Here is a 459,110-nt window from a genome sequence, read left to right as displayed (position 1 = left end):
CCAAGGCCGTCCCCGAGGTGGTCCGCGAGCGCGGTGGCACCCCGATCCGCACCAAGGTCGGCCACAGCTACATCAAGGCCGAGATGGCGGCCACGGGCGCCGCGTTCGGGGGCGAGCACTCCGCCCACTACTACTTCCGCGACAACTTCCGGGCCGACTCCGGGCTCATCGCTGCGATGCACGTGCTCGAGCGCCGCTGCCTCGGCGACCAGCCCATGTCGGTGCTGCGCCAGCCGTTCGACCGCTACGCCGACTCCGGCGAGATCAACACCCAGGTGAACGATCCCGCTGCCGTCATCGACGCCGTCGCCGCCCACTTCGCCGCCGAGGTGCCCAGCTCCACCCAGGACCGGCTCGACGGCCTCACCGTCGACTTCGGCGATTGGTGGTTCAACCTGCGCCCGTCGAACACCGAGCCGTTGCTCCGCCTCAACCTCGAAGCCCGCACTCGCGACGAGTGCGATGATCACACGTCCGCTCTGCTCCACCTCATCACCAAGGGATAGACCTCATGGCCCTCGACCCCAAGCTCCTCGAGATCCTCGCCTGCCCGGAGGACAAGGGCTCGCTGCTCTACTTCGAATCGGAGCAGGCGCTGTACAACCCCCGCCTCAAGCGCCGCTACGAGATCCGCGACGACATCCCGGTGATGCTCGTCGACGAGGCCACCACCGTCGACGACGCCGAGCACGAGCGTCTCCTCGCCAAGGCCGAGGCCGACGGCACCCCGTCGACCCTGTCGTAGCTGCCGCCCCCATGGCTGACCCGATCGACTCGCTGGGGTTCCGCGAAGCCGTCTTCGACCTGCCCGAGCAGATGTCGGCCGCGGTGCGCAGCCTCACCGTCACCGGGCCGCTGCCCGACCACGACGAGATCGCCAACGTGCTGGTGCTGGGCACCGGTGCCGCCGGCTGGGTCGGCGACCTGCTCGGCGCGGTGGCCGGGCCGTTCATGCCGGTGCCGCTCGCGGTCCACAAGGGCTTCGAGCCCCCGTCGTTCGTCGACGCCTCCACGCTGGTCGTCGCCATCTCGGCATCGGGTGACTCGCCCGAGGTGCTGGCGTCGGCCGGCATCTGCATCGAGGCCGGCGCCAAGCTCTTCGCCATCACCAGCGGCGGCCAGCTCGGCGCCCTGGCCGACGCCACCGAGTCACCCACCGTCTTCTTGCCGCACGCCTCGTCGGCCACGCCGGTGCCGCCGCGGGCCCGCGTCGGCGCCCTCGCCATCCCCGCCCTCAAGGCCTTCGACACGCTCGGGCTCTTCCCCGGCGGCCGCGACTGGATCGCGGCGGCCATCGCCCAGCTGCGGGTGCGCCGCGACGAGCTGACCGCGGATGGCAACGCCGCCCAGCACCTGGCCCGCCACCTCGAGGGCACCCTGCCGCTCGTCTACGGCGGCGGCCTCCTCGGCGGGGTGGCCGCCACGCGCTGGAAGGCGCAGATCAACCAGTGCGCCAAGTCGCCCGCCTTCGTGGGCGAGCTGCCCGACGTGGTCCACGGCGAGCTCGCCGGCTGGGGCCAGCACGGCGACATCACCCGGCAGATCCTGTCGCTGGTGCTGCTGCGCCACGACGAGGAGCCACCCGAGGTGTCCGAGCAGTTCGATCTGGTCGAGACCTGGTCCGACGAGGTCATGAGCGAGATCCACACCGTGCGCGCCCAAGGCGACGGGGCCCTCGCCCAGCTGTTCGACCTGGCGTTCTTCGGCGACGTGGTGGCCCTCGAGCTCGCCGCCATCGCCGGGATCGACCCGGGCCCCACCCCGGTCATCGCCCGGTCGCCCGAGTCCGACGCCTCCTGACGCGCCGTGCCCAAGCTCCCTGAGCCCCTGCTCGCCCTCGCCGACCGCGTCTCCAACCGGGGTCGCTGGGGCGCCGACGACCGGCGCGGCACCCTCAACCTGATCGACCCGGCCGCCGTCCGGCGCGGCGCCGCCTCGGTGCGCCAGGGCCGCCCGTTCTCGCTCGCCATCCCGTTCGACGCCGACGGTCCGCAGACCGGCGGCATCCCGGGGCGCGACAACCCGAGCCTCGAGATGATCGCGGTCAACGTGGCGTTCGCCGGCTACCACGGGTTCACCACGAACGACGAGAAGATGGCGATGGGCACCCAGGCCGCCACCCACTGGGACGCCCTGTCGCACGTGGGCTACAGCGGCGAGCTCTACAACGGGGTCCCGCTCACCGCGGTCACCGAGGCGGGCGCGTCGGAGCTGGGGATCGAGTCGTTCGGTCCGGTCGCCACGCGCGGGATCCTGCTCGACGTGGCCCGGCTGCACGGCGTCGACCACTTCGACGACAACCGCCCGCTCACGGCCGCCGACCTCGACGGCGCCCTCGCCCTCACCGGCGTCACCGTGGAGCCGGGCGACATCGTCGTCGTGCGCACCGGGCACATGCACTTCCTGCGCATCGGCGAGAAGGACCGCTACCGCACCACCAGCCCCGGGCTGTCGGTGGGGACCATCGAGTGGCTGCACGACCACCAGGTCGCCGGCGTCGCCACCGACACGCTGGTGCTCGAGTGCTTCCCCGGCGAGGACCCGGCCGCGCTGCTGCCGGTCCACATGATCCAGCTGCGCGACATGGGCCTGGCCCAGGGCCAGATCTGGGCGCTCGACGACCTGGCCGCCGACTGCGCCGACGACGGCCAGTACGACTTCTTCCTCAGCGCCACGCCGATCCCGCTCACCGGCGCGTCCGGCGGCATGGTCGCCCCCACCGCCGTCAAGTAGCCCCCATCGCCTGAACGTGCCGCCGTGGGTCAGACGGTGCTGCGCTGGGTGACGGTGAGCGGCGCCGACTCTCGTGCGGTGGCCACGAGCCGGCGGTGGGCTCGCTCCTGCGCAGCCGGATCCGGGGGCGGAAGCGTGAAGCTCGTGTAGAGCACCCGGCGCTCGGCGGTGGTGGGTGGCTGCGCCATGTGCAGCGTGCAGCTGAGGTGCAACGTGACGTCACCGGTCTCGGTGGCGAGCGGCACGTCGGGGAGGCCCAGCTCGGTCACGTCGAGCAGCGACGGCCAGATGAGCGCTCGGTTGGACCCGGCCACCACGCGGAGCTGGCCCGTGGTGGGACCGGCGCCGGTGACCGAGACGCCGACGGTCAGCCGAGAGCACTCGTAGCTGTGGCGCCCCAGGCTGCAGTCCTTGTGCCAGGGCACGTCGGAGATGCCCGACGTGACGCCGATCGGCTTGAACAGCGCCTCCCACCGGCTCTCGGCGAAGCCGCCGAACCGGTGGCCGCAGCCCGGGATCCGGCCGAGGGCGAGGAAGCGGTCATCGGCCAGGAGGGCGTCGGCCGTGGGGGAGTGGTCCTCGAAGTGCTGCATGCGGACGAGGCGGTCGGAGCCGTCGGCCGTGCCCGCCCACCAGCTGCGGCCGTCGCCGTTCGAGTACGTGCCCGCGGCGGCGTCCATGTCGGCGCTGATGCGGGCCATCTCGCCGGGCTCGAACACGCCGCGGAGGTGGGCGAAGCCGGTCTGCTCGAGGAAGGTGCGCACCTCGCCGGGGTCGTCGTCGAGGGTGAAGGACCTCGCCAGGTCGGCGGGGAGGTCCACCTCCGAGGCGGGGCCCTGAGGGGACTCGTCGAGGGCGTCGCGCAGGACCAGCCACCAGTCGAGCACGGAGCCGATGCGACCGTGCGGGAGGTCGAGGGTGCCGGCGGTCATCAGGCCGATCGGCGTGATCTGGTCGGTGACGAGGTCCTGGAGCAGGGCAGCGGTGAGGCGCAGGTGGACGTGGCGGTCGTGGGAGCAGCGGTCGCCGGGATCGACGCGCGGGACGCCGTCGTGGAACGCGAGGGTCCAGGGCGAGCCGTCGACCTCGAGGAGCAGCGGCCGCGGCAGTGGCGATGGCGGGCCGGCGGGGCGGGGCCAGCGGCGCACCAGCGCGGTGGGGAGGTCGGACGAGAGGAACGCGCCGGGCTCGACGGCCACGGGGTCGGCGTCGGATCGCGTGCGCAGGTCGACGGACATGGGGCCCCTTGGAGGCTGAGGATCAGTCCCGCGGCGGCGGGGCGACGAGATCGGTCACGGTGTCGATGTACTGGGCTCGGTCGACGCCCCCTGGCGGCGTGCCGAAGTACTCGGTGGCCAAGGTGTACCCGATGATCGAGCTGAGCACCACCGCCATGACCCGGTGGGCGGCGGTGGGATCGTCGTCGCCGAGCAGCCCCGAGATGCGCACCGCGTCGTGGCGGAGCCCGCCCTCCACCAGCTGCTCCGACACCTCCGAGGCCAGCTCCGGGATCCGGCCCTGCTCGCGGGCCATGATCGCCAGGAGCGGGCCGAGCGCATGGAGCGTGTGGAGCCCCTCCTCGATGATCAGGCGCACCGCCGAGCGCAGGTCGGCTTCGGGATCGAGCGCCGGCGGCTCGCCGTCGTGGGCGATCTGGACGTTGTCGATCTCGCGCCGGACGACGGCGGCGAGGGCCTCGTCCTTCGTCCGGAAGTAGCGGTAGAAACCGCCGCTGCCCGACGCGAGGCCGGCCGCCTCCTCGAGGTCGGTGATGGGCGTGCCGTCGACCCCTCGGGTGGCGAACGCAGCCAGCGCCGCATCGAGGATCCGGTCTCTGGTCGATCCTGACACCCCGACACGATAGGTGGCGCGTGCGCCCGCCCCCTGGGTCCGGCGCGCCAGACGTGCGCGGCAGGGTGTCCCTCGACTCAAATGGGGCCGTGACCAGCCCTGTGCGCCCCTTCTCAGCAGGAGTGCTCGCTGCCGCGCTCCTCGTCTCGCTCGCCGTCGTGGCGCCCACCGGCGGTTCGGGTGCCTCGCCCGCCCGGGTGTCCGCCCCGCGCGCCGACGCGGCTGACGTGGTGGAGCTCCTGCCGCTGTCCACCTCCTCCGACCATCGGATCGTCGACTCGAAAGGTCGAGACGTCCTCCTCCGCGGGGCCAACGTGAACTCCCTCGGCGAGTACTGGCAGGGGGTCCCCTCCATCGATCCCACGCTGCCGGTCACCGATGCCGATTGGGAGGAGATGGCCGCTCACGGGTTCTCCGTGGTCCGCCTGCTCATCTCCTGGTCGAAGGTCGAGCCCACCCGCGGGACGTTCGACCAGGCGTACCTCGACACGGTCGACGAGCACGTCCAAGCGGCCAAGGCGCACGGGATCTACACCGTGATCGACATGCACCAGGACGCGTACACCGCGGCGCTGTCCACCACCGACCCGGCCACGTGCCCGGCGGGCACCACGCCGGCCAAGGGCTGGGACGGGGCTCCGGCCTGGGCGGTGCTGTCCGATGGGCTGTCCACCTGCCTGACCGGCAGCGACCGCAACAGCTCGCCGGCGGTCAACCGGGCCTGGAACAACTTCTACGACAACGTCGACGGCATCCGCGACGAGTTCGTGAAGGCCTGGAAGGCGGTGGCGGCCCACTTCGCCGGCCGTCCCGAGGTGGCGGGCTACGACGTCCTGAACGAGCCCGAGAACCCCCGCGCCGCCGCCGACCTCCAAGCCGTCTACGAGGACTTCCTGGCCGACTCGATCGCCGGCATCCGCGACGCCGAGGCGGGGGCACCCTTCGAGCACCTGATCCTCATCGAGCCCGCCCTCCCGGCCGGCGACCCCACCCGCGGCCTGGTCATCCCGAACCCGAAGGCAGCGGGCGTCGACACGAAGGACATCGTGGCCTCGGTGCACAACTACTCGGAGTCGATCGACAACGGCCTCGGCCTCACCATCGAGGGCCTCAACGACCTCATCGACCAGCTCACCGCGGGCATGGGCGTGCCCGACTGGGGTGGCGAGTACGGCTTCTGGGACACCTCGGCGTCCACCCTCGCCAAGGTCGAGCGCTACGCGGCCGACGAGGACGCCCACGCCTGGGGCGGCGCCTGGTGGCAGTGGCGGCAGTCCTGCGGCGACCCGCACGCGGTCCAGTGGTCGGGCGGCTCCGTCGTGGCGCCCACCGACGTGTCCACCCACCTCAACAAGCTCCAGTGCCCCGGCAACACCGACCTCGGTCCCACCGACGAGTTCCTCGACGCCGTCGGCCGCGGCTACCCGAGGGCCACCCCCGGTCGCATCACCGAGCTGCGCAGCGACATCGCCACCGGCTTGATGAAGGTGAAGGCCACCGCCACCGAGAAGGGCGGCCAGCTCGTCGTGTGGACCCCCACGGCCCACGACGCTGCCCATCCGATCAACACCTTCGGGCTCACCGATGTGGTGGAGCACGACGTGGCCGGCGGCCGGATCATCACCGCCACCGTCTCGGTCACCGGGGTCTACGCCCTGTGGGTCGGCCCCGTCGATGAAGACCTCTCGAAGCCGGCCGAGGAGCCGGCGGCTCCCGGCGAGCCCGCGGCGGCCGTCCCCGTGGCCGGCGACCCCAGCTTCACCGGCTAGCGCGCGTCCGCCGCGGCGCCGCGGTCGGCCCTCAGTCGGTGACGGTCTTGACCCGCTGCTCCATCTCGATGGAGAGCGGCTCGAGGCGGTCGGTGTCGGCGGGAACGGTCTCGAAGGTGGACTGGTCGAGGCCGCTCGACGCGGTCACCGTCACGCCGACGCCGTTCACGACGAACAGGTACCCGTGGAACTCCAGGGCGACCGGCACCTCGAACAGCTCGAACGACGCCTTGAGGCTGACGTCGACGCCGTACTCGCCGATGTCGGCGAGGCGCTCGGCCGACAGGTCCATGCTGACCTTGCCGCTGTCGGGGTCGGTGTAGGTGATGGTGTCGCAGGAGTTGAGGGCCTCGACGATGTCGTCGACCGCCGCATCGCTCATGCCGGTGGGGGTGGGGTCGAGGGTGATCTCGATCCCGCGGCCGTCCTGGGTGGAGAACTCCCGCGCCACCTCGTCGTCGTTGACCTCGTCGTCCATGAGGCCGAGCTTGGCGGCCTCGGGGCAGGCCTTGGCGAGGGCGGCGTCGGCCGGATCTTCCGCGACGGTGGTCGTGGTGGTGCCGCCTTGCTCGTGGTCGGGCTCCTTGACCGTGTACGCGGGCCCGATGTCGTCGGCCGTGGGCAGGATCGACTCCAGGTCGGCCTTGGAGACCGGTGCGTGCTGGGCCTCGGTGGTGCTGCTGTCGGCGGCGGTGGTGGTGACGGCGGCGCCGTCATCGTCGGTGGCGGCGTCGTCGCCTCCGCTCGTGCCGCAACCGGCGAAGAGGAGCGAGGCGGCGATGAGGGCAACGATCAGGGAGCGGCGCATGGGCAATGCTCGCATGCCGGGGCCCGCCGGCCGTGCGCTCAGGATTCGAGCGGGCCCATCACGTCGTCGGCGAAGCGCTTGAGGCCCTCGATCTTCTGGTCGAGCGGGAGCTCGAAGCCGCCGTAGTAGGCCCACGGCATGGTGAGCAGGTCGGTCACGCCCACGTCCTCGGCCGCCCGGAACTGGTCGACGGTGACGGCATCGTTGAGCGACACGATCATCGAGAAGTCGCCCGTGGCGCCCTGCTCCTCGCGGTACCGGTCGATGGTGATGCGGAAGTCGGCGGCCTGCTCGGTGCTGATGAGGTCGGAGATCCAGCCGTCGTGGCGGGCGGCGCGCCGGAGGGCGGCATCGGACAGGCCCCCCACGTAGATCGGGATGCGCGACGGGGGTGCGGGGGTCATCTCGAGCCGGGGGAAGTCGTAGAACTCGCCGTGGTGCTCGACCCAGCCACCGCCCCACAGCTCCTCGAGGATGGCCAGCATCTCGTCGGCCCGGGCGCCGCGCTTGCGGAACTGGGCATCGAGCAGCTCGAACTCCTCCTCGCACCAGCCCATGCCGACGCCGAGGCTCACCCGGCCGCCGGTGAACGCGCTGGCCGTGGCCACCGACTTGGCCACCGGGAACGGGTTGCGCATCGGCAGCACGAAGATGTTGGTGAAGAAGCGGAGGCGCTCGGTCACGGCGCCGAGCGCGCCGATGGCCACCATCGGGTCGACCCACGGCGTGAACGGGTCCCAGCGGCGGTTCCCGTCGTCGGTGTAGGGGTACTCGGTGGTCAGCGTCTCGAGGTTGAGCACGTGGTCTGCGAGCGCCATCGCGTGGTAGCCCGCCTCGTCCGCCGCCTTGGCGATGGGCGTGAGCTCCTCGGGCGGGAGGTAGGCGGTGGCGATGCTGACCCTCACGAGCCGAGCCGCCAGGCGAGGCGACCAGCAAGCGCAGCGTGGGTCACGCCCGGCGAAGCCGGGCGATGATCAGGCGCGAGCAGGAAGGCAGGTGGAGGACCGGTCACCGTGTTCATGCGTGGGTGCCCCCGTCGATGCGGATGCACTCGCCGGTGATGTGCTTGCCGTCATCGGACAGGAGCATGGCGACCACCGAGGCGACGTCGCCCGGATCGCCGAACCCGGTGGGCGACATGATCCGGCGGATCAGCTTGCCCTCCTCCTTGGTGATGTCGTCGGGGAACGTCACGTTGGACGTGATGCCGCTGTGGACGCTGCCGGGCGCCACGCAGTTGGCTCGCACCGGCACCTTGCAGTACTCGACGGCGAGGGTCTGGGTGAACGACCAGACGGCGCCCTTCGACGCGGCGTAGGCGCCCATCCACGGGTGGCCGAACGAGCTCGAGGTCGACGCGGCGTTGACGATGGCGCCCTTCGACTCCATCAGGTGGGGGAGCGCCTCGCGGCACATGAGGAACGTGCCGGTGAGGTTGACGGTGAGGATCTTGTTCCACGTGTCGAGGTCGAACTCGTGGGTGCGGCCCGAGCGGAGCATGCCGGCGATGTTGGCAATGCCGTCGAGGCGCCCCCAGGCTTCGACCGCGGTCTCGACGGTGTTGGCCGCGTCGGCCTCGTCGCTGATGTCGGCGACGTGGGTGATGCACTCGCCCCCATCCTCCGACGCCACCTTGTTGGCGGTCTCCAGGGTCTCGGCCAGGCCCTCGGCGTTGATGTCGGAGGCGAGCACCTTGGCGCCCTCGCTCACCAGCCGGATGGCCGTGGCCTGGCCGATGCCGGAGGCGGCTCCGGTGACGATCATGACTCGGTCTGACAGGCGTTCCAGGCTCATGGCCGCAGACTAGAACACGTTTCAGTTCCGGGGGCCTACCCGGGGTCCGGCCGGGCGATCGGCTACGGTGGTCGCTGGCCTTCGGGCCGCGGAAGGGCTGTCATGGGTGAGCCAGCAGGCTCCAGCTCCGCCACCACATCCGAATCGCCCGTTGCCGCGCCCGCTGCTGGCGCCGCTGGCGCGATCCCGACCAACCACGTGGAGACCCACATGCCCATCCTGAACCCAGAAGACTTCAAGATCGCCGACATCTCGCTGCACAGCTTCGGCCGCAAGGAGATCCAGCTGGCCGAGCACGAGATGCCCGGCCTGATGTCCACCCGCGCCGAGTACGCCGACGCCCAGCCGCTCGCCGGCGCCAAGATCATGGGCTCGCTGCACATGACCATCCAGACGGCCGTGCTCATCGAGACCCTGACCGCCCTCGGTGCCGACGTGCGCTGGGTGTCCTGCAACATCTTCAGCACCCAGGACCACGCCGCCGCCGCCATCGCGGTGGGCCCCGACGGCACCGTCGACGCCCCGCAGGGCGTGCCGGTCTTCGCCTGGAAGGGCGAGACGCTCGAGGAGTACTGGTGGTGCACCGACCAGGCGCTCCGCTGGCCCGACGGCTCCGGCCCCAACATGATCCTCGACGACGGTGGCGACGCCACGATGCTCGTCCACAAGGGACGTGAGTTCGAGCTGGCCGGCGCCGTGCCGCCCGCGACCGACGAGGACCCCGAGGAGTGGGGCGTCATCATCGACCTGCTCACCGAGTCGGTCGCCAAGGAGCCGACCCGCTGGACGAAGGTCGCCTACGGCATCAAGGGCGTCACCGAGGAGACCACCACCGGTGTCCACCGCCTCTACCAGATGTTCGCGGCGGGCGACCTCCAGTTCCCGGCCATCAACGTCAACGACTCCGTGACCAAGAGCAAGTTCGACAACCTCTACGGCTGCCGCCACAGCCTCATCGACGGCCTCAACCGCGCCACCGACGTCATGATCGGCGGCAAGGTGGCGTTCGTCGCCGGCTACGGCGATGTGGGCAAGGGCTGCGCCCAGTCCCTCAAGGGCCAGGGCGCCCGCGTGATCGTGGCCGAGGTCGACCCGATCTGCGCCCTCCAGGCCGCCATGGAGGGCTTCGAGGTCACCACCATCGAGAACGTCCTCGACCGGGCCGACATCTACGTCACCACCACCGGCAACAAGGGCATCATCAGCGCCGAGCACATGGCCCGCATGAAGCACCAGGCCATCGTCGCCAACATCGGTCACTTCGACAACGAGATCGACATGGCCGGGCTCGCGAAGATGAGCGACGTCCGCAACATCGAGATCAAGCCCCAGGTGAACGAGTACCAGTTCCCCGACGGCCACTCGGTCATCGTCTTGGCCGAAGGCCGCCTCATGAACCTCGGCTGCGCCACCGGCCACCCGAGCTTCGTGATGAGCAACTCCTTCACCAACCAGACGATCGCCCAGATCGAGCTGTTCACCAAGACCGACGAGTACCCGGTCGGCGTGTACACGCTGCCCAAGCTCCTCGACGAGAAGGTGGCCCGCCTGCACCTCGACGCCCTCGGCGTGAAGCTCACCAAGCTCTCGGAGGACCAGGCCGACTACCTCGGCGTCAAGGTCGACGGCCCCTACAAGCCCGAGCACTACCGGTACTGATCGGCTTCGCCGATCCGTACCGGTAGTTGCTGGTCGGTCGGTTCGCTCGCCTCACAGTTTCGGCCGGTGACCGGCTGGCGCTTTGAGAACCCGGGTCCTCGTGACCCGGGTTCTTCGCGTCTCGGATGCCGGGTCCTCGGCCAGGGCCTCGGATCGGGCGGCTGTTCCTTCCACTCTGCGTGCCTCCTTCGTCGGCACGGGGCCGCTCGGGCCCTTTCGCCTCCGGCGAACGCTGGCGCCTCTTGGGCTGGATCCCGCTTTCGGCGAACGCTTGCGCTTCTTGGCCTGGTGCGCCTGATTGGTCGCACCTCCTGGTTGTTCGGCGGTCCCTCCGTACGTTCCTGGCCATGACCCGGGACCTGGCGGAGATGGCGGAGTACGAGCGGCCCCGGGAGCGGCTGGCCGAGCACGGGCCCTCGGCGCTGCGCGACGCCGAGCTGCTGGCGCTGGTGCTGCGCAGCGGTCGGGCCGGCGAGAGCGCGCTGCGGCTGGCCGAGGGACTGCTCGCCGAGCTCGGCGGCCTCGGCGGGCTCGGGTCGGTGCGGGTCGACGAGCTGGCCCGCCGCCCCGGGCTCGGGCCGGCGAAGGCGGCCGCGGTGGTGGCGGCGTGCCACCTGGCGGGGCGCATCCAGGCCCAGCGCGACCGGGTCCCGGTCCTGCGGTCCGTGGTCGACGTCGCCGATGTGGCGGTCAGCTTGATGGAGCACTGCACCACCGATCGGGTGGTCTGCCTGGTGGTCGACGAGGCCGGCCGGCTGCGGCGCACGGTCACGGTGACGGAGGTTGGCGTGGCGGGTGCGCCGCTGCTGGCCCGCGACGCGCTGAGCGCCGTGCTCCACCACGGGGGTGCGGGCCTGGCCCTGGTCAGCAACCGCTCGAACGGCGATCCGGCGCCGGTCGAGGAGGACCGGGTGGTGGCTGCGGCCGTGGCGAGCGGCGCCGCGTCGGTCGGGCTGGGGTTCGTCGCGTCGGTGGTGGTGGCCGGCCGGTCCTGGGAAGAGGTGCCGGTGCCGGCTCGCCGGCACCCGCTGGGCTGAGCCCCCCGGGGAGCTTCAGCTCTGGTCGGTCAGCGAGACCACTTGGCTGGTGGCCCCGTCGACGATCTTCGTGGGAACCGGCTCGCCGCGCTGCTGGGCGTCGCGGGCCAGCTGCAGGGTGTTGATGGTGGCGTCGGTGGGCGTGCAGCGGCCGATGCGGGGACGGCCCCACACGGTGACCTGGGGGAGGCCGCTGCCGGCCGGATCGGGCCGCACCTCGACGCGCACGTGGTCGGCGCACTCGACCTCGAGCTGGAGGTTGGCGCTGAACCCGACCGGATGGACGCCGGAGATGGGCAGGGGGGTCTCGTGGGAGTCGGCGCCGTAGCCATCGGAGAGCCCGATGAACGCGGCACCAGCGATCACCACGACGGCGACGGCGATCAGGATCCGGCGGAGCACCGGGTCAGCGTACGGCGCGGGCCCTGGGGCCTCCGGATGCACCCGGGCCGCCGGTACGCTGACGTGACCGAGGGCACAGTGCCCTGGAGGTGCGTCAGGGGACGATCGATGGGCCAGCAGGGGATCTGGGTGCTCGGCGGGTACCAGAGCGACTTCGCTCGCAACCTCACGCGCGAGGGCGAGGCGTTCGACGCGCTCACCGCCGAGGTCGTGCGCGGCACCCTCGGCGACGCCGGCGTGCGGGCCGTCGACGTCGAGACGGTCCACGTGGGCAACGCGTTCGGCCAGCTGTTCACCGGCCAGGGCCACCTGGGGGCCATGCCGGCCACCGTGGAGCCCGACCTGTGGGGTCGGCCGGCGGCCCGGCACGAGGCGGCCTGCGCCTCGGGCAGCATCGCGATCCTTGCCGCGATGGCCGAGCTGGAGGCCGGGCGCTACGCCACCGCGCTGGTGGTCGGGCTGGAGCTCGAGCGCACCGTGCCGGGCGACACGGCCGCGCAGCACCTGGGTGCGGCCAGCTGGGTGGGCCACGAGGGCAGCCCCAAGTACGTCTGGCCCCAGGGGTTCTCTGACCTGGCCGACGAGTACGACCGCCGCTACGGGCTCGACGACGCCCACCTCCACGCCTTCGCGGCGATGGCCGTGCGCAACGCCCGCGACAACCCCAACGCCCAGACGCGCGGCTGGCAGTTCGGCGAGGCCAGCTTCTCCGACGACGACGACGTGAACCCGGTCGTCGCCGGCCGCACCCGCCGCACCGACTGCAGCCAGGTGACCGATGGCGGCGCGGGCCTGGTGCTCGCCACCGACTCGTGGGTCCGGGGCCATCCCGGTGCGGTGGCCGGCGGGCGAGCGGCGCGCATCACCGGCTGGGGCCACCGCACGGTCGGCTTGCCGCTGGCGCCCAAGCTCGAGCGCAGCCGCGAGGACACGCACGTGATGCCCCACGTGCGGGACGCGTTCGCCGATGCGCTGCGGCGCGCCGGCCTCGGCTCGGTCGACGACCTGAGCGCCGTCGAGGTGCACGACTGCTTCACCGCATCGGGCTACCTCGCCATCGACCACACCGGCATCGCCGATCCGGGCGAGTCGTGGAAGGCGATCGAATCGGGCGACATCGAGCGGACCGGTCGCATCCCGGTCAACCCCGGCGGCGGGCTCATCGGGGGTGGCCACCCCGTCGGCGCCACCGGCGTGCGCATGGCGGTCGACGCGCTGCGGCAGGTCACGGGCACCGCGGGTGCCACCCAGGTCCCGGGCGCCCGGCGCGTCGGCACCCTCAACATCGGCGGCAGCACCGCCACCACCTGCTCGCTCGTCCTCGAAGGAGCCCCGGCATGACCCTCAGCGAGACGACCGCCATCGAGACCGGCCACCTCCGCCGCACGCTGCCCGACGGCGACGAGCACCCGTACCGCTCGGGGGCGTGGCGGCCGCAGGCGACCGAGTGGCGGGTCGACCAGGTCGAGGTGGTCGAGGGCGCCATCCCCGAAGACCTCGACGGCCTGTACGCCCGCAACACCGAGAACCCGCTCCACGCGCCGATCTCGGCGTACCACCCCTTCGACGGCGACGGCATGGTGCACGCCATCCGGTTCCGCGGCGGCACGGCCAGCTACCGCAACCGCTTCGTCCGCACCGAGGGTCTGCTCGCCGAGCAGGAGGCGGGCGAGTCGTTGTGGGCCGGCCTCGCCGAGCGCCCCGACACGGCCAAGCGAACCGACGGCCGGACCGCGCGCGGCGCCATGAAGGACGCCAGCAGCACCGACCTGGTGGTCCACGGTGGCGAGATCCTCACCTCGTTCTGGCAGTGCGGCGAGCTGTACCGCCTCGATGCCGACACCCTGGAGACGGTCGGGCCCACCCGTTGGGACGGCTGGTTCCCCGACGAGGGCGTGTCCGCGCACACCAAGGTCGACGAGGCCACCGGCGAGCTGTTCTTCTTCAACTACGGGACCGAGTGGCCCTACCTCCACTTCGGCTGCACCGACCGCGCCGGTCGGCTCGTCCACTACACGCCCGTCCCGCTGCCCGGTCCGCGGCTGCCCCACGACATGGCCATCACCGAGAACTTCGTGGTGCTCAACGACCTGCCGATGCACTGGGACGAGGACCTCCTGCTGCGAGGCGTCCACGCGGTCCGGATGCACGACCAGCCCACCCGGCTCGCCGTGGTCCCTCGGCGCGGCACCGAGGAGGACGTGCAGTGGTTCGAGGCCGACCCCACGTACGTCCTCCACTGGACCAACGCCTACGAGGACGGCGACGAGGTGGTGCTCGAAGGGTTCCACCAGGGCAGCCCGTCGCCGCGCAAGCCCGAGATCGGCGATGACATGTGGATGTTCCGGTACCTCGCGCTCGACTGGATGGAGACCCGGCTCCACCGCTGGCGGCTGAACCGCCGCACGGGCGCGTGCACCGAGGAGCGCATGCGCGACGACTTCACCGAGTTCGGCATCATCAACGGTCGCCGAACCGGCCGGAAGCACCGCTACGTCTGGGCGGCGCAGGGCAAGCCCGGGTGGTTCCTGTTCGACGGCATCGTGCGCCACGACACCGAGACGGGCGCCGACGACGTCCTGCGGCTGCCCGACGGCGTCTACGGATCCGAGGTGGGGGTGGCCCCCAAGCCCCACGGCACGGCCGAGGACGATGCGTACATCGTCACGTTCACCACTGACGCCGAGCACGACCGATCGGAGTGCCTGATCCTCGATGGCCGTCGCATCAGCGATGGTCCCATCGCCCGGCTCCGGCTGCCCGAGCGCATCTCGAGCGGCACCCACGCGGTGTGGGCGCCCGGGTCGGCGCTGGCCCCCTGACCCGCGGGTCAAGCTTCGGTAGGGTCTCGGCCAGCAGGCCGCTCCCCCCGCGGCCGCCGAGCCACAGGGGAGTGGTCATGGAAGAGCTTTCGGGCAAGGTCGCGGTCGTGACGGGCGCGGCGTCGGGCATCGGCCTGGCGATGACCAAGGCGTTCATCGGCGAGGGCATGAAGGTCGCCATGGCCGACATCGAGGCGGGCGCGCTCGCCACGGCCGTCGCCGGGCTGCCCGACGGCGCCGAGGTGCTCACCGTGGTCGCCGACGTGAGCGATCAGAGCCAGGTCGAGGGCCTCCGCGATGCCGCGGTCGACCGCTTCGGCACGGTCCACGTGGTGTGCAACAACGCCGGTGTGTCCGCGGGCGGGCCGATCTGGCTGGCCGACCAGGCCGAGTGGGACTGGGTCCTCGGCGTCAACCTCTTCGGCGTCGTCAACGGCGTCCGTGCGTTCACGCCGCTGCTGATCGAGCAGGGCGAGGGTCACATCGTCAACACCGCATCGATGGCCGGACTGGTGTCGGCCCCGTTCATGGGCCTCTACAACGTGTCCAAGCACGGGGTGGTCACGCTCTCGGAGACGCTCCTGTCAGACCTGCAGCTCGCGGGTGCCGAGGGCGTCGGCGTGTCGGTCCTGTGCCCCGGCTGGGTCAACACCCGCATCCACGAGGCGGGCCGCAACCGGCCGGCCACGATGTCGGACTCCGATGAGGTCCAGACGATGGACGCCAGCATGCAGGAGTTCATCGCGGGGGTGATCGCCGCCGGCCTCGACCCCAACGATGTCGCCGCCATGGTCGTCCACGCCATCAAGACCGATCGCTTCTACATCCTCACCCACCCGGACTGGATGCACTTCGTGTCGGCGCGGACCGACCGCATCGTCGAAGGGGAGAACCCGATCCTGGCGTCGCTCCCCAGCGGCCCCGGCGACGACCTCGCCCTCGACGCCGGCTGACGACCGGCCGGGTCAGCTGCCGGCGGTGGTGAAGTCGGGCTCGATGTCGGGCGGCGGGTCGTCCGGCTCGTGGTGGCCGCTGGGTCGGGGGACCGGCTCGAAGCCGGGCGGGTGGCCGAGGTCGAGCCGGTGCAGCCAGAACTGGGCGTTCGGGCCCACGGTGAGCGCGAACAGCACGGTGCCGATCCCGATGGTGCCGCCGAGCAGGAAGCCGCAGGCGAGGGCCACGAGCTCGATGCCCGTGCGCACGGAGCGGATCGAGGGGCCGCGCTCGGCGAGCCCGGTCATGATCCCATCGCGAGGACCCGGTCCGAGGCGGGCCCCGATGTACATGCCGATGCCGGGCCCGACGAGGAGGAGCCCGCCCACCAGCAGCGCCCACTGCGCCGCGGTGGAGTGCGGATCGGGGAGGTGGGGCAGGACGACGTCCATGGTGGTGCCGATCAGCACGGCGTTGACCACCGTGCCGAGCCCCACCCGCTGGCGCAGGGGGATCCAGCCCAGCACCACCACGAACGACACCAGCACGCTGACCGTGCCGATGGGGATGCCGGTCCGGTCGGAGATGCCCTGGTGCAGCACGTCCCACGGGTCGAGCCCGAGGTCGGCCTGCACGATGCAGGCGAACGCGATCCCGCACAGGACCAGCCCGATGATCAGGTAGGGGAGCCGCCGCCGGACCTGCGGCCACGGCGGGATGGCGAACAGGCGGGACACGTCGGTCGACGCTAACGGGACGGCCGCTGCCGCCCCGAGCCGGTTCCGGTCAGATCTCGCAGCCGTCGGGACCGCAGGCGTCGGCATCGGCCCCGCCACCGGCCACCACCGGGACGGGTGCTTGGACCTGGGTCTGCCAGCCCTGGTCGAGGATGTCGAGCAGGGTCTCGGGCGGCTGGGCCCCCGACACGCCGAGACGGCCGTCGACCACGAAGAACGGGACACCGGACACGCCGATCTGCTGGGCGGCGGCGATGTCGCTGCGCACGTCGTCGGCGAACGCCTCGCCGGTGAGGACGGCCTCGACCTCGTCGGCGTCGAGCCCCACCGAGAGCGCCGCCCGGCGGAGCGTGTCGACCTCGCCGATCGGCTCGCCGTCGGTGAAGTACGCCTTGCCCAGCGCGTGCTTGAGCTCCAGCTGCACGCCCCGGGCGCGGGCCAGGTGGAGGAGCCGGTGGGCGTCGAACGTGTTGCCACCAATGGCCTGGTCGAACCGGAAGTCGATGCCGCGCTCGGCGCCGAGGCTCACGATCCGGGCCTGCTGGGCGCGGATCTGGCCGACGGAGGCGCCGTACTTCTCGGCCAGGCGCTGCTCGAGGGGCTGGTCGTCGCGGCGGGGTGCTCCAGGGTCGAGCTGGTACGAGTGCAGGACCACGTCGACGTCGTCCTCGTGGTCGAACCGGTCGAGGGCCTCGCCGAGGTTGGCGAGCCCGACGTAGCACCAGGGACAGACAACATCGGACCAGACATCGACTCGCATGGCAGGGCTCGCTTCACGGGGGCTCGGGGTGGGGGACCGTTGTCCAACCAGGAGCGCCGCCGCGATGTTCCCGCCGGCCCGGCTGCGATGTCAGACCCCCTCCGTAGGTTGCGGCCATGCTCCTCGCCACCCGGTGCCCCGGTTGCGATGCCGTCGGTCCGGCACCGTGCGCATCGTGCATCGCCCAGATGGCTCGGGCCCGGCCCGTCCCCACGCCTGCCGGGCTCGATCGGTGCGTCGCCCTGCTCGACTACGCCGGTCCGGCCCGGGAGGTGGTGGCGCAGCTGAAGTACCGCAACGCCCGCACGGCCGCGGCGTGGCTGGCCCACGGCCTGGCGCAGCTGGTGGGCCCGCGGGCAGCAGACCTGGTCACGTGGGCGCCCACCACCGACCTGCGCCGGCGCAGCCGTGGCTTCGACCACGCCGAGCTGCTGGCGCGCAAGGTGGCGGTCGAGCTCGGTCTGCCGTGCTGGTCGGTGCTGGCCCGGGTGCCCGGCCCTCCCCAGACCGGCCGCACCCTGCTGGAGCGCCGCGAGGGTCCGCAGTTCCAGCCGCGGCGCACGGTGAAGGGGGCCACCGTGCTCCTCGTCGACGACGTGGTCACCACCGGCGCCACCCTCTCGGCGGCGGCGCAGGCACTGCGCACGGTGGGTGCCGCGCACGTCGTCGGAGCAGCGGCGGCGCACCCTCGATGACGGGTCTACGCTCCGCACACCATCCCCGATACGGAGGTCATGCCGATGCAGGTCACGGTCAGTCGTCGCCACACGGAGGTATCGGAGTCCCTACGGGTCATGGCTGAGGAGAAGATCGGGCGGCTGGGCCGCTTCGTCGATGGCCTCGACCACGCCGAGGTCCACTTCTGGGAGCACAAGAACCCTCGCATCGCCGACAAGGAGGTGTGCGAGGTCACCATCGAGGGCCACGGCCACCACGTGCGGTGCAAGGTCCAGGCCCCCGACGGGTTCCAGGCAATCGACAAGGCCTACGAGAAGCTGGAGCACCAGCTCCACAAGCTCAAGACCAAGCTGGCACGACGCAACCACGGCCACCCGAAGGCCCACAAGAAGGTCGATGCGCTCGGCGCCGTCGCCGTGCTGGCTCCCGAAGAGCTCGATGGGGCGGTCAACGGCCAGGTCGACGAACTGGTCGAGGCCGGGCCGCGGATCGTGAAGTCGAAGCGCTTCGCCATCCACCCCATGGCCGCCGACGAGGCCGCCGAGCGCATGGAGCTGCTCGGCCACGGCTTCTTCTTCTTCACCAACGTGGAGACGTCGAGGTCTGCCGTGGTCTACCGCCGTGAGGACGGCAACGTCGGCCTCATCGACGAGGCCGACTGAACCACCCGCTCAGTCGTCGTCTTCGTCGGCGGGGAGCGGGGCCACCGCCTCCAGGCACTCCACCGACGGGCACAACCAGAACGAACCGGTCACGGCCGTCGTGAACGACAGCAGCCGGTCGACCAGCGCGGGATCGACCAGGCCGTACAGGTGGCGCAGCTGCAGGTCGAAGCGGTCGACGTCGGCCCCGAACGACACGAAGTGCAGGCCCTGCTGCGCCGCGGTGCCCCACGGCACGCTGCGCCGGTAGACCACGAGCTCGTCGCCCGCGTCGTCAGCCACCTCGGCCAGACCGATGTGGGAGTCGGCCGGCTTGGTGCCGGCCGGCAGCTCCACGCTGTGGTCCTTGGTCCGCCCGAACACCAGCTCCTGGTCGTCGACCTCGAGCGCCCCGAACGCGTCCAGGTCGTGCACGAACCGCATCGACATCGCGTAGCAGCCGCCGGCTCCGGGCTGATCGTCGGGCACCACGGCCTCGTCGGGGGCATCGTCGAGGAACGGGTTGGCGGTGCCGTCGATGAAGCCGGTCAGGTCACGGGAGTCGTGGTACACGAACCCGGGCTGGTCGAGGGCCAGCGTGGCCACCGGGGCCAGCGCTGCGGTCACGGCGCGCACCACGTCGATCACCAGGTCGGGCTGGGGGCCGTGGATCCACACCCAGATGTCCTCCTGGGTGGCGGGAGCGTGGTGGCCCGCGGCGTCGTTGCGGTAGCCGGGGAAGGCGGACACCGGAGGGCCCGCCAGGGCGTCGGGGAACACCTCCCACAGGGCGGGGCCGAAGCCGATCACCAGGTTGGTGCCGCCGTTGGTGCGGTGGTCGGCGTTGGCCAGGCGCACCGCCACCAGGGCGCTGCTGAGCGCCGCGGCCCCTGCTCCGGGCCGCAGGTGGAACTCGAGGTGGTGGTGGGCTCGGGTGCCTTCGGCGAAGATGCCGAACTGGTGGCGGGGCATGGTTCCTCCGGTGGCGGGGCCGCAGCGGGCGGGCAGGTCGAGGGCTGATCCTACGGATCCGCCCCGGTCCGGCCGCCCCCGACCGGTGTTGGGTGGCCCGCCGCGTACACTTGCGGACCTCATGGCTGTTCTCGACAAGCTCCTCCGCGTCGGCGAAGGCAAGAAGGTCAAAGCCCTTCAAGGCCTGGTCCCCGACATCAACGCACGCGAACCCGAGCTCCACAAGCTCTCCGACGACGCGCTGCGCGCCAAGACCGCCGACTTCCGCGAGAAGCTCGACAACGGCGCCGACCTCACCGACATCCTCATCGACGCGTTCGCGGTCACCCGCGAGGCCGCCACCCGCACCATCGGGCAGCGCCACTACGACGTCCAGCTGATGGGCGGCGCCGCCCTGCACTACGGCTGGATCGCCGAGATGAAGACCGGCGAGGGCAAGACCCTCACGTCGACGCTCCCGATGTACCTCAACGGGCTCAACGGCAAGGGCCTCCACGTCATCACGGTCAACGACTACCTGGCCCGCCGAGACTCCGAGTGGATGGGCGAGATCCTCGGCTGGCTCGGCCTGAGCATCGGCCTGATCCTCCCCGACGGCGGCGACTCCGAGTTCAAGCGGTCGCAGTACGCCTGCGACATCACCTACGGCACGAACAACGAGTTCGGCTTCGACTACCTCCGCGACAACATGGCCACCACCCAGGCCCAGAAGGTCCAGCGGGGCCACACCTACGCCATCGTCGACGAGGTCGACTCGATCCTCGTCGACGAGGCCCGCACCCCGCTCATCATCTCGGGCCGGATCGCCGACGCCGCCAAGCTGTACTACAAGTTCGCCAGCATCGTCCGGGGCCTCACGCGAGACGTCGACTACGACGTCGACGAGGAGAAGCGCATCGTCGCTCCCACCGAGGAGGGCGTGGCCAAGGTCGAAGCCGCCCTCGGCGTCGAGAACATGTACGACGCCATCCAGCAGAACCTCGTGCACCAGTTCCAAGCGGCGCTGAAGGCCAAGGAGCTCTACAAGCGCGACAAGGACTACATCCTCCAGCACGGCGAGGTGAAGATCGTCGACGAGTTCACCGGCCGCATCCTCGAGGGCCGGCGCTGGTCCGAGGGCCTGCACCAGGCCGTCGAGGCCAAGGAGGGGGTGAAGATCAAGGAGGAGAACCAGACCCTCGCCACGATCACCCTCCAGAACTACTTCCGCATGTACGAGAAGCTCGCCGGCATGACGGGCACCGCCGTCACCGAGGCGGCCGAGTTCGCCAGCACCTACAACCTCCAGGTCGTGCCGATCCCCACCCACCGGGATCTGCTCCGCGATGACCAGGCCGACCTGATCTACAAGTCCGAGGACTTCAAGTTCGAGGCCGTCGTCGACGACCTGGCCGAGCGCTACGAGACCGGCCAGCCGGTGCTCGTCGGCACCATCTCGGTGGCCAAGTCCGAGAAGCTGTCCCGGATGCTCGACAAGCGCGGCATCGCCCACGAGGTGCTCAACGCCAAGCAGCACACGCGTGAGGCCGAGATCGTCACCCAGGCCGGGCGGCTCCACAGCATCACCGTCGCCACCAACATGGCCGGCCGTGGCGTCGACATCCTCCTCGGCGGCAACCCCGAGGGCCTCGCCATCAAGGACCTCCGCGCCGAGGGCATCGACGTCGAGTCCGACGAGGGCCGCAAGCTCGTCTCCGAGCGCACCGCCAAGTACAAGGTCGAGACCGACGCCGAGGGCGACAAGGTCCGCGAGCTCGGCGGCCTGTACGTGCTCGGCACCGAGCGCCACGACTCCCGTCGCATCGACAACCAGCTCCGCGGCCGCTCCGGCCGTCAGGGCGACCCGGGCGAGAGCCGCTTCTACCTGTCGCTCGAAGACGAGCTGATGCGGCTCTTCGCCACCGGCGCCATGAACTGGGTGATGGGCCGGGCCCTCCCCGACGACATCCCGATCGAGGCCCGGATGGTCACCAAGGCCATCGAGCGGGCGCAGAACACGGTCGAGCAGCGCAACGCCGAGATCCGCAAGAACGTGCTCAAGTACGACGAGGTGATGAACGAGCAGCGCAAGGTCATCTACAAGCGCCGCGACCAGATCCTCGACGAAGCCGACCTGCGCGCCGAGACGCTCGACTACCTCGAGGAGGCCGTCGACAGCACGGTCGCCACGTTCTGCGTGTCCGACGCCGACGACGAGTGGGACATCGAGGGCCTCCACGCCGAGATCTCCGCGTTCTGGCCCACCGAGCTCACCGAGGACGAGCTGGCCGACGTCGACAGCACCGAAGACCTCCAGGTCCTCCTGCTCGAGCAGGCCACGGCGTACTACGAGAGCCGGGAGCAGGAGCTCGGGGTCGAGACCATGCGCCAGATCGAGCGCCAGGTGATGCTCAACATCATCGACCAGCACTGGCGGGAGCACCTGCTCGAGATGGACTACCTCGAGGAGGGCATCAACCTCCGGGCCATGGGCCAGAAGGATCCGCTCGTCGAGTGGCAGCGCGAGGGCTTCGAGATGTTCGGCCTGATGATGGACTCCATCGCCCAGGACTTCGTCAAGTACGTGATGCACGTGCAGGTGGTGGTCGAGGACCAGCCCGGCGCCAACGCCGTCACCGACATGGCGCTGTCGGGCCCCGACGACCCCTCGTCGTCGGGCAACTCCATGGCCGACGCCGCCCGCGCCCAGGCCGCCGCCGAAGGCTCCGAGGCCCCGGCCACGGCCGAGGACGAGGTGGTCAACACCCCTGTCGTGAAGTCCGACTGGGACAAGACCCCTCGCAACGCCCCGTGCCCCTGCGGGTCCGGCAAGAAGTTCAAGCAGTGTCACGGATCCTGACGGATCCGTGACCAACGCCGGGTGACGTCAGCGTCGCGTCAGGGAGTGGCAACCGACCTCGCACACCGGGGTAACCCGGTCGCGCGACCGCGTCCGTACGGTCGACCCCATGAGCGAAGCGAAGTCGTTGTACGCATGGAACTGGATCGACGGGTACAAGGCCAAGCGGCCGATGATGCCGTCAGAAGCGCGGGTGACCGTCAGCGGCACCAAGCGCCTCCTCCCGTGGGCGCGCGCCGACATGGACATGCCCCGTCCGATGCTCCCGTGGGAGCACCGGACCGGGAACGACTGGCGGGGCCTGCGCGCCTCGTGAGCGCCCTGCTCACCTGACCACACCACCCCTGCGAGGTCGCCGTGCCGCCGATCGGGCGGATCAGCCGGTGCGGCGACCCTCGCGGAGCTCGATGACCTGATCGGCCCGCTCCAGGACCCGCGGCCGATGGCTGATGGCCAGCACCGTGAACGCCTGCTCGGCGTCGGTGAACAGGCCCTCCCAGAGCTCGGACTCGGTGCTGACGTCGAGCGCGCTCGACAGGTCGTCGACGACGAGCAGCTCGGGTCGGCGGACGAGGGCGCGGGCCGCGGCGGTGCGCTGGACCTGACCGCCCGACAGGCGCACCCCCTTGGGCCCGACCTTGGTGTCGAGGCCGTGGGGCATGTCGGCGAGATCGTGGTGGAGGCGGGCGCGCTCGAGCGCCGAGTCGAGCCCGTCGCCGTGGTGGCCGAGGAGCACGGTGTCGGCGAGCGACTCGGAGAACAGGCGGGGCACCTGCGGCACGTAGGCGACGCGCGGCGGGACCATCACGGTGGTCAGCTCATCGATCTCGATGCCGTTCCAGCTGATGGTGCCCTCCTGGTGGGGGACGAGGCCGAGCAGGGCGCGGATGAGCACCGTCTTGCCGGCACCGACGGGGCCGGTGATGACCACGAACTGGCCGCGGGCGATGTCGAGGTCGATGGCGGCGAGCTGCTCGGTGTCGTCGAGGCGGACGTGCAGGTCTCGGACGGTGAGGCGGTGCAGGCGGTCGCCGTCGCGGCGGGCGGCTGGTGGCGTGGGGGTGACCGTCGCGAACGGTGGCGGCCCGCCGCGCAGGTACGTGGCGACGGGTGCCGAGGCCAGGTCGGCCTCGTAGCCGGGCATGAGCCGCCCGAGGCGGGCCCCGGACACGTCGGCCTGGCGCTGCCACGCCGACCAGCGGGCGGTGATGCGCGGCAGGCTCGACACCACCGTGGCGTAGGTGGTGAACAGGCCGATGTCGCCCACGGTGAGCTCGCCCCGGCGCATCGACGGCGCCACCAGGACGAGGGCGAGGCCCAGGCCGGCGTTGGCGGTGATGCCACCCAGCGTCTGGGCCAGCTGCGTGCCCACCTGGTCGCGGCGGGCGGCCTCGGCGCGGGTGCGGCCCAGGCGGTCGAAGCGGTCGAGGATGGCGCGCTCGGCCGCGGCCACCTTCACCGTGGAGATGGCGCCGAAGGCATCGCCGATGAAGCCGGTCACCCCGGCCGTGGCCTCCCGCTCGGCCCAGCGCCAGGCGCGCAGGCGCGTGCCGAGGAGGTGCCCGATCACGAGCACCACGAGGATCGGCGAGAGGATGGCGAGGGCGGCGGGCGGCGAGATGATGAACAGCACGACGATGCCGGCGGTGGTGGCCAAGGTGGCGGCCACGAGGTCGAGCCACACGTCGAGGACCTGGGCGATGTCTCGCGCGTCGTCGCGGAAGCGGCTGACGGCCTCGCCCGAGGACCCCGGCAGGCGGCCCGAGGCCGGCCCCGGGTCCTGCACCAGCGAGGTGAGGACGTTGACCCTCGACACCGTGTGCCAGAACACGAACGCGCCGTGCCACTGGACGATGGCGGGGAACAGGACGATCCACCGGCCGATCTCGAACCCGGCGAGGATGGCGATGAGCAGCGGGAGGGGGGCGCCGTCGCCCGAGGGGAGCTGGTCGATGATGGCGCGCAGCACCAGGCCGGCCGGCAGGGGCAGGGTGAAGAACAGGACCCAGAGGGCGAGCGAGATGCACCACGTCCACGGGTCGGCGCGCAGGATGCGCCACGCGAACCGGGCGCTGCTGACGGTCTGAGGCTCGCTCATGAGCCGACCACCTGGTTGGTGCGCCCCGAGGTGAGGAGCGCGTGGAAGCGGGTGGTGGGATCGGCCGCCAGGACCGAGCGCCGGCCCTGCTCGACGACGTTGCCGTGCTCGAGCACGACGATCTGATCGACCCGGTCGAGGGTGGAGATGCGGTGGGCGATGATGATGGCCGTGCGGCCCGCGAGCAGCCGGTCGGTGGCGGCGATGAGGCGGCCCTCGGTGGCCGGGTCGAGCCGGCTGGAGGCCTCGTCGAGCAGCACGATGCTGGGATCGGCGAGCAGCAGCCGGGCGAAGGCGAGCAGCTGCCCCTCGCCGGCAGACAGCTCGGTGCCCCCTTCGAGGTGCTGGTCGAGCCCGTCGTCGAGCGAGGCGAGCCAGTCGCCCAGGCCCACGGTGTGGAGCGCAGCGACGAGCTGCTCGTCGGTCCCGGGCAGGGTGCCGAACACGGTGAGGTTGTCGCGCAGGGGGGCGCGGAAGATCTCGACCTCCTGGGTGACGACGCCGATGCGGCTGCGCAGGGCCCCCAGCTGGAGGTCCCGAACGTCGACGCCGCCGACGCGGACGGCGCCCGACTCGGTGTCCCACAGGCGTGCGACGAGGCGGCCGATCGTGGTCTTGCCGCTGCCGGTGCGTCCGACGATGCCCAGGCTGGAGCCGGCCGGCAGGTCGAAGGCCACGTCGTGGAGGACGTCGGTGCCGGTGCCGTAGCCGAACGACACGTGGTCGAACGCCACGGACAGGGCGCCCTCGGGCAGCGAGTCGATCGTGCCCTGGGGGAGCTTCGACTCCTCGGCCAGCAGGCGGGCGGCGCGGCGGGTGCCGGCGACCGCCTTCTGGGCCTCGGCGAGCTGCTCGGCCACCCGCCAGAGCGGATCGCTGACCATCTGGGAGTAGCGCAGCAGGGCGAGCACGGCGCCGACGCTGAGCGCGCCGGCGCGGCACTGCCACACCGCGAGCGACAGCACGAGGATCGACCCGAGGGCGAACACCGCCCCCGCCATGGACAGGGCACCGTCGCCCCGGGAGGCGGCCCGCCGGCTGGTGTGCCACCACCCGGCCGAGTGCTCGTGGAGCTTGTGCACGGCCCAGGGCCCGGCGCCGTTGGCGCGGATGTCCTCGAGGCCGCCGAGGCGCTCCTCGAGGTCTCCGTAGAGCTGGGACTGGACCTCTCGCTCCTCGTCGTAGAACGGGACCGCGATGCGGCGCATCCGGGCGAGGACGAACACGGCGACGGCCACGGTGACGGCGATGAGGACGCTGGCCCGCCAGTCGATGAAGGCCGAGATCACCAGCACCCCCGCGACGAGGATGGCGTTGCCCGCCAGCTGGAGCACGGCGGTGGACGAGAAGCGGGTGACGGCATCGATGTCGCCGTCGATGCGCTCGATGAGCTGGCCGGCGCTGTGATCGCCGTGCCAATCGAGGTCGAGGCCCAGGGCGTGGCGGCACAGGTCGACCCGCAGCCGGTTCCCGACCCGCCACGCCAGGCGGACGGAGTACCAGGTGACGACCAGCTGGAGGGCGTCGCCGGCGAGGGCGGTGACGAGGAACAGGGCCCCGAGGCCGGCCAGGTACCCGGCCGACTCGCCGCGGAGGGCGGCGTCGACGAACCAGCCGATCAGCAGGGGGCCGGCGAGCGGCAGGACCATGGCCACCACCAGCACGGCCAGGAGCGCGCCCAGCGGCTTGCGCTCGGGGCGCAGGTAGGCCGCCAGGAGGCGGGTGTCGGCGGGTGGGTTCTCGGAAGCCATGGGGGAGGAAGGCACGGGCGCGCAGACGTTCGGCTCCGCTCCCCAGTGCGGATCACGACGCTACGGCGCGCGCGATTCCGGCGCCCCAGGAATTACCTCGGCCCGAGCCGGATCGCGGCCCCCGGCTACCGTCTCGACCATGGGACAGTGGGGACGACGGGCACGGGTGCTGACCACCGTGGTCCTCGTCGCGGTCACGCTGATGGGCTCCGCGAAGGGCCTCGACGACGACTTCCCGATCGGCCCGTTCCGCATGTACGCCCAGGCCCGCAGCCTCAACAGCCCGGTGAACGACACGTGGCCGTGGGCCATCGACGCCGCCGGCCACGACTTCCGGCTGAGCCAGGCCAAGCTCGGCGTCCGGCGGGCCGAGATCGAGGGCCAGCTGGGCACCTTCCAGCACGATCCCGAGCGCCTGGAGATCCTGGCCGACGCGTACGCCGAGCGGCACCCAGGGGCCCCGCCCATCAAGGTGGTGGAGATCCGCACCCGCAAGATCGCCATGCACGACGGCAAGCCCACCGGGCACGAGTGGGTGCTCGTCCGGGCCCGGTGGAAGCAGTGACCGCCCCCGCCGTGGGCCTGCCCACCGCCACCGCCACCGCCACCGGCTCCTCGCGCCTCGGGCGGTGGCTCTTCGCTCCGGTGCCGCTGAGCCGGGCGGCCGCCTTCCGCACGGTCGTCTACCTGTTCGTGATGCTCGACGCCGTGTTCTGGTCGAACACCACCAAGGCCAAGGCCGACATCTCGACGCAGCTCTACGTGCCCCTGCGCATCGCCCGGATCCTCTGGTTCATGCCCGAGCCCACCCACGCCGTGGTGACGGGGACGTTCTGGGGGCTGGTGATCCTGGGGCCCCTCGCCGCCTTCGGCCGGTTCCCCAGGGTGCTCGGCATCGCCGTGTTCCTGCTCTACCTCGAGTGGATGCTCGTCGCCATGAGCTACGGCAAGGTCGACCACGACCGGTTCGGCATCCTCATCGCCCTCGCCCTGCTGCCCACCATCGGCCGGGCCCGCCACGGCGACGCCACCCCGAGCGAGGCGGCAGGGTGGGTGTTCCGGATGGTGCAGCTGGCCGTCGTGGCCACGTACTTCCTGGCGGCGTGGGCGAAGCTGCGCTTCGGCGGCGTGAAGTGGATGTGGTCGAACACGTTGGCGTGGGCGGTGAGCCGGCGCGGCACCATGTTCAGCAAGTGGCTGCTGAACTACCCGCTGATCTTGCAGCTGACCCAGGTGGGGATGATCGCGTTCGAGGCGCTCAGCCCGCTGATCTTCTGGGCGAAGGAGAAGACCCAGCACAAGGTCGTGGCCGGGCTCTACCTGTTCCACCTGATCACGGCGCTGTCGCTCACCATCACGTTCACGCCGCACCTGGTGGCGATGCTGGCCTTCCTGCCGCTCGAGAAGGTGACGCCGATCGAGTGGGCCCGCCGGCTGGTGGCCCGGCCCGCCGCGGCCGCGGCCGCGGCCGCGGCCGGAGCGGCGTCAGTCGGCGTCGGCCTCGACGGGGTAGCGCTGGGCCTGCGGGAGGGAGCACTGGGCGGTGCCGCCGGGCATGCGGTGGCGGTTGCGGGCGATCCAGCGGTAGACGGGCCAGGCGACCCACAGGACGGGTCGGCGGCCCAGTAGCCACCCGGCCGGGTGCCACACCTTTCGGTGGCTGGCCCGCAGCAGGTCGGCGATGCCCTCGGGCCCGTTGGTGTGGCTGGTGGTGCTGGTGACCCAGACCACGCCGGTGTCGACCTCGTCGATGGTCACGCCGAGCTCGTCGATCGAAGTCCACTGCCACGGGACGACGGTGGCGCCGGTGGGGATCCACGTGTCGATGAAGCGGGCGCAGCTCGAGCAGAACGAGCAGTCGCCGTCGTAGAGGAAGGCGGGCAGCTCGGGGACGGTGGTCACGCCTCCAGTGTGGCGGACCCGCGGACGGGTTCACCATGTCCGGCCCGGATCGGGCAGGATCAATGGATCATGCGAGATGTCAGCGACGAGATCAGCGCCCTGCGCAAGCGCCACGCCGAGGCGGCGCAGTACCTCAAGATCGAGGAGCTGCGGGCCCGGCAGCCGCAGCTGGAGACCGAGGCGTCGCGCCCCGATCTCTGGGACGACGCCGACCTGGCCCGCAAGGTCACCGGCGAGCTGTCGTCGGTCAACGACGACCTCGCGCGCTACGACGCCTTCGGGGAGCGGATCGACGACGTCGAGGTGCTCGCCGAGCTGGCCCGCGAGGAGCACGACGACTCGGTGGCCGCCGAGATCGAGGCCGCGCTCACGTCGATCGCCGCCGACTTCGGCGCCCTCGAGATGCGCAGCCTGTTCACGGGCGAGCACGACGACCTCGACGTGATCTGCGAGATCCAGTCGGGCGAGGGCGGCGCCGATGCCCAGGACTGGGCCAACATGCTCCTGCGCATGTACCTCCGCTGGGCCGAGCGCCGCGGCCTCGACGTGGAGCTCGACGAGGTCTCGGCCGGCTCCGAGGCCGGCATCTCGTCCGCCACGTTCCTGGTGAAGGGCCGGCACTCGTACGGGCTGCTGCGCTCGGAGCACGGTGTGCACCGGCTCGTGCGGATGAGCCCGTTCAACGCGCAGGGCAAGCGCCAGACCGCCTTCGCCGCCCTCAAGGTCACACCCTTCCTCGAGGACGTGCCCGACATCGTCATCGACGAGAAGGACCTCCGGATCGACACCTACCGGTCGTCGGGCGCGGGTGGCCAGCACGTCAACGTGACCGACTCCGCGGTGCGCATCACCCACCTGCCCACCGGCACCGTGTCGTCGTGCCAGAACGAGCGCAGCCAGCACCAGAACAAGGACCGCGCCATGCAGGTCCTGATGGCCAAGCTGGCCGAGCTGGAGCGCCAGAAGCGCGAGGACGAGCTCAACGCCATCCGCGGCGTGCAGCACTCGGTGGGCTTCGGCTCGCAGATCCGGTCCTACGTGCTGCAGCCGTACCAGATGGTCAAGGACCTGCGCACCGAGCACGAGACCGGCAACGTCGACGGCGTCCTCGACGGCGCCATCGACGAGTTCATCGAGGCCTACCTCCGCTGGATGCGCGCCCAGTCGCTCGACGCCTGATCCCACACCTCCCGTCACGATCGGGATCGGGTTGGATGGACCGGTCCGGTCGCTGGATGTGCCAGGCTGCACCGGTCCGGCGGGCGACGCTCCTCTGCGGAGGAGGGCGCGGCTGCTGCACACCCTTCGTCCGCCGTAGCCAGGGAGCCCCTTGCGCATGTCCCACCGCACCCGCCTCGCCCTCGTCGCCGCCACCATCGGGCTGCTCGTCCCGGCCGCCATCGCCTCGTCGCCTGCCGGCGCGCTCGACCAGGACCTGGTGGTCTCCGCCGCCAGCGGGCCGCCCGGGACCGTGATCACCGTCTCATCGGCGAGCTGCGCGCCCACCGATGGGGTCTTCACGTCGATGGACGCCCGCCTGATCTCGGGCACGGCGCCCGACGAGCTGCTCGCCGGGGTGGGCAGCGCCGACGGCGGTTCGGTGTCCATCGTGGTGCCCGACTGGGTCGACCCGGCCCAGCCGGCGGTCATCGAGGCGACGTGCGCCACGTACAGCGACATCGACGGCCAGGAAGACCAGATCGACTACGACCCCGTCGCCTTCGACATCGAGCCGGGGGCCGGGCCCGCCACCCAGGTGCGGACCTTCAGCCGCACCTCGCTCCTGGCCGGCCAGGCGTTCACCGTCACCGGGTCGGGGTGCGCGTCGGTCCAGCCCGACGGGTTCGCGCTGGTGGCCATCGAGGCGGGCAGCGATCTCAGCGGCCGCTACGACAGGAACCAGGACGGGGCCGGGTTCGGCTTCGGGCAGATCGACGGCAGCGGTGACTTCGTGGCCACCGTGGGTGTGGGCGACGCCAGCGCGTGGGTCAGCATCGACGTGAGCTCGAGCGACCCGACGCCCCACATCGAGACCGGCGAGGATCCCCTCACCCTCGAGCCGGGCACGTACGCCGCCTACACCTACTGCGTCGGCGGCGACGGTGACACGTTGGTGCTCGAGCCCCAGACCTTCGAGGTCACGGGGGTGGCCCCCACCAGCGCCATCGACCTGACGGTCGACGCCGGCAGCAGCCGCGTCACCCTCGCCGGCACCGACTGCGCGCAGGGCGACGTCGAGACCGAGCTCCAGGCGGAGTCGGCTGACGATCTGACGGCCCCGGGCGCCGACCTCCGGTCCACCTCCGCACGGCGGCACGACGCCGCGCTGCGCTCGCTCGGCGCCGGTGCGGAGCTCAAGCCCGGCACCGTGCGGCGCACCGTGGCCGACGGCGCTGCCGCGGCCGGCAGCAGCACCCGAGCAGTGCCGGGGATCGACGCCGTCGAGGACACGGTGACGCCCGACGCCGACGGGGCGTGGTCCACCGGCCGCCCGGTCGGGTTCGATCACGGCATCGTGTGGGGCTTCGCCACCTGCGGCGACCCGCTGGCCGACGGGTTCTTCTACGACCCGCAGATCGTGACGATCGACGTCCCGGAGCCCCCGGTCGAGACCACCACCACGACCACCACCACCGCCCCGCCCCCGGCTCCGGCCAACGCCGTCCCCGGCACCCCCACCTACGCCGGCTGACCCGCGGGCAGCCGGTTCGTCGGGGCCGGGCGCCACCTGCCACGATCGCCGCCCCCACCGCCTACCTGTGGGAGTACCTCTGCGCGAGCGCATCGTGGGGAGGAAGCGGCTGTGCCATCCCCACTCAAGATCGGACATCTCCTCCGCCCCGATGGCACCGAGGTCCCCGCCCATCCACGGGGGCGGCGCCTCGGCGCGCGTGGGTGGGACCGCTCCTAGGCTCGGTTGCATGGCGCTGTTCGAGAAGCAGGATTGGAGTCGGACCGATCTCTCGATGCTCCAGAACGGCTCGGTGCACCTCTACTGGCGGCCCTCGGTGCTCGCCGCCGACCTCGCGTCGCTCGCCGACCTCGGCTATCAGCTGATCGAGCTCGACGCCGCCTCGTGGTCATCGGCGGCCGACCTCCACCGCGACGTGGCGGCGGCGCTGGAGTTCCCCACGTACTACGGCCGCAACATGGACGCCTTCAACGATTGCCTGGGCGACGTTGCCCTCGGTGACTACGGATGGCGCTCGGACTCGGCCGGCCTGGTCCTGGTGCTGCGTCGCTTCGACGCGTTCGTGGCTGCCGATCGGCCGACCGCGCAGCTGCTGCTCGACGTGTTCGCCGGCCGGGCGAGGATCGGCGCGCTGTTCGGCCACCAGCTCCTGTGCCTCGTCCAATCCGACGATCCCACGATCCACCTCGAGCCCGTGGGGGCCCAGGCGGTGACGTGGAACCGGGCCGAGTGGCTCACCGCGGAGCGGGAGCGCTAGCTGCGGTCGAAGCTCAGTCGGTCAGCTCGTCGGAGATGTCCTCGAGGCGGGCGTCGGTGGTCTCGGCGGCCTGGACCGACGCCTTCTGGAGGTCGATGAGCTGCTCGCGCAGGGGGTCGACCTCCCACGCGATCACGCGGCGGATCAGGCGCTTCACCGTGCTCACGCCCGGGCGCGCCGAGGTGGCCGGCGGCGGGGGGACGGCGCGGAGGCGGCGCAGCGGGGTGGCGACGTGGTCGGGGACCACCCCCGAGGCGGCAGGGCCCGTGGCCGTCTTCACCTTGATGCCGCGCTGGGCGGCGGCGCGCCGGTGGATCTCGGCCATGACGGTCTGGCGGTCGACCGGTCCGTCGAACTCCCAGGTGCTGGCGGCGGCGGCCGCCGTGCGAGGTGCGCCCGCCGCGGTGGCCATGGCGACGGCGAGGCTGGCGTTGTCGTCGACCAGGACGGTGCCGGGAACGTCGGCGAGCTGGTCGGCCAGGCCGCCGACGCGGGTGGCGATGACCGGACGGCCGTAGAGGCGGGCCCGCTCGGCGACCCCCGACGACCAGATGTGGCGGTAGGGCAGGACCACGGTGTCGGCGGCCACGATCCAGCGGTCGAACGCATCGTCGCTCACGAAGCCGAGGTGCAGGTGCACGCCGGGGACCTGGGCCTCGAGCGCCTCGAGCTCCCGCTGGTGGTCGACCGCCGAGGGATCGTCGACCCGGACCGACCCGACGATGTGCAGCGACGCGCCCTGGTCGGCGAGGCCCCGGAAGGCGGCGGCGGCCCGGTCGAAGCCCTTGTGGGGCTGGATGAAGCCGATGCACACGAAGACGTGGCCGTCGGCGGGGAGGCCGAGCGAGTGGCGGGCGGCGGCCTGGTCGGCGGCCACGCGGGCGGTGAAGTCCTCGCCGTGGTCGATGAGGCGGACCCGGTCGGCCGGGACGCCGAACTTCTCGACCATCATCCGCTGGTGCTCGGGCACGTGGACGGTGATCTCGTCGGCGGCCTTGAACACCGAGCGGGTGGCGCGGGCGGCAGCCTCGAACACCTGGGTGGCGACGATGCCGCTGCGGCTCGACACCTCGACCTGCTCGCGCGCCGACGCCCAGCGGCCATCGACCTCGTGCAGGCGGATCTCCACCTTGGGCCCGCTCTTGAAGGCGGCGGCGAGGGCGGTGCCGGTGCTGATGCGGGACGTGGGCGTGGACGGGACGGCGTAGAAGATGTCGGGGTGGAAGTGGACGATGACCCGGTCGAACCCGGCCATCAGCTTGCGCAGCGCCTTGGCGCCCTTGGGCCCCTGGAGCGCGAGGTGGTGGTGGGCGGCCGACGGGACCGGTGAGCACACCTCGACGTGGTGTCCCTGGCGGCGCAGGGCCCGGACCTGCTGCACGGTGTAGGACCCGATGCCGTCGCGCACGGGCGGGTACGGCGAGACCACGAGGATGCGCTCGGGTGAGGTGGCGGCGGATGGGGTGGTCACGGCATGGCCTCGAGGCTGGCTTCCATGCGGCTCAGCGTGTCGGGCCAGGTGTAGTGGTCGAGCACGTACTGGCGGCCGGGACCGGCCAGGGCAGCGGCCTCGTCGGGGGCTTCGGCCACGAACCGGAGGCACTGCTCGAGCTCGGTGTTGTCGTCGTAGGTGAGCCCGGCGCCGCTGCGGTCGCAGTGCCAGGCCACCACCGCGCTGGCGGCGTTGGCGATGACCGGGGTGCCGGCGAGCCACGCCTCCATCACGGTGCGGGAGAACGACTCCATGGCCGACGGCTGGAGGTAGACGGCGGCGGCGGCGAAGGCGTCGTCCTTGTCGCGGTCGCTGAGCAGGCCGAGATCGATGATGCGGCCCTCGACATCGGGCGGGACGTGCACGTCGCCCACGCCGAAGGTGACCAGGTCGAGATCGAGGTCCTCCTTGCGGATGGCCGCCACGAACCCGTCGAGCAGGGCGTCCCAGTTCTTGGCACCCTCGCGCCGGCCGCCGTAGAGCGCGAACGGGCGGTCGCTCAGGCCGTGGCGGGCGCGGAACCCGGCCGGGTCGTACACCTCGGGGACCGGCACGCCCTCTCCCAGCACCTCGGCGGGAGCGTGGGCGGGCCAGATCTGATCGAGCAGGTCGGCCTCGGGCTGGGTGTTGAGCCAGAGCTTGGCGACCCCGGTGACGAGCGGTTCGAACACCTCGAACCGGGCCTCGGGCTCATCGTGGAGGCACGGGCGCAAGATGGTGCGCTCGGGAGCCACGAGGCCGCCGGCGAACGAGGTCCAGAACAGGTACGGCGACACCACGATGGCCCGGTACTGCTCGGCGGTGTCGAGCAGGGCGTGGAACAGGTCGGGCACCCGGAGGCCGTCGTTCATCCACGACTCCTGCTGGGCGAGCGTGGGGCTGCCGCCGAGGGCCATGGTGCGCAGCAGGGCGGCGCGATCGGCGCCGGACGTGTCGTTGACCACCTTGAACCGCTGGACGCGGACGCCCTGGTCGTCGGTGGTGGCCGCGGGGTAGTGGTTGGCCCAGGTGTAGTGGTCGCGGGCGCACGTGGTGAGCACATCGACCTGCCAGCCCCGGGCGGTCAGGCCGTGCGCGACCTCGCGCAGGACCAGCTCGGCGCCACCGACCACATCGGGTCCGTACCGGGGTGGCACCAGGGCGATGCGACGGTCACTCACGAACCGAACACGGTAGTGGTCAGCGGGCTCGGGCTGGTCGACGCCCCGACCAGGCGATGGCGGCGCACAGCAGCACCAGCCCCACGGCGGCCGCCCCGAGGCCGGCGCCCCGGATCAGGCTGTTGCCGTGGGCGGTGACCAGCTCGCTGCCCGGAGGGCCCTTGGGGTTGTGCGCCAGCCAGTCGGCGGCGACCCGGGTCTGGCGCAGGGTGACGCCCGCCATCACCACCACGAGGGCTAGGCCTGCCCACCGGGTGCCGAGGCGCACGAGCGGCAGGGCCACGGCGATGGCGACGAACGGCAGGACCGGCAGCAGGTAGCGCGGGTGCGGGGCGCCGCCCCCGGCGCGGTGCTGGGCGGTGAGGACGACCGGCATGGACGAGACGATGCCGGTGCCGATCCACGCCGGGACGGGCAGGCCGCCGCCGGTGCCGCGGTTGCGGACCGCGGAGAGGGCGACGAGCACGACGGCGGCGATGACGCCGACGATCGCGATCACCAGGGCGATCTGGTACCAGCGGTACGGGTCGGTGGAGGTGGGCGCCTCGAACCGCCGGGTGACGATCGTGCGGAACGACGACTCCCACGTGCTGATCCGGGTCAGGGCGGAGAGGAGGGAGCCGCTGGGCTCGCGGCCGAACTTGTCGAACAGCGCATCGGATCCGGTGGGGTCGCCGTAGCGGTGGACGTTGAGCACGTAGAACCAGCCGCTGGTGATGAGCGTCGGCAGGGCGACCCACGCCAGCGACCAGAGCACCGGCGCCTGCCGCCGCCACCACACCCAGGCGAAGCCGAGCGCCCCGGCCGTCATCGCGAACATCAGCGTCATCGGCCGGGTGCCCCCGGCGAACGCGCACGCCAGGCCGAGGAGGATCACCGAGCGGCGGGCGTCGACGGGCGGACCGGCCCCCAGGACGCGCGCCAGCGCCAAGAGCACCGCCACCGACGCCAGGAACGACACGCCGTCGTTGAACCCGAGCGCGGCGACGAACCCGAGGTGGGGGCTGGCCGCGACGAGACCGGCAGCCACCAAGCCGATGGTGGCGTCGCCGTCGGCCAGGTCTCGCCCGAGCAGGAAGATGAGCCCGATGGCCACGCCGGTGGCGAGGACGTTGACGAGGCGCAGGCCCATCAGCGGCCCGCCGGAGATCCCGAGTGCTCGGGTGAGGGCGGACGGACCGGCGGCCAGCACGTAGGTGAGCGGCGGGTTGTTGGCCACCCAGACGTCGTGGCGCCGCTGCGGCTCGCTCAGCAGCCGGGTGCGCAGCGCCGAGCCGCCGGCGGCGCCGTCGATCGGGGTGTCGATGGTAGGGAGGTGGCCCCCCTGCACCTCGAGCACGTAGCCGGCGTGGGCCTGCTCGTCGATGAAGCGGTACGGGGGCGTGACCAGGGCCTGGTACCAGGAGCCGCCCACCAGGAGCAGCACGGCGCCGGTGACGCCGAGCGCGGCGCGGTGCGCGCTCACGAACGTGCCCAACCGCCCGATCACGTCGAACTGCCGGCCGTCAGGCGCTGCGGACGGACGCCGCCACCATGGTCCAGGGGAACGGGCTGTGCACCGAGCGGACGTCGAAGCGCCGCCCCACGAGATCGGCGAACGCCTTCTTGCCCCAGTGGTTGATGTGGCCGGGCGTGTTGCCCAGGTCCTTGACGTACTTGCCGCGGGCCAGGTTGGCGGCGCACCAGATGGGCTCGCGGGGGACCGAGACGACGACGTCGCGACGGGCCACCCGGCTCAGCTCGGCGAGGGCCAGCTCGGGGTAGGGCACGTGCTCGAGCACCTCGATGGCGAGCACCAGGTCGAACGAGCCGTCGGGGAACGGCAGCCGGCCGATGTCGCCGAACAGCGGCGAGAAGCCCTTGCCGTCCCAGTGGCCGGCGAGCTCGGGGTCGGGCAGGTCGACGCCGCAGAACGTGGCGTCGGGCCAGCGCTCGGCCAGGCGGGCGGTGACCTCGCCCTCGCCCACACCGACCTCGAGGATCCGGGCCGGGTCGGTGGCCGGGAGCGACCGGTCGAGCGCCGTGAAGAACCCGTCCATCAGCTTGCGCTCGACGGGGTTCTTGGAGGCGTACTTGTCGTACGTGTTCCCGGTCTCGACGTCTTCGCCATCGACCTCGATGGTGGTCTTGGCCATCAGGCGACCCGGTCGTCGACGGCCGTGCGGCCGCGGTGGCCCGCGGGGAACGTGGGGCCGACGTCGCGGGTGAACCCGGCGGCGGGCTGCACCTCGTGGGTGGCGCGGGTGGCGCGGCCGATGAGGTCGGCCAGCATGCCGACGACGAACACCTGGAACGACGCCAGGAAGATGAGCAGCGTGTTGATGGCCACCTTCCAGTTGTTGTCGATCACGTCGTAGATCAGCTTGCCGGTGCCCAGGAACAGCAGGAAGAAGCCGATCGGCAGGAACACGCGGAACGGGTCGAACGACAGGGTCATCCGGATGACCTGGAGCAGGTAGCGGCGGGTGTCGGACGCCCAGTGGAACTTCGACGTGCCGGCCCGGGTGGAGTAGGTGATGGGCCAGTACTTCACCGTGTACCCGTGGGCCAGGAAGGTGAGGGTGATGGTGGTGACGCAGCTGAACCCGGGGGGCAGCTGGCTCACGTACTGGAGGGCGACGTCCTTGCGGAACGCCCGCATGCCGGAGTTGAGGTCGGGGATCGGCGTCTGCACCAGGTAGCTGGCGAGCTTGCGGATGAACGCCTTGGCCGGCACGCGGAACGCCTTGTGCGTGCCCTCCTCGGTGGTGCGAGCGCCGACGACCTGGTCGTAGCCCTCCATCTCGCGGACGAGCTCGGGGATGAGGTCGTTGGGGTAGCTCATGTCGACGTCGGTCCACACCACGATGGAGCCGCGCGACGCCCGGGTGCCGTACTTGCGGGCCGAGCCCGAGCCCCGGTTGGTGAGGAACTGGATGAGCCGGATGCCCTCGATCTCGCGCAGGGCCTCGCCGGAGCCGTCGTTGGAGCCGTCGTCGATGACGATGATCTCGTAGGAGAACTCCGACGCGTCCATGGCCGCCCGGATCCGGTCGATCTCCTGGTGGAGATGGCCCTTCTCGTTGTAGACGGGGAGCACGATGCTCACGTCGATCTCGTCCACGGGCGCTGGAACGGGGGCCGTGGCAGGGTGGGCGACGTCGCTCATGGGCGTTCACGGTACCTGTCGCATCCGAACCGGACGGAATCACCAGGACGCCCGATCCCGGCTCCGAGGGCGCTCGGCCGGCCCCGTTACGCTTGCCGATCGTGCCCGACCCCGAGGTGAACCGGCCCTGGGGCGGACGCATCCCCGTCGTGGTCCTCGTGGCCACGTTGGCGTTCGGCGCCCTGGGCTCGGTGTGGTCGGTGATGGCGCCCCTGGGCGAGGCTCCCGACGAGCCCGCCCACCTGGCCCTCGTCCTCCACCTGGCCGACGGGCACCCATACCCCGACTACGACGGCCTCTACAACCAGGTGGCGATCGTCCGCCTGTGCAAGACCTACGCCTCGTCGACCCGGGCCTGCCCCAACAAGGGCGAGAAGGTCACGCAGACGTCGATGCGCCGCCACCCTGCGGCCGATGCCCCCGACAAGGCCACCCGGCCGGCCTGGGACGACGACGGTGGCGCCGCCAACAAGGGCGCCATCAACCAGATGCCCCAGCACCCGCCCCTCTACTACCAGGCCATGGCGACCGTGCTGCGGGCCGAGCGGTGGGTCGGCGGCGGGCCGTGGTCGACCGACCGGGAGCTGGCGCTGCTGCGCCTCGTCAACGTGCTGCTGATCACCCCGCTGCCCCTCCTGGCCTGGTGGGCGGCGCGGCGGTTCGGCCTCGACGAGCGGCTCGCGGTGACCGCGTCGCTCGCGGTGTTCGGCGTCCCGATGCTCACGCACCTGGGCAGCACCGTCAACAACGACAACCTGCTCACCCTCCTGTGCGCCGTGGTGGTGGCCCTGCTCGCCGGCGTGGTGCGCGGCGACCGGTCGACGCGCACCGGCGTGCTGGTGGGCGTGGCCACCGGGCTCGCCCTGCTCACGAAGGCGTTCGCGGTGGTGCTGCCGCCGCTGGTGCTGATCGCCTACCTGATCGGGGCCCTGAGCCGACGGGACGCGGCGACCAGCGCGGGCACCGCGCTCAAGCGGATGGTCCGGCCCCTGCTGGTGGCCGGCGGCGTCACCGCGGTGCTCTCCGCCTGGTGGTACGTCGGCGTCCGGGCCCGGACCGGTCGGTTCGCGCCCACCACCGAGAGCACGTCGCTCAGCTCGGCGCTGCGGCCGCCCGGCTTCCAGGCCGATCGCCTCGAGTTCACCGGCACCTTCCTGCGCAACCTCGACAACCGGTTCTGGGGCGCGTTCGGCTGGTACTCGATCCGGTTCTCCACACCGGTCGCCACGGTGTGCTTCGCGGTGGTGGCGGTCACCGTCGGCGTGGCGCTGTGGCCCCGCGAAGGGGCCGCCGGGTCGACCCGGATCCAACGGGCGTTCCTACTGCTGCCGATGGCTGCGCTCGGCGCCTTCGTGGTCCTGCGCGCCTGGTCGCTGTACGTGGAGACCAGCAAGTTCCAGTTCATCCAGGGCCGCTACCTGTTCGGCGGCATCACGGCCATCACCGTGCTCGTGGCCATCGGCGCCCATCGGCTCGCCGGCCGGTGGGCCACCGTCGTGGTGGCGGGCGCGGCCCTGGTGCTGCAGGCCGAGGCGCTGCGCCGCTGCCTCCAGGGGTGGTGGGGCGGGCCGGGGCTGGGCCCGCGCGGGCAGGTGAAGGCGATGGTGGCGTGGAGCGCCTGGCCCGGCGAGCTCGTCGCCGTGATGGCCGTGCTCGCCGTGGCTACGGGGCTGTGGTTGGCGTGGGCGCTGTGGCGCTGGATGGCGGCTGGTCCGAGCGCAGCAGGAACAGCGACACCGTGAGCGCCACCAGGGCGACGGCCACCATGGCGGCACCGGCGTAGCGCAGCCACGGCGGCCCGATGGACTGCGTGAGCGGCGACGACAGGTGCTTGGCCAGCTTGGTGGCCGTGTAGAAGCGGTTCTGGGCAGGGGTCTCGTGGGCGGCGAGCGCCACCAGGACGAAGACGGCGCCCAACCCGGCCCAGACGGTGCCGATGCGCACGAGCGGGATGGCGACCAGCGCCAGCAGCACCACCAGCGCGGGGAAGAGGTAGCGCGGGTGGATGGTGCCGCCGCCGGACCAGTGCTGGGCGGCCAGGACGACCGAAGCCGCGGCGCCCGCCGCCACGCAGGCCCAGCCGAGCGCGGGGGAGCGGGGCCGGGTGTGGTCGCGTCGGCTGCGCACCTGGTCCCACACGATGAGGCCGATGCCGGCCACCACCAAGATGGCGAGGACCCACGTGGTGACGGTCCACCAGGTGAGGGGCGGGCCGGGCACGTCGTTCTGGACCTTGCGGTTCAGCAGCGTGCGGGCCGACTTGGCCCAGATCGACGGCGTGGTCAGGGCGGTGATCGGTCCCGCCCGGGCGACGAGGCCGAACTTGTCGAAGAGCCGGTCCGACCCGGTGGGGTCGCCGTAGAGGTGCTGGCTGCGGGCGTAGAACCAGCCGTCGATGATGAGCGTCGGCAGGGTCAGCACCAGGCCGGCCCAGATCACGCCCACCTTGCGGCGGGGAGCGCCGGCCCGCCGGGCCCGCCACCAGCGCAGGACCGTGATGGCCATCGCCAGCCCGCCCGCCACGACGGCCACCACCGCCGTCATCGGCCGCACGCCGGCGGCCAGCGCGCACCAGGCCGAGAGGATCACGATCTGACGGCGGGTGGGGCCGCGCTCGGAGATCGCCACGAGCGCGTCGAACAGGCCGACCAGGCACACCAGGGCCAACCCGTCGACGAACGCGGCACCCGCGATCACCCCGACGTGGGGGACCGCCGCAAGCATCCCGGCCGCGACCAGGCCGATGCGCCGGTCGCCGCCGCCCAGGCGCCGGCCGAGGCGCGCCGCCATGGCGACCGCCAAGCCGAAGAACGCCACGTTGGCGAGGCGCACGCCCATCAGGGGGCCGCCGGGCCAGCCGAGCGCGCGGGTGAGGGCGGCGGGCGGGACGAACGCCAGGTAGGCGAGCGGTGGGTTGTTGGCCACCCACACATCGCCGTACCGGGACTTGGTGAGGTCGTAGTGCTCCTGCAGCTCCGCGCCGCCGTCCTCGACGGGGATGCGCCCGTCGATGGTGGGCAGCTCGCCGCGCTGGAGGTCGAGGACGTAGCCGATGTGGGCCTGCTCGTCGGTCAGGCGGTAGGGCGAGACCGCCCACGCCTGGTACCAGCCGGCCCCGACGACCAGCAGGGCGACGGCGGCCACGCCCAACCACCAGGCCTTCTCGGCCAGATCGGCGCCGCGCCACCGGGCCGACAGCGAGAAGCGGGAGGACTCGGCACTCGCGTCGCTCACGTCCGGAGGAGCCCGCCGAGATCACGCATCGCCGCATGCTACCGAGGTGCTGGTTCGGCGCCCGAACCCGCCTGCCGCCCCGGTTGCCGCGGCCGGAGACCCGCCCTGGGCAGGCCTCGGGCGCCCCGGAGCCAGGCAGGTCACCCGGTAGTGTCGTGAGGCCATGGCTGCCCCGCTCGCGCCTTCACCCAGCCCGCGCCCGGACGACCAGCCGACCGCCGCGGCTCCTCGGCGCGCCGCCGTGGAGACCGTCGCGGTGGCCGCGGCGGCATGGCTGTGGGCCGCCTGGCTCCTGCGCGTCTGGGACATGCCCAAGCGCCTCCCGTACGACACCCGCTCCGATGCCACGTTGATCTCGGCGATGGTCAAGACGATGGGCGAGCGGGGCTGGTACCTCGAGCAGCCCCGGCTGGGCGCGCCGTTCGGCCAGCACTTCGCCGACTTCCCCCACGGCGGCGAGACGTTCCAGCTCCTGGTCATGAAGGTGCTGGTCAAGATCACCGGCGACTACGGCCTGGCCATCAACCTCTACTTCATGGCCGGCTTCGGCGTCCTGGCCGCCGTCACGTTCGTCGTGCTGCGCTACCTGCGCTTCGGTGCCATCCCGGCGGGGATCGCCGCGCTGATCTACACGTTCCTGCCGTACCACTTCGCCCACGGCGAGATGCACCTGTGGCGCAGCACCTACGCCACCGTGCCGGTGGCGGCGCTGCTGCTGGTCTGGGTGACCTCGTGGCGCGAGCGGTTCCTGGTCGACCCGGTCCTCCAGGGGAAGGGCTCCCTGCGCGGCAACCTGCGCTGGTCGCGGATCGCGATGGCCTGCGCCATGGCCGTGCTTATCGCCGGCACCGAGACCATGGTCACCGCGTTCACGCTCACCCTGCTGGCGTCGGGAGCCATCATCAGCGCCATCGTCTGGCGCGAGCCGATGCGGCTGGCCGTGGCCGGCGTGCTCATCGCCGTGATCGCCGCCACGTTCCTGGTGCTCAGCGTGCCGACGCTCGACTACTACCGGGTGCACGGCAAGAACGACGTCGCCGGCCACCGGCTCGTCACCGAGAGCGAGCTGTGGGGCCTCAAGCTCGTCAAGCTCGTCACCCCCGACCCGCACCACCGCAGCGCAGCGCTGGCCAAGATCGGCGAGAAGGCCCAGGAGCGCACCTTCTTCACCAGCGAGGGCGGCCAGGCCATCGGCATCTTGGGCACCGCAGGGTTCCTCGGGGCCGTGTTCGGGGCGTTCAAGCGCCGGTCCAAGCGCGACGACCCCGACACCCGCCCGCCCTGGGACCGAGGAGCGCTCGACGAGGACGCCACGCTGTTCACCCTGCTCAGCGTGCTGTTCGGCACCGTCAGCGGATTCGCCGTGCTCATGTCGATGGTGGGCTTCGCGCAGGTGCGCGTCTGGAACCGGATCCTGCTGTTCATCGCGTTCTTCGCGGCGGTGGTGGTGCTGCGCTGGTCGGAGTCGCTCACCCGCCGCGTCCGGGCCCGCTCGTCGCGGCCGAAGCTGGTGCTGGGCGCCATCGCGGTGGGCGTGCTGGCGTTCGGGCTGTGGGACTCGGCGCCGCCGGCCCACCTCTCCTACGCCAAGATCGAGGCGCAGAACGCGAGCGACCGCCAGTTCGTGGCCGAGATCGAGGCCAAGATGCCCGACGGCGCCTCCATCTTCCAGCTGCCCGTCGTGCCGTTCCCCGAGGCGCAGCCGGTGGGCGAGATGGAGGACTACGACGAGCTGCGGGGCTACCTCGCCGACGACGGCACGCTGCAGTGGAGCTACGGCGCCTTCAAGGGCCGCGCCGACGCCGACTGGCAGCTGCGCCTGCGAGACAAGGTGGGGACCGTCGGGGCGCTGCCCGCCCTGCTCGGCCTCGGCTACCAGGGCATCTGGATCGACACGAAGGGCTACACCGACAAGCCCGGCCAGGTCGACCAGATCGTCAAGGCGGTGGGGGTCGACCCCCTCACCTCGTCGGACGGCCGGTTCGTCTTCCTCGACCTGCGGCCCTACAAGGAGCGCCTCGGCCTGACCGACGAGCAGCTGCGCCAGAAGACCAAGGACCTGCTCGGCATCGACCCGCCGGAGGCCGGCTCGTGACCGACGTGGCCGAGCCCGACGTGACCCCCGAGCTGGACGACGATCCCGTGGCCGCCCCCGGTGGCGCCGCGCCCGAGCCGCACCTGGGCTGGGGCACCTCGCGCCGCGCCACCACCGTGGCGTGGGTCCTGTTCGCGCTGGTGTCGCTGGTGGTGGGCCGCAGCGTCTTCGACCACGACTTCCGCGACACCGGGATCCGGGGCGACACGGCCAGCTTCGTCCTCCAGGCCGTGAGCCTGGCGTACCAGGGCCACAACCTCAGCTACGACAAGACCGACCTCGACCACTTCCGCGCCCTGCACTGGGAGGCCGAGCCCCGCGGCGCCCACATCCAGCGCGACGACGGCGGGTGGGCGTTCGCCAAACCGTACGGGTACAGCGCGTTCCTGGCGCCGTTCCTCCGCGGGCTCGGCCCGGCCCACGGCCTCGCCGTGGCCAACCTCCTGCTGCTGGCGATCATCGCCGCCTGCTCCACCGCCACCATGTGGCTCCGCTACCGGGGGGCCGTGGTGCCCATCGTGGTCGGGGTGTTCCTCTTCGGGTCCAACCTGTTCTTCTACGCGTACCACGCCTACACCGAGCTGTTCCTCGCCGCCGTGGTGGCGGCGCTGGGCTACTGCCTGCTGCGCGGCGCTCGCTCCCACTCCACGCCGTGGGTCGCCGCCGGCGTCGCCATCAGCGCCATCCTCGTGTCCGAGAAGGCCCCGATGGGGGTGGTGGTGGTCCCGGCCATCGTGGTCGCCCTGTTCGCCCTGCCGGGGTGGTGGAAGCGGCTCATCGCCGTCGGCGCCGGTGCGGTCACCTTCGCCCTCGCCATCTTCCCGTACCTCTTCTACTCCGACTTCACGTCGTGGAACCCCTACGGCGGCGCCCGCTACTACATCGACAAGGGCGCGCCGTTCGGCGGGGCCAACGTCATCTACCCGGTCGACACCAGCGAGACCTTCTCGCTGTCGTACCTGCGCCGGAGCTTGGGTAGCGAGCTGGGGAGCACCGCGAAGTCGGCGGGCTACTACGTGGTGGGGCGCCACACGGGCCTCGCCCTCTACACGCCGATCGCGGTGGTGATCTTGGTCCTGGCCATCGCCGTGGTCATCCACCGCCGCCGGTCGACGCCGGTCATGGGGGCCGCCATCCTCGGGGGCATCGCTGCCTACGTGGGCTTCTACGTGCTGCTGTTCCCGCACAACTACTACGGCGGCGGCCAGTCGTTCGGCAACCGCTACTTCCTCCAGATGGCGCCGATGGTGATCCCGCTGGCGGTGGCCATGGGGCTGCAGGCCAAGCACCTGGTGTGGGGCGCGGCGCTCAGCCTCGTCATCGCGCTCACCGTGCTGCGGTGGGAGTACGGCGACCCGTCGGCGGCGCTCCTCGAGATCTGGCGCACCAACCCGCTGCAGCGGTGGTTCCCCATCGAGGTCAACCAGGAGTACCGGCCGCTCTGGGGCGGTAGTTGATGTCGGTCGTGCCCCCGGCCGACGGCCGGTCGCAGTCGAAGCGCAAGCGGAGGATCCGGATCCCGCGCGCCGTGCTGGCGGCCACCGCCGCGTTCATGGGGCTCACCGCCGTGTGGTCGGTGGTGGCGCCGATCACCGAGGCCCCCGACGAGCAGATGCACCTCGGCATGGTGCTGTACCTCGCCGACGGCCACCCGTACCCGAGCTACGACGAGGTGCACGTCCAGCACGGGCTCATCTGGTTGTGCCGCGAGTTCTCGGCCTCTACCACCGCGTGCCCGCGGATCATCGAGTTCAAGTACCCGGTGGGCCCGGTCCGGCGCCACCCGATCGCCGAGGCCCCCGACAAGAGCCACCGCCTGGCGTGGGACGACGAGGGCGGCGATGAACCGCTCCAGTCGATCAACCAGATGGGGCAGCACCCGCCGCTCTACTACTCCACGATGGCGGCCGTCCTGCGGGCCGAGCGGGCCGTCACCGGTGGCAACTGGTCGCTCGACCGGGAGCTCGCCCTGCTGCGGCTGATCGATGTGCTGATGGTGGCGCCGATCCCGCTGCTGGCGTGGTGGGCCGCCAAGCGCTTCGGCCTCGACGACGTCACCTCGCTGGGTGCCGCGTGCGTGATGCTCGGGCTGCCGATGCTCACCCACATCGGCGGGGCGCTCAACAACGACAACCTGGTGGCGGTGTTCGGCGCCGCCCTCATCGCCCTGCTCGCAGGGGTGGTCCGCGGGGACCGGAAGCGGTCGACCGCGATCGGCGTCGGTGCGGTGCTGGCCGCCGCGCTGCTGAGCAAGTCGCTCGGGGCCGTGTTCGCCCCGCTGGTGGTGCTGGCGTACGCCCTCGGCTGGTGGAACCAGCGCAAGGACGCCGAGCGGCCGGCGGCCCGTTCGGCGGTCGTCCCGCTGGCGATCAGCACCGGCGTCGCCCTCCTGCTCGCGGGCTGGTGGTACGTGCGGGTCCGGGTGCAGACCGGCCAGTTCGCACCCACCGTGGAGTCGCGCTCCTACAACTCGAAGGCCACCCCACCGGGCTTCCACCCCGACCTCCCCGACTACCTCTTCCGGTTCCTCAAGCTGATGAACGTGCGCGTGTGGGGCTCGTTCGGCTGGCACACCGTGCGGATACCGGGTGAGCTGGCCCTGCTGATGACCGCGCTCGTCGTCGCCGCGGTGGCCGTGGCGCTGTGGCCCGGGCGCGACCAGGCGGGCAACGGCCGCCTCAACCGGGCCTTCCTCCTGCTGCCGGTGGCCGGGCTGTTCCTGTTCGTGCTGGCCCGGGCCTGGAACCTCTACTCGCTCACCGGCAAGTACCCGTTCATCCAGGGCCGCTACCTGCTGGCCGGCACGGCCGGCCTGGCCGTGCTCATCGCCCTGGGCGTGCGCCGGGTGGCCCACCGGGGCACTGCGCTGGCCATCGCCGTCGTGGGTGGCCTGCTGCAGCTGTACTCGCTGCTCCTGTGCCTGCGCACCTGGTGGGGCGGTCCGGGGCTCGGTCCTCGTGGCCAGCTCGACGCCCTGGCCGCGTGGAGCGGTTGGCCCGGCGTGGCCGTGGCTGCCATCTTCGTGGTGGCCCTCGCGGCTGGTACCTGGTTCGCGGTCGAGCTGATCCTCGACCTGCGCCGCATCGAGACTGAGGACGCAACGTGACTTCCGAAGGCACCCCCACTGGCACCGGCGGCGCGCCGGAGCACGAGCACGAGCACGTCTCGGCCGAGGACGTGCTCGACGCCGTCGTCGGCAGCGCGCTCGAGCACGGCGACGGAGGCGACGGTGGCGCAGCCCCGTCCGGTGGCGGCGGGGGACGGGCGGCCCGCCTGATCACGGTGTTCGGCCTGGTGCTCGGCGGCGCGGCCGTGTTCTTCGTGGTGCGGCGCCTCATCAAGGACTGGCCCGAGGTCGAGCCGTACGTCCACGACGCCAACTACGCCTGGCTGGCGTTCGCCGGGGTGTGCGCCGTGCTGGGCATGAGCAGTATCGGGTGGGGCTGGCGCCACGTCATGCGCACGCTCGGCGCCGAGCCCCGGTTCTGGCGCACCATCGCCTGGTACTACGTGGGCGAGCTCGGCAAGTACGTGCCGGGCGGGGTCTGGCCGGTGCTCGGCCGCGGCGAGCTCGCCCGGCGCGGCGGCATCCCGCGGTCGCGGGCCTTCACCAGCGTGGCCCTGTCGCTCGGCATGCTCTACCTGGCCGCCATGTTCACCGCGGCCGCGTTCCTGCCCTTCGCCGTCGCCGGGAAGAAGGGCGGGTTCAGCCCGTGGATGCTCGTGCTGCTCGCGCTGCCCGTCGGCGTCGTGCTGCTCCACCACGACGTCCTCGACTGGCTGATGGCGAAGGCGTCGAAGGCCACCAAGCGCGACATCAAGGTCGAGGTGCCGCAGTGGCGCGATTCGCTGATCCTCGTCGCCCGCTACATCCCCACGTGGATCTTCATCGGCACGGCCACCTACGCCGTCACCCGCTCGATCACCGCCGACGTGAGCTACCCGCACATGGTGTTCGCCACGATCCTCTCGTGGACCGTCGGGTTCCTCGCCGTCCCGGTCCCCTCCGGCGCCGGCATCCGCGAGACCGTCCTCTACGCGGCGGCGGGCGTCCCCAAGCCGATCGCCATCACCACGGCGGTCGGCGCCCGCATCATCTTCGTCATCGTCGACGTGGCCGGTGCCGCCGTCTGCGCCCCGTTCGTCCGCCGGGCCCAAGGCCCCATCGCCGGCGAGCCCGAGCCCGAGCCCGAGGCAGACTCCGGCACCACCGCCAACCCCCTCTGATCCGAGTCGACGGGCACGCCGACCTGAGGCGGCGCTAGGAGGCTGGAGTCACCAGCGGCTGTCGGGTGGCGCGGTGGACGGGCCCACGTGGGCGGCCAGCCAGGCGTTCAGCGGGGCGGCGGTGCGCCACACGCCGGTGATCTTGGTGGCGGCGGCCTTGGTGGCGAACCAGGCGGCCGGCTCCCAGGAGCGCACGCCGGCCACGCTCTTGCGCCGGAGCAGCTCGATGCGCGGGTGGTCCCGCGGGTAGCCGCGCGGTGCGGTCTTGAGCGCCTCGCCCTCCATGGCCAGCTTCTGCCGTTCGAGGTCGGCCACGATCGCCGCCAGCTCGTCACCGGTCCCGTCGTCGTCGACCGCTCGCCGGTACCGCTCGAGCTGGTCGGGCGCCATCATCCAGAACCCGGCCCCGACCGCCAGGCCGCGTGCGGAGATCCCCACGTAGTAGCCCTCGCCGTCGGGTCCTTCGCCCACCGCGTAGCAGGCGGTCTTGTAGGGCGACTTGTCCTTGCTGAACCGGGTGTCTCGGTTGGGCCGGAAGACCTTGAGGGGCCCGAACTCGTGGGCCACCAGGTCGCTCAGCGCGTCGAACGGGGCGCGCACGTCGGCGTCGAAGGTGGCCTTGTGGGCCAGCCACCACGGGCGGGTGTTCTCGGCCTCGAGCTGCCGGTAGAAGTCGATGGCCGATGGCGGCCAGCCGCGGAACGCGCTCATGGAGCGATGGTGCCACCACCGCCGAGCAGCTGCTGCGCCGCCACGGTGGGGCTCACGTCGCCGGCCACCACGGCGGCCTCGAGGGCGGGCAGGGCCGCTTGGGTGGCGGGCCGGGCCCGGAACTGCTCGAGCAGGCCGGAGCGGATCTCGTCCCACAGCCACGCCTTGGCCTGGCCGGCTCGCAGGGTGGCGAGCTGGCCCGTTGCGGCGAGGTGGGCGTGGACGGCGGTGATGGCGGTCCAGACCGCCTCGATGCCGGTGCCCTCGGTGGCGCTGACCAGGACGGTGTCGGTGCCGATGCCGTCGTACTTGGGGCGCAGCAGGTGGATGGCCCGGCGCAGGTCGGCGGCCGCGTGGTTGGCCGATGAGGCCAGGTCGCCGTCGGCCTTGGTGACCACGACCAGGTCGGCCAGCTCCATGATCCCGCGCTTGATGCCCTGGAGGTCGTCGCCGCCGGTGGGCGAGGCGAGGAGCACGAACACATCGACCAGGTCGGCGACGGCCAGCTCCGACTGCCCCACCCCCACCGTCTCCACGATCACGACGTCGAACCCGGCGGCCTCGCACAGCAGGAGCGCCTCTCGGGTGCGGCGGGCCACGCCGCCCAGCTCGGTGCCGGCGGGGGAGGGGCGGATGAACGCCTGCGGATCGCGGGCCAGGCGCTCCATGCGCGTCTTGTCGCCGAGGATGGAGCCGCCGCTGCGGGCGCTCGACGGGTCGACGGCCAGCACGGCGAGGCGGTGGCCGGCGGCCGTCAGGTGGGTGCCGAACGCCTCGATGAACGTCGACTTGCCCACGCCCGGCGGCCCGCTGATGCCGATGCGCACCGAGGTGCCGGTGGCGGGCAGCAGCGCGTCGAGCGCGGCGGTGGCGTCGCGACGGTGATCAGGCCGGGTCGATTCGACCAGCGTGATGGCCCGGGCGAGGGCCCGACGGTCACCCGCACGCACGCCGTCGACCAGCTCCTGCACATCACCTGCCACCACGAGGCGCAACCTAGTTCGCCCCGGCTGCGAGACTGCCCGCCGTGAACGCCCTCTCGGTGATCGTCGGCACCGCCCTGGTGCTGTGGATCCTGCTCGACACGTTCGAGACGCTCCTCGCCACCAACCTGCGCAGCGGGCGGTTCTCGTTCACCAAGCTCTTCTACCGAGTGCTCTGGCGGAACTACCGCCGGTTCTGCGTGCGCCTGAAGGACGACGACCGTCGCGAGCGCTGGCTGGCGCGCTTCGGCCCGGCTTCGTTCCTGCTGCTGCTCGTGGCGTGGACCGCGCTCGAGATCTTCGGCTGGGGGCTCATCTGGTGGGGGCTCCGCAGCGGGTTCCACGGCGCCATCGAGTCGCCCGGCGACGCCTGGTACTACTCGGGGGTCGTCTACTTCTCGATCGGCTTCGGCGACATCCTCCCGTCGACGGGGCTGCTGCGGGTGCTCACGGTGATGGAGGGGTTGAGCGGCCTCGGCACGCTGGGCCTCGTGATCGGCTTCCTGCCGTCGCTCAACGCCGCCTACTCCGCCCGGGAGCGCCAGCTCCTCCTGCTCGACGACTTCACCGACCAGCGGGTCACGCCCGTCAGCCTGGTCCGCGCCTACATCGACGACCAGCCCGACGGCGGCCGGGTCGACACCCGCCGCCTCGATGACATGTTCGACGAGTGGGCCGGCTGGTGCGCCGACATCTACGACTCGCACACCTCCTTCCCGATGCTCATGTGGTTCCGGTCGAAGCACCGCGGCCACTCGTGGATCACCGGCCTCGGCGTCGTCACGGACGCGGCCGCCGCCTTCACCGCCACGGTGCCCGGGGCCGAGAGCGGCTCGGCGGCGCGGCTCCACCGCCAAGCCGTCCGCCTGATCACCGGGCTCGGCGAACGGGTGGGCCTCCCGCCCAACGTCACGCGGCCCGCCCTCTCGGTGCGCGGGTGGACGGTGGGGTACTCGGTGATGGCGACGACCGACCTGCCGATGCGCAGCTTCGACGAGAGCTATGCCCGCCTCCAGGTCCTGCGCGGCCAGTTCCACCCGATGATGGAGGCGTTCATCGACGAGCTCCTCGCGCCGCGCGGCTTCTGGGGCGTCACCGCCGCCGACCACATGGCCGAGGCCGACTTCACCGACATCTTGGGCCCCGACGGGTTGTCGGGCCCGGACCCAGATCCTGGGGTCTGACCTCGCGCCGTCGATCCCAGGGCTGCCGCGATCGCTCAAGGGGCCCACGGATCGGCCGATGGGACCCAGCGGGCCTGCGGAGGCGCGCGAGGAGGCGGTTCACGATGCACGAAGAGATGGCCGGGCAGACGGTGCAAGCAGGCTGGTACCCCGACCCGCAGGTGGCCGGCACGATCCGCTACTGGGACGGCGCGACCTGGAGCGACCACACCGCGACGGGCTACGGCAGCGCGCCGGCCGGTCCGGTGGCGGGGTCGGTGCCGGGCTACGGCATGCCGCAGCAGCGGTCGTACGTCGCTCCGAGGCGGTCGTTCACCCAGGCCAACCGCCAGTCGCTGATCGCGATCGGCGTGGGCGTGGCCTACCTGGCCCTCGCCATGACCGTCGGCATCGTGTTCCTGGGGATCATCCCGGTGATGGCGTCGTTCCAGGCGTTCAGCCGCAAGGAGCCGCTGGCTCCCGTGGCGCTCCTGGTCGGCATCGGTTCCGCGGCCCTGGGCGTCATGGCGATCCTCCACTGAGCAGCCGCGGAGCCGCCGGCTCGAGGATCAGGCGCCGAGCCGGGCCTCGATGAGCTCGAGGACCTCGGTGGCCGACTCCAGGATGTTGGTGCCGGGGCCGAAGACGGCGGCGACGCCGGCCTGGCGCAGGAACTCGTAGTCCTGCGGCGGGATCACGCCGCCCACCACCACCAAGATGTCGTCGGCGCCGCGGGCCTTGAGCTCGGCGATGAGCTGGGGGACCAGCGTCTTGTGGCCGGCGGCCTGGCTCGACACGCCGATGACGTGGACGTCGTTGTCGACGGCGTCGGCGGCGGCTTCGGCGGGCGTCTGGAAGAGCACGCCCACATCGACCACGAAGCCGAGGTCGGCGAACGCGGTGGCGATCACCTTGGCGCCTCGGTCGTGGCCGTCCTGGCCCATCTTCACCACGAGCATGCGAGGGCGGCGGCCCTGGCGGGTCTCGAACTCGTCGATGTGGTGGGAGAGGGCGGCGAAGCCCTCGTCGCCGGCGTAGCTGTTCACGTAGACCCCCTCGATGGTGCGCACCTGGGCGGCGTGGCGGCCGAAGACGTCCTCCATGGCGTCGCTCATCTCGCCGACGGTGGCGCGGGCCCGGGCGGCGTCGATGCACAGCGCCAGGAGGTTGCCGTCGCCGCGGGCGCCCTCGGTGAGGGCCTCGAGCGCGGTCTTGACCGCGACGTCGTCGCGCTCGGCCCGGATGCGCTCGAGCTTGGCGATCTGCTGGGCGAGCACCGACGCGTTGTCGATGTCGAGGACGTCGACCAGCTCGGGGTTCTCGACCTTGTACTTGTTGACGCCGACGACGACCTCTTCGCCGCGGTCGATGCGGGCCTGGCGGCGGGCTGCCGACTCCTCGATGCGCAGCTTGGGCATGCCGGACTCGACGGCCTTGGTCATGCCGCCCAGCTCCTCGACCTCGTCGATGAGCGCCTGGGCCTTGTCGACCAGCTCGTTGGTGAGCGCCTCGATGTAGTAGCTGCCGCCCAGGGGATCGATCACGTGGGGGACGCCGGTCTCCTCCTGGATCACCAGCTGCGTGTTGCGGGCGATGCGGGCGGAGAAGTCGGTGGGCAGGCCGAGGGCTTCGTCGAAGGCGTTGGTGTGCAGCGACTGCGTGCCGCCCAGCACCGCGGCCATGGCCTCGATGGTGGTGCGGATCACGTTGTTGTACGGGTCGAGCGCGGTGAGCGAGACGCCGGAGGTCTGGCAGTGCGTGCGCAGCATGAGCGACTTCGGGTTCTTGGGCTCGAACCCGCTCATGGTGCGGTGCCACAGGATGCGGGCGGCGCGCAGCTTGGCGATCTCCATGAAGAAGTCCATGCCGATGGCGAAGAAGAAGCTCAGGCGGCCGGCGAACTTGTCGACGTCGAGCCCCTGCGCCATGGCGGCCCGCACGTACTCCTTGCCGTCCGCGATGGTGAAGGCCAGCTCCTGCTCGGCCGTCGCCCCCGCCTCCTGCATGTGGTACCCGGAGATGCTGATCGAGTTCCACTTCGGCATGTGGTCCGACGTGTAGCTGATGATGTCGGCCACGATCCGCATGCTGGGCTCGGGCGGGTAGATGTACGTGTTGCGGACCATGAACTCCTTGAGGATGTCGTTCTGGATGGTCCCGGCGAGCTGGTCCTGGCTCACGCCCTGCTCTTCGCCGGCCACCACGAACGACGCCAGCACCGGCAGCACGGCGCCGTTCATGGTCATCGAGACCGACATCTGGTCGAGGGGGATGCCGTCGAAGAGGATCTTCATGTCCTCGACGGAGTCGATGGCCACCCCGGCCTTGCCGACGTCGCCGACCACCCGCGGGTGGTCGGAGTCGTAGCCGCGGTGCGTGGCGAGGTCGAACGCCACCGACACGCCCTGCTGGCCGGCTGCCAGGTTGCGCCGGTAGAACGCGTTGCTCTCCTCGGCGGTGGAGAAGCCGGCGTACTGCCGGATGGTCCAGGGCCGGTTGGCGTACATGGTGGCCCGGACGCCGCGCGTGAAGGGCTCGAAGCCCGGCAGCGTGTCGGTGTCGAGGTCCTCCACGTCGGCCGCGGTGTACAGCGGCTTGACGTCGATGCCCTCGGGCCGGGTCCGGGTGAGGTCGCTCGGCGTGCGGCCCTTGAGATCCTTGGCGGCCAAGGCCTCCCAGTCGGACAGGGAGGGCCGGGCGTCGGGGCTGCTGGGGTCTGCGGTGGCGTCGCTCATCGAGGGTGAATCCTACGAGCCGCCCAGATCACCGCCCCAATGCGGATCAGCAGGACCGGTAGAAGACCTGCACCGACCAGACCGTGCCGTTCTTGCGGACGACGCCGGTGCCGACGCGGTTGTAGTTGCCCAAGATGTTGGCCTTGTGCGGGGCCGAGCGCATGTACGCGTCCTGAACGACCTGGGTGGTGGACCCCATGCCGACGTTCTCGCCGACCGCGCACCACTTGGGGAGCCCGGCGGTGCTGAGGGAGCTGCCGCCGCCGGAGTGCTCGAGGCGCCCGGTGTCGGCCATGTGCTGGGCCCAGCTCTGGGCCTTGCGGGTGGCAGCCATGTCGGCGGCGAGCGCCGGCTTCCCGTAGGCCCGACGGCTGGCATTGATCTGGCTCACCATCTTGGTCTGGTTGCCGGTGAAGCAGCTCGTGAGGACGAGCGCCAGAACAATGCAAGCAGCAGCACCCATGAGGCGGCGGCGAGCGGTGGTCTGGTGTTCGTGCATCGTTCTCTCCTGATCGGGAATCCGAGAGGGTTGCACATCGTCACGGAACTGTCACATCGGTCATCCGACCGAAACACATCTCTGTTGGACGCGCGAGAACAGTCCAGCAGGTGGGGGCCGCGATCTGGGTGACCCTCGGGTCCGTCGCCTACCGTCGCCGGGTGCTGCCGCTCATCTGCCTCGACGTCGACGGAACCCTCGTGGGGCTCGCCGGTGCCCCCAGCGACGCCCTCTGGTCGGCCGCCGATCTGGCCCGCCAGCGTGGCCAGCGCCTCACGCTCTGCACCGCTCGACTGGCCGCCGGCCCCACGCGGGTGTGGGCCGAGCGCCTCGACCCGCTCGGCTGGCACGTCTTCCACACGGGTGCGGCACGGTGGAACCCCGCCACCGGCGAAGTGCGCGCCACCCCGATCCCCGACGACGCGGTGGCGGCGTGCCAGGCCACGGCGGCCGCTCACGGCTGGGTGCTCGAGACCTACTCGTGGGACGACTACGTGGTCGACTCCGACGACGCCCTCGCCGTCGAGCACGCCGGCCTGCTCGCGCTGCCCCACGCCCGGCGGCCCATCAGCGACCTGCGCGACCCGGTGGTCCGGGTGCAGTTCGTCGTGACCCGGGATCAGGTGGCCGCCGCCGTGGCCGCGGCCCCCGCCGGCACGGTCGCCTCGGCCGCCACGTCGCCGGTCATGCCGGGCGCTGCGTTCGTGTCGGTCACCGCGGCCGGCGTGTCGAAGGCGGCGGGCATCGCCGCGGTGGCCGACGACCTCGGCGTCCCGATGTCCGACGTGATGATGGTGGGCGACGGCCACAACGACCTGCCCGCCATCGAGGCCGTCGGGTGGGGTGTCGCCATGGGCAACGCCGAGCCCGAGGTCCTGGCCGCAGCCCGGCTCCTCGTGGCCGATGTGGAGGACGACGGCGCCGCCCAGGCCATCGAGGCCTCGGCCTCGCTGGGGGCCGACGGCCGGTCCTGAGCCCCGGCCACGGCCGGTAGCCTGCGCCGATGGCTCAACGCTTCGTCGTCATCGGAGGAGGCCCCGCGGGCAACCAGGCGGCCACCACCGCGGCCCGGCTCGGTGCCGAGGTCACGCTGATCGAGCGAGACATCGTGGGCGGGGCCGCCCACCTCCTCGACTGCATCCCCTCGAAGGCCATGATCGCCACCGGCGGCGCCATGAACGAGATGCGCCGCGCCGCCAGCATGGGGCTCATGCAGGTCGAGGCCCAGCCCGACTTCGACGCCCTGCGCACCCGCATCGCCGCCATCGAGGGCCGCCTCGAGCGCTCCGTCCGGTCGCTCCTCGCCAGCCAGGGCGTACGCATGCTCGCCGGCTCCGGCCGCGTCATCGCGCCCCACGAGGTCGAGGTCACCGCGGCCGACGGCAGCACCCAGGTGGTCCCTGCCGACGTGATCGTGCTGTCCACCGGGAGCCGGCCGCGCATCCCCGACTGGGCGCCGATCGACGGCCACCGGGTGCTCACCACCCGAGACGCGTACCCGCCGCCGGTGCTCCCCGAGCACCTGATCGTGGTCGGCTCCGGCGTCACCGGCGTGGAGTTCGTCCACATGTTCTCGGCGTTCGGCTCCCAGGTCACCCTCATCGTCAGCCGCCAGCAGGTCCTGCCGCAGAAGGACCCGGAGGTGGCGGCGGTGCTCGAGGCCGACTTCTTGGGCCGCGGCGTCCGCCTGTTCAAGGGCGCGCGAGCCCAGGGGCTGGAGCTCGGCGAAGACTCGGTGTCGGTCCGCTGCGACGACGGCCGGGTGGCCAAGGGCACCCACGTGCTGCTGTGCATCGGATCCATCCCCAACTCCGAGGGCCTGGGGCTCGACGACGTCGGGGTCGAGACCGATGGCGGCTACGTCGTGGTCGACCACAACTGCAAGTCCACGGTGGGCCACATCTATGCGGCCGGCGACCTCTCGGGGAAGCTGCCGCTGTCGTCGGTGGCGTCGATGCAGGGCCGCAAGATCGCCGAGCACGCCCTCGGGCTGCACGCCGGGCCGCACCGCCACATCGACTACGAGAAGGCGGCCTCGGCGATCTTCACCGACCCGGAGATCGCCGATGTCGGCCTGGCCGAGGCCGATGCCTTCGCCGAGGGCCGCAAGGTGCGCGTCACCAAGGTGCCGTTCTCGGCCTCGGCCAAGGCGCTGATCAACGACGACCCGCGCGGGTTCGTGAAGATCGTCTCCGACCCGGCCACGGGCGTGGTGCTCGGAGGCTCGATCGTCGGCCAGCACGCCGCCGAGCTCATCTCGGTGATCGCGGTGGCCGTCACGGCCGGCCTGAAGGTGACCGATCTCGCCGAGAGCCTCTTCGTCCACCCCGCGCTGGCCGAAGCCCTCAGCGACGCCGCCGACTGACGCCAGCCCGCCCCAGGCGAACTTGTTGCAGGGAGTGCTGCATCGAGCACTGGCTGCAACAAGTTCACGGTGAGGTCGCGGGCCCGCGCGGAACTTGTTGCAGGGAGTGCTGCATCGAGCACTGGCTGCAACAAGTTGGCGGGGGTGAGCCCGCCGGCGGATTACTCGGCGGCGGCGGGGGTGATGACGACGACGACGTCGCCGGCGCCGACGGCCTGACCGGCCTCGACCTTCACCTCGGCCACGGTGCCGGCCACGTCGGTGGCGACGTTGTTCTCCATCTTCATGGCCTCGAGCACGCACACGACCTGGCCCTCGGCGACGGTGTCACCGACGGCGACGTCGACCTTCACGATGGTGCCCTGCATGGGCGCAGCGATCGACCCGGTGCCGGCGGCACCGCCGCCGCCGGACGCCGCGCGGCGGGCGCGGGGCTTGGCGGCCGAAGCCCCACCGGCGGGAGCCGAGGCGGCGAGCGCCGATTCCGGCACCCACATGGCCACCGAGAAGCGCTTGCCGTTGACCTCGACATCGACGTCGCGGCGGACCTTGGCTTCGGCGTCTTCACCCTCGGCCTCGGGCTCGGCGCCGCGAAGGCGACCGGTGGTGACCCCCGAGAGGTCGAGCGTGCCGTTGTCGACCCAGTTGGTGGAGTGCTCGCCGGCGACGAAGTCGGGGTGGTCGAGGATCAGGAGCTGGGCGGGGAGCGTGGTGTCGATGCCGTCGATGACGAACTCGTTGATGGCCCGCTTCATGCGGCCGATGGCCGTGTCTCGGTCGGAGCCCCAGACGATGAGCTTGCCGACGAGGTTGTCGTAGAACTGGCTGACCTCGTCGCCGGTCTCGTAGCCACCGTCCCAGCGGGTGCCGAAGCCCTGCGGGGCGACGAGCTTCTCGATCTTGCCGGGGGCCGGGAGGAACTTGCCGCCGGCCGGGTTCTCGGCGTTGACGCGGACCTCGATGGACCAGCCCCGCAGGTCGATGTCGTCCTGCGTGAACGAGAGGACGTCGCCCGAGGCGACGCGGATCTGCTCGCGGACGAGGTCGATGCCCGACACCAGCTCGGTGACCGGGTGCTCCACCTGGAGGCGGGTGTTCATCTCGAGGAAGTAGAACGCGCCGTCCTCGTAGAGGAACTCGACGGTGCCGGCGTTGTAGTAGCCGCACGCCTTGGCCACCTTGACGGCCGCCTCGCCCATGGCCTGGCGGATCTCGGCGGGGAAGTTCGGCGCCGGGGACTCCTCGATCAGCTTCTGGTGGCGGCGCTGCACGGAGCAGTCACGCTCGCCGACCCACACGCAGTTGCCGTGCTGGTCGCCGATGATCTGCATCTCGACGTGGCGGGGCTTCACCAAGAAGCGCTCGACGTAGCACTCGTCGCGGCCGAAGCCCTTGAGCGCCTCGGACTGGGCGGACGCCAGGGCGGCGTGCGCCTCCTCGGCGGCGTTGACGACGCGCATGCCGCGCCCGCCACCGCCGTAGGCCGCCTTGATGGCGACGGGCCAGCCGAACTCGTTGCCGAAGGCCACGACCTCGTCACCCGACGACAGGAACTCGCTGGTGCCGGGCACGCCGTGCACGCCGGCCTCTTCGGCGGCGATGCGGCTCGACACCTTGTCGCCCATGACCTCGATCGACTCGGGCGGGGGGCCGATGAAGGTGACGCCGCGCTCGGTGATGGCCCGGGCGAAGTCGGTGTTCTCGGAGAAGAACCCGTAGCCCGGGTGGACGCCGTCGGCGCCGGAGCGCTCGATGATCTCGAGGATCTTGTCGGTGTTGAGGTAGCTCTCTGCGGCCGTCTGGCCGCCGAGGGCGTACGCCTCGTCGGCGAGGCGCACGTGCAGCGCATCTCGGTCGAGCTCGGAGTACACCGCCACAGAGGCGATCCCCAGCTCCTGGCAGGCACGGATGACCCGGACGGCGATCTCGCCCCGGTTCGCGATCAGAATCTTGGTGAGCACAGCGGAATGTCTACGGCGTGGGCAGGGGCCTGTGCCAGATGGCACCGCGTGAAATCCGGCCTCGTGTTGCCCAGCACCGCAGATTCGGGTTGGACTGCTCTGCGTGGACGACGGCTCGGCAGGGGATCTCGCTCGATCGGCGCTGGTCGGGACCCGTTTCGCCGACGTCCGCTGGGTGCCCGAGACGGGATCCACCAACGCCGACGTGCTCGATCTGGCCCGCCAGGGCGAAGGTGAGGGCCTGGTGATCGTGGCCGACCACCAGACGGCCGGCCGCGGCCGTCTGGGCCGCACGTGGCAGGCCCCACCTGGTGCATCGCTGCTGTGCACGGTGCTGCTGCGGCCGTCGGCCGCGGTGTCGGGATCGACCACCATGGCGGTGGCGGTGGCCGCCGCCGACGCGGTGGCCGAGCTCACCGGCTGCACGCCCCGGCTCAAGTGGCCCAACGACCTGGTGTGGCCGGGCGACGGCAGCAGCCCCGACCGGAAGCTCGCCGGCATCCTGGCCGAGGTCGACTGGCCCGCGGCGAGCCAGGTGGCCGGCGGCTGGGCCGAACCGCGCCCCACCGATCGCCTCGTCGTCGCGGTGGGCATCGGGCTCAACGTGGCCTGGGGCCCGTCGGTGCCCGACGACCTCGCCGAGATCGCCGTGGCGCTCGACCACCTCACCGCACCGGCGCCGCCGCCGTCGCGGGTCGAGGTGCTCGTGGCGTTCCTGCGCCACCTCGATCAGCGCTACGGCCGCCTGGTGAGCGATCCCGGTGGCGCCGACGCGCTGCTGGCGGCGTGGCGGGCGCGCTCGGCCACGCTGGGCCGCCGGGTCCGCGTCGACCTCGGTGTCGACGATGTCGTGGGGACGGCGGTCGACGTCACGGGCGAGGGCCACCTGGTGGTCGAGACGCTCGAAGGCGAGCGGCGCACGATCGCCGTCGGCGACGTCGTCCACCTGCGCCCGCTCTGAGCGAGCGGCCTGGACGGGTCGAATCGTTCAGGCGTCCTGGCCGGGCGTCTCGACGTCTTCGTAGGAGCGGTCGGGGTTGGCGGGGACCACCTGGCCCTCCGACGGGGTGTTCCAGTCGCAGACGCCCTGGGGGAACACGTCCAGGAGGTCCTGGAGCTGGGTGGCCGTGAGCGGCTCGGCGTAGTCGAGGGGGTCGATGGCCTTCAGCGCGCACTTCAGGACGTGGTCGGCCCGGGGTCCGCCCGCCGCGGTGCGAGGGTCGCCGGAGAGGGGGAACGCCTTCGTGCAGGCGCCGTCGGCGTCGAACACGTCGACGCCGGAGATGGGCGTGGCGGCCCCGGCGGGCAGGCAGTTGTCGACGGCGGCGTCGGGGCGGGTGCGCAGGAGGACGGCGCTCATGTCGCCGCCGGCGGCGTCGGCTTCCAGGGCCGTCAGCCACTCGTCGACCACGGCCACCGCCTTGGCCGTGTCGTCGTGGCCGGGCGCCCGGCTCCAGATCTGGAACCCGGGTGCGGTGTCGGCCTTGCCGCCGCGGGTGAGGCGGTCGCGGAGCGAGAACGGCCGGAACCGGTCGGTGATGGTCCCCGACGCATCGTCGGCGGTGGTGATGTCGATGATCGGGATGGTGCTCTGATCGCCGCCGCCCATCGACACCCGCCCGGTCTCGTAGGCGTGCATCACCACGTCGGGATCGGCCTCCTCGCGCTGGCCGGTGATGCGGCCGTCGTCGTCGTAGCCGCCGATGGCGGTGTTGAGGTCGACGAACTCGTCGAAGGTGATGGTGCCCTCGTCGAGCGCTTCGAGGCCGTACTGCACGCCCACGTTGTCGAGCGGCCGCTGCGCCCACCCGGTGCCCGGCTCGATCCCGACCTGGTTGCGGTTGCCGTCCTGGAGGGTGCAGCGCACGCCGCCGCGGTTGGTCTTCGGGTCGTAGGTGGATGCCGGCGGGATCTGCGGGTCGCAACCCTTCGAGGGGTCGAGCTCGCCCAGGGCCTGGGCCTTCCAGCGCGCGCACGTCTCGGCGCTGGCGTGCCCGTCGATGGCCTGGCGCTGGGCCGGCGTGAGGGCAGCGCCACGGGCGGTGCCGAAGTAGTGGAGCAGCAGACCGCAGTCGGTGGCCCCGGGCCAGACCGAGAACGTGTCGGCGAACGGATCGACGGCAACCACCCCGTTGACCACGCCCGGGTAGTTCTGGGCCAGCAGGTGGAGCTGGGCCGCACCCCCGGCAGCGCCCTCGCCGATCGTGAACGCCGGGACGCCGAGCTCCTCGATGACGCGCTCCTTGACCATCATCGCGGTCTCGGCCGCCAGCACGTCGTTGCACTGCACGTCGGCGTTGTCGAAGCTGGCGGTGGCCACCGCGTAGCCCTGGCGGAGGTAGGTGGGGTCGATCGCGGAGGTGGCCGGCCGGCCCTGCCCATAGGTGGTGCCGCACACCCCGCCGAACCGGTAGAGCAGCTTCTGGTTCCAGCCCGGCCCCCCGAGATCGTGGTCGCCGGGCGCTCGGCTCAGCGTGGCGATCTCGTACACCGACCGGTTGATCACGCCCTGCTCCACCCGCACGTAGGACGGCACCCGGACCCCGTCGACGGTGGTGGTGCCCAGGTCGGTCGGCGCGGCCGCCCCCGCGGGCAGGGCCTTGAGCCGGCCCTTGGTGTCGATGTAGCGCCACGAGACCTTGCTCGGCGCCGAGCAGTCCTGGTCGGTGGGTGGGCCCAGGCCCTGCTCGGCCGTGGAGCAGGCGAGCAGCGGCAGGTGCGGCCCGGAGATCATCGGGCCCGTGCGCGGCCAGGCCCGGATGCGCTGGACGGTGGTCTTGCCGCCACCGGTCGCCCGGAGGGTGTTGTTGCCCTCGATGAGGCCGGTGATCACGCCTTCGAGCGAACCGTCGATGGGCTCGAGCGAGGCCGTCACGTCGCGGTCGTCGCGGGTGACCCGCAGGCCGCTGGTGCCCGTCCCGTTCGGGGGCGTGACCCGGATGCGGGCGTCGTCGCCCGAGACCCGGTCGGGCTGGCTGCTCAGGACCTCGATGCGGAGGCCGTCGTGGATCGGAGCGGTGCCGCTGCCGAGCGGACCGGTGGTGCTGGGACCGCCCTGGCTCGGGTCCTCGGTGGTGGTGCTGCTCCCGCCGCGGCTGCTCGACGCGTCGGGCGAGCTGTCGGTGGAGCAGGCGGCGGCGGTGAGGGCGACGCCGAGCGCCAGGGCGAGCAGCCGGAGCGCCGGGCGCGGTCGACGGGTGGAGGAGGGCAGGGGAGCGACCGGCACTACGGGTCCAGGGAGTGCGCTTCGAGCGCGCGGAACGCCGCCGCCGCGGCCGCCGTGCGGGGGCCCGGCGCGGCCGCGAGGGCGACGCCGTCGACGGTGGCGATGGGATGGACGTCTCGGGTGGACGAGGTGAGGAAGGCCTCGCTGGTGGCCCGCAGGTGGTCGAGGGTGAGGTCGTCGCGCTCGACCACCTCGACCGCTTCGCACACGAGGGCCCGAGTGATCCCGGCGAGGCAGCCGGTGGCCAGTGCCGGCGTGGCCAGCACCCCGTCGACCTCCAGGAACACGTTCGAGCCGGTGCCCTCGCACAGCGCTCCCGCCGTGTTGGCGAGGATGGCCTCGCTGGCCCCGTGGCGGTGGGCCTCGGCGAGGGCGACGACGTTCTCGGCGTACGACGTGGTCTTGGCGCCGGCCACCGCGCTGCGCTCGTTGCGCGTCCACGGCACGGTGACCACCGCGGTGACCTCGGGCCAGGCGCCGCCGGGCCCGGCGGCGATCACCAGCGTGGGCGGCACGTCGCTGCGGTCCGACCCGAGCGGCCCCGGGCCGCCCGTGACGGTGATCCGGATGCGCCCGACGTCTCCTTCGGCGGAGGCGGCGTCGATGGTGGCGGCGCAGGCCTGCCGCAGGTGCTCATCGTCCCAGGGCAAGCGGAGCCCGATCAGCCCGGCCGAGGTGTGGAGCCGGGCGAGGTGGCGGGTCAGCCCGAACGGGGTGCCCTCCACCACCTTGCACGTCTCGAACACGCCGTCGCCCACGGTCATGCCGTGGTCGAGGGCCGGGACCTGTGCGGAGGCGGCGGGGGAGAGGCGGCCATCGACCGAGACCCAGGTGCTCATAGGGCGACAGTGTGGCCGCTCAGTGATCGGCAGGCGGGAGCAACGTGCGGCGGAAGAACTCGTCGGAGCCGAGCACGCGGGCTTCGACGCCCTCCTCGCGGGCGCCGGCCTGGATCCGGGACGTCCAGTAGGCGAGGCCGCTGGGGTCCGGCGGCCGGTTCAGGTAGGTGGAGTACGCGGCCCCGACCACCTGCTGCACGACGTGGTCGGAGTAGATGAGCGCGTGGGCGATCTGCGTGCGCCCCGCCGTGGTGTTCCCGATCTTGGTGGCCGCATCGAAGTCGGCGCTCGACGCCGAGCCCCGGAACGTGGTGTAGATCACCTTGACCCAGCACATGAACGAGCCGGGGGGAGCGAACGTCGGGTTGATGTCGTCCCGGCACGAGCTCACCCTGGCGGCGGCGGACCACTGCTCGACGAGCAGCTGGCGGACGGTCTTGTGGGCGAGGGCGTCGACGACGGGCTTGGCCTGCGCCACCGTGGCGGTGGGACCGATCAACCCGTTGCGTCGGGCCAGCGCCCGCCGGTACTCGGTGGTGGCGACCATGGTGAGGGCGTACCGGTCCCGGGCCAGGCCGTCCCGGATCCTCCCGGCCCAGTAGGTGCGGCCGCTCGGGTCGGGGAGCCGGCGGAAGAGGCGGAGGTACGCGCTGGAGACGAAGTTCTCCTCGTCGGTGTCCCAGGACACCATCGCTGACGGGAGCGCGGCGGTGGAGCTCTGGTACCCGGCGTCTCCGTTGAAGGTGCCCGCCATCGAGACGGCGCCGCCTTCGAAGGTCGCGGTGAACGTGCTCGCCACCCCGCCCGCGACGGGGATGCTGAAGATCCCGAGCTTGACGGTGCCGGTCGGCTTGGCGCCGGAGGGCGACGTGACGGTGACGCTGAAGGTGAGCGCGCCCGGTCGCCAGGGCTTGGGAGGGCCGGTGATGGTGAGGACCGTGGCCGCATCGGCGACACCCTGGTAGCGGGTGGTCGAGCGGCCGGGCTGGTAGGTGGCGTCGCCGCTGTAGCTCGCCAGCAGCTCCATGCTGCCCGAGGTGGGTGAGATGGTGGCGGTGGCGGACCCGTCGGCGGCGACGGGGGCGGTGCCGAGGGTGGCACCGTTGCTGCTGAACGTCACGGTGCCGGTGGGCACGGCGTCGGTGTCCCACGCGCTGACGTGCGCGGTCACGGTGGCGGGGACGCCGAACGTCATCGCTCCCGGGTCGTCGGTGGTGACGTGGGTGAAGGGCCTCGTCAGATCGATGGGCACGACCCGCACCAGGTTGCTGCGCATGCCGATCGCCCAGAGGCGGTCGGCCGACGGGTCGGCGACGAGCTGGGTGGCACCGAAGTCCCAGGAGCCGGCGGTGGTGGCGGCGAGCACCGTCTGCACGGGGTCGGGCCCGCTGGCTCCGATGCGGCCGAGGCTGGCGCCCGACGTGTACCAGCGGGTGCCGTTCGGACCCGCGGCCACGATCGACGGCGCGCCGGCCGCGAGGGACGCGAGCCCGTAGGTGGTGAGGGTGTCGGTGCTGGAGATGGTCGTCAGGCCGGCGCTGGTGGCGACCCAGACGTCGGTCCCGATGGTCTCGACGTCGTAGGTGGTCCCGGCGGGCACGCCCGTGAGCGGGGTCGAGGTGCCGTCGCTCGTCATGGTGGCGTCGGTGGCGCCGAGCAGCACCACGGCACCGCTGCCGCCCCGGACGACCTCGTCGTGGTTGGCGTCGAGCGGCAGGGCGACGGCGGTCATCGGGGTGGCCGCCGTGCCCCGCTCGAGGTGGTTCCAGCCGCCGGTCGACGCCAGCAGCCACAGGGCGCCGTCGTTGCCGAAGGCCATCGAGACGACCCAGTCGGTGGCCTGGACCAGCGCCTTGGTCGTGACGGTGCCATCCGGCGCGATGGTGCCGAGCGTGCCGTTCATCCCGCCGAACCAGACCGTGCCATCGGGGGCCACCGCCAGGACCCTGGCGTTCAGGGTGCCGCCCAGCTCGAAGGTCTGCGGGGACGATCCGGGGACGATCCGCACGATCTCGGGGCCGCGGGCCAGGTAGATGGCATCGCCGGGCACGGTGACCGCGTCGAGCACGTGGGTTGCGCCCGGCAGGCTGATCTCGCTGATGCCGGCGGCGGCCGCCGGCGCGGCGGCGCGGGCTTGGACGGCGCCGATCAGACCGAGCACGAGCGCGGCGATCGCGGCCGAGCGCAGCAGGGCCCGGGTGCGGGAGGAGTGGGACATGGGGCCGCCTTCGTGAGATGAGCGCCGGGACGTTAGCGATCGGTGCCCGGCCGGACCAGACCGGTCACGGACCGGGAGCGCCGGCGTGGGGCCCGGCGGCCACGCGGAGCAGGTGGCGGGCCTTGAGCTCGGTCTCGGCCCACTCGCCGTCGGGGTCGGAGTCCCACGTGATCCCGCCGCCCGTGCCGAACCGGATCTCGTCGTCGGCGAACCAGAACGTGCGGATGGCGACGTTGAGGGAGCCGCCGCGCCGGTCGGCGTCGACCCAACCGACCGCCCCGCAGTAGATCCCCCGCTCGTTCGGCTCCAGCGCGGCGATGCGGTCGAGCGCCGCGATCTTGGGGGCACCGGTGACCGAGCCCGGCGGGAACGTCGCCGCCAGCGCCTCGGCCCAGCCCTGGCCCGGCCGGAGGCGGCCCTCGACGGTGGACACCAGGTGGGCCAGGCCCGGGTGCTCCTCGACGGCGCACAGCGCCGGCACGTGGATCGACCCCCACTCGCACACCCGCCCGAGGTCATTGCGGACGAGGTCGACGATCATCACGTTCTCGGCGCGGTCCTTGGGCAAGAAGCGGTCGACGGTGGCCGCGGTGCCCTTGATCGGCGACGACCACACCCGATCTCCGTCGCGCTCCAAGAAGCGCTCGGGCGACGCCGACGCGACGTGGATGCCGTGGCTCGGGATGCGGACCACGGCCGAGAACGGCGCCGGGTTGCCCTCGGCCAGCGCGGCCCCGAGCGCGGCCACGTTGGCGCCCGGCGGCAGCGGCGCGGCCAGGACCCGGGTGAGGTTCACCTGGTAGACGTCGCCTCGCCCGATCGAGGCCCGGATCGACTCCACCCCGGCCTTGAACGCCGCCTCGTCGAGGGTGGACCGCCACGCCGCGGGATCGACGCCGACCCACGGCCGCCCTCGATAGGGCCGCGCCGGGCCGACGTGGTCGAAGCGGGCGCAGACGGGCGCGCCGGTGAACGGCAGGACGACCGCCCAGTAGCCGGTGCCGTCGAGCGCCGTGAGGTCCGACGTGACGTCGCGCAGCCCCGTGAGCAGCCGGTCGCCGACCACGGCCAGAGCGGGTGCCGGAGTCCGTGCCACCGCCGGAGCGTAGGTGGCACCCGCCCGGTGGGCGCCCTCCAGATCGCCTCCGCCGACGGCCCACCCCTACGCTCACCCGCGATGGACTTCGACTTCACCGACGAGCAAGAGCAGTTCCGCAAGGTCGTCCGGGACTTCGCCGAGACCGAGATCGCCCCCCACGCCGAAGCGTGGGACCGGGACCACGAGTTCCCCACCGACGTCGTGCTCGGCATGGGCGAGCTGGGGCTGTTCGGGCTGCCGTTCCCCGAGGAGTACGGGGGCTCGGGCTCCGACTTCAGCACGCTCTGCATCGCGATCGAGGAGCTCGCCCGGGTCGACCAGTCCATGGCGATCACGCTCGAGGCCGGCGTCGGCCTCGGCGCCAACCCGATCTACGCGTTCGGCAACGAGGAGCAGCGCCAGCGCTGGCTCCCCGACCTGTGCGCCGGCCGGGCCCTCGGCGGCTTCGGCCTCACCGAGCCCGAGGCCGGCAGCGACGCCGGCGGCACCCGCACCCGCGCCGTGCTCGACGAGGCGACGAACGAGTGGGTGATCAACGGCGAGAAGGCCTTCATCACCAACTCCGGCACCGACATCACGTCGATCGTCACCATCACCGCCCGCACCGATGCCCCCGGCAGCGCCGGCAAGCCCGAGATCAGCACGATCATCGTCCCGTCGGGCACCCCCGGCTTCGAGGTGCAGCCGGCGTACCGGAAGATGGGCTGGCACGCGTCCGACACGCACGGGCTCACCTTCACCGACTGCCGCGTCCCCGCCGAGAACCTCCTGGGGGAGCGCGGGCGGGGCTTCGCCAACTTCCTGGCGATCCTCGACGACGGCCGCATCGCCATCGCCGCCATGGCCGTGGGCGTGATCCAGGCCTGCCTCGAGCAGAGCGTGCAGTACGCCAAGGACCGCAACGCGTTCGGCAAGCCCATCGGCGCGAACCAGGGCGTGGCGTTCAAGTGCGCCGACCTGGCCGTGATGGCCGACCAGGCCCGCACGATGGTCTACCGGGCGGCCTGGCTGAAGGACCAGGGCCGGCCGTTCAAGCAGCAGGCGGCCATGGCCAAGCTGTACGCCACCGAATCGGCGGTCACCGCCACCCGGGAGGCCACCCAGATCTTCGGCGGCTACGGCTTCATCGACGAGACCCCGGTGGCCCGCCAGTACCGCGACGCCAAGATCCTCGAGATCGGCGAAGGCACCTCGGAGGTGCAGCGGATGATCATCGCCCGCGGCCTCGGCCTCCCGCTCTGACCTGGTCTGCACCAAACGTTCACAGCCTCTGACCTGGGGCGAACCAAGGGCCGCTGGTAGGTTGCGCAGCCATGTCCAAGCGCACCCGCCCCCGTCGTCCCCACCGGACGTGGCCCCAGCGGACGCTCATCATCTTCAACGTCATCTGCATCTCGGCCGCCTTGTTCGGGGCCGGGTCCCTGGCCTACGCCAAGCGCAAGGTGAACCAGATCGAACGGGTCGAACTGGCTGGTCCTGGCTTCGTGAGCGGCGATGACGTGGGCTCCGACGAGCCTCGCAACTTCCTCATCGTCGGCGCCGACTCCGACGACGGCCTCAAGGCCGGCGATGCCGCCACGGCCGGGCGCGAGAAGGTCACGGGCATCCGCTCCGACACGATCATGGTGGTCCGGATCGACCCCAAGACGAACCAGGCCAAGGTCCTGTCCTTCCCCCGAGACCTCTGGGTCGACATCCCGGGCAACTCCAAGAGCCGCATCAACGCCTCGCTCCAGTTCGGCGGCGCCGACCTGTTGATCGCCACCATCAAGGCCAACTTCGGCATCGACATCAACCACTACGTGCAGGTCGACTTCGCGGGGTTCCAGAGCCTGGTCAAGCTGCTCGGCGGCGTGCCCGTGTACTTCGCCACGCCGGTCAAGGACCAGGGCGGCCTCAACGTCCAGAACGCCGGCTGCACCACCCTCGACGAGAACGGCGCCCTCCAGTACGTGCGGGCCCGCCACCTCCGCTACCAGAACGCCGCCGGCAAGTGGGTCAGCGACCCCACGTCAGACCTGGGCCGCATCAGCCGTCAGCAGGACTTCATCAAGCGGGTGCTCAAGGGCGCCATCAAGAAGGGCGCCCGCAACCCCACGGCCCTGGCCAGCCTCGTCAACGTCGCCGTCGAGAACATCAAGCTCGACCAGGCCACCACCGCCGGAGACCTCATCTCGCTGGGCCGGGCCTTCAAGAACTTCGACCCCAACTCCCTGCAGACCTTCAGCCTGCCGGTGGTCGGGGTGGTGAAGGGCGGGGCGCAGGTCCTCGAGCTCCAGGCCGGGGCGGCCGAGCCCACGCTGGCCCTGTTCCGGGGCACCGGAACCACCGCCACCGAGGACGGCATCTCGCCCGCCACGGTCTCCGTCCAGGTGATCAACGGCAGCGGGACGCTCAACCAGGCCGCCTCTGCCTCCGACCTGCTCGCCACCGTCGGCTTCAAGATGGGGGCGCCCGGCTCGTCGGCCGGCGTCTTGCGCACCGAGGTGCGCTACACCCCTGGACAGGAAGCCCAGGCGGCCCTCGTCGCCCGGCACCTCATGGCCGACCCGGTCCTCGTCCCCGACATGGACGTGAGCGAGATCACGGTGGTCACCGGCCCCGACTTCGCCACGGTCCTGCTCGACCCCCGTCCGGCGTCCGACTTCCCGGCGCCCACCACCACGACCACCACCACGGCCCCCAGCGCCACCACGGTGCCCGGCTCGTCGTCCACCGGCGCCACCACGCCGCCGGCCACGACCACCACCACCGAGGTCACCGGTTTCGTGCCCGATGCCGCTCCTGCAGGCGTCAGCTGCGGCTAGTCCTCCTGGTTGAAGCCCCAGAGCAGGAGGCGAACTACGGTTGAGCGGCTTACGGGCGCGCGATGCGCACTGACGGAACCGGGGAACGCACCTGTGGGAAGCAAGATCGCCATCATCGGCACGGGCTACGTGGGGCTCACCACGGGAGCGTGCCTCTCCCATCTGGGTCACACGGTCGTCTGCGCCGACGTCGTCCCCGAGAAGGTCGAGTCGCTGAGCCGAGGTGAGGTCCCGATCCTCGAGGCCGGGCTCGACGACCTGGTCCACGACGGCATCGCCAAGGGCCTGCTCTCGTTCGTGCTGGGCGCCGAGCACGCGGTCGGCGACGCCGAGTTCATCTTCTTGTGCCTGCCCACGCCGCAGGGCGCCGACGGTGCCGCTGACCTCTCGTTCATCAAGGCGGCGGCCACCGACATCGGCCCCCACCTGCAGCCCAACTCCGTGGTTATCAACAAGAGCACCGTGCCGGTGGGCTCGGCCGGCGAGGTCGAGAAGAAGCTCGGCCGCGACGACGTCTTCGTGGTGTCCAACCCGGAGTTCCTGCGCGAGGGCACGGCGGTCACCGACTTCTTGAACCCCGACCGGGTGGTGATCGGCTCCACCGACGAGGCCGCGGCCAAGCGGGTCGCCCAGCTCTACGTGGAGCTTCCGGGCGAGACCCTCATCACCGACCCTGCCTCCGCCGAGACCATCAAGTACGCGTCGAACGCGTTCCTCGCCACCAAGATCAGCTTCGTCAACGCCATGGCGGCGGTGTGCGAAGAGGTCGGCGCCGACGTCAGCGACGTCGTAAAGGGCATGGGCCTCGACCAGCGCATCGGCAACCGCTTCTTGATCCCCGGGCCCGGGTGGGGCGGCAGCTGCTTCCCCAAGGACAGCCACGCTCTCGTCCGCATCGCCGAGAACTCCGGCTACCAGTTCGGCCTGCTGCGCCAGGTGATCGCGGTCAACGAGGAGCAGTTCGGCCGGGTGGCCAACAAGATCACCCGCTTCGCCGGCGGCACGCTCGAGGGCAAGACCATCGCGGTGTGGGGGCTCACCTTCAAGGCCGCCACCGACGACCTCCGGGACTCGCCGGCGCTCAACATCATCAACCGCCTGCTCGAGGTGGGCGCCTCCATCCACGCCTACGACCCGGCCGTGCCCGACAACAGCGATGCCCGCCTGACCGGCATCGACGTCTTCACCGACCCCTACGAGGCGGTCGCCGGCGCCGATGTGCTGGCCGTGCTCACCGAGTGGCCCGAGTTCAAGGAGCTCAGCTTCGAGCGCGTCGCCGAGGTGATCGGCACCAAGGCGGTGGTCGACGCGCGCAACCTGCTCGACCGAGACGGCATCAAGGACCTCGGGTTCGAGTACGACGGCATCGGCCGGAGCTGACGTGGCCCGCATCGTGGTCACCGGCGGAGCCGGGTTCCTGGGATCGCACCTGTGCCACCGCCTGCTCGACCGGGGCGACGAGGTGGTGTGCCTCGACAACCTGATCACCGGCTCGATCACCAACATCGAAGACCTGTTCGGCCAGCCGGGGTTCTCGTTCGTCGAGCTCGACGTGTCCACGTTCATCCACGTTCCCGGCGACGTCGACGCGGTGCTGCACTTCGCCAGCCCGGCGTCGCCCATCGACTTCGAGCGCATCCCGATCCAGATCCTCAAGGTCGGCAGCCTCGGCACCCACAACGCCCTCGGCCTGGCCAAGGCCAAGGACGCCAAGTTCTTCCTGGCGTCCACCAGCGAGGTCTACGGCGATCCGCTCGTCCACCCGCAGCCCGAGACCTACTGGGGCAACGTCAACCCGATCGGCCCGCGCGGCGTCTACGACGAGGCCAAGCGGTTCGCCGAGGCCATGACGATGGCGTACCACCGCCACCACGGCCTCGACGTCCGCATCGTGCGGATCTTCAACACCTACGGCACCTCGATGCGCCCCGACGACGGCCGCTCGATGTCGAACTTCATCGTGCAGGCCATCAAGGGCCAGGACATCACGGTGTACGGCGACGGCAGCCAGACCCGCAGCTTCTGCTACGTCGACGACGAGGTCCGCGGCTTCCTGGCCCTCCTCGACTCCGAGGTGGTGGGCCCGGTCAACATCGGCAACCCCAACGAGTACACGATCCTGCAGCTGGCCGAGACGGTCATCGATGTCACGGGATCGAGCTCGAAGATCACGTTCGAGCCGCTGCCGGTCGACGACCCGACGCAGCGCAAGCCCGACATCACCCTCGCCAGCACCAAGCTGGGCTGGGCGCCCGAGATCGACCTGCGCACGGGCATCGAGCGCACCACCGAGTACTTCCGCTCGGTGCTCGCCGCCGGCTGATCAGCGCTCCTGCAGCTGGCGCGGCGGCCCGGGTGTCGAGGCCGTCATCGGCGGTGGCTGCCGATCCTGCTCGTCACCGGCCAGAATCGACGCTGTGGATCGCACGCGGCGGGTGGCCGTCACCGTGGAGCAGTGCTGGCACCGGGTGCCCGGTGGGACCGCCACGTCCACGCTCGGCACGCTGCGGGCGCTCGCCCAGCGCGACGACCTGAGCCTCGTCGGCGTGGCCGCCCGCCACGCCGAGCCCCCGCCGGCTGCGTTCGCGCCGCCCATCGCCGTCGAGCACCTCCCGCTGCCCCGGGTGGCGCTGTACGAGTCGTGGCACGCCCTGCGCGCCCCGTCGATCGAGCGCGCCACGGGGCCCGTCGACGTCGTGCACGGCACGGCCATCGCCGTGCCGCCCACCAAGGCGCCGCTGGTCATGACCATCCACGACCTGGCCTTCCTCGCCGACCCCACGCAGGCCACCCGGCACGGCAACCGCTTCTTCCGGCGCGGCACCGAGCTGGCCAAGCGCCACGCCCAGCTGGTCCTCGTGCCGTCGGAGGCCACGGCCGCGGAGTGCCGAGCCGCCGGCTTCGCACCCGAGCGGATCCGCCTGGTGCCGTGGGGCGTCGACCCGGTGCAGGTGGCCGAGGAGCAGGTCGCCGCCGTCCGCGCGCAGCACGGCCTCGAGCGCCCCTACGTGCTGTTCGTCGGCACGGTCGAGCCGCGCAAGAACCTGGCCGGCGTGGTCGGCGCCATGGCCCTGCTCGCCGGACGAGACCTCGACCTCGTGCTCGTAGGGCCCGACGGCTGGAACGAGGACCTCGGCGCCAAGATCGCCGCCCTCGAGGGCACGGGCATCGGCGTCCACCGGCTCGGCTTCCTGCCGCCCGATCAGCTCCCCGCCGTCTACGCGGGGGCCGCGGCGTTCTGCTACCCGAGCCTGCGCGAGGGGTTCGGCATGCCGGTGCTCGAGGCCATGTCCTGCGGTGCTCCGGTGGTCACCTCGCTCGGCACCGCCACCGCCGAGGTGGCCGGCGACGACGGGCTCCTCGTCGACCCGAACGACCACGAGGCCATCGCCAAGGCCCTGGCCCGCCTGCTCGACGACCCCACCCTCGCCGACGACCTCCGGGCCCGGGGCGCCGCTCGCGCCGCCACGTACACGTGGGCGCGCACGGCCGAGCTCACCGCGGCGGCCTACGCCGAGGTGGCGCCGTGACCGCGAACGAACCGCTGCGCGTCGGCGTCAACCTGCTGTGGCTCGTTCCGGGTGTGGTGGGCGGGAGCGAGGAGTACACCACGCGCCTCCTGCGGGGCCTCGCCCACGATCTGCCCCCCGACCTGCACCTCACCTTGTTCGCCCTCGGCCCGTTCGCCGAGGCCCACCCCGACCTGGTGGCGGCCTATCCCACGGTCACCACGCGCATCGACGGGCACCGCAAGCCGGAGCGGGTGGCCGCCGAGGCCACGTGGCTGGCCCGGGAGGCGGGCCGCCGCAACATCGAGCTGCTCCACCACGCCGGCGGGGTGATCCCGCCCGGGCCCGCCATCGCCCGGACGCCCGCCGCGGTGACCATCCACGACATCCAGCCGCTGCTCATGCCCGAGAACTTCTCGGCGGTGAAGCGCCGGTGGCTGACCGCGATGATCCCTCGTGCCGCGCGCAAGGCCGCCATGGTGTTCACCCCGAGCGATCCCACGTCGCAGTCGGTGGTCGAGCACCTCGGCGTGCCGCCGTCGCGCGTCACCACGGTGCCCCACGGCATCGAGCCGCCGATCCCGGTGTCGGCCGACGACGTGGCCGCGGTGCGCGAGCGGTACCACCTCGACGGCCAGATCATCCTCTACCCGGCGATCACGTATCCCCACAAGGACCACGTCACCCTCGTGCGGGCCTTCGCCCGCCTGGCCCCTTCGCGGCCCGACCTCACGCTGGTGCTGGCCGGGGCGGCCGGTCCCAGCGAGGCCGACGTGGTGGCCGCCATCCGCTCCTCGGGCGTCGGCGACCAGGTCCGCCGGACCGGCCGGATCCCCTGGGACGACCTGACCGCGCTGTACGGCGCCGCCACCGTGGTCGCCGTGCCGAGTCGGTTCGAGGGCTTCGGCGCGCCGGCGCTCGAAGCCATGGCCGCCGGCGTCCCCGTGGTCGTGGCCGATGCCACCGCGCTGCCCTGGGTGGTCGGCAGCGCCGGGCTCAAGGTCCGGCCGGGCGACATCGGTCAGCTGGCCGGCGCCCTGGCGCGCGTGCTCGACGAACCGGCGGTGCACGCCACGCTGGCGGCGGCGGGGCGGGTGCGGGCGGCGCACTTCAGCTGGGACGTCGCCGCCCAGGACCTGGCCGCGGGGTACCGGGCGGCCGCCGCGATGGGGGAGACTCGGCCCCGATGAACCTCCTCGTCCTGTGCCCGCACTTCGCCCCCGACGTGGCGCCCACCGGCGAGGTGATGACCCAGATCGCCTCGGAGCTGGTCGCCCGGGGCCACCGCCTGCACATCGTCACCTCGCTGCCCTGGTACCAGGAGCACGCCCTCGAGCCAGGGTGGGAGGGCCGGGCGGTCCGCCACGAGGACACGCCCTGGGGCCGCATCACCCGGGTGCACCCGTTCCCCACCGACAAGCGCAACATCCCGGCACGGGCGATGGCGTTCGCCGGCTTCACGGCCCTGAGCGGCCTCGCCGCCCTGGTCAGCCGATCCAAGCCCGACGCGGTGCTCGCCATGTCGCCGCCGCTCACGCTGGGCGCCGCCGGCTGGGCGGTCGCCCGCGCCCACCGCGTGCCGTTCGTGTTCAACATCCAGGACGTGTTCCCCGACGTCGCGGTCGAGCTGGGCGCCATCACCGATCCCCGCGTCATCAAGGTGGCCAGCTGGCTCGAGCGGGAGACCTACCTGCGTGCCGATGCCGTCACCGTCTTGTCCGACGACCTCAAGGCCAACGTGGCGGCCAAGATCGCCGGTCGCCGGGGCGCCGCCGGCAGCCCCGCCAAGGTCCGGGTCATCCCCAACTTCATCGACACCGACTTCATCCGGCCGAGCGAGCGCGAGAACTCCTACCGGCGCGAGTACGGCCTCGGGGGCAAGACCGTGGTGATGTACGCCGGCAACGTCGGCTGGTCCCAGTCGCTCGACCTGGTCCTCGCGGCCGCCACCCACCTGGCCCACGAGCCCGACGTGGTGTTCGTCATCAACGGCGGCGGCGTCGCCCGCCAAGGGCTCCAGGAGCAGGCCGCGGGCCTGCCGAACGTGCGGTTCGTCGACATGCAGCCCAAGGCCCGCCTGCCCGAGGTGGCGGCCGCCGCCGACATCCACGTGGTGCCGCTGCGCACCGGGCTGGCCCGCTCGAGCGTGCCGTCGAAGCTCTACACGATCCTGGCGGCGGGCCGGCCCGTCGTGGCCTCGGTCGACCCCGGCACCGAGGTGGCCCGCACGGTGGTCGAGGCCGGGGCCGGCGTCGCGGTCCCGCCCGACGACGCCGAATCGTTCACCAAGGCCATCATCTCCCTGGTCGAGGCACCCGACGAGGCCGCCGTGATGGGTCGGGCCGGGCGCCGCTTCGTCGAGCGCTGGGCGTCGCCTGCTGCCGTCGCCGAGGCCTACGACGACCTGTTCGGGGAACTGATCGCCCGCTGACCCGAATCCTGGTGGAGGGTCCTCGCCCACTAGCGTGCCCTCTCATGGCATCGTCCTCATCGGCCAAGAAAGTCGCCCGCGTCGCCGCCAAGAGCGGGTCAGGCAACCCCGCCGGCGGCAGCACCGGAAAGGGTCGGAACTGGCTGTTCGGCCTCGGCATCGTGGCGATCGTCGCCCTGGGGATCGGGGTCGTCCTGGTCGCCCGCAGCCAGAACGGCGGCTACGGCAAGAACACCACCCCGCCCAAGGCCAACCTGGGCAACGGCCAGCCCTTCGACCACTGGCACGCCGCCTTCGCCATCGATGTGTGCGGCACCGAGCTCGCCCCGCTGCAAGACGGCCCCACCGACACCCTGGGCATCCACACCCACGGCGACGGCATCGTCCACATCCACCCGTTCACGCGCACTGCGGCCGGCAAGCGCGCCACGATGCAGAAGTTCTTCAACCAGACGAGCCTCACCGTCACCGATACCGGGTTCAAGCTGCCCAAGGGCATGACCCTGAAGGACGGCTCCACCACGGTCGAAGAGGGCGTCACCACCTGCGGCGGCAAGCCCGGCGAGCTGGTGATGGCCCACTGGAAGGACGCCAAGAACGCGGCCGGTGCCAAGCCCGACAAGATCTTCACCAAGGACTTCGGCAACGTTCCGTTCACCGAGAACCTCGGCGCCTACACCCTTGCCTACGTCCCCAAGGGCAGCACCGACATCAAGCCCCCGTCGTCGGCAGCCAACATCGAGTCACTCGGCTCCGCCGACACCGGTGCCGCGGCCGGCTCGAGCGGCACCACCGCCACCACGGCGCCCGCCGGATCCACGGCCACCACCGCGCCCGCCGACTCCACGGCCACCACGGCTGCCGGTACCGGCGGGTGAAGGCCGTCGTCTTGGTCGGGGGCTTCGGCACCCGGCTTCGCCCCCTCACGTTCACCACGCCCAAGCAGATGCTGCCGATCCTGCACAAGCCCATGATCGAGCACGTCCTCGAGCACCTGGGCGAGCACGGCATCACCGAGGCCGTGCTGTCGATGGGCTACAAGCCCGATGCGTTCGTCGATGCCTATCCCGAGGGCAGCTGCGCCGGGATCGCGCTCCACTACGCCATCGAGCCCGAGCCGCTCGACACCGCCGGCGCCATCCGCTTCGCGGCGCTCCACGCCGGCATCGATGAGCGGTTCGTCGTGGTCAACGGCGATGTGCTCACCGACCTCGACATCGGGGCGCTCGTCGAGTTCCACGACGCGCACGGCGGCGAAGGCACCATCGCCCTCCACCAGGTCGAGGATCCGTCGGCGTTCGGCGTCGTGCCCACCGAGCCCGACGGCCGGGTGATCGCGTTCGTCGAGAAGCCGGCCCGTGAGGACGCGCCCACCGACCTGATCAACGCCGGCACCTACGTGCTCGAGGCTTCCGTCCTGGGGCGCATCGCCGAGGGCCGCAAGGTGTCCATCGAGCGCGAGGTGTTCCCGGCGATGGTCGCCGACGGAGCCCTCTACGCCATGTCCGGCGACACCTACTGGATCGACACCGGCACCCCGTCGAAGTACCTGCAGAGCCAGCTCGACCTGCTCGACGGCCTGCGCTGCGAGCCGGTCGAGGGCATCCACCCGGCGGCATCGGTGGCCCCCGACGCCAAGGTGCTCCGCTCGGTCGTGGGCGTCGGCGCGGTCGTGGAGTCCGGCGCCGAGGTGCTCGACGCCGTGCTGCTGCCCGGGGCCCACGTGGGTGCCGGCGCGGTGGTCGAGCGGGCGGTGGTCGGCCGGGGCGCCTCGGTCGGAGCCGACGCCCGCATCGACGATCTCGCCGTGCTGGGCGACCGAGCCGTGGTCGGCGCAGGCCTGCGGGTCTCCGGCGGGACCGTCGGCGTCGACGAACATCTCGAAACCGGATCCTGAGGCGAGGAAGTCAGACCCATGCGTGCACTCGTGACCGGCGGGGCCGGTTTCATCGGATCGACCCTGGTCGACCGGCTGCTGGCCGAGGGCCACGAGGTCGATGTCGTCGACGATCTGTCGAGCGGCTCGATGGCCAACCTGGCCGATGCCCGGGGCAACGGGGAGCACAAGTTCCAGTTCCACCGCATCGACATCCGTGACGCCTCGCTCGTCGACGTGATCGAGCGCCGCAAGCCCGAGGTCGTGTTCCACCTCGCCGCCCAGATCGACGTCCGCGTCTCGGTCACCGACCCGGTGCACGACGCCATGATCAACGTGATCGGCAGCCTCAACGTGCTCGAGGGGGCCCGCAAGGCCGGCACCCGCAAGGTGGTGTTCGCCTCCAGCGGGGGCACCATCTACGGCGTCGTCGCCGACGAGGACCTCCCGGCCAACGAGTCGCTCCCGCAACGGCCGGTGTCGCCCTACGGCATATCCAAGAAGGTGGTGGGCGACTACCTCTACGCCTATCGCGAGCTCCACCAGCTCGAGTTCACGGCCCTGGCCCTGGCCAACGTCTACGGCCCCCGCCAGGACCCCCACGGCGAGGCCGGTGTGGTGGCGATCTTCGCCGGGCGCCTGCTGGCCGATGAGCCGTGCACCATCTTCGGCGACGGTTCGCAGACCCGCGACTACGTGTTCGTCGACGACGTGGTCGACGCCTTCGTCCGGGCCGCCGACAAGGGCAACGGGCTCATCATCAACATCGGCACCAGCGTCGAGACCTCGGTCACCGACCTGTACGCCACCATGGCCCGGGTCGCCCAGGTGGACCGGGCGGCCACCCTGGCCCCGGCCCGTCCGGGCGAGCTGGCCCGCTCGTCGCTCGATCCGTCCCGCGCCGAGATGCAGCTGGGCTGGAAGCCCTGGACCGACCTCGCGGCCGGCAGCGCAGCGGTGCTGGAGTTCTTCCGCAACCGCTGACCGGCGCGCTAGCGGAAGAGGTCCTCGGCGGGGTCTCGGACGATCTCGTCGTGCACGCTGCCGGTGCGCAGCCAGGTGCGGTCGACCCCTCGGATGATGGCGACCGGGAGCCCCGTGCTCTTGCCGAGCACCAGGTCGGCCGTGCCCGCCAGCTCGTCGACGACGGCCACCTCGGTGACCTGGAGCTCGCGGCCCTGCGTGTCGGTGGTGCCGCGGTGGTCGACGATGGCCCCGATGCCCGCACAGCCGATGGCGACGTCGGTGAGGCCCTTGCGCCACGTGCGCCCGAACGTGTCGCTGACGATCACGGCCACCTCCACGCCGGCGCGGGCCCTGATGCCGTCGCGGATGCGGCGGGCCGAGCGGTCGCTGTCCTCGGGCAGGAGGGCCGCGAACCCCAGCTCGACGTTGCTGAGGTCGATCCCGGCGTTGGCGCACACGAAGCCGTGCTTGGTCTCGGAGATCACCAGGTCGCCCCGGCGGCGCAGCACGCGGACGGTCTCCTCCTCGACGAGCGCCTTGTGGCTGAGCGGATCGTCGGGGTCGACGGCCACGAGCTGGCCCTCGGCCTTGGACACGATCTTCTGGGTCACGACGACCACATCGCCGTCCTGGAGCCCGCCGTGGTGGTCGGCGACCGCCGCGGCGATGATGCCGGCCAGGTCGTCGCGGGGGTGGATCTCGCCGATGCCCGTGACGCCGAAGACCCGCAGCTCGCTGCTCATGCGCCGGCGCTGCTCAGGACGGTGCGGGCCAGGGCCGCGGCGATCTCGGGGGTGCGCATGACGCTCTCGGCCACCACCGGCCGGATGCCCAGCGCCTCGACCTGCCCGGCCAGGGCGGCATCGGCCTCGTCGATGACGAGCGTGGCGGCGAGCGGGGCGTAGAGCCGGGCGACCCCGAGCACGGTGGCCTCGTGGCCGAGCTCGCTGAGGAGGCGGTCGGCGGGGCCCTTGAGGGCCGCGCCGGCGACGATGGGGGAGATGGCCACGGTGTCGGCCCGGCGGGAGATCAGGGCCTGGCGGATCCCGGGGACGGCGAGGACCGGGTCGATCGACACGATCGGGTTGGACGGGGCGATGACCACGGTGTCGGCATCGATGAGCGCCTCGATCACCTCCGGGCCCGGAGCGCTGGCCTCAGCGCCGTCGAAGCGGACCGACGCCACGGGCACGCCGTGCTGGCGCTGCACGAAGTACTCCTGGAAGCTCACCTCGAGACCGGCGTCGTCGCCGTCGCCGGCCAGGGTGACCATCGTGCGGAGGCGGTCGTCGGTGACGGGCAGGAGCCGCAGCCCCAGGTGCCACGCATCGGTGATCTCGGCGGTGACCTCGGTGAGCGTGGCCCCTTCGGCCAGGCGCTGCGTGCGGTACAGGTGGGTGCCCAGGTCCCGGTCGCCGAGCCCGAACCACGACACGCCGCCGTAGCGCTCGACCGTGGCCATCGCCTGCCAGCTCTCGTCGCGCAGGCCCCAGCCGGTCTCGGGGTTGATCTCGCCGGCGAGCGTGTAGGTGATGGTGTCGAGGTCGGGGCTGATGCGCAGCCCGTGGAGCTCCAGGTCGTCTCCCACGTTCACGATGGCGGTCACCGTGGCGGGATCGGTGACCTGGAGGATCCCCGACAGCATCCGAGCGGCGCCCACGCCACCAGCGAGGACCGTGATCAACGTGTCAGCCATGGCGGTGGACCCTACCGGGGCCGCCCGCCGTCCGATTCGGGCAGGATCTCCGGATGACCGACCCGTCCCCGCCGCACTTCACCACCCTCGCGGTGTCGCTCCGCGGCGGCCTCGGCCGGCTCACGCTCGATCAGCCCGACCGCCTCAACCCGCTCGGCTCGGTCGCCCTGCAGGAGCTGGTCGACGCCGCCGCGTGGTTCGATGCCTCGCCGGCCTCCGTGGTGGTCGTGACCGGTGCCGGGCGGGCGTTCTCGGCCGGGTTCGACCGGGACGAGCTGGCGGCGCCGTCACCGCAGTCGCGGCACACCCCCGAGCTGGGCGCGGCGATGTCCGCCGCGATCGGCTCGATGGGTGCCGTCACGCTCGCGGCCGTCCAGGGCCCGTGCGTGGGCGGCGCGTTCGTCCTGGTGATGAGCTGCGACCTGCGGCTGGCTGCCGACGACGCCTGGTTCTCCCTGCCCGAGGCCGAGCTGGGGATCCCGCTGGCCTGGAGCGGCGTGCCCCTGCTCGTGCGCTCGATCGGCCCGGCCCGCACGACCGAGCTGGTGCTCTCGTGCCGCCGGGTCGCCGCCGACGAAGCGGCCGCGTGGGGCCTCGTCAACCGGGTGGTGCCGCGCCACGACCTCGCAGCGGCGACCGAGGAGCTGGTGGGAACGCTGCTCGAACGCCGCCCCGACGTGATCGCCACCACCAAGCGCCAGGTCCGCGAGGCGGCCGAGGCGCTGGTGCCCTCCGACGGTCGGTGGGCGGGCACGGAGCACCTGCAGGCGGCGCTCCGGGCGCGCTCCGCCGAGGGGTGATGGCCGACGGACGCCGTGGTCAGGGCCTAGGTTCGCTTCCGACGAGGAGGTGACCATGGTCAAGGCGGTGCAGACCCAGGGCCTGTCGAAGCACTACGGCCACACGAAGGCGCTCGACGGCCTCGACCTCGAGATCGAGCCCGGCGAGGTGTTCGGCTACCTCGGTCCCAACGGGGCCGGGAAGTCGACCACCCTCTCGCTGCTGTTGGGGACGATCCGGCCCACGGCAGGCTCGGCGCAGGTCTTCGGCCACGACGTCTGGCGCGACGCCACCGAGCTCCACGGCCGCATGGCCTACGTGCCCAGCGTCGCCAGCCTCTGGCCGTCGCTCACCGGAGCGGAGACCCTGCGGTTCCTCGGGTCCATCCACGGCTCGGTCGACGAGGCCTACCGAGACGAGCTGATCGACCGGTTCGAGCTGATCGTCGACAAGAAGGTGCGGGCCTACAGCCACGGCAACCACCAGAAGGTGGTCCTGATCGCGGCCTTCGCCTGCCGCGCCGACCTGCTCCTGCTCGACGAGCCCACCACCGGCCTCGACCCGCTCATGGAGCAGGTGTTCCGGCAGTGCGTGCGAGAGGCGCGCCAGCGGGGCCAGACGGTCCTGCTGTCGTCGCACATCCTCAGCGAGGTCGAGGCGGTGTGCGATCGGGTCGCCATGCTGCGAGGCGGACGGATCATCGAGACCGGCCAGCTCGAGGTGCTCCGCGGCCTGGCGGCGATGCACGTCCGAGCCGTGGTCAGCGGACCGCCACCGTCGGCCGCATCGCTGGAGGCGCTCGATGGGGTGACCGCCGTCGATGTCGACGGGCAGAGCATCGAGTGCCAGGTGGTCGGGTCGATGGAGCCGCTGCTCGGCCTGCTCGTCCCGGCCGGGGTGCAGCACCTGACCACCCGTGAGCCGTCGCTCGAGGAGCTGTTCATGTCGCACTACGGCGGGGCTGCGAGTGCCGCCGGTGCCGACGGTCAGGCCGACCCGGCCGTGGTCCGTGCCGCCGGCGATCCCGAGGGCGCTCGGTCGTGACCGTCGGACGCGGCCCGGAGGTGGCGATCACCCGGCGCAGCTTCCGTCAGCTCATCGTGGGTGCCGCCATCTGCGCGGTCGTGTTCGGAGGGACGGCCGCATCGTCGGCGCTGTCGTACGTCGGCTCGTTCCCCACCGAGGCCTCGCGCCAGCAGCTGGTGGCCACCACCAGCTCCGATCAGGGCCTGTCGGTGCTCCTCGGGCCGGTGGCCACCATCGGGACCGTGGGCGGCTACACCGTCTACAAGGGCTTCGCGTTCCTGACCACCATCGGGGCCATCTGGGCCCTGCTCGCCGCCAACCGGCTCCTGCGGGGCGAGGAGGATGCCGGCCGCTGGGAGCTGCTCCTGGCGGGCCGGACCCGACCGGGGCGGGCGACGATGGCCACCGTGGTGGCGCTGCTCGGCGCGGTGGCCGTGGTGTTCGCCGGGGCCACCGTGATCGTGCTGCTGGCCGCCCTCGACCCCGATCTGGGCTTCGGGGTGGGCGAGACCGTGCTCTACGGCCTGAGCCTCGTGGTGCCCGCCGCGGTGTTCGTGGGGGTGGGAGCGGTCACGTCGCAGCTGGGCCGCACCCGGCGCACCGCCAACGGCCTGGGCATGGTGGTCCTGGCCGTCGCCTGGGTGCTGCGCATGGTGGCCGACGCCAGCCCCGACACCCGCTGGCTCCGCTGGGCCACGCCGTTCGGGTGGACCGAGCGCATGGCGCCGTTCACCCAGAACGACCCGTGGCCCCTGCTGCCCGCCACGGCAGCGGTGGTGGTGCTGGTCTCGGTGGCGTTCGTCCTGGTGTCGCGGCGAGACCTGGGCGCCGGCGTCATCTCGTCGGCCGATGTGGCCGCACCCCGGTCGTTCGGGCTGGGCTCCACGTGGGGCCTGGCCGCTCGCCTGGAGGTTCCAATCCTGGCGGCGTGGGGGCTGGGCGTGGTGGCCACCGGGCTGTCGCTCGGGTTCATCGCCAAGATGACCGAGGCGTCCGTGCCGGCGTCGCTGGGCGACACCCTCGACAAGTTCGGGGTGCACGGGAGCTTCGCCGACCAGTACCTGGGGGTGGCGTTCCTCCTGGTGGCCACCGTCGTCGCCCTGATCCCGGCCGGCCAGCTCGGCGCCGCCGCCGACGAGCAGACGTCGGGCCGCCTGGTCCAGGTGCTCGCTGGCCGCCCGCGTCGGCCCACCTGGTTCGCCGAGCGCCTGGCCCTGGCCGCGCTCGGCGTGGTCGCGGCGGGCTTGCTCGCGGGCCTGGCGACGTGGGCCGGCGCCGCCTCGCAGGGCGTCCACCTCGGGCTGGGCGACCTGGTGGTGGCCGGGCTCAACGTGGTGCCGACGGCGCTGCTGGCGCTCGGGCTGGGTGCGGTGGTGCTGGCGCTGGCCCCTCGCGCCGCGTCGACCGCCGTCTACGTGGTGGTGGGCTGGTCGCTCATCGGCGACCTGTTGGCGTCGATGGTCAGCGGCCTCGCCTGGCTCGACCGCTTCACCCTCCTCCACTACCTGGCCCTCGCGCCCGCCGAGGACGTCGATCCCGCCACCCTGGCGGCGGTGACCGCCGTCGCCGTGGCGCTCGGTGCGGTCGCCACCGCCGCCTTCGCCCGCCGCGACCTCCAGACCGCCTGACCGCTCGCCGCCTCGGTCGGTGCGAGGCGGTCAGATCAGGTCCGGTAGGTCAGGTCAGTGCGAGTGGGAGAGGCCGTCGAGGTCGCCGGAGAGGAGGGCGAGGTCGGCGTCGACCATCATGTTGACCAGGTCGGGGAACGGGGTGGTGGGCTCCCAGCCCAGCTGCTGGCGGGCCTTGTCGTGCGTGCCGACGAGCAGATCGACCTCGGCGGGCCGGAAGAACTTCTCGTCGATCTTCACGTACTGCTCCCAGTCGAGGTCGACGCGGCCGAAGGCCAGCTCGCAGAACTCGCGCACGGCGTGGGTCTCGCCGGTGGACACGACGTAGTCGTCGGGGCTGTCCTGCTGGAGCATCAGCCACATGGCCTCGACGTAGTCGCCGGCGAAGCCCCAGTCGCGCTGGGCGTCGAGGTTGCCGAGGCGCAGCTCATCGGCCATGCCGAGCTTGATCTTGGCGACGGTGTTGGAGATCTTGCGAGTCACGAACTCGAGGCCGCGGCGGGGCGACTCGTGGTTGAAGAGGATGCCCGAGCTGGCGTGGAGGTCGTAGCTCTCGCGGTAGTTGATGGTCATCCAGTGGCCGTAGACCTTGGCCACGCCGTACGGCGACCGGGGGTACAGCGGGGTGTCCTCGGCCTGGGGCACGGCCTGGACCTTGCCGAACATCTCGCTGGAGGAGGCCTGGTAGAAGCGGATGGCCGGGTCGACCAGGCGGATGGCGTCGAGGATGCGGGTCACGCCCAGGCCGGTGATCTCACCGGTGAGCACGGGCTGCGTGAAGCTGGTCTGCACGAAGCTCTGGGCGGCGAGGTTGTACACCTCCTCGGGGCGGTGCTCCTGGAGGATGTGGATCATCGAGACCTCGTCGAGCAGGTCGCCGGGGACGAAGGTGACCTTGTCCTGGATGTGGGCGATGCGCTCGAAGTTCACCGTCGAGGACCGTCGGACCATGCCGATCACCTCGTAGCCCTTCGAGAGGAGCAGTTCTGCGAGGTAGGAGCCGTCCTGGCCCGTGATGCCGGTGATGAGCGCGCGCTTGGTCATACGTAGGATCGTGCCCGGTCATCCCGGCTGCGTCTGTCAACTGGGTTGGCAGGATCCGACGTCGTCGAAGGACCGTCCCTCCATGGACACCTGGGAACCCACGTGGCCGGGCCGCCCGCCCGGCGCCGGCTCGCTGGGGCAGCGCCTCGCCGCGCTGCGGATCGATCGCGGGTGGACCCAGCAGCAGCTCGCCGACCGCCTCGGCATCTCACGGGTGGCCGTGTCGCACCTCGAGACCGACCTCAACACCCCGAGCGAGCGCACCGTCGCCCTGCTCGCGGGCCTGTTCCGCCTCGAGCCCCACGACCTGGTGGAGGGCACGTCGTACCCCGTCGCCAAGAGCGATCGGCTGCCGGCGGTCGTCGCCCGCTGGACCGAGGTGGAGCACCAGCTGGCCCTGCTCGCCCGAGACCTCTGGTGGCTCGACGGGTCCGACGGATCGGTGGCGCCGGCACCCGCCGCGGTGGTCGATCAGGTGCTGGGGGAGTGGGAGACGGTGCTGGCCAAGCTGGCCGACACCGTCCGCGACGGCGCCGAGGCCGGCTCCGTCGCCGCCGCCCGAGCCATCGTCACCCACCGCCGCCACGCCCGCTGACCCCGGTTTCGCGCGGGTCGAGTTGATCGAACACATGTTCGGCGCGAAGGTGGCGGGGTGGCCTTCAACAACCCCTCCATGCCGTGGTCGGAGCTCGAGCGGCGGCTGACGGGCAAGGACGGCCGGGACCTCCCTCCGCCGGAGTGGGCGAACGGCGGCGACAGCCCGGCGTGGTCGCGCAAGCGGGCGCCCTACCAGCCACCGCCCGACATCGCCTGGGGCGGCGGCCACGGCTCGGTGCCGTACGCCGAGCTGCACTGCCACACCAACTTCAGCTTCCTCGACGGCGCCTCGCACCCCGAGGAGCTGGCGGAGGAGGCAGCCCGGCTGGGGCTGGAGGCGCTGGCGGTCACCGACCACGACGGCTTCTACGGCGTGGTCCGCTTCGCCGAGGCGGCCCGGGCGGTGGGGCTGCCCACGGTGTTCGGCACCGAGCTCACGCTCGACGGACCGGTCCAGCCCCCACTCGGCGAGGCCGATCCGCCCGGCGAGCACCTGGTGGTGCTGGCCCGCAACCCCCAGGGCTACGCCCGCCTGGCCCGGGCCGCCACCACCGCCCAGCTGGCAGGCCAGAAGGGCGCCCCCCGCATCGGCCTGGAGCAGCTGGCCGAGCTGGCGGGCGGCCAGTGGGCGGTGCTGTCTGGTTGCCGCAAGGGCCCCCTGGCCGTGGCGCTCGAGCGAGACGGTCCCGCCGCCGCGGGGCGGGCGCTCGACCGCATGGTGGGGCTGTTCGGCGCCGAGCACGTCCACGTGGAGCTGTGGGACCACGGCGATCCGCTCGACACCGTCCGCAACGATGCGCTGGCCCAGCTGGCCCTGCGGCGAGGCGTGCCCCTGGTGGCCACCAACAACGTCCACTACGCGGTGCCGGCCAAGCGCCGCCTGGCCACCGCCCTGGCCGCGGTGCGCGCCCGCCGCAGCCTGGTCGACATCGACGGCTGGCTGCCCGGGGGAGCCGGGGCCCACCTGCGCTCGGGCCTCGAGCAGGCTCGCCGCTTCGCCCGCTACCCCGGGGTGGTGGCGGCCGCGGCCGAGCTGGGCCGCAGCTGCGCGTTCGACCTCCGCCTGGTGGCGCCCGACCTGCCGCCGTACCCCTGCCCCGACGGGCTCGACGAGATGGCCCTCCTCCGCCGCCTGGTGGAGGAGGGCGCCTCCCGCCGAGACCGCTACGGCCCCCGCCCCACCACCACATCCACCGCCCCCCTCCCACGAACTTCCTGTGATCACCCAGGGGTTCCACCGGGCGATCACAGAATGTTGGGCTCCGGGCCGAGGGCGGGGTCGGGGGCGGGGTCGACGGCGACGTTGAGCGAGCGGGCGTGGCGGCAGATCGACCACGAGCTGGCGGTGATCGAGGCCCTGGGGTTCCCCGGCTACTTCCTCATCGTGTGGGACATCGTCGAGTTCTGCCGCCGGGAGGACATCTACTGCCAGGGGCGGGGCTCGGCGGCCAACAGCGCCGCGTGCTGGGCGCTGGGCATCACCAAGGCCGATGCGGTCCGCCTCGGCCTGCTGTTCGAGCGGTTCCTGTCACCCGAGCGCGACGGCCCGCCCGACATCGACCTCGACATCGAGAGCGGGCGCCGGGAAGAGGTGATCCAGTACGTGTACCAGCGCTACGGCCGGCACTACGCGGCGCAGGTGGCCAACGTCATCACGTACCGCTCCCGGTCCGCGGTCCGGGACATGGCCAAGGCGCTGGGGGCCGACCCGGGCCAGCAGGACGCCTGGTCCAAGCAGCTCGACCCGTGGAAGGGCGTCAAGGGGACCGCCGAGCTGCCCGACCAGGAGATCCCGCCGGAGGTGCTGGAGCTGGCCGCCGAGGTGGAGCACTTCCCCCGGCACCTCGGCATCCACTCCGGCGGCATGGTCCTGTGCGACCGGCCGGTCATCGAGGTGTGCCCGGTCGAGTGGGCCCGCATGGAGGACCGCAGCGTGCTCCAGTGGGACAAGGACGACTGCGCCGCGGTGGGCCTGGTGAAGTTCGACCTGCTCGGCCTGGGCATGCTCACCGCGCTGCACCACATGGTCGACCTCACCCGGATCCACGCCGACCCCACCATCGACCTGGCCACCATCCCGCAGGAGGATGCCGTCTACGACATGCTCTGCAAGGCCGACTCCATCGGTGTGTTCCAGGTGGAGTCGCGGGCACAGATGGCCACCCTGCCCCGCCTCAGGCCCCGCACCTTCTACGACCTCGTGGTGGAGGTGGCGCTCATCCGACCCGGACCCATCCAGGGCGGATCGGTCCACCCCTACATCCGCCGCCGCAACGGCAAGGAGGCCGTCACCTACCTGCACCCGCTGCTCGAGCCGGCGCTGAAGAAGACGCTGGGCATCCCGCTGTTCCAGGAGCAGCTCATGCAGATGGCCATCGACGTGGCCGGGTTCTCGCCGGGCGAGGCCGACCAGCTCCGCCAGGCCATGGGCTCCAAGCGGTCCGTCGAGCGCATGGAGCGGCTGAGCCACCGGCTCTACGAGGGCATGGCCGAACGGGGGATCACCGGGGCGGTGGCCGACGAGATCTACGCCAAGCTGGCGGCGTTCGCGAACTTCGGGTTCCCCGAGAGCCACTCGGTGAGCTTCGCCTACCTGGTCTACGCGTCGGCCTGGTTCAAGCTGCACCACCCGGCCGCGTTCTGCGCGGGTCTGCTCAACGCCCAGCCGATGGGCTTCTACTCGCCGCACACGCTGGTGGAGGACGCCCGCCGCCACGGGGTCGAGGTGCGCACGCCGTGCATCGCGGCGTCGGCGGCCGACGCCACCCTGGAGCCGTGCGAGCCCTCGGTGAGCGCCGGTGGGGTGGCGCTGCGGCTGGGCATCTCGTCGGTGCGGGGGATCGGCGACGACCTGGGCGAGCAGATCGCCGCGGGCCGGCCCTACGCCGACATGGAGGCCGTGGCCCGCCGCAACGACCTGTCGCTGCCGCAGCTCGAGGCGCTGGCCACCGCCGGTGCGTTCGCGGCGTTCGATGCCGACCCGGAGGCGGCCCGGGGCCCGGGATCGGGGCGGCGCACCGCCATCTGGGAGGCGGGCGCGGTGGCGCAGGGGTCGGCCGACCAGCTGGCGGGGATCGTCACCGGCACCGCGGTCCCGGCGCTGCCGGGCATGGACGCGCGGGAGACCGCCGTGGCCGACCTGTGGGCCACCGGCATGGCGCCCGACGGCCACCCCACGCGCTTCTTGCGCCAGGAGCTGGAGCGGCTCGGCGTGGTCCCGGCCGACCAGCTGGCCGGCCGGCCCGACGGCAGCCGGGTGCTGGTGGGCGGCGTGGTCACCCACCGCCAGCGGCCGGCCACCGCCGCGGGCACCACGTTCCTCAACCTCGAGGACGAGACCGGGCTGGTCAACGTCATCGTGTCGAAGGGGTGCTGGGTCCACCACCGCCGCCTGGTGCAGACGGCGCCGGCCCTGCTCATCCGGGGGCGGTTGGAGACGGCCGAGGGCGTCACCAACGTGATCGCCGAGACCCTGTCGCTGCTCCCGCTCACCGTCACCATCCCGTCGCGCGACTTCCGCTGACGGCCGCGGCGGCGGATGGGTCAGGCGGCGTCAGGGCTCGCCCACCACCCGGAGCTGGGCGGGGCTCATCGGCTGCTCGGCGGCCACCAGGTGGCGCAGCGCGCCGGCGGTGGCGTCGTCGGCGGGCAGCCAGGCGATGAGGCGGTGCTCGTGATCGGCCAGGCCCAGGGTCTCGAACGCGAGGCGCAGCTCGCCGGCACCGGGGTGGACGAGGCGCTTGGGGCCGCGCCGCTTCTCGGCCACCGGGTGGGTGGCCATGCGGTCCGTGAAGGCGGGCAGCGGGGTGAGCAGATCGACCACGGCGGCGTAGCGGGGGTGATCGCCCCAGCGCAGCGAGGCGGCGTGGAGCGTGCTCACCTGCGAGTCGGCGGCCTGGTCCCAGTCGGCGTAGATCGTCGGGGCGTCGGGGTGCAGGAACACGTGGTGGGCGAGGTTGGTGTGGTCGGCGAGGCCGAGCGGCTCCACCAGCGTGCGCCAGGCCCGGTTCGAGGCGACGACATCGTTGAGCGGGTCGACCACGAAGGCAGGGCTGGGGTCGAGCTGGTCGAGCAGCAGGTGCACGGTGGGGGCGACGTCGTCGACCAGCGGGGGCACGGCCGGGCACATCTCGCTGTTGGGGCCGGCGTGGGCCGCCAGCCGGAACAGGTGCATCCGCTGGTCTTCATCGAGCTGGAGGGCCACGGCCAGGGCGGTGAGCACCGAGGCCGACGGGTTGGTGTCGCGGCCCTGCTCGATGCGGACCAGGTAGTCGATGCTGACGCCGGCCAGGGTGGCCACCTCTTCGCGCCGGAGGCCGGGGGTGCGGCGGCGCCCGGTGGCTCGCAGGCCCACGTCGGCCGGTGCCAGCTGCTCGCGCCGGGTGCGCAGGAAGTCGGCGAGCGTCGGCGTCGGCGACGGCGACGGCGTGGTGGCAGGCACGGGTCCAGTGTGCCAGCGCGCCCGGCGGATCAGCCTGGCCCTGCCGCTACCAGGATCGAGCCGGTCTTCTTGCGGGGGCGGGGGCGGCGCACGCTGCTCCCATGACCACCAACAGCACCGCCCCCACCACCACGCTTCCCCTCCAGCCCGGCACCTGGGCGCTCGATCCGGCCCACTCGGCCGTGAGCTTCACGATCCGCCACCTCGGCGTCTCCAAGGTCCGCGGCCGCTTCGGCGCCTTCACCGCCGACGTCGTCATCGGCGAGACGCTCGCCACCACCAGCGTCACCGCGGTGATCCAGGTGGCCTCGGTGAGCACCGGCCACCCCGATCGCGACGCCCACGTCCTGGCCGACGACATGGTCGACGTGGCGCTCCGCCCCACGCTCACCTTCCGCTCCACCTCGATCTCGGGCTCCGGCGACGACTGGGAGGTGGTGGGCGACCTCACGATCGGCGAGGTCACCAACCCCGTCACCCTCGCCGTGGAGCTGGGCGGCATCCAGGAGTTCCCGGGCGGCCCCCGTCACGCCGGGTTCGAGGCCACCACCCAGATCCGGCGCCAGGACTTCGGCCTCATGCCGGCCATCCCCGGCGCCATGCTCGGCGACGTCATCAAGATCGAGCTCGACCTCCAGCTCCTGGAGCCGTGAGCCCGGGCGCCGGGACCGGCGCACCGGGCTTCGTTGTCAGAGGGGAGTGGGAGGATGCAGGCCATGTCCTCCACCGCCGATCCCGCCGTGTCCGACCCGCCGCAGGTCGATCCGGAGCTCGCGGCTGCTGCCCAGGCGGTGCTCGAGGAGCTGGCTGGTCCCGGGGCCGAGCTGCGGGGGGATCAGCTGGCGGCCATCGACGCCCTGGTGAGCCACCACCAGCGGGTGCTGCTCGTCCAGGCCACGGGATGGGGAAAGTCGGCCGTCTACTGGATCGCCACCCAGCTGCTGCGCCGACGAGGTGCGGGGCCCACCCTGGTCGTCTCGCCGCTCCTCGCCCTGATGCGCAACCAGGTGGCCGCCGCTCGCAAGGCGGGCATCCGGGCCGCCACCATCAACTCCGCCAACATCGACGACTGGCACGAGATCGAGCAGCAGATCGCCGCCGACCAGGTCGACGTGCTGCTCATCTCGCCCGAGCGGTTGAACAACCCGCGCTTCCGGTCCGACGTGCTCCCGTCGCTGGCGGCGGCGGTCGGACTGCTCGTGATCGACGAGGCGCACTGCATCTCCGACTGGGGCCACGACTTCCGTCCCGACTACCGCCGCATCGCCGACGTCCTCGCCGGGCTCGGGGCCGAGGTGCCCGTGCTCGCGGCCACGGCCACGGCCAACCAGCGCGTCGAAGGCGATGTCGCGGCCCAGATCGGCACCAGCACGGTCACGTTCCGGGGCTCGCTCGACCGGCCCAGCCTCCACCTCTCCGTGGTGCGGCTCGACACCTCGGCCGAGCAGCTGGCGTGGATCACCGCCTTCGCCGCCGAGCGGCAAGGTCCGGGGCTCGTCTACTGCCTCACCGTGTCGGAGGCCGAGCGGGTGGCGGCCTACCTGGCCGATCACGCCGTGCGGGCGGTGGCGTACACCGGGTCCACCCCGGCGGCCGAGCGCGAGCGGATCGAGGCCTCGCTCGACGACGGCTCGGTCTCGTGCGTGGTGGCCACCTCGGCGCTGGGCATGGGGTACGACAACCCCAACCTCGCGTACGTCGTGCACCTCGGATCGCCGTCGTCGCCCATCGCCTACTACCAGCAGGTGGGCCGAGCCGGCCGCGGGCGGATCAGCGCCGAGGTGGTGCTGCTGCCCACCACCGCCGAGGAGCGGATCTGGGCGTACTTCGACAGCACGTCCATGCCACCCCGCTCCACGGTGGCCGAGGTCCTCGCGGTCCTCCAACGGAACGGGCCCTGCTCGCTCCCCACGCTCGAATCGATGGTCAACCTCCGCCGCGGCCGCCTCGAAGCGCTGCTCAAGATCCTCGATGTCGACGGCGTGGTCGACCGCCAGGGCTCCGATTGGGTCCGGACCGACCTTCCGTGGGAGCACGACGAGGAGCGGTACCGGGCGCTGGCCGCCTCGCGCGCCGCGGAGCAGGAGGCCATGCGGGCGTACCAGCGCACCGAGGGGTGCCGGCTCCGGTTCCTCCGCGAGCAGCTCGATGATGCCGGCGCCGCCGACTGCGGTCGCTGCGACCGCTGCACCGGCCAGGCTCCGCACGTCGCGCTCGACCCGGCCGACGTGGCGGGAGCGGTCGCCTTCTTCCGCGGCGCGCAGGTCGCCATCGAGCCGCGCAAGCAGTGGCCGCGCCTGTTCGAGGGCCGCAAGGGCAACATCAAGCCGGAGCTGCGAGCCGAGGAGGGGAGGGCGCTGGCGTTCGGCACCGACCCGGGCTGGTCCGAGCACCTCGCCCCGCTGTTCGGCGCGCCCGACGCCCCACCCACCGACGAGCTCGTGCGCGGCGTCGCCGCTGCCCTCAAGGCCTGGCCGTGGGGGCGGCGGCCCACCTGGGTCACGTGGGTCCCCTCCCGCACCCGGCCCCAGCTCGTCGGCGGCCTCGCCGCCCGCATCGCCGACATCGGATCGATGGAGCTGGTGGAGGCGGTGGTCCGCATCCGCGGCGATGCGCCACCGCAGGATCAGATGGACAACTCGGCCACCCAGGCCGCCAACGTGCTCGACGCGTTCTCGTTCGGCCGGACCGATGGCCAGCCGCTGCCTGCCGGCCCCGGTCTCGTGTTCGACGACGCCCTCCGCTCGGGTTGGACGATGGCTGTCGTGGCCGAGGGCCTCCGCGCCGCCGACGCCGGGCTCATCCTCCCGTGCGTCCTCTGGCGCCGCCCCTGACCCCTACGGTGGCGCCGATGCCGGTGCGCTGCGTGGCCTTCGATGCCGACGACACCCTCTGGGACTTCACCACCACCATGCGCCAGGCCCTGGCGCTGGCCATCGACGCCGCGCACGCAACCGGCCCCCCGGCCACCCGTGGCCTCACGGTGGATGACCTGGTGCACCGCTTCGATGCCCTCTACGTCGACCATGCGGCCAGCACGAAGCCCGGCATCCACATCGCCAGCCTCCGCCCGCGTTCGTTCGCCCTGGCCCTGTCCGACCTCGGCATCGACGACCCTGCCCTGGTGGAGCGCATGGCCGAGACCTACTTCGTCCACCGCCACGGCGGACTCCTCCTGTTCGACGAGATCCGCGAGGTGCTCGCCGACCTGGCCCAGCACCACGTGCTCGGCCTCGTCACCAACGGCAACACCGACGCCGAGCGCAGCGGCCTGCCCGGCGTCTTCGACTTCCGCCTCGCGGCCGACGACATCGGCCGGCGCAAGCCCGACCCGCGCCTGTTCCACATGGCAGCAGCCGCCGCCGGGTGCCACCCCCGCGAGCTCGTCTACGTCGGCGACCACCCGGGCAACGACGTCGCCGCGCCGCAGGCAGCCGGGTGCCGGGGGGTGTGGCTCAACCGCACCGGCGCACCCGTGCCCCGCGGTCTGGTGCCCGACGCCACCATCGCCAGCCTCGCCGAGCTGCCGGCGGTGCTGGCCCGCTTCGACGCCGAGGAGGCCGCGGCCGGCACCGTCGGGGTGGGCCCGCACCCCCAGCCGTGGCCCACCGACGAGCGGCTCGACCGGGAGCTGCTCGCCCACGGCGATCGCCGCAACGTGGTCGACGGCTACCGGTACTGGACCGAGGCCGCCATCGTCGCCGACCTCGACGCTCGCCGGCAGCCGTTCCACGTCGCCGTCGAGAACTGGCAGCACGATCTCAACATCGGCACGGTGGTCCGCAACGCCAACGCCTTCAACGCGGCCGGGGTCCACATCATCGGCAAGCGGCGCTGGAACCGGCGCGGCGCCATGGCCACCGACCGGTACCTCTCGGTGACCCACCACGAGACGGTCGACGGCTTCGTCTCGTGGGCCCGCGATGCGGGGCTGACCGTGGTGGGGATCGACAACCTCCCTGGCGCGGTGCCGATCGATGCCCGGCCCCTGCCGGAGCGGGCGGTCCTGGTCTTCGGCCAAGAGGGCCCGGGCCTGTCGGCGGAGATGGCCGCAGCCTGCACGGTGATCTGCGAGATCACCCAGCAGGGGTCGACCCGGTCGCTCAACGCCGGCGTGGCGTCGGGGATCGCGATGTACGCGTGGACGCGGTCGCACGGCGGAGAAGGCCCTGGCAGCACGTCCTGAGCCTCGGCCGCTTGGCTCCACAAGGGTCCGGTTCCGTAGGTTCTACAGGTGGCCAACGATCGCAGCTCCAGCAAGCAGAAGCGCGCCCGGCAGAACCGGGCCCAGCGCGAGGCGCGAGAAGCGCGGGCGAAGGCCGCCTCGGAGCCGGCGTCGGCGCGCCAGGCCAAGTACGCATCGGCGGCTCCCGGGGCCACCACCACCGAGACCAAGAAGCAGGGGTTCCTGTCGCCGCGCGGCCAAGGGGCGGCCCGCGAGCCCCGTCGGGCCCGGCCCGGCGACACGCCTGTCGACCTCGACACCCTCGAAGGCAACTGGTACTCGAAGCGGATGCAGGTGCCCGGCGGCCGCCAGGTCCTGACCGGCCTCCTGCTGGTGGTGATCCTCACGGTGCTCACCATCTTGTCGCCGGTCCCGATCGCCAAGCAGGACCAGGTCAAGGGCGGGCCCACCACCGAGTCGGTGTTCGACCGCCTCGGGGCGTTCACGATCCCGGTCCTGCTCCTGCCGGTCATCGCCATGGCGATCGCCGCCTACTTCATCACCTCGCCCCGCCGGCGCGGCATCTGGATCGCCTGCGCGGTGGTGTCCACCGCGGGCGTCACCTTCCTCGGCATCCCCTACATCTTCCCGGTCGGCTTCCTCGTCTACGCCGGCATGCGGGCCAACAAGGTCGAAGGCCCCAACCCCAACTCGCGGGCCGGCCGCGCCGCCCGCAGGGCGGCCGAGGCCACCGGGATCCCCACCGTCGACCCGGCGCCCAAGCCCGTCGACGAGGCGCCCGAGCCCGTCGACGACGCCGACTGACGCTCGCTCGCGGGCGGCTCCGCAGGCCAGCGGGGGAACAGCCGTTCCCCTTGACGCGCCCCCGCTCCTGAGGGAAGGTGGCAGTGCGTCCGGACGGCACGTCCGGCAGCACGGAAGACCAGTCGCCACTCAGTTCGTGAGGAGGTGTGGACACACCGTGAAGCTCACCGACCACCTGGAGCGTTCGCCCCCGGGCTGACGCCGTCAGGCACCCCGGCCGACGAGGGCGGCACTGCCACCCGTTCCCATCGCGGACCGCGGATGCGCTTCGGAGTCGACGCCTCGAGCGTCCTCCCCGCTCGCCACCGGGCCCGTCCACACATGCGGCGGGAGTGGTCCCGCCCCTTCGTCGGCATACCCAGAACATCCCGTCGGCCATCCGCTCCACCCGCGGATCGTCGGCGGGATGTTCGTGGTTTTCCCCGGCTTCTGCCCGCTGACCGTCGCGAGGTGGCCGCTCCTGCCGGTACCGTTGCTCGCCGTGACCGCCGAACTCCGCCTGCTGAGCATCCACGCCCATCCCGACGACGAGGCCTCCAAGGGTGCGGCCACCGTCGGCAAGTACGTCGCCCAGGGGGTCGAGGCCACGTTGGTGTGCTGCACCGGCGGCGAGGCCGGATCGATCCTGAACCCGGCGATGGACCGCCCCGAGATCATCGAGAACATGGCGGACGTGCGCCGGGCCGAGCTCGACCGCTCGGCCGAGGCCATCGGGTTCTCCGAGGTGGTCATGCTCGGGTACCGAGACTCCGGCATGCCCGACTCGCCCGAGAACGCCGACCCGCGCGCCTTCGCGAACGCACCCGAGGCGGAGGCGGTCGAGCGCCTCGTGCGCATCATCCGCCGTGCGCGTCCGCAGGTCATCCTCACCTACGGCGACGAGCAGACCGGCTACCCCCACCCCGACCACCTCCGGGTGCACGACATCTCGATCATCGCCTGGGACGCGGCGGGCGATCCCGAGCAGTACCCCGACGCCGGTCCGGCCTGGACGCCGTCGAAGCTCTACTACTCCACGTGGGCGCGGTCGCGCTTCACCGCCCTCCACCAGGCGTTCCTCGACAACCAGCTCGAGTCGCCGTTCGACCAGAAGTGGTTCGACCGTCCGTCGCAGGACCACAAGATCACCACCCGGATCGACATCACCGGCTACTACCCGATCCGCAGCGCCGCGCTGCGGGCCCACGCCACCCAGATCGACCCTGAGGAGCGCTTCTGGTTCGGACTCTCCGACGAGGTCGCCGAGGCCGCCTACCCCTTCGAGGACTTCGAGCTGGCCTTCAGCCGGGTTCCCAGCGACGTGCCCGAGGACGACCTGTTCGCCGGCCTGCGCGCAGGGGTCGACGCCTGATGGCGGCCTACCTGAGCGCCGACTGGGCCGCCGCCCCCTCCGATGCCGCCGCCGAGGCCTACGCCACCACCGGCGCCACGCTCTCGATCGGCCGGATCGTGTCGGGGGCGCCTGACGGCGAGGTGCGCTTCACGGCCAAGGTGGCCGACGGCGCCGTGTCGTACGAGCCCGGCGTCGACGATGCGGTCGACGTCACGTTCACCGACACGTATCCCAACGCCTTGGCCATCGTGCAGGGCGAGCTCGACCCCAACGCCGCCTTCATGCGCGGCCAGACCAAGGTGACCGGCAGCACCGGTCGCCTGCTCGATGTGCTCGCGGCCACGGGCACCGAGCGCTACGAGCAGGTGCGGGCGGCGCTGGCGGCCACGGTCGAGGCCTGAGCGCCGGAACGACGGAACGACTGAGCGACCGACGCTCAGGCCGTGACGGTCTGCTGGAGGGTGCGCAGCGCCCGGTAGCCCACCCGTTCGATCCCGTGGCGCGAGAGCGCCGCGGGCAGGTTGGTGTCGAAGCAGATCAGGTGGTGGTCGTCGACGCGGTTGGTCCAGGCGCTGTCGAACGCCCGCTGCTCGGGCGTGTCGATGGCGGGGTGGACGTGGAGCTCGGTGACGCCGGCGGGCAGGTCGGCGATGGCGGACTCGATGGCCTGCCGGCTGCCGACGGTGGGCACGTGCACGAAGTGGTCGGGGAACAGCACGCCCTCGGAGGTGGCGAGGTTGCGGAACGGGAACCCGATGGCCCGCTCGGTGGACGCATCGGACAGGCGGACCGGCAGGCAGAACTCGACGGCGAGATCGAGGTAGATGTCGAAGAACTCCGGTCGGAGCTGCAGGGCACCGAGGTGGGAGTCGAGGTGGGTGACGTCGAAGCCCCAGAGGATGGCCCGCTCGATCTGCGAGCGCAGCTCGCGACGCGACTCGTCGAGGTCGGCGTGGTCCCAGAGGTCGCCGACCGTGCGGGGGAAGCCGCCATCGCCGTCGAGCAGGGAGGGCGCGTGGGTGATCGGGCCCCAGCGGTAGCGGTCGTACTCGGAGTTCAGCGTGAGGTGGACCCCGATGTCCTCGCCCCGGTACTGGAAGGCGGCCTCCCGGGCCCACGGCGCCGGGACCATGATCGACGCGCTGGTGGCGAGCCCGTCTCGCAGTGCCTCGAAGGTGCCGGCGTTGGCCGCGTGGCTGAGGCCGAGGCCGTCGGCGTTGATGATCACCAACCGGGCCTCGGCGCTGTACCCCAGGCGTTCCGCGAGCTCGGTCATCGGGCTGCACGCTATCGCCGGTCATCCCGGAGGCGGGCACGTCGACCACAGGCCCCGACCCGCGGCCCGGGCGGCGGCCGAGGTGGCGGCCAGGTCGGCGCGGTGGGCGGTGTTGGGCTCGATCGACAGCACGCGGGCGTAGCCGTCGGCCACGAGCGACCGGTTCACGAAGAGCCCATCGGCCGCCCGCCACAGGTACACGAGCAGGCGCCCGTAGCGGTCCCGCGCTTCGCGGTCTCGCTGCACGAGGACGGCGGTGCCCGGCGCCAGCAGGTCCTTGGTGCGCGCCGAGGCCTCGGGGCCGAAGCACTGGACCGGCGTGTTGGGCTTCACCGTCTCGGGCGTGTCGATCCCGAGGAGGCGGGCGCGCTCGTGCCCGCCCCCGGCGAGCATGAGGTCGACCGTGTCGCCGTCGACGACGTGGGTGACCGTGGCGCGCCCACCCCTCCCGCCGCCGGGGATGGCGACGGTGCCGGCGCGGGCCGGGTGGGTGCAGGCGGTGGTGCTGAGGGCGACGGCTGCGCCCAGCAGGGCGAGCGCGGTGCGCTGGAGGAGGCGCGACGACATGGCGGATCCGATCGACGATGGAAGATCGGCGGCCGCGGGGCCGCGAGGGGAGCGGGCTGGCTAGAGCCGTTCGATGATGGTGCCGGTGCCGATGCCGCCGCCGCAGCACATGCTCACCAGGCCGTACCGGCCGTCGGTGCGCTCGAGCTCGTGCAGGGCCTTGGTGAGGAGGATGGCGCCGGTGCCGCCGAGCGGGTGGCCGAGGGCGATGGCCCCGCCGTTGGGGTTGACCTTCTCCATGGGCACCTCGAGCTCCTTGGCCCAGGCGAGGACCACGGAGGCGAAGGCCTCGTTGATCTCGAAGGTGTCGATGTCGGAGATGGTGAGCCCGGTGCGGCCGAGGAGGCGCTGGGTGGCATCGATGGGGCCGGTGAGCATCAGCACCGGGTCGACGCCGACGAGGCAGGTGTCGACCACCCGGGCGCGGGCCTTGAGGCCGAGCTCGTCGGCCTTCTCCCGGGTCATGAGGACCAGGGCGGCGGCGCCGTCGGAGATCTGCGACGAGGACCCGGCGGTGTGCACGCCGTCCTCACGGGCGACGGCCTTGAGCGTCTGGAGCTTCTCGAGCGTGGTCTCGCGGAGGCCCTCGTCTCGGGAGACGGTGTGGGTGGTGCCGGTGGGCTTGCCCTCGTCGTCGACGTCGGGCGCCTCGATCGGGACGATCTGGGTCTCGAAGCGGCCCTCGGCCCAGGCCTGGGCGGCGAGCTGCTGGGAGCGGAGGCCGAACGCATCGGCGTCGTCTCGGGTGATGCCCCACTTGTCGGCGATGCGCTCGGCGCCCTCGAACTGGGACGTGAACTCGTACTGCCCGAAGTACGACTTGGGGATCGGTCGGCCGTAGTCGCCCTTGGCGTTGGAGCCGATGGGCACCCGGCTCATGGACTCGACGCCGCACGCCATCGCCACGTCGACCACGCCGCCGGCGACCAGCGCGGTGGCCAGGCCGGTGGCCTGCTGCGACGACCCGCACTGGGTGTCGACCGTGGTGGCGGCCACGCCCATCGGGAGGCCGGCCGAGAGCCAGGCGGTGCGACCGATGTCGAACGCCTGCTCGCCCACCTGGCTGACGCAGCCGGCGACGACCTGCTCGATGACGGCCGGGTCGATCCCCGCCCGCTCGATGGCCGCGCGCTGCACCGCGGCCAGGGTGTCGGCGGGGTGGAGGGTGGACAGGCCGCCCTTGCGCTTCCCGACGGGCGTGCGGACGGCTTCGACGATCACGACTTCAGACATGGGAGCAGCGTAGACCCGAACTTGACCGGCCGGTCAAGTGCCTGGGGCTCGGATCAGGCCGCGGTCTTGCGGTCGGCGTCGGTGGGGCGGTGGGCGGCAAGTGCGGCCCGTGCCGATGCGATGCCGCGCCGGCCGGTCTCCTTGGTCTTGCGGTCCAGCTGCCAATCCTTCTTGGCGGGGATGAGGGTGAGCTGTCGTGCCATGGTGACATTCTCCGCAGGGGGTCTGACAGCGAAGCGATCATGCCGCTGACCTGCGGGTGTTGACCTCCACCAGGTGCAACGCCGTACACCTGTTCGATGTTCCCGGATCGGTTGCGGAACGCCGGGACCAGGGCCCCGAGGCCGCGGGTCAGGTGCGGTACTGGACCGACACGCGCTCGGCGACGATGGGCAGGACCAGGGCCTGGATGCGGGCCTGGTGCTCGGGATGGTCGCGGTAGGTGACGTAGGCCTCGGTGTCGGCGAAGTCGGCGCACACCGCGAAGTCCCACGACGCCTCGTTGAGGCCCAGGTCGGGACCGAGGCGGTAGTCGGCGATCTCGGGGATGAGCGCCGGGAGCTCCTGGAGCCCCTCGGCCATGGCCACCACCTGGTCGGTGGGGGTGTCGGGCTGGAACCGGAAGCAGACCACGTGGCGCATCGTCATGGCGCCGACCCTACCGAGCGGCCTGCGCTACTGGAGGCCCTGCGCGGCGCCGCCGTCGACGACCAGGGCCGCCCCGTTGATGAACCGGGCCTGGTCCGAGCAGAGGAACGCCACCACCGCCCCGAAGTCCTCGGGCCGCCCGACGGTCTGGGTGGGGACGGTGCGGGCCGCGCCCTCGACGTCGCCACCGTGGAGCGACAGCAGGCGGTCGGTGGCGTGAAGGCCGGGCTGGACGCTGTTGACGGTGATGCCGTGGCGGGCGATCTCGCCGGCCAGCGTCTTCAAGAAGCCCGTCACCCCGGCCCGGGCGGTGTTGGACAGGATCAGGCCGGCGACGGGCTGGCGGACGCTGTGGGACGTGATGGCGGTGATCCGGCCCCATCCCTGCGGCGTCATGGCGGGCACGGCGGCCTGGCACATCGCCACGGTCGAGAGCAGGTTCAGCTCGATGGCGGGGAGGTACGCCTCCATCGGGGTGGAGGCGAAGTTGCCGGGAGGCGGGCCGCCCGCGTTGGGCACCAGGATGTCGAGGCCGCCGAGCCCGTCGAGGGCCCGGTCGACGAACGAGGTGGCGCCGTCGACCGTGCCGACGTCGGCCACCAGCCCGACGTGGTCGCCCCCGTCGACGGCCGGGAGGGTGGCGAGCGCCGCTTCCACCCGGTCCGCGGTGCGACCGCAGATGGCCACGCGCACGCCGGCGCCGGCCAGCGCCTGCGCCGAGGCCAGCCCCAGGCCCGCCGTCGATGCCGCCACGGCGGCCCGCTTCCCACTGATCCCGAGGTCCATGGCGCCGACCCTACCGAGGCCCGTTGGGATCGGGCCCGGGGATCGCTCGCTAGGGTCGCTCCCCGTGGACGCACGCCATTTCCTGGGTCTCCAGCCCACGCACAACCCGCACCGCTGGCACTTCCCGGTCACCCCGGGGCTCTCGACGGGCGGCGGCTTCTTGTTCGGAGGCTGCGGGCTGGCCGCGGCCATCGCTGCGCTCGAAGGCACCACCGGTCGCCCGCTCGTGTGGGCCACGGCCCAGTACCTGTCGTACGCCAAGCCCGGCTCGGTGGTCGATGTCGACGTGACCATCGCCGTGTCGGGGCGCAACAGCACGCAGGCCCGCGCCGTCGGCCACGTCGCCGACACCGAGATCTTCACGGTCAACGCGGCGCTCGGATCGCGAGACCTCGACATCGACAAGACCTTCGTCGCCCCGCTCGACGTGCCCGGCCCCGACGACTGCGATCCCCGCCCGCTCCGCGTGCCGGGCGAGGAGTCGATCATGAGCCGGATCGACCTGCGCCTGGCCAGCGCCAAGGCGTGGGAGGACCTGTTCGGGAGCCCGGCCCCCGGCGGCCGCTCGGCCCTGTGGGCCCGCATCCCGGACATGCTCGAGCCGTCGGCCGCCGCGCTGGCCATCCTCGGCGACTACGTGCCGTTCGGCATCGGCCAGTCGCTCGGGGCGTTCGCCGGGGGCAACTCGCTCGACAACACCCTGCGCGTCATCAAGATCGTCCCCACCGAGTGGGTGCTGCTCGACATCCAGGTCGACGGCATCGCCAACGGGTTCGGCCACGGCACCGTCCGGCTCTACGCCCAGGACGGCACGCTCATGGCCACGGCGAGCCAGTCGACCATCGTCCGCTTCTGGCAGGGTGAGGTGCCCGGCACCGAGGCGGCTGCCCAGCACACCGCCGCCGCTGCCGCCGACGCTGTCCCCACCGAGGAGCCGACATGACCTACCAGGGCTACGGGATGACCATCCCCTTCATGGGCGTCCCGCTCCACGAGCAGGGCGACTGGATCCGCGAGCTGGCCGACCTCGGGTACACCGACGTGTGGTCGAGCGAGGCCGACGGTGCCGACGGGTTCACCCCGCTGGCGCTGGCATCGGTGTGGGCGCCGTCGCTGCGCCTCGGATCGGCCATCGTCCCGGCGTTCACCCGCGGGCCGGCCACCATGGCGCAGTGCGTGGGTGCGCTGGCCGATGCCGCTCCGGGCCGCGTCGCCTTCGGCATCGGGACGTCGTCCAACGTGATCGTCGAGCGGTGGAACGACATCCCGTTCGACGAGCCGTACAAGAAGACGCGCGACATGGTCCGGTTCCTGCGCACCGCGCTCACCGGCGAGAAGGTCAAGGCCGACTACGACACGTTCTCGGTCAACGGGTTCAAGCTCGCCGCCGTGCCGCAGCAGCAGCCCAAGATCCTGATCGCCGCCCTGCGGCAGGGGATGCTGCGGCTGGCCGGGGCCGAGGGCGACGGCGCCATCGTGAACTGGCTCGGCGCCGACGACGTCCCCACCGTCACCCCGTTCGTCCACGAGGGCGGCGCCGACAAGGAGGTGGTCGCCCGGATCTTCGTGGCCCCCACCACCGACGCCGCCCTGGTGCGCGACTGGGGCCGCCGCCTCATCGCCGCCTACCTCACGGTCCCCGTGTACGCCGAGTTCCACCGCTGGATGGGCCGCGGCGAGGTGCTCCAGCCCATGTGGGACGCCTGGGCGGCCGGCGACCGCAAGGCGGCGCTCGAGCACATCCCCGACGACCTCGTCGACACGCTGATCGTCCACGGTTCGCCCGAGGCGTGCCGCGAGCACATCGGTCGCTACCAGGCCAACGGCATCACCACACCCGCGCTGGCGATCCTCCCGTTCGGCCTCGATCAGCGCCAGGCGATCCGCGACCTCGCCCCTCGCTGACCGCTTCCAGGTCCCGGCGCGGCCTGGTGCGGCGGCGGTCCGGCGGCGAGGTGCGGCTCAGATCGACCCACCGCTCGGGGTGGCGGAGGTGTCGTCGGGGGCGTCGGGATCGTGGCCGCGACCGTGGATCACCCACGCCGCCAGAACGCCGCCGATGGCGCCGAAGACGTGGCCCTGCCACGAGATGCCGGGGCGGGGGAGCAGGCCCCACAGGATGCTCCCGTAGAAGAACAGCACGACGAGGCCGAGGATGATCTGGCCGAGGTGGCGCTGGAACACGCCGCGGGTCACGAGGTACGTGAGGTAGCCGAAGACCAGACCGCTGGCCCCGATGTGGACCGTGTGCGCCGGGCCGACCAGCCACGTGCCCAGCCCGGCCACCAGCCCGACGATGACCGTCACCTCGAGGAACCGCCTGAGGCCGCTGGCAGCGATGACGCAGCCGAGGACGAGGAACGGGATGGTGTTGCCGATCAGGTGCCCGAAGCCGTCGTGCAGGAACGGCGCGAACACGATGCCCGGCAGCCCGCGCACCTGGCGGGGCCGGATGCCCCACCGGTCGAGGTTCGTGTGGGGGAGCAGGTCGACGAGCTCGACCGCCCACATGACCGCCACCAGGGCGGCGACCACCAGGAAGGGCCGGGCCGCGGCGGCGCCGTCGAACCCACCGTCGGTGCCGTCGGTCGGCGAGACCGGGCCGTCGGTGGTCACAGCCGCGGGCCCGGGCCGGCGGGCAGGTCGGCGAACGCTGGCGGCCGGCGAGCCATCCACGCGGCCACGCCCTCGGCGTAGTCGGCGCCGGCGATGGTCTCGTCGAGGAGCCGCTCGGACGTGGCCACCGACTGGCCGACGTCGCGGTGGAGGTCGGCGTACAGCTGGGCCTTCGCCAGGGCGGCCGATGCCGGCGACACCTCGGTGGCCACGGCCCGGGCCCAGTTGAGCGCGGCGGGCAGCACGTCGGCGGCCGGGAGCGATCGGTTGGCCAGGCCCATGCGCTCGGCCTCGGGCCCGCGCACGACCCGGCTCGAGATGAGGAGGTCGGCGGCGTGGCCGGTGCCGACGAGGCGGGGGAGCACCCACGACAGGCCGTACTCGGCGGGGAGCCCGAGGCGCGGCGCCGAGGTGGTGAGCTTGGCCTCGTCGGCCACGAACCGGAGGTCGCAGTAGCAGGCGAGCACCAGGCCCACGCCGGCCGCTGCACCGTTGACGGCGGCGACCACCGGGAACCGCAGCCCGTAGTGCCAGGCGAACGCGTGGTCGTACTCGGTCCGCACGCCGTGCCCGGGCGTGGCCGGCTCAGGCGGGAGCCCGCGGTCGTAGCCCCCGGCGGCCACGTGGCCCTCGAGCGCCGAGGTGTCGGCGCCGGCGCAGAACGCCCGGCCGGCGCCGGTGACCACCGCGGCGCGCACGGTGGGGTCGGCCTCGAGGCGGGCGAACACCTCCAGGTACTCGGTGTGCATGCGCCCGGTCCAGGCGTTCATGCGGTCGGGGCGGTCGAGGGTGACGATGGCGACGCCGCCGTCGCGCTCCAGGCGGATCGTGCGCAGTTCGTCCAGCTCCATCGGCGCATGCTGCCACGGTGAGCGGCCCGTCCCCGGGTGCAGCCCCGCCGGCGCGGCGCGAGACTCGAATCATGCAGCCGCTCGGGATCCACCACGTGTCCATCAACGTCGACGACGTGCCCGCCGCCCTCGACTTCTACCTCGGCGTGCTGGGCCTGGTGGAGCGGACGGACCGGCCCGACTTCGGCTTCGACGGCGCCTGGCTCGACGCGGCCGGTCAGCAGATCCACCTGATCCATGCGCCCACGCCCCAGAACCTGGGCCAGCACCTCGCCCTGCAGGTAGCCGACCTGCCCGCCACGGTGGCCGAGCTGCGCAACAAGGACATCACCATCACCGACCCGTCACCCGTCGGGCCTGGCCTGCAGGCGTTCCTCAACGATCCGGCCGGCAACGCGGTCGAGATCTACCAGCTCGTCTCCTAGGACGGCCCGGCGGCGCCGACGGCGTGGACCCCGCCGTCGACGTGGACGATCTCCCCGGTGGTGGCGGGGAACCAATCGCTCAGAAGGGCCACCACGGCCTTGGCCGCCGGCTCCGGGTCGTCGACGTCCCATCCCAGCGGGGCCCGGTCCTGCCAGACGGCGTCGATCTGGCGGAAGCCGGGGATGCTGCGGGCCGCCACCGTGCGCAGCGGTCCGGCGGCGACGAGGTTGACGCGCACGCCCTGCGGGCCGAGGTCTCGGGCGAGGTACCGGCTCGCCGATTCCAGGCCGGCCTTGGCCACGCCCATCCAGTCGTAGGCGGGCCAGGCGACGGTGGCATCGAAGTCGAGCCCCACGATCGAGCTGCGGTCGGCCAGGACGGGCAGCACCGCCTTGGCCAGCGCGGGGAGCGACCACGTGGAGATCTGCAGGGCGGTGGCCACCTCGTCCCAGGTGGCCGCGAACAGGCCGTCGTCCTGGCCGAGGCAGGCCGCCGGCGCGTACCCGACCGCGTGCACGACACCGTCGAGGCGGCCGAAGCGCTCAGCGATCTGGGGGGCCAGCGCGTCGAGGTGCGCCTGGTCGGCCACATCGAGCTCGAGGATCGCGGGCTCGACGGGCAGCTTGCGGGCGGCCCGGCCGGTGGTGGCCAACGCCCGCCCGAAGGAGGTGAGGACCACGGTGGCGCCCTGCTCCTGGGCGACCCGGGCGCAGGTGAACGCGATGGAGGAGGGCGTCAGCACCCCGGTCACGAGGATCGTTCGTCGTTCGAGCAGCACCGGGACGATCATGCCCGACCGGCCCGCCAGGGATCAGGACCCGCCGGGTCGCCGTCCGGTGAGCTTGCGCCGCCGCTGGGAACCGCCGCCCGCGCCGGGAAGGACCGGCGGCGGCGCCAACGGGCCGCGGTGGCGGCCCGACAGGCTGGGCTCCGGGACCGGCTCCGGCGGAGCGGCGGGGGCCGGCGTGGCCTGCTCGGCATCCGCGGTGTGCAGGGCCCCCCATGCGGGGTCGGGCCCCAGCGCGCCGGTCTGCTCGATCTCGGCCAGGGCCGCGAGCAGGCGGCCGGGGTTCCATCCCAACCGGTCGCGCAGCTCGACCGCCGACGTCTCGCGCGCCAGGGCCACGACCACCGACCAGGCGTCGGTGCCGAGCGTGATCGACGAGGTGGAGCTGCCCTCGAGCTCGACGCGCCGATCCGACCACGGCGCGAGCGTCTGGTCGGCATGGGTCTTGGCGCGGGTCTCCATGAGCAGCGTCGCCGTCTCCCAGCGCCACGCGCCCCGGCCCGGGTGCTGGCCGAGCGGATCGTGGAAGTACCAGCCGCCGTCGGTGTCGAGCACGGCCGCCAGGAGGGCCACCACCTGCCGGCGGGCCGCGACCTCATCGGCGGTGGCGGGGTGCACGAGGGTGTCCTCGGCCACGTCGACGCCCGGCGCGGCTGCGTAGATGTGGCCCCCGTCGAGGTAGAAGGTGGCCGGCGCGGCGCCGTGGAACTCGATGGTGCCTGTGACCTGGTGCGCGTTGGCCTGCCGGAGCACCCACTCCGGGGGATAGCGGTCCAGTGGTCCGCGTCGCATCATCGGCATGGGGTCCTCGAAAGCGCGGTGGGGGTACTGCGGTCGCCAGGGACGACGGTGCATCGCTTGGCAGGGTTCTCGGCCGGTCCGGCCTCCACCTGAAGCGGAAATGTCGCGGAGCTCAGCGGATGGGGATGAGGCGCAGGGAGTCGGTGGCCTGGCCGGGGTACTCCCGCGAGCCCGACAGCACGGCGACCAGATCGCCGCGGCGGATGAGCCCGTGCTCCCGGGCCTGCTCGACGACGCGGCCGATCACGTTGTCGGCTTGGTAGTCGACGTCGAGCAGCTGCGGGGTGGCGCCCCAGCTGAGCGAGAGCTGGCGGAGGGTCTGGGGATCGGTGGAGAACCCGAGGATCTTGGCCTGCGGCCGGAAGCGGGCGATGGAGCGCACGGTGAACCCGGTGTGGGTGATGCAGATGATGGCGCTGGCCCCGGTCTCGAGCGCGGCGCGCCAGGCGGCGTTGGTCATGCCCAGCGTGACGGTGTCGTCGATGTGGGGCTCCATGGTGGATGCGATCTCGTGCACCCGAGCGCCCCAGGCGTCGTAGTCGAACTCGTCGTCGGCACGAGCGGCGATGCGGGCCATGGTGGCCACCGCGTTGACCGGGTCGTGGCCGACGGCCGACTCGCCCGAGAGCATGAGGGCGCTGGAGCCGTCGAACACGGCGTTGGCGATGTCGGAGGCCTCGGCCCGGGTGGGCGTGGGCGCGGTGACCATCGACTCGAGCATCTGGGTGGCGGTGATCGCGGGTCGGCCCAGCGTGATGCAGCGCTGGATGATGCGCTTCTGGAGGTGCGGCAGCTCCTCGATGGGCATCTCGGCGCCGAGGTCGCCACGGGCGATCATCACCGCGCCGGAGGCCTCGATGATGCTGTCGAGGTTGTCGACGGCGGCGCGGGTCTCGATCTTGGCGACGACGAGCGGGCCGCGCGGGTGGGGCTCGACGCCGACGCGGCGGATGTCGTGCGCCGAGCGGACGAAGGAGATGGCGACGATGTCGATGCCCTCCTCGATGAAGGCGTCGAGCATGTGGAGGTCGTCGGCGGTGGGCGAGGAGATCCGCAGGCGGTCGGAGGGGATGTGGACGCCGGGGCGGCCCTGGAGCAGGCCGCCGTGGGTGATGCGGGCCTCGAGCCGATCGGCGTTGCGGTCGATCACCTCGGCCATGACCACGCCGTCGCCGAACGCCACCCGGTCGCCGACGTGCAGGTCGGTGAGCAGGCCCTCGTGGTCGACGTGGATCATCTTGGCGGTGGAGCCCTCGTTGCCGGGGCTCAGGTGGATGATGTCGCCCTGATCCACCGGCAGGCCCTCTTCGGGCATGTGGCCGGCGCGCACCTTGGGGCCGGGGAGGTCGACCATCACGCCGATGGGACGGCCCAGAGACGCCTCCACGCGCCGCACGCGCCGGAACTTCTCGATGGCCTCGTCGAGGGAGCCGTGGGCGAGGCCGATGCGGGCCACGTCCATCCCGGCCTCGGCGAGGTCCTTGATCGTCCCCTCGGAATCAGACGCGGGACCGATGGTGGCGATGATCTTCGTGCGACGTGCCATGGGACCAGTGTCGCAGCCCACCTGCCTCGTTCCGCGCAGGGTTCGGTGAACGTTGCCTGGCGCGCGGCTAGCCGCCGTCCGGCGGCGGGCCGGCCGCGGCGGCTCGGAGGTGGTCGACGAGCTGGGCGAGGGAGGTGCCGGCGTTGAGCCCGCTGGTGGAAGGGAGCACGTAGACGGGGGTCGGGCCCAGCCGCTCGGGCTGCCAACCGACCTGGGCCTTCCGGTCCACCCCGGCGCGCCAGCCCGCCAGCCCGACCACCGCCAGGGCCTCGGGCCGGAGCCACTCGCACAGGGCCTGCAACCGCTCGGCGCCCGCCCGGTACTCGTCTCGCCTCAGCTCGTCGGCCCGCGGCGTGGCCCGCTTGACGAGGTCGGTCATCCCGATGCGGTCGTGGCGGAGCAGGCGGCGCGGGTCCCGGTCGCTCGTGGAGAGCCCGGCGGCGGCGAGGGCCGGCCAGAACCGGTTGTTGCCGGTGACGTAGCCCACCCCTGCATCGGCGGCGTGGAGCGACGGGTTGAGCCCGCAGCACAGCAGCCGCATCCCCGCACCCACGTGGTCGGGCAGGGCGCGGCGGGCGGTGGCGGTGAGCTCGATGCGGGCGTGGTCGTCGTCGGTGCGGTCGGTGAGGGCCAGCGCGTCGATGCCGAAGCCGGCCGCGGCCACCACGGCAGCCAGGTGGTCCGGGTCCCACCAGGTGAAGCGGCGGCCGGGGAGGTCGTCGCCGCTGTCGGCCCGGGTGACCTCCTCGGACGTGGGCGCGCCGGTGCGGGTGGCGAACATGGTCAGCTCGAGGGTGCCGCCGACCTCGAGGACCCGGTGCACGTCGCCCAGCGCGAGCGGGAGCTCGGCCGCGGTGAGGTGCTGGTGCGCCTTCGAGGCCCAGACCCCCGCGAACGCGCCCCGGTCGAACGGCAGATCGGTCAGGTCGGCCCGGACCGCGGGCACCTCGGGAGCGAGGGCGTGGGCGGCGAGCACCATGGCGTGGGCGGCATCGGCGGCGACCGCGGGGCGGCCGAGCAGCGGGAGGTAGTGCCCGGGGCCGCACCCGAGGTCGAGGCGCCGACCCCCCGGCGTCACCCGGCGTGCGAACGCCTCGGCCCGTTCGGGGCGCTGGACCCCGCGGCGCACCGCGTACCCGGCGCCCTCCTGCTCGTAGACCTCGATGGTGGGGCGGTCCATCGGCGCGTCAGAACAGGCCGAGCTGGAAGCCGCCACCGGTGTCGGTGAGCGGGAGCCACTGCTCGCCGCCGCGCGGCCCGACCACCCGGACCTCGATGCGCTCGACGGTGATGGCGCGCGCTCGGCCCCGCTCGTCTCGCAGGCCCACCGACCCGTCGCGCTCGCGGCGCAGCACCACGCCCTCCCGGTACCGCTTGTCGGACGTGCCGAGGTAGCGGACGATCTGGCCGATCTCCAGGCCGATCTCGGCCAGGCGGTCGTCGATGGGCGAGGTGCGCTTGCTCATCCCGGCGCCGGCGGCGCGTCCTCGAGCGCCCCCAGGATCCGGGCCTGGAGGCGGGCCATGCCCCCGAGCCAGCGATCCGTGTCGGTGGCCCGGCGGAGGTAGTACTCGGCCACCTCGGGGTGGGGGAGGATCAGGAACTGCTCGGCGCGCAGGCCGGCGATCACCGACTCGGCCACATCGGACGGCTCGATCAGGCCCTGGGCGACGACCGTCTCCACCGAGGTGTGGCCCAGCGCGTGGGCGATGAGGTCGGTGCGGACCCCTTGGGGGCAGAGGCACGACACGGTGATGCCCTGGGTGCCGTAGGTGATGGCCAGCCACTCGGCGACCGCCACGGCGGCGTGCTTGGTGGCGGAGTACGGCAGGTCGCCGATCTGGGTGAGCAGCCCGGCCGCCGACGCGGTGGACAGGAGGTACCCCTGGCCGCGGGCGAGCATCGACGGGAGGACCGCCTCGGCCGCGTACACGTGGGCCAGCACGTTGACCTTCCAGATCCGGTCCCACACCTCGTCGGTGGTGTCGACCCCGGTGCCGGCGCCGATGCCGGCGTTGCTGACCATCAGATCGATCGGGCCGAGCTGGTCCTCGACCTGGGCGACGAGCCCGGCGACGGCCGTCCGGTCCGAGACGTCGACCACGAAGCCGGTGGCGCGGTCGCCCAGCTGCGCGACGGCGGCGTCGACGTCGGCCTGCACCAGATCGGCGATCGCCACCGCTCGGGCCCCCTCGGCGAGGAAGGCCTCGGCCAGGGCGAGCCCGATGCCCCGGGCGCCGCCCGTGACCACTGCGATGCGATCGTTCAGCTCCATGCCCGAACCCTACCGAGCGGGTCTGACGCGGACCGGCGGCCGTCAGGCCGAGGCCGCCGCCTCCATCGTGGCGGTGATCACCTGCCGGCGGTCACCGCCCCACGGGAGCGGCATCAGCACGGGCACGTCGACCCCGGCGTCGACGTAGGCGCGCACCGCATCGCGGACGGTGTCGGCGTCGCCCAGGACGTCGATGGCGTCGCACATCCGGTCGGACACGGCGGCGAGGGCGCCCTCTCGGTCGCCGGCCGCGTGGTGCTCACGGATCTCGTCGACCTCGTCGCCGAACCCGGCGCGCCGGAAGTTGGCGGCGTAGGCGTCGACCACGGCGTAGGAGAACAGGTCTCGGCGGGCCTTGTCGAGGCCCTGCTCGCGGTCGCCCACACCCGCGTGGACGTACCCGTAGATCTCGGCGTCGCCACCGGCACGGACCTGCTCGACCGACCAGGCGACGTGCGAGGCGGGGAGGTAGTTGAGGAGCACGCCGTCGGCCACCTCGCCGGCCAGCTTCAACATGGCCGGGTTGAGCGCGCCCACCACGACCTTCGGCTTCTTCTCGCCCAGCTTGAGCCCGAGGCGGAAGCCCTTCACCCGGTAGAATTCGCCGTCGAAGTCGACCTTCTCGCCCGAAAGGCACGCCTTGACCAGCGTGACGTACTCGCGCACCCGGGCGAGGGGGCGCTCGCCGTAGTCGACGCCGTGCCAGCGGCTGGTGACGACGGGCGACGAGATGCCGACGCCCAGCAGGATGTCGGCATCGGGGTGCAGCGCCTGCAGGGTGGCCGCCCCCATCGCCGTCACCATCGGGGTGCGCAGCTGGAGGGCGAGCACGCCGGTGCCGAGGTCCATGCCCGGGGCGGCGGCGCCAGCCGCGGCCAGCAGCGAGAACGCCTCGGGGCCCGTGGTCTCGGCCGTCCAGAACGAGCGGTAGCCGAGCGCGGAGGCCTGCTGGGCGGTCTCGATGGCCAGGGCGGGGCCGAGCGGCATGAGGCTGGCGAACGTGAATCCGAGCTTGGGGTGAGCCATGGCCGCGACCCTAGGACGCGGGCTCGGGCGGCTCGCTCAGAAGCTGCCGGTGGCCGTCAGCGTGTAGTCGGCGGGGCTGCGGTCGGTGCCCACCGACTCGACCTGCACGCGCAGGGTGGTGGCGTCGTCGAAGAAGCAGTTCGGGTCGCCGATGGTCACGGTGGCGGGCTCGCCGTCGCCGCTCACCGCCGTGCCCAGCGTGCCCGACCCGTCGAACACGGTGACCCGCTGGCTGACGCCCTTGGGGGCGGTGAGCGTGACGTGGAGCGCGCCGTCGCAGGTGAGCTGGATGCCGTCACCGACCTTGAGCAGGTAGGTGTCGGAGTCGTTGGCGGGCACCAGGTTGGCGACCAGCTCGCCGTCGAGCGGGCTGTCGGTGCCGAGGTCGTCGGCCTTGGCCTCGCAGCCGTTGGCGGCGTCGCCGTCGTAGTCGGCGAAGCCCTCGAGGCACGCCTTGCCGTCGGTGTTGGGGGCGGGCTGCTCACCGCAGGGCTGGAAGGGCAGCGGCGTGCACGGCGCGGTGGTGGAGGTGGTGGTGGCGGGAGCGGTGGTGGGCGTGGTCCTGGGGGCGGCGCTGTTGCCGTCGCCGCCGACCAGCACGAAGGCCGCGCCCCCCATCAGCAGCAGCACCAGGGCGGTGCCGCCGACGAGGGCCCGGGAGTTGCGCGCCGCCCAGGCGCGGCGGACGACGGTGCGGGGCTCGGTGCCGTCGGTCCCGCCACGGGCTTCGGCCGCCGACGGGCGGGCGGCCGGGTCCTTGGCGAGCATGGCGTCGATGCGGCGGCGGAGCTCGGGCGGGAGGGTCTTGGGGGCCTTCTCCGTGCGACCGGCCGCCGCCCGCATGAGCAGCAGGCGCGGGTCGCCGGCCCCGAACGGTCCCGCGCCGGTGGCGGCGAACAGGAGGGTGGCGCCGAGGCAGAACACGTCGGACGCCGCGGTGGCGTCCTCGCCGCGGGCCTGCTCGGGCGACATGAACCCTGGCGTGCCCACCACCATCTCGGTGGCGGTGAGGCCGGGGGTGGCGTCGCGGTGCACGGCCACGCCGAAGTCGGCGAGGTGGGGGTCGCCCTGATCGTCGAACAGCACGTTGGCCGGCTTGATGTCGCGGTGGACGATGCCCTGGCGGTGCGCGGCGGCGAGGGCATCGAGGAGGTGGTCGGCCAGCCGCTCGACCTCGTCGGCCGGGAGCGGTCCGTGCTCGGCGACCCGCTGGGCGAGGTTGCCGCCCGGCAGGAAGTCCATCACCAAGATGAGGTCGTCGTCTTCGTCGATGACCTCGCGGAGCCGCACCACCCCGGGGTGCTGGAGCTGCTGCAGCACCTCGGCCTCGCGGCGGATGCGCAGCCGCGCCTTGGTCAGCTCCTCGGGCGTTCCGTGCAGCGAGAGGCGCTTGAGCGCCACGCGGTTGCCGGCCTCGTCCTGCGCCAGATCGACCACGCCCATGCCGCCCCGACCGATGCGGCTGATGATCTCGTACGGCACGGCGGCCAGGGTACGGGGTGGTCGACCGCGGCTTGTAGCCGCCGGTCGGGTGTTTCGGGATGCTGGCGCCGACCTGTCCGCGGCAGCAACGTGCGCGTCGTTTCGGGTGCCGTACCGGTAAGGTGGCGTTCGTGACCGAGACTGCTGTGCCAGAGATCGTCATCCAGGAAGCGTTGGTCGTGATCGACCAGGCCCTGGGAACCATGCAGCAACGAGCGCTCGTCTCCTCCGATGAGGTGGCAGACCTGCTCTTGGACCTGCGGCTCCTGTTGGCCACCGCTCCCGCCCCCCTCCCTGTTGCTACGGGCGTCTAGCCCTCCGGCGACCCTGGGCGCGTTCGACGCGCCCTTCCCTGCTGGTCAGCGGCGCCGACGGCGCTTCGGGGTGCCCAGCGCGATCAGCTCGGCGAACGAGGCCGCGATGTCGTCGCGCAGCTGCTCTGGCCTGGGGATCGCGGCCAGATCCACGTGCAGGCCCAGGTCGAGGTCTCCGCGGTAGCTCATCGTGGTGAGGTTCCACGCGGTGCCGGCGATGGGGCCGAGCGGGTAGTTGCCCGTGATCAGGGCCCCGGCGATGAAGAGGTCGAACGGCGCCGCCCGCACGTTCGAGGTGGCGAAGTCGACCGTGAGCACCTGCTGGCGGGCGAGGCGCACGAGCATGGGCTGCGGTAGCAGGTTCACCAGCCCGGCGAGGGAGGTGGTGAGCCCCATGGCCCGCTCGGTCTTGGTGACCGCGAGTCGCTCGTGGACCTCAGCGAACCTCGTGGCGGGGTCTTCGGTGAGCGGGACGAGCACCCGGGTGGGCGTGAACGCGTTTCCGCCCGGTGAACGGTCGGTGCGCGTGCTGACCGGCATCGACATGCGCAGCTCGGCCACGCCGACGCCCTCACGGCGGTGGTAGCTGCCCGAGCCGCCGGCTGCGGCGGCGACGAAGAGGTCGTTGACCGATCCGCCGAGCGCGGTGGCCGCCGCCTTGGCGTCGGCGAGCGACACCTCGAACGTCTCGAGCCCGCGGTCGAGCGACCGCCCCGACCACAGCGGCGACCGGTGGCTGTCGACCACGCCGAGCTGGCGGACGAGCGAGCGGGTGGTGGCGGCCGTCTCGGCCGGCAGCGCGGCGAGCAGCGAGGCGACCTGCAGCGGGTCGCGCGCCCAGTCGGTGGCGGTGCCGGCCAGGCGGCGGACGACGTCGGCGCCCCGACGGGGGATCCCGCTCACCGCGTCGACGGCTCCGGCCCAGGGCGGGCGTGCGGGCGCCGGTGGGGGGCCATCGCCGACCTGCGGCGGCTCGGGCGCATCGCGCTCGGCGTCGATGAACTCGACCGACATGCGGATGCCGCCCTTGCCGTCGGTGATGGTGTGGTGCATCTTCTGCACCATCGCCGCCCGCCCATCGGGCAGGCCGTCGATCACCGTGAACTCCCACAGCGGACGGGTCCGGTCGAACGGCGTCGCTGCGATCTGGACGGCCAGCGCCCGGGCATCGGCGTCGGTGGCGCCCGCCGGCAGCTCGACCCACCGCAGGTGGGTGTCGAGGTCGAAGGTGGGATCGTCCTCCCACACGGGCGTTCCCGGGCCGAAGCTGTCGACCACGCGGCGCCGCAGGCGGGGGACGACGCGGGTGGCCCGCCACAGGCGGCGGCGCAGGCGCTCCGGATCGGGGGCGATGTCGAAGAACGTGATGTTGGCGAAGGTCGACGACAGCACCGGGTCGGCGTCGAGGCTCCACATGAGGGCTTCGACGTCGGACATCCGCTCGGAGGTGCCGTCGTTCGGGTCGGCGCTCATCGGTTGCAACCTACGCGCGCCGATCGGCGACGGCGCCTTCTGTCAGCCACGCGGCGGGGCCGGCCACACGCGCTCCGCCACCTTGGCGAACGTGATGCCGATCGCGGCGCCGGCGATGATGTCGGACGCGTGGTGCACCTTCACGTGCACCCGGCTGGTGGCCACGATGGCCGCCAGCCCGTAGAGGAGGGGAGCGGCCTTGGGGTGGCGGTGGCTCATGATCCCGGCGGCGGCGAGGGCCGAGCTGGCGTGCCCGCTGGGGAAGCTGGAGGTGCGGGGGAGGCGCACGTGGTGCGGGTGCTCCTCGAGCGAGGCCGGACGCGGCCGGCGGACGAGGCGCTTGATGCCCTGGTTGACGAGGGCCGACTCGGCGAGCAGCAGGAGGCCGAGGCGGATGGACGCATCGGCGTCTTCGTCGGAGCGGAGGCCGTCGGCGGCGGCGATGATCAGCCAGATCACGCTGAAGTCGCCGACCTGCGAGGCGATGTAGAAGACGCGGTCGGCGAGCGGGTGGCCGCGGAAGACCCGGCCCCAAGCGGCATCGACCGCCTGGTCGAAGCGATCGACCGGCGAGGACGGCGGGTCGAGCAGCGGTTCGGGTTCGACCGGGTCGGGCATCGTGGAACCCTAGGGGGCGGCGCTCACGATGCCGCAGCCGTACGTTCGGCAACGTAGGCGTCGACCAGGCTCAGGTCTCCGCCCTGGGCCGGGCAGTAGGCCCGGAACGAGCACCAGTTGCACAGCGGGCCGGGGCGCGGACGGAAGTCCTCCTTCTCGCAGGCGAGGGAGATGGCCTGCCACAGCGCCCGCAGCTTGGCCTTGAGCGCCCGGATGGCCTGCTCGGTGGGCTCGGTGGTGATGGTGAGCCCGTCGCCCAGGTAGATCAGCTGCACCTGGGCGGGGAGCACGCCGAAGAGCTCCTGGCACAGCAGGGCGTAGAAGGTGACCCCGCCGAGGCGGCCCTGCTGGTGGCTGGTGTGGGGCGACTTCCCGGTCTTGTAGTCGGTGACCACCAGTCCGCCATCGGCGTTGAGCTCCAGCCGGTCGATGATGCCGCGGATGCGGATGTCGTCGACCCGGGCCTCGAGCTTGAGCTCGAGCCCGACCGGGTGCACCTGGCTCGGATCCTCGATCTCGAAGTACCGCCGCACCAGGCGGTCGGCCTCGGCGACGAACGTGGCCTCGGCCTCCTCGTCGAGCTCCAGGCCGCTGAAATCCGGGTCTTCGCGCAGCTCCTCGAGCGCTCGTCCCAGATCCGCGATGGCCTCGGCGATGCCACGGTCTTGCGGTTCGCGGTCGAACAGGTGCTCCAGGGCCAGGTGCACCAACGTGCCGCGGGTGGCGGCGATGGACGGCTCCTCGGGCAGCTGGTCGATCGCCGAGAAGCGGAACGCGAGCGCGCAGTCCTTGAACGACGACACCTTGGAGGGCGACAGCGTGGTGGGGAGCTGGAAGGCCATGGTCGCACCGTACCCGGGGGGTCCGACAGCGGGGCCGGGTGGGCCGGAGGCGCCGGGCGGATCGGTACGATCGGCCGATGCCCGATCTCGAGCAGGAGCTGGAGGACGCCAACGCCGCGTTCTACGCCGCGTTCGAGGATCGCGACCTCGATGCGATGTCCGAGGTGTGGCTGCACGAGGACCACGTGGCCTGCACGCACCCCGGGTGGGCCTCGCTGCGGGGCTGGCCGGCGGTGGCCGCCTCGTGGTTCGCCCTGTTCCAGGGCGATCACCCCATGCAGTTCATCCTCACCAACGTGGCCGCCACCGTGCGCGGCGACACCGGGTGGGTGAGCCTCGACGAGAACCTGATCGCCGGGCCCCAGGCCCAGACCGTGGCCGCCGTCAACCTGTTCGAACGGGTCGACGGCCGCTGGCGCCTGGTCCTGCACCTCGGCTCCGGCATCGCCCCCGACTGAGGACGCCCCCTCCCGCCGGAGCGCCCCCGAGCCCCACCGGCTCCCGTCCTCGCCGCCCGAGCGAACTTGTTGCGGTGGGTGTCCTATGGAGCACTGGCTGCAACAAGTTCAGGTGATGGGGGTCCGATCGGCTCACGCCCCCGCCCCCTGCCCTGGCGAACTTGTTGAAGTGGGTGTCGCATGGAGCGCTGGCTGCAACAAGTTCAGGAGGGGGGAGGGGCGAGGGGATGGGGATGAGGGGCCGGATGGGCTCAGGCGGGGGTTCTGGGGCCGGGGCCTCTACGATGTGGTGTCCGCGACAGGGAGCCCCATGTCCACCCAGACCGAGCTCGACGAACCGATCGAGGAACCGATCGATGGCCGCACCGCTCGGGCGGTGCGCACCAAGGACGCCATCGTCGAGGCCACGCTGGGCCTGATCGACGAAGGCGACCTGCGGCCCACCGGCCCTCGCATCGCCGAGCGCGCCGGGGTGTCGGTCCGCTCGATCTTCCAGCACTTCGACGACCTCGATGCCCTGTTCTCGGCGGTGGGCGCCAAGGTGGCGGTCCGCATCGCCGGCCTGCTCCACCCGATCGACCCGGCGCTGGCGCTCGACGAGCGGGTCACGGTCTTCGTCAAGCAGCGCACCGAGGTGATGGAGGCGCTCACACCGGTCCTGCGCGCCGCCCTGGTGCACGCGGCGTCGTCGACGGTGATCCGCAACCAGTTCGAGGTCGGCCACGGCTTCCTCGGGGCCCAGGTCGATGCGGTGTTCGCCACCGAGCTCGATGCTGCCGAGGAGCCGATGCTTCTGCGCGAGGCGCTCATGGTGTCGCTGTCCTGGGTGGCGTGGGACCTCCTGCGCGGCGCCGAGGGGAAGTCGGAGGACGACGCCAGCGCCGTCATCGATTGGTCCACCCGGGCCGCCTTGCGAGCGGCGGGCTTCGCGGCGTGACCGACCCGGCCGACCGTCCACCAGCGGCGCGGTCCGGGCGGCTGCCCACCGAGCGGCTGTGGGTCGCGCCGAAGCTGGCGGAGCGGTTGGCGGCGCGGCCGGTGACACCCGAGCAGCTGGCCCAGGCGCTGGCCGCCACGCACGCCTGGTTCGAGGTGAACAGCGGGTGGGCGCCACCCGATCCCGAGACGATGGCCGACTGGGCCGATGAGGGGTCGTGCCGGGCGCCCGACGAGTGCTGGACGCCGCTCCACGGTGTGTGCCGGCACGGGCTGGCGTCGTGGCAGGTCGTGCTCGACGAGCTCGCCGATCTCGACGCCGCCACCCTGCACGAGCCCTGACGCCGGCTCAGACCGTGCGGACGGCGCCGCCCCGTCGGGGGTCGCCGGCGCCCGCCCGGCCCGGCGCCACGGCGTGCACGCCGCCGAAGTACATGCTCGGCTCGGGCCACTGGTTGACGCGGTGCTCCTGCTCGAGCGCGGCGAGCACGACCGGATCGAGCCCCGGCTCGGCCTCGATGTGGTCGGCGTCCCAGTGGATGCGCGGGGCCAGGACGGCCGCTTGGAGGTCGGTGCCGTGGTCGATGACCGAGGTGAGCACCTGGAGCAGGGCCGACCGGATGCGCTTCGATCCGCCGCTGCCGAGGGCCAGCTCGACCTGGCCTGCCGGGTCGAGGACGAAGGTGGGCGACATCATCGAGGCCACGCGGAGCCCGGGGGGCGCGGCGTGGAAGCCGTCGGGGTGGAGGTCGTCCTCGCCGAGCATGTTGTTGCAGGGGATGCCCGTGCCGTCGATGACGTCGCCGGAGCACTCGCCGTTCGAGGTGGTCATGGCGGCCACGTTGCCCTCGGCGTCGGCCACGGTGACGTGGGTGGTGCCCCGGCTCACCTGGGGGCGGTCGAGCGGGTCGTCGGCCAGGTCGCCGCGCAGGGCGGCCACCACGTCGGGGTGGCCGGCGGTCCGGTCGCGGTCGACCTCGGCCATCGTGCGGACCAGCAGGAGGGCGTGCGCCGGCGATCCCGCGGCGGGGGCGGGGCCGGCAGCGTCGATGCGGGCGAGGGCGAGGCCCAGGAGCGCGCCGCCGAACGTGGGTGGCGGGTTGGTGAGCAGCCGGCGGTCGCGGTAGGCGAACCGCAGCGGCTCCCGCTCGATCACGCGGTAGGCGGCCAGGTCGTCGGTGGTGAGCAGGCCACCACCCGCGTGCAGCTGGGCGGCGAGGCGCTCGGCCTGCTCGCCTGCGTAGAAGGTGGCGTCGGGGTGGGCGCCCAGCTCTGACAGGTAGGCGGCCAGGTCGTGGTTGTGCAGCGTGTCACCGACGCCGAGCAGCGTGCCGTACGGGAAGAAGATGGCGCGGCTGCCCGGCGTGCGCTCGAGGATCGGCTCCAGGAGCATGAAGTCACCCGCTTGCGTGGCCGACACCTCGACGCCACCGTGGGCGAGCTCGATGGCCGGGGCCACGACCTGGCCCAGGGGGAGCCGGCCGAGCTTGCGGTGGACGTGCAGGTAGCCGGCGAGGACACCAGGGACCGCCACCGAGCCGGGGCCGCAGTGGAACGTCTGCTCGGCTGCCGCAAACGACACCCGGACCTCCTCGAACACGGGGTCGGCGCTCTCCGGTGGTCGACCCAGGCCGGGGGTGTCGACGAAGAAGTCGAACAGGGTGTCGGTGCCCGCCGCGGTCCGGGCGAGCAGGAACCCGCCGCCGGCGAGGCTGGTGAACCCCGGTTCGCACACGGCGGAGGCGAACCCGGCGGCGATGATCGCGTCGAACGCGTTGCCGCCGGCGGCGAGCATGAGCGCGGCCGCGTCAGCCGCCCGCTCGTGGCCCGCGGCGACGGTGCCATGAGTCGGGTGGGCAGCCATGGGCGTCGATCGTACGAGCGTCACCGGCACCACCGAGGGCATCCGCGACCGGGTGCCGTGCGTCATCACCTGACTATGGGTCGACGACGACGACGGTCCGTGCTCCGGCTGGGCCACGCCGGACGAGTCGATCGCGGGCGGCGAGAAGGTGTTCCCCGAGGAGATCGAGCAGCCATCGGCGCGACTGGTCAGGAATCCTGACGAAGGGCCGTTCGGCCTATGGCTGTCGGGGCGGCTACCTGCGACTGTGCTCGGGTGCGGTGATACGTATACGTATCGCGAGCATCGGCTGATCGAGACGGCTCGGCAGCGGCGGAACGGGGAGACGATGGTTCGGCAGTCGGCGGGTAGGTGGCTTCTTCTCGGCATGGCCGTGGTGGTGGTCGCGTCGGGCTGCAGCGGTGCTGATGGCCACTCGGAGGCACGCGGGGCATCGACGACCACGGCGGTGGTGGTTTCGCCGGGGATCGCCAAGGTGCCTGCGCCGACGGCGCCGGTGGTGCCCGCCGACGCTCGGGCGTCGGTGGCGAGGGTGGTGCGTGAGCAGCACCTCGACGCGCAGGCGGCCGCGTGTGTGGCCGTGCGGTTCCGGGCCCGACCCGCGTTGGCCCGGGCGACCGAGAAGGCGCTGACGGATGTGGGGGCGGGGTGTGCGCGGGTGGCGGACGAGATCGTGCCGACGTTCGTGGGTTCGTTGACGGCGTCGCAGCACCTGTCGTCGCGGCAGGCAACGTGTGTGGTGACCGGCCTCTACCGGCTGACCTCGGCCCAGATGGATGCCATGACGAGCGCGATGTTGAACCCGATGGCCAAGCAGGCGGCAGCGGGTCGGCGCCCTGTCACCCAGATCGTGGAGAGGTGCGCATAGATGACGGTGGAACTGGTAGCGATGGGGACGGGTCTGCACCGGGTCCACTGGCCACATGGGGGCGGACGAGGCTGGAGGGCTCGGGCGGGGTGCGCCGCCCTGGCGCTGGCGCTGGTGGCAGCGGTCACGGCCCTCGCGGTCGCCCACCCGGTCGGCCCGGCAGCCGCGACCCCGAGTGTGGCGGCGGGCTACGAGGCGATGGTGGCGGGCGACCACCCGGCGATGTGGTGGCCGATGCACTCGTCTCACCCGTTCAAAGCCAGGGCCGGTGGGGCAGATCTCGGTCTCGTTGGGACGGCAGCGACGCCGGGGGCGGTGCCGGGACCGTTCGCGGGGGCTGATGCGACGCAGCTGTCGACGTCGGCGGGTTGCGGGACTGGGGGTTGGCCGACGGCGCTGGGCGGCGCGCCTGGTTCGTCGCTCGGGCCGGCGTTCTCGATGGAGTACTGGGTCCAGCTGGCGGAGGCGACGCCGTACTTCACGACGGATGGGTCCTGGTTCGATGCCGGTTCCTTCTCGGCGGTGATCGGCGAAACAGGGGCCGCCACGGGGTCCGGCTACAACGCAACCACGGGGGTGAGGGTCCAGACCGGTGCGCTCAACACGAGCGGGCCGTTGGCGGGTTGGCACCACGTGGCCGTGGTCGCGAGCCCAACCATGCTGACGGTGGCGGTCGATGGGGTCGAAGGAACTCCAGTCGCCAGGGCGGGTACGCCGCAGACGTGGAGCGGAGGCTTCCGGCTCGAGACGAGCTCGTGCACCACGACGGTGGGCAGCGATGCGTTCTCGGAGGTGGCGGTGTACCCGTATGCGTTGTCCGCGACGGCCATCGCGAACCACGCCTGCGCCGGGCTGGGGTCGGGCTCCAACGCGTGCGGGCGGGCCTCATCGTCGGTGGCCCAGGGGTTGGGGAACCACACGGCCTCGGGCGGTGGGCTGGTGGGTGAACCGGTGAACGCGGTGAACGGGAACCTGGTGGAGAACCTCACGGACCTGTCGGCGCCGCCGGGCGTGTTCGGAATGGACTTCACGCGCACCTACAACTCCGAGGATGGCTCGGACGGCCTGTTGGGGGTGGGGTGGACGTCGCCGCTCGATGTGTCGTTGGCGGCGTTCGGGTCGACGGCCGATGGCGACGCGTCGTACGTGCTCCGGATGCCCGACGGGAGCCGGTACCCGATCGTGCAGGACGGCTCGGGCTGGTCGGTGCCGGCCGCCTTGTACGCCACGTTCACGACGGCGGGTGGGCCGAAGTTGTCGTTCGGGACGGGGGAGACGTGGACGTTCGATTCGAGTGGCCGGTTGGTGAGCCGGACCGACGGGTTGGGTCAGTCGATCGTGGTGGCGTGGGCGCCGAGTGCTGGCGTGCTGGCCACGGTGACGTCTTCGAACTCGGGGCAGGCCGGGTGGAGCTACCAGCTGCTGGGATCGGCGGGGCGGGCGTCGGGCGTGGTGGGCCCGTTCCCAGCGGGCGGGTCGACGACGGGAGCGCCCCGGGTGGACTACCACGACGCGACTGACGACGACGGGGTGCACCTGGACAAGGTCTCGCGGCCCTATGCGTCCGGCGCCGCGCCGGTGGCGTGGGAGCACTACGGCTTCGACGCCAACGGGTACGTCTCGACGATCTCTGACGACTACCTGGGTGCGACGCAGTTGACAACGGTGTCGTCGGTGTTCGACGTGGATGGCCGGGTGACGAGCCAGACGCTGTTGGGCGGTCAGACGGTGACGCTCGCGTACGCGGCTGGGGTCACCACCGTGACGAACCAAGGAGGTGCGTCGGGGCCGACGGACACGTTGGCGTACCACTACGACAGCGCCGGGAACATCACGCAGGTGACCGATCCGTGGGGCAACGTCTCGTCGCAGACGATGGCCAACGATCGGCCGACCGGGGCGACGCGGCGGCCCGCAGATGGATCGTCACCCGCGGCGGTGTCGGGCTACACGGTGGACCCGACGCGCGGGACGACGGCCGCGATCGCGCGGCCGAACCCGTCGACGGGCGCAGCGGTGGCCGATTCGGGCGGCAAGGTGTCGTCGTACTGCTCGGGCGACGACCGGCCGACCGCCCTGACGAACTCGGCGGGGATCGCGGCGACGTTGAGCTACGGGAGCTCGGGGTGCGCGGCGGGAACCGGGCTGCCCACGACCCTCACGGTCGGCGGCGCCACCACGACGAACGCGCCGGTCTCGGTGTCGGGCTCGGCGACCGATCTGCTGGCCTCATCGACCGACGCGGATGGTGACGCGACCTATGAGACGTGGCAGGTCGGGAGGCGGCAGCTGCTGTCGAGCTCGGACAACCCGGCTTCGGGGGTGTTCCGGACCACCTTCTACGGCTACGACAGCGCGGGCCGTCAGACTGTGGTGCGGACGCCAGCCGGAGTCGAGACGTGGACGAGCTACAACCCTGACGGCACGGTGGCGTCGGTGGTCGGCCCGGTCACGGTCGCGAACACGACGCGGGGCTGCCCGACGGTGACGACGGCGGCGGGGGCGCTGGCGGCGTCGTGCACGTTCCCGGGATCGCCGCCCACCGGTCCGACCACTGCGTCGGGGTACTACCTCGACGGCACGTTGAAGCAGGCGGTCGCCAACGGTCAGACCACCACCCATGCGGTGACCTATCCGGGCGGGGGCGGGGTGGTGTCGACGGTGACGCCACCCACCCACGACGAGGCCGACGGGAGCCACGTCGCCCAGGTCACGGTGACCACCACCGATGCGATGGGCCGAGTGGTGTCCACCAAGGTGGGCGATCCGGCGAAGCCGGCGGAGGTGGCCACCACCACCAACACCTACGAGGATCCGCACAACCCGACGGCGGGGCACCTGGGCCGGGTGAGCTCCACGACGTCGCCGACGGGGGTCCACACCTACTACGCCTACGACAACGATGGCCGGGTCTTCCTCACCCAGGTGGGCGGGACGCCCCCGGACCGGCTGTTGACCGGCGGGTTGACGATGGGCTCGAACGGCTGCTGGAGCGTGGCCGCGCCCTACGGCGATCCCGGCCACACCACCTCCACCACCTACGACCGCCGTGGGCGCGTCACCGACGTGTGCGGGCCGGCCGGCGACACGTCGCCCACCGGGGCCGCGGTGCGCAGCCACACTCACACCGACTACGACAGCGCCGACCGGGCGGTGGCCACCACCCAGGGCGACTCGTCGGGCCCGCAGGTGAAGACCCGCCTGGCCTACGACGCCGTCACCGGCCTACTGATGCAGAAGGTCGTGGACCTCGACGCATCGGGCGGCACGATCGACGCCAACGACCAGGTGACCCAGTACTTCTACAGCAAGGCCGGACGCCTGCTCGTCTCGTTCACCGACCCGGTCGATGCCGCGACGTTCACCTGGCCCACGGCGGCCCCGTTGGCCACCTACGACGCGTCGGGCAACCCGGTCATCAACGCACAGGGCACCCGGGTCACCCAGTACAAGCGCGACGGTGCCGGTCAGGTGACCAGCACCATCGACGCCCTGGGCCGCACCACCGCCGACACCTACGACGCCGACGGCAACGTCGCCAAGCACACCCTCCCCGGCGGCTACTACCACCAGTACGCGTACGACGCGTTCGGCAACGTCATCACCGACACCACCCCGACTCCCGCCGGAGGCACCGGCACCGTGTCGCGGAGCTGGGCGTACGACAACGACGACCGCCTCGTGGCCACCACCACCCCGCCGGCCCCCGGCAACATCGTCGCCGCCACGGTGGCCCGCGCCTACTACCCCGACGGGTCGCTCAAGTGGGTGACGAACGCGCTCGGCGGCACCGCCTCAGCCACGAACCCCAACACCACCACCTACGCCTACGACTCCCGCGGGAACCGGACCCAGCGCACCACGCTGGTCAACCCCAACCCCGCCGCGCCCACCACCTACAACACCGTCACCCAGAAGTGGACCTACAACCTCGCCGACCACGTCACGACCGCCCGTCCCGACGGCACCGCCGGTCACGCCGTCGCCTACACGTACGACGACGACACCAACCCCAACAGCGCGAGCTACCCCCATGGCACCACCACCGCCGGACAGGGGACCGGTCGGTTGCGGGTGGTCGTGCAGGCATCGGGGCGGTCGACGACGTACGGCTATGGCGCGAACGGGCTGGCCACGATGGTGTGGAACGACCAGCCCTCCACCACCGAGACGACGGCACAGACCTGGTACGACCAGCTCGGCCGCCGCACCAAGGTCCACGACACCCTCAACGGGACCAGCGGCGAAGACTCGACCTACAGCTACGACGCGCTCGGCGACCTCACTGCGTCGAGCCTGCCGCCCAGCCCATCGAACCCGACACCGCACTACAGCTACACCTACGACCTCAACGGTCTGCCGCAGAGCCTCAGCTACCCGGACGGATCGCAGCACACGTTCTTCCACGACAAGCTCGGACGGCTCACCCAATCGAACGTGATCTGGCCTGGGCTCGGCCAGGCCGATCGTGGGCTACGCGTACGACACCAACGGCAACCGCACCTCGGAGGGCGTCGACTACAACCGCGGGGTCACTACCTGGACCTACCCGTCCAACGGCGCCCCTTACCCCTCCAACTACACCCAGACCATCAACACCGCCCCCACCACCAACACCAACATCACCTGGGGCGCAGATGGCCAAGAAGCATCCGAGACCACCGGCAGCACCGCGCTGACCTTCGGGTACGACGCCGCCGGCCAGCTCACCTCGCGGACAGGTGGAACCTCGGCACAGGCCTACTCGTACGACTCACACGGTGACCGGTTGGTGGCCACCATTGATGGCACGACCACCACGTCGACGTTCAACGCGATCGGCCAGGTCGCGTCGTCGTCGGCGGTGACGGGAGCGTCGACGGTGACCAGCACCTTCGGATGGGATGCGGATGGCCGTCGTACGTCGGTGTCGGCGTCGTCGGGGCCGTCCGCGGTGTCGACCTATGACAACCGCGGCCTGCTCGCCACCCAGACCTTCACCGGAACCGGGGCACCGCCGTCGATGACCGATGCGTACAACGTCGACCGCCAGCTGACGACCATCGGGCTTCCGGCGAGCGGACAGCGGATCGATTTCGTGTGGGACGACACGACGGCGGTGCCGGTGGCGATGGATGCCTACGTGGGCTCGTCGTTGTGGACCCGGTCGAACTACGGGCTGCAGTACCTGGGCTACCAGGCGTCTTCGGGTGCGAACGCGGTGTTCTTCGCGTTCGACGCTCACCGGGACGTCGTCAACTCCTCCGACTACACCGCGCCCACCACCTACAACCCTTCGGGTGCGGTTGACGGGACGGTCCCATCAGGTGTCACGTTCGGCTACCGCGACCAGATCCAGGCCGGAGCGCTGCTCCACCTCGACAACCGCGACTACGACGCGGCGACGGCGAGCTTCACGACGCCGGACCCGCTCGGCGGCGACGACGGCACCACGACGGTGGCGAACCCGTACCACTACGGCGGAAACGATCCGCTCAACCAGATCGATCCGTCAGGTCTGCATCCGATCGACGACTCGGCGCTTGGTCCTCGGATCAACGCGGCGTGCCTGGAGCGCGGGGGCTGGCAGAACACGCGCAGCTTCTCCAAGGGCTACTTGAAGGCGTTCGGGCTGGGTTCTGTGCCGAAGCTGATCGATCCCGATGACCCGGTCTGCGACAACAGCTGGGAGACCGCTGGTACAGCGACGGGGGCTGGGTTGCAGATCGCCACCGGCGCCGAGGGGATCGAGGGCCTCGCCGATCCGGCCGAGAGCACGATCGCCCCCGAGATCGCCGGCGATGGCAGCGTCATCGGCGACGGCGACGCCATCGAACCCTCGCTCGGCGACAGCGGCTCCGCCACCGAGGAACCCGCCGGCAGCGGGGCGGGCGAAGGCGACTCCCAGTGCTCGGCAGGGGCCGGGAACAGCTTCACTACCGACACCCCCGTGTTGATGGCCGACGGCACCTACAGGGCCATCGGTGGCGTCCATGTGGGCGACCAGGTCTGGGCCACCGACCCGGCCACCGGCAGATCCCACGCTCGCGCCGTCACCGCCACCATGGCCCATGACGACGACGACCTCCTGGATCTCAGCATCACTGGCCCCGGCGGCCACGAGGGCGTGCTCCACACCACTGAGCACCACAAGATCTGGGACACCACCCGCAATGCCTGGAGCCAGGCCACCGACCTCACCCGCGACGACCATCTCCGCCAGCCCGACGGATCATCGGCCTCGGTCGTGGGCATCACCCACCGGCCTGGCGGCCAGCGGATGTTCGACCTCACCATCCAGACCGACCACACCTTCTACGTCCAGGCTGCAGACGAGACCGGCTACGCAGCCGTCCTGGTGCACAACTGCCCTGAGGATGAAGACGGTGGTGGTGGGGCAGGAATAACCCAAAAGACGGTGCGGGCGGGCGACCTGGCGGGATACACAGAGAGTCAGGCAACGCGCGGTCCGTGGTCGATTTACGAACACATGAGTGATGATGAACTCATCGATTCAATTAATAATGCACCCGATGGTGACGGCATCAATGTATCCCGTGACGGAGCAGTGTATGATGGCCATCATCGTTGGGATGAGCTCATGTTGCGTGTAAGCGACGGGAGAATTAGCGCTGATACCTCTATTCGAATTTGGATTGTGGGAGGAGAGTAGATGAACCACATCCGCCCAACCGACGCCGATTTCAGGATCTGTCAGGTGGACCTTAAGACCCTGGTTGAGCTTCAACTGAATGCAGAGGCGCGAGGTTGGTCCACGCGATGGTCATCCGTTGAGCGTCTTCGATCTCAGGTAAGCGGCAGGGCGCCGGTCCTCATGCAATCCTTCCTGCGCCAGCACGTCGGCGGAGGTGTGCAGACCTGCAGATGTCTGGTCCTCTACTCGACATTGAGTGGCGAACCACAGGGAGGAGTGGCGACGTTCGACGTCGATCCGGCCCGGCTTGCTCGTCTGCCTCGGATCGACCGAGACCCTGATGTAAGAAGTGCTCTGGTCGAAGTCTTTCGGCTGACGTCAGGGCGTATTGCGTTTGTCCCCAAGACGTGAGCGCGCCGTGGGTCTGATTCACCCCTGACCAAGGTTTCGACCACTTCCTCACCTTGAGCGTCCAGAAGGCACGCGGTTCCGTCGACGGCGGCGCGAATTCTCAGTGACTCATCTGTATTCGCAACCGTATGGATTCGTGCGATGCGAGGTTTGATGCCGGGCCTTGGGTGCGTGCCTTTCGCTGGCTGTAAGAAACGCGAGACCTCTTGAACATTTTGCCCGGTTTGGATTGAGCTCCGTCTGATTTTGGAGCGTCTGTGATTGATCGACTGGTGAATCCCTACGAGGGATTTGGGCCGTTGCGGTTCGGCATGTCGAGCGCTGCTTGTGCTCAAGTGATGGGGTACGAGCCGCGGATCTTCGAAAAGTGGGCAGGGATGGGTGGCGTACAAGTTCGAGGCCGACGGCATCTATCTCTACTTCTGGATGCGGACGAGTTGGAGTTCGTCGAGGTGGGCGGTGGCGTCGAGGTGCGGGTGGGGGATTGTTCGATCGGGAGCGAGGATGTGACCGAGGCGGTGGTGAGGCTGACGCCGTCCCAGGGTCTCGGGCGCGATAACGGCGGTGGTTCCGTGATCTTCGATGCCACAGGATTGGCGCTCTACGCCCCGCACGGCCATATCGAGGGCATCGCGGTTGCTCGGAGTGGCTACTACAAATGGAGGCACTACGCCTTGAGCCGGAGCTGGCCGCAGGGCGTGAAGAGGGCGACCCCGTGGGGCCGCCCTCTCGCGCGCTTTGGGTTCCGAGGGGCCGCTCAAGCGGCTCCTTGGGTGATCAGCCGCCGAGGGCCTTGAGGGTGCCCTGGAGCTCTTCGGTGAGGTTGGCCGGAACGGCATAACCGTCCTCGTCGCGGATCTCGTCGAAGTGGTCGCGGATGTCCTCGACGGTGAGGCTCTCGGTGTCGGTCCAGCCCTGGGTGACGCCGGTGAAGATGCGGGCCACGTGGCCGGGTCGGGTGGTGACGTTGCTCGATCCGGATGATCCGGTGTGCCACGACGGCTGGGAGGTCGGTGGCCAGGTCGTGGGCCACGGGTTGCGGGTGGTGGCGGCGGCGCTGCCGGCGCTGGGGGATGTGGCGGCAACGGACGCGAACCAGACGCTCGACGTGATCGATGACGGCCCCGAAGCGGTCGGTGACGCCGTCGATGAAGCGGTCGATGAGATCGGTGACGTGCTCGGTGATGGTGACGCGTGTGCGAACAGCTTCGCCGCTGACACCCCGGTGCTGATGGCTGACGGCACGCACAAGGCGATCTCTGATGTGCGCGTGGGAGACAAGGTCCTCGCCACCGACCCCGCCGCCGGCAAGAGCCACTCGCGCACCGTCACCGCGACGATGGTCCACGACGACGACGACCTCCTCGATGTGACGATCCGCGATGCCGCTGGCCACGAGGGAGCCCTCCAGACCACCGATCACCACAAGATCTGGGACGTCACCCGCGGCGCCTGGGTCCGTGCCGCCGACCTCACCCTCGGCGACCAGCTCCGCCAACCCGACGGAACCATCGCATCGGTCGTCGCCCTGAGCCACCGCTCAGGAACCCAACAGATGCACGACCTCACCGTCCAGGGCGATCACTCGTTCTATGCCCTGACGGCTGGTGCCGGCGAGCTGGTCCACAACGCGGTCTGTCCGTGGCAGTTGAAGACCGACCCAAACACTCACAATAAGGTTCTCGGCGGTTCACTGCCCGCTGGTGACAGGTTGAACGACATAAGCGAGGAGGATCTGCAGCAGCTGGAAGACGACCTCCGGGTTAGTATTCCGAATCGCATGACGAACCTCTGGGATCCTCAATTTGACGACGATTCCTATATTCAACACTTGAAACATGCTCAACGAATAAATCAGGAGCAGGACCTCTTGATTAGTGTCATGAAACGGCTGGGACACTAGGCTGCAAATATGAAAAAACCTGAAATGGCGTTCATTTTTCTAGGATCGAAACCGTCTGTCTTACGTGATGTCGGACGACTTATCCATACTGCTACGTCGTTGGAGGCTAGCGTCTTTGGAGCGAAGATTGATCCGGCCAGCGCGCTCATCGAGAGGTATGCTGATCCGGCTGACCCGTCCTGTGTTGTGATCATCATCTTGACAGGAGATGACTATTGCAGGGTTAAGGCTCGTCCATTGGGCGGCTGGGAGCAGCGGCCGAATCAGGATGTCATTTTGTCGCTGGGGTACTTTGTCGGGCGCCTTCCAGAGCAGCGAGTCATCGTGTTGCATGAACGCAACGTCGTCGGACCAGGCATGGTCGAGGGAGTCACGTACCTGTGCATTGAGGACTCGGATCTGCTCGTCCAGTTGGCACGAAGTCTCGAACGATGCGGTGCAACGATCGACTACTCGCTGATACCGGAGCGCCGCGCAGCACCGTAGGGTGCGACTAGTGGTTGCACGGTTGTGAGCGACTCTATCCATGAAGATGGTGTCAACCTCGAGGAAGTCGCGGCCGTAGAATGCTGCAATGGCCGGAGCATTTCTGATCCGTAGCGACAGCGCCTTCTACTGCGCTACTCGGGCATTCGATCCGGTCGTGCGGGAATTCGAGCGCGAGCTCAGCGGCTGACCTGGTAGCCAGGATCACGTGCATTTCGAGGGCGACCAATCTACCCTCAATCGGGATCGAACTTGGGGTCACGGCGACGACCCACTGAACCTCACCGCCAAGCAACTTAGATGGCTCCGACTGAATGGCTTCAATGTTTAAGCGAGAGCAAGCACAGCTACGGGCATGTCTGCAGGACCTTGTAGATAAAGGGATACTGAATATGGAGGCTGAATATGGAGGCTGAATTTGGTGTCGAAGGAGTGCGCCTATTTCTCGACCCATTGGAGTACGGTTTTGTTTTCAGGTGCATTACTGACCGCTTGTCCACCCTGCCGGAATGGGAGATAAAACCTCGCCTTGGCGTATTGCCAAATGAGGCGATCTCGATGCTGGACGCGCTCCTTGCGGCCGAGACAAATGCGCGGCGTAGCGGCGATCACTGGATGCGACCCCGGCCTGAATAACCCACATCGCACTTTGTGCGAAGTGGGGCCTTCCGCTCGGGCGGGTGGTTATGGCCCCTGCATGAGGAATTTTGGTTTCCCTCGGCGCGTCGTGGCCGAGGGTCGTGTGAAGTCGATTGCGGTTCTACCAGTTGGCCCAGCGGAAGATCGCATCGCGTGCTCGGCTCGGTCGCGAGCCGGCACGCAGATACTCCCCTGGCCCGTGCGCGGGTCAAGAGGGCGGGCCCCTTGGGGCCGCCCTCCTGTGCGCTTTGGGTTTCCGAGGGCCGGTGAAGCGGCTCCTCGGGTGATCAGCCGCCGAGGGCCTTGAGGGTGCCCTGGAGCTCTTCGGTGAGGTTGGCCGGGACGGCGTAGCCGTCCTCGTCGCGGATCTCGTCGAAGTGGTCGCGGATGTCCTCGACGGTGAGGCTCTCGGTGTCGGTCCAGCCCTGGGTGACGCCGGTGAACACGCGGGCCACGTGGCCGCCGCCGCACGAGTACACCTCGCCGGTGACCGGGCAGTCCTCGTGGGCCAGCCAGGCCACGACGGGGGTGATGAACTCGGGGCCGAGCTTGTCGACGAGCGGGCCGAGGAGATCCTCGGTCATGCGCGACTTGGCGACCGGGGCGATGGCGTTGGCCTTGATGTTGTTCTTGGCCCCTTCGACCGCGAGCACGCGGGTGAAGCCCACCAGGCCGGCCTTGGCGGCGCCGTAGTTGGTCTGGCCGAAGTTGCCGAAGATGCCGGCGGCCGAGGAGGTGTTGACGATGCGGCCGTAGTTCTGGTCGCGCATGTGCTGCCAGGCGGCGTGGGTGACGTAGAAGGCACCCTTGAGGTGCACGTCGATGACGGGCTCGAGCAGCTCGGGGGTCATGTTCTTGAACGCGGCGTCGCGCAGGATGCCGGCGTTGTTGATGACGATGTCGACCTTGCTGAACGTGTCGAGCGCGGTCTGGATGATGGCCTGGCCGCCCTCGGGGGTGGCCACGGAGTCGTAGTTGGCGACGGCTTCGCCGCCGGCCGCCTTGATCTCGTCGACCACCTGCTGGGCGGCGGTGTGGGACCCGCCCTGGCCGTCGACCGACCCGCCGAGGTCGTTGACCACGATGAGGGCGCCGCGCTTGGCGAGCTCGAGGGCGTGCGAGCGGCCGAGGCCGCCTCCGGCACCGGTGATGACCGCAACCTTGCCGTCGTAACCGAGATCTGCCATGGGGGACTCCTTGTGCTGCGCGAAAGGTGGGGAACGGGAGGCTATCGGGAGGCCCTCCTCCGGCCGAAACGGCGGGTCGGCACCCGCTCGGAGGCGATCCTGTCGTGGTCCGGTCCCTATGCTCGCCAGGCCAGCGACGCCACAGGGGGCACCGATGTCAGGTTGGAACTACGCCGAGATCTGGGAGACGGTCGCCAGCCAGATCCCCGATGCACCCGCCCAGATCCAGGGCAGCACCAGCTACACGTGGCGGGAGTTCGACGAGCGCGCCAACGGGGTGGCCCACACCCTCCTCGAGGCGGGCGCGGTCGAGCAGGACAAGGTGGCGCAGTACCTCCACAACTGCCCGGCCTACATGGAGAGCATGTTCGCCTCGTGGAAGGCGGGCCTGGTCCCGGTCAACACCAACTACCGCTACGCCGACGACGAGCTCGTCTACCTGTGGGACAACGCCGATGCGGTCGCGGTGATGTTCCACGGCACGTTCGCCGGCAACATCGAGCGCATCGTCGACCGGGTCCCCAAGGTGCGGACCTGGCTCTGGGTCGACGACGGCAGCGGGCCGTGCCCGTCGTGGGCCACGTCGTACGAGGATGCCGCCGCCTCTCACCCCGAGCGGGTCGAGGCCCCGTGGGGCCGCGACGGCGACCACCTCTACATGCTCTACACCGGCGGGACCACGGGCATGCCCAAGGGCGTGATGTGGCGCCAGGACGACAACATCCGCAACATCATCGCCCTCGGCGTGAACCCCCGGTACGGCGAGGACCCGGTCGACTACGACGTCACCCGTGAGCTGGTCCAGGCGCCGGGCATCGTCAGCGTGCCGGCCTGCCCGCTGATGCACGGCACCGGCTGCATGACCCAGCTGATCGCCCTCTCGGGCGGCGGGTGCGTGGTCACGCTCGAGAGCCCCCACCTCGACATCGAGGAGCTGTTCGACACGCTCGAGCAGCACCGCGGCAACACCACGGCCATCGTGGGCGATGCGTTCGCCAAGCCCATGCTGCGCGCCCTCGACGCCGAGCCCGACCGCTGGGACCTCACCAGCCTCTACGTGTTCACCTCGTCGGGGGTGATGTTCTCGGAAGCCTCCAAGCTGCGCCTCATCGAGCACCTGCCCCACGCCATGATCGTCGACGCCTTCAGCTCGTCGGAGGCGGTGGGCATGGGCCAGTCGGTGTCGGCCGCCGGCGTCGATCCCGACACGGCCACGTTCAAGCTGGGCGAGCACACCAAGGTGTTCACCGACGACCTGCGCGAGGTGGCCCCCGGCTCGGGGGAGATCGGCCGCGTCGCGGTCGGCGGCCACCAGCCGATCGGCTACTACAAGGACCCCGAGAAGACCGCGGCCACGTTCCTGCAGGTCGACGGCAAGCGCTTCTCGATCCCAGGTGACTTCGCCACCGTCGAGGCCGATGGCACCATCACCCTCCTCGGTCGCGGCTCGGTCTGCATCAACACCGGTGGTGAGAAGGTCTTCCCCGAGGAGGTCGAAGAGGTCCTCAAGACCCACGAGGCCATCCGCGACGCCGTCGCCGTCGGGGTGCCCGACGAGAAGTTCGGCGAGGCCATCACGGCGGTGGTCGAGCTGGCGCCGCAGACCGAGCTCGACGAGGCCGCCATCATCGCCCACGTCAAGGGCAAGCTGGCGTCGTACAAGGCCCCCAAGCGCGTGGTGCAGATCGACACCATCGGTCGCGCGCCCAACGGCAAGGTCGACTACAAGCGCCTCAAGGCCTACGCCATCGACGAGCTCGGGCTCGGGCTCGACGACTAGGCGCTACCCGACACCGCGAGCCTGGAGCTGGGCGACGAGCTCCTCGAGGGCGCGACGGTAGGGCGGCAGCACCGGCAGGCCGAGGTGGCTCGATGCGGTGGTGGCCAGGGCCGCGTTCGCGGGGCGCCTCGCCGCTCGTGGGGGTTCGAGCCCGCTGGTGGCGATGGGCCGCACCCGCTCCGGATCGAGGCCCGCCGCCGCCAACACCTCGCGTGCGAGCTCGAACCAGCTCACGGTGCCTACGTTCGTGAGGTGGAACGTCCCGGGGTGGCCGGCTACGCCGAGCTCGAGCAGGGCGGGGGCGAGGTCGGCCACGAAGGTCGGGTTGCCGATCTGGTCGTCGACGAAGGTCAAGGTGTCCTGGCGGCGGGCGAGGTCGAGGACCGTCCTCACCGTGCTCGAGCCGTGGAGCCCGGCCAGCCACGACGTCCGGGCGATCGTGTGGTGCGGCCCCAGCGCCCGCTCGCCGGCCAGCTTCGACGTGCCGTAGACCGACTGCGGGTTCGGGCGGTCGTCCTCGACGTAGGGGGACGCCTTGGTCCCATCGAAGACGTGGTCGGTGGACACGTAGAGCACGCGCGCACCGATCCGGTCGGCGGCCCTTCCCACGTGCTCCGTCCCGGCGGCGTTGACGGCCGTGGCCCGCTCGGGATCGCCCTCGCAGTCGTCCACCGCGGTCCAGGCGGCGGTGTGGATGATCAGCTCGGGGTGGACGCGCTCGACCGCCCGCTCGACCTGGTCGCGATCGGTGATGTCGGCCGGGACCTCGCCGCTGCGGCTGGTCCCGACGACGTCGTGACCACCTCGCGACGCGTGCTCGACCACCTCACGGCCGAGCATGCCGGTGGATCCCGTGACGAGGATCCTCACGACGACGGCCTCAGTCCTGCCGTGGGAAGCGCGGGTGCCGGGCGGCCTCGATCGCGGCGCGCTCGGGGTTGGTGCGATCGCGCTCGGAGAGGATGGGGTCGGCGAGACCCCAGTCGGCTCCGATGGCCGGATCGTCCCATGCCACGCCGAGCTCATCGACGGGGTCGTAGTAGCGGTCGACGAGGTAGGCGAGGGCCAGATCGGTGATCGACGCGAAGCCGTGGGCGACACCCGGAGGGATGTAGACGCCGAGGTGGCGGTGGTCCTCCCCGGCCCGCTCGCCCAGGTCGAGCATCTGGGTCGCCCCCTCGGTCGGGCTACCGATTCGGAGGTCGTGCAGCACCACGCGGGCGTGGCCCTGGGTGACGTACCAGTAGTCGGATTGGTGCAGGTGGTAGTGCAGGCCCACCACCGAACCGGCCTTCCGCTCGGCCCGGTTGCCCTGGACCATCTCGCGCGCCGAGGGGAACCACTGGCGCCGGTAGGTCTCGACGAAGACGCCGCGCTCGTCGCCGTGGATCGTGGGGTGCACGGTGGACACCCCGTCGATCGCCTCGCTGGGTCGGACGTCGGCCATCGCTACGAGAGGTCCTCGGCGCCGTGGGTGCCGTGGAGCGGCCAGCCGGCGGTTGGGGGACGTGGTGAGCGGTTGATGGTGCTGTCCTTCCGATGAGCAGACCGGCCGGGGAGCAAGGCGTGGCGCTCGTCCCCGACGGTGACCGTAGTTCTGGCCCGCACCCCGGCCGAGGTGCGTCCGCCGGGCGGAGCCCCGGGGGCCTGTGCCCGGCTACGTTCCGCCGTGATGGACTTCGAGCTGCCCCCGTCCGATGACCCGCGCCGCGTGGCGGTGCAGGACTGGCTGCGCGACCATCCGTCGCCATCGGGGCGGGACCTCGCCGAGGCCGGGTACGTGTCACCGCACTGGCCCGAGCCGTGGGGGCTGGGCGCCGACCCGATCCACCAGCTCATCATCGACGAGGAGCTGAAGGCGGCGGGCGTCCGGCGCCCCGTCAACCCGATCGGCATCGGCTGGACCGGGCCCACCCTCATCCACGCCGGCACCCCCGAGCAGCAGGCGCGTTACCTGCCCAAGCTGCAGTCGGGCGAGGAGATGTGGTGCCAGCTCTTCAGCGAGCCCGAGGCCGGCAGCGACCTGGCCGCCCTCGGCACCCGGGCCGTCCGCGACGGCGACGAGTGGGTGGTCAACGGCCAGAAGATCTGGACCTCGCTGGCCCAGTTCTCGACCTACGGCATCCTCATCGCCCGCACGAACCCCGAGGTGCCCAAGCACAGCGGGATCACCTACTTCGTCTGCCCGATGGATACGCCGGGGATCGAGATCCGTCCGATCATCGAGATGACCGGCGAGCACCTGTTCAACGAGGTCTTCCTGACCGACGTCCGGCTGCCGGCCGACTCGGTGGTCGGCGAGGTCGATCGGGGCTGGGAGCTGGCGAAGGTCACGCTCGGCAACGAGCGGGTCTCGCTGTCGTCGGGCGGCGCGCTCTGGGGGATGGGCCCCACCGGCGCCGACCTCATCGACCTCGTCCGCGACGCCGGCGGGACCACTGATCCGATCCTCCGGCAGCGCCTCGCCCGGCTCCACACCACCGAGGAGCTCCTGCGGCTCATCCGGCTCCGCACCGTGTCGGCGCTGGTCCGAGGCTCGTCGCCCGGTCCCGAGGCCTCCATCCGCAAGGTGCTCGCCGACGAGCACGGCCAGGCGATCATGGGCCTCGCCAAGGACCTCGCGGGGACGGCCGGCCTGCTGACCGACACCGGACCGCTGGGCACCGACCCGGCCGGGTGGCACCGAGGGTTCCTGTTCGCCCCGGCGCTGACCATCGGGGGCGGCACCGGCGACGTGCAGCGCAACATCCTGGCCGAGCGGGTGCTGGGCCTCCCGCACGACCTCGACGCCGAGGTGGGCCTCACCTGGGCCGAGGCCCGGGCCGGGGGCCGCACCCGCTCGTAGCGACGCAGGCGACCGGCCCGCGGAGGTCAGTCGGCGAGGGTGATCTCGTCGGTGATCGGTTCGAGGACCGCGGCGGGCCCGCCGAACGCCGGGAGGTCCTGCACCGGCGCCACGAGGTGGTGCTGGGTCAGGTCCATGGCCCGGGCGCCGTACACGGCGGCGGCGAAGCAGGCGACGGCCCCGACCAGGATCCCGGCCCGGGCGCCGGAGACGTCGGAGATCCAACCGACGATCGGGCCACCGATGGGCGTGGAGCCCAGGAACACCATGGCCTGGATGGCCAGCACCCGGCCGCGGTACTCGGCGCCGGCGAGCAGCTGGACGATGGCGGTCGACGAGGTCATGAAGAAGACCGAGGCGAGGCCGAGGGCGATGGCGGCGGGGAAGGCCAGGCCCAGGGTGGGGGCCAGGGCCAGCAGCACCATCGAGATCCCGAACGCGATCGACGACTGGACCAGGTGCTTCGGGGTGGCGTCCTTGCGGCGGGCGGACAGCAGGGCGCCGACGAGCGAGCCGACGCTCAGCACCGAGAACAAGATGGTGAACGAGCCGGTGCCGCCGCCGAGGGGGCCCTTGACGAGCAGCGGGACGGTGACCGAGAAGTTGAAGGCGAAGGTGCCGATGATGGCCATCATCACGAGGGGCACGAACAGGTTCGGCGTGGCCCGGATGTAGCGCAGGCCCTCGCGGACCTGGCCCTTGGCCTTGGCGGTGGGTGCCGAGCGGAAGAGCTCAGCGGGCCGCATCATGAGGAGGCCGGCGATGACCGCGGTGTAGGTGAGGCCGTCGAGGATGAACGGCCAGCCGAAGCCGAACGCGAGGACCAGCACGCCGGCCAGCGCCGGCCCGACGACGCGGGAGCCGGTCATGATCGCGGTGTTCAGGCTGACCGCGTTGGGAAGGTCTTCGGCCGTGACCATCTCGGTGACGAACGAGCGCCGGGTCGGGTTGTCGAAGGCGGTGATCACGCCCTGGATCGCCGCGAGGATGAAGATGGCGGGGATCGTGGCGTGGCCGCTCAGGACGAGGATGCCGAGCGCCAGCGACTGCGCCATGGCGGCGGCCTGGGCGGTGATCAGGAGCTTGCGCTTGTCGGCCCGGTCCGCCACGGCCCCGGCCCAGGCCCCGAGCAGCAGGACGGGGCCGAACTGGAAGGCGGTGAGGAGGCCGAGCATCGTGCCGGAGTGCGACAGGCTGAGCACCAGCAGGGTCTGGGTGATCATCGTCAGCCAGGTGCCGGTCTGCGAGATCAGCTGACCGATGAAGAAGAGCTTGAAGTTGCGGTGCCGCAGCGAGCGGAACGTCTCGTGGGCGGCGGAGTTGAGCTTGTCGGTCATGACTGCGATTCGGGGGGTTGCGGTTGCGGGGGGAACGACTTGGGCGGCGTGGTGAGGTGCTCGAGCACGACGAGGGCATCGGTGAGGGTGGCCAGCTCGTGGGGCGGCAGCGCCTCGAGGCGGTTGGTGAGCCAGGCGGTCTTGCGGGCCCGGATCTCGGCCATGAGGGCCTCGCCGGCGGGGGTGGTGGACACCCGGCTGACCCGGCGGTCGGCGGGATCGGACTCACGGACGACGTAGCCCGAGGCCTGGAGCTTGTCGACGATCTTGGTGGCGGCAGGCGCCCCGATCTGCTCCTCGTCGGCGAGCGTGCCGATGGGGAGGGGACCGCTCCGCGTGATGGTGGCCAGGGCGGCGAGCTGGGTGGGGGAGAGGCTGGCATCGGCCTGCTGGCGCAGGATGCGGGCCAGCCGCGTGACGCTGAGGCGCAGCCCGGCGGCGAGCTCCTGGGCGGCGAGCGACGGTTCGGTTGCGGTGGTGGTCACGGAAGGCATCGTACCGTACAACTGCTTTCCATGGGAAACTATTTCCCTGGCGAACGAACAATCCGGCAGGTCCTCGTCGCCAAGTGGCGGGAGCAGCCCGTGACCGGGCACGATTGCGGGCCATGGCCAAGACCGCAGTCGTCTCGAACCACCTGACCAAGGGCGCCAAGGTCGTCGCCACCGCCGAGCTGCGCGACGTGCCCGAAGGCACCGCCGGCAAGGTCATCCTGGTCAACGGGCTCACCTGGATCCGCTACTGGGTCCGGTTCGAGAACGGCGTGGTGCTCGGCTCGGTGTCGCGGGACAAGCTCGCCACCAAGCAAGACCTCGAGGACCAGCGCAACGGCGTCACCAGCACGGCCGTCGAGGCCGACAGCGGCGGCGGCGACGATGCCGGGGCCGACGACGGTGGCGGCGGCGGCCAGACCACCCCCAACGGCACGTTCGTGCCCCAGAAGTTCATCGACCGGGCCAAGGCGGCCCGGGAGCGCCTCGCCGCCTGATCCCGCCCGCAGGTCCCCCCTCCGGCTGACGATCGAGCCGGAGCGCCTCGCTAGGGTTGACCCGCCGGTCAAGGCGGTCGGTCAGCGATCAAGGGGATCCCTCGTGCAGATCAGCATGCAGCTCAGCTACAGCGGCGGCTTCAAGGAGGCGGCCGACACGGTCGCCGAGCTCGAGCGCGCCGGGCTCGACCTGGTGTGGGTGGCCGAGGCCTACGGCTTCGACGGGGCCAGCCTCATGGGCTACCTGGCCGCCAAGACCTCCACCGTGCAGATCGCGTCGGGCATCCTGCCGATCTACACCCGCACGCCCACGCTGATCGCCATGACCGCGGCGGGCGTCGACGCCCTGTCCGACGGTCGGTGCGTGCTGGGCCTCGGCGCCTCGGGCCCGCAGGTGATCGAGGGCTGGCACGGCGTGAAGTACGACGCCCCGATCGGCCGCACCCGGGAGATCATCGACGTGTGCCGCGAGGTGTGGGCCCGCGAGGACAAGCTCACCCACGAGGGCCGCTACTACAACATGCCGCTGCCCGAGGGCGAGGGCACCGGCCTCGGCAAGCCGCTCAAGATCATCGCCCACCCCGTGCGCCCCCGGATCCCGATCTGGGTGGCCTCGCTCGGCCCCAAGAACGTGCAGATGACCGCCGAGGTGGCCGACGGCTGGATGCCGATCCTGTTCGACCCGGCCAAGGCGGCCGACGTGTGGGGCGAAGACCTCGCCATCGGGGCGGCCGCGCGCGACGCCAGCCTCGACACCCTCCAGATCACCGCCGGCGGCATCGTCGCCATCGGCGACGACGTGAAGGGCATGCTCGACTTCGTACGGCCGATGGTGGCGCTCTACGTCGGCGGCATGGGCGCCCGCGGCAAGAACTTCTACAACACCCTGTTCCAGCGCTACGGCTACGAGGCCGAGGCCAAGGAGATCCAGGACCTGTACCTCGACGGCAAGAAGAAGGAGGCGGCGGCGATCATCCCGCAGGACTTCCTCGAGGCCATCTCGCTGGTCGGTCCCGAGGGCTACGTGAAGGAGCGCATCGCCGCGTTCGGCGAGGCGGGCGTCACCCACCTCAACGTGATCCCCGTGCCCACCGGCGACCAGACCCAGACGAGCATCGTCAGCTCCCTCAAGGAGTGGGCCAGCTAGTCCCGCGGGACCGGCCGGGCTGCTCCGGCCCGATCAGACCCGGTCAGGAGCCGCCGTGGGCCGCCCGGGCGGCGTCGAGGATCTCCTGGCAGGTGGGGCACACCTGGTAGCGGCCCGGATCCCGCGTGGGGACCCAGGTCTTGCCGCACAGCGCGGTGACCGGCGTGCCGGTGATGTACGCCTCGGTGACCGCCGAGGCGGGCACCACCACGTGGGCGAACTTCTCGTGGTCGCCGTCGTCGGTCACCGGGTTGGTGACCTGCTCGGTGGTGGTGTCGACCGTGGTCTCGAGCTGACTCATGCCCACGAGTCTGACGCCTGGCGCGGCCGACGGCTACTTCGGGGCCTGGAGGCGCTGGAGGAAGGCGGCGACGTCGTCAGCGTGGGCTCTGGTGAAGGCGCTGGTGAGGTGGCCCTCGTCGGCGTAGACGTAGCGGCCGTGGCTCCAGATGGCGCACGGGTCGCCCTCGCACGCCAGGTCGAACGTGTCCATGGTGGCGTCGGCGCCGAGCACGCGGCGCTCGTTGGCGATGTGGCGCTTGACCCGGCGCTGGGCTTCGGTGCGGCTGCGCCCGCAGGCCTCGAGGTCGTGGGTCTCGGCCATGCACTCGAGCGGCTCGGGGTAGATGCGCGGGTTGTCGAGGAGGGCGCCGACCGTGGCCCCCTGGGCGGTGAGCTCGTCGCGCATGATCTTGAGGGCGTCGGCCCAGACGACCAGCTGGTTGCCGCGGCCCTCCACCTGGTTGCCGTCGGCATCGGCCACCTGGCGGGTGAGGTCGCTGCCGACGAGGACGACCGTCTCGGGCCGGGTGTCATCGATGAGCCGGCGGGTGGCGGCCTGGTAGTCGACGCAGTCCTGGTTGAGCTTGTGGGTGACCTCGGAGATGGTGGGGACCTGCACGCCGGGGCAGGTGCTGGCGGCCCGGACGAGCACCCGCAGGCCCAGGTCGGTGCCGGCCTGGTCGAACGCCGGGGTCCAGGACATGGCGTGGGAGTCGCCGGTCACCACGATGGTGCGGTCGGCCGTGGCGTCACCCACGGTGCAGACCTTGGCGCCGTGCGGATCGCGGCTCCACCGGCAGACGTCGAGCCAGTCCTTGTCGGCGGCGGCGGCCAGATCCCGCTGGAAGCTGCCCTTGAAGACCTGGTCGCGGTGGATGTTCACACCCACGGCCCCGGCGAGGGCGAGGGCGGTGAACCCGATGGCCATGGCGGCGGTGGCGGACCCCGAGCGGTTGAGGCGCGGCGACCGCCGGATGGGGTCCTCGAGGAGCCGGAGGCTGACGTACGCCACGCCCAGGGCGGCGATGGCCGCGCCGAGGCGCACGGTGGCGGTGTCGTGGTCGAGGGCGAGGACGGTGAGCACCATCGCCGGCCAGTGCCACAGGTACCAGGAGTACGACACCCGGCCCAGCCACCGGAGCGGACCGACGGCCGCGACCCACGTGGCCTTCGACCACGAGCCGGCGGCGATCACGGCGACGGTGCCGAACACCGGGATCAGCGCGGCGCGCCCCGGGAAGGGGGTGGAGGCGTCGTAGGTGTGGGCGACCGCCAAGATGGCCACCAGGCCGCCGACGCCGAGCACCGCCGCGGTCAGCGGCCGCAGCGTCCCGCGGATCCGAGTGGTGGCCACCGCGAGCAGGCCGGCGACGCCGAACTCCCAGGCCCGCGAAGGGAGGCCGTAGAACCCCAGCGGGCTGCCGCTGGCCACCAGCGACGTGCTGATCGCGAACGACCCGACCGTGAGCACGGCGAGCATCGCGACCAGGGCCGTCTGCGAGCGGTGGAGGCGCCGGCCCACGGCGAGCGCGCCGGCGAACACGAGGGGCCACACCAGGTAGAACTGCTCCTCCACGGCGAGCGACCACGTGTGGAGCAGGGGCGACGACGCCACGTCGGTGGCGAAGTAGTTGCTGGTCTGAGCGGCGAAGTGGTAGTTCGCGTAGTACAGCGATGCGGCCACGCCCTGGGCGGAGAGCTCGCTCCACCGCAGCGGCATCAGCACCACCGTCCCCGCCACCAGCGTCACCAGCACCATCACCGACATGGCGGGCACCAGCCGGCGCAGCCGCCTCGCCCAGAACCCGCCCAGGGCGATCCGCCCCGACGACGAGTGCTCGGCGAGGAGGTTCCGGGTGATCAGGTACCCGGAGATCACGAAGAACACGTCGACACCGACGAACCCGCCGTCGAGGCCGGGGATGTGGGCGTGGTACAGCACCACCAGCACGATCGCCACGGCGCGGAGCGCGTCGACATCGGGGCGGAAGGTCGGCTTGGCGGGTCGGCGCTCGACCGTTGGTTCCGGGACGCGCTCGCGGTCGAGGGTGGTGGCCGACATGAGGTGCTGACGGTAGTTGAGCCGGGCTGGCGAGCTGGAGGCGGGTGGCGCTCAGCTGCTGCTGGGAGGCGCGTAGGCGCCGTCGCGGCGCAGGACCTTGCGGTGCCACCGGCCCGGGGTGATCGCGATGGCTCGGGGCTCGTCCTCGAACAGCCAGCGGGCGAAGTTGCGGCGCGTCCACGGGGTGAGGTCGGCCACGCGGATGGCGCTGCGGGCCCCCCGGCGGTGCTTGAGCGCCCGGATGAGCAGCAGCGACATCTTGTGGTCGGGCACCAGGTCGCGAGCGACCGCCTGCTCGTAGCCGGCCCTGACCGCCCCGGGTGCCGCGCCGGAGCGGATGATGGCGGTGGCGGCCTGCTGACCGGTCAGCAGGGCCTGGCCGATGCCCTCGCCGGTCATCGGGTCGGTGACCGCGGCGGCGTCGCCGACCCACAGCACGCGTCCGGCGGTCAGGGCCAGCTCGCCCACCCGGGCGGGGATGGGCCACGCCTGGTGCCGGTCGTCGGCCACGGCATCAGGGCCGAGCACCTCGGCGATGTGGGGCCGGGCCAGGAGCTCGGGCCACAGGGCCTTCATCTCCTTGGTGGCGATCTTGGCGCCCCGCTGGATGCCGAAGCCCACGTTGGCGCCGCCGTCGGGGAGCGGGAACGACCAGGCGTAGCCGGGCAGCAGGTCGGGCTCGAACCACACCCACAGGTCGCGGGCGGCCGGGCCGACGTCGTGGAAGTACTGCCGGAACGCGTGCCAGTCGCCCAGGTAGCCGGGGACGGCGGTCCCGAGCAGCTTGCGCATGGGCGACCACATCCCGTCGGCGGCGATGACGTAGCCGGCGGTGACCGTGGAGCCGTCGGCGAGGGTCAGGACCACCTGCGTGCCCTCGTCGGTGGCCCCGGTGACCTCGGCGTCCTCGTGCACCTCGGCACCGGCCTTGCGGGCCAGGTCGACGATGGCGGCGTCGAGGTCGGTGCGGCGCATGACCGCAGCGAACTGACCGCGGTGGCGCGGCAGCGGGAAGGTGGCGATGCGGCCCGAGGGGGAGACGACGTGGATGTCGTCGACGGGGGTCCACGAGGCCACGGCGTCTGGGCGCACGCCCAGGTCCTCGAGGATGCGCAGGGCGCCGGTGGTGATCCCGTCGCCGCAGATCTTGTCTCGCGGGAAGGTGGCCTTGTCGAGGAGGGCGACGGACCGACCGGCGCGGGCCAGGGTGATGGCGGCCGCCGCCCCTGCGGGGCCGGCGCCGACGATCGCCACGTCGGCCACGGTGGATTCGGTCACGGTTCGGAGGGTACGGCCCGCCGGCCCGGTGGCTCCAACCGGGGCGGGGGCACCGAGCCGGCCACGGCTAGGCGGGCCCGGCGGCCAGGATCTCGTCCCAGCCGGCTCGGTAGGCGGCCACGAACCGGTCGGGCTCGGTGACGGCGGCCGGATCGAGGTTGATGCCGATGTGCACCTCGTCGAGGTAGGAGAGCAGCGTGACGTTGACGGCCGACCCGGCCATCGGTCCCAGCGCGAACATCGATCGGATGCTGGCGCCGGCGGTGAACAGCTGGAACGGGGCGCCGGGCACGTTGCTGGCCACGACGTCGATGCCCCGCAGGGCGGCGCCGAAGAGCCCGGTGGTGACCGAGGTGGGCAGGCGGTTCAAGACGACGGCGAGCGGATCGACCAGGGCCAGCGCGGGCTCGGCCCGTTCGGCGCGGACGAGCTCGCTGATGGCGGCCATCGCCGCCTGCGGCTCCCGCAGGTCGAGGGGGAGCGGGAAGCGGGCGGGGGCGAAGTGGTTGCCGGTCTGCTCCGGATCGGATGCGTCGCGGATGTTGATGGGCATCGAGATGCGCACGTGGTCGGTGGGGTGGCCGAGCTCCTCGTGGTAGCGGCGCAACCCAGCGGCGGTGGCGGCGAGGAAGGCGTCGTTGAGCCGGCCCCCGGCCGCCTTGGCGGCGGCCTTGGCCTCCGGCAGCGAGAGCGAGACCGTGTCGAAGTGCATCGACAGGGAGCGCCCCTTCATGATCGGTGAGAGCGGGTCGGCAGCCGGAGCGGCGAGGCGGGCGACCGACGACGCGGTCTCGGACAGGCGTTTGGCGGAGCCGAGCGGGTCGGCGAGGGCGGCGCTGGCGGCCGCGGCGGCGACGGACGGGAGGCGCTTGGCGATGCCCAGCCCGCGCCGCTGCTCGTGCTGGAAGGCGTCGACGAAGCGGCTGACCTGGCCGAGCACCTCGGCTGCGGGGGCGTCGGGCATCTCCTCGAGGGCGGCGTCGCGCTCGAGCTCGAAGAGGACCAGGGCGATCTGGACCGCGCCCACGCCGTCGGTGATGGCGTGGTGGATCTTCATGATGAGGGCGGCGCCCCCGTCGGCGAGGTCGCTGACCACCATGGTCTCCCAGAGCGGCCGGGCCCGGTCGAAGCCCTGCATGGCCATGGGCTGGGCCATGTCGAGCACGGACCGGAGGTCTCGGTCGCCGACGGCGCGGACCCAGCGCAGGTGGTAGTCGAGGTCGAAGTTGGGGTCGACCTCCCAGCGTGGCGGGGCGATGGAGTACGGGTTGCCTCGGACCCGCTGGCGCATGCGGGGCACCAGGCGGGTGCCGCGTTCGAGCAGGTGGCGGAGGCGCTTCTCGTCGGGAGGGGCGTCGAGCATCATCACGGCCGTGATGGTGGATCGCAGGAGCGGGTCCTTCTCGATGGTCCACATCAGCGCATCGGAGTCCGTCATCCGATGCTCGAACCGAAGCTCCTCCATGCGCCCTGCCCTGCCCTTCGCACCAAGCCAACCGCCCCAGTCTGCCAGCCCCGCCCCCAGACCGGAGCAGCCGACCGGCGAGGAAGGGCGACCGAGCGAGCCCCAGTGAGGATCGAGCCACGAGCGCGAGGAGGGGTACCGAGCGAAGCGAGCCCGGGGGGTTTGGGGGGCGGAGCTTGCGGAGCCCCCCCAAGACCGAAGGGGTGCGACGAAGTCGTGCCCCTGAGCGGAATCAGCCGGCCGTCAGGCCGTCGAACAGTTCGAGGAACGGAGTGAGGCGCAGCCGAACGAGTGACGAGAGGACTAGCAGGACGTGTGCCCCTCGTCGCGGTACCTCGCGCCGAAGGAGTCGGTGCCGGTGCGGCCGTCTTCGTAGTGGATGGTGCGCACCGTGTGGACCGTGGTGCAGCTGCCGCTGCGGCCGGTGGTCTGGCCGGTCTGCTCACCCCAGGCGTACTGGGTGGAGTACAGCGTGATCGTGAGGCTGGTGTCGGTGTAGCTGGTCCAGATCATGATCCCGTAGGGGGTGTTGTTCTTCCAGGCCATGTCGGGGTTGGGGAAGCCCATGGTGGCCTCGCGGCCGAACGGGTACCGGTCGAAGTGCTCGGAGTGGGCTTGGTACTTCTCGATGGGGAGGCCGGCGAAGAAGGCGGCGTTGAACATGGTGGTGGCGAACTGGGAGACGCCGCCGCCCACCTCGTCGACGTGCTCGCCGTCGGCGATGGCCCCGGCGGTGACGAAGCCCTTCTCGGTGGTGCGCTGGCCGACCGTGCCGTTGATGGAGAACGTCTCGCCGGGCTTGACGAGGGTGCCCCGGACGATGTCGGCGATGCGGTGGATGTTGGTGACCCGGGGGGCGCAGCAGTCGTGGTAGGTGGTGAAGCTCTTGACCTGCTGGACGCCCTTCCACTCGGTGGTGGTGCCGACGGGCTCCTTGATCCCGAGCTTCTGGGCCGCCTCGGTGTTGAACTTGGGCTTGTCGACCTCGAGGGCGATGGCGACGGCGCCGGTGCCGCCGTTGACCGCGGCGAGGACCCGGGCGGGGGTGTCGGCGGCGCAGCACTTGGATCCGTCGACGCTCGGCGTGATCGTCGGGGTGCCGTTGACGAGGGTGATCGATGCAGCCTTGGCCTTGGTGGGCTGGGGGAGGGAGGAGGTGAGGTCGGCGACGGCCTTGTCGGCATCGAGGGTGGCGGCGATCTGGTGCTCGGTGATCTTGGACCCGAGCCACGACCGGACGGTGTCGGCGGGGATGGTGGCCGTGGTGGTGCCGCTGGTGACCTTGAGGCCCTTGGCGGTACCGGTGGTCAGCTTGGTGGCGAGCGCCTTGGCGGCGTCGTCGGAGACGGCGGGCTTCTCCGCGACGGAGTCGGCGTTGACCACGAGCGGGAGCTCGCCGGTCCGGGCCTGCTTGAGGAGCTGGTCGCCGAGGCCGGTGGCGTCGATGGTGGTCCCATCGGTGCCGCTGACGATGCCGAAGCCTTCGGCCGTGGCGACCACGGTGGGCTCGGTGGGCTTGGCGTTGCCGCCGAGCTTCTCGAGCCCGGCCTGCAGCTGGGCCTGGTCGAGCATGAACTTCAGGGGGACGGTGCGCTCGTCGAGGAACGACGATGCCCAGGTCAGCGGCCGGGAGACGAGGGACTTGTGCTGGTCGAGCTCGAGCGCCGCCTGGACGGTGGCCTCCTCGTCGAGCTTCAGCCCGAGCTGCTCGGCGGGCACCTTGTAGGTCTTGTCGGCGGTGCGGACCTGCACGGCGGTGGTGGCGTACTCGCTGCCCACGTCGGCGACGGTGGCGGCCAGGTCGTCCTCGCCGAACTTGGAGATGTCGCGGCCGGCGAGGGTGGTGTTCCGAGGGACCTTGCCGCTGGCGCTCGACGAATCGATCGACCACGCGGCGAGCAGGAGGACGATGGCGAGCACGGGGATGGTGATCCCCAGCACGAGCCGGAGGCGGGGGCGACGCATCCAACCAGCTTCGCACGTGACCGGCTCCGATCCGTGGCGCGCGCGTCGACCGCGCGTGACCGGCAGCGGGTTTGTCATGATGGGCGTCCGGGTGCCCGCGCCGATGCCGGCGAGGCACAGAGACGACGTCCTGCTCAGGGGCAGGGGTGAAGGGGACAGCTGTGGGGATCTGCGAAGGACGGGTGTGCATCGTGACCGGTGCCGGGCGCGGGATCGGGCGGGAGCACTCGCTGATGCTGGCCGAGCAAGGGGCCAAGGTCGTGGTGAACGACATCGGCGGCGAGATGGACGGCAGCGGTTCGTCCACGGGCCCGGCCCACGACGTGGTCGCGGAGATCGTGGCCAACGGCGGGGAGGCGGTGGCCAACGGCGACGACATCTCCACCTGGGCCGGCTCCGAGCGCCTCATCCAGCAGGCCATCGACACCTTCGGCCGGCTCGACGTGCTGATCAACAACGCCGGCATCCTGCGCGACCGGATGCTCGCCAACATGACCGAGGCCGAGTGGGACGCCGTCATCGCCGTGCACCTGAAGGGCACCTTCGGGCCGGCTCGCCACGCCGCCGCCTACTGGCGCGAGCAGACCAAGGCGGGCGAGGCGGTCGATGGTCGCATCATCAACACGTCGTCGCCGTCGGGCATCTACGGGAACGTCGGCCAGACCAACTACGGCGCCGCCAAGGCCGGGATCGCCGCCTTCACGGTCATCGCCGCCAAGGAGCTGTCGCGCTACGGGGTCACCTGCAACGCCATCGCCCCGGCGGCGCTCACCCGCATGACCGAGAACCTCGGCATGGGCCAGGCCGACGACATGACCAAGGCCATGCTGTCGCCCCGCTGGATCGCTCCCATCGTCACCTGGTTGGCCTCGAGCGAGTCCGCCGGCGTCACCGGGCGCGTCTTCGACGTCACCGGCCAGGCGCTGTCGGTGGCCGAGGGCTGGCACCGCGGCCCCACCCAGGAGCACCCCACCGACGATCCTGCTCAACTGGGCGACGTGGTCCGCCGGCTCGTCGCCGAGGCTCGGCCCAACGCCAACATGTTCGGCTTCGACGAGGAGTAGGCCCGTGCCCATCAACCCCGACGCCGTCGGCGCCACCGGCGCCCCGATCCGCCACACCTGGGACTCCCGCGATGCGATGATCTACGCGCTCGGCGTGGGCGCCGGCGCGGTCGATCCGCTGCAGGAGCTCCAGTTCACCACCGAGAACACGCAGGACACGGCCCTGCAGGTGCTGCCCACGATGGCCGTGGTGCTGAGCAACGGCGCCGCCGGCGCGTTCGGCAGCATCGGCACGTTCAACCCGGCGATGCTCGTCCACGGCGAGGAGGCCATCACCCTCCATGGGCCGATCCCCGTCAGCGGCGAGATCGAGAGCATCGGCACCATCACCGGCATCTACGACAAGGGCAAGGGCGCGGTCGTCGAGCTCACCTCCACGTCCACCGACGTGGCCACCGGCCAGCCGCTGTTCACGGTCGTGATGTCGGCGTTCATCCGCGGCGAGGGCGGCTTCGGTGGCGACCGCGGGCCGTCGGGCCCCAAGAACGTCGCGCCCGAGCGAGCGCCCGACCACACGATCTCGTACCCCACGCGCACCGATCAGGCCCTGCTGTACCGGCTGTCGGGCGACCGCAACCCGTTGCACACCGATCCGGCGTTCGCCGCGTTCGGCGGCTTCGACCGGCCCATCCTCCACGGCCTGTGCACGTACGGCTTCACCGGCCGAGGGCTCCTGCACCTGCTGTGCGACTCCGATCCGGCCCGCTTCACCAGCATGGAGGGCCGGTTCTCGTCTCCGGTGCTCCCGGGTGAGACGCTCACCGTCAACGCGTGGACCACCGGGAACGGGGAAGCCACCTTCCAGACCCTCGGGAGCGACGGGCGCGTCGTCCTCGATGCTGGTCTCGCCACCTTCACGGAGGCCTGACGTGACCCGGCCGACGGCACCGGACCTCACGGCGCCGTTGGTGGACGAGTCGTTCTACGCGGGCGACCCGTTCCCGCTGTACGCACAGCTGCGGGAGCAGGCGCCCATCGTGTGGCACCAGCCCGACGAGGGTGGTGGGTGGTGGGTGGTCAGCACCCAGCCCGAGGTGCTCGAGGTGTCCCGCGACCCCGAGCGGTTCTGCTCGGCCAAGGGCATCCTCACGCTCGAGATCGGCATCGAGTACCCGTCGCCGCCGACGATGATGCACACCGACCCGCCCGACCACACGCGGTACCGCAAGCTGGTCCAGCCCGGGTTCTCGCCGTCGCGGATGCGGGCGCTCGAGGAGCCGATCCGGGCCCTGGCCCGGCGGCTGCTCGACGAGCTGCCCACCGGTGAGGTCGTCGACATCGTGCCGGCCCTGGCCGAGCCGTACCCCGTCCACGTGATCGCCGACCTGCTGGGCATCCCCGACGCCGACCGCGACCGCTTCGTGCTCTGGTCCGACGCCACGATCCCCGGGGCGTCCGACATGAGCTTCGAGCGCTGCATGGAGCTGATGGCCGAGATGCAGACGTACCTGATGGAGGCCGGGAGGTCGCGCCGCGGCGGCCAAGGGACCGACCTCATCTCGGTGCTGGCCAACGTCGAGGTCGATGGCGAGGTCCTCACCGACGACGAGCTGCTGATGTTCTTCAACCAGCTGCTCGTCGCCGGCAACGAGACCACCCGCAACATGATCTCCGGTGGCCTGTGGGCGCTCGCCGACGATCCCGAGCAGTGGGCGCGGCTCGTCGCCGACCCCACGCTCATCCCTGGCTGCGTCGAGGAGTGGCTGCGCTGGACCACCCCGGTCGTGGCCTTCATGCGCACCGCCACCGGCGCCACCGAGCTCCGGGGCCAGGCCATCGCCGAAGGCGACCCGGTGCTGCTCCTGTACGCCGCCGCCAACCGCGACCGCGAGGTCTTCGGCGATGACGCCGAGTCGTTCCGGATCGATCGCACGCCGAACCCGCACGTCTCGCTCGGGTTCGGGCCGCACTTCTGCATCGGTGCCGCCCTCGCCCGCCTCGAGGGGCGCGTCCTGCTCGAGGAGATGGTGGCCCGGTGGTCGTCGCTGGCTCCTGCCGGCGAGGTCCAGCGCACGGGCTCGGCCATCATCGCCGGCCTCAAGCACGCGCCGGTGGTCCTGGGCGCCTGAAGCGGCGGCCGGTACGGTTCAAGGCTGGTGCCGGTCGTGCCGATGCCGCAAGCGTGCTGATCGCGGTCCACCCCCGGGCCCGCAGGCGGATGGGCCCACGGGCCGGGAGCTCGATCTCGATGGACAACGCATACCGACGACGCCCGGCTCTGGCTCCCGGGCTGGTGGCCCTGGCGGGACTGCTCGGCCTGACCACGATGGCGCCGGCGGCCTCCGCCCGGCCCGCCACCGCCTCGGCGAGCAGCGGCGTGGTCCACCACGCCGGCGGCCTCAGCTACCTCCGGGAGGTGTCGACGCCCGCCACGGGCCACGTCGCCCCGCGCCCCACCCCGTCCACCCGCGTCAGCGCCGTGAAGTCGACGTTCGTGGTGAGCTACACCGGCTTCACCCCTGAGGCCAAGGCCGCGTTCCAGCGGGCCGTCGACCTGTGGTCGGTGCTCGTGCAGTCGAGCCAGCCGATCCGCATCAAGGCCACCTACAAGGGGCTGCCCCAGGGGATCCTGGGCGGCGCCGGGCCGGGCGACTTCGTCCGTGACTTCCCGGGTGCGCCGCGCACCGGCACCTGGTACCCCATCGCGCTCGCCAACGCCCGGGCCGGCACCGACCTCTCGTCGTACAGCGACATCGAGGCCGAGTTCCAGAGCAGCCCCGGGGCGGGCTGGTACTTCGGCACCGACGGCAACGTCCCCGCCAACAAGACCGACTTCACCACGGTGGTGCTCCACGAGATCGGCCACGGCCTGGGCCTCGTCGACAGCACCGACGTCACCAGCGGGCTCGGCACGTGGGGGAGCGGTACGAAGTACCCCTTCGTCTACGACCGCTTCGTGCGGACCCACGGCGGGACCACCATCACCAACATGGCCAGCGACACCTACAGCCTCGGTCTGGCCCTCCAGAGCGACGGCCTGCAGTGGGGCGGCCCGTGGGGCACGGCGGCCAACGGGGGCACCCTGCTCCGGCTGTACTCGCCCAACCCGTTCGAGCGGGGCTCGTCGGTGGCCCACCTCGACGAGGACGTGTACCCCACGGGCACCGCCAACGCCCTGATGACCCCGTACCTCGACGACGGCGAGGCCCTGCACGATCCCGGCGACCTCGCGCTCGGCATGCTCCACGACCTCGGCTGGACCACCGCAGGCGCCAAGGGGGTGCCGGGTCCGCCCACGGTGAAGGCCGTCATCGGGGGCGATCAGAAGGTGATCGTGTCCTGGAACCAGCCCGTCGACACCGGCCGGCAGTTCATCACGGGCTACCGGGCCTACCGCTACGACGACGGGAGCAGCACGCCCTCCGCCTCGATCGACCTGGGGTCCGCCGTCACCAGCACCACGTTCGGCTCCCTGGCCGACGGGACGAGCTACCGGTTCGCCGTCGCCGCCCGGAACGCCTCGGGGTACGGGGCGCCGAGCGCGCTGAGCGCCGCGGTCATCCCGGTCGCGTTGGCGCCGTTCAGCCGGGTCGACACGCTGGTGCGCCAGCAGTTCCTCGACTTCCACGGGCGCGAGCCCTCGCCGGCCGAGGCGCTGCAGTGGCTCGCCGCGCTCCAGTCGGGCGCCAAGACCCCGGCGGCCACGGTCGCCGGCATCGCCGGGCTCGCCGGGTCGGCCGATGTCAGCGGTCGGGCCACCCGGCTCTACTCGGCCTCCTTCGACCGTCTGCCCGACGAGACCGGGTACCGCTACTGGCTGGGCCGGCTCCGGTCGGGCACCACCCTCAAGAAGGCGTCCGACACCTTCGCGGCCTCGACGGAGTTCAAGCGGAAGTACGGCAGCCTGAGCAGCACCGCGTTCGTCGACCTCGTGTACCGCAACGTGCTGCACCGCGACGCCGATGCCGCCGGGCGCGCCTACTGGGTGGCCAAGCTCGACAAGGGCGCGGTCAGCCGGGGCCAGGTCGTGCTCAACTTCTCCGAGTCGTCGGAGAACGTGACCAAGATGCGGTCCGAGGTGGGCTCGGTGCTGCTGCGCTCGGCCATGCTCGATCGCATGCCGACGGCCGACGAGCACGCGGCCGACGTGGCGCTGCTCGACGGTGGGGGCACCCTGGCGGACCTCGCCGCCGACCTCATGGCGACGCCGGCGTACGACGCCCGGGTGCCGTAGGGCTCAGCTCCAGTCGAACAGCCAGTGGCGGCCGAACAAGGTGGCCGCCAGCGCGCCCATGGCCGGTGCCAGGTTGTCCATCAGCTCCGGGCAGTACGCGTAGTGCTGCACCGCCAGCTCGAACGCGGACCGGGCATCGTCGGGCGGCCGGCCCACCAGGCACTCCATCGACTCGAGGCCGATCGAGACCAGGTCGGCGCTGTACACGTCGTGCCAGAAGTGGAGCACCGAGAGGTGCTCGGGCCCGCCGATGTCGTCGCGCTCGGCGCCCGACCACGCCAGCAGGGCCGGGACCTCCCAGCCGCCGACGGCGGGGATCAGGGCGATGCTGACCGTGTCGCCCGCGAGGGCCCTCACGGCGGCTTCGTCGGGCCGGGCGGTGAGCTTGGCGCGGATGGCATCGCTGTCCTGCTCGAGCTTGGCCAGGTGCCGGGGCACGTCGCTTAGGTACTCGTCGTCTCCCGGATCGCCCATCCACTGCACGAACAGCTCGGGGGCGCTGGGGGCATCTTCGACGTCGGGGATGCCCGGCTTGTTGCGGTTGAGCATCTCGAGGCGCCACGTGAGCTGGTCGATCACCTGGGGATCGCTGCCGAGCAGGATGGGCCAGAGGCCGGTGCGCGGGTGGCGGTCCTTCAGGGCCCGCCAGGTGGCCAGGGCCGTGGCGCCGCCCGGTACGTCGTGGCGCCAGGCCTGCTCGCCGCGCATGGTGTGGCACCACGGCTCGAGGCCCTGAGGGGGCTGGGCGCCGCCGGGAAGGAGTCCGGGTCCGGTCACAGGCGTCAGAAGAGCCGGAGCTCGTTGGACTCGATGCCGCGGAGCTCGTCGTAGTCGACCTCGATCCACTCGATGCCACGGTCGGCCGCCAGCACCTTGGCCTGGGGCTTGATCTGCTGGGCGACGAACATGCCCTTGACCGGTCGGAGCATCGGGTCGCGGTTCAAGAAGTCGAGGTAGCGGGTGAGCTGCTCGACGCCGTCGATCTCGCCGCGGCGCTTGATCTCGACGGCGATGGCGACGCCTTGGGCGTCACGGCAGAGGAGGTCGACGGGGCCGATGTCGGTGGGGTACTCCCGCCGCACGAGGCGCAGCCCCTCGCCGAGGGTGGTGCAGTTGGCGGCCAGCAGCTCCTGGAGGTGAGCCTCGACCCCGTCCTTCTGCAGGCCGGGATCGACGCCGAGCTCCCACGCGGAATCGCTGAGCACCTCGTGGAGCGTGATCCGGAGGGTCTCGCCCTTGGGGTTGGTGACGGTCCACGCGCCCTCGGCCTCTTCGAGCCGGTTCGGGGCGTTCATCCAGTTCAGCGGCTTGTAGGCCCCGCCATCGCTGTGGATGGCGACGCAGCCGTCGGCCTTCACCATGAGCAGGCGCTTGGCCAGGGGGAGGTGCGCGCTGAGCCGGCCCTGGTAGTCGACGGAGCAGGTGGCGATCACGACGCGCATCGGGGCGGACCCTAGTGCCGCGTCAGCGGGGGCCGAGGCGGGGCCGGCGGCGCCGTCCCGGGCGGGACTCCATCCGGTCGCGGATGACCTGGCGGCGGTCCCGGAGCTCGCGGTGGGTGAGCCCGCCGCCCACGGCCGGATCGATCCCGACGCTCTCCTGCAGGTTGGTCAGGTCGAGGCGCCACGCGTCGTCGGCCAGGCCAGCGTCGGCCGCGATCTGGGTGCCGTGACGGGTCCCCATGTACATCGCGATGGCGGCGATCTCGGCGAACAGGTCGAGGTCGGGGGCCAGCGTGGCGATGGCCCCGTCGAGGAACACCATGTTCTTGACGAAGAGCATGAGGGGCTTGGGCAGGCGGGCACCGGCGCCGAGCAGGGCCTTGACGACCCGCTGGATCTCACCGGTGAGCTGCTCGGCCGACAGCGACGTGGGGTCGACCGGCGGCTGGTCGAGCCCCAGCTCGGCGGCCATCGCCCGCAGATCGGTGGTGGGCGGCAGCGCGCCCAGGTCTCGGAGGGCGGTGAGCTGCCCGCGCAGGTCGTTCATCGACGCCCCGACCAGCAGCCGCAGGAACGCCTGGCGCTCCGGCTCGGTCAGGCGGCCGGTGATGCCGAAGTCGAGGAGGCCGGTGCGGCCGTCGGCCAGCACGAGCAGGTTGCCGCCGTGCAGGTCGCCGTGGAAGATCCCGTGGATCATGGCGCCCTCGAGGAAGCCGATCATGCCGGTGCGGACCACGGCCTCGGTATCGATGCCCGCCCCCCGCATGCCCACCGCGTCGTCGAACGCGAACCCCGAGAGGCGCTCCATCACCAAGACCCGCCGGGTCACGAGGGTGGGGTGCGGCCGGGGCACCACGTAGCCGCGCTGCCCGAGCTGGGCGAACGAGCGACCCACGTCGATCATGTTCTCCGCCTCGAGCCGGAAGTCGAGCTCCTCGGCGATGGTCTCGGCGAACAGCTCCACCAGGGCGGGCGGGTTGGCGAGCGCGGCCACCGGGATGCGGCCCACCAGGAGCGGGGCGATCCACGACATGACGCGGAGGTCGGCCTGGACGCGCGCCGCCACCGTGGGCCGCTGGACCTTGATCACCACCTCCTCGCCGGTGACCAGGCGAGCGGCGTGCACCTGGGCGATCGACGCGGCCGCCAGCGGCCGACGGTCGACGGACGCGAACACCTCGTGCAGGGGGCGGCCCAGGTCGTCCTCGATGACCTGGCGGACCACCGCGAACGGCTCGGGCTGGACGCGGTCGCGCAGCGAGCTGAACTGGTCGACCAGCTCATCGGGGAACAGGCCCCGGCCCGACGACACGATCTGGCCCAGCTTGATGTAGCTCGGCCCGAGCTGCTCGGCCGCGTCGCGGAGGCGGTGGGCCAGGTCGGCGATGGACGCGCTGCCGCCGGTGCGGCGCTCCCCGAGCCACCACCGCCCGACCGCTCCGCCCAGGTGCACCACGGTGGTCCCCAGGCGTCGGGCGGGCGGGAGCAGGCGACGGCGCGTGAGATCGGGCACCGACGCCACCAGCGCCGCCCGCTCCTCGCTCAGCCCCTCCTGCCAGGGCAGCAGATCGGGGTCGAGCGTCCAGGGCCCGGCGTCGCTGAACGCGCCCCAGACGACATCGGCAGCGGTCACGTCGGTCACGGGAGCAGTCTCGCAGGACTCAGGTCCGGTGCCGACTCGGCCGATAACCTGCCGAGACGGGGTGGGCCCATCGTCGGTGCACGCCCCTGCTGTCCTGCGTCCCCCGACCCCCGCGAGCGAGCATGAGCACCGATCGGAGCCCGGGGGAGTGGAACCTTGCCGTGCGCCAGCAGGCTGCGGTCGCCCACCTCGGCCAGGTCGGTCTCCAGTCGAGCGATCTCGAGGAGGTCCTGCGCGAGGCGATGATCGTCGCCGCCGACACGCTGGGCCTCGGCGAGGTGGCGCTGTTCGAGGTGCTGGCCGATGGGCGGGGCCTCCGCGGCCGGGCCGGGCTCCACGCCGGCAAGGTCGTGAGCCGGCGCACGATGACCAAGATGATCGTCCCCCCGGGGAAGGCGTCGCTCCCCGGCTACGTGGTCCAGGAGGGCACCGAGGTGGCCACCGGCGACCTCCTCGGCGACGCCCGCTTCCGTGCGGTCGCACCCGACCGCGGCTTCGAGGTGCGCGCGGCCATCGCCGCTCCCATCGGCTGGGAGTCCCGCCCGTGGGGTGCGCTCATGGTCTACGACCTCGACCTGCGGACGTGGACCGACGACGAGGTCCACTTCGTGCAGTCGATCGCCAACACCATGGGCCTGGCCGTGCAGCGCTCCAGGATCGAGCAGGCCCTGCGCGACAGCTCCGCTCGCCTCGACCTGTCGCTCAGCGCCGGCGGCCTCGGCGCTTGGTCCTGGGACCTCGACGGCGACTGCCTGACCCTCAACGCGTCGGCGCTCGCCATGTACGGCCTCACCACGGCCTCGTTCACGGGGGTCGGCCAGGAGTTCCTGGCGCACGTCCACCCCGACGACCGCGCCGTGTTCGCCGGCCAGCCGTCGCGCACCGGGAGCGACGAGGTCCACAACTTCTACCGGGTCATCCGCCCCGACACCGGTGAGGTCCGCTGGATCGAGAGCTGGGGCCGCCGCACCGGCGGGGCCGCCAGCGGGACCCAGCTCCACCTGGTCGGCGTGTGCTCCGACGTCACCGACCAGCGGCGCGCCCAGCAGCTCCAGGAGGAGATCCTGGCCAGCGAGCACGCCGCCCGCGTGGCCGCCGAGACCGCACGCGAGCGGCTCGGGTTCCTCGCCGAGGCCGGCGCCCTGCTCGGGGCCAGCCTCGACCTCGACGTCACCCTCGAGAGCCTGGCGGAGCTGTGCGTGCCGTACCTGGCCGACGTCAGCCTGATCGACCTGGTCGACGACGACGGCCAGCTCGTCGAGGCTGCCGGCCGCGCCACCGACCCGGGGCCGCTCGCCGACGTGCACGAGCTGCGCCGGCGCCGGGCCGCGCTCGGTGGCAAGGGCGGCGTCTACAGCGAGCGCGACGTGGCGTCGCAGAGCCGGTCCGTGATCCACACGGTCATCAGCGACGAGGACTACCAGCGGGCGTCGGCCGACGCGGAGCACCTCGAGGTGTTCCGCCGGTTCGGCTGCCACTCCGCGGCCGTCGCGCCCCTGGTGGGCCGCGCCGGGGTCCTCGGCGTGCTCTCGCTGCAGCGCATCGGCGACCGCCCCGCGTTCGACGCCGAGGACCTGGCGCTCATCGAGGAGTTCGCCGCCCGCGCCGCGCTCGCCATCGACAACAGCCGCCTCTTCCACTCGCGCAACCGGGTGGCGCGCTCGCTGCAGGCGGCGCTGCTGCCGCCGGCCATGCCGATGATCTCGGGGCTCGGCCTGGCCGCCCGCTACGACGTCGCCGAAGCCGATGTGCCGATCGGCGGCGACTTCTACGACGTCATGCCCGTCGGTCCCGGCTCCTGGGGTGTGGTGGTCGGCGACGTGTGCGGCCGCGGCCCCGACGCCGCCGCCCTCACGGGCCTCGTGCGCCACACCCTCCGCAGCGCCGTCGTCCACGAGCGCGAGCCGAGCCGGGTGCTGGCCCAGACCAACCAGGCCATGCTCCAGCAGATCGACGACTCGCGGTTCTGCACGGCCGCCTACCTGCGCGTCGACCTCGACGACCCGGCCACCGGCCACCTCCGCGTCTCGGCCTCCAGCGCCGGCCACCCCCGTCCGGTGCTGGTGCGGGCGTACGGTCGCTCGGAACCGCTCGACTGCGCCGGCACCCTGCTCGGCGTCGTCGACGATCCGCTGCTCACCGACACGCACGTCGAGCTCGAGCCCGGCGATGCCATCGTGCTCTACACCGACGGCGTCACCGAGGCCCGCGACGGCAGGGAGCTGTTCGGCGAGGACCGCCTCGTCGCCACGCTGGCCGGCCTGGCGGGCCGCCCCGCCGAGGAGATCGCCGCGGGGCTCGAGCAGGCCGTCTCCGCCTTCCGCCGCAGCGCCCGCGACGACATGGCCATCCTCGTGGTCCAGGCGCTGCGCCCGGCATGATGCTCCGATGACGGACCACCACCCCTCCCCGGCCGACCTGGCCGCCGACCACCTCCTCGCCGCAGAGCTCGCCGAGGGTGCGGGCGCCCTGCTCCTGGAGGTGCGCGCCGACCTCGCTGCCAAGGGCGCCCCGGCGTCGGAGCTGAAGGCCACCGGCGACCGGGTGGCCCACGAGTACCTGATGGAGCGGCTGCGGGCCCTCCGACCCGACGACGCCATCTTGTCCGAGGAGGGGAGCGGTGACACCGGCCGCACCGGGACCGAGCGCCTCGCCGCCGAGCGGGTGTGGATCGTCGATCCGCTCGACGGGACGCGCGAGTACTCCGAGCCGCCCCGCTCCGACTGGGCCGTGCACGTGGCCCTCGTGTCCGGCGGTCAACCCATCGCCGGCGCGGTCGCCCTGCCGGCGAAGGGGCTGGTGCTCAACCGGGTGCCCGCCACCGTGCTGCCCCCGGCACCGCCCGCGAAGCCCCGGGTCATCGTCAGCCGGTCCCGGCCCCCGGCGATCGCCCTGCACCTCGCCGACGCGCTGGGCGCCGAGCTGGTCGAGATGGGCTCCGCCGGGGCCAAGGTGGCGGCGGTCGTGCTGGGCGAGGCCGATGTCTACCCGCACTCGGGGGGCCAGTACGAGTGGGACTCCTGTGCGCCCGTGGCCGTCGCCACCGCCGCCGGCCTGGTGGCCACGCGCCTCGACGGGAGCCCGCTCGTCTACAACAACGCCGACCCGTACCTGCCCGACCTGCTGGTGTGCCACCCCTACCTCGCCATCCAGGCGCGCACCGTGATCGACCTCTGGTTGAGCGAGCAGCAGGGCTGATCTCGGGGTGATTCCCGACTCAACTGGTCAGGAATGAGTCCGGGGCCGTACGCTGATCGCACTTGGAACGGCTCTCGCGAGTGCGTCTGCTGCCGATCCAGACCAGGTCCAGACCGTCGTCCCGAGTGAGCGCATGAGCACCACCTACGAGCTGTCCCACCTGCGGGTGCTCGAAGCCGAATCGATCCACATCATCCGTGAGGTCGCGGCCGAGTTCGAGCGCCCCGTCCTGCTGTTCAGCGGCGGCAAGGACTCGATCGTCATGCTCCGCCTGGCGGAGAAGGCGTTCTGGCCGGCTCGCATCCCGTTCCCGGTGATGCACATCGACACCGGCCACAACTTCGATGAGGTCATCGAGTTCCGCGACCGCCGCGTCGGCGAGCTGGGCGTGAAGCTCCTGGTGGCGTCGGTGCAGGAGTCGATCGACCAGGGCCGGGTGACCGAGGAGACCGGGATCCGCGCCACGCGGAACCGGCTGCAGACCACCACGCTGCTCGACGGCATCGAGCAGCACCGCTTCGACGCCGCGTTCGGTGGCGCCCGCCGCGACGAGGAGAAGGCCCGGGCCAAGGAGCGCGTCTACAGCTACCGCGACGACTTCGGGCAGTGGGACCCGAAGAACCAGCGCCCCGAGCTGTGGAGCCTCTACAACGGCCGCCACCACCAGGGCGAGCACTTCCGCATCTTCCCCCTGAGCAACTGGACCGAGCTCGACATCTGGCAGTACATCGGCGAGGAAGGGGTCGACATCCCGTCGATCTACTACGCCCACGAGCGCGAGGTGTTCGAACGAGACGGCATGCTCCTCGCCGTCTCCGACCTCCTCCCCCTCCAAGAAGGCGAAGAGACCTTCATCGAGACCGTCCGCTACCGCACGGTGGGCGACATCACGGTCACCGGCGCCGTCCGGAGCTCAGCAGCAACGGTCGAAGCAGTCATCGAAGAGGTGGCCGCCACCCGCGTGACCGAACGGGGAGCAACACGAGCCGACGACCGAGTCACGGAAGCAGCCATGGAAGACCGCAAGAAGGAGGGGTACTTCTAGTGAGCGAGCTGTTGCGGTTTGCCACGGCCGGGTCGGTCGACGACGGGAAGTCGACGCTGATCGGGCGGCTCCTCTACGACTCGAAGGCCATCTTCGAGGACCAGCTCGAGGCGGTCGAGCGGTCCAGCGAGGCGATGGGGGCCGAGTACGTCAACCTGGCGCTGCTCACCGACGGTCTGCGCGCCGAGCGGGAGCAGGGGATCACCATCGATGTGGCCTACCGCTACTTCGCAACGCCCCGCCGGAAGTTCATCATCGCCGACACCCCCGGGCACATCCAGTACACGCGGAACATGGTCACCGGAGCGTCCACCGCCGACCTGGCGCTGGTGCTGGTCGACGCCCGCAAGGGCCTGGTGGAGCAGTCGCGCCGCCACGCGTTCCTGGCGTCGCTGCTGCGCATCCCGCACCTCGTCCTGTGCGTCAACAAGATGGATCTCGTCGACTGGTCCGAGGAGCGGTTCGAGGAGATCAAGGCCGAGTTCCGCAGCTTCGCCGCCAAGCTCGACATCACCGACCTGGCGTTCGTGCCCGTGTCGGCGCTGCACGGCGACAACGTGGTGACCCGGTCCGACAACTCGCCCTGGTACACGGGCTCGTCGCTGCTGCACCACCTCGAGGAGGTGCACATCGCGTCCGATCGCAACCTGATCGATGCGCGCTTCCCGGTCCAGTACGTGATCCGTCCGCACTCGGGCGACTTCCACGACTACCGGGGCTATGCCGGCACCGTCGCCGGCGGCGTGTTCAAGCCGGGCGACCCGGTCATGGTCCTCCCTTCGGGCTTCACGTCCACCATCGCGGCCATCGAGACCCAGGACGGTCCCGTCGACGAGGCGTTCAGCCCGATGTCGGTCACGGTCCGCCTGGCCGACGAGATCGACGTGAGCCGGGGCGACATGCTGTGCCGCCCGCAGAACCAGCCGGTCGTCGGTCAGGACCTCGATGCCATGGTGTGCTGGATGAACGAGGCCGCGGTGCTGAGCGCCCGCGACAAGCTGGCGATCAAGCACACCACCCGCTCGGCCCGGGCCCTGGTCAAGAACGTCCAGTACCGCCTCGACGTGAACACCCTGCACCGCGACGAGACGGCGTCGACCCTGGCGCTGAACGAGATCGGCCGGGTGCAGATCCGCACCACCCAGCCGCTCTTCTTCGACGAGTACCGCCGCAACCGCACCACGGGCTCGTTCATCCTCATCGACGAGGGCACCAACCGCACCGTGGGCGCCGGCATGATCCTCGGCCCGAGCGCCCCCTCCTGACCCGATGAGCACCAACGTCACGTGGCACGGGGGAGAGGTCGAGCGCGCCGACCGCCCCAGCCTCGGCGCCACCGTCTGGCTCACCGGGCTGTCCGGTTCGGGCAAGTCCACCGTGGCGGTGGCGCTCGAGCGCCTGCTGGTCGACGCCGGGCGACCGGCGTACCGGCTCGACGGCGACAACCTCCGCCTCGGCCTCAACGCCGATCTGGGCTTCACCGCCGCGGATCGAGACGAGAACGTCCGCCGGGCCGGTGAGGTGGCCCGCCTCCTCGCCGATGCCGGTGTGGTGGCCATCGTCCCGCTCATCAGCCCGTACCGGGCCGGGCGCGACCGGGCCCGGGCGGTGCACGCCGATGCCGGGGTGCCGTTCATCGAGGTCTTCGTCGACACGCCCATCGAGCTGTGCGAGCAGCGCGATCCCAAGGGCCTCTACGCCAAGGCCCGGGCCGGCGAGATCAAGGGCTTCACCGGCATCGACGACCCGTACGAGGCCCCCGCGGCGCCCGAGCTGGTCCTCACCCCCGCCGACGGCGACCCCGTCGCCCAGGCCCGAGCCGTCCTCGCCCTCCTCCCCTGATCGGCTCGTGCGGGTCACGCCCCCCACGGGTGGGGTCCGTTGGTGACCAGGTTGGGCGTGAGGTGCAGTGTGATCGCTGCGTGAACCCTGGGTCGGAGGGGGTTCGCCGGAGGCGATCCGGTGGTAGTCGTGGGGGATGGCATCTGCCCGCTACGACGACGATCCGCCCGACGGGCTCATGGTCCCCGATGCGCACCGGCGTGGCGCCACGGGCGACCTGTTCGCCGAGGAGGCCGACGACCAGGCCCTCCGCGCCGACATCCGCCGCCTCGGCGGGCTGCTGGGGCAGTCGCTCGTCCGCCAGGTCGGGCCCGACCTCCTCGACCGGGTCGAGGACGTCCGTCGGCTGACGCGGACCGATCCGGGTGCGGCGGCGGCGCTGCTGCGAGACGTCGATCCGGTCGAGGCGGGGCACCTGGTCCGGGCGTTCAACGCCTTCTTCCACCTGGCGAACGTGGCGGAGCAGGTCCACCGCGGCCGGGCCCTGCGCACCGAGCGGTCGACGGCCGGCGGCTCGCTCGCCGAGACGGCTCGGCTCATCGCCGAACGGCAGCAGCAGGTAGTGGTCGACCTGAGCGGCCTGGCCGAGGCGCTCGCCGTGCGCCCCGTGTTCACCGCCCACCCCACCGAGGCGGCGCGCCGATCCATCCTCACGAAGCTGCGGGCCGTGGCCGAGCTCCTCGACCGGGAGGCGGCGGAGCTGGCCACCACGGGAGGTCCGCTGACCCGGGGCGAGACCGATGCCGAGCTGGCCCGGATCATCGATCTGGTGTGGCTCACCGATGAGCTCCGGCGGGCCCGACCCGATCCGCTCGATGAGGCGCGCAACGCCCTGTTCCACCTGGAGGACCTGCAGCGCGGCGGGCTGGTCGACGTGCTCGACGACCTGGCTCGGACGCTCCACGGGCTCGGGGTGGAGATCGGGACCGCGGACCGGCCGCTCACGTTCGGCTCGTGGATCGGTGGCGATCGCGACGGCAACCCGAACGTCACCCCCGAGCTCACGATGGAGGTGCTCCACCTCCAGCACGAGCACGGGATCGCGGCAGCCGAGGCCCTCGTCGACCGGCTGATCGAGGATCTGGGCGTCTCGTCGGTCGTCGCCGGGGTCTCCGACGAGCTGGCCGCGCACCTGGCCGCGAACCTCGAGGCCCTGCCGGAGGTGGCCGAGCGCTACCGGCGCCTCAACGCCGAGGAGCCCTACCGGCTCGAGCTCACCTGCATCCGCGCCAAGCTCGGACGCACCCGCACCCGCCTGGCTCGGGGGACCGACCACCGACCGGGCCTCGACTACCAGGGGTCGTCGGTGCTGGTGGCCGACCTCGACCGCCTGCACCGGTCGCTCCTCGACCACGGCGGCCCGCTGGTGGCCGGCCTGGCCGCCCGGACCGTGCGCACGGTGGCGGCGACGGGGATCCACCTCGCCACCCTCGACGTCCGAGAGCACGCCGAGGCCCACCACCGCGCGTTGGCGGCGCTGTACGCGCCCCTCGGCGAGCCGTACCGGCCCTACGGGGAGCTCGAGCGGGGCGAGCGGACGGCGCTGCTCGCCCGGGAGCTGGCCGGGCACCGGCCGCTGTCGGGCCCCAGCACCGCGTTGGAGGGCGGCGCGGCGCGGACCCTCGCCACCTTCACCACCATCCGCGAGGCGCTCGACCGGTTCGGGCCCGAGGCGATCGAGACGTACATCGTGTCGATGACGCAGGGCGTCGACGACCTCCTGGCGGCAGTGGTCCTGGCCCGCGAGGCCGGTCTCGTCGACGTCCACCGCGGGGTCGCCCGGATCGGGTTCGTGCCGCTGCTGGAACAGGTCCAGGAGCTCCGGTCGTCGGGCGAGATCCTCGACCAGCTGCTGCAGGTGCCCGAGTACCGAGCCATCGTGACCGCCCGCGGCGGCGTGCAGGAGGTGATGCTCGGCTACTCCGACTCCAACAAGGACGCCGGCATCGCCACCAGCCAGTGGGAGATCCACCAAGCGCAGCGGGCCCTGCGCGACGTCGCCGCCCGCCACGGCGTCCGCCTCACGCTGTTCCACGGCCGGGGTGGGACCGTCGGCCGGGGTGGGGGACCGACCCACGACGCCGTCCTGGCGCAGCCGTGGGCGACCCTCGACGGGGCCATCAAGGTCACCGAGCAGGGCGAGGTGATCAGCGACAAGTACCTGCTGCCCACCCTGGCCCGCGAGAACCTGGAGCTCACCGTGGCCGCGGTGGTGCAGGCGACCGTCCTCCACCGGACCCCGCGCCTGCCTGCCGATGCCCTGGCCCGGTGGGACGGGGCGATGGACGTGGTCAGCGACGCGTCGCAGGCCGCGTACCGCCGCCTCGTGGAGGACCCGGAGCTCCCCGCCTACTTCTTGGCGACGACGCCCACCGAGCTGCTCGCGTCGCTCAACATCGGGTCGCGCCCGGCCCGCCGCCCCGATGCGGGGGCCGGGCTCAGCGGCCTGCGCGCCATCCCCTGGGTCTTCGGCTGGACCCAGTCGCGCCAGATCGTGCCGGGCTGGTTCGGGCTGGGCACGGGGCTGGCGGCCGCCCGGGCCGCGGGTCATCCGCTGGAGGAGATGCTCGAGCGCTGGTTCTGGTTCCGCACGTTCCTCTCGAACGTGGAGATGACGCTGGCCAAGACCGACCTGTCGATCAGCCGCCGCTACGTGGAGCGGCTCGTCGACGAGCGGGGTCACCGCCTGCTCGACGTCATCGTCCACGAGCACGACCGGACGGTGGCCGAGGTGCTGCGCCTCACCGGTGAGACCCGTCTGCTCGACGGCCAGCCGCTGCTGCAGCGCACGCTGGCCGTGCGCGACCGCTACCTGCTCCCGCTGCACCAGCTCCAGATCGAGCTGCTGGCCCGCCACCGCTGGGCCCTGGGTGCCGGCGACGAGATCGACCCGGCCCTGCTCCGGTCGCTGCTGCTCACGGTCAACGGCATCGCCGCCGGGCTCCGCAACACCGGCTGAGGGCGCAACCCTCGTCCTGGCGCGGCTCCTCGTCGCCGAGCGACGCGGAACCACGCCAGGACGGCGGGGCCAGAACGAGGGATCAGGCGGGCGTGGGGTCGGGCTCGCCCGAGAGGTCGGACGAGCCGACCTTGGTGGCCAGGTCCTCGGTGGGGTGCTCCTCGTCGCGATCCTTGTTGCCGAGCTGGGCGGGATCGATCATGCCCTTGGACACCCAGCCCCGCTCCTCGGCCCACACCAGGATCGGGGGCAGGATGATGAGGGCGGACAGCAGCGCCACCACCACGTTCATGGCGACGATGAGGCCGAAGTCTCGGAGCAGCGGGAGCGACGAGGTGGCGATGACGGCCACGCCGACGACCGCGGTCATGCCCGACACGATGAACGCCCGTCCGGTGCGGGTGGCGGTGATCTCGGCCGCGGCGCGCGGACTGAACCCTCTCCCGCGTTCCTCGAGGAACCTCAGGATGATGAGGGACGTGAACTCCGTGCAGACCGCGATCACGAGCGGACCGCCCACCGCCGTCATCGGGCTCAGCTTGAGGCTGAAGGTGAACGCCACCAGCGAGGCCAGGCCCACGGCGATGAGCACGGGGACCAGCGAGAGCAGCGACCGCACGAGGCTCCGGAGCCGGATGGTCAAGAAGGCGAAGACGAAGAAGATCGACAGGTACGTGAGCTGCACCCGGTTCGATTCGAGGTTCTTCAACAGGCCCACACCCACCACGGCCAGGCCGGACGGCGTGGCGGACACGCCGGCGGGCGGCTCGTTGCCCCGCGGCGCCGCCACGGTGAAGCGCTGGCGCATCTCGTCGATCATGTCGGAGCGGGCGCCGAGATCGCCGGGCTTGGTGATGAACAGCAGGTTGAGCGCCTCGAGGTCTGGGGTGACCGTGAGCTTCTGGACCGAGGCGGGCGCCGACTCGTACGACGCCCGGACCAGGGCCGAGGGCGGCGTGATGTTCTGGGCCCCCTTGACGTCGGTGAGGTCGGCGAGGGGGCTGAGGATGCTCGAGCCCACGAGCAGCTTGTCGTGGTAGCGCTCGAGCGCATCGGTGGTGAACGTCTCGAGCCACACCATCGTCTTGTCGTCGCGGGTCATCTTCGCCGCTTCTTCCTTGGTGTAGCAGCCGTCGCTGACCACGTACTTGACGGGGTCGGGGTAGGTGCCGGAGAAGCAGGGCGTGCCGGTGGCGTCGGCGCCCTTGTAGACGACGTCGGGGAGCAGCTCCTTGCCGTTGTCGGAGGTGACGAAGATGCCGAGCTCGCTCGATGCGTCGGTCCGCTTCTCGAGCGTGGCCACGTCCTTGCGGTGCTGGCTGTGCTGGTTGACCCACTGGATCGGGTCGGTCTGCAGCGTGAGCTTGCTCTCGACGGCGGCGCCGCCGATGAAGATGATGAGGCTGCCGACGATCAGGTACGGGGCGAGGCCGGTGGGCAGGTCGCCGAGCCAGAGGGTCAGGCGGCCGAGGTAGCCCTCGCGGAAGTCGCGGCCGGTGGTGGGCGACTTGTACTCGCGGATGCCGAGGACGGCCAGCGGCATGATGATCGAGCAGAGGCAGATGAGGGCGATGCCCAGGCACAGCAGGAGGGCGAAGTCGCGGATCATCGGCACCTTGGCGAACCGCAGGGCGGCGAAGGCGAAGATGGCGTCGAACGTGACGACCAGGAGGGCCGGGCCGAGGTTCCGCGCGGTCTCCTGGATCGGGTGCGTCGCTCTGTCGATCACCACCTCCTCCTCGATGCGCGCGTGCATCTGGATCGCGTAGTCGATGCCGACGCCGAGCATCACCGGTAGGCCCGAGATGGTGACGATGGACAGGGGGATGCCGATCCAGCCCGCCATGCCGAACGCCCAGATCACGCCGACGAGCACCACGGCGAGGGGCAGCAGCCGCCAGCGCACCTGGAAGAAGATCAGCAGGATGATCATCATGATGGCGATGGCGATGGCACCGAGCGAGAGGATGCCGCCGCGCAGGTAGTCGTTGATGTCCTTCAGCAGGACGGGTGCGCCGGTGACGAGGGTGCTGCCGTTGGTGATGGTGCCGAGGGTGCAGCCGCCATCGGTCTCGCACTTGACCACCTTGGTGGAGGTGCTCGACGGCAGGGGGTCGCCCTGGGCGATGCTGTGCTTCTGCCAGGCCGCGAACACGGCGTCGGAGCCGGCACCCTCGCCCTCGATCGAGGCGTTGCCCTTGAGCCGGACGATCATCTGCGCGTGCGTCTCGTCGAAGAACGACGAGCGCAGCGGCTTGCGGATGGCACCCGTGTTGTCGTGGAGGAGCACGTCGACCCACTTGGGGTTCGAGAGGGTGCGCGACGCCGTCTTGCTCTCGGTGGGCGTGTCGGTGAACGGGCTGATGCGCGCCGCGGTGGCCGCGAAGTCGGCGCTGCGGATCTTGGCCGCCTGCGGGTCCTTGTCGGTCCGCATGGCCTCGTCGACGGCGAGGCTGGCGATGGAGCCGGTGGCGTCGGCCAGGGTCCACTGCTTGGGGTCGACGGTGGGCGCCGCGGGGGAGCGCAGCAGCGAGCTCTGGCTGAAGATCAGCGTGTCGATGGGGGAGACCACGGTGAGGACGTGGGGGTTGCCCTCCAGCTCGGCCTTGGCCTGCTGGATGGCCGCCCGGTTCACCGGGTCGGCGAGGTCGGCGACCGTGTGGCCCTTGTCCATCGTGAACAGCACGATCATGATCTGGCCGCCGAACAGCGTCTGGTACTTGACGTTGTCCTTCGCCACCTGGTCGCCCTTGTTCAGGTAGCTGTCCTGGCCGGTGGCGAACTGGAGCTTGCTGATGCCGGCACCCAGGACGCCGGTGATCAGCAGGCCGACGACGGCGACGAGCCCGGCTCGCTTGCCGAGCTGAACGGCCAGGTTCGACCAAAACTTGCGCACGGGATCCTCCGACGGGTCCTAAGAGAAGGGCGAGCGACCTTACCGCGCACGTGAACGGAGGGTGTCGGCCGTCACGGAGCGCGCGGGGTCGGTACCGTGGCGCCGTGCCCATCCGCGTGGTCCACCTCGTGGCCAAGACCCACCTCGACCTGGGGTTCACGGCGCTGGCCGCGGAGGTGGAGGCGCAGTACCTGGCCGACTTCTTCCCGCGGGCCGTGGCGATGGCCGGTTCGCTGCGTGCTCGTGGCGGCCCGGAGCGGCTGGTGTGGACGACGGGGTCGTGGATCCTCCAGCGCGCGCTCGACGATCCCGATGCCGCCCGAGCGGCATCGGTGGCCGGTGCGGTGGCCCGGGGCGATCTGGCGTGGCACGCCCTCCCGGTCACCACCCACACGGAGCTGGCCGACGCCACGCTGTTCCGCCACGGCCTGGCGATCAGCGGCGGGCTCGACCGGCGCTTCGGGGTCACCACCACGGCGGCGAAGATGACCGATGTCCCGGGGCACACCCGGGCGATGGTGCCCTTGCTGGCCGAGGCCGGCGTCACGCTGCTGCACCTCGGGGTGAACCCGGCCTGGCCGGTGCCCGACGTGCCGTCCGTGTTCCGGTGGCAGTCGCCTGATGGCGCGGAGGTCACCGTGGCGTACCAGGCGGGTGGCTACGGCGGCGAGGTGGTGGTGCCGGGCTGCGACGAGGCGCTCGCCTTCCTGCACGCCGGCGACAACCTCGGCCCACCCAGCGCCGACGACGTGCTCGCCGCCCACGCCGACCTGCGCGCCTGCCACCCCGGGGCCGAGGTCCGGGCGTCCACCCTCGATGCCTTCGCCCGCGCCGTCGTCGCCAGCGGCGCCGTGGCTGCGCTCCCCGTGGTGACCGCCGAGATCGGCGACCCGTGGCTGTTCGGCGCGGGGAGCGATCCGCAGAAGGTGGCCGCGTTCCGCCGGGCGCTGCGCGCACCGGGCCGGACCGCCGCCACCGACGCACGTCTGCTGCTGGTCGCCGAGCACACGTGGGGCCTCGACCAGAAGGTCGCCCTTCCCGAGGATCGCCAGTGGGACCGGGCCGGGCTCACCGCCGTCCGCCGGTCCGACGCGGGCCACCGGTTCGAGGCGTCGTGGACCGAGCAGCGGGCGTACCTCGACGGGGTGGCGCCGGTCGAGCCGGAGGAGCCGGTGGCGCCCTGGATCGCCCTCGTCGATGACCGGGAGGCGGCCGGGTTCCGGCGCATCGCCGTCGACGAGGTGGTGGAGCCCGAGGGGTGGTCGGTCGGCGTGGGCCTCGACGGCGCCGTGCGCCACCTCGTCCACCGCGCCTCGGGGCGCGTGCTCGCCGACGTCGACAACCCGCTCGGGCTGGTCCGGTACCAGTCGTTCGACGAGTCCGACTACGACCGCTTCTACGGGCAGCTCACCCCGGCCCCCGAGGACGAGGCCTGGGCTCGCTGGGACAACACCAAGCCCGGCATCGATGCCGCCGGCGCCGTGCACGGCAGGTGGCGGCCCGAGGTGACGTCGGCGTGGTTCCGCGAGGCGGCGGAGCGCGAGCCGGCCGAGCTGGTGGTGGAGCTCGCGTTCGAGCGGCCGGCGAGCGACCCGTTGGGGGCTCCGGCGCGCCTCTGGGTGCGGTGGACCTTCGACCCCGGGGGCGGCGCCGCCGAGGCGACGGTGTGGTGGACCGAGAAGCGGGCCAACCGCCTGCCCGAGGCCACCTGGTGCTCGTTCGTTCCCGTCGTGACCGAGCCCGAGCGGTGGGAGATCGACAAGCTCGGGCAGCGGATCTCGCCGCTCGACGTGGTGCGCCGCGGCGGACGAGCCCTCCACGCCGTGGGCGAGGGGATGCACCACCACGGTCCCGATGGCGGTCTCACCATCGCAACCGTCGACGCGCCGCTCGTGGCCCCTGGCGCACCCGACCTGCTCGACGCCGACCCACCGCTGCCCGACCTGGCGGGCGGCTTCCACGTCCTGCTCCACGACAACTGCTGGGGCACCAACTTCCCGATGTGGAACGAAGGCCCGGCCCGGTTCCGTTTCCGGCTGGTGGTCAGCTGAGCTCGAACACCACCTTCACCTCGACGTTCAGCTCCTGCGAGCCGGCGGAGATCGGCACGGACTGGTCGGCGGCGGAGAGCTTGGCGCTGGTGGCGTAGCCGTCCCAGGCGGCCTGCCCCTGGGGCACGACGTCGGCGATGGTGCGGACCCGGCCGATCTCGGCCCCGGCGGCCTTGGCCATCTCGTCGGCCTGGGCGCGGGCCCGCTTCACGGCGTCGATCCGGGCGCTGCTGACCAGTTCGTCGTCTTCGTTGAAGCCGAGCTGCACCGACCCGACGCGGACCCGGTTGTCGCCGGACTGGACCAGGAGGTCGAGCTTGGCGCCGGCGGTCTTGAGGTCGCGGAAGGCGATGCGCAACGAGTTCGTGGCCGCGTACCCGTCGATGTTGCCCTTCTTGTCGTAGGTGGGGCCGAGGTCGACGGAGGTGGTGGACACGTCCTTGTCGTCGACGCCGGTGAACTTCAGCTGGTCGAGGACCCTCTGGGTGCGCTGGCTGTTGTCGGTAAGCACCTCGGCCGCGCTGGGCCCCCCGCTGACGATGCTCACGCTCACGAGCATCGAGTCGGGGACGCCCTTGGACGTCCCGGTGGCGTTCACGGTCACGGTCCGGTTGGTCGCCCTGGGAGCGGCGGCAGGTGCGGCGCGCTCGGCGTCGGCGCCCTGCGAGCACGACGCCAGCAGGACCATTGCGGCGGCGGCGAGGGTGGCGAGGGCCGCGCGCGAGAGGCGAGGGCGAGGAGCGGGCACGGTGGGACCTCCGGATCGATGGCAGCCGCGCCGAGCGCGGTCCACCCTGGGACGACGCGAGCGCCGTCCGGGTTCCCTAGTGCTCGAGCACCTGCTCCAGGAACTGCTGGAGGCGGGCCGTCGAGGGGTTGGCCAAGACGTCGGCGGGCGCGCCGTGCTCGCACACCACGCCGCCGTCCATGAACACCACGTGGTCGGCCACCCGGCGGGCGAAGCCCATCTCGTGGGTGACGACGATCATGGTCATGCCGTCCTCGGCGAGGCCGCGCATGACCTCGAGCACCTCGCCGACCAGTTCGGGATCGAGGGCCGAGGTGGGCTCGTCGAACAGCATCAGCTTCGGCTTCATGGCCAGGGCCCGGGCGATGGCGACCCGCTGCTGCTGGCCGCCCGAGAGCTGGGTCGGGTACGAGAGCATCTTGTCCGACAGCCCGACGCGCTCGAGGAGCTGCTCGGCCCGCGCGCGCACCTCGGCCTTGGGCTCCTTGCGGACCTTCAGCGGTGCCTCCATGACGTTGCCGAGCGCGGTCATGTGGGGGAAGAGGTTGAAGCGCTGGAACACCATGCCGATGTCCCGTCGGGCCTTGGCCACCTCTCGGTCGGCGAGCTCGTGGAGCTTGTCGCCGTGCTCGCGGTAGCCGACGAGCTCGCCATCGACGCTGAGCCGGCCGGCATCGACCTTCTCGAGGTGGTTGATGCAGCGCAGGAACGTGGACTTGCCGGAGCCGGACGGGCCGATCAGGCACATCACCTCGCGCGGCGCGACCTCGAGGTCGATGCCCCGCAGCACCTGGAGGGCACCGAACCACTTGTGGACGGCCTCGGCCTTCACCATGGGCTGGCCGCTGGTGGCCGGGGCGGCGATCGGGGTGCTCGGGTCGCTCATCGGGCCAGGCTCCGTTGGGCCCACATCGACTGGAGGCGCTGGCGCGGGGTCGGAGGCAGGTTGCGCAGCGAGCCGCGGGCGAACCGGCGCTCGAGGTAGTACTGGCCGACCGACAGCACCGAGGTCATGAACAGGTACCAGATGCTGGCCGTGAGCAGCAGCGGGATGACCTCGTAGGTGCGGGCGTAGATGGCCTGGGCGGTGCCGAGCAGCTCGAGCACGCCGATGACCACGGCGAGCGACGTGGTCTTGAGCATCGAGATGGTCTCGTTGCCCGTCGGCGGGATGATCACCCGCATGGCCTGCGGGAGGATGATCCGGCGCATGGTCTGCAGCCGGCTCATGCCCAGGGCGCAGGCCGCCTCGTCCTGGCCCTCGTCGACGGACAAGATGCCGGCCCGGGCGATCTCGGCCATGTAGGCGCCCTCGTTGAGCCCGAGCCCGAGGCAGGCCGCGGCGAACGCCGTGATGAGCGCCTTGGGGTCCTGCGGGAGCCAGCTCGGGCCGAACGGGATGCCGACCGAGATGGCGGTGACGACGCTGGGGAGGTTGAACCAGAACAGGAGCTGGACGAGCACGGGGGTGCCGCGGAAGAACCAGATGTACACCCATGCCGCCGCCGCCACGATGGGGTTCTTCGACAGGCGCATGATGGCGAGGACCACGCCGAGGACGATGCCCATGACCATCGCGATGGCGGTCAGCTCGAGCGTGACGATCACGCCGTGCACGATCGTGTGGTCGAAGACGTAGCTCCACGCCGTGCCGAGGCCCAGGGCTTCGTTCGTGAAGAGCCAGTGGCCGAGCTGGGCGGCCACCACCATCACGATGGCCGCCGACACCCAGCGCCCAGGGTGGCGCACGGGCACTGCCCGGATGGCCTCTGGCGCTGGGGTGGGATCCGTGGGGACCTCGGTCATCGCGATGGTGGTGTTCTTCCGCTCGGGCTAGGGGTGCCTCAGGAGGTGGCCCCGTTGATGGGGAACTCCTTGACCTCGCCGGCCTCGACGCCCCACTTCTCCATGATCTCGTCGTAGGTGCCGTCGGCGTCGAGCTTCTGGAGCGAGGCCTGGATGGCCTTGTCGAGGCCGGCGTACTCGGACGACTTCGGGAGGGCGATGCCGTACGGGGCGTCGCCGTACTCCTTGGCGCCGAGGTCGAACTTCCCGTTCGACTGCTTGACCGCGTAGGCGGCGACCGGGCTGTCGGCCATCACCACGTCGACGCGGCCCGAGGCGAGCGCCGTGTTGGCACCGCTCTGGTCGGGGAACGAGGTGACGGTGACGGCGTCCTTGCCGGCGCTGGTGCAGGTCTTGCTCTGCGCCGTGGCGTCGTCCTGCTGGGTCGTGCCCTTCTCGACGCCGACCGTGTGGCCGCACAGCGAGTCGAGGGTGGTGAGGTCGGCGTTCTTGCCGGCGGGGACGTAGAAGGAGGTGCCGGCCGAGAAGTAGTCGACGAAGTCGACCGTCTTCTGGCGCTCGAGGTTGTCGGTGAACGACGACATGCCGATGTCGTAGCGGTGGCCGAGGGCCGGGATGATGGTGTCGAACCCGGCGTTGGTGACCTCGACCTTGAGGCCCATGACGTCGCCGAGGGCCTTCGCCAGGTCGGCATCCATGCCGATCACCGTCTTGTTGTCGGTGTCGAAGAACTCGTTGGGGGCGTAGGAGGCGTCAGCGGCGACGACGATCTTGCCGGCGTCGGTCAGCTTGGAGGGCACCATCGCGGCGATCTTGGCGTCCTTGGTGGAGCCGGAGGCGGCGGTGGTGGTCGCTCCGCTGCTGTCGGAGCCGCCGCTGGACCCGCACGCAGCGGTGCCGAACAGGAGGGCGCCGGCCAGGCCGACGGCGACGAGGTGGTGCTTGCGAACGGTCTGCAACGGAATGGGCTCCTGGACATGAGGCGGGCGCTGGGATGGCCCTGGGCATCGGCATCGTAGGCAAGCCTTGTATTACGGCGCTGTAAATGCCAATGGGCCATGGATTCGGCGGTTCTCGGCAGCCGCGGCCGCGGATCGGGTTGTGAGGCCTGAGCAGGTGGTCTGGCAGGCTGGTCCGATGCTGACCGGGTTCATCGACGAGTGGGATCGCGACCTCCGCAGCGGTGATCCGCTGGGGTTCCCGGGCTACGCGGCACGCGTCGACCACATGGACGGGGAATCGGTGCGCACGGGGCTGGCCGACGGTTTCGTGCTCGTCGAGTGCGATTTCTCGGTGGTCGGGGGCTCGATGGGCCTGGTCCACGGCGAGAAGGTGGTGCGGGCGTTCGACCGGGCCACCCAGCGGGGCCTTCCGGTGGTGGTGGTCACCCGTTCGGGTGGGGCCCGGATGCAGGAGGGCATGCTCTCGCTGATCCAGCTCTCGCGCACGGCGGCGGCGGTCCGGCGCCACCAGCTGGCCGGTCAGCTGTCGATCGCCGTGCACCGGTCGCCCACCACCGGCGGCGTCTTCGCCTCGTACGGGTCGCTCACCGACCTCCGGATCGCCGAGACGGGGGCGATGATCGGCTTCGCCGGGCCGCGGGTCGTCGAGCAGACGATCGGCCGCCAGGTCGATGGTCACTCCCACTCGGCGGCCACGGCACTCGAGGCGCACATCGTCGACGCGGTCGTCGATCCCGACGGCGTCCTCGACTGGGTCCTCGGCGCCCTCGGTCACGTGGCGCACCCCCTACGGGCGCCTCGGCCCCCGGTTCCCACGCGGCAGCCGCCCCCGCCGGAGCAGCCCATCGATCCGGCGTGGGCTGCCGTGCTCACCGCCCGTCAGCTCGGCCGGGCGTCGGGCATCCAGGTCGCGGCGGCAGCCACCACGTCGTGGACCGAGCTGGGTGAGGGCACCGACCCCGCGCTGCGCGTCGCGCTCGTCACGGCCGACGGCCAGCGCGCCGTCGCCATCGCCATGGACCGCTACGCGGAGGACGGTGGTGCGCCGGGGCCGGCGGGCTACGCGCTGGCGTGCCGCGGGGCCGAGCTGGCCGGGCGGCTCGGCATCCCGGTGCTCACGTTCGTCGACACTCCGGGGGCCGACGTCTCGCCCGAGGCCGAGAACGCCGGCATCGCCCGCGAGATCGCCCGCACCCACGCGCTGCTCGCCACCGTGCCCGTGCCCACCGTGTCCGTGTGCGTCGGCGAGGGGGGCAGCGGCGGAGCGCAGGCGTTCTCCGCGGCCGACCGGCTGCTCATCCAGGAGGGGGCCATCTTCTCCGTGATCGGCCCCGAGGGCGCCGCCGCCATCTTGGAGCGCGATGCCTCGAAGGCGGCCCAGGTCGCTCCGCTGCTGCGGCTCACGTCGTCTGATCTCGTCCGCTTCGGCATCGCCGACCAGGTGGTGCCCGATGCCGTCGAGGCCACGGTCGAGGCGCTCCACGAGGCCCTCCGATCGGCCGTCGTGGGCGACCGCGCCAAGCGGCTCGACGCCGCCACGGCCACGTGGCTGCGGGGTGACGAACGTCCCCTCGGGTAACGCTTGACCGCGCGGTCAAGTGTGGCACCATGACCGGCGTGCCCATCGCCCCCGCCAACGGAATCGACATCGCCTACGAGACGTTCGGGGACCCGTCGCATCCCACCGTCCTGCTGATCATGGGCCTGGGCGCCCAGCGGATCATGTGGGACGACGGGATCTGCGCCCTCCTCGTCGCCCGCGGCCACCACGTCGTGCGCTTCGACAACCGCGACATCGGGGAGTCCACCTGGATCGACACGCCCGGCCTCGACGTCGGCACCGCCGTCCTGAGCGTCCTGGGCGGTGACACCTCGCAGGTGCCCTACCTCTTGTCCGACATGGCCGCCGATGCCGTGGGCCTCCTCGACCACCTCGGCATCGACTCGGCCCACATCGTCGGCGCATCGATGGGCGGGATGATCGCCCAGACCATCGCCATCGAGCACCCCACGCGGGTGCGCACGCTCACCTCGATCATGTCCACCACCGGCGAGGCCGGCGTGGGCGAGCCGTCTCCGGAGCTGGCGGCCACGCTGCTCGCTCCACCCGCCGCCGATCGAGACGGGGCCATCGAGGCCGGCGTCGCCACGATGCGGGCCATCGGGTGCCAGGAGCACTTCGACGAGGCCCGGGCCCGGTCGCTCACCGAGCAGGCCTACGACCGGGGCTACAACCCGGCCGGCACCGGCCGGCAGCTCATCGCCATCTTGGCGTCGGGCTCCCGGGCCGAAGGCCTGGCCCGGCTCGACCTGCCGGCGCTCGTCATCCACGGCCGCCAGGACCAGCTGGTCAACTTCACCGGCGGGCAGCGCACCGCCGAGCTCATCGCCGGGGCCGACTTCCTGGCGATCGACGACATGGCCCACGACCTGCCCCAGGTCCACTGGACGCGCGTGGCCGACACCCTCACCGCCCTCACCCACCGGGAGAACTGATCGTGGGCCCCCTCTCTGGCATCAAGATCGTCGAGCTCGCCGGCATCGGCCCCGGCCCCTACGGCGCCATGCTCCTGGCCGACCTGGGTGCCGACGTGATCCGCATCGACCGATCGTCGGGCGTGAACGCGTTCGGCCAGGGCGCCACGCCCGAGCCGCCCGCCGACCTGCTGGCCCGCGGTCGGCGCTCGGTGGCCGTCGACCTCAAGAACCCCGACGGCGTCGCCACCGTGCTCGACCTCATCGCCGGCGCCGACGTGCTCATCGAGGGGTACCGCCCCGGGGTGATGGAGCGCCTCGGCCTCGGCCCCGACGTCTGCCTGGCTCGCAACCCCAAGCTCGTCTACGGCCGCATGACCGGCTGGGGCCAGGACGGTCCCTACGCGTCGGCCGCCGGGCACGACATCAACTACATCTCCCTGGCCGGAGCGCTCGAGCCCATGGGCCGAGCCGGCGAGCAGCCCACCCCGCCGCTCAACCTGGTCGGTGACTTCGGCGGCGGCGGCATGATGCTCGCCTTCGGCGTCTGCGCCGCTCTGGTCGAGGTGGCCCGGTCCGGTGAGGGCCAGGTGATCGACGCCGCCATGATCGACGGCGCCGCCAGCCTCATGACCATGACGTGGTCGTTCAAGCACATGGGCATCTGGGAGGACGAGCGCGGCACCAACATGCTCGACACCGGCGCCCACTTCTACGACACCTACGAGACCGCCGACGGCAAGTACGTGTCGATCGGGTCGATCGAGCCGCAGTTCTACGCAGAGCTCCTGCGCCTCACCGAGATCGACCCCGAGTCGCTGCCCAAGCAGATGGACAAGAGCGCCTGGCCCGAGCTGAAGGTGCGCTTCGCCGAGGTGTTCAAGACCAAGACCCGCGACCAGTGGTGCGAGATCATGGAGCACACCGACGTGTGCTTCGCTCCCGTGCTGGCCATGGACGAAGCGCCGCTGCACCCCCACATCGCCGAGCGCGGCACCTTCACCGAGGTGGCAGGGCTGGTCCAGCCGGCCCCGGCGCCGCGGTTCAGCCGCACGCCCGGCAGCATCGAGCGGCCGCCGCCCCACGCCGGGCAGCACACCGACGACGTGCTGGCCGAGTGGGGCGTGAGCCCCGAGCGCATCGCCGAGCTCCGGGACTCGAAGGCCATCGCCTGACCCTCCTCCGACGACGCGCTACGGCGCCGGATCCGCCGGTAGCGTGCCCCGGATGGGAACCATCGTCAGCTTCCACGCCCACCCCGACGACGAGTCGATCGCCAGCGGCGGCACGCTCGCCCTGGCGGCCGCGGCCGGTCACCGGACCGTGCTCGTCTTCGGCACCCGGGGTGAGCTGGGCGAACCGGTGCCCGGCGTGCTGGCCGAAGGCGAGCAGCTGACCCTGCGCCGCACGGCCGAGGTGTTCAAGTCGGCTGAGGTGCTGGGCGTGTCGAGGGTGGAGTTCCTCGGCTGGACCGACTCGGGGATGATGGGCGAGCCCACCAACGATGTCCCGTGGTGCTTCTGGCAGGCCGACGTCGAGCAGGCCGCCCGGCGCCTGGCCACCATCCTCGAGGAGGAGGCCCCCGACGTCCTCACGATCTACGACGACAACGGCGGCTACGGCCACCCCGACCACATCCAGGTCCACCGGGTCGGCATGAGGGCGGCCGAGCTGTGCGAGGTGCCCGTGGTGGCGCAGGGCACGATGAACCGAGACCTGATCCAGCGGGCCTGGGCCATGGCCGAGGAGATGGGCGTGGAGGTGCCCGAACCGCCCGACAGCGAGACCCCGCCCGAGGGCCTCACGGCCGAGGAGGGCGTGACGGCGGCGGTCACCTTCGGCAAGGCCGAAGCAGACCTCACGCACTGGGTCGACTCGTCGTCGGTCACGAAGCAGAAGCGGGCCTCGATGCTGTCGCACGCCAGCCAGATCGGCCCCGACCACTTCATGGCGGCGATGCCCGACGAGATCTTCACGTTCGTGTTCGGACCCGAGTGGTACATCGTCGAGGAGCGGCACCAGGGCGAGCCGCCGGCGATCTTCACCGAGCTGTTCCAGCCCAAGCCGGCTGCGTAGGCGCCCTCCGGTGCCCCGCCTCCACCTGGTGCGCCACGGTCACGCCGCGGCGGGCTGGGACGAGGAGCGCGATCCCGGCCTCGACCTGCTCGGTGCCCGCCAGGCCGACGCGGTCGGCCTGGCGCTCCAGCAGGAGCTGAGCCCCCGCCCGATCGTGAGCTCGCCCCTGCGGCGGGCCGTCGAGACCGCCGGGCCGCTGGCGGCGCGCTGGAACCGCCCGGCCGCCATCGACGGGGCGTTCGGGGAGATCCCGTCGCCCACCGAAGACCTCGCCCTGCGCCAGAGGTGGCTCCGGTCGGCGCTCGCCGGCCGCTGGGACCAGCTCGACGAGGCGGTCGAGGCGTGGCGCCGAACGCTCCTCGCGGCGGTCCGCACGGTCGAGCACGACCTCGTGGTGTTCACCCACTTCGTCGCCATCAACGCGGTGGTGTCGGAGGCCACGGGCGACCCGGCCGTCACCACGTTCCTCCCGGCCAACGCATCGGTCACGGTGGTCGACGTGGCTCCGGGCGACGGCGCGATCTCCTTGGTGCAGCGGGGGAGCGAGGCGGCAACCGAGGTGGGTTGACCCAGGCACTAACGTCCACCTCCGGTTCACTTGTTTGTGGGGGAGCGTTCACATGGGTCATCGTCGCTACATCGCCGTCGCCGCGGCCACGGCCGCCCTGGCCGCCGGCGTGCTGGTCCTGGGCTCGCCCGTGAGCTCCCGGCCCACCGCCCCTGCGGCGCCCGCCGCCCTCGATGACGACGTGCACCTGAACCAGATCCAGGTGGTCGGCAGCCACAACTCGTACAAGAAGATGGTCTCGCCGGCCGAGGATGCGCTGCGCCGCTCGGTGATCAGCGACGCCGCCGACCTCATGGAGTACCAGCACGAACCGCTGGGCACCCAGTTCCAGAACCGCAAGGTGCGCCAGGTCGAGATCGACGTGTACCTCGACACCACGGGCGGCCGCTACGCCGATCCGTTGCTGCGCAACGTGGCAGGCGTGGGCCCGTACGACCCGGCGATGAACCAGCCGGGCATCAAGGTCCTGCACATCCAAGACGTCGACTACGCCACCACGTGCCTCACCTTCAAGGACTGCCTCACGCAGATGAAGACGTGGAGCGACGCCAACCAGAGCCACGTGCCGATCGCCGTGCTCGTCGAGCTCAAGGACGACCCGCTCGACTTCCCCGGCTTCACCTTCGTGGCGCCCGAGAAGTGGACCGCCGCCAACATCGGCTCGATCGACGACGAGATCAACTCGGTGATGGACCCGAGCGACCTCATCACCCCCGACGACGTCCGTGGCAGCCACACCACCCTCGACGAGGCGGTCACCACCGACGGGTGGCCCACGCTCGGCGCCAGCCGCGGCAAGTTCCTGTTCCTCATGGACAACAAGGGCGGCTACCGCACGAACTACCTCGACGGCCATCCCAACCTCGAGGGCCGCGACCTGTTCACCAACGCCGATCCGGGCGACCCCGACGCCGCCTTCGTGGAGCGCAACGACTCCAGCGACCCGAGCATCCCGGGGCTCGTCACCGATGGCTACGTGGTCCGCACCCGGGCCGACGGCGACACCAAGGAGGCCCGGGCCAACGACACCGGGCCCCGCGACGCGGCCCTCGCCAGCGGCGCCCAGTGGGTGAGCACCGACTACGAGGGCCCCGGCATGGCGGTGGGCTTCACCAGCCCGTACCACGTCGAGATCCCGGGCGGCACCGTGGCCCGCTGCAACCCGGTCAACGGCCCCCAGGGCTGCGACTCGGCGCTGCTCGACACCATCTACACCCCGCTCGCGCCGCCGCCCCCGTACTCCACCTCCACCACCGCGCCGGCCACCACCAGCACCACCATCGTCAGCGACGAGCCCGATGCGGCTCCCGGTGCCGTGCCGGTGGGCGGCTCTGCCAGCTACACCGGCTGATCGCGCCATGACGGCGGCCCGCCGGTTGGGTGCCGCCGCGCCGCGTGCGCGAGCGTGACGGCGTGCTCGTCCTGGCTGTCAACGCGCTCGTGCGCGACGTCCACGGCTGGTGGGCCTGGGTGGTCATCGTGGCCAACGCCCTGGTCGGGGTCTGGGCCCTGCTCGCCCACAAGCAGGAGCGGTTCCGCGTGCCGGCCCTCTGGTGGGCCACCGCCGCGGCCGAGGTGGCGATCTTCGTCCAGGTGATCCTGGGCGTGATCCTGGTCCAGGGCCGCAAGGACGCCCAGGACGCCCTCGGCTTCCACCTGCTCTACGGCTTCTCGGCCGCCTTCTCGGTGGCGATCATCTACAGCTACCGCAACCAGCTCGGCGACAAGAAGTACCTGCTGTACGGGCTCGGCGGCCTGTTCATCATGGGCCTGTGCCTGCGGGCCGTCGCCACCTTGCCCTGAGCGCGCCTCGGCGGCGTGCCCGACGCGATCAGCGGCCTACGTGGTGGGGACGTCGACCCGCCCGTAGCCCACGAGGTGACCGGTCCACCACGTGGCCAGATCGTCTTCGCTGGCGGGCACACCGGGCTTGTGGGCCTGGATGATCTTGCCGTTGCCCGCGTACAGGGCGACGTGGCTGATGGCACCCTTGGGGCCGGCGCTGCTGTAGAAGACCAGGTCTCCCGGCAGGAGCTGGGCCTTGGTGATGCGGGTGGTGCCGGCGTACTGGGCCGCCGACGTGCGGGGGAGCACGACGCCGGCGTGGTGGTGCCACGAGTAGTAGGTGAGGCCCGAGCAGTCGAAGCCACCCTCGGCTCGCGTCTCGCCACCGGTCTTGTACGGCTGCCCGATCAGGCTCCGTGCGTCGGCGACCACCTGGGCTCGGGTGGTCGTGGCGGCATCGGTCTGGGTCACCGGCATGCAGGCGGTGACCGAAGCGGCGCCGGCGAGCACGAGAGCGACGAGGGCGAGCGAGGCGAAGCGGGTCTTCACGAGGAGGCGGGATCCTGGGAGGGCGGCAGAAGCGTCAGGTCTCGATCGACCTCATGACGGTTGATACGAGGAACCGTAACCAAACCGCAACACTCTGACAAGTCGCCTCAGGAACCTCGGGGGAGCCGGGGCACCCGCGAACCGGACCCACTCGCCGTGCGCGGGACCGCGGTGAGACCGAAGCTCAGAGGTTGACGACCGGCATCGTCGTCGTCTTGGTGATGCCCTCGAGCATCTGGACGCGGCTGACCACCAGGCGGCCGAGCTCGTCCATCGACGGGGCCTCCACGCGGACCACCACGTCGTAGGGGCCGGTGACGTCGTCGGCGGCGACCACCCCCGGGATCAAGCGGACCTCGGTGGCCACCGAGGCGGCCTTGCCGACCTCGGTCTGGATCAGGATGTACGCCGAGACGGCCATGGCTTCCTCCAACGCGGTGCCGAGAGGATCGACCCTACCCGGGGGTGGTGACCGGGATCAGGGGAGGGCGAAGGCGGCGGCGCCGAGCTCGGGATCGGTCCCGCGCCCCTCGACCGCCAGGCCGGCGGCGAGCGCGGCCCACTCGGAGCACGGGTCGAGGCGCCGGGTGATCCGACCAGCCCGACGGACCCCCGGACGCGAAGGTGCCCGCCCCGGAGGGCGGGCACCTTCGGTGTCAGGAAGCCGCGGCGGCAGGAGGCGCCGCGACCCGATCAGTTGGCCAGGCGCTTCTCGAGCTCGCGCAGCTCGTCGGCCAGCTCGGCGGGGAGGTGCTCGCCGATGAAGGCGAAGTGCTCCTCGATCAGCGGGATCTCACCCCGCCACGCCTCGTTGTCGACCTTGAGCAGCTCGGCGAGCAGCTCGGGCGACATGCCGAGGCCGGTGGTGTCGATGCCGTCGGGCAGCGGGACCCGACCGATGGCGGTGTCGACCGCCTCGGCCTCGCCCGACACGCGCTCCAGGACCCACTTGAGGACCCGGCTGTTCTCGCCGAACCCGGGCCACAGGAACGAGCCGTCCTCGCCCTTGCGGAACCAGTTGACCCAGAAGAGCTTGGGCAGCTTGTCGGCGTCGGTGGCCTTGCCGATGTCGAGCCAGTGCTGCATGTAGTCGCCGGCGTTGTAGCCCATGAAGGGGAGCATGGCGAAGGGGTCGAACCGGACCTCGCCGATGGTGCCGGCGGCGGCGGCGGTCTTCTCGGAGCTCATGATGGAGCCGAGGAACGTGCCGTGCTGCCAATCGAAGGCCTCGGTGACGAGCGGGACGTTGGTGGCGCGGCGGCCGCCGAAGAGGATGGCCGAGATCGGCACGCCGGCCGGGTCCTCCCACTTGGGGTCGATCGACGGGCACTGCTCGGCCGGGGCCGTGAAGCGGGCGTTGGGGTGGGCGGCGGGGGAGCCCGACTCCGGCGTCCAGTCCTTGCCCTTCCAGTCGACGAGGTGGGCGGGGGTCTCGGGGGTCATGCCCTCCCACCACACGTCGCCGTCGTCGGTCTTGGCGACGTTGGTGAAGATCGAGTTGGCGTGCAGCGAGGCGATGGCGTTGGGGTTGGTGTCGTCGCCGGTGCCGGGAGCGACGCCGAAGAACCCGGCCTCGGGGTTGATGGCGTACAGGCGGCCGTCGTCGCCGAACTTCATCCAGGCGATGTCGTCGCCGATGGTCTCGCACGTCCAGCCCGGGAGGGTGGGGATGAGCATGGCCATGTTGGTCTTGCCGCAGGCGGACGGGAAGGCGCCGGCCACGTACTTCTTCTCACCCGCGGGGTTGGTGATGCCCACGATGAGCATGTGCTCGGCCATCCAGCCCTGGTCGCGGGCCATGGTGGAGGCGATGCGCAGGGCGAAGCACTTCTTGCCGAGGAGGGCGTTGCCGCCGTAGCCCGAGCCGTAGCTCCAGATCTCGTTGCTCTCGGGGAAGTGCGAGATGTACTTGTTGTCGGCGTCGCACGGCCACGGCACGTCGGCCTTGCCGTCGGTGAGGGGGTAGCCCACGGAGTGGAGGCACTTGACCCAGTCGCCGTCGGCGCCGAGCACGTCGAGGGCGCCCTGGCCCATGCGGGTCATGATGCGCATGCTGACGGCCACGTAGGGGGAGTCGGTGAGCTGCACGCCGATGTGGGCGATGGGCGAGCCGAGCGGGCCCATGGAGAAGGGGACCACGTACATCGTGCGGCCGGCCATGGCACCCCGGTAGTGGCCGAGCAGCGTGTCCTTCATCTCGCTGGGCTCGCGCCAGTTGTTGGTGGGGCCGGCGTCGACCTCGTCGAGCGAGCAGATGTAGGTGCGGTCCTCGACGCGGGCGACGTCGCCCGGATCCGAGAGCGCCAGGTAGCTGTTGGGCCGCTTGGCGTCGGAGAGACGCTCGAAGGTCCCCCCGTCGACCAAGGCCTGACACAGCGCGTTGTACTCCTCGGCGGAGCCATCGCACCAGTGGACGTCGGTGGGCTGGAAGATCTCCGCCCACTCGTCGACCCACGCCTGGAGCTTCTCGTTGGTGGTGCTGGCAGTCATGATCTCTCCGGTGACCGGGCGGAAGGGCCGCTGGTTGTGGCTTCAGACCTCGGGTGCCGGACCGAAGCCCGGCGTTCCCATGTCGACCTCGGACCCGAGGCGCAGCCCCGTTGCCCGACCGCTGTCGTCCAGGTCGAAGATCACCCGCTGCCCCTGGCGGAGCATGCGGAAGGGGGAGCCGTGCAGCGACCCGGGTGCCAGGTCGTAGTCGGCCAGGTCGGTGTCGCACATGATGATGCCGTCGCCCGTTCCTGGGTCGTACGACTTGATCACTCCTTGCACAACAACGTCCTCCACCTGTGGATGCGGTGGACCGACCCTAGTGGTCGGCGTTCAGCTGACGCACACGCAGACGGCGTATCCGCCATACGTACTTGACATGCTGATCATCGGCGAACCCGATGCGTCAGCAACGAGTCATCGACGATGGTGATGAGGGCGCGCGGCAAGGCGAAGGCGCCGGTCTCCCGGGTGCGGCGAAGGCCGCAGCGCTGGGGTGGATCAGGCGGTGGTCTTGGCCCGCGAGGCCTTGGTGACCTTGCCCGCCTTGAGGCAGCCGGTGCACACGTTGACGCGGCGGATGGTGCCGGGCGCCACGACGGCGCGGACCTGCTGGATGTTCGGGCTCCAGCGCCGCTTGGTGCGGCGGTGGGAGTGGCTCACGCTCATGCCGAACGACGGCTTCTTGCCGCACACTTCACACGTCGAGGCCATCACTGCACTCCAGGGTTCGCTACCGATCGACCCTGATTGGGCCGAGGGACAAATGTACGCGGGACGACCCCCCGTCCACAAGCCGAGCACCCGGCCAGGTCACGTGTCCGCCGTCTGACCACCCTGCGCGCAGTCGGTAGGCTGCGCCGCCATGACCACGCTCGAGCGCCTGGGCGCCGACGATCTCCGCCTCGTCGTCGGCGCGTTCCGTGATGCGCTCAAGGCGCACAAGGAGGGCATCAACCGGCTCAACGTCTACCCCGTCCCCGATGGAGACACGGGCAGCAACATGGCGCTCACCATCGAGTCGGTGGCCGCCGAGCTCGACGAGACCGACGGCGACCTGGGCATCGTCTGCAAGGCCATCGGCCACGGTGCCCTCATGGGCGCCCGCGGCAACAGCGGCGTCATCCTCTCCCAGATCCTCCGCGGCCTCACCCAGACCCTGGCCGCCGCACCCGACGAGCAGGTCGACGGGCCGCTGCTCGCCGAGGCGCTCGACGTCGCCGCCAAGGGCGCCTACGAGGCGGTGGGCAACCCGGTCGAGGGCACCATCCTCACCGTGATCCGCGTGGCGGCCGAGGGCGCCACCGCGGTGGCCCAGTCGGGCAGCTCCCTGGTCGACGTGCTCGACGCCGCCCGCACCTCGGGCTACGAGGCGCTCGCCAACACCCCCGAGCAGCTCGAGGTCCTGAAGGCAGCGGGTGTGGTCGACGCCGGCGGCACCGGCCTGATGCTGCTGATCGACGCGTTCCTGCTGGTGGTCGACGGCCGGGAGCTCCCGGCCGCCTCCGTCACCGAGGCCGTGGCCGACGCCGGCCACCTCGATGAGCTCCAGCTCATCGCCCACGGCGGCGAGGGCCACGAGGGCGGCGGCATCGCCGACCTCCGCTACGAGGTCATGTACCTGCTCGAGGCGCCCGACGCCGCCATCGCGGCCTTCAAGGACGTGTGGGCCGGCATCGGCGACTCCATCGTGGTCGTGGGCGGCGACGGGCTGTTCAACTGCCACATCCACACCGACGACATCGGCCCGGCCATCGAAGCCGCCATCGAGATCGGCAAGCCCTCCAAGATCCGGGTCACCGACCTGCTCGAAGAGGTCGAGGAGGAGCGCTGGGTCCGAGACGCCGAGGCGCACCCCGAGCCCGAGCCCGACGCCACGCCCGTCACCACCGCCGTGGTCGCCATCGCCACGGGCGAGGGCATCAAGCGCATCTTCCACTCGCTCGGCGCACGCGTGCTCACGGGCGGCCAGTCGATGAACCCGTCCACGGCCCAGATCCTCGAGGCTGTCGAGGCGGCGCCGGCCGACCACGTGGTGATCCTGCCCAACAACAAGAACATCATCGCCGTGGCCGAGCAGGTCGACGCCACCACGTCGAAGACCGTGCGGGTGGTGGGCACCAAGGGCATCCCCGAGGGGTTCGCCGCCCTGATGGCCTACGACCCCGATGCCGACATCGGCGACAACGCCGCCGACATGGCCACCGCGGCGGCCAACGTGCTCGCCGGCGAGGTCACCCAGGCGGTCCGAGACTCGTCGTGCGACGTCGGCCCGATCGCCGAAGGAGACTTCCTCGGCATCGCCCGAGACGGCATCTGCGCCGTGGCGCCCTCGGTGGCCGATGCCACGATCGGACTGCTCGAGCACCTCCTCACCGAGGACCACGAGATCGTCACCCTGATCACCGGCGAGGGCTCCTCCGACGCCGAGACGCGCAAGGTGCTGCTCTGGTTGGCGGAGCACCACGACGCCGTCGAGGCCGAGACCCACCACGGCGGCCAGCCCCTCTACCCCTACTTCCTCGGCATCGAATAGCGGCTCCGTGGCCGGCGACCTCGAGGCGGACCTCGTCGACGATCCCCGTGAGGAACCGGCTCCGTCGGCGCCGCCCACGCTGCGGGCGCTGGCCCGTTCGTGGCGCTGGGCGCCGTGGCTCGTGGGGGTCCTCGTCGCCTTGCGCCTCCTGGCCGTCGCCGGGATGCGGCTGTACCTCTACTTCGACTCGGGTGAGTACGACCGCATCGACTTCAGCGGCAACTGGCGCCGGCCGTGGGCCACGCCGTACCTGTACTGGCTGATCCCGGGGACCAACCGATCCATCGTCATCGCCCAGGCCCTGATCGGCGCGGTGTGCTGGGCGGTCCTCGCCCTGGCGGCGGCGGCCTGGTTCCGCACCGCGATCGGGCGCCTGGCCGTGGCCGCGGCCATTGGTGGCATCGGCTGCACCACCATCATCACCAACTGGGACGCCGCCAAGCTGTCCGAGTCGCTCGGCATCTCGCTCACGGTCCTGCTGATCGCGGCCTGGCTCAACTTCGTCCGCAAACCCGATCGCGCCACCGCGGTGCTGGTCGCGCTCGCCACCTTCCCGTGGCTGTTCGTCCGCCAGAGCCTCATCTCGGCGGCGTGGCTGATCGTGCTGGTCGTCGGGATCGCCGCGCTCGTGGCGTGGCAGCGGGGCCATGGCGCCAAGGTGCTGGCCGGTCTCTGCCTGGCCCTCGCGCTCGAGACCGGCGTGGCGTCGGTGACCTACACGCACAACCAGGAGATCGTGCAGGAGAACCTGCGGGTGATCGTGTCGAACCGGGTGGCCACCGATCCGGGCCGCCTGGCGTGGTTCAAGGCCCACGGCATGCCCGTGCCCTCGTCGGGCGCGATGGATCCGCAGTCGCTCCAGAACGACACGGCGTTCTCGCACTGGGCGGCCCACGAGGGCCGCGGCACGTACCTGCGCTACCTGGTCACCCACCCCTGGTACACGGCCACCGCGCCGTTGCCCGACTTCGCCGGCGTCCGGCGCCCCTCGGTCGATGCCGCGGCGGCCGCGCCGCAGAACTCGATGCTCGCGCCCACCGACGTCTACGCCACCTCCCGGCCCGTGCTGCCCACGGTGGTCGAGCTGGCCCTGTTCGGGCCGGGCGACACCGGCGCGGTGATCGCCGGCCTGGTGGTGGTCCTGGCGTGGAGCCTGGCCCGCCGGGACCGGCGCGGGCAGTCGTGGATCGTCCCGCTCGTCCTGATCGTGATCTCGTTCGCGTCGCTCTACACGGGATGGCACGGCGCCACGCCCGAGCTGCCGCGCCTCGGGCTGCTCGGCGCCATCGGGATCCGCATCGCGCTCGTGGTGCAGCTGGCCCTGCTGATCGAGGGCGAGGTGGTGGCCTGGCGGCCGTCGCTCGCTGGCCCCGTCGGCGATCCGGCGGTCACCTCCTAACCTCGCTGGGGATGAGCGATGGGCCGATCACGTACGCCGAGCTGGCCGGCTACCCGCTCACGGTGATCAAGGCCCTGCACGGCAGCCCGAAGAAGGTGACCGCGCTCGAGAAGGTCGGTGTCGGCGACGTGCTCGACCTGGTGACCTACTACCCCCGCCGCCACGTCGACCGCTCGCGCGAGGTCGCCATCCGCGACCTCGTACCGGGCGACGAGGCCATGGTGGTCGCCACCGTCCGCAACGCCACCCAGCACCGGCCCCAGCGCCGCGGCCGAGGGCGCCCGCTCAACCGCGACGAGTTCGACGTCACCGACGCATCAGGCGGTCGCCTCCGCATCACGTTCTTCAACACGTGGGGCATCGACGCCAAGCTGCCCGTCGGCACCGAGGCGGTGTTCTTCGGCAAGGTCGACACGTTCAACGGCCGGCCGCAGATGACCAACCCCGTGGTCGACGTCATCGGCGGCGAGCAGACCGGTCGGATCATCTCGCTGTACCCGCAGCACCTGGTGTCGATCCCGGGTCAGAAGGCGAAGATCAAGCTCGAGTCCGACGACTTCTCCAAGTGGGTCCACGTAGCGCTGGGCAAGACCGGGGCGCGCGGCCTGGCGGAGCCGCTGCCCGAACCGGTGCGCAAGCGGCTGGGCCTGATCGAGCGCGGCCAGGCGCTCTGGGGCTACCACCGGCCCGACGCGTGGGCCGACATCGCCACCGCTCGCAAGCGCCTCGTGTTCGACGAGCTCCTGCGGGTGCAGCTGGCGCTGGTCCTGCGGAAGCGGTCGCTGGAGCGAACCGCCAAGGGCATGGTCCACGACGCCTCCGGCGAGCTGGTGCGGCGCTTCCACGGCGCCCTCCCGTATCCATTGACCGGAGCCCAAGAGCGGGTGATCGCCGAGATCACCACCGACCTCACCGGGCCCCACCCCATGCACCGCCTGCTCCAGGGCGACGTGGGCTCGGGCAAGACGGTGGTGGCCGTCTCGGCCCTCCTCGTCGCCGTGCAAGGCGGCCACCAAGGCGCCCTGATGGCGCCCACCGAGGTCCTGGCCGAGCAGCACTTCACCGGCATCAAGGCCCTGCTGGCCGACCTGACCGTCCCGGGCGATCCCGACCCCGACTCCCTGTTCGCCGGTCAAGCCGAGGACCGGCCGCTGCGGGTCGAGCTGCTCACCAACAAGGTCACCGCTGCCAACCGCCGCAAGCTCGCCGAGGGGCTGATCGACGGGAGCGTCGACCTCCTGATCGGCACCCACGCCCTGATCGAGGACGCGGTCGCGTTCCGCTCCCTCGGCGTGGTGGTCATCGACGAGCAGCACCGCTTCGGCGTCGAGCAGCGCGCCGCGCTCCGCCAGAAGGGAGCCGACGGCGCCACACCCGACGTGCTGGTCATGACGGCCACCCCGATCCCGCGCACCGCGGCCATGACCGTCTACGGCGACCTCGACGTGTCGATCCTCGACGAGATGCCCCCGGGGCGCACCCCGATCGTCACCACCTGGGTCAAGACCGATCCCGAGGGCGACGACCCCGAGGCCGAGGCGCCGGTGTGGGACCACGTGCGGGCCGAGGTGGCGGCCGGACGCCAGGCCTACGTGGTGTGCCCGCTCGTCGAGGGCTCCGACAAGCTCGAGGTGGCGTCGGCCGAGGAGACCATGGAGCGGTTGCTCGGCGGCGAGCTCCACGACCTGTCGCTCGGGCTGCTGCACGGCCGCATGGCCAGCGCCGACAAGGAGGCCACCATGGACGCCTTCCGCGCCGGGCGGACGCAGGTGCTGGTGGCCACCACCGTGATCGAGGTCGGCGTCGACGTCCCCAACGCCACGGTGATGGTGATCCTCGATGCCGATCGCTTCGGCATCGCCCAGCTCCACCAGCTGCGCGGTCGCGTCGGCCGAGGCGCCCACGCATCGCACTGCTGGCTCGTCGGGCCCGGCACCACACCCGACGGCCAGGCCCGGCTGGAGGCGATGGTCCGCACCACCGACGGGTTCGAGCTGGCCGAGGTCGACCTGGACCTGCGCGGCGAGGGCACGCTGATGGGGGAGCGGCAGAAGGGCCGCAACGACCTCAAGCTGGCCTCGCTGCGCCGCGACCGCGAGTGGGTGGAGAAGGCCCGGGAGGTGGCGTTCGAGCTGATCGACGCCGATCCCGACCTCTCCCACAGCGACGTCTTGGCCGGCGAGGTCGCCCTCTTCCTCGGCGACGACGAAGCCGACTTCCTCCTCAAGTCCTGAGGGCATCTGCGGGCGCGGGGCGGCGGCGCCCGTTGCGTAGGGTGGGCGGCGATGTGACCCACGGCGGGTCGGCGGAGGAGATGCTGATGGAACGCTCGCGGAACCGATGGTGGGCCCTGCTCATGGTCGCCCTGGTCGTGCTCACCGGGTGCGGCGCCTCGGGCGGTGACGCCAGCGCCCCCGCCACCTCAGCGTCAGGTGGGTCCACCACCACGGCGCCCGAGCGGACCGGGGCCACCACCACCACGGTGGCTGGTAGCAGCACCACGACGGTCGATCGGAGCAGCGACGGCGAGCGCTACCTCGAGCTGGTCAAGCCACCGAACTGTGCGCTCGCACAGTTCACTGAGGCCGAGGCCTCCCTGCCGCCCGACGCCACGGTCGCCGACGCGATGGCACTGCTGCAGGAGTCGGCGGGTCGGGTGGCCGACATCTACGACACCTTCGCCGCCGGGCTCGAGAAGGGGCCCTGGGCCGCCGACGTCCAGCCCGCGATCGATCGGGTCACGGCCCTGGCGCGGGAGCAGGCGCGCATCTTCCGGACGCTCGCCGATGCCCGCACCACCACCGCGTTCCGTGCCGGCTTCGACGACCTCCGCACCGTCATCGACGAGGACCAGTCAGTCGACGCCCTGCGCGCCGAGCTCGGGCTCGGCCCGAGGGTGCACGTGGACCTCGCCACCTGCACCGCTTCCGCCTGAGCGGAGCGGCGCCGCCCGGCCGGTTGCGGATCAGCGGAAGGCGGGGGCGACCTCGGTGATGACCTGGTCGATGGCCTCCTTGGCGGCGGCACCGGTGCCCAGGGTGAAGCTCGGGATGATCAGCTCGTCGAGCCCGGCTTCGGCCCACTGGCCGATCGTGTCGATGAGCTGCTGGCTGGTGCCGCCGATCGCCGGGCGGATGGCCGCGAAGTCCTCGGCGGTGGCGAGCCCGTCGTCGCCGAGGAACACCACGGCCTGGGTGGAGCGGAGGAGGCTGGCCGGGTCTCGGTCGATCTCGGCGAGCGCCCGGTCGTAGCCGACGCGCTTCTCGGCCCACAGCGCCGGCGTGCTCCAGGTGTTCCACTCGTCGGCGTACTTCGCCACGATCGCGGCCATGCGGCGCTGCCCGCTCGACCCGATCAGCAACGGCATGGGACCGACGGGCTTGGGCTCCATCGGCGCGTCGGTGAGCTGGTAGTGGTCGCCGGGCACGTCGGCACGCGTCTGGTCGCGCAGGGCCAGGATCACCTGGCACGCCTCCTCGAACCAGTCGATGCGCTCGGTGACCGTGCCGAGGGGGATGCCGTAGCGATCGTGCTCGTTCTGCTGCCAGCCGGCTCCGATGCCCAGCACGAGGCGACCGTCCGCGATGTGGTCGATGGTGGCCGCCTGGTTGGCCAGCACGGCCGGGTGGCGGTAGGTGTTGCCGGCCACGAGCGACCCGAGCCGCACTCGCGGCACAACGGGCGCCAGCGCGGCGAGCAGCGAGAAGCACTCGTGCATCGGCTGGTCGAGCGCGTTGTCGTCGTTGGGCATGAAGTGGTCGGCGACCCAGAGGCCGTCCCACCCGGTGGCCTCGGCGTGGACGGCCAGGTCGAGGATCTCCGACCAGGTGGGCTGCGTCGAGATCCAGAAGCTGAAGCGCATGGCCGAAGGCTACGGCCTGCCGGGGACCGGTCGGCGATGAGATCGCGCGCCGATAGCGTCGCCGCCATGACGCTCGATGCAGACCTCAAGACCATCGCCACCGGCAAGAACTTCGCCGCCCTCACCACCCTGATGGCCGATGGTCAGCCCCAGACCCAGATCATGTGGGTCCACGCCGACGACGAGCACCTCCTCATCAACACCGAGCTCCACCGCCAGAAGTACAAGAACACCCAGCGCGACCCCCGGGTCACCGTCACCGTGTTCGATGGCGCCAACCCCTACCGGTACGTCGAGGCGCGCGGCCGGGTCGTCGGCACCGTCGGTGGCGACGCGGCTCGCACCAGCATCGACGAGCTGGCCCAGAAGTACATGGGCGTCGACGACTACCCCAACGCGATCCAGAGCGAGCGCGTGGTCCTCGAGATCGCCGTCGACAAGATCCACAAGAACGGGTACTGACGCGTGGCGCTCGAGATGCGCCCGGTGTGCGAGCGCTGCGACGCGCCCCTCGCGCCCGACAGCCTGGCGGCGCGGATCTGCTCCTACGAGTGCACCTTCTGCGCCACCTGCGCCGACGGCGACCTGGCCGGCTCGTGCCCCAACTGCGGTGGGGAGCTGCTCACCCGGCCCCGCCGGAAGGGCTGACCACCGCTACCACTCGGGGCCGTGGTCGTCCTCGGGATCGTCGCCCGGGACGATGAGGTCCCAGCGGTCGAGGCAGTCCTCGCAGCGGTAGCTCACCAGATCACCGGGCCAGAACCGGCCGGTCTCGTCGGGGCGCGTCATCAGGTGCGCGGTGCTCCCGCAGTCGACGCACACGATGGTGGTCGACACGAGTGGAGCGCCGGACGAGTCGACCGGGCCCTCATCGTGGTCGTCGTCGGCGCGGTGGTCGCTCACCGGTCGCCCTCGCTGCGGCGCCTCGCCTGGTTGGCCTGGAACTGGGCGACGCCGGCGGCGAAGTCGGGATCGAAGATCACGGCCCGGCCGTGGCGGTCCTCGTTGGCCAGCGCGTCCTCGAACGTGAGGCCGTAGCTCTCGTAGGCGGAGAGGCGGTCGTGCACCACCGCGGGCCAGGGCGACGAGGCGATCAGCTCGGCCATCTCGACCGCGGCGTCGAGCGCAGTCCCGGCGGAGACGAGGCGCTGGACGAACCCGATGCGCTCGGCCTCGACCGCATCGAACCCCCGGCCGGTGAGCATGAGGTCCATCGCCCGGCCGAGGCCGACGATGCGGGGGAGGCGGATGGTGCCGCCGTCGATCAGCGGCACGCCCCACCGGCGCTCGAGGCAGCCGAACTTCGCCGTGGCGCCGGCGACGCGGATGTCGCACCACGCGGCCAGCTCGACGCCGCCGGCCACGCACCACCCTTCGATCGCGGCGATGACGGGCTTCGACAGGGCCAGCCGGGTGGGGCCCATCGGCCCGCTGTCGCGGAGCCGGGGCAGGTCGGTGAGGTCGGCGCCGGCGCAGAACGCGGCGTCGTCGCCCGTGAGGATGGCCACCTTGGCGGACGGGTCGGCGTCGAACGCCAGGAACTCGCGGTGGAGCCGTTCGGCCGTCTCCGTGTTGACCGCGTTGCGCCGCTCCGATCGGTCGATCCTGACGATGCGCACCGCGTCGGAGGGCGTGGGGGAGGAGGTCTCGGTCACCCGACCGACGGTACCCGTCCCACCCCCCACCCGGCCCGGTGAGCCCCGCCGCCCGAACATCGAGCCCCACCACCTGACCTTCGCAGGCGAGAGGGTCGTGGGGTGCACGAGCCCCACGAGGCTGACCGGGCAGCCACGCCGGGGTTCGACCTGTGGACGGTGGAGAGTGGGTTGGGGGCGAGCCAGGGTGCGGATGCGAGACTGCCGGCCATGGGTGCCACGCAGCGCGAAGACCTCACGGATCAGGTGATCATCGTCACCGGGGCCAACTCCGGCCTCGGTCTGGAGACGGCTGTCGCCTTGGCCGCGATGGGCGCCACCGTCGTGATGACGGCCCGCAGCCAAGCCAAGGGCGAGGCGGCGAGGGCCGAGGTCATCGAGCGCTCGGGCCGCGATCGCGTCGTGCTGGGCATGCTCGACCTCGGCTCGTTCGAGTCGATCCGGGCGTTCGCCGCGTGGTTCCTCGACGAGTACGACCGCCTCGACGTGCTGGTCAACAACGCCGGCGGGATGGTGAACAACCGCCAGGAGACCTCCGACGGCTTCGAGCTGATGTTCGGCGTCAACCACCTCGGCCACTTCCTCCTCACCGACCTGCTGCGCGAGCGGTTGGTGGCGAGCGCACCGTCGCGGGTCGTGGTCCTCTCGTCGTTCGCGCACCGGATGGCCGTGACGGGCCTCGACCGCACCGACCTCCAGTCCGAGCGCGAGTTCCGCAGCTTCCCGACGTACGGGCGGTCGAAGCTGGCGAACGCGCAGTTCACCCTGGAGCTGGCGCACCAGCTCGAGGGCACCGGGGTCACGGTCAACTGCGTCCACCCCGGGAGCATCCGCAGCGGGTTCGCCGGCGACGGCGACACCGGCACCATGGGCTGGCTGATCGCCACCTTCGGGCGGTTCGTGATGCGCTCACCGAAGGGTGGCGCCAAGACCCAGGTGCTCATGGCCAGCTCGACCAAGCCGCGCATCGTCGGCGCCACCGGCGGCTACTGGTCCCACGGCCGGCGCTGGCCGGCGTCGAAGCACGGGCGCAGCCGCGAGGAGGCCCGCTGGCTCTGGGAGGAGAGCGCACGGCTGGTGGCGGAGGTCCCGTGAGCGGCGCTCGACGCCCATCGCCTCGTCCCCGACGCACCGCCGCCCGACCGCTTCCGGTCAAGGGTGCGCTGCGGGTGGTGGCGGGCTCGGCCGGCGGCCGCCGCATCGACGTGCCGCCCGGCACCACCACCAGGCCCACCTCCGATCGGGTCCGCGAGGCGCTGTTCAACGCGCTCGACAGCCTGGACGTGGTCGAAGACCGCCAGGTGCTCGACGGGTTCGCCGGCAGCGGGGCGCTGGGCATCGAGGCGCTGTCGCGGGGTGCCGCCCACGCCACGTTCGTCGACACCGATCCCGTGGCCGTCCGGGTGGTGGAGGCCAACCTCGGGTCGCTGGGGCTGGACCGTCGGGCCACCGTGCTCACCCGCGCCCTCGATCGGGCGCTGGCCGTCGGCGGCTCGTTCGACCTGGTGCTGCTCGACCCTCCGTACGCCTACGACGAGTGGGACGACCTGTTCGAGCTGCTGGCCCCGACCCTGAGCCCGGACGCCGTCGTGGTGGTCGAATCCGACCGCGAGATCCCCCTCCCACCGGGGCTCGCTGGCATCAGGAGCAAGACCTACGGCGGTACGGTGGTGCAGTTCGCCTCCCCCTCCGGAGCTCCTTCGTGACCCGAGTCCTGTATCCGGGATCCTTCGATCCCATCCACAACGGACACCTCGAGCTGATCGAGGTGGCGTCGCGGTTGTTCGACTCGGTCGTGGTGGCCACCATCGGCAACCCGCAGAAGCCCACCGGGCTCTTCACGATGGACGATCGCGAGCAGATGATCGTCGAGTCGGTGAGCCACCTGCCCAACGTCGAGGTCACCATCTACTCCAACCTCGTGGTCAACCTGGCCAAGGAGGTGGGGGCCGACTTCTTGGTGAAGGGCCTCCGCGCCGTCTCCGACTTCGAGTCGGAGCTGCAGCAGTCGCAGATGAACCTCGCCATCTCCGGCGTCCACACCGTCTTCATCCCCTCGGCCACCGAGCACTCGTTCGTGGCCTCGAAGTGGATCCGCGAGATCTCCCGGTTCGGAGGCGACATCAGCTCGATGGTGCCGGCGCCCGTCGCCAAACGCCTCTCCCAGATGTTCGACCAATGACCGTCGCCCCACCGCCTGTGCCCGGTGCCGGTCCGTCCACCCCCGTCGTGGACCACAAGGAGCCCTCCCCATGAGCTACGAAGATCGCCCCTACGACGCCGACGAGCCGGCGGATCCCGCGCCCGCGCCCGAGCCGTCTCGCCGCCGCGGTCGCCAGGTGGACGCCGAGGAGCTGCTGCGCCGGGTCTCCGACCTGATCGGCGCCGCCCGTCCCATGCCGCTGTCGGCCTCGGCGATGATCAACAAGGAGGAGGTGCTCGAGCTGCTCGACGAGGCGATCGGGCGCCTGCCCGACGAGCTCCGCGAGGCCCGCTGGCTGCGCAAGGAGCGCGAGGAGTACCTGTCCAAGATGCGGGCCGACGGCGATGAGATCACCGCTGCCGCCCGGGCCCGCGCCGAGCAGATGGTCCAGCGCACCGAGGTGGTCAAGGCCGCCGAGCACCGCGCCCGCCGCATCCTCGACGGCGCCGAGGCCGAAGCCCGCCGGCTGCGCCTGGAGTGCGAGGACTTCTGCGACCAGAAGCTGGCCAGCTTCGAGATCGTGCTCGAGCGCACGCTGAAGCTGGTGGCCTCGGGCCGCGAGAAGCTCCAGTCCACCAACCTGGCCCGGGCCGAGGAAGTGCCCGAGCCCGAGCCGGAGCCGGTCGACGAGGGCTTCTTCGACCAAGACCGCGGATGAGCTCGTCGTCTCCAGCCGAGGGGCACCCGCCCACGGTGATGATCTCGGTCACCGAGATCCGGCGCCGGCCGGGCAGCCGCATGCCCGTCGAGCGCACGCTCGTCGCCGACGGCCTCGGCCTCTCCGACGTCTCGGTCCCCGACGGCTCGCCCATCGCGTTCGCCGGTGAGCTGGAGTCGATCCACGAGGGCGTGGTGCTCACGGGCGCCGCCGAGGTGCCGTGGGTGGGGGCGTGCCGGCGCTGCTTGAAGGAGCTCCACGGCGTGGCCCGCATCGACATCCGCGAGGTCTACGAGACCAAGCCCACCGATGGCGAGACCTGGCCGCTCGACCACGACCAGGTCGATCTCGGCCCGCTGCTGCACGACATCGCCCTGCTGGCGCTCCCGCTGGCGCCGCTGTGCACCGACGACTGCATGGGCCCTGCTCCCGAGGCCTTCCCGGCCCGGGTCGAGGGCGAGGCCGCCGCCGACGACGACCCCGGCGCCGGCGAGGGTGACGAGGGTCCGGCCAAGGACCCCCGCTGGGCCGCCCTCGACGACCTCGAGCTCTGACGCCACCACCCTCTGGCTCACGAACTCCTCGTGCTGTTGGTGGCAGCACCACCACGATCACGAGCGCTCGCACGGGGTGGGCGCTTTCGACCGGGCCCGACCTCGGCCGCTACCATCTACCCCTCGCGTCCGGCGCATCGCAGCGCCCCCGATCACGACCTCAGGACCACGACGATGGCTGTCCCCAAGAAGAAGACCTCCAAGTCCAAGAGCCGGAGCCGCAAGGCCTCCGCCTGGACGCTCGATGCGCCGTCGCGCAGCGTCTGCCCCCGGTGCGGCTCGGCCAAGCTCCCCCACGTGGTGTGCGGGAACTGCGGCTGGTACCACGGCCGCCAGGCCATCGAGGTCGACTGACCCACCTCGGGCCGGCACCGAACATGACAGCTGCTGAGCGCCTTCCCGTCGCGATCGACGCGATGGGAGGTGACAAGGCCCCCTCGGAGATCGTCGCCGGCGCCATCCGCGCCCGCGACGAGCTCGGCGTTCCCGTCGTGCTGGTGGGCCGTCCCGACGAGCTCACCGACACCGACGGCATCGATGTCATCCCGGCGTCCGAGGTGATCGCCATGGACGCCGATCCGGGCAAGAGCGTCCGCACCATGAAGGACTCCTCGCTGGTGCGCGCCGCCGAAGCCGTCCGCGACGGCAAGGCCTGCGCCATGGTCTCCGCCGGCAACACCGGCGCCACCATGGCCTCGGCCCTCCTGCGGATGAAGCGCATCCCGGGCGTGTTCCGCCCGGCCATCGCCACGCCCATCCCGTGCCCCGGCGCCGACCTGCCCACGGTCCTGCTCGACGCCGGCGCCAACGCCGAGTGCTCGGCCGACTGGCTGGTGCAGTTCGCCCAGATGGGCGCCACGTTCGCCCGCCACCGCTACGGCATCGAGTCGCCCCGGGTGGGCCTGCTGTCGATCGGCGAGGAGCCCACCAAGGGCAGCCCGCTGGTCAAGGAGACCCACAAGCTCCTGGCCGAGGGCTCGTGGACCGCGTCCTGCGGCGGCACCTTCATCGGCAACGTGGAGGGGCGCGACATCATGTCGTCCGACGTCGACGTGGTGGTCACCGACGGCTTCACCGGCAACGTCGTGCTGAAGACGCTCGAGGGCGGCATGCGCTCGCTCGTGAACGCCATCTTGGGCACCTTCAACACGAACGACGAGACCAAGGCTGCGGGCGACGTGCTGTTCCCGGCGCTGCTGCCGCTGTACGCCCAGCTCGATCCCAACAACACGGGCGGGGCCATGCTGCTGGGCACCAACGGCGTGTGCATCATCAGCCACGGCTCCTCGAACGACACGGCCATCGTGAACGCCGTGAAGGTCGCCACCGAGATGGTCGACGCCGGTCTGGTCGACGCCCTCGCCCAGACCATCCGCCCCGCCTGACCCGGCTCCGCCCGTGACGGGCGGAACATCACGGCCCGTACGCCGACGTGCTGATCAGCTCTGGTCGGTGGCGTCCCGACGATCGGGAACCGGGAGCGGATCGACGCGAGCGGCGTGGGGTGCATCGAGCCAGGCGACGAGCGATGGGGGCAGGGGCGCGCCCAGGTCCTGGCGGGCCTGCACCAGCCGCCGCAGGCGAGCGGTCAGCACCAGGCGCTCCCGCTCGGTCTCCACGGCCGGGTCGATCGCCTCCTCGGGCTCGTCCCCGTCGAGGTCGGTGAGGCCGAACGACGCGTGCGGCGCATCGTCCTCGTCCAGCTCCACCGGGATCGGCGCGAGCTCGTCGGGACGCTTGGCCCCGCCCTCGGTGAGCAGGACCGGACTGCTGCGGCCCGCCGCATCGCCGCCGAACAAGGTGGTCAGGGCGCCGTCGAGGCGCCGGAGGCCGATCCGGACCTCGGTGAGCTCGCGGGTGAGCTGCTGGGCTTCGTGCGGGAGCTCCAGCAGCACGTCGGCCCCCCGCAGCCAGCCGTGATCGATGGAGATGGCGATGAGTGCCGGGTCGATCGTCATCGAGTCGTGGACATCGAACTCCGGCACGATGACCCGCACCGTCTCGGCCCAGCCGCCCGGAGGGTTCAGCTCCTTGCGGAGGGTCTCGTCGGGGCCGATCTCGGCGCTGACCCGGCGGAGGATGTCGATCAGGTTCCGCTCGGCGAACGAGCCCATCCGCTCGACGCCGACGGAGCTGGCCGAGATGGCGATCACCCGCTCGACCTCGAGGTGGTGCACGAGGACCTCGATGGGGAGGATCTCGCGGGCCCCGCCATCGACGTAGTGCTCCTCGCCCAGCCGCACCGGCGGGAACGCCAGCGGGATCGAGGCCGAGGCCAAGACGCCGGCCATCAGGGGCACGTCGTCGAGGTCGGTGGGCCGGTCGTCGCGGTCGTGGATCGCGCCGGTCTCGGTGATGTAGCGCAGCTCGCCGGCTTCGAGGCTGACCGCGCCGACCCGCAGCGAGATGCCCGAGGCGGCGACCAGGTCCGCATCGAGCTCGCGCTGGAGGAGGTCGGAGACGGGAGCCAGCGACAGGAGCGACTGAGCGGTCAGCGCCTCCCGCACGGCGTCGAACGCACCGTCGGTCTCGGGCGGTCGGCGCACCAGGCCCCCCACCACGCGCACGGCCATGCGCACCGCGTTGGTGCCGCTCGTGCCGTCGCCCAGGTGGCCGCGCATCGATGTCGCCCACGACGCCGAGGCCTGGAGCCGGGTGAGCCAGGGCTCGGGCTCCCACATGTCGTCGGTGGTGCGCAGCGACCGCCAGAGCCGATCGACCTCGTCGACGGCCCGGAGCCCTCCCGGCCGGTCGCCCTCGGCGAGCTTGGCCGCGTTCAGCCCGCCGGCCGAGTTGCCCGCCACCGCCACCGGGGCGACGGCGGCGTGGTCGTAGAGGAAGCGCAGCACGCCGGCTTCGAAGCTGCCGAGGGATCCGCCCCCGCTGATGGCGATCCCGACCCGGCGGCCGCCGAGGTCGGCGCGGAGCACCTCGAGCGCGTCGAGCGCGTGGTCGTCCCAGGTGGCCTCGAGGTCGCCGGGGGAGGGGGCGCCGTCGGGGACGCGCAGCGCCGGACCGTCTAGGAAGCGCTCGGCCCGCTCGATGGCCAGCTCCCGAGGGGTGGGGCGGTCGTCCTCGACCTCTTCGTCGGCATCGGCCCGATCCGGATCGGCCGGCGGGGACGGCTCGGGCGGTGGGCCATCGTCGCTGCCCGCCGGCTCGGTGGGCTCGGTGGGCTCGGTGGGCTCGGCGGGGTCGGTGGGGTCGGTGGACCTGCCGAGGCGTCTCCAACCCTTTCGGCGGCTTTCTGCGCCTGGCTCGTCGTGTGGGTGGGTGTCGTCGGTCATCGTGTTCCGGCCGCTGGGCGTCTGGGTGGTGAGTTCAGGGTGTCCATCATGCGTCACCTGCGGTTTCGGTGCACCCTGGGGCGTTCACGAGCGCACAAAGTTCGCCACCCGCTACAGTCGCATCGCCCCATCGACCGATCAGGAGTGCGCCGTGCCCGCCGAGACCCATGTGGAACAGTCCCCGATGAGCCGTCAGGACGTCTTCGAGCTCGTGCGAGATCGCCTCGCCGACATCTTGGAGACCGATCCGAGCGGCATCAAGGAAGGCGATTCGTTCGCCGACGACCTTGGGGCCGATTCCCTGGCGTTGATCGAGCTCGTCGAAGAGCTCGAGGAAGAGCTGGGCGAGCGCTCGGTCGGGTTCCGCATCGAAGACGAAGACCTCGAGGACCTGAAGACCGTCCGCGACGCGGTCGACTACGTGTTCGACAAGCTCGGCGGTAGCTAGGCGTGACTGGCGCGCCCGGCGTAGAAGGCGCCGGCGAGGCCGAGCGTCGTTCCGCGCGGGTCGCGCCGGAGGTGCCTGCCCCCACGTTCCATCCCATCTCGCCCGCTGGGCTCGCCGCGTTCTGCGAGCGCCTCGGGCACGGCTTCGTCGACCCCAACCTCCTGGGCCAGGCCCTGACGCACCGGTCGTGGTGCGCCGAGAACGCCGGCTACGAGTCGAACGAGCGCCTCGAGTTCCTGGGCGACGCCGTGCTCGGCATGGTGGTCACCGACGACATCTACGCGCTGCTCCCCGAGGCCGGTGAGGGCCAGCTGTCGCGGGTCCGGGCCGCGGTGGTGTGCGCGCCCGCGCTGGCCGAGATGGCCGTCGAGCTGTCGCTCGGCGAGGTGCTCCTGCTCGGCAAGGGCGAGAACTCCTCCGGCGGGCGCAACCGCCCGTCGATCCTGGCCGACGCCATGGAGGCGGTCATCGGTGCGGTGTACCTCGATGGCGGGATCGCAGCCGCAGGCGAGCTCGTCGCTCGCCTGGTGGCGCCCCGCCTGGCCACGGCCGGCGCGCCCGACCACAAGAGCCGCCTGCACGAGCTGGCGGCCAGCGAGCCGAACCGATCGGTGGAGTTCCGCATCACGGAGCACGGGCCCGAGCACGACAAGACCTTCGAAGCGGTCGTCGTGTTCGACGGCGTGCTGATGGGCGTCGGCGTCGGAAGATCGAAGAAGCAGGCGGAGCAAGCCGCAGCCAAGGAGACCTGGCAGCGGCTCGACCACGAACACGGGGACATCCCCGCACGAGAGGAAGCAACCCATGGCTGAACAGCCGGAGCTCGAGACCCTTCGCCGGGACCTGGACCGCGACATCGGTGGCAAGCGGATCAAGACCGTCGAGGTCCCCGGTTCCGGGGCCATCCCTCGCCACACCAACAAGAAGCAGTTCACCACCCTCCTCGAGGGGGCCAAGGTGACCGGCGTCGTCCGCCGGGACCTGCTCCTCGTGACCAAGCTCGACACCGGCGACGCGCTGGTCATCGACATCCAGAACGGCGGCCAGCTCCGCCGGCAGGCGGCCAAGGAGGCGGTCGACAAGCGCACGAAGGTGTCCATCACCTTCACCCAGGGCGGCCAGCTCCGGGCGCTCGACGACACCGGCAACCTCGAGCTGTTCGTGGTGCCGTTCGACCAGCTGGCCGAAGCCGTGCCCGAGCTCGCCGAGCTCGGGGTCGACATCCTCGATGAGCCCGTCTCCTGGACCGTGTTCGGCGAGCGCATGCTCCGCCACCGCGACACCAAGCTGCGTGCCCTCCTGTTGAACCGCACGGTCATCGCGGGCATCGGTCCGGTGTACGCCGACGAGATCCTCCACCAGTCGGGCCTCCGTCCCGACCGCGAGGTGTCGTCGCTGTCCACGCAGGAGATCCGCCGCTTCTACCGTGCTGTCGTCGAGACGCTCCACGAGGCCGCCAAGCACCGCGGCGTCACCACCTCCGACGGCCAGTACGCCGATCTCGCCGGCAAGCCCGGCGGTTGGACCAACGAGCTCCAGGTCTTCGAGCGCGACGGCAAGGCGTGCCGCCGGTGCCGGGGTGTGGTCTCGAAGGTCCGCATGGGCGGCAAGACCGTGTACCTGTGCGAGGACTGCCAGGTCTGAGGCCGGTCGGGGCTCGCGGCGGTCGGCAGCAGCCGGCCGCTTGGTCCGGCGCGTCCGCGCCACCGTCATCACGCTGCGAGAGCATGCGCTGACGGAGCGTGCCGTGCCACGAAATACCCTGAACGAACTCACGCTCCGAGTCGAAAGCTGAGCTAAGGTCACGCACCGTGGCAAGCGGCAGCAGGCAGGGGACCGGTGGCTCGGAGGGATCCGAGCCGACCGGGGCAACTGAACCGATCACGCTGACCGACCCCGACGGGGCGGTCACCCGGGTCGCGCCATGGTCGTCGTGGACCCGCGAACAGGTGCGGGCCCCCGGCGGCGAGCCCGCCCTCGTCACCCGTCTCGACCAGGGGCAGCTGTGGTTCTCGGCCGGGCGCCGGCGCAGCCCGTGGCGCCACGAGGTCCACGTCGGCCCCGCCATCGTGTCGACGCCTCGGGGTCGCTTCCAGGCGGTGGCCGAGCCCGACGGCGGCGCCACCATCGCCTGCCTCGCCGGGCGCACGCGCGTCGTCGCCGGCCTGCGCGAGCCGGTGCTGCTCGGTCCGGACCAGAGCGCGGCCGTCTCCAGCGACGGCCGCACCCTCGTGGTGATGGACCGGACCTCGGGCGCCGAGGTGCCCGAGCCCGATGTGATCGACCTGACCGACGGGGCCGAGGCCGATGACGCCGAGGCGCCGCCTCTGGCGGTGGCCGCCGCCGCCGCCACCTCCGCGGCCACCGCCGCAGCGGCGGGCACCGTCGGCACCGGTGGGCACCTGACCACTCTGCCGGGCTTCGAGCGCGGCGGTCACGCCCCGCCTCCACCGCCGTCCGAGACCACGCCGGCCCGTGCGCCTCGCGGTCCCGCCCGGCTGGGCTGGATCCCCGAGCTCGTTGCCGTCCTCGCCCTCTTGGGCCTGCTCGTCGCCGGCGTGTGGGTGTTCACGCGCCCCGACGACAAACCCGAGATCTCGTCGTCGCCCCCTGTCACGGTGCCCATCGAGTCGACCACGGCGGCTCCCACCACCACGGCGCCGCCCACCACCACGACGACGGCCGCGCCCACCACCACCCAGCCGCCGCGCCAGGCCACCGGGGCCGTCGGCGCCGGCGAGCTGACCACCTGCCGGCGCGCCGAGGGCGGCGTGCTGGCCACCGTCACGGTCACCAACCGGTCGGGGCCGGCCAGCACGTTCCACGTGTCGGCGGCGCTCGTCGATCCCGATGGGGTCGAGTTCGCCCGGGCCGCGGCCGACACCGCGCTGGTGCCGCCCGGGGGCACCGGGACGGCCAAGGTCCTCGTCCCCGCGCAAGGGGTCGTCCAGGGCTCCTGCGAGCTGCTCGACGTCACCTCGGGCTGATCGGCGTCCAGCCCGCCCCGATCACCGGCCCGGTGCCCGGCCTCGGTGCCGTCGCGCTGGGCCCTCGCTCGGGTCCCGGAGGGCCGGTCGAACCGGGCCTGACCTGCGAGGCGGAAGAGGGGTGCGAGCCGACGGGTAGTGTCACCGGACTCGGCCCGAGTCCTGGAGTAGCCGGTGTTCCTGAAGTCGTTGTCCATCAAGGGGTTCAAGTCGTTCGCCGACTCGACCACGTTGGTGATGGAGCCGGGCGTCACCGTGGTCGTGGGCCCGAACGGCAGCGGCAAGTCGAACGTCGTCGACGCCATCAGCTGGGTGCTCGGCGCCCAGGCGCCCAGTGCGGTCCGGTCCCAGAAGATGGACGACGTCATCTTCGCCGGCACCCAGAAGCGCCAGGCGCTCGGCCGCGCCGAGGTCGCCCTCACCATCGACAACACCTCCGGCCTGCTGCCCATCGAGTTCTCCGAGGTGACCATCACCCGGATCCTGTTCCGCAACGGAGACAGCGAGTACGCCATCAACGGCGTGCCGTGCCGCATGCTCGACATCCAGGAGCTGCTCTCCGACTCGGGTGTGGGTCGCCAGCAGCACGTGATCATCAGCCAGGGCCAGATCGACGCCGTGCTCAACGCCCGCGCCGAGGACCGCCGCCTCATCATCGAAGAGGCCGCCGGCGTGCTGAAGTTCCGGCGGCGCAAGGAGAAGGCCGAGCGCCGGCTCAACTCCACCGAGGCCAACCTCACCCGCCTCCAAGACCTGCTCCGGGAGGTGCGCCGCCAGCTCCGGCCGCTCGAGAAGCAGGCCGATGCCGCCCGCCGCCACGGCGCCGTCGTCACCGAGCTCACCGCCCTGCGGCTGCACCTGGCCGGGCTCGAGATCGCCCGGCTGCGCTCGCGCATGGAGCACGGAGCGCGCACCCGCGCCGAGCTCGACGCCGCCGAACGAGATCTGCGCGCGTCGCTGCGCCGCCTCGACGCGGATGTCATCGCCACCGAGGCCTCGCTGTCCGCCATGGGCGGCGACGATCTGGGCGACGCCCTCGTCCGCTTCGAGTCGCTGCGCGAGCGGGCGCGCGGCCTGGTGGCCGTCCTCACCGAGCGCGAGCGCGGCATCGAGCGCGACCGGGGCGCGTCCGTCGACCAGGCCGTGGTCGCCAGCCTCGAGGCCGATGCGGCCCGCCTGGCCCGCGAGCTGGCCGACGTCGAGGAGCTGGCCGCCGATCTCGATCCGGCCAGCAAGGAGCTCGAGCGCGCCGAGGCCGACCTCGAGCTGGCGCACCAGGACTTCGGCCGCGAGTGGGCCGAGGGCGTGGCCACCCCCACGGGTGCGGCGGCTGAGGTGCGCGGCGAGCTGCAGGCCGTACGGGCCTCCGTCGAGCGCAGCGCCACCGAGTCCAAGCGCGCCAACGAGCGCATCGAGGCGCTCGACGCCCGCATCGCCCGCCTGGCCGCCGAGGCCGAGCGCCTCGAGCTGGCCGTCGCCGACGCCGAGTCCGCCACCGCCGCGCTGGGCCAGGCCCGCACCGACGCCGCCGCTGCTCGCGCCGCGGCCTCCGCCGCCGTCGACCAGGCCGACGAGGCCCGCCGGGGCGCCGACGCCGCCGTGCACTCGTGGACCGCCCGGGCTGAAGCCCTCGCCCTGGCGCTCGACCAGGCCCGCGCCAAGGCCGGCGCCGAGCGCCTGGCCGGCGTGGAGGGGATCGTCGGCACGCTGCTCGATGTGGTCGACGTCGATCCGGGCTGGGAGGCCGCGTTCGAGGCCGCCGTCGCCGATGCCGTCGCCGCCGTCGTGGTCGAGTCGGTCGAGACCGCCCGGGCCGCGCTGGCCGAGCTGCGATCGGGCGACGCCTCCGGTGCCGTGCTCGCCCTCGGCGCCACCCGAGCCACGCCGTCGTCTCCCGCTCCCGGAGCCGGGCTGCGCTCCCACGTCCGCGGCACCCGCCCAGGCGTCGACGAGCTGCTCGACGCGCTGGTCGGCGGTGCGATCGTCGCCGACACGTGGACCGAGGCGGTCGACGTCGCCCTGGCGAACCCGTCGGTCGTCGTGGTCACGCCCGACGGCGACCGGTTCGGTCCCTCCGGTTGGCGCGTCGGCGCGGCCGGGTCGGGGGCCACCGGTGCGGCGCTCACCGAGGCCGAGGCTAGCGCGGCGCAGGCCGTCACCGAGGCCGCCGCCGCCAAGGAGGCCGCCCAGCAGGCCAAGGCGGCCCACGACGCCGCCCGCACCGCCGAGGCCGATGCCAGCCGGGCCGTCGACCAGAACGCCAACGGCCTCCGGGCATCCAGTGAAGCGCTGGCCCGCACCCGGCGCGACCACACCGATGCCGTGGCCGAGGCCGAGACGCTCCGCACCCAGGCCGTCGAGCTCGCCGACCGGGCCCGGCGCGACGCCGACCGCCAAGCCGAGCTCGAGGCCCGCCTGCCCACCCTCGAAGCCGAGGAGGCCCACCTGGCCGAGCAGGGCCGGGCCATGGCCGAGGCTCGCTCCCGACTCGACGAGCGCGTCACCGCCGTCGCCGCGATCCGCAACGACCTCGGCGTCCGCGCCGCGGGCCTCGACGAGCGCCGCCAGTTCCTGAAGAACCGGGCCGCCGAGCTCGACGAGCGGCTCTCCAAGCACGCCGTCGAGCGCGAGCAGGCCGAGGGGCGCCGGGTCGAGCTCGACCGCCGCGCCACCGCCACCGGCCGGCTCCGGGCCTACGTGGCGTCGCGCCTCGAGGTGGTCGAAGGCGAGCTGCAGGGGCTGCGGGACCGCCGCCGCCGCCAGTCCGAGGCCACCCGGGAGGTGTCGGCCCGGCTCGACGGCCTCCGCAAGGAGCGCCAGGCCGCCGAGCGCGACCTCACCGAGCTGCGCGAGCGGGTGCAGCGCGTCGAGCTCGACGATGCCGAGATCCGCCTGCGGCTCGAGACCGCCGTCGAGGCCCTCCGGCGCGATCTCGACTGCGAGCCCGACACCGCCATCGCCGCGCCCGCCCCCGAGCTGGCCGAGGGCGTGTCCGCCACGGCCCGGGTCCGCGAGCTCGAGCGGGACCTCCGGATCATGGGCCCGATCAACCCGCTCGCCCTCGAGGAGTTCCAGGCGCTCCAGGAGCGCCACGAGTTCCTGCAGGGCCAGCTCGAAGACGTCAAGAGCGCCCGGCGCGATCTGTCGAAGGTCATCAAGGCCATCGATGCCGAGATCGTCAGCGTGTTCGCCTCGGCCTTCGCCGACGTCTCCCAGAACTTCCAGGACCTGTTCGAGACCCTGTTCCCCGGCGGCAAGGGCCGGCTCAAGCTGACCGACCCGGAGAACCTGCTCACCACCGGCATCGAGGTCGAGGCCCGGCCGTCGGGCAAGAACGTCCGGAAGCTGTCGCTGCTGTCGGGCGGCGAGCGCTCGCTCACCGCCCTGGCGTACCTGTTCGCCGTGTTCCGGGCCCGCCCCAGCCCCTTCTACGTGATGGACGAGGTCGAGGCCGCGCTCGACGACGTGAACCTCCACCGCTTCCTCGACCTGGTCCACGAGTTCCGCGCCGAGGCGCAGCTGATCATCGTGAGCCACCAGAAGCGCACGATGGAAGCCGCCGACTGCCTCTACGGCGTCACCATGCAACCTGGTGGCTCCAGCCGAGTGGTCAGCGAGAAGGTCAAGAGCTGACGGTCGGCAGCAAGCTGCCTCCCTGTCCGTCAGCACCTTGCGGGTGTTGACGGACGGCACCGTAGCGCAGCGGATCGAACGGTCAGAGCACTGCCCTTGCGTGCTCGCCGTAGCTCGCACTCGATGGTCCGGTGCTCCGCCCTGGACCATACAAGGCGACGGCGGGGGTTCGAGTCCCTCTGCGCCCACCACCGACACGGCAATGTGTTCTCAACGGACTGAGACGGAGACCGGTAGACGTGACAGCAAGTAGTAAGGCGCCGCGCATAGTCGGCCACTATCGGCTGCCGAGTCCGATTGGGTTCGAGGCTGGCTGTGTCGGGGTGTCCATCCCAACACAGATTGGTGGCATTGATTGCACGGTGGTACTTCCGAGAATCAAGCCGCATGGTGAAGACCAACCCAGTTCTGAGCCTCCGACCATCTCGGGACTCCGTGCTGACCAGATATCTCATCTACCCCTCTGGCGGGGGCAGATCGAGGAGGGTGACCTGTTGGAGGCCTTCCATCCCTGGGCCAACGTCAACCGTTGGAGAGTCGACGGATCGTTCGATTCGTTCTGGGTGCACGAGATGGCTTTGGACTTTGGTTTGGTACCCGTAACTGACGATGCATGGCCTGAGATGTCGGCAGGGAATTTGGCCGCCCATGTGGTGTGGGGTCGTTCTTCTGACAGCGTTGAGGTGGACGCCATCCTCGCTGGGATGAACGGCTGGTTTTCCATGGTCAGGGCTTGGGTGCGTTTCCTGATCACCCAACCCGTCGACAGCGAGTTGTCGAGCACCTCGTTGGTCTTCGAGGCCGAAGGCCTTCACCTTCACGGTTACGACGCAGAGCGAGATGGGCCGATCACCCGAATGGATCGGATCACAGTCGGCGCCTCGAACACACACATGCAAGCGCTGACCCGCGACCAGTGGGAGACGGTGCTATCCCTGGCGGCCCGAAATGTCAGCATGCCCGATGAGTTCTCGCTGATCGCCGATGCGCGAATGGCCCTCCTCGGTTACCAGTATCGGCTCTCCCTGATCCAAGCGTGTACGGCGATTGAGCTTCTGATGCAGCAGCTATTCGAGTCCGAGTTGAGCGGGCTGGGCGAGGCTGCGCAGGCCGCCATCCTTGGCGAGAACTGGACCTTGGGCCGACTGCAAAAGATTGTGAGCAAGTGTGGCCATGTCCTTCCAGACGCACTGACACAGACGGTGAAGGCCAGGAATGCTGCAATCCATCGGAACAGTCATCCGACGAAGGATGAGGCTGAGGCCTCTATTGGGGTTGCGCTTCTGTTGGCCTCGGAGTTGTTCGACCTGGACGTTGATCCGAACGACCCGCTGAGCGTTACGGCCTTTCGGCCAAGCTAGAACGGCCGCTGAGCGTTCTCGTCCACAAGACAGCAGGCTCAGCGGGAGGACACGGCGTCGGCATCGTCGGCTCCTTCCGAGAGTCCGCCTTGCGATGCGTAGCAGTTGGCTGCTGGGCCACCCGCCGTCGTGCCAGACCCCTGCCCCTGGGTGCGAGTGGTAGGTCGCACTCGTGGTCCAGCGGCTCCGCCCTGGACCATTACGAGGCAGATGTCGGGGGTTCGTGGTGGCAGGGTCCAGACAACTCGCTAGGGTCCCGATCGACCAGGCACGATGAAGGTGGAGGCGGATTGTGACGCAAGACAACAGCGCCCACCACACGCAAGCCGCTTGACGAGGCGGTACGCAGGCTGGTTGGCGAACTTTGGGGTATCGGTGAACGGACCGCTGGCCCTCATGGGCTGCTGCGATTCAGACACCGCAGGAGGGGAGTGCCCGAGAGCTGCTGGCCCCCGCCGTAAGAGTTGCCGAGGCGGCCAACGAAGAGGTTGAGAGGATTGATCAGGAGGTCGGCACGGAGCATCGGCTCGTGTCGTGTCTCTACGAGCAGGGCGACCCACTCCACGACATATGTGGACGAGATTCTTCGCCTTCTGTTGGCCCAGCTTCGTGGCCGAACCGAGAAGCTGAATCGCCAGGACACAGTTCTGGTCACGCCTCGGGCGTCGTCCGTACACCCTGCCTCCGTCAGTAGGCGCACGCACAGGCGCTCGAACGCAGCGGGCGGGAGCGCGTGCGGCAGCTCACGGGTCGTGAGCGAGAAGGTCAAGAGCTAGTTGCAGCTCCTGCGGGAGGTCGTCCCAAGCGGACCAGCGCCGGTTGCGCGCTGTATCGTGCCGGTCGCGGGGAGGCGGCGTGGGACAGCGGATGCAAGGCACGAGATATGCGGTGACGGTTCTGGGCTTGCCACTGCTCGAGGCGGCGATCGTGGTTTCGGTGATCGCACTGACTCCTGATTCCGTGGAGAACGCATCCCTGGGGTGGTATTCCGCAGTGACGTCGCTCGCTGTGACTGCTCAGGAGGCGATTGTTGCCGCAGTTCCATGGCTGGCCGCGGTCCCCGTCCTGCTGGTTCTGACGCTGATCATCGGCGTGAGCCTCAATCGATGGTGCATCGATGACCTGTGGAGCACGGTCGCGGCGGAGGTGGGAGAGCCTCCCTGGGGCGGGGAAGACGCTCAAGGGATCATCCCGCTGTTGCGCATGATTTCGAACGATCAATCCATCTCGAAGCTGCGTTCGTCGAGGGCCGCGCTTATGAGGCGGGCGAAGTTGGAGGAGCCCCCCGACCCAGATACGGGACTCGATGCGGAGACCGTCCTGAGCGGCGTTGAGCTAGCACTGTCAGCTCGTGAGGGAGCTCGATCGACGACACTTCGGACCCTGCGCGACGCGTGGATCAACGCCGTCGTCATCGGCATCGGGACGATCGGCCTCGGCGTCTTGCTGTTCATGCTTGATCGGGGCTGGAACTGGGGTCTGGCTCCATGGTTGCTCGCACTCCCGTTCGCGGTACTTGCGCTGGTCGACTTTCTGTGCAAGTCAGTGATCGCTCAGGTGAATGTGTGGAGCGGAGGCGCGCTTGCCCAAGCTCAGACAGCTGCCACGACGATGAACATCGTCCGAGCCCTGTCCGTAGACGACGACTCGACAGTCGGCGGCAAACCTCCGATCTGACCACGGTGGTCCCGGCCAAGCACAGCTATAGAGCGCGCGATGGAAGCCTCCGCCCCGGCGAGCTTGATCAGGACCTCGCATCCTGTGAGGTCGTACTCCGAGAAGCTTGCGTACCCGTCAGCGGTGCTCTGGTCTACCCGTGGCTCGACGGCGGCGTCGGAAACATCATCCCCCGCAGCCTGGCGGCTCCAGCCGAGTGGTTAGTGAGAAGGTCAAGAGCTGAAGACTGCAACCTGTGGTCCGCCGTCGTAGCTTGGCCGGCGGGTGATGGGGAGGGTCCGCAAGCAGGTCGAGGCGACCGTAAGAACCCCAGTCTGAGCAGGCCAGGAGCTCTTTTGAGGGTGGTGTCGCGCCGTGGCAACCTGAAGGGGGTCCCGGGCGGAGCCGGCCCCGGAGGTTTGCCCGAGTCGATCGGTGGATAGTTCTTAGGTGACCGATTCGTTCGATGTGTGGCGCCGCCGCGCTCGACCTGATCGTGGAGGGCAGACCCATGGCCGATCCCTATGTGATCACCAGTCCGTGTCTCGACACGAAGGACAAGGCGTGCGTCGACGTGTGTCCGGTGCAGTGCATCTACGAGCTGGACGGCGACCAGCTCGTGAGCCGCGACTCCCAGGACGGCGACGTGGCGAACACCCATCCGTCGCACGACGAGGTGCGGTTCGTGTACGGCGACACGATGCTCTACATCAACCCCGATGAGTGCACGTCGTGTGACGCGTGCATGCCCGAGTGCCCCGTCGACGCCATCTTTCCCGGAGACAAGGTGCCCGAGGCCGAGCACGACTTCATCGAGATCAATCGGTTCGTGTTCGCCGACATCTCCAGCTGACGTCTTCGCCGCCGAAGCCGCCGTGCAACCTGGCGGCAGCTCACGGGCCGTGAGCGAGAAGGTGAAGAGCCTCGTTTGGCTACTTCGCCACGTAGGCGGTCAGCGGCTGGATGACGCCGTGGCTCTGCATGAGTGCGGCGACGTCGGGCGGGGGCGAGGCCAGGGCCGCCATCATGGCGTCGGGATCGTCCACGTCGGCGCTGATGGCAACGACGTTGCTGCCGTCGAAGGCGACGTGATCCGTCGCGTTGGATCCGCCCAAGGCCGCGATGGCGGCGGATCGTTCGTCGGCGTGCGAGAGCCAGCTGTCGACGTCGGCAACGGCATGGGTGATGACCATTCTCGGCATGGGAACGCTCCCTCGCAGCTGCGTCGCCCGGGCGGCGGCGCGCGTCCGTTGTACACCCGGGTTCGCGCCCGTGCTCCCGATCGTGTGGTCAGGGCGAGGGGTGCGGCTCTGGATGGGAGCGATCGTGGCTCAGCGACCAGGTGGGTCAGCGGGCCAGGTGGGCGGGGCGGTCCGCGGGATCCTTGTCGATGGGCGACGTCCACTGCTCGCCCGGCAGGTTCGTCGAGACCACGACCCGGATCGGAGGCCCGGCGAGGTTGCGGTGCAGCCATCCGGCCGGAGCGTCGAGCCGACAGCCGGGGCTCGTCTCGGTCAGGTTGCCGTCGGCGTCGGCGAAGGCACCGGTCCCATCGATGACCCACGTGACCGAGTCGAACTCGTGCCAGTGCAACGGCTCGTCCTCGTCGGTGATGAGGTCGTAGGCGATGGAGTGGAAACCCATCTCGGCCGCTTGGGCCAGGGCTTCCGCCTCGCTGATGGGCGCATCCTGCCGAAAGCAGTAGTCCATGGTTCCTCCCGCGCACGGCGAGTGCTGATCTGGCCGACGCTACCAGTGGGCTGTCAGCGAGGAGGCCAAGAGGTGGCGGGCTGGGCCGCTGCTGGCGTCAGGCCGGGCAGCAGACCTCGAGCTCCATGCCGTCGGGGCCGCGGAAGAACAGGGACCACTCATCGCCGAGCTGCTGGATGGTGCCCACCTCCTGGGCGCCGGCCGGTTCGAGCCGGTCCCGGACGGCTTCGAGCACCGAGAGCGACTCCACGGCGAAGCCGAAGTGGTCGATGGCGCCTCGGCTGCCGATGCGCCGGCGCTCGCCGATCAGGGCTTCCTCGGGCACCTCGAAGATGTTGAGCGCCGCGCCGCCGCCCATGTCGACGATCTTCATCCACGGGTGGTCGTCGCGCTTGGCCACCTCGAAGGTGACGACGCCGCCGAACGCCTCCTCGTAGAACCGGACCGTGCGGTCCATGTCGCTGGTGAGGGTGGCGACGTGGTTGAAGCCTGAGGTGAGGGCCATCCCTCGATGGTACCGAGGCCGTGCGGCCCTGTCGCTGGGCCGCCGCCCAGATGGCCGTCGTCTACGGGCCGGGCGGCGGTGGGGGAGGCGGGACCTCGCCGGGCGGGGGAGCCCACCCGGGCGGGTACTCGGTGCTCTTCTTGTTGTTGCGGGCGCCGAGGATCAGCACCACCGCCACGACCACGATGAGGATCGGCAGCCCGAAGATCAGACCGACGATCACGAGCTCCGGTGGGCCCAGGTTGATCACACCCAGACCCTAGGCCCGGAGCGTCAGGGGAGGCGGCTGAACCAGAGCTGCGACAGGCCGGCGGCGAGGAAGAGCACGAACAGGGAGCCGCCGACGAACACGCCGGTGATGTCCTTGAGCTCGGTGGTGTAGCCCACCGACGAGCCGATGTCCTCGTAGACCTTCTTCAGCTCGCCCTGGGTGGCGGCCGTGAACGCCGTGCCACCGGTGGCGTTGGCGATCTTGGCCAGCGCGGCGGGGTTGACGGCCACGGACACGGGACCCTCCTGGCCGGGCAGGTCGATGGTGCCGTTGGCAGTGCCGAACGAGATGGTGGAGATCGGCACGTTCGCCTTCTTGGCGGCGGCGGCGGCCTGGGCGTCGGGGCGGCCGCTGGTGGTCTCGCCGTCGCTCATGAGCACGATGCGCGCCGGGACCTTCTTGCCGTCGGCGGAGACCGGTGCGGCCTTGATGGAGTCGAGCGAGGCGTAGATGGCCTCGCCGATGGCCGTGCGCTCGCCGAGCCGGAGCTGGTCGATGGCGGCCAGCAGCTCCTGGCGGTCCTGGGTGGGCGCCACCCGCACGACGGCGGTGCCGTTGAAGGTGACCAGGCCCACGTTGAGGCGCGGCGGGAGCAGGTTGACGAAGTCCTTCGCTGCGCTCTGCGCGGCCTTGAGCCGGGTGGGAGCCACGTCGGTGGCCTCCATCGACAGGGAGGTGTCGATGGCCATCATGACGGTGGCCCGCTCGCGGGGGACCCGGGTGTTGCGGGCGGGCTTGGCGAAGGCCCCGACCATGCCGGCGAGGGCCAGCAGCATGAAGACCGCGGGCAGGTGCCGGCGCCATCCCGGGCGCTTCGGGGCCACCGAGTCGAGCAGCGCCAGGTTGGTGAAGCGCACGGCGTACCGGCTGCGCATGCGCTGCGTGACGACGTACGAGACCCCGAGGGCGACGACGCCGAGGAGCAACCACAAGCGGTTCTTCTCGACGAACGTGATGGCGAGGATCTGCGTGGTCATCGGGCCTCCCAGCCTGCACGGCGGGCGTGGACGCGCTCACGGCGCGAGCCCACGAATCGAACGATGTCGAGGAGCCAATCCTGGTCGGTGCGCAGGACCAGGTGGTCTGCCCCCGCCTTGCGGATGCCCTCGGAGATGGTGAGGCGCTGCTCCACCGCGGCCGCGGCGTACTTGTCGCGCAGCTTGCGAGACGCAGTGGGTACCTCGCGGGTGGCACCTGTGGCCGGGTCGACCAGGGCGAGCATGCCGACGTCGGGGAGGGTGAGCTCCCGGGGGTCGATCACCTCGATGGCGATGGTCTCGTGGCGGGCGGCGAGACGGCGCAGCGCGGGCTGCCAGCGCTCCTGGTCGCCCAAGAAGTCGGACACGACGACGGCGAGGCCGCGGCGGCGCGCGACCGCGGCCGTGCGGGTGAGGGCGAGGCCCAGGTCGATGGTGCCCTCGCCGGCTCGCGGCGTGGAGGTGAGGCGGTGGAGCGTGCCCATCAGGTGCATCCGACCGCCGCGGGCGGGCACGACGTGGATGCCCGACGGCTGCACGGTGACCAGCCCGAAGCGGTTGCCGGTGCGGTTCGTCAAGAAGCCCACGGCTGCGGCGGCCGAGATGGCGAGGTCTCGCTTCTCGCACCAGGCGGTGCCGAAGTCCATCGAGGCGCCGAGGTCGGCGACCACCCACGTCTCGAGCTCGCGGTCGGCGATGGTGTCGCGGACGTAGGGAGCCTGGAAGCGCGCGGTGACGTTCCAGTCGATCCGGCGCACGTCGTCGCCGGGCTGGTAGCCGCGGGTCTCGCCGAGCTCGGAGCCGTGGCCGGGCACGAGGCCCTGGTACTCGCCGTGGAGCAGGCCATCGAGCTTGTGGCTCACCGCCAGATCGAGGCGGCGGAGCACCTCATCAGGCCCCGTCTTGGTGGTGCGGGGCGGCACGTTGGTGGGCGCAGCCATGGGTCAGCGGGCTTCCCCGGGACCGCCCCAGCCGGTGGAACCGTCGGTCCCGGTGGCCTGATCGGGTGCCGGCGCGGGCACGGACGTGGGCGGGACCCACGCGGACGGAGCGGCGCTGGCCTCGTCCCAACCGGTGGCGGCCGGCGCGGGAGCGTGGGTGGGCGCGTGGGTGGGTGCAGGAGCCGCCGGTGCGTGGGTGGTCCACGATCCGGCCGGAGCCGCAGGCTGGTGGGCTGACGGGTCCTGCGACGGCGCCACCCGAGGCGCCGGGACCGTGGACAGGATCCGGCCGAGCACGTCGTTCACGGTGATGTCGCGGGCGAGCGCCTCGTAGGAGAGCACCAGCCGGTGGCGGAAGATGTCGGGGGCCACGTCGTAGACGTCCTGGGGCAGCACGTAGGTGCGGCCGCGGAGCAGGGCGAGGGCCCGGCCCGCAGCGATGAGGCCGAGGCTGGCTCGGGGGCTGGCGCCGTAGGAGAGGAACTCCTTCAGGTCGGCCATGCCGAAGCGGTCGGGCTCACGGGTGGCGAACACGAGGTTGACGGCGTAGTCGACGACCTCGCGGGCCACGAAGATCTTGTCGGCCTCGTCCTGCAGTTCGGCGAGGGCCTCGATGGACAGCGACTCGCCGGCCTGCGGCGGCGCCACGCCCATGCGCTGGACGATCTCGACCTCCTCTGCCGGCGTGGGGTAGTCGACGACGATCTTCATGAGGAAGCGGTCTCGCTGCGCCTCGGGCAGCGGGTACACGCCCTCCTGTTCGATGGGGTTCTGGGTGGCGAGGACGAGGAACGGCTGGGGGACCGGGAACGTCTGGCCGCCGATGCTCACCTGGTGCTCGGCCATGACCTCGAGCAGCGCCGACTGGACCTTGGCGGGGGCGCGGTTGATCTCGTCGGCCAGCACGAAGTTGGCGAACACCGGGCCCAGCTCCACGTCGAAGCGCTCGGAGCTGCTGCGGTAGATCCGGGTGCCCATGACGTCGGCGGGCAGCAGGTCGGGGGTGAACTGGATGCGGGTGAACGAGCCGCCCACCACGCGGGCGATGGTCTCGGCCGCGAGCGTCTTGGCCAGGCCGGGCACACCCTCGAGGAGCGCGTGGCCGCGAGCCAGCAGGCAGATGAGGAGACGTTCGACCGTGCGGTCCTGGCCGACGATGACCTTCTTGACCTCGAACAGGGTCTGCTCGAGTCGGTCTGCTGCCAGCGCGGTGCTGGCGGCGCTGATCGGCTGGTCCGTCATGGGTGAGCTCCTCTACAGGTGGGGTAGCGGACCACACAAGCAGGCCGCGACGAAGGACAGCGTAAAGCCACCAGGGTGCTCATCGGCAGGCTGGTGGCCCAGGTAGAGCACTCGCAGCGCGGTTTCGGCGAGGTTTCCCTGGCGACCAGTACGTTTCGGGCCGTGCGCATCTTGGTGGTGGAGGACGAGACGGAGCTGGCCGACGCCGTGGCGACGGGCCTTCGGCGTGAGGGTTACGCCGTCGACGTGGCCAACGACGTGTCGGGAGCAGTCGATCGGTTGGTGGTGTCGGCGTACGACCTCGTCACCCTCGATCTGAACCTGCCCGACGGCGACGGGCTGGAGCTGGCCCGCCGCATCCGGGAGGATCCGGCCTTCGCACCCCTCGACGACGAGACGGCGCCGCGCATCTTGATGCTCACCGCGAGAGACGGCGTGGGGGAGCGCGTCGCCGGCCTCGACGAGGGCGCCGACGACTACCTGATCAAGCCCTTCGCCTTCACCGAGCTCTCGGCTCGCGTCCGCAGCCTGCTGCGCCGCGACGGCGGCCGCTCCGGTGCGGTCCTGGTGGTCGGGGAGCTTCGGCTCGACACCGCGCGGTTCGAGGCCACCCGGCGCGGGCGCCTGCTCGACCTCACCGCCAAGGAGTTCGCCCTGCTGCGCTACTTCATGGCCCACAACGGCGAGGTCCTGAGCCAGGAGCGCCTGCTCGAGCACGTGTGGGACGAGAACGCCGACCCGCTCACCAACACGGTCCGCGTCACCGTCGGCACGCTGCGCCGGAAGATCACCCGCGACGACGACGCCGAGGCACCGATCGAGACCGTCATCGGGGCCGGCTACCGGCTCCGCTCCGATCTCCTCGCCCCGCCCCCGGAGCCGGCTGATGGCTGACGCCCGAGGCGACGGCCCCGAGGCCGCGGGTCGCATCCCCAACCCGGCAGCCGAGCGGCCCGGTCAGGGCGAGGTCGGGGCTGCGGCCCTCTCCGCGGGTGCCGGCCACGGGAACGGCGGGGTCGAACCCGAGGACGGACCCGCCACCTACGAGGGCGAACCGCTCTCGCGGCCGGCCCGCGGCGCCGTGAAGCTCGCGTCGTGGCTGCCCGACTGGGCCGGTTCCATCCGGTTCCGGCTCACCGCGCTGTACTCGCTGCTCCTCTTCGGCCTCGCCGCGTTCATGGTGGCCGGCCTCTACGGCGTGCTGGCGTCGCGGCTCCACGAGGAGAACGTGTACCGCACCTACCGCATCACGACGGTGCGCCAGGTGCCCGGCGGCGTGGTCCTGACGCCCACCGAGGTGCGGGCCAGCTACCGGAGCGTCGAGGCCCTGGCCAACGAGCGGGCCCTGTCGCTGCTGCGCGGCTACTCCCTCTGCGCCCTCGCCATCTTGTTCCTCGCCAGCCTGGTGATCGGGTGGATCGTCGCCGGTCGCGTGCTGGCCCCCATCGGTCGCATCACCGGCGTGGCGAGGGAGATCCAGGCGACCGATCTCTCGCGCCGGATCGCGCTGCGCGGGCCGCCCGATGAGCTCAAGGAGCTGGCCGACACGTTCGACGCCATGCTCACCCGCCTCGACGATGCCTTCGCCGGCCAGCAGCGATTCATCCAGGAGGCCTCCCACGAGCTGCGCAACCCGCTCGCGGTGATCCGCACGAACCTCGATGTGGCGCTGGCCGACCCCGACCCCGATCCGGCCGAGCTGCGTCGCGTGGCCGAGCTGGTGGGCGCCTCCGCCACGCGCATGTCGCGCCTCGTCGACGACCTGCTCGTCTACGCCCGCCTCGGTGCGCCGGCGCGCGAGGTGGCACCCGTGGCGCTGGGCCCGCTCGTCGACGACGCCGTCGACGAGTTCAGCGCCATCGCCGCCACCCGCTCGATCACGCTGCTCACCGACGTCACCCAGGGCGGCGTCGTGGCCGGCGATCGCCTGGCGCTGCGCCAGACCGTCGCCAACCTGCTCGCCAACGCGGTGCGCCTCGCCCCCGAGGGCAGCCGGATCTGGCTGGCCACCGGCACGGCGGGCACCCAGGCGTGGGTCACGGTCACCGACGAGGGTCCGGGCATCGCCGAGGAGGACCGCGAGAAGGTGTTCCAGCGGTTCTGGCGCGGCAACCAGAAGGTGGCGCGGGCCGAGGGGCGCAGCGGGCTCGGGCTGGCGATCGTGGCGCAGATCGTCCACGACCACGGCGGCACGGTCACCGTCGACGGCACCCCGGCCGGCGGTTCCACCTTCACCCTGTGGCTGCCGCTCGAGGGCACCCGCGGCACTCCGGTCGCCCCCAGCGACCAGGGGATCGAGGGCTCGGGCGGGCCCGGCTCCCAGCCTCCTACCAGCTGAGGTTTACGGGCACTTTCGGGCTGGGTCCGTAGGTTCGGCGCCGAAAGGCAGGTCCGATGTCGAACGACCCCACCCCCCGCCCCCCGTCCATGTGGTCGCCCACCAGCGCCCCCACCGCGCCGACGGCAGCCGCGGGGGTCCCGCCGGGCCCGCCGTACCCGCAGCAGGGTCCTCGACCCACGCCGACCGCCCCGCCGTGGATCCCGCAGGGCCCCCCGCCCGCCCCGGTCGCCCGTCCGGGGGCGTACCCGAGCGCCGGGTCGCCGCCCGTCGCCGGCGGCGGTCAGCCCCCATCGTGGCCGCCCACCGGGCCCGGCGGCTTCCACCAGCCGCCGGCGCCAGCACCGACCCCTGGGCCGAAGAAGAGCCGCCGCGGCCGCAACGTCGCGCTGGTCGTGGCCGCCGCCGCGCTGCTCGCCGGATCCGCAGGCGGCGCCGTCGGGGCCCTCGTCGCCGACCGCAACTCCCCCTCGAACGACGCGTCCGCTCCCGTGGCCACCTCGCCGATCTCCACCGAGACGCAGGTGCCGCCGGTGAAGGGCAGCTCGTCGGAACCGGCCGAAGCGGTGGCCGCCGCCCTCGGCCCGGCCGTCGTGCAGATCGAGACCGACAAGGGCCTCGGCTCCGGCTTCATCTACGACGCCAGCGGCCTGATCCTCACCGCCTCGCACGTGACCGACGGCGCCTCCACGGTCAGCGTCCGCATGGCCGACGGCACCAAGCTCACCGGTCAGGTCGTCGGTGAGGACGCCTCCACCGACGTCGCCGTGGTGAAGATCGATCCCCCGAAGAACATGCCGGTCGCCACCCTCGCCACCGGCGTGACCACCAAGGTGGGCCAGATCGCCATCGCCATCGGCAGCCCGTTCGGCCTCGACCAGAGCGTCACCGCCGGCATCGTCAGCGCCGTCGGCCGCTCGGCCGAGACGCCCGGCGGCGTCATCCCCGCCATCCAGACCGATGCTCCCATCAACAGCGGCAACTCGGGCGGCGCCCTCGCCGACCGCAGCGGCCGGGTGATCGGCATCAACGACTCCATCGCCACCGGCGGCGGCAACTCCACGGGCAACCTGGGCATCGGCTTCGCGATCCCGATCGACATCGCCAAGTCGGTCGCCGACCGCATCGTCGCCGGTCAGTCCACCGAGGCCGGCTTCCTCGGCGTCGAGGGCGCCGACGCCACCGGCGACCACACCGGTGCCGCGGTCACCTCCGTGTCGTCGGGCTCGCCCGCCGCCAAGGCCGGCCTCACCACCGACGACGTGGTCATCGCCGTCGACGGCAAGCCCGTCGCCTCGATGATCGACCTGGCCGCCAAGGTCCGCACCCACCAGCCGGGCGAGTCGGTCGTGCTCACGGTCGAGAAGAACGGCCAGCAACGAGACATCACGGTGACGCTGGGAACGGCCCCCGCGAACTGATCGTGGTCCCGGCTCCGAGAGGGGCCGGGGCCCGCCGGTAGGCTCCGGGCCGTCATGGAAGCCGCCATCGCCATCCTCATCCTGCTCGTCGTCCTGATCGGGGCGGCGGGCCTGCTCATCTCCTCCCGCAAGCGCAAGGAGGCGATCGAGCTCGAATCGGTCCGGCAGTCCACGCTGGCGCCCGGTGCGCCCACGGTCCCTCCCGAGGTCAAGGAGGAGCTCGAGGCCAAGAAGGCCGAAGCCGCCGAGGCGATCGAGGCTCCGGAAGCCCCAGAGGCCCCCGAGGTCGTCATCCCGGTCGAACCGGAGGCGCCCGCCAAGCGGCCGTCGTTCCGAGACCGCATCGCCCGGGCACGGGCCACGTTCGCCGGGTTCCTCGGCCGCACCACCATCGACGCCGACACCTGGGACGAGCTCGAGGAGGCGCTGATCCGCGCCGACCTCGGCGTCGGCCCGGCCACCGCCCTGCTCGACCAGCTGAAGGCCCGGGTCAAGGACGAGGGCCTCGAGACCGGCGATCAGCTCGTCGAGGCGCTCAAAGACGAGATGAAGCAGCGCCTCGCCGGCTCCGACCGCACGCTCAAGCTCGACGAGGGCCGCACCAACGTGTGGCTGTTCGTCGGCGTCAACGGCGTCGGCAAGACCACCACCATCGGCAAGCTCGGCAAGCGCCAGGCCGATGCCGGGCACACCGTCGTCATGGCGGCGGGCGACACCTTCCGCGCCGCCGCCGCCGAGCAGCTGGGCACCTGGGCCGAGCGCTCCGGCGCCACGCTCGTGCGCGGCGCCGAGGGCGGCGACCCGAGCGCCATCATCTTCGACGCCATCGAGTCGGCGGCCGCCAAGGGCGCCGACCTCGTGCTCGCCGACACGGCCGGCCGCCTGCACACCAAGAGCAACCTCATGGAGGAGCTCAAGAAGGTGCGCCGGGTGGCGGACAAGGATCCCGGCCACGTCACCGAGGTGCTGCTGGTGCTCGACGCCACCACCGGCCAGAACGGCCTGGTGCAGGCTCGCCAGTTCACCGAGGCCACCGAGGTCACCGGCGTGGTGCTCACCAAGCTCGACGGGTCGGCCAAGGGCGGCATCGTCTTCGCCATCCAGGCCGAGCTCGGCATCCCCGTCAAGCTCGTGGGCCTCGGAGAGACCGCCGACGACCTCATCGACTTCGACCCCGACGAGTTCGTCGACGCCCTGTTCTCGGCCTGACCGCACCCGCGGCCGCGCCCACCCAACTTCGCCCTACCTGGAGGTCCCCGTGTTCAAGGTCCTGATGTTCCCCCTGCGGACGGTCATCTTGTTCTTCAAGCTGTCCGGTGTGAAGGGCGGCCTGCTGTTCGGTCTCGGCATCGTCGTCGGGCTCCTGATCGCCCCGCAGACCGGTCCCGAGCTGCGCGCCAGCCTGGCCGCGCGCCTCGCCGAGGGCCGCACGGGCGGCCTCCCGCGAGACGAGGACCTGAGCCTCTAGGCCGTCGACGGCCGTTCCGCCGCCTCGTCACCCGCTGGGGGTGAGGGGCGCGAGGGGCCGTCCGGTAGAGTCGCCACTCGCCATGTTTGAGTCACTCTCTGATCGTTTCGACGGCATCTTCAAGAAGCTCCGCGGCAAGGGCCGCCTGAGCGAGGACGATGTCGACGAGGTCCTCCGCGAGATCCGTCTCGCCCTGCTCGAAGCCGACGTCAACTTCACGGTGGTGCGCGGCCTGATCGCCCGCATCCGGGAGCGGGCCATCGGCGCCGACCTCCACGCGGCGCTCGACCCTGCCGCGCAGGTCATCGACATCGTCCACCAGGAGCTCATCGCCACCCTCGGCGGCGAGACCATCAAGATCACCTACGAGAGCAAGCCGCCCACGGTGGTGCTCATGGCCGGCCTCCAGGGCTCGGGCAAGACCACCACCTCGGCCAAGCTCGCCCGCTGGTTCAAGCAGCAGGGCCGCAACCCGATGCTCGTGGGCGCAGACCTCCAGCGCCCCGCCGCCGTGCAGCAGCTGCGCACGCTGGCCAGCCAGGTCGACGTCCCGGTGTTCTCCGCCGACGACGAGATCGTGGCCTCCGGTGCCGGTGATCCGGTCGCCGTGGCCGAGGCGTGCATCGCCGAGGCCAAGCGCCTCGGCAAGGACGTCGTGATCGTCGACACCGCCGGCCGCCTGGCCATCGACGCCGAGCTCATGGAGCAGGTGCGCCTCATCTCGCAGGCCACCAAGCCCAAGTACACGTTCCTCGTCGTCGACGCCATGACCGGTCAGGACGCGGTCACGGTGGCCGAGAACTTCCACCAGACCCTCGAGCTCGACGGCGTCATCCTCACCAAGCTCGACGGAGATGCCCGCGGCGGTGCCGCCCTCTCGGTGAAGGAGGTGGTGGGCAAGCCCATCGCCTTCGCATCCACCGGCGAGAAGCTCGAAGACTTCGACCTGTTCCACCCCGACCGCCTCGCCGGGCGCATCCTGGGCATGGGCGACATCCTCACCCTGATCGACAAGGCCAAGGAGGCCTTCGACGAGCAAGAGGCGGAGGCCACGGCCAACCGCATGCTCGAGGGTCAGTTCACGCTCGAGGACTTCCTCGAGCAGATGGCCCAGGTCCGCAAGATGGGCAACCTCGGCAGCATCATGAAGATGATGCCGGGCATGCCCAAGGAGCTCCGGAACCAAGAGATCGACGACCGCGAGCTGTCGAAGATCGAGGGCCTGATCCACTCGATGACGCTCGAGGAGCGGCGAGACCCGAAGATCATCGACGGATCCCGCAAGCTCCGCATCGCCAGGGGCGCCGGGGTCGATGTCACCGCGGTGAACGCGCTGCTCAAGCAGTTCACCGAGATGCAGAAGATGATGAAGGGCATGGGCGCCGGCATGCTCGGCGGGCGCGGCAAGAAGCGCAAGGGCAAGGGCAATCGAGGGCCCGGCGGCGGTCGCACCACCCCCAAGGGCGGCGCTCCCAAGTTCACCCTGCCCCCCTCGGCCGGACCCGGCGCCAAGCCCGAGTTCAAGCTCCCGGGCCTCTAGCCCTCCTGGTCAGCGGACCTGCGCTTGCGTTGCAGGGTGCCCAGCGACCACCATTGATCCTCGGCCTGAGTCCGCTCGGCCCCGTCCTCACCCAAGTACCAGTAACAGGAAGAAGACCACTCGTGGCCGTCAAGCTCCGCCTCATGCGGATGGGCAAGAAGAAGCAGCCCACCTACCGCGTCGTCGCCGCAGACTCGCGGTCGCCCCGCAACGGGCGCTTCATCGAGATCGTGGGCACCTACCAGCCCCGCCTCGACCCGTCGGTGATCCTCATCGACAACGAGAAGGCCCTCAAGTGGCTCCGCAACGGTGCGCAGCCCACCGAGACCGTCGAGCGCCTGCTCAAGGTCTCCGGCGCCTGGGACGAGTTCAAGGGCACCAAGGCACCGGCTACGGCCGGAGCCGAGTCGTGACCGACGCCGACGCCACCCCTGAGGTGGACGAGGCCGAGGACGCGCCCACGGGTGCGCCCAACGCCGTCGCCGTGCTCGAGTACGTCGTCAAGCAGGTCGTCGACAACCCCGACGCCGTCTCCGTGTCCACCACGGAAGGCCGCCGTGGCGGCCTCCAGCTCGACGTGCGCGTCGGCGATGGCGACATGGGCCGAGTGATCGGCAAGCGCGGGCGCATCGCCCAGAGCATCCGCACGGTCGTCCGGGCCGCCGCCGTCAAGGACGGCGCCCAGGTCGACATCGAGTTCGTCGACTGACCTTCGGTCGCTCGGCGCCCTGGCGCCACCACCGAACCACCGCTTGATGGACAACCTGGAGATCGGCCGCATCGGCAAGGCCCACGGCCTGCGCGGCGAGGTCACCGCAGTCATCACCTCTGACCGCCCCGAGCGCACTGCGCCCGGGGCGGTGTGGATCCTGGCCTCGGGCCCTCGCACGGTCGCGGCCATCCGTCCGTTCCAGCAGAAGTGGATCGCCAAGCTCGAGGGGATCGACACCCGGGAGGCCGCCGAGGACCTCACCGGCTCGGTCATCGAGGGTGAGCCCATCGAGGACGATGACGCCCTCTGGGCCCACGAGCTGCTGGGCGCCACCGTCGTCACACCCGACGGCGTCGAGTGGGGGAGCGTCACCGGCGTCTACCCCAACCCGGCCAACGACCTGATCGAGCTGGCCGACGGCACCCTCATCCCCACGGTGTTCGTGACCGACGGCTCCGGCCTCCCGGACCGCGTGGTCGTCGACCCACCCGAAGGCCTCCTCGGCGCCACCGCCACCGCCGACGACGACGCCTGACGCTCCCGGCCCGTGCTCAGCGCGTCGCGGTGCAGAACCTGGTCGTGGAGGCACGGAACGGCACTGTCCTCGCCGGTGAGGCGCCTCAGCCGGGCGAGAGGTCGAACTCGGCGAGGACCTTCTGGTCGGCTTCGGTGAGCCCGCCGCGTGCCTCGATGAGGTCGGGCCGGTCGCGCACCGTTCGGGCCAGGGCTTGGGCGCGCCGCCAGCGGGCGATGCGGCCGTGATCGCCGGAGCGGAGGACCTCGGGGACGTCCCAGCCCCGGAACGTGGCCGGGCGGGTGTAGTGGGGGTACTCGAGCAGGCCGTCGCTGAACGACTCCTCGTCGGCCGAGGTGGTGTTGCCCATCACCCCGGGCACGAGCCGGCCCACCGCCTCGAGCACCACCAGCGCCGCCACCTCGCCACCGGCCAGCACGTAGTCGCCGATGGAGATCTCACCGTCCACGAGGTGATCGACCACCCGGGCATCGACGCCCTCGTAGCGCCCGCACAGCAGGCTGAAGCCGTCGCCCGCGGCGAGCTCCCGAGCGAAGGCCTGGTCGAGCGTCCGGCCGCCGGGGCCCATCAGAAAGAGCGGCCGCGGCGGATCGACCGCCTCGACGGCGGCGAACACGGGCTCGGCCATGAGCACCATCCCGGCCCCACCGCCGAACGGCGAGTCGTCGACCGTGCGGTGCGGATCGGTGGTCTCGGCGCGCAGGTCGTGGGCCCGGACGTCGAGCACGCCCTTGTCTCGGGCCTTGCCGAGCAGCGCCTGGGAGGCGAACCCCTCGATCAGGTCGGGGAAGATCGTGAAGACGTCGACGCGCACCGCGCCAGCGTGGCACAGCGGCGCCGATGGGCCGGCGGGCCGGCGGCTACGGGTTCACGACGTCGGCGATCCCGGGGATGCCCCGATCCGGAGCCATGCCGATGAGCAGGGTGTCGACGAGGGCGTCGAAGTGGGCGTCGGTGTCGTCGACGAAGCAGATCGACCGGAGCTCGAGCGAGACGGCACCGTGGAGGCTGGCCCACAGGCGCTGGGCCACCTCGGCGGGGCTGCCGCCCACCAGGGCGCCGGCGCGCTGCGCCTGGGCGACGAGGTCGACGAGGGCGTTGAAGGAGCGCCCGGCCACCTCGAGCGCGGCGTCGGTGGGCTCGAAGTCGGCGGCGGCCCGGTCGAACATCAGCGAGTAGGTGCCGGGGGAGCGGGTGGCGAACGACCGGTACGAGCGGGCGCAGGTCCGCAGCCGGTCGAGCGCTTCGGCAGCCGAAGGGTCGCCGCCGATCAGGTCGGTGGCGCCCGTGTGGCCGTGGAGCTCCTCGAACCCGCGGGTGAACAGCGCCTCGAGGACGCCGGCCTTGTCGCCGAAGCGGTTGTAGATCGACATGGGCGCCACGTGCGCGTCGGTGGCGAGCTTCCGGATGGTGAGCGCGGCGGGGCCGGCGTCGGCCACCAGCCGCTCGGCGGCGTCGAGCACCGCGGCCTCGACCTCGGCCGCCGGGGTGCGCCCCGAGGTGGCCGAGGGAGCGGGGGTTGGTGTGCGAGGTGTCACGTTGACGACTCCATAACACTGTTCTACAACTGTGGAACAGTGATCTACAAGGCAGGGAACCATGACGGCACCAGCAACTGAACCACAGCACGACCGCCGGTGGATGATCCTCGCGGTGCTCTGCCTGTCCGTCTTCTTGGTGGTGGTCGACAACACCATCGTCAACGTGGCGCTGGTGACGTTCTCCCGTGACCTCGGTGCCAGCACCAGCCAGCTGCAGTGGATCGTCGACGCCTACTCGCTGGTGTTCGCGGGGCTCCTGCTCGCCGCCGGCAGCCTGGGCGACCGGCGGGGACGGAAGGGCACCATGCAGGTGGGCCTGCTCCTGTTCGCCGCCACATCGGTGCTCGCGGCGCTGTCCGGCTCGGCCGAGCAGCTCATCGCCGCCCGCGCCGCGATGGGCATCGGCGCCGCCCTGATCTTCCCGGCCACGCTCGCCATCCTCATCAACGTCTTCCACGAGCCCGTCGAGCGGGCCAAGGCCATCGGCGCCTGGTCGGGCGTGACCGGCCTCGCCGTAGCGCTCGGTCCGCTCGCGGGCGGGTTCCTCCTCGAGCACTTCTGGTGGGGCTCGATCTTCCTGGTCAACCTGCCGATCGTCGCCATCGCCCTGCTGGCGGGCTGGAAGCTGATCCCGACCTCACGGGACCGCCACGCCGGCCGGCCCGACCCCGTCGGCATCGTGGTCTCGATCGCCATGATCTCCCTGCTGGTGTGGACGGTCATCGAGGCGCCCGACAACGGTTGGACCTCCACCGTCACGCTCGCCGGCTTCGCTGGGGCCGCGGCCCTGCTCACCGGCTTCGTGCTCTGGGAGCGGCGCCGGGTCGACCCGATGCTCGACGTCTCGGTCTTCTCCAACGCCCGGTTCTCGGCAGCCAGCCTGGCGGTGGCCACCGCCTTCTTCGGCCTGTTCGGCTTCATCTTCCTGGTGACCCAGTACTTCCAGGTGGTGCGGGGCTACAACACCCTGTCGGCCGGCGTGCACACGCTGCCCTTCGCCGTCACCGCTGCGATCATCTCGCCGATCAGCGCCCGGCTGGCCCTGCGGTTCGGCACCAAGCTCATCGTGGGCCTCGGCCTGCTCTCGATGAGCGCCGGCTTCCTCGCCGCCTCGTTCCTCGACGGCGGCTCCAGCTACTGGACGGCCGTCGTGCCGTCGATGGTCCTCATGGCGGGCGGCCTCGCCCTGACCACGGCTCCGGCCACCGAGGCCATCATGGGCTCGCTCCCGGTCGACAAGGCCGGCGTCGGCTCGGCGGTCAACGACACCACCAGGGAGATCGGCGGCACCCTCGGCGTCGCCGTCGTCGGTTCGGTCTTCTCCTCGCTCTACGGACCGCAGGTGGCCGCTGCGCTGACCAAGCTCGGCGTCCCGGCCGAGCCCGTGGGGATCGCCCGCGAGTCGGTGGTGGCGGCCATGGAGGTGGCCAAGCGAGCACCCGGGTTCGCCCGCCAGCCCATCTTGGACGCCGCCTCCGATGCCTTCCTGCACGGCATGGCGGCGGGGTGCCGGGTGGCCGGCCTGGCCACCCTGGTGGGTGCGGCCATCGCGTTCGCCGCCCTTCCGGCCCGCGCCGAGGCGGTCGTCGGCGACGGTGCCGCCCTGGCTGCGGCCCCCCAGCCGGTGCCCGCCACCTGACCTGGCCGTTCCCCGGTTGGCCTCGACGGGGTCCGGCCGTCTAGCGTTGCCTCCTGCTGTGTGCGCCCCTGCGGCGCCCCCCATTCGCTCGTTTCCCAGGATCAGAGTCCTATGAAGACCACCGATGTCATCGATCAAGCCAGCCTCCGCACCGACGTGCCGGACTTCGCCCCTGGCGACACGCTGAAGGTGCACGTCCGGGTGGTCGAGGGCAGCAAGGAGCGCCTCCAGGTGTTCCAGGGCGTCGTCATCCGCCGCCAGAACGGTGGGATCCACGAGACCTTCACCGTCCGCAAGCTCTCCTACGGCGTCGGCGTCGAGCGCACCTTCCCGGTGCACTCGCCCATCATCGACAAGATCGAGGTCTTCACCCGGGGCGACGTGCGCCGGGCGAAGCTGTACTACCTGCGCGATCGCGTCGGCAAGGCCGCCAAGGTCAAGGAGAAGCGCGACTTCTAGTCGCGCCGGGGCGGCCCGCTGCCGCCCGCGCTCCAGCCCGGTTGTCACTGCACGGGCGTACGATGCCCTCGTGATCCTCACGTCCCCAGCCCCGGCTCCCCGCACCCCGTTTGGGAGTGCGTCGTGAGCGCCGACGACCTGGAGCAGTACGAGGCCGAGATCGAGCACCAGCTCTTCCAGGAGTACCGAGACGTGTCGCCCACGTTCCAGTACGTGGTGGAGACCGAGCGCCGCTTCTACCTCGCCAACGCGGTCGAGCACACCGTCCACACCGACGGTGGCCGCACCCGCATCGAGCTGCTCATGACCGACGCCTGGGTGTGGGACATGTACCGCCAGACCAAGATGCGGTTCGTGCCGCAGGTCCGGGTCGTCACGTTCAAGGACGTGAACATCGAAGAGCTCCCCAAGCCCGATCTCGAGCTGTGACCGCGGCCCGCCTCCGGCTGGGGGCGGTGGGCGAGGACCGGGCAGCCGCCTGGTACCGGGCCGAGGGCTACTCGATCATCGAGCGCAACTGGCGCTGCCGTGACGGGGAGATCGATCTGATCTGCGCCCAGGGCCGCACCCTCGTGGTCTGCGAGGTCAAGACCCGTTCGTCGCTGGCCTACGGCCATCCGGCCGAGGCGGTGACCCCCACGAAGCAGCGGCGGATCCGCGGCCTGGCGGCGCGCTGGCTCGCCGAGGCCGACGTGCCGTTCCGGCCCGACGGCATCCGGTTCGACGTGGCCGCGGTGCTCCCCGGCGAGGTCGACGTGATCCAAGCGGCGTTCTGACGCCGCCCCCGCCCGAGCGCCCGCGTCAGCGGATGCGGCCGGGGCGGCGCTTGGCCCGGTGCTCCCAGCACCCGTGGTGCCAGTGCCGACGATCGTCGGGCACCGCGGTGGGGACCGCCACCACGTGGCCCGTGCCCCGAGCGATGTCCTGGTGGCACCCCGGGCAGAGGTACACCTTCAGCGCTTGGTACGGCTGGATGCGACGGACCTCGACCTCGTCGTCGGCGTAGGCCCACATCAGCCGAGGAACGCCCAGGCCAGCAGCAGCGCGCACACGACGATGGCACCCACGACCATGGCGTAGTCCGCCGGTCCCTTGCGCATCTTGCGGTGCGGGTTGAAGCCCATGCCGACCACGATACGGGCGGGGGTGCGTGCGATCACACCTAGGGTTCCCGGCATGCCCGGCAACCACCCCCGCCCCGACGACTCCGACGGCATCCGCATCTCGCTCCACGAGGGCGTCGCCACGCTCACGCTGGTGAACCCGCGCCGCAAGAACGCCATCACCAACGCCATGTGGGGCGAGCTGGCGCTCGCGTTCCGGTGGGCCGGCGCCGACGACGACGTGCGCGTGCTCGTGATCACCGGTGAGGGCGACGAGTTCTGCTCCGGCGCCGATCTGAGCGATGCGCCCGACGTGCACTGGCTCGACCACCTCAACTACATCAACGAGGGCTGCCTGGCCCTGCACGCCATGGCCTGCCCCACCATCGCCCGCGTGGACGGCATCGCCGCCGGTGCCGGCATGAACCTGGCCCTGGGCTGCGATCTCGTGATCGCGTCCGACCGGGCCCGGTTCTGCGAGATCTTCTCCCGCCGCGGCCTCTCGATCGACTACGGCGGCTCGTGGCTGCTCCCGCAGCGCGTCGGCCTCCACAAGGCCAAGGAGCTGGCCCTGCTCGCGCCCATGCTCGACGCGGCCGAAGCCGAGCGCATCGGCCTGGTCAACAAGATGGTGCCGGCCGACGAGCTCGATGCCGCCGTGGCCGCCTGGGCCGTCCAGCTCGCCGCCGGCCCGCCGATCGCTCTGGCCCAGACGAAGGCGCTGCTCGACCGGGCCGCATCGACCACGCTCCCCGAGGCCGTCGCCGCCGAGGCCGCGGCTCAGACGGTGAACTTCGGCACCGCCGACACCGCCGAGGCGCTCCGGGCGTTCGTCCAGAAGCGGGAGCCGAAGTACACCGGACGCTGACCCCGGGACTCGGCTCGGTCGAGTGCTCGACCGCAGGCCTCGTTCGGTCGAGTGCTCGACCGCAGGCCTCGTTCGGGTCGGCTGCTCATCGGGCGCACCGGGCCCCGCTGTCACCACCCCTCGGTAGGTTGCCCTCGCCGTCCCTGCCACGGCCCCGCGAACCCTCGGCCCCAGCTGCCGCTCGCCCGTCCCGACGCCGACGCCACGGCCTCCTCATCGCCGTACACCGCCGTCCACCCGACGGCCGCGAGGAGCTCCCGTGGGTTTCGCAAGCATCCGGTCCGCCATCGTCATGGGGGTCGACGGCCACCGCATCTCGGTCGAGGTGCACTCGTCGCGCGGCATCCCCGGGCTCACCATCGTCGGCCTGCCCGACGCATCGTGCCGGGAGGCGCGGGACCGAGTGCGCGCCGCCGTCCTGGCATCAGGCATCAAGTGGCCCGACCAGCGCATCACCGTGAACCTGGCGCCGTCGTCCACCCGCAAGGTCGGCAGCGCCCTCGACCTGGCCATCGCCATCGGGGTGCTGGTCGCCTCCGGAGCGCTCGACGCTGCCCTCGTCCGTGAGCTGGGGTTCGTGGGGGAGCTGGGGCTCGACGGCACGGTTCGGCCCGTCCCCGGCGTCGTGCCCATCGTCGACGCCATCGGCACCGACACCGTGGTCGTGCCGGTCGACTGCGCAACCGACGCCGAGCTGGTCGAAGGCCCCTTCGTCCGCTCGGTGGCCACCCTGGCCGAGGTCCTGGGTGCGCTCACGGGCGAGGCCCCCTGGCCCGACCACGACCGGCCGCCGCGCCCCACGGGTGGCGCCGCCGAGCTCGACCTGCGAGACGTCCGCGGCCAGCCGGTCGTCCGCAAGGCGCTCGAGATCGCCGCCGCGGGCTCGCACCACCTCCTCATGGTCGGCCCTCCGGGGGCAGGCAAGACCATGCTGGCGAGCCGCCTCCCGGGCCTGCTGCCCGAGCTCGATCGCACCTCGGCGATGGAGGTCTCGCGGATCCACTCGGCGGCCGGGCAGTCGCTGAGCGGCGGGCTCATCCGGAGGCCTCCGCTGCGGGCGCCCCACCACAGCGCCACCCTGGTGGCGCTGATAGGCGGCGGCACCGATGCCATGCGGCCCGGAGAGGTGAGCCTGGCGCACGCCGGGGTGCTCTTCCTGGATGAGCTCGCCGAGTTCCCGCCCACCGTGCTCGACGCCCTCCGCCAGCCGCTCGAGGAGGGCGTCATCCGGGTCAGCCGCGCCCGGTTCTCGGCCAAGCTTCCAGCTCGGGTCCTGCTGGTGGCCGCGATGAACCCGTGCCCCTGCGGCGAGGCGGGCCGGCCCGGTGCGTGCCGGTGCCCCGATGGCGTGATGGCCCGCTACCACCGCCGCCTGTCGGGACCTCTGCTCGATCGGTTCGATCTGCGGATCGACGTGCTGCGGCCCGCCGTCGAGGAGCTCCTCGGGGGAGACCCGGGCGAGCCCACCGAGGCGGTCCGCGAGCGCGTGGCCGCAGCCCGGGATCGTGCGGTCCAGCGAGGTGTCCGGGCCAACGCGGAGCTGCGGGGGAGCGAGCTCGACACGTGGGCGCCGCTCGCACCCGACGCCCACGAGCTCCTGGCCGACGCTCTCGGCGGCGGCCGCTTGAGCGCACGGGGGCTCCACCGGGTGCGACGGGTGGCGCTCACCCTCGCCGACCTCGCCGGATGGGACGGTCCGCTCACCACCGCCCACGTGGGCACTGCGCTCCAGCTGCGGGCCGACGTCCGCCTCGGGGCGGGGGTGGTGGCATGAGCGCCGATCCACCTGCTCGCGTCGACGCCGAGCGCAGCGAGCGGGCGTGCCTGGTCGCCCTCGCATCGGTGGGTGGCATCGGTCCGGCCACGCTGCTCGCCTGCCTCACGACGGTGGGCGCGCCCGAGGCCTGGGCTGCCGTGCGTGCGGGGGCCAGCCTCGAGATCGGGCCGCTGGCCGACGCAGCTCGGCGGCTCGACGCGGCCACGGGTGCCCGGCAGTTGGCCGCTGCCGCCGCCCGTCTCGACCCGGAGTCGGTCCTCGCCCGGCACGAGGCTGCCGGCCAGCAGGTGGTCGTGTTCGGCCGGCGCGGCTATCCCGCCCGGCTCGAGGGCGATCCGTCGCCCCCGGCGGTCCTGTTCGCCGAGGGCAGCCTCGAGGCGCTCACCGGCCCCACCGTCGCCGTCGTGGGCACGCGCAACGCCACCCGGCTCGGGTGCGACACCGCCTCCCTGCTCGCGATCGGGTTGGTGGATGCGGGGGTCTCCGTGGTCTCGGGCCTGGCCCTCGGGATCGACGGCGCCGCCCACCAGGCCGTGATCGAGGCGACGGCCGGCGCCGGCGACGATGGGATCGGACGACCCATCGGCGTCGTGGCCAGCGGCCTCGATCGCCCGTACCCGCGCCGACACCAGCTGCTGCACCGACAGGTGACCGCTCGCGGTGCCGTCCTCACCGAGACGCCCATCGGCACCGCGCCGCTGCCGTGGCGGTTCCCCGCTCGCAACCGCATCATCGCCGGGATCTCCGACGCGGTGATCGTGGTGGAGTCGCGGTCGGCCGGCGGTTCGATGCTCACCGCGGCCGAGGCCCTGGCTCGCGACGTCCCGGTCCTCGCCGTGCCCGGTCACCCCACCGCGGCGGCATCGGCGGGAGCGCTCGACCTGATCTTCGACGGCGCCGCCCCGGTCCGAGACGTCGACGACGTGCTGGTGGCGATCGGTCGGGGTGGCCAGAAGCTCGGGCGACGCGACCCGCCCCCGTCCGGTGGCGCAGCCGAGTCCGTCCTCACCGCCGAAGCCACCCGGGTCCTCGACGATCTGACCGCCAACCCCCGCACGCTGGGCGAGCTGGTGGCGTCCCGTGCCGCCGATCTCGAGGTGGTGGCGGGTGCCCTGGTCGAGCTCGAGCAGCGGGGCCTGGTGGCCAGATCGGGCCCGTGGTTCGAGCGGATCGGGCCGTCTGGGCGCCCTGGCCAGCAGGGTTCGCGGCCATGATCGCTTCCGTAGTTGCCCCATCACCCTTCGCGGTCATCCCCAGACCGATAGCCTGTCGCCGTGAGCTGGGACGTGGAGGGGTTCTTGGCGTCGTTGACGGCGGCGGCACCGGCCACCACCAGCGCGTACCGGTCCGACCTGGTCGACTTCACCCGCTGGGCCCGCTCGATCGACCTCACCGAGCCCGATCAGGTCACCCGCCGGGTCCTGCGCCGGTACTTGGCCGATCTCACCGAGCGTCCGGTCGCACCGCGCACCCTCGCCCGCCGGGCCTCGGCCCTGCGCCGCTACTTCGGCTGGCAGGTGCGCACCGGCCGCCTGGTTGCCGATCCCACGCTCGGGCTCCGGGCGCCCCGAGGCACCGGTCGGCTCCCCAAGATCCTGCACGAGGAGCAGCTCCACGAGCTCCTCGATGCCCCACCGGCCCGAGCGGGTGTGGCGGCGCAGGGGGAGACGGCCGCCGATCCGCTCCAGCGCGCCCGAGACCTTCGAGACCAGGCGCTGCTCGAGGTCCTCTACGGCAGCGGCCTGCGCGTGTCGGAGCTCTGCGGCATGCGCACCCCCGACACCGATCTGCTCGGCCGGCGGGTCACCGTGTGGGGCAAGGGCTCGAAGCAGCGCATGGTGCCGCTCAGCGAACCGTCGGTGCAGGCCCTCGCCGCCTGGCTCCACGACGGCCGCCCGCTGATGGCCAGCGACGCCCGGGTGGGCGACCTGATCTTCGTGAACCAGCGAGGCAACCCGCTCACTCCCCGCGATGTGCGCCGCGTGATCGACCGCAGATCGGTCGAGCCCACGCACCCGCACGCGCTCCGTCACACCTTCGCCACTCACTTGCTCGACGGTGGGGCCGATCTTCGAAGTGTGCAAGAACTGCTCGGACACGAGGATCTGGCCACCACGCAGATCTACACGCACATCAGCAGGGAGCGTCTGCGCGACGTGTTCGAGCGGACCCACCCGCGTGCGTAGCGCCCCCGGCGGAGCCGTCCGATGAGCGCCGACCAGGTCACCGAGCTCTGGTCGAGCTACCACGACGCGCCCACGCGCGTGGCGAGGGACCGGCTGATCCTGCACTACTCGCCGCTCGTCAAGTACGTGGCGGGTCGCGTCGCGGTCGGCCTGCCGCAGAACGTCGAGCAGTCCGATCTGGTCAGCTACGGCATCTTCGGACTCATCGACGCCATCGAGAAGTTCGACCCGGCGCGGGGGTTCAAGTTCGAGACGTACGCCATCGCTCGCATCAAGGGAGCCATCCTCGACGAGCTGCGCTCGATCGACTGGGTGCCGCGCTCGGTGCGGGCCAAGGGGCGCGCCGTCGAGCGGGCGTTCTCCAAGCTCGAGGCTCGGCTCAAGCGGTCGCCCACCGAGGCCGAGCTGGCTGCGGAGCTCGACATGTCCGACGGCCAGCTCCAATCCGTGCTCGGCCAGCTCTCGCTCACCGGCGTGGCCGCGCTCGACGAGATGCTCGGCGACCGAGGCGACTCCACCACCCTCGGCGACACCATCCCGGACAGCGGCGACGGGCCGGGCGCGCTCCTGGAGCGCAGCGAGCTCCGGGGTCAGCTGGCCGAGGCCATCGAACGGATGCCGGAGCGGGAGAAGGTGGTCCTCACCCTCTACTACTTCGAGAACCTGACCCTGGCCCAGATCGGCGAGGTCCTCGGGGTCACCGAGAGCCGCGTGAGCCAGATCCACACCAAGTCGGTCCTCCAGCTCCGAAGCCGCCTCCAAGCGGCCCAGCGCGAACCGGCCTGACCGCCGCGCTGGCGGCGCTCGCCGCCGTGCTGCTCTGGGCCTCGCCCGCCGGCGCCGCCGCTGCTCCGGGCGCTCCGACGGGCCGGCCGCGCTACCAGCCGCCCACCAGCGGCCAGGTGGTCGACCCGTTCCGCCCGCCCCCGCAGCCCTGGCTCCCGGGCAACCGGGGGATCGAATACGCCACGGCGCCAGGCTCCGAGGTCACCGCCATCGGTCCCGGCCGGGTGGCCTTCGCCGGGCCGGTGGCGGGTCGCCTGGTGGTCACGGTGCTCCACCCCGACGGGCTGCGCTCGTCGTACGTCGGGCTGGGATCCATCGCAGTGAGGTCGGGCGACCCGATCGCCGTCGGCCAGGCGGTGGGACGCGCCAACGGCCGGCTGCACCTGGGCGTCCGCCGCGGCGACGCATACCTCGACCCGGCATCGTTGTGGGGGCACCCGGTGGGCGGCGGCCGGGCGGTCCTCGTGCCGCTCGAACCATCCGGGACGCGCCGGTCGGGTGGCGACCCTCCGCAGGTGGGCGGCCGGGGGAGCAGCCCTCCCACCGGGGTCGGTCTGCTCGCCCGGATCTTCATCCGGCCAGCGCCGTGACCTCGTCACCTTTGGCTCGCGGGCTGGTCGTCGCTACACTCGTCGACCGGCCCATCAACCGGTGGACCACCAGCTACCCGCTTGCCTGGCTCCTTCCAACGGTCGCCTCTGGGAACACTCCCCGTGGCGCTTGGAACCAGGTCCTTCAAAACCGTTGGAGAGGAGAGGTCCGTGACGGAACCCGTCGTGACCATGAAGCAGCTGCTCGAGGCCCGAGTCCACTTCGGCCACCAGACCCGCCGCTGGAACCCCAAGATGAAGCGCTTCATCTTCGGCGAGCGCAACGGCATCTACATCATCGATCTCGAGCAGACGCTCAAGCGCCTCGAGACCGCCTACACCTACGTCCGCGACACCGTCGCCGACGGCGGCAGCATCCTGTTCGTCGGCACCAAGAAGCAGGCCCAGGACCCGATCCAGTCGTACGCCGAGAAGTGCGGCATGCCGTACATCAACGAGCGCTGGCTGGGCGGCATGCTCACCAACTTCGAGACCATGTCCAAGCGCGTCGCCAAGATGGGCGAGTACCGCCGCATGCGCGACTCGGGCGAGTTCGAGGCCATGCCCAAGAAGGAAGCCCTCTTGATCAGCCGTGAGCTGACCAAGCTCGAGCGCAACCTCGGCGGCATCGCCCAGATGGAGAAGCTGCCGTCCGCGGTGTTCATCCTCGACACCAAGGAAGAGCACATCGCGGTCACCGAGGCCAACAAGCTCGGCCTCCCGATCGTCGCCGTCGTCGACACCAACTGCGACCCCGACATCATCCAGTACGTCATCCCGGGCAACGACGACGCCATCCGCTCCGGCGCCCTCATGTGCCGCGTGATCGCCGACGCGGTCGAAGAAGGCCGCCTCATCGCCTCCAAGCGCCCCGGTGCGGTCCAGCCGCCCAAGGCCCGCAGCAGCGAGGAAGAGGCCGCCGTCGCCGCCCAGCAGGCCGAGGCCCGTCGCCAGGCTGCTGCCGCCGCCGCCGAGCGCGAGGCCCGCATTGCGGCCCAGCAGGCCGCCCCGCAGCCCGCTGCCGAGGTCGTCGAGACCCCGGAGGCCACCCCCGCTGCCGAGACCGTCGCTGCCGAAGAGGCTCCCGTCGCCGAGGCCGCTCCCGCCACCACCGTGCCCACCACCGAGGGCACCGACCCGGTCGAGGAGACCACGCCCGATGCCTGATTTCACCGCCAAGGACGTCCAAGCCCTCCGCCAGTCCACCGGCGCCGGGATGATGGACGCCAAGAAGGCGCTCCAGGAGAACGCCGGCGACGCCGAGGCCGCAGCGAAGTGGCTGCGCGAGAAGGGCCTCGCCAAGTCGGCAGCCCGCGAGGACCGCGACAACAGCCAGGGCACCGTCGCCGTGTCGCTGGTCGACCGCGTCGCCGCCATCGCCCAGCTCAAGTGCGAGACCGACTTCGTCGCCAAGTCCGACCAGTTCTCCACGCTCGTCCAGGAGATCGCCACCATCGTGGCCATCGAGGGCGAAGCGGCTGCGTCGAAGAAGGATGAGGCCATCGACGACATGAAGCTGGTCCTCAAGGAGAACATCGAGCTCGGCCAGATCGTCCGCTTCGAGGCGGCCGACGGCAACGTGATCGACAGCTACGTCCACCGCCAGGACGGCCGGGGCGTGCTCGGCGTCATCGTCGAGCTCACCGGCGGCGGCACGGTGGAGCTGGCGCACGACATCGCCGTGCACATCGCCTTCTCCAAGCCGAAGTACCTCACCAACGACGAGGTCCCCGAGGCCGACGTGGCGGCCGAGCGCGAGACGCTCGCCTCCATCACCAAGGCCGAGGGCAAGCCCGAGGCCGCCATCGACAAGATCGTCGAAGGCCGCCTCGGGGCCTGGTTCAAGGACCAGGTCCTCATCGACCAGCCCTACGTCAAGGACGACAAGCAGACCATCGCCCAGCTGCTCGGTGGTGCATCCATCGTGCGGTTCGCCCAGGTCTCGATCGGCAGCTGACATGGCCGACGCCTCGCCGGGAAGCGGCCAGCCCGAGACCACCCCGCGGTGGCCACGGATCGTGCTCAAGCTCTCTGGCGAGGCGTTCGGCGGCGGCACCTACGGCATCGACGGCACCGTCGTCCGCCAGCTGGCCGAGGAGATCGTCTCGGCCCGGCGCATGGACGTCGACGTCGCCGTGGTCATCGGCGGGGGCAACATCTGGCGCGGCATGCACGGCGCCGGCGCGGGCATGGACCGCGCCCAGGCCGACTACATGGGCATGCTGGCCACGGTCATCAACGGCCTGGCCCTCCAGGACACCCTGGAGCAGCTCCACCAGCCCACGCGCGTGATGACGGCGCTCCACATGGAGCAGATCGCCGAGCCCTACATCCGCCGGCGGGCCCTGCGGCACCTCGAGAAGGGCCGCGTCGTCATCTTGGCCGGCGGCCTCGGCGCTCCGTTCTTCACCACCGACACGCCCGCCGCCCTGCGCGCCGCCGAGCTGTCGGCCGGTGCCGTGGTCAAGGGCACGCACGGTGGCGTCGACGGCGTCTACACCGCCGACCCCAAGCTCGACCCCACGGCCACGAAGCTCGATGAGATCACGTACATGGACGTGCTCAACCAGGGCCTCGGTGTCATGGACCCCACGTCCATCACCTTCTGCATGGACAACGGCCTCCCGATCGTCGTGTACGACGCGCTCACCGAGGGCAACCTCGGGCGTGTCCTCAACGGCGAGCGGGGAGTCGGTACCCTGGTCCGGTGACCTGCATTCCGTCAGCCAGCCATGAGTGACGAGATGGCGTCGATGGTGATCGACGACACCCGTGACCGGATGGCGCGCGCCGTCGATCGGGCCCGCGCGGAGTTCAGCTCCATCCGCACCGGTCGGGCCTCGCCCGCTCTCGTCGAGAAGATCCCCGTCGAGTACTACGGCTCCGACGTGCCGCTGCAGCAGCTGGCCGGGTTCAGCGTGCCCGAGGCACGCATGCTGGTCATCGCCCCGTTCGACAAGGGCGCCATGGCCGCCATCGAGAAGGCAATCCGCCAGTCCGACCTGGGCCTCAACCCCAGCAACGACGGCAACAACATCCGGCTCTCCTTCCCGCCGCTCACTGCCGAGCGCCGCAGGGAGTACGTGAAGATCGTCAAGGGCATGGCCGAGGACGGCCGGATCTCGGTGCGCAACCTGCGCCGGTCCGGCCGCCAGGAGCTGGAGGGCCTCGAGAAGGACGGCGACCTCTCCGAGGACGAGCTCACCCGGGCCGAGAAGGAGCTCGACAAGGTCACCCAGGCAGCTGAGGCGGCGATCGATGCCGCCTTGGCCCACAAGGAGCAGGAGTTGCTCGAAGACTGACCAGGGTGCGGGCTCGCTCGCACCAACGTTTTTCGCACAGCCGGCAGCGATCACCTGCTGCCAGGCGGATCCCGAGCAAGTATTGGGGTCAGGCGCACACCAGGAGGTGCCATGGACGATCAAGATCGATCCCGAAGCGACGAGCCGAAGCCCAAGGACGCGGCCGAAGGCGTTCGCATCATCGGCCCCGATGAGGCGGCCGAAGCCATCGAGCGCGGCGACGTTGCGCCCCGCCGCACCGACGACGAGCTCCGCTTCGGCGACCGCCCGCCGGCACCCCCGGCCGGGCCTCGCCCCGCGCTGCGGTTCCCCCTCGACGCCAGCGCCGATCCCACCCGGATCGAGCGCCCACCGGTGCAGCCGGCCCCAGACCCGGTCACCGGTCCCGTCTCCCTCCCGCACTGGACCGAACCGCCCACGGGCGAGGTGCCGGCCGTGCTGATCGGCGACGACGCCCCCCTGATCCCTGACGACGAAGACGACCTCGACGTGTGGTCGTCGTTCGCCACGTCCACCCCCCGCTGGCGCGATGCCGACGACGATTGGGGTGACGACGGCTTCGTCGAGCAGCTGGCCGGTGACAGCGGTGAGGTCCGCGTGGGTGCGCTCGGCGATGTCGATGCCGAGCCCAGCCACGAGGAGTACTTCGGGTTCGACGACATGGAGGAACGGGTGGAAGAGCGCACGGGCGACGCAGGGGTGCCGACCGACGCCGGGCCACGGTTCGATGTCGCAGACGACGATTGGAGCGCCTCGGTCGACGAGCCGGAAGCGCCCGACACCTGGACCGAGGACGACCAGTGGGTCGATGACGGCTACGACGATGGCTTCGACGACGGCGGCGGCGGGCCCTACGCCCCGGCCGGCGGCGGCGACCGCAACATGCCCATGGCCATCGGCATCGGCCTCGGCCTCGCCGCGGTGGCGGTGGTCGCCATGATCGTCGGCCCAGCCGCGGTCACGCTCCTCGTCACCGTGGTCATCGGCTTCTGCGCCGTCGAGTACTTCGAGGTGCTGCGCAAGGTCGGCTGGGAGTCGGCTCGCCTCGTGGGCCTGGTGGCCTGCGCCGCCCTTCCGTTGGCGGTCTACTGGCGAGGCGTCGCGGCGGTGCCCCTGGTGCTGTTCGTGGCGCTGGTGGCCATCTTGGCCTGGTACCTGGTGGGCGCTGGCGGCACCGATCCGCGGGTGCTCGAAGGCTCCGGTGCGACCCTGCTCGCCGTGGTGTGGATCGGTGGCCTCGGCTCCGCCGCCACCGGCATCCTGCGGGCCCACGACGGCATCGCCCTGCTGGTCATCGCCATCGTCGCCACGGTGGCCTACGACGTCGGCGGCCTGTTCATCGGCAAGAGCATGGGCCACCGACCGTTGTCTGCGGCCAGTCCCAACAAGACGCTCGAGGGCCTCGTCGGGGGCATGGGCTGCGCGTTCGTGGTCACCCTGATCCTGGTCAGCATCGTCAAGACCGGTCCGTGGACCACGTTCAGCGCCGGGCTGCTGCTCGGCGTGGGCGCGGCCGTGGCCGCGCCGCTCGGCGATCTCTGCCAGTCCCTCCTCAAGCGCGACCTGGGCGTCAAGGACATGGGCTCCATCCTCCCGGGGCACGGCGGCGTGTTCGACCGCTTCGACGCCATGCTGTTCGTGCTCCCGACGGTCCTGTGGCTGGCGGTCACCGTCGGCAACGTCGTCGTCTGACGTGGTCCGCCACCGTCGCCTGACGGGCCGCTGACCCATGAGCACCACCATCGCCCTCGCCGGGTCCACCGGATCGATCGGTACCCAGACGCTCGACGTCGTTGCCGCCGAGCCCGACCGCTACGAGATCGTGGCGCTCGGCGCCACCGGCCGGAACCTCGACCTGCTCGCCGCCCAGGTCGACGCCGTCCACCCCAAGGTGGTCGCCATCGCCGACGAAGGGTGCGCGGCCGCCGCGAGGGACCGGCTCCCTGGCGTCGAGATCCGCGTCGGCACCGAAGGGCTCGCCAGCCTCGGGGCCGAGGCCGACGTGTGCGTCAACGGCGTGGTGGGCTTCGCCGGGCTGCGCGTCACGCTCGCCACCCTGCTGGCCGGTCGGCGCCTGGCGCTGGCCAACAAGGAATCGCTGATCGCCGGCGGACCGGTGGTGCAGCGGGCGCGCAGCACGCCCGGCGCCGAGCTGGTGCCCGTCGACAGCGAGCACGGTGCCCTGCACCAGTGCCTCCGGTCGCGCGACGAGCGCGGCCCGAGCCGGGTGGCGTCGCTGGTGCTCACCGCCAGCGGGGGACCGTTCCGGGGGCGCAGCGCCGAGAGCCTGGCCTCGGTCACCGTCGACGACGCCTTGGCGCACCCCACGTGGAGCATGGGCCCGAAGATCACCGTCGACTCGTCCACGCTCATGAACAAGGGGCTCGAGGTCATCGAGGCCAACGAGCTGTTCGGCGCCCCGGCGGGCGAGCACGGCGTCGGCATCGGGTACGACCAGATCGAAGTGGTGGTGCACCCGCAGTCGATCGTGCACTCGATGGTCACCTACACCGACGGGTCCACCATCGCCCAGCTGTCGATGCCCAACATGCGCCTGCCCATCGGGTACGCGCTGGCCTGGCCCGATCGCTCGGCCGCTGCGTTCGGTCCGATCGACTGGGCCACCCTCTCGCGGCTCGACTTCGAGCCGCCCGACCTGGCGGCGTTCCCCTGCCTCGGGCTGGCCTTCGCGGCCGGGCGGGCGGGGGGCCTGGCGCCGGCATGGCTAAATGCCGGCAACGAGGAAGCCGTCGCCGCGTTCCTCGATGGGCGCATCTCCTGGTCCGACATCGCGGCGGTGTGCGCCTCGGTGCTCGACCGTCACGACGGGGCCGAAGCGGCCGATGTGGAAGCGGTGATCGAGGCCGACCGCCGCGCGCGCCGTGCAGCCCGTAGCGTGATGGGGATCGAATCGCCCCCCACGGACCCCACCTGATGCCCGACCTGCCCCCATCCACCCCCTCCCACGTGGAGCCGCCCACTCCCGCAGACGACGGGCACGGGCGCCTCGCCACGGCTGAGCGCACCGCGGTCGATCAGGAGCCGGGCGAGGGCATCCCCACCGACGGCGCCGGCGTTCCCTTCGCCGGCCTCCGCCTCGCCGGTCTGCTGGGCGCGCTCGTCCTGCTCGGCGTGTGGAACTTCTGGTTCCTGATCGTCGTCCTCGCCATCGTGGTGATGATCACGCTCCACGAGCTGGGCCACTACCTCACGGCCAAGCGTGCCGGGATGAAGGTCACGGAGTTCTTCTTGGGCTTCGGGCCCAAGATCTGGTCGGTCCGCCGAGGCGAGACCGAGTACGGCATCAAGGCCATCCCCGCCGGGGCCTACGTGAAGATCCCCGGCATGGTGAACCTCGACGAGGTGGACCCCGAGGACGAGGCGCGGACGTACCGCCAGAAGTCGTTCGGCTCCCGGGTCTCGGTGGCCGTCGCCGGGTCGGCGATGCACTTCATGCTGGCGCTGGTGCTGATCTACGTCGCCCTCGTGTTCGTGGGCCAGCCGGGCAAGTCGTTCGCCGCGGCCCCCAAGAGCCCCACACCCATCGTGGAACGGGTGGTCACCGGCTCGGGCGCCGACAAGGCAGGCCTGCAGCCCGGCGATGAGATCCGCGCCATCGAGGGCACCCGCACCCCCACCACGGCGAAGCTGCGATCCACGGCGGCGCCGCTGTACGGCACGCCCGCCGAGGTCACCTACGTGCGAGACGGTGTCACCGGCACCACGGTGGTCGACCTCCGCGCCTACACCTACACGGCCGACGACGGCTCGAAGCAGAAGGCCTGCGGCCTCGGCATCGTGATGCAGGACCCGCCCAACGAGAAGGTCGGACCCGTCCAGGGCCTGTACCGGGCACCCGTCGAGTTCAAGAACATCATGACCGTCTCGATGAAGGGCCTCACCAGCTTCTTCAGCCCGTCGGGCATCTCCGACTTCAGCTCCCAGGTGGGCAGCGCCAACAAGGACCGCTCCACGCAGAAGCAGACCGAAGCCGCCGACGAGAAGGACCCCTGCTCCACCGCAGCAGCCGCGGCCGTCTCCGGCTCGGGCACGCAGACCGGCGAGAACCGGATCCTGTCGATCTACGGCCTGGTCCGGCTCGGATCCAGCGTCGGGGGCGTCGACCCCAGCGCCCTGATCGCCCTGTTCGCCTTCATCAACATCTTCATCGGGGTCTTCAACCTGATCCCGCTGCTGCCCTTCGACGGCGGCCACGTCGCCATCGCCGTCTACGAGAACATCCAAGAGCGCCGCCTCCACCGTCGCCGCTACTTCGCCGACGTGAGCCGGTTGCTCCCGATCACCTACGTCGTGGTGCTGCTGCTCGGGATGCTGTTCGTCTCGAGCCTCTACCTCGACGTGGTCAACCCGATCGGCGGCTGATGGACGACGGCTCGATCTCCCTGGCGACCCGTCGCAAGACCCGTCAGATCATCCTGGCCCACCCCACCCACCCGGTGGCCGTGGGCGGCGACGCTCCGGTGTCGGTCCAGTCGATGACCACCACCAAGACGGCCGACGTCGAGGGCACGCTCCAGCAGGTGTACGCCCTCTACGGCGCGGGCGCCGACATCGTGCGGTGCACCTGCAACGACGCCGACGCGGCCGCCGGCCTGGCGCACATCGTGCCCCGCTCGCCGGTGCCGATCGTCGCCGACGTGCACAACAACTACCGGATGGCGCTCGCCGCCCTCGAGGCCGGCGTGCACTGCCTGCGCCTCAACCCCGGCAACATCAAGAAGGCCGACCACATCCGCCTCATCGCCAGCGAGGCCAAGGACCGGGGCGTGCCCATCCGCATCGGCGTCAACGGCGGGTCCCTCGACGAGCGGCTGTACCAGAAGTACGGCGGCAAGGTCACCCCCGAAGCCATGGTCGAGTCGGCGCAGCAGGAGCTCGCCTACTTCGACGAGGTCGGCTTCGACCAGGTCAAGATCTCGGTCAAGGCGTCCAGCGTGCCGCTCATGATCGAGGCCTACCGTCAGCTGTCGGAGGCCACCGACCACCCGTTGCACCTCGGCGTCACCGAAGCCGGCCCGCCGCCCGCGGGCACGGTCAAGGCCACCGCCGGCATCGCCGCCCTGCTGGCCGAGGGCATCGGCGACACCATCCGCTACTCGCTCACGGCCGATCCGGTCGAGGAGGCCCGCGCCGGTCGCGTGCTGCTCGAGTCGATGGGCCTGCGCGAGCGCAAGGGCCTCGACCTGATCGCCTGCCCCTCGTGCGGGCGCGCCGAGGTCGACGTGATCAAGGTGGCCAACGACGCCCAGGCCGCGCTCGACGGTCTCGACTTCCCGATCCAGGTCGCGGTGATGGGCTGCGTCGTCAACGGCCCCGGTGAGGCGCGCGACGCCGACCTCGGCATCGCCGCCGGCCGCAAGAAGGGCCACCTGTTCGTCAAGGGCCAGGTGGTCGCGGTGGTCCCCGAGGACGAGATGGTCGAGGCGCTGGTCCACTGGGCGGGCACCATCGGCGAGGAGGGCATCGAGGGGGCGCTCACCCACGCCGATTCCAGCGCCCAGGCCGAGGCCGACGCCGACCGTGCGGCCCTGCTCGACGAGCAGGGCGTCGACGCCAACGAGTCCGAGGCCAAGGTCGAGCTGATCCGCAAGAACCTCTCCGCTCGCTGAGCCCGAGCGCCGAGCTGGCCGAGCGCCTCAGCGCGGCGGTCGACCCGTGTGGGCCGTGCCCACCGGCTCGGCGGCCCACGACGGGGTCCGCTCCCAGGCCCCGTCGAACACCAGCTCGCCGAGGGGGCGCCGGCGCACCGGGCCGTGGTGGCCCTCGGGCTTGCCGATGGCCACGGTGGCGGCGATGAGAACGTCGTCGGGGATGGCGAGGAGCTCCCGCAGCTCGGGCTCGGCGTCGGCGTGCCACATGGTGAGCACGCCGCCGTAGCCGAGCGCCCGGGCGGCGAGGAGCAGGTTCTGGCAGGCGGGGTAGACCGACGCGCCGATCGTGGGGTCGCTCCCGCGCCACGGCCGGAGGCACGCCAGGACCACCACCGGCGTCTCCTCGAACCGGTCGACGAAGCGCTGCATCGTGGTGGCCATCCGGGCCTTGGGCGTGTCGGCCGCCGCCCCCGAGCCCGTGTCGTAGCCATCGGCCGCCCGCTTGTCGGCCCACAGCTGGCGGAACGAGCGGCCGAGCAGGGCCTTGGCCTCGGTGGCCTCGGGCCCGTCGCGCAGCACGAGCAGGCGGAACGGCTGCCGGTTGGAGCCGGTGGGCGCCCGGGTGGCAGCGAAGCACATCGTCGCCAGGTGGTCGTCGGGCACCGGGTCGGGACGGAACCGCCGGATCGCCCGGGTGGTGCAGAGGCCTTCGAGGAGGCCGACCGGCTCGATGCCGTCGGGGAGCTGCGGGATGCCGTCGCGGCCAGGGAGGTCCATGCCCCGACGGTAGGGGCGGCACGCCGGCGCTGCCCTCAGGTCACCAGTTCCAGGGGAGGATCGCGCTGACCGCCGGCTTTGGCTCGGCGAAGAACATCCACCACACCGACGCCGCGATGGCCACGACGGTGAAGCCCCAGGCGACCACCTTGATCCACACCGGTTGGTGCTTGAGCTCGTCGAGCTTCGCCTTCTTCTTGGCGTACTCGAGCACGCGCTCGGCCCACGGGAGCTCACGGGCGAGGATCGTCAGGCCGATGATGACGGTGATGATGCCCTGGCCGGGGAGGACGAGCATCGCCAGACCGGCGATGAGCACGATGAAGCCGACGACGATCGTGCCGACCCGGATGATGACGTGGCGGCGGGCCTCCTCCTCGGTGTCCTCCTGGCGCCCCGTGGCGTACTCGGCGGCGATGGCCGCCTCCCGCAGCCGCCCCAGCCGGCCCGGCTCGTCGACCGGCTCGTCGGAGGCGGCCGGCGTGCCGCCGCTCTCGGGGGAGGGCACGGACGAGGTCTCGGGATGGGACAGGTCGACGGGCTCGTCGGCAGCAGCCATCGCTCCAGTATCGCGGCAAGCCCGTTCGACGGCAGTAGGGCCCACCCCCGTCTCGCTCGCCCCGCGCGGCCCTGGTCGGTTCGCCGCGCGGGGCGCGGGAGGATGCCCCGGGTGCGGCGCTCGGCGAGGACGGTCTCCGAGGATCAGGAGGGGGTGGCGACGAGGTCCTGGTACTCGGGATGGCGCTCGATGTAGCCGCGGATGTACGGGCACTGGGGGACGATCAGGATCCCCTCGCGGCGGGCCGCGTCGAGGACGTGCTCGGCGAGCTTGCCGGCGAGGCCCTGGCCCTCGAAGTCCTCGTGCACCTCGGTGTGGACGAACACCCGGTTCCCGTCCTGCATGCGGTAGGTGACCTCACCGGCGTCGGCATCGTCGACGAGCAGTCGGTAGCGGCCGCGCTGGCCCTCGTCTTCCTGGCGGATCTCGATCGTCATGCCCCCAAGGATGCCCACATCTGGAGCAGTTCGAGCGGACCGTCTGGGCACGACGCCTCCGGTCGACCGATCAGGAGGGCACGGCGAGCAGGTCGGCATCGTCGGGGTGCTGGTCGATGTAGCGGGCGATGTACCAGCACCGGGGGATGACCTTCACGCCGTCGGCCCGGGCGTCGTCGAGGCCTCGGCGCGCCAGGCGGGCGGCGAGGCCGCGGCCTTCGAACTCGGGGCGCACGCCCGTGTGGGTGAACGTGCGGATGCCCTCGCTGGTGCGGTGGTCGAGCTCACCGACCTCGACCCCGTCGACCAGCAGCCGGTACTGGCCCAGCGTCGCCTGGCGTTCGTCGATGATCTCGATGTCCATGGCCACCAGGATGCCGCGGGCACGCCGCGACGGCGACGACGCACGAAACCGGGATCGGGGCAAGGGAGTGGCGGCCGGTACGGTTGCCGCCCATGGCCAAGGCACCCGTACTCACCCCCCAGGCTGACGACTTCCCCCGCTGGTACCAGGACGTCCTGGCCAAGGCAGAGCTGGCCGACAACGGTCCGGTGCGCGGCACCATGGTGATCCGGCCGTACGGCTACGGCCTCTGGGAGCGGATGGTGGCCGAGGTCGATGCCCGCATCAAGGACGCCGGCGCCGAGAACGCCTACTTCCCCCTGTTCATCCCCGAGAGCTACCTCACCCGTGAGGCCCAGCACGTCGAGGGGTTCAGCCCCGAGCTTGCCGTGGTCACCCATGCGGGCGGCAAGGAGCTCGACGAGCCCGTCGTGGTCCGCCCCACCAGCGAGACGGTCATCGGCGAGTTCATGGCCAAGTGGGTCAACAGCCACCGGGACCTGCCTCTGCTGCTCAACCAGTGGGCCAACGTGGTGCGCTGGGAGCTGCGCACCCGCATCTTCCTGCGCACCTCGGAGTTCCTGTGGCAGGAGGGCCACACCGCGCACGCCACCGAGGCCGACGCCTCGGCCTACGCCGTGCAGATCCTGAGCGACGTGTACCGCGACTTCATGGTGAACGTGCTGGCCATGCCGGTCCTGATCGGGCGCAAGACCCGCCAGGAGCGCTTCGCCGGGGCCACCAACACCCTCGCGTGCGAGGCGATGATGGGCGACGGCAAGGCGCTGCAGATGGGAACGAGCCACGAGCTCGGCCAGAACTTCGCCAAGGTCTTCGACATCAAGTACCAGAGCGCCGAGGGCGTCGAAGAGACCTGCTGGACCACCAGCTGGGGCGTCTCCACCCGGATGATGGGCGGGCTGATCATGTGCCACGGCGACGACAAGGGCCTGGTGGTCCCGCCGCGCCTGGCCTCCAACCAGGTGGTGGTGCTGGTCATCAAGGACGAAGACGGCGTGGGCGCTGCGGCGTCCGCCCTGGTCGACGAGATCCGGTCCGCCGGCATCCGGGTGAAGCTCGACGACCGCACCGACACCTCCTTCGGCCGACGCGCCACCGCGTGGGAGCTCAAGGGCGTGCCGGTCCGCGTCGAGGTGGGCCCTCGTGATCTCGTCAACGGCGAGGTCACCGTGGTCCGTCGCGACACGGGCGAGAAGCGCCAGGTGGGCATCGCCGGCCTGGCCGCCCACCTGCCCGAGCTGCTCTCGCACCTCCAGGCCGACATGCTCGCCGCCGCCACCCTGCGCCGCGATGAGCACACCGTCACGGTGGCCACCATCGACGAGGCGCGGGAGGCGGCCCAGACCGGGTTCGCCCGCATCCCCTGGGCCACGCTGGGCGAGGAGGGCGAGGCCCTCCTGGCCCGCGATGCCATCACCGTGCGCTGCATCCAGACCGCCGATGGCGACGTCCCCGCCACCGAGGACGAGCCCGGCGCGATCGCCGTGGTGGCCCGGGCCTACTGACCGACCGACCTCACTCGGCGAGCAGGTCGTTCAGCGGGGCGACCTCACCGGGTCGCGCTCAGGCGAGGTCGTCCTCCGCCATCCCTGGGGTCTCGGTTGTCGCCGCCAGGTCCTCCATGGCCTGCCTCGCTTCGGTCGGGGTCGGGCCGACCATGGTGACGAGGAGGTGTGACGCTCAGTCCGCGACGACCAGGTCGGCCGCCACCGGCTCGGGCGTCACGACGGCGCGGCGGGTGAGGCCGAGGGCGGCGGCGCTGGTGAGCACGCCGCCGCCGAACAGCAGCAGCCAGACCTGGTCGAAGCGCGGGCCGAGGTCGGCACCGGCGGTGCGCTGCACCACCAGGGCGAGGGTGAACGCCACGCCCAGGGTGCCGCCGAACTGGCGGATCGCTTGGTTGGCGCCACCACCCACACCGCCGCGGTTGGGCGGGAGGGCCTGGGCAACGGTGCTGGCGAGCTGCGGGAGGACGAGGGCCACGCCGATGCCGGTGAGCACCATCGACGGGAGGAAGTCGCGGAGGTAGGCGGGCGTGGCGCTCAGCGCGACGACCCGCCAGAGGCCCGCCGCCGCGAACACCAGGCCGCCCAGGAGCAGGAGCGGACGCTGGCCGACGCGACCGGCGAGCTGGCCGAACCGAGGAGCGAGGATGGCCACCAGCAGCGGGCCCGGCGTGACGCCCAGGCCAGCCTTGAGTGTGGAGAAGCCCCACACCTCTTCGAGGAACAGCAGCGAACCGAGGAACATCGCCGTGAAGGCGATGCCGAAGGCGAAGGTGGCCGCGTTGGCCCACCGGTAGTCGGGGATCGAGAGCAGCTCGAGGTCGAGCACCGGAGCGGACGTCCGGCGCTGGTGGGCCACGAACACCGCCAGCAGGACCAGCGACAGCGCGAGCGCTCCGAGGGTCCGCGGATCGATCCAGCCCCAGTCGCTGGTCTGGACGACGGCGAGCGAGGCCAGTGCAGCCGCGGCCGCGATCAGCACGACACCCAGCAGGGCAGGGATCCGCGCGTCGGGATCGGTGGACTCCTGGAGCACCCGGAGGCCGACGAGCACGACGCCGATGCCGATGGGCACGTTGATCAGGAACACCCATCGCCAGCCCACCGAGTCGACGATGACCGCGCCGAGGGTGGGTCCGACCGCGCCGGCCGCCGCGCCCATGGCCCCCCAGATGGCGACCGCGACCGGCAGCCGGTCACGGGGGAACGCTCGCATGACCAGGGCGAGGGAGGCCGGGATCACCGCGGCGGCGCCCATGGCCTGGATCACGCGGAACGTGTTGAGCAGGCCGATGGTGGGCGCCACGGCGCACGCGGCCGAGCCGAAGGTGAAGAGCGCGGTGCCGAGCAGGAAGATCCGCTTGTGGCCGACCCGGTCGGCGAGCTTGCCGGCAGGGACCAGCAGGGCGGCGAAGGTGATCGTGTACGCGTTCAGCACCCACGAGAGCGACGACGCGCTGGCGCCCGAGAAGGCGGCGCTGATCGACGGGAACGCGACGAAGAGGATCGTGGTGTCGAGGAACGTCACCAGCACCGCCATCCCCGCCACGGCCAGCGTGCGCTGGGCGTGGCGGGACGGCGCGGGGGAGCGGACCGCGCCGCCGGTGCCGGTGGCGGTGCTCATCGGAGGCGCTCGATGATGGTGGCGTTGGCCAGGCCGCCGGCCTCGCACATCACCTGCAGCCCGATGTGGGCGTCTCGCTGCTCCATGGCGTTGAGCAGGGTGGCGGTGAGCCGGGCGCCCGACGCGCCGAGCGGGTGACCGAGGGCGATGGCGCCACCGTTGACGTTGACCGTGTCGAGATCGGCACCGAGCTCCGCGGCCCAGGCCAGCACCACCGAGGCGAACGCCTCGTTGATCTCCACCAGGTCGATGTCGGCCATCGTCATGCCAGCCCGCTGGAGGACCTTCTGGGTGGCCGGGATGGGCGCGGTGAGCATCATCAGCGGGTCGTCGCCCGACACGGCGAAGGTGTGGAAGCGGGCCCGCGGCGTGAGGCCGTGGGCCTGGGCGTACTCGTCGGAGGTGACGAGCACGGCGGCGGCCCCGTCGCTGATCTGGGAGGCGTTGGCGGCGGTGACCACCCAAGGCAGCTCGGGGTAGCGGGCCTCCCACTGCGGGCTGCGGAAGGCGGCGGGCAGCTGGGCGAGGCGCTCGAGGGTGCCGCCGGCCCGGATGCCCTCGTCGGTGAGGACCTCGTGGAGGGCGCCATCGGCTCCCGGCGCCTTGACGGCGGTGATCTCCCGGTCGAACCGACCGGTCGCGGTGGCTTCAGCGGCCAGCTGGTGGGAGCGGAGGCTGAACGAGTCGACGTCGGCGCGCGAGAGGCCCCACTTGGCGGCGATGCGCTCGGCGGCGATGCCCTGGGGGATGAGGCCGTCGGGGTACCGCACGCGGAAGCCGGGGCTGAACGGGTCGGCGGTGACCGCGGAGCCCATCGGGACCCGGCTCATCGACTCGACCCCCGTCGCGATGACCAGGTCGTAGGCGCCGGCGTCGATGCCCTGGGCGGCGAAGGCGGCGGCCTGCTGGGACGATCCGCACTGCCGGTCGACGGTGGTGGCGGGCACCGACTCGGGGAAGCCGGCGGCCAGGACGGCGTTGCGGGTGATGTTGAGCGACTGCTCGCCGACCTGCGACACCGTCCCACCGATGACGTCGTCGACCTCGGCGGGATCGATGCCGGTCCGCTCGACGAGCGCTTGGAGGACGTGGGCTTCGAGGTCGACCGGGTGGACCCCGGCGAGCGCACCGGTGGGCTTGCCCTTCCCGATGGGGGTGCGGACGGCATCGATGATCACGGAACGGGACATGGGGACCTCCGGTTCGGCGCAACCGCGCTGGTTGCATGACGCAACCTACCGAGGTGAGTTGTGTGATGCAACTAACTGGAGACGTGCCATCCGCCACCCTCGCCTCGCCCGGCAGAGCCGTCAGGTGCGGCGGACCGTCTTGCGCCCGTCGGTGGCCGACCAGCGATCGATGACGAGCTGATCATCGGCCACGGAGACGACCACCACGGTGGCCAGATCGATGGTGAAGAGCTCGGCGGGCATGTCCTCCTCGATGCCCCGGTCGGCCGTGTAGCGGCCCATCACGCGGGCGACCTCGGCCGGATCGTCGACCGCCACCCCGCGGCCGGTGAGCTTCACGTCGCCGTCGCCCGGGTCTGGCGAATCGGCCTTGACCTTGCGCGACTCCCAGGGGATGCCGTGGAGCGCCAGCCGGGGGTCCCGCCGCAGGTCGTCGGCCTTGCGGGCCCCGGGCATGGAGCCCAGGTAGAGGTGGTCCTCGAAGAAGAACGGGTCGATCCCGCTCAGGCGCGGCGACCCGTCGGCCATGAGGGTGCCGAGCACGCAGTTGGTGGTGGAGGAGATGAGGGCGCGGGCCCGGGCGCCGAGCTCGGGATCGGCCTGTTCGAATGCGGTCCATGACGTCATGGCGCCATTGTCCCCGAGGGGGGTGACAGCGGGACAGGGCGGTGGCCCATCTGACGCGCACCTGAACCGCTGGCTGCGGGGGGAGGGCACGCCGCGGAAGGGTGGTCCTCGGCGGCGGGTGTCGCGGAGGTTTCGGCCAGGAGAACCGGAGGGGCACCGGCTATGCTGGAGCCGTTCACCTCTCGGGGTGGCGAGGCGTGGGCCTTGGGCCCACGCCCTTTCTTTGTCCGGACCGTTGTGCGGTCGTGTCGTGCGAGCAACCAGAGGAGGCGCCTGATGGACACCACCACCCGTGTGCGCCTGCTCATCGAGCCGTTGGTCGAGGCCGCCGAGGTCTCGATCTACGACTTCGAGTACGCAGGCGGCGTCCTGCGCCTCACCGTCGATCGCCCCGGCGGCGTCGACATCGGGGTCATCGGCAAGCTCACTCGCGACATCTCGCGGATGCTCGACGAAGAGGATCCGATGCCCGGGCAGTACACCCTCGAGGTGTCGAGCCCCGGCCTCGAACGGGCCCTGCGCACCCCGGAGCACTTCGCCGGCGCCGTCGGGACCCTGGTCAGCATCAAGACCCGGGCCGGCGTCGAGGGCGACCGCCGGTTCAAGGGCGTCGTCACCGCCGCCGACGACGACACGGCCACCATCGCCGTCACCGGTGGCGACCCGGCCGCGCCGCGCACCATCGCCCTCGCCGACATCGAGCGGGCCCGCACGATCTTCGAATGGGGGCCGGCGCCCAAGCCCGGCGCCGGTTCCAAGCCCGGTGCGGCCCCCAAGTCCTCCCCGTCCTCCAAGAAGAAGGCAGCCAAGTCATGAGCAACGTCGATCGCATCGAAGCCATCAACACGCTTGCGCAGGAGAAGGGGATCTCGCCCGAGACCCTGATGGGTGCGCTGGCGGATGCCCTGGAGTCGGCGTACAAGCGGCTCCCCGGTGCCTACGAGTACGCGTGGGCCACCATCGACCCGGTCAACGCCGAGATGCGCGTCACCGCGCAGGAGCTCGACGACGACGGCGAGCCGTTCGGCCCGGAGCTCGACGTCACCCCCGACCAGACCACCCTCGGCCGCATCGCTGCGCAGACCTTCAAGCAGGTCATGATGCAGCGCCTGCGCGAGGTCGACCGCGAGATGAAGTACGACGAGTACGCCGGGCGTGAGGGCGACATCGTCACGGGCATCATCCAGCAGACCGATGCGCGCTACACGCTGCTCGACCTCGGCCGCGTCGAGGCCCTGCTGCCGCAGGCGGAGCAGGTGCCCTACGAGCGGCCCGAGAACAACAGCCGCCTCAAGGCGTACATCGTCGAGGTCCGCAAGACCTCCAAGGGCCCGCAGATCGTGGTCAGCCGCACCCACCCCGGGCTGATCAAGCGCCTCTTCGAGCTCGAGGTCCCCGAGATCGCCGACGGCATCGTCGAGCTCAAGGCCTGCGCCCGCGAGCCCGGGCACCGCACCAAGATCGCCGTCTGGTCCAACGACCAGAACGTCGACCCGGTCGGCGCCTGCGTCGGCGCCCGCGGCGCCCGCGTGCGCATGGTGGTCAACGAGCTGCGCGGCGAGAAGATCGACATCGTCCCCTTCTCCGAGGACCTGCCCGACTTCGTGGCCAAGGCCCTGCAGCCGGCCAAGGTCAAGGAGGTGCGGATCCACGAGGACACCGGCACCGCCGAGGTCATCGTGCCCGACTACCAGCTGTCGCTCGCCATCGGCAAGGAGGGCCAGAACGCCCGCCTGGCCGCCCGCCTCACCGGCTGGCGCGTCGACATCAAGAGCGAGAGCCAGCTGGCCGAGGAGGAGTCGTACAAGACCGACGACTGGGCCCAGGGCGAGTGGGTCTACGACGCCGCCACCGGTGAGCAGGTCTGGATCGACGCCGAGGGCGGCGAGGCCGTGTCGGCCGATGCCTGGGCTGCTGGCGAGGGCGACGGCGAAGGCGGCGAGACCGAGGCCGAAGCGGTGGCCGACGTCGACGCCGAGGACGCCATCGAGCTCACGCCCGAGGACGGCCACGGTGCCCCCGACGCCGAGGCCGAGGTGCTCGACGACGGCACCGCCGACCCCGGCGATGCCAGCGAGCCCCTGGCCGACGAGCACGCCGAGGCCCCTGCCGAGGGCGCCGACGAGGTCGAAGATCCCAGCTGATCAGCGGCGCAGCCCGCTGCGCACGTGCGTCGGGTGCCGGAAGGTGCGCCCCCAGGACGAACTCGTCCGGGTGGCGCGCACCGGCGACGGATCGCTCGCCGTAGGGCGTACACTGCCTGGACGAGGCGCCTGGCTCTGCCGTGGTTCCTCCTCGTGTCTGGACCTCGCTGGAGGGCGGGGCGGGTTCGCCCGCTCCTTCCGGGCCCCGGTGAGTGCGTCGGCCCTGGCCGAACTGCGCTCGGCGATGGCCGCTGACCAGCAGTCCTGACCACAACCGACTTCGTGCCCGGGGTACCGGCTGCGCGAGACTAAGGAACTGTGCCCGGGGCGTCCCGGTCGCGTCGCAAGCAACAAACGCAGGAAGGCCTGGCGAACACACGTTGGCAGCAAAGATCCGTGTCCATGAGCTCGCAAAAGAGCTCGGTCTCACCAACAAGGAGACCTTGGACCTCTGTGTGACCCTTGGCATCGCCGTCAAGACGCACTCCTCGAGCATCGAGGACCCGCAGGCCGACCGCGTCCGTCGCAAGGCCGAGCGCGAAGGGCTCATCCGCGACGAGCAGCCGCCGGAGCCCGAGAAGCCCAAGAAGGCCGGCGCCAAGAAGGCCGCCGCCAAGGCCGAACCGGCCGCGCCCGCCGCCGAGCCGGTGGCCGAAGCGCCCGCTGCTCCTGCCGCCGCGCCCGAGGCGCCCGCGCCGACCCCCACCTCGCCGCCCCCAGCGGCCCCTCCAGCGCGCCGCGTGCTGACCTCGAGCGGCTCCACCGCCCCGCCGCGGCCCCCGGCCCGTCCGGCCGAGGCGCCCCCTGCTCCGGCCCCGCCGGCTGCTGCCCCTCGTCCGGTGGCCCCGGCCCCGGCCGCGCCCCGTCCCGCCGCCCCGGTGGCGCCCCAGGCGCCGGCGGCCTCGGCCGCGCCGGCTCCCGCGGCCCCGCCCGCTGCGGCTCCTCCGGCCGCCGCGGCTCCTCCGGCCGTTGCGGCGCCGGCTCCCGCCGCGGCACCCGCCGAGGGTGCGGCCACTCCGCCGGTGTCCTCGTCGGGCAAGCCCATCCCGCCTCCGCCGCCGCCCCGCTCGCTCACCGGCAAGCCGATCCCGCCGCCGCCCGGCATGGGTGGCCGCGTCACCCGTCCGTCGGCTCCTGGCCGCCCCGGCGGCCCCGCCGGCATGCCGGCCCGCTCGGGCGCCGGCCCCAACCGGCCCATGGGCGGCCCGCGCCCCAACGTGCCCGGCGCCGGCGTCTCGCCCGGTGGCGGCCCTGGCGGTCGTCCCGGTGGACCTGGTGGCGGACCTGGCGGCCCTGGCGGTCGTCCCGGCGGTCCCGCTGGTCGTCGTCCTCCCCGTCGCAAGGGTCGTCGTCGTCGCAACCGCGAAGAGCTCCAGCCGATGGACCTCCCGTCGTACACGCCGGACAACTCGCCGGTGCCCGACGGCGTCATCGTCGTCGAGCGGGCGTCCACGCCCCAAGAGCTCGGCCCCCGTCTCAACCGCACCGCGGCCGACGTGGTCCGGTTCCTGATGCAGCAGGGCGAGATGGTCACGGCCACCCAGTCCCTGACCGACGACATGATCGAGCTGTTCGTCGCCGAGATCGGCGCCGAGATCCGCCTGGTCAACCCCGGTGAAGAGCAAGAGGTCGAGCTCCAGAAGGTGCTCGGCGTCGAGGAGCTCGACGATGAGGACGACGAGGAGGCCACCGAGTGGCGCGCCCCGGTCATCACCGTCATGGGTCACGTCGACCACGGCAAGACCAAGCTGCTCGACCGCATCCGCAACGCCAACGTCGTCGCCGGCGAGGCCGGCGGCATCACCCAGCACATCGGTGCGTACCAGGTGATCAAGGACGGCAAGGCCATCACCTTCATCGACACCCCGGGCCACGAGGCGTTCACCGCCATGCGGGCCCGCGGTGCCGACGCCACCGACATCGTGGTCCTCGTGGTCGCGGCCGACGACGGCGTCATGCCCCAGACCATCGAGGCCATCGATCACGCCCGGGCGGCCGACGTGCCGATCGTCGTGGCGGTCAACAAGATCGACCGCGACAACGCCGATCCCGACAAGGTCCTGGCCCAGCTCGCCGAGCGCGGCCTGGTGCCCGAGTCGTGGGGCGGCGACACCATCGTCTGCCAGATCTCGGCCCTCCAGGGCATCGGGATCGACGAGCTGCTCGACAACCTCCTCGTGGTGGCCGAGCTCGAAGACCTGCGGGCCAACCCCGACGGTCGGGCCAAGGGCGTCGTGCTCGAAGCCAAGCTCGACCCGGGCCGTGGCCCCGTCGCCACCATCCTCGTGCAGCGCGGCACCCTCAAGGTCGGCGACCCGCTGGTCGCCGGTCCCGCCTGGGGCCGAGTGCGGGCGCTCATCAACGACAAGGGCGAGCAGGTCAAGGCCGCCGGCCCGTCCACGCCGGTGCAGGTCCTCGGCCTCTCCGACGTCGCCACCGCCGGTGACGACTTCGTGGTCGCCAAGGACGAGCGCACGGCCGCCAAGGTGGCCGAGCAGCGGGAGCACTACAAGCGCCTCGCCACCATCTCCGGCTCGGCCTCCGTGTTCCACGGCGGCGCCAAGCTCGAGGACATCTTCACCCAGATCCAGGCCGGCGAAGCGGCCACGCTCAACCTCATCATCAAGGCCGACGTGACGGGCTCGCTCGAGGCCGTCACCGCCAGCCTCAAGAAGCTCGAGCGCGACGAGGTCAAGCTCTCCTTCGTCCGTGAGGGCGTCGGCGGCATCCTCAAGTCCGACATCGAGCTGGCGATGGCGTCGAACGCCACGATCATCGGCTTCAACGTGCGCCCCGACCGCCAGGTCCGCGAGTTCGCGGCCACCGAGGACGTCGAGATCCGCACCTACGAGGTCATCTACCACCTCCTCGAGGACATCGAGGCGGCCATGGTCGGCATGCTCGCCCCCGAGTTCGAAGAGGTGGTCACCGGCGAAGCCGAGGTCCGCGAGATCTTCTCGGTGCCGAAGGTCGGCAAGATCGCCGGCTGCTACGTCACCAACGGCCAGATCACCCGGGGCTCCAAGGTCCGCTTCCTTCGCGAGGGCACGATCATCTGGAAGGGTGCGATCCAGTCGCTGCGCCGCTTCAAGGACGACGTGCGCGAGGTCAACCAGGGCTTCGAGTGCGGCATCGGCCTCACCGACTTCCAGGACCTCAAGGACGGCGACATCATCGAGACCTACGAGGACCGCGAGATCCCTCGGACGTAGCAACTCGTTCATGAAGAGAGCCCCGGCCGAACGCCGGGGCTCTCTCGCGCTTGGGATGACCACTAGCCGGGGAAACGACATCGGTGTAACTTGCCGGCATGGGCGTGCTGCGGTTCTCGTACGGGACGATGGGGTCGGGGAAGTCCACGCTCGCCCTGCAGATCCACCACAACCTGTCCACCCGCGGGCTGCGCGGGCTGCTGTGCACGCACCTCGACCGTGAGGGCGCCCAGGTGTCCAGCCGGCTCGGCGTGGCCGCATCGGCGGTCGATGTGGGCCCCAAGCTCGACCTCTTCGCGCTCGCCGCCCAGCAGGTGGAGCACCACGGCACGCTCCACTACCTCGTGTGCGACGAAGCCCAGTTCTACGCTCCCGAGCAAGCCGATCAGCTGGCGCGGATCGTCGACGAGCTCGGTGCCGACGTGCACGCCCTCGGCCTGCTCACCGACTTCCGCGGCCGCCTGTTCCCGGCCACGGCCCGCCTCCTCGAGGTGGCCGACGAGCGCTGCGAGCTCCAGGTCGAGGCCCGTTGCTGGTGCGGTTCGCGGGCCACGCACAACGCCCGCCTGGTCGACGGCGTCCAGGTCTACGACGGCGAGACCGTCGTCATCGGCGACGTGGAAGCACTCGGCGACGCCACCCCTGCCGCCGTGTCCTACGAGCTGCTCTGCCGCCGGCACTGGATCGTCGGCGAGACCGGGCGCCTCGACGACGCCACCGAGCGCGCCCTCTCCGCCACCTGACCGCGGAACCCATGGGGGAGCGGCGCAGGCCGGTCGGTAGGCTTGCCGGGCTGTGTTTGCCAGTGTCTTGGTCGTCGACCTGCATCTTCCGGTGACCGACTCGCTCAAGGCGAAGCGTGCGGTCATCACGCCCATCCTCGAAGGCGCTCGTCGCCGGCACCGGGTGGCGTCGTCGGAGGTCGCCTTCCAGGACCAGTGGCAGCGCAGCGAGCTGGCCTTCGCCACCGTGGCGTCCAGCGAGACCCAGGCCCGAGAGGTGCTCGACGCGGTGGAACGGTTCGTGTGGTCGTTCCCCGAGGTCGAGGTCATCGCCGCTCGCCGGTCCTGGCTCGACGAGGAAGAAGACGTGTGATGAAGAAGCGAACGACCGCCCGCGACTACCCCCGCACCGCCCGCCTGAACACGCTGGTCCGCGACATCCTCGCCCGCGAGCTGGGCCGCATCGACGACGAGCGCCTCGAGTTCGTCACCCTCACCTCGGTGGTCGTCGACGGCGACCTCAAGAAGGCCGTCGCCTACTACGACCACTCCCGCGGCGATGAGGCCGACGACGAGGTGGCCGAGGCGTTCGACGAGCACCGGTCCCGGCTGCAGCGGTCGATCGGGCGCGAGGCGCACATCAAGCGGACCCCCGAGCTGCGGTTCGAGCTCGACGGCGTCCTGCGCAACGCCCAGCACATCGAGTCGGTCATCCGGACCCTGCCCGATCTCGATCCCGGCGCCACGCCCGTGGAGTACGACCCCGAGCTGTACAAGCCCGACCCGGCCGCCGACGACGACTGATGGGGCGGCGCGGCGGGAGCCACGACGGACCCGACGGGCTGGTGGTGGTCGACAAGCCCACCGGCTGGACCAGCCACGACGTCGTGGCCAAGAGCCGTGGGCTGCTCGGCACCCGCAAGGTCGGCCACGCCGGCACGCTCGACCCCGATGCCACCGGCGTGCTGCTGCTCGGCGTGGGCACGGCCACCAAGCTCCTGCGGTTCCTGTCGCCCCTGGGGAAGGCGTACGTCGGTGAGGTCCGGTTGGGGGTCGACACGTCCACGCTCGACGCCTCGGGCGAGGTCACCGCGGTCCACGACATGCGCTCGGTCGCGCTCGACGACGTGCGGGGCGTCCTCGCCCGGTTCCGCGGGCCGATCGAGCAGATCCCGCCCATGGTCTCGGCAGTGAAGATCGACGGCAAGCGCCTCCACGAGCTGGCGCGCGAGGGCAAGGAGGTCGACCGGGCACCTCGGCCGGTCACCATCCACGCGCTGGAGGTCGGGCCGGCCGACGCGCCGATCGACGACATCGACGTGTCCGCCCTCGAGCGGATCGGCGGGGAGCCGACGCCCGAGTGGCAGGCCGCCGCCGACGGTGGTGCCGGCATCTCGTTCGCCATCGCCGTCACCTGCTCGTCGGGTACCTACATCCGCACCCTCGCCCAGGACATCGGCGTCGCCTTGGGCGGCGGGGCCCACCTGGTCTCGCTCCGGCGCACCTCGGTCGGTCCGTACACGCTCGCCGATTCGGTCCGGCTCGAGTCGATCACGCCGGAGTCGCCCCTGCCCGTCGCCGATGCCGTCCGCCACCTGGCGAGGGTCACGGTCGACGCCGAGCGAGCCTCCGACATCGCGGTCGGCAAGGTCCTGGAGCGCGAGGTGCTCGGCCTGGATCCCTCCAGCACTGGCGAGTGGGCCGTCTTCAGCGAAGCCGGCAAGCTCCTCGCCGTCTACGAGCCCTTCCGAGGCTCCACGGTCAAGCCCAGCCTCGTCATCCCCACCTGACCTCTCGCCGGTCGGGGCGGGAGGGTCAGCTGACGAGGAAGGCGACGCTGTGCCAGCCGCTGGCGCCGTCGGGGAACGGCTTGGCCCGGTCCTCGGTCTGGGTGGCCCCGGTGGCATCGGTGGCCCGGCACACGACCTGGTGGCGCCCCGGGGTGGCGTCGAACTCGTAGACCCACTGCCGCCAGGTCAGCTTCGAATCGGCCGCCGCGAGGGTGGCCTTGGTCCACGGCCCGTCGTCGAGCTTGATCTCCACCTTGTCGATGCCGCGGGTCTGGGCCCACGCCACCCCGCCGATCTTGGCCTTGCCGGCCTTCACGTTCTGGAGGCCGCGCGGGGTGTCGATCCGAGACATCGTCTTGATCGGGCCGCGGTCCGACCAGTCCCGCTTGACCCAGTACTGGTCGAAGTCGGCAAAGGTCGTGAGCTCGATCTCGGTCAGCCACTTGGTCGCTGACACGAAGCCGTACAGGCCGGGGACGATGATCCGCGCCGGGAAGCCGTGCGCCAGGGGGAGGGGCTCGCCGTTCATCCCGACGGCGAGCATCGCGGGACGGCCGTCGAGGGTATCGACGGGGAAGCCGGTGGTGAAGCCGTCGAAGGCCCGGCCGACGATCTGGTCGGCACCCTTCTGGATGCCGGCGGTGGCGAGCAGCTCCTTCAGCGGGACGCCGAGCCACGACGCGGTGCCGACGAGGGCGCCGCCGACCTCGTTGGAGACGCACGTCATGGTGATGCGCTCCTCGATCATGTCCATCGCCAGGATGTCGTCGTAGGTGTACTCGACGTCGTGGTCGACCATGCCCTTGATCTTGAGCTTCCACGTCTCCGCAGCGATCTGCGGCACCGTCAGGTTGGTGTCGATGCGGTAGAAGTCGCTGTTGGGCGTGATGAACGACGAGATGCCCTGCAGGTCGAGCACCACCCCGGCGGCGACCGGCGCCGGAGCCTTCTTCGGCTTCGGGAGCACCACGGCCAGCCGTGACGACGCCGCGCTGAAGCGCCCCTGCAGCCAGCGTCCGCCGGTGGTGGCGGCCACGCCGACCACGACGACGGCGGCGGACATCTTGAGGAACCCGCGGCGGGCGAAGGCGCCGTGGGGAGGGTCGGTGGGCGAGGCGGTCGGACCCGCACCGGCAGCCGCCCCCGTGCGCCCGACCGGGTGGACGAGGCGGTCCACGGCCTTGGGGTGATCGGCGTGGGGGATCACGGCCAGGAGGAGGGCCAGGGCGGCGATGCCGACGACGGCGCCGATGATGCTGGGCAGTCCGGCCCACACGGGGGCCCCGACCTCCTGGCCGGCGGCCCACACGCCGACGACGCCGAACAGGGCGATGCCGGCGGCTCCGAGCAGGAACCTCCGGCCGGCCAGGATCCCGACCACCAGACCGAGGATGGCGGCGAAGGAGTAGATGCCGAACAGGAGCGCCTTCTTGTCGTTGGTGCCGAAGGTCTCGATGGCGAAGTCCTTCAGCTGGCGGGGGACGGCGTCGATCACCCGGTTGCCGACGGAGATCACGGGCGAGGTGAGCTGGGAGGACAGCCCGGCGATGAGCTCGCCGATCGCCAGCGCGAGCGCGGCCGCCAGGAGCCCCGCGAGCGCCGTGCGCCAGATCGATGGCCGCGGGGGCCGGCGCTTCGGCCCCGTGGCCTCGTCGCCGGACGGGTCCCCAGAAGGGGAGAGCGCGGGCGAGCCCGCCTCCGGGCGGGTCGGGTGGGTGTCGGGGTCCATGGACGGTGTTCGGCGCGGCGGCGGTGGGCGGATCGAACCGGCCCGTCACGACGCCGTGGTCCACGTGGTCGCGGCGGGCCACGAGCACCGCCGCCGCCGGGTGGCCCGGCGAGCGCGGGGCGTCGGGGAACGAGCAATTCGTGCCCTCTGACCTGCGATCGAACGAGAAGTTCGCCGAGCCCGTCATCCGGATCGCCGTCCACGTTCGTAGATCACCCGAAGCGTTGCTCACCTGGGCGTCGCTCCCCACCACGAAGGGACCCCACCATGAACACCTCCACCCGACGGAAGCTTGCCGCTGCCGTCATCCCGTTCGCCCTGTTCGTTGCCGCCTGCGGCAGCAGCGGCGGCAGCGACTCCAGCTCCAGCAAGACCACCGAGACCACGATGGCGAAGGGCACGGACAGCAGCACCACCGCGGCCAACAGCGGCGCCTCCACCATGGCTGCGCCGGAAGGCGACGGCTGCGCTGCGGTGCCGAAGACGGGCTCCGGCTCGTTCGACGGCATGGCGCAGGATCCGGTGGCGACGGCCGCCAGCAACAACCCGGCCCTCTCCACCCTCGTGACCGCGGTGACCAAGGCCGGCTTGGGCGACACGCTCAACACCGGCGGGCCGTTCACCATCTTCGCCCCCACCAACGATGCGTTCGCCAAGATCCCCGCGGCCGACCTGGACAAGGTCCTCGCCGACAAGGCCACGCTGACCTCGATCCTCACGTACCACGTGATCCCCGAGCGCATCGAGCCTGCTGACCTCGGCGGCACCTACACCACGGTCAACGGCGCCAAGCTCACCGTCTCCGGCGACGCTCCGGCGTTCGAGGTCGGTGCCGACGGCGCCAAGGTCGTGTGCTCCGGCGTGCAGACCGCCAACGCCACCGTCTACCTGGTCGACTCGGTGCTGATGCCCCCGGCTGCCGGCTGACCTCCACCACCTCCCTCGTCCGGGGGGAGGGCAGGGACGGACCGGGCTCCTCGGAGCTCGGTCCGTCCCATTTTTCGGCGTCGGCGTGTGGGGGCACCCGCCGTCGAGCCGCTCCCATGTCCCGCGCTGCCCACCGATCTGAGACGATGCACCCATGGCCTCCTATGACTACGACGTGCTGGTGGTTGGCTCCGGGTTCGGCGGGAGCGTCTCGGCCCTGCGCCTCACCGAGAAGGGCTACCGGGTCGGGGTGATCGAGGCGGGGCGGCGCTTCAGCACCGAGACCCTCCCGAAGACCAGCTGGCAGCTCCGCAAGTTCCTCTGGGCCCCCGGGCTCGGCCTGCGCGGCATCCAGCGCATCACCCCGTTGAAGGACGTGGCCATCCTGTCCGGTGCCGGGGTCGGCGGTGGGTCGCTGGTCTACGCCAACACCCTCTACGAGCCGCTGGCGCCGTTCTACACGGACAAGCAGTGGGGCCACATCACCGACTGGCGCGACGAGCTGGCCCCCTTCTACGACCAGGCCAAGCGCATGCTCGGGGTCAACGAGGTGCCCGCCGACACCCCGCCCGATGAGTACATCCACCGCCTCGCCGACCGGATGGGGGTGCCGGAGACGTACCACCGCACGCCCGTGGGGGTGTGGTTCGGCAAGCCGGGCGAGCGGGTCCCCGATCCGTACTTCGGTGGCGAGGGCCCCGACAAGGTGGGCTGCACCCACTGCGGGAGCTGCATGGTGGGCTGCCGCGTGGGGGCCAAGAACACGCTCGACCGGAACTACCTGTACCTGGCCGAGAAGAACGGCGCCATCGTCCACCCCGACACCCAGGTGACCGACATGGAGCCGCTGCCCGGCGGGGGCTGGCGCGTCACCACCGCCCACCCAGGGGCGTGGTTCCGCAAGCGCACCAAGACCTTCACCGCCCAGCAGGTGGTGCTGTCGGCGGGCGTGCTCGGCACCGTCAAGCTGCTGCTGCAGCTGCGCGACGAGGGCCGGCTTCCCGCCCTGTCGCCTCGCCTCGGTGATGTGGTGCGCACCAACAGCGAAGCGATCGTGGGCGCCTCGTCGAAGGTTCCAGACCCCAAGCTCAGCCGCGGGGTGGCGATCACGTCGTCGATCCACCCCGATGCCACCACCCACATCGAGCCCGTCCGGTACCCGCCCGGGTCGAACGCCATGGGCCTGCTCACCACCGTGCTGGTCGACGGTGGCGAGGGCACGCCCCGGCAGGTGAAGTTCCTGGCCAAGGTCGTGCGGCACCCCGTGAAGTTCCTCCGGTCGGTGTCGGTCCACCGGTGGTCGGAGCGCTCGATCATCCTCCTCGTGATGCAGAGCCGCGACAACAGCATCGCCCTGCGCCGCAACAAGCGGCTGGGGGTGCTGGTCACCCGGCCCGGCCACGGCGAGCCCAACCCCACCTACCTGCCGGTGGCCAACGACGCTGCTCGCGAGGTGGCCGAGATGCTCGACGGCGAGCCGTGGGGTGCGTGGAACGAGACCATCCTCGACGCGCCCACCACCGCCCACATCCTCGGTGGCTGCGTCATCGGCGACAGCCCCGAGAGCGGCGTGATCGATCCGTACCACCGGGTCTACGGCTACGACGGGCTCACGGTCACCGACGGGTCGGCGGTGTCGGCGAACCTGGGCGTGAACCCGTCGCTCAGCATCACCGCGCTCACCGAACGGGCCATGAGCCTGTGGCCGAACAAGGGCGAGGCCGACCCCCGGCCGGAGGTCGGGGCGCCCTACCAACGGCTCGCACCCGTCCACCCCAACGCTCCCGCGGTCCCTGCCGACGCTCCGGCGGCCCTGCGGGTGGGGGCCTGACCCGTGGTCGGCCCGGTGCTGGCGGCGTCGGCGGGGGCGATCGCGCTCCTGATGCTGATCACCTGGGTGATCTCGCTGCTGCGCACCGACGCGAGCCTCGTCGACATCGTCTGGGGGCTCGGGTTCGTGGTGGTGGCGGCCACCGCGGCCGTGGTGGGCGACGGGTTCCGCGACCGCCGGCTGATCGTGCTGTCGCTGGTGGCGGTGTGGGGCCTCCGGCTGAGCGGCTACCTGGCGTGGCGCAACCTCGGTCACGGCGAGGACTACCGCTACCGGGCCATGCGCAAGAAGTGGGGCGACCGGTTCTGGTGGATCAGCTTCTTCCAGGTCTTCCTCCTCCAGGGCGCCTTGATGTGGATCGTGTCCCTGCCCGTGCAGCTGGCGGCCACCGCGGCGCAGCCGGCCTCGTTCGGGCCGTTGGCCTACCTCGGGGTGGCGGTGTGGACCGTGGGCCTGCTGTTCGAGACCATCGGCGATGCCCAGCTCGCCCGGTTCAAGGCCGACGAGGCCAACCAGGGTCGGGTGATGGACCAGGGCCTCTGGCGCTACACCCGCCACCCCAACTACTTCGGTGACTTCTGCGTGTGGTGGGGGATCTTCCTGATCGCGGCCGAGACCGGGCCGGGCCGCTGGGGCGTCATCGGCCCGGTCGTCATGTCGACGCTGCTGATCCGGGTCTCGGGCGTGGCGATGCTGGAGAAGACCATCGGCAAGCGTCGCCCGGGGTACGCCGAGTACATCGAGCGCACGTCGGCGTTCTTCCCCCGTCCGCCCCGCCCGCTGCCAGCGGCGTCGGCTGATCGGCCGCCGGAGGGCTAGGTGGGCTGGTGCACGGACACCTGGTAGTCGCCCCCAGGTGACCAGGGCCCGCGGTCCCACGTGCCCCAGCGGTGGACCAGGTGCAGCCCGGCCGCGGCCGCAGCGGCGTCGAGGGCCTCCGGACCGAGCCCGCCGCGCTGCACCTGGAAGCCGGCGATGAGGGTGCCGCCCGGCGCCAGGCGCTCGGCGCACCTCGCCACCACGGCGGCTTCGGTGCCCTCGGCGACGAAGATCAGCACGTTGCCCGCCAGCACCACCGCATCGAACGTGCCGTCGATGGGGGTGGTGGCGAGGTCGCCCTCGATCCAGGGGAGCTGGGGCGCCTTGCGACGGGCGGCATCGAGCATGCCCGGGTCGATGTCGAGCCCGGTGACGGCGAACCCCCGTGCGGCCAGCTCGATGGCGACCCGTCCCGTGCCGCAGCCGGCGTCGAGGATCCGGGCGCCCGGAGCGACGAGCGATGCCACCAGGTCGGCTTCGCCGTGGACATCGACCCCGGAGGCGGCGAGGTCGGAGAAGCGCCGGTCGTAGTCGTGGCCGCGGGGGACGTCGTCGCGATCGGTCCAGCGGGACCTCGGCGCGTCGGTCACGGGACCGGGCGAGGCGCTGGCGCGTCGGGACGGGTGGTCACCGGTGGGGCGGGGCGACCGGGCACGAGCGCGATGTCAGTCGTCGTCGTGGAGCTGCTGGGCGAGGTAGTTCTCGGCCCCGATGGTCTCGATGAGGTGGAGCTGGGCCTCGAGCCAGTCGGCGTGGCTCTCCTCGTCGACCAGGCGGTGCTCCATCAGCTCGCGGCTGCCGTTGTCGCCCTTGGCCACGGCCAGGGCGATGTGGCGGTTGTAGCGCTCGATGGCGGCCTTCTCGGTCTCGAGCTCCAAGGCCAGCTGCTCGGGGACGGTCTCGCCCACGAGGATGGGGTTGTAGCGCTGGAGGTTGGGGACGCCGTCGAAGTAGAGGATGCGCTCGATGATCTTGTCGGCGTCCTCCATCTCCTCGATGGACTCCTTGCGGGCCACGGCCGCCAGCCGCTTGAAGCCCCAGTTCTCTCGCATCTTGGCGTGGATGAAGTACTGGTTGATGGCCGTGAGCTCGGCCGTCAGGATCTCGTTCAGGGCCTCGATGATCTCGGGATCGCCTTGCATGGTGCGCCTCGCTCCGTCCGTGGGGGGTCGGGGCAACCGTAGCCACTCGATCCCGTGGTCGGGACGGTTGTTCGACCGGCCGCGGGGTGGTCGACGCCGCGTGGAAGGAGGCCTTGACCTGCCCGGCGAGGGCTGCTGACGCTCGGTGAGCGCCGGGTCAGGCGGCGACGGTGGCGCGGCGGATGCTGACGCCGTGCTCGGCCAGCAGGGCCTCGACGATCGGCCGGCAGCCCCCGCAGCGGGTCCCCGCGTTGCAGCGCTCGGCCACGCCCTCGGCGTCGAGCGCGCCGGCGAGGATCTCGGCGCGGATCTCCTTGTCGTTCACGGCGTTGCAATGACAGACGACCATCAGGGGGTAAGTCTGCCTAACACCGACAGCCATGTCAACGCACCATGGCCGATTTCTCCTGCCGAACCCTGCCCCCGCCCCGGTCTGGCCGGTTCGGCCTGGTCACGGGCCCGGCCGGGACCCGGCACCCGCCGCCGGGGCCCAGCCCCGTTGTCAGAGGGGGTCCGTAGAGTGTCGGGCATGGCCGATCAGACCCACCGCTTCGAAGTCGTGTCGCCGTTCGGGCCCGCCGGAGACCAGCCCAAGGCCATCGAGCAGCTCGTCGAGGGCATCCAGGGCGGCGAGCGGTTCCAGACGCTCCAGGGCATCACCGGGTCGGGCAAGAGCGCCACCATCGCCTGGGCCATCGAGCAGTACCAGCGGCCCACGCTGGTGCTGGCGCCCAACAAGTCGCTGGCCGCCCAGCTGGCCAGCGAGTTCCGCGAGTTCTTCCCCAACAACCGGGTCGAGTACTTCGTCAGCTACTACGACTACTACCAACCCGAGGCGTACATGGCCGCCTCGGACACGTACATCGAGAAGGACTCGTCGGTCAACGACGAGATCGATCGCCTGCGGCACTCCACCACCCGGTCGCTGCTGACCCGGCGGGACACCATCGTCGTGGCCTCGGTGTCCTGCATCTACGGCCTCGGCGACCCCGACGAGTACCGGGACCACTCGCTCATCATCTCCAAGGGCCAGGAGATCGATCAGCGCCAGGCGCTGAAGAAGCTGGTGGAGCTCCAGTACGACCGCAACGACATGAACCTCGTGCGCGGCAAGTTCCGGGTGCGGGGCGACACCATCGAGGTGCACCCGGCGTACGACGAGACGGCGGTGCGCATCGAGCTGTTCGGCGACGAGATCGAACGGATCCTGGTGGTGGACCCCCTTACCGGCGAGACGGTGCGCGAGGAGGAGGACTTCGCCTTCTTCCCCGCCACCCACTACGTCGCCGGCGAGGAGCGGATGCAGCGGGCCATCGGCCGCATCGAGAAGGAGCTCCAGGAGCGGCTGGCCTACTTCGAGAAGGAAGGCAAGCTGCTCGAGGCGCAGCGCCTGCGGATGCGCACCCAGTACGACCTCGAGATGATGCAGGAGCTCGGCTACTGCAACGGGATCGAGAACTACTCGGCGCCGATCGATGGTCGTTCGCCGGGAGAGCCGCCCGGCACCCTGCTCAACTTCTTCCCCAAGGACTTCGTCGTCGTCATGGACGAGAGCCACCAGTCGGTGCCCCAGCTCCACGGCCAGTACGAGGGCGACCGCTCCCGCAAGGAGCAGCTGGTGGAGCACGGCTTCCGGCTCCCGTCCGCGTCCGACAACCGCCCGCTGCGGTTCGAGGAGGTCATGGACACGGTCGGCCAGGTCATCTTCGTGTCGGCCACGCCTGGGCCCTACGAGCGCGAGATCTCCACCAACATCGTCGAGCAGGTGGTGCGCCCCACCGGCCTGGTCGACCCCGAGATCATCGTCAAGCCCACCAAGGGCCAGATCGACGACCTGATCGAGAACATCAACGAGCGCGTCACCAAGGGCGACCGCGTGCTGGTCACCACCCTCACCAAGAAGATGTCCGAGGACCTCACCGACTACCTGCTCGAGCTGGGCGTCAAGGTCCGCTACCTCCACTCCGAGGTCGACACCATCCAGCGCATCGAGATCCTGCGAGACCTGCGCATGGGCGAGTTCGACGTCCTGGTCGGCATCAACCTGCTGCGAGAAGGGCTGGACCTGCCCGAGGTGTCGCTCGTCGCCATCCTCGATGCCGACAAGGAGGGCTTCTTGCGCTCGGAGACGTCGCTCATCCAGACCATCGGCCGCGCCGCCCGCAACGTCGACGGCCAGGTGATCATGTACGCCGACCAGGTCACGCCGTCCATGCAGAAGGCCATCAGCGAGACCAACCGGCGCCGCAAGCTCCAGCAGGAGTACAACGAAGAGCACGGCATCAACCCGCAGACGATCCGCAAGGCCATCACCGACATCCTCGAGTACCTGCGCCCGTCCACCGGGGCGCCCCTGCCGGCCAAGGAGCGCCGGCGAGAGACCGAGGCCGACCGGCAGCGCCGCCTCGAGCTGGCGGAGCTCCCCGGCGACGAGCTCGAGCGGCTCATCCGCACGCTCGAGGCGGAGATGTCCGAGGCGTCGCAGGAGCTGCGCTTCGAGTACGCCGCCCGCCTGCGGGACGAGATCAAGGACCTCCGCCGGGAGCTCTCGCAGGTCCAATAGGACCCGTGCCCGGCGATCCGAGCGCCTGCACGCCGGCGGTCGGCCCGCGGGTGTCCCGGGGAACCGGCCACACCGTCCATCGCCGGTCGGGAGGTGCGTGCGAGCAGGTACCCGAAGGGGCAGGCCTCACGGTTGGCCGGCGGGACTGACCGTGATCACCACGAGGTCGGTGGGTCGCTGATGCTCGTTGTCGAAGAGCGGCGTGATCTCGAGCCGTGAGCCGACCAGCTGCACGAGCGCGAGGCGTGGGGTGCCACCGTCGACGAGCTCGACGATCCCTTTGGCGCGAGCGACGGTGCGGCCGTGGAACCTCTGCGGCAGGTCGGCGACGAGCGCCTCGATGTCGACCCTCGTCATCTCACCGCGGAGCGGCAGGGCATGGGTCTCGTGGAGGTCGAACAGGCTGGGGCCCGGCACGCCGCTGGCATCGCGATTGCGGTGACCACCGATCGCGAGGAACCGGCCCAGCGCGCCCGGATCGCGTCCAGCGACGCTGCCGTCGATGATCGGGGAGCCGGGTGCGAGCGACCTGAGCCGTGACCAGGCGGCGTCAGCGGCGGCCGCGTCCACGAGATCGGTCTTCATGAGCACCAGGAGGTCGGCGGCTTCGATCTGCGCCTCGAGGTGGAGTCGGACCCATCGGGGGAGGCCGTCATCCACCAGCTGGTCGGCCGCGACGACCGTGACCACGCCGTCGAGGAAGAACCCAGCAGACGACCCCCAGGGGACGACCTCGTTGGGCTCGGCGACCCCGGAGAGCTCGACGACCAGGTGATCGGGCGGGTGAGGGCGTGAGCGGATGAGGTCGAGCGCCGCGCCCATCTCATCGAGCGACGTACAGCACACGCAGCCGTTGGTCAGCTCGATCGAGTCGCCGTCACACCCTCTGATGAGTGCGGCGTCGATGTTGATCGCGCCAGCGTCGTTCACGATGACGGCGATCGGATGCTCGGCGGCGGCGAGCACCTCGTTGATCGCGGTGGTTTTGCCGGCGCCCAGGTACCCGCCAACGAACGTGACCGGCGTCCGCCGCCCCTCCCATGGCAGGAACTCCGGCTCCTGATAGGTCGCGGCCACCGCCGCAGGCTTGCACCGAACGTCGGCTGGGTACAGCCGAGCGGCCGTCGGCGGTCCGTGCAGAAGTAGCGCGGAGATGTCATCCGATCGGGCTTGTGGATGCTCTTTAGGTTGTGGAGGTGTCCGGAATGGCGGTGGAACGAGATGGGCGGGCGGAGTTCAGTTCGTTCTTCGAGGAGATGGAGCCGAGGCTCCGACACGCCCTGACTGCTCTTCGTGGCCATACCGAGGGCCGGGAAGCAGCAGCAGAGGCCTTGGCTTGGGCGTGGGAGCACTGGGAGCAGGTGCAGGCCATGGCGAACCCGGCCGGCTACCTCTACCGCGTCGGTGTGAGCCGCACGCGTCCACGGGCCCAGCCCACCTTCCGTCCCCTGCCGCCCCCGAGCCCGCCCGGCTTCGAGCCGGGTCTGGGCCCGGCGCTCGGCCGGCTCACCGATCGCCAGCGGACCGTCGTGGTGCTCGTCCACGGCTGCGCGTGGAGCTACCAGGAGGTCGCCGACGCGCTCGGCCTGACCAAGGCCTCGGTGGGCACGCACGTCCGCCGGGCGCTCGCCAACCTTCGCTCCGACCTGGGGGTCGACGCTGATGCCTGATCTGCCTGACCAGATCCGCGCCTGGACCAAGCACGCCGCGCTCGGCGACAGCGGCCGGATCACGCTCGACGAGGTGACCGACCGTGGCGTGCTCGGCGACGACATCCCGTCGCACCCGCTCGATCGGGACCACCGGTCTCGACGCTGGCTCGCGGTGGCCGCCGCGGCGGCCGTGCTCGCCGCGGTGGCCATCGCCGTCACCGTCTCCCGCTCGCCCGGGACGGTGACCACCGGGACGACCACACCGAACAGCCCGACGACGACGTCCCCGGCGATGGCGACGTCGTGGGAACGGACGACGCACCTGAGCCCGACCTGGTCGGACACGACCTTCCTGGGTGACATGGCCTCCGAGTGGAAGCTCGGCATGGCGCGTCTCGGCCAGAAGGTCTGCTGGGTGGAGTGGAGGATCGACGAGCCGGCAGGGCCACCACCGATTCCGCCACAGACGGACGATGAGGCCTGGGCGAAGCTCGTCCAGGGCAGAGCGGCTGGCTGCACCAAGGACCTGGTGGAGACGGCCGTGCCCGTGCAGTTCGGGTACGCCCGAGGTTCCGAGACCATGTTCACCACTGGCGACCCCCAGACGAAGCAGATCCTGGAGGGCGCGGTGGATGACCGGATCACCTCCATCACCATCCACCTCACGAGCGGGGCCGATCTCCACCTTGAGCCCTCGCCGACCGGCCTCTTCGACGCTCGGATCGACTATCGCGATCGTGTCGAAGGGATCGACTTCGCCGGCACAGACATCACCGTGCGATGCAGCGGCGGCCCCATCGACAAGATCAGCTGGGCGAACTGCACGCGAACTGGAAACCCCTCCCCAGGGGACGCGGCCACCTCGACCTCGACCACCCCGGACGTCACCGCCTCGACCTCGACGACGACGGCACGACCGGGCGGCTGACCTCCCACCCGCAGGATCGTGGACCTCCGGCCGGAGCGGCGCAGGTGGGTCGGTGCTACAGCCAGTCCTTGCGCTTGAACACCGAGTACAGCCAGATGGGCAGCACCACCATCAGCGCGAGCGACACCCACAGCCCGTTGCGGTGGGCGAACCCCGGATAGGGCACGTTCATCCCGTAGAACCCGGTGATCAAGGTGGGGACGGCGATGATGGCGGCCCAGCTGGTGACCTTCTTCATCACCTGGTTCTGGCGGTAGTCGCGCAGGCTGAGGTTGGTCTCGACGATGGTGGCCACCAGGTCGCGCAGCGCATCGGTGGACTCGGTGACGCGCAGGATGTGGTCGTAGACGTCCTGGAAGTACGGGTAGAGGTCGTCGTCGATGGCGCCGTGCTCGCGGCGCATCAGCGCGCTCACCGACTCCCGCATCGGGACCGCCAGGCGGTGGAGCTGGAAGAGGGCCCGTCGCATCTGGAACCACTGGAGCTGCTGGTCGGGGTTGATCGGGTGGTCGCCGAAGATCGTCTCGCTGAGGTCGTCGTAGTACGCGTCGAACACCTCGACGCTGTCGAAGTAGCTGTCGATCACCACGTCGAGCAGGCCGTAGAGGAGGTAGCCGACGCCGAAGCGGGCGAGGTCGGGGGAGCGGTCCCACCGCTTGACCACCGCCGCCATGTCGAACGCCTCGCCGTGCACCGTGATGATCCAGCGGCTGCCGACGAAGGCGTCGATCTCGTTGACCTGGAGGTCGGCGGTGTCGGCATCGGCGACCGTGGTGTAGCTGGCGAGGAACAGGTGATCGGGGTAGTGGTCGAGCTTCGGGCGCTGGTGCGCCTCGATCGCGTCCTCGATGGCCAGCTCGTGGAGGCCGAGCTCGGCGGCCGCGGCCGTGAGCCATGCCGCGTTGGGATCGCAGAGGTCGACCCAGACGATGGAGCTGTCGTCGGCGAGGTGGCCGGCGAGCTCGTCCTCGGGCACGTCCTCGGCCACGAGGGCGCCGTCGCGGTAGATGCGCGATCGGGCGACGGCCCCGGGGAGACCGTCGGCGAGCTCACCCATGGGACACCTCCGTGAGCAGGGTGGGGCCCGTATCGGCCCACGGTGCGCCGGACCGCCCAACGGTCTCGGGCACGGGATTGGTCCACCTTCGAGAACGGGTCACGGCGGTATTCTCGCCCCGGCGGGGCCGCCGACCGGGGACGGTCGGCCTCAGGAGCGGGCCCGACCCGCCGATGGAACGGGTGTGGGTGCGACGATGATGACCGAACCGGCCTCCGACGCAGCCGTGGCTGCGCCGTCCCTCGCTCGTCGTGCCTGGTCGGCGCCCCTGTGGGCCCACCTCGCCATCCTGCTCATCGGGCTGGTCGGGGTGGTGCTGCTCACGTCGCCGCAGGGCACGCTGGTCGCCGACGACGGGTCGTACCAGCTCCAGCTCCGCGCCCTCCACGAGGGCAGCTGGGACTGGCAGGCCAGCACCGCGTCGCTCGATCCCGCCGGCACCCACTACCCGATCGTCAACGCCGACCGCACCGCCACCGGCTGGGCACCGATCGCCAAGCACCCGGCGTGGCCCTGGCTGGCGAACGCGGTGTCGCCCCTCACCGGGGTCGAGCACGCGTACGACGTGCTCGGCGTGCTCGGTGTGCTCGGCCTGGCGACCGCGGCCTGGCTGCTCGCCGCCGAGCACGATCGACGTTGGAGCCGGTGGGCGTTCTGGCTGGCCGGCACGGCCCCCGTGGCGCTGACGGCCGCGGTGCCGTGGGCCCACGCGGCCGCGTCCGCCGCCGCCGGGTTCGCCGTGCTGGGCGCAGTCCGCCTCGTGCGCCGGCCTCCTTCGGCGGCAGCCGTCTTGTTGATCGTGGCCGGCGTGGCCGGCGCCGTGCTGCTCCGCACGGAGGGGTTGCTCCTCGCCGGCGCGGTCGGCGTGGGCCTCGCGGTCGGGGGACGTCAGGCCGGTCGGACCTGGCGGTGGTCCCTCGGCGCGGGTGGTGCGGTGGTCGCGCTCGCCTTGGCGGTCATGAGGTTCGAGGACCGGTGGATCCGCAGCATCACCACCGGCGCCAGCTCGACGCTCCACGCCCGGACGGGGAGCGGCATCCAGACCTCGGGGTTCGTCGACGCGAGGTACCAGGGTGCGGTCCGGTCGATGGTCGACTCGGCTCGGCCCGGGATGACGCTGCTCCTGGGCGCAGGCGTGGTGCTCGCCGCGGTCACGGCCGGCCTGGTGGCCGCCGGACGGCCACGGCTGCTCGGCCTCTGGAAGCTGGCGGCCGGCCTGTCGATCGTCTTCCTGCTCATCCGCGTGCTGTGGCTGTCGAACTATCCGATCAGCGGCATCCTGGCGGCGTGGCCCATCGCCGTCGCCGGCCTGGCGTCGGCCCTGCCCGTGGCCTGGCGGCGGGTGCGGGTGGAGGTGACGATCGCCGCGGTCTACGCCGCCGCGGTCCTCGCCACCCAGTACGCCGATGGTGGCGGGGGGTCCTGGGGCGCTCGGTTCTTCTCGTTGGGGACCGTACCGATCGTGATCATCGTCGCCGTCGGCATCGAGCGCCTCCTCCAGGCCGAGCCCCGGCCGTCGGCCAGCCTGATCACGGTGCCCCGCCTGCTGGTGGTCCTGATGGTGGTGCCGGTGCTCGCCGGTCTGGCGGTCGTGCACGACGTCCAGTCGGGGACGGCCTCGCTGTACGCGTGGGTGGATCAGCAGGTCGAGGGCGTGGCGGTCACCCCGAGCGCCGAGCTGCCCAGGATGATGTGGCACCAGGACGTTCCGTGGTTGGTCGTCGACGACGCCAAGGGGAGCGACGATCTGGCTCAGGTGCTGCGATCCCTCGGCGACAACGGCCCGGAGGTCGTCTCGGTGGTGGTGCTCGACCGGGACCTGCCGTCGGCCTCCGCCGCGGTGGCCGACCAGGGCACGTGGAGCGAGGTCAGCCGCGACCGCCGCGAGGGTCTCACCGTGCTGGTCCTGCACCGCTGAGCACCTGGTCCCTCCGCCCTCAGCAGGCGGGACTTGAAGCCGATGGAGAGGGGTGCCGACGTTGACCGCGACCGAGCCCGCGCTCGATGCGCACCCGCTGACCGAGGCACCGAGGCGCTCGGTCTGGTCGGCCGGGTTCAGCGCTCACCTGCTCGCGCTGGTGGTGCTGCTGGTCGGGCTCGGTGCCCTGACGTCCGCCGGGGACAGCTTCGGCACCGATGACGGGTCCTACGCGCTCCAGCTCCGGGCGCTGCAGCACGGCTCGTGGGTCTGGTCGTCGGGCACGGAGCGCCTGGACCCGTCGGGTGAGCACTACCCGATCGCGTTCGCCGTCCCCACCGACCGTGGCTGGGTCCCGCTCGCCAAGCACCCGGCGTGGCCGTGGCTGGCGCACCTGGTGGCGCCCCTCACCGGCGTGGCCCACGCCTACGCGGCCCTGGGGCTGGTGGCGATCGCGATCTTGGCCTCGGCGGCCTGGCTGCTCGCCGCTGAGCACGATCGCGAGTGGAGCCGCGGCGCGTTCTGGCTGGCCGCAGCCGCGCCCGTGGTGGTCACGTTCACGGTCGGCTGGGCCCATGCCGCCGCCGCAGCTGCCGCCGGGCTCGCCGTCCTGGGGGCCGTGCGGCTCGTCCGGCGCGGGGCGTCGGCGGCCACGCTCGCGCTGCTCGCCGCGGGCATCGCCGCCGGCATCCTGCTGCGAACGGAGGGCGTGCTGGTCGCGGCGGCGGTCGCGGTGGCGATCGTGGTCGGGGGCCTCAAGGCCGGCCGGACCTGGTGGTGGTCGGGAGGATGGGCGGTCGCCGTGGCCGCGCTTGCGACCGGCGTGGTCCGGGCCGAGGCGGCGTGGGTCCGCTCGATCACCGGCGCCGGGGTCTCCACGTTCCACGTCCGCACGGACCAGAACGACGTGGCGTACAGCTTCCTCGAGGCGCGGACGCAGGGGGCCATCCGCTCGCTCATCGATGCCACGACAGCCGTGCCCCGGCCGCTGCTGATCGCCGTGCTCGTGGGCCTGGCCGTCTCGGCCGGCTTCGCCGCCGCTGGTCGGCGAGGTGCGATGGCCGCATGGCGCATCGCGGCCACCATCTCCATCTGCCTGGTCGCCGCACGGGTCGTCATCCGGCCCACCTATCCGGTGACCGGCCTGCTCACGGTGTGGCCGGCGGCCTTGACGGGGGTCGGAGCGGCCTGGGCCCTGCTGTGGCGGCGGCTGTCGATCGAGCTGACGATGGTCGTCCTGTTCGCCGGCGCGATCGTGGCGACCCAGTACCCCGATGGCGGCGCGCTGCAGTGGGGAGGGCGCTTCTTCGCGCCGATCACCGTCCCGGTGGCGGTCGTGGCGGTCGCCGGGCTGGCTCGGCTCCTGGACGCAGCAGGGGAGCACGGCAGCGAGGGCCGCCGCACGGCGCGGCTGGTGGTGGTGGCCCTGGTGGTGCTGCCGCTGCTCCTCGGCGTCATCGGGGTGCGGTCGTCCCGCTCGGCGAGCTCCACCATGTTCAGCGAGATCGACCAGGCGGTGGACGGGGTGGCGGTGACGCCTGCCGGCCAGCTGCCGCGCATGATGTGGAACCACCCCGAGCGCTGGCTCGTGGTCGACGCGGACGACCACGGGGAGGACCTCGCCGCCGTGCTCGGCTCGCTCGCACGCGGGGGCGCCACCGACCGGGTCAGCCTGGTGCTGACCTCGACCGATGTGCCCATGGCCGATGACGTGCTGGCCCGCACGGCCGCCTGGCACGAGGTGGACCGGCGCCACGCCAGCGTGCTGACTGTGGTGGTCCTCAGCCGGTAGAAGGGGCGGGTGATCGTACAGGTGTTCGCCCTGTGGTGAGACGGCGCCGATAGGCTCACCACTCGTGTCCGACTCCCTCATCATCCGCGGCGCCCGCGAGCACAACCTCCGCAACGTCTCGCTCGACCTGCCCCGCGACAAGCTCATCGTGTTCACCGGCCTCTCGGGCTCGGGCAAGTCTTCGCTCGCGTTCGACACCATCTACGCCGAGGGCCAGCGCCGCTACGTCGAGTCGCTGTCGTCGTACGCCCGGCAGTTCCTGGGCCAGATGGACAAGCCCGATGTCGACTTCATCGAGGGCCTGTCGCCAGCCATCTCGATCGATCAGAAGTCGGCGTCGAAGAACCCCCGGTCCACCGTCGGCACTGTCACCGAGATCTACGACTACCTGCGCCTGCTGTTCGCCCGCATCGGCGTGCCGCACTGCCCCGAGCACGGCGTGGTCATCTCCCGGCAGACCCCCCAGCAGATCGTCGACCGCGTGCTCGAGCTGCCGGAGGGCAGCCGGTTCCAGGTCCTGGCCCCCGTCGTGCGCGGCCGCAAGGGCGACTACCACACGCTGCTGGCCGACCTGGCGGCGCAGGGCTACGCCCGCGCCCGCATCGACGGCGAGCTGCACGACCTGCCGGTCCAGGACCTCGAGCTGGCCCGCTACGAGAACCACACCATCGAGGTGGTCGTCGACCGCCTGGTGAAGCGCGAGGGCATCGAGCGCCGGCTCACCGACTCGCTCGAGACCGCGCTGCGCCTCGCCGAGGGCGTGGCCGAGGTGGAGCTGGTGCCCAAGGACGGCGAGGGCGAGCCGGAGCGGATGACGTTCTCGCAGCACCTGGCCTGCCCCGTCGACGGCAAGAGCTACGACGAGCTCTCGCCCCGCAACTTCTCGTTCAACTCGCCCTACGGCGCCTGCGAGCGGTGCGACGGCCTGGGCACGCAGTTCGAGGTCGACGCCGAGCTGGTGGTGCCCGACCCCGACGCCACCCTGGCCGAGGGCGCCATCCAGCCCTGGTCGAGCGGCCACATGCAGTACCACCAGCGGCTGCTGGAATCGGTCTGCGAGGACAACGGCATCCCGTTCGACCAGCCGTGGCGCACCCTCACGGCCAAGCAGCAGCGGATGCTCCTGCACGGCACCGGGGTCGGCAAGACCAACGTGCGCTACAAGAACCGCTACGGCCGGGTCCGCACGTACACGGCCACGTTCGAGGGCGCCATCCAGTGGATCCAGCGCCGCCACGCCGACACCGACTCCGACAGCCAGCGCGAGCAGTTCGAGGGCTACATGCGCGAGGTGAGCTGCCCGGTCTGCCAGGGCGCCCGCCTCAAGCCGTTCACCCTCGCCGTCACCATCGACGGCAAGAGCATCAACGAGTTCTCCACCATCTCCATCCGCGACGCGGCGGCCGCGTTCGCCGCCGTCGAGCTGTCCGAGCGAGACAAGCTCATCGCCGAGCGGGTCCTCAAGGAGATCAACGCCCGGATCGGCTTCCTCCTCGACGTGGGCCTCGACTACCTCTCGCTGCACCGGTCGTCGGCCACGCTCGCCGGTGGCGAGGCCCAGCGCATCCGCCTGGCCAGCCAGATCGGCTCCGGTCTCGTCGGCGTGCTCTACGTGCTCGACGAGCCGTCGATCGGCCTCCACCAGCGCGACAACCGCCGCCTGATCGACACGCTGACCCGCCTGCGAGACCTGGGCAACACGGTCCTGGTGGTCGAGCACGACGAGGACACCATGGCCGTCGCCGACTACGTGGTCGACATCGGTCCCGGGGCCGGCGAGCACGGTGGCGCCATCGTCCACGCCGGCACGTACAAGTCGCTGCTGAAGAACAAGGACTCGCTCACCGGCCAGTACCTGTCGGGCAAGAGGTCCATCCCCGTGCCCGCCACCCGGCGCACCGCCAACGGCCAGAAGCTGGTCGTGCAGGGGGCGCGCGAGCACAACCTCCAAGGGATCGACGTCGACTTCCCGCTCGGCGTGTTCCTCGCCGTCACCGGCGTGTCGGGCTCGGGCAAGTCCACCCTCGTCAACGACATTCTGCTGCGCTCGCTGATGCAGAAGATCTACAAGAGCAAGACGCCGCCAGGCCTCCACAAGAAGGTCACCGGCGTCGAGCACCTCGACAAGGTCATCAACATCGACCAGTCGCCCATCGGCCGCACGCCGCGGTCGAACCCCGCCACCTACACGGGGGTGTGGGACCACGTCCGCAAGCTCTTCGCCCAGACCACCGAGGCCAAGGTCCGGGGCTACCTGCCCGGCCGGTTCAGCTTCAACGTCAAGGGCGGCCGCTGCGAGAACTGCGCCGGCGACGGCACCATCAAGATCGAGATGCACTTCCTGCCCGACGTGTACGTGCCGTGCGAGGTGTGCAAGGGCGCCCGCTACAACCGCGACACGCTCGACATCGAGTTCAAGGGCAAGAACGTCGCCGAGGTGCTCGACATGCCCATCGAGGAGGCGCTCGAGTTCTTCGCCAACCAGCCGGTGATCGCCCGGCACATGCAGACGCTCGTCGACGTGGGCCTCGGCTACGTCCGCCTGGGCCAGTCGGCCCCCACCCTGTCGGGCGGCGAGGCCCAGCGCATCAAGCTGGCGTCGGAGCTGTCGAAGCGCTCCACCGGCCACACGATCTACCTCCTCGACGAGCCCACCACCGGGCTCCACTTCGAAGACATCCGCAAGCTGCTCACCGTGCTCGGCCGCCTGGTCGACCAGGGCAACACCGTGCTGGTCATCGAGCACAACCTCGACGTCATCAAGACGGCCGACTGGATCATCGACCTCGGCCCCGAGGGCGGCTCGGGCGGCGGCAAGGTGATCATCGAGGGCACCCCCGAGACCGTGGCCGCCACGCCCGCGTCCTACACCGGGCAGTTCCTCCGGCCCCTGCTCGGGCTGGAGGGCTGACCGCCATGGCCCTGCAGGATCTGCAGCCCGACTCGCTGTACCACCTCGCCACCCCGGTGGAGTGGGCCGCCTACCAGGCCGACGGATCGATCGTCCCGGCCTCCCTCGAGGCCGAGGGGTTCGTCCACTGCTCGTGGGGCCGCCAGGTGGCGGGCACGGTCGGGAAGCACTTCGACGGCGTGGTCGGCCTGCTCGCGCTCCGTCTCGACCCGGCGCGCCTCGGCGCCACCCCGCTGGTCGAGGAGGACTCCTACGGGTCGGGCCAGGCGTTCCCGCACGCCTACGGGCCCGTCCCGGTGGCTGCCGTGGTCGACACCACCGCCGTCACCTGAGGGCGAGCCGGCGGGATCGCCGGCGGCACCCGGCCCGGTTCGTACCATGGTCAGGTGAGACGAGTCACCCGGCTGCTCAGCTTCCTCGGCGCGGCCGGTGTGGTCCTCGGCCTCAGCAAGATCCACGCCGCGTACGTGGCCGACCCCGCCTACGACTTCACCGGGTCCACCCGGTTCGCATGGGCCGTCGGCTACATCCTCCTGCTGTGGATCGCCGGCTACGGCTTCGGCCTGCCCGACCTGCCGCGGTCGGTTCGAGAGGCCACCCTGGTGGCCGCGGGCGTGTCGGTGTCGGCTGCCGTCGGCGTCTCGCTCCTGCAGCTCGTGGTGGGCGACGCCCTGCTGCCCCGCTTCGTCGTCCTCGGCAGCGCGCTCCTGCTGATCCCCTGGCAGGTGGCGGTCAACGCCCTCGCCAGGCGGGGCCGCACCCGGGACGAGGGCAGGGATCGGGTGGTGCTCGTCGGATCGATGGAGGAGCACGATCGGCTGGTGGCCGACCTGGCGCTGGTCCCCGAACGGGCCGCGGTGCTCGTGGCGCACCTCACGGTGCCCGCCGCCACCACCCACGGCGACGAGCGCCCGCTCGTCGAGAAGGTGCTCGAGACCCAGGCCTCGGTGATCGTGCTCGACCGCGACGCCCAGGGCGCGGAAGACGTGGTCGGCGACGCCGCCGTGCTGCACGAGGCCGGCGTGCGGGTGCGCAGCCTCGTGCAGTTCTACGAGGAGTGGCTCGGCAAGCTGCCCATCGGCGAGCTGGAGCGGGCCTCGCTGTTCTTCGACATCAGCGAGATCCACCGCGTCCGCTACGCCCGGGTGAAGCGCCTCATGGACCTGGTGATGGGCCTCGTGGGGATGATCCCGTTCGTGCTCTCGATCCCGGTGGTGTGGGCGGCCAACCTGGTGGGCAACCGGGGGCCGCTGTTCTACCGGCAGGAGCGCGTCGGCCGGAACGGCATCCCGTTCGCGATCTTGAAGTACCGCAGCATGCTCCCGCACGAGCCCGGGCCCGACGAGCAGGGGAGCGCGTGGACGCAGCTCGACGACCCCCGCGTCACCCGGTTCGGGCGCATCCTCCGGAAGTCGCACCTCGACGAGCTCCCGCAGGTGCTGAACATCGTGCGGGGAGAGCTGTCGGTGGTCGGGCCCCGCCCGGAGCAGCCGCGCTACGTCAAGGAGCTCAGCGCGTCGCTGCCGTTCTACGGCATGCGCCACCTCGTGCGGCCGGGGCTCACGGGGTGGGCCCAGGTCAAGTACGGCTACGCCGGCGACGAGCGCGATGCGGTGGAGAAGCTCCAGTACGAGTTCTTCTACCTCCGCCACCAGGGCGTCCGGTTCGACCTGCGGGTCATCGGCCGGACGGTGCGCAGCGTCACCGGCACCGAAGGCGGCGGCCGGTGAGCGGGGGCGGCGCATGAGCCGGGAGGCTCCGGTTCGGGTGGCGCACATCATCACGAGGCTCGACGTGGGCGGTGCGCAGGAGACCGCGATCCGGGTGTGCGCCGGCCTCGACCGGTCGCGCTTCGCGCCGGTGCTGCTGGCCGGGCCCGACGAGGGCTCGGGCGGTTCGCTCCGATCGGCGGCCGATGGTGCCGGCATCGAGGTCATCACCGTCGATGCGCTCCATGGGCCGATCCGGCCGCTCGACGACGCCCGGGCCGTGCGCGAGCTCACCCAGGTGCTGGCCGCCCAGCGGGCGGCGGTCGTCCAGACCCACAGCAGCAAGGCCGGGGTCGTCGGCCGCCTGGCGGCGCGGCGGGCTGGTGTCGCCCACCTGGTCCACACCGTCCACGGGTGGAGCTTCAACGACAGCCAGGCCGCGCCGGTGGCCCTCGGCTACCGCACGATCGAGCGGTGGCTGGCCAAGCGCACCGATGTGCTCATCGTCGTCACCTCCGCTGATCGGGAGCTCGGCCTCCGCCACGGCATCGGCCGCCCCGACCAGTACGAGATCATCCGCAGCGGCATCGCGCTGGGCCCCGACGCCGGGGCCGAACCGGACGGCGGCGCGGCACGGCGGGCGCTCCGCCAGGAGCTGGGCTGGGCTCCATCGGACCAGGTGGTGATCTCGGTGGGGCGCCTCGAGGCCCAGAAGGACCCGATCACGATGGTGGAGGCGCTGGCGATCGCCCGGCGCTCGGCGCCCGCGCTGCGCCTGGCGCTGGTGGGGTCCGGGGCCCTCGACGCCGACGTCCGGGCCACCACCGCCCGCCTCGGGCTCGATGGTGCCGTCGATCTCCTCGGGCTGCGCGACGACGTGCCGCAGCTGCTCTCGGCCTCCGACCTGTTCGCCCTCTCGTCGCGCTGGGAGGGGCTGCCGCGCGCTGCGCTCGAGGCCATGCGTGCCGGCCTGCCGGTGGCGGCCACCGACACCGGCGGCATCCGCGAGGTCGTCGTCGACGGCGACACGGGCCTCCTGGTCCCGATCGGTGATGCCGCGGCGCTGGGCGCCGCGCTCGTCGCGCTGGCGTCGGACCCGCCGATGGCGTCGGCGATGGCAGAGCGGGCCGCCGCGCTCCTCCCGTCGTTCTCCGAGGCCCGGATGGTGGCCGACGTCGAGGCCCTCTACGACCGCCTGCTCCGCGGGACCACCGTCCCCGTGGCCCGACCCTGATGGATCGATGACCGACCCCACCACCTCCGTCCTCATCCCGTGCTACGAGCGATCCGCCGTGCTGGCGCGCGCCATCGCCAGCGTCCTGGCCCAGACCGACGACGACTTCGAGGTCGTGGTGGGCGACGACGGATCCACCGAGGACCTCGTAGCGGTGGCGGAGTCGTTCCACGACGCCCGCGTGCGCGTGGCTCGGCGCGAGGTCAACGGCGGCATCAGCGCCGGCCGCAACGTGGCCCGCTCCATCGCTCGGGGGCGCCTGGTCGCGTACCTCGACTCCGACGACGAGTGGTACCCGCAGCACCTCGCCACGGTCCGAGCGGCGCTGGAGGCGGCTCCCCCAGGGGTGAGCGCGGCGTCCACCGCGTTCGAGATGCGGTACCCGAGCGGGCGCATCGACGTTCGGGTGCCCGAGCAGCACGATCGGCTGATCGAGCGCATCGTCCGCGGTGTCGACCTGTCGGCGGGCAGCACGATGCTGGTCCGCACCGCCGCGCTCGACGAGATCGGACCGTGGCCCGAGGACATCCCGCGCAACGAGGACTACGACTGGTTCCTCCGCATGGCCGAGAAGGGCCACGAACTGGTGGTGGTCCCCGACGTGACCGTGATCATCCACGCCGATGACCGCAGCGCCCTCGATCGCGAGGCGCTCGCCCGGTCGCACCGGATCATCCTGGAGCGCCACCTCCCGGCGCTGGCCGACGAGCGCGGCCTGGGCCGCCACCTCAGGGCCAAGCTCCACGAGGAACGGGCGTGGGCGGCGTGGCGGGGCGGCGACAAGGTCGGGTGCGCCCGTGAGGTGGGGGCCGCGGTGGTCCTCGATCCGGTGGCCCGAGGCGGGAAGCTCGCCCGCTCGGCCCTGCGGCGCGCCGGCTACGCCCGAGGCTGATCCGCGGGCGGCCACGGGCCCGGTCGGGGCGCCGCGGACAAGACCGAGCGAGCCGCCCACAGGCCGGCAGCCATGCCCTTGGCCATCGACCGGGCATCGGTGGCACCGGGTCGGATCGCCCGCACCGACCAGAGGCCCAGCTGGGCCAGCCCGTCGAGCCAGAACGCCCGCACCCGGTAGGCGCCGGTGCCGCTGGCCACCCGCCGCCGGCGGTTCACCACATCGGTGCGGGCCCACCGCTGGCGATCCCACCGGTTGCGAGGCGACTCGCGGTGCTCCAGGCGTGCCGCGGGGTCGACGATGAGCCGGCCGTGCTGGCGCACGCGGTAGGTGAGCTCGAGGTCCTCGCCGAGCGCGTAGCCCTCGAGGCCCTCGTCGAACGGCTCGGCGAGGAGCACCGGCCGGCGGAAGCTCATGGCGCATCCGCTCAGCCAGTCGACCTCGGTGGGCTCGATCAGCCCGGATGCCAGCACGCCACGACCCGAGGGCAGCACCGCTCCCGGTCGCACGGAGCCGGGAGCGAGGCGGCCCTGGAGGCCCGCGGCTCGTGGCGGCGGCAGGTCGGTGGGCAGGCCGCCGACGCCCAGGACCGCCAGCGGGTCGCTCAGGGGCCGGTCATCGGCGGCGAACTGCTCGAGGATCGCGGCGAAGTACCCGGGCTCCAGGACCGTGTCGTCATCGAGGAAGTGCACGATGGCCGCCGTGGACCGGTGCACCCCGAGGTTCCGTTGGGCCGGCAGGCCGGGCTGGGCCCGGATGAGCTCGATGGGCAGGTCGGGGTGGCCGTCGACCACGGCCTGGACCTCAGCTGCTTCCAGATCGTCGCTCGCGTCGACGATGAGGACGTGGTCGGCGGGTGCCCGCTGGTCGATCAGGCTGGTCAGGCAGGTGGCCAGGTCCGCCGGCCGGTTCCGGGTGCAGAGGATGAGATCGTGCGTCGCGGTCACGGTGCGGGGCTCAGGCCGAGGTGGTCGAGGATGGCCCGGAAGCGGTGCTCGTAGGTGTGCTCGGCCTGCACCCGCCGAAGCCCGGCGGCGGCGATCCTCGATCGGGCGGCGTCGTCGCCCAGGTAGCGTCGGGCCTGTTCGACGAGATCGCCCGGCGACGTGAAGACGGCGATCTCCTCGCCCACCTCGAAGTACGACTCGATGTCGTCCACCTGGCTGGACAGCTGGAAGCCGCCGCACGCCGGGATCTCGAAGGTGCGGCCCTTGATCTGGTCGAGGTTGCGCCCGACCCACCGCAGGGCGGGGGGATACGTGCGGTTCAGCACGCCCCGCACCACCCGCGGGACCGAGGGGTCGTTGGACGCGGCGGTGAGGTTGAGGCTGATGCGCGAGTCGGAGAAGGTGGCCACCATGTCGTCGAACTCGAGACGGCCGGCCGGCCAGCCCGGACCCCAGGTCGACACGTCGACACCGGCGCGCTGGAGCCGGCGGATCAGCCAGGGACGGTCCCCGTAGGACTGGCCCACGAACGTGGTGCCGAGGCGCACCGGGTTGCCGGTGGGTGCATAGAGGTGCGGGTTGGCCGCCCACTGCGTCTTGATGGCATCGATGCCCAGGGCGCGGTACTTCGGCAGGGCCTTGCGATCGGTGGTGCTTACGGCGTTGAACAGCGGGGCGTAGCGCGAGGTGAAGTCGTCGAAGCGCCAGTGGTCGTCGCAGAACCAGTTGTAGGTGATCAGGCCGGGGCGGTCTCGCAGCTCGGCGAGGACCTCGGCGCCGATCTGCTCCTCGAACAGGACGAAGAACGCCAGGTCGGGCCGGAAGTCGTCGACCGCGGCCCGGAGCTCGAGGGCCACCTGGTCGGTCCCGCCCTCCTGGAACGCCGACAGGAAGTCGAGCTCGCGGACCTCGATGCCGTCCATCTGGTCGAGCACATCGAAGAAGTTCTGGTGCTCGAAGCTCGGCCCTCGGCTGCGATCGCCGTAGTCCCAGCGCATGGCGACGAACAACACCCGGATCGGTGCACCCAACGATGGCTCCCAACTCGTACGATCCAGCCGGTGCCCATCATGGTCGATCCTCCCGCCCCCGACGACGATGGGCCGGTCCAGCCGTCGCGGGTTCGCTCGTCCGCTTCACGGGCCCGCCAGTCGCTGGCGATGGGCGGCCTCGATCTCGGGCGGATGGCCGCATCGGTCCGATCGACCGGCGCGTTCCTGGCCGATCGGCGAGCGTTCCGCGCTCAGCTCCGGGGCTCGAACGGACCGTTCACCCGGGTCCAGTGGCTCCCCGTCCTGTCCGATCGGGACGAGGAGGCGGGGTCCACCAGGGACCAGTACTTCCAGCAGGACCTGCACGTCGCCAAGCTCCTCCGTGACGCCGCACCGGTCCGTCACGTCGACGTCGGCAGCCGCATCGACGGGTTCATCGCCCACCTGCTCGTGTTCCGGGAGGTCGAGGTGCTCGACGTCCGGCCGCTCCACTCGACCATCGCCGGGCTCACGTTCCTCCAGGGCGACGGCGCGTCGATGGATGCCTTCGCCGACGGCTCGCTGCCGTCGCTGTCGAGCCTGCACGCCGTGGAGCACTTCGGTCTCGGCCGCTACGGCGACCCGATCGAGGTCGACGCGCCCCTGCGGGCGCTGGCGTCGTTCGAGCGGGTGCTGGCGCCCGGAGGCCGCCTGTACCTCTCGGTGCCGGTGGGTCGGCGCCGGGTGGAGTTCAACGCCCACCGGGTGTTCGACCCGGCTGACCCCGTCGCCCTGCTGCCGGGGCTGGTCCTGGAGCGCTTCGACGGCATCGACGATGGCGGAACGTTCCACGAGCAGGTCGAGCCCAGCACCCTGGCCGGGAACGCCTACGGCTTGGGGATCTACGTGTTCACCAAGCCCTGACGGTTGCGGAGCGCGGCGAGCAGGAGCCCGGCGAGGGCGGCCTCGCTGGCCACGTTGGCCCATGCGCCGCCGGTGCCCCCGAGGTGCGGGATGAGGATCAGGTTCATCACGACGTTGAGCGCGGTGACGACGCTGACCGCGATCGCGTAGCGGCGACCGGTGGCGACCGACACGGTCGGACCGAGCACCGACACGACCGCGCTGGCGAGCGACGAGAGGGCGAGGACGCGCAGGATCGGCGCGCCGGCGGCGAACTCGTGCCCGAACAGCAGGCGCAGGATCGGCTCGGCCCCGATCACGAGGATGGTGGCGGGGATCGCAGTGAGCCCGACGTAGTGGAACGCTCGGCCGCGGGCGAGGGCGAGGCCGTCGTCGCCTTCTCGCCCGACGTCGGCGAGCGTGACGGCACCCGAGGCTTGCGCGGGGAGGCGGAGCGTCTCGGTGATCCGGTAGCAGGCGGCGTAGATGCCCGAGGTTCCCGCTGGGGCGAGGAGCGCGACCAGCCAGGTGTCGAGGCGGCCGTAGATGGTGGCGAAGCCCGAGCCGATGGCGATGGGGAGGGCGCGGCGCCAGTGGAGGTCGGGCAGGGGCTCGGCCGGTGCCGCGTGGGCGCGGATCCAGCGGATGCCGACGATCGACAGCACCACCGCAGACGCCAGGTCGGTCAGGGAGTAGAGGATCACCGCCGCCTCGACCCCGCCACCGTTGCTCAGCCACAGCCAGCCCACGACGAGCAGCAGCGATCGGGACACGACCTCGTTGGTGGCCTCGGCGCGCGAGTGCCCGATCGACCGGAAGGCGGCGACGATCGAGCCGTGGATCGCGTTGCCGATCAGCGAGCCGAGGAACAGCAGCGGGATGATCGGGTCGGCGTCGTTGGCGGCCACCAGGTAGCCGGGCACCAAGATGACCAGGGCGATGATCGAGCCGCGGATGCGGCGGTCGATCGTGGCCGTGACCGCACGGCGCTGGATGCTGCCCAGGGCGGCCACGTGGGCGCTGAGCAGGTTGGAGTAGCCGGCGTCGGTGAGGAAGAACAGGGCCGACCCGAGGGCGAGCACCAGGGCGAGGTCGGAGAACTGGTCGAGGGTGAGCTGGCGGGCGGCGACGATCAGCCAGAGCGCCGACAGCGCGGCGGCACCGATGCGCCCGCCGGCGATGACGGCCGTCTGGCGGCCGCTGCGCGGTGGCGCGAAGTCTGCTTCGGCCTCCACCGGATGTGTGGTCGGCTCAGGCCGCAGAGGTGGCGAAGTGCTGAGCGCGGTACCAGTCGTAGGTGGAGCGGATCCCCTGATCGAGCGGGATGGAGTGGGTCCAGCCCAGCGACTCGAGCAGCGAGACGTCGAGCTGCTTGCGCGGCGTGCCGTCGGGCTTCGACGTGTCGAAGCGGATGGTGGCATCGGGGTGGACGATGTCGCGGATGGTCTCGGCCAGGTCGCGGATGGTCAGGTCGAGGCCGGTGCCGACGTTCACGTGCTGATCGCCGTCGTAGTGCTCCATGAGGTGCAGGCAGGCGTCGGCCAGGTCGTCGACGTGGAGGAACTCGCGGTAGGGCGTGCCCGAGCCCCACACCTCGACCTCGGTGGTGCCCTCGGCCCGGGCGTCGTCGAACTTGCGGATGAGCGCCGGCAGCACGTGGCTGGAGTTGAGGTCGAAGTTGTCGTTGGGCCCGTAGAGGTTGGTGGGCATGGCGGAGATGAAGTTGCAGCCGTACTGGCGCCGGTAGGCCTGGCAGAGCTTGATCCCGGCGATCTTGGCGATGGCGTAGGGCTCGTTGGTGGGCTCGAGGGGGCCGGTGAGGAGCGCATCCTCGGTGATGGGCTGGGCTGCTTCGCGTGGGTAGATGCACGAGCTGCCGAGGTACAGCAGCTTGGTGACCTCGTGGAGCCGGCTGGCCTCGACGACCGTGGCGTGGATCATCATGTTGTCGTAGAGGAACTCGGCGGGCCGGGTGGAGTTGGCGAGGATGCCGCCCACCGTGCCGGCGACCAGGTACACGTACTCGGGCCGGTTGGCGCGGAACCAGTAGTTGACCGCGGCCTGGTCGCGCAGGTCGAGCTGATCCCGGGACGCCGTGAGGATGTTGGTGTACCCGTCGCGCTCGAGGCGCCGGACGATCGCAGAGCCGACGAGGCCTCGGTGTCCGGCCACGAAGATCCGTGCGTCTTTCGGTTGCTCGGTCATTTCCGCTCCCAGGTGAGGTGGCCCGCTCCCATCGGCAGGATAGGGGGTGCAGTTGAGCGAGCGGCGGCTCCCGCGGGCACCCGCAGGTCGCAGGCCTGGTCAGACCGGGGCGCGTCGCGGCTCCCACCAGGCCGGGTGGGCCTGGTACCAGGCCACGGTCTCGGCGAGCGCCTCGGAGAACGAGCACTCGGGCGCCCAACCGAGCGCACGGACCTTGTCGGTGCGGATCGAGTACCGCCGGTCGTGGCCCAGCCGGTCGATCACGTGGTCGACCCGGGAGCCGTCGGCGCCGAGCAGCCGGAGCAGCTCGCCCACGACCTCGTGGTTGGGGCGCTCCTCTCCGGCCCCGATGTTGTAGATGTCGCCGGCGGTGCCGTGGCGGAGGACGAGGTCGAGCGCACGGCAGTTGTCGCTGACGTGCATCCAGTCGCGGACGTGGGCGCCGTCGCCGTAGAGCGGGACGTTGAGGCCGAGCAGGAGCGAGGTCGTGAAGAACGGGATGAGCTTCTCGGGGTACTGGTACGGACCGAACTGGTTGGACGATCGCGTGACGACCACGGGCAGCCCGTGGGTCTCGAAGTAGGCGAGCGCGATCAGGTCGGCTCCTGCCTTGCTGGCGGCGTACGGCGAGCGCGGGCGGACGGGGTCGTCTTCGGTGAACGAGCCGACCTCGATCGAGCCGTAGACCTCGTCGGTCGACACGTGGACGAAGCGCTGCACGTCGTGCTGTCGGGCCACGTCGCACAGGATGTTCGTGCCGTCGCAGTTGGTGCGGACGAACACGTCGGGACCCGACAGGGACCGGTCGACGTGGGTCTCCGCGGCGAGGTGGACCACGGCGTCGTGGCCGGGCACGACGCCGGCCACCGCAGCACGGTCGCTGACGTCGCCCACGACCAGCTGCACCCGCTTCCCGTCGAGCACACCGTCGAGGTTGGCTGCGCTGCCGGCGTAGGTGAGGGCATCGAACACGGTGATCTCGTCGTCGCTCGTCGCCACGAGGTGGCGGACGAAGTTCGATCCGATGAAGCCGGCGCCGCCGGTGACCAGGACCTTCACCGGACGCCTACTGCAGCTCGACGGTGGAGTGGTCGCCCACGAGCAGGCGGTTGGCGCGGGGCGCTTGGACGGAGCGGAACACCTCGGCGTTGCGGCCGAGCAGCGAGTCGACCAGGCGGGGGACGCCTCGAAGGCTGGCGCCGGGCAGGAGGACCGAGCCCTCGACCTCGCTGTCGACCACCGTCACGTCGCTGCCGATCGACGTGAAGGGCCCGACGTAGCTGTTCGTGATCTCGGCCCCGGGCCCGATGGAGACCGGCCCGCGCACCGTGGACCTCGTGACGGTGGCGCCGGCGTCGATCACGACGCGGCCATCGATCCTGCTGTCGTCGTCGACGTGGCCGTCGATGCGCGTGGTGAGGGTCTCCAGGACGCGCCGGTTGGCATCGAGGACCGAGTCCTTCTTGCCGGTGTCGAGCCACCAGCCCGACAGGAGGTCGTGGCGGACGACGTCGCCCCGGTCGATGAGCCACTGCACCGCATCGGTGATCTCGAGCTCTCCGCGGGCAGAGGGCTCGATGGCGGCCACCGCGTCGTGGATCGCCGGGGTGAAGAAGTAGGCGCCCACCATGGCGAGGTTCGACGCCGGTTCGGCGGGCTTCTCGACCAGCCGGACGATCTCCCCGTCGGGACCGATCTCGGCCACGCCGAACTGGTGGGGGTCGGGCACCGCCGCGAGGAGGACCCACGCGGCGGGCGCGGCGTGGTCGTCGTGGAACGAGGGCGTGTCGGCCCGGCGCCGGGCCTCCTCGAACCGGGCCGCGAAGCCGCTGAGGCCCTCCTCGAGGAGGTTGTCGCCCAGGAACATGACGAAGTCGTCGTCGCCGAGGAACGATCGGGCGAGGCGCACGCAGTGGGCGAGGCCGAGGGCCTCGTCCTGGAGGATGTAGGTCAGCGTCACGCCGAACTGGCTGCCATCGCCGCAGGCGGCCTGGACCTCTGCCGCGGTGTCGCCCACGATGATGCCGATCTCGTCGATGCCGGCCGAGGCCACCGTCTCGATCGCGTAGAAGAGGATCGGCTTGTTGGCCACCGGTACGAGCTGCTTGGCGCTGGTGTGGGTGATCGGCCGGAGCCGCGTCCCCTTGCCCCCAGCGAGGATCAAGCCCTTCATGCCACTCCCCGAGGTTTGCCCGGTACGTGCAGGTGCCGGTCGGACGGATGGTGACCCTACCGGAGGACCGGCGGCGCCCCTGCGCCCACGCGCCGGGACGGCGCCGACGTCAGACCGGGAGCGCCCGGGTGTCGGATGCGGGGTTGCGGACCGCTTCGACGGGGTTGCCCTGCGTGATGTCGAGCATGCGCTGGAGGGCGACCTTGGCCCACTCGGTGGTGATCGGGTCGACGGTGATCTGGTTGATGACCTTGCCCCCGACCAGGTTCTCGAGCACCCAGGCCAGGTGCGGGCCGTCGATGCGGAACATGGTGGAGCAGGGGCAGATCAGCGGATCGAGCGACACGACCGTCTTGTCGGGTGTCTCGGCGGCGAGGCGGTTGACGAGGTGGATCTCGGTGCCGATGGCGATGGTGGCGCCGACGGGGGCCGCGGCCACGGCCTTGATGATGTAGTCGGTGGAACCCACCTCGTCGGCGATCGAGCAGACGTCGTGGCTGCACTCGGGGTGGGCGATCACGATGCCGTCGGGGTGCTCGGCGCGGAACGCGGCCACGTGCGCCGGCGAGAACCGCTGGTGGACCGAGCAGTGGCCCTTCCACAGCAGGAACGTGGAGGCCTGCACCTCGTCGGCCTCCAGCCCGCCCAGCTCGAACCGCGGGTTCCACACCCGCATGTCGTCGTGCGTGTAGCCCATGGCGAAGCCCGTGTTGCGGCCCAGGTGCTGATCGGGGAAGAACAGGACCTTGTCGCCCTGGGTGAAGGCCCACTCCAGGATCTCGCGGGCGTTGGTGCTGGTGCACACGGCGCCGCCGTGCTCGCCGACGAACGCCTTCAGCGCCGCGGACGAGTTCATGTAGGTGATGGGGACGAGCCGGTCGGTGTCGATCACGTCGCCGAGCGCCTCCCAGGCCTCGGTGACCTCGTCGATGTCGGCCATGTCGGCCATCGAGCAGCCGGCGTTGAGGTCGGGCAGGATGACGGCCTGGTGGTCGCCGGTGAGCACATCAGCCGATTCGGCCATGAAGTGCACGCCGCAGAACACGATGTAGTCGGCGTCGGGCCGTTCCTGCGCCAGGACCGAGAGCCGGTACGAGTCGCCGCGGGCGTCGGCCCACTTCATGACCTCGTCGCGCTGGTAGTGGTGGCCGAGGATGAAGAGCCGTTCGCCGAGCGTGGCCTTGGCCGCACCGATCATCTCGTCGAGCGCCTCGGGCGTCGCGTCCCGGTAGCGGTCGGGGAGGGGGGTCTGGAGCCTGAGCATGGTGGCCTCCGATGAGGTCTGGATCCCGTCTTGGTGCCGGTGGGGACAGCCTGGACGCCTCGCCACGGGGATGTCGGCACGGGATGGATATGGGGCCGGATTCCAGGCCGGCAAGCGCACTGTAGTGGGTGGTCGGGCGCGATCCCTCCCTCTTCGTGCCCCAGGTGACCACCGACCACTTCGGGGGCGAGGGTCCTTCAACCGACCCCCGACCGGCCGATAGAACGACATGGTGACGACGCGCGCCCGGGCCCCTCGGGCCACGGACCCCCAGGCCGATCCGGGCCTCGAACCGGGCTCCGCCGCCGCGCCGCCGCGGGCAGGTCACCCTCGCCGGACCGCCGGGTTCGCCGTGATCCTGGTGTCGCTCGTGCTCGTGTGCTGGCCCGGGGCCACGCTCTGGATGGTGCTGGCGGCCGGGGCCGTCGCCCTGTCGGTGGGCCTCCCGCTCACCGTGGCCGACTCGCCCGGCCTGGCCAGGCGCCTCGTCCCGGTGGCGGTCATCGTCCTCTCGCTGCTGTCGGGCTGGGCCGCTTACGCCCGAGCCAACGGCTCGGGCTCGATCCGCGACCGCTCGCACGACGGTGGCGTCATCGTCACGCGGGCTGCCGCCGACGACCTGGCCCACCTCCGCAACCCCTACACCGCCGACTTCACCGGTGACCTGCCGCGCTCGTGGCTCCTCGTCGAGGGGAACGACGGGGCCAAGGTGGCCAACCCCGTCGCCCACCACTTCCCGTACCTGCCCGCCGCCGCGCTGGTGCACACCCCCTTCGTGGCGGGGGCCAACGCCGTCGGCCTGGGCTGGGACACCCGGATCCTCGGCTGGCTCGTCCTCGTGGGGGCGCTGGTGGCCCTGGCGCGACGGCCCGAGCCCGCCTGGCTGCGCCTCGGCGCCATCTGCGGTCTCGGCGGCCCGTTCACCCTCGTGTACCTGAGCTGGGGGACCAACGACCTCATGGCGGTCGCCCTGGCGGTCCTGGCCCTGTGCTGGGCCGACCGCCGGCCCCGGCTGGCCGGGTTCACCCTGGCCCTGGCCCTGTCGGTGAAGGTGCTGCTGGCCGTGCTCATCCCGCCGCTGGCCGTCGTGGTCGTGCTGACGGGCGGGTGGGCCGCGCTGCGGCGCTGGTGGACCCTCCCGGCCACGCTCCTGGTCACCTGCCTGCCGTTCCTCGCCGCTTCGCCGTCCGCCTTCCTCGACGACACGGTGTGGTTCAACCTCGGTCGGTCGAAGCCGCTGATGCCCACCTCCGGCATCGGCCTCCCGGCCACCAGCCCCGGACTGTTCCACGGCCCCCTGCTCGGGCTGCTCACGGTCCTCGGCCTGGTGCTGGCGCTCGTCCTGCCGATCCTGGCCGTCCGTCGCTGGCCGTCGGTGTGGACCGCCGGGGCCTCGGCCGGCGTCGGCCTGCTGTGCGTCCTGGTGCCGGCCCGCACCTTCCAGACCAACTACCTCGTGCTGGTCGCCTCGCTGCTCCCGTTGGCCTGGTTGGCCCTCGCGGCCGCCGGCGCCGACGGTCCCCCTGGGGCGAGCGATCAGGCTGGGATCGAGCCCGCGGCGACGGCCTCGGCCTGATCCGACGGATCCACCGGATCGGCCCCGACGGCGGGGGCGCTCGACCGGATCGGCGTGCCGAGGGCGATCAGGGCGAAGACCGGGAGCAGGACGGCCACCCGGCCGAAGCCCAGCCACACCCACCAGACCTGGTGGTTGGCGACGGCGAGCAGCGGGACGTAGAGCACGGCGATCGCCCGCATCCACGTCGTGCCCCGCACGGCGACGACCGCGGCCGAACCGACCAGGAGCAGGGCGGCCGCCCACTCCGCCAGGTGCCAGTGCGGGAACCCGGCCTGGAACCCGGCGAGCAGGTCGCCCGTCTGGGCGTAGTCGCTGGGCCAGGCGCCGATGCGGGCGTGGACGATCACGATCCAGGCGCCGTAGGCAACCGCGGGGACCGCGAGCTTGATGGCACCGATCGGGGTGCGCCGCTCGATCAGGTGGGCGAGCCCCAGGCCCAAGGGCACCACCACCATGGTCTCTCGGGTCAGGGCGGCCGCGGTCAGCAGCGCCACGGCCTCCCAGGGCCGGTCTCGCAGCCAGGCGGCGATGCCCCAGCAGGCGAGGGCGATGGCGAGCGGCTCGCAGATCCCGGGGTACGCCACGGCGGCGATGCCGGCGGGCGTCGCCGCCACCAGGCCCAGCCACCGGATCCGGCGACCGCTCGCCCGGCCGAGGTCGGCGACGGACAGCACCGCGGCGCCGAGGCCGACCGCCGTGAGGACCAGGATCGCCGGGGCCAGCAGCGAGCGCTGCCCACCGGCCGACGCCACCAGATCCACCCAGCCCTGGACCGGCCGCGACGAGCGGTAGGCCGCATCGGCCCGGTCCCCGAAGTACGAGTCGGGGGCGTGGGCCATCGTCGGGTCCATGGCCGTGGCGGCGAACGTGTGACCGTCCATCTTGGCGACGAGGTGCTCGGCGCGGCTCCGCGGCGGGTGGAAGGCCCCGGGGTTGTCGACCCCGCCCCAGGGTGCGGCCGGGGCCAGGAACACCTCCACCAGCAAGATGAGGCCCACCGCGAGCGTCGTGATGGCCGCGATGGCCTGGGGCGAGAAGCCCCTCGCGGGCCCGTCAGGTGGCTCGGCGGCGGCGGGTCGCTGGGTCCGCAGGACGTCGACCTCCGCCAGCTCGTCGGTGCCGCTGGTGGTGGCCACCTCCGTCCATCGGCAGGTGCCGGGAGGACGTGAGGACCGGCTCCGGCCCGGACCTCGGGCTGGAGTGCCCGAACGCGTGCGCGATCCGGCAACCTAGGGGGCGTGGTCCAACGTCCCCCTGCCGGCACGATCCCCGATGCACCCGGCTCCTACCAGTTCAAGGACATCCACGGCCGGGTGATCTACGTGGGCAAGGCCAAGAGCCTCCGCTCCCGGCTGTCGAACTACTTCCAGACCAACCTGCCGCTGCGCACGGCGCAGATGGTGGCCACCGCCGAGACCGTCGAGTGGATCCAGGTCGGCAACGAGGTCGAGGCGCTGCTCCTCGAGAACACCCTCATCAAGCGGCACCGCCCGCGGTTCAACATCCGCCTGGTCGACGACAAGAGCTACCCGTTCCTGGCGGTCACCGTGTCCGACGACTGGCCCCGGCCGATGGTCATGCGCGGCGCTCGCAAGAAGGGCGTGCGCTACTTTGGGCCGTACGGCCACGCCTACGCCATCCGCGAGACGCTCGACCTGCTGCTGCGCACCTTCCCGGTCCGCACCTGCTCGGACAACAAGTTCCAGCACCACGAGCGCCTCGGCCGCCCGTGCCTCCTGTTCCACATCGAGAAGTGCTCCGGGCCGTGCGTGGGCGAGGTCACCAAGGAGCAGTACCAGGGGTACGTCGACGAGCTCCTCCAGTTCCTGGAAGGCGACACCGACGAGGTGGTCGTCAAGCTCCGCACCGGCATGCAGGAGGCGGCCGACGAGCTCGAGTTCGAGCGGGCCGCCCGCCTGCGCGACCGGCTGGCGGCGGTCAACAAGGCCATCGAGCGCCAGCAGATGGTGGCCGACCGCAACGAGGACCTCGACGTGATCGGCGTGGCCGACGACGAGCTCGAGGCGGCGGTCCAGGTCTTCCACGTCCGCAAGGGCCGCGTGGTCGGCCGCAAGGGCTTCGTGATGGACAAGGTCGAGGACCTCACGCCCTACGAGCTGACCGGTCGCATCCTCGAGGGCCTCTACGACCCGCCGCCGCCGATCGGCATGCCCAAGCAGGTGCTGGTCCCGTGGGACCCCGACGACCTCGAGCTGTACCAGACCTGGCTGACCGGCCTGCGGGGCTCAGCCGTGAGCATCCGGGTGCCGCAGCGCGGCGAGAAGCGCACGCTCCAGGAGACCGTCGCCAAGAACGCCAAGGAGGAGCTGGTCCGCCACCGGCTCAAGCGGGCGAGCGACCACAACAGCCGGGCCAAGGCGCTCAACGAGCTGCAGGACGCGCTCGGGCTGCCCGAGGCCCCGCTGCGCATCGAGTGCTACGACATGAGCCACCTCCAGGGCACCGACTACGTCGGCTCGATGGTCGTCATGGAGGACGGACTCCCCAAGAAGTCGGAGTACCGGCGCTTCAAGATCAAGAGCGGTCAGGGCAACGACGACTTCCTCGCCATGGAGGAGGTGCTCACCCGCCGGCTCACCGCCTACCTGGCCGAGCGCAAGCTCCCGGTGGCAGAGCGGGGCCGGTTCCAGTACCCGCCGCAGCTGCTCCTCGTCGACGGCGGCAAGGGCCAGCTGGGCGTCGCCATCCGGGTGCTCCAGGAGCTCGGGCTCGACGAGGAGATCCCGGTCGCCTCGCTGGCCAAGCGGTTCGAGGAGGTCTACGTCCCGGGCCTCTCCGACCCCATCCGCATCCCGCGCCAGTCCGAGGCGCTCTACCTGCTCCAGCGCCTCCGCGACGAGTCGCACCGCTTCGCCATCACGTTCCACCGCGAGCTGCGCGGCAAGCGCATGACCACGTCGGCGCTCGACGGGATCCCGGGCCTGGGGGAGACGCGCAAGAAGCGGCTCACCAAGGAGCTGGGCGGCGTGAAGGCGGTGAAGGTGGCCTCGCTCGAGCAGCTCCAGGCGCTGTCGTGGCTGCCCGACGCCGTGGCCCGGGCGGTCTACGCCAAGCTCCACGACCCCATCTGACCGCGGGCGGCGAAGGCCGGCTCAGGCGGTGGTGGCGTCGACCGGTCGGGCGGGGCGGGCGAGGCGGGCGGCGAGCAGGTCGCGCTGGATGGCGCCGCTCGTCGGGTCGGCTGCGGCGGCCACGGTGAGCAGGCGGTAGCGCTCCTCGGCGGTGGTTCCGGCGCTCCCGGCCCGGTGGTGGAGCCGGGCGGCGAGCGAGCGCCACGACGCGTCGGGCTCGGCCCGTCCCCGCAGGGCGCTGATGGCCCGCCGGTCGGTCTCGACCGCGTCCGCCCCGCCGGTGGTGTGCGGGTCGGCCTCGAGCGCGTGCCGCAGGTCGGTCAGGCCCTGGTGGCGGATGCGCTTGTCGATCGCGCCGATCGCTTCGGCCTCGCGGGGCGCGGCGAGCGCCAGGTCGTGCAGCTCCTGCAGGGCCGCCAGCCGTTCGGCGGCGCCCGAGCCGAGTCCGGCGGTCAGGCCGTCCGCGGCGGCGACGGCACCGCTGGGCGCGATCGTCTGCTGCCCCAGGACGGTGACCCGGCCCCGGTGCCGTGCTGCCACCGTCAGCTCGATCGGACCGGTCCCGGCCGGGGGAGCGAGGTGGGCGACGTGCTCGAGGGCCTCATCGGCGGCCCACTGGCCGGACGCGAGGAGATCCGCGCCCAACGGCACCGTCACGGTCGTCGCACGTGCACCTCGTCGCGACAACGTGAACGAGATCGTGGTCCCGGGCTCGTGAGGTCCGCCGTCGATCCAGGCCCGGGCCACGATCTGGCCGCCCCGCTCGGCGACCTCGGGTGCGCTGAGCTCGTCGAGCGTTACGCGCTCGCCGGCCGCCACCGGGCGGCTCACGGCCGACCGCACGACGAGGTCGCGGCGGACGTAGGCCGGCTCGGCGATGTGGGGGAGGGCCAGGTAGCCCAGGTCGGCGAGGGTCGCCGGCGTGAGGTGCCAGCGCTGGTTCCACGACCAGTCCGAGGTGCCGGCGCGGATCAGGTCGGGGCGGCGCTCGAGGAACGCGTACTCGAGCCGGTGGTCGAGCTCGTCGGGGGCCATGAGGTGGCTGATCTGGGGATCGAGCAGGCCGGCGAGGTCGAGCAGGCGGAGGTCGAGGTCGTCGATGGTGGCGCCGGCGTCGGCCGTCATCACGAGCGGATCCTGGAGGCCGAGGTCCTGGCCCGTTGCGGCGAGGGGGGCGGTCGAGCCCCGGACCGATGCCACGGTGACCTGGCCGGGGAAGTCGGTCCGGGCCAGCCCGACCGTCGCGGCGAGGTTGACGATCGCCCACACGATCATGAGCGCACCGCAGAGGCGAGCCGGCCGCAGCGCCCCGCTGAGCACCGAGCCAGGCCGGCCGGTGGTCGCGTACCGGCCCGCGGCCCAATCGGCGCCGACGGTGGCCAGCACGATGAGCAGCGGCACGGCGACGGCGTAGAAGCGGTAGTCGGCCATCCAGTCGACCTCGCTGGTCGGCAGCACGAACGTGGCGGCGGCGAGGACCGCCACCGTCGCGACGGGGCCTCGCCGACGGGGCCAGGCGAGCAGGACGAGGGGGATGATCAGCACCGCGCCGGTGATGAGGAGGAAGTCGCGGGTGACGGCGAGGGGCCCCGACCCGCTCGTCAGGCTCACGAGCCGGTCCCCCACGGTCTGGTCGACCTTGGCGTAGTACGTGTTCGCGAGCACGTAGCCGAAGCGGTGCAGGCTGAACGCCCACCACCCGGCGAGCACCACCACCGGCGCCGCCACCCAGCGGGCCACGTCACCCACGGCCGTCCCCCAGCCGGCGTCGGGCCGGCGCCGGACCACCAGGGCCCGGGCGAACGCGGCTGCGGCCAGGTAGGTGAACGCATCGGGTCGGCTGACCACCAGGACGGCCACCGCGGCGCTGGACCCCAAGGAGCGCCAGCCGCGCCGCTCGTCCTGCTCCTCCGCCACCAGCAGCAGGGCCGTCGCCACGACGAGGAGGGCGACCAGCGAGTTCTCGAGGCCGGAGACCGACCAGAGCGCCAACGTCGACGAGGCCCCGACCAGGCAGCCCGCCCAGGCGGCCGCCCGGTGCTCGGTCAGCCTTCCGATGAGGCGGGTCGCCAGGACTGCAGTGAGCGCGAAGCACACGATGCCGAGCGCCTTCGCCGATCCCGCGACCGGCAGGCCCAGCCGGGCGAGCGCGGCGAGGGCCAGCGTCCAGGTCGGGTTCGAGAAGCCCGACACGAGGGGATCGCCGGCCGTGACCGTGCCGAGCGGGTGTCCGGCCGCGGCCTGCTCGGCGAACCGGTAGGTGATGGCGGCGTCGTCGCAGGTGAAGCCGCGGACCACGAGGCCCGACGCGACCGCGACCAGCCCGGCCGCCACCGAGGGCCACGGCCCCGCGCCGTCTGAGCTCGATCGCACCGCCACGCCCCTTCCATCGGTCTGGAGGCGGTCGATGTGAGGCGCGACCTGGTCGCGACGGGTGGATCAGGCCGGGGCGGCGGTCCAGGGCGGGGCCAGGGCGGCGATCTCGGCGTAGACCGGGCAGGCCGGGTGGTGGGCGCCGTCGATCCAGCCGGTCGACATCAGGAACTCGCCGGTGATCTCGCCACCGGTGAAGCGGAACGTCCTCTTGAACAGCTTCACCCAGTCCGCCTTGGCGAGCGGGTGCTGGGCGGCGATCCACTCGTGGAACCCGCCGTGCTTGTCGCGGAAGCCGGCGATGACGGCGGCGTTGGCGATGGCCGCGTCGACCTTGAGCCGGTTGCGGATGATCCCGGCATCGTCGAGCAGGCGCGCCCGGTCGTCCTCGCCGTAGCCCGCGACCGCGTCCACGTCGAAGCGGTCGTAGGCCGCCCGGAAGCCCTCGCGCTTCTTCAAGATGGTGAGCCAGGAGAGCCCGGCCTGGTTGATCTCGAGGACCAGCCGCTCGAAGAGCGCGGCCTCGTCGGCCACCGGGAAGCCGTACTCGGTGTCGTGGTACGGGCCGTGCCACTCGTGCCCGGGCGCGATCGCGCAGTACGTGTCGGCCGGCAGCACCAGGTCACCCATGGCCCGGACGGTACCGTCGGAGTCGTGGCCGACGACATCGATCTCTGGGAAGCGCACTCCGGCTGGTGGCAGGAGGGCTTCACCGATGGTGCCGACCCGGAGTACGAGGAGCAGATCCTCCCGCTGGCCGCCACCCTCCTCCACGGCTACGACCGGGTGCTCGACGTGGGCACCGGCGAGGGCCAGGTGGCCCGGCTGGCCGCGTCGCAGGGCTCCACGGTCGTCGCCGGCATCGACCCCACCGCCAACCAGGTGGTGGAGGCGGCGGCACGCGGCGGTGGGCCGGCGTACGCCCGCGCCGGGGCCGACGCCCTCCCGTTCGCCAGCGGTGCGTTCGACGCGGTGGTCGCGTGCCTGGTGTTCGAGCACATCGAAGCGGTCGACGAGGCCATCGACGAGGTGGCGCGCGTGCTGCGCCCGGGCGGACGGTTCGCCTTCTTCTTGAACCACCCGCTCCTCCAGACGCCGAACAGCGGGTGGATCGACGACCACATGGTCGACCCGCCGGAGCAGTACTGGCGCATCGGGCCCTACCTCGTCGAGGACAACTCGATCGAGGAGGTGGAGAAGGACGTGTTCATCCCCTTCATCCACCGGCCCATGAGCCGCTACGTGAACGCCATGTCCGAGGCGGGCCTGGTGCTGCGGCGCATGCTCGAGCCCGCACCGCCGCCGGGGTTCTTGGCCCGCGCCTCCGAGTACCGGGAGGCCGCGTCGATCCCGCGCCTGCTGGTGCTCGTCGCCGACAAGCTGGACCTGGACCACACGTGAGCACCGACCCGGGCGGCTCCACGTCGCTCGACCCGGCCGATGATCCGCCCATGGCGGACACGCCGATGATGCTGTCGCACCACTGGCCCGATGCCTACGACCGGTGCGCGGTGATCGCGGGGCGTCACGTGTGCCGGCGCTGCCTGGTGCTGTACCCGGTGGCCCTGCTGTCGGGCGTCGCCATCAGCATCGGGTCGTGGTGGCCCGAGGGCCTCAACCCGGTCGTGCTGTGGCTGTTCCCGCTGCCCGGCGTCATCGAGTTCGTCCTCGACAACCTGGGCCGCATCGAGTACTCGCCGGTGCGCCAGATGTGGCTCTCGGGCGCCGGTGCGGTCGCGGCCGGGGTCGGCTACTCGATGTACCTGAAGGACACGTTCGATCCGGTGGTGTGGGCGGTCGTCGCGGTGTACACGGCGGTGTGCGTGGCTGCGGTGGTGGTGGGCCACCGCCGGGGGACGGCAGCGTCGTGAGCAACCGCGGGGTGGTGGTGCGCTCGCGGATCCGCCGGGTCGTCGGCGACCACTCCGTGCAGATCACCGACGGCGAGCTGGTGGTCCTGATGGCCTGCAACCTCGTCACCACGGTCGGGCTGTCGGGCGACATCAGCCGTCACTTCCAGAACATCGGCAACCTCAACGGCGACTTCCTGTCGGGCTGGCACCTGGTGCTCTACGGAGGCGTCACCGCGGTCGCCCTGTGGCTCGGCGTGGGCGCGCTGCGGCGGGGTCCGGCGTTCGTGACCTCGGCCGGCACCACCACGGTCGGGTTCCTGATCCTGGCGTTCGGCGGCGTGGCCGACGCCGCCTGGCACGCCCGGTTCGGCACCGAGGCCAACATCGAGGCGCTGGTGAGCCCGCCGCACCTCATGGTGTTCGCGGGCCTGACGTTCCTGCTCTCGTCGCCGATCGTGGTGCTGTGGCGCCGACCGGCCCGGCGCCTCGGCCTGGTGGCGTCGCTCGTGGCCCTCTCCTCGGTCGTCTCGACCGTGCTGGTGATCTCGCTGTTCACCGGCTACCTCTCACCCCTCGCGGGCGGCATGTCGATCACGCCGGGCTACATCGAACCGCTGGTGGGCGAGTCGCCCATCGACTACGACCAGGTCCGCGGGCTGGCCATCGCGGTGTGGACCGTGGCGGTGCTCGTGGCTGCGTTCACCGTGATCCTCGTGCGGTTCCGCCCCGTCCCCGGCCTGCTCTGGCTGAGCGTGTTCCTCTGCGGGGCCCCGGCGCTGGCCCTGACCTCGTGGACGGTGATCAAGCCCGAGATCGTCGGCTACGCGGTGGCGGGTCTCGTCCTGGAGGTGATGGTGGCGCTCACGGGCAAGCCCACGCTCGGCCGCGGGGCGGCGGCGGTCACCGGTGCGCTCCTGGGCTCGATGCTGTGGGCGGCCACGTTCGCCATGCTGCGCAGCGACGGCCGGTTGGGGTGGACCATCGACCTGTGGGGCGGCACCATCATCCTCTCGGGGCTGATCGGTGCCGCGGTCGCGTCGCTGGTGGCACTGCCGGTCCCCACGGGCGATGCCCTGGTCGACAGCCCCCTCGGCCCCCGTCCGGCCTGATCGCAGCCGGCCGATCGGGTCGTGGCCAGGCGGGTCACCCGTGGGCCGTAGACTTTTGCCATGACCGACGTCGTGGTGATCACGGGCCTGTCTGGGGCCGGCCGGTCCACGGCGGCCGACGTGCTCGAGGACCAGGGCTGGTTCGTCATCGACAACATGCCGGTCGCCCTCATGCCCAAGGTGGCCGAGCTGGCCAACGTGCCGTCGTCGGAGACCGACCGGATCGCGTTCGTCGCCGGCTGGAACACCGAGCCGGTCGCCCTGAACCAGATGCTCGACGACCTCCGCGCCCCCGGGTCCCGGGTCCGGATGGTGTTCCTCGACGCCAGCACCGACGTGCTGATCCGCCGCTACGAGAGCACCCGGCGGCGCCACCCGATCGGCACGGGCGACCTGCTGGGCGGGGCCATCGAGCAGGAGCGCCTGGCCCTCGAGCCGCTGCGCGCCTCGGCCGACGTCGTGGTCGACACCAGCGACCTCAACGTCCACCAGCTGCGCGACCGCATCACCGAGCTGTTCGGCGACGACGACCGGGCACCGGGCATGCAGGTCACCGTCACGTCCTTCGGCTTCAAGCACGGCCTCCCCAGCGACGTCGACATGGTCCTCGACTGCCGCTTCCTGCCCAACCCCCACTGGGTCGAGGAGCTCCGCCCCCAGACCGGCACCGACGAGCCGGTCCGCGACTACGTGCTCGGCTCGGATCTGGCCCAGGCCTTCCTCGCCCGGGTCGACGGCCTGCTCGACGTGCTGCTCCCGGCCTTCGAGCAGGAGGGCAAGGCCTACCTCACGCTGGCGTTCGGCTGCACCGGTGGCCGCCACCGGTCGGTCGCCATCTCCGAGGAGGTCGCCCGCCGGCTCCGGGCCCGGGGCCTGGCCCCGGGCGTCCTCCACCGAGACATCGCCAAGGGCAGCTGACCGGTGGGCGCACCCCACGGTCCTGGCGCGCCCCGCGCCGGGGATCCCGCCCCGGGCACCGAGGTGGGCCCGACCGCAGGCTCGACCGCGGGTTCGAGTGCCACCGGCCCGGCGGTGGTCGCCGTCGGTGGCGGCCACGGCCTCTCAGCATCGCTGCGAGCCGTCCGCCGCTACGCCGGCTCGATCACCGCGGTGGTGTCGGTCGCCGACGACGGCGGCTCCTCGGGGCGGCTGCGAGCGGAGATGCCCGAGCTCCCCGCGCCGGGCGACGTCCGCACGTGCCTGGCCGCGCTGGCGGCCGACGGCAGCCCGTTCGCCCGGATCCTCGAGCACCGCTTCGACGATGGTGACCTGGAGGGCCACGCGCTCGGCAACCTGATCCTCGCCGCCCTGGCCCACGAGCTCGGATCGTTCGCCGCCGCGGTCGACGAGGTGGGGGCGCGCGTCGGGGCGGTGGGCCGGGTGCTCCCCGCCACCGTGGGCCCCGTGGCGCTGGAGGCGCTGGTCGCACCCCGTGGGGAGGGGCCTCCCGCCGACGGGCCGTCGGGGCCGGCGACCCGCGTGGTCGGGCAGGTCGCGGTGCAGAACGCGTCGGGCGTCTACCAGGTGCGGCTGCGGCCCGACGACGCGTCGTCCTCGCCCGACGTGGGGGCGGCCATCGAGGCGGCCGACCAGGTGATCCTCGGACCGGGCTCGTTGTTCACCAGCGTCCTGGCGGCCGCCATCGTGCCCGCCGTCCACCGGGCGCTGCGCGCCACGGGCGCCCAGCGCATCTACGTGGCCAACCTCGCTCCGGAGCTCCCCGAGACGGCGGGGTTCACGGTGGCCGACGAGGTGCGCGTCCTGGCCGAGCACGGGGTCGAGGTCGACGTCGTCGTGGTCGATGAACAGCGGGTGGTCGGCCGGCGCGACGACGGGATCTGCTGGGTGCAGGCGCCCGTCGCCGACGATCGCTCGCTGGTGCACCACCCCGAGCGCCTGGCCGCCGTGCTGGCCGCGCTGGCGCCCACCTCGGCGCCGCCGCCGGTCTGACGAGGCGTCAGGTCGGTCGGGGCCTCCGTCGTTCGGGCTGGGTGGGCCCCAATCGGGTCGGATAGGTTCGAGGTCACAGAGGGCGCCAGTGATCGGGTCGCTCGACCCGCCGCGCCGGACCACCAGAGAGGTTGCATCACCCATGACCATCCGCGTCGGCATCAACGGGTTCGGGCGAATCGGCCGGAACTTCTTCCGGGCCGTGAAGGAGCAGGGGGCCGACATCGACTTCGTCGCCGCCAACGACCTGGGCTCGGTGGCCACCATGGCCCACCTGCTCAAGAACGACTCGGTCATGGGCCGGTTCGACGGCGAGGTCAAGGAGCACGCCGACGGCATCGAGGTCGACGGCGACGTCATCAAGATCCTCGCCGAGCGCGATCCGGCCAACCTGCCCTGGGCCGACCTCGGCGTCGACGTCGTGATCGAGTCCACCGGCTTCTTCACCTCCAAGGAGAAGGCCATCGCCCACGTCGAGGCCGGTGCACCCCGCGTGATCATCTCGGCTCCCGCCACCAACGCCGACGCCACCTTCGTGGTCGGCGTCAACGACGACACGTTCGACGCCGCGAACCACATCGTGGTCTCCAACGCCTCGTGCACCACCAACTGCTTCGTGCCGATGATCAAGGTCCTCGACGACGCCTTCGGCGTCGAGAAGGGGCTCATGAACACCATCCACGCCTACACGGGCGACCAGCAGCTGGTCGACGGCCCGCACTCCGACCTGCGCCGGGCCCGCGCCGCGGCCGTCAACATCGTCCCCACCTCCACGGGTGCGGCCCGGGCCACCGGCCTGGTGCTGCAGTCGATGCAGGGCAAGCTCGACGGCACGTCGCTGCGGGTGCCGATCCCGGTCGGCTCCATCACCGACTTCACCGGGCTGCTCAAGACCGAGGTCACCGTCGACGAGGTCAACCAGGCCTTCGCTGCGGCCGCGGCCGACGGGCGCCTCAAGGGCATCCTCAAGTACTCCGAGGAGCCGCTGGTCTCGTCCGACATCGTCGGCACGCCGTACTCGGTGACCTTCGACTCGGGCCTCACCATGGCCATGGGCAACCTGGTCAAGATCCTCGGCTGGTACGACAACGAGTGGGGCTACTCCAACCGCCTCGTCGACCTGGCCAAGATCGTCGGCGCAGCCAACAAGTAAGCGGACGGGCGGCAACCGATGATCAACGGCGTTCCCCAGCTCGAGGACCTCGGCGACGTCGCCGGCAAGCGGGTCCTGGTGCGGTGCGACTTCAACGTGCCGATCCGCGACGGCGTCATCGCCGACGACCTCCGCATCCGGGCCGCGCTGCCCACGCTGCGGTGGTTGCAGGAGCAGGGGGCCACGGTCACGGCGTGCAGCCACCTGGGCCGCCCCAAGGGCGAGCCCGACCCGAAGTACTCGATGGATCCGGTGCGGGCTCGGCTCGCCGAGCTCGCACCGGGCGTCGAGCTGCTGGAGAACCTGCGCTTCGACGCGGGGGAGACCAGCAACGACCCGGCGTTCGTGGCCAAGCTGACCGCCGGCCAGGATGCCTACGTCAACGACGCATTCGGGGCCTCGCACCGGTCGCACGCCTCGATCGTGGGCCCGCCGCTGACGCTGCCGTCCGCCGCCGGCCGCCTCCTGGAGAAGGAGGTCGAGGTGCTCCTCGGGCTCCGCAACGACCCTCGTCGCCCCTTCATCGCCATCCTCGGCGGCTCCAAGGTCTCCGACAAGCTCGGCGTGATCAACGCCCTGCTCGAGGTGTGCGACGGCCTGGTGATCGGCGGCGGCATGTGCTTCACCTTCCTCGCGGCGATGGGCCACCAGGTGGGCTCCTCGCTGCTCGAGGAGGACCAGATCGACACCTGCAAGGAGCTGCTCGACAGCGGTGCGGTCATCCACCTGCCGTCCGACATCACGGCCCTCGGCCCGGGCGGCAAGATCGGTGACCCGTCCGCCGGGGGAGAGGTGCGGCAGTTCGGCCGCAACCTGCCCGACGGCTGGATGGGACTCGACATCGGTCCCGGCACGGCCGCCGAGTTCTCCGACATCATCGCCGAGGCCCGCCAGGTCCTCTGGAACGGCCCGATGGGCGTGTTCGAGGATCCGCGCTTCGAAGCCGGCACCCGGACGGTGGCCGAGGCCGTCGCCGACAACCGGGGCTTCACGGTCATCGGTGGGGGCGACAGCGCCGCCGCCGCCGCCCAGTTCGGCCTGGCCGACCGGATCGATCACGTCTCCACCGGAGGCGGTGCCTCCCTCGAGCTCATCGAGCAGGGCGACCTCCCCGGCCTCGCTGCCCTCCGCGGCGCCCCCAACGCCACCGCCTGAACCACCTTCTGGTCGATCTTCCCCCTCACGGGTGGAACATCGACCAGCACACCCCAGCGCAGCCCGGCAACCCATCGCTTGTGGTCGATCTTCCACCTCCTAGGTGGAAGATCGACCAGAGAACCAGAGGAGCCCTCCATGGCCAAGTCCACCCGCACGCCGCTCATCTCGGGCAACTGGAAGATGCACCACAACCACTTCGAGGCCATCCAGACGGTCCAGAAGCTGGCGTACCTCCTGCACAAGGACGACTACGAGGTGGTCGACGTCTCGGTGCACCCGCCGTTCACCGACATCCGCTCGGTCCAGACCGTGCTCGAGGCCGACGACACGCCCATCTCGATCGGGGCCCAGCACTGCTACATCGAGGAGAAGGGGGCGTTCACCGGTGAGGTGTCGCCGGCGATGCTGGCCAAGCTCAACGTGGAGTACGTGATCGCCGGGCACTCCGAGCGGCGGGAGATCTTCGGCGAGACCGACGACCTCATCAACAAGAAGGTGCAGGCCATCTTGAAGTGGGGGATGACCCCGATCCTCTGCTGCGGCGAGACGCTCGAGGAGCGAGAGGCCGGTGGCACCGACGAGAAGGTGTCGGGCCAGGTGCGCGCCGGGCTCGCCGGGCTGACCCCGGAGCAGGTCGGCGGCTTGGTCATCGCGTACGAGCCGATCTGGGCGATCGGCACCGGGCGCACCGCCACGGCCGACGATGCCCAGGCCACCTGCAAGGTGGTGCGCGACGTCGTGGCCGAGGTCGCCGGAGCCGACGCGGCGGCGTCGGTGCGCATCCAGTACGGCGGCTCGGTGAAGCCCTCGAACGCCGCGGAGCTGATGGCTCAGCCCGACATCGATGGCGCGCTGGTGGGCGGAGCCTCGCTCGTCGCCGAAGATTTCGCGGGAATCGTGCAGTTTCGTCAGAACTCCTGACGCTCCGTCAGGCCACCGCGTCGCTGCAGGTCAGGGGCATCGCGGGGCCCCGGCGGACCGAACGCAGACCATCATGTGAACAGATTCACGAAACGTGCGTTTCACACGGGGTCCGCAAACGTGTTGTTATGGTCGACTTCTGGTGAACGCAGGGTGACCTGTGTCACCGGAATCTCCCCAACCTCAACTGGGGAGGTGCCGGCCCAAAGCCGCTCCTCCCTGCTCCCTGACATGGAGGCACGTGTATGGCAAGGCGAACGTTCCGAACTGGTGTAGTGGCCGGTGCTCTGGCCCTGGCGCTCCTCGCTGCTGGCTGCGGCGACTCGAAGGAGAACTCGAAGTCGACCACCACCAACGCTGGTTCCAAGACCGCAGGCGAGCTCGGCAAGACCGACTGCGGCACCCTGAAGTACGACAAGAATGCGCCGAGCGGTGGAACCTTCACCGACTACGCCTACCTCTCCGACTCCGGCACCAACACCAGCTTCGACCCTGGCGTGGTGCAGACGCTGTCTGAGTCGCAGATCACCACGGGCCTCTACGACGGCCTGACCGACTTCGACTTCAGCAACAAGTGCAACCCCGTCCTCAAGGGTGCGGTCGCCTCGAAGTGGACCGCCAACGACGACGCCACCGAGTACACCTTCGACATCAAGAAGGACCAGGTGTTCTCCGACGGCACGCCCGTGCTGCCCTCCAGCTTCAAGGCTGGCTGGGAGCGGGCCGGCTCGGCTGAGCTCGCCTCGGCCTACGGCTACCTCATCGACTACGTCAAGGGCGGTGCCGACCTCCAGTCCGGCAAGGTCAAGACGCTTCCCGCGATCGTGGCCGACGACACCGGCATGACCCTCAAGGTCACGCTCGACAAGCCCAACGCCGACTTCCCGTCGATCGTCAGCCACCCGTTCTTCTCCCCGGTCGACAAGGCCGACCTGGCGAAGATCGGCAACACGACCGGCTGGGGCACCAAGGGCCTCACCGTCGGCAACGGCCCCTTCAAGCTCCAGACCGCGAACGACCAAGAGGTCGTGCTGGTCCCGAACGACAAGTGGGCCGGCAACGTGTACGGCGACACCAAGGTGAAGGTCGACAAGCTGGTCTTCAAGCAGACCGTCGACGTCGAGACCGCCTACCAGGCGTTCGAGGCCGGCGAGGGCGATGACGCCCCCGTCCCGTCCGGCAAGTACCAGGACGCCCTCGCGGCGTACCCGAACAACTCGATCACCGACCCGAACCTCGGCTCGTACTACTTCGACTTCGGTGAGGACGACCCGCAGCTCGGTGGCACCGACAACGTGAAGCTCCGGCAGGCGATCTCGCTCGCGATCGACCGGAACGAGCTCAACACCAAGGTGTACGAAGAGACCCGCACCGTGTCCACCGGCCTCGTCCCTCCCGGCACCCCCGGGTACAAGGAAGGCCTCTGCGACTTCTGCAAGCTCGACGTGACCAAGGCCAAGCAGCTCTACAAGGAGTGGCAGGACGCCGGCAACAAGCTGACCAAGCCCATCAAGATCAACTTCAACGAGGGCGGCAGCCACGGTGACGTCGCCACGATCATCCAGGCCAACCTGAAGGACAACCTGGGCATCGACGCCGAGCTCGGCAGCGTTGCTGAGGACTACTTCAAGGTCGTCGCCGAACCGGGTGGCTGCAACTTCTGCCGCTCCGGCTGGTACGCCGACTACCCGACCTACGGCAACTTCATGGTCGACCTGTTCTCGAAGGCCTCCATCGGGGGCAACAACTTCGGTCGCTTCAACGATCCGAAGTTCGAGGACCTGATCGCCAAGGCCCAGGCCGAGACCGATGACACCAAGCGTGGAGAGCTCTACAACCAGGCAGAGTCCTACATGCTCAACGACCAGACGGCCGCCGTGCCGCTGGTCTGGTACACGGGCAGCCAGGTGTTCCGCGACACCGTCAAGAACTTCGATCAGCCGCCGCTCGGCATCATGCTGTGGGAGCGGATCTCAGCTGGTAGCTGAGCCAATCCGGTAGTTGACGCGGAGGGGGTCGGGCCCACGGGCCCGGCCCCCTCTTGTCGCCCCAGCCCTGCCCGGCCATTGCCGGTACCGTGTCCTGACTGATTCAAGCGATCCGAGGCCCTGATGGGTTCGTTCCTCCTGCGTCGCACCCTCCAGTTGCTCTTCGTGCTCTGGGGCAGTGCCACCCTGCTCTTCTTGCTCTTCAACGCGCTGCCCACCAACCCCGCTGAGCGCTTCGCCTCGGGTGGTGGGAACCGTGCGCCCGACCCCCAGGTGGTCCACAACCTGGAGGTCAAGTTCGGCATCGACAAGCCGGTGCCCACCCAGTACGTCAACTACATGAAGGGGCTCCTCCACGGAGACCTCGGCACGTCGTACGTCACCAAGGAACCGGTGACCGACATCGTCAAGGAGAAGCTCCCTCCGAGCCTCCGCCTGGCGTTCTGGGCCATCGTCGTCGAGTCGGTGGTCGGCATCGCGGCCGGTGCCCTCTCGGCCCGGAAGCGAAATTCTGCCGGCGACTGGATCACCACCATCACGGCGGTGGTGCTGAGCGCCATCCCCGTGTTCGTGCTCGCCTACCTGATCAAGCAGGTGACCGGCGTGTACGCGTACCAGCACGCCTGGCCGTCGTGGGCGTCGTTCCCGACCATCGGGTACGGGCCCGACAAGTACGTCCTCGGCGTCATCCCCGTCGACGGCACGTGGAAGTACCTGGTGCAGCCGGTGTTCGTGCTGGCGTCGGTGGGCACCGCCATCCTCGCCCGCATCACCCGCACCTCGATGCTCGAGACCATGCGCCTCGACCACGTGCGCACGGCCCGGGCCAAGGGCCTCACCGAGAAGAAGGTGATGAACCGCCACGTGCGCCGCAACGCCATGATCCCGGTGGTCACCGTGATCGGCATCGACTTCGGCACCCTGGTCGGCGCCGCCATCCTCACCGAGACCGTGTTCAACCTGCCCGGGCTCGGGAGCCAGATCGTGGCGTCGGCCAAGGCGTTCGACGCCCCGGTGGTGCTCGGCCTCACGCTGGTGGTCACCCTCGTGTACGGCCTCGCCACCATGGCGGTCGACATCTCCTATGCGTACTTCGATCCCCGAGTGAAGTTGGGAGACGACTGATGTCCGATCTGTTGGCCGCACCCGGCCCCAGCGCATCGAACCCCGACGTCAACGCGTCTCTGAGCGAGGTCGGCCCCAGCCGGTCCCTCGCCAGCGATGCCTGGCGCCGCTTCCGCCGCAACAAGCTCGCCATGTTCGGGCTGGTGCTGGTGATCGTCCTCGCCCTCGTGTCGCTCATCGGCCCGTTCGTGGTGCAGGACCCGCTGAACACCAGCGGCATCGCCAAGGAAGCACCCACCAACCAGCACCTGTTCGGCACCGACCAGCTCGGTCGCGACGTGCTGGCCCGCGTGGTCTACGGCATCCGGCTGTCGCTGTTCATCGGCATCGTCGTGACCCTGATCGAGACCTTCATCGGCATCCTCGTGGGTGCGGTGGCCGGATGGCGCCGGGGCTGGGTCGACAGCGTCCTCATGCGCATCGTCGACATCCTCCTCGGCATCCCGTACCTGGTGCTCGCCCTGGCGATGGTGACCATCATCGGAAAGGGCGTCACCGCGGTGATCCTGACCCTCGCGCTCACGGCCTGGCTGCAGACCGCCCGCAACGTGCGGGCCGGGTTCCTCCAGGCCCGCGAGACGGAGTACGTCGAAGCGGCCAAGGCGGTCGGCGTCTCGTCGAAGCGGATCATGTTCCGCCACATCCTGCCCAACGTGTTCCAGCCCGTGGTGGTGCTCGCTGCGGTCGGCGTCGGCAGCGCCATCCTGGCGGAGGCGGCGTTGAGCTTCCTCGGCGTCGGGGTCAAGAAGCCGGCACCCTCGCTCGGCCTGATGATCTCGGAGTCGCAGTCGTCGTTCAACTCGGCGCCCCACCTGCTGATCTTCCCCGGCGTGGCGATCGCCCTGACCGTGCTCGGCTTCTTGCTCGTGGGCGACGGCCTGCGAGATGCGCTCGACGTGAAGGACACCTGATGACCGACGACTTCACGACCCCCGATCCCACCGCCGGCGAGCCCATCGAGGCGGCCGAGCCGGTCGCGCCGCCCGCCGCCCAGCCCCCGGCCGAGAAAAAGGTCGAGGTCATCCCGGCGTCGGCCGACGTCGCGCTCCAGGGCCCGGCCCTCGAAGACCCCGATCTGCTCGCCGCCGACGAGGGCCCCGCGCCGGAGATCTCCGCGATCAGCCACGGCGACGGTGACCCCACCCTGAACCCGCCGATCCTCGAGGTCAGCGGCCTCACCGTCGACTTCCGGACCGACGACGGCACCGTCCAGGCGGTGCGCGGCGTCGACTTCGCGGTGTCGGCCGGTGAGGTGCTCGCCATCGTGGGCGAGTCGGGCTCCGGCAAGTCGGTCACGGCCATGAGCATCCTCAAGCTGCTGCCGCCGTCGGCCACCGTCGGCGGCGCCGTCCGCTGGCACGGCGAAGACCTGCTCGCCGCCTCCGACGAGCGCATGCGCAAGGTCCGCGGCGCCGAGATCGCCATGATCTTCCAGGACCCGCTGACCGCGCTGAACCCCGTCTACCGGGTCGGCCACCAGATCGTCGAGGCCATCCAGGTCCACGAGAAGCTGTCGAAGAAGGCGGCCCGGGTCCGCGCCATCGAGATGCTCGACCTCGTGGGCATCCCCCAGGCGAACAAGCGCGTCGACCAGTACACGCACGAGTTCTCCGGCGGCATGCGTCAGCGGGCGATGATCGCCATGGCCCTGTCGTGCAACCCGAAGCTGATCATCGCCGACGAGCCCACCACCGCCCTCGACGTCACCGTCCAGGCCCAGGTGCTCGAGGTGCTCGCCGACCTGGCCCACCGCCTGTCGGTCGCCGTGGTCCTGATCACCCACGACCTCGGGGTCGTGGCCGGGATGGCCGACCACATCAGCGTGATGTACGCCGGGCGCGTGGTGGAGGCCGGTGGGGTCGACGCCACGTTCGACTCCACGTCGCACCCCTACACGGCCGGGCTGCTGGCGTCGCTGCCGCGGCTGCACGGCGACATCGATCAGCCGCTGGTGCCCATCGGCGGCCAGCCGCCCTCGATGCTGCACCCGCCCGCGGGCTGCTCGTTCCACCCCCGATGCCTCTTCGCCAAGGAGGAGGCCGGCTGCATGACGGTCATGCCCGAGATGACGCGGCAACCCGGTGGCCAGCTGTCGGCGTGCCACCGCGCCGGCGAGCTGCTGGCTGCGGGCAACCTGGTCCGACGAGTGGAGGTCGAGTCGTGAGCCACCTGATCGAGGCCATCGACGTGGTCAAGGAGTTCCGAGGCCCCCGCCGAGACCCGCTGGGCATGCGCCACCTCACGGTGCACGCGGTCGACGGCGTGTCGTTCACCCTCGACCGGGGCGAGACGCTCGGCGTGGTGGGGGAGTCGGGCTGCGGCAAGTCCACCCTCGGCCGCGTGGTCATGCGGCTGCTGCCGGCCACCGCCGGCCAGGTGCTGCTCGACGGCGAGGACACCGCGCTGCTCGAGAAGCAGGACAAGAAGGCGTTCCGCCGCCGGATGCAGATGGTCTTCCAGGACCCGTACGCCTCGCTCAACCCGCGCATGACGGTGGGCGAGGTGCTGGCCGAGCCGTTCCTGGTCCACGACAAGATCCGTCGCTCCGATGCGCAGGACGAGGTGGCCGAGCTGCTCCAGGTGGTCGGGCTGTCGCCCGAGCACGCCAGCCGGTACCCGCACGAGTTCTCCGGCGGCCAGCGCCAGCGCGTCGGCATCGCCCGGGCCCTTGCGCTCAACCCCGACGTGGTGGTGCTCGACGAGCCCGTGTCCGCGCTCGACGTGTCGATCCAGGCCGGCGTCGTCAACCTGCTCAAGCGCCTGCAGGACGAGCGGGGGATGGCGTACTTCTTCATCGCCCACGACCTGTCGGTGGTGAAGCACATCTCCGACCGGGTGGCGGTGATGTACCTGGGCAAGATCGTCGAGATCGGCACCCGCAACACCATCTACGGCGAGGCCCGGCACCCGTACACGCGGGCGCTCATGTCGGCGGTGCCGATCCCCGACCCCGCGATGGAGCGCCGCCGCAAGCGGATCATCCTCGAGGGTGACGTGCCCAGCCCCATCAACCCGCCCAGCGGCTGCCACTTCCGCACCCGCTGCTGGAAGGCCACCGAGCTGTGCGCCGAGGTGGAGCCGGAGCTCACCGGCGACGCCGAGCACTCGTTCGCCTGCCACCACCCGGTGGAGACCCCCGTCCTGCTCGGATCGGCCTCCACGGCGCCCTGATCAGCGGTGATCCGGCCCTGATTCGGGCACGGCGCTGCATCCGGCTACCATGACACGGCCCTTGGCGACAGGGGCATGCTCTCAGAGAGGTTCGCCTTGCTCACCTATTTCCTCGTCGGACTGCACGTGGTCGACTCGTTGGGTCTCCTGCTGCTCGTGCTGCTGCACAGCGGCAAGGGCGGCGGTCTCTCGGACATGTTCGGTGGCGGCATGGGCGCGGCGGCGCAGGGCTCCACCATGGTGGAGAAGAACCTCGATCGGCTCACGGTGATCGCCGCGCTGCTGTTCACGTTCACCACGTTGGCGCTGGGCCTCTTCTTGTCCACGCCGAGCTGATCACGAGCATTCGGGCTTCCTGGTCGACCCCCTCGGTCGGCTAGGGTTCTCCTCCGGCCGGGTTCGCCCGACCAGCCACGCACTGGTGGCGGAATTGGCAGACGCGCCAGCTTGAGGGGCTGGTGTCCTTAGGGACGTGGGGGTTCAAGTCCCCCCCAGTGCACCAGACCTGACCAGCGGAAACGCTGGTCAGTCGTCTTTTTGGGGTGAGGTCGATCGGGGTTCGCGATCAGCGCGGCGGACCTCCTCGACGTGCGCAGCCGCGGTGGCGGCGGCTTCCTCGGACGCGGCTCCCTGCTGGCGGGCCGCCAGGTACGGGGCGTACCAGTCCCACCAGTGGTGGGGCGGGGAGGCCTTCTCGTAGGGATCGTGGTGCTCGGCCGTCTCCTCCAGGAGCGCGGCGAGCGCATCGACGCCCACGGCTCGGCGTCCCGGGAGCCGGGTCGTGATCTCCTGGAGGACCCAGCCGTTGCCATCGGGATCGCTGTAGGAGGCGAACGATCCGTAGGAGGTCCTCTCGGGTGCCGGGCCCGGCACCCGGCCCTTGGTCCCGGCGTGGTGGAACACCCCGCCCGCGTCGTGGAACACCTCGCTCACCTCGACGCCGCGGCGGACGAGATCGTTGCGGACCGCCTCGAGGTCGGACACGACGAGCATCAGGTCCCGCACCCCGCCGGGGACGGCGGAGGTGAGGTCGGAACCGAAGATGATCGAGCACGCCGAACCGGGCGGCGTCAGCTGCACCACGCGGAAGCCATCGTCGCCGGCCACGTCGGCATCGAGCCGGTACCCGAGGGTCGAGTGGTAGAAGGCCTTGGCCCGATCGACGTCGGTGACGGGGAGGACCACGACCTCCAGCCGCAGGTCGAACGCGGGCCCGTCGGCGGCGCCGGTGCTGTCGTCGGTCGTGTCGGTGCCGCTCATGGCGTCCTCCTGGGTGGCCCGGGGTCGGCAGCCAGGTTCGCGCCGATCGTCCGGCTGTGCTCGCTGGGCTCGGCGGCCTACCGTGGCGGGGACCGATGCGATCAGGAGGTCGGTCGTTCCGGGTGCTGCAGTTCCCCGCCTCGACACGGTGTCGATCGACGCCCCGATCCGCAGGCGCTCGCCGGTTCTACGGCGCCTGCTCGAGTGGCGGGCGGCGCCCGGCGATGGACGGTGGTGCTACGGCGCTCTACCCGATCGCTTGAAGGTGGCGACGAACCGGCCGATGCGGGTCGGTTCCTTGGAGTAGCGGGAGACGGCCGTTCCCCCGCTGACGACCCAGTCCCAGACCTGGGTGCCGACGAGCACGCCGACGGCCACGGCGAAGATCGACCCTGCGGTGAGCCGGAGGTCGGCGCTGGGGGAGGTGCCATCGGAGGTGGCCCAGCTCGTGAGACCGATGAGTCCCAAGGCACCGGGGACGAGGAGCCAGAAGCCCGGGAGGAACGACGCTTGTCGGGGCACCATGGTGGGCAGCCGGGCCAGGAGCGAGGCGGCCAGCACGAGGACGACGGCGCCGGTGAAGGCGCCCATGTGGCTTCCCCACAGTGCATTGCCGCTCAGCTGGGCTGCCCAGGCCGCGTAGAGCACGATCAACAGCCCGGTCATCGCGCCCTTGGGTGCGGAGTTGGTCAGGGCCACTCCGAGCGCGAACAGGCCGACCCCGAGCCATGGTGCCCACGGGCCGAGGAGGTGGGACGACCCGGAGAGCGCCTGGGTGGTGGATACGCCGGCAACCTCGGTTCCGGCGAGGATCCCGAACGCGAGCAGAGCGAGCGACATGATGCCGGACACGAGGCGGCTGGCTCCGGACACCAGCTGGCCCGAGCCGAGCTCGAGGACAGCCGCGGTCAGCGTGGCGCCGGGGAGGAACACGATCAGCGACGCGACGATCGGCCGGATGCCGGTGTCGATCAGCCCGGCCCGGGTCGCGAAGCCGCTGACGGCGGCCACCAGGAAGGCGGCGAGCACCGGAAGCAGCACTCGCAGGGGCGGGCGGGGCCGCACCAGCGGCTGGAGTGCTCCGACGAGCAGGCCGAGCACGGCGGCAGCGGTGACCTCGTGCCGAGATGGACGAAGGACCAGGCACAACCCGGCGCTCAGGACCGCGTACCCGATGATGCTCACCATCGTGCCGAACCGTGGCGGTTGGTCCTCGATCTCGGCGAGCTGGGCCAGGGCGCGGGGGATGTCCACCTCGCCGCGCTCGGCGCGGGCACAGAGGCGCTCGAGGGCGACGATCTGGTCCAGCCGGTGGGAGTCGGCACCCATCGGCGTGACCTCCAGCGTCGTTGGCTCGCCGTCCGAGAGGGCGATCATGACGAACGTGGGGAACGCGCTGACACGGATGCTCGTGGTGCCGTAGGCGCGAGCGATGCGCTCGACGCGGCGTTGCACGTCGTCGACGGTCAGTCCGCTGGTGTTCAGGGCCGCAGCGACCCGCAGCAGGAAGAGGCCGAGGTCGCCGGGCTCATGTTGGCTGTCTGCCACGGCCCTTCCTCACTCCGGTGTCTCGGCAGCGATGGCCTCGAGGCCCCACCTACCTCAGTCGCGGCGCACCATAACAGCGCCGTGGTGAGCTGGCTGGACCGCTGAGCCTCGGACGGTGCCGGGCGGCCCTACCTGCGGGGGATGTCACGACCACCCGCACTGGTGGGTCTACTGTCACGGAGAGTGCAGGGGACACCACCAGGAGCGGGAGCGGACATGGCAGTGGCAACAGCGTCGATCGGCGACGACCAGATCAGAGCCGACCTGAGATCGTTCGGGAAGGTCTGGTGGCTGTTCCTCGTCACCGGGATCCTCTGGCTCTTCGTGGGCTTCGCCATCTTGAGCTTCGACCTCACGTCGGTCGTGCTCATCAGCATCGGGTTCTCCGTGGTGCTGTTCCTGGCCGGTATCGAAGAAGCGGTCCACGCCACCCTGATGGAGGGCTGGCGCTGGCTCCACGGGCTCCTCGCCGTCCTGTTCATCCTGGGCGGTGTCTTCGCCATCGCCTACCCCGGCCAGACGTTCCGGACCCTGGCGATCCTCATCGCCTGGTTCCTCCTCATCAAGGGGACGGCGCTCATCTGCGTCTCCCTCGCCTCCCACGGGATGCCGTGGTGGTGGCTGGGTCTGATCATCGGCGGCATCGACCTCCTGATCGCCCTGTGGGCGATCGGCTACCCCGGACGCTCCGCGGTGCTCCTCGTGCTGTGGGCCGGCATCGCCGCCCTCGCCCGAGGGCTGGCCGACATCGTCATGGCCTTCCAGGTCCGTCAACTGAAGAAGGAGGTCGCGGCATGACCCGTCGAACGATCAGCGTGACCGTGGTGGCGGGCATCAGCCTCCTCCTCCTGCTCACCGGATGCGCCGGCGTGCGCAGCGAGCGCCAGGGCAAGGACGTCGGCAAGGCCATCTGCGACCTGCGCGACGTCGACAACAAGGACGACGCCCAGAAGCAGATCGCCAAGATCAACGAGGACCTGAAGGACGCTCGGCGCATCACCGGCGTCGATGTCAACCAGGACCTGCGGGCCATCGACCAGCAGCTCAGCGATCTTGCCGAGCACGCCGCCCAGGGGAACGGCAACCTCACCCAACAGGACCTTGCGGTCATCCGCCGGAACCTGGACCAGGCGATCTCGAGCACGTCCGACAACGTCCAGCGGTACTACCAGGGCGTCCGCGAAGGCCTCGACACCTGCTACGACAACTGACGGATGGCCCGGCGACCCAGCTCGGCCGCGAGGCTGGTCTGGGTTCCCCATATGGCGAAAAGCCAGTTGGGGAAGGCGTCCACGATGGGGCCCAAGGTCGAGGAGGACCAGTAGCCGTCGTGCACCGTTCCGCGGGCGTTCACTTTGCATTTCGGAGGCCGCTCAACCTGGTCCTTCTTTCCGCGATGAGCGGCGGTCAGACGGCGGCGGAGGTGTCAGCCGACCAGTGCGGCATCGAGGTCGCGCCGCAAATGCCGAGCACATCCTCGGATCGTGTCGCAGCATGGACGCGGGGCTGCGGGGCACGGAGTATGGTCCGAAACCGACGAGCGGTCGTCGTCAACCGAGGGGCAGGTCTTGGCAGTCGTTGCGGTGAATGATCAGGTTGTCCAGGCCTGGTATGGGATGGATGCAGACGAGGTCTGCCAGCAGCTCGGCGTCGATCCTGCGGTCGGCCTGAGCGACGCGGAGGTCTTGGAGCGGCGGGCCCAGCACGGCTCGAACAAGCTCGCCGAGGAGGCGAAGGAACCGAGCTGGAAGGCGTTCGCACGCCAGTACAAGGACCTGATGCAGCTGGTGCTGCTGGGCACGGCGGTGGTCAGCATCATCGCCCTCCAGGACGTGTCCACGGGGCTGGTCATCATCGGCCTCACCGTGCTGAACGCGGTCATGGGGCTCAACCAGGAGGGCAAGGCCGCGGAGAGCGTGGCCGCCCTCCGGCAGATGCTGATCATGACGGCGAGCGTCCGGCGGGGCGGTCAGATCGTGGAGGTCCCCGCCGAGGAGCTGGTGCCCGGGGACATCGTCGGCTTCGAGGCCGGCGACAAGGTCGCCGCCGACGGGCGCATCCTCGTCGCGGCCACGCTCGAGATCGAGGAGGCTGGGCTCACCGGCGAGAGCACCCCGGTGTCGAAGGCGATCGGAGCCGTCGAGGGCGACAACATCCCGCTGGGCGACCGCCTCGACATGGCCTACATGAACTCGCAGGTCACCCGAGGCCGCGGCGAGATGGTGGTCACCGCCACGGGCATGGCCACCGAGGTCGGCCACATCTCCGGGATGCTGAGCGGCGTCGAGCAGGAGAAGACGCCCCTCACCAAGCAGCTCGACCAGCTCACCGTCATCATCACCACGCTGGCGGCCGCCGCCCTGGTGCTCATCGTGGTGCTCGGGCTCATCCGCGGCGATTCGTTCGATGAGCTCTTCCTGGTGGGCATCAGCCTGGCCGTGTCGGCCATCCCGACCGGCCTTCCGGCCGTCGTCACCATGCTCCTGTCCGCGGGCACGCAGCAGCTGGCCGCCGAGGGCGCCATCGTCAAGCGGCTGCGCTCGGTGGAGACGCTCGGGTCCACCTCGGCCATCTGCTCCGACAAGACCGGCACCCTGACGCTCAACCAGATGACCGCCCGGCAGCTGATCATCGCCGGGCGGCGCTTCAGCGTCGATGGCGAGGGGTACTCCACGGTCGGCCAGATCATGCACACGGCAGGGGAGGGATCGGGATCGCTCGACCCGTTCATGCTCCCGATGGCGCTGGCGAACGACGCGGTGATCCGCGACGGCGCCTGCATCGGCGACCCCACCGAGGGCGCGCTCGTGGTCCTGGCCGCCAAGGGCGGGCTGGACGTGGAGGAGACCCGGCGCACCATGCCGCGGGTCGCCGAGGTGCCGTTCGACAGCGACTACAAGTTCATGGCCACCTTCCACGACGTCGAGGTCGACGGCCGGCCGATGGTCCGGTGCTTCGTCAAGGGTGCCCCCGACGTGCTGCTGGCCCGCTCCACCGGGTTCCTCGACGCCGATGGGACGCCGGCCGCGATGGCCGAAGCCGATCTGGCCAAGGTCCTCACCGAGAACGACCGGTTGGCCAGCGAGGGCCTCCGCGTGCTGGCGGTCGCCCGCCGCGACTTCGAGCCGGCCACGGTCGCCGAGCTCGAGGAGCACCTCGCCCTGGTGCAGGACCTCGAGCTGCTCGCCCTGGTGGGCATCGTGGATCCGCCTCGCAAGGAGGCCAAGGACGCCATCGCGCTGTGCAAGGACGCCGGCATCCGCGTGCGCATGATCACCGGCGACCACGCCACCACCGCCGCCGCCATCGCCGCGCAGCTGGGCATCGAGGGCCGGGCGCTCACCGGTGCCGAGTTCGCCGCCATGAGCGACGACGAGCTGCGCGCCGAGCTCGACGGGATCGGGGTGGTGGCCCGCGTCGCCCCCGAGGACAAGGTGCGACTGGTCAGCACGCTCAAGGCCGAGGGGAACATCGTCGCCATGACGGGCGACGGCGTGAACGACGCCCCGGCGCTCACCCGGGCCGACATCGGGGTGGCCATGGGGATCACTGGCACCGAGGTCACCAAGGACGCGGCCGAGATGATCCTCACCGACGACAACTTCGCCACCATCGTGAAGGCGGTGGAGCGCGGTCGGGGCCTCTACGACAACCTGATGAAGTACATCCGGATCCAGATGATCATGCTGACCGGGTTCATCCTCACCTTCGTCGGTGCCGGCATCTTCACCATCGCCAACGGCACCCCGCTGCTGCCCCTGCAGATCCTCTGGATCAACTTCGCGGTCGACGTGGTGCTGGCGTTCGGGCTCGGGTTCGACGCGCCGACGCCGGGGCTGATGAGCCGCACGCCGCGGTCGCCGGATGACCCGGTCATCCCCCGGGCACTCGGTGCCCGGCTGGCGTTCGGCGGGCTCCTCGTCGCCATCGGGACCTTGGTCGCGGTGAACTGGGCGGAGGATCGCCACGGGCTGCTGGTGGCCACGACGATGGGCCTCGTCACCACGTCCCTGCTGCACATCGCAGCCTCGATCGAGTGGCGCGACCCGGTGCACAGCGCGTTCAACCGCAGCACCGTGGCCAACGGGCGGTTCAACGTGCTGATCCTGGCGGCCCTGGGGCTCACGCTGGTGGCCACGTCGCTCGGGGTGCTCCAGCGGATCCTCGGGACGACCGACCTCACCGGCGACCAGTGGCGGGTGTGCCTGATCATCGTGGCCGCCTACGTGGTGCTGGCCGAGGTCGGCAAGGTCCTGGCCCGGCGGTTCGCTCCCGCCTCTGCGATCGTCGGCGGCCCGTGAAGGCCCGTCGCCCGTTCCCCTCAGGAGGACGAACCGATGCCTGACGACCAGGTGCTGAGCACCGAAGCGGCCGACGTCGAGCCGGACGACCTCGTCTCCGACGGGGGCGCCGGTGACGGCGGAGCCCCGCCTGCCGACGCCGACGACGGCGGCCCGAAGCAGGTCCGGTTCCCCACGGCGCTGACGGTGCTGGCGATCGTGCTCGGCGTGGTGTGGATCGCCTCGTTCTTCATCCCCTCGGGGACCTACAAGGTCGATCCCGAGACCGGCGGCCCGGTGCCGGGCAGCTACCACGAGCTGCCTGCGTGCAAGAACGTCGAGGAGGGCACGATCTGCGTCGACAAGTCGGTCGGCGCCCAGTTCAAGCTGCTGTGGCGGGCGCCTCCGAACGGCCTCTACGGCATCCAGAGCGCGACCACCCAGTACGTCAGCCCCGATGAGGAGGGGTTCCTCTACGGCTCGGCGCAGATCTTCTTCTTCGTGCTCGCGGTCGGTGCCTTCATCACCGTGACGATGAAGACCGGCGCCATCGAGACCGGCATCGGCCGGCTCGCCAAGCGGTTCTCCAAGACCCCGATCGTGCTGATCGTGGTCCTGATGGCGATCTTCGCCCTGGGAGGTACGTCCTACGGGATGTGGGAGGAGACCCTCGGCTTCTTCGCGCTCCTCGTGCCCCTGGTGCTGGCGCTGGGCTACGACCGGATGGTGGCGGTGTCGATCATCTTCCTCGGCGCGGGCACCGGCGTGCTCTGCTCGACGGTCAACCCCTTCGCCACCGGCGTCGCCTCCGACGCGGCCGGCATCGGCCTGAGCGACGGCCTCGGCCTCCGGGTGATCATGCTCGTCGTGCTGGTGCCGCTGGCCGCGGCCTACGTGATCCGGTACGCGCACAAGGTCCACGCCGACCCGGCGAGCTCGTTGGTGGCCGGCGACCTGCCGCCCGGAGAGGACGCTGCGTTCCTCAAGGACGCCGATGTCGAGGTGCCCGAGCTCACGGGTCGTCAGAAGGCCGTCCTCGTGGTCTTCTTCGGGGCGTTCCTGATGATGATCTACGGGTTCATCCCGTGGAACGACCTGTGGGACACCTTCTTCTCGAAGAAGTTCCCGCTGCCCACGTTCGGGAGCTTCTACTTCACGGAAGCCTCGATGCTGTTCCTGGTGGGTGCGGTGGTGATCGGCCTCATCGCCAAGTTCGGGGAGAAGAAGACGGTCGACACGATCGTGGCCGGCGCCGCCGACTTCCTGGGCGCGGCCCTGGTGATCGTGGCCGCCCGCGGGATCACCGTGGTGATGAAGAACACCTACATCACCGACACCGTCCTGCACTGGATGGAGGACGCGGTCAAGGGCTCCACGGCCGCCAAGTTCTCGGCCGTCGCCTTCCTCGTGAACATCCCGATCGCCTTCTTGGTGCCGTCGTCGTCGGGCCACGCCGCGCTCGTCATGCCCATCCTCGCCCCGCTCGCCGACTTCGCCGGGGTGCAGCGCTCGATGACGGTCACCGGCTTCCAGTCGGCGTCGGGCTTCGTCAACCTGCTCACCCCGACCTCCGCGGTGGTCATGGGCGGCCTGACCCTCGCGAAGGTCCGCTACGACCGCTACCTGCGGTTCCTGGCCCCGTTCCTCGCCGTCGTCTTCGTGCTCGTGATGATCGCCATGGTCGTCGGCGCCAACTTCTACGCCACCTAGGAGCCCAAGCGTGCAACCCGTCCCCCGTCCATCGAACTCACCAGTGGAGCTGCGCCGATGAGGATCGTCGTCGCCCTCGGCGGCAACGCCCTGCTCCGCCGCGGCGAGCCCATGACCGTCGAGAACCAGCGGGCCAACGTCGCCGTCGCGTGCGAGCAGCTGGCCCCGCTGGCCGTCGAGCACGACCTGGTGATCTCCCACGGCAACGGCCCGCAGGTGGGTCTCCTCGCGCTCGAAGGTGCGGCCTACAAGGAGGTGCCGACCTACCCGCTCGACGTGCTCGGCGCCGAGTCGCAGGGGATGATCGGCTACCTGCTCGAGCTCGAGCTCGCCAACCGGCTGCCCGCCGACCACCCGGTCATGGCGATGCTCACGATGATCGAGGTCGATCCGGCGGATCCGGCCTTCGACGAGCCCACCAAGCCGATCGGTCCGATCTACGACCCGGCCGATGTCGCCGCCCTCGCCGTCGAGCGCGGGTGGACCTTCCGGGCCGACGGTGAGCACCAGCGCCGGGTGGTCGCCTCGCCGGCCCCCAAGCACATCTACGAGCTGGACCAGATCGCCGCGCTGCTCGGCACCGGGTGCTCGGTGATCTGCGCCGGCGGGGGAGGGATCCCGGTGGCCCGGGATCGCAACGGCCGGCTCTACGGCGTGGAGGCGGTCATCGACAAGGACCACGCCAGCGCCCTGCTCGCCCGCCAGCTCGAGGCCGACCTCTTCGTCATGGCCACCGACGCCGATGCGGCGTACACCGGCTGGGGCACCCCCGAGCAGGCGCCGATCCGGCGGGCCGATCCCGACACGCTCCTGATCGAGCACGGCAGCGAGTTCGCCGCGGGATCCATGCTCCCCAAGGTCACCGCGGCGTGCGACTTCGCCCGCCTGACCGGCCAGCGGGCCGTGATCGGCCAACTCGCAGACATCGAAGAGCTGGTGGCCGGGACCGCCGGCACCAGCATCACCAACCAGGAGGATTGAACATGCCGTTGGGCGTCCATTCAGAGGTCGGCAAGCTCCGCAAGGTCATGGTCCACCGTCCGGGCCTCGAGCACGCGCGGCTGACTCCGTCGAACGCCGAGGACCTCCTCTTCGACGACGTCATCTGGGTGGCGAAGGCCAAGCAGGAGCACGACGCGTTCGCGGAGGTCATGCGCGAGCGCGGCGTCGAGGTCTTCGAGGTGGAGACCCTGCTGGCCGAGGCGCTCGCCGACCCGGCGGCCCGGGCCTGGGTCAGCGACCACGTGCTCAACGAGCGCCAGGTCGGGATCGGCGCGTCCGACCGGGCACGCGAGTGGGTGGACACGGCATCGCCGGTCGACGTGGCCGACTTCCTCATCGGTGGCATCACCCGCGCCGACGTCGAGCAGGACCTCGGCCTCGTGTGGGAGGCCGCCGACCCCACGGCGATGCTGCTCCCGCCGCTGCCCAACTTCCTCTTCCAGCGCGACCCGTCGTGCTGGATCTTCGACGGCGTCACCATCAACCCGATGACCAAGCCGGCCCGCAAGCCCGAGTCGATGCTCGTCGAGGCCGTCTACACGTTCCACCCCCTGTTCAAGGACGAGGACTTCAACGTCTGGCTCGGCGGCGCGGATGAGGACTGGGGCCGGTGCCACGTCGAGGGCGGCGACGTGCAGCCCATCGGCAACGGCACCGTCATGATCGGCATGGGCGAGCGCACCAGCCCGCAGGCCGTGCTGATCATCGCCCGCGAGCTGTTCCGGAAGGGATCGGCGAAGCAGGTGCTGGCGGTGAGCCTGCCGAAGTCGCGCAGCTACATGCACCTCGACACGGTCATCACGATGTGCGACCGCGATCTCGTCACGCTGTTCCCCAACGTGGTCTGGGGCGCGCGCACCTGGACGATCCGTCCGGGCGACAGCCCCGAGGACCTGGTCGTCGAGGAGTTCGACGGCACGCTGGTCGACGCCATGGGCGCTGCGCTCGAGGTGAAGGAGATGCGGGTCGTCGAGACCGGTGGCGACTCGTTCGGCGCCGAGCGCGAGCAGTGGGACGACGGCAACAACGTGGTGGCGCTCGAGCCCGGCGTGGTCGTGGCCTACGAGCGCAACACCGGGAGCAACACCGCCCTGCGCAAGGCCGGCATCGAGGTCATCACCATCGAGGGCTTCGAGCTCGGCAAGGGCCGAGGCGGCGGCCACTGCATGACCTGCCCACTCGAGCGCGACGCCTGACCCGAGCGCGACGCCTGACCCGAGCACCTACCCAGAGAGACGACACACCAGATGGCCCTGAACCTCCACAACCGCTCCTTCCTCAAGGAGATCGACTTCTCGCCCAAGGAGATGCGCTTCCTGCTGCAGCTCGCCGGCGACCTGAAGACGGCGAAGTACGCCGGCACCGAGAGCCGGTCCCTCGCCGGCAAGGAGATCGCCCTCATCTTCGAGAAGACGTCGACGCGCACCCGCTGCGCGTTCGAGGTCGCCGCCCACGACCAGGGCGCCACCGTCACCTACCTCGATCCGAGCGGCTCGCAGCTCGGGCACAAGGAGTCGATCGCCGACACCGCCCGGGTGCTCGGGCGCATGTTCGACGCCATCGAGTTCCGCGGCAGCGCCCAGACCGATGTGGAGGAGCTCTCCGCCTACGCCGGCGTCCCCGTCTACAACGGCCTCACCAACGAGTGGCACCCCACCCAGATGCTCGCCGACTTCCTCACCATGCACGAGGCCTCGTACAAGCCGTACGAGGAGATCACCTACGCCTACCTGGGTGACTGCCGGTACAACATGGGTCGATCGCTGCTGATCATGGGCGCGCTGATGGGCTCCGACGTGCGCCTGTGCGGCCCGACCTCGCTGCAGCCGCCGGCCGATGTGGTGGCCCTCGCCAACGACCTGGCCGCCACCACGGGCGCCCGCATCACCATCACCGACGATCCGGCCGAGGCGGTGGCGGGCGCCGACTTCATCCACACCGACGTCTGGGTGTCGATGGGCGAGGACAAGAGCGTCTGGCTCGAGCGCGTCGAGCTGCTGCGCTCGTACCAGATCAACGCGGCGCTGATGGCGTCCACCGGGAACCCCCGCACGAAGTTCATGCACTGCCTCCCGGCGTTCCACGACAGCAACACGGTGGTGGGCGCCGAGATCATGGGGGAGACCAACATGCCCGAGGGCATCGAGGTCACCAACGAGGTGTTCGAGTCGGCCGCCAGCATCGTGTTCGACCAGGCGGAGAACCGCCTCCACACCATCAAGGCGGTCCTGGTGGCCACCCTTGGAGGGTGATCCTCCGGTGACGGACGCGGCGCCGGCGCCGGGGGGTACCCTCGGTGTCCGGCAGGCCGCGTTCATCGGCGTCGGTGCCATGGTCGGCGCCGGGATCTTCTCGTTGCTGGGAGCAGCTGGTGAGGTGGCTGGATCCGCGGTGTGGATCTCGTTCCTCCTCGCCGGCGTCATCGCCATGCTGCAGGGGTACTCGTTCGCCAAGTTCGGCGCGCGCTACCCGTCGGCCGGCGGCCTCCTCGAGTACGTCATCCGCGGCTTCGGCGACGGGCACGCCACCGGCGTCATGGCCTGGCTCATCTACGCCGTCAACGCCATCATCACCGCCATGGTCGCCGTCTCGTTCGGCTCGTACGCCAGCGAGGCGATCGCCGGCGGGAGCGAGGTGTGGCTCAAGGTGTTCGCGGTGGGCGTCGTGGCGGCGATGACGCTGCTCAACGTGGTCGGTTCGGAGGCCGTGGCCCGGGTCCAGACCCTGGTGGTGGTCATCGTCATCGGGATCCTGTCGGTGTTCGCCGTGGTCACGCTGGCCAACGCGCAGGCCCACCTCCTCGCCCCATCGGGCTACCCGCCCTTCAAGGACATCGTGTCCGGCGTGGCCCTCACCTTCTTCGCCTTCCTCGGCTTCGGCGTCATCACGTTCACGGCCAAGGACCTCCGCGACCCCCGTCGCGACCTGCCCCGAGCCATGTACCTCGCCCTCGGCATCGCCACGGTGATCTACCTCGCGGTCTCGCTGGGCGTGTTCGGCACGCTCACCGTCCAGCAGGTGATCGACTCGGGCGGCACGGCCCTCGCGGTGGCGGCCGAGCCCACGCTGGGACGAGCCGGGTACTGGATGATGAGCATCACCGCCCTGTTCGCCACCGCCGGGGCCACCAACGCAGGCCTGTACCCGGCGACGGGACTGTGCGATCAGATGGCCGCGGTGGGTCAGTTCCCTCCGGCGATGGCCCGACGGGTGGGCGATCGGCTCTCGGTCGGCCTCCTCGGCACGGCGGTGGTGGCGATGGTGCTCGCGGCGCTGGCCGACCTGAGCTCGATCGCCTCGATCGGCAGCGCGGTGGCCCTCATGGTCTTCACGCTCATCACCGCCTCGCACCTGCGGGTCCGCTCCGAGACGGGGGCCAACCCGGTCGTGCTCGTCGTCGCCCTGGTCGCGACGGGAACCGTCCTGGTCACCTTCGCCGTCACCACGCTCGTGCACGAGCCGGCGACCCTGTGGCTGCTCGCGGGCATCGTGGGCCTCAGCGCGCTCGGTGATGTGTGGTGGAAGCGGAAGCGGCCGGCCGCCGCGGCCGATCCGTCTCCCTAGCGCGGTGCGCAAGACCGTGGTTCGCTGAACGAGGACAGGAGACCGGTGCGATGACGACGTTGGACGAGACCGAGATCGAAACCGAGACCGTGGCATGGCACGCGCTGGCCGTGGACGAGGTGGCGCGCCGGCTCACGACCGACCTGGACGCGGGGCTGAGCCCGACCGAGGTCGAGGACCGCTTGGCCCGCTTCGGTCCCAACTCGCTGGTGCCCGAACCGCCGCCCACCCTCTGGCAGGTGGCCAAGGGCCAGCTGCTGAACCCGATGAACATCATGCTGATCATCGTGGCGGTGGCCAGCTACTCGATCGGGCAGGTCGCCACCGGGCTGGTCGTCACCGTGCTCGTGACCTTCAACGTGGTCATGGGCAGCAGCCAGGAGCGCAAGGCGCAGGCGAGCGTGGAGGCGCTGTCCCAGCTCCAGGTGCCGCACGCCCGGGTGCGGCGGGACGGCCACGTCGAGCAGATCGAGTCGCCGGGGCTCGTTCCCGGCGACGTGGTGCTGCTCGAGGCCGGCGACCTCGTCCCGGCGGATGGGCGGATCGCGGTGTCGGCCACGCTGGAGGTCCAGGAGGCGGCGCTGACGGGGGAGAGCGCCCCCGTGCCGAAGGACGCGTCGGTGATCGGCGTCGGCGACGTGGCGCTCGGCGATCGGACCAACCTGGTGTTCCAGAACACCCAGGTCACCCGGGGCACGGCCACCTTCGTGGTGACCGACACCGGCGAGCTGACCCAGATGGGCCGCATCGCCGACATGGTCACCGCCACCAAGCGGACGCGGTCGCCGCTGCAGATCGAGCTCGACGCGATGACGAAGGTCTTCGGGCTGCTCGCCTGGATCGCCGTCATGATCATCGCCGGGGTCGGCTGGGCCAGGGGCCAGGACACCGACACCCTGCTGCTGCTGTGCATCTCGACGGCGATCTCGGCCATCCCCACGGGCCTGCCGACGTTCGTGCAGACGATGCTCGGCTCGGGTGCCAGGAAGCTGGCCGACGAGCAGGCGGTGGTGAAGTCGCTGACCGATGTCGAGACCCTCGGCGGTACGACGGTCATCAACAGCGACAAGACCGGCACGCTCACGATGAACGCCATGACGGCCACCGAGCTGTTCGCCGGCGGCCAGTGGTTCCACATCGAGGGCGGGGGCTACTCGAAGCAGGGGGCCATCCGCGGGGCAGCGGGCGATGAGACGCCCGACTTCCGCCCGCTCGCACTCGGGCTGACGCTGTGCACCGATGCCACCGTCGGCGATGACGAGTCGGTCATCGGCGATCCGACCGAAGCCGCCCTGGTGGTGCTCGCCGCCAAGGTCGGGGTCGACGCCGAGACGTCACGGTCGGAGCTGCCCCGGGTCGCCGAGGTGCCCTTCGACTCCGAGTACAAGTTCATGGCGACCTTCCACGATCGCCCGGAGCGCTGGCAGATCGCCCTGCTGACCGAGCCCCACTTCACGACGGTCAAGGGCGCGCCCGACGTCGTCCTCGAGCGGTGCAGCTCGGCGCTGTGGCGAGGCGAGGTGGTGCCGATCGACCAGGTGCGAGACGAGCTCCTGGCCTCCAACCAGCGGTTGTCCGAGCGAGGCCTCCGGGTGCTGGCCTTCGCCGCCCGGCCGCTCACGGCCGCGGCCATGGAACGGGTGGCCGTGGACGCCATGGCCGAGGTGCAGGACCTGGTCCTCGTCGCGCTCGTCGGCATCATCGATCCGCTCCGCGCCGAGGCGGTCGCCGCGGTCGACGTGGCGCTGCGCGCCGGCATCGACGTCCGGATGATCACGGGCGACCACACCATCACCGCCCGCGCCATCGCCGACCAGCTCGGCCTCGGCGAAGGGGTGATCACCGGCACCGACCTCGGTCGGCTCACCGACGAGCAGGTCCTCGAGCAGCTGCCGCGCCTGCACGTCTTCGGGCGCGTCGCCCCCGAGGACAAGGTCCGCCTCGCCCGGCTCATGCAGGAGGACGGCCAGGTCGTGGCGATGACCGGTGACGCCGTCAACGATGCCGCCGCCTTGAAGCAGGCCGACGTGGGTGTCGCCATGGGCAGCGGCTCCGAGGTCACCAAGCAGGCCGCCAAGATCATCCTGACCGACGACAACTTCGCCACGCTGGTCAAGGCGGTCGAGCTGGGCCGGGACATCTACCGGCGCATCTCGACCTACGTGCGGCTCCAGCTCACGATCCTGTCGTCGGTGCTGCAGCTGATGGTCCTGGCCACCATCTTCAACGTCAACGGCGGCGTGGCCCTCTTCCCGATGCAGCTCCTGTTCTGCAAGTTCTTCGTCGTCGTGACCGTCGTCGTCGGCTTCATCGCCGACGTGGCCGACCCGAGCGTCATGCACCGGCCACCCCGCAAGCCGGGCTCGACCATCGTCACCGGCGCGCAGATCGTCCGGTGGGCGGTCCTCGGGTTCCTCGTCGCCGGCTCGGCCCTGGCGGTCCTGTCCTGGGGCCCCGACGAGCCCAGCACCACCGCCGCCTCGGCCTCCATGACCATGGCGTTCGCCATCGTCGCCCTCAGCGCCGTCAACCTCGGCGTGGTGGTCCGGCGCGAGCGCGAGGTCCCGTGGTCGTCGCCCTTGTTCCCGTACTTCGGCTGGCTCATGCTCGGGTGGGCCCTCACGTGGGCGGCGGTGGAGCTCCCCATGCTCCAGCGCCTGCTCGACACGCAGTCCCTCACCGGCGATCAGTGGGCGGTCGTGGTGGCCTTGTCCCTGCTGATGCCGGCCGTGGCCGCCGTCGATCGCATCATCCAGGTGCGCCGTACCGCCACCGATCCCATCCTCGCCACCACCGGAGCAGAAGCATGAGCAAGCACCACAAGGACCACGGCAGCGGCAAGGCCGAGCACCACGATGGAGCGGCCGTCGAACCCGATGGCGACGGCCGGCTGAAGCGCAAGGCCTACGAAGCCGAGCTCGAACGGCTCCAGGTCGAGCTGGTCGCCCTCCAGCAGTGGGTGGTCGCCACCGGAGCGAAGGTCTGCATCGTGTTCGAGGGCCGCGACACGGCCGGCAAGGGCGGCGTGATCAAGCGCATCACCGAGCGGGTCAGCCCCCGCGTGTTCCGGGTGGTCGCGCTGGCAGCGCCGACGGAGCGCGAGCAGAGCCAGATGTACATCCAGCGCTACATCCCGCACCTGCCCGCCGCCGGCGAGGTCGTCATCTTCGATCGCTCCTGGTACAACCGGGCCGGCGTCGAGCGGGTCCTCGGCTTCTGCACCGAGGAGGAGTCCGAGAAGTTCCTCACCCAGGTGCCGGCGGTGGAACAGGCCATGGTCGACAGCGGGATCCTCCTCCGGAAGTACTGGCTCGACGTCGGCCCCGAGGAGCAGACCCGCCGCCTCGAAGCCCGTGCCCACGACGGCCGGAAGACCTGGAAGCTGAGCCCCATGGACCTGAAGTCGTACCGGCACTGGTACGACTACTCGATCGCCCGCGATCGGATGTTCGCCACCACCCACACCGACTGGGCGCCGTGGTCGGTGGCCGACTCCAACGACAAGCGCCGGGCCCGGCTCAACATCATCAGCCACCTGCTCGACTCCATCCCCTACGAGCACCTGCCGGAGGACCCGCCGAAGTTCCCGCACCGCCAGGACGACCCCGGCTACGTGGAGCCCGAGCCGCACTTCGATCCGGTTCCCGAGCGCTTCTGACCCCGCCGCGACCCCTACGGGGGCGCGAGCGGGCCGCCGGGCCGCCGAGCTGCCGGAGCTCCATGCGCGACTCGCGATCGATGGCGTTAGGGTCCCGCCCATGGGCATCTCGAACGACGACATCAACGTCTCCTCCGACTCCGACGAGGAGCTCCCGATCACGGGAGACACCGACGGAACCGATGGTGGCGACACGGACGGCACTGACGGTGGCGACACCGATGGGACCGATGGTGGCGACACCGATGGGACCGATGGTGGCGACACCGATGGGACCGATGGTGGCGACACCGATGGGACCGACGGTGGAGACACCGATGGGACCGACGGTGGAGACACTGACGGCACCGACGGTGGAGACACCGATGGCACCGACGGTGGAGACACTGACGGCACCGACAGCTGATCCGAGCCACCACGAGTGGCTCGTACGGAGGCAACCGCACCCCGATGCACCGGGGCTCGCCGACCTCGTCGATGACGTCGAGCAGTTCCGCGCCCACGACGTCTACCGGCAGCCCCGGGTCACCTCCCCGTCGCGGCGCCGGGATCCGGCGCGCTTCGCCGACCCGGACGCGCTCTGGTCCGACCTGCTCGGCCGCTCCACCAGGCGGCCGGGCTTCCGGCTCGTCCGGGAGGGCACCACGACCGATCCGGGGCGGATCACCCGCCGGGCCCGCATCGGCAACCGCGACCTGACCGACCTGGCCGCGCCCAACGAGGTCATCGACGGCTACCGCGGCGGCGCAACGGTCGTGCTCCAGGGCCTGCACCTCACGGACCCGGCGCTGGCGCGGTTCGCCAACAACCTGGCCCTCGACCTGGACCAGCCGGTGCAGATCAACGCCTACCTGTCGCCGTCGTCGGCGCGCGGGCTCGACATCCACTTCGACTACCACGACGTGTTCGTGGTGCAGCTCGAGGGGACCAAGCGCTGGCGGGTCTGGGCCCCGACCGAGCGCACCCGGGATCCGATCGGCGGGAAGCACGCCATCCCTCGGCCCACCCTCGACGAGCTGGGTGATCCGCTCCTCGACCTCGTCCTGGAGGCCGGCGACGTCCTCTACCTGCCCCGCGGGCACCCGCACGTGGCCGAGACCACCGATCGGGCGTCGTCGCACCTCACGGTCGGGGTGCTGGCCATCACCTGGCACCGCATCGTGCGCCAGGCGATCGACGCCGAGGTCGACGCCGGGCGCCTCCGGTCGTCCATCTCGCTCTCGGCCCTCGGGCCCGATGGGGTGGGATCGGCGCCGGCCCTGGCCACCGAGGCCCCGACCGTCCCCGACCTCACCGAGCTGCCGCTCGACCTCCGGTCGCTGAGGGTGCGCCGATGGATCGCGCGAGAGATCTGGAGCCGCCAGGCATCCACCCGGCTCCGACCCCGGTGCCCGGTCGAGCCGGCCGTCGCCGACGGTCCGCTGGTGATCGCTCCCGGCCCGGTGATCACGCTGAGCCGATCGGCCGCCCGCTCGCAGCTGTTCGTCGGGGATCGCACCATCTCGATGCCCGACGAGGCCCACCCGTTCCTGGCCGCGCTGCTGCTCGCCGAGGGCCCGGTCCGTCGAACCGAGCTGCCCGGCCTCGACGAGGCCTCGTCGGCGGTCGTCACCCTCCGGCTGCTCGACGAAGGGGTGCTCGTCGCCCATCGCCCCGAGCCGGTGCGATGACCGACCGGTTCGTGTGCTCGGATGCGTCCGAGCGGCGCGACGAGGGCGTGGTGGCGACCGCATCGCAGGTCCGCGGCTGGCTGCTCGTCGAGGTCCACGGTGCCTGGGGGGTCGATGCCGTCCACGAGAGCCACCTCGGCGCCCACGTGCCCGAGGGGTGGAAGGCCGGCCTGCAGCGGCGGGGCATCCGGCCGATCTGCATCCGCCCGGCGGCGCGGGCCGAGGACCCCGGGACCGCACGGGTCTTCTTCGTGGTGGCGGCGCGGCCCGGCCGCACCCAGGGGGCGGTGTGGTCCCGCACCCTGCCGACGCTGTCGGCGGTGCCGTACGTGACCGACGAGCTCCGCCTCGGCCAGGACCCCCACGGCTGGGAGCGCCACGCCGACCGCCTCGTGCTGGTGTGCACCAACGGCAAGCACGACCAGTGCTGCGCCAACCGCGGTCGACCCGTCGTGCGCCACCTGCGCGACTCTCGCTGGGCCGACCAGGTGTGGGAGTGCTCGCACATCGGCGGCGACCGCTTCGCCGCCAACCTGGTGGTGCTCCCCGACAGCCTCTACTTCGGGCGGATGGAGCCCGTCGAGGCCGAGGCGCTCCTCGATGCCCATGACGACGGCCAGCTCGCCCTCGAGTGGTTCCGGGGCCGGTCGACGCTGCGGTTCGCCGAGCAGGCCGCCGAGCACGCACTGCGCACGGCCCTCGACGTGCGGGGCGTCGACGACGTGGTGATCGCTCCTTCGGATCAGGCCGAACGGGTACGGGCGCACGTGCGGGGGATCGGCACGATCGACGTGTTGGTGCAGACCACGGTGGCGCGCAGCGACGAACCGCTCACGTGCCACGGGACGCCCGACCAGGTGGTGCCCAGCTACTTCGCCACCGAGCTGATCGAGGTCGCCGCGGATCCAGGACCGGCCCCTGCCGCCTCCTGAGCCCGGCGGGGTGTGGTTGGGGCCGCCGGCGGGTACCGCAGGACGTGCCCGCCATCCAGGATCCCGAAGCCGCAGCCCGCGCCGCCGGCCTCCGCTACGTCGACGATGCCGCGCCCGGGATCACCCGGCGCCGGCGCGGCAAGGGCTTCAGCTACACGGGGCCGGGTGGGCGGCCGGTCACGGCCGCGGTGCGGGAGCGCATCGACGTCCTGGCGATCCCGCCGGCGTGGGTCGACGTGTGGATCTGCCCACGGGACGACGGCCACATCCAGGCGACCGGGCGCGATGACCAGGGCCGCAAGCAGTACCGCTACCACGACGGCTGGCGCACGGCCCGCGACGCCGACAAGTTCGCGCAGCTGGCGTCGTTCGGCGTGAGCCTGGCCCAGATCCGCCGCCAGGTCGCCACCGACCTCGCCCGGCGCGACCTGCCCAAGGAGCGCGTGCTGGCGCTGGTGGTCCGGCTCCTCGACGAGACCCTGATCCGCGTCGGCAACCCGGAGTACGCCAAGAACGAGTCGTTCGGCCTCACCACGCTCCAGCCCCGGCACGTCGAAGTGGACGGGCCGGAGATCACCTTCGAGTTCACCGGCAAGAGCGGAGCCGAGCACGAGGTGACCGTGGAGGGCCGCCGGCTCAGCGCGACCCTGCAGGCCTGCGAGGAGCTCGACGGCCAGCAGCTCTTCTCCTACCGGTCCGGGGACGAGGTCCACGACATCGGGTCCCACGACGTGAACGACTACCTGCGCGACATCGCCGGTCCGGACGTGAGCGCCCGCGACTTCCGGACCTGGGGCGGCACGGTCACGGCCGTCGAGCACCTCGGCCCGCAGGCCGTGCCGGCCTCGGAGTCCGAGGGCACGTCGGTGTTCCTCGCCGGGATCGACGCAGCGGCGGAACGGCTGGGCAACACCCGCGACGTGTGCCGGGCCTCGTACGTGCACCCCGTGGTGGAGCGCAGCTTCCGGGACGGAGACCTGCGCGAGGCCTGGCGGCGGTCCCGGCGCACCCGACGGCTCACGAGGGCCGAGCGGGCCACGCTCCGCCTGCTGGTGGACGAGGCGGCCCAGGTGTGACGTGCAGGGCGGTGTGCGGCTAACGGCCCACCGCTCGCTCGAGCTCCGCCTTGTTCATCTTCGAGCGGCCCTTGATGTTCCGGTGCTTGGCCTCTTCGTACAGCTGGTCGCGGGTGCGGCCGCCGGCACCACGGTGCGAGCGGAGGCCACCGCGGCGCCCGGACGAGATGTCGTCGGTCGACGTCTTGCTCACCGTCTTCGCCTCGCCGGCGCGGGCCCGCTCCTTGTTGACCGTGCGAGCCGCGATCTCCTCGGCCTCGTCCTCGCCCTTGCCACGATCTTCGAGGCCATCTCGGATGTGCTCGTACTGGCGCTCGCGCTTCTTGCTCCACGACCGTGGCATGGGCCCTCCTACGGGGATGGTGGGGTTCGGTGCCTCAGGCGTCGACCGCCGGCATCGGCGCCGGGTCGGGCATCGGGGGGATCGGAACGGGTGCCGGCATTGGCGGCGACGGGGTGGGCACCGGCTCGGGCCCGGGGCCGGGCGGCGTGGGCGGGTCGCCGGGCGCCGGCTCGGGCGCCGGCGGTCCTGGTGGCGTGGGTGGCACCTCGGGCTGCGGCGTCGACATGGTCTGGGAGTACCCGCGAGGGGAGCGATCCATCCCTCGGCCGTTCCGGGCGTGGCCGCGCTGCCGGGTGACGTCGAGGTCAGCTCGAGGCGGCGGTGAAGTACCCCTGGACGTCGATGACGTAGTGGGTCGGGCCCCCGTAGCTCCTGAGGGTCAGGTCCCGGAGCCCGGTGGCGGCCAGGGCGACGATCCCGGTGTTGGTCACGCCCTGCCCGGCCGTGAAGTTCAGGAACGTGGCGTTCGGTGGCGCGCTGCCGCTCGGCCAGGTGCGCAGGTAGCCGTTGCGGCTGGGCGTGACGGCGGTGACCGAGGCCTCGACGGCGGTGGCGCCGTCGGGGATGGCGCAGCCGCCGGCCTGGCCGCCCTGGGCGGCGAACGCCCCGCCGGTGCCGGCGAGCTGGACGCTGCGCACGGCCCCGGGTGCGAAGGCCCCGCCGGCGACACGGGTGTCGACCTCCCGGCACGGCGAGGTGGGCACGAACACCGAGCCGGTCACGCCGCTGGGCAGGCCCGCAGGCTTCGTGAAGTAGCCCTGCACGTCGATCACGTAGTGGGTCGGTCCCCCGGAGCTGCGCAGGGTGAGGTCGTCGTCGCCGGTCGCGGCGAGGGCGAGGGCACCCGTGTTGGTGATGCCCCGGTGCTCCGTGAAGTTCAAGAAGGTCGCGGTGGGCGGCGCCTGACCGGTGGGCCACGTGCGCAGGTAGCCGCCGCCGCGGGGATCGACGGCGGTGACCGAGGCCTCGACGGCGGTGGCGCCGTCGGGGACGGCGCAGCCGCCGGGCTTGCCGCCCTGGGCCGAGAACCCTGGTCCGCTGCCGGCGAGCTGGACGCTGCGGACCGTGCCCGACCCGAAGCCGCCGCCGGCCTGCCGGGTGTCGACGGCACGGCACGGCTGGATCGCCACGTACACCGAGCCGGTCACACCGCTCGGCAGCGCGGTCGCCGTGGCGAAGTAGCCCTGCACGTCGATCACGTAGTGGGAGGGCCCGCCGAAGCTCTTCAAGGTGAGGTCCTCGACTCCGGCGGCGGCCAGGGCCAGGGCGCCGGTGTTCGTCACGCCCTGGTGGGTGGTGAAGTTCAGGAACGTGGCGTCGGGAGGCGAGCTTCCGGCCGGCCAGGCCCGGAGGAACCCTCCGTGGGTCGGGGCCACGGCCGTGACCGAGGCCTCGACGGCGGTGGCGCCGTCGGGGATGGCGCAGCCGCCGGGCTTGCCGCCCTGCGCCGAGAACCCCGAACCGCCGCCGCCCACCTGGAAGCTGCGCTGCGCGCCGGGACCGAAGGCGCCGCCGGCCTTGCGGGTGTCGACGACCCGGCACGGCTCGATGGGGACGAAGACCGACCCGGTCGGACCGGTCGGGATGGTCGCGTGCGGCGTCACGCTCGCCGATGACCCCGACGCCGCTCCGGTGCCCACGGAGTTCACCGCGGCCACCTTGTACGTGTACGTGGTGCCGTTGGTCGCCGGCAGGGTCGCGCTGGTCGGCGCCGCCGGGCGCACCACGCTCGGCTGGGCCGCGGCCCCGATGTACGGCGTGACCACGTACCCGGTGATCGCCGCACCGCCGTCAGACGCCGGCGCGCTCCACGCCACGGTCACCTGGCCGTCGCCACCCGCCACGGTCGGCGCCGCCGGTGCGCCGGGCGCGGTCGCCGGGGGAGGGGGCGTGGTCCCGCCGAGCGGGTCGTAGTGGGTCCAGTACCGACGGGTGCTGTCGTTGGTGGCCAGCACCACCAGCCCGGTGGTGGCGTCCACCGACTGCTTCGTCGACGTGGGGTTGTTGATGTCGGCGCTGTCGGCATCGGTCAAGACCGCGGTCCCCCTGCCGGTCGGGAACGTGATGTTCGACAGGGGTGCCGTCTTCTCGTAGACCGATCCGCCGGACTGGCCCGCAGCGGCGAACATGTGGACGGTCTGGTGGATCTTGTCGACCAGCACGATCGAACGGGTGTGGGCGTCCACTGCGGTGCCGAACGGGTGGCTGGTCCAGACGCCGGTGGTGGGGTCCCGGTCGAGCAGGTGCTCGAGCACCGACGAGCCGGTCTTCGAGGTCTTCACCGCGGCGAGGATGCGGCCACCCTGGTCGGAGACGGTCTTCAGGTTGATGTGATCGTCGGCGGCGTTCGCCCCTTCGTAGGCCACCTCGGTCGGGCTCCACGACCCGACCGGATCGGAGTCGAGCCGGTGGGTGAAGTACATCTTCTGGTCGAGCTGGTTGCTCCACATGATCCCGACCTGGTTGCCGCCGAAGGCCAGGATCGATGACAGGTCATCGGCCTTGACCGACGTGCCCGTCACGGGGAGGACGGTGGGGGCGCCGAACGAGGTGCCACCGGCCGAGGACACCGACACCATGATCTTGGCGTCCTCCATCCAAGTGGCCCAGATCCGGCCCTGGCTGTCCCGTTCGATCACCAGGCTCTCGCTCTTGGCGTCGTTGATGACCACCGGGAAGCCGGCGTCGAGGACGTAGCCGCCGTTCGAGAAGCTGAAGCGGCGCAGCTCGGCGGGGTAGCCGGTCGGCGTGCTCGTCGAGCCCTCGGCGAACCCGTGAGACGCCACGAACAGGTGGGTGCCGTCCCAGAGCACGTCGCTGCGGGTGCCGGCGCGGTCCTCGAGCTGGGTCGGGGTCTGCACCCACTGGTGCGTGGCCAGGTCGAGGCGGTGGATGTAGAACCCGCTGCTCGCGGTGGCCCACAGGTCGGCCCACCAGCTGCCCTGGGCGTACCAGAGCTTGCTCTCGGGCTTGGACCCGCTCGGTGAGCTCGAGGCCCCCTGGAACGACGGGCCCTCCCAGCCGATGTCGCCGCTCGCGTCGGGCGCCTCGGCGGCGGCGGCCGCCGGTGCTGACGCCGAGACGGCCGAGGCCACGGCCGCGCTCGGTCTCGACACCGGGGGCGAGGTCGGCGCGGCGGGCGGTGCCGCCGTCGCCCCGGCCGGTCCGCACGCGAGGGCGACGAACGCCACGGCCAGGGCACCGAGGACCGCGGGGCGGCAGCGGGCCGCGGCTGGCTGGGTTCGCATCGGTCCCTCCCCGCGCGTCGTCGGGCCCAGCGTGCCGCCGACCTCGGCCCCCGATGACCCCTTGGAGGGTGAGCGCCGGTACGCCAGCTGGTGAGGTGATCAGCTTCGGAGGGCGGTGGCCTCGAACCGCACGGCGATGTCGGGGTGGACCCGCAGGAGCCCGATCCTGGGGGGCTGCAGGCCCCAGTCGCGCACATCGAAGCGCTGCTCGCCGTGCAGCCGCAGGTCGTCGCCGTCGGGCTCGACCACGAGCTCGCCGTCGACGGGGCGGGTCTCGCCTCGGAAGGTGATGGCACCGGCGAGCGCGAGCCGATCGGCCGCCAGGCGGGTCGACGAGGTGACCGTGCCGACGATCTCCGGGTAGCGCCGCGCATCGATGCGGCGGCGGGTCTCCCGCTCGACCAGCGGGTTGCTGGCCTTCAGCTGGTCGATGGCGATGCGCACCTCGCCCTCGACCGCGGGCCGGGCGGCCACCGCGCCGCTGGCCGTGACGGCGAGCTCGATCGAGCCCTGGAGCCCGGCGGCGGTGGCGTGGATCGGGTGGACCGACGACGATCCGGTGATCCACACCTGCGAGCGCTGCGGGTCGAGCTCGAAGCGCACCCTGGCCATCCACCGAAGCTACCGGCCGGACCGGCAGCCTGGGGGAGTCCGGTGCCCGACCGAGGGTCTCGGCGTCTGCCGCCAGCGAGGTGCTCATGTCGAAGCGTGCCAGCAACCTGTCTCAGCCCGGAACCGGCGGGGTGTCGTTCAGCTCGTACTACGACCCCGACGCGTTCGGCCGGTTCTCGGAGACCATCGCCCGCTACATCGGGACGGCGCGCTTCCTCGTCATCCAGACCGCGGTGGTGGTGGGGTGGATCGCCCTCAACGCGGTCTCCGAGTCGTGGCGCTTCGACCGGTACCCGTTCATCCTCTTGACCCTCGCGCTCTCGCTGCAGGCCGCCTACGCCGCGCCGCTGATCCTGCTCGCCCAGAACCGCCAGGAGGAGCGCGACCACGGCGCCTTCCAGGCCGACCGGGACCGGGCCGCGAGCATGAACGCCAGCCTCGACTTCCTGGCCCGGGAGCTGGTGTCGGTGCGGCTCGCCGTCGTCGACGCGCCGACCCACGAGGAGATGGAGCGCCTGGTGGCCAAGGCGGTGCGCGACGCGATGGCCGTCGACACCGCTCCGTAGGCGGCGGTCGGGCTAGCCGTCGAGCGTCGGGACCAGCGAGAGGGCCATGTCCGCTCGCAGCCGGGCCGGGTCGAACCCCAGCTCCGGCAGCCGCATGGCGTACCACCGCACCTCGGCTGCCGTGGCCGGGCGGCCGAACACGGCGGCGCCGTTCTCCCGAGCGGCGCGGCGGGCGTGCTCGACGGAGCGGTACACGCCCCGTGCCAGCGCCGTGCGGTCCCGGCCGTGGGCCAGGCGTCGCACCTGGGCGCGGAGCTCCGACCGGGTGGGCTCCCGGCCGAGCACGGCCCGGTAGGTGGCGGTCACGAACGCCGAGTCGCTGGCCGACGCCGGGACGACCTGGACCATGGTGCGGGCCGCGTAGAGGTCGGCCACCGATCCGCCCGCACCACGACCGCCGGTCGGCAGCGGCGAGGCCCCGTCGGGCGCGAGCTCGTCGTCGATGAGGCGAGCCGAGAAGCGGCGGGCATCGGGCGATGCCGCCAGCAGCGTGGCCCCTGCGGCGGGGTGGCCGAGGGTGACGCCGGTGGCCAGGTCGCGCTGCTCGGCGGGCAGCGCCGGGCGGCCGCGGGCCACCCGGGAGAGGTGGTCGGACCACGCCAGCGAGTCGTTCCACCACGCGTTGGCCGGGGTGCCGTCGGTGGTGGCCGTGCGCAGCTCGGAGAACCACTCCTTGTCGCCGGCGCGGAGGTGGCCGATGTAGGCGCCGGGTCGGCCGGCGAACACCCAGTCCGCCGGGATCTCCATGGTGAACCCGTACTTCGGGTTGCCCCACGAGGGCTCGGTCTTGCTCGTCGACATGGGCCAGACCTTCACGTCGAGGGTGGTGCCCACCACCCGGGCGCAGATGCGCCAGGGCAGCGGTGACAGGTCGTGGATGCCGCCGAGAGCGGAGGTGAGCTCAGCGCCGCCGATCTTGACGAACTGGGGGAAGGCGGCGGAGTCAGCGAGGTGGACGTCGAAGCCGAACCGGGCGCCGTACCAGATGTTGTTCGTGATCATGATCGCCCGCGTGCGGCCCTTCTGGGCCTGCGTCCGGAGGGTGAGGCCGGGCTGGACCGATCCGGTGTTGGGGCCGACCCAGGTGACGCAGGACTGCTCGTCGACCGCCATCACCGCGTCGTCCCTGATCACGGCGACGCGCAGGTTGCCGCCGGAGTTCGTGCTCGGTGCGGTCACCGTGAACCCGGCTCCGACCTCAGCGATCTGGTACTGGTCGCTGCCGTCGGGGGTGAGCGAGCCCGACGTGAACCGGCCGCTGCGCACGAGCGTCGGCGCCGTCCGGGTCTCATGTGACGTGATCGTCAGCGCCGCGGCCACGGCGAGCACCGTGCCGATGGCACGGCGTCGCCCGCCTGAGATCTGCATCGATGGTCTCCGAGGGGTGGAACTGAGCGCTTGCGCGCCGGCGCAGGAACCTAGGCGGAAACGAGCCCCTCGGCTCGGAGGAGTGTGACGCCCACGTCAGGAGGGGGAGAGGGCGGCGGCGTACAGCGTGCGGAGGGCGTCCCAGTGCCGCTCTTCGGCGGCGGCGTCGTACGTGGGGTTGTCGGGGACGGCGAAGCCGTGGAGCGCGTCGTAGGTCTCGATGGTGTGCTCGACCCCGGCATCTTCGTACGCCTCGTGCAGCAGCTCCGCCTGGGCGTCGTCGAACGAGCCGTCGTTGCGGGCGCCGGCCACGTACACCACCGCTCGTACCGCGTCGGCGAGCTGGTGGGGGCTGCTCTCGTCGGCGGCGACCGCGAGGCGGCCGCCGTGGAACGATGCCGCCGCCCCGATCCGCTCGCCCAGCTGCCCGGCGACCGTGAGCGAGATGCGCCCGCCCAGGCAGTAGCCGGTGGTGCCGATGGGGCCGGCGGCCACCTCGGCGCGCCCGGCGAGGAAGTCGGCGTAGGCGGTGGCGTCGGCGAGGACCCGTGGCGGGGTGAGGGAGCCGGCGAGGGCCCCGATGCGCTGGCGCTCGCCGGGGTCGCTGAACGCGGTGGCCATCGAGAACGGCTCGTAGCCCCCGGCGCGGTAGTAGATGTCGGGCACGAGGACGACGTACCCCTCGGCCGCCAGCCGGTCGCCCATCCGGCGGAACACGTCACGGGCGCCGCCGGCATCGGGGTAGAGGATGACCGCGGGCCAGGGTCCGGGCCCGTCGGGCACGTGCAGCGAGGCGGCGGCCACGCCGTCGGGGGTGGCGACATCGACATCGAGGGTGGTCACGGGTCCCTGTGTAGCCCAGGCTCTGCCGCCGTGCTCGTGGGCCCGGCGGTGCCGGCGCGTCGAGTGCCTAGCCTGCGGATCGACCTTGGGAGATGACCGATGACCGCACCTGCTGCCCCCGCCCCCTTCCCGTCGGGCTTCCTGATCGGCGCCTCCACGGCGGCCCACCAGATCGAGGGCAACAACACCGCCAGCGACTGGTGGTCCCTCGAGAACAGCGGCAGTGCCCTCGTGAAGGAGCCCAGCCTCGACGCGGCCGACAGCCTCCACCGCTGGCCCGACGACCTCGACCTCGTGGCCGAGCTCGGCTTCGACTCGTACCGGTTCAGCATCGAGTGGGCGCGCATCGAGCCGGTGCCGGGACGGATCTCGGCCGCCATGGTCCAGCACTACGGACGCATCATCGAGGGCTGTCGGGTGCGCGGCATCGAGCCCGTCGTCACGCTCCACCACTTCACCGTGCCGCGCTGGTTCCAGGCTGCGGGATCGTGGACGGCCGACGACGCCACCGAGCGGTTCCTGCGCTACGTCGACGCCCTGCGGGCCATCCTCGAGCCGGTCCGCTGGGCGGTCACGATCAACGAGCCGAACATCGCCGCGGTGATGAGCCGGTTCTCCACGGCCCGGAAGGGCGACGACGTCGACGCCGGGCACGACCTGCCCGGCGTCCCGCTCCCCGCGCCGCACGGGGCCACCACCGCCGGGTTCATCGAGGCTCACCACGCCGCGACCGACCTCCTCCACGAGCAGCACCCCGAGATGAAGGTCGGGTGGACGGTGGCCAGCCAGGCGATCGGCTCGATCCCGGGCGGGGAGGACGTCGCCGCCCGCTGGTTCGACCAGGTCGAGGGCCAGTTCCTCCGCGAGAGCACGGGCGACGACTTCGTCGGGGTGCAGTCGTACACCCGCAACGTGATCGGCCCCGATGGCGCCGTGCGCGACGACCCCGAGGAGGACCGCACGCTCACGGGGTGGGAGTACTGGCCCGCCGCCCTCGAGCAGGCCGTCCGCGACGCCCGTCGCGTGGTCGGCGACGTGCCGATCCTGGTCACCGAGAACGGGATCGCCACCGACGACGACGAGCGCCGGATCGACTACACGTCGGCGGCCCTCGCCGGGCTCCAGCGGGCGATGGCCGACGGGATCGATGTGCGCGGCTACCTCCACTGGAGCCTGCTCGACAACTACGAGTGGGGCTCGTACCGGCCCACCTTCGGCTTGGCGAGCTGGGACCCGGCCACCTTCGACCGCACGGCGAAGCCCTCGGCCCGCTGGCTCGGCGCCGTCGCCCGCTCACCTCGCCTGGATCCGTCGCCGTGACGACGGCAGCCTTCCTCTCGTGGGAACAGAACGGCTGCACCGCCTGGTGACGTGCCGCCCGTGCTCGCGATCGCCGCCGTGTGCGCAGCCGAGCCCGGCATCCGCACCTACGCCGACCTCCCCACCATCGGGACCCGGATGCGCTGACCGCCCGTCAGTGCGGCGCACGCGCGGAGGGTCGCGACGTGGGACCATGCGGATCGCCGCCAGGGGAACGAGGGACAGATGACCGACAAGGTTCGGCTGGAGATCGATGGCGCCATCGCCACGATCACCAACGACAACCCCGACAAGCACAACGCGTTCGACGACGAGATGGACCAGCGCCTCTTCGAGATCCTCGGCGAGCTCCGGGGCCGGCGGGACATCCGGGCCGTGATCTGGCGGGGCGAGGGCAAGTCGTTCTCGTCGGGCCGGGACGTGGCGGCCATCGGCGGCGGCCAGGTGGAGATGTCCCACCACGAGCTGATGTCCCGCGGCCACCGCGGCATCCAGCAGGTCTTCGACATCGAGGCCCCGATCATCGTGGCGTGCCAGGGCTGGTCGATCGGCGCCTCGTTCCAGCGGGCGCTCCTGTGCGACCTGCGCGTGGCGGCCGAGGGCGCCCGCTTCCTGCTCCCCGAAGTGGGCCACGGCGTCATCCCCGACACCGGCGGCGTCGCCCGGCTGTTCCAGATGTGCGGGCACGGCGTGGCCAGCGACCTGGTCCTCACCGGGCGGCCCATGGACGCGGCCGAGGCCTACGGGCACGGCGTGGTGTCACGGGTGGTGCCGGCCGGCGAGCTCGACGCCACGGTGCGGGCCATGGCCGAGAAGATCGCCGCCGCGCCGGCGGTCACGGTGAAGGTGGCCCGGCGGATCATCGGCCACCTCGCCGAGCCCGAGGTCCGGTCGTCGATGGCCGAGGAGCTGATCGGCCAGACCTACATCAGCCGCTCCGACGACGCCGCGGAGCGCCGGGCGGCCCAGGCCGAGGGCCGCGAGCCCCGCTACACCGGGAGCTGACGCCGATGACCACCGCAGACCCCACGGCTTCCGGCCCGCCGGCACCCATCGGCCTCCCCGCGCCACCGCCGCTCGGCGCGTCCGCCCTGCCCGACGGCACGTTCGCCGGATCGGTGGTGCTGGTCACCGGGGGCGGCACGGGGCTGGGCAAGGCCATCGCCTCGGAGTTCGCCCGCCTGGGCGCCGACCTGGTGGTGGCCAGCCGGAAGTCCGAGCACCTGGCGGCGGCCGAGGAGGCGCTCGGTGCGCTCGGCGGGCGGGTCCTGGCCGTGGCGTGCGACATCCGCGACGCCGACCAGATCGCCGCCGCGTTCGACGCCGCCGAGTCCGCCTTCGGAGTGCCCGACGTGCTGGTCAACAACGCCGCGGCCAACTTCCCATCACCGGCCGAAGACCTGTCGCCCAACGCATGGCGCACCGTGGTCGACATCACCCTCAACGGCACCTACCTGTGCTCCCGCGAGTTCGCCCGCCGCCATCTCGCGGCGCGCACGCCCGGTTCGATCATCAACGTGGGTGCGTCCTACGCCTGGACCGGCGGACCGGGCTTCGCCCACTCCGCCGCCGCCAAGGCGGGCGTCAAGAACATGGTGGAGACCCTCGCCGTGGAGTGGGGTCCGCACGGCATCCAGGTCAACGGCCTCGTGCCCGGGCTGGTGCCGCACGAGGACATGACGGCCGACATCCAGGCCAACCTGGCCCGCAACACCAGCAACGCGGCATCGCAGCCGGCCCTGCGCGTGGGCCTGCCCCGGGAGCTGGGCTGGGCGGCCACCTTCCTGGCCTCGCCGTACGGCTCGTTCATCTCGGGCCACACGCTCGTGGTCGACGGGGCGAACTGGCAGCGGCGCCACCTCACCAACCCGGCGATCGTCCCGGTGCGCGAGCAGCTGGGCCGGGGTCCGTTCGAGCCCTGAGCTCCCGCTCCGAGCAGCTCTCGGGCTGGGCACTGACCCCGCACGGCGCGTCGGAAGTCGGCGGGCAGCGGGTAGAAGTGGTCCCCATGGATCTGCGCATCTTCACCGAGCCCCAGCAGGGCGCCACCTACGACGACCTGCTGGCGGTCGCCCTCGAGGCCGAGCGGCTGGGCTTCGACGCCTTCTTCCGCTCCGACCACTACCTGAAGATGGGGAACGTCTCGGGCGAGCCCGGATCGACCGACGCCTGGATCACGCTCGCCGGGCTGGCCCGCGACACCACCACCATCCGCCTGGGCACGCTCGTCACCCCGGCCACGTTCCGCCTCCCGGGCCCGCTCGCCATCTCGGTGGCCAACGTCGATGCCATGAGCGGCGGTCGCGTGGAGCTGGGCCTCGGTGCCGGCTGGTACGACGCCGAGCACACGGCCTACGGCATCGGCTTCCCGGGTGTCGTCGAGCGGTTCGACAAGCTCGAGGAGCAGCTGGCCGTCGTGAGCGGCCTCTGGGCGACGCCCGACGACGAGACGTTCACGTTCGCCGGCGAGCACTACCAGCTCACCGATTCGCCGGCGCGGCCCAAGCCGGTGCAGCGGCCGGGTCCGCCGATCATCGTGGGCGGCACCGGCGTGAAGCGCACCCCGGAGCTCGCGGCCCGGTTCGCGGCCGAGTACAACGTGGGCTTCAAGCCGCTCGACGAGACGGCCACGGCGTTCGACCGGGTGCGCGCCGCCAGCACCGCGATCGGGCGTGATCCGGGTGGCATCGTCCACTCGGTGGCCCAGGTGGTGTGCTGCGGAGCCGACGAGGCGGAGGTGGAGCGCCGGGCGGCGGCCATCGGCCGGGAGCCCGCCGAGCTGCGGGCGAACGGCGCCGCCGGCACGCCCGACGAGGTGGTGGCCCGCCTGCGGTCCTACGCCGACCTCGGCGCCACCCGCGCCTACCTCCAGGTCCTCGACCTGGCCGACCTCGACCACCTCCGGCTGATCGCCCGAGAGGTCTTGCCGCACCTGGCCTGAGGGTCGCAACCGGCTCGGGTCGGACCGCCGACGCTCAGGCGAGGCCGAGCAGCACGGGGAGGCCCGCGAACGAGTCGACCACCCGCTCCGGCGTGCCCTCGGCCTGCTCGACCGCATCGGCCCGGTACTTGCCGGTGCGGACCAGCACCCCGTGCAGGCCGACGGCCTGGCCGGCCAGCACGTCGTTCTCGACGTCGTCGCCCACCATGGCCACCCGCTCGGCGGGCAGGTCCAAGGCGGCCAGGGCGGTGGCGAAGAAGTCGGGGCTGGGCTTGCCGAGGACGACCGCCTCCACCCCCGCGGCCACCTCGATCGCAGCCAGGAACGCCCCCGTGTCGAGGGCGAAGCCGTCGACCGTGCGCCAGTAGCGGTTCTGGTGCATCCCGACCAGCACCGCCCCGTCGAGCACCAGCCCGAGCGCACGGTTCATCGCCTCGTACGAGAACTCCGGCCCGGCGCCGCCGAGGACCACCAGGTCGGCGGCCTCGTCGCCACCGACGATGCGGAGGCCGGCCAGGTCCGCACCCAGGTCGCCGCTGTTCACCAGGTGGCAGCGAGCGCCCGGGTGGTGGCGCCCGATCCAGGCGGCGGTGGCCACCGGCGCGGTGAACACCTCGGCCTCGCCGACCTCGATGCCGGCGCGGCCGAGCCGCGCGACGATCTCGGCGCGCGCGATCGACGTGGTGTTGGTCAGGAACCGGAGGGCCACGCCCGACGAGCGCAGCCGGCCGACGGCTTCGGCGGCGCCCTCGATGGGCTCCCACGACAGCGTGAGGACGCCGTCGATGTCGATCAGCAGACCGTCGATGCCTCCGAGGGCAGCAGGCGCTCCCATGCTCCGAGGCTAGGACCCACCCCCGCGAACGTCGTGGGGGAGGAAGCCGCGGGGAACCCTGATCCCTACGAAGGTCGGCCGTCGGCGCGGATCAGGCGGTGGCCCGGGCCCGGGAGCGCAGGGCGCCGAGCACCCCCACGCCGATGCCGACCGCGGCCCCGCCGATGCCCTTGCGCTTGGCGTCGTCGGTCATGCGGTGGTGGTTGGCGAAGCCGCCGATCAGGTCGGCCGTGTCGGCGCCGGCGCTCGCGAGGAACCAGGTGGCCGCCGACGGATCACCCGCCAGGCCGGCGCGCAGGAGCAGCCCGCCGATGAGCGCATCGCGGTAGCCCATCGATCGGAGGAGCAGGGATGCCGTGGCCCCGACGTCGCCCGGGTCGCCGCCCCAGAGCTTGTTGGCTGCTTCGGGCGCGATGAGGAACGACACCCCCGAGGCGAGGCGCAGGGCCCCGACGGTCACGGCGACGGCATCGGTTCGTCCGGTGGTGGCGGTCATCGCCGCAGCATGCCACCTGACCAGGGCGCGCGACCGGGGGATGGCGATCGCTACCGCCCTACGATCGGCCGATGACCGATGCGGGATCGACCGAAGTGTTCGTGGCGCCGGAGCCGGCCGAGGCGCTCGCCCGCCTGGGGATGCCGATGGAGGAGGCCATGCGCACGCAGCGGGCCGTGCGCAAGCTCCACCTGACGCCCGTGTCGCACGACGTGCTGCTGCCGCTGCTGGAGCTGTCGCTCAAGGCGCCCAGCAGCTCGAACAGCCAGGACTGGTCCTACCTCGTGGTCGAGGACCCGGGGCAGAAGGCCAAGCTGGCCAAGCTGTGGCGGCGCCTCTACAAGGTGGTCAACCCCATCGCCGTGCGCCAGGCCAAGGGCGATCCGAAGGAGCTCCGCGGGATGGCGCCGGGCCAGTGGCAGGCCGAGCACTTCGAGGAGCTGCCGGTCTTCGTGATCCCGTGCTACAAGCGCAACCTCAAGCACCGGCCCACCGGACGGCCGCAGATCTCCGTGGCCTCCTTCTACGGCTCGGTGTTCCCGCCGGTGCAGAACCTGCTGCTCGGGTGCCGCGCCGTCGGCCTGGGCGCGTCGCTCCAGACCCTGCCGATCTGGTGGGTCCCGTCGGTCCGCAAGATCCTCGGCCTGCCCCGCAGCGTCAACCCGGTCTGCATCATCCCGATCGGGTGGGCGAAGGGCAACTACGGACCGACCACCCGCCGTCCGATCGGCGAGGTCGTCCACCTCGATCGCTACGGCAACCAGCCCTTCCTCGAGACCTGACCCGGGGCGCACCCCCACCGCCCCAACGCACCCCCCCGTTTCGCAGGGGTGGCAGCCCCGGTGGTGAGCGGGGCTGCCTCAGGTCAGGCGGTGGAGGCCCTCGACCACCTCGGCGAAGTGCCGGGGGTCCGGGGCGCGGTTGTTGACCAGGCTCACGTGGTCCGAGATGCCGGCCAGGCGGGCCCGCACGAGGCCGGCCACCTCGTGCGGCTCCCCGACGACGGCGATGGTGTCGATGAGCTCGTCGTCGATGAGGCCGGCCATGTCCTGCCACCGGTCCTGACGCGCCAGGACCTTGAGCTGGGGGTGGAGGTCGCCGTAGCCGTGGAGCTCGAACACGGGCAGGTAGGCCGGGGTGCTGCCGTAGAACGCCAGCTGCTCGCGCACCGCCTCGCGCGACCGGGCCAGCTCCTCCTCGGTGCGACCGGTCACCACGATGGTCACGCAGACCACCTCGACGTCGGCCGCCTCGCGCCCGGCCCGCGCCGCGCCGCGGGCGATGGCCGGCAGGGTGAGCTCCTGGAGCGAGCGCCGGGAGTTGACCGGGTGGACCAGGAAGCCGTCGGCCACCTCGCCCGCCACCTCGGTCATCTTCGGCCCGAACCCAGCGGTGAAGATCGGCGGGGGGCCGTACGGGTTGGGCCCGGGGCTGAACGCCGGGATCATCCGCGTGTGCGTGTAGAAGCGCCCGTCGAAGTGCAGGCGCTCACCGGTCTCCCACGCCGACCAGATCGCCCGCACGCCCTGCACCAGCTCCCGCATGCGGTCGACGGGGTGCGACCAGGGCATCGAGAACCGCTGCTCGATGTGCGGCTGGATCTGCGAGCCGAGCCCGAGCACGAACCGGCCCCCGGTGACCGTCTGCAGGTCCCACGCCACGTTGGCGAGGGTCATCGGCGTGCGGGCGAACGCGATGGCGATGGCGGTGCCCAGCTGGATGGTGCTGGTGTGCTCGGCCGCCACGGCCAACGGGACGAACGGATCGTGCTTGGCCTCGAAGCTGAACGCCCGGTCGTAGCCGATCTCCTCGAGCTCCCGGTAGATCGTGCGCGCCTGGCGCAGGTCTTCGGTGGGGACGGTCATCGAGACGTGCATGGACGGGCTCCGGGTGCAGGTGGGAGGCCATCTCTAGCGGATGTGCGGCCGACCCCGGCTCACCGTCAGACCCCGGTGGCACAATCGAGCCCATGACGCTGACCTCTGCAACCGTGTTCGACGACGGCCTGTCCTTCTTCGACGGGGTGGTGGCCCAGATCCAGCCGGGCGACTGGGACAAGCCGTCGCCGTGCGCCGGATGGACCGCGCTCGACGTGCTGGGCCACCTCAGCACCGCCCTGAACATGGGTGCCAGCCTGCTCAACGGCGAGCAGCCCACGTGGCCGGAGTTCGACCGGCCCGCAGACCTGGTCGAGGGCGACCCGGCCGAGTACTACCGCGCCGCGGCCCAGCGCTGCCGAGAGGCGCTCGTGGGGGCAGACCTCGAGCTGGAGATGGACACGCCCATGGGCAAGCGCACGGTCGCGGATCGCCTGGCGTTCCCGGCCATCGACCTGTACGTCCACGGCTGGGACGTCGCCGAGGCGGCCGGGATCCAGGTCGAGATCCCGCAGGACGTCATCGACTTCACGCACGCCTACATCGATCCCTTCCCGGCCGACGTCGTCCGAGGGGCCAACGGCGCGTTCGGCCCGGAGGCCGACGTGGCGCCCCACGCATCGCCCACCGAGGCGTTCCTCGCCTGGACGGGGCGCACCCCGCTCTGACCGAGGCGCGGCCGCCCGATCAGGGCAGCGGGTCGTCGGGGTGCTGGGGCAGGCCGAAGATCGGGAACAGCGTCTCGGTGTCGAGGAAGAAGGCGAACTCGCCGATGGTGTCTCCGTCGAGCATGAGCACCTGGAGCGCCCAGGGCTCGTGGCGCCCACCAGGACCGCTGGGGCGGTACTGGCCGAACGCCGGGCAGCCGTTGGCGTCGGCGGCGCGGACGAGCCGCGAGCCCTCGCACTCGGCGCCGGGGCCGACCCACCACGCGATGATGTCGTCGCGGCCCTCCAGCCACAGCTCGTAGGGCGGCATCGACTGGATGGCGTCCTGGCGGACCAGCTCGCTGAGGGCGTCGATGTCGTAGCGCTCGAACGCATCGAGGTACCGGTCGAGCAGGTCCTGGTCGACCGGCTCGGCCGGCGCAGCCGGGGGAGAGGCGTTGACCGAGTCGAGGGTGGCGCGGGCCCGCTGGAGGGCGCTGTTCACCGAGGCCACCGTGGTGTCGAGCAGGTCGGCCACGTCGACGGCGGGCCACCGCAGCACCTCGCAGAGGATGAGCGCCGCTCGCTGGCGCGCCGGCAGGTGCTGGAGCGCCGAGATGAACGCGAGGCGGATCGAGTCGCGCCCCTCGGCCACGTCAGCCGGGTCGGCCACCGAGCCGTGCACCAGCCGGTCGGGGACCGGCTGGATCCAGGTGACCTCGGGCAGCAGGTCGCCGATGGGCCCGTCGACGGCCCACGAGTCGGAGAGGTCCATGGGCCGGGCCCGCCGCTGGCTGGAGCGGAGCTGGTCGAAGCAGGCGTTGCTGGCGATCCGGTAGAGCCAGGTCCGCAGCGACGAACGGCCCTCGAAGCGGTCCATGTTGCGCCAGGCCTTGGTGAACGTGTCCTGCACGGCGTCCTCGGCCTCCGATGCCGAGCCGAGCATCCGGTAGCAGTACCCGATCAGCTCGCCGCGGTAGCGCTCGAGCTCGAGGGCGACGTCGGCATCGATGTCCTGGCTGGTGCTCACGATGTGCAGGCTAGGAGACGCCGTGGCCGGCGCGTCGCCTGTCAGCCGCCGAGCTTGAACGCCAGCAGCTGCGGGGGATCGGCCATGCCGACGGGCACGTACAGCTCGTCGCCGGTGATCGCCGGCCAGCCGTTGATGGGCCCAGGGGCGTCGTAGCTCCAGACGGTCTTCCCGGTGGTGCGGTCGAGGGCCAGGATCTTGCCCCCGAACGACGACGTGAAGATCAGGTCGCCCGACACGGTGGCGCCGCCGAACGAGTCGCCCGGCAGCTTCACGTCCCACTTCACCTTCCCCGTGGCAGCGTCGATGGCCACCATGTCGCTGTCGGCGGTGCCCAGCTGCACCCCGAACCCGAAGCTGGTCACCTCGGGCCCGTCGTACTGCGCCGGCGCGTTCATGACGCACGTGTAGATGGTGTCGTCGGCGATGGCCACGGGGGTCTGCACGCCGCCGAGCGAGCCGGGGTAGACCAGCGTGGGCCCGTCGATGGACGTGAGCTGGTCGTTCTGGTGCTTGCCCACGCTGCGCCTCCACACCACCGCGCCGGTGTCGGCGTCGAGGGCGGACACGATGCCGAGCTTGCCGGTGCTGATGGCGAGCGAGCGGTCCTTGCCGTCGACCTTCGTGTCGACACGCGCGCTGACCATGCTGTCGCGGTCGAAGAGGTCGTGGGGGATGGCCTGGTAGCCCCAGACCAGCTTCCCGGTCTCGATGTCGAGCGCCACCATCGAGTCGGTCCACTTGTTGTCGCCGGGGCGGCTGGACCCGTTGGGGAAGCCCGGGGTCCCGGGGAACGGGTACGGGTTGCCGGTGCCGAAGTAGGCGATCCCCCGCTTGGTGTCGATGGTCGGCGGGTACCAGACGCCGCCGCCGCTGTTGAGCTCGGGATGGCCCCAGAGGCCGGGGTCGGCGATCACGACGAACCGCCACACGATGGTGCCGGTCTCGGCGTCGACCGCGTAGATGGTGGCCTTGGTGCCGTTGCCGTAGCCCGAGGTGGAGGCGAACACGAGGCCGTCGTACGCGGTGGGCTGCATGTTGATGATGCCGCCGTTCTCGCCCAGGTCGGTGGCCCACAGCTGCCTGCCGTCGTCGGCCGAGTAGGCGACGAGCACCGAGCCCTTGCCGGCCTTGTTGGAGGTGGTCCCGAACAGACGGCCCCAGCCGATGCCCACACCGGTGGGGCCGAAGATGCTGGTGTCCCGGCCGACCGTGAACCGCTCCTTGCCGGTGGCGCGGTCGATGGCGTGGACCTTGGTGGTCAGGGCGCCGAGGTAGACGCTGTCGCCCACCACCAGCGGCGTGGTGGTGAGGTTGCCGAACGTGCCGCCCCCGGGGACGTCGTACGTCCACGCCAGCTTCAGGTCGTCGACGGTCTTCGACGTGATCTTGGGATCGGCCACGGTCCGCGTCGAGGCGTAGTCGCCGTTGGCGAGGGCCCAGTCGCCGTCGGTGGTGCGCAGCTCGGGTGGGATCCCGCTGAGCGACCCGCGGCCGGCGGCCGACCCGGAGGTGGTGCTGGTCTTCGTGCCGGCGTCCTTGCCCAGGTCGGTGCGCACGTAGTCGACGACGGCCGCGATCTCGGCCGTGCTGAGCGTCTTGTCCCAGGCGGGCATGGCGGCCTTGCCGTGGGTGACCAGCGCCACCAGCTCGGCCCGGCTGTGGTCCTTGGCGGCGGCGCCGTCGCCGATGGCCGGTCCCTGGCCGCCGCTGCCATCGGTGGCGTGGCAGGTGGCGCAGTTGGCGGCGAAGATCGCGGCGCCGTCGGGGGTGGCCGGTGCGGCGGCACCCTTCGACGAGTCGCCGGACGAACATGCCGTCGCCGCCCAGGCCGCGCTCAGCGCCACCAGGCCGACGAGCCCCCATCGGATCGCTCTGCCCATGGAGGCGGACCCTAGTGGTGGGCCGGGCGCCGACCGGAGGTCCCGGCCGGGCTGGCCAGGGGCCACGAGCGCCGGCCGGTAGCCTCGCCCCCGATGTCGCCCACCTCCTCGCCCGCACCCCGGTCGCGCCTCACCGCCGCGGTCTTCGCGGCCGCCGTCGCCGTCGCCGTCGTCGTGCTCGCCGGCTGCGGCACGCCCACCCCCAAGCAGGACGACCTGGCCCAGGCCCTGGTCGACTCGGGGGTCGCCAAGCCGGTGGCCGACTGCGCCGCCTCGGCGCTGGTGAGGTCGCTGACCCCGTCCGAGCTCCAGGAGCTGGCCGAGCGAGGCGGTGGCGGCGCACCCGTCGACGACCCCGCCAAGACCGACGACAGCGCCGACAAGCTGGCGAAGGCGATGACCAGGTGCAAGGAGCTGCAGCTCAGCACCGCTCCCACCACCACCACGACGGCACCGGGCACGGGGGCGGGCAGCGGCGGGGCCGCGGCGGTCACCACCACCACCGGAGCGCCCTCCGACGGCGCCGTGATCAACACCACGACCGCTCCCTGACCCCGGCGGTCAGGTCGGCGGTCGGTCGGCGTCGGGCGGGTCGCCCCACCGGAGTTCGTGTGGATCCGGGGCACCGGTGAACCACGCACCCACACGAACGTCCGGCGTTGGCGGTCTCAGGGGGCGGGCGTGGTGCTCTTGACGGCCCACGACACCGAGTAGTCGGCGATCTCCTCCCAGCCGGGCTCGCCGCACAGGAAGTGCGAACGGCCGTCGAAGATCTTGAGCTCGGTGACCGACGGCGAGTGCTTGTAGAGGTTGAACGACTTGTGCGACACCGACGCGGGCACGAGGTGGTCCTTGCTGGCCCCGACGATCAGGAGCGGTGCCCGGCCGGCCCGCTTCTTGTCGAAGGCCACCGGTGAGTGCCGGTCCATGTTGGCGAACGCGGCTTGGAACAGGGGCCGCCCGGGGGCGGGGACGTGGAGGCGGTCGTACACGTCCTTGGAGCCTTCGGCGCTGAGCGTGTTGGCGAACGCGTCGTGGAACTGCTCGGGCGTGAGGGCCACGGTCTTCTTCCGGTTCCCGGGGCTCTTGAGCACCGGCGAGGCCGACTTCAGGGCCCGCGGCGGCAGGATGTAGATCCCCTTCCCGGGAGCGGGCGACAGCGCCACCCCCGCGGCGCCGAGCAGGCGGTCGAGGAGGAGCTCGGTCACGAGCCCACCGAACGAGTGGCCCATGATGAGCGGCTTCGACGGGAGCGACTCGATGAACGCGGCGTGGCTGTCGACCACCTCACCGACGCCGACGTTGTCCATCGGCGAGGGGTCGGACCGGATCTCCTCGATGGGCCGGTCCATGCCGGGCCACTCCGGCGTGTGGACGGTCCACCCGGCGGCGGAGTACCGGTCGACCCACGGCTGCCAGGACAGTCGGGTCATCCAGAGCCCGTGGATGAGCACGATCGAATCGGGCCCGCCGGGTGTGGGGGTGGGTACGTCGGACATGGTTCGCCTCCGCTGCTGGGCGCGTCGATCGACGCGGTCAGGCCAGGATCGCGCACCTACATGTCGGGCGCGTTTCCGCTGGTCACTTCTTCTCGGTTGGACGGAGCAGTGGGATGGGTGCGCCGCCCTCGACGCGACCCGGCACACGCAGGTCCCCCGGCATCGCGCTCCGGCGCGTTCAGATCATCCGCGACGTGGCGCTGGCATCAGATCGACCGTCGGGGGCGGGTGGTCGTCAGCTGCATCCGGTGGCGACGGGGTCGACGACGAACGCGACGCTCGCGGGTGGGACCTCGACGGTGCCATCGACCTGCTCGGCCTTCATGTCAGGCAGCGTGCCGTCGTCGTCGGCGACGAGCTCGTCGCCGTTGAGCTGAACCGTCGCGCTGTCGAGGTCGCCACTCGTCAGCCGGTAGACCTCGGCGGTACGTGACGCGGTGGCGACGGTGCGGGTCTGGTCGGTCGAGGCGTTGACCACGGCGTACGTGGCGCCGTCCTCGTCGCCGGCCCGGCAGTGGGCGTAGACCGTCAGGTCCTCGACGCTTCCGGTGCTGCTGCTGGCGAGGACCTGGGGACCCATGAGGCGAGACCACAGCACGGCTGCCCAGTAGTCGGGCCGGGGCACGAGGCCGTCCTCGTCGAGGAGGCCGTAGTCGCTGGCCGCGAGCGTGTTGTGGAACACCACGTCGCCGTCGCCGGTCGAGAGGCGGCCGAGGGTGTCGACGTAGCGGATCACGTCGCGATAGGTCGCGGCCCAACGGTCGCCACCGCAGGCGGCCTGGGCGGTCTCGGTGAGCCACATCGGCGCGCCCGGTGCGGTCCGGTCCCGAAGGTCCTCGTAGTAGGCCTTGGTCTTGTCGATGCGCGACAGGAGCTCCGACGTGAGCGCGACGTCGGGGCCCTCGTCGGAGCCGCAGCGCTCGGACACGTTCGGGTAGAAGTGGTAGCTGAACGCGTCGATCCGAGGTTTCGCTCCGTCGGCCAGTGCTTCGCCCGTGATGGACGGACTGATCACCAGCGGGACGACATCAGCGGTCGCTCCCGGAGCGACGATCCGGAGGTTCGGCATCACGTCGTCGACGACGCCGAGGAAGGTCTTGACGTCGCGTCCGTAGGCAGCGCCGTCGTAGCCGGCCGGCATGCCGACCGGCAGGCCCGGCTCGTTGAACAGCTCGGCCGCGACGAGCGGCACGTCGTGTCCCTTGGAGAACTCCAGGAGCGCCCGGGCTTGGTCGCCCTGCCAGGCACCGGCCGCATCGCGCACCGCGTCGTTCGACGCGAACGACGTGGTCACCTCTCCGTGCACGGCCCGTGCGAACTCACCGACGCCGATCCACTGGTCGCCGGTCAACACGCCACCGAACCCCGCCGGGGGCGTTTCGCCGGCGGTACCGCTCGGGTCGAAGTAGGTCGAGTTCGCCCAGGACCCGCTGATCCGGATGTAGGCGGGGCCGAGCGCACGGGCCAGGTTTCGGAGCCGTTCGGAGCTGAGGTCGATCGGCGGTCGGGCAACCTTGCCGTCCCCGGCGTCATACGGCCGCCAGAACTCTCCGCCGGTGACCTCGACCATCTCGATGTTGTACGACTGGAACCGCTCATCGACCGTCGCCACCACCTTGCCGTCGGTGGAGAGCACCACGTCCGCCTTGATGGCCGAGGTCGCGGCGGAGTCCTGGGTGCTGCTCGAACCGCTCGTCGCCGCGTCGTCGTCGCCACTGCAGCCGACCGCTGCCACCAGAGCGAAGACGAGGACCGCAGGAACGGCGAGACGACGACGGAGAGCTTGCTGGGGATGCACCATGGCGGCGACGGTACCAAAACCATTCACCTGACGTGGTTTCGTCGCCCTACGCTGGACGACATGACCGCTACGCCGACCGGGAAGCTGCGGGGCCCGTACGCGAAGTCGTCGACGCAGCGCGACCTCATCATCCGAACGGCGCTGGAGCACTTCGCCCAACACGGCTACCACGGCGCGTCGATGCGCGAGATCGCTCGTGCCGTCGGCTTGAGCCAGGCCGGCCTGCTGCATCACTTCCCGAAGAAGGCCGACCTGTTGACGGCGGTCTTGGACAGTCGCGACACGGTCTCGCTGGTCGCAGCCCAGACTGCGGTCGTGCGGGCGCAGGACCCGCTTGCCGGGATGATCGCGGTGATCGAGGAGAACTCCTCGAACCGTCAACTCGTCCAGATGTTCACGGTCCTGTCCGCGGAGGCGACCGACGAGTCCCATCCCGCCCACGAGTACTTCCGTCAGCGATCACAGCTCATCATCGGGCTCATGCGCACCGGCATCGAACACGCCGTGAAGCAGGGGCTGATCAGACCCGATCTCGACCTCGACCAAGCGGCGAGGCAGTGCCAGGCACTGATGTACGGCTTGCAGGTGCAGTGGCTGTTCGACCCATCGACGGACATGGCCGCCCACTTCCAGGGTCTGCTCGACGGGTTCGCCACGCCGTAGCGGTACCTGAGCGGCGCCACGCCGCGTTCCCGCCGGCGGCTACGGTGTGCCCGTGCAGAGGAGTTCCGCGGCCGCGGAGGCGAAGGCTCCCGCTGGATCGCCGGCGTGGTGGCGAGCTCGCGGTGAGGCGGGCTCTGCTGCCCGGCGGGTGCCCATGACGATCGACCGGATCGTCGCCGCATCTCTCGCATTGATCGACCGTGACGGCCTCAGCGCGCTCACGATGCGGAACCTCGCGACGGAGCTGAGCACCGGCACGACGACCCTGTATCGGCATGTGGGGAGCAAGGACGAGATCGGCGCCCTCGTCGTCGACGAGATCGTGGGGGAGGCCGACCTCGGACCATCGGAGGCCTTTGCGGGGTGGCGGAACGTCATCGAGGAGATGGCGCGCTCGCTGCGCCGCTCGTTGGTCGGCCATCCTCATGCGCTGCCGCTGTTCGTCGAGTCGGTTCCGGTCGGGCCGCATGCCCTTCGAGCCCGGAACCAGGTGCTGGAGCTGCTCCGCGAGCACGGGCTTTCGAGCGATCTAGCCGCTGACCTGCTCATTGCCGTCCTCCACCACGTGCTGGGGTCCGCGCTGCTCAACCCGATGGCGGACTTTCCTGCGGATGGGCCGCAACGCTCGCGCACGCTGTCGTTGCGTGACTTCTACCGGGGATTGCCGAGCGAGGATTTCCCCCGTCTGATCGAGTCGGCGGATCGTTTGACCAGGAACCCCCCGGCTGGGGAGTTCGAGTTCGGGCTCCGCCTTCTGCTCGACGGTGTCGAACTGCGTCTCGCGGGCGGCGGTGCCGCCGGCCTCGTTGAACGAACCTAGGTCGCGCCGCGGGCCGCGCCGGCGCCCAGATCGAGCCGCAGCACCTGACCATCCTCGATCCGGCCGGGGGATGATCGCTCCACGCTGACCGTACGGCCATCGAGCACCCGCGCTACGGGCCGCGTGGGCCGGACCTGAGCGGGCGTGCGGGTGGCGACCTCCCGGTACCCGATCGGGAGCTCGCGGCCATCTCCTCGACCCACCGCGCCGCGGCGGCAGCGTTCCTCAGCACGCCGGGCGGGAACGGCAACAACGCTGCCGCTAAGGTAACAACGTTCCCGTTTGGATTCCCGCAAGGCGGGGACAACGCCGGCGACCGACGATGGGAGACGAACCCGTGACGATCCTTCCGATCCCGACCGAGCCGTACACCGCTCCGACCGACCGGGACATGCTTCCGTCGGAGCGGCGCGAGTTCGTGCGAACCCACCGGACGTGCATCTTCGGATACGGCCGCCAGGTCCACGGCCCGGCGATGTCGGTCGTGTACTACCTCCCAACCACGGATGATGAGCTGCTCGTGTCGACCCTCGCCGACCGGGCCAAGGCCCTCGCGGTCGCCCGCAGCTCCAAGGTCAGCCTCTGCATCCTGGATGAACGATGGCCGTTCACCTTCCTGCAGGTGTACGCCGACGCCACCCTTGAACACGACCCCGACCTGACGATCGCCGTGATGATGGCCGTCGGCGGACGGATGTCGGGCGAGGAGCTCTCCGCTGACGCTCGACCTGTCGTGGCCGCCATGGCCGACGAGGAGCGACGACTCGTGATCCGGTGCCGCCCGTACCTCACCTTCGCCACCCCACCCCGGCACCTCCACCACGAAGGCCAGGACGAGACGCTCACCCACTGGACCTCGGGCAGCATCCCCTGGGATGCCGCAGACCCAGCCTGAGGCGGATCCCATGCGCCGCACCAACAGCTACCTCTGGGGCTCGATCGCAGGCGTTGTTGCCGTCTACCTGATGGTCTGGACGATCGTGCTCTCCACCAAGTCGCGATGAGACCGTGGCATAGGTGCCGGATGGCCATGTCCACGACCCGGCGTCGAGGGACAGGGAGGTGGGGCGAGCGAGCGCGGCCACCTCACAGCGACGATCTCGTGGCTGGGCTGGACTTGTCGCTCCGACGTGGCCGGGCAGGGATCCCCCGGACAAGGGAGACGGGCCCTGAGTACCCGATCGGCGATGACCTCGAGGCGGGCGCTTCGGGGCACCACGCCGCCGACGAGCGCTCGGGCGGGTTCGGGCACCCGGTGGGTCACCGCCGGGCTCACTTCTGCTTGATCAGGTCGAAGACGCCGCGGACGACGTTGTTCACGGTGGCCCGGCCCTCCCGGCTCTTCAGGAAGTCGGTGACCGCGTTGCCATCGTCCTTCTTGGCCTTCGCCTTCGGTTCCTTCGGAGCCGCCTTCGGCTTGGTGGGGGCGTCGGGGACCCTCACGTCGAAGTCGCCGGGGTCGATCCCCGAGTCCTTGACGAGGTCTCCCGGTGAGGGGGCGCCCGGCGGCGGGGGCAGGTCGGGGCGGACGGCCGCCGGATCGGACGGACCGGCCGGGGCCGGAGCCGTCGGCGCCGCGGGGGCCACGCCCATGCGCTGGGCGAGCATCTCACGGGCCGAGGGCCGGTCGAGCTCGGTGGCGTAGGTGGCCCAGAGGTCGCTGGCCTGGGCCATGGTGGCCACCTGGGCGGGGTCGATGGCGCCGATCTTCGACTCGGGCGGTCGCACGCGGGTCCATGCCACCGGAGTGGGGGCGCCGTTGTCGGACAGCGTGGTGACGATGGCTTCGCCGATGCCCAGCTGGGTCAGCGCCTCCTCGAGGTCGTAGTCGGACGTCTTGGGGTAGGTCGACACCGCCGCCTTGAGCGCCTTGGCGTCCCGGGGCGTGTACGCCCGCAGCCCGTGCTGCACCCGGTTCCCCAGCTGGGCGAGGACCACATCGGGCACGTCGTCGGGGAGCTGGGTGATGAAGAACACGCCGACGCCCTTCGACCGGATGAGCCGCACCGTCTGGGCGACCTGGTCGATGAACTCCTTGGGCGCGCCGTCGAAGAGCAGGTGGGCCTCGTCGAAGAAGAACACCAGCTTGGGCTTGTCGAGGTCGCCGGCCTCGGGGAGCGTCTCGAAGAGGTGGGCCAGCAGCCACATCATGAACGTCGAGAACAGCTTGGGCCGGTCCTGGACGGCGGCCAGCTCCAGGCAGTTGACGACGCCACGGCCGTCGGGTGCCAGGCGGATGAGGTGGTCGATCGACACCTCGGGCTCGCCGAAGAACAGCTCGGCGTCCTGCTGCTGCAGCTCCACCAGCTTGCGCAGCAGCACGCCCGCGGTGGCCGATGACAGGCCGCCGATCGACTTGAGCTCGGCCTTGCCCTCGTCGCCGGTGAGGTACTTCAGCAGATCGACCAGATCGACCAGGTCGAGCAGCGGCAGCCCCTTCTGGTCGGCGTAGTAGAAGACGAGCGCCAGCGACGACGACTGCGTCTCGTTGGCGCCGAGCACTTTCGACAGCAGCTGCGGTCCGAAGCTGCCCAGGCTCGCTCGGACGGGCACGCCCGGTCCTTGGCCGCCGAGCGCCCAGAACTGCACCGGCGTGCCGGTCGGCGTGTAGGTGAGCTTCAGCTCGTCGATGCGGGCTTGGATCTTGTCGCCGGGCTGGGCGGGCTCGGCCAGGCCCGTGAGGTCGCCCTTGATGTCGGCGGTGAAGACCGGAACCCCCTGCGCCGACAGCTGCTCGGCCAGGAGCTGGAGCGTGACGGTCTTGCCGGTGCCGGTGGCCCCGGCGATGAGCCCGTGGCGGTTGCACATCGCGGTGGGGATCTGGACCACGGCCTCGGGGTAGCTGGTGCCGTCGAGGACCGCCCGCCCGATGTCGACGGTGGCGCCGGTGGAGGCGTAGCCCGCGGCGATCCGGGTGCCGAAGGCTTCGGTGGGCTGGTCGGTGGGGGTCACGAGCGCGAACGGTAGCCCGCTCGTACCCTGGCGACGTGCGCCGATCGGCTCTGCTCCTCGCCCTCGCGGTGCCGCTCGCGCTGGTCGGCTGCTTCGATCCCACCACCGGCCACCCCCCGGCGAAGGACGCGGCGGTGCCGGCGTTCGCCAGCGCTGTCACCACGGTCGATGCGGCTGCGCTGGGGTCGAGCTGGCGGGCGGGCTGCCCGGTGGGCCCGGCCCAGCTCCGGCGGGTCCGGGTGGCGTACTGGGGCTACGACGGCGCGGTGCACCACGGCGACCTGATCGTCCACCAGGACGTGGCCGACGACGTGGCCGGCGCGTTCGGGCAGCTCTACGCCGCCCGCTTCCAGATCCGGCGCATCCACCCGGTCCAGGTGTACGGATCGAGCGACGATGCGTCGATGGCGGCCAACAACACCTCGGCGTTCAACTGCCGCAAGGTCACGGGCGGGTCGGGCTGGTCCGAGCACGCCTACGGGATGGCGATCGACATCAACCCGGTCCAGAACCCATACGTGACCAGGAGCGGCACGATCCTGCCGCCGGCGGCCAAGCCGTGGGCCGACCGCACCTTGCGGGTCCCGGGCATGATCCACGCCAAGGGCGCGGTGCGGGCCGCGTTCGCGGCGATCGGGTGGTCGTGGGGCGGGGCGTGGACCGACCCGAAGGACTACCAGCACGTCTCGCTCACGGGCCGGTAGGCGCCGCTCGGCCGGGTCGGGCCGGCCCCGGCCCGGTCAGCGGAACTGGTCGAGGACGGCGTTCGCCTCGGGCTGATCGAGGTCGAGCACGGCGGCGCCGCCACTGGTGGTCCGGCCGGTCACCGGGAGCACCACCGACTCCGGGTTGAGGCGGCCCATGTCCCAGGCGAAGCGAGCCGCCTCCCACATCGTCATCTGGTCGTCGATGCGCAGCCCACCGGACATGTTCTCGGCAGCGTCCCTGAGCGTGAACGGGTTCCGCTTGCCGCCGGCCTTCTTCATGATCTCCCGGAGGAAGACCTGCTGGCGCTGGACGCGGCCGAGGTCGCTGGTGGGATCGGGCACCGCCTTGCCGTCGATCCACTCGTTGTAGTGCCGGGACCGCACGAAGGCGAGCGCCTGCTTGCCGTCGAGGTGCACGAGCCCGGCCTCCTTGATGTCGAGGCCGGACGCCGGATCGAACGCGGGGTGCGGGAAGTAGATGTCGATGCCGCCGAACGCATCGACGAGCCCGCCGAAGGACTCGAAGTCGATCTCGATGTAGTGGTTGATCGGGATGCCGAAGTTCTGGGTGACGGCCTGGATGAGGTTCCCGGGCCCTTGGTTGTAGGTGGCGTTGAGCCGCCCGTTCTCGCCCGTGGCCGGGTTCTCGACCCACAGGTCGCGGTTGAGCGAGAGCATCTTGGCGTGACCGTCTTCGATCCGGAGCACCATGATCGTGTCGGACCGGGCGCCCTGCACGCCCTGGCGCTGGGCCTCGCCGGTGCGGCCGTTGTCGCTGCCCACCAGCAGGTAGTTGGTGGCGCTGCCGCTCTTCGGCGTGAGCTGGGCGCTGACGGGCACCTTCTCGATCTTGTCGAAGACGTTGCTCGCCCACCGGTAGGCGCCGAACGCGGTGAGGAGGAGGAGGATCACGACCACCACGGAGGTGATGGCGATGATCCGGCCGACCCGGCGCTTGCGCTTCCGCTTCGGCGGGCGGGCCCCAGGAGCGGTCGCGGTGCTGGGGCCGTCGGCGTCGGCGGCCGGTGACGGGGCGCGCACGCCGATCAGGCGCTCGGCGATGATGCCGAGCGCGAGGCCGATCAAGAGGTAGAGGGCGAACTTCACGGGCGGGGCCGCCTCGGCGGCGGGAGGACCTCACCGGAGATGCGGGTGCGGTCGCTGTCGTCGAGAGCACGGGTGCCGGCGGGCCGGGAGGGGGCGCCCTCGGCCTCGACGCGGAGGTCGACGGGGCCGACGCCGATCACGTCGCCCGCCGCCAGCGTCTGCGCCGAGTTGGGCGTGAGCAGCCGGCCGTTGAGCGTGGTGCCGTTCGACGATCCGCTGTCGGTGATGGTCCACGCCGATCGGCCGCGGCCGATGGTGGCGTGCGCCCGGCTGACCCTGGTGTCGTCGACCACGATGGTGCTGTCGGTGCTGCGGCCGATGGTGATCACGTCGCTGCCGAGGACGATGCGCTCGGAGGTGTCGGTGCGCACCACGGCCAACCGGGTGGACCGTCCCCCCGTCGGGGCCTTCGGTGCGCCGGCCGGCGGCGGCGTGGTGGGCTTGGCCTTCTTGGGGCCCTCGGGGTCGACCGCCAGCGCGTTGGGCACCCCGGGGCGGCGCGACGGGTCGGCCTCGAAGCGGATGTCGATGGTCCCGTCGAGCTCCCAGCCGTTGTCCTGGGCGGCCGTGCGCAGGGCATCGGTGAGCCCGTCGACGAACCACCCCCGCGTCTCGTCGACCACCTCGAGGTCGTCGGCGCTCAGCTGGATCAGGTAGCGGGCGGGGGCCTCGGTGCGTCCCTGCCGGTTGACCCGGACGTGGCGGACCATCTCGGAGAAGCAGGCCCGCTGGAGCTCCGGTGCGGTGAGCGTCTTGCGCCGCCCCACGCTGCCGCTGACCGTGCGCGCGACCGACGCCGCCTGGGCGACGGTCTGGGGACGACGGAGCTTGCGGGAGCCGACGAACCCGAGGAGGGCGCCGACGGCGATGACCGCGACGGGGAGCAGCAAGGGGAGAGGAGCTCTCTCAGATGATCTTCGTGGAGGAGGAGACCTCGTGCGACGTGAACGTGGCCTCGCCGCCGAGGCAGCTGCCGATCGCGCCCATGAACTCCGCCATGTGGGCGCTGCCCATGTGGGCATCGATGGCCGCCTGGTCCTCCCAGATCTCCACGCCGTTGATGATCGTGGGGTCGAGGACGTCGGTGGACATCCGGTAGTCGATGCAGCCCGCCTCGGCGCGCGTGGCCGGGACGAACGCGGCGATGGCGGCCTCAGCCTCGGCGCGCAGGTCGGGGTTGATGGTGAGGTAGCCGGTGACGACGAACATCGGGAGCGGTCCTTGGGGTCCGGGGTGGGTCGGTCAACGTTAGAGGGCCGGCACCCCTGAACTCATGACACCCGTTCGAACCGCACCTGCCGGGTGGCCACGTCGGCCAGGGTGCAGCGCACGTGGACCGAGGCGCCGAGCGGGAGGTTGCTGGTGTCGCAACGGGCCCGGACCGGCGGCTCGTCGAGCACGACCGTGCCGTAGGACGCTCCTGTCTCCACCACCGATGCGGCGAAGACCTTGCCGACCCGATCGGTCAGGACGAAGGCCTCGGTGGCGTCGATGACCGCCCGGTCGAGCTTCTTGCTCAGGCTGTCGCCGGCGGCCATCTGCTCGGGCAGCTGGGGCAGTGCGTCGGTGACCCACCCGGGGACGGGCCGGCCGTGGGAGACGGCGAGGCAGATCTCGGTGCCGAAGCGGTCGACCAGACGGCGGAGCGGCGCGGTCACGTGGGCGTAGGGGGCGCCGACGCCGGCATGGCCCGGGTCGGCCGGAGGCGCCCCGGAGAACGGCGTGTAGGCGGCGCCGCGCAGCAGCTCGGCCGCCAGGTCGGCGAACGCGGCGTGGCGGGGCTGCGAGGTGTCGAGGGACGCGAGCACGTCACCGGGGCCGGCCCCGTCGGGCCAGGCGATGCCCAGGTTGCGGGCCGCTGCTCGGAGCCGGGGGAACGCCGCCTCGTCGGCCTTCGGGACGGTCCGGAGCACGCCGATGCCGGCGTCGAGCATCAAGCTGGCGGCCGCCCGACCCGTGAGGAGCGAGATCTGGGCGTTCCACTGCTCGATGGGCAGGTCGGCGCGCAGCTCCACGGTCCACGAGCCATCGGGCGTGGCCACGACCGATTGCTCCGGCAGGCCGAGCTCGATCGCCCCGCGGGCGCGAGCGGCCTGCAGGAGCGCGGCGCCGATGGCGGGGAAGGCCTGGAGCACCGGCGGGGCGGTCCCGGCGTCGAGCTGCTCCTGGACGCCCTGGTAGGTGAGCTGGGTCCGGCTGCGCACCATCGCCCGGTGGACGTCGATGGCGGTGGTGGTCCCGCTGGCGTCGACGTCGATGGTCCAGAGCGCGGCCGGCCGGGGCCCGTCGGGCAGCAGCGATGCCGCGCCCTCGCCCAGGACCTCGGGGTGCAGCGGCACCCGCCGGTCGGGCGCGTAGTAGGTCTGCGTGCGGCGGTGGGCCTCGAGGTCGAGCGCCGATCCCGAGTCGACCCAGCTGGCCACGTCGGCGATCGCGTACGACACGCGCCACCCGTCGCCTCGGGTCTCGATCGCCACGGCCTGGTCGAGGTCCTTGGACCCGGCCGGGTCGATCGTCACCAGCTCGAGGTCGGTGGCGTCGACGTGGTCGGGGAAGGTCCGGCCCGCCTCCTGCTGGGCCTGCGCCAGCACCTCGGGCGGGAACGGGCCCGGGATCCCGAGCTCTCGGCGGATGTCGTCGAAGCCGAGCGGAGCGGCGGCGGACGATCGGATGCGATGGGCGACCACGTCGAAGGTTCTAGCGGTTGCCGGTCGGTAGCCTCGGCCCATGTCCGACTACCCGGCTCGCTGGGAATCCGAGGTGGTCCTCTCGGACGGCGGGACGATGGCCGTCCGCCCGATCCGCCCCGACGATGCCGAGCGGATCGTCGCGTTCCACGAGCGCCAGTCGCCCGAGAGCATCTACTTCCGCTTCTTCTCGCCTCGGCCCCGCCTGTCGGAGCGAGACCTCGACCGGTTCACCCGGGTCGACTACGTCGACCGGATGGCGTTCGTCGGCCTCATCGGCGACGACCTGGTCGGCGTGGCCCGCTACGACCGCCACCGGGCCCGCAGCGATGCCGAGGTGGCGTTCTTCATCGACGATGCCCACCACGGCCGGGGCATGGCCACGGTCCTGCTCGAGTACCTCGCGGCGGCGGCGCGGGAGGCCGGGATCTCGGGGTTCACCGCCTCGGTCCTGCCCCAGAACCGCAAGATGCTCGGCGTGTTCACCCAGGCCGGGTTCACTGCGTCGAGCCGGTTCGAGGACGGGGTCATCGAGGTGCAGCTCGACATCGAGCCCACGCCCGAGGCCCTGGCCGCCATCGAGGAGCGGGCCGGTCAGGCCGAGGCGCGGTCGGTGGAGCGGCTCCTCCGGCCCTCGTCGATCGCCGTGATCGGGGCCTCGCGCACGCCCGGGACCATCGGCCACCAGGTCTTCCACGAGCTGGTCAGCAGGGGGTTCCAGGGGCCGGTGTACCCGATCAACCGCGAGGGCGACTTCGTGGCGAGCGTCCGGTCGTGGCGCTCGGTGCTCGACGTGCCCGGCGAGCTCGACCTCGCCATCGTCTGCGTCCCGGCCGACGAGGTCCTGCGCGTCGCCGAGGAGTGCGCGTTCAAGCGGGTGCAGGGCCTGGTGGTCCTCTCCGCCGGGTTCGCCGATCGCGACGAGGAGGGCGAGGCGGCCGAGATCGAGCTCGTCTCCTACGCCCGCCGCCACGGCATGCGGCTCATCGGCCCCAACGCCCTGGGCATCATCAACACCGACCCGGCGGTGGCCATGCACGCCACGTTCGTGCCGGTCGATCCGGTGGCCGGCCGGGTCGGGCTGGTCGCCCAGTCGGGTGTGATCGGCGCCGCCATCATCGATGCCGCCCGCCAGATCGATCTGGGCATCTCGTCGTTCGTGGCGGTCGGCAACAAGGCCGACGTGTCCAGCAACGACCTCCTCCGGTACTGGCAGGACGACCCGAACACCGACGTGGTCATGTGCTACCTCGAGTCCTTCGGCAACCCGTCGAAGTTCAGCCGCACGTCGCGCGCCCTCTCCCAGCACAAGCCGGTGGTGGCGGTGAAGGTGGGTGGCTCGCCGGCCGACCGCTGGGAGGAGCCCGAGGGCTGGCCGCCCGGCGCCACCGCCGCGGCCCTCCTGGAGCAGACGGGGATCGTGCGCGTCGACAACCTCACCCAGATGCTGCACACCGCCGGCGTGCTGGCCGACCAGCCCTTGCCGCGCGGCAGCCGCGTCGCCGTCGTGACCAACTCGTGGGGTCCCGCCTGGCTGGCCGTCGATGCGCTCAAGGCGGCGGGCCTGGTGCCCGGAGAGCCCGTCGACCTGTCCAACGAGGCCGACCCCGCCAGCTTCACCGACGCCCTCGCCGAGGTGTACGCCTCGGGCCACGTCGACGCGGTCCTGGTGATCTACGCCCCTGCGATCGTGGGCCACTACCGCCGTGTCGGCGAGGCGATCCTGGCCGCGGCCAAGGGCGCCGGCCCCGTCACCACGGTGGCCTGCATGCTGGGCGAGCACCGGCGGGGCCTGCTCACCGACGGCGACCTCCGCATCCCGGAGTTCCCGTTCCCCGAGGAGGCGGCGCTCGCCCTCGGCCGGGTCACCCGCTACGCGGCGTGGCGGTCGCAGCCCGTGGGGCACCTCGCGGAGCTCTCCTCCCCGGCCAAGGCCGACGCCCGGGCCCTGGTGGCCGGCTGGCTCACCGACGCCCCCACCGACCACCGCACCTGGCTCGACGCCCTCCAGGCGGAGGCGCTGCTGGCCTGCACCGGGCTGGCCCCGGCCGCTCAGGTGCTGGTCGATGATGCCGACCAGGCCATCGCGGCCGCCCACCTCCTGGGGTTCCCGGTCGCCCTCAAGGCCTCGGGGCTGGAGCGGCTCTCGAAGACCGAGGCCGGCGGCGTGTCGCTCGACGTGCACGGCGACGACGAGGTCCGTCACGCCTACGAGCGCATGGAGGCCGTGCTCGGCTCCGCCATGCACCCGGCGCTCGTGCAGGTGATGGTGCCCGAGGGCGTCGAGTGCCGCGTGGGCGTCTACCGCCACCACGTCCTCGGCGACGTGCTGACGCTCGGTCCCGGCGGCGCGGCGGCGGAGCGGGTGGCGCACGAGTCGATGCAGATCCTGCCGCTCACCGATGCCGACGCCGAGCGCCTGATCGACGCCTCGGTCCTCGCGCCCCTCGTGACCGAGGCGGGGCCGGCCGCCCGCGAGGCCCTGATCGACCTGCTGTGCCGGCTGGCCTCGCTGGCCGACGCTGTGCCCGAGATCGTGGCCGTGCGCCTCAACCCGGTGCTCGTCGTCGAGGGCTCGGCGGCCATCACCGATGTGCGCATCGGCCTCTTGCCCTACGTCGCCGATTCCCGTCCCCGGGTGCGGCGGCTCTGAGCCTCAGCCCCGAGGCAGGCCCAGCACCCGCTCGGCGATGATCGTGCGGAGGATCTGCGTGGTGCCGCCCATGATCGTGTACGCCGGCGCGTAGGCCACGTTGCGAGCAACTCGTCGGGCCAGGGCGGCGCCCTCGGCCTCGGACCCCTCGAACGCAGTGGAGCCCGCGCCCAGGACGGTGGCGCAGAAGGCCGCGACCCGCTGCTCGTGCTCGGTGCAGAACGTCTTGGCGGCCGCCGAGAACTGGGCCGGCGCCTGGCCGAGCACCTCGCGCAGCACGAGCAGCCGGCCGAGGCGGTAGCCCGTCTCGATGGCGGCGATCTGCTGGCGCACGAGCGGGTCGCCCCGCCGGGCGTACGGGAGCACGTCGGCGTAGAGCCGCTGGTTGCTCATCAGCCGGTCGATGCCGCCGCGCTCGTGCTCCATCTGGCGCATGACCTGGCGGAAGCTGCCGTTCTCCTCGCCGATCAGCTGGTCGGCGGCCACGTCCACGCCCTCGAACCGCACCTCGCAGAAGTGGCCGTCTCCGGTGGCGTCGACGATCGGGCGGACCTCGATCCCCGGCGCGTGCATGTCGACCACGAACTCCGACAGGCCGGCGTGGGGCTTGGCCGTGGGGTCGGTGCGGGCGATCAGGTAGCACCAGCGGGCGTGGGCGGCGCCGCTCGTCCAGACCTTGGCCCCGTCGATGCGCCAGCCCCCTCGCCCATCCGTGCGCCGCTCGGCGCGAGTGCGCAGCGACGCCACGTCGCTGCCCGCGTCGGGCTCGCTCATGCCGATGCACCACACGTCGGTGCCGCTGAGGATCCCGGGCAGCCACCGGGCCTGCTGCTCGGGCGTGCCGTACTGCAGGAGCGTCGGACCGATCTGGCGGTCGGCGAAGTAGCAGGCGGCGAGCGGCGCACCCTCGCCGATGAGCGCTTCGAACACGATGAAGCGCTCGATCGGGTCGCGGCCCCCACCGCCCACGCTCGTCGGCCACGTCATGCCCAGCCAGCCGCGCTCCGCCAGCTCGAGCGCGAAGCCGGGGTCGTGGCCCATCAGCCACCCGTCCTCGCGGATGGCCCGCCGGTCGGCGCCGGCCGATCCCACTGCTCGGGCCTCGGCGGCCAGGGCGGTCAGGCTGGGGGAGAGGTCGAAGTCCACGCCGGGCGGACCCTACCGGTGGCCGTCGGTAGGGTGCGCCGATGCGAGCCATCGTCCTGACCGAGTACGGCGAGCCCGAGGTGCTGACCCTCGCCGACATCCCTGCGCCCGAGCTGGGCCCCGAGGACGTGCTGGTCGACATCGTGGCCACCGCCCTCAACCGGGCCGACCTGCTCCAGCGCCGCGGGTTCTACCCCGAGCCCGGCCCCAAGCGCCCCCACGAGGTGCCCGGGATGGAGCTCTCGGGCCGGGTGGCGGCGGTCGGCTCCCTCTCGACCCGCTGGTCGGTGGGCGACGAGGTCATGGCCATCGTGGGCGGTGGGGCGTACGCCGAGCAGATCGCCGTGCACGAGCGCCAGCTGATGGCCGTGCCCGGATCGGTGGCCGTCGCCGACGCCGCCGCCCTCCCCGAGGTCGGCATCACGGCCCACGACGCCCTGGTGGTGCAGGGCGGCCTCCGCTCCGGGGGCTGGGCGCTCGTGCACGCGGGCGCGTCCGGCGTGGGGACGATGGCCGTGCAGATCGCCAAGGCCATCGGCGCCCGGGTGGTGGCCACCACCTCCACCGGCAAGGTCGATGCCGTCCGGGCGCTCGGCGCCGATCTGGTGGTCGACTACAAGACCGACGACTTCGTCGAGGGCGTGCAGGCCGCCACGGGAGGCCGGGGCGTCGATGCCGTGCTCGACGTGATCGGCGGCGACTACCTGATGCGCAACATCGCATCGATCCGCGTCGGCGGCCGCATCGTGCAGGTGGGCGTCATGGGCGGCGGGGCCACCGAGATCAACCTGGGGATGCTGCTCCCCAAGCGGGCCCACCTGATGGGCACCGTCCTGCGCGCCCGCCCGCTCGAGGAGAAGGTCGCTGCGTCCCAGCGCTTCGTCGCCGAGATCGTCCCGGCCATCGAGGCCGGAGCCGTCCGCCCGGTGATCGACCGCCGCTTCGCCCTGGCCGACATCGCCGACGCCCACCGCTACCTCGAGACCAACGCCAGCATCGGCAAGGTCCTCATCGACATCTGATCTGCCGGAGCCGGCCGACCGTCAGAACTCGGCGCCGGCTCGCAGCCGGGCGTCGGCGGCGTCGTCGACCGAGCGCTTCTTGATGGCGGGGATGCGCATGAGCACCAGCCCGGCGATCGCCCCCACCACCATGCCGGCGGCGTGGGCCTCCCAGGCGACGTTCTCGTCGGCCGTGAAGAACTGGGTCACGAAGAACAGCAGCAGCACCACGGCCGCCGGCACGTAGACCACCTGGAACGCGGCCGTGGCGATGACGGTGAGGATGCGGGCGCGCGGTGCCAGCACGAGGTACGCCCCCATGACCACGGCGATGGCCCCGGACGCGCCGATGAGCGGCCCGGCCGAGTGCGGGTTGGTGGCCACGTACCCGAGCGTGGCGATGATGCCGCCCAAGAGGTAGAGCCCCAAGAAGTTGGACCGTCCCAACCGGTCTTCGACGGCGCTGCCGAAGACCCACAGGAACAGCATGTTCCCGGCCAGGTGGTCGATGCTGCCGTGCAGGAACATGCACGTGAGCAGGGCCAGCGCCACGGACTTGCCCGCCGGCGGGTACTGGGTGCGATCGCCCTTGCACCCGGGAGGCGAGTCGATGAGGGCCTTGCCGCTGCGGAGCTCGCAGGGGATGGCGCCCCACCGGTTGGTGAACTCGTCGCGCTCCTGGGCCCGCCAGTACTGGCTCTGCCCGGCCGATCCCTCGGGGGCGCCCCACTGGAAGCCGGACGGCTGGATGAAGAGGAACACCACCACGTTGATGGCGATGAGCGCCATCGTGAGCCACGGCACGCGCCGGGACCGTTCGTCGTCGCGGAGGGGGAGCGCCATCTCAGCCCGCCCGGCCCAGGCGCATCCGCATGGCCTTCTGGCGCTGCGCCTCGGGGCGCAGCGCGGGATCGGACACGACCACCGTGCCGCCCGCGAAGTCGTGGAGGCCCCGCCCGTTGCTCCCCGTGCCCATCATCAGCATCGACACGAAGAGGATCGGCCAGAGCAGCGGCACGTAGACGAGCAGCCCCAGCACCAGGGCCCGCAGGAACGACCGGAACGGCCGCGGCGGCAGCCCGGTGCGGCGGTCGCGGATGACCAGCCCGGCCAGCTGGTGGCCGGGCGTGAGGCCGGTGCGGCTCACCAGCCAGGTCTCGTGGATCACGAACACCACGATCCACGCCGCCGAGCTCAACAAGATGATGCTGGTGGTGGCGAACGGGAGGCTGACGGTGAGGGCCAGGAGCCCGATGGCGGCGGCGAGCAGCCTGGAGTCGGTCAGCCGCCGCAGCCGGGCGCGGTAGCGGACGTCGAGGTCTCCCACCCGGCCGTACGGGCTGATGCGCGGCGGGTGGGCCCCGTCGGCGAACCCGGCCAGGTCTCGGGTGGCGACCGGGGGCGCGAACTGGTCCGGGATCACCATCGACGCCGCCACCCGGTCGGGGAAGCCCCGGCCGAGCGAGTCGCCCAGCGTGCTGATGGCCCACAGCGTCCACCCGATGACCGGGATCACCGTGAGCACGCCGCACATCGCCCCGCGCCGCAGCGAGGCGGCCGGGGAGGGCCGGCCCACGCCGTCGAGCTCGACCACGCGCACCTTCACCAGCCGCTTGGCCGGCGTGGCCCCCAGCCACATCGTGGTGAGCGTCTCGTAGGCGGTGATGGCCAGGAACGCCAGGAACAGGTCGGTCCAGATCTTGTGCGAGTCGCCGAGGACGATCCACGTGTTGACCACGAGGACCGCCTCGGCGGTGGCATCGAGCGTCCGGGCCGCCAGCCGGAGGCCCTTGTTGGCCACCGGTCCGACGGGCGGGGGAGGTGGCTGCCAGACGTAGCCCCAGGGCTGCCCGTACGGCGGCGGGTGGTACTGGGTCAGCGGGCGTCCATGGCGACGTAGTCGCGGCTGGCGCTGCCGGTGTACAGCTGGCGGGGCCGAGCGATCTTCTGGTCCTGCTCGAGCAGTTCCTTCCAGTGCGCCAGCCAGCCCGAGGTGCGGGGGATGGCGAACAGCACGGTGAACATCTCGATCGGGAAGCCCATGGCCTGGTAGATCAGCCCCGAGTAGAAGTCGACGTTGGGGTAGAGCTTGCGGCTGATGAAGTAGTCATCGGCCAGCGCCACCTCTTCGAGCTTGAGGGCGATGTCGAGCAAGGGGTTCTTGCCGGTGACCTCGAACACGTCGTAGGCGATCTTCTTGATGATCGTGGCCCGGGGGTCGAAGTTCTTGTACACCCGGTGGCCGAAGCCCTGGAGGCGGCCCTTGCCCTCCTTCACCGCGGTGACGTAGGCGGGCACGTTGTCGACGTGGCCGATCTCGTTGAGCATCTTGATCACGGCCTCGTTGGCGCCGCCGTGACGGGGGCCGTAGAGCGCCGCCGCCGCGGCTGCGGTGGCCGAGTACGGGTCGGTGTGCGACGAGCCCGCCACCCGCATGGCGGTGGTGCCGCAGTTCTGCTCGTGGTCGGCGTGGAGGATGAACAGCACGTCGAGCGCCTTGGCGAGCACCGGGTCGGCTTGGTACTCGGGCTCGGCGATCTTCCACATCATCGAGAGGAAGTTGTCGCTGAACTCGAGGCGGTTGTCGGGGTAGACGAACGGCATGCCGACGCTGAAGCGGTGGGCGCCGGCGGCGAGCGTGGGCATCTTGGCGATGAGGCGCACGATCTGCTTGTCGCGGACATCGGGGTCCTGGATGTCCTTGGACTCCGGGTAGAACGTCGACAGGGCGGCCACGGCCGACACGAGCATGCCCATCGGGTGGGCGTCGTGGTGGAAGCCCTCCATGAACCGCTTGCGGACGTTCTCGTGGATGAACGTGTGGTACGTGATCTCGTGCTTCCACGCCGCGTACTGCTCGGCGTCGGGGAGCTCGCCGTAGATCAGGAGGTACGCGACCTCCAGGTACGTCGAGTGCTCGGCGAGCTGCTCGATGGGGTAGCCGCGGTACCGCAGGATGCCTGCTTCGCCGTCGAGCTCGGTGATGGCGGACTCCGTGGCCGCCGTCTGGGTGAAGCCCGGATCGGCGAACCAGATGTTGCCGAGGAGCTTCTTCCAGGCTCCTGCGTCGACACCGCCGTTCACGATCGGGATCTCGATGGACTCACCGGTGCGGTTGTCCGTAAGGGTCACACTCTCTGCCACGCGCTTCTCTTCCTGCCTCTGAGGTTCCAGTCTGCGTTGGCCGGGTCGTCTCCGGTGAACCACCGGCCGTGCTTCCAAGGCCGATGGTACCGGCCCACCAGGGGTAGGGGTACCAGTGGCGTCAGGAGGTTCGTCCGGGCCGCAGGTGGAGGAGCGGGCGCGTGGGCACCTCGCTGGCGATGACCGACCGCACGACGTCGATCGTCGACCGGGTGGGGGCCGAGAGGCGGCCCCGCCGCGGGGTGGCGAGACCGACGCCGCGCGGCGTGGTCCCCTCGAGCGCCACGGTGCTCCAGGTGCCATCGGACCACTCGACGATGGCGCTGGCCGGCAGGATCGCGGCTCCAAACCCCTGGTAGGCCAACGATGCGAGGAGGCGCATGCCGTCGACCTCGGCCTGGGCCGTGAGGGTGACCCCGGCGCGCTCGGCGTCGGCGTCGAGATCGTCGCGGAAGCCGGTGCCGGGCGGCTCGAGCAGCAGCGGCACGCCTGCGAGGTCCGACAGCGTGATCGACGGCCGTCCCGACAGCGGGTGGTCGTCGGTGAGCAGCAGGACGTGCTCCTCCTCGAACAGCAGCTCGGTGTCGACGTCCGGATCGACGGCCGGGAGGTTGACGATGGCGAGGTCGAGGGAGCCGGCCGCCAGCTGGGGGATGAGCGAGGTGGTGGTGGCATCGACCACGACGAGGCGGACCTTCGGGTGGCTCGCCGCCAGCTCGCTGAGGAGCATCGGGATCAGCCACCGGCCGGTGGTGCCGATCACGCCGAGGCGCACCTGACCCGAGATCTCCCCGAGCGACGAGGCCACGTCGGCGGAGAGGGCCTCGAGCTCCGCCTGGACGCGCCGGGCCCGCACGACCACCAGCTCGCCCGCCTCGGTGAGCTGCCCGGTGCCCCGGTCGACCAGTGGCGTGCCCAGCTCGCGCTCCAGGTTGGCGATGTGCGTGGAGACGTTCGACTGCACCGTGTGCAGGGCGCGGGCGGCGGCCGAGAAGCTGCGGTGGTCGGCTACGGCGGTGAGCGCGGAGAGCTGCCGGAAGTCCATCGCTCCTCATGATGGCATATATCACGAACAACTGTTGGACAGATTGCTTGCAACTGTTCAACAATGTGCATACTCAAGACCGCCGAGGTGCACGGGTCCCCCTCCCGAACCTCGAGCGACGGGTCGTGCGGTTCCCCTGCCGCACAGACCGATAGACCGACCGGCCGCCCCTGGCCGGTCGGTCTCATTTTTCCACGAGCAAGGTTCGGGTCGATCGGTCTGAGCGACAGGGACGCTCGGCTGCGCCTCGCGATGGAATCCGCCCTGTTCCTCCCAGCGACGTACAGACCGATGGACCGACCGGCCGCCCCTGGCCGGTCGGTCTCATTTTTCCACGAGCAAGGTCGATCGGTCGGTCTCAATCTTCTGCGGCTTGCAGCAAGGTCGCCCGATGGGAACGTCCAGTGCGGGCGTCGCATCAGGCGTAGCCTCGGGTTCGTGGAGCAGCGTGCGGTCTGGGACGACCTCGTGGGCGATGCCTGGGTTCGGAACGCGGCCGTGCTCGACGCCCACGGCCTGCCGTTCGGGCTCGCGGCCATGGATCGGCTCGGTCCCGTCGACGGTCAGCGCGTGCTCGACGTCGGCTGCGGTACCGGGGGGACCACCCGGGAGCTGGCGCGGCGGGGAGCCGATGCGGTGGGCGTCGACCTGTCCGAGCGCATGATCGCCCACGCTCGCGCCGAGGCTGCCGGTCGGGCCGGGGTCGAGCACCGGGTCGGCACCGTCGCGGCCCTGGACCCCGACGAGCCGTTCGATGCCCTCTTCTCGCGGTTCGGGGTGATGTTCTTCGACGATGCGGTGGCCGGGTTCGCCCACCTTCGCTCGCTCACCCGTCCCGGCGGGTCCCTGGCCTTCGCCGCGTGGGACGGCCCGTTCGAGAACCCGTGGATGAGCACGCCCGTGCTGGCCACGATCCCGCTCCTCGGACCGCCGGCCCTGCCGGGGCCCGAGGAGCCTGGTCCGTTCTCGCTCGCCCCGCCGGAGCGGGCCCGTGAGGTGCTCGAAGCTGCGGGGTGGAGCGACATCGACGTCGATGTCTTGACGATCGATCAGCCCTACGAGGCAGCCTCGGTCGAAGCGGCCGCGACGACCCTGACCGAGGACAACCCCGTGATCGCGGCCGGCCTGGCCGCACACCCCGACCTCCGAGCCGAGGTGCACGCGGCGGTGGTCGACGCCTTGAGGCCGAACGTGCGCGACGGCACCCTGGTGTTCCAGGCCAGCGCGATGATCGCGTCGGCGCACGCCTGAGGCGGCGCTGCTGCTCTCGGTGCCTAGGGGGCGACGGAGCCGTAGTCGGCGAAGCCGCTGGGGTCGTGGCGGCCGAAGGTGCCGTGCTCGAAGAGGCCCCAGCCCTCGGCGTCGCCGATGCGGGCCTTGGCCACGTGGTCGAGCAGCCCGAAGGGGAGCATGCCGGCGACGGCCGGATCGTTGACGAGGTCCTTGTCGACCCCGTCGACCCAGTCGCGGCCCTTCCACATGCCGTGCGTCCAGCCGGTGACGTCGCCGCCGTAGCCGGTGCCGGCGTTGAGCGCGACGAACCCGAGCGACTCCACCTCCAGCACGAGCGGCGTGCCGTCCTGCTCGGTCAGGTGGATGGTGGCGCCGGTGGGCATGCGCGTGCCCGACCGGTAGTGGATCTCGGCCCGCGGCCAGCCGAGCTGCTCCGGACGGCGGTTGGCAGAGGCGGGCCAGACGCGGGTGGCGTCGTTGAGGACGCGGTAGCCGTCGGGGTCCTCCTGGATGATCACCACGATCGTGAAGTCGTCGAAGCGCAGCGGCACGTACAGCCACCAGAAGCCCTCGATCGGCTCGTCGCCGGCGCGGGCCGGGGGTTCGGGCTCGCCGGTCGGGCGGATGCCCCAGGAGCGGTCGCGGCTTCCCAGCCAGACGTCGGGGTCGACGGTGTGGGTGGTGCCGTCGACCCGCAGCTCACCCTCCCAGGAGCCCATCTGGGCGAAGCGCTGGGCGTCGAGCGCCACCTTGCCCGCGGGGCCGGAGCGCCACACGTGGGGCACCTCGTCCACGGCAGGGTGCGAGCCCTGCCAGGTGAGGTCGAAGCCGACGCCGTGGTCGTCGCCGTCGCACACGAACCGCACCCGCTCCAGCGGGTCGATCACCTCGATGCGGAACGGGCCCACCGACGGGGCCAGGCGGTCGTGACCGTCGAGGGCGTCGGAGGCGCGGACGCTGATCTGCCGGTCGCCCACCCGGACCGTGCAGTACGCGTCGATCACGCCGAGGTTCGGGTAGATGCCGAGGCCGGTGACCAGGAACGGCTCGCCGGTCCGGCCGTGGGCGTTGAAGTAGCACCGGTCGTAGGCGTTGCGGTCCGACGAGGCCATGTGGGCCATGGAGAGCGGGGCCTGGTGGATCGGGAACTCGTCGAGGGGGTGGGGCACGGGAACCTCCGGCTAGCTGGGAGGCGCACCCTGGCCCGGATCTGACGGGTCGTCAACTACGTCGGGGGCACCCCTCGGCGGACCGGTCGTAGTCTCCCTCCATGCAGCCCGCCGCGTTTTTCGACCTGGATCGCACGCTGCTGACGGGAGCCAGCGGCCCCACGTTCAGCACGATGCTCAAGCGGGTTGGCCTGCTGCCGGACCGGAGCATCCCGGGCGAAGGGCTGGTCTTCAAGTTCTTCGACGTCGTCGGCGAGACGATCCCGTCGATGATGGCCACCCGCCAGATGGCCCGGGCTGCATCGGGGTGGGAGCGCACCCGGGTGCAGGAGGCCGGGCGCCTCGCGGCCGCGCAGCTCATCGACGAGGTGCCGGGCTTCGCCAAGAGCCTCATCGAGCACCACCACGACGAGGGCCGCAAGGTCATCATGGCCACCACCTCGCCCTACGACCTGGTGAAGCCTCTGGCGGACGCGCTGGGCCTCGACGATGTGATCGCCACCCGATACGGCGTGGCCGACGGGCACTACGACGGGTCCATCGACGGGTTGTTCGTGTGGGGGCCGGGCAAGCTGGCCGCGGTCCGCCTGTGGGCGCAGGCCAACGGCGTCGATGTCGGGTCCAGCTACGCCTACTCCGACTCCGTGTACGACGTCCCGCTCCTGTCGGCGGTGGAGCACCCCACGGCGGTGAACCCCGACCCTCGCCTGCGGGTGGTGGCGGTGATCAAGCGGTGGCCCAGCCAGTACTTCGACGTGCCGGCGGGCGTGCCGAAGCTGGTGGGGGTCGAGCCCCAGCGGGCGATCCAGTTCCTGGCCCGGCCCCAGCTGTTCCCGTGGGTGCGCTTCGACGTCGACGGCGTCGACCACATCCCGTCCGAGGGGCCCGTGATCATCGTGGGCAACCACCGCTCGTACTTCGACCCGCTGGCGATCGGCTGGGCCATGGCCCAGGCCGGCCGCCCCGTCCGGTTCCTGGGCAAGAAGGAGGTCTTCGACGCCCCGGTGGTGGGCCAGATGGTGACCGCCCTGGGCGGCATCCGGGTCGAGCGGGGATCGGGCTCCGACGAACCGCTCAAGGCCGCCGCCGAGGCGCTGTCGGCCGGCGAGGCGGTGGCGATCATGCCGCAGGGCACCATCCCGAGAGGCCGGGCGTTCTTCGATCCGGACCTCAAGGGCCGCTGGGGCGCAGCCAAGCTGGCGGCGCTGAGCGGAGCACCCATCGTGCCGATCGGCATCTGGGGCACCGAGAAGGTGTGGCCGCGCAACGCCCGCACCCCCGACGTCCTGGCGGTGGGCCACCCGCCCACGGTGCGCCTGCGGGTGGGTCCTCCCGTCGACCTGGCCTACGACGACCCCGACGTCGACACCACGGCGATCATGGAGGCGCTCGTCGCGCTCCTCCCTGAGGAGGCCCGCATCCACCGGGAGCCGACGCCCGAGGAGCTGGCGAAGTCGCTGCCATCGAGCTACAAGGGCGATCCCGACGCCGAGCTCGATCGCCGTCCCGGGTCCGACTGAGGTTCAGTCGCCGCCGAGGTCGATGCCGCAGGACGAGTACAGGTCCTGGATGGCGCTCATGTCCTGGAGCGCGGTCATGTCGTCGCCGAACTGCTTGACGAACGCGTCGGCGAGGCACTCGCTCTTCTTCTGATCGAAGCCCATCTGGTTGAACGCGTTGAGCAGCGCGTTGTGGACGGCCTTCGAGTCGATGCCGCCACCCGGGTTCAGGGCGCTGAGGTCGCTGGCCTTGACATCGCACTGGTTCATGGCGTCCATGACCTTGGACATGTCGAGCTTGCTGGGATCGAACCCGCCGCCGCCCCGCGAGAACTGGTCGACGAGCTTGCCGGCGAGGCAGTCGGCCTGCTTCTTCTCCAGGCCCAGGCCCTCGTAGTACTTCGACATGGCGTCGAGGGCGGCCTGCTGCCCGCCGGAGCGGGCGACGGTGGTGGAGGTGCTGGTGGTGGTCGCGCTGAAGGCATCGCCCCCGCTCGTCCCGCACGAGGTGAGGATCGCAGCGAGGGCCACGACGGCAGCGATGAGCAGGGCGCGAGGGGCACGGGTCATGCCCGGAACGCTACCCCTCGTCGCCGGCCGGCTCCGGGGCGGGCCCGTCTGCTTCGTCGCCGGGCGCGGGTGCATCGGCGTCGGCGACCGCTTCGGCGTCGGCATCAGCTTGGGCGTCGGCGTCTCCGGCCGGAGCCTGCTCGGCGTCGGTGGCGTCGGTGGCGTCGGTGGCGTCGGTGGCGTCGGTGGCGTCGGGCACCTCGGGGGCCGGAGGCGCCCATGCGGGAGCCGCACCGGTCTCGGCCGCCACCACGGCGGCGAGCGCAGCCTTGTACGCGGCGTCGGCAGCGTTGCGCTGCTCGGCCGGCACGCCCTCTCGGCCCCGGAGCCGCTTCACCTCGGCGGCGGCGTCCTCCTTGGCCTTGATCAGCTGCGCGTGCTCGTCGGCCTGGCGCCGCTCGTCTCGCGCTGCCTTCTTGGCATCGCGCGCCTTCTGCTCCTCGGAGCGCACGAACGAGGCGAACAGCTCGAGGTCGGCGGCCGCGTCGCTGCTGCTGGTGTGCTTGGCCATCAGTTGGTCCCCATCTTCTGGCGGATGATGTTGAGGGCGCCGCCGGCCTTGAACCACTCGATCTGCTCGTCGTTCATGGTGTGCAGCGCCTCGAAGGCGACCTTGGTGCCGTCGGGCTTCACGATCTCGGCGTAGACCGGCGTGCCGGGGGCCAGGTCGGCCAGGCCGAGGAACGACAGCTTGTCGTCCTGTTCGATCTGGTCGTACACGGACGGGTCGGCGAAGGTCAGCGGCAGGACGCCCTGCTTCTTGAGGTTGGTCTCGTGGATGCGGGCGAAGCTGCGCACGAGGATGACCTTGGCGCCGCGGAACCGGGGCTCCATGGCGGCGTGCTCGCGGGAGCTGCCCTCGCCGTAGTTCTCGTCGCCCACGGCCACCCAGCTGACGCCCGCCTCGTGGAGGTGCTTGGCGATCTCGGGGTAGCGCTTGGTCTCACCGTCGAGCGGGTCCTTGCCGAAGCCGTCGGCCTCGGTGAATGCGTTGATCACGCCGAGGAAGAGGTTGCCCGAGATGTTCTCGAGGTGGCCGCGGTACTTGAGCCACGGGCCGGCCATCGAGATGTGGTCGGTGGTGCACTTGCCCAGCGCCTTGAGCAGGAGGGGCAGCTCGATGTAGTCCTGGCCGTCCCACGGCTCGAAGGCGGTGAGCAGCTGGAGGCGGTCGGAGGTGGGGGACACCTTGACCTCGATGCCCGACCGGTCGGCGGGCGGGGCGGTGAAGGTGTCCTCGCCCGGATCGAAGCCGGCCTCGGGGAGCGTGATGCCCACCGGCTCGTCGAGCTTCACCTGCTCGCCGCTCTCGGTGGTCAGCGAGTCGGTGACGGGGTTGAAGTCGAGCCGACCGGCCAGGGCCATGGCGATGACCGTGTCGGGCGAGGTGACGAAGCTCAGCGTGTTGGCCGAGCCGTCGTTGCGCTTCGGGAAGTTGCGGTTGTACGAGTTGACGATGGTGTTGACCGTGCTCGGGTCCATGTCGGGCCGGCTCCACTGGCCGATGCAGGGGCCGCAGGCGTTGGCGAGCACCTCGCCGCCGATGGCCTCGAGGTCGGCCAGCAGGCCGTCGCGCTCGATGGTGGCCCGCACCTGCTCGGAGCCGGGGGTGATGAGCAGCTTGGTCTTGGCCTTGAGCCCCTTCGCCGACGCCTGCCGGGCGATCGAGGCGGCCCGGGTGATGTCCTCGTAGGAGGAGTTGGTGCAGCTGCCGATGAGCGTGGCGCTGATCTCGAGCGGCCAGTCCTTGTCGATGGCCGTCTGGCCGATCTCGCTCACCTTGTGGGCGTAGTCGGGGGAGTGGGGGCCGTTGATCAGCGGGGCCAGCGTGTCGAGGTCGATCTCGATGACCTGGTCGTAGTAGCTGTGCGGATCGGCGTAGACCTCGGGGTCGGGCCGCAGGTCGGCGGCGACGGCCTTGGCGGCATCGGCGATCTCGGCGCGGCGCGTGGCCCGGAGGTAGGCGTCGTGGCTGTCGTCGTAGGCGAACACCGAGGTGGTGGCCCCGATCTCAGCGCCCATGTTGCAGATCGTGGCCTTGCCGGTGGCCGAGATGCTCTCGGCACCGGGCCCGAAGTACTCGACGATGGCGCCGGTGCCGCCCTTGACGGTGAGGATGCGGGCCACCTCGAGGATGACGTCCTTGGGGGAGCTCCAGCCGGTGAGCTTGCCGGTGAGGTGGACGCCGATGACCTTGGGGAAGCGCACGTTGAACGGGAAGCCGGTCATGACGTCGACGGCGTCGGCGCCGCCCACACCGATCGCCACCATGCCGAGGCCGCCGGCGTTGGGGGTGTGGCTGTCGGTGCCGATCATCATCCCGCCGGGGAAGGCGTACTGCTCGAGCACCACCTGGTGGATGATGCCGGAGCCGGGTCCCCAGAAGCCGATGTCGTACTTGGCCGAGACGCTCTCGAGGAAGTCGTAGACCTCCTTGTTGGTGTCGATGGCGACACCGAGGTCGATCGAGGCTCCCACCTTGGCCTGGATGAGGTGGTCGCAGTGCACGGTGGTGGGCGCGGCCACCTCGGGGAGGCCGGCGGTCATGAACTGCAGCAGGGCCATCTGCGCGGTGGCGTCCTGCATGGCGATGCGGTCGGGGTCGAAGTCGGTGTAGCTGATCCCTCGTTCGAGGCCGCCCGTCTCGGCGTCGCGCAGGTGGTTGACCAGGATCTTCTCGGTCAGGGTGAGCGGCTTGCCCAACCGCTGGCGTCCGGTGGCGACCCGGTCGGGGAGCTTGGCGTACACCGCGTTGACGAGTTCGATGGGGGTGGTTGCGCTCACGGCCATGGGGGTCACCTCGGGTTCCGGTTCTGGCGATGCTGCTTGCGTCGCCGATCAAAGCATACAACTATGAGACAAGTGCGCACGATCCGGTACCGAGACATCGCCGCCGACCTTCGCCGTCGGGTCGAGGAGGGCGAGTTCGCGGCCGGGCGCGTGCTGCCGTCGGAGTCGGAGCTGTCGGCAACCTACAGCGCCTCCCGCGTGACCATCCGCAAGGCGCTCGAGGACCTCCGCACCGAGGGCCTCGTCGACTCCCGCCAGGGCTTCGGGTGGTTCGTCGCGGGCAGCACGGTCCGCCAGCCCCTGGCCCACCTGGCCACCATCGAAGCCCAGCTCGAAGCCGAGGGCCGGGTGTCCGAGCGCCGCATCGTCGAGTTCGCCTTCGTCCGCCCGCCGGCCCGGGTCCGCTCGATCCTGGGGGTCGACAAGGCGCTCAAGGTCAGCCGGGTCAACCTGGCCGACGGCGAGCCGTTCGCCCGGGTCACGGTGTGGTGCCCCGAGGAGCTGGGCGCCGAGCTCAGCCGGGCCCAGGTCCGCGACCACTCGTTCTACGACCTGCTCCCCGTCCGCTTCGGCGGCGCCACCCAGACCATCGGCGCCGACGCCGCCGGGCCGGTCGACGCCGAGGCGCTCCAGATCCCGGCGGGCTCGCCGGTCCTGGTGTGCGAGCGCGTCACCGCCGACCTGGCCGGCCGGCCGGTCCTCATCGGGGAGTACGTCTTCCCCGCCCACCGCACCGAGTTCACGGTCGACCTCGCCCACCCCGAGGCCTCGATCGCGCCCGGCGGTCTGCGGTTGGTCGAGTAGCCCGCAGCCGCCACACTGGTGCGATGCCTCGCGCCTCTCGTGCCCAGAACACCGATCCGATCAGCAGCCGGTTCCTCGCGGCGTCGATCATCGGAGCCGTGAACACGGCCAACGCCACCAAGCCGCTGTCACGCCGTGGGCGGGCCAGCGTGGCGTGCTTCTTCCCGAGCTGGCTCACCTCGGAGCTGCCCCTCCACGTGATCGCGTGGCAGGCCGTCGCCTCGGTGATCTGGATCCGCCGCGGCGCCCTGCGCTCGCCCAAGGGCTGGCTCGCCCTGGCGCTCAACGTCGGGTCGTGGGCCGCCCTGGTCAAGATCTGGAAGCAGAGCACCACCGCCGGCGATGTCCTCGAGAGCGCGCTCGAAGAGGCGCTCGGCGAGGAGCTGGTCGAGGGATCGGTCCCCAACGTCACGTCGAGCCAGCTCACGATCGAGCGCCGCCGCATCATCGCCGGCCCCGTCGCCCGCTGGAAGACCCGCTACGTGTCCGACCACAACCTGGCCTACGGCGATGCCGGCCGGCGCAACCAGCTCGACATCTGGCACCGCTCCGACCTCCCGCTCGACGGCAAGGCGCCGGTGCTGCTGCAGGTCCACGGCGGGGCGTGGATCATCGGCAACAAGGACCAGCAGGCGCTGCCGCTGCTGGGCCACATGGCCGAGAACGGCTGGGTCTGCGTCTCCATCAACTACCGCCTCAGCCCGCGCGCCACGTGGCCCGAACACATCGTCGACGTCAAGCGCGCCATCGCCTGGGTGAAGGCCAACATCGCCCAGTACGGCGGCGACCCCGACTTCGTCGCCATCACCGGTGGCTCCGCCGGCGGCCACCTGTCATCGCTGGCCGCCCTGACCGCGAACGAGCCGATGTTCCAGCCTGGCTTCGAGGAGGCCGACACCACCGTCGTGGCCGCCGTCCCGTTCTACGGCGTGTACGACTGGACCAACCGCGACGGCACGGGCAACGCCTACCAGGACGAGATGCTCGCCCGCCTCGTGCTGAAGACCACGAAGGCCGAGTCGCCCGACCTCTGGCGCGACGGCTCCACCATGAGCTGGGTGAGCGCCGACGCCCCGCCGTTCTTCGTGGTCCACGGCAGCAACGACGTGCTGGTCCCGGTCGAGCAGGCGCGCTCGTTCGTCGCCATGCTCCGGTCCGAGTCGAAGAACCCGGTGGCGTACGCCGAGCTGCCCGGGGCCCAGCACGCGTTCGAGGTGTTCGACTCACCCCGCACCATCTTCAGCGCCGGCGCCGTCCACCGGTTCCTAGAGACGATCCGGCGGCGCGAGGGCCACGGCGCCACGGTCGAGGCCGGAACCGGGGCCTGACCGTGTGACGCGGGTGCGCGAGTCCTAGCCTGGAGGCATGGACGTTGGGCCCCCGGAACTCCTCATCATCTTGGTCATCGCACTGGTCCTCTTCGGCGGCAAGAAGATCCCGCAGCTGGCCAAGTCGCTCGGTCAAGCCAAGAGCGAGTTCGAGAAGGGCTCGCGCGGCGAGGTCGACCCGCCCGAGGCCGACGCGCCCGCGCCGGCGGCCCCGCAGGAGGCCGAGCCCGAGCCCCGTGAGCTGGTCGCCGAGGTCAACCCCGATGCGGCCACGCCCGTCGCGCCGGCCGCTGCCGATCCCACCGTGGTCACCGAGGTCGACTCCAAGACCTGAGACCCCGCCCGGGCGGTACGGTCAGCCCAGCGGGATGAGCTCGAACGCGGTGGCGAGGTCGACGCCGAGGCGCGGCCCGGCCTGGGCCGCCATCGCGCGGAGGAACGCGTCGGGATCGGTGCCGGTCGTTCCGGCCGGGAGGGCGTTGAGGTAGGTCCGGTGCTCGCGGAGCGAGGCCACGCCCCTGTCGATCGTGGCTCCTACGTCGACCCCGTGCGCGGCCTGGGGTGACCCCCCGAACAGGGCGAAGCGGACGCCGCTCCACGCGTCGCCGCCTGCTCCGACGAAGAGCCAGCGGTTGGCGGCGTCTCGCACGGCGTCGAGCAGGGCCAAGCCGGTGTTGCGGTGATCGGCGTGGTTGAACCCGGGCCCACCGAAGCTCTCCCGGAAGTTGATCGAGATGACGACCTCGGGCCGGTGGCGCCGGATGGCGGCGGCCAGGTCCCGGCGCAGCACCAGGGACGCCTCGACGAGCCCGTCGGGGTGGCTGAGGAACTCGACGGTGCCGACCCCGACCGCAGCGGCGGAGGCCCGCTCCTCCGCCTGGCGCACCCGCGCGCACTCGTCGGGTGGCATCGAATCGATGCCCGCCTCTCCAGAGGTCACCAGGCAGTAGGCGACCTCCTTGCCCTGCCCGGTCCAGCGGGCGATGGCGGCGGCGGCGCCGTACTCCAGGTCGTCGGGGTGGGCCACCACCGCGAGGGCGCGGGTCCAGTCCTCGGGTACGGGTTCGAGATCGACCATCGGGCCAGTCTGCCCAGCTTCGGGGATCGGCGCCCCAGGATCGGGTGGGGGATCGACCCCATGGGCACTGCGGTGCGAACTGTGCAGCCTGGTCCGATGGCTACTGATCCGTATCCCTCTCGTACCGCCAAGGCCGCTGAGGGCGGCGTCGTCTTCAGCGGTTGCGTCGGCGTCCTCCTGGCGTTCTCGTTCCTCGTCATCGCGGCGCTGGGCGTCGGGGTCCACCTGTTCTGCTCGGCGCTGAGCGGTGGTGTCACCCCTCCTGACTTCCACGCGGATGCGCCCGACGTGGTCGCCGCCCGCCGCACCGCCGACGGCCACACCACCGCCGCGCTCGATGCCGTGGCCGCCCGGTCCCCGATGCTGCACGCCATCGGCGGACGAGGGACGAAGGACGTCTGCGCTCGGGGGCAGGCCAACTGGCAGACCGTCGACGAGAAGGCGGTGACCTGCACCACCTCCACCACCCAGGTGTTCGCCTTCGGGGGCGACGACGCGAGGGCGTCGATGCTGCAGGTGCTGGCCGCGCTCGAAGGGGCGACGTGTCCGCCCTACGAGTTCCCCGAGGCGGCCTCCGGTTCGGCGCTGTTCCTCGACGGACCGGGCACCACCTACCGGAACTTCCCCGACGGGGTGGCGATCGACGATGTGGGCACCGGCCCGGTGACGTGCCTCCCCTCGTACCCCGTCTCGGCCGACTCGGTGGTCGCGGGCCGGTGGATCTCCCTTCCCGTCGGTCCCGAGCGCCGGGAGATGGCCCAGTACGCCCTGCCCGCAACCTGCGGGCCCGGCGACCCGAACGACTGCAGGGCGACGCCGCTCGGCCTCGACGAGGTGCTCCGCGAGGCGCCCTCCACCGACCGCTGGGCCGTCGTGCTGACCTCCCACGAGGACTACTGGACGGCCGACTGGGACTGACGGCCCGCGGCGGGGCGGTCGCGTGGTAGTCCTGCGCCATGCCGCCCACCTCCGAGCCTGCCGCCGCCGTCCACCAGCTGGTGGCACCCATGGCCGCCACGGTGTCCGCCGTCCCCGTCGCGGTCGGCGACCGGGTGCGGGCAGGTCAGACGGTGGTCGTGCTGGAGGTCATGAAGATGGAGCACCCGGTCGAGGCGCCGGTCGACGGCACCGTCGAGCACCTCGACGTCGTCGACGGCCAAGCGGTGGCCGCGGGGGAGCGCCTCGCCCGCATCGCCACGGCGGCCGACCGCACCGGATCGGTACCGGAGGCGGTCGCCCCACCTGCGGCCGACGGTGACCCGGAGGTGCGGGCCGACCTGGCCGCGCTGCTCGCCCGGCGCGAGCTGCTCACCGATGCGGCTCGACCGGAGGCGGTGGCCAAGCGCCACGCCCGCGGCCAGCGGACCGCTCGGGAGAACGTCGACGACCTGTGCGACCCCGGCACGTTCGCCGAGTACGGCGGCTTCGCCTTCGCCGCCCAAGAGGCCCGCCGGTCCCGCGAGGACCTGCAGGCCAACACCCCGGCCGACGGCCTGATCACCGGCATCGGCCGGGTGAACGGCCACCTCGTGCCCGAGGATCGGGCCCGCTGCGCGGTGGTGGCGTACGACTACACCGTGCTCGCCGGCACCCAGGGGCAGCGGAACCACGCCAAGAAGGACCGCATCTTCGAGCTGGTCGAGCGGCTGCGGCTCCCGGTGGTGCTGTTCGCCGAGGGCGGCGGCGGACGTCCGGGCGACACCGACGTGCCGGTGATCGCCGGCCTCGACACCCGGGCGTTCGAGCACTTCGCGCGGCTGTCGGGCCTGGTGCCCACGGTGGGCATCGCCGCCGGGCGGTGCTTCGCGGGCAACGCCGCCCTGCTCGGGTGCTGCGACACGGTCATCGCCACCGCCGACAGCAACATCGGCATGGGGGGCCCGGCGATGATCGAGGGCGGGGGCCTGGGGTCCTTCGCCCCCGAAGACATCGGCCCGATCGAGGTGCAGGTGGCCAACGGCGTCGTCGACCTCCCGGTGGCCGATGAGGCCGAAGCGGTGGCGGTGGCGAAGCAGTACCTCTCGTACTTCCAGGGTGCGGTCGCCCCCGGCGCCGCCCCCGACCAGGAGGCGCTGCGCGGGGTCATCCCCGAGAACCGCAAGCGGGTCTACGACGTCCGCCTCGTGGTGCAGGGCCTCGCCGACGAGGGGTCGGTGCTCGAGCTGCGCCGGGCCTACGGAGCCGGGATCATCACCGCGCTGATCCGCATCGAGGGCGTCCCGATCGGGGTCATCGCCAACGATCCCGGGGTGCTGGGCGGGGCGATCGACGCGCCGGCAGCCGACAAGGCCGCCCGCTTCCTGCAGCTGTGCGACGGCCACGACCTCCCGGTCCTCTCGCTCTGCGACACGCCGGGCTTCCTCGTGGGCCCCGAGGCCGAGGAGGCGGCCCAGGTGCGGCGGTTCTCCCGGCTCTTCGTGACGGCCACGTCGATGACGGTGCCGCTCGTGACCGTGGTGCTGCGGAAGGGCTACGGCCTGGGCGCGCAGGCCATGGCCGGGGGGAGCTTCCGGGCCCCGATCGCCACGCTGTCCTGGCCGACCGGCGAGTTCGGGGGCATGGGCCTGGAAGGGGCCGTGCGGCTCGGGTTCCGCCGTGAGCTCGAAGCGATCGCCGACCCGGTGGAGCGCCAGGCGGCGTTCGACCAGATGGTCGAGGCCGCCTACCGGCGCGGTGAGGCCCTGAACATGGCCGCCCACCTCGAGATCGACGACGTGATCGACCCGGCGGAGACGCGGGCCCGGGTGCTGCACGCGTTCCGGTCGGCGCCGGCGCCCACGCCGCGCTCGGGGCGGAAGCGGCCGGGGATCGACCCGTGGTGAGCTCGTGGCGGCGGGCCCGTCCGGCTCGGCCTGCGGGTCACCGCCGACGCTGACCGCGCTGGCCCGACCGCGCTCTGCACCCGGGTCGCAGGTTTTGTAACGTGTTCTCATTCGCGGCGGCGAGCACAGGGGAAAACTGACTGATGGCACATGATCTGGTGATCCGCAACGGCCGCGTCGTCGACGGGACCGGCGCACCGGCCCGGCTCGCCGACATCGCCATCGACGATGGGCGCATCACCGAGGTCGGCGTCGTGCCGGGCTCGGGCGCCCAGGAGATCGATGCCGAGGGTGCGCTGGTCGCCCCGGGCTGGGTCGACGTGCACAGCCACTACGACGGCCAGGCCACCTGGGACCAGGAGCTGGCACCCAGCTCGTGGCACGGCGTGACCACGCTCGTCATGGGCAACTGCGGCGTCGGGTTCGCCCCGGCCCGGCCGGATCAGCACGACTGGCTGATCGGCCTCATGGAAGGGGTCGAGGACATCCCCGGCACCGCGCTGGCCGAGGGCATCACCTGGGAGTGGGAGAGCTTCCCCGAGTACCTCGACGCGCTCGACCGGATGTCGTGGACCACCGACATCGGGACCCAGATCGCCCACGGGGCGGTGCGCGCCTACATCATGGGCGACCGCGGGGCCCGCAACGAGCCCGCCACCGCCGAGGACATCGCGGCGATGGCCGCCATCGTCAAGGAGGCCGTGCAGGCCGGTGCGCTCGGGTTCTCCACCAGCCGCACCATCGCCCACCGCGCCATCGACGGCGAGCCCGTGCCCGGCACCTACGCCGCCGAGGACGAGCTGTTCGGCATCGGCGCCGTGCTCGGGGAGCTGGAGGCGGGCGTGTTCGAGCTGGCCCCCGCCGGGTCGGCCGGCGAGGACATCGTGGCGCCCATGGTCGAGGTGGCCTGGATGCGGAAGCTGGCCGAGGCCATCCACCGGCCCGTCACCTTCGCCCTGCTGCAGGTCGACACCGCGCCCGAGCTGTGGCGGGAGATGCTCGACGAGTCGGCAGCCGCGGTGGCGAGCGGAGCGCCGCTGCACCCGCAGGTGGCCGGACGGCCCACCGGGATGCTCTCCGGCTTCGACACCACGTACTCGTTCATCGACGGCGTGCCGGCATACCAGGCGCTCGCCGGTCAGCCGGCCGCCGAGAAGGTGGCCTGGCTGCGCACGCCGGAAGGGCGGGCGGCGATCCTCGACTGGGAGCCCGACGCCGCGGCTGCCGAGCAGCTGGCCCACGCCGCCCAGCGCACGTACCTCCTGGGCGACCCGCCCGACTACGAGCCCGGCCCCGACGCCAGCCTCGCCGCCGTGGCCGAGCGCTCGGGCCGGTCGGTCATCGAGGTCGCCCTCGACGCCATGCTGGCCAACGACGGGCGCGGCCTGCTGTACCTGCCGATCCTCAACTACAGCGACGGCCACTCCGACTCGACCCGCGAGATGATCCTGCACCCTGCAGCCGTCCTGGGCCTTGCCGACGGCGGCGCCCACGTCGGCACGATCTGCGACGCGTCGATGCCCACCTGGATGATGACCCACTGGGTGCGCGACCGCACCCGGGGCGAGCGGCTCCCGCTGGAGCTCATCGTCAAGCGCCAGACCAGCGACACCGCCGCCCTGTACGGGCTCGGTGACCGCGGGGTCCTGGCCCCCGGCTACGTCGCCGACATCAACGTGATCGACTTCGACGCCTTGCAGCTCCACGTGCCCGAGGTGGTCGCCGACCTGCCCGCCGGCGGCCGCCGCATCGTGCAGAAGGCCGACGGCTACGTCGCCACCATCAAGTCCGGCACGGTCACCTACCGCAACGGCGAGGCCACCGGCGAGCACCCGGGACGCCTCCTGCGCGGCGCCCGCTGACCGTTCACCCTGCGTGCACCTCGGTGGCGGGCGAGCATGCGACACTGCCGCGGCGCCACCACCCATCCACCTTCCCACGGAGATCAGAACCTGATGCAACGACGTACCCCTGCCCTCGCCCTGGCGGCCGCCCTCGCCCTCGGAACGCTCGCCGCGTGCGGCTCCAGCGGCAGCGACAGCGCGAAGGACACCACCACCACGCCGGCTGCGGCCAAGACCACCACCACGGCGGCCGCCGGCCCGCTCGAGATCCTGGTCTCCAACGACGACGGCTACTCGGCTGAGGGCATCGACAAGCTCGTGACCGGGCTCGAGACGCTCGACAACGTGAAGGTCACGGTCGTCGCCCCCCTGACGCAGCAGAGCGGCACCGGCGGCAAGAGCACCGACGGCGATCTGAAGGTCACCGACGTCAAGACCATCAGCGGCCACGAGGCCAAGGCCGTCGAGGGCTTCCCCTCCGATTCGGTCCGCGTGGCGATGGACGACGAGGGCCTCAAGCCCGACCTCGTGATCACCGGCATCAACTCAGGGCAGAACATCGCCTCCTCGGTCGACTTCTCCGGGACGATCGGCGCCGCCCGCGCCGCCGTGGCCCGTGGCGTGCCCGCCCTGGCCACCAGCCAGGGCATCGGCACGACGTTCGACTACGACGCGGCCATCCCCTTCATCCTCGACTGGGTGAAGAAGAACCGGGCCGACATCGAGTCGGGCGACGCCAAGGTCCAGGTCACCAACATGAACTTCCCGAGCTGCAAGCCGCCGAGCAAGATCCGCGGCCAGCTCGACGTCGAGGTGGGGACCTCGATGGAAGGCGCCATCGCCAACCAGGACTGCGCCTCGACCAAGCCCGAGTCGGAGCTCACCGACGACATCTCGGCGCTCAACAACGGGTTCGTGACCATCAGCACCGTGCCGGACACCCCGGCCAGCTGACCCGATCGACGGTGGTCGGTGGCAGCGTCGCCACCGACCACGTCGCCGTCAGTAGTGCCAGGGGTAGGGCGACCAGTCGGGGTCGCGCTTCTCCAGGAACGAGTCGCGGCCCTCGGCGGCCTCGTCGGTGCCGTAGGCCAGGCGCGTGGCCTCACCCGCGAAGACCTGCTGGCCGACGAGCCCGTCGTCGATCAGGTTGAAGCTGAACTTGAGCATGCGCTGGGCCGTGGGGCTCTTGCCCATGATCTTGCGGGCCCACTCGAGGCCCACCCGCTCGAGGTCGGCGTGATCGACGGCGCGGTTGACCATGCCCATCCGGTAGGCGTCCTCGGCCGTGTAGGTGTCGCCCAGGAAGAAGATCTCGCGGGCGAACTTCTGGCCGACCTGGCGGGCCAGGTACGCCGATCCGAAGCCGCCGTCGAAGCTGGCCACGTCGGCATCGGTCTGACGGAACCGGGCGTGCTCCCGGCTGGCGAGCGTGAGGTCGGCCACCACGTGGAGGCTGTGACCGCCCCCGGCCGCCCACCCGGGCACGAGGCAGATCACGATCTTCGGCATGGTGCGGATCATGCGCTGCACCTCGAGGATGTGGAGCCGCCCGGAGCGGCCGGCGTCGATGGTCTCGGAGGTGTCGCCGTCGGCGTACTTGTACCCGTCCTTGCCCCGCATGCGCTGATCGCCGCCGGAGCAGAACGCCCAGCCGCCGTCGCGGGGCGAGGGGCCGTTGCCGGTGAGCAGGACGCAGCCCACGTCGGAGCTCTGCCGGGCGTGGTCGAGCACGCGGTAGAGCTCGTCGACGGTGGCCGGGCGGAAGGCGTTGCGGATCTCGGGCCGATCGAACGCGACCCGCACGCAGCCCACGTCGACCGCCCGGTGGTACGTGATGTCCTGGAGGTCCTCGAAGCCGGGGACCAGCTTCCAGGCGGTGGGGTCGAAGATCTCGGAGGTGCCCTCGAGGGCCGGCACGTCAGGCCTCGCCCTTGGCCAGGCGGATCCCGGAGCGGATCATCGGCAGCTGCATCGGCAGGCGGGCCCACGCGGCGATGGCCTTGGGGTTGGTGGGCGGCCCGGCCTTGATGGCCATGTCGATGTTGGCCGGGTAGACGCCGATGAAGGTGACCGTGGCCAGCACCCCACCGAGGCGCTGCTTCTTGGGATCGCTCGTGAGGAGCAGGACGCCGGCCAAGCCCTCGGCGGCGGCCGCCACCAGGTTCCACAGCTCCGGCGCCGGGACCCGGTCGGGGATGATCTTCACGAACGGAGCCGGTGCCACCACGTGGGCGACCCCCATGGCGAGCAGGCCGCTGCCCACCCGCATGCGGAGCGCACGGTGCTTGGCGGACTCGATGGGTGGAGCAGTGGTCTGGGTCACGGCCGGGAGGCTACCGACCAGGGGGCGACCGCTGCCCCTGGAGCGGCGTCGCGGGACCTGACGGTGTGTCAGGATCACCGGCGCCGCCGCACCGACACGCAAGGGGACTGCCATGGATGCTGCCGATCTCGTGACCTTCCGGGAGCTCGAGGAGCTCAAGTACCGCTACACGCGGGCCCTGGACCACAAGGACTGGGAGCTGTTCGCATCGTGCTTCACCGACGATGCCACCGCCGTCTACGGCACGCGCCTGGAGTTCACCGGGCCGGCGGAGATCGTGGCCTACATGCGCGAGAACCTCGGCACGAACATGATCACGCTGCACCAGGTGCACCACCCCGAGTTCACCGTCGACGGCGACACCGCCACCGGCACGTGGAGCCTCATGGATCGGGTGATCATGACCGACTACCGGTTCCTGCTCGACGGCGCGTCCACCTACCAGGACCGCTACCAGCGGGGGGCCGACGGCGTGTGGCGCATCGCCCACACCGGCTACGAGCGCATCTACGAGCAGATGGTCTCGTTCGACGACGTGCCCAGCTTCAACCTCACCGCCAACAAGTGGGCCTGAGCACGGCGAGCCGAGCCAGCTGAGCGGCCTGCCCCCGATCAGCCGGGGCCGGCCGCTCCCCACAGGTGGTGCAGGGCGTAGGAGCGCCAGGGGCGCCACGGCTCGGCGAGCAGGGCCGCGCCCTTGGGATCGGCAGGCCCGCCCAGGTTGGCGAGCCCCCGGAGGACCCCCAGGTCGGTCGGCAGGAACACGTCGGGATCGCTGAGCGCCCGCATGGCGATGTACGACGTGGTCCAGGGGCCGATGCCCTTCACGGCGAGGAGGCGGCGCTCGACGTCCTCGCGATCGGAGCCCGGGTCGAGGGCGACGCAGCCGTCGGCCACCAGCGCGCATGCGGTGGTGAGGGCCAGCCCCCGGGCCCGGGGCATGGAGAACGTGGTGGGGTCGGCCGCCGCGATCGCAGTCGCATCGGGGAACGCGAGGGTCAGCGACTCCGGCACGCCGGCGGTGGCCCGGAGCGATGACGGCAGGGGCTCGCCGAGCGCGGCGGCCACGCGGCCGGCGACCGTGCGGGCCCCGGCCACCGACACCTGCTGGCCGATCACGGCCCGGACGAGCAGCTCGGTGCCGTCGGCCGCGCCGGGGGAGCGGCGCCCCGGCGTGGCGGCCACGAGCGGCCGCAGGACGGGGTCGGCCGAGAGGGCGTCGTCGACCGCCTCGGGGTCGGCATCGAGGTCCAGGAGCCGACGGCAACGAGCCACAGCCGGCCCCAGGTCGCGAAGGTCGGACAGCACCAGCCGGGCCTCGACGTGGTCCGGCGCGCCCCTCAGCGCCACCACGGCCGGGCCGCTCGGGAGGCGCAGCACGCGGTGGTAGGTGCCGTCGGGATCGACCGTCTCGACGCCCGGGATGGCGCGCAGGGCGAGGAAGCCGACGACCTCCGAGCCGGCGAACGGCGACCGGGTGGCCAAGCGCAGCGAGACCGGTGTGGGGCCCGGTGCGGTGCCCGCCGGTTCGAGCACCACGGGAACCCCTCCGGTGGCGGACCGGCTCCGCTTGATCGAGGTGGTGCGGTCGGCGCGGAGCACCGTCGGGCTGGCGCCGAAGAACTCGCGGACGGTGTCGTTGAACTGGCGGATGCTCGAGAACCCGGCCGCGAACGCGATCTCGGTGAACGGCAGCGCCGTGGTCTCGATCAGGATGCGCGCGGTCTGGGCCCGGCGGGAGCGGGCGAGAGCCAGGGGAGGGGCGCCCAGCTCCTGGACGAGCACCCGGTGGAGGTGGCGCTCGCTCACGGCCATCCGGCGGGCGACGCCGGCCACCCCCTCCCGATCGAGGAGGCCGTCATCGATCAGGCGCATCGCCCGCGAGGCCAGGTCGCCCCGGACGTTCCACTCGGGGCTCCCGGGCGCCGTGTCGGGCCGGCACCTCCGGCACGCGCGGAAGCCGGCGCCCTGGGCCGCGGCCGCGGTGGGGTAGAAGCGCACGTTCGCCCGCCGAGGGGTGGTGGCCGGGCAGCTGGGACGGCAGAAGATCCCCGTCGAGGTGACGCCGACGAAGAACCAGCCGTCGAAGCGGCGGTCCTTGCTCTTCACGGCCCGGTAGCAGCTCTCCTCGTCGTTGATCACCCGCCCATCGTGCCGGAGGCGCGACCACTTCACTAGCGGAAATCGGCCAGGGCCGTGCGGAGCGCGGTCCGCCCACCACGGCGCTCCGGGCCGTAGCGTCGCGTACGTGATCGACGAAGAGCCTCGGACCGGCCCCGCCGACATCTCCCGCTCCCTCACCGACGCCATGGAGCGGGCCGGCGTGCACCCCTCCTACGTCCACGCCGCTCGCACCTGCGGGTTCGTGCTGACCGAGGAGAACGCTCGCACGCTCACATCGGACCAGGTGGCCCGCTGGGAGGCCGCCATGGACGACTGGTTCGAGCAGCACCCGGAGTGACACCTGACCGCCCGACGAGCTGCGAGGGCGGGCGTTCGGTCGACTAGGTTGATCGGGTCGATCAGTGCGGGCCTGGCCCGCGCGATCGGACAGCGATCTCAGAGGGGGCGCCGAGAGGCGAACCCAAGACCCACGTTCGGGTCCGTCGGCTCCGGCTGACAGGAGCGGGAGATGGCTGTCGACCTCGGCTCCGGCCGACGCCGTTCCTGCCACACCCGATCCGCCCACCGTGGCGTCAAGGAGATCTGCCCCCATGTCCACCACCTTCGCCTCCCTCGGCGTCCCCGAGGCGATCGCCACCGCGCTCGCCAACCGCGGGATCACCGAGGCGTTCCCCATCCAGGTCGCCACCATCCCGCCGGCGCTCGCCGGTCGAGACCTCTGCGGCAAGGCGCCCACCGGCTCCGGCAAGACCATCGCCTTCGGCGTGCCCATGGTCGCCCGCGTCACCCGGTCCGCCCCCAAGAAGCCCCACGGCCTGGTGCTCGCCCCCACGCGGGAGCTCGCCATCCAGGTGTCCGAGGAGCTCGAGAACCTCAACAGCGGCCTGCGCATCCTCGCGGTGTACGGCGGCGCCGGCATCGAGCCGCAGATCAAGAAGCTGCGCGCCGGCATCGACATCGTCGTCGCCACCCCCGGCCGGCTGATCGACCTGCTCGACCGCAACTGCTGCGACCTCCGGTCGGTCACCTTCGCGGTGGTCGACGAGGCCGACCGCATGGCCGACATGGGCTTCCTGCCCGACGTGAAGCGCATCCTCGACGAGACCCGCGACGACCGCCAGACGGTCCTGTTCTCGGCCACGCTCGACGGCGCCATCGACTCGCTGGTCCAGCGCTACCAGAAGAACCCCGTCGTCCACGAGGTCGAGGACGAGGAGAGCGGCGACGTCGTCCACCACTTCTGGATCTCCGAGCGGACCGAGCGCGTCGCCCTGCTCGCCCAGATCGTCGATCGCCTCGGCCCCACCGTCGTGTTCAGCCGCACGAAGCACGGGTCCGACCGCATCGCCAAGCAGCTCGGCAACGCCGGCATCAAGGCGGCGGCCATCCACGGCAACCGCAGCCAAGCCCAGCGCGAGCGGGCCCTCGAGGCGTTCCACCGGGGTGACGTCCAGGCCCTCGTGGCCACCGACGTCGCCGCCCGCGGCATCCACGTCGACGGCGTGATGGGCGTGGTCCACTTCGACCTGCCCGCCGACCACAAGGACTACATCCACCGCTCCGGCCGCACCGGCCGCGCCGGGATGACCGGCACCGTCGTGACGCTCATCGACAAGAGCCAGCGCAAGGACGCCGTCAAGATCAAGAAGGGCGCCGGCGTCGACGTCGAGATCGGCGAGCCCGACGTGCTCTCGCTCCCCGAGGGCCCGCAGCAGGCGTTCCGGCCCACGTCGGGCCGCAACAAGGCCCGGGTCAAGGACCTCACCCCGCCGGTGCCGTCCAACAGCCCGGACCGCAACAAGGTCCGGGCCCAGGCCAAGACGCAGGCCCAGCGCCAGGAGCGCTCGCAGCGAGACTGGGACGAGCCCACCTCGCGCCCCAGCCGGCCCCGCAACGACCGCCCGCAGCGCTCCGACCGCCAGGACCGGCCCGCCGGCCAGGACCGCACCGGCTCCACCGACCGGACGCCCTCGCGCTCGGGCAACCGCACCGACGATCGCAGCGGCGCTCGCCCATCGGATCTGAGCCGCAACCCGTCTCGCTCCGCCGCTCGCCCCGGCCGCACCGAGCGGTCCGACCACGGCTCGCCCCGGTCGTCGCGCCCCGAGGACCGCTCCGAGCGGTCCGAGCGCCAGGCGCGCTGGGCCAACGAGGAGGCGTCCACCAAGTCGTCGCGCGAGAACCGCGCCGACCGGCGCAACCGCCAGTTCACCGACGCCGAGCGCGATGCCCGGGCCGCCGCCAACGAGAAGGCCGAGGCCAACCGCGCCAAGCAGCGCGCCGCCTCCAAGGCCGGTCAGCGTCCCAGCACCGGCTCCACCGGCTCCGGCGACCGGAGCCTCCCGAGCAACGTGCCCGGCGGATCGAAGGTCCGCCCGAGCGGCGCCAGCCGTCGCAAGGCCAAGCGCCAGGAGCTGTCTGACGCCGGCGAGCCCGTCCCGGCCGCCAAGAAGCGCCGCAGCGGCAAGCCGCGCCCCCCGGCCAGCCAGCGCACCCGCTGAGGCCGATCGCCGCAGTCATCGTCGTCTTGTGGTCGATCTTCCCCTTGTGAGGTGGACGATCGACCACAAGCCAGGGATCGGGTGGAAGATCGACCAGCGGTCGGGGCGCGGGTGCTACCGCGGGTCGCTCCGGCCCACCACGCGGTGTGACGGAGTGCATACATCGGATGGTCGACATACATAGGACGGCCGATGTAAGTTGCCCCGCATGGGGAGAACGCAGGAGCAGCGACGCGCCGAGACGCGCGCGCTCCTGTTGGCCGCAGCGGCCGACCAGTTCGCCAACAAGGGCTTCCATGCCACCTCGGCCGAGGCGGTGGCGACGGCCGCCGACCGCACGACCGGCGCGCTCTACGACCACTTCGGGGGCAAGGAAGGCCTGCTGATCGGGCTGCTCGAGCAATGGATCGAGCAGACCATCAGCGACCTCACTCGGTCCCTCGAGGGCGAGACCGATCTCGATGGCCGCCTCGGTGCCCTCTGGGCCGGGCTGATCCGTCGCGACAGCGAGAGCGGCGACGCCTGGCTGCTGCTCGAGTTCGAGCTGTGGCTCCACGCCGTGCGCGACCCGGAGATCGGCACCGTCGGGGCCGAGCGCTTCCGGATGATGCGCGCCGGGCTCGCCGGCGGCCTCGAGGACTGGTCGGAGGAGTTCGGCTTCGAGCTGCCCGGGCCCGCGCTCGACATCGCCGCCCAGGTGCTCGGCCTGCTCGTCGGCGCCGCGTTCCAGTACCGCATCGACCCGACCGCGTTCCCGCAGCCGGTCGTCGTCGCCGGGCTGCGCCGGCTGCTCGGGCTGCCCTCGGCCGACGGCGCGACCCTCTCCCGATCTTCCGCCCCCACATCGAAGCCCCGAATCCAAGCAGGAGCCACGCCATGAGCATCAACCTGGATCAGATCGATCTCCTCGAAGACACCTGGGCGGAGGGGGTTCCGTACGACCAGTTCGAGCTGCTGCGCGACGAAGCGCCCGTGTTCTGGCACGACCACCCCGAGTACCAGGGGTTCTGGGCCGTCACCCGCTACGACGACGTCCGCGCCGTGAGCCGAGACCACGTCACGTTCAGCGCCGAGCTGGGCTCCACCTTCCTGGCCGACATGGACGAGGCGTCCATGGAGCTGGTCCGCATGACCATCTTGAACATGGACCCGCCGAAGCACTCCCGCTTCCGCCGCCTGGTCAGCGCCGGCTTCAAGCCCCGCATGATCAACGCCCTGGTCGACCACATCCAGGAGCTGGCCCAGGGGATCGTCGCCGACGTGGAGGGCGAGGACGAGATCGAGTTCGTCGAGCGGGTGGCGGCCGAGCTGCCCCTGCAGGTGATCTGCGAGCTCCTCGGCGTGCCGGTCGAGGACCGCCACCTCGTGTTCGACTGGAGCAACCGCATGGTCGGCGCCCAGGACCCCGACTTCCGGGTGTCCGAGGAGGACGGCGAGGCCGCCATGGCGGAGATCTACATGTACTGCGACGCCCTGGCCGCCGACCGCCGGGCCAACCCCCGAGACGACATCATCACCGCCCTGGCCCTGGCCGAGGTCGACGGCGACCGGCTGTCGGACCAGGAGCTCAACATGTTCTTCGTCACCCTGGTGGTGGCGGGCAACGAGACCACGCGCAACCTGATCTCGCACTCGATGGTCGCCATCTTGGAGTTCCCCGAGCTGAAGCAGCAGCTGGTCGAGGGCATCGACGACGACGAGCTCTGGGCCAGCGCCACCGAGGAGTTCCTCCGCTGGGGGGCCTCGATCCACAACTTCCGCCGCACGGCCACGGTGGACACGGAGATCGCCGGGCAGGCCATCAAGGCCGGCGACAAGGTGGTCATCTACTACCCGGCTGCCAACCGCGACCCGAGCCACTTCGAGAACCCCGAGGTGTTCGACGCTCGCCGCACGCCCAACGACCACGTCACCTTCGGCGGTGGCGGCACCCACTTCTGCCTCGGGGCCAACCTGGCCCGGGCCCAGATCAAGACGATGCTGCGCACGTTCCTGCGCCGCTTCCCCGACGTCGAGGCGGCGGGCCAGCACAAGCGCATGCGGTCCGACTTCGTCAACGGCATCAAGTACCTCCCCGTGAAGCTCAACGGCTGAGCCTGCGGGCCTCGGTCACCACCGCGCTACGTCCACCACTCTCACGATCACCGTTCCAGGAGCACCACCCAATGCAGACCGACATCGCCAAGAAGCTCGGCATCGAGTTCCCGATCTTCGCCTTCACCCACTGTCGTGACGTCGTCGTCGCGGTGAGCAAGGCCGGCGGGCTCGGCGTCCTCGGCGCCGTGGGCTTCACCCCGGAGCAGCTCGAGGTCGAGCTGAACTGGATCGACGAGCACATCGGCGACCACGTCTACGGCGTCGACATCGTCATCCCCGGCAAGTACGAGGGCATGGGCGCCACCGACGCCGACAAGCTCGAGGAAGACCTCAAGGCGATGATCCCGCAGGAGCACCGCGACTTCGTGCAGAAGCTCCTCGCCGAGCACAACGTGCCCGACCTCCCCGAAGAGGAGAGGATGCGCGAGCTGATCGGCTTCGGCACCGCCATCGCCGGCCCGCAGGCCGAGATCGCCCTGTCGCACGAGAAGGTGGCGCTGCTCGCCAACGCCCTCGGCACCCCGCCGCCCGACGTGATCGACAGCGTCCACGAGAAGGGCAAGCTCATCGCCGCCCTCTGCGGCTCGGCGTCGCAGGCCGCCCGCCACAAGGCTGCCGGTGTCGACATCGTCATCGCCCAGGGCACCGAGGGCGGTGGCCACACCGGTGAGATCGGCTCCATGGTCCTGTGGCCCGAGGTGCTCGACGTGCTCGGCGACACGCCCATGCTCGCCGCCGGCGGGATCGGCAGCGGCCGCCAGATGGCCGCCGCGCTCGCCATGGGCGCGCAGGGCGTGTGGACCGGTTCGCTCTGGCTCACCGTCGCCGAGGCCGACGTGCCGCCGGCCCAGATGCAGGCCTACTTCGACGCCACGAGCAAGGACACGCTGCGCAGCCGGTCGTGGACCGGCAAGCCGTGCCGCATGCTGCGCAACGACTGGACCGACGCCTGGGAGGACCCGGCCAACCCGCAGCCGCTCGGCATGCCGATGCAGTTCATGGTCACCTCCAACGCGGTGCAGCGCGGGCACATGTACCCCGAGCAGGCCAAGGACGTGCAGTTCAACCCGGTGGGCCAGATCGTCGGCCGCTTCGAGAAGATGCGGCCGTCGCGCGACGTGATCTTCGAGATGGTCGAGGAGTGCATCGAAGCGAACGAGCGGATGTCCAACCTGATGAACCAGACCTCGGAGGCCTGAGCACCCATGAGCATCGATCGCTGCCCCGTGAGCCACGTCGAGCCCGGGACGGACTTCACCAACCCCGACACGTTGGTCGCCGGTGTCCCGCTCCCCGAGTTCGCCTACCTGCGCCAGAACAAGCCCTTGTTCTGGAACCCGCAGACCCAGGAGAACTCGAGCTTCACCGACGGCGGCTTCTGGCTCGCCACCCGCCACGAGGACGTCAAGGCCATCTCCGGTGCCCGTGACGGCTGGTCGTCGGCCGAGAACACCGCCATCGTGAAGTTCCAGGGGACCATGGGGCAAGGGGAGCGCGAGATCCAGCGCAACATGCTCCTCAACATGGACGATCCCGAGCACAACAAGGTGCGCGGCATCGTCTCCCGCGGCGTGTTCACGCCCCGCGGCGTCGCCAAGATCGAAGACGTGCTCCGCGAGCGGGCCAACCAGATCTGCATCGAGGCCAAGGCCAAGGGCCAGGGCAACTTCGTGGAGGACGTGGCCTGCGAGCTGCCCCTCCAGGCGCTGGCCGACCTGATGGGCTTCCCGCAGGACGACCGAAAGCAGATCTTCAACTGGTCCAACCAGATGATGGCCTACGACGACCCGGACCTCGACGGCGATCCGGCCGTGGCCTCGGCCGAGATCCTCGGCTACGCCATGATGCTCGGCGAGGAGCGCAAGGCGTGCCCGGCCGACGACATCATCACCCGCCTCGTGGTGGCCTCCACCGAGCAGGACGTGCTCACCTCTGAGGAGCTCGCCTGGTTCGTCCTCATCTTGGCGGTGGCCGGCAACGAGACCACCCGCAACGCCATCAGCCACGGCATGCACGCCTTCATGCAGAACCCCGACCAGTGGGAGCTGTACAAGGCCGAGCGGCCCGAGACCACGGCCGACGAGATCGTGCGCTGGGCCACCCCCGTGGTGATGTTCCAGCGCACGGCCGAGCAGGACGTGGAGCTGCACGGCGAGCAGGTCAAGAAGGGCCAGCGCGTCGGGCTCGTCTACAGCTCGGCCAACTTCGACGAGACGGTCTTCGAGGACCCCCACTCGTTCGACATCCTGCGCGACCCGAACCCGCACGTCGGGTTCGGCGGCGGCGGCGCCCACTTCTGCGTGGGCGCCAACCTGGCCAAGGTCGAGATCAACCTGATGTTCAACGCCATCGCCGACCACCTGCCCAACATCCAGGAGCTGGGTGACCCCACCCGCCTCCGTTCGGGCTGGCTGCACGCGCTGAAGGAGTACCCGGTCAGCTACGGCGCCTGACCGGCTGGGGCCGGCCCGGTGAGGGCGGCAAGGATGGCGGCATGACCGTCATCAAGATCAACGCCATCACCGTGCCGGCCGACTCGGGCGACGAGCTCGCGAAGCGCTTCGCCGCGCGCGCCGGGGCCGTCGACGGACAGGACGGCTTCGAGGGCTTCGAGCTCCTCCAGCCCACCGACGAGCGCCTCCAGTGGCTCGTCGTCACGCGCTGGCGCGACCAGGAGTCGTTCGACGCCTGGACCGCGTCCCAGTCGTTCGCGCACGGCCACGCCGGCGCCGACCGCCCGGCACCGAGCGGCGGGCCCGTCAGCACGGGCGCCGAGCTCTGGAGCTACGTCGTGGCCGGCGGGTCGTCGGGCCAGGCCTGACCTCGGTCAGGCGGTGACGAGCGGCACCGCGTCGAACAGCTCGCGGTCCTGCTCCAGGTAGCGGTGGCCCCAGCCCACGCCCAGCGTGGGCAGGCCGAGGGCCGCGAACACGGCGTGGTGCGACTCGCTGGCGAACACGTTGCCGGCTTCGAGCGCGTCGCGCACCTGGTCGAGGTCGCCCCGGCCGATCGCCGCGACCAGGGCGGCAGCCTCCTCGGCGGACGTGAGGCCGGATCCGATGAGGTCGCCGCCCATCTCGCCCATGATCTCGGCTCCCGTGGGTGGCGCGACCGCTCGGGCCACGACGGCGCCGTTCACCGCGACCTGCAGGGTCAAGAAGTCCTCGTCGAACACCAGCGCCTCGACCACCGGGACCGCCAGCGCCTCGGACAGGTGCGACGCGGTGACCGCACCGCCCATGCCCTCACCCTCGTCGTGCGGGGAGAACACCACCACGTCGGCGCCGCTCTGGGCCAGGTGCGCTCCGGTCCCTGCGAGCGCGGCCTGCACCGCGGCGACCTCGGCGCCCACGACCGTGACGTTGGCGTACGTGCTCCCCATCGGATCCTCCCGCTGTTCGTGCGAGCCGAGATCCTGCCAGAACAGGCGAGCGGGCGCCGGGCAGCGGCTGGTCAGGCCTGCGCGGCCCGCAACGAGCGCTTGTCGAGCTTGCCCAGGGCGTTGCGGCCGAGATCGGTGACCAGGCGGATCTCGCGGGGGCACTTGTAGCGGGACAGGCGGTCCTCGCACCACGCCTGGAGCTCGGCGATGGTGGGTGGCTCGTCGAGGTCGGCGGGGACGACGAGGGCGACGAGCTGCTCGCCCAGGTCGGGATGGGCGGTGCCGATCCCGGCCACGTCGGCCACGCTCGGGTGGGCGACGAGCACCTGCTCCATCTCGGCGGGGTACACGTTCACGCCGCCGGTCACGACCATGTCGGAGAACCGGTCGGTGATGTACACCCAGCCGTCGGCGTCGATCTTGCCGATCTCGCCCAGGGTGAACACACCCGGCGCGATGTGGGCCGCTGCCGTGCGGTCGGGATCGCCCTCGTAGACGATGCCGCGCCCCGTGGAGTCGCGGAAGTAGAGCCGACCCTCCTCGCCGGGGGCGAGCTCCTGCCCGGCCTCGTCGACCACCACCGCGGTGTACGGGGCGACGGAGCGGCCGACCGAGCCGACGTGGGTGAGCCAGTCCTCGCTCGTGATCGAGTTGGTGACGCCGACCTCGGTGGCGCCGTACGCCTCGAGGACGACCGGCCCGAACCAGTCGATGATCCCGCGCTTGACGTCGATCGGGCAGGCCGCACCGGTCAGGAACACCAGCCGGAGGCTCGACACGTCGAAGTGCGCTCGATCGGCCTGGGGGACCGCCAGGAGGCGGGCGAGGTGCGTGGGGACGACGGTGGTCGATGCGACCTGCCACCGGTCGATGGCCGTGAGCGCGGCAGGGGCGTCGAAGCGGGGGAGGAGCCCGACGGGGGTGCCGACCGAGAGGGCGCGAACCGCGTTGAGCGGGCCGGTGTGGTGCAGCGGTGCCACCACGAGGTGCCGGCCGAGGCCGACGAAGCGGTTGGCCCCGGTGGCCGTCACGAAGTCGGCCCACGAGGCCCGCGTGGGGAAGACGTTGGGCGGGAGGTGGGTGGCCTTGGGCGTGCCGGTGGTGCCCGACGTGAACAGGAGGTTGGGCACGATGGGCACGTCGTCGGGCGGCGGACCGGCGGGGGCGGCGGCCAGCCAGGCCCCCCAATCGGGGTCGCTCCACGGGCGCACCTCGCAGCGGCCCACGAGCGCAGCGGCGGTGCGGGCCCGATCGGCCGTGTCGGGGCCGGCGATGACCAGCGCCACGTCGCCCGCCTCGAGCTGGTAGGCCGCCTCGGGTGCGGCGAGGTGGCTGTTGACGGCCACCACCGACGCGCCCGACCGCATGGCGCCGACGTGGGCGATCGCCGCCTCCGCCGCGTTCTCGGCGAACACCGCCACTCGCCGTCGGCTCCCGCCCGGTGGCGGCGCGGTTGCCGCCCTCGCCAGGTGGGCGATGCGGTCGGCGGTGTCCCAGACCTCGTCGGCGGACCAGGCCCGGCGCGCGTCGACCACCAGCGCGCCGGTGGCATCGGGGAGCTCCATCGGGGGCAGGTCGGGCACGAGCGACGACGGTAGCGGCCGCCGGGTCGGCGTCAGTCGAACGTCTGGCGGGAGAAGGTCCGCGGTTCCCGGCCGGCGAGGAGCCAGCCGGCTCCCGCCGCGAGCACCGGGAGGCCGACGGCGATGAGCAGCAGGTGCGGCCAGGGGAGGGGGGCCAGGCGGCTGAGGTCGCTGTGGTAGCCGGCCAGGAGCGCCACGTAGGCGCCGGCCGTGCCGAGCACCACGCCCAACAGGGCGAGCGCCCCCGCAGTGCACGCGGTGAGGGCGCGTCGGGTGCGGCTGCTGGCGCCGGTGGCCGTGAGCGTGCGCAGGTCCCGGGCCGACTCGCTGCGGATCAGGCCCACCGTCATCGCCACGATGGCGAGGGCGAGCAGGGCGCCGACACCGGTGGCGATCGTGCGCACGGCGGCGAGGTTGTCCTGGGCCGAGCGGACCTCGATGGTCAGGCCGGCGTCGGCGGCCGCCTTGCGGGCGGCGGCGATCTGCTCGGTGGTCAGGGCGTGCGGCGACTCGACCAGCCAGCCCGACCGCCCGCGGATCCAGCCGTGGCGCTCGACTGCTGCCTCGGTGATCATGGCGTGCGGCGCGGAGGAGTACCTGGGCAGGTCGACCCGCTGGACCTTGCTCCCCTTCGGCCCCTCGCGCGTCGACGTGTCGAGGAGGAGGACGTCGCCCGGGTCGCTCGTGATCAGGTCGGTGCTGGGATCGATCGTCTTCGGGTCGATGCCGTAGTGCGCGAGGAGCTCGGGCGTGGCGATCACCGGGATCCCCACCTCGTTCCACGAGTTGCTGCCGACCTGCCGCGCCTCGGACACCGGTCGGTGCAGCTCGGGATCGTCGCTGGTGTTGTCGGGGTGAGCGACGTCGAGCGCCAGCACGGTGGCGCCGTCGATGGCGGCGGCCACCTTGGCGGCCGAGGCGTCGAGCTGGGCCAGCTGGGCCTTCGACAGGGTGGGCTCGGACCCCGGGTCGATGATGGGCCGCTCGATCTGGACGAGCAGGTCCCGGTTCGAGAGGTTGCCCTCGTCGGCCCGGTACTGGTTGGCACCGGCGATGGCGACCACGGTGACCGAGATCCCCACCACGAACGTGATGGCCGCGAGCGCCGCCGCCGCCCGGCCCTGGAACCGGGCCAGGTCCCGCAGGGCCAGGCGTCCGGCGAAGGGGAGGCGGGCGGCCGGGGCGGCGCCGACCCGGATGGCCGCCGGCGCCGCGAACACGGTGCCGATGGCGACGGCGACGACGCCTGCGATCAGCAGGAGCGGCCGGACGTCGGCGTGGGGCGGGATGGCCGTGGCGATGGCGGCCACGCCGGCCAGCGGAAGGACGACGGCGACGGCGAGCGAACGGTGGACGGGTGCCGGCACGGGCGGTCGGCCCGAGAGCGCGGCGATCACCGGGATGCGGGACATCCGGCGCGCCGGCCACCAGGCGGCGGCGATCGACATGAGCACGGCGACAGCGGCACAGCCGGCGATCACGCCCCACGGCAGGTCGAAGCGGGAGATCCGCCGCCCCGCCGCCTGCTCGACCGCCGGGGCGCCCAGCACCCAGCCGAGCACGCCGAGCGCGGTGCCCGCCAGCGCTGCCACCGTCCCGACGATCGCCCCGTTGGCCACCACCACCAGGCGGAGGTGGCGCTCGGTGGCCCCGATGGCGGCGAGCAGGCCCAGCTGGCGCTGACGGCGCTGGGCGACCACGACGAACCCTGCGGCCGCGATGAGGCCGACCAGGGCCATGGCCAGCGTGACGGCGATCAGGATGAGCGCGGCCACGGGACCCTTGCTGCCCCGGATCATCACGGGGATGGAGATCGGACCGCCGGGGGCGCCGTCGCTGCTTCCCCGCTCGCCGGCGCTCCTCCCGCTCGTCCCCGGCGGGGCGAACAGCAGGGTGAGCGACGTGGCCGAACGGCCGTCGTCGGGCGCGACGAGGGCGAAGTCGTCGCCGAGCCCGGTGGGGTCCTCCACGATCCCGACGACCGTGAGGTCCCGGCGACCCAGGTGGACCGGGTCGCCGACGTGGGCCGACAGGAGGTCGGCCACGCCCGGGGTGAGCGCCACCTCGTCGTTCGCCGTGGGGTAGCGGCCGCTGCGCAGGCCCAGCATGGTGTGGCCGAAGCGGCCGTTCGGATCCTGTGCCCGCACGTCGAGCGGGTCGGTCGATCCCGGGACGCGGACCTGGTCGTGGCCGATCACCTCGACCGGGCCGAACCGGTCTTCAGCGGTCCGGATGGCCGTTGCGGCCCGGGCGGCATCGGTCACGGGGATCCGGGCCATGGCGCCGGCGGTGCCGAACCCGGGCTGGGTCGCGTTGGCCGCGTTGAGGGCCATGGTGGAGCCGGCCACGGCGATGGCGACCGCCACGGTGATCAGGCTGAGGACCAGGACCTGCTGGCGCCACTCCTTGCGGAACATGCGCCAGGACCACCGGACCAGCGCCCGGCGGGGAGGGCCGCCTGGACGGCGCGCCGTGCTCACGACGGGTTGGGTGCGGCGGCGGCGAGGAGCGTCTCGGGCCCGGTGGGCGGCGAGGTCTGGTCGACGACCCGGCCGTCGCGCAGGAACACCACGCGGTTGGCCCACGAGGCCAGCTGGGCATCGTGGGTCACCACGACGCCGGCGGCGCCCCGAGAGCAGATCTGGCGCAGCAGCCGCATCACGGCCTCGCTGTTCACCGAGTCGAGCGCGCCCGTGGGCTCATCGGCGAGGAGGAGCCGGCGGTCGCCGACCACGGCCCGGGCGATGGCGACGCGCTGGCGCTCGCCGCCGGACAGGTCGTCGGGGAAGTGCTCGGCCCGCTCGGTGAGCCCCAGCTCGTCGAGCGCCTCGAGCGCCAAGACCCGGGCCTTGCGGCCGCTGGTGCCGTCGAGCTCGAGCGGCATGGCGACGTTCTCCGCCGCGGTGAGCCCCGGCAGCAGGTTGAAGTCCTGGAAGACGAACCCGATCGACCGCCGACGGAGCTGGGCCTTCTCGTTGCGGCTCAGGTCGGCGATGGCCGCCCCGTCGACGATGACGTCGCCGCTCGTGGCGTCCTCGAGGCTCCCGGCGATGGTGAGCAGGCTGCTCTTGCCCGACCCGCTCGGGCCCATGATCGCCACCAGCTCACCGGGCGCGACCGAGAGGTCGACCGCTCTGAGGGCGTGGACCGCCGCGGAGCCCTCGCCGTAGGTCTTGGTGGTCTGGCGCAGCTCCAACATGGGGGTCACGACCGCACCTCCTGGGGCTCGGCCGTCTCGTGGGCCGTCTCGTGGGCCGCCTCGTCGGACGCGTCCGGCGGGGTCGGTGGGCCGGGCGCAGCCGACGGGGGAGCGGCGTGGCGAGGGAGGCGCACCTCGGCGGTGTCGAGCCAGCGCACCGCGGCCTCGATGCGGAACAGCTCGGCGTCGATGACGAGCGCGAGCGCCGCATCGTCGGGGTCGGCATCGACCTTCACGGCGGTGTACCGCTGCATCGCCTCGATCAGGTGGCGGCGGTGGACCTGGATGACCTCGTGCACGTCGACCTCGGGCACCTGGGTGGCGACGAGCACCTTGATGAGCAGCTCGTCGCGCGGGGGCTGGGCCATCTCCGGTGGGGTCTGGAGCCAGGCGGTCAGCTCGATGGCCCCGTGGTCGGTGATGCGGTAGCCCTTCTGGGGACCGTCCTCGGCGCCGTCGGATGCCACCAGGCCATCACGCTCGAGGCGCTGGAGCGTGGTGTACACCTGGCCGACGTTCAGCGGCCAGACCTCGCCGGTCCGGGACTCGAACTCGTGGCGGAGCTGGAGTCCGTACTTGGGTCCGTCGCTGAGCAGGGCCAGCAGGGCGTGGCGGACGCTCATGGCCACCTCCGAAGGTAGAAGATACCGGGTAGGATACTCAGTATCGTGAAGCGGTCAAGTCGCGTGGCCGCACGTCAGCGGGCACTGGCGTAGCTTCGGCGGCCATGACCGAGCGGTTGACCCCCCAGCAGGCCGCGGCACTGCTGCACCCCACCGACGTGCTGGGCATCCCGCTCGGCCCGGGGCACCCCGGCGGCTTCCTCCACGCCCTCGGCGAGCGCGACGACTGGGACGACCTGCTGATCACGGGCGCGCTGCTCACCGACTTCTACGCGGTGTTCGGCCAGCCCGGCGTGCGCTTCCTGTCGGGCTTCTACGGTCCGCTCGAACGCCTGATGCGCGACCAGGGCGGGGCCATCGAGTTCGTGCCCGCCGACTTCCGCCGGTTCGGTCCGGCCCTCGAGCACATCGGGCCCCGCGTGATGGCCACGGCCGCCTCGCCGCCCGACGCCAACGGCTGGTGCAGCCTGTCGCTGCACGCCGGCGCCACCATCACCGAGATCGAGCGCGCCGCCACCGATCCGGGCCGGATCCTGGTGGTGGAGGCCAGCCCGCGGTTCCCCACCACGCAGGGTCTGGGGGAGCACCGCCACCGCATCCACGTCGACCGCATCGACGTGCTCGTGGAGACCGAGCGCGAGCCGTTCGTGATCGGCGACCCCGAGCCGACCCCCGACGAGCAGGCCATCGCCGCGTTCGTCGACGACTTCGTGGTCGACGGCGCCACCATCCAGACCGGCATCGGCGGGGTCCCCTCGACCGTGGCCTCGCTGCTCGCCGCCGGCGACAAGGGCGACTTCGGCATCCACTCCGAGATGTTCACCACGGGGCTGATGAAGCTGCACCTGGCCGGGAAGGTGACCAACAACAAGGGCATCTACGACGGCGTGTCGATCACCACCTTCGCCGGCGGCACCCGAGAGCTCTACGACTGGCTCGACGGCAACACCGAGGTGCGGTTCCTGCCGGTCGAGCTGGTCAACTCACCGGAGCTGATCTCCAAGAACCGCCGGATGGTCTCGATCAACGGGGCCCTGGCGGTGGATCTCGCCGGCCAGGCCGTGGCCGACACGCTCGCCGGCGCCCAGTTCTCGGGCATCGGCGGGCACGAGGACTTCGTGGCCGCCTCCGGGCTCGAGCTCGAGGACCGCTCGCTGATCTGCCTGCGCTCGTCGACCGTGGTGGGCGGGCAGCGGATCTCGCGCATCGCCGGGCAGTTCCCCGCCGGGACCATCATCACCACGCCGCGCCACCAGCTCGACGTGGTCATCACCGAGTACGGCGTGGCCGAGCTGCGCGGCCGCACGGTCAGGGAGCGGGCCCGTGAGCTGGCGGCGATCAGCCACCCCGAGTTCCGCGACGAGCTGATGGCCCAGGCCGAGGTGTGGCCGCCCGCCTGAGCGAAACCGCTCCAGATCCGTCCCGCACGTGCCGACGAGATCGGTACGACTACCGTGGTTGCCCAGGGGAACTCACTGCCGGCGATGCCATCGATCACCACCATCTTCGGCCGCCATCGTGCGGTGGCACTCGTGCTCAGCGCGGGCCTGTTCCTCGGCGCGCTCGCCGTTCCGGCCGCCGCCCAGACGCCGCCGGCGGGCAGCACCACCACCACGCTGCCCCCCACGCTCGAGGATGCGGGCGGCGACCTCAAGTCGCAGTTCGACGAGATCTCCGGCAAGGAGGCCGAGGTCCTCCAGCAGCTGAGCGACGCGCAGCTCGCCCGGATCAAGGCCACCGCCGACCTCGCCGTCCTCACCCGCCAGACCCAGGCCAAGCAGACCGAGCTCCTGTCCGCCCAGCAGGCGTACACCAAGGCCGAGCACGAGCTCCAGGTCCGCATCGCGCAGCGCAAGCGGGCCGAGCAGGCCGTGCGCTCGGCCCGCGACCGGCTGCGCAAGCAGATCGTCGCCTCCTACGTGACGGGTGGCCTGACCGGGGGACGGCTCGAGGCCTTCCTCAACGCCCAGAACGGCGAGGAGGTCGGGCAGGCGATCACCTACGGCCACGCCGTCTCGGGGAGCACCGAATCTCTGGTCGCCGACCTCGAGGTCGCCCAGCGGGCCCGCACCAGGGCCTCCAAGGCGGCGAACCAGGCTCGTGACACGGCGGCCTCCGCCCGCGACGAGATCCAGGGGGCGGCGGAGTTCCTGGTCGGCGCCCGCCAGCAGCAGCAGCAGCTCCTGACCGACCTGAGCGTGAAGGCGTTCATGGAGGCGGCCCTGCTGCAGCAGGTGCAGGGCTCGAAGGCGCTCCTCGAGGGCCAGATCAACTCGGTGGGCCACGCGTCCGACGGCGTCGCGCTGATCCTGGCCGCCCTGCAGGCGAACCAGCCCGAGTGGACGCCCGGGTCCGTGCTCATCACGAACCCGCTCCCCGGGGTCAAGGTCAGCTCGCCGTTCGGCATGCGCCACCACCCGATCCTCGGCATCGACCGCCTCCACGCCGGCGCCGACCTCGGCGCCCCGACGGGCACGCCGATCCATGCCGCGGCCGACGGTGTCGTCGTGCTCGCCGAGGTCCGGGGCGGCTACGGCAACGCGGTGGTCATCGACCACGGCCACTCGCTGGCCACGCTCTACGGCCACACCAGCAAGATGCTGGTGGTCCCCGGTCAGATCGTGAAGCGCGGCGACGTGATCGCGCTGGTGGGATCCACCGGCCTCTCCACCGGGCCCCACTGCCACTTCGAGACCCGCATCAAGGGCATGCCGATCAACCCCGAGGGCGTCGTCGACTTCAACGCCGTGGTGACCTACCCCCAGACCGGCAACTGATCTCGTCGCGTCCCTCGCCCCGGCCGAAGGTCGTGGAGGGGGCAGGTCTCCCAGGCGCTGACCCCTGCGAAGGCGAAGGCGGTTGGGGGGTCAGGCGTGGCGGGGGTTGGGGTGGCGGCGGCGGTGCAGCGCCAGCTCGAGGAGGTCGACGACGGCGCTGGTGGGGGGCGCCGGCCGGGCCTCGATCGACTCCACGGTGCAGAACACCTCGGTGCCGAGGCCCCGCCCCTGGAGGCTGAGGAGCAGCGAGGTGGCGGGCTCGCCCTCGAAGCGGCACAGCACCTCCATGATCGGCATCGACCGGTCGACGTAGGTGACCTCGCCGATGTCGTGGGCGGCGTCGAGCAGCCAGCGGAACGTCTCCTCGGCGGGCGCCTCGACGACGAGGGTGTCGGCGTCGAGCCGTTGCACCGGCGGGGCGATGGGCGGCAGCGGCTCCGAGGAGGCGCGCGGCGGGATGGTGGCCTCGTAGCGGCGCGGCCCCTCGGGTGGTGGCGGCGGCGGGGGAGGAGGTGGAGGGGGCTCGGCGACCGGGCCCGACTCCGAGAGCACGCGGTACGCCTCGATGATCGCGGCCGCCCGGCCCGAGGACCGGGCGCCGGCGTGGTCGGGGTGGTGGGCGCGGATCTGGCGGCGGTAGGCGAGGCGCACCTCGGTGGTGGGCGCCGACGGGGCGACCCCGAGGATCCGGGCGGCCTCGATGGGGGTCATGTCCGCAGGAACACCCCGAGCGCCGCTGCGAGGCGCGCGGGATCGTCGGCGCCGCACAGCTCGCGGGCGGAGTGCATGGACAGCTGGGCGACGCCCAGGTCGGCGGTGGCGATGCCCAGCCGGGCCGCGGTGAGCGGTCCGATGGTGGAGCCGCACGGCTGGTCGTTGCGGCCCACGAAGACCTGGTGGGGGACCTCGGCCTGCTCGCAGGCCTCGATCAGCACCGCGTGGGTGGAGGCCTCGGTGGCGTAGCGCTGGTTGGCGTTCACCTTGATGACCGGCCCGCCGTCGATGGTGACGAGGTGCCCGGGCTCGTGGCGCTCGGGGTAGTTGGGGTGGGTCGCGTGGGCCATGTCGGCCGAGGCGCAGATCGAGCCGGCGAACGCCCGCAGCAGGTCGGCGCGGTCGCCGCCTCGCGCCAGGACCGAGCGCTCGAGCACCTGGGCCAGCAGCGCTCCGTCGGCGCCGGTGGCCGACGTGGAGCCCACCTCCTCGTGGTCGAAGAGGCAGACCACGCCGATGGGGCGGTTGGCGCCCTCGGCGGCCGCGGGGGCGGTGAGGGCGGTGAGGGCGGTGAGGGCGGCCCAGCACGACACCAGGTTGTCGAGCCGCGCCGACGAGACCAGCTCCTGGTGGCGGCCGAGCAGCGCACCCGGCGTGGTGTCGTGGACCATCGCGTCCCAGGCGACGACGTCGGCCGCCTCGACGCCCACCTCCTGGGCGAGGTGCGCCGCGAACGCACCGACCTCGACGGGGCCGGCACCCCACACCGGGGTGAGGTGCTGCTGCGGGTTCAGCTTGAGGCCCTGGCCGTTGACGTCTCGATCGAGGTGGATGGCGAGCTGCGGGATGCGCAGGAGCGGTCGGTCGACGAGGAACAGGCGCTCCTCGAGGCCCTCGGGGGTCCGCACGATGACCCGGCCCGAGAGGCCGAGGTCTCGGTCGAGCCACGAGTTCCACAGCGCGCCGCCGTAGACCTCGACCCCCAGCTGCTGCCAGCCGAACCCACCGGTGTCGGGCCGGGGCTTGATCCGCAGGTTCGGGCTGTCGGTGTGGGCGCCGACGATGCGGAAGCGCCGGGCGGCACCGGCGCCGTCGGGAACCTCCCACGCCACGAGCGCGCCACCCCGGGCCACGTAGTGGCGCCCCGGCCCCTGCTCCCAGGGCTCGTCGAGGTCCAAGGCCGAGAATCCGGCGCTGGCCAGGCGCTCAGCGGTCTCGGCGACGGCGTGGAACGGCGAGGGTGCAGCACCGAGGTAGGCGAGGAGGTCGTGCGCGTCGGTCATCGGGGCGAGGCTACGGCCCCGATTGCATTGGAGGGCCGTTTCGGCGCTCGGCTATTGTCGTCCAACCTGCGATACGGGCCAACGGCGTCCCGAGGGAGCAGTCTCCCCCTCTCGTCTTCCGCAAGGAATCCCACGCCGATGCGCACCCCGCCGCCCGCCCAAGGGCTCTACGACCCTCGCTACGAGCACGACGCCTGCGGTGTCGCGTTCGTCGTCGACATGCACGGTCGTCGCAGCCACCAGCTGGTCGAACAGGGCATCACCGCCCTGGTCCACCTCGATCACCGCGGTGCATCCGGGGCCGAGACCAACACGGGCGACGGCGCCGGCATCCTCATCCAGGTCCCCGACGCCTTCTACCGCGCCGTGCTCGACGTCGAGCTGCCCGCAGCAGGGCACTACGCCACGGGCATCGCCTTCATCCCCGGCGACGACGCCGAGGTGACCGCAGCCACCGAGGCGGTCGACAAGATCGTGGCCAGCGAGGGCCTCGAGGTGGTGGCGTGGCGCGACGTGCCCGTCGTCGCCGACAGCCTCGGCTCTGGTGCGCTGGGCGCCATGCCCACGTTCCGCCAGATCTTCGTCTCCGGTCCCGGCGGCCGCTACGAGGGCCTCGACCTGGAGCGTCGGGTCTACGTGGCCCGCAAGCGGATCGAGCACGAGATCGGCGCCGGCGAGCGCCGGGTCTACTTCCCGAGCCTCTCGGCGCGCACCATCGTCTACAAGGGCATGCTCACCACGCCCCAGCTCCGAGACTTCTACCCCGACCTCTCCGACGAGCGGGTCGAGAGCGCCATCGCCCTGGTCCACTCGCGGTTCTCCACCAACACGTTCCCGTCGTGGCCGCTGGCGCACCCCTACCGGTACCTGGCCCACAACGGCGAGATCAACACGGTCGAGGGCAACCGCAACTGGATGCGGGCCCGCGAGGCACTGCTCGAGAGCGATCTCTTCCCCGGCGACATCTCGCGGCTGTTCCCGATCTGCACCCCCGGTGCGTCCGACACCGCCAGCTTCGACGAGGTCCTCGAGCTGCTGCACCTCGGTGGCCGCACCCTGCCGCACGCGGTGCTGATGATGATCCCGGAGGCGTGGGAGAACCACCGCCACATGGATCCGGCGCGCAAGGCGTTCTACAAGTTCCACGCCTCGTTGATGGAGCCGTGGGACGGCCCGGCCAACGTGAGCTTCACCGACGGCACGGTCATCGGTGCGGTCCTCGACCGCAACGGCCTGCGCCCCGGGCGCTTCTGGGTCACCGCCGACGGCCTCGTGGTCCTCGGCTCGGAAGCCGGCGTGCTCGACATCCCGGCCGACCAGGTGGTCCGCAAGGGCCGCCTCCAGCCCGGGAAGATGTTCCTGGTCGACACTGCCCAGGGCCGCATCATCGAAGACGACGAGGTCAAGGCCTCGCTGGCCTCCGAGCTCCCGTACCAGCAGTGGCTCGACCACGGGATCATCGAGCTCGACCGGCTCCCCGAGCGCCCCCACGTCCGGTACCCCCACGGCGACGTCGTGCGGCGTCAGCTCACCTTCGGGTACACGATCGAGGACCAGAAGATCCTGATCGGCCCCATGGCCAAGACGGGCGGTGAGGCGCTCGGCTCGATGGGCACCGACACCCCCATCGCCGTGCTGTCCGAGCGCCCCCGGCTGCTGTTCGACTACTTCGCCCAGCGCTTCGCGCAGGTGACCAACCCGCCGCTCGACGCCATCCGCGAGGAGATGGTCACGAGCCTCGGCGGCACCATCGGCCCCGAGCAGAACCTGCTGGCCCCCGGGCCGCGCTCGTGCCGCCAGATCCAGCTGCCGTTCCCGATCCTCGACAACGACCAGCTGGCCAAGCTGATCCACGTCGACGAGTCGGTCGACGACTTCCGCGCCGTGGTCATCCAGGGCCTCTACCCGGTGGCCGGCGGCGGCACCGCCCTGGCGGGGGCGCTCGACGACGTCCGCCGCCAGGTGAGCGACGCCATCGCCGACGGCGCCAACGTGGTGGTCCTCTCCGACCGCGACTCCAACCGCGAGCTGGCGCCGATCCCGTCGCTGCTGCTCACCGCGGCCGTCCACCACCACCTGGTGCGCGAGAAGACCCGCACCGCCGTGGGCCTGGTGGTCGAGGCCGGCGACGCCCGTGAGGTGCACCACATGGCGCTGCTCATCGGGTACGGCGCCGCGGCCATCAACCCGTACCTGGCGTTCGAGACCATCGAGGACATGGCGGCGCGCGGCGCCCTCGCCGAGGTCGGCCTCGACCAGGCCGTCAAGAACTACATCAAGGGCGCCGGCAAGGGCGTCCTGAAGGTCATGTCGAAGATGGGCATCTCCACGGTGGCCAGCTACACGGGCGCCCAGGTGTTCGAAGCGGTGGGCCTCGGCCAGCCGTTGATCGACGAGTACTTCACCGGCACCACGTCCAAGCTCGGCGGCATCGGTCTCGGGGAGGTGGCCCAGGAGGTGGCGCTGCGCCACATCAAGGCCTACCCCGACCGGCCCACCGAGCGCGCCCACCGCGAGCTCGAGGTCGGCGGCGAGTACCAGTGGCGCCGCGAAGGCGAGTACCACCTCTTCAACCCCGAGACCGTGTTCAAGCTCCAGCACGCCACGCGCACCAAGCGCTACGACGTGTTCAAGGAGTACACGGCCCGCGTCGACGACCAGTCGGCCCGCCTCGGCACCTTGCGGGGGCTGTTCGCCCTCAAGGACGGCGAGCGCCCGGCCCTCTCGATCGACGAGGTCGAGCCGGTCAGCGAGATCGTCAAGCGCTTCTCCACCGGGGCCATGAGCTACGGCTCGATCTCCCAGGAGGCGCACCAGACCCTCGCCATCGCCATGAACCGGCTGGGCGCCAAGTCCAACACCGGTGAGGGCGGCGAGGACGCCGAGCGCCTCTACGACCCGGAGCGCCGCAGCTCCATCAAGCAGGTGGCGTCGGGTCGCTTCGGGGTCACCAGCGAGTACCTCACCAACGCCGACGACATCCAGATCAAGATGGCGCAGGGCGCCAAGCCCGGCGAGGGCGGCCAGCTGCCCGGCCACAAGGTGTACCCGTGGGTGGCCAAGACCCGGTACTCCACGCCGGGCGTGGGCCTCATCAGCCCGCCCCCGCACCACGACATCTACTCCATCGAGGATCTGGCCCAGCTGATCCACGACCTCAAGAACGCCAACCCCGAGGCCCGCGTCCACGTGAAGCTGGTGGCCGAGGTCGGCGTCGGCACGGTGGCGGCCGGTGTGTCCAAGGCCCACGCCGACGTGGTGCTCATCTCCGGCCACGACGGCGGCACGGGCGCCAGCCCGCTCACGTCGCTCAAGCACGCCGGCGGCCCCTGGGAGCTCGGCCTGGCCGAGACCCAGCAGACCCTGCTGCTCAACGGCCTCCGCGACCGGATCGTCGTGCAGGCCGACGGCCAGCTCAAGACGGGCCGAGACGTCATCATCGCCGCCCTGCTGGGTGCCGAGGAGTTCGGCTTCGCCACCGCACCGCTGGTGGTGTCGGGCTGCATCATGATGCGCGTCTGCCACCTCGACACGTGCCCGGTGGGCATCGCCACCCAGAACCCCGAGCTGCGGGCCCGGTTCGCCGGCAAGCCGGAGTTCGTCGAGCACTTCTTCGAGTTCATCGCCGAGGAGGTGCGCGAGCTGCTCGCCTCCCTGGGCTTCCGCACCCTGCAGGAGGCCATCGGCCACGCCGAGGTCATCGACGTCAGCGGCGCCATCGAGCACTGGAAGGCGTCGGGCCTCGACCTGTCGCCCATCCTCCACGTGCCCGAGCGCCCCTTCGGCGACGAGCTGCACAACACCAGGGGCCAGGACCACGGGCTCGACCGGGCGCTCGACGTCCAGCTGATCTCGGCGGCCCGTTCGGCCATCGACACCGGCGAGCCGGTCAAGCTCGAGTTCCCCATCCGCAACGTGAACCGCACGGTCGGCACCATGCTCGGCCACGAGGTCACCAAGCGCCACGGGGGCGCCGGGCTGCCCGACGACACGATCGACATCACCCTGCGGGGCGCGGCGGGCCAGAGCATCGGTGCGTTCCTGCCCAAGGGCATCACGCTGCGCCTGTTCGGCGACGCCAACGACTACGCCGGAAAGGGCCTGTCGGGCGGCCGCCTCATCGTGCGCCCGTCGCCCGACGCCCACCCCGGCTTCTCGGCCGAGGACAACATCATCGCCGGCAACGTGCTGCTCTACGGCGCCACCGGCGGCGAGGCCTTCTTCCGGGGTCGGGCGGGGGAGCGGTTCGGCGTCCGCAACTCCGGTGCCGTCGCCGTGGTCGAGGGCGTGGGCGACCACGGCTGCGAGTACATGACCGGCGGCACGGTGGTGATCCTCGGATCCACCGGTCGCAACTTCGGCGCCGGCATGTCGGGCGGCACCGCCTACGTGTGGGACCCGGAGGGCACCTTCTCCCAGCTGGTGAACGACGAGATGGTCGACCTCGACCCGCTCGACGACCTCGACACCTCCTGGCTGGTCACCCGGATCTTCCGGCACCAGAGCGAGACCGGCTCCGAGGTGGCGAGCCGCATCCTGTCGGACTGGCAGTACAGCGTCCGGCAGTTCGTGAAGGTCATGCCCCGCGACTACAAGCGGGTCCTCGCGGCCATCAAGGGCGCCGAGGAATCCGGAACCGACATCGACGAGGCCATCATGGCCGCGGCAAGGGGCTGACCCGCATGGGTGACATCCAGGGCTTTCTCAAGCACGGTCGGGAGCTGCCGGCACGGCGCCCCGTCCCGGTCCGGCTCAAGGACTGGAAGGAGGTCTACGAGCCGTTCGAGGACGGCAAGCTCGAGACCCAGGCCAGCCGGTGCATGGACTGCGGCATCCCCTTCTGCAACAACGGCTGCCCGCTCGGCAACCTGATCCCCGACTGGAACGACCTCGTCTACCGGGATCGCTGGCAGGAGGCCATCGAGCGCCTCCACGCCACCAACAACTTCCCCGAGTTCACCGGCCGGCTCTGCCCGGCGCCGTGCGAGGCCGCCTGCGTCCTGGGCATCAACCAGGATCCGGTCACCATCAAGCAGGTCGAGGTGTCGATCATCGACCGGGCGTGGGACGAGGGCTGGGTCCAGCCGATCATCTCCGACATCAAGACGGGCAAGCGCGTCGCCGTCGTGGGCTCGGGCCCGGCCGGCCTGGCCGCTGCCCAGCAGCTCACCCGCGCCGGCCACGACGTCGTCGTGTTCGAGCGGGCCGACCGCATCGGCGGCCTCCTGCGCTACGGCATCCCCGAGTTCAAGATGGAGAAGCGCCACCTCGACCGGCGCCTCGAGCAGATGGCGGCCGAGGGCACCGAGTTCCGCACGGGCGTCAACGTGGGCACCGACCTCACCGCCGACGACCTGCGCGCCGAGTTCGACGCCGTCGTGCTCGCCGGTGGGGCCACCGCGGCCCGAGACCTGCCGATCCCCGGCCGCGAGCTGGACGGCATCCACCAGGCCATGGAGTACCTCCCGCTCTCCAACCGGGTGCAGGAGGGCGACCTCCCCGCCTCGTCGATCGACGTGGTCGGCAAGCACGTGGTGATCATCGGCGGCGGCGACACCGGCGCCGACTGCCTGGGCACCGCCCACCGCCAGGGCGCAGCCTCGATCGCCCAGTTCGAGATCATGCCCCGACCGCCCGAGGCCCGGCCCGACCACACCCCGTGGCCCACGTGGCCGCTCATCTACCGCACCGCGTCGGCGCACGAAGAGGGCGGCGACCGCGTGTTCTCCGTGAACACCGAGTGCTTCCTCGACGACGGCAACGGCCGGGTCCGGGCGCTCAAGGCCCACGAGGTGGAGATGGTCGACGGTCGCTTCGAGAAGGTCGAGGGCTCCGACTTCGAGCTCCAGGCCGACTTCGTGTTCCTGTCGATGGGCTTCACCGGCCCCGAGTCGTCGTGGGCCACCGAGCAGTTCGGCGTCGAGCTCGACCCGCGCTCCAACATCGCCCGCGACCGCAACTGGGCCACCAACGTGCCCGGTGTGTTCGTCGCCGGCGACATGGGCCGCGGCCAGAGCCTCATCGTGTGGGCCATCGCCGAGGGCCGGGCGTGCGCCGCCGCCGTCGACGAGCACCTCATGGGGCACACGCTGCTCCCGCGCCCGCTCGAGCCCACCACCGGTCCCATCCGCTGAGCCGGTGACCACCCCCATGGCGGTCGGCGGGCCGGCACCCGGGCCGTTCCGGGTGTTCCAGTACGGGTACGACCAGTACGCGTACACGTACGAGCAGCTGTGCCAGATGGCCAAGGACCAGGTCATCAAGCCCGACACCCCCGTGCAGGCCCTCACCGATCACTACGCCTACCCGGTGTCGGCGGTGCCCGGGGTGTTCTCCCAGCGCGAGTTCATCACCACGCTGCTGCTCAGCGTGCTGGTGGGTTCGCTGGGCGTCGATCGCTTCTACCTGGGTGACACCGGCCTGGGGATCCTGAAGCTCGTCACCTGCGGCGGGCTCGGCATCTGGCACATCGTCGATGTGGTGCTGATCGCCACCCGCAAGCTCGGCGACACCGACGGCCGCCCGCTGCGCTGATCACGGGCCCGGGCGCGAAACGGCCCCGGGCGTGCGCCCGGGGCCGTTCGGAGTGCCGGTGCGTCAGGCCTTCGGCGTCGGCTTGAAGATGTCGAGGCTGAAGTCCTGCTTCGGCTGATCGGTGAGGACCACCGTCTTCATCACCTTGTCGGCGATGGTCTGCTGCTTCTCGTCCCAGAGCGGGAAGAACCAGCCGATGTAGCAGATGATCGAGTCGAGGATGTGGGCGATGCCGCGCACGATGCCCATGCCGCCGCCGATGGGCTGGTTGGTCTCGATGCCCACCACCTTGAGGCCGGTGAGCCGCTTGCCGGGCGAGGCGCCCTCACCGTTGAGGAAGGCGATGTAGAACCACGCCAGCGACAGGGCGATGTAGCCGAGCACGCCGACCAGGGTGCCGAGCGCATCGGAGATGGCCCCCAGGATGGCGACGACGATCGCCAGCAGGATGTAGCCCACCACGATGAACGCCCAGTCGATGATGATGGCGATGGCCCGCTGGCCCCACGTGGCGCGAGGTCCGGGGACGCCCGCCAGCCCGCCAGGGGCTCCGTAGGCCGGGGCCGCGCCGTAGGCCGGCGGAGCGCCGTACCCGGGCGGAGGACCGGCGGGCGGCATGCCGGCCGCGGGGTTCGGTGCTGCGCCCGGCGCTTGCTCCGGCGGATACCACTTGCCGTCGGAGGCCTGCCACCAGCCAGGGCCTTGTGAGGTGTCGCTCATGAGTTGTCTGGTTCTCCCGCGTCGAGGGGTTCGAGGTTGGCCGGAAGGGTACCTCTGAAACGACAGGGGGTGGGACGAAAACCCCGTCTGGTCAGGACGACGGCAGTCCGCCGGTGATGATCGTGGTGATCCAGTGGGCGCCGACGAGCAGCACCAGGAGCGCGGGAAGGGCCATCGAGCGCATCCACGCCGCCGGCGGCCGCCGCCGCACCGTGGTGGCCACGTGGGTGGCGGCCAGGACCAGCAGGACGCCCAGGATGGCCACACCGGCGACATCGGCGTGCACGGCCGTGTGGAGCCGGCCGTGGGCGACGGCATCAGCCAGCCGGGTCATGCCGCAGCCCGGGCAGGGGAGCCCGGTCACCGTCCGGAACGGGCACGGCGGGGCATGGATCGAGATGGTCCGGAGGGCGAGCAGGGCGGCGCCGGCGCCGACGCACGCGAGGGCTCCCTGCCCGATGGCGCGAGCGCGGCGGGCATCGGGGGCCACGGCCGGGCCGGTGGGCACCGCGGTGGCGGCGAGGCCCGGATCGTGGGAGATCTCGCGCACGGGGAGGCCTGGCTCCTTCGGGTGGACGGCGCCGGACGGACGCATTCGGGGCCGATTCTCGCACAGTCGGGCGCGATACGTTCGACTGGGGGCGGGCTCGCTGATGCCCACGTCAGCCAGCATCTCGACGCCGCAGCGCCGCCCGGCATGGGCCGTTCGGCCCATATGAGGTCGTGGCGAGGGCCCGGGTGCTCAAGACGGGGCCGAAACGGCCGATCTGAGCCTCGACCGGTGGACCCTTCCGGTCCTCCCCACCCCCGACGAGGACGCCGTGTTCGACGACCTGAAGATCCGCAACAAGCTGATCCTGCTGATGACCGGCCCGATCGTGATCATCTTGCTGCTGTCGGCGTTGGGGGCACGGGACCGGCGCGCCAGTGCGGCGGAGAGCCGCGATGTGGAGACCCTCGTCACCGTGGCCCGCGCCAACAGCGACGTGGTCGATGCCCTCCAGCAGGAGGCGGTCTACAGCTCGGCCTTCGTCGGATCGAACCGCTCGACGTGGGTGAAGGAGCTCAAGGCGGCTCGCTCCAACACCGATGTCGTCCTCGCCCAGGCCCTGCCCGGGCTCAAGGGAGGCCTCGGCGGCACGGACGAGACCGTCCAGTCGGCCGGCGACCTGGCGGTCGGTGCGGCCGACAAGCTCGGGTTCTACCGCGACTCCGTCGACCAGGGCTTCCGGCCCAACCAGGTCAACGAGCTCGTCGTCAACTACGGCGAGCTCGAGGACACCTTCAACGCGGTGAACACCAACATCGGTGACGCCGTCTCCGACCCGAAGGCCGCGTCCGAGCTCCGCTCCGCCGGCGCCCTCGCCGCCTACAAGTCCTCGCTCGCCCGCCAGGGCGCGCTCATCGCCGGTTCGGCCGAGCAGGGCGCGTTCGGCTCCGACACGGCCTACAAGCTGCTCAAGCAGTCGCAGGCCGACGAGGCCAGCCAGCTCTCGCTGCTCAACTCGCTCTCAGGGCTCACCCGCAAGGGTGCCGTGCGCGACGCCCGGGCCACCGACGAGAGCAGCACCTTCGACAAGATCCGTGAGCAGGCGACCGCCGCGGGAGCCACGGGCCGCCTGAACGTCGACGGGAAGGCCATCACCGGCTCGACGAGCGCGGTGATCAAGGACCTCCACACCGTGGAGTCGGCCCTGCTCCAGCAGCTGATCAGCGACAGCAAGGCCGCACGCACCAGTGCGGAGCGGGCCTCGAACCTGTTCCTGATCGCCGCCATCATCGCCATCGCCGGTGCTGCGTTCGCCGCCATCGTCCTCGGACGCCGGATCACCCAGCCGCTGGGCCGCCTCACCGAAGCAGCCGACCGCCTCTCGGGCGAGCAGATGCCGAAGCTCATCGAGTCGCTCAAGAACCCGTCGGAGGACGAGCTCGGCTTCCAGCTGGGCGAGATGACCCCGATCGAGATCAACAGCGCCGATGAGATCGGGCAGCTGGCCCGCTCGTTCAACGAGGTGCAGCGCGTGGCCGGCGAGGTGGCCGAGGAGCAGGCGATCCTGCTCCGCAAGGGCATCGGCGAGATGTTCGTCAACCTCGCTCGGCGCAACCAGGCGCTGCTCGACCGCCAGATCGAGTTCATCGACGAGCTCGAGCGCGGCGAAGAGGATCCCGACCAGCTCGACAACCTCTACAAGCTCGATCACCTGGCCACCCGCATGCGCCGCAACGCAGAGTCGCTGCTGGTGCTGGCCGGCGCCGAGCCGCCCCGCCGTCGCGGCCGCCCGGCCCCGCTGGCCAACGTGGTCCGCGCCGCCCTGGCCGAGGTCGAGGACTTCGGCCGGATCGAGCTCCTCTCGTTCGACGAGGTCCTGGTGGCGTCCAACGCCGCCGCCGACCTCGCCCACCTCCTCTCCGAGCTGATGGAGAACGCCACCAACTTCTCGCCGCCCGAGACCCGGGTCGAGGTGGTCGGCCACCGCACCAAGGCCGACGGCTACGTCATCTCCGTCACCGACCACGGCATCGGGATGTCGGTCGACCAGATCAGCGAGGCCAACGACTCCCTCGCCCGGCCGCCGCTCGTCGGCCTGGCCATGTCCCGCTCGCTCGGCTTCATCGTGGTCGGCCGCCTCGCGGTGCGCCACGGCATCGCCGTGCGCATGATGCCCTCCGCCGCCGGTGGCGTGACCGCCGTCGTGTCGATCCCGCCGTCGCTCGTGGTCGACACGCCCGGCGGCATGGCCGAGCCGCAGCCGACCATCGATGCGCCTGCTCGCCTCAAGCCGGTCCTCGACAGCCCCACCTCGGGCCTGGCCCCGCTGACCTTCGACACGGCCGAGCCCGCTGCTCCGTCCGGCGGCCCGGGCCTGTTCGCCGCACCGGACCCGGCCGAGGCCCCCGCTCCGGCTGCCTCCGCCACCCCCGGTCCCGTCCTGTTCGCGCCGCCGGTCGACGACGCGCCCACCGGGCCCGTCGCCCGGCCGGCCCCCTCGCCGGTCGATCACGGCGCCCTCCCCACCCGGTCGATCTTCGACCTCCCGGCCCGCGACGAGGCCGCCGAGGCCGCCGACCAGGTCGACACCACCGCCATCGCAGCCGAGGTCGACGAGGCCGTGGCCCCCGCCATGCCCGCCGCGCTGTCGTTCGCCGCTCCGGTGGAGGACGCTCCTGAGGCCCCGATCGAGGTGGCACCGGCGAGCGCACCGATCCCGCCCTCCGTCGAGGCGGCCGCCTCCCGGCTGGACGGGCCGCCGCCCCGAGCTCCGCAGAGCAGCCGGCCCTTCTTCCTCGAAGATGCCGAGCCCCCGCGTGCCTTCGGCCAGACGGCTCCCGGAGCGGCGCCGGCTGCAGCGCCCGCAGCTCCGACGGCACCCCGCTTGTTCGGTGGCCCGCCGCCCGCCCCCGCCGCCCCATCTGCACCGGTCGCACCGGTCGCACCAGTCGCACCGCCCGCGTCAAGCGCGCCGGCCGCGCCCGCGCCTCCGCTGCCCGGTCGGACCTCGGCCAACGGTGCGCCCCTCGCGCCACCTCCGCCGCCGTTGGCCTCCCGTCGGGCGCCGTCGCCCGCCGTGCCGCCGGCCGTGGAAGACGCTCCCGAGGCCCTGCCCGAGGCTCTTCCCGAAGCGCTTCCCGATCTCGTGGAGTCGCTCCCGGAGTCCCTCCCGGAGTCCCTCCCCGAGGTTCCGGCCGCAGTCGAGGCCGACGTCGAGGTTGCGGCCGAGGCCGCTCCCACCGCGCCGGTCGCCGACGCGGCGCCGGCCGCAGAGGCTGCTCCGGCGGCCGAGGCTGCGCCCGCAGCCCCCGCCCCGATCACCACCTCGGGCCTGGCCAAGCGGGTGCCCCGCTCCGCCGGCGCCACCCGGGCGATCCCCGGCGCCGAGACCGAACGGGGCGTGGGCGCCACCCGCCGCTCGCCCGACGAGATCCGCAGCATGTTGGCCCAGCACTCCGCCGGTCGCCAGCGTGCCCGAACCCAAGAGCCGGTCCCATCCGGTGCATCCGATGAGAGGGAACTCCATGACTGATCTGAGCGCCGCAGCCAGGAACGTGAACTGGCTGGTCGAGCACTTCGTCGATCACATCCCAGGCGTCAGCGAGGCCGTCGTGGTCTCCGCCGACGGCCTGCCGATGGCCGTCTCCCGGGGCCTCGACCGCGATGCGGCCGACCGCTTCGCCGCGGTGGCCTCCGGCCTCATCGGCCTGGCGTACGGCGCCGCCGGGCGCTTCGGCGGTGGTGCGGTGACGCAGATCATGATCGAGATGGAGAACGCCTTCCTCTTCGTCACCGGCATCAGCGACGGCTCGTGCCTCGCCGTGGTGGCCGCCGCCACCTGCGACGTCGGGCTCGTCGGCTACGAGATGGCGGTCCTGGTCGAGCGGGCGGGTGCGGTGCTCACGCCCGAGCTGCGGCAGGAGCTGCAGGGGGCCCTTCCCCGATGAGCCTCGGCGACGCTGGAGACGGACTGCGGGTACGCCCGTACGCCATCACCGGCGGTCGCACGCGCGCGACCACCGATGTGCCCATCGAGGCCATCGTGTACCGCACCCCCAAGGGGGAGCAGACGGTCAACTCGCTCGCGCTCGAGCGGGGCCAGATCCTCCGGCTCCTCGCCACCCCCCAGTCGGCCGCCGAGATCTCGGCGCGCCTCCGTCTTCCGCTCGGCGTCGCCCGGGTCGTCCTCGGCGACCTGGTCGACGAAGGGTACGTCGCACTCAACACCCGATCGGCCACCGGCCGACCTGATCTCCGACTCCTCGAAAGGGTCCTCGATGGCCTCCAAGCCCTTTGACACGGTCATGACCGACGACGAACCGCCGACCGGGCCCGCGCCCATGCCGGTGAAGATCGTGGTGGCCGGCGGCTTCGCGGTCGGCAAGACCACGTTCGTCGGCTCCATCTCCGAGATCGAGCCGCTCACCACCGAAGCCGCCCTCACCCGGGTCAGCGAAGGGATCGACGACACGTCGAAGGTGGCCACCAAGACCACCACCACGGTGGCCATGGACTTCGGGCGCATCACCCTCGGCGACGATCTCATCCTCTACCTGTTCGGCACCCCCGGGCAGGACCGGTTCTGGTTCATGTGGGACGACCTGGTCCGCGGGGCCATCGGCGCCGTGGTCCTCATCGACACCCGTCGCCTCGAGGAGTGCTTCCCGGCGGTCGACTACTTCGAGGAGCACCAGATCCCGTTCGTGATCGGCATGAACTGCTTCGACGGCCAGTCGACGCACTCGCCCGACGACGTCCGAGAGGCGCTGGCGGTGTCGGGCGACACCCCGGTGCTGCTGATCGACGCCCGTGAGCGCGAGTCGACCCGGGACACGCTCCTCGAGCTGGTCCAGCACGCCCTCGTCCGCGCCACCGCCTGAGCATCGAGGTTCGGGCCAAGAGCGGGCTGACCTGCGAACCGATGGGCCGACCCTCCCCTCATCAGCCCCGAAATGGCAGCACGTGTGCCAAGATGTCGGCGCCGGGATCCCCCTGTCGGCGCGAGGTCCACTGAATGCAGCCCTTCCCCCTCACGATCACCACGGATGCGGCCGACGGCGTGACGACGCTGCGCCTGGTGGGTGAGATCGACCTGTCGTCGGCCCACCTGATGGTCGACAGCATCGATGATGCGGTCGAGGCGGGGGCGACCATCGTGGTGCTCGACTTCGCCGGGGTGACGTTCGTGAACTCCACCGGGCTCGGTGCCATGGTCGCCGCCACCAAGCGGCTCCGCGCCGACGGTGGCGACCTGATCCTGCGCCAGTTCCGGGGCATCCCCGCCTCGGCCCTGGCCACCACCGGTCTCGACCGGTTCTTCACCATCGAGAGCTGACCGTCCCAACGGGGACGGACCGCCCGACAGGGCTGACCGCCCGACAGGGACGGACCGCCCGAAGGCGATCGCCCGCAGGGGAGACCCGGACCCCGCTTCGAGGGGTGGAGGGTCAGCCGATCTCGGCGTCGGTGGGCCGATACTCCCGCAGGCGGGGGAGGGTGGGCCCGCCGAGCCGCTCCGGTCGGGGCCGCGGCTCGTTGAGATCGATGTCGGCATCGACCGGGGCCCCCAGGAGCGGCGTCGGCGCCGGCGGCGCATCGAAGACGCTCACGGGAGCGGTGGAGCGGGGCGCCTCGGCGACCGGTGGCGGCGCTGCGAACTCGAGCGGACCGATCGACGGGCGACCGGCCGGAGCCGCCACGGCGGCGGGGGTGGGCGCAGGCGCCGGAGCGTCGAAGAAGGGGTTGCCCGCCGGGGCGGCTGGAGCGGCCACGGGCGCCAAGTCGAGCGACGGGCGGTCGACCACCCGAGCGCCAGGCGGCTCGAGCACGTGGTCGAGCGTGGTGATGTTGAACGGATCGACCTCGTGGCGGCTGAGGATGGCCTCGAAGTCCTCGCCTGGGACCGGGCGGGACATGACGTAGCCCTGGGCCAGCTTGCACCCGAGCCGGCGCAGCCACTGCAGCTGCTCGGGGCGCTCGACGCCCTCGGCCACGGTGACCATGCCGAGCGCCTGGGCCATTCCGACGACGTGCTCGACGATCGCCCGGTCCTCGGGGCTGGAGTCGACGCCGTCGATGAAGCTCTTGTCGATCTTGAGCATGTCGAGGCTGAAGCGGCGGACGTACGAGAGCGACGAGTAGCCGGTGCCGAAGTCATCCAGGGCCAGCTTCACGCCGAGCGCCTTCGCCTGGCGCAGCACGGCCCAAGCCGAGCTCACGTCGTGCATGAGCGCCCCCTCGGTGATCTCCAGGTGGATCTGGCCGGCAGCGATGCCGGCGTTCTGGAGCGCGGCGGCCACCTTGTCGCCGAAGTCGAGCCGGGCCAGCTGGCGGGCCGACACGTTGATCGTGATGGTGGGGGCCTGCTGGCCGGCGCAGATGGCGGCCACCCGGGCGGCCTCGCGGCAGGCCTCCTCGAGCACCCAGGTCCCGACCGGGACGATCAGACCCGTCTCCTCGAGGATCGGGATGAACTCCGCCGGCGACATCGTCCCGCGATCGGGGGAGATCCAGCGCAGGAGCGCCTCGGCGCCGACGATCCGCCCGGTGGCCATCTCGACCACCGGTTGGTAGTAGAGGTGGAACTCGCCGGCCTCGAGGGCGTCGCGGATCTGCTCCTCGGCCGTGGCCGGGGTGAGGGTGCCGGTCATCGAGCGGTCGAACACCGTGACCTGGCCCGACCCGTGCGCCTTGGCTTGGTACATCGCCACGTCGGCGTCGCGGAGGACGTCCTCGGGCTTGACCCCGCGGTGCTCGGCGAGGGCCACACCGACGCTTGCGGAGATCCGCATCGTCTCGTCGCCGATGGTGAAGGGCTGCTCGATGATCTCGATGACCCGGTGGGCGAGCTTCTCGGCGGTGTTGGCGCTGTTCACCTCGGGGCACAGCACGACGAACTCGTCGCCGCCGAAGCGGATGACCCGGTCCTCGGGCCGGAGCATGGTCCGGAGCCGGTCGGCGACCGAGCGCATGAGGCGGTCACCCACCTCGTGGCCGTGCGTGTCGTTCACGTGCTTGAACTTGTCGAGATCGACGAACAGGACCGCGGCCTGGCTGTTCTTGCGCTGCGACGCCTGGATGTCGGCCGCGAGCCAGTCGGCGAGGAGCATCCGGTTGGGCAGGCCCGTGAGCGCGTCGTGGAGCGAGAGCCGGACCAGTTCCCGGCGGACGCTGATGGCGTCGCGGTAGCGGCGCCGGGCGAACACCGTGGTGGCCACCGGGACCAGGATGAACAGGGCGAACAGCCCGTTCAGGTTGAGGTCGGTGTTGGCGCTCGTCCAGTCGATGGCGCGATCGAACAGTCGGAAGGCCATCGCCACGGTGGCGATGGAGACGCAGATGACGGCGAGGACGGCGAGCTCGGTCGCGGCTCGGCGTTCTGGTGCACCGGTCGCTCCGGTCTTGGCTGTGGATCGTCTCTTGATGGCTCGCACCCCCGAAACAAGGCCCTCCGGCCCCCTACACGTGCGCTCCTATCGGCATGGGGAGCTCGACGTTGAGGTTCCGCAGGTCATCGGGGCCGCGTCGAGGTGGCGCACTGCCACCACGGGCGCCGCCATCGGGTTCGCAGAGGTACTTGGGCCCCGCCCAGCGACACGTCGTCGAGGTAGGGGAAGGGGAGAGCCCGGCGAACCACGCCGAAATGCCGGTGCTCCTGTTGGACATCGGCCGCTCCGACGGAGATGTGAGGACTTCCGGAGCGGGTGGACCTGGCCGGCCCGTGGGCCGGAGGTGGCTCAGGCCGGCCGGCCGGCCCGCAGGCTGGGGCGCCCGAGGGCTTCGTCGACCAGGACCTCCATGATCCGGGTGGCGGTGTTGCTCCAGGTGAACGTGCCCGCGTGGGTGAGGGCACCGGCGCTGAGACGGGTCCGCAGCTGCTCGTCGGTGGCGATCCGGGCCAGCTGGCGGGCCAGGTCGGCGTCGTCGTCGACGAGGAGGCCGCTCCGGCCCTCGGCGAGGGCGTCGATGTGGCCGGGGATCCGGGTGGCGACGGCGGGCGTGCCGCAGGCGGCGGCCTCGGTGAGCGTCATGCCCCAGCCCTCGCGCACCGACGACGAGGCGACGGCCCAGGCCGATTGGTAGGTGGTGACCAGCTCCTCGTCGCTCACCCGGCCGGCGAAGCGCACGTACGAGCCGGCGTCGAGCTCGTCGACCAGCGCCTCGAGGTCGGCCTTGTCGGGCCCGGTGCCCACCAGCACCAGCTCCAGCTCGGGAGCGGAGCGGCGGGCGGCCACGACGGCCCGGATCAGCCGGTCGAACCGCTTCACGGGGACGAGGCGGCCGACGCCCACGATGAGCGGGGTGGTGCTGCGGGTGCCGCCGGGGCGGAAGTGCGGATCGACGCCGGGCGGGACGACCTCGACGAGGCGATCCTTGAACCCGACCTCGAGCATCTCCTCCTTGGAGGAGGGCGACAGCGTGACCATCCGTGAACCGCGGTAGATGCGCGGGGCGACGTGGCGCTCGAGGGCGTCGCCCACCCGAGCCAGGTTGGGCGGCAGCACCATCTTCCACATGTCGGCGTGGATGTGGTGCAGGAACACGACCCGGGGGCCCGTGGCCCACACGGGGGAGAAGAACGGCATGCCGTTCCAGATCTCGACCAGGGCGTCGCGCTTGCCGTAGCGGTGGGCGGCCTCGCTGGCAGCGGCACGGGGGAACACCAGGTAGCGGCCCGCCTTGCGGATGACCTCGTAGCCGTCGCGGCGGACGCGAGGCGGCTGGCCCTGGGCGTAGGAGGTGCGCATGACGACCTCGATGCCGGCCTCGGACCACAGGCGCGCCACCTCGGCCGCATGGACCTCGGAGCCGCCGGCCTCGACATCATCGAGGTCGCGCCAAGCGAGCATGTGGATGCGCCGGATCCCGGCGGCGGCGGCGAGGTCGCCGAGCTTCTGGCGTGGGTCTGGAGTGTCGGTCACGGTTGTCCGGGTGGCGGGGCAGGGAGAGGGAGTGAAGTACGCTGCTCGCCGGTCGATGCCCTCGGAAAGGGCACTTCGGCACCCTAGTGCCGGCCACCCGTCGCAACCCCTCACCCCGGCTGCAAACCCCTGCCTGGAGGCCCTGTTCCCATGCCCACCACGCCCGCCACCACCTTCGATGAGGTCCAGGCGGTGGTCGCCGATGTCGAGGGCTGGATGACCCCTGGGCAGGCTCGGCGGCTCTGGACCTGCGCCCGGACGGTCCGCCCGGGCCGCACGATCGTCGAGATCGGCTCGTTCCGCGGCCGGTCGATGATCGTGCTCGCGTCGGCCGCCGAGGCGGGCGTCGACCTCGTCGCCATCGACCCGCACGCCGGCAACGACCGCGGCCCCCACGAGTTCGAGGGGTTCGAGGAGCAGGCCGCCGACGATCACGACGTCTTCATCGCCAACCTCGAAGCCGCGGGCATCCGAGACAAGGTCCGCCACGTGCGCAAGTTCTCGCACGATGCCCTGGTCGACGTCGAGGGCGAGATCGACCTCCTCTACATCGACGGCGCCCACCGCTTCACCCCTGCCCTCGACGACATCCGCCGCTGGAGCGCCAAGGTCCGTCCCGGCGGAGACCTCCTCATCCACGATTCGTTCTCCTCGGTCGGCGTCACCGGGGCCATCGCGGTGTCGCTGCTCGCCAGCTCCGACTGGCGCTACCTCGGCCGGTCGGAGTCGATGACGCACTACCGCAAGGAGTCGCTCACCAGCCGGGAGCGGGTGCGCAACATCGGCCGGCAGCTCGCCTCGCTGCCGTACTTCGTGCGCAACCTCCTCATCAAGGCGCTCATCTTGGCCAAGCTCGGTTCGCTGACGCAGCCCCTCTTCGGGCACGACCCCGCCACCTGGCCCCACTGAGCCCATGACCTCCCTCTCGATCGTCATGCCCGTCTACAACGAGCGCGTGACGCTGCGCACGGCGCTCGATCGGCTGCTCGCGGTCACCATGCCGGTCGACACCGAGATCCTGGTGGTCGACGACGGCTCCACCGATGGCTGCATCGAGCTCATCGACGACCTGGTCGCCTCGGGGGCGGTCACGCTCTACGTCCAGAACCCCAACCAGGGCAAGGGCGCCGCCCTGCGCCGAGGCATCGCCGAGGCCACCGGGGACCTGCTCACCGTGCTCGACGCCGACCTCGAGTACGACCCCCAGGACTTCCCGTCGCTGCTGCAGCCCATCCTCGACGGCGACGCCAACGTGGTCTACGGGGCCCGGTCCTACGGCGGCCACGCCGCCTACTCGTTCTGGTTCGTGCTGGGGAACAAGATGCTGGCGCTGTGGGCATCGTTCCTCTTCGATGCCTGGCTCACCGACATCGAGACCTGCCTCAAGGTCGCCCCCACCGAGCACTGGCGCAAGGTCGATCTGAGGTCGAACGGCTTCGGCATCGAGGCCGAGCTCACCGGCAAGCTCCTCGCCATGGACGAGCGCATCTTCGAGGTGCCGATCTCGTATCGGGCCCGAGGGCGCGAGGACGGCAAGAAGATCCAGTGGACCGACGGGGTGGCGGCACTGTGGATCCTCGCCCGGATCCGGTTGCGCGGGAGGTGACCTCCCCGGCGGGGGCGGGTCGCCGGCCGGTGGCCATCCTCGCGCTCGATGGGCTCCGCGGGGTCGCCGTGCTGGCGGTCCTGGTGGCCCACCTCGGGGAGTTCGTCGTACCCGACCTGCACGGCTGGCTGCTGCCGGGCGGGTTCCTGGGCGTCGACGTCTTCTTCGTGCTCTCGGGGTTCCTGATCGCCGGCCTGCTGGCCGACGCCGCCCCCCGGGTCCGCATCGGTCGGTTCTGGGGCCGGCGGCTCGGACGCCTCCTGCCCGCGCTGGCGCTGCTCGCCGTCGGCTACCTCGTCGTCGTGGCGCTGGCGTTCAGCGATCCGCTCGCCCGGCCGCTCAAGACGTTCGCCTGGTCGTTCGGACTGGTCTCCAACTGGCAGCTGAGCTTCGGCGTGCAGCCGCCGCTCGACCTCCTGCACCTGTGGAGCCTGTCGGTGGAGGCGCAGTTCTACCTGGTGGCCCCGCTGGCGGCCTGGGCCATCGTGAGGTGGCGGTGGTCGTGGCCGGTGGTGTCGGGGCTGGTGCTGCTGGGGATCGTGTCCTCCGCCTCGCTCCGCGCGCTGGAGTGGAGCTGGTGGGCCGATCCCGGGAAGGTGTACACCCGCACGGAGGCCCGGTTCGATGCGATCCTCGTCGGCGTCCTGCTGGCCCTGGTGTGGCGCCACGCCCCCCACCTCGTACGGGCGTTCGGGCGCACCGCGCCGCTCGGGGCGCTGGGGCTGATCGCCTGCGCCCTGTTCGCCAACCCCGGCGATGCCTGGCTCTTCAACGGTGGCTTCACGCTCGTGGCCCTGCTCACGGCCTCGGTCGTCGCCGGCGCGGTGGCGGCGACCGGCCCGGTCGACGCCGGGCTCGGCTGGCGGCCGCTGCGCCTGGCCGGGCGCATGAGCTACTCGATCTACCTGTGGCACCTGCCGATCTTCCTGTGGGTGGTCCGCTGGTCCGGCGACTCCGGCTCGTGGCTCGGCGGCATCGGCGACCATGCCGCCGGTCGCATCGCGGTGGCCCTCGGCCTCACCGCGATCGCCGCCACCGGGTCGTACCTGATCGCCGAGCGTCCGGTCCTCAGCCGCCGCCGCGGCGCCATGTGGCAGCAGGAGACCGCCCACCACGTCCCCGAGCCCTCGGTCTGACCCTCGACCGCAACGGTGAGGCGACGCACCTTCCGAGGCGGGATCAGCGGCAGGCGGTGAGCTCGGCGCCGGGAGCGACGATCGTCCACGGGAAGCGGGCGCCGAGCTCGGCGTCGGCATCGTCGGGGAGCCGCAGTGACTGCGTGGTGCCGGCGGGCACCACGGCCAGGCCCACCGCAGGCTGCTCCGAGATGCGGCCCAGGCGGACGGGGGCATCGGTGGCCCCGGCGGTGATGGCCACCGTGGACCCGGCGGGGACCTCGAGCTGGTCCGAGGTCGACCCGGAGGTGGTGCAGCCGTCCACGGCGGGCTCGAGGTGCAGCCCGAGGTCGTCGACGAGCTCCCGATCGGCGAGGTCTCGTTCGGTGCCGCCCGGTCCGAGCTGATCCGGGGTGAGGTCGTGGATGGGGGAGCCGTAGGCATCGACGGCGTCGTGGTACGCGCCGACGGTGACCGGGAGCATCGACAGGGGGAGGATCCGCTTCTGGTCGCCGCCACGGCCCAGCTCGGCGGCCAGGAGGTGCACGCGCACGGTGTCGGCGTACTGGGCGACGCCCTGGTCGTGATCCTGAAGGTCTCGGACCAGCACCACGGCGTTGGCCAGCACCAGGGCGGCGAGGGCGACGACGACGAGCACGTGGACCCGGCGGCCGCGCAGGCAGGCGAACGCGGCGGCGAGCAGGTAGACGATGTTGACCCAGAGGTAGCGCCCGGTGTCGGGCGGGATGCGGGGGATGATGCCCACCCGGCTGAACGCGGTGAGCCCGGTGAAGGCGAGGAACGCCACGAGCGCGCTGACCACCCGGGCGTCGAACGTGCCCCAGCGCCACGCCGCCACGAGCAGGCCCACGAAGGCGACGAACACCACCGCGCCGATGGCCCGGTTGGTGGCGCCGGCGGCCCAGAACGTGGCCTGGATCTCGTGGCGGAAGTAGGTGAGCGTGTCGCCGAGCGCGCCCTTGCCGCCGGCCGACTCCGACCAGACCACGTACCAGCAGGCCCAGAGGCCGACCGGGACCGCATGGGGGAGCCAGCGGCGCAGCGGGGCCCGCTTCCACGCCAGCTCGGTGGCGATGGCGATGGCGGTGACCACCCCGAGCCCCGATGACGCGAGGGCGATGCCCAGCAGCACCGCCGACAGCACGTTGCGGCGGGGCGTGTCGACCTCGAGCAGCCACCAGCAGCCGACCGTGGCGGCCAGCGGGATCGTGAAGTTGATGAGGAACGGGAACGTGAGGTTGAACCCGGCGACCGACAGCCACAGCAGCAGGAGGGTGCCGAGCACGGCCACCAGCGGAGGGGCCTGGCGCCGGCCGTACGCATAGAGCACCACGCCGAACCCGAAGTAGCAGGCCAGGCCCACCACCCGGTACGGGCCGTAGTGCTCGAGCCCGATGACCTCGAACATGAACCGGAAGATGCCGACCGGGATGATCGACAGGTGGCCGTTGAAGGGCTCGAGGAGCTCGCCGTGGGCGTACCGGGTGATGATGTTCCAGTCGTCGCTGAACCACCACAGCTTCCGGCCGAGCCGCCACGCCACCACCGCCTGCACCACGATCGAAGCGGCGAGGATGCCGTCGGCCAGCCGCAGGAACGGCCGGGCCTCGTTGGCGGGGACGACGGGCTCGGGCGCTTCGGTGCCGGGCGCCTCGGTGTCGGTGGTGGTCATCGCGTGGAGATGGTGGCGCTCCACCGGGCGCTGAGCCGCTGGATCGGGGCCTCGACCAGGCGGTACGTGAGCAGCGAGATGGCGATCGAGGCCGAAAGGATGGCGATGTAGGCGGGCCAGAACGCCGAGTTGAAGATCTGGTGGCGCAGCAGCGCGTAGTACTCGCCGCCGATGAGCTGGTGCCAGAGGTAGATGCCGTAGGACGCCAGCCCGAGCGCCACCATCACCGGCGTCGAGAGGAACCAGCGGATGCGGCCGACGCCCTGCGGCCCGAGCACCGCCGGCGCCAGCACGAGCAGGCCCACCACGCCGTAGAGCGTGGTGCGGGTGAACAGCTGGCTGTCGGTGTAGGTGAGGTGGTCGGGGTGCAGGCCGAGCTGGGTCGACACCACCCAGAACGCCACCGCGGCGCCGCCCCAGCAGATCAGGGGCAGGCGCCGGTGTCCGGTCCACGACGGCGCCCCCTCGGGCCGCAGCTCCCAGGCCACGGTGGCGAGCGCCAGCGCCATGCCCATGGCGAACAGGTCGAGGTTGTACGGGAGCCAGGTGGTGATCATCCCGCGGGTCTCGCTCGTGGGGCCCGAGGCGAGGGCGACCACGGCCTTGGTGATCAGCGAGATGACCGCCAGGCCACCGAGCGACCAGGCGACGAGGCGGATGCGGGCCGCAGGTGTGGCGATCCGGCGGGCGGCGATGGCCAGCAGGGCCGCGAAGATCGGGAGGAAGACGTAGAAGCTGACCTCGGTGCCCAGGCTCCACGCCTGGCCCACCGGCCCGATCGCCGTGCTCGGGTGGTAGATGTGCGTGAGCGTGGCGAAGGCGAACAGGTGCACCGGTGACGGGAACGAGCCGAAGCGGTCCGGATCGAGCTGCTGCGATGAGTTGATGGCGATCTGGATCCCGAGCACGAGCAGGTAGAGCGGGAAGATCCGCAGGAAGCGGCGCAGCAGGTAGGGCCGGACGGCGGGTCCGGGCCGGTGGTTCACCACCGCCCGGGCGAACGGACGGAAGAGCAGGTACCCCGACAGCACGAAGAAGATGGCGACGCCGATGTCGAGGCGGGGGAGCAGGGGCTGGAGGAAGCCGGCGCCGCGTCCGGGGCGAGCCGCGCCGGTGGCGATGGCGACGTGCGAGGTGAGCACCGCGATGGCCGCGATGGCGCGCACGCCGTCGATGTTGGGCAGGTGGCGGCGGGGGCGGGCCGGCTCGACCGTCACCTCGGCAGGGCTCGTGGCGGCCGTCGTCTCGACGCGGGTCTCGGGGGCGCCGGGATCGGCGTCTTCGGGTACGGTGGCGGGGGCCGTGGCGACGGGGCTCGCCGCCGCCGATCGACCGAGGCCGGCCGGCGCGTCGGGTACGAGGGGGCTCATGGTCCCCGCCAGGAGCCCACCGCCCGCGCCGGTGATGAGCTCGGACTCCTTGCGCCGGGGGATGGCCGCGTTGAGGAACACGGCGGCGAACAGCACGATCACCGGTTCGGCGGGCGCTCGGTACCGGGTGCCCGCGAACGTGATCACCACCGCGAAGATCACGGTGGCCACCACGGCCAGCAGCGGATAGATCAAGTAGCGCTTCCGCCGGGCGATGAACGCCCCGAAGATGGCCAGGGGCGCGAGCGTCCAGTAGCCCCAGGCGGCGAGCTCCGCGACGGTCCGCGGGCGCGCTTCGCTGAACGAGTCGAAGTCGATCTGCTGGGCGCCGCGGTACACCCCGGTGATGCGCCCCAGCCGGGCCAGGACCACCTTGGGCAGCTCGGACTTGTGCTCCTTGACGTAGGACCGGACGGCCTCGCCCATGTAGAGCGAGCGCTCGGACTCCTCGTTCTTGTTCAGGCCCCGCGCTTGGGCGGCCTCGTCGATCGGGATCTGGCAGTTGTACGACCAGTAGCCGAGGAACTGCCCCGAGTACGTGTCATCGCAGTTGGACACGGCCTGGGTGATGTCGAGCCCCGCCGAGAGGTACACCGGGTGGTCGAAGCGCGAGAGGTTGTAGCCGACCCACGGGCCGATGAGCACCAGGGCGCCGAGGCCGGCCAGCACGAGCTTGCCGAACCGCGGCCACCACGGGTCACCCCGGGGTGCGAGGCAGAGCGGCACCGCGACGAGCGGGGCCAGCAAGATGAGCTCCGAGCGCGACAGGGCCGCCACCGCGATGGCCAGGCCCATGACCAGGGCTCGCCGCGGCGTGCGCGACTCGGAGAACCGGTAGGCGGCCAGGAGGGCGAGCAGGCCGAAGAAGATCGCCGCGGTCTCGCTCATGACCATGCCGTCGTTGACCCAGAGCTGCGGGTAGAGGGCGGCGAGGGCCGCGGCGATCAGGCCGACGCGATCACCGCCGAGGCGGCGGCCGAGCAGCCCGCACAGGGCCACGGAGCCGGCGCCGAGGAGGCACGACGCCAGCATGTGCCAGACCGGGGTGCCCAGCCCGATCAGGGTGAAGAACGCCAGGTAGAGCAGGTAGACGGGCGGGTGCGAGGCCGCCTGCATGTGGATGCCCTGGTCCCACTGCTGCGGGGCGACGAACCCGTGGCCGTCGACGAGGAGCTGCGCTCCCCGGTGGTAGTAGTACGAGTCGCCGGCGCCGAGGTCGATGTGGCGCTGCACGGTGAGGACGAACCCCCAGCGCAGGGCCAGCCCGGCCAGGGTGATCACCAGGAGCCAGAGGCGGAACCGCTTCGAGCGGGCCGGCCCGGTGGTGGGGCTCTCGGTGGGCTCCTCGACGACCGGCTCGGCGAGCGCGTCGGGGATCGCCTCACCGGCGACGACGGTCACGACCGCGGCTCCGCGTCGCCGGCGGGTCGGGGCTCGGCCAGGCCGACTGGGGCCGCGTCGGCAGGGCCGCGGTCGGCGGCCGGGTGCCCCGCAGCCTCGAGGTCGGCGCGCAGCAGGGCCACCTCCTCGGCGAGGACCCGCAGGCGGTCGTCGGCGCGCGACACCTCCCACGACAGGTGGACGCTGACCAGGAACAGGAACGCCACCGACAGCGAGAGGATGATGACCGGCGGGTACGAGATGCCGAGCCTGGTGGAGAGCCGGTCGAGCAGGCCGGGGAAGACCGCCAGCGGCACGAGGGCCACCACGATGGCCAGCCACAGGAGCGAGTAGCGGCTCCGGAGCTTGTCCCGGCGCACGCCGGAGATCGTGAACACGAGGGCCGCCACCACCACGGCGGCCAGGAAGACGTGGGCCGTCCCCGAGACACCGCCGGGCTGCACCGCGGTCTCGGCGATCACCGAGTCGAGGAAGCTCACGCCACGGCCCCGTCGACGGGGGGACGACGGCCGGCGTGGGTCAGCAGCGTGACGACCAGCCGGAGGTAGTGGTACGCCAGCTTGAGGTGCTGCTGCGACGCCTGGCCGCCGGTGCGCTGGTGCATCGGCACGGACACCTCCACCACCCGGTACCCGCCGTACACGGCGTTGAGGAGCGCCTCGACGCTCTCCATGTACTCGCTGGGGTAGGTGGTGGCGAAGTGCCCCAGCATCGGCCTGCTGAAGGCGCGGAACCCGCTCGACGTATCGGTGAAGCGGCGCCGGGTGAGCAGCCGGATGAGCCCCTGGAGCATGCGCATGGCCCGCTTGCGGGTGCCGCCCACCTCGTAGCCGCCCTCGTCGATGAAGCGCGACCCGATCACCAGGTCGGCGCCCTGGTCGAGGCCGGCGAACAGCACGTCGAGGGCTTCGGGCTCGTGCTGGCCGTCGGCGTCGAGCTGGGCGGCGCGGTCGTAGCCGTGCAGGACGGCATAGCGGAACCCGGTGCGCAGGGCGCCGCCGATGCCCAGGTTGAACGGGAGCGAGAGGACCACCACGCCCTGCTCGCGGGCCACAGCGGCGGTGGCGTCGGTGGACCCGTCGTCGACCACCACGACATCGTCGTCGGGGCGGGAGGCGCGCAGCCGCGCCAGCACTGCGGGCAGGCTCGCGGCCTCGTTGTACGCAGGGATGATCACGAGGGTTCGCATGGGGTCCTCCGGGTGGTGCTGGCCGGACGGCGCGCGGACCCGGGGCTTTGAATGCTAGTCGGGTGACCCCCGTCGAAAGCCCCTCGGCCGGCCCCGCGCATCACGCGCAGCGGGCGGCGATCGCGGTCGATGCCGCCGATCCGGGGACCCCCCAGACCAGTTCGCCGTCGCACGTGGCCACCCGAGCCAGGCCCTCGACCGCGTCGAGGTCGGCAGGGGTCGGACTGTCGTTCGGGAGCAGGTCGGGACCCAGCACTACCAGGCCCGGATGGTCCTGCAGGATCGGCCCCAGCGCCTGCACCTGCTCGCGGAACCGCTGGTTCGGCGCGTCGGTCAGCGGATCGACGGGGTGCGGGAGCACCTGGGTGGGGAGGCCGGTCCGGAACCACATGCGGCTGGGCTGGTTGGTGAAGATCACCGTGTCGGCCGGGAGCCCCTGGAAGCGGTTGGCGCGGCCGGCGGCGGTGGGCGCGTGGACGGTGCGGTCGACGAGGCGGGCGTCGTCGCGCACCGTGCGCCCCGCTCCGACGGTGAGGGCGACGATGAGCACGGCCACCACGATGGCGGCGTCGGCGAAGCGGGCGGCGTGCGCAACCGGGTGGGTGCGGTGGGCGAGTGCCCGCTCCACCAGGCCGTGGGCCACCAGCACCACCGTGAGGCCGACCACGGGCTGGACCGGGAGGAGGATGCGGCTGTCGAGCGGGATGAGCGCATCGAGGAGCGCCCGGCTGGCCAGGGTGATGGCGAGGTACGAGGGGACCGTGAGCCCCAGGGCGAGCAGGAGGGAGGCCCGGCGGGGATCGCCTGCGGGCCCGGCGAGGAACCGACGCAGGCGGGCCGAGGCCACCAGGGCGCACGACCCGGCGACCAGAGCGGTCGCGGCGAGCGCACGGAGCGCGAGGGGAGCGTGGGCCGGGATGCCGACCCATCCGGCCATGGCGGTGACCGGGAGCGAGAGGTCGTGGGGCGGGTGCCAGCGCACGCCGCGCGCGGCCTCGCCGCCCCACAGCACCCCGCTGAACTTGGTCCACAGCACCACCGTGGCGGGGCCGGCCGCGGCCAACCCGAGGGCGATCGCGACCCACGCGCGGCGCAGGGGCCGGCGGAGCAGGAGGATGGCCCCGGCAGGGACGAGCCCGAGGCCGGCGCCGACGTAGCGCACGAGCGTGGCACCCACCACGCCGCCGAGAGCCACGGCGGCCAGGCGGCGGGGAGCGACGTCGAGCCACGCGGTGGCGGCCACGACCACCAGGAGGAACGGGAGGAACGCCAGCTCCGACAGCACGGTGGCCGACGCTCCCAGCAGCCCGCGGGGGAGCAGGGCCAGCTCGGGAGCGGGCCCGAGCAGGACCACCACGACCGCGGCGACGGCCACCCCCCACCGGTCGGGCGCCCAGGTCCAGGCCAGGACGCACAGCAGGGCGACCGCGGCACCGAGCGCGGCCACGTTGACGATGCGCGCCGCCTGGAACAGCCCGGCCCCCGCCTGGTGCACCACCGCGATGGCCGTGGAGTACAGCGGAGGCCAGTGGGTCTGCGCCTGCTCGCCACGTGCGGCCACCTGGGCGGCGGGATCGGTGGAGGCGGTCTCGGGGGCGAGGGGGCTGGTGACCCCGCGGCCCTCGGCGATGTTCTGCGCGGTGCCCAGGTAGCTGGCGCTGTCGGCGGCGGCGATCATCCCGTGGCCGGTGAACCACCACCCGAGCGCCATGGCGGCGATGACCAGGCCCGACGCGACCGCCACGCTGGCTCGACGGGGCATCCGGGATGTCGACGTGGTGTCGGCGATGACCGTGGGCCTTTCCTGGGGCGTACGGGAGCTGGGCACGCCCTCACCTACTATACGGCCCGTGTCCCGGGTCTCTGCTCGTCGAACGGCCCTGGCGCTGGGCTTGCTCGGCCTCGTCTACGCCCTTCCACTGGTCGGTCTGATGAGGTACCAGGGCCCTCCGATGGAGGAGGGCTTCATGCTCTCGTTCCCCCAGCAGGTGATGGCCGGCCGCCTGCCCAACCGGGACTTCCTGCACCTCTACGGTCCGGGCAGCCTGTGGGTCCTGGCGGGCGCGTACAAGGTGTTCGGCGACTACCTGCTGACCGAGCGGACCGTCGGGCTCATCCAGCTGATGCTGATCGGCGGCGGCATCTTCTGGCTGGCGCTCCCGTGGGGCCGCAAGATCGCGCTGGCCTGCGGGACCATCGCCGCCATCATCATCATCCCGCCCACCGGCCTCACCGCCATGGCCTGGAACGGCGGCGTCGGCCTCGCACTCGTCGGTCTGGCGGCGGGCTGCGCCACCTCCCGGCGCACCGAGACCAAGGGCAGCACCTGGCGGTACGTCGCTTCGGGCGCGCTGGGCGGCGCCGCCCTGCTGTACCGGCCCGACATGATCGTGGCCATCGCGCTCGGCTTCGGCTGCCTGCTCTGGGGCCTCGACTGGGCGGCGCGCAAGCGGGTGCTCGCCGGCGCGGGCGCCGTGGTCTCGCTCATCGTCATCCAGCTGGTGACCGCCGGGTTCGGCAACTCGTTCCAGGGCATGTTCATCGACCCGGTGTTCAAGCTGCGCGGCGGGCGGTCGCTGCCCGTCCCGCCCTCGTGGGGCCAGCTCGACGGCTACCTGCAGAAGGCGGGCGGGCTCCGCGTCGCCAACTGGCCGCTGCCGATGCCCGCCACCTCCAACCAGGTCTTCCTCTGGTTCTTCCTCACGCCGCTTGCCGCGGTCGTCGTCGCCGCCACCGGTACCTGGCTCGTCCGCTCCGGCCGCGATCCGCTCCGCAGCCGCACCCTTATGGCGGCCGGCCTGTTCGCGGTGGGCCTGCTCCCCCAAGCCGTGCAGCGCCCCGACACCGCCCACTTCGCGTGGGTCAGCTGCGTGGGCCTCGGGCTCCTGCCGGTGGCGTTCCACGTGCTGGCCGAGGCCCGCCTCGCCGACAAGCCCCGCACGCTGCGCCTCGGCGCGTCGGTCGGCGTCGTGGCCTTCTTGCTGATCGGCATCTTCCCGTTCTTCAGCGTCCGCACCTACGTCGACCTGGTGGGCCAGTCGTTCGGCCACAACCGGTTCGGCTACCCCATGGAGCGCGACGGCCGCACCTTCTACTACGGCAGCCAGGACGCGGCCACCGACGCGCAGACCGTGATCGACTCGCTCGACGAGCACGCCAAGCCGGGGGAGCGACTGTTCGTCGGGCCCAAGGACCTGCGCAAGACGCCCTACAGCGACGCGTTCCTCTACTACCTCTTCCCCGACCTCGTCCCGGCCACCCGCTACATCGAGATGGACCCGGGCATGGCCAACGCGCCCGACTCCGGCCTGGCCGATGACGTCCGCTCTGCCGACTGGCTGATCCTGTCGGACGTGTGGTCCACCTGGGACGAACCGAACGATTCGCGGGTGTTCGGGCCCGCCGAGCCGAACCAGGTGGTGCGCGACGACTTCTGTCCCGTCACCACCACCAAGTCGTTCCAGCTGCTCGAACGATGTGACCGGCAGACGACGCCTTCCTGAACAGCGATCGACGCCTCTCCGCGACCACAAGGGCCGAGGGGTGCGCGGGTTACCATCGCCCGGTGCGGAGCATCATCGTCGTGCCGACCTACCAGGAAGCGCTCAACATCGAGCGGTTCTTGACCGCCGCCCGGGCGGCCGTGCCCGATGCCGAGATCCTCGTCGTCGACGACAACAGCCCCGATGGCACCGGTGAGCTGGCCGAGAAGTTCGGTGCCGAGATGGGCGATGTCACCGTCCTGCACCGCCGGTCCAAGGAGGGCCTCGGGGCCGCCTACCGCGAGGCGTTCGCCGTCGCCCTGGCCGGCGACCCCGACGTCGTGATCCAGATGGACTGCGACCTGTCGCACGATCCCGAGGAGATCCCGGGGATGGTGGCCCGCATCGCCGAGGGCGCCGACTGCGTGATCGGCAGCCGCTACGTGCCGGGGGGCTCGACCCCGAACTGGCCGGCCCATCGCCGATCGCTCAGCCGCTACGGCAACCGCTACACCTCGTGGATGCTCCGCCTGAAGATCCACGACGCCACCTCGGGGTTCCGTGCGTACCGGGCCGACACGTTGACCTCGATCGACGTGGGCACCACCCGCTCGAGCGGGTACGCGTTCATGAGCGAGCTCGCCCTGCGCATGGCCGGCCAGGGCAAGGTGCTCGTCGAGGTCCCCATCACATTCGTCGACCGGGCGTTCGGCACCTCCAAGATGTCGGTGCGGATCATCGCCGAGTCGATGCTCCTGGTCAGCGCGTGGGGCGTCCGCGAGCGCATCCGGCGGGTGCGGTCCACCCGGTGAGCCTCGACAGCGAACCGGTCGATCTGGCGCGCACGGGCCGGGTCCGCCGCTTGTGGGCCGATCCCACCTGGCGGGCCGTCGCCATCATCGCCGTCCTCGCCCTCGCGGTGCGGGTGGTCTGGGCCGTGTGGGCGGCGCGCACCCCGGTCGGGATCTACGACCCGCTGCGCTACCTCGGCTACGGGAACGCCATCGCCGACGGCAAGGGCTACATCGAGCCCTTCACCACCCCGCACAACTACCCCACGGCGTACTACCCGATGGGCTACCCGTGGTTCGTCGGCATCGTCACCTGGGTGTCGCGCCCGTTCTCCCACGACCAGGTGATGGCCGTGGTGCTGGTGCAGTCGGTGCTCGGCGCCGCCTCGGTGGTGTTCGGCGCGATCGTGGCCCGGCGCCTGGCCGGGCGGGGGGCTGCCATCGCCGCCGCCCTCGGGCTGGCCTTCTACCCCAACCTGATCTTCCACAGCGGCGTCATCCTCGGCGAGACGCTCTACAACACCCTGTTCCTGGCGTTCGCAGCGCTGTTCGTCACCACCCGGTGGCCCGACGGGCTGTCGAAGCGCCGGGTGGCGCTCACGGGCGTGGTCCTGGGCCTGGCCGTCATGGTCCGCCCCATCTCCCTGGCCATGGTGCCGGTGGTGGTGGTCGTCTGGTGGCTGGCCACGCACGATCGCCGGGTGCTGCTGCGCTCCACCCTCGTCCTGCTGCTGGCAGTGGCGGCGTGCATCCTGCCGTGGACCATCCGCAACGAGATCCGGATGCACCAGTTCGTCCTGATCTCCGACAACATGGGCGAGAACCTGTGCATCGGCCACGCCGTCGAGGCCACCGGCGGCTTCGCCTTCCCGGCCAGCTGCCAGACCAAGATGTCGCTGCTCGACGGGCCCGACGGCGAGGTGACCGCCGACAAGGAGAAGGTGCGCAGCGCGCTCGAGTACATGCGCACCGATCCGGGCCGCGAGCCCTGGCTGCTGTGGCAGAAGGTGTGGTTCACGTGGGTCCGCGACGGTGACCACGACGGCCTCACCGCCGCCCAGTCGTACGGGTCCAACCGGTGGATCGCTCCCGCCACCGACCACCGGCTGGTGCGCGTGGCCGACACGGCATACTGGCTCGTGGTCGTGGCCGGTGTGGCGGGCCTCGTGCAGCTGGCGTGGCGCCGCCGCCCCGAAGACCTGTTCCTGGTGGGGGTCACGCTGATGACCGCGCTGATCCCGCTGGCGTTCTTCGGCGACAGCCGCTTCAAGGTCCCGGCCATCCCCCTCCTGATCCTCGCCGCGGCCACGCTCGTCCGGTCCCGCGGCGGTGCCGGTGACGACCCGGCCGAAGCGTCGGTCGGGGAGCCGGTCGAGGCGCCGGTCGCGGCGGTCTGACCGCCCTTCCGTGGCTCTTGGTTCCGGAGGGCCGCGCGCTAGCTTCGGCCGGATGCCCCCAGAACGGAGGACGCACCCCGTCCTGAGGCGAATCGACGTCGCGCTGCACTCGCCGTGGTTCGTGGTGTTCCTGGCGGTGGCCGCGGCCATCGTCGCCATCTTGTCGAACCACTTCGTGTACCCGCACTACAGCTGGAACCGCGACGAGCCGGTGTACCTGTGGCAGACGAGCCTGCTCCGCGACGGTCACCTCACGGCGACCGATGGCGGCTACCCGGCGCTGTTCCACCCCTGGCTGAGCGCCCACCGCGACGGCGTCTTCTTCTCGCAGTACCCGCTCGGCTGGCCGCTCGCCATCCTCGTCGGCCAGGTCATCGGCTGGCCGGCGTTCACCCTCGCCTTCGCCTGCGTGCTCGCCGTGGTCGGCACCTACGCGCTGGCCAACGAGGTCACCCGGGACCGCCGGATCGCCGCCATCGCCGGCTCGTTCTTCCTGCTCTCACCGATCGTGGCCATCCAGGGCGGCGTGTACCTGACCTACATGTTCGCCACGGGCCTCGGCGCCCTGTTCGCCACGTACTTCCTCGCCGGTCTGCGCCTCAGCTCGCGCTGGCGCGTGGCGCTGGGCGGCGTCTTCCTCGGCGTCATCATCATCACCCGCACCTACGACGCCGTGGTGTGGGCCGCGGTGCTGGGCGGGTACGTGGTCGTCACCGAGCGCAAGCGCTGGCGCGAGCACCTGCGCCTCGTGCTGCCGTTCCTCGCGGGCGTCGTGCCGTTCATGGTGCTGCAGCTCGGGCACAACGTGTTCCTCACGGGCCACCCGGCCGAGTTCCCCATCACCACCGCCGACCCGCTCGACAAGTTCGGCTTCGGGCCGAGGCGGCTGATGCCCGACCTCGACTCGTTCCGGTACACCCCGCTCCTGGGGGTGAAGCGGTCGGCCAAGAACGCCTTCTTCCTGCCCTGGTTCCTGTTCGGGGCGTACGTCGGGGTGGTGGCCGCGGTGCTGGCCGTGGTGAAGTTCGCCAAGGATCGGTCCACCTGGTTGCTGGTGGCCATCTGCGCCGGCTTCCCCATCGCCTACTTCCCGTTCTGGGGCACGCACGTCTCGTCGCTGACCACGCGGATCAGCGGCCCGATCTACTACATCCCGATCTACGTGCCCCTGTGCGTCCTGATGGCCCAGGGGGCGGTCTACGCGGCCCGGCGCTGGCCTCGCGCCACCGCGGTCCTCGCCGTCCTCGCCGTCCTGATCACGGTCCCGATCGGGATCGGTCGCCTGGCCCGCAACCGCGAGCTCAGCCAGATGCAGGTGGCGTGGTCCGACTCCACGAAGGACCTGAAGGAGCCGGCGCTCGTCGTGGTGTCGCCCGAGCCGTACCTCATGTTCTCGAACCCGTTCGGGCGCAACGGCGCGGAGCACGACGACCCGATCCTCTACGCCCTGGCCACCGACCCGTCGCTGATCAACCTGGTCGAGGCCCACCCGGAGCGCACGGCGTACGTCCAGCGGGCCACCGTGCCCAGCACCGACCTCGCCCCGTCCGAGCACAACGCCCGGTTCGGCGTCGAGCTCGTCCCGCTCACGATCGTCCGCGGGAAGACCGTCGATGTGTCGCTCACCACCACCGCCGGGCGCGACGGCGCGGTGTCGGTGGCGGTGAGCTTCGGGTCGAAGGAGGTCGCTCGCCAGGTGGTCACCGGGGTGAAGAAGGGCGAGGCCGTCGTCACCCACTGGACGCTGGGGACCGATGCGAAGGCCCTCGGCCGCCACGGGATCCTGGTGCCCGAGGGCGGATCGACCCCGCGCTTCATCGTGGGCTACGGCGCCACCGGCCCGGCGGCGCACGCCCACCCCAAGCTCAAGTACGAGCTGCTCGTGCAGGGTGGGGCCATCACCCGGGCGCTGCAGCCCGGCACGGTGTTCCAGGCCGAGTCGTACCGCAAGCCCGGCTATCCGGTCGTCTGGCACGACGATGTGCCCGACTCCCGCCTCACGGTCGAGGTCGTGCCCGGGTCCTGAGCTGGAGCTCGTCGGCCACCACCGCGGCGAGCACCCAGGCGAGGGCGAGCCAGCCGAGCTCGGGTCGGTGCTGCCCGTGGGCGATGGCCAGCGTGACCGGCGCCAGGACGGCGGCGGCCCAGGTGGCCACCGGCCAGCGGGCGATGACCATGCTGGCCACCGCCGCCACCACCGCGATCCACGGCCGGCTGATCAGCAGCACGGCGGCGAAGGTGACGGCCCCGGAGATCAGCACCAACCGGGTGGAGGGCGACACCGCCTTGCGCTGGCGCAGGAGCTGCGCGGCGGGATGGCCGACGTGGTGCTCGTCGCCAGGCGTGAAGATCAGGATCGCGCCGGCCAGGACGATGGTGAGCAGGCTCAGGGCCATGGCGATCCAGACGGTCCGCTGCGGCGTCCAGGTCAGGTGGACCGTCACCGGACCGGACCCGTCGGGCGTGATGGCCCAGCCGTTGGCATAGCCGTCGACCAGCGTCCGTGGGCCGGCCGTGCCGCCCTCGACGTCGATCTTCCACCCGGCGTCGTAGCTCTGGCCGAGGACGAACCAGAACGGATCGCCATCGGGGGCGACGGTGGCGCTCACCGACGTGCGGTGGACCACCGGGTCCTTGACGATGCGGGCCGTCGAGGCGGCGCCGCCCCGCACGGCGGCGGCGGCCGGTGCGCCACCGGGGGCGGACATCAGGCGGAGCACGTCGACGTCGACGCCGGTGCGCTCCCCGAGGGTGGTCAGGACCCGGTTCGAGCCGGCGTGGAGGGTGACGGGGTCGCACGCATCGATGGCCATGGTCCCGTCGGCGGCCCGCGACGACAGGCGGGCCGCGAGCGGACGGCCGTCGACCGACACCAGGTCGTCACGGCAGGCCCGATCGACGCTGCCGGCCTTGGCGGCGATGGGGAGGGTGCCGCCGCGGATGTCGGTGATCGAGATGGGCAGGGCCGAGCTCCCGGGCGCATCCTTCGGCGTGCTGCGCTCGTCCTGGTCCTCGATGACGAACCGGACCTTGCGGCCGCGGGCCACGGCGTCGCCGAGGGGGATCTTCACGGTGGTCACGTGGCCCGGGTCGGTGCCCTCGGCGATCGGGCCCAGCTTCCGGTGGGCGACCACCTTGCCGTCGACCTCGACCGCGATCGTGGACGGGAGGGAGTGGTGGCCGTCGGCGACGATGCCCATGGTCACCTCGTCGAACGTGACGGGATCGGCGGCCTGCACCTGGATCCAGGGCTTCTCGATGCCGCCGAACGCCGTCGTCCACGCGCTCTTGGGGTCTCGGTCGAACGCTCGGGAGGCCCGGGCGTCCGGGGCGCCCTGGAGGCGGCTCGACGAGGAGAAGGTGGCGGTACCGTCGGTCCCGAGCAGCTGGTCGATGGCGGGATCGCCGGCGCCCTCGGCCGGCCGAGCGGTCCCGACGATCCCGAACGATCGGCTCGAGGGGAGCACGAAGGTGCGGTCGAGGCGGGCCTCGTCGTCGGGGAGCTGCCAATCGCTCGGATCGGTCCGCAGGCGGGTCAGGAGGACGTCGAGCGAGCGGGCGTCGCTGGCCCGGCCCAGGTCGTGCAGCAGGTCGAGCGGGAGGCGGACGGTCTCCTCGATCCGAAGGTCGCCGACCTTCACCTCGGCGAACCCGACGGCGTTGGCGAGCGCCGGGTCGAAACCCGGATCCGAGGTGCCCAGGATCTCGAGGCCGAGCCGCTTGATGGTCCGCTTCGGGAACGAGATCACCTGGCCCGTGGGCTCGAGCGACTCGGGCCCGAGCGCGACGTCGCTGGTGGTGCCGTCGTCGAAGTGCAGCCGGATGCGGGTCAGGACGCGGTCACGGGGGCCGTCCTGGGGCTGGACCACGGTGATGTGGTCGACGGCCTGCGGCTTCTCGGGCGCCACCGTGATCTGCTGGCCGCGGGGATCGGGACCACCGATCCGCCACGACGTGGAGAGGCGTCCGTCGAACGCCGCCGCGGGCCGCTCTGCCGGTCGAGCGGCTCCACCGCTGGAGGTGGCGTGGGTGGTGCCGCCGAGCTGCTCCACCACGGTCCGCTCGTCGTCGGTGGAGCCCGGGAACGCGTCGAGCCGGGCGTCGTACCCCGACGGCTCGACCATGGTCTCGCCCGCCTGCTCGGTGGGGCCTCGGGTCTCCTTGAGCGAGTTGAACCACGTCTGGATGCGGCGCCGGTTCGAGTCGGTGAGCACGAGGTGGCCGTCGGCGGCGGCCGCCCGGCGCACCTGCTGGTCGGTGAGCCCGGCCGACAGCAGCACCAGCGAGCGCCCGTCGAGGATGCCGGCAGCGGCTGCGTCGACGATGCCGTCGGCATCGCCAGCCATCACGATCGACTGCTGCACCGATGCCGTGCGGACGATGGCTTGGGCATCTTCGACGGGGAGCACGGCGACGGGCGCCAGGGGCGTGGTGCGATCGAGCGTGCTGCTGCTGTGGAGGTCGGCGGGGGTGAGCGGGTCGTAGCGCTGGTCACCGACGTTGGCCGTGGGCGTGCCGAAGGTGACCGGCGCACCGAGGCCGCTGGCCCGCGGCTCGGCCAGCTCGCCCCACACGGTGTCGGGGCTGGGGATCCCGAACCGCTCGTACTCGAGGTCGTTGCGGAGCACGACGTCGCCCACGCCGAGCAGCCGGGCCACCGGAGCGACGCTCGCCGGATCGAGGACGCCGTTCTGGAGCCGGCGGTCCAGCGCATCGAGCATGAGCGCCGACTGCGGAGACCCGTAGGGGAGGACCTCGCGGGCGAGGTAGGGCCGGTTGATCAGCAGCGGGGTGATCGGCTCGATGGCGTTGCCCCAGCGGTAGGCAGCGAAGTTGGCACCCGGCAGCTCGAGGACGCGGGTGGAGCTGCCGGCGGCGTCGAGGTGCTTGGCGGCGTCGAGCCAGTACTGCGGCAGGTCCTCCGGGCGGTCCACGGAGCTCGAGAGCATGCCGGTCTTGACGACGGGTGTGAGCCCGGCGCAGGCGATCAGGGCCACCAGGGCCGCGCCCCAGAGCCGGCCGCGCTCGGGCAGGGCGGTGATGGCGGCGGCGAGGAGCAGGGCCATCCCGAGCACCAGCACCGGGACCACGCGAGGCGAGTTGCGGAACGCCAGGCCCGCCGAGGTGCCGTCGGCGAAGGCCTTGAACAGCCGGCCGAACGGGCTGGGATCGTCGTACGGCCACGCACCCACCGCGACGACCGCGGAGAGGACCATGAGCACGGCCAGGATCCGGTGGCGCCAGCGGACCACGGCGGCGGTGGCGAGCGCCACCATCGGCACCAGGTAGCTCAGCCAAGCGGCCACCGGCTTGTCGACGTAGTAGCTCGCCTGGTCGACCGACGATCCGCCGCGATCGGAGCCGTAGAAGAACCAGTTCCCCAAGCCGCGCAGGACGTCGTCGGGCGTGGACTTCTCGGCCACGGTCCGCAGGCTCTCGGTGAGCTGCAGCACGGGGATGCCGTACGTGCCCTGCAGCTTCAGCCCGGCCAGCCACCAGGCCGACACGGGGACCGAGAAGGCGGCGATCCGGAGCCCGGCGCCCAGAGCCGCCCGGCGGCGCTCCGGCCGGATCAGCGCGGTCTCCACCAGCACCGCCAGCGGAGCGAGGCCCACGAGGATCAGCGAGGGCGCGTTGACGCCGGCCACCGTGAAGGTGACCAGGGCGAACGCGGCCGGATGCCTCCAGCCCCCTCGTCGGACCGCTCTCCGGGTCAGCTCGACGAGCCAGGGGAGCCCGGCCCAGGGGAGCAGCAGCACCGACGTCCGGGCGGTGAAGGCCAGCTGGTACGGCGTGAGGGCGTAGACGAGCGCGGCGGCGAGGGCGGTGGTCCGGGCCATGCCCATCGACCGGATGAGCCACCGGACCCCCATCGCCGCCGCGAACGTGAGCGTGCCGAGCCAGAGGCGCTGGGCCACCCAGACCGGCACCCCCAGGGTGTCGAACGCCCAGAACCACGGGCCCATCGGCCAGAGGTAGCCGATGTGCTGGTGGGGCACGGTGCCGGCCGCGACGGAGGGGTCCCAGAGGTACGCAGCGTCCCGCACGAACTGGCCCGGGTGCACGTACAGCGCCTGCTTGCTGTCCGAGCTCACGCGTCCAGGAGACGACAGGAGGAACGGCAGGTAGGCGACCACACCGAGGACGACTGCATCGAGCCACGCCGGCATGGCGGCGACACGTCGTAGAGGCGATGCCGTCATGGAGGAGCGACTGTACCTGCCTGCTGTGCAGGCGACGGCGGCGGCTACGGTGGCTCCCGCTTCGAAATCCCGACCTCTGGACCAGTGGCCCCCTGATGACCGACTCGTCACCCCCGGCTGGCCGGGTGGCACCTGCCAGCACCGATCCAGTGGACCCGGAGCCCGACGACGCAGAGGTGCGCACCCCGCATCCCTCGGGGTCGTGGAAGCCGCTGTGGCTCGTCGCCGCCATCTCGTACATCCCGTTCCTGGTCACCCGGCCGGGCTGGGTCAGCGCCGACACCAAGACGTACCTGTACCTCGACCCGAGCCGGCTGCTCAGCCGGGCATGGGAGATGTGGGACCCGTCGGTGGGCCTCGGCACGGTCTCGCACCAGACCATCGGCTACCTCTGGCCGATGGGCCCGTGGTTCTGGGCGTTCGACAAGCTCGGCGTCCCGGACTGGGTCGCCCAGCGCCTGTGGTGGGGCACCCTCCTCTTCGCGGCGATCAGCGGCGTCGCCTACCTGCTGCGCCGCTTCGAGATGCCGGCGGTGGCCATCTGGCCGGCGGCGCTCGCCTTCGGCCTCAGCCCCTACGCGGTGGCCTACCTGGGCCGGCTGTCCGGGGTGCTGCTCCCCGCCATCGGCCTCCCCTGGCTGCTGGCCTTCACGATCATGTCCATCCGCACCCGGGGCTGGCGCTACCCGGCCCTGTTCGCGCTCGTGGTCTGCACGGTGGGCAGCGTCAACCTGACGGCCCTCGCGCTCGTGGGCATCGCGCCCGCCATGTGGGTCGTCTGGGCGGTGGTGTCGCGAGAGTCGTCGTTCCGGCGGGTGGTCACCTCGGTGGCCCAGATCGGGCTCCTGACCACCGTCACGAGCCTGTGGTGGTTGTCGGGGCTGTCGGTGCAGGCCACCAACGGCATCGACATCGTCAAGTACAGCGAGTCCGCCGAGGTGGTGGCCCGCACCTCGGTGTCGTTCGAGGTGCTGCGCGGCCTCGGGTACTGGTTCTTCTACGGCGGCGACAAGCGCCAGCTCTGGATCGAGCCCAGCTTCCAGTACACGCAGCGGCCGGTCATCTTCGTCATCACGTTCATCGTTCCGCTGCTCGCCCTGGCCAGCGCATCGCTGGGGAAGTGGCGGTACCGGAGCTTCTTCGCCGCCCTGCTCGTCGTCGGCACCGTCGTGTCGGTGGGAGCCCACCCGTTCGACGATCCCTCGCCCATCGGCAAGGTGATCAAGGCGTTCCTCGGCACCGAGCGCGGCCTGGCCTTCCGGAGCCTGCCGCGCGCCGTGCCGTTGATCGCCCTCGCGTCGGCGGTGCTGATCGCCGGCGGGATCGCCTACGTGGCCATCCGCGTGCCCAAGATCGCCCGCCCGCTGGCGGCGGTGGTCGTCCTCGCCTCCGTGATCGGCATGGTGCCGCTGTGGCAGCGGTCGATCGTCCAGGACAGCCTCTCCCGCAAGGACGAGATCCCGGACTACTGGAAGAAGACGGCGGCGCTCCTCGACAAGCGCGACGACGGCACCCGCGTGCTCGAGGTGCCCGGCAGCGACTTCGCGTCCTACCGCTGGGGCAACACGGTCGATCCGATCACCCCGGGGCTCATGGACCGCCCCTACGTCGCTCGCGAGCTGGTGCCCTACGGCACGCCACCCTCCGCCGACTTCCTGAACGACTTCGACCTGCTGATGCAGGAGCGCACGCTCGAGCCCCAGGCGATCGCCCCGATCGCCCGGCTCATGCGCGCCGGCGACATCGTCGTCCGCGGCGACCTTCAGTACGAGCGCTACAGCCTGGCGCGGCCGAAGCTGGTCTGGAGCCTCATGAAGGCGGCCCCGGGGACGGGCACGCCGATCGAGATGACCAGGCCCACCCCCAACGATCCCGACGCCCGGCTGCAGATGCGCGACGAGACGTGGCTCACCGAGGAGAGCGGGCTGCCCGACAGCCCGGCGGTGGCGATCGTGCCCGTCAAGGACGTGCCCAAGATCGTCGATGCCAAGCCCGCCGCCGGCGCCGTGCTGCTCTCGGGCGACGGCGCCGGGATCGTGAACGCGGCCACAGCGCGCCTGATCGACGGCTCCGAGCTGATCCGCTACAGCGCCAGCCTCAAGCAGGCCGAGGTCAAGGCCGAGGTCGCCAGGGGCGCCAGCCTCATCGTCACCGATACCAACCGCGAGCGGGGCGAGCGCTGGGGCGGGCTGCGCCACACGCGGGGGTACACGGAACGGGCGGGGGAGAAGCCCCTCGCGACGAGCCCCACCGACAACCGCCTGCCGCGCTTCCCCGGCTCGGGCGACGACGCCAAGACCCTCACCATCCAGGGCGGGGGCGTCCAGGCCGACGCCACCTCCTACGGCAACCCGATCACGTTCGCGGCCGACGTGCGGCCGGCGCTGGCCATCGACGGCGATCCGGAGACGGCCTGGGCCACCGCCGCGTTCAGCGATGCCCGGGGCGAGAAGCTCGTCCTCACCCTCGACAAGCCGCTGAAGCTCGACCACCTGGTGCTGTACCAGCTCCCCGAGGACACCACCCAGCGGGCCCTCACCAAGGTCCGGGTCGACTTCGGGGACGGCAAGCCCATGGACGTCGACCTCGGTCCGCAGTCGCGGCTGAACCCCGGCCAGCGGGTCGACGTCGGCAAGCGCACCACGAGCAAGGTCACCATCACCCTCCTGGCCGACAGCCTCAACAACCCCATCCGCTACGACGATGCCGGGCCGGTCGGGTTCTCGGAGATCAAGCTGGGCTCGAACTCGCCGGTGATCACCGAGGTCGAGCGCATGCCCACCGACCTCGTCGATGCGGTGCACCACGCGGGCCAGGGCGCCGCCACGTCGGCTGAGCTCACCTACCTCATGACCCGGCTCCGCCAGGACCCCACCGACCGCACCCGCGGCGACGAGGAGCTGGCGCTCTCCCGTCAGTTCCGGGTGCCGGCGGGGCGCTCGTTCGAGGTCAGCGGCGCGGCCCGGGTCTCGGCCCGGACCGACGACCTCACCCTCGATGAGGTCCTCGGCACCACCAGCGACGACGTCAGCGTCGACTCCACCCGCCGGCTGAGCGGCACGCGCACCGACCGCGCCAGCGCCGCGCTCGACGGCGACCCGACCACGGCGTGGACTGGGCCCTACGCCCGGGTCACCGACGAGCACATCATCGTCAGCACGTCGAAGCCCCACACCTTCGACCACATGGACATGCAGATCGTCGCCGACGGCCGGCACTCGGTGCCCACCGACCTCATCGTGAAGGTCGACGGCAAGGTCGTCGCCACCCCGGTGCTCCCCGCCATCACCGACGGCACCGAGCCGGGCCACACCGTGACCGTCCCGATCGACCTGCCCGCCACCAAGGGCACCGCGCTCGACGTCCAGGTCGCCAAGGTCCGCGAGATCAGCTCCATCGACTGGACCTCCTCCAAGCCGGTGGACCACCCGTTCGCCATCGCCGAGCTGGGCCTGAAGGGCCTGCAGGTGCCCAAGGCCCCCAAGGCGTTCGACGACCGCTGCCGCGACGATCTGATCACCATCGACGGCAAGCCCGTGCCCGTGCGCATCAACGGCACCACCGCCCAGGCGGTCGAGGGCGACCCCATGACCGTCGAGCCCTGCAGCGACCAGCCCATCCACCTGAGCGCCGGCGACCACAAGCTCGAGGCGGTGTCCGGCATCGAGTCCGGCATCGACATCGATCGCTTCGTCGTCACCTCCCCGGCCACCAAGCCGGTGCCCGCCGCGGCGAAGGCCGACCCCCAGGTCACCGTCACCCACGCCGGCCGCGATCACATGCAGGTGAAGATGAGCGGGTTGAAGGCGGGGGAGCCCACCTGGCTGATCCTGGCCCAGAGCAACACCGACGGCTGGACCGCGAAGGTGGCCGGCGGCCGGGACCTCGGCACCCCGCAGCTGGTCGACGGCTACGCCAACGGCTGGCTCGTGCACCCCACGGGCTCGTCCGAGGTCGTCACCCTCGACTTCAACCCGCAGAAGCGGGTCGACCTGGCGCTGGGCATCTCCGCCATCGGCATCGTGGCCTGCTTGCTCCTGATCATCCGTCGGCCCCGCGACCGTGACGAGGCCGATGTGACGCTCGACCTCCGCCGCCCGTTCGGCGGCGTGCCGGCATCGGTGCCGGTGGCCATCGGCACCGGCGTGGGCATCTTGGTGGCCTCGCTGCTCGTGCTCCCGCTCGTCGCCGCCCTGCCCCTCGCCATCGCCGCCGGGCTCGCCGCCCGGCACCACCGCTACCGGGTCGCGTTCTCGTTCATCCCGGCCGGCCTGCTGGGGGCCTCGGTCCTCTACGCCACCGCCCTGCTCGTCCGCTACAAGATCGCGCCCGGCATCGAGTGGGTCGGCGAGCTCGAGCGCATCCACCCCATCGCCATGACCGGGGTGGTCGCCCTCGGCGCCGACATCGTCATCGATGTCCTGTGGCGCCGACGGCAGCGACGGACGTCTGGTCCCCCCGAGGATGCCCTCGTGGCCGCCGATCTGCCGGCCCCGGTGGCCGAGGCCGCCGGGAGCTGAAGACCGGATCCACGCGGGACCTGGCGCCTGGCCTCGCGGCAGCGGGCACGCGGCGAGAGGACCGGCTCACCGAGGACCGGCGCGCCCGATCCGGTGGCGGCACGCGGCGGGGTGGGGGACCGGTCCGCTGGAGGCCAGCGGACCGGAACCGGGGTCAGACCCCGGTCTCGCCCTCGATCTCGGTGCCGGCGTCGTGGTCCATGGCGGCCAGATCATCGGGGATCGTGGTGGCCGGCTTGTGGGCGTCGATGACGTCGCGCTTGATCACGGGAGCGTCACGGCCGGTGCCGTGCGAGCCGGGGGCCCGGCCCTCCTTCTCGGCGATGAACTTCTCCTTCACCGACGAGGTGGCCTCCTCGTGGTACTCCTCCTCCACGTTCACCTCCCACACGTCGTGGGTGGTGCCGGTGGCGATGTTCTCGACCGTGAGCATGGCCGTGAACATGGAGTGGTCCTGGTTGTTGTACCGGAACATGCCGTTGCGGCCCACGGGGTGGACGTTGCTGGCGTGCTCGGCCAACCAGCCGCGCAGGATGTCGACGTTGGCTCGGTAGCGGTCGTCGTAGATCGGGTACGCCTTGGCCTGGCGGACCACCCAGCCGCCTTCGATCTGGCCGGCCTTGCAGAGCCCGAGCTGCTCGAGCTCCTTCTTGGCCCGCTCGATCAGCCAGTCGTCGTCGGCGTTCCACTCGTCGTCGCCCTCCCAGACCGTGTACTCCAGGCCGAGGGTGTTGCGCCCCTCCTTGACCATGTACGGGGACCAGGAGCCGAAGTTCTGGATGCGCATGGTGCGCACCTTGGGGTCGTGGATGTAGATCCAGTTGTCGTCGAAGCCGATGAGCTCCTCGGGCATGGCCAGCGCCACGATCATGTAGTCGCGGTAGCGCAGGTCGGCGGCGGCCGCCTTGACCTCGGGCGCCACCGGCGGGTCCATGGCCTCGAGCAGGTGGGAGATGGGCATCGAGGAGATGACCTCGGTGGCCGGGTACTCGGTGGTGCCGCCGCCCTTGTGGGTGGCGACGACGCTGGTGGCCTTGCCGTCCGAGTGGCTGATCTTGGTGACGGAGGTCTCCATGACCACCTTGGAGCCCTGCGCCGTGACCTTGTCGCGGCAGACCTCCCACATCATCCCGGGCCCGTACTTGGGGTACTGGAACTCCTCGATGAGCGAGGTGATGTCCTTCTGGTTCTTCCGGGGCAGCAGGGCGTTGACGATGGCGTTGCCGAGCGAGAGGCCCTTCACGCGCTGAGCGGCCCAGTCGGCGGGCATCTCGCTCACGGGCACGCCCCACAGCTTCTCGGTGTAGGTCTTGAAGAAGGTGCGGTACAGGCGCCAGCCGAACCGGGCGACCAGCCAGCCCTCGTAGTTGGTCTGGTCCTTCGGCGGACGGACGCGGGCCCAGCCGTACGAGAACACGCACAGGACGGCCTCGAGGATGCCGAGGTTCTTGAGGGCGTTGGTGGCCTTGAGCGGGTAGTCGAAGTACTTGCCGTTGTAGAAGATGCGGCTCTTGCGCGGTCGCATCAGGAAGTCCTCGTCGGGGAGGATCTCGTGCCAGAGGTCCTCGACCGGCTGCACCTTGGTGAAGAAGCGGTGGCCGCCGATGTCGAAGCGCCAGCCCTCGCGCTGGGCGGTCCGGGAGATGCCGCCCACCATGTCGTCGGCCTCGATGATCGTGGAGGCGACGCCGTGCTTGTGGAACTGGAACGCTGCGGTGAGCCCGGCCGGGCCGGCCCCGATGACGACGACATCGTGCTCGGAGGAGGTGGGATCGACGGCGGGGCCCTCGCCCTGCGTGTCGGGGGTGTCGGCGACTGGGTCGGACATGGAGGAGGAACCGTCCTGGAGGGTGGGCGTGGAAGAATCGGGGGTGTGACCACACCGACCGCAGGCACCGGGGCGACCCCCGACGTTCTCCGGGGTGGGGGCTCGATGACCGAGGCCGTGAGGGCACACGACGGCACCGAAACTACCGGACCCGCCGTGGAGCGGGCGCATTTCGGCGGGTTCGAGATCCTACGGGCGATGGCGGCCCTGATGGTGGTCGTGCACCACGCCGGCTCCTACGCCGGACCGGCCCGGACGGGCCACCTGTACACCCTGACCTCGGTCATGGACAGCGGCGTGGCCGTGTTCTTCGTGCTGTCGGGCTTCTTGATCTACCGCCCGTTCGTGGCCGCGCACGTCGCCGGCCGACCAGCCCAGCGCACGCTCAGCTTCTGGTGGCGGCGGGTGCTGCGCATCGTGCCGGCGTACTGGGTGGCGCTCACCTTCTTCTGGCTGCTCGGCGCCTACACGTTCGGTCACGACTGGTGGAAGTACTACCTGTTCCTGCAGATCTACTCCCGCTACACGATCCTCGGCGGCATCGTCCAGGCCTGGAGCCTGTGCACGGAGATGACCTTCTACCTGCTCATCCCCGTGTGGGCGGTCGCCATCGGCCTGGTGGCCCGCCGGGCACCGAGCGCCCGGGCCCGGGCCCTGTGGCACCTCGTGGGCTGCGCGGGGCTCTGGCTCCTGGGTCTGGCCGCTCGCGTCGCCATCGATGTGTGGTGGCCGTCGCAGCGAGCCATCGCCTTCACCTGGCTGCCCACCAACCTCGACCTGTTCGCCACCGGCATGGCCCTGGCCGCGGTGTCGGTGTGGGCGGCCAACGATGCGGGGCTGCGGGCGCGCCTCGACCGGATCGCTTCGTGGGCCGAGCCGTGGTGGGCCGCCGCCGTGCTGCTCTTCCTCTGGTACGCCTACCGCGTGGGGCCCGTCAGCTTCGAGACCGGCTACACCGGCTGGTTCTGGCACCGCCGCCAGATCACCCTGGGCCTGTTCACGGTGCTCTTGATGGTGCCGGCCGTGTTCGGCGCCCAGGACCGCGGGCCGGTGCGCCGCACCTGGTCGTGGCGCCCGATCGTGTGGATCGGCTCGGTGTCCTACGGCATCTACCTCTGGCACTTCGACTGGATGAAGCGCTCGATCCAGAGCTTCGGTGCGTTCGGTGAGGAGAAGTGGCCCGGCTGGGTGCACACCCCTCCCGGGAACAGCAACTTCTGGTACCTGCTCACCGTCGGGCTGGTGTTCGGCGCCGCGTTCGCCGCCGCCAGCTGGTACCTGCTCGAGCGCCCGCTCCAGCGCTTCAAGTCGCTGGTGGGCGGGCCGTCGCGCCGTCCGGGCCCGCCGCCTCCCGCAGGGATCCGCGAGCAGGCCGACCAGGCCAAGGCCTGATCGGGCCGGTCAGTCCTTGCTGGCCACCGCGTTCGGCGTGACGTTCATCTTCGGCACGTACTCGGTGTCGACCGTGCGGGCGGCGCCGGCGACGACGGCGCGGAGCTCCTGCCGGCAGGGGGTGCACGGTCCGTACCAGGCCTCGGTGACCTCGAGCTCGCAGCGGGGGCAGGCGAACGTCTGCTCGGTGGGGACGGGATCGGCGAGCGACATGCGGTCAGTATCGCGGAGGCGGTGGGCTCGGCGCGGGACTACGCGCTGCGCAGGTCGGTGACCACCGAGGGCGCCGCCACCGCGGCCTCCACCCGTCGGATGGCGATGATCTCGGTGGTGCGGAAGCTGGCCATGCGGGTGCTCCAGGTGTCGACCACCTGGCGCCCGGAGCCGGTCCGGAAGAACGTGGTCATCTGGCCTTCCTGCTGATACGCGTCGGCGTCATCGATCTCCTCGGTGCTGCGGTCCTTGAGGGTGATGCGGTAGCTCGACATGGGTCCTCCTCCGGCGTCGTCACGTCACGGTACGACGGACGCCGTGTGGGGAGGAAGGGGCGCAAGCCTGTGGATTGGAGAAGTTGTCCACAGGCTCACTGGTCGCGGATGTCTCGAGGCGCGTAGCGGGGGCCGTGGCGAGGCGCCGCGATGCCCGCGGCGCCGATGAGGCGGACCACCCGGCCTCGGTGGCCGGCGAACGGCTCCAGCGCCTCGAGCATCACGTCGTCGTCGTCGATGGCCTCGCCGAGCAGCGCGAACGTGACACCCGCCGGCAGGTGGACGTCGCCGATCGGGACCGCATCGGCGTCGCCGAGCGCCACCAGCGCCACCTCGGCGGCGCTCCACGGGCCGACGCCCTGGATCTGGACCAACCGCTGGTGGGCCTCCGCCGGGGGCAGGGCGACCAGGGCCTCGAGCCGGCGCGTGGACGCCGCCACCCGACGGACCGTGTCGGCCCGCTTGCGCTCGACCCCGACGACGTGGAGGTCGTAGTAGGCGATGTTGGCGAGGACCTCGGGGTCGATCGGGAGCAGGAGCTCGGTGGGGCCCGGTGCGGGCTCGCTCCACCGGGTGACGATCTGGCTCTGGGCCCGCCGCGCCTCGAACGTGGTGACGCGCTGCTCGAGCACGACGTTGACGAGCGTCTCGGTGACGGCGCCGGACCGAGGGACGCGGACACCCGACAGGTCTCGCCACAGGCGCTCCACCAGCGGGTGCTCGGGATGGAAGTCGGACGAGTCGTCGTGGCAGCCGATGAGGCTCGGGACGGCATCGAGGGCCGCCTCGGCGCCGGGGCCCCAGGCCTCGGCCTCGACCCGGTCGTCGTGGGCGACCAGGTGGAGGGTCACCGGACCCGCCGGGCTGCGGGAGGCCCGCCAGATCCCGGTGCCGTCGATGCGGCAGGTGGGATCGTGGCGACCCCGCCGGATCCCGAAGAACGTGCGCGGCAGGTCGATCGGGAAGGGGAGGGGGACGGTTCGCTCGGACATGACGGGGATCGACCGGCGAACGCGTGTTCCCCGGTGGAGGGACCGTAGCGGCGGTTCGCACGCGACCGCCACCCCACCTCCTAGGTCTGCGTGCCGGCCTCGACGGCCAGCTGGCGGGCCCAGCCGTAGTCGGGCTTGCCCGAGGGCGATCGCGAGATGCGATCGGCGAGGATCAGCGCCTTCGGGAGCTTGTAGCGGGCGAGGTGGGCGCCACCGACCTCTCGGAGCTCGGCGAGGGTCACCGTGGCGCCCGGCGTGGGCGTCACGACGGCGACCACCTCTTGACCCCATTGCGCGCTGGGCCGCCCGACCACGAGCACGTCGTAGACGCCCGGGTGGTGCTTGAGCACCTGCTCGACCTCTTCGGCGAACACCTTCTCGCCCCCGGTGTTGATGGTGACCGACTCGCGGCCGTGCAGCTCGACGGTGCCATCGGCCCGAAGCGCCGCTCGATCGCCGGGGACCGACCACCGCTCCCCGTCGATCACGGGGAAGGTGGCCCGGGTCTTGGCCTCGTCGCCGAGGTAGCCGCGCGGGATGCGGCCGCCCTGGGCCAGCCACCCGATCTCGGGCTCGCCCGGTGCCAGGCGGCGGGTGAGGTCGTCGTCGAGCACGGCGGCGGTGTCGGAGGGCGCGAACCGGGTGGGCCCGATCTCGTCGCTGGCCACCGTGGACGCCACCGCCTGGCGGCCCGACTCCGAGGAGCCCAGGACATCGACGATCCGCACCGCAGGGAGGAGGTCGAGCAGCTCGCGCCGCAGCGCCGGCGACAAGATGGCGCCGCCCGTGAGCACGAAGCGCAGGTTCGACAGGTCTCGCGCCCGGCGCCGCTGCTCGTCGATGAGGGGGCGGGCGAACGCATCGCCCACGATCAGCAGCGAGGTGACTCGGTGCCGCTCGCAGGTGTCGAGGATGTCGGCCGGGTCCATGCGGTCGACCTGGTCCTGCACCACGATGGTGCCACCGCTGATCCAGGTGCTGAGGGCGTTCCACATCGCCGCACCGTGCATGAGCGGCGGGGCCGGCAGCGTGGCGAGGTTGCGGCGCACGGCGGGCTCGACGAGCTCCTTCATCGCCTCGTAGTCGGAGCCGTCCTTGCGGCGGACCCCGAGTGCGGCCACCAGGAAGTCGGCCTGGCGCCACAGCACCCCCTTCGGGTTGCCGGTGGTGCCGCCGGTGTAGAGCACGTAGAGGTCGTCGGGCGAGGTGGTGACGGCCGGGGGCTCCGGGGAGGCGGCAGCGAGGGCGGCGTCGTAGTCGAGGGCGCCGGGGAGCAGCTCGTCGCCCGAGCCGTCGTCGACCCGCAGCAGCAGCGGCTGCTGGGGGAGGCGGGGGAGCACGTCGGCCAGCGTGGAGGCGAAGCAGCCCTGGTAGACGATGGCGGCCGCGGATGAGTCGAGGAAGAGGTACGCCAGCTCGTCGGCCACGTAGCGGTAGTTGACGTTGAACGCGGCGGCACCGGCCTTGGCCGCGCCGAGCTGCGCTTCCAGGTAGGCGTTGCCGTTGTGCAGGTAGAGGGCCACGTGGTCGTGCGGCGACTCCCACCCGGTGCACTCCGCCAACGTGCGGCGGCGGCCGATGCCGTGCGAGAGCAGCACGTTGGCGATCCGTCGCGTGCGCTCGGTGACCTGGTCCCAGCTCCAGGTCTGGTCGCGCCAGACCAGGCAGGGCCGGTCACCGAGCTCCGCAGCGAGGGCCTCGTGGATGGCTGCGAGATCGAGCTCCACGAGGCGGGATCAGTCGTCGATGGTGACGCTGTTGATCACCACGTCGTTGACGGGGCGGTCGCCCCGGCCCACCGGCGTGGAGGCGATGGCATCGACCACGGCGCGGCTCTCGGCATCGGCCACCTCGCCGAAGATGGCGTGCTTGCCGACCAGGTGCGGCGTGGGGCCGACCGTGATGAAGAACTGCGAGCCGTTGGTGCCCTTGCCGCCCCGGGAGCCGGCGTTGGCCATGGCCAGCTTGTAGGGCTGGTTGAAGTCGAGGCCGGGGGCGATCTCGTCATCGAAGTTGTAGCCGGGGCCGCCGGTGCCGCTGCCGGTCGGGCAGCCGCCCTGGATCATGAAGCCGGAGATGACGCGGTGGAAGATCAGGCCGTCGTAGAAGGGCTCGGTGCGGTCCTGGCCGATCTCCTGGTCGCGCCAGGACGGCTCGCCCTTGGCGAGGCTGACGAAGCTGCCCACGGTCTTGGGGGCCTTGTCGTCGAAGAGGGTGATCCGGATGTCTCCGGCGTTGGTGTGGAGGGTTGCCTGCATGTCCGGCATCCTGCCACGTCTGCTCTCCCGGTCCCACTGGACCGGTACGGTCCAGGCCATGGCCATCGATCTCGACCTGCGCGAGCGCTCCGAGCTGTGCGACCTCTTCACGGAGCTCGGGCCCGATGCGCCCACCCTCTCGGGCGAGTGGACCACCGCCGACCTGGCGGCGCACCTGGTGGTCCGAGAGCGCGACCTGATCGGCTCGGCGGGGATCATGGTGCCGTGGTTCGCGGGCTTCACCGAGTCGCGGATGGAGGCCCAGCTGCGCCGCCACGGCTACCAGGGGCTGGTCGACCTCATCCGCTCGGGCCCGCCGTTCGGGCCGATGAAGATCGCTGCGGTCCGCCGCTTCGCCAACCTGGTCGAGTTCTACGTCCATCACGAGGACGTCCGGCGGGCCGATGGGCGCGAGCCGCGCACCGATCGGCCCGACCTCGACGACGCCCTCTGGGGGATGCTCACGAAGATGGCGCCGCTGATGGTCCGCAAGGCCGGCGTCAAGGGCGTCGAGCTGGCGCTGGTCCGCGACGACGGCTCCGAGCGCCGGACGGGGAGCGGTCCCGATCAGGTCTCGATCGTCGGGCCGGCGGGCGAGCTGGTGCTCGAGCTGTACGGCCGGCGGAGCGCGGCTCGGGTCGTCTACGACGGCCCCGACGCCGCCGTCGCCCGGGTGAAGCAGGCCGACTTCGGCATCTGACCGGGCTGCGTCAGAGGGCGGGGTCGACCAGCAGGGGGGCCAGCGCCGCCTCCACCCGGTCGGGGTCGACCCCTCGGTTCACCCACGAGCCGACACCGCCCAGCACCGCGCCCACCACGATCTGCCCGCGGAGGTCGTCATCGGCCCCCTCGCCGGCCAGCTGCGCCGCCCACCGGCCCCGCACCCCGTGCAGGGCGGGGTGGTCGAACCCCCCGCTGGCGCCGAGCACGCCCCAAGCGTCCTGCTCGGCCTCCACGAACGCGAACACCCCCTGCACGACGGCCCGCAGCCGGGCCCGGGGGGTGGTGGCGCGGCGCAGGCCGTGACCGACCCACGTGTCGAGCCGGCCGACGATCTGCACCTGCACCGCGTCGATGAGGCCGCGCCGATCGCCCAGGTAGGTGTGCACGAGCGCGCGGGACACGCCGGCCGCCGTGGCCACCTGATCGAACGTGACGAGCAGCGGATCGTGCTCGGCCAGGAGCGACTCCGCGGCGTCGGCGATGAGGCCCCGCCGGGTGTCAGGGTCCAACCGTGGTGCCCGAGCACGCCGGCCGGGCGACGACGACGGGGGAGTGGTCAGGCGTTGGCCCCGGTGAGGGTGACCGAGGTGAGCGTCTCGCCCGGCTCCATCGGGTGGTGGCAGGCCACGTAGTGGTCGCCTTCGCCCTCGACCTTGCGCATCACCGGCACCTCCTCGACGCACTGGGCATCGGCCTTGGGGCAACGGGTGCGGAAGCGGCAGCCCGACGGCGGCGACAGCGGCGAGGGGATCTCGCCGCCGAGCGTGGTGCGGGCATCGGGCCGCACCGACGGGTCGGGGACCGGGATCGCGCTCAGCAGGGCCGTGGTGTACGGGTGTGCTGGTGCGGCGTACAGGAGGTCGGGATCGCCGACCTCGCACAGCCGGCCGAGGTACATCACCGCCACGCGGTCACTGATGTTCTTCACCACGGCGAGGTCGTGGGCGATGAACAAGAGGGTGAGCCGGTAGCGCTCCTTCATGTCCTCGAGCAGGTTCAGGATCTGCGCCTGCACCGACACGTCGAGGGCCGAGACCGGCTCGTCGCACACGATCAGCCGGGGCTCGGTGACCACGGCCCGCGCGATCGAGATGCGCTGGCACTGGCCGCCGGAGAACTGGTGAGGGCGCCGCCCGCGTGCCACCGCCGGGTCGAGTCCGACCGTGAGCAGCATCTCGTCGACCTTGGTGGCGCGGTCCTGCTTGGAGCCGGACTTCCAGATGTTGAGGCCCTCGGACACGATGTCTTCGACCTTGCGGCGGGGGTTCAGCGACGAGATCGGGTCCTGGAAGATCATCTGGAGCTGGGTGCGCAGCTCGCGCAGCTCCTTGCCCTCGACCGCGGCCAGGTCCCTGCCGTCGAACAGCACCTTGCCGCTCGTTGGCGTGGGCAGCTGCATGATCGCCTTGCCGGTGGTGGACTTGCCGCAGCCCGACTCGCCCACGAGGCCGAGCGTCTCGCCCTCGAGCACATCGAGGCTCACGTCGGTCACGGCGTGGACGACGTTCTTCTTGCCCGTCTTGAACTCGACGACCAGGTTCTCGACGCGCAGCAGGGGCTCGCCCTCGGCACGCAGGTGGGCATCGCCGACGCCGGCCATCAGCTGGCTCCTTCAGGATCGGGTTCGAAGACGACGTCGTCGCCCGCGGCGTGGTCGAGCTGGGTGTCGGCGAGGGCCTCGTGGCGGGGCTGCTCGGCGGCGGTTCCGACCGGGAAGTGGCACGCCACCAGGTGCGTGGCGTCATCGGGGTCGGGCAGCAGGGCAGGGGCCTCGTCGCGGCACCGGTCCTGCGCGTAGCGGCAGCGCTGGGCGAACGGGCAGCCCTGCGGCAGGTTCACGAGGTCTGGCGGGCGTCCGCCGATGGCCTCGAGCTTGGTGTGCTTGGCCATCTCCAGCTTGGGGATCGACTGGAGCAGCGCCTCGGTGTAGGGGTGGCGCACGCTGGCGAACAGCGCCTTGGCCGACGCCTGCTCGACGATCTCGCCGGCGTACATGACCGCGATGTCGTGGGCGCGGCCCGCCACCACGCCGAGATCGTGGGTGACCAGGATCATCGCCATCTGGCGGTCGGTCTGCAGGTGCTGGAGCAGGTCGAGGATCTGCGCCTGCACCGTGACGTCGAGGGCCGTGGTGGGCTCGTCGGCGAAGAGCATCTTGGGACCGCACGCCAGGGCGATGGCGATCATGATGCGCTGGCGCATGCCGCCCGACATCTCGTGGGGGTACATGCGCAGGCGGCGGGCCGGCTCGGGGATGCCCACCGAGGTGAGCAGCGCGAGGGCCGTGTCCTTGGCCTGCTGCTTGCTGAGGTCTAGGTGCTCGTGGAGCGACTCGGTGATCTGGCGCTCGACGCGCAGCACCGGGTTGAGGGCGGTCATCGGGTCCTGGAAGACCATCGCCATCTCGTCGCCCCAGTAGTTCCGCATGGTGCTCGGGCTGGCGTTGAGGATCTCGGTGCCGTCGTAGACGACGCTGCCCGTGCGGGTGGCGTTGCTCGGCATGAGGCCCATGATCGACCGGGACAGGACCGACTTGCCCGAGCCGGACTCGCCCACGATGCCGAGGGTGCGGCCGCGCTGGAGCGAGAGGCTGACGCCCCGAACCGCTCGGACCGTGCCCCGGTCCGAGGTGAACGAGGTGTGGAGGTCCGTGACCTGGAGCAGCGGAGCGCCGGCCGCGGTGGGCGCGGCTTGGGGCTCGGTGGTGGTGGTGGGGGCGTCGGTCACAGTGCGCTCTCCCGGACGTCGAAGCGCTCCCGCATCACGTCGCCCAGGAAGTTGAGCGATGCGGCGGTGGCGAACACGGCGAAGATCGGGATCCACACGATGAACGGTGCGGTCTGCAGCTCCGATTGGCCGCTGGCGATCATGGTGCCCCAGGTGGCCTGGGGCGGCTCGACGCTGGCGCCGAGGATGGCCAGGCCGCCCTCGGCGACGATGGCGACGGCCATGCCGAGCAGGGCGATCGACACCATGGCGGGGAGCACGTTGGGCAGGACCTCGCGGACGAGGATGCGCCAGTGCGTGGCGCCCTGGGCTCTGGCGGCCAGCACGAACTCCCGCTGGGACCAACTCAAGGTGGAGGCGCGCGTGATCCGTGCCAACAGGGGGATGGACACGATGCCGAGGGCGATGATCAACGTGAGCTCGACCGGCAGCTTGAACCCGTCGTCGCTGGTGGGGTCGCCCTTGAGGACGGCCACCAGCGAGAGCGCGAGCACGAGCTGGGGGATGGCGAGCAGGATGTCGAACAGGCTCACGAGGGCGTTGCCCGCCCAGTTGCGGAAGTAGCCGGCGAGCAGTCCGAGGAACCCGCCGATCACGAAGCCGATCATCACGGCGGCGAAGGCGATCACGAGCGAGACCCTGGCGCCGTAGATGGTGCGGGCCAGGAGGTCTCGGCCGTTGGCGTCGGCGCCGAGGATCGGGCCCGTGCCCTGCAGGGGCGCGAACCGCTTCGGCGCCACCTGGGCGTTGGGATCGTCCAACGGGAGGATCGGGGCGAGGATGGCCGACCCGATGATCAGGATCAGCCAGCCGGCCGCGAGCCAGCCGGTGAACCCGAGGCCCTTCTTCTTCGTGACGTGCACGTCGACGGGGGAGGCCTCGGTGGAGACCGCAGGTTCAGCGACGATGGTGGTCATGAGCGACGCTCCCGGATGCGGGGATCGAGCACGGTGTACAGGTAGTCGATCAGGAAGTTCATCAGCACGAAGAAGATGGCGATGAGCGCCACCGAGCTCTGCAGGGCGACGTACTGGCGGGAGGCGACCGCGGTACCGATGAGCGTGCCCATGCCCGGGATGCGCAGGAGGTACTCGACCACCAGCGCGCCGCCGATGAGCGTGCCGATGCTGAGGCCCGCCACCGTGAGCAGCGTGAGGCTGGAGGGTCGCAGCGCGTGGCGCCACAGCACCCGGCGGTTCGAGATCCCCTTGGCCTTGGCCATGAGGATGAAGTCCTCCTGGAGCGTGGTGACGAGGTCGGAGCGCAGCAGCCGCATGTACACGGCGATCTGGCCGAGCGACAGGGCGAGGACCGGGACGGCCATCGATCGGAAGTGCTGGCCGAGGCCTTGTGACGGCGACGTGTAGCCATCGGTGGGCACCAAGCTCATCTTCACGCCGAAGATGTAGGTGGCTATGAGCGCGACCGCGAAGCCCGGGAGCGAGATGCACCCGAACGCGCCCGCGTTGAAGAGCTTGTCCGCCCTGCTGCCGGATCGGTAGGCGGCCCAGACCGCCAGGGGTATGGCGATGCCGAGCGAGACGATCTGCACGTACAGGATCAGCAGCGCCGAGATCGGGAGGGCCCGGCCGATCTGGGTGCGCACCGGGTTGGTGCCGGTGGACGTGTAGTAGTTGCCCATGTCGCCACGGACGAAGTCCTTCGCCCAGTAGCCCCACTGGATGAAGATCGAGCGGTCGAGGTGGTTGTCCTCGCGGAACTGCTCGCGCTGGTGGCCCGTGCTGTCGAACGGGATCACCAGGACCTCCGGCTTCCCGGGGACCATCGAGATGAGCAGCACCGTGAAGAACGTGACGCACACGAACACGACGATGAGTTGGAGCAACCGCTTGCCGATCAACAGCATCGGTGTGTGCCTCCCTCAGGCGGATCGTCGGAGGCCCGACGATCCGCCACAGCTGACAACGGACAAGGTGCGGAGCGGATCAGTTGTCGATCCAGAGCCCGAGGAGGGAGTGGCCGGTGGCGAGGCCGGTCCAGGGCTGGAGCGCCGGGTCGGTGGTGGTCTCCTCGCCGGGCTTCGACGGAT

Annotated in this window: 409 protein-coding genes, 1 tRNA gene and 1 pseudogene (2 of these 411 only partly in view); 238 read left to right on the top strand and 173 right to left on the bottom strand. The window is 71.6% G+C overall.

What is annotated here, in order from left to right; genetic code table 11:
• The 4 genes in view from manB to ACPPVX_RS02850 are tightly spaced (at most 11 nt apart) and all read left to right on the top strand, a layout consistent with a single transcriptional unit that may run on beyond the window.
• Positions 1-506: the final stretch of a phosphomannomutase/phosphoglucomutase gene (gene manB / locus ACPPVX_RS02865; protein ID WP_426573378.1), read on the top strand. 859 nt of this gene lie to the left of the window's left edge; 506 of the gene's 1,365 nt are visible here — the last part of the coding sequence; the start codon falls outside the window, past its left edge; the stop codon is at positions 504-506.
• A 5-nt stretch (positions 507-511) separates the two neighbouring features.
• A complete protein-coding gene (locus ACPPVX_RS02860; protein WP_426573377.1) occupies positions 512-745 on the top strand; it encodes a Trm112 family protein in 234 nt (77 codons plus the stop codon).
• Positions 746-756: 11 nt separating this feature from the next.
• Entirely contained in the window at positions 757-1,800 is a 1,044-nt protein-coding gene (locus ACPPVX_RS02855; RefSeq protein ID WP_426573376.1) for an SIS domain-containing protein, read from the top strand.
• 6 nt (positions 1,801-1,806) lie between these two features.
• A complete protein-coding gene (locus ACPPVX_RS02850) occupies positions 1,807-2,733 on the top strand; it encodes a cyclase family protein (RefSeq protein WP_426573375.1) in 927 nt (308 codons plus the stop codon).
• Positions 2,734-2,762: 29 nt separating this feature from the next.
• Here ACPPVX_RS02850 and ACPPVX_RS02845 read toward each other — a convergent pair whose 3' ends face one another.
• Both ACPPVX_RS02845 and ACPPVX_RS02840 read right to left on the bottom strand, forming a co-directional pair.
• Positions 2,763-3,971 carry a phytanoyl-CoA dioxygenase family protein gene (locus ACPPVX_RS02845; protein ID WP_426573374.1) on the bottom strand — a complete coding sequence of 403 codons (1,209 nt, stop codon included), beginning with the start codon at positions 3,969-3,971 and terminating at the stop codon, positions 2,763-2,765.
• A 22-nt stretch (positions 3,972-3,993) separates the two neighbouring features.
• Positions 3,994-4,584, bottom strand: a complete 591-nt coding sequence (locus ACPPVX_RS02840; protein WP_426573373.1) for a TetR/AcrR family transcriptional regulator — start codon at positions 4,582-4,584, stop codon at positions 3,994-3,996.
• Between the two features lie 89 nt (positions 4,585-4,673).
• Here ACPPVX_RS02840 and ACPPVX_RS02835 point away from each other — a divergent pair, with 89 nt between their 5' ends.
• A complete protein-coding gene (locus tag ACPPVX_RS02835; RefSeq protein WP_426573372.1) occupies positions 4,674-6,353 on the top strand; it encodes a glycoside hydrolase family 5 protein in 1,680 nt (559 codons plus the stop codon).
• 31 nt (positions 6,354-6,384) lie between these two features.
• Here ACPPVX_RS02835 and ACPPVX_RS02830 read toward each other — a convergent pair whose 3' ends face one another.
• From ACPPVX_RS02830 to ACPPVX_RS02820, 3 genes are all read right to left on the bottom strand, one after another.
• Complete coding sequence (locus ACPPVX_RS02830) at positions 6,385-7,161, bottom strand: hypothetical protein (RefSeq protein ID WP_426573371.1); 777 nt, start codon at positions 7,159-7,161, stop codon at positions 6,385-6,387.
• A 38-nt stretch (positions 7,162-7,199) separates the two neighbouring features.
• Positions 7,200-8,066: a TIGR03619 family F420-dependent LLM class oxidoreductase gene (locus ACPPVX_RS02825; RefSeq protein ID WP_426573370.1), complete on the bottom strand. Its 867-nt coding sequence runs from the start codon at positions 8,064-8,066 to the stop codon at positions 7,200-7,202.
• Positions 8,067-8,178: 112 nt separating this feature from the next.
• Positions 8,179-8,949 (bottom strand): SDR family NAD(P)-dependent oxidoreductase, encoded by a 771-nt coding sequence (locus tag ACPPVX_RS02820; protein ID WP_426574981.1) that lies wholly within the window; start codon positions 8,947-8,949, stop codon positions 8,179-8,181.
• A 216-nt stretch (positions 8,950-9,165) separates the two neighbouring features.
• Between ACPPVX_RS02820 and ahcY the strand changes: the two genes are divergently transcribed.
• The gene (ahcY, locus tag ACPPVX_RS02815) at positions 9,166-10,614 is read left to right on the top strand and encodes an adenosylhomocysteinase (RefSeq protein ID WP_426573369.1); all 1,449 of its coding nucleotides are present in this window, start codon (positions 9,166-9,168) and stop codon (positions 10,612-10,614) included.
• Positions 10,615-10,961: 347 nt separating this feature from the next.
• Positions 10,962-11,651, top strand: a complete 690-nt coding sequence (locus ACPPVX_RS02810) for a UPF0758 domain-containing protein (protein WP_426573368.1) — start codon at positions 10,962-10,964, stop codon at positions 11,649-11,651.
• A gap of 15 nt (positions 11,652-11,666) precedes the next feature.
• Here ACPPVX_RS02810 and ACPPVX_RS02805 read toward each other — a convergent pair whose 3' ends face one another.
• Positions 11,667-12,053: a hypothetical protein gene (locus ACPPVX_RS02805; RefSeq protein WP_426573367.1), complete on the bottom strand. Its 387-nt coding sequence runs from the start codon at positions 12,051-12,053 to the stop codon at positions 11,667-11,669.
• Between the two features lie 108 nt (positions 12,054-12,161).
• Here ACPPVX_RS02805 and ACPPVX_RS02800 point away from each other — a divergent pair, with 108 nt between their 5' ends.
• From ACPPVX_RS02800 to ACPPVX_RS02790, 3 genes are all read left to right on the top strand, one after another.
• On the top strand, positions 12,162-13,394 hold the full coding sequence (locus ACPPVX_RS02800) for an acetyl-CoA acetyltransferase (RefSeq protein ID WP_426573366.1): 1,233 nt from the start codon (positions 12,162-12,164) through the stop codon (positions 13,392-13,394).
• Positions 13,391-14,875, top strand: a complete 1,485-nt coding sequence (locus ACPPVX_RS02795) for a carotenoid oxygenase family protein (protein WP_426573365.1) — start codon at positions 13,391-13,393, stop codon at positions 14,873-14,875. Before ACPPVX_RS02800 ends, ACPPVX_RS02795 begins: the two co-directional genes overlap by 4 nt.
• Before the next feature lie 77 nt (positions 14,876-14,952).
• Positions 14,953-15,828 carry an SDR family NAD(P)-dependent oxidoreductase gene (locus ACPPVX_RS02790; RefSeq protein ID WP_426573364.1) on the top strand — a complete coding sequence of 292 codons (876 nt, stop codon included), beginning with the start codon at positions 14,953-14,955 and terminating at the stop codon, positions 15,826-15,828.
• Positions 15,829-15,840: 12 nt separating this feature from the next.
• On the opposite strand, the gene ACPPVX_RS02785 is transcribed toward ACPPVX_RS02790, so the two are convergent.
• Positions 15,841-16,545, bottom strand: a complete 705-nt coding sequence (locus ACPPVX_RS02785; protein ID WP_426573363.1) for a YczE/YyaS/YitT family protein — start codon at positions 16,543-16,545, stop codon at positions 15,841-15,843.
• A gap of 49 nt (positions 16,546-16,594) precedes the next feature.
• Complete coding sequence (locus ACPPVX_RS02780) at positions 16,595-17,305, bottom strand: DsbA family oxidoreductase (protein ID WP_426573362.1); 711 nt, start codon at positions 17,303-17,305, stop codon at positions 16,595-16,597.
• 116 nt (positions 17,306-17,421) lie between these two features.
• On the opposite strand from ACPPVX_RS02780, the gene ACPPVX_RS02775 reads away from it, so the two are divergent.
• Positions 17,422-18,000 (top strand): ComF family protein, encoded by a 579-nt coding sequence (locus tag ACPPVX_RS02775; protein ID WP_426573361.1) that lies wholly within the window; start codon positions 17,422-17,424, stop codon positions 17,998-18,000.
• A 39-nt stretch (positions 18,001-18,039) separates the two neighbouring features.
• On the top strand, positions 18,040-18,645 hold the full coding sequence (hpf, locus tag ACPPVX_RS02770) for a ribosome hibernation-promoting factor, HPF/YfiA family (RefSeq protein WP_426573360.1): 606 nt from the start codon (positions 18,040-18,042) through the stop codon (positions 18,643-18,645).
• 9 nt (positions 18,646-18,654) lie between these two features.
• On the opposite strand, the gene ACPPVX_RS02765 is transcribed toward hpf, so the two are convergent.
• Complete coding sequence (locus ACPPVX_RS02765) at positions 18,655-19,596, bottom strand: Dyp-type peroxidase (RefSeq protein ID WP_426573359.1); 942 nt, start codon at positions 19,594-19,596, stop codon at positions 18,655-18,657.
• Between the two features lie 121 nt (positions 19,597-19,717).
• Here ACPPVX_RS02765 and secA point away from each other — a divergent pair, with 121 nt between their 5' ends.
• The gene (secA, locus tag ACPPVX_RS02760; RefSeq protein ID WP_426573358.1) at positions 19,718-22,435 is read left to right on the top strand and encodes a preprotein translocase subunit SecA; all 2,718 of its coding nucleotides are present in this window, start codon (positions 19,718-19,720) and stop codon (positions 22,433-22,435) included.
• A gap of 109 nt (positions 22,436-22,544) precedes the next feature.
• Positions 22,545-22,751 (top strand): hypothetical protein, encoded by a 207-nt coding sequence (locus ACPPVX_RS02755; protein ID WP_426573357.1) that lies wholly within the window; start codon positions 22,545-22,547, stop codon positions 22,749-22,751.
• 60 nt (positions 22,752-22,811) lie between these two features.
• Here ACPPVX_RS02755 and ACPPVX_RS02750 read toward each other — a convergent pair whose 3' ends face one another.
• Both ACPPVX_RS02750 and ACPPVX_RS02745 read right to left on the bottom strand, forming a co-directional pair.
• A complete protein-coding gene (locus ACPPVX_RS02750) occupies positions 22,812-24,533 on the bottom strand; it encodes an ATP-binding cassette domain-containing protein (RefSeq protein WP_426573356.1) in 1,722 nt (573 codons plus the stop codon).
• Positions 24,530-26,284, bottom strand: coding sequence for an ABC transporter ATP-binding protein (locus tag ACPPVX_RS02745; RefSeq protein WP_426573355.1), 1,755 nt, complete (start codon positions 26,282-26,284; stop codon positions 24,530-24,532). The genes ACPPVX_RS02750 and ACPPVX_RS02745 overlap by 4 nt, the downstream gene beginning before the upstream one ends.
• A gap of 139 nt (positions 26,285-26,423) precedes the next feature.
• Here ACPPVX_RS02745 and ACPPVX_RS02740 point away from each other — a divergent pair, with 139 nt between their 5' ends.
• On the top strand, positions 26,424-26,849 hold the full coding sequence (locus tag ACPPVX_RS02740) for a hypothetical protein (protein WP_426573354.1): 426 nt from the start codon (positions 26,424-26,426) through the stop codon (positions 26,847-26,849).
• Between the two features lie 920 nt (positions 26,850-27,769).
• Here the strand turns inward: ACPPVX_RS02740 and ACPPVX_RS02735 are convergent.
• Positions 27,770-28,186: a thiol-disulfide oxidoreductase DCC family protein gene (locus ACPPVX_RS02735; protein ID WP_426573353.1), complete on the bottom strand. Its 417-nt coding sequence runs from the start codon at positions 28,184-28,186 to the stop codon at positions 27,770-27,772.
• A gap of 69 nt (positions 28,187-28,255) precedes the next feature.
• Between ACPPVX_RS02735 and prfB the strand changes: the two genes are divergently transcribed.
• The 3 genes from prfB to ACPPVX_RS02720 all read left to right on the top strand — a co-directional run bounded on the left by prfB (position 28,256) and on the right by ACPPVX_RS02720 (position 31,635).
• Positions 28,256-29,365 carry a peptide chain release factor 2 gene (gene prfB, locus ACPPVX_RS02730; protein WP_426573352.1) on the top strand — a complete coding sequence of 370 codons (1,110 nt, stop codon included), beginning with the start codon at positions 28,256-28,258 and terminating at the stop codon, positions 29,363-29,365.
• 157 nt (positions 29,366-29,522) lie between these two features.
• On the top strand, positions 29,523-30,878 hold the full coding sequence (locus ACPPVX_RS02725) for a hypothetical protein (protein ID WP_426573351.1): 1,356 nt from the start codon (positions 29,523-29,525) through the stop codon (positions 30,876-30,878).
• Positions 30,879-31,107: 229 nt separating this feature from the next.
• On the top strand, positions 31,108-31,635 hold the full coding sequence (locus ACPPVX_RS02720; RefSeq protein WP_426573350.1) for a barstar family protein: 528 nt from the start codon (positions 31,108-31,110) through the stop codon (positions 31,633-31,635).
• A 13-nt stretch (positions 31,636-31,648) separates the two neighbouring features.
• Here the strand turns inward: ACPPVX_RS02720 and ACPPVX_RS02715 are convergent, their stop codons facing one another.
• From ACPPVX_RS02715 to ACPPVX_RS02695, 5 genes are read right to left on the bottom strand one after another with little or no spacing between them, the layout of a single operon-like run.
• On the bottom strand, positions 31,649-33,106 hold the full coding sequence (locus ACPPVX_RS02715) for a glycosyltransferase family 4 protein (RefSeq protein WP_426573349.1): 1,458 nt from the start codon (positions 33,104-33,106) through the stop codon (positions 31,649-31,651).
• Entirely contained in the window at positions 33,103-34,287 is a 1,185-nt protein-coding gene (locus tag ACPPVX_RS02710; protein WP_426573348.1) for a glycosyltransferase family 4 protein, read from the bottom strand. Before ACPPVX_RS02710 ends, ACPPVX_RS02715 begins: the two co-directional genes overlap by 4 nt.
• Before the next feature lie 19 nt (positions 34,288-34,306).
• Positions 34,307-35,752, bottom strand: a complete 1,446-nt coding sequence (locus tag ACPPVX_RS02705) for a hypothetical protein (RefSeq protein ID WP_426573347.1) — start codon at positions 35,750-35,752, stop codon at positions 34,307-34,309.
• Between the two features lie 40 nt (positions 35,753-35,792).
• Complete coding sequence (locus ACPPVX_RS02700; RefSeq protein WP_426573346.1) at positions 35,793-36,422, bottom strand: class I SAM-dependent methyltransferase; 630 nt, start codon at positions 36,420-36,422, stop codon at positions 35,793-35,795.
• Entirely contained in the window at positions 36,422-37,435 is a 1,014-nt protein-coding gene (locus ACPPVX_RS02695) for a glycosyltransferase family 2 protein (RefSeq protein ID WP_426573345.1), read from the bottom strand. Before ACPPVX_RS02695 ends, ACPPVX_RS02700 begins: the two co-directional genes overlap by 1 nt.
• 101 nt (positions 37,436-37,536) lie before the next feature.
• Here ACPPVX_RS02695 and ACPPVX_RS02690 point away from each other — a divergent pair, with 101 nt between their 5' ends.
• A complete protein-coding gene (locus ACPPVX_RS02690; RefSeq protein ID WP_426573344.1) occupies positions 37,537-39,177 on the top strand; it encodes a DUF2142 domain-containing protein in 1,641 nt (546 codons plus the stop codon).
• Here the strand turns inward: ACPPVX_RS02690 and ACPPVX_RS02685 are convergent.
• Complete coding sequence (locus tag ACPPVX_RS02685) at positions 39,098-40,669, bottom strand: hypothetical protein (RefSeq protein ID WP_426573343.1); 1,572 nt, start codon at positions 40,667-40,669, stop codon at positions 39,098-39,100. The two genes, ACPPVX_RS02690 and ACPPVX_RS02685, sit on opposite strands and share 80 nt — an antisense overlap.
• Positions 40,670-40,832: 163 nt before the next feature.
• Between ACPPVX_RS02685 and ACPPVX_RS02680 the strand changes: the two genes are divergently transcribed.
• Genes ACPPVX_RS02680 through ACPPVX_RS02665 form a run of 4 tightly spaced genes read left to right on the top strand, consistent with a single transcriptional unit; the run spans position 40,833 to position 46,991 of the window.
• On the top strand, positions 40,833-42,764 hold the full coding sequence (locus tag ACPPVX_RS02680; protein ID WP_426573342.1) for a hypothetical protein: 1,932 nt from the start codon (positions 40,833-40,835) through the stop codon (positions 42,762-42,764).
• Positions 42,761-44,221 carry a hypothetical protein gene (locus ACPPVX_RS02675; protein ID WP_426573341.1) on the top strand — a complete coding sequence of 487 codons (1,461 nt, stop codon included), beginning with the start codon at positions 42,761-42,763 and terminating at the stop codon, positions 44,219-44,221. The genes ACPPVX_RS02680 and ACPPVX_RS02675 overlap by 4 nt, the downstream gene beginning before the upstream one ends.
• Positions 44,221-45,870, top strand: a complete 1,650-nt coding sequence (locus ACPPVX_RS02670; RefSeq protein ID WP_426573340.1) for a DUF2142 domain-containing protein — start codon at positions 44,221-44,223, stop codon at positions 45,868-45,870. Before ACPPVX_RS02675 ends, ACPPVX_RS02670 begins: the two co-directional genes overlap by 1 nt.
• Complete coding sequence (locus ACPPVX_RS02665) at positions 45,867-46,991, top strand: lysylphosphatidylglycerol synthase transmembrane domain-containing protein (protein ID WP_426573339.1); 1,125 nt, start codon at positions 45,867-45,869, stop codon at positions 46,989-46,991. Before ACPPVX_RS02670 ends, ACPPVX_RS02665 begins: the two co-directional genes overlap by 4 nt.
• Positions 46,992-47,039: 48 nt before the next feature.
• On the opposite strand, the gene ACPPVX_RS02660 is transcribed toward ACPPVX_RS02665, so the two are convergent.
• Both ACPPVX_RS02660 and meaB read right to left on the bottom strand, forming a co-directional pair.
• Positions 47,040-47,702, bottom strand: a complete 663-nt coding sequence (locus ACPPVX_RS02660; protein WP_426573338.1) for a DUF2461 domain-containing protein — start codon at positions 47,700-47,702, stop codon at positions 47,040-47,042.
• On the bottom strand, positions 47,699-48,688 hold the full coding sequence (meaB, locus tag ACPPVX_RS02655; protein WP_426573337.1) for a methylmalonyl Co-A mutase-associated GTPase MeaB: 990 nt from the start codon (positions 48,686-48,688) through the stop codon (positions 47,699-47,701). Before meaB ends, ACPPVX_RS02660 begins: the two co-directional genes overlap by 4 nt.
• A gap of 41 nt (positions 48,689-48,729) precedes the next feature.
• Between meaB and ACPPVX_RS02650 the strand changes: the two genes are divergently transcribed.
• Both ACPPVX_RS02650 and ACPPVX_RS02645 read left to right on the top strand, forming a co-directional pair.
• A complete protein-coding gene (locus ACPPVX_RS02650) occupies positions 48,730-49,869 on the top strand; it encodes an ion channel (RefSeq protein ID WP_426573336.1) in 1,140 nt (379 codons plus the stop codon).
• Between the two features lie 104 nt (positions 49,870-49,973).
• Positions 49,974-50,390, top strand: coding sequence for a DUF2510 domain-containing protein (locus tag ACPPVX_RS02645; protein WP_426573335.1), 417 nt, complete (start codon positions 49,974-49,976; stop codon positions 50,388-50,390).
• A gap of 27 nt (positions 50,391-50,417) precedes the next feature.
• Here ACPPVX_RS02645 and scpA read toward each other — a convergent pair whose 3' ends face one another.
• Positions 50,418-52,583 carry a methylmalonyl-CoA mutase gene (gene scpA / locus ACPPVX_RS02640; protein ID WP_426573334.1) on the bottom strand — a complete coding sequence of 722 codons (2,166 nt, stop codon included), beginning with the start codon at positions 52,581-52,583 and terminating at the stop codon, positions 50,418-50,420.
• 46 nt (positions 52,584-52,629) lie between these two features.
• Entirely contained in the window at positions 52,630-53,082 is a 453-nt protein-coding gene (locus tag ACPPVX_RS02635; protein WP_426573333.1) for a CAP domain-containing protein, read from the bottom strand.
• Between the two features lie 161 nt (positions 53,083-53,243).
• Here ACPPVX_RS02635 and ACPPVX_RS02630 point away from each other — a divergent pair, with 161 nt between their 5' ends.
• Both ACPPVX_RS02630 and ACPPVX_RS02625 read left to right on the top strand, forming a co-directional pair.
• On the top strand, positions 53,244-54,056 hold the full coding sequence (locus tag ACPPVX_RS02630) for an HAD-IIB family hydrolase (protein WP_426573332.1): 813 nt from the start codon (positions 53,244-53,246) through the stop codon (positions 54,054-54,056).
• 29 nt (positions 54,057-54,085) lie between these two features.
• Positions 54,086-55,447: a dihydrolipoyl dehydrogenase family protein gene (locus tag ACPPVX_RS02625; RefSeq protein WP_426573331.1), complete on the top strand. Its 1,362-nt coding sequence runs from the start codon at positions 54,086-54,088 to the stop codon at positions 55,445-55,447.
• Positions 55,448-55,608: 161 nt separating this feature from the next.
• Here ACPPVX_RS02625 and ACPPVX_RS02620 read toward each other — a convergent pair whose 3' ends face one another.
• Positions 55,609-57,408, bottom strand: a complete 1,800-nt coding sequence (locus ACPPVX_RS02620) for an acetyl-CoA carboxylase biotin carboxylase subunit (RefSeq protein WP_426573329.1) — start codon at positions 57,406-57,408, stop codon at positions 55,609-55,611.
• A gap of 103 nt (positions 57,409-57,511) precedes the next feature.
• On the opposite strand from ACPPVX_RS02620, the gene ACPPVX_RS02615 reads away from it, so the two are divergent.
• Positions 57,512-58,369: a biotin--[acetyl-CoA-carboxylase] ligase gene (locus tag ACPPVX_RS02615; protein ID WP_426573328.1), complete on the top strand. Its 858-nt coding sequence runs from the start codon at positions 57,512-57,514 to the stop codon at positions 58,367-58,369.
• 27 nt (positions 58,370-58,396) lie between these two features.
• On the opposite strand, the gene ACPPVX_RS02610 is transcribed toward ACPPVX_RS02615, so the two are convergent.
• From ACPPVX_RS02610 to ACPPVX_RS02595, 4 genes are all read right to left on the bottom strand, one after another.
• A complete protein-coding gene (locus ACPPVX_RS02610; RefSeq protein ID WP_426573327.1) occupies positions 58,397-60,634 on the bottom strand; it encodes a DUF6351 family protein in 2,238 nt (745 codons plus the stop codon).
• A complete protein-coding gene (locus tag ACPPVX_RS02605) occupies positions 60,634-61,473 on the bottom strand; it encodes an aminotransferase class IV (protein ID WP_426573326.1) in 840 nt (279 codons plus the stop codon). The genes ACPPVX_RS02610 and ACPPVX_RS02605 overlap by 1 nt, the downstream gene beginning before the upstream one ends.
• A gap of 19 nt (positions 61,474-61,492) precedes the next feature.
• Positions 61,493-63,691: an Ig-like domain repeat protein gene (locus ACPPVX_RS02600; protein WP_426573325.1), complete on the bottom strand. Its 2,199-nt coding sequence runs from the start codon at positions 63,689-63,691 to the stop codon at positions 61,493-61,495.
• Positions 63,692-63,755: 64 nt separating this feature from the next.
• Positions 63,756-64,787 carry a chorismate-binding protein gene (locus ACPPVX_RS02595; protein WP_426573324.1) on the bottom strand — a complete coding sequence of 344 codons (1,032 nt, stop codon included), beginning with the start codon at positions 64,785-64,787 and terminating at the stop codon, positions 63,756-63,758.
• Positions 64,788-64,868: 81 nt separating this feature from the next.
• Between ACPPVX_RS02595 and ACPPVX_RS02590 the strand changes: the two genes are divergently transcribed.
• The 10 genes from ACPPVX_RS02590 to ACPPVX_RS02545 all read left to right on the top strand — a co-directional run bounded on the left by ACPPVX_RS02590 (position 64,869) and on the right by ACPPVX_RS02545 (position 76,397).
• Positions 64,869-66,032 carry an acyl-CoA dehydrogenase family protein gene (locus ACPPVX_RS02590; protein WP_426573323.1) on the top strand — a complete coding sequence of 388 codons (1,164 nt, stop codon included), beginning with the start codon at positions 64,869-64,871 and terminating at the stop codon, positions 66,030-66,032.
• A 71-nt stretch (positions 66,033-66,103) separates the two neighbouring features.
• Positions 66,104-67,597, top strand: coding sequence for an LCP family protein (locus tag ACPPVX_RS02585; protein ID WP_426573322.1), 1,494 nt, complete (start codon positions 66,104-66,106; stop codon positions 67,595-67,597).
• 93 nt (positions 67,598-67,690) lie between these two features.
• Complete coding sequence (locus ACPPVX_RS02580) at positions 67,691-68,977, top strand: UDP-glucose dehydrogenase family protein (RefSeq protein ID WP_426573321.1); 1,287 nt, start codon at positions 67,691-67,693, stop codon at positions 68,975-68,977.
• Between the two features lies 1 nt (position 68,978).
• Entirely contained in the window at positions 68,979-69,920 is a 942-nt protein-coding gene (locus ACPPVX_RS02575; protein ID WP_426573320.1) for a UDP-glucuronic acid decarboxylase family protein, read from the top strand.
• A gap of 94 nt (positions 69,921-70,014) precedes the next feature.
• Positions 70,015-71,127: a glycosyltransferase family 4 protein gene (locus ACPPVX_RS02570; protein WP_426573319.1), complete on the top strand. Its 1,113-nt coding sequence runs from the start codon at positions 70,015-70,017 to the stop codon at positions 71,125-71,127.
• Positions 71,124-72,296 (top strand): glycosyltransferase family 4 protein, encoded by a 1,173-nt coding sequence (locus ACPPVX_RS02565; protein WP_426573318.1) that lies wholly within the window; start codon positions 71,124-71,126, stop codon positions 72,294-72,296. The genes ACPPVX_RS02570 and ACPPVX_RS02565 overlap by 4 nt, the downstream gene beginning before the upstream one ends.
• On the top strand, positions 72,293-73,537 hold the full coding sequence (locus ACPPVX_RS02560) for a glycosyltransferase family 4 protein (RefSeq protein WP_426573317.1): 1,245 nt from the start codon (positions 72,293-72,295) through the stop codon (positions 73,535-73,537). Before ACPPVX_RS02565 ends, ACPPVX_RS02560 begins: the two co-directional genes overlap by 4 nt.
• A gap of 44 nt (positions 73,538-73,581) precedes the next feature.
• Positions 73,582-74,415: a hypothetical protein gene (locus ACPPVX_RS02555; RefSeq protein WP_426573316.1), complete on the top strand. Its 834-nt coding sequence runs from the start codon at positions 73,582-73,584 to the stop codon at positions 74,413-74,415.
• Positions 74,412-75,434, top strand: a complete 1,023-nt coding sequence (locus ACPPVX_RS02550; RefSeq protein WP_426573315.1) for a sugar phosphate nucleotidyltransferase — start codon at positions 74,412-74,414, stop codon at positions 75,432-75,434. The genes ACPPVX_RS02555 and ACPPVX_RS02550 overlap by 4 nt, the downstream gene beginning before the upstream one ends.
• A gap of 18 nt (positions 75,435-75,452) precedes the next feature.
• Positions 75,453-76,397 carry an NAD-dependent epimerase/dehydratase family protein gene (locus ACPPVX_RS02545; protein WP_426573314.1) on the top strand — a complete coding sequence of 315 codons (945 nt, stop codon included), beginning with the start codon at positions 75,453-75,455 and terminating at the stop codon, positions 76,395-76,397.
• Between the two features lie 8 nt (positions 76,398-76,405).
• Here the strand turns inward: ACPPVX_RS02545 and cofE are convergent, their stop codons facing one another.
• A complete protein-coding gene (cofE, locus tag ACPPVX_RS02540; RefSeq protein WP_426573313.1) occupies positions 76,406-77,122 on the bottom strand; it encodes a coenzyme F420-0:L-glutamate ligase in 717 nt (238 codons plus the stop codon).
• Entirely contained in the window at positions 77,119-78,075 is a 957-nt protein-coding gene (cofD, locus tag ACPPVX_RS02535; RefSeq protein ID WP_426573312.1) for a 2-phospho-L-lactate transferase, read from the bottom strand. Before cofD ends, cofE begins: the two co-directional genes overlap by 4 nt.
• 53 nt (positions 78,076-78,128) lie before the next feature.
• Between cofD and ACPPVX_RS02530 the strand changes: the two genes are divergently transcribed.
• The 3 genes from ACPPVX_RS02530 to ACPPVX_RS02520 are packed head-to-tail and all read left to right on the top strand — an operon-like array spanning position 78,129 to position 81,509.
• Positions 78,129-78,875 (top strand): enoyl-CoA hydratase/isomerase family protein, encoded by a 747-nt coding sequence (locus ACPPVX_RS02530; protein WP_426573311.1) that lies wholly within the window; start codon positions 78,129-78,131, stop codon positions 78,873-78,875.
• Between the two features lie 55 nt (positions 78,876-78,930).
• Positions 78,931-79,899, top strand: coding sequence for an ATP-binding cassette domain-containing protein (locus tag ACPPVX_RS02525; RefSeq protein ID WP_426573310.1), 969 nt, complete (start codon positions 78,931-78,933; stop codon positions 79,897-79,899).
• Positions 79,896-81,509: a hypothetical protein gene (locus ACPPVX_RS02520; RefSeq protein WP_426573309.1), complete on the top strand. Its 1,614-nt coding sequence runs from the start codon at positions 79,896-79,898 to the stop codon at positions 81,507-81,509. The genes ACPPVX_RS02525 and ACPPVX_RS02520 overlap by 4 nt, the downstream gene beginning before the upstream one ends.
• A 54-nt stretch (positions 81,510-81,563) precedes the next feature.
• Here ACPPVX_RS02520 and gmd read toward each other — a convergent pair whose 3' ends face one another.
• Entirely contained in the window at positions 81,564-82,553 is a 990-nt protein-coding gene (gene gmd / locus ACPPVX_RS02515) for a GDP-mannose 4,6-dehydratase (RefSeq protein ID WP_426573308.1), read from the bottom strand.
• Between the two features lie 82 nt (positions 82,554-82,635).
• Between gmd and ACPPVX_RS02510 the strand changes: the two genes are divergently transcribed.
• Both ACPPVX_RS02510 and ACPPVX_RS02505 read left to right on the top strand, forming a co-directional pair.
• Complete coding sequence (locus ACPPVX_RS02510) at positions 82,636-83,148, top strand: helix-turn-helix domain-containing protein (RefSeq protein ID WP_426573307.1); 513 nt, start codon at positions 82,636-82,638, stop codon at positions 83,146-83,148.
• A gap of 57 nt (positions 83,149-83,205) precedes the next feature.
• Complete coding sequence (locus ACPPVX_RS02505) at positions 83,206-86,673, top strand: error-prone DNA polymerase (protein ID WP_426573306.1); 3,468 nt, start codon at positions 83,206-83,208, stop codon at positions 86,671-86,673.
• Positions 86,674-86,703: 30 nt separating this feature from the next.
• On the opposite strand, the gene ACPPVX_RS02500 is transcribed toward ACPPVX_RS02505, so the two are convergent.
• Positions 86,704-87,591: a helix-turn-helix domain-containing protein gene (locus tag ACPPVX_RS02500; protein WP_426573305.1), complete on the bottom strand. Its 888-nt coding sequence runs from the start codon at positions 87,589-87,591 to the stop codon at positions 86,704-86,706.
• 101 nt (positions 87,592-87,692) lie between these two features.
• Between ACPPVX_RS02500 and ACPPVX_RS02495 the strand changes: the two genes are divergently transcribed.
• From ACPPVX_RS02495 to ACPPVX_RS02465, 7 genes and pseudogenes are all read left to right on the top strand, one after another.
• Complete coding sequence (locus ACPPVX_RS02495) at positions 87,693-88,244, top strand: YceI family protein (RefSeq protein WP_426573304.1); 552 nt, start codon at positions 87,693-87,695, stop codon at positions 88,242-88,244.
• A gap of 63 nt (positions 88,245-88,307) precedes the next feature.
• Positions 88,308-90,425: a RecQ family ATP-dependent DNA helicase gene (locus ACPPVX_RS02490; protein WP_426573303.1), complete on the top strand. Its 2,118-nt coding sequence runs from the start codon at positions 88,308-88,310 to the stop codon at positions 90,423-90,425.
• A 17-nt stretch (positions 90,426-90,442) separates the two neighbouring features.
• A pseudogene (locus tag ACPPVX_RS02485) lies at positions 90,443-91,036 on the top strand (HAD family hydrolase); the annotation flags it as partial.
• Between the two features lie 78 nt (positions 91,037-91,114).
• Positions 91,115-91,777: a TrmH family RNA methyltransferase gene (locus ACPPVX_RS02480; protein WP_426574980.1), complete on the top strand. Its 663-nt coding sequence runs from the start codon at positions 91,115-91,117 to the stop codon at positions 91,775-91,777.
• Positions 91,778-91,825: 48 nt separating this feature from the next.
• Positions 91,826-92,581, top strand: coding sequence for a hypothetical protein (locus ACPPVX_RS02475; protein WP_426573302.1), 756 nt, complete (start codon positions 91,826-91,828; stop codon positions 92,579-92,581).
• A 481-nt stretch (positions 92,582-93,062) separates the two neighbouring features.
• A complete protein-coding gene (mca, locus tag ACPPVX_RS02470; RefSeq protein WP_426573301.1) occupies positions 93,063-93,932 on the top strand; it encodes a mycothiol conjugate amidase Mca in 870 nt (289 codons plus the stop codon).
• The gene (locus tag ACPPVX_RS02465; protein ID WP_426573300.1) at positions 93,932-94,315 is read left to right on the top strand and encodes an SCP2 sterol-binding domain-containing protein; all 384 of its coding nucleotides are present in this window, start codon (positions 93,932-93,934) and stop codon (positions 94,313-94,315) included. The genes mca and ACPPVX_RS02465 overlap by 1 nt, the downstream gene beginning before the upstream one ends.
• A gap of 35 nt (positions 94,316-94,350) precedes the next feature.
• Here ACPPVX_RS02465 and ACPPVX_RS02460 read toward each other — a convergent pair whose 3' ends face one another.
• The 6 genes from ACPPVX_RS02460 to ACPPVX_RS02435 form a co-directional block, all read right to left on the bottom strand.
• Positions 94,351-95,190 (bottom strand): polysaccharide deacetylase family protein, encoded by an 840-nt coding sequence (locus ACPPVX_RS02460; RefSeq protein WP_426573299.1) that lies wholly within the window; start codon positions 95,188-95,190, stop codon positions 94,351-94,353.
• 21 nt (positions 95,191-95,211) lie between these two features.
• Positions 95,212-95,757: a thermonuclease family protein gene (locus tag ACPPVX_RS02455; protein ID WP_426573298.1), complete on the bottom strand. Its 546-nt coding sequence runs from the start codon at positions 95,755-95,757 to the stop codon at positions 95,212-95,214.
• A 60-nt stretch (positions 95,758-95,817) separates the two neighbouring features.
• A complete protein-coding gene (locus tag ACPPVX_RS02450; RefSeq protein ID WP_426573297.1) occupies positions 95,818-96,990 on the bottom strand; it encodes a steroid 3-ketoacyl-CoA thiolase in 1,173 nt (390 codons plus the stop codon).
• A gap of 53 nt (positions 96,991-97,043) precedes the next feature.
• Positions 97,044-97,193, bottom strand: coding sequence for a hypothetical protein (locus ACPPVX_RS02445; RefSeq protein ID WP_426573296.1), 150 nt, complete (start codon positions 97,191-97,193; stop codon positions 97,044-97,046).
• 148 nt (positions 97,194-97,341) lie between these two features.
• Positions 97,342-97,638: a Dabb family protein gene (locus tag ACPPVX_RS02440; RefSeq protein ID WP_426573295.1), complete on the bottom strand. Its 297-nt coding sequence runs from the start codon at positions 97,636-97,638 to the stop codon at positions 97,342-97,344.
• A 27-nt stretch (positions 97,639-97,665) separates the two neighbouring features.
• Positions 97,666-98,424, bottom strand: coding sequence for an SDR family oxidoreductase (locus ACPPVX_RS02435; protein WP_426573294.1), 759 nt, complete (start codon positions 98,422-98,424; stop codon positions 97,666-97,668).
• 64 nt (positions 98,425-98,488) lie between these two features.
• On the opposite strand from ACPPVX_RS02435, the gene ACPPVX_RS02430 reads away from it, so the two are divergent.
• Complete coding sequence (locus ACPPVX_RS02430; protein ID WP_426573293.1) at positions 98,489-99,367, top strand: acyl-CoA thioesterase; 879 nt, start codon at positions 98,489-98,491, stop codon at positions 99,365-99,367.
• Entirely contained in the window at positions 99,364-100,329 is a 966-nt protein-coding gene (locus tag ACPPVX_RS02425) for an LLM class F420-dependent oxidoreductase (RefSeq protein ID WP_426573292.1), read from the top strand. Before ACPPVX_RS02430 ends, ACPPVX_RS02425 begins: the two co-directional genes overlap by 4 nt.
• Positions 100,330-100,386: 57 nt before the next feature.
• On the opposite strand, the gene ACPPVX_RS02420 is transcribed toward ACPPVX_RS02425, so the two are convergent.
• Both ACPPVX_RS02420 and ACPPVX_RS02415 read right to left on the bottom strand, forming a co-directional pair.
• Positions 100,387-101,040, bottom strand: a complete 654-nt coding sequence (locus ACPPVX_RS02420) for a rhomboid family intramembrane serine protease (protein WP_426573291.1) — start codon at positions 101,038-101,040, stop codon at positions 100,387-100,389.
• Complete coding sequence (locus ACPPVX_RS02415) at positions 101,037-101,891, bottom strand: enoyl-CoA hydratase-related protein (protein ID WP_426573290.1); 855 nt, start codon at positions 101,889-101,891, stop codon at positions 101,037-101,039. The genes ACPPVX_RS02420 and ACPPVX_RS02415 overlap by 4 nt, the downstream gene beginning before the upstream one ends.
• Before the next feature lie 71 nt (positions 101,892-101,962).
• Between ACPPVX_RS02415 and ACPPVX_RS02410 the strand changes: the two genes are divergently transcribed.
• Positions 101,963-102,316 (top strand): VOC family protein, encoded by a 354-nt coding sequence (locus ACPPVX_RS02410; protein WP_426573289.1) that lies wholly within the window; start codon positions 101,963-101,965, stop codon positions 102,314-102,316.
• Here ACPPVX_RS02410 and fabI read toward each other — a convergent pair.
• The 8 genes from fabI to ACPPVX_RS02370 all read right to left on the bottom strand — a co-directional run bounded on the left by fabI (position 102,313) and on the right by ACPPVX_RS02370 (position 110,234).
• A complete protein-coding gene (gene fabI / locus ACPPVX_RS02405) occupies positions 102,313-103,095 on the bottom strand; it encodes an enoyl-ACP reductase FabI (protein ID WP_426573288.1) in 783 nt (260 codons plus the stop codon). The two genes, ACPPVX_RS02410 and fabI, sit on opposite strands and share 4 nt — an antisense overlap.
• Before the next feature lie 33 nt (positions 103,096-103,128).
• Positions 103,129-103,857, bottom strand: coding sequence for a hypothetical protein (locus tag ACPPVX_RS02400; RefSeq protein ID WP_426573287.1), 729 nt, complete (start codon positions 103,855-103,857; stop codon positions 103,129-103,131).
• Between the two features lie 160 nt (positions 103,858-104,017).
• The gene (gene pyk, locus ACPPVX_RS02395) at positions 104,018-105,451 is read right to left on the bottom strand and encodes a pyruvate kinase (protein ID WP_426573286.1); all 1,434 of its coding nucleotides are present in this window, start codon (positions 105,449-105,451) and stop codon (positions 104,018-104,020) included.
• A gap of 67 nt (positions 105,452-105,518) precedes the next feature.
• Complete coding sequence (locus ACPPVX_RS02390; RefSeq protein ID WP_426573285.1) at positions 105,519-106,631, bottom strand: methyltransferase domain-containing protein; 1,113 nt, start codon at positions 106,629-106,631, stop codon at positions 105,519-105,521.
• A 7-nt stretch (positions 106,632-106,638) separates the two neighbouring features.
• Positions 106,639-106,917 carry a hypothetical protein gene (locus ACPPVX_RS02385; RefSeq protein WP_426573284.1) on the bottom strand — a complete coding sequence of 93 codons (279 nt, stop codon included), beginning with the start codon at positions 106,915-106,917 and terminating at the stop codon, positions 106,639-106,641.
• Positions 106,914-107,726, bottom strand: coding sequence for an SDR family oxidoreductase (locus ACPPVX_RS02380; RefSeq protein ID WP_426573283.1), 813 nt, complete (start codon positions 107,724-107,726; stop codon positions 106,914-106,916). Before ACPPVX_RS02380 ends, ACPPVX_RS02385 begins: the two co-directional genes overlap by 4 nt.
• A 42-nt stretch (positions 107,727-107,768) precedes the next feature.
• Positions 107,769-108,752 carry an LLM class F420-dependent oxidoreductase gene (locus ACPPVX_RS02375; protein ID WP_426573282.1) on the bottom strand — a complete coding sequence of 328 codons (984 nt, stop codon included), beginning with the start codon at positions 108,750-108,752 and terminating at the stop codon, positions 107,769-107,771.
• 36 nt (positions 108,753-108,788) lie between these two features.
• Complete coding sequence (locus ACPPVX_RS02370; protein WP_426573281.1) at positions 108,789-110,234, bottom strand: serine/threonine-protein kinase; 1,446 nt, start codon at positions 110,232-110,234, stop codon at positions 108,789-108,791.
• Between the two features lie 131 nt (positions 110,235-110,365).
• Here ACPPVX_RS02370 and ACPPVX_RS02365 point away from each other — a divergent pair, with 131 nt between their 5' ends.
• Positions 110,366-110,548, top strand: a complete 183-nt coding sequence (locus tag ACPPVX_RS02365) for a hypothetical protein (protein WP_426573280.1) — start codon at positions 110,366-110,368, stop codon at positions 110,546-110,548.
• Between the two features lie 45 nt (positions 110,549-110,593).
• Here ACPPVX_RS02365 and ACPPVX_RS02360 read toward each other — a convergent pair whose 3' ends face one another.
• Genes ACPPVX_RS02360 through ACPPVX_RS02350 form a run of 3 tightly spaced genes read right to left on the bottom strand, consistent with a single transcriptional unit; the run spans position 110,594 to position 113,481 of the window.
• Entirely contained in the window at positions 110,594-112,021 is a 1,428-nt protein-coding gene (locus ACPPVX_RS02360) for a wax ester/triacylglycerol synthase domain-containing protein (protein WP_426573279.1), read from the bottom strand.
• Positions 112,022-112,063: 42 nt separating this feature from the next.
• A complete protein-coding gene (locus ACPPVX_RS02355; RefSeq protein WP_426573278.1) occupies positions 112,064-112,639 on the bottom strand; it encodes a phosphatase PAP2 family protein in 576 nt (191 codons plus the stop codon).
• A gap of 23 nt (positions 112,640-112,662) precedes the next feature.
• On the bottom strand, positions 112,663-113,481 hold the full coding sequence (locus tag ACPPVX_RS02350) for a RecB family exonuclease (protein ID WP_426573277.1): 819 nt from the start codon (positions 113,479-113,481) through the stop codon (positions 112,663-112,665).
• Positions 113,482-113,558: 77 nt separating this feature from the next.
• Between ACPPVX_RS02350 and ACPPVX_RS02345 the strand changes: the two genes are divergently transcribed.
• The 3 genes from ACPPVX_RS02345 to ACPPVX_RS02335 all read left to right on the top strand — a co-directional run bounded on the left by ACPPVX_RS02345 (position 113,559) and on the right by ACPPVX_RS02335 (position 115,217).
• The gene (locus ACPPVX_RS02345) at positions 113,559-113,939 is read left to right on the top strand and encodes a nuclear transport factor 2 family protein (RefSeq protein ID WP_426573276.1); all 381 of its coding nucleotides are present in this window, start codon (positions 113,559-113,561) and stop codon (positions 113,937-113,939) included.
• Between the two features lie 310 nt (positions 113,940-114,249).
• Positions 114,250-114,876 carry a TetR/AcrR family transcriptional regulator gene (locus ACPPVX_RS02340; RefSeq protein ID WP_426573275.1) on the top strand — a complete coding sequence of 209 codons (627 nt, stop codon included), beginning with the start codon at positions 114,250-114,252 and terminating at the stop codon, positions 114,874-114,876.
• Positions 114,873-115,217, top strand: a complete 345-nt coding sequence (locus tag ACPPVX_RS02335; RefSeq protein ID WP_426573274.1) for a hypothetical protein — start codon at positions 114,873-114,875, stop codon at positions 115,215-115,217. Before ACPPVX_RS02340 ends, ACPPVX_RS02335 begins: the two co-directional genes overlap by 4 nt.
• 7 nt (positions 115,218-115,224) lie before the next feature.
• On the opposite strand, the gene ACPPVX_RS02330 is transcribed toward ACPPVX_RS02335, so the two are convergent.
• On the bottom strand, positions 115,225-116,739 hold the full coding sequence (locus ACPPVX_RS02330) for a gamma-glutamyltransferase family protein (protein ID WP_426573273.1): 1,515 nt from the start codon (positions 116,737-116,739) through the stop codon (positions 115,225-115,227).
• A gap of 367 nt (positions 116,740-117,106) precedes the next feature.
• On the opposite strand from ACPPVX_RS02330, the gene ACPPVX_RS02325 reads away from it, so the two are divergent.
• The 3 genes from ACPPVX_RS02325 to ACPPVX_RS02315 all read left to right on the top strand — a co-directional run bounded on the left by ACPPVX_RS02325 (position 117,107) and on the right by ACPPVX_RS02315 (position 124,259).
• Positions 117,107-117,607, top strand: a complete 501-nt coding sequence (locus ACPPVX_RS02325) for a hypothetical protein (RefSeq protein WP_426573272.1) — start codon at positions 117,107-117,109, stop codon at positions 117,605-117,607.
• Positions 117,608-118,045: 438 nt separating this feature from the next.
• Positions 118,046-122,371 (top strand): DUF6531 domain-containing protein, encoded by a 4,326-nt coding sequence (locus ACPPVX_RS02320; protein WP_426573271.1) that lies wholly within the window; start codon positions 118,046-118,048, stop codon positions 122,369-122,371.
• A gap of 238 nt (positions 122,372-122,609) precedes the next feature.
• Positions 122,610-124,259, top strand: a complete 1,650-nt coding sequence (locus ACPPVX_RS02315; RefSeq protein ID WP_426574979.1) for a polymorphic toxin-type HINT domain-containing protein — start codon at positions 122,610-122,612, stop codon at positions 124,257-124,259.
• Between the two features lie 1,170 nt (positions 124,260-125,429).
• Here ACPPVX_RS02315 and ACPPVX_RS02310 read toward each other — a convergent pair.
• Entirely contained in the window at positions 125,430-125,597 is a 168-nt protein-coding gene (locus ACPPVX_RS02310) for a hypothetical protein (protein WP_426573270.1), read from the bottom strand.
• Positions 125,598-125,613: 16 nt separating this feature from the next.
• Between ACPPVX_RS02310 and ACPPVX_RS02305 the strand changes: the two genes are divergently transcribed.
• Both ACPPVX_RS02305 and ACPPVX_RS02300 read left to right on the top strand, forming a co-directional pair.
• Entirely contained in the window at positions 125,614-126,555 is a 942-nt protein-coding gene (locus ACPPVX_RS02305; protein ID WP_426573269.1) for a polymorphic toxin-type HINT domain-containing protein, read from the top strand.
• 9 nt (positions 126,556-126,564) lie between these two features.
• Complete coding sequence (locus tag ACPPVX_RS02300; protein WP_426573268.1) at positions 126,565-127,041, top strand: TIR domain-containing protein; 477 nt, start codon at positions 126,565-126,567, stop codon at positions 127,039-127,041.
• A gap of 926 nt (positions 127,042-127,967) precedes the next feature.
• Here ACPPVX_RS02300 and ACPPVX_RS02295 read toward each other — a convergent pair.
• The gene (locus ACPPVX_RS02295; protein WP_426573267.1) at positions 127,968-128,867 is read right to left on the bottom strand and encodes an SDR family oxidoreductase; all 900 of its coding nucleotides are present in this window, start codon (positions 128,865-128,867) and stop codon (positions 127,968-127,970) included.
• 154 nt (positions 128,868-129,021) lie between these two features.
• On the opposite strand from ACPPVX_RS02295, the gene ACPPVX_RS02290 reads away from it, so the two are divergent.
• Positions 129,022-130,647, top strand: a complete 1,626-nt coding sequence (locus tag ACPPVX_RS02290; protein ID WP_426573266.1) for an acyl-CoA synthetase — start codon at positions 129,022-129,024, stop codon at positions 130,645-130,647.
• A gap of 3 nt (positions 130,648-130,650) precedes the next feature.
• On the opposite strand, the gene rfbD is transcribed toward ACPPVX_RS02290, so the two are convergent.
• Entirely contained in the window at positions 130,651-131,517 is an 867-nt protein-coding gene (rfbD, locus tag ACPPVX_RS02285) for a dTDP-4-dehydrorhamnose reductase (protein ID WP_426573265.1), read from the bottom strand.
• Positions 131,518-131,527: 10 nt separating this feature from the next.
• Positions 131,528-132,094, bottom strand: a complete 567-nt coding sequence (locus ACPPVX_RS02280) for a dTDP-4-dehydrorhamnose 3,5-epimerase family protein (RefSeq protein WP_426573264.1) — start codon at positions 132,092-132,094, stop codon at positions 131,528-131,530.
• A 225-nt stretch (positions 132,095-132,319) separates the two neighbouring features.
• Between ACPPVX_RS02280 and ACPPVX_RS02275 the strand changes: the two genes are divergently transcribed.
• A complete protein-coding gene (locus ACPPVX_RS02275; protein WP_426573263.1) occupies positions 132,320-133,492 on the top strand; it encodes an acyl-CoA dehydrogenase family protein in 1,173 nt (390 codons plus the stop codon).
• 26 nt (positions 133,493-133,518) lie between these two features.
• On the opposite strand, the gene ACPPVX_RS02270 is transcribed toward ACPPVX_RS02275, so the two are convergent.
• Positions 133,519-134,829, bottom strand: a complete 1,311-nt coding sequence (locus ACPPVX_RS02270) for an MFS transporter (RefSeq protein ID WP_426573262.1) — start codon at positions 134,827-134,829, stop codon at positions 133,519-133,521.
• Positions 134,826-135,314: a MarR family winged helix-turn-helix transcriptional regulator gene (locus ACPPVX_RS02265; RefSeq protein WP_426573261.1), complete on the bottom strand. Its 489-nt coding sequence runs from the start codon at positions 135,312-135,314 to the stop codon at positions 134,826-134,828. The genes ACPPVX_RS02270 and ACPPVX_RS02265 overlap by 4 nt, the downstream gene beginning before the upstream one ends.
• Before the next feature lie 122 nt (positions 135,315-135,436).
• Between ACPPVX_RS02265 and ACPPVX_RS02260 the strand changes: the two genes are divergently transcribed.
• Together ACPPVX_RS02260 and ACPPVX_RS02255 are read left to right on the top strand one after the other, a co-directional pair.
• On the top strand, positions 135,437-135,817 hold the full coding sequence (locus ACPPVX_RS02260; protein ID WP_426573260.1) for a hypothetical protein: 381 nt from the start codon (positions 135,437-135,439) through the stop codon (positions 135,815-135,817).
• 103 nt (positions 135,818-135,920) lie between these two features.
• Positions 135,921-136,964: an LLM class F420-dependent oxidoreductase gene (locus ACPPVX_RS02255; RefSeq protein ID WP_426573259.1), complete on the top strand. Its 1,044-nt coding sequence runs from the start codon at positions 135,921-135,923 to the stop codon at positions 136,962-136,964.
• Positions 136,965-137,007: 43 nt separating this feature from the next.
• On the opposite strand, the gene ACPPVX_RS02250 is transcribed toward ACPPVX_RS02255, so the two are convergent.
• The 5 genes from ACPPVX_RS02250 to ACPPVX_RS02230 form a co-directional block, all read right to left on the bottom strand.
• Complete coding sequence (locus ACPPVX_RS02250) at positions 137,008-137,265, bottom strand: DUF3039 domain-containing protein (RefSeq protein WP_426573258.1); 258 nt, start codon at positions 137,263-137,265, stop codon at positions 137,008-137,010.
• A gap of 33 nt (positions 137,266-137,298) precedes the next feature.
• Positions 137,299-139,308: an acyltransferase family protein gene (locus ACPPVX_RS02245; protein ID WP_426573257.1), complete on the bottom strand. Its 2,010-nt coding sequence runs from the start codon at positions 139,306-139,308 to the stop codon at positions 137,299-137,301.
• Positions 139,309-139,359: 51 nt separating this feature from the next.
• Positions 139,360-140,586, bottom strand: a complete 1,227-nt coding sequence (locus tag ACPPVX_RS02240) for an NAD(P)/FAD-dependent oxidoreductase (RefSeq protein WP_426573256.1) — start codon at positions 140,584-140,586, stop codon at positions 139,360-139,362.
• A gap of 67 nt (positions 140,587-140,653) precedes the next feature.
• Positions 140,654-142,024 carry a wax ester/triacylglycerol synthase domain-containing protein gene (locus tag ACPPVX_RS02235; protein WP_426573255.1) on the bottom strand — a complete coding sequence of 457 codons (1,371 nt, stop codon included), beginning with the start codon at positions 142,022-142,024 and terminating at the stop codon, positions 140,654-140,656.
• A gap of 330 nt (positions 142,025-142,354) precedes the next feature.
• Positions 142,355-144,016 (bottom strand): VanW family protein, encoded by a 1,662-nt coding sequence (locus tag ACPPVX_RS02230; RefSeq protein WP_426573254.1) that lies wholly within the window; start codon positions 144,014-144,016, stop codon positions 142,355-142,357.
• 161 nt (positions 144,017-144,177) lie between these two features.
• On the opposite strand from ACPPVX_RS02230, the gene ACPPVX_RS02225 reads away from it, so the two are divergent.
• From ACPPVX_RS02225 to ACPPVX_RS02210, 4 genes are all read left to right on the top strand, one after another.
• Positions 144,178-145,080 (top strand): SDR family oxidoreductase, encoded by a 903-nt coding sequence (locus tag ACPPVX_RS02225; RefSeq protein ID WP_426573253.1) that lies wholly within the window; start codon positions 144,178-144,180, stop codon positions 145,078-145,080.
• A 4-nt stretch (positions 145,081-145,084) separates the two neighbouring features.
• Positions 145,085-145,948 (top strand): MaoC/PaaZ C-terminal domain-containing protein, encoded by an 864-nt coding sequence (locus ACPPVX_RS02220; protein ID WP_426573252.1) that lies wholly within the window; start codon positions 145,085-145,087, stop codon positions 145,946-145,948.
• A gap of 1 nt (position 145,949) precedes the next feature.
• On the top strand, positions 145,950-147,149 hold the full coding sequence (locus ACPPVX_RS02215; protein ID WP_426573251.1) for a cytochrome P450: 1,200 nt from the start codon (positions 145,950-145,952) through the stop codon (positions 147,147-147,149).
• A 119-nt stretch (positions 147,150-147,268) separates the two neighbouring features.
• Positions 147,269-149,254 carry a DUF4214 domain-containing protein gene (locus ACPPVX_RS02210; RefSeq protein ID WP_426573250.1) on the top strand — a complete coding sequence of 662 codons (1,986 nt, stop codon included), beginning with the start codon at positions 147,269-147,271 and terminating at the stop codon, positions 149,252-149,254.
• A gap of 3 nt (positions 149,255-149,257) precedes the next feature.
• Here the strand turns inward: ACPPVX_RS02210 and ACPPVX_RS02205 are convergent, their stop codons facing one another.
• The 3 genes from ACPPVX_RS02205 to ACPPVX_RS02195 are packed head-to-tail and all read right to left on the bottom strand — an operon-like array spanning position 149,258 to position 152,338.
• Positions 149,258-150,031: a DUF4253 domain-containing protein gene (locus ACPPVX_RS02205; RefSeq protein WP_426573249.1), complete on the bottom strand. Its 774-nt coding sequence runs from the start codon at positions 150,029-150,031 to the stop codon at positions 149,258-149,260.
• Between the two features lie 5 nt (positions 150,032-150,036).
• The gene (gene nucS / locus ACPPVX_RS02200; RefSeq protein ID WP_426573247.1) at positions 150,037-150,696 is read right to left on the bottom strand and encodes an endonuclease NucS; all 660 of its coding nucleotides are present in this window, start codon (positions 150,694-150,696) and stop codon (positions 150,037-150,039) included.
• A 22-nt stretch (positions 150,697-150,718) separates the two neighbouring features.
• Entirely contained in the window at positions 150,719-152,338 is a 1,620-nt protein-coding gene (locus tag ACPPVX_RS02195) for an ABC1 kinase family protein (protein ID WP_426573246.1), read from the bottom strand.
• Positions 152,339-152,460: 122 nt separating this feature from the next.
• On the opposite strand from ACPPVX_RS02195, the gene ACPPVX_RS02190 reads away from it, so the two are divergent.
• The 6 genes from ACPPVX_RS02190 to ppc all read left to right on the top strand — a co-directional run bounded on the left by ACPPVX_RS02190 (position 152,461) and on the right by ppc (position 161,382).
• Positions 152,461-154,719 (top strand): SpoIIE family protein phosphatase, encoded by a 2,259-nt coding sequence (locus ACPPVX_RS02190; RefSeq protein ID WP_426573245.1) that lies wholly within the window; start codon positions 152,461-152,463, stop codon positions 154,717-154,719.
• A gap of 7 nt (positions 154,720-154,726) precedes the next feature.
• On the top strand, positions 154,727-155,536 hold the full coding sequence (locus ACPPVX_RS02185) for a 3'(2'),5'-bisphosphate nucleotidase CysQ (protein ID WP_426573244.1): 810 nt from the start codon (positions 154,727-154,729) through the stop codon (positions 155,534-155,536).
• Between the two features lie 133 nt (positions 155,537-155,669).
• A complete protein-coding gene (gene cysD / locus ACPPVX_RS02180) occupies positions 155,670-156,581 on the top strand; it encodes a sulfate adenylyltransferase subunit CysD (RefSeq protein ID WP_426573243.1) in 912 nt (303 codons plus the stop codon).
• Positions 156,581-157,846, top strand: a complete 1,266-nt coding sequence (gene cysN / locus ACPPVX_RS02175) for a sulfate adenylyltransferase subunit CysN (protein ID WP_426573242.1) — start codon at positions 156,581-156,583, stop codon at positions 157,844-157,846. Before cysD ends, cysN begins: the two co-directional genes overlap by 1 nt.
• Before the next feature lie 4 nt (positions 157,847-157,850).
• Complete coding sequence (cysC, locus tag ACPPVX_RS02170) at positions 157,851-158,423, top strand: adenylyl-sulfate kinase (RefSeq protein WP_426573241.1); 573 nt, start codon at positions 157,851-157,853, stop codon at positions 158,421-158,423.
• A 178-nt stretch (positions 158,424-158,601) separates the two neighbouring features.
• Positions 158,602-161,382: a phosphoenolpyruvate carboxylase gene (ppc, locus tag ACPPVX_RS02165; protein ID WP_426574978.1), complete on the top strand. Its 2,781-nt coding sequence runs from the start codon at positions 158,602-158,604 to the stop codon at positions 161,380-161,382.
• Between the two features lie 82 nt (positions 161,383-161,464).
• On the opposite strand, the gene ACPPVX_RS02160 is transcribed toward ppc, so the two are convergent.
• Positions 161,465-164,278, bottom strand: a complete 2,814-nt coding sequence (locus ACPPVX_RS02160; RefSeq protein WP_426573240.1) for an efflux RND transporter permease subunit — start codon at positions 164,276-164,278, stop codon at positions 161,465-161,467.
• Between the two features lie 104 nt (positions 164,279-164,382).
• Between ACPPVX_RS02160 and ACPPVX_RS02155 the strand changes: the two genes are divergently transcribed.
• The gene (locus ACPPVX_RS02155; protein WP_426573239.1) at positions 164,383-166,329 is read left to right on the top strand and encodes a DUF5054 domain-containing protein; all 1,947 of its coding nucleotides are present in this window, start codon (positions 164,383-164,385) and stop codon (positions 166,327-166,329) included.
• Here the strand turns inward: ACPPVX_RS02155 and ACPPVX_RS02150 are convergent.
• From ACPPVX_RS02150 to ACPPVX_RS02135, 4 genes are all read right to left on the bottom strand, one after another.
• Complete coding sequence (locus ACPPVX_RS02150; RefSeq protein ID WP_426573238.1) at positions 166,322-167,077, bottom strand: SIMPL domain-containing protein; 756 nt, start codon at positions 167,075-167,077, stop codon at positions 166,322-166,324. The genes ACPPVX_RS02155 and ACPPVX_RS02150 overlap by 8 nt on opposite strands.
• A 76-nt stretch (positions 167,078-167,153) precedes the next feature.
• Complete coding sequence (locus ACPPVX_RS02145) at positions 167,154-167,963, bottom strand: amino acid ABC transporter ATP-binding protein (protein WP_426573237.1); 810 nt, start codon at positions 167,961-167,963, stop codon at positions 167,154-167,156.
• A complete protein-coding gene (locus tag ACPPVX_RS02140; protein WP_426573236.1) occupies positions 167,960-168,883 on the bottom strand; it encodes an amino acid ABC transporter permease in 924 nt (307 codons plus the stop codon). The genes ACPPVX_RS02145 and ACPPVX_RS02140 overlap by 4 nt, the downstream gene beginning before the upstream one ends.
• Positions 168,884-168,921: 38 nt before the next feature.
• A complete protein-coding gene (locus ACPPVX_RS02135) occupies positions 168,922-169,842 on the bottom strand; it encodes an ABC transporter substrate-binding protein (protein WP_426573235.1) in 921 nt (306 codons plus the stop codon).
• Positions 169,843-170,020: 178 nt separating this feature from the next.
• Here ACPPVX_RS02135 and ACPPVX_RS02130 point away from each other — a divergent pair, with 178 nt between their 5' ends.
• The 7 genes from ACPPVX_RS02130 to ACPPVX_RS02100 all read left to right on the top strand — a co-directional run bounded on the left by ACPPVX_RS02130 (position 170,021) and on the right by ACPPVX_RS02100 (position 176,767).
• Entirely contained in the window at positions 170,021-171,424 is a 1,404-nt protein-coding gene (locus ACPPVX_RS02130; RefSeq protein WP_426573234.1) for a carboxyl transferase domain-containing protein, read from the top strand.
• 29 nt (positions 171,425-171,453) lie between these two features.
• A complete protein-coding gene (locus ACPPVX_RS02125; protein ID WP_426573233.1) occupies positions 171,454-172,341 on the top strand; it encodes an alpha/beta fold hydrolase in 888 nt (295 codons plus the stop codon).
• Entirely contained in the window at positions 172,338-173,495 is a 1,158-nt protein-coding gene (locus ACPPVX_RS02120) for a CaiB/BaiF CoA transferase family protein (RefSeq protein ID WP_426574977.1), read from the top strand. Before ACPPVX_RS02125 ends, ACPPVX_RS02120 begins: the two co-directional genes overlap by 4 nt.
• A 52-nt stretch (positions 173,496-173,547) precedes the next feature.
• Complete coding sequence (locus ACPPVX_RS02115) at positions 173,548-174,396, top strand: PIG-L family deacetylase (RefSeq protein WP_426573232.1); 849 nt, start codon at positions 173,548-173,550, stop codon at positions 174,394-174,396.
• Positions 174,397-174,406: 10 nt separating this feature from the next.
• Positions 174,407-174,964: a histidine phosphatase family protein gene (locus tag ACPPVX_RS02110; protein WP_426573231.1), complete on the top strand. Its 558-nt coding sequence runs from the start codon at positions 174,407-174,409 to the stop codon at positions 174,962-174,964.
• 52 nt (positions 174,965-175,016) lie between these two features.
• Positions 175,017-176,315, top strand: a complete 1,299-nt coding sequence (locus ACPPVX_RS02105; RefSeq protein ID WP_426573230.1) for a phosphatidylinositol-specific phospholipase C1-like protein — start codon at positions 175,017-175,019, stop codon at positions 176,313-176,315.
• A 62-nt stretch (positions 176,316-176,377) separates the two neighbouring features.
• Positions 176,378-176,767, top strand: coding sequence for a hypothetical protein (locus tag ACPPVX_RS02100; RefSeq protein ID WP_426573229.1), 390 nt, complete (start codon positions 176,378-176,380; stop codon positions 176,765-176,767).
• A 36-nt stretch (positions 176,768-176,803) separates the two neighbouring features.
• Here ACPPVX_RS02100 and ACPPVX_RS02095 read toward each other — a convergent pair whose 3' ends face one another.
• From ACPPVX_RS02095 to rpmB, 5 genes are all read right to left on the bottom strand, one after another.
• Entirely contained in the window at positions 176,804-177,298 is a 495-nt protein-coding gene (locus ACPPVX_RS02095) for an NlpC/P60 family protein (protein WP_426573228.1), read from the bottom strand.
• 184 nt (positions 177,299-177,482) lie between these two features.
• Complete coding sequence (locus tag ACPPVX_RS02090; protein WP_426573227.1) at positions 177,483-177,719, bottom strand: Lrp/AsnC family transcriptional regulator; 237 nt, start codon at positions 177,717-177,719, stop codon at positions 177,483-177,485.
• A 272-nt stretch (positions 177,720-177,991) separates the two neighbouring features.
• Positions 177,992-179,788 (bottom strand): phosphoenolpyruvate carboxykinase (GTP), encoded by a 1,797-nt coding sequence (locus ACPPVX_RS02085; RefSeq protein ID WP_426573226.1) that lies wholly within the window; start codon positions 179,786-179,788, stop codon positions 177,992-177,994.
• Positions 179,789-179,830: 42 nt separating this feature from the next.
• Entirely contained in the window at positions 179,831-180,070 is a 240-nt protein-coding gene (locus tag ACPPVX_RS02080; RefSeq protein ID WP_426573225.1) for a hypothetical protein, read from the bottom strand.
• Between the two features lie 219 nt (positions 180,071-180,289).
• Positions 180,290-180,502, bottom strand: a complete 213-nt coding sequence (rpmB, locus tag ACPPVX_RS02075) for a 50S ribosomal protein L28 (protein ID WP_426573224.1) — start codon at positions 180,500-180,502, stop codon at positions 180,290-180,292.
• A gap of 151 nt (positions 180,503-180,653) precedes the next feature.
• On the opposite strand from rpmB, the gene ACPPVX_RS02070 reads away from it, so the two are divergent.
• From ACPPVX_RS02070 to ACPPVX_RS02055, 4 genes are all read left to right on the top strand, one after another.
• Positions 180,654-182,324: a DAK2 domain-containing protein gene (locus ACPPVX_RS02070; protein WP_426573223.1), complete on the top strand. Its 1,671-nt coding sequence runs from the start codon at positions 180,654-180,656 to the stop codon at positions 182,322-182,324.
• Between the two features lie 7 nt (positions 182,325-182,331).
• The gene (locus ACPPVX_RS02065; protein ID WP_426573222.1) at positions 182,332-183,723 is read left to right on the top strand and encodes a hypothetical protein; all 1,392 of its coding nucleotides are present in this window, start codon (positions 182,332-182,334) and stop codon (positions 183,721-183,723) included.
• Positions 183,724-183,734: 11 nt separating this feature from the next.
• Positions 183,735-185,957: an ATP-dependent DNA helicase RecG gene (gene recG, locus ACPPVX_RS02060; protein ID WP_426573221.1), complete on the top strand. Its 2,223-nt coding sequence runs from the start codon at positions 183,735-183,737 to the stop codon at positions 185,955-185,957.
• 86 nt (positions 185,958-186,043) lie between these two features.
• On the top strand, positions 186,044-186,658 hold the full coding sequence (locus tag ACPPVX_RS02055) for a hypothetical protein (RefSeq protein WP_426573220.1): 615 nt from the start codon (positions 186,044-186,046) through the stop codon (positions 186,656-186,658).
• Between the two features lie 30 nt (positions 186,659-186,688).
• Here ACPPVX_RS02055 and ACPPVX_RS02050 read toward each other — a convergent pair whose 3' ends face one another.
• The gene (locus tag ACPPVX_RS02050; RefSeq protein ID WP_426573219.1) at positions 186,689-187,585 is read right to left on the bottom strand and encodes an LLM class flavin-dependent oxidoreductase; all 897 of its coding nucleotides are present in this window, start codon (positions 187,583-187,585) and stop codon (positions 186,689-186,691) included.
• Positions 187,586-187,651: 66 nt separating this feature from the next.
• On the opposite strand from ACPPVX_RS02050, the gene ACPPVX_RS02045 reads away from it, so the two are divergent.
• Both ACPPVX_RS02045 and ACPPVX_RS02040 read left to right on the top strand, forming a co-directional pair.
• Entirely contained in the window at positions 187,652-188,047 is a 396-nt protein-coding gene (locus ACPPVX_RS02045; RefSeq protein ID WP_426573218.1) for a PPOX class F420-dependent oxidoreductase, read from the top strand.
• Positions 188,048-188,062: 15 nt separating this feature from the next.
• Positions 188,063-188,233, top strand: coding sequence for a DUF1272 domain-containing protein (locus ACPPVX_RS02040; RefSeq protein ID WP_426574976.1), 171 nt, complete (start codon positions 188,063-188,065; stop codon positions 188,231-188,233).
• 6 nt (positions 188,234-188,239) lie between these two features.
• Here the strand turns inward: ACPPVX_RS02040 and ACPPVX_RS02035 are convergent, their stop codons facing one another.
• Together ACPPVX_RS02035 and ACPPVX_RS02030 are read right to left on the bottom strand one after the other, a co-directional pair.
• Positions 188,240-188,488, bottom strand: a complete 249-nt coding sequence (locus ACPPVX_RS02035; protein ID WP_426573217.1) for a hypothetical protein — start codon at positions 188,486-188,488, stop codon at positions 188,240-188,242.
• Positions 188,485-189,240 carry a crotonase/enoyl-CoA hydratase family protein gene (locus ACPPVX_RS02030; protein ID WP_426573216.1) on the bottom strand — a complete coding sequence of 252 codons (756 nt, stop codon included), beginning with the start codon at positions 189,238-189,240 and terminating at the stop codon, positions 188,485-188,487. The genes ACPPVX_RS02035 and ACPPVX_RS02030 overlap by 4 nt, the downstream gene beginning before the upstream one ends.
• A 210-nt stretch (positions 189,241-189,450) precedes the next feature.
• Here ACPPVX_RS02030 and ACPPVX_RS02025 point away from each other — a divergent pair, with 210 nt between their 5' ends.
• The 7 genes from ACPPVX_RS02025 (at position 189,451) to plsX (ending at position 194,040) form a co-directional block, all read left to right on the top strand.
• Positions 189,451-190,335 carry an SDR family oxidoreductase gene (locus ACPPVX_RS02025; RefSeq protein WP_426573215.1) on the top strand — a complete coding sequence of 295 codons (885 nt, stop codon included), beginning with the start codon at positions 189,451-189,453 and terminating at the stop codon, positions 190,333-190,335.
• 74 nt (positions 190,336-190,409) lie between these two features.
• A complete protein-coding gene (gene rsmD / locus ACPPVX_RS02020; protein WP_426573214.1) occupies positions 190,410-190,946 on the top strand; it encodes a 16S rRNA (guanine(966)-N(2))-methyltransferase RsmD in 537 nt (178 codons plus the stop codon).
• Complete coding sequence (gene coaD / locus ACPPVX_RS02015; protein WP_426573213.1) at positions 190,943-191,422, top strand: pantetheine-phosphate adenylyltransferase; 480 nt, start codon at positions 190,943-190,945, stop codon at positions 191,420-191,422. Before rsmD ends, coaD begins: the two co-directional genes overlap by 4 nt.
• Positions 191,423-191,492: 70 nt before the next feature.
• Positions 191,493-192,101 carry a hypothetical protein gene (locus ACPPVX_RS02010; RefSeq protein ID WP_426573212.1) on the top strand — a complete coding sequence of 203 codons (609 nt, stop codon included), beginning with the start codon at positions 191,493-191,495 and terminating at the stop codon, positions 192,099-192,101.
• The gene (locus ACPPVX_RS02005) at positions 192,098-192,655 is read left to right on the top strand and encodes a YceD family protein (RefSeq protein ID WP_426573211.1); all 558 of its coding nucleotides are present in this window, start codon (positions 192,098-192,100) and stop codon (positions 192,653-192,655) included. The genes ACPPVX_RS02010 and ACPPVX_RS02005 overlap by 4 nt, the downstream gene beginning before the upstream one ends.
• Before the next feature lie 174 nt (positions 192,656-192,829).
• The gene (gene rpmF, locus ACPPVX_RS02000; RefSeq protein WP_426573210.1) at positions 192,830-193,009 is read left to right on the top strand and encodes a 50S ribosomal protein L32; all 180 of its coding nucleotides are present in this window, start codon (positions 192,830-192,832) and stop codon (positions 193,007-193,009) included.
• 23 nt (positions 193,010-193,032) lie between these two features.
• Positions 193,033-194,040, top strand: a complete 1,008-nt coding sequence (gene plsX, locus ACPPVX_RS01995; protein ID WP_426573209.1) for a phosphate acyltransferase PlsX — start codon at positions 193,033-193,035, stop codon at positions 194,038-194,040.
• A 54-nt stretch (positions 194,041-194,094) separates the two neighbouring features.
• Here the strand turns inward: plsX and ACPPVX_RS01990 are convergent, their stop codons facing one another.
• Complete coding sequence (locus tag ACPPVX_RS01990) at positions 194,095-195,942, bottom strand: patatin-like phospholipase family protein (RefSeq protein ID WP_426573208.1); 1,848 nt, start codon at positions 195,940-195,942, stop codon at positions 194,095-194,097.
• Between ACPPVX_RS01990 and ACPPVX_RS01985 the strand changes: the two genes are divergently transcribed.
• From ACPPVX_RS01985 to ACPPVX_RS01950, 8 genes are all read left to right on the top strand, one after another.
• On the top strand, positions 195,929-196,390 hold the full coding sequence (locus ACPPVX_RS01985; RefSeq protein ID WP_426573207.1) for an acyl carrier protein: 462 nt from the start codon (positions 195,929-195,931) through the stop codon (positions 196,388-196,390). The two genes, ACPPVX_RS01990 and ACPPVX_RS01985, sit on opposite strands and share 14 nt — an antisense overlap.
• A 71-nt stretch (positions 196,391-196,461) precedes the next feature.
• Entirely contained in the window at positions 196,462-197,202 is a 741-nt protein-coding gene (rnc, locus tag ACPPVX_RS01980) for a ribonuclease III (protein ID WP_426573206.1), read from the top strand.
• Positions 197,195-198,034, top strand: a complete 840-nt coding sequence (locus ACPPVX_RS01975; RefSeq protein WP_426573205.1) for an Fpg/Nei family DNA glycosylase — start codon at positions 197,195-197,197, stop codon at positions 198,032-198,034. Before rnc ends, ACPPVX_RS01975 begins: the two co-directional genes overlap by 8 nt.
• A 305-nt stretch (positions 198,035-198,339) precedes the next feature.
• Positions 198,340-199,377 (top strand): hypothetical protein, encoded by a 1,038-nt coding sequence (locus ACPPVX_RS01970; protein ID WP_426573204.1) that lies wholly within the window; start codon positions 198,340-198,342, stop codon positions 199,375-199,377.
• A gap of 174 nt (positions 199,378-199,551) precedes the next feature.
• A complete protein-coding gene (smc, locus tag ACPPVX_RS01965) occupies positions 199,552-203,010 on the top strand; it encodes a chromosome segregation protein SMC (RefSeq protein ID WP_426573203.1) in 3,459 nt (1,152 codons plus the stop codon).
• Between the two features lie 494 nt (positions 203,011-203,504).
• Positions 203,505-204,371, top strand: a complete 867-nt coding sequence (locus ACPPVX_RS01960) for a hypothetical protein (protein ID WP_426573202.1) — start codon at positions 203,505-203,507, stop codon at positions 204,369-204,371.
• An 888-nt stretch (positions 204,372-205,259) separates the two neighbouring features.
• Positions 205,260-206,048, top strand: a complete 789-nt coding sequence (locus tag ACPPVX_RS01955; protein WP_426573201.1) for a hypothetical protein — start codon at positions 205,260-205,262, stop codon at positions 206,046-206,048.
• A 490-nt stretch (positions 206,049-206,538) separates the two neighbouring features.
• Positions 206,539-206,880 carry a 4Fe-4S dicluster domain-containing protein gene (locus tag ACPPVX_RS01950; protein ID WP_426573200.1) on the top strand — a complete coding sequence of 114 codons (342 nt, stop codon included), beginning with the start codon at positions 206,539-206,541 and terminating at the stop codon, positions 206,878-206,880.
• Positions 206,881-206,959: 79 nt separating this feature from the next.
• Here the strand turns inward: ACPPVX_RS01950 and ACPPVX_RS01945 are convergent, their stop codons facing one another.
• The 7 genes from ACPPVX_RS01945 to ACPPVX_RS01915 all read right to left on the bottom strand — a co-directional run bounded on the left by ACPPVX_RS01945 (position 206,960) and on the right by ACPPVX_RS01915 (position 211,673).
• Positions 206,960-207,229, bottom strand: a complete 270-nt coding sequence (locus ACPPVX_RS01945; RefSeq protein ID WP_426573199.1) for a hypothetical protein — start codon at positions 207,227-207,229, stop codon at positions 206,960-206,962.
• A 145-nt stretch (positions 207,230-207,374) separates the two neighbouring features.
• Complete coding sequence (locus ACPPVX_RS01940; protein WP_426573198.1) at positions 207,375-207,737, bottom strand: hypothetical protein; 363 nt, start codon at positions 207,735-207,737, stop codon at positions 207,375-207,377.
• A 97-nt stretch (positions 207,738-207,834) separates the two neighbouring features.
• Positions 207,835-208,242 (bottom strand): VOC family protein, encoded by a 408-nt coding sequence (locus tag ACPPVX_RS01935; RefSeq protein WP_426573197.1) that lies wholly within the window; start codon positions 208,240-208,242, stop codon positions 207,835-207,837.
• 61 nt (positions 208,243-208,303) lie between these two features.
• Positions 208,304-208,492: a hypothetical protein gene (locus tag ACPPVX_RS01930; protein WP_426573196.1), complete on the bottom strand. Its 189-nt coding sequence runs from the start codon at positions 208,490-208,492 to the stop codon at positions 208,304-208,306.
• Between the two features lie 23 nt (positions 208,493-208,515).
• Positions 208,516-209,490, bottom strand: a complete 975-nt coding sequence (locus ACPPVX_RS01925; protein WP_426573195.1) for a VWA domain-containing protein — start codon at positions 209,488-209,490, stop codon at positions 208,516-208,518.
• A complete protein-coding gene (locus ACPPVX_RS01920; RefSeq protein WP_426573194.1) occupies positions 209,487-210,431 on the bottom strand; it encodes a DUF58 domain-containing protein in 945 nt (314 codons plus the stop codon). The genes ACPPVX_RS01925 and ACPPVX_RS01920 overlap by 4 nt, the downstream gene beginning before the upstream one ends.
• 3 nt (positions 210,432-210,434) lie before the next feature.
• Complete coding sequence (locus tag ACPPVX_RS01915; protein ID WP_426573193.1) at positions 210,435-211,673, bottom strand: AAA family ATPase; 1,239 nt, start codon at positions 211,671-211,673, stop codon at positions 210,435-210,437.
• 162 nt (positions 211,674-211,835) lie between these two features.
• Between ACPPVX_RS01915 and ACPPVX_RS01910 the strand changes: the two genes are divergently transcribed.
• The 9 genes from ACPPVX_RS01910 to rimM all read left to right on the top strand — a co-directional run bounded on the left by ACPPVX_RS01910 (position 211,836) and on the right by rimM (position 219,687).
• Complete coding sequence (locus tag ACPPVX_RS01910; protein ID WP_426573192.1) at positions 211,836-212,567, top strand: response regulator transcription factor; 732 nt, start codon at positions 211,836-211,838, stop codon at positions 212,565-212,567.
• Positions 212,560-214,011, top strand: a complete 1,452-nt coding sequence (locus ACPPVX_RS01905; protein WP_426573191.1) for a sensor histidine kinase — start codon at positions 212,560-212,562, stop codon at positions 214,009-214,011. The genes ACPPVX_RS01910 and ACPPVX_RS01905 overlap by 8 nt, the downstream gene beginning before the upstream one ends.
• 56 nt (positions 214,012-214,067) lie before the next feature.
• Positions 214,068-215,432, top strand: a complete 1,365-nt coding sequence (locus tag ACPPVX_RS01900; RefSeq protein WP_426573190.1) for a S1C family serine protease — start codon at positions 214,068-214,070, stop codon at positions 215,430-215,432.
• Between the two features lie 54 nt (positions 215,433-215,486).
• Positions 215,487-216,641 (top strand): signal recognition particle-docking protein FtsY, encoded by a 1,155-nt coding sequence (gene ftsY / locus ACPPVX_RS01895; protein ID WP_426573189.1) that lies wholly within the window; start codon positions 215,487-215,489, stop codon positions 216,639-216,641.
• A gap of 49 nt (positions 216,642-216,690) precedes the next feature.
• A complete protein-coding gene (locus ACPPVX_RS01890; RefSeq protein ID WP_426573188.1) occupies positions 216,691-216,900 on the top strand; it encodes a hypothetical protein in 210 nt (69 codons plus the stop codon).
• Positions 216,901-216,982: 82 nt separating this feature from the next.
• Positions 216,983-218,440: a signal recognition particle protein gene (gene ffh, locus ACPPVX_RS01885; protein ID WP_426573187.1), complete on the top strand. Its 1,458-nt coding sequence runs from the start codon at positions 216,983-216,985 to the stop codon at positions 218,438-218,440.
• Positions 218,441-218,562: 122 nt separating this feature from the next.
• On the top strand, positions 218,563-218,853 hold the full coding sequence (rpsP, locus tag ACPPVX_RS01880) for a 30S ribosomal protein S16 (RefSeq protein WP_426573186.1): 291 nt from the start codon (positions 218,563-218,565) through the stop codon (positions 218,851-218,853).
• Positions 218,850-219,149, top strand: coding sequence for a KH domain-containing protein (locus ACPPVX_RS01875; protein WP_426573185.1), 300 nt, complete (start codon positions 218,850-218,852; stop codon positions 219,147-219,149). The genes rpsP and ACPPVX_RS01875 overlap by 4 nt, the downstream gene beginning before the upstream one ends.
• Before the next feature lie 46 nt (positions 219,150-219,195).
• Complete coding sequence (rimM, locus tag ACPPVX_RS01870; RefSeq protein ID WP_426573184.1) at positions 219,196-219,687, top strand: ribosome maturation factor RimM; 492 nt, start codon at positions 219,196-219,198, stop codon at positions 219,685-219,687.
• Between the two features lie 85 nt (positions 219,688-219,772).
• Here rimM and trmD read toward each other — a convergent pair whose 3' ends face one another.
• Complete coding sequence (gene trmD, locus ACPPVX_RS01865) at positions 219,773-220,501, bottom strand: tRNA (guanosine(37)-N1)-methyltransferase TrmD (protein WP_426573183.1); 729 nt, start codon at positions 220,499-220,501, stop codon at positions 219,773-219,775.
• Between the two features lie 46 nt (positions 220,502-220,547).
• Complete coding sequence (locus tag ACPPVX_RS01860) at positions 220,548-221,225, bottom strand: TetR/AcrR family transcriptional regulator (RefSeq protein WP_426573182.1); 678 nt, start codon at positions 221,223-221,225, stop codon at positions 220,548-220,550.
• Between the two features lie 103 nt (positions 221,226-221,328).
• Here ACPPVX_RS01860 and ACPPVX_RS01855 point away from each other — a divergent pair, with 103 nt between their 5' ends.
• The 4 genes from ACPPVX_RS01855 to ACPPVX_RS01840 all read left to right on the top strand — a co-directional run bounded on the left by ACPPVX_RS01855 (position 221,329) and on the right by ACPPVX_RS01840 (position 224,102).
• Positions 221,329-222,867, top strand: coding sequence for an MFS transporter (locus ACPPVX_RS01855; RefSeq protein ID WP_426573181.1), 1,539 nt, complete (start codon positions 221,329-221,331; stop codon positions 222,865-222,867).
• 111 nt (positions 222,868-222,978) lie between these two features.
• Positions 222,979-223,326 carry a 50S ribosomal protein L19 gene (gene rplS, locus ACPPVX_RS01850; RefSeq protein ID WP_426573180.1) on the top strand — a complete coding sequence of 116 codons (348 nt, stop codon included), beginning with the start codon at positions 222,979-222,981 and terminating at the stop codon, positions 223,324-223,326.
• A 123-nt stretch (positions 223,327-223,449) separates the two neighbouring features.
• The gene (locus tag ACPPVX_RS01845) at positions 223,450-223,755 is read left to right on the top strand and encodes a DUF2469 family protein (RefSeq protein ID WP_426573179.1); all 306 of its coding nucleotides are present in this window, start codon (positions 223,450-223,452) and stop codon (positions 223,753-223,755) included.
• Positions 223,752-224,102 carry a YraN family protein gene (locus ACPPVX_RS01840; protein ID WP_426573178.1) on the top strand — a complete coding sequence of 117 codons (351 nt, stop codon included), beginning with the start codon at positions 223,752-223,754 and terminating at the stop codon, positions 224,100-224,102. Before ACPPVX_RS01845 ends, ACPPVX_RS01840 begins: the two co-directional genes overlap by 4 nt.
• Positions 224,103-224,127: 25 nt before the next feature.
• Here ACPPVX_RS01840 and ACPPVX_RS01835 read toward each other — a convergent pair whose 3' ends face one another.
• Positions 224,128-224,340, bottom strand: coding sequence for a hypothetical protein (locus ACPPVX_RS01835; protein ID WP_426573177.1), 213 nt, complete (start codon positions 224,338-224,340; stop codon positions 224,128-224,130).
• Between the two features lie 162 nt (positions 224,341-224,502).
• Here ACPPVX_RS01835 and ACPPVX_RS01830 point away from each other — a divergent pair, with 162 nt between their 5' ends.
• The 14 genes from ACPPVX_RS01830 (at position 224,503) to ispG (ending at position 239,568) form a co-directional block, all read left to right on the top strand.
• Positions 224,503-225,297 carry an enoyl-CoA hydratase/isomerase family protein gene (locus tag ACPPVX_RS01830; protein WP_426573176.1) on the top strand — a complete coding sequence of 265 codons (795 nt, stop codon included), beginning with the start codon at positions 224,503-224,505 and terminating at the stop codon, positions 225,295-225,297.
• A gap of 259 nt (positions 225,298-225,556) precedes the next feature.
• Complete coding sequence (locus ACPPVX_RS01825; protein ID WP_426573175.1) at positions 225,557-227,071, top strand: YifB family Mg chelatase-like AAA ATPase; 1,515 nt, start codon at positions 225,557-225,559, stop codon at positions 227,069-227,071.
• Positions 227,068-228,288, top strand: a complete 1,221-nt coding sequence (locus tag ACPPVX_RS01820) for a DNA-processing protein DprA (RefSeq protein WP_426573174.1) — start codon at positions 227,068-227,070, stop codon at positions 228,286-228,288. Before ACPPVX_RS01825 ends, ACPPVX_RS01820 begins: the two co-directional genes overlap by 4 nt.
• A gap of 60 nt (positions 228,289-228,348) precedes the next feature.
• Positions 228,349-229,260, top strand: coding sequence for a tyrosine-type recombinase/integrase (locus ACPPVX_RS01815; RefSeq protein WP_426573173.1), 912 nt, complete (start codon positions 228,349-228,351; stop codon positions 229,258-229,260).
• A gap of 21 nt (positions 229,261-229,281) precedes the next feature.
• A complete protein-coding gene (gene whiG, locus ACPPVX_RS01810) occupies positions 229,282-230,046 on the top strand; it encodes an RNA polymerase sigma factor WhiG (protein ID WP_426573172.1) in 765 nt (254 codons plus the stop codon).
• Between the two features lie 26 nt (positions 230,047-230,072).
• Positions 230,073-230,636: a murein hydrolase activator EnvC family protein gene (locus ACPPVX_RS01805; RefSeq protein ID WP_426573171.1), complete on the top strand. Its 564-nt coding sequence runs from the start codon at positions 230,073-230,075 to the stop codon at positions 230,634-230,636.
• A gap of 192 nt (positions 230,637-230,828) precedes the next feature.
• Complete coding sequence (gene rpsB / locus ACPPVX_RS01800; protein WP_426574975.1) at positions 230,829-231,803, top strand: 30S ribosomal protein S2; 975 nt, start codon at positions 230,829-230,831, stop codon at positions 231,801-231,803.
• Complete coding sequence (gene tsf, locus ACPPVX_RS01795; protein WP_426573170.1) at positions 231,796-232,593, top strand: translation elongation factor Ts; 798 nt, start codon at positions 231,796-231,798, stop codon at positions 232,591-232,593. The genes rpsB and tsf overlap by 8 nt, the downstream gene beginning before the upstream one ends.
• A gap of 1 nt (position 232,594) precedes the next feature.
• Positions 232,595-233,347 (top strand): UMP kinase, encoded by a 753-nt coding sequence (gene pyrH, locus ACPPVX_RS01790; protein ID WP_426573169.1) that lies wholly within the window; start codon positions 232,595-232,597, stop codon positions 233,345-233,347.
• Positions 233,348-233,368: 21 nt separating this feature from the next.
• The gene (frr, locus tag ACPPVX_RS01785; protein WP_426573168.1) at positions 233,369-233,938 is read left to right on the top strand and encodes a ribosome recycling factor; all 570 of its coding nucleotides are present in this window, start codon (positions 233,369-233,371) and stop codon (positions 233,936-233,938) included.
• Positions 233,939-234,049: 111 nt separating this feature from the next.
• Positions 234,050-235,630 carry a phosphatidate cytidylyltransferase gene (locus ACPPVX_RS01780; protein WP_426573167.1) on the top strand — a complete coding sequence of 527 codons (1,581 nt, stop codon included), beginning with the start codon at positions 234,050-234,052 and terminating at the stop codon, positions 235,628-235,630.
• A gap of 37 nt (positions 235,631-235,667) precedes the next feature.
• The gene (gene dxr, locus ACPPVX_RS01775) at positions 235,668-236,873 is read left to right on the top strand and encodes a 1-deoxy-D-xylulose-5-phosphate reductoisomerase (RefSeq protein WP_426573166.1); all 1,206 of its coding nucleotides are present in this window, start codon (positions 235,668-235,670) and stop codon (positions 236,871-236,873) included.
• Entirely contained in the window at positions 236,873-238,321 is a 1,449-nt protein-coding gene (locus ACPPVX_RS01770; protein ID WP_426573165.1) for a M50 family metallopeptidase, read from the top strand. Before dxr ends, ACPPVX_RS01770 begins: the two co-directional genes overlap by 1 nt.
• A complete protein-coding gene (gene ispG / locus ACPPVX_RS01765; RefSeq protein WP_426573164.1) occupies positions 238,321-239,568 on the top strand; it encodes a flavodoxin-dependent (E)-4-hydroxy-3-methylbut-2-enyl-diphosphate synthase in 1,248 nt (415 codons plus the stop codon). Before ACPPVX_RS01770 ends, ispG begins: the two co-directional genes overlap by 1 nt.
• Before the next feature lie 27 nt (positions 239,569-239,595).
• Here the strand turns inward: ispG and ACPPVX_RS01760 are convergent, their stop codons facing one another.
• The 4 genes from ACPPVX_RS01760 to ACPPVX_RS01745 all read right to left on the bottom strand — a co-directional run bounded on the left by ACPPVX_RS01760 (position 239,596) and on the right by ACPPVX_RS01745 (position 241,687).
• Positions 239,596-240,327, bottom strand: coding sequence for a nitroreductase family protein (locus ACPPVX_RS01760; protein ID WP_426573163.1), 732 nt, complete (start codon positions 240,325-240,327; stop codon positions 239,596-239,598).
• Between the two features lie 40 nt (positions 240,328-240,367).
• Positions 240,368-240,886 (bottom strand): PGPGW domain-containing protein, encoded by a 519-nt coding sequence (locus ACPPVX_RS01755; RefSeq protein WP_426573162.1) that lies wholly within the window; start codon positions 240,884-240,886, stop codon positions 240,368-240,370.
• Between the two features lie 143 nt (positions 240,887-241,029).
• Positions 241,030-241,323 (bottom strand): GNAT family N-acetyltransferase, encoded by a 294-nt coding sequence (locus tag ACPPVX_RS01750; RefSeq protein ID WP_426573161.1) that lies wholly within the window; start codon positions 241,321-241,323, stop codon positions 241,030-241,032.
• Positions 241,324-241,393: 70 nt separating this feature from the next.
• The gene (locus ACPPVX_RS01745) at positions 241,394-241,687 is read right to left on the bottom strand and encodes a GNAT family N-acetyltransferase (RefSeq protein ID WP_426573160.1); all 294 of its coding nucleotides are present in this window, start codon (positions 241,685-241,687) and stop codon (positions 241,394-241,396) included.
• A gap of 92 nt (positions 241,688-241,779) precedes the next feature.
• Between ACPPVX_RS01745 and proS the strand changes: the two genes are divergently transcribed.
• On the top strand, positions 241,780-243,192 hold the full coding sequence (gene proS / locus ACPPVX_RS01740) for a proline--tRNA ligase (protein ID WP_426573159.1): 1,413 nt from the start codon (positions 241,780-241,782) through the stop codon (positions 243,190-243,192).
• A 175-nt stretch (positions 243,193-243,367) separates the two neighbouring features.
• On the opposite strand, the gene ACPPVX_RS01735 is transcribed toward proS, so the two are convergent.
• The 3 genes from ACPPVX_RS01735 to ACPPVX_RS01725 form a co-directional block, all read right to left on the bottom strand.
• Complete coding sequence (locus ACPPVX_RS01735; protein WP_426573158.1) at positions 243,368-244,816, bottom strand: DHA2 family efflux MFS transporter permease subunit; 1,449 nt, start codon at positions 244,814-244,816, stop codon at positions 243,368-243,370.
• Positions 244,813-246,006 (bottom strand): thiolase family protein, encoded by a 1,194-nt coding sequence (locus ACPPVX_RS01730; RefSeq protein WP_426573157.1) that lies wholly within the window; start codon positions 246,004-246,006, stop codon positions 244,813-244,815. The genes ACPPVX_RS01735 and ACPPVX_RS01730 overlap by 4 nt, the downstream gene beginning before the upstream one ends.
• 120 nt (positions 246,007-246,126) lie before the next feature.
• Positions 246,127-246,633 carry a pyridoxamine 5'-phosphate oxidase family protein gene (locus tag ACPPVX_RS01725; protein ID WP_426573156.1) on the bottom strand — a complete coding sequence of 169 codons (507 nt, stop codon included), beginning with the start codon at positions 246,631-246,633 and terminating at the stop codon, positions 246,127-246,129.
• A gap of 276 nt (positions 246,634-246,909) precedes the next feature.
• Here ACPPVX_RS01725 and rimP point away from each other — a divergent pair, with 276 nt between their 5' ends.
• From rimP to truB, 8 genes are all read left to right on the top strand, one after another.
• Positions 246,910-247,449 carry a ribosome maturation factor RimP gene (gene rimP / locus ACPPVX_RS01720; RefSeq protein WP_426573155.1) on the top strand — a complete coding sequence of 180 codons (540 nt, stop codon included), beginning with the start codon at positions 246,910-246,912 and terminating at the stop codon, positions 247,447-247,449.
• Complete coding sequence (nusA, locus tag ACPPVX_RS01715; protein WP_426573154.1) at positions 247,446-248,777, top strand: transcription termination factor NusA; 1,332 nt, start codon at positions 247,446-247,448, stop codon at positions 248,775-248,777. Before rimP ends, nusA begins: the two co-directional genes overlap by 4 nt.
• Positions 248,701-249,045 (top strand): YlxR family protein, encoded by a 345-nt coding sequence (locus ACPPVX_RS01710; protein ID WP_426573153.1) that lies wholly within the window; start codon positions 248,701-248,703, stop codon positions 249,043-249,045. Before nusA ends, ACPPVX_RS01710 begins: the two co-directional genes overlap by 77 nt.
• A 112-nt stretch (positions 249,046-249,157) precedes the next feature.
• On the top strand, positions 249,158-251,989 hold the full coding sequence (gene infB, locus ACPPVX_RS01705) for a translation initiation factor IF-2 (RefSeq protein ID WP_426573152.1): 2,832 nt from the start codon (positions 249,158-249,160) through the stop codon (positions 251,987-251,989).
• 98 nt (positions 251,990-252,087) lie between these two features.
• Entirely contained in the window at positions 252,088-252,732 is a 645-nt protein-coding gene (locus tag ACPPVX_RS01700; protein ID WP_426573151.1) for a thymidine kinase, read from the top strand.
• Positions 252,733-252,784: 52 nt separating this feature from the next.
• Positions 252,785-253,084 (top strand): DUF503 domain-containing protein, encoded by a 300-nt coding sequence (locus ACPPVX_RS01695; RefSeq protein ID WP_426573150.1) that lies wholly within the window; start codon positions 252,785-252,787, stop codon positions 253,082-253,084.
• The gene (locus ACPPVX_RS01690; protein ID WP_426573149.1) at positions 253,084-253,515 is read left to right on the top strand and encodes a ribosome-binding factor A; all 432 of its coding nucleotides are present in this window, start codon (positions 253,084-253,086) and stop codon (positions 253,513-253,515) included. The genes ACPPVX_RS01695 and ACPPVX_RS01690 overlap by 1 nt, the downstream gene beginning before the upstream one ends.
• The gene (truB, locus tag ACPPVX_RS01685) at positions 253,515-254,501 is read left to right on the top strand and encodes a tRNA pseudouridine(55) synthase TruB (RefSeq protein WP_426573148.1); all 987 of its coding nucleotides are present in this window, start codon (positions 253,515-253,517) and stop codon (positions 254,499-254,501) included. Before ACPPVX_RS01690 ends, truB begins: the two co-directional genes overlap by 1 nt.
• A 25-nt stretch (positions 254,502-254,526) precedes the next feature.
• On the opposite strand, the gene ACPPVX_RS01680 is transcribed toward truB, so the two are convergent.
• Positions 254,527-256,230, bottom strand: a complete 1,704-nt coding sequence (locus ACPPVX_RS01680) for a molybdopterin-dependent oxidoreductase (RefSeq protein WP_426573147.1) — start codon at positions 256,228-256,230, stop codon at positions 254,527-254,529.
• 267 nt (positions 256,231-256,497) lie between these two features.
• Here ACPPVX_RS01680 and ACPPVX_RS01675 point away from each other — a divergent pair, with 267 nt between their 5' ends.
• The 3 genes from ACPPVX_RS01675 to ACPPVX_RS01665 all read left to right on the top strand — a co-directional run bounded on the left by ACPPVX_RS01675 (position 256,498) and on the right by ACPPVX_RS01665 (position 259,807).
• Positions 256,498-257,157 (top strand): fasciclin domain-containing protein, encoded by a 660-nt coding sequence (locus ACPPVX_RS01675; RefSeq protein ID WP_426573146.1) that lies wholly within the window; start codon positions 256,498-256,500, stop codon positions 257,155-257,157.
• 154 nt (positions 257,158-257,311) lie between these two features.
• On the top strand, positions 257,312-258,988 hold the full coding sequence (locus ACPPVX_RS01670) for a GMC oxidoreductase (protein WP_426573145.1): 1,677 nt from the start codon (positions 257,312-257,314) through the stop codon (positions 258,986-258,988).
• A 3-nt stretch (positions 258,989-258,991) separates the two neighbouring features.
• Complete coding sequence (locus ACPPVX_RS01665; protein ID WP_426573144.1) at positions 258,992-259,807, top strand: DUF1295 domain-containing protein; 816 nt, start codon at positions 258,992-258,994, stop codon at positions 259,805-259,807.
• On the opposite strand, the gene ACPPVX_RS01660 is transcribed toward ACPPVX_RS01665, so the two are convergent.
• The 3 genes from ACPPVX_RS01660 to ACPPVX_RS01650 all read right to left on the bottom strand — a co-directional run bounded on the left by ACPPVX_RS01660 (position 259,804) and on the right by ACPPVX_RS01650 (position 261,298).
• Positions 259,804-260,397 carry a class I SAM-dependent methyltransferase gene (locus tag ACPPVX_RS01660; RefSeq protein ID WP_426573143.1) on the bottom strand — a complete coding sequence of 198 codons (594 nt, stop codon included), beginning with the start codon at positions 260,395-260,397 and terminating at the stop codon, positions 259,804-259,806. The genes ACPPVX_RS01665 and ACPPVX_RS01660 overlap by 4 nt on opposite strands.
• Positions 260,398-260,472: 75 nt before the next feature.
• Complete coding sequence (gene bfr, locus ACPPVX_RS01655) at positions 260,473-260,949, bottom strand: bacterioferritin (protein WP_426573142.1); 477 nt, start codon at positions 260,947-260,949, stop codon at positions 260,473-260,475.
• 157 nt (positions 260,950-261,106) lie between these two features.
• Positions 261,107-261,298 carry a (2Fe-2S)-binding protein gene (locus ACPPVX_RS01650; protein WP_426573141.1) on the bottom strand — a complete coding sequence of 64 codons (192 nt, stop codon included), beginning with the start codon at positions 261,296-261,298 and terminating at the stop codon, positions 261,107-261,109.
• Between the two features lie 180 nt (positions 261,299-261,478).
• Here ACPPVX_RS01650 and uvrB point away from each other — a divergent pair, with 180 nt between their 5' ends.
• A complete protein-coding gene (gene uvrB, locus ACPPVX_RS01645; protein WP_426573140.1) occupies positions 261,479-263,512 on the top strand; it encodes an excinuclease ABC subunit UvrB in 2,034 nt (677 codons plus the stop codon).
• Between the two features lie 126 nt (positions 263,513-263,638).
• Here uvrB and ACPPVX_RS01640 read toward each other — a convergent pair whose 3' ends face one another.
• The gene (locus ACPPVX_RS01640) at positions 263,639-264,589 is read right to left on the bottom strand and encodes a CobW family GTP-binding protein (RefSeq protein WP_426573139.1); all 951 of its coding nucleotides are present in this window, start codon (positions 264,587-264,589) and stop codon (positions 263,639-263,641) included.
• 293 nt (positions 264,590-264,882) lie between these two features.
• Here ACPPVX_RS01640 and ACPPVX_RS01635 point away from each other — a divergent pair, with 293 nt between their 5' ends.
• Together ACPPVX_RS01635 and ACPPVX_RS01630 are read left to right on the top strand one after the other, a co-directional pair.
• Positions 264,883-265,182: an RNA polymerase sigma factor gene (locus ACPPVX_RS01635; RefSeq protein WP_426573138.1), complete on the top strand. Its 300-nt coding sequence runs from the start codon at positions 264,883-264,885 to the stop codon at positions 265,180-265,182.
• 88 nt (positions 265,183-265,270) lie between these two features.
• Complete coding sequence (locus ACPPVX_RS01630; protein ID WP_426573137.1) at positions 265,271-266,092, top strand: hypothetical protein; 822 nt, start codon at positions 265,271-265,273, stop codon at positions 266,090-266,092.
• Between the two features lie 55 nt (positions 266,093-266,147).
• Here ACPPVX_RS01630 and ACPPVX_RS01625 read toward each other — a convergent pair whose 3' ends face one another.
• Positions 266,148-267,149: a magnesium transporter CorA family protein gene (locus ACPPVX_RS01625; RefSeq protein WP_426573136.1), complete on the bottom strand. Its 1,002-nt coding sequence runs from the start codon at positions 267,147-267,149 to the stop codon at positions 266,148-266,150.
• Between the two features lie 196 nt (positions 267,150-267,345).
• Between ACPPVX_RS01625 and ACPPVX_RS01620 the strand changes: the two genes are divergently transcribed.
• From ACPPVX_RS01620 to ACPPVX_RS01590, 7 genes are all read left to right on the top strand, one after another.
• On the top strand, positions 267,346-269,067 hold the full coding sequence (locus ACPPVX_RS01620) for a hypothetical protein (RefSeq protein ID WP_426573135.1): 1,722 nt from the start codon (positions 267,346-267,348) through the stop codon (positions 269,065-269,067).
• Positions 269,068-269,128: 61 nt separating this feature from the next.
• The gene (locus ACPPVX_RS01615; RefSeq protein ID WP_426573134.1) at positions 269,129-270,859 is read left to right on the top strand and encodes a hypothetical protein; all 1,731 of its coding nucleotides are present in this window, start codon (positions 269,129-269,131) and stop codon (positions 270,857-270,859) included.
• A gap of 64 nt (positions 270,860-270,923) precedes the next feature.
• A complete protein-coding gene (gene uvrA, locus ACPPVX_RS01610) occupies positions 270,924-273,770 on the top strand; it encodes an excinuclease ABC subunit UvrA (RefSeq protein WP_426573133.1) in 2,847 nt (948 codons plus the stop codon).
• Positions 273,771-273,775: 5 nt separating this feature from the next.
• Entirely contained in the window at positions 273,776-274,102 is a 327-nt protein-coding gene (locus ACPPVX_RS01605; RefSeq protein ID WP_426573132.1) for a DUF952 domain-containing protein, read from the top strand.
• 54 nt (positions 274,103-274,156) lie between these two features.
• Positions 274,157-275,500, top strand: a complete 1,344-nt coding sequence (locus ACPPVX_RS01600; protein WP_426573131.1) for a sugar transferase — start codon at positions 274,157-274,159, stop codon at positions 275,498-275,500.
• A gap of 37 nt (positions 275,501-275,537) precedes the next feature.
• On the top strand, positions 275,538-276,713 hold the full coding sequence (locus ACPPVX_RS01595) for a glycosyltransferase family 4 protein (protein WP_426573130.1): 1,176 nt from the start codon (positions 275,538-275,540) through the stop codon (positions 276,711-276,713).
• A 7-nt stretch (positions 276,714-276,720) separates the two neighbouring features.
• Positions 276,721-277,605 (top strand): glycosyltransferase family 2 protein, encoded by an 885-nt coding sequence (locus ACPPVX_RS01590; protein WP_426573129.1) that lies wholly within the window; start codon positions 276,721-276,723, stop codon positions 277,603-277,605.
• On the opposite strand, the gene ACPPVX_RS01585 is transcribed toward ACPPVX_RS01590, so the two are convergent.
• On the bottom strand, positions 277,590-278,552 hold the full coding sequence (locus ACPPVX_RS01585; protein ID WP_426573128.1) for a glycosyltransferase family 2 protein: 963 nt from the start codon (positions 278,550-278,552) through the stop codon (positions 277,590-277,592). The two genes, ACPPVX_RS01590 and ACPPVX_RS01585, sit on opposite strands and share 16 nt — an antisense overlap.
• The gene (locus tag ACPPVX_RS01580; RefSeq protein WP_426573127.1) at positions 278,549-279,583 is read right to left on the bottom strand and encodes a CgeB family protein; all 1,035 of its coding nucleotides are present in this window, start codon (positions 279,581-279,583) and stop codon (positions 278,549-278,551) included. The genes ACPPVX_RS01585 and ACPPVX_RS01580 overlap by 4 nt, the downstream gene beginning before the upstream one ends.
• A gap of 39 nt (positions 279,584-279,622) precedes the next feature.
• Here ACPPVX_RS01580 and ACPPVX_RS01575 point away from each other — a divergent pair, with 39 nt between their 5' ends.
• On the top strand, positions 279,623-280,447 hold the full coding sequence (locus ACPPVX_RS01575; protein WP_426574974.1) for a DUF268 domain-containing protein: 825 nt from the start codon (positions 279,623-279,625) through the stop codon (positions 280,445-280,447).
• On the opposite strand, the gene ACPPVX_RS01570 is transcribed toward ACPPVX_RS01575, so the two are convergent.
• The 5 genes from ACPPVX_RS01570 to nadA form a co-directional block, all read right to left on the bottom strand.
• Positions 280,426-281,661: an oligosaccharide flippase family protein gene (locus ACPPVX_RS01570; RefSeq protein WP_426573126.1), complete on the bottom strand. Its 1,236-nt coding sequence runs from the start codon at positions 281,659-281,661 to the stop codon at positions 280,426-280,428. The genes ACPPVX_RS01575 and ACPPVX_RS01570 overlap by 22 nt on opposite strands.
• Before the next feature lie 16 nt (positions 281,662-281,677).
• Positions 281,678-282,631 carry a GDP-L-fucose synthase family protein gene (locus tag ACPPVX_RS01565; protein WP_426573125.1) on the bottom strand — a complete coding sequence of 318 codons (954 nt, stop codon included), beginning with the start codon at positions 282,629-282,631 and terminating at the stop codon, positions 281,678-281,680.
• A 99-nt stretch (positions 282,632-282,730) separates the two neighbouring features.
• The gene (rfbB, locus tag ACPPVX_RS01560; protein WP_426573124.1) at positions 282,731-283,690 is read right to left on the bottom strand and encodes a dTDP-glucose 4,6-dehydratase; all 960 of its coding nucleotides are present in this window, start codon (positions 283,688-283,690) and stop codon (positions 282,731-282,733) included.
• 7 nt (positions 283,691-283,697) lie between these two features.
• Positions 283,698-284,804, bottom strand: coding sequence for a glucose-1-phosphate thymidylyltransferase (locus tag ACPPVX_RS01555; protein WP_426573123.1), 1,107 nt, complete (start codon positions 284,802-284,804; stop codon positions 283,698-283,700).
• Positions 284,805-284,913: 109 nt separating this feature from the next.
• Positions 284,914-286,068, bottom strand: a complete 1,155-nt coding sequence (gene nadA, locus ACPPVX_RS01550; protein WP_426573122.1) for a quinolinate synthase NadA — start codon at positions 286,066-286,068, stop codon at positions 284,914-284,916.
• A gap of 229 nt (positions 286,069-286,297) precedes the next feature.
• Between nadA and ACPPVX_RS01545 the strand changes: the two genes are divergently transcribed.
• Complete coding sequence (locus tag ACPPVX_RS01545; protein WP_426573121.1) at positions 286,298-287,644, top strand: hypothetical protein; 1,347 nt, start codon at positions 286,298-286,300, stop codon at positions 287,642-287,644.
• Here ACPPVX_RS01545 and ACPPVX_RS01540 read toward each other — a convergent pair.
• The gene (locus tag ACPPVX_RS01540) at positions 287,605-288,783 is read right to left on the bottom strand and encodes a hypothetical protein (protein WP_426573120.1); all 1,179 of its coding nucleotides are present in this window, start codon (positions 288,781-288,783) and stop codon (positions 287,605-287,607) included. The genes ACPPVX_RS01545 and ACPPVX_RS01540 overlap by 40 nt on opposite strands.
• A 102-nt stretch (positions 288,784-288,885) precedes the next feature.
• Here ACPPVX_RS01540 and uvrC point away from each other — a divergent pair, with 102 nt between their 5' ends.
• A complete protein-coding gene (gene uvrC, locus ACPPVX_RS01535; RefSeq protein ID WP_426573119.1) occupies positions 288,886-290,739 on the top strand; it encodes an excinuclease ABC subunit UvrC in 1,854 nt (617 codons plus the stop codon).
• A gap of 21 nt (positions 290,740-290,760) precedes the next feature.
• On the opposite strand, the gene ACPPVX_RS01530 is transcribed toward uvrC, so the two are convergent.
• Positions 290,761-293,112 carry a hypothetical protein gene (locus ACPPVX_RS01530; protein WP_426573118.1) on the bottom strand — a complete coding sequence of 784 codons (2,352 nt, stop codon included), beginning with the start codon at positions 293,110-293,112 and terminating at the stop codon, positions 290,761-290,763.
• A gap of 66 nt (positions 293,113-293,178) precedes the next feature.
• Complete coding sequence (locus ACPPVX_RS01525) at positions 293,179-293,742, bottom strand: DNA-3-methyladenine glycosylase I (RefSeq protein WP_426573117.1); 564 nt, start codon at positions 293,740-293,742, stop codon at positions 293,179-293,181.
• A gap of 24 nt (positions 293,743-293,766) precedes the next feature.
• Between ACPPVX_RS01525 and ACPPVX_RS01520 the strand changes: the two genes are divergently transcribed.
• From ACPPVX_RS01520 to ACPPVX_RS01450, 15 genes are all read left to right on the top strand, one after another.
• Positions 293,767-294,513, top strand: coding sequence for a class I SAM-dependent methyltransferase (locus ACPPVX_RS01520; RefSeq protein WP_426573116.1), 747 nt, complete (start codon positions 293,767-293,769; stop codon positions 294,511-294,513).
• On the top strand, positions 294,510-294,983 hold the full coding sequence (locus ACPPVX_RS01515) for a hypothetical protein (RefSeq protein ID WP_426573115.1): 474 nt from the start codon (positions 294,510-294,512) through the stop codon (positions 294,981-294,983). Before ACPPVX_RS01520 ends, ACPPVX_RS01515 begins: the two co-directional genes overlap by 4 nt.
• Positions 294,980-296,074 carry a hypothetical protein gene (locus ACPPVX_RS01510; protein ID WP_426573114.1) on the top strand — a complete coding sequence of 365 codons (1,095 nt, stop codon included), beginning with the start codon at positions 294,980-294,982 and terminating at the stop codon, positions 296,072-296,074. Before ACPPVX_RS01515 ends, ACPPVX_RS01510 begins: the two co-directional genes overlap by 4 nt.
• A 60-nt stretch (positions 296,075-296,134) precedes the next feature.
• Positions 296,135-296,992: an RNase adapter RapZ gene (gene rapZ, locus ACPPVX_RS01505; RefSeq protein WP_426573113.1), complete on the top strand. Its 858-nt coding sequence runs from the start codon at positions 296,135-296,137 to the stop codon at positions 296,990-296,992.
• 114 nt (positions 296,993-297,106) lie between these two features.
• Positions 297,107-298,024, top strand: coding sequence for a gluconeogenesis factor YvcK family protein (locus ACPPVX_RS01500; protein WP_426573112.1), 918 nt, complete (start codon positions 297,107-297,109; stop codon positions 298,022-298,024).
• 142 nt (positions 298,025-298,166) lie between these two features.
• Positions 298,167-299,177: a type I glyceraldehyde-3-phosphate dehydrogenase gene (gene gap / locus ACPPVX_RS01495; protein WP_426573111.1), complete on the top strand. Its 1,011-nt coding sequence runs from the start codon at positions 298,167-298,169 to the stop codon at positions 299,175-299,177.
• An 18-nt stretch (positions 299,178-299,195) separates the two neighbouring features.
• The gene (locus ACPPVX_RS01490) at positions 299,196-300,332 is read left to right on the top strand and encodes a phosphoglycerate kinase (protein WP_426573110.1); all 1,137 of its coding nucleotides are present in this window, start codon (positions 299,196-299,198) and stop codon (positions 300,330-300,332) included.
• Between the two features lie 138 nt (positions 300,333-300,470).
• Positions 300,471-301,256 carry a triose-phosphate isomerase gene (gene tpiA, locus ACPPVX_RS01485; protein ID WP_426573109.1) on the top strand — a complete coding sequence of 262 codons (786 nt, stop codon included), beginning with the start codon at positions 300,471-300,473 and terminating at the stop codon, positions 301,254-301,256.
• 275 nt (positions 301,257-301,531) lie between these two features.
• Positions 301,532-303,244 (top strand): peptide ABC transporter substrate-binding protein, encoded by a 1,713-nt coding sequence (locus tag ACPPVX_RS01480; protein WP_426573108.1) that lies wholly within the window; start codon positions 301,532-301,534, stop codon positions 303,242-303,244.
• A gap of 123 nt (positions 303,245-303,367) precedes the next feature.
• Positions 303,368-304,369 (top strand): ABC transporter permease, encoded by a 1,002-nt coding sequence (locus tag ACPPVX_RS01475; protein WP_426573107.1) that lies wholly within the window; start codon positions 303,368-303,370, stop codon positions 304,367-304,369.
• A complete protein-coding gene (locus ACPPVX_RS01470; RefSeq protein WP_426573106.1) occupies positions 304,369-305,280 on the top strand; it encodes an ABC transporter permease in 912 nt (303 codons plus the stop codon). The genes ACPPVX_RS01475 and ACPPVX_RS01470 overlap by 1 nt, the downstream gene beginning before the upstream one ends.
• 233 nt (positions 305,281-305,513) lie before the next feature.
• Complete coding sequence (locus ACPPVX_RS01465; RefSeq protein WP_426574973.1) at positions 305,514-306,533, top strand: ABC transporter ATP-binding protein; 1,020 nt, start codon at positions 305,514-305,516, stop codon at positions 306,531-306,533.
• Positions 306,530-307,540 (top strand): ABC transporter ATP-binding protein, encoded by a 1,011-nt coding sequence (locus tag ACPPVX_RS01460; protein ID WP_426573105.1) that lies wholly within the window; start codon positions 306,530-306,532, stop codon positions 307,538-307,540. Before ACPPVX_RS01465 ends, ACPPVX_RS01460 begins: the two co-directional genes overlap by 4 nt.
• A gap of 75 nt (positions 307,541-307,615) precedes the next feature.
• Entirely contained in the window at positions 307,616-307,876 is a 261-nt protein-coding gene (gene secG / locus ACPPVX_RS01455; RefSeq protein ID WP_426573104.1) for a preprotein translocase subunit SecG, read from the top strand.
• A gap of 79 nt (positions 307,877-307,955) precedes the next feature.
• A tRNA-Leu gene (locus tag ACPPVX_RS01450) sits at positions 307,956-308,042 on the top strand.
• A 23-nt stretch (positions 308,043-308,065) separates the two neighbouring features.
• Here the strand turns inward: ACPPVX_RS01450 and ACPPVX_RS01445 are convergent.
• Entirely contained in the window at positions 308,066-308,800 is a 735-nt protein-coding gene (locus ACPPVX_RS01445; RefSeq protein ID WP_426573103.1) for a VOC family protein, read from the bottom strand.
• Between the two features lie 237 nt (positions 308,801-309,037).
• Positions 309,038-310,348 carry a threonine/serine ThrE exporter family protein gene (locus ACPPVX_RS01440; RefSeq protein ID WP_426573102.1) on the bottom strand — a complete coding sequence of 437 codons (1,311 nt, stop codon included), beginning with the start codon at positions 310,346-310,348 and terminating at the stop codon, positions 309,038-309,040.
• A gap of 216 nt (positions 310,349-310,564) precedes the next feature.
• Here ACPPVX_RS01440 and ACPPVX_RS01435 point away from each other — a divergent pair, with 216 nt between their 5' ends.
• The 14 genes from ACPPVX_RS01435 (at position 310,565) to ACPPVX_RS01370 (ending at position 328,240) form a co-directional block, all read left to right on the top strand.
• Positions 310,565-311,146 carry an HdeD family acid-resistance protein gene (locus ACPPVX_RS01435; RefSeq protein WP_426573101.1) on the top strand — a complete coding sequence of 194 codons (582 nt, stop codon included), beginning with the start codon at positions 310,565-310,567 and terminating at the stop codon, positions 311,144-311,146.
• Positions 311,143-311,559 carry a hypothetical protein gene (locus ACPPVX_RS01430; RefSeq protein WP_426573100.1) on the top strand — a complete coding sequence of 139 codons (417 nt, stop codon included), beginning with the start codon at positions 311,143-311,145 and terminating at the stop codon, positions 311,557-311,559. Before ACPPVX_RS01435 ends, ACPPVX_RS01430 begins: the two co-directional genes overlap by 4 nt.
• A gap of 405 nt (positions 311,560-311,964) precedes the next feature.
• On the top strand, positions 311,965-314,649 hold the full coding sequence (locus ACPPVX_RS01425) for a cation-translocating P-type ATPase (protein WP_426573099.1): 2,685 nt from the start codon (positions 311,965-311,967) through the stop codon (positions 314,647-314,649).
• Positions 314,650-314,685: 36 nt separating this feature from the next.
• Positions 314,686-316,338, top strand: coding sequence for a YfcC family protein (locus ACPPVX_RS01420; protein ID WP_426573098.1), 1,653 nt, complete (start codon positions 314,686-314,688; stop codon positions 316,336-316,338).
• Positions 316,339-316,395: 57 nt separating this feature from the next.
• Complete coding sequence (gene arcC, locus ACPPVX_RS01415) at positions 316,396-317,319, top strand: carbamate kinase (protein WP_426573097.1); 924 nt, start codon at positions 316,396-316,398, stop codon at positions 317,317-317,319.
• Between the two features lie 2 nt (positions 317,320-317,321).
• Positions 317,322-318,536, top strand: a complete 1,215-nt coding sequence (locus ACPPVX_RS01410) for an arginine deiminase (RefSeq protein WP_426573096.1) — start codon at positions 317,322-317,324, stop codon at positions 318,534-318,536.
• Between the two features lie 51 nt (positions 318,537-318,587).
• Positions 318,588-319,592: an ornithine carbamoyltransferase gene (gene argF / locus ACPPVX_RS01405; RefSeq protein WP_426573095.1), complete on the top strand. Its 1,005-nt coding sequence runs from the start codon at positions 318,588-318,590 to the stop codon at positions 319,590-319,592.
• Positions 319,593-319,599: 7 nt separating this feature from the next.
• Positions 319,600-320,904 (top strand): APC family permease, encoded by a 1,305-nt coding sequence (locus tag ACPPVX_RS01400; protein ID WP_426573094.1) that lies wholly within the window; start codon positions 319,600-319,602, stop codon positions 320,902-320,904.
• Between the two features lie 50 nt (positions 320,905-320,954).
• Complete coding sequence (locus ACPPVX_RS01395) at positions 320,955-323,714, top strand: cation-translocating P-type ATPase (protein ID WP_426573093.1); 2,760 nt, start codon at positions 320,955-320,957, stop codon at positions 323,712-323,714.
• Positions 323,711-324,562 carry a polyphosphate kinase 2 gene (gene ppk2, locus ACPPVX_RS01390; RefSeq protein ID WP_426573092.1) on the top strand — a complete coding sequence of 284 codons (852 nt, stop codon included), beginning with the start codon at positions 323,711-323,713 and terminating at the stop codon, positions 324,560-324,562. The genes ACPPVX_RS01395 and ppk2 overlap by 4 nt, the downstream gene beginning before the upstream one ends.
• A gap of 100 nt (positions 324,563-324,662) precedes the next feature.
• Positions 324,663-324,968, top strand: coding sequence for a hypothetical protein (locus tag ACPPVX_RS01385; protein ID WP_426573091.1), 306 nt, complete (start codon positions 324,663-324,665; stop codon positions 324,966-324,968).
• Positions 324,928-326,232, top strand: coding sequence for a cupin domain-containing protein (locus ACPPVX_RS01380; RefSeq protein ID WP_426573090.1), 1,305 nt, complete (start codon positions 324,928-324,930; stop codon positions 326,230-326,232). Before ACPPVX_RS01385 ends, ACPPVX_RS01380 begins: the two co-directional genes overlap by 41 nt.
• Positions 326,229-327,164 carry a sucrase ferredoxin gene (locus ACPPVX_RS01375; protein WP_426573089.1) on the top strand — a complete coding sequence of 312 codons (936 nt, stop codon included), beginning with the start codon at positions 326,229-326,231 and terminating at the stop codon, positions 327,162-327,164. Before ACPPVX_RS01380 ends, ACPPVX_RS01375 begins: the two co-directional genes overlap by 4 nt.
• 44 nt (positions 327,165-327,208) lie before the next feature.
• The gene (locus ACPPVX_RS01370) at positions 327,209-328,240 is read left to right on the top strand and encodes a DNA topoisomerase IB (protein ID WP_426573088.1); all 1,032 of its coding nucleotides are present in this window, start codon (positions 327,209-327,211) and stop codon (positions 328,238-328,240) included.
• Between the two features lie 19 nt (positions 328,241-328,259).
• On the opposite strand, the gene ACPPVX_RS01365 is transcribed toward ACPPVX_RS01370, so the two are convergent.
• The 3 genes from ACPPVX_RS01365 to ACPPVX_RS01355 all read right to left on the bottom strand — a co-directional run bounded on the left by ACPPVX_RS01365 (position 328,260) and on the right by ACPPVX_RS01355 (position 332,443).
• Positions 328,260-328,583, bottom strand: a complete 324-nt coding sequence (locus tag ACPPVX_RS01365) for a plasmid stabilization protein (RefSeq protein WP_426573087.1) — start codon at positions 328,581-328,583, stop codon at positions 328,260-328,262.
• A gap of 305 nt (positions 328,584-328,888) precedes the next feature.
• On the bottom strand, positions 328,889-331,831 hold the full coding sequence (locus ACPPVX_RS01360; protein ID WP_426573086.1) for a fibronectin type III domain-containing protein: 2,943 nt from the start codon (positions 331,829-331,831) through the stop codon (positions 328,889-328,891).
• 99 nt (positions 331,832-331,930) lie between these two features.
• Positions 331,931-332,443 (bottom strand): YceI family protein, encoded by a 513-nt coding sequence (locus ACPPVX_RS01355; RefSeq protein ID WP_426573085.1) that lies wholly within the window; start codon positions 332,441-332,443, stop codon positions 331,931-331,933.
• Positions 332,444-332,529: 86 nt separating this feature from the next.
• Between ACPPVX_RS01355 and ACPPVX_RS01350 the strand changes: the two genes are divergently transcribed.
• On the top strand, positions 332,530-333,009 hold the full coding sequence (locus tag ACPPVX_RS01350) for a DUF1003 domain-containing protein (RefSeq protein WP_426573084.1): 480 nt from the start codon (positions 332,530-332,532) through the stop codon (positions 333,007-333,009).
• Between the two features lie 12 nt (positions 333,010-333,021).
• On the opposite strand, the gene ACPPVX_RS01345 is transcribed toward ACPPVX_RS01350, so the two are convergent.
• The gene (locus tag ACPPVX_RS01345; RefSeq protein ID WP_426573083.1) at positions 333,022-334,377 is read right to left on the bottom strand and encodes a DUF4214 domain-containing protein; all 1,356 of its coding nucleotides are present in this window, start codon (positions 334,375-334,377) and stop codon (positions 333,022-333,024) included.
• 96 nt (positions 334,378-334,473) lie between these two features.
• On the bottom strand, positions 334,474-335,220 hold the full coding sequence (locus tag ACPPVX_RS01340; protein ID WP_426573082.1) for a dienelactone hydrolase family protein: 747 nt from the start codon (positions 335,218-335,220) through the stop codon (positions 334,474-334,476).
• A gap of 99 nt (positions 335,221-335,319) precedes the next feature.
• On the opposite strand from ACPPVX_RS01340, the gene ACPPVX_RS01335 reads away from it, so the two are divergent.
• The 4 genes from ACPPVX_RS01335 (at position 335,320) to ACPPVX_RS01320 (ending at position 339,481) form a co-directional block, all read left to right on the top strand.
• The gene (locus ACPPVX_RS01335; RefSeq protein ID WP_426573081.1) at positions 335,320-336,540 is read left to right on the top strand and encodes a glycoside hydrolase family 1 protein; all 1,221 of its coding nucleotides are present in this window, start codon (positions 335,320-335,322) and stop codon (positions 336,538-336,540) included.
• A 225-nt stretch (positions 336,541-336,765) separates the two neighbouring features.
• Complete coding sequence (locus ACPPVX_RS01330) at positions 336,766-337,545, top strand: enoyl-CoA hydratase/isomerase family protein (RefSeq protein WP_426573080.1); 780 nt, start codon at positions 336,766-336,768, stop codon at positions 337,543-337,545.
• A 5-nt stretch (positions 337,546-337,550) separates the two neighbouring features.
• Complete coding sequence (locus tag ACPPVX_RS01325) at positions 337,551-338,462, top strand: SDR family oxidoreductase (RefSeq protein ID WP_426573079.1); 912 nt, start codon at positions 337,551-337,553, stop codon at positions 338,460-338,462.
• 86 nt (positions 338,463-338,548) lie between these two features.
• Positions 338,549-339,481: an LLM class F420-dependent oxidoreductase gene (locus ACPPVX_RS01320; protein WP_426573078.1), complete on the top strand. Its 933-nt coding sequence runs from the start codon at positions 338,549-338,551 to the stop codon at positions 339,479-339,481.
• A 34-nt stretch (positions 339,482-339,515) separates the two neighbouring features.
• Here the strand turns inward: ACPPVX_RS01320 and ACPPVX_RS01315 are convergent, their stop codons facing one another.
• Positions 339,516-340,316, bottom strand: coding sequence for a TIGR01458 family HAD-type hydrolase (locus tag ACPPVX_RS01315; RefSeq protein ID WP_426573077.1), 801 nt, complete (start codon positions 340,314-340,316; stop codon positions 339,516-339,518).
• A 91-nt stretch (positions 340,317-340,407) separates the two neighbouring features.
• The gene (locus ACPPVX_RS01310; RefSeq protein ID WP_426573076.1) at positions 340,408-340,812 is read right to left on the bottom strand and encodes a DUF4267 domain-containing protein; all 405 of its coding nucleotides are present in this window, start codon (positions 340,810-340,812) and stop codon (positions 340,408-340,410) included.
• A gap of 71 nt (positions 340,813-340,883) precedes the next feature.
• On the opposite strand from ACPPVX_RS01310, the gene ACPPVX_RS01305 reads away from it, so the two are divergent.
• Entirely contained in the window at positions 340,884-341,594 is a 711-nt protein-coding gene (locus ACPPVX_RS01305; RefSeq protein WP_426573075.1) for a nitroreductase family protein, read from the top strand.
• 78 nt (positions 341,595-341,672) lie between these two features.
• Here the strand turns inward: ACPPVX_RS01305 and ACPPVX_RS01300 are convergent, their stop codons facing one another.
• The gene (locus ACPPVX_RS01300) at positions 341,673-342,677 is read right to left on the bottom strand and encodes a TIGR03617 family F420-dependent LLM class oxidoreductase (RefSeq protein WP_426573074.1); all 1,005 of its coding nucleotides are present in this window, start codon (positions 342,675-342,677) and stop codon (positions 341,673-341,675) included.
• 104 nt (positions 342,678-342,781) lie between these two features.
• On the opposite strand from ACPPVX_RS01300, the gene ACPPVX_RS01295 reads away from it, so the two are divergent.
• A complete protein-coding gene (locus tag ACPPVX_RS01295; protein ID WP_426573073.1) occupies positions 342,782-343,357 on the top strand; it encodes a TIGR03086 family metal-binding protein in 576 nt (191 codons plus the stop codon).
• Positions 343,358-343,376: 19 nt separating this feature from the next.
• Here the strand turns inward: ACPPVX_RS01295 and ACPPVX_RS01290 are convergent, their stop codons facing one another.
• On the bottom strand, positions 343,377-344,366 hold the full coding sequence (locus ACPPVX_RS01290; RefSeq protein ID WP_426573072.1) for a sigma-70 family RNA polymerase sigma factor: 990 nt from the start codon (positions 344,364-344,366) through the stop codon (positions 343,377-343,379).
• 41 nt (positions 344,367-344,407) lie between these two features.
• The gene (locus tag ACPPVX_RS01285) at positions 344,408-346,249 is read right to left on the bottom strand and encodes a PQQ-binding-like beta-propeller repeat protein (protein WP_426573071.1); all 1,842 of its coding nucleotides are present in this window, start codon (positions 346,247-346,249) and stop codon (positions 344,408-344,410) included.
• A gap of 93 nt (positions 346,250-346,342) precedes the next feature.
• On the opposite strand from ACPPVX_RS01285, the gene ACPPVX_RS01280 reads away from it, so the two are divergent.
• Positions 346,343-346,801 carry a hypothetical protein gene (locus ACPPVX_RS01280; RefSeq protein ID WP_426573070.1) on the top strand — a complete coding sequence of 153 codons (459 nt, stop codon included), beginning with the start codon at positions 346,343-346,345 and terminating at the stop codon, positions 346,799-346,801.
• 116 nt (positions 346,802-346,917) lie between these two features.
• Here the strand turns inward: ACPPVX_RS01280 and ACPPVX_RS01275 are convergent, their stop codons facing one another.
• Complete coding sequence (locus ACPPVX_RS01275) at positions 346,918-347,748, bottom strand: alpha/beta hydrolase (protein WP_426573069.1); 831 nt, start codon at positions 347,746-347,748, stop codon at positions 346,918-346,920.
• A gap of 235 nt (positions 347,749-347,983) precedes the next feature.
• Positions 347,984-349,549, bottom strand: a complete 1,566-nt coding sequence (locus tag ACPPVX_RS01270) for a hypothetical protein (protein ID WP_426573068.1) — start codon at positions 349,547-349,549, stop codon at positions 347,984-347,986.
• A 60-nt stretch (positions 349,550-349,609) separates the two neighbouring features.
• Between ACPPVX_RS01270 and ACPPVX_RS01265 the strand changes: the two genes are divergently transcribed.
• From ACPPVX_RS01265 to ACPPVX_RS01250, 4 genes are all read left to right on the top strand, one after another.
• A complete protein-coding gene (locus ACPPVX_RS01265) occupies positions 349,610-350,212 on the top strand; it encodes a TetR/AcrR family transcriptional regulator (RefSeq protein WP_426573067.1) in 603 nt (200 codons plus the stop codon).
• Between the two features lie 154 nt (positions 350,213-350,366).
• Positions 350,367-351,032 carry a TetR/AcrR family transcriptional regulator gene (locus ACPPVX_RS01260; RefSeq protein WP_426573066.1) on the top strand — a complete coding sequence of 222 codons (666 nt, stop codon included), beginning with the start codon at positions 350,367-350,369 and terminating at the stop codon, positions 351,030-351,032.
• Positions 351,033-351,423: 391 nt separating this feature from the next.
• Entirely contained in the window at positions 351,424-351,927 is a 504-nt protein-coding gene (locus ACPPVX_RS01255) for a pyridoxamine 5'-phosphate oxidase (RefSeq protein WP_426574972.1), read from the top strand.
• Positions 351,908-352,036, top strand: a complete 129-nt coding sequence (locus tag ACPPVX_RS01250; protein WP_426573065.1) for a hypothetical protein — start codon at positions 351,908-351,910, stop codon at positions 352,034-352,036. The genes ACPPVX_RS01255 and ACPPVX_RS01250 overlap by 20 nt, the downstream gene beginning before the upstream one ends.
• A 268-nt stretch (positions 352,037-352,304) precedes the next feature.
• On the opposite strand, the gene ACPPVX_RS01245 is transcribed toward ACPPVX_RS01250, so the two are convergent.
• On the bottom strand, positions 352,305-353,984 hold the full coding sequence (locus tag ACPPVX_RS01245) for a helicase HerA-like domain-containing protein (RefSeq protein WP_426573064.1): 1,680 nt from the start codon (positions 353,982-353,984) through the stop codon (positions 352,305-352,307).
• 35 nt (positions 353,985-354,019) lie between these two features.
• Between ACPPVX_RS01245 and ACPPVX_RS01240 the strand changes: the two genes are divergently transcribed.
• Positions 354,020-354,688: a M15 family metallopeptidase gene (locus ACPPVX_RS01240; RefSeq protein WP_426573063.1), complete on the top strand. Its 669-nt coding sequence runs from the start codon at positions 354,020-354,022 to the stop codon at positions 354,686-354,688.
• A gap of 36 nt (positions 354,689-354,724) precedes the next feature.
• Here the strand turns inward: ACPPVX_RS01240 and ACPPVX_RS01235 are convergent, their stop codons facing one another.
• The 4 genes from ACPPVX_RS01235 to ACPPVX_RS01220 form a co-directional block, all read right to left on the bottom strand.
• Complete coding sequence (locus ACPPVX_RS01235) at positions 354,725-355,798, bottom strand: LCP family protein (RefSeq protein ID WP_426573062.1); 1,074 nt, start codon at positions 355,796-355,798, stop codon at positions 354,725-354,727.
• The gene (locus ACPPVX_RS01230; RefSeq protein ID WP_426573061.1) at positions 355,795-356,688 is read right to left on the bottom strand and encodes an FhaA domain-containing protein; all 894 of its coding nucleotides are present in this window, start codon (positions 356,686-356,688) and stop codon (positions 355,795-355,797) included. Before ACPPVX_RS01230 ends, ACPPVX_RS01235 begins: the two co-directional genes overlap by 4 nt.
• Positions 356,689-356,704: 16 nt before the next feature.
• The gene (locus tag ACPPVX_RS01225) at positions 356,705-357,007 is read right to left on the bottom strand and encodes a putative quinol monooxygenase (protein ID WP_426573060.1); all 303 of its coding nucleotides are present in this window, start codon (positions 357,005-357,007) and stop codon (positions 356,705-356,707) included.
• 62 nt (positions 357,008-357,069) lie between these two features.
• Positions 357,070-358,485: an RNB domain-containing ribonuclease gene (locus ACPPVX_RS01220; RefSeq protein ID WP_426573059.1), complete on the bottom strand. Its 1,416-nt coding sequence runs from the start codon at positions 358,483-358,485 to the stop codon at positions 357,070-357,072.
• 40 nt (positions 358,486-358,525) lie between these two features.
• On the opposite strand from ACPPVX_RS01220, the gene ACPPVX_RS01215 reads away from it, so the two are divergent.
• Positions 358,526-361,138, top strand: coding sequence for a GNAT family N-acetyltransferase (locus ACPPVX_RS01215; RefSeq protein WP_426573058.1), 2,613 nt, complete (start codon positions 358,526-358,528; stop codon positions 361,136-361,138).
• A 3-nt stretch (positions 361,139-361,141) separates the two neighbouring features.
• Here ACPPVX_RS01215 and ACPPVX_RS01210 read toward each other — a convergent pair whose 3' ends face one another.
• Entirely contained in the window at positions 361,142-362,284 is a 1,143-nt protein-coding gene (locus ACPPVX_RS01210; protein WP_426573057.1) for an acyl-CoA dehydrogenase family protein, read from the bottom strand.
• Between the two features lie 41 nt (positions 362,285-362,325).
• Here ACPPVX_RS01210 and ACPPVX_RS01205 point away from each other — a divergent pair, with 41 nt between their 5' ends.
• Positions 362,326-363,306: an NAD(P)H-quinone oxidoreductase gene (locus ACPPVX_RS01205; RefSeq protein ID WP_426573056.1), complete on the top strand. Its 981-nt coding sequence runs from the start codon at positions 362,326-362,328 to the stop codon at positions 363,304-363,306.
• Between the two features lie 21 nt (positions 363,307-363,327).
• Here ACPPVX_RS01205 and ACPPVX_RS01200 read toward each other — a convergent pair whose 3' ends face one another.
• The 4 genes from ACPPVX_RS01200 to ACPPVX_RS01185 all read right to left on the bottom strand — a co-directional run bounded on the left by ACPPVX_RS01200 (position 363,328) and on the right by ACPPVX_RS01185 (position 367,474).
• Positions 363,328-364,128 carry a rhomboid family intramembrane serine protease gene (locus ACPPVX_RS01200; protein WP_426573055.1) on the bottom strand — a complete coding sequence of 267 codons (801 nt, stop codon included), beginning with the start codon at positions 364,126-364,128 and terminating at the stop codon, positions 363,328-363,330.
• A gap of 1 nt (position 364,129) precedes the next feature.
• Positions 364,130-365,086, bottom strand: coding sequence for an RDD family protein (locus ACPPVX_RS01195; RefSeq protein ID WP_426573054.1), 957 nt, complete (start codon positions 365,084-365,086; stop codon positions 364,130-364,132).
• 74 nt (positions 365,087-365,160) lie between these two features.
• Positions 365,161-366,417: a citrate synthase gene (locus ACPPVX_RS01190; protein WP_426573053.1), complete on the bottom strand. Its 1,257-nt coding sequence runs from the start codon at positions 366,415-366,417 to the stop codon at positions 365,161-365,163.
• 133 nt (positions 366,418-366,550) lie between these two features.
• Entirely contained in the window at positions 366,551-367,474 is a 924-nt protein-coding gene (locus ACPPVX_RS01185) for a LysR family transcriptional regulator (RefSeq protein WP_426573052.1), read from the bottom strand.
• 438 nt (positions 367,475-367,912) lie between these two features.
• Between ACPPVX_RS01185 and ACPPVX_RS01180 the strand changes: the two genes are divergently transcribed.
• The gene (locus ACPPVX_RS01180) at positions 367,913-368,725 is read left to right on the top strand and encodes a methyltransferase domain-containing protein (RefSeq protein WP_426573051.1); all 813 of its coding nucleotides are present in this window, start codon (positions 367,913-367,915) and stop codon (positions 368,723-368,725) included.
• A 23-nt stretch (positions 368,726-368,748) separates the two neighbouring features.
• On the opposite strand, the gene ACPPVX_RS01175 is transcribed toward ACPPVX_RS01180, so the two are convergent.
• Positions 368,749-369,828, bottom strand: a complete 1,080-nt coding sequence (locus tag ACPPVX_RS01175; RefSeq protein WP_426574971.1) for a hypothetical protein — start codon at positions 369,826-369,828, stop codon at positions 368,749-368,751.
• Positions 369,829-369,977: 149 nt separating this feature from the next.
• Here ACPPVX_RS01175 and ACPPVX_RS01170 point away from each other — a divergent pair, with 149 nt between their 5' ends.
• Positions 369,978-371,396 carry an HAD-IB family hydrolase gene (locus tag ACPPVX_RS01170; protein ID WP_426573050.1) on the top strand — a complete coding sequence of 473 codons (1,419 nt, stop codon included), beginning with the start codon at positions 369,978-369,980 and terminating at the stop codon, positions 371,394-371,396.
• 3 nt (positions 371,397-371,399) lie between these two features.
• On the opposite strand, the gene ACPPVX_RS01165 is transcribed toward ACPPVX_RS01170, so the two are convergent.
• The 3 genes from ACPPVX_RS01165 to ACPPVX_RS01155 are packed head-to-tail and all read right to left on the bottom strand — an operon-like array spanning position 371,400 to position 374,735.
• The gene (locus ACPPVX_RS01165) at positions 371,400-371,945 is read right to left on the bottom strand and encodes a hypothetical protein (RefSeq protein ID WP_426573049.1); all 546 of its coding nucleotides are present in this window, start codon (positions 371,943-371,945) and stop codon (positions 371,400-371,402) included.
• 10 nt (positions 371,946-371,955) lie between these two features.
• Complete coding sequence (locus tag ACPPVX_RS01160; protein ID WP_426573048.1) at positions 371,956-372,456, bottom strand: hypothetical protein; 501 nt, start codon at positions 372,454-372,456, stop codon at positions 371,956-371,958.
• Positions 372,456-374,735: an aconitate hydratase gene (locus tag ACPPVX_RS01155; RefSeq protein ID WP_426573047.1), complete on the bottom strand. Its 2,280-nt coding sequence runs from the start codon at positions 374,733-374,735 to the stop codon at positions 372,456-372,458. The genes ACPPVX_RS01160 and ACPPVX_RS01155 overlap by 1 nt, the downstream gene beginning before the upstream one ends.
• A gap of 63 nt (positions 374,736-374,798) precedes the next feature.
• Here ACPPVX_RS01155 and ACPPVX_RS01150 point away from each other — a divergent pair, with 63 nt between their 5' ends.
• Genes ACPPVX_RS01150 through tatA form a run of 3 tightly spaced genes read left to right on the top strand, consistent with a single transcriptional unit; the run spans position 374,799 to position 377,201 of the window.
• Positions 374,799-375,539, top strand: coding sequence for a GntR family transcriptional regulator (locus ACPPVX_RS01150; RefSeq protein WP_426573046.1), 741 nt, complete (start codon positions 374,799-374,801; stop codon positions 375,537-375,539).
• 23 nt (positions 375,540-375,562) lie between these two features.
• Positions 375,563-376,867, top strand: coding sequence for an alpha/beta hydrolase fold domain-containing protein (locus tag ACPPVX_RS01145; RefSeq protein WP_426573045.1), 1,305 nt, complete (start codon positions 375,563-375,565; stop codon positions 376,865-376,867).
• Between the two features lie 37 nt (positions 376,868-376,904).
• Positions 376,905-377,201 (top strand): twin-arginine translocase TatA/TatE family subunit, encoded by a 297-nt coding sequence (gene tatA / locus ACPPVX_RS01140; RefSeq protein WP_426573044.1) that lies wholly within the window; start codon positions 376,905-376,907, stop codon positions 377,199-377,201.
• Positions 377,202-377,222: 21 nt separating this feature from the next.
• Here tatA and ACPPVX_RS01135 read toward each other — a convergent pair whose 3' ends face one another.
• Positions 377,223-377,945: a PIG-L deacetylase family protein gene (locus ACPPVX_RS01135; RefSeq protein WP_426573043.1), complete on the bottom strand. Its 723-nt coding sequence runs from the start codon at positions 377,943-377,945 to the stop codon at positions 377,223-377,225.
• A 96-nt stretch (positions 377,946-378,041) separates the two neighbouring features.
• Between ACPPVX_RS01135 and ACPPVX_RS01130 the strand changes: the two genes are divergently transcribed.
• The 4 genes from ACPPVX_RS01130 to ACPPVX_RS01115 all read left to right on the top strand — a co-directional run bounded on the left by ACPPVX_RS01130 (position 378,042) and on the right by ACPPVX_RS01115 (position 383,565).
• On the top strand, positions 378,042-378,863 hold the full coding sequence (locus ACPPVX_RS01130; RefSeq protein ID WP_426573042.1) for a hypothetical protein: 822 nt from the start codon (positions 378,042-378,044) through the stop codon (positions 378,861-378,863).
• 38 nt (positions 378,864-378,901) lie between these two features.
• The gene (locus ACPPVX_RS01125; RefSeq protein ID WP_426573041.1) at positions 378,902-380,767 is read left to right on the top strand and encodes a carboxyl transferase domain-containing protein; all 1,866 of its coding nucleotides are present in this window, start codon (positions 378,902-378,904) and stop codon (positions 380,765-380,767) included.
• A gap of 143 nt (positions 380,768-380,910) precedes the next feature.
• A complete protein-coding gene (locus ACPPVX_RS01120; protein ID WP_426573040.1) occupies positions 380,911-382,629 on the top strand; it encodes an N-acyl-D-amino-acid deacylase family protein in 1,719 nt (572 codons plus the stop codon).
• Between the two features lie 93 nt (positions 382,630-382,722).
• Positions 382,723-383,565 carry a 5'/3'-nucleotidase SurE gene (locus ACPPVX_RS01115; protein WP_426573039.1) on the top strand — a complete coding sequence of 281 codons (843 nt, stop codon included), beginning with the start codon at positions 382,723-382,725 and terminating at the stop codon, positions 383,563-383,565.
• A 48-nt stretch (positions 383,566-383,613) separates the two neighbouring features.
• Here ACPPVX_RS01115 and ACPPVX_RS01110 read toward each other — a convergent pair whose 3' ends face one another.
• A complete protein-coding gene (locus ACPPVX_RS01110; RefSeq protein WP_426573038.1) occupies positions 383,614-384,531 on the bottom strand; it encodes a 1,4-dihydroxy-2-naphthoyl-CoA synthase in 918 nt (305 codons plus the stop codon).
• Between the two features lies 1 nt (position 384,532).
• Positions 384,533-384,937 carry a DoxX family protein gene (locus tag ACPPVX_RS01105; protein ID WP_426573037.1) on the bottom strand — a complete coding sequence of 135 codons (405 nt, stop codon included), beginning with the start codon at positions 384,935-384,937 and terminating at the stop codon, positions 384,533-384,535.
• 112 nt (positions 384,938-385,049) lie between these two features.
• Here ACPPVX_RS01105 and ACPPVX_RS01100 point away from each other — a divergent pair, with 112 nt between their 5' ends.
• Positions 385,050-385,511: a nuclear transport factor 2 family protein gene (locus ACPPVX_RS01100; RefSeq protein WP_426573036.1), complete on the top strand. Its 462-nt coding sequence runs from the start codon at positions 385,050-385,052 to the stop codon at positions 385,509-385,511.
• A gap of 38 nt (positions 385,512-385,549) precedes the next feature.
• On the opposite strand, the gene ACPPVX_RS01095 is transcribed toward ACPPVX_RS01100, so the two are convergent.
• Positions 385,550-387,079 carry a DNA-3-methyladenine glycosylase 2 family protein gene (locus ACPPVX_RS01095; RefSeq protein ID WP_426573035.1) on the bottom strand — a complete coding sequence of 510 codons (1,530 nt, stop codon included), beginning with the start codon at positions 387,077-387,079 and terminating at the stop codon, positions 385,550-385,552.
• 106 nt (positions 387,080-387,185) lie between these two features.
• Here ACPPVX_RS01095 and ACPPVX_RS01090 point away from each other — a divergent pair, with 106 nt between their 5' ends.
• The 7 genes from ACPPVX_RS01090 (at position 387,186) to ACPPVX_RS01060 (ending at position 394,480) form a co-directional block, all read left to right on the top strand.
• Positions 387,186-387,398, top strand: a complete 213-nt coding sequence (locus ACPPVX_RS01090) for a hypothetical protein (RefSeq protein ID WP_426573034.1) — start codon at positions 387,186-387,188, stop codon at positions 387,396-387,398.
• 253 nt (positions 387,399-387,651) lie between these two features.
• Positions 387,652-389,562, top strand: coding sequence for a DEAD/DEAH box helicase (locus tag ACPPVX_RS01085; RefSeq protein WP_426573033.1), 1,911 nt, complete (start codon positions 387,652-387,654; stop codon positions 389,560-389,562).
• A gap of 208 nt (positions 389,563-389,770) precedes the next feature.
• Positions 389,771-390,442, top strand: coding sequence for a TetR/AcrR family transcriptional regulator (locus tag ACPPVX_RS01080; RefSeq protein ID WP_426573032.1), 672 nt, complete (start codon positions 389,771-389,773; stop codon positions 390,440-390,442).
• Positions 390,439-391,656 (top strand): cytochrome P450, encoded by a 1,218-nt coding sequence (locus tag ACPPVX_RS01075; protein WP_426573031.1) that lies wholly within the window; start codon positions 390,439-390,441, stop codon positions 391,654-391,656. Before ACPPVX_RS01080 ends, ACPPVX_RS01075 begins: the two co-directional genes overlap by 4 nt.
• A gap of 71 nt (positions 391,657-391,727) precedes the next feature.
• Positions 391,728-392,858: a nitronate monooxygenase gene (locus ACPPVX_RS01070; RefSeq protein WP_426573030.1), complete on the top strand. Its 1,131-nt coding sequence runs from the start codon at positions 391,728-391,730 to the stop codon at positions 392,856-392,858.
• 6 nt (positions 392,859-392,864) lie between these two features.
• Positions 392,865-394,112, top strand: coding sequence for a cytochrome P450 (locus tag ACPPVX_RS01065; RefSeq protein ID WP_426573029.1), 1,248 nt, complete (start codon positions 392,865-392,867; stop codon positions 394,110-394,112).
• A gap of 41 nt (positions 394,113-394,153) precedes the next feature.
• Positions 394,154-394,480, top strand: a complete 327-nt coding sequence (locus tag ACPPVX_RS01060) for an antibiotic biosynthesis monooxygenase family protein (protein WP_426573028.1) — start codon at positions 394,154-394,156, stop codon at positions 394,478-394,480.
• A gap of 6 nt (positions 394,481-394,486) precedes the next feature.
• On the opposite strand, the gene ACPPVX_RS01055 is transcribed toward ACPPVX_RS01060, so the two are convergent.
• The 5 genes from ACPPVX_RS01055 to ACPPVX_RS01035 all read right to left on the bottom strand — a co-directional run bounded on the left by ACPPVX_RS01055 (position 394,487) and on the right by ACPPVX_RS01035 (position 400,446).
• The gene (locus ACPPVX_RS01055; protein WP_426573027.1) at positions 394,487-395,041 is read right to left on the bottom strand and encodes a hypothetical protein; all 555 of its coding nucleotides are present in this window, start codon (positions 395,039-395,041) and stop codon (positions 394,487-394,489) included.
• A gap of 71 nt (positions 395,042-395,112) precedes the next feature.
• Positions 395,113-396,624: an AMP-binding protein gene (locus ACPPVX_RS01050; RefSeq protein WP_426573026.1), complete on the bottom strand. Its 1,512-nt coding sequence runs from the start codon at positions 396,622-396,624 to the stop codon at positions 395,113-395,115.
• A 32-nt stretch (positions 396,625-396,656) separates the two neighbouring features.
• The gene (locus ACPPVX_RS01045) at positions 396,657-399,104 is read right to left on the bottom strand and encodes an ABC transporter permease (protein WP_426573025.1); all 2,448 of its coding nucleotides are present in this window, start codon (positions 399,102-399,104) and stop codon (positions 396,657-396,659) included.
• Entirely contained in the window at positions 399,101-399,823 is a 723-nt protein-coding gene (locus tag ACPPVX_RS01040) for an ABC transporter ATP-binding protein (RefSeq protein ID WP_426574970.1), read from the bottom strand. Before ACPPVX_RS01040 ends, ACPPVX_RS01045 begins: the two co-directional genes overlap by 4 nt.
• Before the next feature lie 5 nt (positions 399,824-399,828).
• Positions 399,829-400,446 (bottom strand): PadR family transcriptional regulator, encoded by a 618-nt coding sequence (locus ACPPVX_RS01035; protein WP_426573024.1) that lies wholly within the window; start codon positions 400,444-400,446, stop codon positions 399,829-399,831.
• A 104-nt stretch (positions 400,447-400,550) separates the two neighbouring features.
• Here ACPPVX_RS01035 and ACPPVX_RS01030 point away from each other — a divergent pair, with 104 nt between their 5' ends.
• Together ACPPVX_RS01030 and ACPPVX_RS01025 are read left to right on the top strand one after the other, a co-directional pair.
• Positions 400,551-401,846, top strand: a complete 1,296-nt coding sequence (locus tag ACPPVX_RS01030; RefSeq protein ID WP_426573023.1) for an acetyl-CoA hydrolase/transferase family protein — start codon at positions 400,551-400,553, stop codon at positions 401,844-401,846.
• Between the two features lie 84 nt (positions 401,847-401,930).
• Positions 401,931-403,223 carry a peptidoglycan DD-metalloendopeptidase family protein gene (locus ACPPVX_RS01025; protein WP_426573022.1) on the top strand — a complete coding sequence of 431 codons (1,293 nt, stop codon included), beginning with the start codon at positions 401,931-401,933 and terminating at the stop codon, positions 403,221-403,223.
• A 90-nt stretch (positions 403,224-403,313) separates the two neighbouring features.
• On the opposite strand, the gene ACPPVX_RS01020 is transcribed toward ACPPVX_RS01025, so the two are convergent.
• Positions 403,314-403,934 carry a DnaJ domain-containing protein gene (locus tag ACPPVX_RS01020; RefSeq protein ID WP_426573021.1) on the bottom strand — a complete coding sequence of 207 codons (621 nt, stop codon included), beginning with the start codon at positions 403,932-403,934 and terminating at the stop codon, positions 403,314-403,316.
• Positions 403,931-405,220 (bottom strand): M18 family aminopeptidase, encoded by a 1,290-nt coding sequence (locus ACPPVX_RS01015; RefSeq protein WP_426573019.1) that lies wholly within the window; start codon positions 405,218-405,220, stop codon positions 403,931-403,933. Before ACPPVX_RS01015 ends, ACPPVX_RS01020 begins: the two co-directional genes overlap by 4 nt.
• A gap of 138 nt (positions 405,221-405,358) precedes the next feature.
• Here ACPPVX_RS01015 and gltB point away from each other — a divergent pair, with 138 nt between their 5' ends.
• The 3 genes from gltB to ACPPVX_RS01000 are packed head-to-tail and all read left to right on the top strand — an operon-like array spanning position 405,359 to position 411,754.
• Positions 405,359-409,897, top strand: a complete 4,539-nt coding sequence (gene gltB, locus ACPPVX_RS01010) for a glutamate synthase large subunit (protein WP_426573018.1) — start codon at positions 405,359-405,361, stop codon at positions 409,895-409,897.
• A 5-nt stretch (positions 409,898-409,902) separates the two neighbouring features.
• The gene (locus ACPPVX_RS01005) at positions 409,903-411,354 is read left to right on the top strand and encodes a glutamate synthase subunit beta (RefSeq protein WP_426573017.1); all 1,452 of its coding nucleotides are present in this window, start codon (positions 409,903-409,905) and stop codon (positions 411,352-411,354) included.
• 4 nt (positions 411,355-411,358) lie between these two features.
• Positions 411,359-411,754: a TM2 domain-containing protein gene (locus tag ACPPVX_RS01000; RefSeq protein ID WP_426573016.1), complete on the top strand. Its 396-nt coding sequence runs from the start codon at positions 411,359-411,361 to the stop codon at positions 411,752-411,754.
• Positions 411,755-411,817: 63 nt separating this feature from the next.
• On the opposite strand, the gene ACPPVX_RS00995 is transcribed toward ACPPVX_RS01000, so the two are convergent.
• Positions 411,818-412,474, bottom strand: coding sequence for an RDD family protein (locus ACPPVX_RS00995; protein ID WP_426573015.1), 657 nt, complete (start codon positions 412,472-412,474; stop codon positions 411,818-411,820).
• A 91-nt stretch (positions 412,475-412,565) separates the two neighbouring features.
• Positions 412,566-413,024: a DUF2752 domain-containing protein gene (locus tag ACPPVX_RS00990; RefSeq protein ID WP_426573014.1), complete on the bottom strand. Its 459-nt coding sequence runs from the start codon at positions 413,022-413,024 to the stop codon at positions 412,566-412,568.
• 271 nt (positions 413,025-413,295) lie between these two features.
• Here ACPPVX_RS00990 and ACPPVX_RS00985 point away from each other — a divergent pair, with 271 nt between their 5' ends.
• The 5 genes from ACPPVX_RS00985 (at position 413,296) to ACPPVX_RS00965 (ending at position 418,299) form a co-directional block, all read left to right on the top strand.
• Positions 413,296-416,496, top strand: a complete 3,201-nt coding sequence (locus ACPPVX_RS00985) for a nitrate- and nitrite sensing domain-containing protein (RefSeq protein WP_426573013.1) — start codon at positions 413,296-413,298, stop codon at positions 416,494-416,496.
• Positions 416,489-416,911, top strand: a complete 423-nt coding sequence (locus tag ACPPVX_RS00980; RefSeq protein WP_426573012.1) for a roadblock/LC7 domain-containing protein — start codon at positions 416,489-416,491, stop codon at positions 416,909-416,911. Before ACPPVX_RS00985 ends, ACPPVX_RS00980 begins: the two co-directional genes overlap by 8 nt.
• Positions 416,908-417,261 (top strand): DUF742 domain-containing protein, encoded by a 354-nt coding sequence (locus ACPPVX_RS00975; RefSeq protein ID WP_426573011.1) that lies wholly within the window; start codon positions 416,908-416,910, stop codon positions 417,259-417,261. The genes ACPPVX_RS00980 and ACPPVX_RS00975 overlap by 4 nt, the downstream gene beginning before the upstream one ends.
• A 7-nt stretch (positions 417,262-417,268) precedes the next feature.
• Positions 417,269-417,844: a GTP-binding protein gene (locus ACPPVX_RS00970; protein WP_426574969.1), complete on the top strand. Its 576-nt coding sequence runs from the start codon at positions 417,269-417,271 to the stop codon at positions 417,842-417,844.
• A 134-nt stretch (positions 417,845-417,978) separates the two neighbouring features.
• A complete protein-coding gene (locus ACPPVX_RS00965) occupies positions 417,979-418,299 on the top strand; it encodes an STAS domain-containing protein (protein WP_426573010.1) in 321 nt (106 codons plus the stop codon).
• Between the two features lie 112 nt (positions 418,300-418,411).
• On the opposite strand, the gene ACPPVX_RS00960 is transcribed toward ACPPVX_RS00965, so the two are convergent.
• Both ACPPVX_RS00960 and ACPPVX_RS00955 read right to left on the bottom strand, forming a co-directional pair.
• The gene (locus ACPPVX_RS00960; protein WP_426573009.1) at positions 418,412-420,277 is read right to left on the bottom strand and encodes a putative bifunctional diguanylate cyclase/phosphodiesterase; all 1,866 of its coding nucleotides are present in this window, start codon (positions 420,275-420,277) and stop codon (positions 418,412-418,414) included.
• Between the two features lie 423 nt (positions 420,278-420,700).
• On the bottom strand, positions 420,701-421,885 hold the full coding sequence (locus ACPPVX_RS00955) for a glycosyltransferase family 4 protein (RefSeq protein WP_426573008.1): 1,185 nt from the start codon (positions 421,883-421,885) through the stop codon (positions 420,701-420,703).
• A gap of 150 nt (positions 421,886-422,035) precedes the next feature.
• Between ACPPVX_RS00955 and ACPPVX_RS00950 the strand changes: the two genes are divergently transcribed.
• Genes ACPPVX_RS00950 through ACPPVX_RS00940 form a run of 3 tightly spaced genes read left to right on the top strand, consistent with a single transcriptional unit; the run spans position 422,036 to position 424,627 of the window.
• Positions 422,036-422,794, top strand: coding sequence for a class I SAM-dependent methyltransferase (locus tag ACPPVX_RS00950; RefSeq protein WP_426573007.1), 759 nt, complete (start codon positions 422,036-422,038; stop codon positions 422,792-422,794).
• Positions 422,795-422,798: 4 nt separating this feature from the next.
• Positions 422,799-423,491, top strand: coding sequence for a glycosyltransferase family 2 protein (locus ACPPVX_RS00945; RefSeq protein ID WP_426573006.1), 693 nt, complete (start codon positions 422,799-422,801; stop codon positions 423,489-423,491).
• Between the two features lie 29 nt (positions 423,492-423,520).
• Positions 423,521-424,627, top strand: coding sequence for an acyltransferase family protein (locus ACPPVX_RS00940; protein ID WP_426573005.1), 1,107 nt, complete (start codon positions 423,521-423,523; stop codon positions 424,625-424,627).
• 43 nt (positions 424,628-424,670) lie between these two features.
• Here the strand turns inward: ACPPVX_RS00940 and ACPPVX_RS00935 are convergent, their stop codons facing one another.
• From ACPPVX_RS00935 to ACPPVX_RS00915, 5 genes are all read right to left on the bottom strand, one after another.
• A complete protein-coding gene (locus ACPPVX_RS00935; protein ID WP_426573004.1) occupies positions 424,671-426,299 on the bottom strand; it encodes a hypothetical protein in 1,629 nt (542 codons plus the stop codon).
• A complete protein-coding gene (locus tag ACPPVX_RS00930) occupies positions 426,296-429,070 on the bottom strand; it encodes an acyltransferase family protein (RefSeq protein WP_426573003.1) in 2,775 nt (924 codons plus the stop codon). Before ACPPVX_RS00930 ends, ACPPVX_RS00935 begins: the two co-directional genes overlap by 4 nt.
• Positions 429,067-429,549, bottom strand: coding sequence for a DUF2304 domain-containing protein (locus ACPPVX_RS00925; RefSeq protein WP_426573002.1), 483 nt, complete (start codon positions 429,547-429,549; stop codon positions 429,067-429,069). The genes ACPPVX_RS00930 and ACPPVX_RS00925 overlap by 4 nt, the downstream gene beginning before the upstream one ends.
• Positions 429,546-430,259, bottom strand: coding sequence for a glycosyltransferase family 2 protein (locus tag ACPPVX_RS00920; RefSeq protein WP_426573001.1), 714 nt, complete (start codon positions 430,257-430,259; stop codon positions 429,546-429,548). Before ACPPVX_RS00920 ends, ACPPVX_RS00925 begins: the two co-directional genes overlap by 4 nt.
• Positions 430,260-430,359: 100 nt before the next feature.
• Positions 430,360-432,003 (bottom strand): hypothetical protein, encoded by a 1,644-nt coding sequence (locus ACPPVX_RS00915; RefSeq protein WP_426573000.1) that lies wholly within the window; start codon positions 432,001-432,003, stop codon positions 430,360-430,362.
• Here ACPPVX_RS00915 and ACPPVX_RS00910 point away from each other — a divergent pair.
• The 4 genes from ACPPVX_RS00910 (at position 431,978) to ACPPVX_RS00895 (ending at position 437,955) form a co-directional block, all read left to right on the top strand.
• The gene (locus ACPPVX_RS00910) at positions 431,978-433,762 is read left to right on the top strand and encodes a hypothetical protein (RefSeq protein WP_426572999.1); all 1,785 of its coding nucleotides are present in this window, start codon (positions 431,978-431,980) and stop codon (positions 433,760-433,762) included. The two genes, ACPPVX_RS00915 and ACPPVX_RS00910, sit on opposite strands and share 26 nt — an antisense overlap.
• Positions 433,763-433,824: 62 nt before the next feature.
• Entirely contained in the window at positions 433,825-434,553 is a 729-nt protein-coding gene (locus ACPPVX_RS00905) for a polyprenol monophosphomannose synthase (protein WP_426572998.1), read from the top strand.
• A complete protein-coding gene (locus ACPPVX_RS00900; protein WP_426572997.1) occupies positions 434,550-435,929 on the top strand; it encodes a glycosyltransferase family 39 protein in 1,380 nt (459 codons plus the stop codon). Before ACPPVX_RS00905 ends, ACPPVX_RS00900 begins: the two co-directional genes overlap by 4 nt.
• 52 nt (positions 435,930-435,981) lie before the next feature.
• The gene (locus ACPPVX_RS00895) at positions 435,982-437,955 is read left to right on the top strand and encodes a hypothetical protein (protein WP_426572996.1); all 1,974 of its coding nucleotides are present in this window, start codon (positions 435,982-435,984) and stop codon (positions 437,953-437,955) included.
• Here ACPPVX_RS00895 and ACPPVX_RS00890 read toward each other — a convergent pair.
• Positions 437,927-442,132, bottom strand: a complete 4,206-nt coding sequence (locus ACPPVX_RS00890) for an alpha-(1->3)-arabinofuranosyltransferase domain-containing protein (protein WP_426572995.1) — start codon at positions 442,130-442,132, stop codon at positions 437,927-437,929. The two genes, ACPPVX_RS00895 and ACPPVX_RS00890, sit on opposite strands and share 29 nt — an antisense overlap.
• 176 nt (positions 442,133-442,308) lie before the next feature.
• Between ACPPVX_RS00890 and ACPPVX_RS00885 the strand changes: the two genes are divergently transcribed.
• Positions 442,309-446,652, top strand: a complete 4,344-nt coding sequence (locus ACPPVX_RS00885; RefSeq protein ID WP_426572994.1) for an alpha-(1->3)-arabinofuranosyltransferase domain-containing protein — start codon at positions 442,309-442,311, stop codon at positions 446,650-446,652.
• A 154-nt stretch (positions 446,653-446,806) separates the two neighbouring features.
• On the opposite strand, the gene ACPPVX_RS00880 is transcribed toward ACPPVX_RS00885, so the two are convergent.
• Positions 446,807-448,480, bottom strand: a complete 1,674-nt coding sequence (locus ACPPVX_RS00880) for an NAD(P)/FAD-dependent oxidoreductase (RefSeq protein ID WP_426572993.1) — start codon at positions 448,478-448,480, stop codon at positions 446,807-446,809.
• Positions 448,481-448,585: 105 nt separating this feature from the next.
• Here ACPPVX_RS00880 and ACPPVX_RS00875 point away from each other — a divergent pair, with 105 nt between their 5' ends.
• Complete coding sequence (locus ACPPVX_RS00875) at positions 448,586-449,872, top strand: acyltransferase family protein (protein ID WP_426572992.1); 1,287 nt, start codon at positions 448,586-448,588, stop codon at positions 449,870-449,872.
• A gap of 9 nt (positions 449,873-449,881) precedes the next feature.
• Here the strand turns inward: ACPPVX_RS00875 and ACPPVX_RS00870 are convergent, their stop codons facing one another.
• From ACPPVX_RS00870 to ACPPVX_RS00850, 5 genes are all read right to left on the bottom strand, one after another.
• The gene (locus tag ACPPVX_RS00870) at positions 449,882-450,085 is read right to left on the bottom strand and encodes a hypothetical protein (RefSeq protein ID WP_426572991.1); all 204 of its coding nucleotides are present in this window, start codon (positions 450,083-450,085) and stop codon (positions 449,882-449,884) included.
• A gap of 38 nt (positions 450,086-450,123) precedes the next feature.
• Complete coding sequence (locus ACPPVX_RS00865; RefSeq protein ID WP_426572990.1) at positions 450,124-450,360, bottom strand: hypothetical protein; 237 nt, start codon at positions 450,358-450,360, stop codon at positions 450,124-450,126.
• Positions 450,361-450,455: 95 nt separating this feature from the next.
• Positions 450,456-451,352, bottom strand: a complete 897-nt coding sequence (locus ACPPVX_RS00860; protein ID WP_426572989.1) for a DNA-3-methyladenine glycosylase family protein — start codon at positions 451,350-451,352, stop codon at positions 450,456-450,458.
• Positions 451,353-451,432: 80 nt separating this feature from the next.
• Positions 451,433-453,079, bottom strand: a complete 1,647-nt coding sequence (locus ACPPVX_RS00855; RefSeq protein WP_426572988.1) for an AMP-binding protein — start codon at positions 453,077-453,079, stop codon at positions 451,433-451,435.
• A gap of 9 nt (positions 453,080-453,088) precedes the next feature.
• Complete coding sequence (locus tag ACPPVX_RS00850; protein WP_426572987.1) at positions 453,089-453,610, bottom strand: peptidylprolyl isomerase; 522 nt, start codon at positions 453,608-453,610, stop codon at positions 453,089-453,091.
• A 58-nt stretch (positions 453,611-453,668) separates the two neighbouring features.
• Between ACPPVX_RS00850 and ACPPVX_RS00845 the strand changes: the two genes are divergently transcribed.
• Positions 453,669-454,310, top strand: coding sequence for a TIGR03085 family metal-binding protein (locus ACPPVX_RS00845; protein ID WP_426572986.1), 642 nt, complete (start codon positions 453,669-453,671; stop codon positions 454,308-454,310).
• A 10-nt stretch (positions 454,311-454,320) separates the two neighbouring features.
• Here the strand turns inward: ACPPVX_RS00845 and ACPPVX_RS00840 are convergent, their stop codons facing one another.
• The 6 genes from ACPPVX_RS00840 to ACPPVX_RS00815 all read right to left on the bottom strand — a co-directional run.
• Complete coding sequence (locus ACPPVX_RS00840; protein WP_426572985.1) at positions 454,321-454,842, bottom strand: TetR family transcriptional regulator; 522 nt, start codon at positions 454,840-454,842, stop codon at positions 454,321-454,323.
• 47 nt (positions 454,843-454,889) lie between these two features.
• Positions 454,890-455,933 carry an ABC transporter ATP-binding protein gene (locus ACPPVX_RS00835; RefSeq protein WP_426572984.1) on the bottom strand — a complete coding sequence of 348 codons (1,044 nt, stop codon included), beginning with the start codon at positions 455,931-455,933 and terminating at the stop codon, positions 454,890-454,892.
• Positions 455,933-457,060, bottom strand: a complete 1,128-nt coding sequence (locus ACPPVX_RS00830; RefSeq protein WP_426572983.1) for an ABC transporter ATP-binding protein — start codon at positions 457,058-457,060, stop codon at positions 455,933-455,935. Before ACPPVX_RS00830 ends, ACPPVX_RS00835 begins: the two co-directional genes overlap by 1 nt.
• Complete coding sequence (locus ACPPVX_RS00825; RefSeq protein WP_426572982.1) at positions 457,057-457,977, bottom strand: ABC transporter permease; 921 nt, start codon at positions 457,975-457,977, stop codon at positions 457,057-457,059. The genes ACPPVX_RS00830 and ACPPVX_RS00825 overlap by 4 nt, the downstream gene beginning before the upstream one ends.
• The gene (locus ACPPVX_RS00820) at positions 457,974-458,927 is read right to left on the bottom strand and encodes an ABC transporter permease (RefSeq protein WP_426572981.1); all 954 of its coding nucleotides are present in this window, start codon (positions 458,925-458,927) and stop codon (positions 457,974-457,976) included. The genes ACPPVX_RS00825 and ACPPVX_RS00820 overlap by 4 nt, the downstream gene beginning before the upstream one ends.
• Before the next feature lie 79 nt (positions 458,928-459,006).
• A protein-coding gene (locus ACPPVX_RS00815; RefSeq protein WP_426572980.1) for an ABC transporter substrate-binding protein crosses the window boundary here: on the bottom strand, positions 459,007-459,110 show its final stretch. 1,606 nt of this gene lie beyond the right edge of the window; 104 of the gene's 1,710 nt are visible here — the last part of the coding sequence; the start codon falls outside the window, past its right edge; the stop codon is at positions 459,007-459,009.

This window comes from Aquihabitans sp. McL0605, from assembly GCF_049993875.1.
GTDB lineage: Bacteria > Actinomycetota > Acidimicrobiia > Acidimicrobiales > Iamiaceae > Aquihabitans.
Note: the sequence above shows the minus strand (reverse complement) of the source record. Positions and strands in the feature narration are given on the sequence as shown.

Excerpts from the sequence above, each read along its gene's own strand:
- ACPPVX_RS02010 (WP_426573212.1), top strand. The coding sequence starts at position 191,493 with ATGAGCTACGAAGATCGCCCCTACGACGCCGACGAGCCGGCGGATCCC.
- ACPPVX_RS02355 (WP_426573278.1), bottom strand. The coding sequence starts at position 112,639 with ATGCCCGACCCGGTCGAACCCGAACCGCTGCTCGACCCGCCGTCCTCG.
- ACPPVX_RS01280 (WP_426573070.1), top strand. The coding sequence starts at position 346,343 with ATGTCGCCCACCTCCTCGCCCGCACCCCGGTCGCGCCTCACCGCCGCG.
- ACPPVX_RS01200 (WP_426573055.1), bottom strand. The coding sequence starts at position 364,128 with ATGGCGCTCCCCCTCCGCGACGACGAACGGTCCCGGCGCGTGCCGTGG.
- ACPPVX_RS01310 (WP_426573076.1), bottom strand. The coding sequence starts at position 340,812 with ATGACCGCCACCACCGGACGAACCGATGCCGTCGCCGTGACCGTCGGG.
- gap (WP_426573111.1), top strand. The coding sequence starts at position 298,167 with ATGACCATCCGCGTCGGCATCAACGGGTTCGGGCGAATCGGCCGGAAC.
- ACPPVX_RS01015 (WP_426573019.1), bottom strand. The coding sequence starts at position 405,220 with ATGACCGACGCGCACGACCTCCTCGCCTACCTCGGTGCTGCACCCTCG.
- ACPPVX_RS01835 (WP_426573177.1), bottom strand. The coding sequence starts at position 224,340 with ATGTGGGCCTACGCCGACGACGAGGTCGAGGTCCGTCGCATCCAGCCG.
- ACPPVX_RS02800 (WP_426573366.1), top strand. The coding sequence starts at position 12,162 with ATGGGCCAGCAGGGGATCTGGGTGCTCGGCGGGTACCAGAGCGACTTC.
- ACPPVX_RS02660 (WP_426573338.1), bottom strand. The coding sequence starts at position 47,702 with ATGAGCGCGTTCCGCGGCTGGCCGCCATCGGCCATCGACTTCTACCGG.
- ACPPVX_RS01605 (WP_426573132.1), top strand. The coding sequence starts at position 273,776 with ATGGCCCTGCAGGATCTGCAGCCCGACTCGCTGTACCACCTCGCCACC.
- ACPPVX_RS02040 (WP_426574976.1), top strand. The coding sequence starts at position 188,063 with ATGCGCCCGGTGTGCGAGCGCTGCGACGCGCCCCTCGCGCCCGACAGC.
- ACPPVX_RS02600 (WP_426573325.1), bottom strand. The coding sequence starts at position 63,691 with ATGTCCCACTCCTCCCGCACCCGGGCCCTGCTGCGCTCGGCCGCGATC.
- ACPPVX_RS01755 (WP_426573162.1), bottom strand. The coding sequence starts at position 240,886 with ATGGCTGCTGCCGACGAGCCCGTCGACCTGTCCCATCCCGAGACCTCG.
- ACPPVX_RS01700 (WP_426573151.1), top strand. The coding sequence starts at position 252,088 with ATGGGCGTGCTGCGGTTCTCGTACGGGACGATGGGGTCGGGGAAGTCC.
- ACPPVX_RS01925 (WP_426573195.1), bottom strand. The coding sequence starts at position 209,490 with ATGACCACGCAGATCCTCGCCATCACGTTCGTCGAGAAGAACCGCTTG.
- ACPPVX_RS02415 (WP_426573290.1), bottom strand. The coding sequence starts at position 101,891 with ATGGAGCTGGACGAACTGCGCACGATCCGCCTGGAGCGCGACGGCGGC.
- ACPPVX_RS01420 (WP_426573098.1), top strand. The coding sequence starts at position 314,686 with ATGCCTGACGACCAGGTGCTGAGCACCGAAGCGGCCGACGTCGAGCCG.
- ACPPVX_RS01935 (WP_426573197.1), bottom strand. The coding sequence starts at position 208,242 with ATGGCCCTCACCTCAGGCTTCAACCACGTCGCCACCCTCACCAGCGAC.
- ACPPVX_RS01135 (WP_426573043.1), bottom strand. The coding sequence starts at position 377,945 with ATGGTCGATCTCGAACCCGTACCCGAGGACTGGACCCGCGCCCTCGCG.
- ACPPVX_RS02360 (WP_426573279.1), bottom strand. The coding sequence starts at position 112,021 with ATGAGCGCCGACCCGAACGACGGCACCTCCGAGCGGATGTCCGACGTC.
- ACPPVX_RS01030 (WP_426573023.1), top strand. The coding sequence starts at position 400,551 with ATGACCGAGCGGTTGACCCCCCAGCAGGCCGCGGCACTGCTGCACCCC.
- cofD (WP_426573312.1), bottom strand. The coding sequence starts at position 78,075 with ATGGCTGACACGTTGATCACGGTCCTCGCTGGTGGCGTGGGCGCCGCT.
- ACPPVX_RS00970 (WP_426574969.1), top strand. The coding sequence starts at position 417,269 with ATGACCGACGACGAACCGCCGACCGGGCCCGCGCCCATGCCGGTGAAG.
- ACPPVX_RS01770 (WP_426573165.1), top strand. The coding sequence starts at position 236,873 with ATGCCCGACCTGCCCCCATCCACCCCCTCCCACGTGGAGCCGCCCACT.
- ACPPVX_RS02490 (WP_426573303.1), top strand. The coding sequence starts at position 88,308 with ATGTCCTCCACCGCCGATCCCGCCGTGTCCGACCCGCCGCAGGTCGAT.
- argF (WP_426573095.1), top strand. The coding sequence starts at position 318,588 with ATGGCCCTGAACCTCCACAACCGCTCCTTCCTCAAGGAGATCGACTTC.
- ACPPVX_RS01295 (WP_426573073.1), top strand. The coding sequence starts at position 342,782 with ATGACGCTGACCTCTGCAACCGTGTTCGACGACGGCCTGTCCTTCTTC.
- scpA (WP_426573334.1), bottom strand. The coding sequence starts at position 52,583 with ATGAGCGACGCCACCGCAGACCCCAGCAGCCCCGACGCCCGGCCCTCC.
- ACPPVX_RS00890 (WP_426572995.1), bottom strand. The coding sequence starts at position 442,132 with ATGACGGCATCGCCTCTACGACGTGTCGCCGCCATGCCGGCGTGGCTC.
- ACPPVX_RS01900 (WP_426573190.1), top strand. The coding sequence starts at position 214,068 with ATGTCGAACGACCCCACCCCCCGCCCCCCGTCCATGTGGTCGCCCACC.
- ACPPVX_RS02695 (WP_426573345.1), bottom strand. The coding sequence starts at position 37,435 with ATGAGCGACGTCGCCCACCCTGCCACGGCCCCCGTTCCAGCGCCCGTG.
- ACPPVX_RS02140 (WP_426573236.1), bottom strand. The coding sequence starts at position 168,883 with ATGACCGAGGTCCCCACGGATCCCACCCCAGCGCCAGAGGCCATCCGG.
- bfr (WP_426573142.1), bottom strand. The coding sequence starts at position 260,949 with ATGCAAGGCGATCCCGAGATCATCGAGGCCCTGAACGAGATCCTGACG.
- ACPPVX_RS02440 (WP_426573295.1), bottom strand. The coding sequence starts at position 97,638 with ATGACGATGCGCCACGTGGTCTGCTTCCGGTTCCAGCCCGACACCCCC.
- ACPPVX_RS01060 (WP_426573028.1), top strand. The coding sequence starts at position 394,154 with ATGACCGTCATCAAGATCAACGCCATCACCGTGCCGGCCGACTCGGGC.
- ACPPVX_RS01275 (WP_426573069.1), bottom strand. The coding sequence starts at position 347,748 with ATGTCCGACGTACCCACCCCCACACCCGGCGGGCCCGATTCGATCGTG.
- ACPPVX_RS01620 (WP_426573135.1), top strand. The coding sequence starts at position 267,346 with ATGATGACCGAACCGGCCTCCGACGCAGCCGTGGCTGCGCCGTCCCTC.
- ahcY (WP_426573369.1), top strand. The coding sequence starts at position 9,166 with ATGCCCATCCTGAACCCAGAAGACTTCAAGATCGCCGACATCTCGCTG.
- ACPPVX_RS00910 (WP_426572999.1), top strand. The coding sequence starts at position 431,978 with ATGACCAGGCCCGACGCGACCGCCACGCTGGCTCGACGGGGCATCCGG.
- ACPPVX_RS02380 (WP_426573283.1), bottom strand. The coding sequence starts at position 107,726 with ATGGAGCTGAACGATCGCATCGCAGTGGTCACGGGCGGCGCCCGGGGC.
- ACPPVX_RS01125 (WP_426573041.1), top strand. The coding sequence starts at position 378,902 with ATGCCGCCCACCTCCGAGCCTGCCGCCGCCGTCCACCAGCTGGTGGCA.
- gmd (WP_426573308.1), bottom strand. The coding sequence starts at position 82,553 with ATGACCAAGCGCGCGCTCATCACCGGCATCACGGGCCAGGACGGCTCC.
- tatA (WP_426573044.1), top strand. The coding sequence starts at position 376,905 with ATGGACGTTGGGCCCCCGGAACTCCTCATCATCTTGGTCATCGCACTG.
- ACPPVX_RS01780 (WP_426573167.1), top strand. The coding sequence starts at position 234,050 with ATGGACGATCAAGATCGATCCCGAAGCGACGAGCCGAAGCCCAAGGAC.
- rpsB (WP_426574975.1), top strand. The coding sequence starts at position 230,829 with ATGAAGCAGCTGCTCGAGGCCCGAGTCCACTTCGGCCACCAGACCCGC.
- ACPPVX_RS01175 (WP_426574971.1), bottom strand. The coding sequence starts at position 369,828 with ATGGCCCACATGGCCTCGTCGGACCGCAACGCCTACGACCGGTGCTAC.
- ACPPVX_RS01305 (WP_426573075.1), top strand. The coding sequence starts at position 340,884 with ATGACCGATGCGGGATCGACCGAAGTGTTCGTGGCGCCGGAGCCGGCC.
- ACPPVX_RS02050 (WP_426573219.1), bottom strand. The coding sequence starts at position 187,585 with ATGCGCTTCAGCTTCTGGATCTCGACGCAGCCCACCTGGTCGGAGATC.
- ACPPVX_RS01435 (WP_426573101.1), top strand. The coding sequence starts at position 310,565 with ATGGCAGTGGCAACAGCGTCGATCGGCGACGACCAGATCAGAGCCGAC.
- ACPPVX_RS02025 (WP_426573215.1), top strand. The coding sequence starts at position 189,451 with ATGGGTGCCACGCAGCGCGAAGACCTCACGGATCAGGTGATCATCGTC.
- ACPPVX_RS01025 (WP_426573022.1), top strand. The coding sequence starts at position 401,931 with ATGCCATCGATCACCACCATCTTCGGCCGCCATCGTGCGGTGGCACTC.
- ACPPVX_RS02725 (WP_426573351.1), top strand. The coding sequence starts at position 29,523 with ATGTCCCACCGCACCCGCCTCGCCCTCGTCGCCGCCACCATCGGGCTG.
- ACPPVX_RS01690 (WP_426573149.1), top strand. The coding sequence starts at position 253,084 with ATGAAGAAGCGAACGACCGCCCGCGACTACCCCCGCACCGCCCGCCTG.
- ACPPVX_RS02320 (WP_426573271.1), top strand. The coding sequence starts at position 118,046 with ATGGAGTACTGGGTCCAGCTGGCGGAGGCGACGCCGTACTTCACGACG.
- ffh (WP_426573187.1), top strand. The coding sequence starts at position 216,983 with ATGTTTGAGTCACTCTCTGATCGTTTCGACGGCATCTTCAAGAAGCTC.
- ACPPVX_RS02790 (WP_426573364.1), top strand. The coding sequence starts at position 14,953 with ATGGAAGAGCTTTCGGGCAAGGTCGCGGTCGTGACGGGCGCGGCGTCG.
- ACPPVX_RS02545 (WP_426573314.1), top strand. The coding sequence starts at position 75,453 with ATGCGTGCACTCGTGACCGGCGGGGCCGGTTTCATCGGATCGACCCTG.
- ACPPVX_RS02645 (WP_426573335.1), top strand. The coding sequence starts at position 49,974 with ATGCACGAAGAGATGGCCGGGCAGACGGTGCAAGCAGGCTGGTACCCC.
- ACPPVX_RS02670 (WP_426573340.1), top strand. The coding sequence starts at position 44,221 with ATGTCGGTCGTGCCCCCGGCCGACGGCCGGTCGCAGTCGAAGCGCAAG.
- ACPPVX_RS00980 (WP_426573012.1), top strand. The coding sequence starts at position 416,489 with ATGACTGATCTGAGCGCCGCAGCCAGGAACGTGAACTGGCTGGTCGAG.
- uvrB (WP_426573140.1), top strand. The coding sequence starts at position 261,479 with ATGGCCGATCAGACCCACCGCTTCGAAGTCGTGTCGCCGTTCGGGCCC.
- ACPPVX_RS01650 (WP_426573141.1), bottom strand. The coding sequence starts at position 261,298 with ATGGTCGTCTGTCATTGCAACGCCGTGAACGACAAGGAGATCCGCGCC.
- pyk (WP_426573286.1), bottom strand. The coding sequence starts at position 105,451 with ATGGCACGTCGCACGAAGATCATCGCCACCATCGGTCCCGCGTCTGAT.
- ACPPVX_RS02740 (WP_426573354.1), top strand. The coding sequence starts at position 26,424 with ATGGGACAGTGGGGACGACGGGCACGGGTGCTGACCACCGTGGTCCTC.
- ppc (WP_426574978.1), top strand. The coding sequence starts at position 158,602 with ATGGTCCCCGATGCGCACCGGCGTGGCGCCACGGGCGACCTGTTCGCC.
- ACPPVX_RS02390 (WP_426573285.1), bottom strand. The coding sequence starts at position 106,631 with ATGGACCGCCCCACCATCGAGGTCTACGAGCAGGAGGGCGCCGGGTAC.
- ACPPVX_RS02455 (WP_426573298.1), bottom strand. The coding sequence starts at position 95,757 with ATGTCGTCGCGCCTCCTCCAGCGCACCGCGCTCGCCCTGCTGGGCGCA.
- ACPPVX_RS01590 (WP_426573129.1), top strand. The coding sequence starts at position 276,721 with ATGACCGACCCCACCACCTCCGTCCTCATCCCGTGCTACGAGCGATCC.
- ACPPVX_RS01330 (WP_426573080.1), top strand. The coding sequence starts at position 336,766 with ATGACCGACAAGGTTCGGCTGGAGATCGATGGCGCCATCGCCACGATC.
- ACPPVX_RS02145 (WP_426573237.1), bottom strand. The coding sequence starts at position 167,963 with ATGAGCGACCCGAGCACCCCGATCGCCGCCCCGGCCACCAGCGGCCAG.
- ACPPVX_RS01975 (WP_426573205.1), top strand. The coding sequence starts at position 197,195 with ATGGCTGAACAGCCGGAGCTCGAGACCCTTCGCCGGGACCTGGACCGC.
- frr (WP_426573168.1), top strand. The coding sequence starts at position 233,369 with ATGAGTGACGAGATGGCGTCGATGGTGATCGACGACACCCGTGACCGG.
- ACPPVX_RS01820 (WP_426573174.1), top strand. The coding sequence starts at position 227,068 with ATGAGCGCCGATCCACCTGCTCGCGTCGACGCCGAGCGCAGCGAGCGG.
- ACPPVX_RS01475 (WP_426573107.1), top strand. The coding sequence starts at position 303,368 with ATGGGTTCGTTCCTCCTGCGTCGCACCCTCCAGTTGCTCTTCGTGCTC.
- ACPPVX_RS00960 (WP_426573009.1), bottom strand. The coding sequence starts at position 420,277 with ATGGCCTTCCGACTGTTCGATCGCGCCATCGACTGGACGAGCGCCAAC.
- ACPPVX_RS01730 (WP_426573157.1), bottom strand. The coding sequence starts at position 246,006 with ATGTCCCGTTCCGTGATCATCGATGCCGTCCGCACCCCCATCGGGAAG.
- ACPPVX_RS02775 (WP_426573361.1), top strand. The coding sequence starts at position 17,422 with ATGCTCCTCGCCACCCGGTGCCCCGGTTGCGATGCCGTCGGTCCGGCA.
- ACPPVX_RS02745 (WP_426573355.1), bottom strand. The coding sequence starts at position 26,284 with ATGGCTTCCGAGAACCCACCCGCCGACACCCGCCTCCTGGCGGCCTAC.
- ACPPVX_RS00825 (WP_426572982.1), bottom strand. The coding sequence starts at position 457,977 with ATGACCACCATCGTCGCTGAACCTGCGGTCTCCACCGAGGCCTCCCCC.
- ACPPVX_RS02325 (WP_426573272.1), top strand. The coding sequence starts at position 117,107 with ATGGCCGTGGTGGTGGTCGCGTCGGGCTGCAGCGGTGCTGATGGCCAC.
- ACPPVX_RS02860 (WP_426573377.1), top strand. The coding sequence starts at position 512 with ATGGCCCTCGACCCCAAGCTCCTCGAGATCCTCGCCTGCCCGGAGGAC.
- ACPPVX_RS01735 (WP_426573158.1), bottom strand. The coding sequence starts at position 244,816 with ATGAGCACCGCCACCGGCACCGGCGGCGCGGTCCGCTCCCCCGCGCCG.
- ACPPVX_RS02260 (WP_426573260.1), top strand. The coding sequence starts at position 135,437 with ATGGCCAAGACCGCAGTCGTCTCGAACCACCTGACCAAGGGCGCCAAG.
- ACPPVX_RS01555 (WP_426573123.1), bottom strand. The coding sequence starts at position 284,804 with ATGAAGGGCTTGATCCTCGCTGGGGGCAAGGGGACGCGGCTCCGGCCG.
- ACPPVX_RS01365 (WP_426573087.1), bottom strand. The coding sequence starts at position 328,583 with ATGCCACGGTCGTGGAGCAAGAAGCGCGAGCGCCAGTACGAGCACATC.
- ACPPVX_RS01675 (WP_426573146.1), top strand. The coding sequence starts at position 256,498 with ATGAACACCTCCACCCGACGGAAGCTTGCCGCTGCCGTCATCCCGTTC.
- ACPPVX_RS02005 (WP_426573211.1), top strand. The coding sequence starts at position 192,098 with ATGAGCTCGTCGTCTCCAGCCGAGGGGCACCCGCCCACGGTGATGATC.
- ACPPVX_RS02290 (WP_426573266.1), top strand. The coding sequence starts at position 129,022 with ATGTCAGGTTGGAACTACGCCGAGATCTGGGAGACGGTCGCCAGCCAG.
- ACPPVX_RS01470 (WP_426573106.1), top strand. The coding sequence starts at position 304,369 with ATGTCCGATCTGTTGGCCGCACCCGGCCCCAGCGCATCGAACCCCGAC.
- ACPPVX_RS01855 (WP_426573181.1), top strand. The coding sequence starts at position 221,329 with ATGATCCTCGCGGTGCTCTGCCTGTCCGTCTTCTTGGTGGTGGTCGAC.
- ACPPVX_RS02045 (WP_426573218.1), top strand. The coding sequence starts at position 187,652 with ATGACGCTCGATGCAGACCTCAAGACCATCGCCACCGGCAAGAACTTC.
- ACPPVX_RS02510 (WP_426573307.1), top strand. The coding sequence starts at position 82,636 with ATGGACACCTGGGAACCCACGTGGCCGGGCCGCCCGCCCGGCGCCGGC.
- ACPPVX_RS01350 (WP_426573084.1), top strand. The coding sequence starts at position 332,530 with ATGTCGAAGCGTGCCAGCAACCTGTCTCAGCCCGGAACCGGCGGGGTG.
- ACPPVX_RS01155 (WP_426573047.1), bottom strand. The coding sequence starts at position 374,735 with ATGGCCGTGAGCGCAACCACCCCCATCGAACTCGTCAACGCGGTGTAC.
- rimM (WP_426573184.1), top strand. The coding sequence starts at position 219,196 with ATGGACAACCTGGAGATCGGCCGCATCGGCAAGGCCCACGGCCTGCGC.
- ACPPVX_RS02410 (WP_426573289.1), top strand. The coding sequence starts at position 101,963 with ATGCAGCCGCTCGGGATCCACCACGTGTCCATCAACGTCGACGACGTG.
- ACPPVX_RS02625 (WP_426573331.1), top strand. The coding sequence starts at position 54,086 with ATGGCTCAACGCTTCGTCGTCATCGGAGGAGGCCCCGCGGGCAACCAG.
- rpmB (WP_426573224.1), bottom strand. The coding sequence starts at position 180,502 with ATGGCCTCGACGTGTGAAGTGTGCGGCAAGAAGCCGTCGTTCGGCATG.
- ACPPVX_RS01680 (WP_426573147.1), bottom strand. The coding sequence starts at position 256,230 with ATGGACCCCGACACCCACCCGACCCGCCCGGAGGCGGGCTCGCCCGCG.
- ACPPVX_RS02590 (WP_426573323.1), top strand. The coding sequence starts at position 64,869 with ATGGACTTCGACTTCACCGACGAGCAAGAGCAGTTCCGCAAGGTCGTC.
- ACPPVX_RS01325 (WP_426573079.1), top strand. The coding sequence starts at position 337,551 with ATGACCACCGCAGACCCCACGGCTTCCGGCCCGCCGGCACCCATCGGC.
- whiG (WP_426573172.1), top strand. The coding sequence starts at position 229,282 with ATGAGCGCCGACCAGGTCACCGAGCTCTGGTCGAGCTACCACGACGCG.
- nusA (WP_426573154.1), top strand. The coding sequence starts at position 247,446 with ATGAGCAACGTCGATCGCATCGAAGCCATCAACACGCTTGCGCAGGAG.
- cysD (WP_426573243.1), top strand. The coding sequence starts at position 155,670 with ATGAGCACCACCTACGAGCTGTCCCACCTGCGGGTGCTCGAAGCCGAA.
- ACPPVX_RS01250 (WP_426573065.1), top strand. The coding sequence starts at position 351,908 with ATGCCGCAGACCCAGCCTGAGGCGGATCCCATGCGCCGCACCAACAGC.
- ACPPVX_RS02070 (WP_426573223.1), top strand. The coding sequence starts at position 180,654 with ATGACCACGCTCGAGCGCCTGGGCGCCGACGATCTCCGCCTCGTCGTC.
- ACPPVX_RS00860 (WP_426572989.1), bottom strand. The coding sequence starts at position 451,352 with ATGTCCGAGCGAACCGTCCCCCTCCCCTTCCCGATCGACCTGCCGCGC.
- ACPPVX_RS02105 (WP_426573230.1), top strand. The coding sequence starts at position 175,017 with ATGGGTCATCGTCGCTACATCGCCGTCGCCGCGGCCACGGCCGCCCTG.
- cysC (WP_426573241.1), top strand. The coding sequence starts at position 157,851 with ATGAGCACCAACGTCACGTGGCACGGGGGAGAGGTCGAGCGCGCCGAC.
- ispG (WP_426573164.1), top strand. The coding sequence starts at position 238,321 with ATGGACGACGGCTCGATCTCCCTGGCGACCCGTCGCAAGACCCGTCAG.
- ACPPVX_RS01395 (WP_426573093.1), top strand. The coding sequence starts at position 320,955 with ATGACGACGTTGGACGAGACCGAGATCGAAACCGAGACCGTGGCATGG.
- ACPPVX_RS01120 (WP_426573040.1), top strand. The coding sequence starts at position 380,911 with ATGGCACATGATCTGGTGATCCGCAACGGCCGCGTCGTCGACGGGACC.
- ACPPVX_RS02340 (WP_426573275.1), top strand. The coding sequence starts at position 114,250 with ATGTCCACCCAGACCGAGCTCGACGAACCGATCGAGGAACCGATCGAT.
- ACPPVX_RS02280 (WP_426573264.1), bottom strand. The coding sequence starts at position 132,094 with ATGGCCGACGTCCGACCCAGCGAGGCGATCGACGGGGTGTCCACCGTG.
- ACPPVX_RS00935 (WP_426573004.1), bottom strand. The coding sequence starts at position 426,299 with ATGACCACCACCGACACCGAGGCGCCCGGCACCGAAGCGCCCGAGCCC.
- ACPPVX_RS01710 (WP_426573153.1), top strand. The coding sequence starts at position 248,701 with ATGCCAGCGAGCCCCTGGCCGACGAGCACGCCGAGGCCCCTGCCGAGG.
- ACPPVX_RS01915 (WP_426573193.1), bottom strand. The coding sequence starts at position 211,673 with ATGACGGACCAGCCGATCAGCGCCGCCAGCACCGCGCTGGCAGCAGAC.
- ACPPVX_RS01760 (WP_426573163.1), bottom strand. The coding sequence starts at position 240,327 with ATGGACCTCCCTGGCCGCGACGGCATCCCGCAGCTCCCCGACGGCATC.
- ACPPVX_RS02555 (WP_426573316.1), top strand. The coding sequence starts at position 73,582 with ATGGCATCGTCCTCATCGGCCAAGAAAGTCGCCCGCGTCGCCGCCAAG.
- ACPPVX_RS02830 (WP_426573371.1), bottom strand. The coding sequence starts at position 7,161 with ATGCGCCGCTCCCTGATCGTTGCCCTCATCGCCGCCTCGCTCCTCTTC.
- ACPPVX_RS02680 (WP_426573342.1), top strand. The coding sequence starts at position 40,833 with ATGGCTGCCCCGCTCGCGCCTTCACCCAGCCCGCGCCCGGACGACCAG.
- ACPPVX_RS02765 (WP_426573359.1), bottom strand. The coding sequence starts at position 19,596 with ATGCCCCGCCACCAGTTCGGCATCTTCGCCGAAGGCACCCGAGCCCAC.
- ACPPVX_RS02560 (WP_426573317.1), top strand. The coding sequence starts at position 72,293 with ATGAACCTCCTCGTCCTGTGCCCGCACTTCGCCCCCGACGTGGCGCCC.
- ACPPVX_RS02275 (WP_426573263.1), top strand. The coding sequence starts at position 132,320 with ATGGACTTCGAGCTGCCCCCGTCCGATGACCCGCGCCGCGTGGCGGTG.
- ACPPVX_RS00835 (WP_426572984.1), bottom strand. The coding sequence starts at position 455,933 with ATGGCCGGCGTCGGCGATGCCCACCTGCGTGCCGAGGGCGAGCCCCTG.
- ACPPVX_RS02315 (WP_426574979.1), top strand. The coding sequence starts at position 122,610 with ATGACCGATGCGTACAACGTCGACCGCCAGCTGACGACCATCGGGCTT.
- ACPPVX_RS01940 (WP_426573198.1), bottom strand. The coding sequence starts at position 207,737 with ATGGACTACTGCTTTCGGCAGGATGCGCCCATCAGCGAGGCGGAAGCC.
- ACPPVX_RS02115 (WP_426573232.1), top strand. The coding sequence starts at position 173,548 with ATGGGAACCATCGTCAGCTTCCACGCCCACCCCGACGACGAGTCGATC.
- rpmF (WP_426573210.1), top strand. The coding sequence starts at position 192,830 with ATGGCTGTCCCCAAGAAGAAGACCTCCAAGTCCAAGAGCCGGAGCCGC.
- ACPPVX_RS02330 (WP_426573273.1), bottom strand. The coding sequence starts at position 116,739 with ATGGCTGCCCACCCGACTCATGGCACCGTCGCCGCGGGCCACGAGCGG.
- ACPPVX_RS02750 (WP_426573356.1), bottom strand. The coding sequence starts at position 24,533 with ATGAGCGAGCCTCAGACCGTCAGCAGCGCCCGGTTCGCGTGGCGCATC.
- ACPPVX_RS02755 (WP_426573357.1), top strand. The coding sequence starts at position 22,545 with ATGAGCGAAGCGAAGTCGTTGTACGCATGGAACTGGATCGACGGGTAC.
- ACPPVX_RS02125 (WP_426573233.1), top strand. The coding sequence starts at position 171,454 with ATGACCGGCGTGCCCATCGCCCCCGCCAACGGAATCGACATCGCCTAC.
- ACPPVX_RS02270 (WP_426573262.1), bottom strand. The coding sequence starts at position 134,829 with ATGACCGACAAGCTCAACTCCGCCGCCCACGAGACGTTCCGCTCGCTG.
- ACPPVX_RS01445 (WP_426573103.1), bottom strand. The coding sequence starts at position 308,800 with ATGAGCGGCACCGACACGACCGACGACAGCACCGGCGCCGCCGACGGG.
- ACPPVX_RS02090 (WP_426573227.1), bottom strand. The coding sequence starts at position 177,719 with ATGGCCGTCTCGGCGTACATCCTGATCCAGACCGAGGTCGGCAAGGCC.
- ACPPVX_RS00865 (WP_426572990.1), bottom strand. The coding sequence starts at position 450,360 with ATGTCGAGCTACCGCATCACCCTCAAGGACCGCAGCACCGAGGAGATC.
- ACPPVX_RS01335 (WP_426573081.1), top strand. The coding sequence starts at position 335,320 with ATGACCGCACCTGCTGCCCCCGCCCCCTTCCCGTCGGGCTTCCTGATC.
- ACPPVX_RS02235 (WP_426573255.1), bottom strand. The coding sequence starts at position 142,024 with ATGACGGACTCCGATGCGCTGATGTGGACCATCGAGAAGGACCCGCTC.
- secA (WP_426573358.1), top strand. The coding sequence starts at position 19,718 with ATGGCTGTTCTCGACAAGCTCCTCCGCGTCGGCGAAGGCAAGAAGGTC.
- ACPPVX_RS01575 (WP_426574974.1), top strand. The coding sequence starts at position 279,623 with ATGGTCGATCCTCCCGCCCCCGACGACGATGGGCCGGTCCAGCCGTCG.
- ACPPVX_RS00975 (WP_426573011.1), top strand. The coding sequence starts at position 416,908 with ATGAGCCTCGGCGACGCTGGAGACGGACTGCGGGTACGCCCGTACGCC.
- ACPPVX_RS01205 (WP_426573056.1), top strand. The coding sequence starts at position 362,326 with ATGCGAGCCATCGTCCTGACCGAGTACGGCGAGCCCGAGGTGCTGACC.
- ACPPVX_RS02845 (WP_426573374.1), bottom strand. The coding sequence starts at position 3,971 with ATGTCCGTCGACCTGCGCACGCGATCCGACGCCGACCCCGTGGCCGTC.
- tpiA (WP_426573109.1), top strand. The coding sequence starts at position 300,471 with ATGGCCAAGTCCACCCGCACGCCGCTCATCTCGGGCAACTGGAAGATG.
- ACPPVX_RS01990 (WP_426573208.1), bottom strand. The coding sequence starts at position 195,942 with ATGACCGACGACACCCACCCACACGACGAGCCAGGCGCAGAAAGCCGC.
- ACPPVX_RS01345 (WP_426573083.1), bottom strand. The coding sequence starts at position 334,377 with ATGCAGATCTCAGGCGGGCGACGCCGTGCCATCGGCACGGTGCTCGCC.
- rimP (WP_426573155.1), top strand. The coding sequence starts at position 246,910 with ATGGACACCACCACCCGTGTGCGCCTGCTCATCGAGCCGTTGGTCGAG.
- ACPPVX_RS01525 (WP_426573117.1), bottom strand. The coding sequence starts at position 293,742 with ATGGGTGACCTGGTGCTGCCGGCCGACACGTACTGCGCGATCGCGCCC.
- ACPPVX_RS00845 (WP_426572986.1), top strand. The coding sequence starts at position 453,669 with ATGGCCATCGATCTCGACCTGCGCGAGCGCTCCGAGCTGTGCGACCTC.
- ACPPVX_RS00880 (WP_426572993.1), bottom strand. The coding sequence starts at position 448,480 with ATGTCCGACCCAGTCGCCGACACCCCCGACACGCAGGGCGAGGGCCCC.
- ACPPVX_RS01070 (WP_426573030.1), top strand. The coding sequence starts at position 391,728 with ATGCAGACCGACATCGCCAAGAAGCTCGGCATCGAGTTCCCGATCTTC.
- ACPPVX_RS01215 (WP_426573058.1), top strand. The coding sequence starts at position 358,526 with ATGTCCGACTACCCGGCTCGCTGGGAATCCGAGGTGGTCCTCTCGGAC.
- ACPPVX_RS01545 (WP_426573121.1), top strand. The coding sequence starts at position 286,298 with ATGGTGACGACGCGCGCCCGGGCCCCTCGGGCCACGGACCCCCAGGCC.
- hpf (WP_426573360.1), top strand. The coding sequence starts at position 18,040 with ATGCCGATGCAGGTCACGGTCAGTCGTCGCCACACGGAGGTATCGGAG.
- ACPPVX_RS02495 (WP_426573304.1), top strand. The coding sequence starts at position 87,693 with ATGACCACCAACAGCACCGCCCCCACCACCACGCTTCCCCTCCAGCCC.
- pyrH (WP_426573169.1), top strand. The coding sequence starts at position 232,595 with ATGGCCGACGCCTCGCCGGGAAGCGGCCAGCCCGAGACCACCCCGCGG.
- ACPPVX_RS01430 (WP_426573100.1), top strand. The coding sequence starts at position 311,143 with ATGACCCGTCGAACGATCAGCGTGACCGTGGTGGCGGGCATCAGCCTC.
- ACPPVX_RS02585 (WP_426573322.1), top strand. The coding sequence starts at position 66,104 with ATGTCCAAGCGCACCCGCCCCCGTCGTCCCCACCGGACGTGGCCCCAG.
- ACPPVX_RS00895 (WP_426572996.1), top strand. The coding sequence starts at position 435,982 with ATGCCCCCAGAACGGAGGACGCACCCCGTCCTGAGGCGAATCGACGTC.
- ACPPVX_RS02855 (WP_426573376.1), top strand. The coding sequence starts at position 757 with ATGGCTGACCCGATCGACTCGCTGGGGTTCCGCGAAGCCGTCTTCGAC.
- ACPPVX_RS02460 (WP_426573299.1), bottom strand. The coding sequence starts at position 95,190 with ATGACCGAGCTCGCGGAACGCCTGGGGTACAGCGCCGAGGCCCGGTTG.
- ACPPVX_RS01565 (WP_426573125.1), bottom strand. The coding sequence starts at position 282,631 with ATGACCGAGCAACCGAAAGACGCACGGATCTTCGTGGCCGGACACCGA.
- ACPPVX_RS00950 (WP_426573007.1), top strand. The coding sequence starts at position 422,036 with ATGCCCACCACGCCCGCCACCACCTTCGATGAGGTCCAGGCGGTGGTC.
- ACPPVX_RS01130 (WP_426573042.1), top strand. The coding sequence starts at position 378,042 with ATGGCTACTGATCCGTATCCCTCTCGTACCGCCAAGGCCGCTGAGGGC.
- ACPPVX_RS02085 (WP_426573226.1), bottom strand. The coding sequence starts at position 179,788 with ATGACTGCCAGCACCACCAACGAGAAGCTCCAGGCGTGGGTCGACGAG.
- ACPPVX_RS01035 (WP_426573024.1), bottom strand. The coding sequence starts at position 400,446 with ATGAGCGTCCGCCACGCCCTGCTGGCCCTGCTCAGCGACGGACCCAAG.
- ACPPVX_RS01385 (WP_426573091.1), top strand. The coding sequence starts at position 324,663 with ATGGGCATCTCGAACGACGACATCAACGTCTCCTCCGACTCCGACGAG.
- recG (WP_426573221.1), top strand. The coding sequence starts at position 183,735 with ATGAGCGATGGGCCGATCACGTACGCCGAGCTGGCCGGCTACCCGCTC.
- ACPPVX_RS01745 (WP_426573160.1), bottom strand. The coding sequence starts at position 241,687 with ATGGACATCGAGATCATCGACGAACGCCAGGCGACGCTGGGCCAGTAC.
- ACPPVX_RS02230 (WP_426573254.1), bottom strand. The coding sequence starts at position 144,016 with ATGCGTCGCCCCCGCCTCCGGCTCGTGCTGGGGATCACCATCCCCGTG.
- arcC (WP_426573097.1), top strand. The coding sequence starts at position 316,396 with ATGAGGATCGTCGTCGCCCTCGGCGGCAACGCCCTGCTCCGCCGCGGC.
- ACPPVX_RS00820 (WP_426572981.1), bottom strand. The coding sequence starts at position 458,927 with ATGCTGTTGATCGGCAAGCGGTTGCTCCAACTCATCGTCGTGTTCGTG.
- ACPPVX_RS01625 (WP_426573136.1), bottom strand. The coding sequence starts at position 267,149 with ATGGGTGAGCTCGCCGACGGTCTCCCCGGGGCCGTCGCCCGATCGCGC.
- ACPPVX_RS01355 (WP_426573085.1), bottom strand. The coding sequence starts at position 332,443 with ATGGCCAGGGTGCGCTTCGAGCTCGACCCGCAGCGCTCGCAGGTGTGG.
- ACPPVX_RS01055 (WP_426573027.1), bottom strand. The coding sequence starts at position 395,041 with ATGGGGAGCACGTACGCCAACGTCACGGTCGTGGGCGCCGAGGTCGCC.
- ACPPVX_RS01145 (WP_426573045.1), top strand. The coding sequence starts at position 375,563 with ATGCCTCGCGCCTCTCGTGCCCAGAACACCGATCCGATCAGCAGCCGG.
- ACPPVX_RS02210 (WP_426573250.1), top strand. The coding sequence starts at position 147,269 with ATGGACAACGCATACCGACGACGCCCGGCTCTGGCTCCCGGGCTGGTG.
- ACPPVX_RS01100 (WP_426573036.1), top strand. The coding sequence starts at position 385,050 with ATGGATGCTGCCGATCTCGTGACCTTCCGGGAGCTCGAGGAGCTCAAG.
- ACPPVX_RS01920 (WP_426573194.1), bottom strand. The coding sequence starts at position 210,431 with ATGGCTGCGCCCACCAACGTGCCGCCCCGCACCACCAAGACGGGGCCT.
- ACPPVX_RS01150 (WP_426573046.1), top strand. The coding sequence starts at position 374,799 with ATGAGACAAGTGCGCACGATCCGGTACCGAGACATCGCCGCCGACCTT.
- ACPPVX_RS01075 (WP_426573031.1), top strand. The coding sequence starts at position 390,439 with ATGAGCATCAACCTGGATCAGATCGATCTCCTCGAAGACACCTGGGCG.
- ACPPVX_RS02450 (WP_426573297.1), bottom strand. The coding sequence starts at position 96,990 with ATGTCTGAAGTCGTGATCGTCGAAGCCGTCCGCACGCCCGTCGGGAAG.
- ACPPVX_RS02530 (WP_426573311.1), top strand. The coding sequence starts at position 78,129 with ATGACCGACCCGTCCCCGCCGCACTTCACCACCCTCGCGGTGTCGCTC.
- ACPPVX_RS01005 (WP_426573017.1), top strand. The coding sequence starts at position 409,903 with ATGGGTGACATCCAGGGCTTTCTCAAGCACGGTCGGGAGCTGCCGGCA.
- ACPPVX_RS01115 (WP_426573039.1), top strand. The coding sequence starts at position 382,723 with ATGCAACGACGTACCCCTGCCCTCGCCCTGGCGGCCGCCCTCGCCCTC.
- ACPPVX_RS00870 (WP_426572991.1), bottom strand. The coding sequence starts at position 450,085 with ATGTCGCTCGCCGATCCCGTCCCCACCGAGCAGACGTTCGCCTGCCCC.
- ACPPVX_RS02465 (WP_426573300.1), top strand. The coding sequence starts at position 93,932 with ATGGCGGCCTACCTGAGCGCCGACTGGGCCGCCGCCCCCTCCGATGCC.
- ACPPVX_RS01165 (WP_426573049.1), bottom strand. The coding sequence starts at position 371,945 with ATGACCCGTGCCCCTCGCGCCCTGCTCATCGCTGCCGTCGTGGCCCTC.
- nadA (WP_426573122.1), bottom strand. The coding sequence starts at position 286,068 with ATGCTCAGGCTCCAGACCCCCCTCCCCGACCGCTACCGGGACGCGACG.
- ACPPVX_RS02130 (WP_426573234.1), top strand. The coding sequence starts at position 170,021 with ATGCTGACCGGGTTCATCGACGAGTGGGATCGCGACCTCCGCAGCGGT.
- ACPPVX_RS01285 (WP_426573071.1), bottom strand. The coding sequence starts at position 346,249 with ATGGGCAGAGCGATCCGATGGGGGCTCGTCGGCCTGGTGGCGCTGAGC.
- nucS (WP_426573247.1), bottom strand. The coding sequence starts at position 150,696 with ATGCGCGTCGTGATCGCCACCTGCTCCGTCGACTACCAGGGCCGGCTC.
- ACPPVX_RS00920 (WP_426573001.1), bottom strand. The coding sequence starts at position 430,259 with ATGCGAACCCTCGTGATCATCCCTGCGTACAACGAGGCCGCGAGCCTG.
- ACPPVX_RS01490 (WP_426573110.1), top strand. The coding sequence starts at position 299,196 with ATGATCAACGGCGTTCCCCAGCTCGAGGACCTCGGCGACGTCGCCGGC.
- rapZ (WP_426573113.1), top strand. The coding sequence starts at position 296,135 with ATGACCGACGTCGTGGTGATCACGGGCCTGTCTGGGGCCGGCCGGTCC.
- ACPPVX_RS02425 (WP_426573292.1), top strand. The coding sequence starts at position 99,364 with ATGACCTACCAGGGCTACGGGATGACCATCCCCTTCATGGGCGTCCCG.
- ACPPVX_RS01255 (WP_426574972.1), top strand. The coding sequence starts at position 351,424 with ATGCTTCCGTCGGAGCGGCGCGAGTTCGTGCGAACCCACCGGACGTGC.
- ACPPVX_RS00965 (WP_426573010.1), top strand. The coding sequence starts at position 417,979 with ATGCAGCCCTTCCCCCTCACGATCACCACGGATGCGGCCGACGGCGTG.
- ACPPVX_RS00995 (WP_426573015.1), bottom strand. The coding sequence starts at position 412,474 with ATGAGCGACACCTCACAAGGCCCTGGCTGGTGGCAGGCCTCCGACGGC.
- ACPPVX_RS01950 (WP_426573200.1), top strand. The coding sequence starts at position 206,539 with ATGGCCGATCCCTATGTGATCACCAGTCCGTGTCTCGACACGAAGGAC.
- ACPPVX_RS02250 (WP_426573258.1), bottom strand. The coding sequence starts at position 137,265 with ATGAGTCAGCTCGAGACCACGGTCGACACCACCACCGAGCAGGTCACC.
- plsX (WP_426573209.1), top strand. The coding sequence starts at position 193,033 with ATGACAGCTGCTGAGCGCCTTCCCGTCGCGATCGACGCGATGGGAGGT.
- prfB (WP_426573352.1), top strand. The coding sequence starts at position 28,256 with ATGCGAGATGTCAGCGACGAGATCAGCGCCCTGCGCAAGCGCCACGCC.
- ACPPVX_RS01020 (WP_426573021.1), bottom strand. The coding sequence starts at position 403,934 with ATGACCCCCATCGAGGCCGCCCGGATCCTCGGGGTCGCCCCGTCGGCG.
- ACPPVX_RS01425 (WP_426573099.1), top strand. The coding sequence starts at position 311,965 with ATGGATGCAGACGAGGTCTGCCAGCAGCTCGGCGTCGATCCTGCGGTC.
- ACPPVX_RS00945 (WP_426573006.1), top strand. The coding sequence starts at position 422,799 with ATGACCTCCCTCTCGATCGTCATGCCCGTCTACAACGAGCGCGTGACG.
- ACPPVX_RS01080 (WP_426573032.1), top strand. The coding sequence starts at position 389,771 with ATGGGGAGAACGCAGGAGCAGCGACGCGCCGAGACGCGCGCGCTCCTG.
- tsf (WP_426573170.1), top strand. The coding sequence starts at position 231,796 with ATGCCTGATTTCACCGCCAAGGACGTCCAAGCCCTCCGCCAGTCCACC.
- ACPPVX_RS02605 (WP_426573326.1), bottom strand. The coding sequence starts at position 61,473 with ATGAGCACCTGGGTCTCGGTCGATGGCCGCCTCTCCCCCGCCGCCTCC.
- ACPPVX_RS01170 (WP_426573050.1), top strand. The coding sequence starts at position 369,978 with ATGCAGCCCGCCGCGTTTTTCGACCTGGATCGCACGCTGCTGACGGGA.
- ACPPVX_RS01380 (WP_426573090.1), top strand. The coding sequence starts at position 324,928 with ATGGCACCGACGGTGGAGACACTGACGGCACCGACAGCTGATCCGAGC.
- ACPPVX_RS01360 (WP_426573086.1), bottom strand. The coding sequence starts at position 331,831 with ATGCGAACCCAGCCAGCCGCGGCCCGCTGCCGCCCCGCGGTCCTCGGT.
- ACPPVX_RS02190 (WP_426573245.1), top strand. The coding sequence starts at position 152,461 with ATGAGCACCGATCGGAGCCCGGGGGAGTGGAACCTTGCCGTGCGCCAG.
- ACPPVX_RS02780 (WP_426573362.1), bottom strand. The coding sequence starts at position 17,305 with ATGCGAGTCGATGTCTGGTCCGATGTTGTCTGTCCCTGGTGCTACGTC.
- ACPPVX_RS01185 (WP_426573052.1), bottom strand. The coding sequence starts at position 367,474 with ATGGACTTCCGGCAGCTCTCCGCGCTCACCGCCGTAGCCGACCACCGC.
- ACPPVX_RS01270 (WP_426573068.1), bottom strand. The coding sequence starts at position 349,549 with ATGGTGCATCCCCAGCAAGCTCTCCGTCGTCGTCTCGCCGTTCCTGCG.
- ACPPVX_RS01750 (WP_426573161.1), bottom strand. The coding sequence starts at position 241,323 with ATGACGATCGAGATCCGCCAGGAAGACGAGGGCCAGCGCGGCCGCTAC.
- gltB (WP_426573018.1), top strand. The coding sequence starts at position 405,359 with ATGCGCACCCCGCCGCCCGCCCAAGGGCTCTACGACCCTCGCTACGAG.
- truB (WP_426573148.1), top strand. The coding sequence starts at position 253,515 with ATGGGGCGGCGCGGCGGGAGCCACGACGGACCCGACGGGCTGGTGGTG.
- ACPPVX_RS01160 (WP_426573048.1), bottom strand. The coding sequence starts at position 372,456 with ATGGCCAAGCACACCAGCAGCAGCGACGCGGCCGCCGACCTCGAGCTG.
- ACPPVX_RS02435 (WP_426573294.1), bottom strand. The coding sequence starts at position 98,424 with ATGGACCTCGGGATCAGTGGGAAGCGGGCCGCCGTGGCGGCATCGACG.
- ACPPVX_RS02245 (WP_426573257.1), bottom strand. The coding sequence starts at position 139,308 with ATGTCGGCCACCACCCTCGACCGCGAGCGCGTCCCGGAACCAACGGTC.
- ACPPVX_RS02185 (WP_426573244.1), top strand. The coding sequence starts at position 154,727 with ATGACGGACCACCACCCCTCCCCGGCCGACCTGGCCGCCGACCACCTC.
- secG (WP_426573104.1), top strand. The coding sequence starts at position 307,616 with ATGCTCTCAGAGAGGTTCGCCTTGCTCACCTATTTCCTCGTCGGACTG.
- ACPPVX_RS02055 (WP_426573220.1), top strand. The coding sequence starts at position 186,044 with ATGGAACGCTCGCGGAACCGATGGTGGGCCCTGCTCATGGTCGCCCTG.
- ACPPVX_RS01945 (WP_426573199.1), bottom strand. The coding sequence starts at position 207,229 with ATGCCGAGAATGGTCATCACCCATGCCGTTGCCGACGTCGACAGCTGG.
- ACPPVX_RS02375 (WP_426573282.1), bottom strand. The coding sequence starts at position 108,752 with ATGGCTCACCCCAAGCTCGGATTCACGTTCGCCAGCCTCATGCCGCTC.
- ACPPVX_RS02445 (WP_426573296.1), bottom strand. The coding sequence starts at position 97,193 with ATGGCACGACAGCTCACCCTCATCCCCGCCAAGAAGGATTGGCAGCTG.
- ACPPVX_RS01225 (WP_426573060.1), bottom strand. The coding sequence starts at position 357,007 with ATGTTCGTCGTCACCGGCTACCTCACCATCAACCCCGACCTGCGCGCC.
- rplS (WP_426573180.1), top strand. The coding sequence starts at position 222,979 with ATGAAGACCACCGATGTCATCGATCAAGCCAGCCTCCGCACCGACGTG.
- ACPPVX_RS01265 (WP_426573067.1), top strand. The coding sequence starts at position 349,610 with ATGACCGCTACGCCGACCGGGAAGCTGCGGGGCCCGTACGCGAAGTCG.
- ACPPVX_RS01040 (WP_426574970.1), bottom strand. The coding sequence starts at position 399,823 with ATGTTGGAGCTGCGCCAGACCACCAAGACCTACGGCGAGGGCTCCGCG.
- ACPPVX_RS01725 (WP_426573156.1), bottom strand. The coding sequence starts at position 246,633 with ATGACGTCATGGACCGCATTCGAACAGGCCGATCCCGAGCTCGGCGCC.
- ACPPVX_RS02720 (WP_426573350.1), top strand. The coding sequence starts at position 31,108 with ATGGCGCTGTTCGAGAAGCAGGATTGGAGTCGGACCGATCTCTCGATG.
- proS (WP_426573159.1), top strand. The coding sequence starts at position 241,780 with ATGGCCAAGGCACCCGTACTCACCCCCCAGGCTGACGACTTCCCCCGC.
- ACPPVX_RS02525 (WP_426573310.1), top strand. The coding sequence starts at position 78,931 with ATGGTCAAGGCGGTGCAGACCCAGGGCCTGTCGAAGCACTACGGCCAC.
- ACPPVX_RS02345 (WP_426573276.1), top strand. The coding sequence starts at position 113,559 with ATGCCCGATCTCGAGCAGGAGCTGGAGGACGCCAACGCCGCGTTCTAC.
- cofE (WP_426573313.1), bottom strand. The coding sequence starts at position 77,122 with ATGAGCAGCGAGCTGCGGGTCTTCGGCGTCACGGGCATCGGCGAGATC.
- ACPPVX_RS02350 (WP_426573277.1), bottom strand. The coding sequence starts at position 113,481 with ATGGCCTTCCAGCTCCCCACCACGCTGTCGCCCTCCAAGGTGTCGTCG.
- ACPPVX_RS01670 (WP_426573145.1), top strand. The coding sequence starts at position 257,312 with ATGGCCTCCTATGACTACGACGTGCTGGTGGTTGGCTCCGGGTTCGGC.
- ACPPVX_RS00850 (WP_426572987.1), bottom strand. The coding sequence starts at position 453,610 with ATGCAGGCAACCCTCCACACCAACGCCGGAGACATCCGGATCACCCTC.
- ACPPVX_RS02700 (WP_426573346.1), bottom strand. The coding sequence starts at position 36,422 with ATGGCCAAGACCACCATCGAGGTCGATGGCGAAGACGTCGAGACCGGG.
- ACPPVX_RS01065 (WP_426573029.1), top strand. The coding sequence starts at position 392,865 with ATGAGCATCGATCGCTGCCCCGTGAGCCACGTCGAGCCCGGGACGGAC.
- ftsY (WP_426573189.1), top strand. The coding sequence starts at position 215,487 with ATGGAAGCCGCCATCGCCATCCTCATCCTGCTCGTCGTCCTGATCGGG.
- ACPPVX_RS01830 (WP_426573176.1), top strand. The coding sequence starts at position 224,503 with ATGCCCGGCAACCACCCCCGCCCCGACGACTCCGACGGCATCCGCATC.
- ACPPVX_RS02795 (WP_426573365.1), top strand. The coding sequence starts at position 13,391 with ATGACCCTCAGCGAGACGACCGCCATCGAGACCGGCCACCTCCGCCGC.
- ppk2 (WP_426573092.1), top strand. The coding sequence starts at position 323,711 with ATGAGCAAGCACCACAAGGACCACGGCAGCGGCAAGGCCGAGCACCAC.
- ACPPVX_RS01300 (WP_426573074.1), bottom strand. The coding sequence starts at position 342,677 with ATGACCGTCCCCACCGAAGACCTGCGCCAGGCGCGCACGATCTACCGG.
- ACPPVX_RS01635 (WP_426573138.1), top strand. The coding sequence starts at position 264,883 with ATGGCGAACCCGGCCGGCTACCTCTACCGCGTCGGTGTGAGCCGCACG.
- ACPPVX_RS00875 (WP_426572992.1), top strand. The coding sequence starts at position 448,586 with ATGACCGAGGCCGTGAGGGCACACGACGGCACCGAAACTACCGGACCC.
- ACPPVX_RS01315 (WP_426573077.1), bottom strand. The coding sequence starts at position 340,316 with ATGGGAGCGCCTGCTGCCCTCGGAGGCATCGACGGTCTGCTGATCGAC.
- dxr (WP_426573166.1), top strand. The coding sequence starts at position 235,668 with ATGAGCACCACCATCGCCCTCGCCGGGTCCACCGGATCGATCGGTACC.
- ACPPVX_RS01375 (WP_426573089.1), top strand. The coding sequence starts at position 326,229 with ATGACCGACCGGTTCGTGTGCTCGGATGCGTCCGAGCGGCGCGACGAG.
- ACPPVX_RS01085 (WP_426573033.1), top strand. The coding sequence starts at position 387,652 with ATGTCCACCACCTTCGCCTCCCTCGGCGTCCCCGAGGCGATCGCCACC.
- ACPPVX_RS02385 (WP_426573284.1), bottom strand. The coding sequence starts at position 106,917 with ATGAGCAAGCGCACCTCGCCCATCGACGACCGCCTGGCCGAGATCGGC.
- ACPPVX_RS02810 (WP_426573368.1), top strand. The coding sequence starts at position 10,962 with ATGACCCGGGACCTGGCGGAGATGGCGGAGTACGAGCGGCCCCGGGAG.
- ACPPVX_RS02635 (WP_426573333.1), bottom strand. The coding sequence starts at position 53,082 with ATGCACGAACACCAGACCACCGCTCGCCGCCGCCTCATGGGTGCTGCT.
- ACPPVX_RS02300 (WP_426573268.1), top strand. The coding sequence starts at position 126,565 with ATGAAAAAACCTGAAATGGCGTTCATTTTTCTAGGATCGAAACCGTCT.
- ACPPVX_RS01320 (WP_426573078.1), top strand. The coding sequence starts at position 338,549 with ATGGATCTGCGCATCTTCACCGAGCCCCAGCAGGGCGCCACCTACGAC.
- ACPPVX_RS01410 (WP_426573096.1), top strand. The coding sequence starts at position 317,322 with ATGCCGTTGGGCGTCCATTCAGAGGTCGGCAAGCTCCGCAAGGTCATG.
- ACPPVX_RS01260 (WP_426573066.1), top strand. The coding sequence starts at position 350,367 with ATGACGATCGACCGGATCGTCGCCGCATCTCTCGCATTGATCGACCGT.
- ACPPVX_RS02295 (WP_426573267.1), bottom strand. The coding sequence starts at position 128,867 with ATGGCAGATCTCGGTTACGACGGCAAGGTTGCGGTCATCACCGGTGCC.
- ACPPVX_RS01905 (WP_426573191.1), top strand. The coding sequence starts at position 212,560 with ATGGCTGACGCCCGAGGCGACGGCCCCGAGGCCGCGGGTCGCATCCCC.